381 protein-coding genes, 14 pseudogenes and 2 riboswitches (2 of these 397 running past the window's edge) are annotated in these 461,373 nt (G+C 71.7%); of the genes and pseudogenes, 197 read left to right on the top strand and 198 right to left on the bottom strand.

Annotated features, from left to right (window positions below):
* A protein-coding gene (locus tag ACVHNB_RS09590; RefSeq protein WP_456227816.1) for a DNA gyrase/topoisomerase IV subunit A crosses the window boundary here: on the bottom strand, nt 1-355 show its 5' portion. 2,102 nt of this gene lie to the left of the window's left edge; the window shows 355 of its 2,457 coding nt (coding positions 1-355); the start codon lies at nt 353-355; its stop codon lies beyond the left edge, outside the window.
* Nucleotides 356-626: 271 nt separating this feature from the next.
* On the opposite strand from ACVHNB_RS09590, the gene ACVHNB_RS09595 reads away from it, so the two are divergent.
* The 4 genes from ACVHNB_RS09595 to ACVHNB_RS09610 all read left to right on the top strand — a co-directional run bounded on the left by ACVHNB_RS09595 (nt 627) and on the right by ACVHNB_RS09610 (nt 5,480).
* Nucleotides 627-1,982: a M16 family metallopeptidase gene (locus ACVHNB_RS09595; protein WP_456227817.1), complete on the top strand. Its 1,356-nt coding sequence runs from the start codon at nt 627-629 to the stop codon at nt 1,980-1,982.
* 17 nt (nt 1,983-1,999) lie between these two features.
* Nucleotides 2,000-3,367: a M16 family metallopeptidase gene (locus ACVHNB_RS09600; protein WP_456228860.1), complete on the top strand. Its 1,368-nt coding sequence runs from the start codon at nt 2,000-2,002 to the stop codon at nt 3,365-3,367.
* 237 nt (nt 3,368-3,604) lie between these two features.
* Nucleotides 3,605-3,769, top strand: a riboswitch (cyclic di-AMP (ydaO/yuaA leader).
* A 12-nt stretch (nt 3,770-3,781) separates the two neighbouring features.
* Nucleotides 3,782-4,570, top strand: coding sequence for a M23 family metallopeptidase (locus ACVHNB_RS09605; RefSeq protein WP_456227818.1), 789 nt, complete (start codon nt 3,782-3,784; stop codon nt 4,568-4,570).
* Nucleotides 4,571-4,793: 223 nt separating this feature from the next.
* Nucleotides 4,794-5,480, top strand: coding sequence for a GntR family transcriptional regulator (locus tag ACVHNB_RS09610; protein WP_428951816.1), 687 nt, complete (start codon nt 4,794-4,796; stop codon nt 5,478-5,480).
* Between the two features lie 205 nt (nt 5,481-5,685).
* Here ACVHNB_RS09610 and ACVHNB_RS09615 read toward each other — a convergent pair whose 3' ends face one another.
* Nucleotides 5,686-5,967, bottom strand: a complete 282-nt coding sequence (locus ACVHNB_RS09615) for an HPr family phosphocarrier protein (RefSeq protein ID WP_003993478.1) — start codon at nt 5,965-5,967, stop codon at nt 5,686-5,688.
* 189 nt (nt 5,968-6,156) lie between these two features.
* On the opposite strand from ACVHNB_RS09615, the gene ACVHNB_RS09620 reads away from it, so the two are divergent.
* From ACVHNB_RS09620 to ACVHNB_RS09635, 4 genes are all read left to right on the top strand, one after another.
* A complete protein-coding gene (locus ACVHNB_RS09620; RefSeq protein WP_456227819.1) occupies nt 6,157-8,985 on the top strand; it encodes a bifunctional acetate--CoA ligase family protein/GNAT family N-acetyltransferase in 2,829 nt (942 codons plus the stop codon).
* An 83-nt stretch (nt 8,986-9,068) separates the two neighbouring features.
* Complete coding sequence (locus ACVHNB_RS09625; RefSeq protein ID WP_428951814.1) at nt 9,069-9,656, top strand: DUF5998 family protein; 588 nt, start codon at nt 9,069-9,071, stop codon at nt 9,654-9,656.
* Nucleotides 9,656-10,843 carry an alkaline phosphatase family protein gene (locus tag ACVHNB_RS09630; protein ID WP_428951813.1) on the top strand — a complete coding sequence of 396 codons (1,188 nt, stop codon included), beginning with the start codon at nt 9,656-9,658 and terminating at the stop codon, nt 10,841-10,843. The genes ACVHNB_RS09625 and ACVHNB_RS09630 overlap by 1 nt, the downstream gene beginning before the upstream one ends.
* A 59-nt stretch (nt 10,844-10,902) precedes the next feature.
* Nucleotides 10,903-11,553 carry a thymidine kinase gene (locus ACVHNB_RS09635; protein WP_428951812.1) on the top strand — a complete coding sequence of 217 codons (651 nt, stop codon included), beginning with the start codon at nt 10,903-10,905 and terminating at the stop codon, nt 11,551-11,553.
* 10 nt (nt 11,554-11,563) lie between these two features.
* Here the strand turns inward: ACVHNB_RS09635 and ACVHNB_RS09640 are convergent, their stop codons facing one another.
* Both ACVHNB_RS09640 and ACVHNB_RS09645 read right to left on the bottom strand, forming a co-directional pair.
* Nucleotides 11,564-12,517 carry an AraC-like ligand-binding domain-containing protein gene (locus tag ACVHNB_RS09640; RefSeq protein WP_456227820.1) on the bottom strand — a complete coding sequence of 318 codons (954 nt, stop codon included), beginning with the start codon at nt 12,515-12,517 and terminating at the stop codon, nt 11,564-11,566.
* 286 nt (nt 12,518-12,803) lie between these two features.
* On the bottom strand, nt 12,804-15,137 hold the full coding sequence (locus ACVHNB_RS09645) for an ATP-binding protein (RefSeq protein ID WP_428951810.1): 2,334 nt from the start codon (nt 15,135-15,137) through the stop codon (nt 12,804-12,806).
* A 246-nt stretch (nt 15,138-15,383) separates the two neighbouring features.
* On the opposite strand from ACVHNB_RS09645, the gene ACVHNB_RS09650 reads away from it, so the two are divergent.
* Nucleotides 15,384-16,355, top strand: coding sequence for an alpha/beta hydrolase (locus ACVHNB_RS09650; protein WP_428951809.1), 972 nt, complete (start codon nt 15,384-15,386; stop codon nt 16,353-16,355).
* Between the two features lie 28 nt (nt 16,356-16,383).
* Complete coding sequence (locus ACVHNB_RS09655; protein WP_456227821.1) at nt 16,384-17,103, top strand: alpha/beta fold hydrolase; 720 nt, start codon at nt 16,384-16,386, stop codon at nt 17,101-17,103.
* Between the two features lie 73 nt (nt 17,104-17,176).
* Here ACVHNB_RS09655 and ACVHNB_RS09660 read toward each other — a convergent pair whose 3' ends face one another.
* Complete coding sequence (locus ACVHNB_RS09660; RefSeq protein ID WP_456227822.1) at nt 17,177-17,950, bottom strand: VOC family protein; 774 nt, start codon at nt 17,948-17,950, stop codon at nt 17,177-17,179.
* A gap of 274 nt (nt 17,951-18,224) precedes the next feature.
* Between ACVHNB_RS09660 and ACVHNB_RS09665 the strand changes: the two genes are divergently transcribed.
* Nucleotides 18,225-19,082 carry a sulfurtransferase gene (locus ACVHNB_RS09665; protein WP_456227823.1) on the top strand — a complete coding sequence of 286 codons (858 nt, stop codon included), beginning with the start codon at nt 18,225-18,227 and terminating at the stop codon, nt 19,080-19,082.
* A 69-nt stretch (nt 19,083-19,151) separates the two neighbouring features.
* Here the strand turns inward: ACVHNB_RS09665 and sepH are convergent, their stop codons facing one another.
* Nucleotides 19,152-20,231: a septation protein SepH gene (sepH, locus tag ACVHNB_RS09670; RefSeq protein WP_456227824.1), complete on the bottom strand. Its 1,080-nt coding sequence runs from the start codon at nt 20,229-20,231 to the stop codon at nt 19,152-19,154.
* A gap of 521 nt (nt 20,232-20,752) precedes the next feature.
* On the opposite strand from sepH, the gene ACVHNB_RS09675 reads away from it, so the two are divergent.
* On the top strand, nt 20,753-21,994 hold the full coding sequence (locus tag ACVHNB_RS09675; RefSeq protein ID WP_456227825.1) for a hypothetical protein: 1,242 nt from the start codon (nt 20,753-20,755) through the stop codon (nt 21,992-21,994).
* Nucleotides 21,995-22,001: 7 nt separating this feature from the next.
* On the opposite strand, the gene ACVHNB_RS09680 is transcribed toward ACVHNB_RS09675, so the two are convergent.
* Both ACVHNB_RS09680 and ACVHNB_RS09685 read right to left on the bottom strand, forming a co-directional pair.
* Nucleotides 22,002-23,333, bottom strand: a complete 1,332-nt coding sequence (locus tag ACVHNB_RS09680) for a D-arabinono-1,4-lactone oxidase (protein ID WP_428951803.1) — start codon at nt 23,331-23,333, stop codon at nt 22,002-22,004.
* A complete protein-coding gene (locus tag ACVHNB_RS09685; RefSeq protein WP_456227826.1) occupies nt 23,281-24,537 on the bottom strand; it encodes an MFS transporter in 1,257 nt (418 codons plus the stop codon). The genes ACVHNB_RS09680 and ACVHNB_RS09685 overlap by 53 nt, the downstream gene beginning before the upstream one ends.
* Nucleotides 24,538-24,697: 160 nt before the next feature.
* Between ACVHNB_RS09685 and ACVHNB_RS09690 the strand changes: the two genes are divergently transcribed.
* Both ACVHNB_RS09690 and ACVHNB_RS09695 read left to right on the top strand, forming a co-directional pair.
* The gene (locus ACVHNB_RS09690) at nt 24,698-25,837 is read left to right on the top strand and encodes a ferrochelatase (RefSeq protein WP_456227827.1); all 1,140 of its coding nucleotides are present in this window, start codon (nt 24,698-24,700) and stop codon (nt 25,835-25,837) included.
* 10 nt (nt 25,838-25,847) lie between these two features.
* Entirely contained in the window at nt 25,848-26,645 is a 798-nt protein-coding gene (locus ACVHNB_RS09695; protein ID WP_428951800.1) for an inositol monophosphatase family protein, read from the top strand.
* A 78-nt stretch (nt 26,646-26,723) separates the two neighbouring features.
* On the opposite strand, the gene ACVHNB_RS09700 is transcribed toward ACVHNB_RS09695, so the two are convergent.
* The gene (locus ACVHNB_RS09700; protein WP_428951799.1) at nt 26,724-26,897 is read right to left on the bottom strand and encodes a hypothetical protein; all 174 of its coding nucleotides are present in this window, start codon (nt 26,895-26,897) and stop codon (nt 26,724-26,726) included.
* A 324-nt stretch (nt 26,898-27,221) separates the two neighbouring features.
* Here ACVHNB_RS09700 and ACVHNB_RS09705 point away from each other — a divergent pair, with 324 nt between their 5' ends.
* From ACVHNB_RS09705 to ACVHNB_RS09720, 4 genes are all read left to right on the top strand, one after another.
* Nucleotides 27,222-27,875, top strand: coding sequence for a response regulator transcription factor (locus ACVHNB_RS09705; RefSeq protein ID WP_018535991.1), 654 nt, complete (start codon nt 27,222-27,224; stop codon nt 27,873-27,875).
* Between the two features lie 7 nt (nt 27,876-27,882).
* On the top strand, nt 27,883-29,124 hold the full coding sequence (locus ACVHNB_RS09710; protein WP_456227828.1) for a sensor histidine kinase: 1,242 nt from the start codon (nt 27,883-27,885) through the stop codon (nt 29,122-29,124).
* 427 nt (nt 29,125-29,551) lie between these two features.
* Entirely contained in the window at nt 29,552-29,848 is a 297-nt protein-coding gene (locus ACVHNB_RS09715) for a DUF4193 domain-containing protein (RefSeq protein ID WP_018535993.1), read from the top strand.
* 13 nt (nt 29,849-29,861) lie between these two features.
* A complete protein-coding gene (locus ACVHNB_RS09720; RefSeq protein ID WP_456227829.1) occupies nt 29,862-30,821 on the top strand; it encodes a hypothetical protein in 960 nt (319 codons plus the stop codon).
* A gap of 1 nt (nt 30,822) precedes the next feature.
* On the opposite strand, the gene ACVHNB_RS09725 is transcribed toward ACVHNB_RS09720, so the two are convergent.
* Complete coding sequence (locus ACVHNB_RS09725) at nt 30,823-31,269, bottom strand: DUF3093 domain-containing protein (protein WP_428951796.1); 447 nt, start codon at nt 31,267-31,269, stop codon at nt 30,823-30,825.
* A 58-nt stretch (nt 31,270-31,327) separates the two neighbouring features.
* Here ACVHNB_RS09725 and ACVHNB_RS09730 point away from each other — a divergent pair, with 58 nt between their 5' ends.
* The 9 genes from ACVHNB_RS09730 (at nt 31,328) to ACVHNB_RS09770 (ending at nt 40,099) form a co-directional block, all read left to right on the top strand.
* Entirely contained in the window at nt 31,328-31,912 is a 585-nt protein-coding gene (locus ACVHNB_RS09730) for a PaaI family thioesterase (RefSeq protein ID WP_428951795.1), read from the top strand.
* Complete coding sequence (gene dut / locus ACVHNB_RS09735) at nt 31,909-32,442, top strand: dUTP diphosphatase (protein ID WP_428951794.1); 534 nt, start codon at nt 31,909-31,911, stop codon at nt 32,440-32,442. The genes ACVHNB_RS09730 and dut overlap by 4 nt, the downstream gene beginning before the upstream one ends.
* A gap of 1 nt (nt 32,443) precedes the next feature.
* Nucleotides 32,444-33,211, top strand: a complete 768-nt coding sequence (locus tag ACVHNB_RS09740) for a DUF3710 domain-containing protein (protein ID WP_428951793.1) — start codon at nt 32,444-32,446, stop codon at nt 33,209-33,211.
* A 183-nt stretch (nt 33,212-33,394) separates the two neighbouring features.
* Entirely contained in the window at nt 33,395-34,615 is a 1,221-nt protein-coding gene (locus ACVHNB_RS09745) for an alginate lyase family protein (protein ID WP_456227830.1), read from the top strand.
* 90 nt (nt 34,616-34,705) lie between these two features.
* Nucleotides 34,706-35,431 (top strand): ABC transporter ATP-binding protein, encoded by a 726-nt coding sequence (locus ACVHNB_RS09750; protein WP_456227831.1) that lies wholly within the window; start codon nt 34,706-34,708, stop codon nt 35,429-35,431.
* 153 nt (nt 35,432-35,584) lie between these two features.
* The gene (locus ACVHNB_RS09755) at nt 35,585-38,176 is read left to right on the top strand and encodes a DUF4118 domain-containing protein (protein WP_456227832.1); all 2,592 of its coding nucleotides are present in this window, start codon (nt 35,585-35,587) and stop codon (nt 38,174-38,176) included.
* Entirely contained in the window at nt 38,173-38,856 is a 684-nt protein-coding gene (locus ACVHNB_RS09760; RefSeq protein ID WP_456227833.1) for a response regulator, read from the top strand. The genes ACVHNB_RS09755 and ACVHNB_RS09760 overlap by 4 nt, the downstream gene beginning before the upstream one ends.
* Before the next feature lie 64 nt (nt 38,857-38,920).
* Entirely contained in the window at nt 38,921-39,331 is a 411-nt protein-coding gene (locus ACVHNB_RS09765) for an OB-fold nucleic acid binding domain-containing protein (protein WP_428951788.1), read from the top strand.
* A gap of 3 nt (nt 39,332-39,334) precedes the next feature.
* On the top strand, nt 39,335-40,099 hold the full coding sequence (locus ACVHNB_RS09770; protein WP_428951787.1) for a DUF3159 domain-containing protein: 765 nt from the start codon (nt 39,335-39,337) through the stop codon (nt 40,097-40,099).
* 130 nt (nt 40,100-40,229) lie between these two features.
* On the opposite strand, the gene ACVHNB_RS09775 is transcribed toward ACVHNB_RS09770, so the two are convergent.
* Both ACVHNB_RS09775 and ACVHNB_RS09780 read right to left on the bottom strand, forming a co-directional pair.
* Nucleotides 40,230-40,901, bottom strand: coding sequence for a potassium channel family protein (locus tag ACVHNB_RS09775; protein WP_164558793.1), 672 nt, complete (start codon nt 40,899-40,901; stop codon nt 40,230-40,232).
* Nucleotides 40,901-41,569 carry a potassium channel family protein gene (locus ACVHNB_RS09780; protein WP_428951786.1) on the bottom strand — a complete coding sequence of 223 codons (669 nt, stop codon included), beginning with the start codon at nt 41,567-41,569 and terminating at the stop codon, nt 40,901-40,903. Before ACVHNB_RS09780 ends, ACVHNB_RS09775 begins: the two co-directional genes overlap by 1 nt.
* A 260-nt stretch (nt 41,570-41,829) precedes the next feature.
* Here ACVHNB_RS09780 and ACVHNB_RS09785 point away from each other — a divergent pair, with 260 nt between their 5' ends.
* The 9 genes from ACVHNB_RS09785 to ACVHNB_RS09825 all read left to right on the top strand — a co-directional run bounded on the left by ACVHNB_RS09785 (nt 41,830) and on the right by ACVHNB_RS09825 (nt 51,025).
* The gene (locus ACVHNB_RS09785; RefSeq protein ID WP_428951785.1) at nt 41,830-42,555 is read left to right on the top strand and encodes a lytic transglycosylase domain-containing protein; all 726 of its coding nucleotides are present in this window, start codon (nt 41,830-41,832) and stop codon (nt 42,553-42,555) included.
* 58 nt (nt 42,556-42,613) lie between these two features.
* Entirely contained in the window at nt 42,614-44,659 is a 2,046-nt protein-coding gene (locus ACVHNB_RS09790) for an APC family permease (protein WP_428951784.1), read from the top strand.
* A gap of 127 nt (nt 44,660-44,786) precedes the next feature.
* Nucleotides 44,787-46,115: a class I SAM-dependent RNA methyltransferase gene (locus tag ACVHNB_RS09795; RefSeq protein ID WP_428951783.1), complete on the top strand. Its 1,329-nt coding sequence runs from the start codon at nt 44,787-44,789 to the stop codon at nt 46,113-46,115.
* 86 nt (nt 46,116-46,201) lie between these two features.
* Entirely contained in the window at nt 46,202-46,435 is a 234-nt protein-coding gene (locus ACVHNB_RS09800; RefSeq protein ID WP_456227834.1) for a hypothetical protein, read from the top strand.
* Between the two features lie 50 nt (nt 46,436-46,485).
* The gene (locus tag ACVHNB_RS09805) at nt 46,486-47,262 is read left to right on the top strand and encodes a helix-turn-helix transcriptional regulator (protein ID WP_456227835.1); all 777 of its coding nucleotides are present in this window, start codon (nt 46,486-46,488) and stop codon (nt 47,260-47,262) included.
* Between the two features lie 235 nt (nt 47,263-47,497).
* On the top strand, nt 47,498-47,812 hold the full coding sequence (locus tag ACVHNB_RS09810) for a hypothetical protein (RefSeq protein ID WP_456227836.1): 315 nt from the start codon (nt 47,498-47,500) through the stop codon (nt 47,810-47,812).
* Between the two features lie 85 nt (nt 47,813-47,897).
* Nucleotides 47,898-48,998: a GNAT family N-acetyltransferase gene (locus ACVHNB_RS09815; protein ID WP_428951779.1), complete on the top strand. Its 1,101-nt coding sequence runs from the start codon at nt 47,898-47,900 to the stop codon at nt 48,996-48,998.
* A gap of 12 nt (nt 48,999-49,010) precedes the next feature.
* Nucleotides 49,011-49,544 (top strand): truncated hemoglobin, encoded by a 534-nt coding sequence (locus ACVHNB_RS09820; protein WP_428951778.1) that lies wholly within the window; start codon nt 49,011-49,013, stop codon nt 49,542-49,544.
* Nucleotides 49,541-51,025, top strand: a complete 1,485-nt coding sequence (locus ACVHNB_RS09825; RefSeq protein WP_428951777.1) for an FAD-dependent monooxygenase — start codon at nt 49,541-49,543, stop codon at nt 51,023-51,025. The genes ACVHNB_RS09820 and ACVHNB_RS09825 overlap by 4 nt, the downstream gene beginning before the upstream one ends.
* A gap of 23 nt (nt 51,026-51,048) precedes the next feature.
* On the opposite strand, the gene ACVHNB_RS09830 is transcribed toward ACVHNB_RS09825, so the two are convergent.
* Nucleotides 51,049-51,501, bottom strand: coding sequence for an SAM-dependent methyltransferase (locus ACVHNB_RS09830; RefSeq protein ID WP_428951776.1), 453 nt, complete (start codon nt 51,499-51,501; stop codon nt 51,049-51,051).
* 107 nt (nt 51,502-51,608) lie between these two features.
* Between ACVHNB_RS09830 and ACVHNB_RS09835 the strand changes: the two genes are divergently transcribed.
* Nucleotides 51,609-52,862 (top strand): MFS transporter, encoded by a 1,254-nt coding sequence (locus tag ACVHNB_RS09835; protein ID WP_456227837.1) that lies wholly within the window; start codon nt 51,609-51,611, stop codon nt 52,860-52,862.
* Nucleotides 52,863-53,082: 220 nt separating this feature from the next.
* Nucleotides 53,083-53,709, top strand: a complete 627-nt coding sequence (locus ACVHNB_RS09840; RefSeq protein ID WP_428951774.1) for an NADH oxidase — start codon at nt 53,083-53,085, stop codon at nt 53,707-53,709.
* Nucleotides 53,710-53,752: 43 nt separating this feature from the next.
* Here ACVHNB_RS09840 and ACVHNB_RS09845 read toward each other — a convergent pair whose 3' ends face one another.
* The 8 genes from ACVHNB_RS09845 to ACVHNB_RS09880 form a co-directional block, all read right to left on the bottom strand.
* Entirely contained in the window at nt 53,753-54,361 is a 609-nt protein-coding gene (locus tag ACVHNB_RS09845) for a response regulator transcription factor (protein ID WP_428951773.1), read from the bottom strand.
* 104 nt (nt 54,362-54,465) lie between these two features.
* Entirely contained in the window at nt 54,466-55,656 is a 1,191-nt protein-coding gene (locus ACVHNB_RS09850) for a sensor histidine kinase (protein ID WP_428951772.1), read from the bottom strand.
* 194 nt (nt 55,657-55,850) lie between these two features.
* On the bottom strand, nt 55,851-58,148 hold the full coding sequence (locus ACVHNB_RS09855; protein WP_456227838.1) for a TOMM precursor leader peptide-binding protein: 2,298 nt from the start codon (nt 58,146-58,148) through the stop codon (nt 55,851-55,853).
* A complete protein-coding gene (locus ACVHNB_RS09860; protein ID WP_456227839.1) occupies nt 58,145-58,624 on the bottom strand; it encodes a hypothetical protein in 480 nt (159 codons plus the stop codon). The genes ACVHNB_RS09855 and ACVHNB_RS09860 overlap by 4 nt, the downstream gene beginning before the upstream one ends.
* A gap of 106 nt (nt 58,625-58,730) precedes the next feature.
* Nucleotides 58,731-59,741, bottom strand: a complete 1,011-nt coding sequence (rfbB, locus tag ACVHNB_RS09865) for a dTDP-glucose 4,6-dehydratase (protein ID WP_428951769.1) — start codon at nt 59,739-59,741, stop codon at nt 58,731-58,733.
* On the bottom strand, nt 59,738-59,893 hold the full coding sequence (locus ACVHNB_RS09870; RefSeq protein WP_428951768.1) for a hypothetical protein: 156 nt from the start codon (nt 59,891-59,893) through the stop codon (nt 59,738-59,740). The genes rfbB and ACVHNB_RS09870 overlap by 4 nt, the downstream gene beginning before the upstream one ends.
* Nucleotides 59,894-59,928: 35 nt before the next feature.
* On the bottom strand, nt 59,929-60,825 hold the full coding sequence (gene rfbA / locus ACVHNB_RS09875) for a glucose-1-phosphate thymidylyltransferase RfbA (protein ID WP_428951767.1): 897 nt from the start codon (nt 60,823-60,825) through the stop codon (nt 59,929-59,931).
* 1 nt (nt 60,826) lies between these two features.
* A complete protein-coding gene (locus ACVHNB_RS09880; RefSeq protein WP_428951766.1) occupies nt 60,827-61,006 on the bottom strand; it encodes a hypothetical protein in 180 nt (59 codons plus the stop codon).
* Between the two features lie 398 nt (nt 61,007-61,404).
* Here ACVHNB_RS09880 and ACVHNB_RS09885 point away from each other — a divergent pair, with 398 nt between their 5' ends.
* Both ACVHNB_RS09885 and ACVHNB_RS09890 read left to right on the top strand, forming a co-directional pair.
* On the top strand, nt 61,405-62,790 hold the full coding sequence (locus tag ACVHNB_RS09885) for a DHA2 family efflux MFS transporter permease subunit (protein WP_428957513.1): 1,386 nt from the start codon (nt 61,405-61,407) through the stop codon (nt 62,788-62,790).
* 106 nt (nt 62,791-62,896) lie between these two features.
* On the top strand, nt 62,897-64,066 hold the full coding sequence (locus ACVHNB_RS09890) for a glycosyltransferase (protein WP_428951765.1): 1,170 nt from the start codon (nt 62,897-62,899) through the stop codon (nt 64,064-64,066).
* A gap of 87 nt (nt 64,067-64,153) precedes the next feature.
* Here the strand turns inward: ACVHNB_RS09890 and ACVHNB_RS09895 are convergent, their stop codons facing one another.
* Entirely contained in the window at nt 64,154-64,573 is a 420-nt protein-coding gene (locus tag ACVHNB_RS09895; protein WP_428951764.1) for an ester cyclase, read from the bottom strand.
* A 200-nt stretch (nt 64,574-64,773) separates the two neighbouring features.
* On the opposite strand from ACVHNB_RS09895, the gene ACVHNB_RS09900 reads away from it, so the two are divergent.
* From ACVHNB_RS09900 to ACVHNB_RS09915, 4 genes are read left to right on the top strand one after another with little or no spacing between them, the layout of a single operon-like run.
* The gene (locus ACVHNB_RS09900) at nt 64,774-65,244 is read left to right on the top strand and encodes a nuclear transport factor 2 family protein (RefSeq protein WP_428951763.1); all 471 of its coding nucleotides are present in this window, start codon (nt 64,774-64,776) and stop codon (nt 65,242-65,244) included.
* Nucleotides 65,245-65,300: 56 nt separating this feature from the next.
* The gene (locus ACVHNB_RS09905) at nt 65,301-66,692 is read left to right on the top strand and encodes an NDP-hexose 2,3-dehydratase family protein (RefSeq protein WP_428951762.1); all 1,392 of its coding nucleotides are present in this window, start codon (nt 65,301-65,303) and stop codon (nt 66,690-66,692) included.
* A 55-nt stretch (nt 66,693-66,747) separates the two neighbouring features.
* A complete protein-coding gene (locus ACVHNB_RS09910; protein WP_428951761.1) occupies nt 66,748-67,752 on the top strand; it encodes an NAD-dependent epimerase/dehydratase family protein in 1,005 nt (334 codons plus the stop codon).
* 46 nt (nt 67,753-67,798) lie between these two features.
* Entirely contained in the window at nt 67,799-68,785 is a 987-nt protein-coding gene (locus tag ACVHNB_RS09915) for an aldo/keto reductase (RefSeq protein ID WP_456227840.1), read from the top strand.
* A gap of 73 nt (nt 68,786-68,858) precedes the next feature.
* On the opposite strand, the gene ACVHNB_RS09920 is transcribed toward ACVHNB_RS09915, so the two are convergent.
* A complete protein-coding gene (locus tag ACVHNB_RS09920) occupies nt 68,859-69,560 on the bottom strand; it encodes a hemerythrin domain-containing protein (protein ID WP_456227841.1) in 702 nt (233 codons plus the stop codon).
* Nucleotides 69,561-69,764: 204 nt separating this feature from the next.
* Here ACVHNB_RS09920 and ACVHNB_RS09925 point away from each other — a divergent pair, with 204 nt between their 5' ends.
* The 3 genes from ACVHNB_RS09925 (at nt 69,765) to ACVHNB_RS09935 (ending at nt 72,368) form a co-directional block, all read left to right on the top strand.
* Nucleotides 69,765-70,388, top strand: a complete 624-nt coding sequence (locus ACVHNB_RS09925; protein ID WP_428951758.1) for a dTDP-4-dehydrorhamnose 3,5-epimerase family protein — start codon at nt 69,765-69,767, stop codon at nt 70,386-70,388.
* Between the two features lie 241 nt (nt 70,389-70,629).
* On the top strand, nt 70,630-71,442 hold the full coding sequence (locus ACVHNB_RS09930; RefSeq protein WP_428951757.1) for an AfsR/SARP family transcriptional regulator: 813 nt from the start codon (nt 70,630-70,632) through the stop codon (nt 71,440-71,442).
* A gap of 47 nt (nt 71,443-71,489) precedes the next feature.
* Complete coding sequence (locus ACVHNB_RS09935) at nt 71,490-72,368, top strand: glycosyltransferase (protein WP_456227842.1); 879 nt, start codon at nt 71,490-71,492, stop codon at nt 72,366-72,368.
* Nucleotides 72,369-72,665: 297 nt separating this feature from the next.
* Here the strand turns inward: ACVHNB_RS09935 and ACVHNB_RS09940 are convergent, their stop codons facing one another.
* The 13 genes from ACVHNB_RS09940 to ACVHNB_RS10000 form a co-directional block, all read right to left on the bottom strand.
* A complete protein-coding gene (locus tag ACVHNB_RS09940; protein ID WP_428951755.1) occupies nt 72,666-73,547 on the bottom strand; it encodes an ester cyclase in 882 nt (293 codons plus the stop codon).
* Between the two features lie 37 nt (nt 73,548-73,584).
* Nucleotides 73,585-74,793 (bottom strand): FAD-dependent monooxygenase, encoded by a 1,209-nt coding sequence (locus ACVHNB_RS09945; RefSeq protein ID WP_428951754.1) that lies wholly within the window; start codon nt 74,791-74,793, stop codon nt 73,585-73,587.
* Nucleotides 74,794-74,838: 45 nt separating this feature from the next.
* Nucleotides 74,839-75,837: an aldo/keto reductase gene (locus ACVHNB_RS09950; protein WP_428957512.1), complete on the bottom strand. Its 999-nt coding sequence runs from the start codon at nt 75,835-75,837 to the stop codon at nt 74,839-74,841.
* A gap of 52 nt (nt 75,838-75,889) precedes the next feature.
* Complete coding sequence (locus ACVHNB_RS09955) at nt 75,890-76,984, bottom strand: 3-oxoacyl-ACP synthase III family protein (protein WP_428951753.1); 1,095 nt, start codon at nt 76,982-76,984, stop codon at nt 75,890-75,892.
* A complete protein-coding gene (locus ACVHNB_RS09960) occupies nt 76,981-79,347 on the bottom strand; it encodes a beta-ketoacyl synthase N-terminal-like domain-containing protein (RefSeq protein ID WP_428951752.1) in 2,367 nt (788 codons plus the stop codon). The genes ACVHNB_RS09955 and ACVHNB_RS09960 overlap by 4 nt, the downstream gene beginning before the upstream one ends.
* Before the next feature lie 68 nt (nt 79,348-79,415).
* Nucleotides 79,416-80,717 carry a beta-ketoacyl-[acyl-carrier-protein] synthase family protein gene (locus tag ACVHNB_RS09965; RefSeq protein ID WP_456227843.1) on the bottom strand — a complete coding sequence of 434 codons (1,302 nt, stop codon included), beginning with the start codon at nt 80,715-80,717 and terminating at the stop codon, nt 79,416-79,418.
* Complete coding sequence (locus ACVHNB_RS09970; protein ID WP_428951750.1) at nt 80,714-81,988, bottom strand: beta-ketoacyl-[acyl-carrier-protein] synthase family protein; 1,275 nt, start codon at nt 81,986-81,988, stop codon at nt 80,714-80,716. Before ACVHNB_RS09970 ends, ACVHNB_RS09965 begins: the two co-directional genes overlap by 4 nt.
* A 54-nt stretch (nt 81,989-82,042) precedes the next feature.
* Complete coding sequence (gene acpS / locus ACVHNB_RS09975) at nt 82,043-82,603, bottom strand: holo-ACP synthase (RefSeq protein ID WP_428951749.1); 561 nt, start codon at nt 82,601-82,603, stop codon at nt 82,043-82,045.
* Nucleotides 82,575-82,988 carry an acyl carrier protein gene (locus tag ACVHNB_RS09980; protein ID WP_428951748.1) on the bottom strand — a complete coding sequence of 138 codons (414 nt, stop codon included), beginning with the start codon at nt 82,986-82,988 and terminating at the stop codon, nt 82,575-82,577. Before ACVHNB_RS09980 ends, acpS begins: the two co-directional genes overlap by 29 nt.
* Before the next feature lie 85 nt (nt 82,989-83,073).
* Nucleotides 83,074-84,072: an ACP S-malonyltransferase gene (fabD, locus tag ACVHNB_RS09985; RefSeq protein ID WP_456227844.1), complete on the bottom strand. Its 999-nt coding sequence runs from the start codon at nt 84,070-84,072 to the stop codon at nt 83,074-83,076.
* On the bottom strand, nt 84,072-84,314 hold the full coding sequence (locus ACVHNB_RS09990) for an acyl-CoA carboxylase epsilon subunit (protein ID WP_428951746.1): 243 nt from the start codon (nt 84,312-84,314) through the stop codon (nt 84,072-84,074). The genes fabD and ACVHNB_RS09990 overlap by 1 nt, the downstream gene beginning before the upstream one ends.
* Complete coding sequence (locus ACVHNB_RS09995; RefSeq protein WP_428957511.1) at nt 84,311-85,855, bottom strand: acyl-CoA carboxylase subunit beta; 1,545 nt, start codon at nt 85,853-85,855, stop codon at nt 84,311-84,313. Before ACVHNB_RS09995 ends, ACVHNB_RS09990 begins: the two co-directional genes overlap by 4 nt.
* A gap of 211 nt (nt 85,856-86,066) precedes the next feature.
* Nucleotides 86,067-87,941, bottom strand: coding sequence for an AfsR/SARP family transcriptional regulator (locus ACVHNB_RS10000; RefSeq protein ID WP_428951745.1), 1,875 nt, complete (start codon nt 87,939-87,941; stop codon nt 86,067-86,069).
* 260 nt (nt 87,942-88,201) lie between these two features.
* On the opposite strand from ACVHNB_RS10000, the gene ACVHNB_RS10005 reads away from it, so the two are divergent.
* The 3 genes from ACVHNB_RS10005 to ACVHNB_RS10015 all read left to right on the top strand — a co-directional run bounded on the left by ACVHNB_RS10005 (nt 88,202) and on the right by ACVHNB_RS10015 (nt 90,409).
* Nucleotides 88,202-88,672 (top strand): nuclear transport factor 2 family protein, encoded by a 471-nt coding sequence (locus tag ACVHNB_RS10005; protein ID WP_428951744.1) that lies wholly within the window; start codon nt 88,202-88,204, stop codon nt 88,670-88,672.
* 79 nt (nt 88,673-88,751) lie between these two features.
* A complete protein-coding gene (locus ACVHNB_RS10010; protein ID WP_456227845.1) occupies nt 88,752-89,681 on the top strand; it encodes an alpha/beta hydrolase family protein in 930 nt (309 codons plus the stop codon).
* Complete coding sequence (locus ACVHNB_RS10015; protein ID WP_428951742.1) at nt 89,678-90,409, top strand: PIG-L deacetylase family protein; 732 nt, start codon at nt 89,678-89,680, stop codon at nt 90,407-90,409. Before ACVHNB_RS10010 ends, ACVHNB_RS10015 begins: the two co-directional genes overlap by 4 nt.
* Nucleotides 90,410-90,433: 24 nt before the next feature.
* Here ACVHNB_RS10015 and ACVHNB_RS10020 read toward each other — a convergent pair whose 3' ends face one another.
* From ACVHNB_RS10020 to ACVHNB_RS10035, 4 genes are all read right to left on the bottom strand, one after another.
* A complete protein-coding gene (locus ACVHNB_RS10020) occupies nt 90,434-91,105 on the bottom strand; it encodes a DNA methyltransferase (RefSeq protein ID WP_428951741.1) in 672 nt (223 codons plus the stop codon).
* A gap of 85 nt (nt 91,106-91,190) precedes the next feature.
* Nucleotides 91,191-91,724: a DUF6879 family protein gene (locus ACVHNB_RS10025; RefSeq protein ID WP_428951740.1), complete on the bottom strand. Its 534-nt coding sequence runs from the start codon at nt 91,722-91,724 to the stop codon at nt 91,191-91,193.
* Between the two features lie 64 nt (nt 91,725-91,788).
* Nucleotides 91,789-92,490 carry a 4'-phosphopantetheinyl transferase family protein gene (locus tag ACVHNB_RS10030; protein WP_428951739.1) on the bottom strand — a complete coding sequence of 234 codons (702 nt, stop codon included), beginning with the start codon at nt 92,488-92,490 and terminating at the stop codon, nt 91,789-91,791.
* Between the two features lie 4 nt (nt 92,491-92,494).
* The gene (locus ACVHNB_RS10035; RefSeq protein WP_428951738.1) at nt 92,495-92,752 is read right to left on the bottom strand and encodes an acyl carrier protein; all 258 of its coding nucleotides are present in this window, start codon (nt 92,750-92,752) and stop codon (nt 92,495-92,497) included.
* A gap of 257 nt (nt 92,753-93,009) precedes the next feature.
* Here ACVHNB_RS10035 and fabF point away from each other — a divergent pair, with 257 nt between their 5' ends.
* Nucleotides 93,010-94,248 carry a beta-ketoacyl-ACP synthase II gene (gene fabF, locus ACVHNB_RS10040; protein WP_428951737.1) on the top strand — a complete coding sequence of 413 codons (1,239 nt, stop codon included), beginning with the start codon at nt 93,010-93,012 and terminating at the stop codon, nt 94,246-94,248.
* 123 nt (nt 94,249-94,371) lie between these two features.
* On the opposite strand, the gene ACVHNB_RS10045 is transcribed toward fabF, so the two are convergent.
* Together ACVHNB_RS10045 and ACVHNB_RS10050 are read right to left on the bottom strand one after the other, a co-directional pair.
* Nucleotides 94,372-94,725, bottom strand: a complete 354-nt coding sequence (locus ACVHNB_RS10045; protein ID WP_428951736.1) for a hypothetical protein — start codon at nt 94,723-94,725, stop codon at nt 94,372-94,374.
* A 22-nt stretch (nt 94,726-94,747) separates the two neighbouring features.
* On the bottom strand, nt 94,748-95,233 hold the full coding sequence (locus ACVHNB_RS10050) for a hypothetical protein (RefSeq protein ID WP_428951735.1): 486 nt from the start codon (nt 95,231-95,233) through the stop codon (nt 94,748-94,750).
* 238 nt (nt 95,234-95,471) lie between these two features.
* Between ACVHNB_RS10050 and ACVHNB_RS10055 the strand changes: the two genes are divergently transcribed.
* Together ACVHNB_RS10055 and ACVHNB_RS10060 are read left to right on the top strand one after the other, a co-directional pair.
* Entirely contained in the window at nt 95,472-95,891 is a 420-nt protein-coding gene (locus ACVHNB_RS10055; RefSeq protein ID WP_428951734.1) for a VOC family protein, read from the top strand.
* 102 nt (nt 95,892-95,993) lie between these two features.
* The gene (locus ACVHNB_RS10060; RefSeq protein ID WP_456227846.1) at nt 95,994-98,384 is read left to right on the top strand and encodes an ATP-binding cassette domain-containing protein; all 2,391 of its coding nucleotides are present in this window, start codon (nt 95,994-95,996) and stop codon (nt 98,382-98,384) included.
* Here ACVHNB_RS10060 and ACVHNB_RS10065 read toward each other — a convergent pair.
* Complete coding sequence (locus tag ACVHNB_RS10065; protein WP_456227847.1) at nt 98,347-99,630, bottom strand: MFS transporter; 1,284 nt, start codon at nt 99,628-99,630, stop codon at nt 98,347-98,349. The two genes, ACVHNB_RS10060 and ACVHNB_RS10065, sit on opposite strands and share 38 nt — an antisense overlap.
* Before the next feature lie 436 nt (nt 99,631-100,066).
* Here ACVHNB_RS10065 and kdpF point away from each other — a divergent pair, with 436 nt between their 5' ends.
* Genes kdpF through ACVHNB_RS10095 form a run of 6 tightly spaced genes read left to right on the top strand, consistent with a single transcriptional unit; the run spans nt 100,067 to nt 107,921 of the window.
* Nucleotides 100,067-100,156, top strand: coding sequence for a K(+)-transporting ATPase subunit F (kdpF, locus tag ACVHNB_RS10070; protein WP_018533641.1), 90 nt, complete (start codon nt 100,067-100,069; stop codon nt 100,154-100,156).
* Between the two features lie 8 nt (nt 100,157-100,164).
* A complete protein-coding gene (gene kdpA, locus ACVHNB_RS10075) occupies nt 100,165-101,826 on the top strand; it encodes a potassium-transporting ATPase subunit KdpA (RefSeq protein WP_428951731.1) in 1,662 nt (553 codons plus the stop codon).
* 41 nt (nt 101,827-101,867) lie between these two features.
* On the top strand, nt 101,868-103,967 hold the full coding sequence (gene kdpB, locus ACVHNB_RS10080; RefSeq protein ID WP_428951730.1) for a potassium-transporting ATPase subunit KdpB: 2,100 nt from the start codon (nt 101,868-101,870) through the stop codon (nt 103,965-103,967).
* Nucleotides 103,968-103,972: 5 nt separating this feature from the next.
* Nucleotides 103,973-104,626 (top strand): potassium-transporting ATPase subunit C, encoded by a 654-nt coding sequence (locus ACVHNB_RS10085; protein ID WP_456227848.1) that lies wholly within the window; start codon nt 103,973-103,975, stop codon nt 104,624-104,626.
* A complete protein-coding gene (locus tag ACVHNB_RS10090) occupies nt 104,623-105,315 on the top strand; it encodes a response regulator (RefSeq protein WP_456227849.1) in 693 nt (230 codons plus the stop codon). The genes ACVHNB_RS10085 and ACVHNB_RS10090 overlap by 4 nt, the downstream gene beginning before the upstream one ends.
* A 17-nt stretch (nt 105,316-105,332) precedes the next feature.
* Nucleotides 105,333-107,921, top strand: coding sequence for an ATP-binding protein (locus tag ACVHNB_RS10095; RefSeq protein WP_456227850.1), 2,589 nt, complete (start codon nt 105,333-105,335; stop codon nt 107,919-107,921).
* Here ACVHNB_RS10095 and ACVHNB_RS10100 read toward each other — a convergent pair.
* The 7 genes from ACVHNB_RS10100 to ACVHNB_RS10130 all read right to left on the bottom strand — a co-directional run bounded on the left by ACVHNB_RS10100 (nt 107,839) and on the right by ACVHNB_RS10130 (nt 116,042).
* Nucleotides 107,839-109,392, bottom strand: a complete 1,554-nt coding sequence (locus ACVHNB_RS10100; protein ID WP_456227851.1) for an AbgT family transporter — start codon at nt 109,390-109,392, stop codon at nt 107,839-107,841. The genes ACVHNB_RS10095 and ACVHNB_RS10100 overlap by 83 nt on opposite strands.
* A 14-nt stretch (nt 109,393-109,406) precedes the next feature.
* Entirely contained in the window at nt 109,407-110,354 is a 948-nt protein-coding gene (locus tag ACVHNB_RS10105) for an alpha/beta hydrolase family esterase (protein ID WP_456227852.1), read from the bottom strand.
* A 110-nt stretch (nt 110,355-110,464) separates the two neighbouring features.
* Complete coding sequence (locus tag ACVHNB_RS10110; protein ID WP_456227853.1) at nt 110,465-111,238, bottom strand: creatininase family protein; 774 nt, start codon at nt 111,236-111,238, stop codon at nt 110,465-110,467.
* On the bottom strand, nt 111,235-111,933 hold the full coding sequence (locus ACVHNB_RS10115; RefSeq protein ID WP_456227854.1) for a FadR/GntR family transcriptional regulator: 699 nt from the start codon (nt 111,931-111,933) through the stop codon (nt 111,235-111,237). Before ACVHNB_RS10115 ends, ACVHNB_RS10110 begins: the two co-directional genes overlap by 4 nt.
* 68 nt (nt 111,934-112,001) lie before the next feature.
* Nucleotides 112,002-112,658 (bottom strand): response regulator, encoded by a 657-nt coding sequence (locus ACVHNB_RS10120; protein ID WP_428951722.1) that lies wholly within the window; start codon nt 112,656-112,658, stop codon nt 112,002-112,004.
* Nucleotides 112,655-113,857, bottom strand: a complete 1,203-nt coding sequence (locus tag ACVHNB_RS10125; protein WP_456227855.1) for a sensor histidine kinase — start codon at nt 113,855-113,857, stop codon at nt 112,655-112,657. Before ACVHNB_RS10125 ends, ACVHNB_RS10120 begins: the two co-directional genes overlap by 4 nt.
* A gap of 4 nt (nt 113,858-113,861) precedes the next feature.
* Nucleotides 113,862-116,042: an MMPL family transporter gene (locus ACVHNB_RS10130; protein WP_456227856.1), complete on the bottom strand. Its 2,181-nt coding sequence runs from the start codon at nt 116,040-116,042 to the stop codon at nt 113,862-113,864.
* Nucleotides 116,043-116,222: 180 nt separating this feature from the next.
* Here ACVHNB_RS10130 and ACVHNB_RS10135 point away from each other — a divergent pair, with 180 nt between their 5' ends.
* The 7 genes from ACVHNB_RS10135 (at nt 116,223) to ACVHNB_RS10165 (ending at nt 122,196) form a co-directional block, all read left to right on the top strand.
* Complete coding sequence (locus ACVHNB_RS10135; RefSeq protein WP_456227857.1) at nt 116,223-117,053, top strand: ABC transporter ATP-binding protein; 831 nt, start codon at nt 116,223-116,225, stop codon at nt 117,051-117,053.
* 119 nt (nt 117,054-117,172) lie between these two features.
* Entirely contained in the window at nt 117,173-117,997 is an 825-nt protein-coding gene (locus ACVHNB_RS10140) for an ABC transporter ATP-binding protein (RefSeq protein WP_456227858.1), read from the top strand.
* Between the two features lie 12 nt (nt 117,998-118,009).
* Nucleotides 118,010-119,347 carry an FtsX-like permease family protein gene (locus tag ACVHNB_RS10145; RefSeq protein WP_456228861.1) on the top strand — a complete coding sequence of 446 codons (1,338 nt, stop codon included), beginning with the start codon at nt 118,010-118,012 and terminating at the stop codon, nt 119,345-119,347.
* Between the two features lie 95 nt (nt 119,348-119,442).
* Nucleotides 119,443-119,829, top strand: a complete 387-nt coding sequence (locus ACVHNB_RS10150) for a cell division protein SepF (protein WP_428951717.1) — start codon at nt 119,443-119,445, stop codon at nt 119,827-119,829.
* 102 nt (nt 119,830-119,931) lie between these two features.
* Nucleotides 119,932-121,101 (top strand): AAA family ATPase, encoded by a 1,170-nt coding sequence (locus ACVHNB_RS10155; protein ID WP_456227859.1) that lies wholly within the window; start codon nt 119,932-119,934, stop codon nt 121,099-121,101.
* 95 nt (nt 121,102-121,196) lie between these two features.
* Nucleotides 121,197-121,511, top strand: coding sequence for a nucleotide pyrophosphohydrolase (locus ACVHNB_RS10160; RefSeq protein ID WP_428957509.1), 315 nt, complete (start codon nt 121,197-121,199; stop codon nt 121,509-121,511).
* Between the two features lie 193 nt (nt 121,512-121,704).
* The gene (locus ACVHNB_RS10165; RefSeq protein WP_428951715.1) at nt 121,705-122,196 is read left to right on the top strand and encodes a DUF6099 family protein; all 492 of its coding nucleotides are present in this window, start codon (nt 121,705-121,707) and stop codon (nt 122,194-122,196) included.
* A gap of 64 nt (nt 122,197-122,260) precedes the next feature.
* Here ACVHNB_RS10165 and ACVHNB_RS10170 read toward each other — a convergent pair whose 3' ends face one another.
* On the bottom strand, nt 122,261-122,449 hold the full coding sequence (locus ACVHNB_RS10170) for a hypothetical protein (RefSeq protein ID WP_428951714.1): 189 nt from the start codon (nt 122,447-122,449) through the stop codon (nt 122,261-122,263).
* A 247-nt stretch (nt 122,450-122,696) separates the two neighbouring features.
* On the opposite strand from ACVHNB_RS10170, the gene ACVHNB_RS10175 reads away from it, so the two are divergent.
* The 6 genes from ACVHNB_RS10175 (at nt 122,697) to ACVHNB_RS10200 (ending at nt 132,037) form a co-directional block, all read left to right on the top strand.
* On the top strand, nt 122,697-123,617 hold the full coding sequence (locus ACVHNB_RS10175) for an LLM class F420-dependent oxidoreductase (RefSeq protein ID WP_428951713.1): 921 nt from the start codon (nt 122,697-122,699) through the stop codon (nt 123,615-123,617).
* A 102-nt stretch (nt 123,618-123,719) separates the two neighbouring features.
* Nucleotides 123,720-125,219: a 3' terminal RNA ribose 2'-O-methyltransferase Hen1 gene (locus ACVHNB_RS10180; RefSeq protein ID WP_456227860.1), complete on the top strand. Its 1,500-nt coding sequence runs from the start codon at nt 123,720-123,722 to the stop codon at nt 125,217-125,219.
* The gene (locus tag ACVHNB_RS10185; protein WP_456227861.1) at nt 125,216-127,768 is read left to right on the top strand and encodes a polynucleotide kinase-phosphatase; all 2,553 of its coding nucleotides are present in this window, start codon (nt 125,216-125,218) and stop codon (nt 127,766-127,768) included. The genes ACVHNB_RS10180 and ACVHNB_RS10185 overlap by 4 nt, the downstream gene beginning before the upstream one ends.
* Nucleotides 127,769-128,049: 281 nt before the next feature.
* Nucleotides 128,050-129,285, top strand: a complete 1,236-nt coding sequence (locus ACVHNB_RS10190; protein WP_428951710.1) for an arginine deiminase — start codon at nt 128,050-128,052, stop codon at nt 129,283-129,285.
* Between the two features lie 120 nt (nt 129,286-129,405).
* Nucleotides 129,406-130,422: an ornithine carbamoyltransferase gene (argF, locus tag ACVHNB_RS10195; protein ID WP_456227862.1), complete on the top strand. Its 1,017-nt coding sequence runs from the start codon at nt 129,406-129,408 to the stop codon at nt 130,420-130,422.
* Nucleotides 130,423-130,570: 148 nt separating this feature from the next.
* The gene (locus tag ACVHNB_RS10200; RefSeq protein WP_456227863.1) at nt 130,571-132,037 is read left to right on the top strand and encodes an amino acid permease; all 1,467 of its coding nucleotides are present in this window, start codon (nt 130,571-130,573) and stop codon (nt 132,035-132,037) included.
* On the opposite strand, the gene ACVHNB_RS10205 is transcribed toward ACVHNB_RS10200, so the two are convergent.
* Complete coding sequence (locus ACVHNB_RS10205) at nt 131,991-132,446, bottom strand: ATP-binding protein (RefSeq protein WP_428951707.1); 456 nt, start codon at nt 132,444-132,446, stop codon at nt 131,991-131,993. The two genes, ACVHNB_RS10200 and ACVHNB_RS10205, sit on opposite strands and share 47 nt — an antisense overlap.
* 265 nt (nt 132,447-132,711) lie before the next feature.
* Here ACVHNB_RS10205 and ACVHNB_RS10210 point away from each other — a divergent pair, with 265 nt between their 5' ends.
* The 3 genes from ACVHNB_RS10210 to ACVHNB_RS10220 all read left to right on the top strand — a co-directional run bounded on the left by ACVHNB_RS10210 (nt 132,712) and on the right by ACVHNB_RS10220 (nt 137,187).
* Complete coding sequence (locus ACVHNB_RS10210; protein WP_428951706.1) at nt 132,712-133,542, top strand: enoyl-CoA hydratase family protein; 831 nt, start codon at nt 132,712-132,714, stop codon at nt 133,540-133,542.
* 7 nt (nt 133,543-133,549) lie between these two features.
* Nucleotides 133,550-135,838: a bifunctional salicylyl-CoA 5-hydroxylase/oxidoreductase gene (locus ACVHNB_RS10215; RefSeq protein WP_428951705.1), complete on the top strand. Its 2,289-nt coding sequence runs from the start codon at nt 133,550-133,552 to the stop codon at nt 135,836-135,838.
* Between the two features lie 116 nt (nt 135,839-135,954).
* Complete coding sequence (locus ACVHNB_RS10220; protein ID WP_456227864.1) at nt 135,955-137,187, top strand: serine hydrolase domain-containing protein; 1,233 nt, start codon at nt 135,955-135,957, stop codon at nt 137,185-137,187.
* A 41-nt stretch (nt 137,188-137,228) separates the two neighbouring features.
* Here the strand turns inward: ACVHNB_RS10220 and ACVHNB_RS10225 are convergent, their stop codons facing one another.
* The 8 genes from ACVHNB_RS10225 to ACVHNB_RS10260 form a co-directional block, all read right to left on the bottom strand.
* A complete protein-coding gene (locus ACVHNB_RS10225; protein WP_456227865.1) occupies nt 137,229-138,443 on the bottom strand; it encodes a sulfate adenylyltransferase subunit 1 in 1,215 nt (404 codons plus the stop codon).
* A gap of 2 nt (nt 138,444-138,445) precedes the next feature.
* Nucleotides 138,446-139,369, bottom strand: coding sequence for a sulfate adenylyltransferase subunit CysD (cysD, locus tag ACVHNB_RS10230; RefSeq protein WP_456227866.1), 924 nt, complete (start codon nt 139,367-139,369; stop codon nt 138,446-138,448).
* Nucleotides 139,366-139,938, bottom strand: a complete 573-nt coding sequence (gene cysC / locus ACVHNB_RS10235; protein ID WP_456227867.1) for an adenylyl-sulfate kinase — start codon at nt 139,936-139,938, stop codon at nt 139,366-139,368. Before cysC (ACVHNB_RS10235) ends, cysD (ACVHNB_RS10230) begins: the two co-directional genes overlap by 4 nt.
* On the bottom strand, nt 139,935-141,182 hold the full coding sequence (locus ACVHNB_RS10240) for a glycosyltransferase family 4 protein (protein WP_456227868.1): 1,248 nt from the start codon (nt 141,180-141,182) through the stop codon (nt 139,935-139,937). The genes cysC (ACVHNB_RS10235) and ACVHNB_RS10240 overlap by 4 nt, the downstream gene beginning before the upstream one ends.
* The gene (locus ACVHNB_RS10245) at nt 141,179-141,592 is read right to left on the bottom strand and encodes a hypothetical protein (protein WP_456227869.1); all 414 of its coding nucleotides are present in this window, start codon (nt 141,590-141,592) and stop codon (nt 141,179-141,181) included. Before ACVHNB_RS10245 ends, ACVHNB_RS10240 begins: the two co-directional genes overlap by 4 nt.
* The gene (locus tag ACVHNB_RS10250) at nt 141,589-142,479 is read right to left on the bottom strand and encodes a sulfotransferase family protein (protein ID WP_456227870.1); all 891 of its coding nucleotides are present in this window, start codon (nt 142,477-142,479) and stop codon (nt 141,589-141,591) included. Before ACVHNB_RS10250 ends, ACVHNB_RS10245 begins: the two co-directional genes overlap by 4 nt.
* A 119-nt stretch (nt 142,480-142,598) precedes the next feature.
* Nucleotides 142,599-143,435: a PaaX family transcriptional regulator gene (locus tag ACVHNB_RS10255; protein WP_428951697.1), complete on the bottom strand. Its 837-nt coding sequence runs from the start codon at nt 143,433-143,435 to the stop codon at nt 142,599-142,601.
* Between the two features lie 4 nt (nt 143,436-143,439).
* Entirely contained in the window at nt 143,440-145,059 is a 1,620-nt protein-coding gene (locus tag ACVHNB_RS10260; RefSeq protein WP_456227871.1) for an AMP-binding protein, read from the bottom strand.
* 131 nt (nt 145,060-145,190) lie between these two features.
* On the opposite strand from ACVHNB_RS10260, the gene ACVHNB_RS10265 reads away from it, so the two are divergent.
* The 3 genes from ACVHNB_RS10265 to ACVHNB_RS10275 are packed head-to-tail and all read left to right on the top strand — an operon-like array spanning nt 145,191 to nt 147,611.
* On the top strand, nt 145,191-146,321 hold the full coding sequence (locus ACVHNB_RS10265; RefSeq protein ID WP_456227872.1) for an acyl-CoA dehydrogenase family protein: 1,131 nt from the start codon (nt 145,191-145,193) through the stop codon (nt 146,319-146,321).
* Nucleotides 146,318-146,731 (top strand): RidA family protein, encoded by a 414-nt coding sequence (locus ACVHNB_RS10270; RefSeq protein WP_428951694.1) that lies wholly within the window; start codon nt 146,318-146,320, stop codon nt 146,729-146,731. The genes ACVHNB_RS10265 and ACVHNB_RS10270 overlap by 4 nt, the downstream gene beginning before the upstream one ends.
* 28 nt (nt 146,732-146,759) lie before the next feature.
* Nucleotides 146,760-147,611, top strand: a complete 852-nt coding sequence (locus ACVHNB_RS10275; protein ID WP_456227873.1) for an alpha/beta fold hydrolase — start codon at nt 146,760-146,762, stop codon at nt 147,609-147,611.
* A gap of 135 nt (nt 147,612-147,746) precedes the next feature.
* Here the strand turns inward: ACVHNB_RS10275 and ACVHNB_RS10280 are convergent, their stop codons facing one another.
* The 3 genes from ACVHNB_RS10280 to ACVHNB_RS10290 all read right to left on the bottom strand — a co-directional run bounded on the left by ACVHNB_RS10280 (nt 147,747) and on the right by ACVHNB_RS10290 (nt 150,370).
* Complete coding sequence (locus ACVHNB_RS10280) at nt 147,747-149,273, bottom strand: helix-turn-helix domain-containing protein (RefSeq protein WP_428951692.1); 1,527 nt, start codon at nt 149,271-149,273, stop codon at nt 147,747-147,749.
* Nucleotides 149,274-149,347: 74 nt separating this feature from the next.
* Nucleotides 149,348-149,545 (bottom strand): DUF4236 domain-containing protein, encoded by a 198-nt coding sequence (locus ACVHNB_RS10285; protein WP_428951691.1) that lies wholly within the window; start codon nt 149,543-149,545, stop codon nt 149,348-149,350.
* A 51-nt stretch (nt 149,546-149,596) separates the two neighbouring features.
* Entirely contained in the window at nt 149,597-150,370 is a 774-nt protein-coding gene (locus ACVHNB_RS10290; RefSeq protein ID WP_456227874.1) for an MBL fold metallo-hydrolase, read from the bottom strand.
* Between the two features lie 327 nt (nt 150,371-150,697).
* Here ACVHNB_RS10290 and acnA point away from each other — a divergent pair, with 327 nt between their 5' ends.
* On the top strand, nt 150,698-153,412 hold the full coding sequence (gene acnA / locus ACVHNB_RS10295) for an aconitate hydratase AcnA (protein ID WP_428951689.1): 2,715 nt from the start codon (nt 150,698-150,700) through the stop codon (nt 153,410-153,412).
* Nucleotides 153,413-153,493: 81 nt separating this feature from the next.
* On the opposite strand, the gene ACVHNB_RS10300 is transcribed toward acnA, so the two are convergent.
* A complete protein-coding gene (locus ACVHNB_RS10300) occupies nt 153,494-153,679 on the bottom strand; it encodes a hypothetical protein (protein WP_428951688.1) in 186 nt (61 codons plus the stop codon).
* A gap of 245 nt (nt 153,680-153,924) precedes the next feature.
* Between ACVHNB_RS10300 and ACVHNB_RS10305 the strand changes: the two are divergent.
* Both ACVHNB_RS10305 and ACVHNB_RS10310 read left to right on the top strand, forming a co-directional pair.
* Nucleotides 153,925-154,086, top strand: a pseudogene (locus ACVHNB_RS10305) (mycothiol transferase); the annotation flags it as partial.
* 214 nt (nt 154,087-154,300) lie between these two features.
* A complete protein-coding gene (locus ACVHNB_RS10310) occupies nt 154,301-154,954 on the top strand; it encodes a dihydrofolate reductase family protein (RefSeq protein WP_428951687.1) in 654 nt (217 codons plus the stop codon).
* Between the two features lie 13 nt (nt 154,955-154,967).
* Here ACVHNB_RS10310 and infA read toward each other — a convergent pair whose 3' ends face one another.
* From infA to ACVHNB_RS10330, 4 genes and pseudogenes are all read right to left on the bottom strand, one after another.
* Nucleotides 154,968-155,192 (bottom strand): translation initiation factor IF-1, encoded by a 225-nt coding sequence (gene infA, locus ACVHNB_RS10315; RefSeq protein ID WP_365569308.1) that lies wholly within the window; start codon nt 155,190-155,192, stop codon nt 154,968-154,970.
* On the bottom strand, nt 155,192-155,956 hold the full coding sequence (locus ACVHNB_RS10320; RefSeq protein WP_428951686.1) for a GNAT family N-acetyltransferase: 765 nt from the start codon (nt 155,954-155,956) through the stop codon (nt 155,192-155,194). Before ACVHNB_RS10320 ends, infA begins: the two co-directional genes overlap by 1 nt.
* 179 nt (nt 155,957-156,135) lie before the next feature.
* Nucleotides 156,136-156,288: pseudogene (locus ACVHNB_RS10325) on the bottom strand (DUF397 domain-containing protein); the annotation flags it as partial.
* A gap of 67 nt (nt 156,289-156,355) precedes the next feature.
* Nucleotides 156,356-156,481, bottom strand: a pseudogene (locus ACVHNB_RS10330) (transcriptional regulator); the annotation flags it as partial.
* Nucleotides 156,482-156,713: 232 nt separating this feature from the next.
* Between ACVHNB_RS10330 and ACVHNB_RS10335 the strand changes: the two are divergent.
* Nucleotides 156,714-156,809 (top strand): annotated as a pseudogene (locus ACVHNB_RS10335) (ATP-binding protein); the annotation flags it as partial.
* A gap of 62 nt (nt 156,810-156,871) precedes the next feature.
* Here ACVHNB_RS10335 and ACVHNB_RS10340 read toward each other — a convergent pair.
* Nucleotides 156,872-160,696, bottom strand: coding sequence for a GH92 family glycosyl hydrolase (locus ACVHNB_RS10340; RefSeq protein ID WP_456227875.1), 3,825 nt, complete (start codon nt 160,694-160,696; stop codon nt 156,872-156,874).
* Nucleotides 160,697-160,966: 270 nt separating this feature from the next.
* Complete coding sequence (locus tag ACVHNB_RS10345) at nt 160,967-161,338, bottom strand: STAS domain-containing protein (protein ID WP_428951684.1); 372 nt, start codon at nt 161,336-161,338, stop codon at nt 160,967-160,969.
* Between the two features lie 1,497 nt (nt 161,339-162,835).
* Between ACVHNB_RS10345 and ngcE the strand changes: the two genes are divergently transcribed.
* The 10 genes from ngcE (at nt 162,836) to ACVHNB_RS10395 (ending at nt 176,404) form a co-directional block, all read left to right on the top strand.
* Nucleotides 162,836-164,176 carry an N-acetylglucosamine/diacetylchitobiose ABC transporter substrate-binding protein gene (gene ngcE / locus ACVHNB_RS10350; protein WP_456228862.1) on the top strand — a complete coding sequence of 447 codons (1,341 nt, stop codon included), beginning with the start codon at nt 162,836-162,838 and terminating at the stop codon, nt 164,174-164,176.
* A gap of 7 nt (nt 164,177-164,183) precedes the next feature.
* Nucleotides 164,184-165,245: a carbohydrate ABC transporter permease gene (locus tag ACVHNB_RS10355; protein ID WP_428951683.1), complete on the top strand. Its 1,062-nt coding sequence runs from the start codon at nt 164,184-164,186 to the stop codon at nt 165,243-165,245.
* Nucleotides 165,242-166,150, top strand: a complete 909-nt coding sequence (locus ACVHNB_RS10360) for a carbohydrate ABC transporter permease (protein WP_428951682.1) — start codon at nt 165,242-165,244, stop codon at nt 166,148-166,150. The genes ACVHNB_RS10355 and ACVHNB_RS10360 overlap by 4 nt, the downstream gene beginning before the upstream one ends.
* Nucleotides 166,151-166,340: 190 nt before the next feature.
* Complete coding sequence (locus ACVHNB_RS10365) at nt 166,341-167,540, top strand: ROK family transcriptional regulator (RefSeq protein WP_428951681.1); 1,200 nt, start codon at nt 166,341-166,343, stop codon at nt 167,538-167,540.
* A 133-nt stretch (nt 167,541-167,673) separates the two neighbouring features.
* Nucleotides 167,674-168,786: a substrate-binding domain-containing protein gene (locus ACVHNB_RS10370; RefSeq protein ID WP_428957507.1), complete on the top strand. Its 1,113-nt coding sequence runs from the start codon at nt 167,674-167,676 to the stop codon at nt 168,784-168,786.
* Between the two features lie 181 nt (nt 168,787-168,967).
* Nucleotides 168,968-169,759 (top strand): ATP-binding cassette domain-containing protein, encoded by a 792-nt coding sequence (locus ACVHNB_RS10375; protein ID WP_428951680.1) that lies wholly within the window; start codon nt 168,968-168,970, stop codon nt 169,757-169,759.
* Entirely contained in the window at nt 169,756-171,045 is a 1,290-nt protein-coding gene (locus tag ACVHNB_RS10380; protein ID WP_428951679.1) for a sugar ABC transporter permease, read from the top strand. The genes ACVHNB_RS10375 and ACVHNB_RS10380 overlap by 4 nt, the downstream gene beginning before the upstream one ends.
* Nucleotides 171,046-171,292: 247 nt before the next feature.
* Nucleotides 171,293-173,215 carry a 1-deoxy-D-xylulose-5-phosphate synthase gene (dxs, locus tag ACVHNB_RS10385; protein ID WP_428957506.1) on the top strand — a complete coding sequence of 641 codons (1,923 nt, stop codon included), beginning with the start codon at nt 171,293-171,295 and terminating at the stop codon, nt 173,213-173,215.
* 141 nt (nt 173,216-173,356) lie between these two features.
* Nucleotides 173,357-174,862, top strand: coding sequence for an amino acid permease (locus tag ACVHNB_RS10390; protein WP_428951678.1), 1,506 nt, complete (start codon nt 173,357-173,359; stop codon nt 174,860-174,862).
* Nucleotides 174,863-174,934: 72 nt separating this feature from the next.
* Nucleotides 174,935-176,404, top strand: a complete 1,470-nt coding sequence (locus tag ACVHNB_RS10395; protein ID WP_456227876.1) for an ArnT family glycosyltransferase — start codon at nt 174,935-174,937, stop codon at nt 176,402-176,404.
* Nucleotides 176,405-176,421: 17 nt separating this feature from the next.
* Here the strand turns inward: ACVHNB_RS10395 and ACVHNB_RS10400 are convergent, their stop codons facing one another.
* Nucleotides 176,422-176,772 (bottom strand): NTP pyrophosphohydrolase, encoded by a 351-nt coding sequence (locus ACVHNB_RS10400; RefSeq protein WP_456227877.1) that lies wholly within the window; start codon nt 176,770-176,772, stop codon nt 176,422-176,424.
* Complete coding sequence (locus tag ACVHNB_RS10405; RefSeq protein ID WP_456227878.1) at nt 176,769-177,689, bottom strand: hypothetical protein; 921 nt, start codon at nt 177,687-177,689, stop codon at nt 176,769-176,771. Before ACVHNB_RS10405 ends, ACVHNB_RS10400 begins: the two co-directional genes overlap by 4 nt.
* 80 nt (nt 177,690-177,769) lie before the next feature.
* On the opposite strand from ACVHNB_RS10405, the gene ACVHNB_RS10410 reads away from it, so the two are divergent.
* From ACVHNB_RS10410 to ACVHNB_RS10435, 6 genes are all read left to right on the top strand, one after another.
* Complete coding sequence (locus ACVHNB_RS10410) at nt 177,770-178,993, top strand: CapA family protein (protein ID WP_456227879.1); 1,224 nt, start codon at nt 177,770-177,772, stop codon at nt 178,991-178,993.
* A 252-nt stretch (nt 178,994-179,245) separates the two neighbouring features.
* Nucleotides 179,246-181,483 (top strand): HAMP domain-containing protein, encoded by a 2,238-nt coding sequence (locus tag ACVHNB_RS10415; protein WP_456228863.1) that lies wholly within the window; start codon nt 179,246-179,248, stop codon nt 181,481-181,483.
* A gap of 9 nt (nt 181,484-181,492) precedes the next feature.
* The gene (pgsB, locus tag ACVHNB_RS10420; protein WP_428951673.1) at nt 181,493-182,962 is read left to right on the top strand and encodes a poly-gamma-glutamate synthase PgsB; all 1,470 of its coding nucleotides are present in this window, start codon (nt 181,493-181,495) and stop codon (nt 182,960-182,962) included.
* Nucleotides 182,959-183,441, top strand: a complete 483-nt coding sequence (locus ACVHNB_RS10425) for a poly-gamma-glutamate biosynthesis protein PgsC/CapC (protein WP_428951672.1) — start codon at nt 182,959-182,961, stop codon at nt 183,439-183,441. Before pgsB ends, ACVHNB_RS10425 begins: the two co-directional genes overlap by 4 nt.
* A gap of 38 nt (nt 183,442-183,479) precedes the next feature.
* Complete coding sequence (locus ACVHNB_RS10430) at nt 183,480-184,541, top strand: NlpC/P60 family protein (RefSeq protein WP_456227880.1); 1,062 nt, start codon at nt 183,480-183,482, stop codon at nt 184,539-184,541.
* Between the two features lie 50 nt (nt 184,542-184,591).
* A complete protein-coding gene (locus tag ACVHNB_RS10435; RefSeq protein WP_456227881.1) occupies nt 184,592-185,623 on the top strand; it encodes a hypothetical protein in 1,032 nt (343 codons plus the stop codon).
* Nucleotides 185,624-185,742: 119 nt separating this feature from the next.
* On the opposite strand, the gene ACVHNB_RS10440 is transcribed toward ACVHNB_RS10435, so the two are convergent.
* From ACVHNB_RS10440 to ACVHNB_RS10465, 6 genes are all read right to left on the bottom strand, one after another.
* Entirely contained in the window at nt 185,743-187,875 is a 2,133-nt protein-coding gene (locus ACVHNB_RS10440) for a 3-hydroxyacyl-CoA dehydrogenase NAD-binding domain-containing protein (RefSeq protein WP_456227882.1), read from the bottom strand.
* Nucleotides 187,872-189,098, bottom strand: coding sequence for a thiolase family protein (locus tag ACVHNB_RS10445; RefSeq protein ID WP_255975510.1), 1,227 nt, complete (start codon nt 189,096-189,098; stop codon nt 187,872-187,874). Before ACVHNB_RS10445 ends, ACVHNB_RS10440 begins: the two co-directional genes overlap by 4 nt.
* Nucleotides 189,099-189,164: 66 nt before the next feature.
* On the bottom strand, nt 189,165-189,953 hold the full coding sequence (locus ACVHNB_RS10450; RefSeq protein WP_456227883.1) for a ferritin-like domain-containing protein: 789 nt from the start codon (nt 189,951-189,953) through the stop codon (nt 189,165-189,167).
* 166 nt (nt 189,954-190,119) lie between these two features.
* Nucleotides 190,120-191,394, bottom strand: a complete 1,275-nt coding sequence (locus ACVHNB_RS10455; RefSeq protein ID WP_456227884.1) for an HRDC domain-containing protein — start codon at nt 191,392-191,394, stop codon at nt 190,120-190,122.
* Between the two features lie 99 nt (nt 191,395-191,493).
* Nucleotides 191,494-192,156 carry a LuxR C-terminal-related transcriptional regulator gene (locus ACVHNB_RS10460; RefSeq protein WP_428951666.1) on the bottom strand — a complete coding sequence of 221 codons (663 nt, stop codon included), beginning with the start codon at nt 192,154-192,156 and terminating at the stop codon, nt 191,494-191,496.
* A 295-nt stretch (nt 192,157-192,451) separates the two neighbouring features.
* Entirely contained in the window at nt 192,452-193,081 is a 630-nt protein-coding gene (locus tag ACVHNB_RS10465) for a DUF3000 domain-containing protein (RefSeq protein WP_456227885.1), read from the bottom strand.
* A gap of 197 nt (nt 193,082-193,278) precedes the next feature.
* Here ACVHNB_RS10465 and hemE point away from each other — a divergent pair, with 197 nt between their 5' ends.
* The gene (gene hemE, locus ACVHNB_RS10470) at nt 193,279-194,358 is read left to right on the top strand and encodes a uroporphyrinogen decarboxylase (RefSeq protein ID WP_456227886.1); all 1,080 of its coding nucleotides are present in this window, start codon (nt 193,279-193,281) and stop codon (nt 194,356-194,358) included.
* A 15-nt stretch (nt 194,359-194,373) separates the two neighbouring features.
* Here hemE and ACVHNB_RS10475 read toward each other — a convergent pair whose 3' ends face one another.
* From ACVHNB_RS10475 to ACVHNB_RS10520, 10 genes are all read right to left on the bottom strand, one after another.
* The gene (locus ACVHNB_RS10475) at nt 194,374-195,189 is read right to left on the bottom strand and encodes an endo alpha-1,4 polygalactosaminidase (protein WP_456227887.1); all 816 of its coding nucleotides are present in this window, start codon (nt 195,187-195,189) and stop codon (nt 194,374-194,376) included.
* Entirely contained in the window at nt 195,186-195,869 is a 684-nt protein-coding gene (locus tag ACVHNB_RS10480) for a spherulation-specific family 4 protein (RefSeq protein WP_428951662.1), read from the bottom strand. Before ACVHNB_RS10480 ends, ACVHNB_RS10475 begins: the two co-directional genes overlap by 4 nt.
* Nucleotides 195,866-196,777 carry an NAD-dependent epimerase/dehydratase family protein gene (locus ACVHNB_RS10485; protein ID WP_428951661.1) on the bottom strand — a complete coding sequence of 304 codons (912 nt, stop codon included), beginning with the start codon at nt 196,775-196,777 and terminating at the stop codon, nt 195,866-195,868. Before ACVHNB_RS10485 ends, ACVHNB_RS10480 begins: the two co-directional genes overlap by 4 nt.
* A 6-nt stretch (nt 196,778-196,783) precedes the next feature.
* On the bottom strand, nt 196,784-197,497 hold the full coding sequence (locus ACVHNB_RS10490; RefSeq protein WP_428951660.1) for a nucleotidyltransferase family protein: 714 nt from the start codon (nt 197,495-197,497) through the stop codon (nt 196,784-196,786).
* Nucleotides 197,498-197,560: 63 nt separating this feature from the next.
* Complete coding sequence (locus ACVHNB_RS10495; RefSeq protein WP_456227888.1) at nt 197,561-198,562, bottom strand: SDR family NAD(P)-dependent oxidoreductase; 1,002 nt, start codon at nt 198,560-198,562, stop codon at nt 197,561-197,563.
* 76 nt (nt 198,563-198,638) lie between these two features.
* Complete coding sequence (locus ACVHNB_RS10500; protein ID WP_456227889.1) at nt 198,639-200,156, bottom strand: hypothetical protein; 1,518 nt, start codon at nt 200,154-200,156, stop codon at nt 198,639-198,641.
* On the bottom strand, nt 200,153-201,676 hold the full coding sequence (gene pelF / locus ACVHNB_RS10505) for a GT4 family glycosyltransferase PelF (protein WP_456227890.1): 1,524 nt from the start codon (nt 201,674-201,676) through the stop codon (nt 200,153-200,155). The genes ACVHNB_RS10500 and pelF overlap by 4 nt, the downstream gene beginning before the upstream one ends.
* A gap of 48 nt (nt 201,677-201,724) precedes the next feature.
* Nucleotides 201,725-203,749, bottom strand: a complete 2,025-nt coding sequence (locus ACVHNB_RS10510) for a hypothetical protein (RefSeq protein ID WP_456227891.1) — start codon at nt 203,747-203,749, stop codon at nt 201,725-201,727.
* A 414-nt stretch (nt 203,750-204,163) separates the two neighbouring features.
* A complete protein-coding gene (locus ACVHNB_RS10515) occupies nt 204,164-205,555 on the bottom strand; it encodes an FAD-dependent oxidoreductase (RefSeq protein WP_456227892.1) in 1,392 nt (463 codons plus the stop codon).
* A 28-nt stretch (nt 205,556-205,583) separates the two neighbouring features.
* Complete coding sequence (locus ACVHNB_RS10520) at nt 205,584-206,591, bottom strand: DUF4349 domain-containing protein (protein ID WP_428951654.1); 1,008 nt, start codon at nt 206,589-206,591, stop codon at nt 205,584-205,586.
* A 112-nt stretch (nt 206,592-206,703) separates the two neighbouring features.
* Between ACVHNB_RS10520 and hemG the strand changes: the two genes are divergently transcribed.
* From hemG to ACVHNB_RS10535, 3 genes are all read left to right on the top strand, one after another.
* Nucleotides 206,704-208,236 carry a protoporphyrinogen oxidase gene (gene hemG / locus ACVHNB_RS10525; RefSeq protein WP_428951653.1) on the top strand — a complete coding sequence of 511 codons (1,533 nt, stop codon included), beginning with the start codon at nt 206,704-206,706 and terminating at the stop codon, nt 208,234-208,236.
* Nucleotides 208,237-208,240: 4 nt separating this feature from the next.
* On the top strand, nt 208,241-208,978 hold the full coding sequence (gene hemQ, locus ACVHNB_RS10530) for a hydrogen peroxide-dependent heme synthase (RefSeq protein WP_428951652.1): 738 nt from the start codon (nt 208,241-208,243) through the stop codon (nt 208,976-208,978).
* A gap of 194 nt (nt 208,979-209,172) precedes the next feature.
* Nucleotides 209,173-209,547: an RNHCP domain-containing protein gene (locus ACVHNB_RS10535; RefSeq protein ID WP_428951651.1), complete on the top strand. Its 375-nt coding sequence runs from the start codon at nt 209,173-209,175 to the stop codon at nt 209,545-209,547.
* 57 nt (nt 209,548-209,604) lie between these two features.
* Here the strand turns inward: ACVHNB_RS10535 and ACVHNB_RS10540 are convergent, their stop codons facing one another.
* From ACVHNB_RS10540 to ACVHNB_RS10585, 10 genes are all read right to left on the bottom strand, one after another.
* The gene (locus tag ACVHNB_RS10540) at nt 209,605-211,224 is read right to left on the bottom strand and encodes an alpha/beta hydrolase (RefSeq protein WP_428951650.1); all 1,620 of its coding nucleotides are present in this window, start codon (nt 211,222-211,224) and stop codon (nt 209,605-209,607) included.
* Nucleotides 211,225-211,365: 141 nt separating this feature from the next.
* Complete coding sequence (locus ACVHNB_RS10545) at nt 211,366-212,136, bottom strand: TIGR04222 domain-containing membrane protein (RefSeq protein WP_428951649.1); 771 nt, start codon at nt 212,134-212,136, stop codon at nt 211,366-211,368.
* 120 nt (nt 212,137-212,256) lie between these two features.
* Nucleotides 212,257-213,018 carry a DUF4142 domain-containing protein gene (locus ACVHNB_RS10550; RefSeq protein ID WP_428951648.1) on the bottom strand — a complete coding sequence of 254 codons (762 nt, stop codon included), beginning with the start codon at nt 213,016-213,018 and terminating at the stop codon, nt 212,257-212,259.
* Between the two features lie 156 nt (nt 213,019-213,174).
* On the bottom strand, nt 213,175-214,488 hold the full coding sequence (locus tag ACVHNB_RS10555; protein ID WP_428951647.1) for a DUF692 domain-containing protein: 1,314 nt from the start codon (nt 214,486-214,488) through the stop codon (nt 213,175-213,177).
* Between the two features lie 606 nt (nt 214,489-215,094).
* Nucleotides 215,095-215,847, bottom strand: coding sequence for a peptidyl-tRNA hydrolase (locus ACVHNB_RS10560; RefSeq protein ID WP_456227893.1), 753 nt, complete (start codon nt 215,845-215,847; stop codon nt 215,095-215,097).
* 60 nt (nt 215,848-215,907) lie between these two features.
* A complete protein-coding gene (locus ACVHNB_RS10565; RefSeq protein ID WP_428951645.1) occupies nt 215,908-216,126 on the bottom strand; it encodes a hypothetical protein in 219 nt (72 codons plus the stop codon).
* A 16-nt stretch (nt 216,127-216,142) separates the two neighbouring features.
* Nucleotides 216,143-217,003, bottom strand: a complete 861-nt coding sequence (locus ACVHNB_RS10570; RefSeq protein ID WP_428951644.1) for a polysaccharide deacetylase family protein — start codon at nt 217,001-217,003, stop codon at nt 216,143-216,145.
* Nucleotides 217,004-217,030: 27 nt separating this feature from the next.
* Nucleotides 217,031-218,563 carry a carboxylesterase/lipase family protein gene (locus tag ACVHNB_RS10575; RefSeq protein ID WP_456227894.1) on the bottom strand — a complete coding sequence of 511 codons (1,533 nt, stop codon included), beginning with the start codon at nt 218,561-218,563 and terminating at the stop codon, nt 217,031-217,033.
* On the bottom strand, nt 218,560-219,246 hold the full coding sequence (locus ACVHNB_RS10580) for an alpha/beta fold hydrolase (RefSeq protein ID WP_428951642.1): 687 nt from the start codon (nt 219,244-219,246) through the stop codon (nt 218,560-218,562). The genes ACVHNB_RS10575 and ACVHNB_RS10580 overlap by 4 nt, the downstream gene beginning before the upstream one ends.
* Nucleotides 219,247-219,275: 29 nt before the next feature.
* Nucleotides 219,276-220,505, bottom strand: coding sequence for an MFS transporter (locus ACVHNB_RS10585; RefSeq protein WP_428951641.1), 1,230 nt, complete (start codon nt 220,503-220,505; stop codon nt 219,276-219,278).
* A gap of 160 nt (nt 220,506-220,665) precedes the next feature.
* Between ACVHNB_RS10585 and ACVHNB_RS10590 the strand changes: the two genes are divergently transcribed.
* Both ACVHNB_RS10590 and ACVHNB_RS10595 read left to right on the top strand, forming a co-directional pair.
* A complete protein-coding gene (locus tag ACVHNB_RS10590) occupies nt 220,666-221,691 on the top strand; it encodes a LacI family DNA-binding transcriptional regulator (protein ID WP_456227895.1) in 1,026 nt (341 codons plus the stop codon).
* A 90-nt stretch (nt 221,692-221,781) separates the two neighbouring features.
* Entirely contained in the window at nt 221,782-222,471 is a 690-nt protein-coding gene (locus ACVHNB_RS10595) for a phosphatase PAP2 family protein (RefSeq protein ID WP_456227896.1), read from the top strand.
* A 220-nt stretch (nt 222,472-222,691) separates the two neighbouring features.
* On the opposite strand, the gene ACVHNB_RS10600 is transcribed toward ACVHNB_RS10595, so the two are convergent.
* The 4 genes from ACVHNB_RS10600 to zapE all read right to left on the bottom strand — a co-directional run bounded on the left by ACVHNB_RS10600 (nt 222,692) and on the right by zapE (nt 227,289).
* Nucleotides 222,692-223,582 carry an ABC transporter substrate-binding protein gene (locus ACVHNB_RS10600; protein WP_456227897.1) on the bottom strand — a complete coding sequence of 297 codons (891 nt, stop codon included), beginning with the start codon at nt 223,580-223,582 and terminating at the stop codon, nt 222,692-222,694.
* Between the two features lie 89 nt (nt 223,583-223,671).
* Nucleotides 223,672-224,598, bottom strand: coding sequence for a polyphosphate kinase 2 family protein (locus ACVHNB_RS10605; RefSeq protein WP_428951637.1), 927 nt, complete (start codon nt 224,596-224,598; stop codon nt 223,672-223,674).
* Between the two features lie 63 nt (nt 224,599-224,661).
* Nucleotides 224,662-226,038 carry an alkaline phosphatase PhoX gene (locus tag ACVHNB_RS10610; protein ID WP_428951636.1) on the bottom strand — a complete coding sequence of 459 codons (1,377 nt, stop codon included), beginning with the start codon at nt 226,036-226,038 and terminating at the stop codon, nt 224,662-224,664.
* Between the two features lie 135 nt (nt 226,039-226,173).
* A complete protein-coding gene (zapE, locus tag ACVHNB_RS10615) occupies nt 226,174-227,289 on the bottom strand; it encodes a cell division protein ZapE (protein ID WP_428951635.1) in 1,116 nt (371 codons plus the stop codon).
* A gap of 37 nt (nt 227,290-227,326) precedes the next feature.
* Between zapE and ACVHNB_RS10620 the strand changes: the two genes are divergently transcribed.
* The 4 genes from ACVHNB_RS10620 (at nt 227,327) to msrB (ending at nt 230,693) form a co-directional block, all read left to right on the top strand.
* On the top strand, nt 227,327-228,148 hold the full coding sequence (locus ACVHNB_RS10620; protein WP_456227898.1) for a pyrimidine reductase family protein: 822 nt from the start codon (nt 227,327-227,329) through the stop codon (nt 228,146-228,148).
* A 136-nt stretch (nt 228,149-228,284) separates the two neighbouring features.
* Nucleotides 228,285-228,758 (top strand): indole-3-glycerol phosphate synthase, encoded by a 474-nt coding sequence (locus tag ACVHNB_RS10625; RefSeq protein ID WP_428951633.1) that lies wholly within the window; start codon nt 228,285-228,287, stop codon nt 228,756-228,758.
* 117 nt (nt 228,759-228,875) lie between these two features.
* Entirely contained in the window at nt 228,876-230,273 is a 1,398-nt protein-coding gene (gene murC / locus ACVHNB_RS10630; RefSeq protein WP_428951632.1) for a UDP-N-acetylmuramate--L-alanine ligase, read from the top strand.
* A 12-nt stretch (nt 230,274-230,285) separates the two neighbouring features.
* Nucleotides 230,286-230,693, top strand: coding sequence for a peptide-methionine (R)-S-oxide reductase MsrB (gene msrB / locus ACVHNB_RS10635; protein WP_428951631.1), 408 nt, complete (start codon nt 230,286-230,288; stop codon nt 230,691-230,693).
* A 62-nt stretch (nt 230,694-230,755) separates the two neighbouring features.
* Here msrB and ACVHNB_RS10640 read toward each other — a convergent pair whose 3' ends face one another.
* The 5 genes from ACVHNB_RS10640 to ACVHNB_RS10660 form a co-directional block, all read right to left on the bottom strand.
* Nucleotides 230,756-233,779, bottom strand: a complete 3,024-nt coding sequence (locus ACVHNB_RS10640) for an alpha-mannosidase (protein ID WP_456227899.1) — start codon at nt 233,777-233,779, stop codon at nt 230,756-230,758.
* Between the two features lie 83 nt (nt 233,780-233,862).
* A complete protein-coding gene (locus ACVHNB_RS10645; RefSeq protein WP_428951629.1) occupies nt 233,863-235,122 on the bottom strand; it encodes a glycoside hydrolase 5 family protein in 1,260 nt (419 codons plus the stop codon).
* 52 nt (nt 235,123-235,174) lie between these two features.
* Nucleotides 235,175-236,068, bottom strand: coding sequence for a carbohydrate ABC transporter permease (locus tag ACVHNB_RS10650; protein WP_428951628.1), 894 nt, complete (start codon nt 236,066-236,068; stop codon nt 235,175-235,177).
* Nucleotides 236,065-237,027 (bottom strand): carbohydrate ABC transporter permease, encoded by a 963-nt coding sequence (locus ACVHNB_RS10655; RefSeq protein WP_428951627.1) that lies wholly within the window; start codon nt 237,025-237,027, stop codon nt 236,065-236,067. Before ACVHNB_RS10655 ends, ACVHNB_RS10650 begins: the two co-directional genes overlap by 4 nt.
* Before the next feature lie 4 nt (nt 237,028-237,031).
* Nucleotides 237,032-238,339, bottom strand: coding sequence for an ABC transporter substrate-binding protein (locus tag ACVHNB_RS10660; RefSeq protein WP_428951626.1), 1,308 nt, complete (start codon nt 238,337-238,339; stop codon nt 237,032-237,034).
* Nucleotides 238,340-238,604: 265 nt separating this feature from the next.
* On the opposite strand from ACVHNB_RS10660, the gene ACVHNB_RS10665 reads away from it, so the two are divergent.
* From ACVHNB_RS10665 to cyc2, 4 genes are all read left to right on the top strand, one after another.
* Nucleotides 238,605-243,119, top strand: a complete 4,515-nt coding sequence (locus tag ACVHNB_RS10665) for a glycoside hydrolase family 38 N-terminal domain-containing protein (RefSeq protein ID WP_456227900.1) — start codon at nt 238,605-238,607, stop codon at nt 243,117-243,119.
* Nucleotides 243,116-244,195 (top strand): LacI family DNA-binding transcriptional regulator, encoded by a 1,080-nt coding sequence (locus tag ACVHNB_RS10670; protein ID WP_428951624.1) that lies wholly within the window; start codon nt 243,116-243,118, stop codon nt 244,193-244,195. The genes ACVHNB_RS10665 and ACVHNB_RS10670 overlap by 4 nt, the downstream gene beginning before the upstream one ends.
* Before the next feature lie 86 nt (nt 244,196-244,281).
* Nucleotides 244,282-245,118, top strand: coding sequence for a pentapeptide repeat-containing protein (locus ACVHNB_RS10675; RefSeq protein WP_456227901.1), 837 nt, complete (start codon nt 244,282-244,284; stop codon nt 245,116-245,118).
* Between the two features lie 129 nt (nt 245,119-245,247).
* Entirely contained in the window at nt 245,248-247,482 is a 2,235-nt protein-coding gene (gene cyc2 / locus ACVHNB_RS10680; protein WP_456227902.1) for a germacradienol/geosmin synthase Cyc2, read from the top strand.
* Between the two features lie 51 nt (nt 247,483-247,533).
* Here the strand turns inward: cyc2 and ACVHNB_RS10685 are convergent, their stop codons facing one another.
* A complete protein-coding gene (locus ACVHNB_RS10685; protein ID WP_428951621.1) occupies nt 247,534-248,268 on the bottom strand; it encodes a CTP synthase C-terminal region-related (seleno)protein in 735 nt (244 codons plus the stop codon).
* Between the two features lie 96 nt (nt 248,269-248,364).
* Here ACVHNB_RS10685 and ACVHNB_RS10690 point away from each other — a divergent pair, with 96 nt between their 5' ends.
* Both ACVHNB_RS10690 and ACVHNB_RS10695 read left to right on the top strand, forming a co-directional pair.
* On the top strand, nt 248,365-249,225 hold the full coding sequence (locus ACVHNB_RS10690; protein WP_456227903.1) for a LysR family transcriptional regulator: 861 nt from the start codon (nt 248,365-248,367) through the stop codon (nt 249,223-249,225).
* A gap of 138 nt (nt 249,226-249,363) precedes the next feature.
* Nucleotides 249,364-249,951: a PDZ domain-containing protein gene (locus ACVHNB_RS10695; protein WP_456227904.1), complete on the top strand. Its 588-nt coding sequence runs from the start codon at nt 249,364-249,366 to the stop codon at nt 249,949-249,951.
* 57 nt (nt 249,952-250,008) lie between these two features.
* Here the strand turns inward: ACVHNB_RS10695 and ACVHNB_RS10700 are convergent, their stop codons facing one another.
* A complete protein-coding gene (locus ACVHNB_RS10700) occupies nt 250,009-250,761 on the bottom strand; it encodes a metallophosphoesterase (RefSeq protein WP_428951618.1) in 753 nt (250 codons plus the stop codon).
* A gap of 231 nt (nt 250,762-250,992) precedes the next feature.
* On the opposite strand from ACVHNB_RS10700, the gene ACVHNB_RS10705 reads away from it, so the two are divergent.
* Together ACVHNB_RS10705 and ACVHNB_RS10710 are read left to right on the top strand one after the other, a co-directional pair.
* Nucleotides 250,993-252,120 (top strand): M24 family metallopeptidase, encoded by a 1,128-nt coding sequence (locus ACVHNB_RS10705; protein ID WP_428951617.1) that lies wholly within the window; start codon nt 250,993-250,995, stop codon nt 252,118-252,120.
* Between the two features lie 6 nt (nt 252,121-252,126).
* Nucleotides 252,127-253,026 (top strand): phosphotransferase family protein, encoded by a 900-nt coding sequence (locus ACVHNB_RS10710; protein ID WP_456227905.1) that lies wholly within the window; start codon nt 252,127-252,129, stop codon nt 253,024-253,026.
* Between the two features lie 103 nt (nt 253,027-253,129).
* On the opposite strand, the gene treZ is transcribed toward ACVHNB_RS10710, so the two are convergent.
* Nucleotides 253,130-254,875, bottom strand: a complete 1,746-nt coding sequence (gene treZ, locus ACVHNB_RS10715) for a malto-oligosyltrehalose trehalohydrolase (RefSeq protein ID WP_428951615.1) — start codon at nt 254,873-254,875, stop codon at nt 253,130-253,132.
* Nucleotides 254,876-254,998: 123 nt separating this feature from the next.
* Nucleotides 254,999-255,850: a GNAT family protein gene (locus ACVHNB_RS10720; RefSeq protein WP_428957504.1), complete on the bottom strand. Its 852-nt coding sequence runs from the start codon at nt 255,848-255,850 to the stop codon at nt 254,999-255,001.
* Between the two features lie 200 nt (nt 255,851-256,050).
* On the opposite strand from ACVHNB_RS10720, the gene ACVHNB_RS10725 reads away from it, so the two are divergent.
* Both ACVHNB_RS10725 and ACVHNB_RS10730 read left to right on the top strand, forming a co-directional pair.
* A complete protein-coding gene (locus ACVHNB_RS10725) occupies nt 256,051-256,602 on the top strand; it encodes an FHA domain-containing protein (RefSeq protein WP_428951614.1) in 552 nt (183 codons plus the stop codon).
* Nucleotides 256,603-256,762: 160 nt separating this feature from the next.
* A complete protein-coding gene (locus tag ACVHNB_RS10730) occupies nt 256,763-257,194 on the top strand; it encodes an SSI family serine proteinase inhibitor (protein WP_456227906.1) in 432 nt (143 codons plus the stop codon).
* A gap of 9 nt (nt 257,195-257,203) precedes the next feature.
* On the opposite strand, the gene ACVHNB_RS10735 is transcribed toward ACVHNB_RS10730, so the two are convergent.
* Complete coding sequence (locus ACVHNB_RS10735) at nt 257,204-258,445, bottom strand: M14 family zinc carboxypeptidase (RefSeq protein ID WP_428951612.1); 1,242 nt, start codon at nt 258,443-258,445, stop codon at nt 257,204-257,206.
* A gap of 371 nt (nt 258,446-258,816) precedes the next feature.
* Between ACVHNB_RS10735 and ACVHNB_RS10740 the strand changes: the two genes are divergently transcribed.
* Entirely contained in the window at nt 258,817-259,983 is a 1,167-nt protein-coding gene (locus ACVHNB_RS10740; protein ID WP_428951611.1) for a cytochrome P450, read from the top strand.
* Here ACVHNB_RS10740 and treY read toward each other — a convergent pair.
* Nucleotides 259,970-262,342: a malto-oligosyltrehalose synthase gene (treY, locus tag ACVHNB_RS10745; RefSeq protein WP_456227907.1), complete on the bottom strand. Its 2,373-nt coding sequence runs from the start codon at nt 262,340-262,342 to the stop codon at nt 259,970-259,972. The genes ACVHNB_RS10740 and treY overlap by 14 nt on opposite strands.
* Nucleotides 262,343-262,423: 81 nt before the next feature.
* Between treY and ACVHNB_RS10750 the strand changes: the two genes are divergently transcribed.
* Nucleotides 262,424-263,677, top strand: coding sequence for an MFS transporter (locus tag ACVHNB_RS10750; protein ID WP_428951609.1), 1,254 nt, complete (start codon nt 262,424-262,426; stop codon nt 263,675-263,677).
* Here ACVHNB_RS10750 and glgX read toward each other — a convergent pair.
* A complete protein-coding gene (gene glgX, locus ACVHNB_RS10755; protein WP_456227908.1) occupies nt 263,652-265,769 on the bottom strand; it encodes a glycogen debranching protein GlgX in 2,118 nt (705 codons plus the stop codon). The two genes, ACVHNB_RS10750 and glgX, sit on opposite strands and share 26 nt — an antisense overlap.
* A 198-nt stretch (nt 265,770-265,967) precedes the next feature.
* On the opposite strand from glgX, the gene ACVHNB_RS10760 reads away from it, so the two are divergent.
* The 4 genes from ACVHNB_RS10760 (at nt 265,968) to ACVHNB_RS10775 (ending at nt 270,349) form a co-directional block, all read left to right on the top strand.
* The gene (locus tag ACVHNB_RS10760) at nt 265,968-266,723 is read left to right on the top strand and encodes a Tat pathway signal sequence domain protein (RefSeq protein WP_456227909.1); all 756 of its coding nucleotides are present in this window, start codon (nt 265,968-265,970) and stop codon (nt 266,721-266,723) included.
* A gap of 56 nt (nt 266,724-266,779) precedes the next feature.
* Nucleotides 266,780-268,117, top strand: a complete 1,338-nt coding sequence (locus ACVHNB_RS10765) for a copper amine oxidase (RefSeq protein ID WP_456227910.1) — start codon at nt 266,780-266,782, stop codon at nt 268,115-268,117.
* A gap of 114 nt (nt 268,118-268,231) precedes the next feature.
* Nucleotides 268,232-269,500, top strand: a complete 1,269-nt coding sequence (locus ACVHNB_RS10770) for an SAV2148 family HEPN domain-containing protein (RefSeq protein WP_428951606.1) — start codon at nt 268,232-268,234, stop codon at nt 269,498-269,500.
* 114 nt (nt 269,501-269,614) lie between these two features.
* Nucleotides 269,615-270,349, top strand: coding sequence for a 3'-5' exonuclease (locus ACVHNB_RS10775; RefSeq protein ID WP_428951605.1), 735 nt, complete (start codon nt 269,615-269,617; stop codon nt 270,347-270,349).
* A gap of 64 nt (nt 270,350-270,413) precedes the next feature.
* Here ACVHNB_RS10775 and ACVHNB_RS10780 read toward each other — a convergent pair whose 3' ends face one another.
* Nucleotides 270,414-271,292, bottom strand: coding sequence for a phosphotransferase enzyme family protein (locus tag ACVHNB_RS10780; protein ID WP_456227911.1), 879 nt, complete (start codon nt 271,290-271,292; stop codon nt 270,414-270,416).
* A 152-nt stretch (nt 271,293-271,444) separates the two neighbouring features.
* Here ACVHNB_RS10780 and ACVHNB_RS10785 point away from each other — a divergent pair, with 152 nt between their 5' ends.
* From ACVHNB_RS10785 to ACVHNB_RS10810, 6 genes and pseudogenes are all read left to right on the top strand, one after another.
* On the top strand, nt 271,445-272,371 hold the full coding sequence (locus ACVHNB_RS10785; RefSeq protein ID WP_456227912.1) for a carbohydrate ABC transporter permease: 927 nt from the start codon (nt 271,445-271,447) through the stop codon (nt 272,369-272,371).
* Nucleotides 272,371-273,201 (top strand): carbohydrate ABC transporter permease, encoded by an 831-nt coding sequence (locus ACVHNB_RS10790; RefSeq protein ID WP_428951602.1) that lies wholly within the window; start codon nt 272,371-272,373, stop codon nt 273,199-273,201. Before ACVHNB_RS10785 ends, ACVHNB_RS10790 begins: the two co-directional genes overlap by 1 nt.
* Complete coding sequence (locus tag ACVHNB_RS10795; RefSeq protein ID WP_456227913.1) at nt 273,201-274,499, top strand: ABC transporter substrate-binding protein; 1,299 nt, start codon at nt 273,201-273,203, stop codon at nt 274,497-274,499. Before ACVHNB_RS10790 ends, ACVHNB_RS10795 begins: the two co-directional genes overlap by 1 nt.
* Nucleotides 274,500-274,605: 106 nt before the next feature.
* Nucleotides 274,606-274,905, top strand: a pseudogene (locus ACVHNB_RS10800) (rRNA adenine N-6-methyltransferase family protein); the annotation flags it as partial.
* A gap of 135 nt (nt 274,906-275,040) precedes the next feature.
* Nucleotides 275,041-276,261 carry a macrolide-inactivating glycosyltransferase gene (mgt, locus tag ACVHNB_RS10805; protein ID WP_456227914.1) on the top strand — a complete coding sequence of 407 codons (1,221 nt, stop codon included), beginning with the start codon at nt 275,041-275,043 and terminating at the stop codon, nt 276,259-276,261.
* Nucleotides 276,262-276,489: 228 nt separating this feature from the next.
* Nucleotides 276,490-277,530 carry a CDP-alcohol phosphatidyltransferase family protein gene (locus ACVHNB_RS10810; protein ID WP_428951600.1) on the top strand — a complete coding sequence of 347 codons (1,041 nt, stop codon included), beginning with the start codon at nt 276,490-276,492 and terminating at the stop codon, nt 277,528-277,530.
* A 43-nt stretch (nt 277,531-277,573) separates the two neighbouring features.
* Here ACVHNB_RS10810 and ACVHNB_RS10815 read toward each other — a convergent pair whose 3' ends face one another.
* Nucleotides 277,574-279,844, bottom strand: coding sequence for an MMPL family transporter (locus ACVHNB_RS10815; protein WP_456227915.1), 2,271 nt, complete (start codon nt 279,842-279,844; stop codon nt 277,574-277,576).
* Nucleotides 279,845-280,215: 371 nt separating this feature from the next.
* Here ACVHNB_RS10815 and ACVHNB_RS10820 point away from each other — a divergent pair, with 371 nt between their 5' ends.
* Together ACVHNB_RS10820 and ACVHNB_RS10825 are read left to right on the top strand one after the other, a co-directional pair.
* Nucleotides 280,216-281,424, top strand: a complete 1,209-nt coding sequence (locus ACVHNB_RS10820; RefSeq protein ID WP_456227916.1) for a S8 family serine peptidase — start codon at nt 280,216-280,218, stop codon at nt 281,422-281,424.
* A 74-nt stretch (nt 281,425-281,498) separates the two neighbouring features.
* Entirely contained in the window at nt 281,499-282,053 is a 555-nt protein-coding gene (locus tag ACVHNB_RS10825) for a DUF1697 domain-containing protein (RefSeq protein WP_428951597.1), read from the top strand.
* Here ACVHNB_RS10825 and ACVHNB_RS10830 read toward each other — a convergent pair.
* Nucleotides 282,037-282,903, bottom strand: a complete 867-nt coding sequence (locus tag ACVHNB_RS10830) for an aldo/keto reductase (RefSeq protein ID WP_428951596.1) — start codon at nt 282,901-282,903, stop codon at nt 282,037-282,039. The genes ACVHNB_RS10825 and ACVHNB_RS10830 overlap by 17 nt on opposite strands.
* Nucleotides 282,904-283,038: 135 nt before the next feature.
* Between ACVHNB_RS10830 and ACVHNB_RS10835 the strand changes: the two genes are divergently transcribed.
* Both ACVHNB_RS10835 and ACVHNB_RS10840 read left to right on the top strand, forming a co-directional pair.
* Nucleotides 283,039-284,043 carry a ketopantoate reductase family protein gene (locus ACVHNB_RS10835; RefSeq protein ID WP_456227917.1) on the top strand — a complete coding sequence of 335 codons (1,005 nt, stop codon included), beginning with the start codon at nt 283,039-283,041 and terminating at the stop codon, nt 284,041-284,043.
* Nucleotides 284,044-284,097: 54 nt separating this feature from the next.
* Entirely contained in the window at nt 284,098-284,715 is a 618-nt protein-coding gene (locus ACVHNB_RS10840; RefSeq protein WP_456227918.1) for a TIGR03086 family metal-binding protein, read from the top strand.
* Here the strand turns inward: ACVHNB_RS10840 and ACVHNB_RS10845 are convergent.
* Nucleotides 284,705-285,985: an MFS transporter gene (locus ACVHNB_RS10845; protein WP_456227919.1), complete on the bottom strand. Its 1,281-nt coding sequence runs from the start codon at nt 285,983-285,985 to the stop codon at nt 284,705-284,707. The two genes, ACVHNB_RS10840 and ACVHNB_RS10845, sit on opposite strands and share 11 nt — an antisense overlap.
* A gap of 80 nt (nt 285,986-286,065) precedes the next feature.
* Between ACVHNB_RS10845 and ACVHNB_RS10850 the strand changes: the two genes are divergently transcribed.
* Nucleotides 286,066-287,046 carry an ArsR/SmtB family transcription factor gene (locus ACVHNB_RS10850; protein ID WP_428951592.1) on the top strand — a complete coding sequence of 327 codons (981 nt, stop codon included), beginning with the start codon at nt 286,066-286,068 and terminating at the stop codon, nt 287,044-287,046.
* Nucleotides 287,047-287,221: 175 nt separating this feature from the next.
* Complete coding sequence (locus tag ACVHNB_RS10855) at nt 287,222-287,755, top strand: RICIN domain-containing protein (RefSeq protein WP_456227920.1); 534 nt, start codon at nt 287,222-287,224, stop codon at nt 287,753-287,755.
* A 57-nt stretch (nt 287,756-287,812) separates the two neighbouring features.
* Here the strand turns inward: ACVHNB_RS10855 and ACVHNB_RS10860 are convergent, their stop codons facing one another.
* The 19 genes and pseudogenes from ACVHNB_RS10860 to ACVHNB_RS10950 all read right to left on the bottom strand — a co-directional run bounded on the left by ACVHNB_RS10860 (nt 287,813) and on the right by ACVHNB_RS10950 (nt 309,530).
* The gene (locus ACVHNB_RS10860; RefSeq protein WP_456227921.1) at nt 287,813-288,553 is read right to left on the bottom strand and encodes a sirohydrochlorin chelatase; all 741 of its coding nucleotides are present in this window, start codon (nt 288,551-288,553) and stop codon (nt 287,813-287,815) included.
* Between the two features lie 6 nt (nt 288,554-288,559).
* Entirely contained in the window at nt 288,560-289,438 is an 879-nt protein-coding gene (locus ACVHNB_RS10865; RefSeq protein ID WP_456227922.1) for an ABC transporter permease, read from the bottom strand.
* A complete protein-coding gene (locus ACVHNB_RS10870) occupies nt 289,425-290,204 on the bottom strand; it encodes an ABC transporter ATP-binding protein (protein WP_428951588.1) in 780 nt (259 codons plus the stop codon). The genes ACVHNB_RS10865 and ACVHNB_RS10870 overlap by 14 nt, the downstream gene beginning before the upstream one ends.
* A gap of 34 nt (nt 290,205-290,238) precedes the next feature.
* On the bottom strand, nt 290,239-291,357 hold the full coding sequence (locus ACVHNB_RS10875) for an aliphatic sulfonate ABC transporter substrate-binding protein (protein WP_456227923.1): 1,119 nt from the start codon (nt 291,355-291,357) through the stop codon (nt 290,239-290,241).
* A 229-nt stretch (nt 291,358-291,586) separates the two neighbouring features.
* Entirely contained in the window at nt 291,587-292,945 is a 1,359-nt protein-coding gene (locus ACVHNB_RS10880; protein ID WP_428951586.1) for a sulfate adenylyltransferase subunit 1, read from the bottom strand.
* A gap of 2 nt (nt 292,946-292,947) precedes the next feature.
* A complete protein-coding gene (gene cysD, locus ACVHNB_RS10885; RefSeq protein ID WP_428951585.1) occupies nt 292,948-293,883 on the bottom strand; it encodes a sulfate adenylyltransferase subunit CysD in 936 nt (311 codons plus the stop codon).
* Nucleotides 293,880-294,446, bottom strand: coding sequence for an adenylyl-sulfate kinase (cysC, locus tag ACVHNB_RS10890; protein ID WP_456227924.1), 567 nt, complete (start codon nt 294,444-294,446; stop codon nt 293,880-293,882). The genes cysD (ACVHNB_RS10885) and cysC (ACVHNB_RS10890) overlap by 4 nt, the downstream gene beginning before the upstream one ends.
* A gap of 4 nt (nt 294,447-294,450) precedes the next feature.
* Nucleotides 294,451-295,161 carry a phosphoadenylyl-sulfate reductase gene (locus ACVHNB_RS10895; protein ID WP_428951583.1) on the bottom strand — a complete coding sequence of 237 codons (711 nt, stop codon included), beginning with the start codon at nt 295,159-295,161 and terminating at the stop codon, nt 294,451-294,453.
* The gene (locus ACVHNB_RS10900) at nt 295,158-295,337 is read right to left on the bottom strand and encodes a hypothetical protein (RefSeq protein ID WP_428951582.1); all 180 of its coding nucleotides are present in this window, start codon (nt 295,335-295,337) and stop codon (nt 295,158-295,160) included. Before ACVHNB_RS10900 ends, ACVHNB_RS10895 begins: the two co-directional genes overlap by 4 nt.
* Nucleotides 295,334-297,031, bottom strand: a complete 1,698-nt coding sequence (locus ACVHNB_RS10905; protein ID WP_456227925.1) for a nitrite/sulfite reductase — start codon at nt 297,029-297,031, stop codon at nt 295,334-295,336. The genes ACVHNB_RS10900 and ACVHNB_RS10905 overlap by 4 nt, the downstream gene beginning before the upstream one ends.
* A 391-nt stretch (nt 297,032-297,422) precedes the next feature.
* Nucleotides 297,423-298,007, bottom strand: a complete 585-nt coding sequence (locus tag ACVHNB_RS10910) for a GNAT family N-acetyltransferase (protein ID WP_456227926.1) — start codon at nt 298,005-298,007, stop codon at nt 297,423-297,425.
* 62 nt (nt 298,008-298,069) lie between these two features.
* The gene (locus ACVHNB_RS10915; protein WP_428951579.1) at nt 298,070-298,684 is read right to left on the bottom strand and encodes a DUF1266 domain-containing protein; all 615 of its coding nucleotides are present in this window, start codon (nt 298,682-298,684) and stop codon (nt 298,070-298,072) included.
* Nucleotides 298,685-298,716: 32 nt separating this feature from the next.
* Entirely contained in the window at nt 298,717-300,003 is a 1,287-nt protein-coding gene (locus tag ACVHNB_RS10920; protein WP_456227927.1) for a GAF domain-containing protein, read from the bottom strand.
* Between the two features lie 242 nt (nt 300,004-300,245).
* Nucleotides 300,246-301,888, bottom strand: a pseudogene (locus tag ACVHNB_RS10925) (acyl-CoA dehydrogenase family protein).
* A gap of 59 nt (nt 301,889-301,947) precedes the next feature.
* Entirely contained in the window at nt 301,948-302,937 is a 990-nt protein-coding gene (sbnA, locus tag ACVHNB_RS10930) for a 2,3-diaminopropionate biosynthesis protein SbnA (protein WP_456227928.1), read from the bottom strand.
* A 54-nt stretch (nt 302,938-302,991) separates the two neighbouring features.
* The gene (sbnB, locus tag ACVHNB_RS10935) at nt 302,992-304,020 is read right to left on the bottom strand and encodes a 2,3-diaminopropionate biosynthesis protein SbnB (RefSeq protein ID WP_428951575.1); all 1,029 of its coding nucleotides are present in this window, start codon (nt 304,018-304,020) and stop codon (nt 302,992-302,994) included.
* On the bottom strand, nt 304,017-305,024 hold the full coding sequence (locus ACVHNB_RS10940) for a TauD/TfdA family dioxygenase (RefSeq protein ID WP_428951574.1): 1,008 nt from the start codon (nt 305,022-305,024) through the stop codon (nt 304,017-304,019). The genes sbnB and ACVHNB_RS10940 overlap by 4 nt, the downstream gene beginning before the upstream one ends.
* Before the next feature lie 11 nt (nt 305,025-305,035).
* A complete protein-coding gene (locus tag ACVHNB_RS10945; RefSeq protein ID WP_456227929.1) occupies nt 305,036-307,120 on the bottom strand; it encodes a non-ribosomal peptide synthetase in 2,085 nt (694 codons plus the stop codon).
* A gap of 4 nt (nt 307,121-307,124) precedes the next feature.
* Nucleotides 307,125-309,530: a Pls/PosA family non-ribosomal peptide synthetase gene (locus tag ACVHNB_RS10950; RefSeq protein WP_428951572.1), complete on the bottom strand. Its 2,406-nt coding sequence runs from the start codon at nt 309,528-309,530 to the stop codon at nt 307,125-307,127.
* A gap of 572 nt (nt 309,531-310,102) precedes the next feature.
* Here ACVHNB_RS10950 and ACVHNB_RS10955 point away from each other — a divergent pair.
* Nucleotides 310,103-311,263 carry a YihY/virulence factor BrkB family protein gene (locus tag ACVHNB_RS10955; protein WP_456227930.1) on the top strand — a complete coding sequence of 387 codons (1,161 nt, stop codon included), beginning with the start codon at nt 310,103-310,105 and terminating at the stop codon, nt 311,261-311,263.
* 85 nt (nt 311,264-311,348) lie between these two features.
* On the opposite strand, the gene ACVHNB_RS10960 is transcribed toward ACVHNB_RS10955, so the two are convergent.
* A complete protein-coding gene (locus ACVHNB_RS10960) occupies nt 311,349-312,194 on the bottom strand; it encodes an NmrA family NAD(P)-binding protein (protein WP_456227931.1) in 846 nt (281 codons plus the stop codon).
* Nucleotides 312,195-312,274: 80 nt separating this feature from the next.
* Between ACVHNB_RS10960 and ACVHNB_RS10965 the strand changes: the two genes are divergently transcribed.
* Both ACVHNB_RS10965 and ACVHNB_RS10970 read left to right on the top strand, forming a co-directional pair.
* Nucleotides 312,275-313,213: an AraC family transcriptional regulator gene (locus tag ACVHNB_RS10965; RefSeq protein ID WP_428951569.1), complete on the top strand. Its 939-nt coding sequence runs from the start codon at nt 312,275-312,277 to the stop codon at nt 313,211-313,213.
* A gap of 10 nt (nt 313,214-313,223) precedes the next feature.
* Complete coding sequence (locus tag ACVHNB_RS10970) at nt 313,224-313,919, top strand: helix-turn-helix domain-containing protein (protein ID WP_456227932.1); 696 nt, start codon at nt 313,224-313,226, stop codon at nt 313,917-313,919.
* Between the two features lie 25 nt (nt 313,920-313,944).
* Here ACVHNB_RS10970 and ACVHNB_RS10975 read toward each other — a convergent pair whose 3' ends face one another.
* Nucleotides 313,945-314,313, bottom strand: coding sequence for a VOC family protein (locus ACVHNB_RS10975; RefSeq protein WP_456227933.1), 369 nt, complete (start codon nt 314,311-314,313; stop codon nt 313,945-313,947).
* A 109-nt stretch (nt 314,314-314,422) separates the two neighbouring features.
* On the opposite strand from ACVHNB_RS10975, the gene ACVHNB_RS10980 reads away from it, so the two are divergent.
* The 3 genes and pseudogenes from ACVHNB_RS10980 (at nt 314,423) to ACVHNB_RS10990 (ending at nt 316,999) form a co-directional block, all read left to right on the top strand.
* Nucleotides 314,423-315,112: a ThuA domain-containing protein gene (locus tag ACVHNB_RS10980; RefSeq protein ID WP_456227934.1), complete on the top strand. Its 690-nt coding sequence runs from the start codon at nt 314,423-314,425 to the stop codon at nt 315,110-315,112.
* Nucleotides 315,109-316,038, top strand: a complete 930-nt coding sequence (gene mmuM, locus ACVHNB_RS10985) for a homocysteine S-methyltransferase (RefSeq protein ID WP_428951565.1) — start codon at nt 315,109-315,111, stop codon at nt 316,036-316,038. Before ACVHNB_RS10980 ends, mmuM begins: the two co-directional genes overlap by 4 nt.
* Before the next feature lie 197 nt (nt 316,039-316,235).
* Nucleotides 316,236-316,999: pseudogene (locus ACVHNB_RS10990) on the top strand (IS5 family transposase).
* A gap of 15 nt (nt 317,000-317,014) precedes the next feature.
* Here the strand turns inward: ACVHNB_RS10990 and ACVHNB_RS10995 are convergent.
* Nucleotides 317,015-317,848, bottom strand: coding sequence for an oxidoreductase (locus tag ACVHNB_RS10995; RefSeq protein ID WP_456227935.1), 834 nt, complete (start codon nt 317,846-317,848; stop codon nt 317,015-317,017).
* Between the two features lie 130 nt (nt 317,849-317,978).
* Entirely contained in the window at nt 317,979-319,130 is a 1,152-nt protein-coding gene (locus ACVHNB_RS11000) for a serine hydrolase domain-containing protein (protein ID WP_428951563.1), read from the bottom strand.
* A gap of 248 nt (nt 319,131-319,378) precedes the next feature.
* Between ACVHNB_RS11000 and ACVHNB_RS11005 the strand changes: the two genes are divergently transcribed.
* Nucleotides 319,379-319,789 carry an NUDIX hydrolase gene (locus ACVHNB_RS11005; protein ID WP_428957501.1) on the top strand — a complete coding sequence of 137 codons (411 nt, stop codon included), beginning with the start codon at nt 319,379-319,381 and terminating at the stop codon, nt 319,787-319,789.
* 25 nt (nt 319,790-319,814) lie between these two features.
* Here the strand turns inward: ACVHNB_RS11005 and ACVHNB_RS11010 are convergent, their stop codons facing one another.
* From ACVHNB_RS11010 to ACVHNB_RS11020, 3 genes are all read right to left on the bottom strand, one after another.
* Nucleotides 319,815-320,540: a hypothetical protein gene (locus tag ACVHNB_RS11010; protein ID WP_456227936.1), complete on the bottom strand. Its 726-nt coding sequence runs from the start codon at nt 320,538-320,540 to the stop codon at nt 319,815-319,817.
* Between the two features lie 26 nt (nt 320,541-320,566).
* Complete coding sequence (locus ACVHNB_RS11015) at nt 320,567-321,946, bottom strand: hypothetical protein (RefSeq protein ID WP_428951561.1); 1,380 nt, start codon at nt 321,944-321,946, stop codon at nt 320,567-320,569.
* 142 nt (nt 321,947-322,088) lie between these two features.
* A complete protein-coding gene (locus ACVHNB_RS11020; protein WP_456227937.1) occupies nt 322,089-323,039 on the bottom strand; it encodes an NADP-dependent oxidoreductase in 951 nt (316 codons plus the stop codon).
* Between the two features lie 69 nt (nt 323,040-323,108).
* Here ACVHNB_RS11020 and ACVHNB_RS11025 point away from each other — a divergent pair, with 69 nt between their 5' ends.
* Entirely contained in the window at nt 323,109-324,089 is a 981-nt protein-coding gene (locus ACVHNB_RS11025) for a GlxA family transcriptional regulator (protein ID WP_428951559.1), read from the top strand.
* A gap of 12 nt (nt 324,090-324,101) precedes the next feature.
* Here the strand turns inward: ACVHNB_RS11025 and ACVHNB_RS11030 are convergent, their stop codons facing one another.
* The 4 genes and pseudogenes from ACVHNB_RS11030 to ACVHNB_RS11045 form a co-directional block, all read right to left on the bottom strand.
* Nucleotides 324,102-326,147 carry an NAD(+) synthase gene (locus ACVHNB_RS11030; RefSeq protein ID WP_428951558.1) on the bottom strand — a complete coding sequence of 682 codons (2,046 nt, stop codon included), beginning with the start codon at nt 326,145-326,147 and terminating at the stop codon, nt 324,102-324,104.
* Between the two features lie 185 nt (nt 326,148-326,332).
* Nucleotides 326,333-329,188 (bottom strand): glycoside hydrolase family 2 TIM barrel-domain containing protein, encoded by a 2,856-nt coding sequence (locus tag ACVHNB_RS11035; RefSeq protein ID WP_456227938.1) that lies wholly within the window; start codon nt 329,186-329,188, stop codon nt 326,333-326,335.
* 234 nt (nt 329,189-329,422) lie between these two features.
* Nucleotides 329,423-329,659, bottom strand: a pseudogene (locus tag ACVHNB_RS11040) (transcriptional regulator); the annotation flags it as partial.
* Nucleotides 329,660-329,819: 160 nt separating this feature from the next.
* Nucleotides 329,820-331,079: an FAD-binding protein gene (locus tag ACVHNB_RS11045; protein WP_428951556.1), complete on the bottom strand. Its 1,260-nt coding sequence runs from the start codon at nt 331,077-331,079 to the stop codon at nt 329,820-329,822.
* Between the two features lie 177 nt (nt 331,080-331,256).
* Between ACVHNB_RS11045 and ACVHNB_RS11050 the strand changes: the two genes are divergently transcribed.
* The 3 genes from ACVHNB_RS11050 (at nt 331,257) to ACVHNB_RS11060 (ending at nt 334,236) form a co-directional block, all read left to right on the top strand.
* Nucleotides 331,257-332,042 carry an SAM-dependent methyltransferase gene (locus ACVHNB_RS11050; protein ID WP_428951555.1) on the top strand — a complete coding sequence of 262 codons (786 nt, stop codon included), beginning with the start codon at nt 331,257-331,259 and terminating at the stop codon, nt 332,040-332,042.
* A 61-nt stretch (nt 332,043-332,103) separates the two neighbouring features.
* Nucleotides 332,104-332,799, top strand: a complete 696-nt coding sequence (locus ACVHNB_RS11055; protein WP_428951554.1) for a pyridoxamine 5'-phosphate oxidase family protein — start codon at nt 332,104-332,106, stop codon at nt 332,797-332,799.
* Nucleotides 332,800-332,913: 114 nt separating this feature from the next.
* Nucleotides 332,914-334,236, top strand: a complete 1,323-nt coding sequence (locus tag ACVHNB_RS11060; RefSeq protein WP_428951553.1) for a radical SAM protein — start codon at nt 332,914-332,916, stop codon at nt 334,234-334,236.
* Nucleotides 334,237-334,311: 75 nt separating this feature from the next.
* On the opposite strand, the gene ACVHNB_RS11065 is transcribed toward ACVHNB_RS11060, so the two are convergent.
* Nucleotides 334,312-335,346 (bottom strand): asparaginase, encoded by a 1,035-nt coding sequence (locus tag ACVHNB_RS11065; RefSeq protein ID WP_456227939.1) that lies wholly within the window; start codon nt 335,344-335,346, stop codon nt 334,312-334,314.
* Nucleotides 335,347-335,493: 147 nt separating this feature from the next.
* Between ACVHNB_RS11065 and ACVHNB_RS11070 the strand changes: the two genes are divergently transcribed.
* From ACVHNB_RS11070 to ACVHNB_RS11085, 4 genes are all read left to right on the top strand, one after another.
* On the top strand, nt 335,494-335,943 hold the full coding sequence (locus ACVHNB_RS11070; RefSeq protein ID WP_428951551.1) for an Lrp/AsnC family transcriptional regulator: 450 nt from the start codon (nt 335,494-335,496) through the stop codon (nt 335,941-335,943).
* Nucleotides 335,944-336,234: 291 nt separating this feature from the next.
* The gene (rsgA, locus tag ACVHNB_RS11075) at nt 336,235-337,335 is read left to right on the top strand and encodes a ribosome small subunit-dependent GTPase A (RefSeq protein ID WP_428951550.1); all 1,101 of its coding nucleotides are present in this window, start codon (nt 336,235-336,237) and stop codon (nt 337,333-337,335) included.
* A gap of 167 nt (nt 337,336-337,502) precedes the next feature.
* Nucleotides 337,503-338,903, top strand: coding sequence for a bifunctional transcriptional activator/DNA repair enzyme AdaA (locus ACVHNB_RS11080; RefSeq protein ID WP_456228864.1), 1,401 nt, complete (start codon nt 337,503-337,505; stop codon nt 338,901-338,903).
* A 23-nt stretch (nt 338,904-338,926) separates the two neighbouring features.
* On the top strand, nt 338,927-339,418 hold the full coding sequence (locus tag ACVHNB_RS11085; RefSeq protein WP_428957499.1) for a methylated-DNA--[protein]-cysteine S-methyltransferase: 492 nt from the start codon (nt 338,927-338,929) through the stop codon (nt 339,416-339,418).
* Here ACVHNB_RS11085 and ACVHNB_RS11090 read toward each other — a convergent pair.
* The 8 genes and pseudogenes from ACVHNB_RS11090 to ACVHNB_RS11125 form a co-directional block, all read right to left on the bottom strand.
* Nucleotides 339,415-339,540, bottom strand: a pseudogene (locus ACVHNB_RS11090) (PPOX class F420-dependent oxidoreductase); the annotation flags it as partial. The gene ACVHNB_RS11085 and the pseudogene ACVHNB_RS11090 sit on opposite strands and share 4 nt — an antisense overlap.
* Complete coding sequence (locus ACVHNB_RS11095; protein ID WP_428951549.1) at nt 339,504-340,166, bottom strand: 4'-phosphopantetheinyl transferase family protein; 663 nt, start codon at nt 340,164-340,166, stop codon at nt 339,504-339,506. The gene ACVHNB_RS11095 and the pseudogene ACVHNB_RS11090, both read right to left, overlap by 37 nt.
* Before the next feature lie 3 nt (nt 340,167-340,169).
* Nucleotides 340,170-340,814: a response regulator transcription factor gene (locus tag ACVHNB_RS11100; RefSeq protein WP_428951548.1), complete on the bottom strand. Its 645-nt coding sequence runs from the start codon at nt 340,812-340,814 to the stop codon at nt 340,170-340,172.
* Nucleotides 340,805-341,935: a sensor histidine kinase gene (locus ACVHNB_RS11105; RefSeq protein ID WP_456227940.1), complete on the bottom strand. Its 1,131-nt coding sequence runs from the start codon at nt 341,933-341,935 to the stop codon at nt 340,805-340,807. The genes ACVHNB_RS11100 and ACVHNB_RS11105 overlap by 10 nt, the downstream gene beginning before the upstream one ends.
* Nucleotides 341,936-341,961: 26 nt before the next feature.
* Nucleotides 341,962-342,648 carry a DedA family protein gene (locus tag ACVHNB_RS11110; RefSeq protein WP_428951546.1) on the bottom strand — a complete coding sequence of 229 codons (687 nt, stop codon included), beginning with the start codon at nt 342,646-342,648 and terminating at the stop codon, nt 341,962-341,964.
* Nucleotides 342,649-342,819: 171 nt separating this feature from the next.
* Nucleotides 342,820-345,156: a glycosyl hydrolase family 95 catalytic domain-containing protein gene (locus ACVHNB_RS11115; RefSeq protein WP_456227941.1), complete on the bottom strand. Its 2,337-nt coding sequence runs from the start codon at nt 345,154-345,156 to the stop codon at nt 342,820-342,822.
* Nucleotides 345,157-345,387: 231 nt separating this feature from the next.
* On the bottom strand, nt 345,388-345,870 hold the full coding sequence (locus ACVHNB_RS11120; RefSeq protein ID WP_428951544.1) for a DUF456 domain-containing protein: 483 nt from the start codon (nt 345,868-345,870) through the stop codon (nt 345,388-345,390).
* Nucleotides 345,871-345,929: 59 nt separating this feature from the next.
* Entirely contained in the window at nt 345,930-346,910 is a 981-nt protein-coding gene (locus tag ACVHNB_RS11125; protein WP_428951543.1) for a helix-turn-helix transcriptional regulator, read from the bottom strand.
* 200 nt (nt 346,911-347,110) lie between these two features.
* On the opposite strand from ACVHNB_RS11125, the gene ACVHNB_RS11130 reads away from it, so the two are divergent.
* The 3 genes from ACVHNB_RS11130 to ACVHNB_RS11140 all read left to right on the top strand — a co-directional run bounded on the left by ACVHNB_RS11130 (nt 347,111) and on the right by ACVHNB_RS11140 (nt 354,091).
* On the top strand, nt 347,111-350,866 hold the full coding sequence (locus ACVHNB_RS11130) for a S8 family peptidase (protein WP_456227942.1): 3,756 nt from the start codon (nt 347,111-347,113) through the stop codon (nt 350,864-350,866).
* Between the two features lie 140 nt (nt 350,867-351,006).
* The gene (locus ACVHNB_RS11135; RefSeq protein ID WP_456227943.1) at nt 351,007-352,281 is read left to right on the top strand and encodes a protein phosphatase 2C domain-containing protein; all 1,275 of its coding nucleotides are present in this window, start codon (nt 351,007-351,009) and stop codon (nt 352,279-352,281) included.
* A 64-nt stretch (nt 352,282-352,345) separates the two neighbouring features.
* A complete protein-coding gene (locus ACVHNB_RS11140) occupies nt 352,346-354,091 on the top strand; it encodes a pyruvate dehydrogenase (protein ID WP_428951540.1) in 1,746 nt (581 codons plus the stop codon).
* Nucleotides 354,092-354,127: 36 nt separating this feature from the next.
* Here the strand turns inward: ACVHNB_RS11140 and ACVHNB_RS11145 are convergent, their stop codons facing one another.
* Nucleotides 354,128-357,193 carry an alpha-mannosidase gene (locus tag ACVHNB_RS11145; RefSeq protein WP_456227944.1) on the bottom strand — a complete coding sequence of 1,022 codons (3,066 nt, stop codon included), beginning with the start codon at nt 357,191-357,193 and terminating at the stop codon, nt 354,128-354,130.
* A 253-nt stretch (nt 357,194-357,446) separates the two neighbouring features.
* Between ACVHNB_RS11145 and ACVHNB_RS11150 the strand changes: the two genes are divergently transcribed.
* The gene (locus ACVHNB_RS11150) at nt 357,447-357,893 is read left to right on the top strand and encodes an ATP-binding protein (protein ID WP_428957498.1); all 447 of its coding nucleotides are present in this window, start codon (nt 357,447-357,449) and stop codon (nt 357,891-357,893) included.
* 54 nt (nt 357,894-357,947) lie between these two features.
* Here the strand turns inward: ACVHNB_RS11150 and ACVHNB_RS11155 are convergent, their stop codons facing one another.
* Both ACVHNB_RS11155 and ACVHNB_RS11160 read right to left on the bottom strand, forming a co-directional pair.
* Complete coding sequence (locus ACVHNB_RS11155; protein WP_456227945.1) at nt 357,948-359,045, bottom strand: DUF2637 domain-containing protein; 1,098 nt, start codon at nt 359,043-359,045, stop codon at nt 357,948-357,950.
* A 247-nt stretch (nt 359,046-359,292) separates the two neighbouring features.
* Nucleotides 359,293-360,147, bottom strand: a complete 855-nt coding sequence (locus ACVHNB_RS11160; RefSeq protein ID WP_456227946.1) for a (2Fe-2S)-binding protein — start codon at nt 360,145-360,147, stop codon at nt 359,293-359,295.
* 146 nt (nt 360,148-360,293) lie between these two features.
* On the opposite strand from ACVHNB_RS11160, the gene ACVHNB_RS11165 reads away from it, so the two are divergent.
* Nucleotides 360,294-361,067: a GntR family transcriptional regulator gene (locus ACVHNB_RS11165; RefSeq protein WP_428951536.1), complete on the top strand. Its 774-nt coding sequence runs from the start codon at nt 360,294-360,296 to the stop codon at nt 361,065-361,067.
* A gap of 13 nt (nt 361,068-361,080) precedes the next feature.
* On the opposite strand, the gene ACVHNB_RS11170 is transcribed toward ACVHNB_RS11165, so the two are convergent.
* Nucleotides 361,081-361,857 (bottom strand): hypothetical protein, encoded by a 777-nt coding sequence (locus ACVHNB_RS11170; RefSeq protein WP_428951535.1) that lies wholly within the window; start codon nt 361,855-361,857, stop codon nt 361,081-361,083.
* 138 nt (nt 361,858-361,995) lie between these two features.
* A complete protein-coding gene (locus ACVHNB_RS11175; protein WP_428951534.1) occupies nt 361,996-363,672 on the bottom strand; it encodes a PucR family transcriptional regulator in 1,677 nt (558 codons plus the stop codon).
* Nucleotides 363,673-363,944: 272 nt separating this feature from the next.
* On the opposite strand from ACVHNB_RS11175, the gene ACVHNB_RS11180 reads away from it, so the two are divergent.
* From ACVHNB_RS11180 to ACVHNB_RS11205, 6 genes are all read left to right on the top strand, one after another.
* Complete coding sequence (locus ACVHNB_RS11180) at nt 363,945-364,853, top strand: FAD binding domain-containing protein (RefSeq protein ID WP_428951533.1); 909 nt, start codon at nt 363,945-363,947, stop codon at nt 364,851-364,853.
* A complete protein-coding gene (locus ACVHNB_RS11185) occupies nt 364,853-365,434 on the top strand; it encodes a (2Fe-2S)-binding protein (protein WP_428951532.1) in 582 nt (193 codons plus the stop codon). Before ACVHNB_RS11180 ends, ACVHNB_RS11185 begins: the two co-directional genes overlap by 1 nt.
* A gap of 4 nt (nt 365,435-365,438) precedes the next feature.
* Nucleotides 365,439-367,841 carry a xanthine dehydrogenase family protein molybdopterin-binding subunit gene (locus tag ACVHNB_RS11190; RefSeq protein WP_428951531.1) on the top strand — a complete coding sequence of 801 codons (2,403 nt, stop codon included), beginning with the start codon at nt 365,439-365,441 and terminating at the stop codon, nt 367,839-367,841.
* Between the two features lie 176 nt (nt 367,842-368,017).
* Nucleotides 368,018-369,478: an NCS2 family permease gene (locus ACVHNB_RS11195; protein WP_428951530.1), complete on the top strand. Its 1,461-nt coding sequence runs from the start codon at nt 368,018-368,020 to the stop codon at nt 369,476-369,478.
* A 33-nt stretch (nt 369,479-369,511) separates the two neighbouring features.
* Complete coding sequence (locus tag ACVHNB_RS11200) at nt 369,512-370,660, top strand: XdhC family protein (RefSeq protein WP_428951529.1); 1,149 nt, start codon at nt 369,512-369,514, stop codon at nt 370,658-370,660.
* A gap of 138 nt (nt 370,661-370,798) precedes the next feature.
* Nucleotides 370,799-371,977 (top strand): glycoside hydrolase family 6 protein, encoded by a 1,179-nt coding sequence (locus ACVHNB_RS11205; RefSeq protein ID WP_428951528.1) that lies wholly within the window; start codon nt 370,799-370,801, stop codon nt 371,975-371,977.
* Nucleotides 371,978-371,983: 6 nt separating this feature from the next.
* Here ACVHNB_RS11205 and ACVHNB_RS11210 read toward each other — a convergent pair whose 3' ends face one another.
* From ACVHNB_RS11210 to ACVHNB_RS11220, 3 genes are all read right to left on the bottom strand, one after another.
* Nucleotides 371,984-373,048: a saccharopine dehydrogenase NADP-binding domain-containing protein gene (locus ACVHNB_RS11210; RefSeq protein ID WP_428951527.1), complete on the bottom strand. Its 1,065-nt coding sequence runs from the start codon at nt 373,046-373,048 to the stop codon at nt 371,984-371,986.
* Nucleotides 373,049-373,097: 49 nt separating this feature from the next.
* A complete protein-coding gene (locus ACVHNB_RS11215) occupies nt 373,098-373,529 on the bottom strand; it encodes an SRPBCC family protein (protein WP_428951526.1) in 432 nt (143 codons plus the stop codon).
* Between the two features lie 192 nt (nt 373,530-373,721).
* A complete protein-coding gene (locus ACVHNB_RS11220) occupies nt 373,722-374,513 on the bottom strand; it encodes a polysaccharide deacetylase family protein (RefSeq protein WP_428957497.1) in 792 nt (263 codons plus the stop codon).
* A 447-nt stretch (nt 374,514-374,960) separates the two neighbouring features.
* Here ACVHNB_RS11220 and ACVHNB_RS11225 point away from each other — a divergent pair, with 447 nt between their 5' ends.
* Both ACVHNB_RS11225 and ACVHNB_RS11230 read left to right on the top strand, forming a co-directional pair.
* Entirely contained in the window at nt 374,961-376,556 is a 1,596-nt protein-coding gene (locus ACVHNB_RS11225; RefSeq protein ID WP_456227947.1) for a hypothetical protein, read from the top strand.
* Between the two features lie 169 nt (nt 376,557-376,725).
* The gene (locus ACVHNB_RS11230) at nt 376,726-377,619 is read left to right on the top strand and encodes a glycoside hydrolase family 16 protein (RefSeq protein ID WP_428951524.1); all 894 of its coding nucleotides are present in this window, start codon (nt 376,726-376,728) and stop codon (nt 377,617-377,619) included.
* 15 nt (nt 377,620-377,634) lie between these two features.
* Here the strand turns inward: ACVHNB_RS11230 and ACVHNB_RS11235 are convergent, their stop codons facing one another.
* Complete coding sequence (locus ACVHNB_RS11235) at nt 377,635-379,281, bottom strand: penicillin-binding transpeptidase domain-containing protein (protein WP_456227948.1); 1,647 nt, start codon at nt 379,279-379,281, stop codon at nt 377,635-377,637.
* A gap of 116 nt (nt 379,282-379,397) precedes the next feature.
* Between ACVHNB_RS11235 and ACVHNB_RS11240 the strand changes: the two genes are divergently transcribed.
* Together ACVHNB_RS11240 and ACVHNB_RS11245 are read left to right on the top strand one after the other, a co-directional pair.
* Nucleotides 379,398-380,324, top strand: coding sequence for a LysR family transcriptional regulator (locus tag ACVHNB_RS11240; protein ID WP_456227949.1), 927 nt, complete (start codon nt 379,398-379,400; stop codon nt 380,322-380,324).
* A gap of 2 nt (nt 380,325-380,326) precedes the next feature.
* Nucleotides 380,327-381,202, top strand: coding sequence for a serine hydrolase (locus ACVHNB_RS11245; RefSeq protein WP_456228865.1), 876 nt, complete (start codon nt 380,327-380,329; stop codon nt 381,200-381,202).
* 12 nt (nt 381,203-381,214) lie between these two features.
* Here the strand turns inward: ACVHNB_RS11245 and ACVHNB_RS11250 are convergent, their stop codons facing one another.
* Nucleotides 381,215-382,270 (bottom strand): hypothetical protein, encoded by a 1,056-nt coding sequence (locus ACVHNB_RS11250; protein WP_456227950.1) that lies wholly within the window; start codon nt 382,268-382,270, stop codon nt 381,215-381,217.
* 243 nt (nt 382,271-382,513) lie between these two features.
* On the opposite strand from ACVHNB_RS11250, the gene ACVHNB_RS11255 reads away from it, so the two are divergent.
* Both ACVHNB_RS11255 and ACVHNB_RS11260 read left to right on the top strand, forming a co-directional pair.
* Nucleotides 382,514-384,025: a cryptochrome/photolyase family protein gene (locus ACVHNB_RS11255; protein ID WP_456227951.1), complete on the top strand. Its 1,512-nt coding sequence runs from the start codon at nt 382,514-382,516 to the stop codon at nt 384,023-384,025.
* A gap of 47 nt (nt 384,026-384,072) precedes the next feature.
* The gene (locus ACVHNB_RS11260; RefSeq protein WP_456227952.1) at nt 384,073-385,272 is read left to right on the top strand and encodes a spore photoproduct lyase family protein; all 1,200 of its coding nucleotides are present in this window, start codon (nt 384,073-384,075) and stop codon (nt 385,270-385,272) included.
* 76 nt (nt 385,273-385,348) lie between these two features.
* On the opposite strand, the gene metE is transcribed toward ACVHNB_RS11260, so the two are convergent.
* The 7 genes and pseudogenes from metE to ACVHNB_RS11295 all read right to left on the bottom strand — a co-directional run bounded on the left by metE (nt 385,349) and on the right by ACVHNB_RS11295 (nt 394,459).
* Nucleotides 385,349-387,673: a 5-methyltetrahydropteroyltriglutamate--homocysteine S-methyltransferase gene (gene metE / locus ACVHNB_RS11265; RefSeq protein WP_456227953.1), complete on the bottom strand. Its 2,325-nt coding sequence runs from the start codon at nt 387,671-387,673 to the stop codon at nt 385,349-385,351.
* 163 nt (nt 387,674-387,836) lie between these two features.
* Nucleotides 387,837-388,060, bottom strand: a riboswitch (cobalamin riboswitch).
* A gap of 55 nt (nt 388,061-388,115) precedes the next feature.
* Nucleotides 388,116-388,253: pseudogene (locus ACVHNB_RS11270) on the bottom strand (TerD family protein); the annotation flags it as partial.
* Between the two features lie 72 nt (nt 388,254-388,325).
* On the bottom strand, nt 388,326-389,483 hold the full coding sequence (locus ACVHNB_RS11275; protein ID WP_428951517.1) for an ROK family protein: 1,158 nt from the start codon (nt 389,481-389,483) through the stop codon (nt 388,326-388,328).
* Nucleotides 389,484-389,598: 115 nt separating this feature from the next.
* Entirely contained in the window at nt 389,599-391,098 is a 1,500-nt protein-coding gene (locus tag ACVHNB_RS11280) for a glycoside hydrolase family 36 protein (RefSeq protein WP_428951516.1), read from the bottom strand.
* A gap of 42 nt (nt 391,099-391,140) precedes the next feature.
* Nucleotides 391,141-392,493: an ABC transporter substrate-binding protein gene (locus tag ACVHNB_RS11285; RefSeq protein WP_456227954.1), complete on the bottom strand. Its 1,353-nt coding sequence runs from the start codon at nt 392,491-392,493 to the stop codon at nt 391,141-391,143.
* 110 nt (nt 392,494-392,603) lie between these two features.
* Nucleotides 392,604-393,485, bottom strand: a complete 882-nt coding sequence (locus ACVHNB_RS11290) for a carbohydrate ABC transporter permease (RefSeq protein ID WP_428957495.1) — start codon at nt 393,483-393,485, stop codon at nt 392,604-392,606.
* 20 nt (nt 393,486-393,505) lie between these two features.
* A complete protein-coding gene (locus tag ACVHNB_RS11295; RefSeq protein WP_428951514.1) occupies nt 393,506-394,459 on the bottom strand; it encodes a carbohydrate ABC transporter permease in 954 nt (317 codons plus the stop codon).
* Nucleotides 394,460-394,730: 271 nt separating this feature from the next.
* On the opposite strand from ACVHNB_RS11295, the gene ACVHNB_RS11300 reads away from it, so the two are divergent.
* Complete coding sequence (locus tag ACVHNB_RS11300) at nt 394,731-396,737, top strand: DUF4832 domain-containing protein (RefSeq protein ID WP_456227955.1); 2,007 nt, start codon at nt 394,731-394,733, stop codon at nt 396,735-396,737.
* Between the two features lie 221 nt (nt 396,738-396,958).
* On the opposite strand, the pseudogene ACVHNB_RS11305 reads toward ACVHNB_RS11300, so the two are convergent.
* Nucleotides 396,959-397,150: pseudogene (locus tag ACVHNB_RS11305) on the bottom strand (CorA family divalent cation transporter); the annotation flags it as partial.
* A 1,032-nt stretch (nt 397,151-398,182) separates the two neighbouring features.
* Between ACVHNB_RS11305 and ACVHNB_RS11310 the strand changes: the two are divergent.
* The 3 genes from ACVHNB_RS11310 (at nt 398,183) to ACVHNB_RS11320 (ending at nt 409,289) form a co-directional block, all read left to right on the top strand.
* On the top strand, nt 398,183-401,809 hold the full coding sequence (locus tag ACVHNB_RS11310; protein ID WP_456227956.1) for a LamG domain-containing protein: 3,627 nt from the start codon (nt 398,183-398,185) through the stop codon (nt 401,807-401,809).
* A 119-nt stretch (nt 401,810-401,928) separates the two neighbouring features.
* Nucleotides 401,929-408,936: a polymorphic toxin-type HINT domain-containing protein gene (locus ACVHNB_RS11315; protein WP_456227957.1), complete on the top strand. Its 7,008-nt coding sequence runs from the start codon at nt 401,929-401,931 to the stop codon at nt 408,934-408,936.
* Nucleotides 408,933-409,289, top strand: coding sequence for a hypothetical protein (locus ACVHNB_RS11320; protein WP_428951510.1), 357 nt, complete (start codon nt 408,933-408,935; stop codon nt 409,287-409,289). The genes ACVHNB_RS11315 and ACVHNB_RS11320 overlap by 4 nt, the downstream gene beginning before the upstream one ends.
* Before the next feature lie 664 nt (nt 409,290-409,953).
* Here the strand turns inward: ACVHNB_RS11320 and ACVHNB_RS11325 are convergent.
* On the bottom strand, nt 409,954-411,117 hold the full coding sequence (locus ACVHNB_RS11325; RefSeq protein WP_456227958.1) for a magnesium and cobalt transport protein CorA: 1,164 nt from the start codon (nt 411,115-411,117) through the stop codon (nt 409,954-409,956).
* Nucleotides 411,118-411,227: 110 nt separating this feature from the next.
* Here ACVHNB_RS11325 and ACVHNB_RS11330 point away from each other — a divergent pair, with 110 nt between their 5' ends.
* Nucleotides 411,228-412,340 carry a winged helix DNA-binding domain-containing protein gene (locus ACVHNB_RS11330; protein WP_456227959.1) on the top strand — a complete coding sequence of 371 codons (1,113 nt, stop codon included), beginning with the start codon at nt 411,228-411,230 and terminating at the stop codon, nt 412,338-412,340.
* A 50-nt stretch (nt 412,341-412,390) separates the two neighbouring features.
* On the opposite strand, the gene ACVHNB_RS11335 is transcribed toward ACVHNB_RS11330, so the two are convergent.
* Complete coding sequence (locus ACVHNB_RS11335) at nt 412,391-413,035, bottom strand: LysE family translocator (protein ID WP_456227960.1); 645 nt, start codon at nt 413,033-413,035, stop codon at nt 412,391-412,393.
* Between the two features lie 145 nt (nt 413,036-413,180).
* Nucleotides 413,181-414,014 (bottom strand): response regulator transcription factor, encoded by an 834-nt coding sequence (locus tag ACVHNB_RS11340; RefSeq protein WP_428951506.1) that lies wholly within the window; start codon nt 414,012-414,014, stop codon nt 413,181-413,183.
* A gap of 129 nt (nt 414,015-414,143) precedes the next feature.
* On the opposite strand from ACVHNB_RS11340, the gene ACVHNB_RS11345 reads away from it, so the two are divergent.
* On the top strand, nt 414,144-415,835 hold the full coding sequence (locus ACVHNB_RS11345) for an AMP-binding protein (protein WP_456227961.1): 1,692 nt from the start codon (nt 414,144-414,146) through the stop codon (nt 415,833-415,835).
* Nucleotides 415,832-417,445, top strand: a complete 1,614-nt coding sequence (locus ACVHNB_RS11350) for an AMP-binding protein (RefSeq protein ID WP_456227962.1) — start codon at nt 415,832-415,834, stop codon at nt 417,443-417,445. The genes ACVHNB_RS11345 and ACVHNB_RS11350 overlap by 4 nt, the downstream gene beginning before the upstream one ends.
* A gap of 20 nt (nt 417,446-417,465) precedes the next feature.
* On the opposite strand, the gene ACVHNB_RS11355 is transcribed toward ACVHNB_RS11350, so the two are convergent.
* Nucleotides 417,466-417,972 (bottom strand): GNAT family N-acetyltransferase, encoded by a 507-nt coding sequence (locus ACVHNB_RS11355; RefSeq protein ID WP_428951503.1) that lies wholly within the window; start codon nt 417,970-417,972, stop codon nt 417,466-417,468.
* Between the two features lie 26 nt (nt 417,973-417,998).
* Entirely contained in the window at nt 417,999-418,691 is a 693-nt protein-coding gene (locus ACVHNB_RS11360) for a hypothetical protein (RefSeq protein ID WP_456227963.1), read from the bottom strand.
* Nucleotides 418,692-418,920: 229 nt separating this feature from the next.
* On the opposite strand from ACVHNB_RS11360, the gene gcl reads away from it, so the two are divergent.
* Nucleotides 418,921-420,699 (top strand): glyoxylate carboligase, encoded by a 1,779-nt coding sequence (gene gcl, locus ACVHNB_RS11365; protein ID WP_428957494.1) that lies wholly within the window; start codon nt 418,921-418,923, stop codon nt 420,697-420,699.
* A gap of 90 nt (nt 420,700-420,789) precedes the next feature.
* On the opposite strand, the gene ACVHNB_RS11370 is transcribed toward gcl, so the two are convergent.
* The 4 genes from ACVHNB_RS11370 to ACVHNB_RS11385 form a co-directional block, all read right to left on the bottom strand.
* Nucleotides 420,790-421,470 (bottom strand): DUF4232 domain-containing protein, encoded by a 681-nt coding sequence (locus ACVHNB_RS11370; RefSeq protein ID WP_456227964.1) that lies wholly within the window; start codon nt 421,468-421,470, stop codon nt 420,790-420,792.
* A gap of 517 nt (nt 421,471-421,987) precedes the next feature.
* Nucleotides 421,988-423,445 (bottom strand): catalase, encoded by a 1,458-nt coding sequence (locus tag ACVHNB_RS11375; RefSeq protein WP_428951500.1) that lies wholly within the window; start codon nt 423,443-423,445, stop codon nt 421,988-421,990.
* Between the two features lie 206 nt (nt 423,446-423,651).
* Complete coding sequence (locus ACVHNB_RS11380) at nt 423,652-424,548, bottom strand: 2-hydroxy-3-oxopropionate reductase (protein WP_428951499.1); 897 nt, start codon at nt 424,546-424,548, stop codon at nt 423,652-423,654.
* 47 nt (nt 424,549-424,595) lie between these two features.
* Complete coding sequence (locus ACVHNB_RS11385; protein ID WP_456227965.1) at nt 424,596-425,438, bottom strand: TIM barrel protein; 843 nt, start codon at nt 425,436-425,438, stop codon at nt 424,596-424,598.
* Between the two features lie 169 nt (nt 425,439-425,607).
* Between ACVHNB_RS11385 and ACVHNB_RS11390 the strand changes: the two genes are divergently transcribed.
* From ACVHNB_RS11390 to ACVHNB_RS11445, 12 genes and pseudogenes are all read left to right on the top strand, one after another.
* A complete protein-coding gene (locus tag ACVHNB_RS11390) occupies nt 425,608-425,871 on the top strand; it encodes a hypothetical protein (RefSeq protein WP_428951497.1) in 264 nt (87 codons plus the stop codon).
* Nucleotides 425,868-426,236: a helix-turn-helix domain-containing protein gene (locus tag ACVHNB_RS11395; protein ID WP_428951496.1), complete on the top strand. Its 369-nt coding sequence runs from the start codon at nt 425,868-425,870 to the stop codon at nt 426,234-426,236. Before ACVHNB_RS11390 ends, ACVHNB_RS11395 begins: the two co-directional genes overlap by 4 nt.
* Nucleotides 426,237-426,385: 149 nt before the next feature.
* Nucleotides 426,386-426,901 carry a 2-oxo-4-hydroxy-4-carboxy-5-ureidoimidazoline decarboxylase gene (gene uraD, locus ACVHNB_RS11400; protein WP_428951495.1) on the top strand — a complete coding sequence of 172 codons (516 nt, stop codon included), beginning with the start codon at nt 426,386-426,388 and terminating at the stop codon, nt 426,899-426,901.
* Nucleotides 426,901-427,290, top strand: a complete 390-nt coding sequence (gene uraH / locus ACVHNB_RS11405; RefSeq protein ID WP_428951494.1) for a hydroxyisourate hydrolase — start codon at nt 426,901-426,903, stop codon at nt 427,288-427,290. Before uraD ends, uraH begins: the two co-directional genes overlap by 1 nt.
* 5 nt (nt 427,291-427,295) lie before the next feature.
* Nucleotides 427,296-428,231 (top strand): factor-independent urate hydroxylase, encoded by a 936-nt coding sequence (pucL, locus tag ACVHNB_RS11410; RefSeq protein WP_456227966.1) that lies wholly within the window; start codon nt 427,296-427,298, stop codon nt 428,229-428,231.
* 84 nt (nt 428,232-428,315) lie between these two features.
* On the top strand, nt 428,316-429,734 hold the full coding sequence (locus tag ACVHNB_RS11415) for a nucleobase:cation symporter-2 family protein (RefSeq protein ID WP_428951492.1): 1,419 nt from the start codon (nt 428,316-428,318) through the stop codon (nt 429,732-429,734).
* A gap of 45 nt (nt 429,735-429,779) precedes the next feature.
* Nucleotides 429,780-431,165 (top strand): 8-oxoguanine deaminase, encoded by a 1,386-nt coding sequence (locus ACVHNB_RS11420; protein ID WP_428951491.1) that lies wholly within the window; start codon nt 429,780-429,782, stop codon nt 431,163-431,165.
* 239 nt (nt 431,166-431,404) lie between these two features.
* Entirely contained in the window at nt 431,405-432,865 is a 1,461-nt protein-coding gene (locus tag ACVHNB_RS11425; RefSeq protein WP_428951490.1) for a nucleobase:cation symporter-2 family protein, read from the top strand.
* Nucleotides 432,866-432,957: 92 nt separating this feature from the next.
* Nucleotides 432,958-433,315, top strand: a pseudogene (locus tag ACVHNB_RS11430) (hypothetical protein).
* Between the two features lie 98 nt (nt 433,316-433,413).
* Nucleotides 433,414-434,826 (top strand): hypothetical protein, encoded by a 1,413-nt coding sequence (locus ACVHNB_RS11435; RefSeq protein ID WP_456227967.1) that lies wholly within the window; start codon nt 433,414-433,416, stop codon nt 434,824-434,826.
* A gap of 107 nt (nt 434,827-434,933) precedes the next feature.
* Nucleotides 434,934-436,205 carry an AAA family ATPase gene (locus tag ACVHNB_RS11440; RefSeq protein WP_428951488.1) on the top strand — a complete coding sequence of 424 codons (1,272 nt, stop codon included), beginning with the start codon at nt 434,934-434,936 and terminating at the stop codon, nt 436,203-436,205.
* A complete protein-coding gene (locus tag ACVHNB_RS11445; protein ID WP_428951487.1) occupies nt 436,202-437,545 on the top strand; it encodes a vWA domain-containing protein in 1,344 nt (447 codons plus the stop codon). The genes ACVHNB_RS11440 and ACVHNB_RS11445 overlap by 4 nt, the downstream gene beginning before the upstream one ends.
* 72 nt (nt 437,546-437,617) lie before the next feature.
* Here the strand turns inward: ACVHNB_RS11445 and ACVHNB_RS11450 are convergent, their stop codons facing one another.
* The 3 genes from ACVHNB_RS11450 to ACVHNB_RS11460 all read right to left on the bottom strand — a co-directional run bounded on the left by ACVHNB_RS11450 (nt 437,618) and on the right by ACVHNB_RS11460 (nt 441,790).
* The gene (locus ACVHNB_RS11450; RefSeq protein ID WP_456227968.1) at nt 437,618-438,448 is read right to left on the bottom strand and encodes a chitosanase; all 831 of its coding nucleotides are present in this window, start codon (nt 438,446-438,448) and stop codon (nt 437,618-437,620) included.
* A gap of 128 nt (nt 438,449-438,576) precedes the next feature.
* Nucleotides 438,577-440,766 (bottom strand): alpha-N-acetylglucosaminidase, encoded by a 2,190-nt coding sequence (locus tag ACVHNB_RS11455; RefSeq protein WP_456227969.1) that lies wholly within the window; start codon nt 440,764-440,766, stop codon nt 438,577-438,579.
* A gap of 124 nt (nt 440,767-440,890) precedes the next feature.
* Nucleotides 440,891-441,790, bottom strand: coding sequence for a helix-turn-helix domain-containing protein (locus ACVHNB_RS11460; protein ID WP_456227970.1), 900 nt, complete (start codon nt 441,788-441,790; stop codon nt 440,891-440,893).
* Nucleotides 441,791-441,886: 96 nt separating this feature from the next.
* On the opposite strand from ACVHNB_RS11460, the gene ACVHNB_RS11465 reads away from it, so the two are divergent.
* Entirely contained in the window at nt 441,887-442,744 is an 858-nt protein-coding gene (locus tag ACVHNB_RS11465; RefSeq protein ID WP_428951483.1) for an SDR family oxidoreductase, read from the top strand.
* Between the two features lie 32 nt (nt 442,745-442,776).
* Here ACVHNB_RS11465 and ACVHNB_RS11470 read toward each other — a convergent pair whose 3' ends face one another.
* The 3 genes from ACVHNB_RS11470 to ACVHNB_RS11480 form a co-directional block, all read right to left on the bottom strand.
* The gene (locus ACVHNB_RS11470; protein WP_428951482.1) at nt 442,777-443,199 is read right to left on the bottom strand and encodes an acyl-CoA thioesterase; all 423 of its coding nucleotides are present in this window, start codon (nt 443,197-443,199) and stop codon (nt 442,777-442,779) included.
* A 123-nt stretch (nt 443,200-443,322) separates the two neighbouring features.
* Nucleotides 443,323-443,961 (bottom strand): hypothetical protein, encoded by a 639-nt coding sequence (locus tag ACVHNB_RS11475; protein WP_428951481.1) that lies wholly within the window; start codon nt 443,959-443,961, stop codon nt 443,323-443,325.
* A gap of 60 nt (nt 443,962-444,021) precedes the next feature.
* Complete coding sequence (locus ACVHNB_RS11480; protein WP_428951480.1) at nt 444,022-444,624, bottom strand: histidine phosphatase family protein; 603 nt, start codon at nt 444,622-444,624, stop codon at nt 444,022-444,024.
* 214 nt (nt 444,625-444,838) lie between these two features.
* On the opposite strand from ACVHNB_RS11480, the gene ACVHNB_RS11485 reads away from it, so the two are divergent.
* Together ACVHNB_RS11485 and ACVHNB_RS11490 are read left to right on the top strand one after the other, a co-directional pair.
* On the top strand, nt 444,839-447,700 hold the full coding sequence (locus tag ACVHNB_RS11485) for a DEAD/DEAH box helicase (protein WP_456227971.1): 2,862 nt from the start codon (nt 444,839-444,841) through the stop codon (nt 447,698-447,700).
* Nucleotides 447,697-449,007 carry an SWIM zinc finger family protein gene (locus tag ACVHNB_RS11490; RefSeq protein ID WP_456227972.1) on the top strand — a complete coding sequence of 437 codons (1,311 nt, stop codon included), beginning with the start codon at nt 447,697-447,699 and terminating at the stop codon, nt 449,005-449,007. Before ACVHNB_RS11485 ends, ACVHNB_RS11490 begins: the two co-directional genes overlap by 4 nt.
* 61 nt (nt 449,008-449,068) lie before the next feature.
* Here the strand turns inward: ACVHNB_RS11490 and ACVHNB_RS11495 are convergent, their stop codons facing one another.
* Nucleotides 449,069-451,828 (bottom strand): ATP-binding protein, encoded by a 2,760-nt coding sequence (locus tag ACVHNB_RS11495; protein WP_456227973.1) that lies wholly within the window; start codon nt 451,826-451,828, stop codon nt 449,069-449,071.
* Nucleotides 451,829-451,895: 67 nt separating this feature from the next.
* Here ACVHNB_RS11495 and ACVHNB_RS11500 point away from each other — a divergent pair, with 67 nt between their 5' ends.
* Together ACVHNB_RS11500 and ACVHNB_RS11505 are read left to right on the top strand one after the other, a co-directional pair.
* Nucleotides 451,896-453,137, top strand: a complete 1,242-nt coding sequence (locus tag ACVHNB_RS11500) for a GNAT family N-acetyltransferase (protein WP_456227974.1) — start codon at nt 451,896-451,898, stop codon at nt 453,135-453,137.
* A gap of 15 nt (nt 453,138-453,152) precedes the next feature.
* Nucleotides 453,153-453,293: a hypothetical protein gene (locus ACVHNB_RS11505; RefSeq protein ID WP_428951475.1), complete on the top strand. Its 141-nt coding sequence runs from the start codon at nt 453,153-453,155 to the stop codon at nt 453,291-453,293.
* A 9-nt stretch (nt 453,294-453,302) separates the two neighbouring features.
* On the opposite strand, the gene ACVHNB_RS11510 is transcribed toward ACVHNB_RS11505, so the two are convergent.
* On the bottom strand, nt 453,303-453,761 hold the full coding sequence (locus tag ACVHNB_RS11510) for a hypothetical protein (protein ID WP_428951474.1): 459 nt from the start codon (nt 453,759-453,761) through the stop codon (nt 453,303-453,305).
* Nucleotides 453,762-453,826: 65 nt separating this feature from the next.
* Between ACVHNB_RS11510 and ACVHNB_RS11515 the strand changes: the two are divergent.
* Nucleotides 453,827-453,979, top strand: a pseudogene (locus tag ACVHNB_RS11515) (DUF7873 family protein); the annotation flags it as partial.
* Here the strand turns inward: ACVHNB_RS11515 and ACVHNB_RS11520 are convergent.
* From ACVHNB_RS11520 to ACVHNB_RS11530, 3 genes and pseudogenes are all read right to left on the bottom strand, one after another.
* Nucleotides 453,977-454,075: pseudogene (locus tag ACVHNB_RS11520) on the bottom strand (DUF7873 family protein); the annotation flags it as partial. The pseudogenes ACVHNB_RS11515 and ACVHNB_RS11520 sit on opposite strands and share 3 nt — an antisense overlap.
* Before the next feature lie 113 nt (nt 454,076-454,188).
* On the bottom strand, nt 454,189-454,833 hold the full coding sequence (locus ACVHNB_RS11525) for a peptidase (RefSeq protein WP_456227975.1): 645 nt from the start codon (nt 454,831-454,833) through the stop codon (nt 454,189-454,191).
* Complete coding sequence (locus tag ACVHNB_RS11530; protein ID WP_428951472.1) at nt 454,830-456,038, bottom strand: pyridoxal phosphate-dependent aminotransferase; 1,209 nt, start codon at nt 456,036-456,038, stop codon at nt 454,830-454,832. Before ACVHNB_RS11530 ends, ACVHNB_RS11525 begins: the two co-directional genes overlap by 4 nt.
* 111 nt (nt 456,039-456,149) lie before the next feature.
* Here ACVHNB_RS11530 and ACVHNB_RS11535 point away from each other — a divergent pair, with 111 nt between their 5' ends.
* Nucleotides 456,150-456,794 carry a winged helix-turn-helix transcriptional regulator gene (locus ACVHNB_RS11535; protein WP_456227976.1) on the top strand — a complete coding sequence of 215 codons (645 nt, stop codon included), beginning with the start codon at nt 456,150-456,152 and terminating at the stop codon, nt 456,792-456,794.
* Between the two features lie 169 nt (nt 456,795-456,963).
* Here the strand turns inward: ACVHNB_RS11535 and ACVHNB_RS11540 are convergent, their stop codons facing one another.
* A complete protein-coding gene (locus ACVHNB_RS11540) occupies nt 456,964-457,725 on the bottom strand; it encodes a hypothetical protein (RefSeq protein WP_456227977.1) in 762 nt (253 codons plus the stop codon).
* A complete protein-coding gene (locus ACVHNB_RS11545) occupies nt 457,725-459,002 on the bottom strand; it encodes a VWA domain-containing protein (protein ID WP_456227978.1) in 1,278 nt (425 codons plus the stop codon). The genes ACVHNB_RS11540 and ACVHNB_RS11545 overlap by 1 nt, the downstream gene beginning before the upstream one ends.
* Before the next feature lie 293 nt (nt 459,003-459,295).
* Between ACVHNB_RS11545 and ACVHNB_RS11550 the strand changes: the two genes are divergently transcribed.
* Nucleotides 459,296-460,210, top strand: a complete 915-nt coding sequence (locus ACVHNB_RS11550) for a HipA family kinase (RefSeq protein WP_456227979.1) — start codon at nt 459,296-459,298, stop codon at nt 460,208-460,210.
* 8 nt (nt 460,211-460,218) lie between these two features.
* The gene (locus ACVHNB_RS11555) at nt 460,219-460,497 is read left to right on the top strand and encodes a SelT/SelW/SelH family protein (RefSeq protein WP_428951466.1); all 279 of its coding nucleotides are present in this window, start codon (nt 460,219-460,221) and stop codon (nt 460,495-460,497) included.
* A gap of 93 nt (nt 460,498-460,590) precedes the next feature.
* On the opposite strand, the gene aceB is transcribed toward ACVHNB_RS11555, so the two are convergent.
* Nucleotides 460,591-461,373 carry the 3' portion of a malate synthase A gene (aceB, locus tag ACVHNB_RS11560; protein ID WP_456227980.1) on the bottom strand. The gene runs 840 nt beyond the window's last position, so only the last 783 of its 1,623 coding nucleotides appear in the window; its start codon lies beyond the right edge, outside the window; it ends in the stop codon at nt 460,591-460,593.

Genomic DNA, 461,373 nt, shown 5'->3' on the forward strand with positions numbered 1-461,373 from the left:
AGTTCCCGTGCCCGTCGACCAGCGGTACGCGCATCGAGAACGGCTGTGCCAGACGCACCAGGGCGTCGTAGATCGACGCGTCACCATGGGGGTGCAACTTACCCATGACCTCGCCGACGACACGGGCGCACTTCACATAGCCACGGTCGGGGCGCAGGCCCATCTCGTTCATCTGATAGACGATCCGACGGTGGACGGGCTTCATCCCGTCGCGGGCGTCGGGCAGGGCGCGCGAGTAGATGACCGAGTACGCGTACTCCAGGTAGGAGCCCTGCATTTCGTCGACCACGTCGATGTCGAGGATCTTCTCCTCGAAGTCGTCGGGCGGCGGGGTCTTCGTGCTGCGGCGGGCCATCGCTGCTGCGGCTCCTTCACCAACATGAACGGGTACATGAACGGGAACTGTCGCGGACCATTGTGGACCGCCCCACTGACAACGCTGATCGCGACCCGTCCATACCGGGTGGTTCGCGGCCCGCTCGGGGGCTTCATGCTCGCTTACGGCGTAGCTCGAGCGGGAACTTCGCCAGGTGTCAGCACGCTTGCATACAGTGGCAGGACTGGCAGCAGTTCTGTGTTTTCAGTGTTCGCAGTGTTCTCCGTTCCCCGCGATCGAAGGGACCTACATGCCCATGGGTCACACGGCCACCGCCGAGGCCGGCTCCGGCGGCCTGACAGCGACCGAGCACCGGCTGGCCAACGGCCTGCGTGTGGTGCTCTCCGAGGATCACCTGACCCCGGTCGCGGCGGTCTGCCTCTGGTACGACGTCGGCTCGCGCCACGAGGTCAAGGGCCGTACGGGCCTGGCTCACCTTTTCGAGCACCTGATGTTCCAGGGCTCGAAGCAGGTGCACGGCAACGGTCACTTCGAGCTCGTCCAGGGCGCGGGCGGGTCGCTCAACGGCACGACGAGCTTCGAGCGGACGAACTACTTCGAGACCATGCCCGCCCACCAGCTGGAGCTCGCGCTCTGGCTGGAGGCCGACCGCATGGGCTCGCTGCTGGCCGCCCTCGACGAGGAGTCGATGGAGAACCAGCGGGACGTCGTGAAGAACGAGCGCCGTCAGCGCTACGACAACGTCCCCTACGGCACCGCGTTCGAGAAGCTGACCGCCCTCATGTACCCGGAGGGCCACCCGTACCACCACACGCCCATCGGCTCCATGGCCGACCTGGACGCGGCCACCCTCGAAGACGCGCGGAACTTCTTCCGCACCTACTACGCGCCCAACAACGCGGTGCTCTCCGTAGTGGGCGACATCGACCCCGAGGAGACGCTCGCCTGGGTCGAGAAGTACTTCGGCTCCATCCCCGGCCACGACGGCAAGGCCGCCCCGCGCGACGGTTCCCTGCCCGAGGTGATCGGCGGGCAGCTGCGCGAGGTCGTCGAGGAGGAGGTCCCCGCGCGCGCCCTCATGGCGGCCTACCGGCTCCCGGAGGACGGCACGCGCGCGTGCGACGCCGCCGACCTCGCCCTGACGGTCCTCGGCGGCGGCGAGTCGTCGCGGCTCTACAACCGTCTGGTGCGCCGCGACCGCACCGCCGTGGCCGCCGGGTTCGGACTGCTGCGCCTGGCCGGCGCGCCCTCCCTGGGCTGGCTCGACGTGAAGACCTCCGGAGACGTCGAGGTGCCGGTCATCGAGGCCGCCGTCGACGAGGAGCTCGCCCGGTTCGCCGAGGAGGGTCCCACGCCCGAGGAGATGGAGCGCGCCCAGGCCCAGTTGGAGCGCGAGTGGCTGGACCGGCTCGGCACCGTGGCGGGCCGCGCCGACGAACTGTGCCGCTACGCCGTACTGTTCGGCGACCCGCAGCTCGCGCTCACGGCCGTGCAGCGCGTCCTCGAGGTGACCGCCGAGGAGGTCCAGGAGGTCGCCAAGGCCCGCCTGCGCCCCGACAACCGCGCGGTCCTCGTGTACGAGCCGACGGCCCCCGCCGACCCCGATGACGAGAGCGACGAGAACGACGAGGAGGCGGGCCGGTGACCGAGCAGCTCGCGACCATGGACTTCCACCCCCAGCCGCAGGCCGGCGCGGCCAAGCCGTGGGCGTTCCCCGCCCCGGAGCGCGGCGAGCTCGCCAACGGCCTGACGGTGCTGCGCTGCCACCGTCCCGGCCAGCAGGTCGTCGCCGTCGAGATCAACCTGGACGCGCCGCTGGACGCCGAGCCCGCCGGGCTCGACGGCGTCGCCACGATCATGGCGCGTGCCTTCAACGAGGGCACCGACAAGCACTCCGCGGAGGAGTTCGCGGCGGAACTGGAGCGCTGCGGCGCCACGTTGGACGCGCACGCCGACCACCCCGGCGTCCGCGTCTCCCTGGAAGTGCCGGTCTCCCGCCTCCCCAAGGGGCTGGCCCTGCTGGCCGACGCCCTGCGGGCGCCCGCCTTCGCGGACAGCGAGATCGAGCGCCTCGTCCGCAACCGCCTGGACGAGATCCCGCACGAGAGCGCCAACCCGGCCCGCCGCGCCGCCAAGGAGCTCTCCAGGCAGCTCTTCCCGGCCGGCTCGCGCATGTCGCGCCCGCGTCAGGGCACCGAGGAGACCGTCGCCGCCATCGACGCGGTGGCCGTGCGCGCCTTCTACGAGAAGCACGTACGTCCCGCCACCGGGACCGTCGTCGTGGTGGGCGACCTGACGGGCACCGACCTCGACGCCCTCCTCGCGGACACGCTCGGCGCCTGGACCGGCGACACGAGCGAGCCGCGCCCGGCGCCGCCGGTCACCGCGGACGACACCGGCCGGGTCGTCGTCGTGGACCGTCCGGGAGCGGTGCAGACGCAGCTGCTCATCGGCCGGATCGGGCCCGACAAGCACGACCGCGTGTGGGCGGCGCAGATCCTCGGCACGTACTGCCTCGGCGGCACGCTCACCTCGCGCCTGGACCGCGTCCTGCGCGAGGAGAAGGGCTACACCTACGGTGTGCGGTCCTTCGCCCAGGTGCTGCGGTCCGCGCCCGACGGGACGGGCGCGGCGATGCTCGCCATCAGCGGCTCCGTGGACACGCCGAACACCGGACCCGCGCTCGACGACCTCTGGAAGGTCCTGCGCACGCTGGCCGCCGAGGGCCTCACGGACGCGGAACGCGACACGGCCGTGCAGAACCTGGTGGGTGTGGCCCCGCTGAAGTTCGAGACGGCCGCGGCGGTCGCGGGCACCCTCGCCGACCAGGTCGAGCAGCAGCTGCCGGACGACTTCCAGGCCCGGCTGTACCGCCAACTCGCCGAGACGGGCACCGTGGAGGCCACTGCGGCGGTCGTGAACGCCTTCCCGGCCGACCGGCTGGTGACGATCCTCGTGGGCGACGCCGCGCAGATCGAGGAGCCCGTCAGGGCCCTCGGCATCGGTGAGGTGACCGTGGTCACGGGCTGACCCCCGTCCCGCACGCCGCACGAAGCCCCGATGGTCACGCCGACCACCGGGGCTTCGTGCTGTCGCTCACGTCCGTCCACGACCGACCTTGGATCACGAATGTCCGAATTGGGGCGGAGGTTGCCTGTCTGGTCTGTGGCATGCACTACAAAAGCCGGGATCCGTTTGTTGATTAAAAGATGTCCCGTTTAGCGTCGGTCCGGCTGTCCGCCAGACCTACGTCGCGCCCGCGACACCGGACAGTCATCGCCGAGTCCCCCACGGCGCGAGCCAGGGGAGCCGGGGACCCACCGCAGTCCCTGGGGTGAATCGGACGCTCTTCCCGTACGGGGAGGGTGTCCGTAGGAGACCTTCCTGCTCCGAACCCGTCAGCTAACCCGGTAGGCGAGAGGGAAGGAAAGGACCAGCCACTTCATGGCGTTCACCCGTGCCACCGGGAAGCACCGTCGTCCCAGCCGTCTCACGCGTACCACCGCGCAGGTCGCGGGTGTCGCGGCGATCACCACGACCGGTGTCCTCGGAGGCCTCGCCGCCCCCGCTCTCGCCGCCGACAACGCGGCCGCCGACCAGAACGGCCTGACCCAGGCCATCGCCATCGGCGACTCCCTGGCCGACCAGATCGACGCGCAGGCCTCCGCGCAGAAGAAGGCCGCCGCTGAAGCCGCCGCCAAGAAGAAGGCCGAGGCCGAGGCGAAGAAGAAGGCCCAGGAGGCCAAGCGCGAGGCCGAGGCGAAGGCCAAGAAGGAGCGCGAGGCCAAGGAGCGCGCCGCCCGTGAGGCCGAGCGCAAGCGCCTCAACTCCTTCGTGGCACCGATCACCGGCTCCTACGTCTCCACCGCCTACAAGGCGAGCAGCGGCCTGTGGTCCTCCGGCAGCCACACCGGCATCGACTTCCACGCGGCGAGCGGCACCTCCGTGCACGCCGTGGGCTCCGGCACCGTCGTCGAGGCCGGCTGGGGCGGCGCGTACGGCAACAACATCGTGATCAAGATGAACGACGGCACGTACACCCAGTACGGTCACCTGTCGTCCATCGGTGTCTCCGTCGGCCAGGCCGTCACCCCCGGCCAGCAGATAGGCCTCTCCGGCGCCACCGGCAACGTCACGGGCCCGCACCTCCACTTCGAGGCCCGCACGACCCCCGACTACGGCTCCGACATGGACCCCGTCGCGTACCTCCGCTCGCACGGCGTGAACGTCTGACGCATCCGCAGCAGCAGTCCCCGAAAGCCCCGGCCGCCGAGCCGGGGCTTTCGCGTGTGCACGCTGTTCCTGTCCAAAAAATATCCATGGATTCCGGCCTGCCGTCGGAAATTCAAGGAGGGTGGAATAGAGTCACTGGGCGGGCGCGTCGAACAGGTGTCAATCGCGCTTGCACGGGCGTCAATCGACCGCGTTTCGCGGGGATTAAGGCGGAGGTCGGGTCATGCGCATTCCCGCGCACTCGGTATGCACGGCGATCCGCGACGACATCGTCGCGGGTGTCTACGAGCGCGGCAGCAGGCTCACCGAGGAACTGCTCGCGCGCCGCTACGGGGTCTCGCGCGTCCCGGTCCGCGAGGCGCTGCGCACCCTGGAGGCCGAGGGCTTCGTCGTCACGCGCAGGCACGCGGGCGCGTGCGTGGCCGAACCCACCGAGCAGGAGGCCGCCGACCTGCTGGAGATCCGCATGCTGCTGGAGCCGCTGGGTGCCGCGCGCGCCGCGCAGCGTCGCACCGAGGCCCACCTCAAGGTGCTGCGTGGCCTGGTCAGGCTGGGGCAGGAGCGCTCCAGGCGGGGCCAGAGCGAGGATCTGCGCTCCCTGGGCGGCTGGTTCCACGAGACCCTCGCACAGGCCTCGGGAAGCCCCGGCCTGATCACCCTGCTCACCCAGCTCCGGCACAAGATCGCGTGGATGTACGCCGTCGAGACCCCGGCCCAGCCGGGCGATTCCTGGGCGGAGCACGGCGCCATCGTGGACGCGGTGGCCCGCGGCGACGCCGAGCGGGCCCGCTCCCTGACCGCCCTGCACACCGAGCGCGCCGTCACGGCCCACCGGCTGCGCGTCCCCCGTGCGGGCGACCGTGTGAGGACTTCGCAACATGCCGTAAACACGGCGGGGCTCCAGCATTAACAGGGGGGCCGTATACAAAGAAGTGCGGTATTCATCGAATGAGCCGCGCAGTATCTTTTGCCGCCCTGATTAAAGACGTCCAGTGCGGTGTAATTCTGCTGCCCTATTCGGCGTGCTTGAATTTCGCGCGGTGGTGTCCGAATGCGAAAACGGCGGAGCCGCGCGCCCTCGAAGGGAAACGCGCGGCTCCGCCGAACTGATGGGATCAGACGGTCTCGGGAAGCTCCTCGAGGCCCTCGGAGACCAGCTTCGCCAGACGGTCGAGCGCGGCGTCCGCACCCTCGGCGTCGGAGGCCAGGACGATCTCCTCGCCGCCCTGGGCGCCCAGGCCCAGCACCGCGAGCATGGAGGCGGCGTTGACCGGGTTGCCGTCAGCCTTGGCGATCGTCACGGGGACGCCGGCCGCCGTGGCCGCGCGGACGAAGATGGAGGCGGGGCGGGCGTGGAGGCCCTCGGCCCAGCCGACGTTGACGCGGCGCTCAGCCATGTGATGCTGCCCTTCAGGTGTCTCACGGTTGTCTAGACCATTCTCACACACCGTGGAGCGTGCTCGACGCGGACCCAGGTCCCCTCCGAGCACTGCCCTTCGGCCTTCCATAGCCTGCCTCCCACGCGCGCGGGCCGCGACCCGTACGACTGTCGCCCGCTTGTCGGTGGCCAGCCCTACCCTTGCGGCATGGAGACCCCGTCGGACCGGCACGCCTACCCCGCCCACTGGGAGGCCGACGTCGTGCTGCGCGACGGCGGCACCGCCCGGATCAGGCCCATCACCACCGACGACGCCGAGCGCCTGACCAGCTTCTACGAGCAGGTCTCGGACGAGTCGAAGTACTACCGCTTCTTCGCGCCCTACCCCCGTCTGTCCGACAAAGACGTCCACCGCTTCACCCATCACGACTACGTGGACCGCGTCGGCCTGGCCGCCACGGTGGGCGGCGAGTTCATCGCGACCGTCCGCTACGACCGGATCGACCCGAACGGCAGACCCGCCTCCGCGCCCGCCGACGAGGCCGAGGTCGCCTTCCTCGTGCAGGACGCCCATCAGGGGCGCGGCGTGGCGTCCGCCCTTCTGGAGCACATCGCCGCCGTCGCCCGGGAGCGCGGCATCCGCCGGTTCGCCGCCGAGGTGCTCCCCGCCAACACCAAAATGATCAAGGTGTTCACGGACGCCGGATACACCCAGAAGCGCAGCTTCGAGGACGGCGTCGTCCGCCTGGAGTTCGACCTGGAGCCCACGGAGGCGTCCCTCGCGGTGCAGCGCGCCCGTGAGCAGCGTGCCGAGGCCCGTTCCGTGCAGCGGCTCCTCGCCCCCGGCTCCGTCGCGGTGATCGGCGTGGGGCGGGCACCCGGAGGAGTGGGCCGCAGCGTTCTGGACAACCTCAAGGACGCGGGCTTCACGGGCCGCCTGTATGCGGTGAACAAGGCGTTCCCCGGGGACCTGACCGAGGTCGACGGCGTTCCCGCGCACCGCTGCGTCCGCGACATCGACCCGGCCGAGCCCGTCGACCTGGCCGTCGTCGCCGTACCCGCGCCGCACGTGCCCGACGTCGTCGCCGAGTGCGGTGAACGGGGTGTGCAGGGCCTGGTCGTGGTCTCCGCCGGATACGCCGAGAGCGGCGCCGAGGGCCGCGAGCGCCAGCGGGAACTGGTGCGCCAGGCCCGCACCTACGGAATGCGCATCGTCGGGCCGAACGCGTTCGGCGTCGTCAACACGTCCCCGGACGTACGACTCAACGCCTCGCTCGCCCCCGAGATGCCCCGCCCCGGCCGCATCGGCCTGTTCGCCCAGTCCGGCGCCATCGGCATCGCCCTGCTGGCCCGCCTGCACCGACGGGGCGGAGGAGTGACCGGCGCCACGGGGATCTCGACGTTCGTCTCCGCGGGCAACCGCGCCGACGTCTCCGGGAACGACGTCCTTCAGTACTGGTACGACGACCCGGACACGGACGTCGCCCTCATGTACCTCGAATCCATCGGCAACCCGCGCAAGTTCACCCGCCTCGCCCGCCGTACCGCCGCCGCCAAGCCCCTCGTGGTCGTCCAGGGCGCCCGGCAGAGCGGCATCGCCCCCACAGGGCACGCCGTACGCGCCACCCGCCTCCCGTACGCCACGGTCTCCGCGCTGCTGCGGCAGGCCGGCGTCATCCGGGTCGACACGATCACCGAGCTCGTCGACACCGGTCTCCTCCTGGCCCGCCAGCCGCTGCCCGCCGGACCGCGCGTCGCCATCCTGGGCAACTCCGAGTCGCTCGGCCTGCTGACCTACGACGTGTGCCTCTCCGAGGGACTGCGTCCCAAGACGCCCCGGGACCTGACCACGGCCGCCTCCGCGGCGGACTTCCGCGCGGCCCTCGATGAGGCGCTCGCCGACGACAAGACCGACGCGGTCGTCGTCACCGCGATGCCCGCGGTGGGGGAGGGCCCCACCGAGGACGCCGAGCTGGCGGCGGCCCTGAGCGCCGCCGCCGCGGCAGCGCCCACGAAGCCCGTGCTCGTCGTCCACGTCGAACTGGGCGGCCTCGCCGAGGCCCTCTCCGCCGCGACCAGCACCGGCCCCAACGCCCCGGACGCCCCCGACACCCAGACGCCCAGGACTCTCCCCGCGACAGCCGACACCCCCGAAGGCACCCCGCGCCTCATCCCCGCCTACCCCGCGGCCGAGCGCGCCGTCCACGCCCTCTCCGAAGTCGTGAAGTACGCCCAGTGGCGGCGCGACGCGGCCGAGCCCGGCAAGGTGCCCGAGTACGACGGCATCGACGAGTCCGGGGCCGCCGACCTCATCACCGAGCTGCTCGCCAAGGAGGACGACCCGCGCGGCATCGAGCTCGCCCCGGACGACGCCCGCGCGTTGCTCGCCCGGTACGGCATCGGCGTACGGCAGACGCTGCCCGCACCCGACGCCGACCGGGCCGCCGAGGCCGCGCGCACCCTCGGCTACCCCGTGGCCCTCAAGACGACCGCCCCGCACCTGCGCCACCGCGCCGACCTCGGCGGCGTACGCCTGGACCTCGCCGACGAGACCGACCTGCGCCGCGCCTACGAAGAACTGACCGAGCAGCTCGGCAAACCGGCCGAGCTGCGCCCCGTGGTGCAGGCGATGGCACCGCGCGGCGTCGACACGGTCGTCCGGGCCGTCATCGACCCGGCGGCCGGAGCGGTGCTCTCCTTCGGCCTGGCCGGAGCGGCGTCCGAGCTGCTCGGCGACACCGCGCACCGGCTGATCCCGGTCACCGACCAGGACGCCCGCGCAATCATCCGCTCCATCAAGACGGCGCCGATCCTGTTCGGCTGGCGCGGCGCCGCCCCCGTCGACACCCCCGCCCTGGAGGAGCTGCTGCAACGCGTGTCCCGTCTCGTCGACGACCACCCCGAGGTGGTCGGGGTGGCCCTCGAACCGGTGGTCGTCGCCCCGCACGGACTGACCGTGCTCGGCGCCTCCGTCCGGCTCGCGCCGCCACCCGCCCGCGACGACCTCGGCCCGCGCACCCTGCCTGTCGCGTACTGACCGGCACCCCCCCGCGAAATGCCCTCACGGAGGGTTATCCACAGGCGCAACGACAGTCTCTCCCCGGCCTTAGGATGGACCCCATGGCCAAGACCAGTACGACGACCCAAGGGCTGCGAGCGGCGATCGAGCGCAGCGGCTACTACCCGGCCCTCGTGGCCGAGGCGGTGGAGGCCGCGGTCGGCGGCGAGCCCATCTCGTCGTACCTCGTGCACCAGGAGACCACGTTCGACGCGAACGAGGTCCGTCGTCATGTCACCGTCCTGGTCCTGACCGACACCCGCTTCATCGTCAGCCACACCGACGAGCAGGCGGCCGACACGACCTCCCCGACGCCGTACGCGACGACGTCCACGGAGTCCGTGAAGCTCGACCGGATCTCCTCGGTGGTGCTCAGCCGTGTCGTCGCCAATCCGGAGAAGTACGTTCCGGGCACGCTGCCGCGCGAGGTCGTCCTCACCATCGGCTGGGGCGCGGTCTCCCGGATCGACCTGGAGCCGGCCGCCTGTGGCGACCCCAACTGCGAGGCGGACCACGGCTACACGGGCAGCTCGACCGCCGACGACCTGAGCCTGCGCGTCAGCGAGGCGGGCGACGGACCGGAGACCGTGCGCCAGGCCCTCGCCTTCGCCCAGTCCCTCTCCGAGGCCACCGCGGACGCGGGACGCTGATGACGCAGGCCGCCTGGGACGACGTAGAGCCGCTGCCCGTCCACTCCGCTCCCGTCCCGGCGTACGGCACCGGCTCCCTCGCCGACCTGCTGCCCACCCTCGGCTTCCACCTGGGCGTTCCCGGCTGCGCGGCCGCGATCCCGGAGCTCGCTCCGGTCGACCGCGCCTGCGTCTTCCTCATCGACGGCCTCGGCTGGGAGCAGCTGAGGGCCCACCCCGACGAGGCGCCCTTCCTGAGCTCGCTCATGGCGTCCTCGCGCGGCGGCACCGGCAGCCCGATCACCGCGGGCTACCCGGCCACCACCGCGACCTCCCTCGCCTCGGTCGGCACCGGCCTGCCGCCCGGCGCGCACGGCCTGCCCGGCTACACCGTGCGCAACCCGGCCACCGGCGAGCTGATGAACCAGCTCCGCTGGAATCCGTGGACGAAGCCGCAGGTCTGGCAGCCGTACCCGACGGTCTTCCAGCGCGCCCACGAGGCCGGAGTCCACACGGCCCAGGTCTCCGCCCCCCACTTCCAGTCGACCCCCCTCACCAAGATCGCGCTCAGCGGCGGCACCTTCCACGGCCGGCTGTCCGGCGAGGACCGCATGGACCTGGCCGCCGAGCAACTGGCCGCCGGTGACCGGTCGTTGGTGTACACGTACTACAGCGAGGTCGACGGCAAGGGGCACCGCTTCGGCGTCGACTCCGACCCGTGGCGCGGCCAGCTCATGTACGTCGACCGGCTCGCCCAGCGCCTCGCCGAGCAACTCCCGCCGCGCAGCGCCCTGTACGTGACCGCCGACCACGGCATGGTCGACATCCCCTTCGACGAGCAGTCCCGGATCGACTTCGACGAGGACTGGGAACTGGGCGCGGGTGTCGCCCTGCTGGGCGGCGAGGGCCGCGCGCGCCACGTGTACGCGGTGCCCGGCGCGCAGGGCGACGTGCTGGCCGTGTGGCGCGAGGTGCTCGGCGAGCAGTTCTGGATCGCGAGCCGCGACGAGGCGATCGCGGCCGGCTGGTTCGGTCCGCAGATCGATCAGCGGGTGTACGACCGGCTCGGCGACGTCATCGCCGCGGCCCGCGACGACGTGGTCATCATCGCGTCGCGGAACGAGCCGAAGGAGTCCCTGATGGTCGGCAACCACGGCTCCATGACCCCGGCGGAACAGCTCGTACCGCTCCTCGAAGTCCGTTCGTGAGGACCCGTCCGCCCGTCTCCCCCCTCTCTTCCCGTCACGCGAAAGGTGCTCGACTCCCCATGCCAGAGCTGGTGTTCTTCTCCGGAACGATGGACTGCGGAAAGAGCACCCTGGCTCTGCAGATCGAGCACAACCGCTCGGCCCGCGGACTGCAGGGGATGATCTTCACCCGTGACGACCGGGCCGGCGAGGGAAAGCTTTCTTCACGTCTGGGCCTGGTCACCGACGCCGTGGAGGTCGCCGATGACCTGGACGTGTACGCGTACGTCGTCGACCGCCTCTCCCAGGGCGGCAAGGTGGACTACGTGATCGCGGACGAGGCGCAGTTCCTCGCCCCCGAGCAGATCGACCAGCTCGCCCGCGTCGTCGACGACCTCGACCTGGACGTCTACGCCTTCGGGATCACCACCGACTTCCGCTCCAAGCTGTTCCCCGGCTCCCAGCGCCTGGTCGAACTCGCCGACCGCGTAGAGGTGTTGCAGGTCGAGGCGCTGTGCTGGTGCGGCGCGCGCGCCACGCACAACGCGCGCACCATCAACGGTGAGATGGTCGTCGAGGGCGCCCAGGTCGTCGTCGGCGATGTGAACCACGCCGAGGACGAGGTCGGCTACGAGGTGCTGTGCCGACGGCACCACCGCAGGCGGGCGACGAGCGCGACGGCCCGCGCCGTGGCCCTGTCCCCGGACGTGCTGCCGGTCGCCTCCGCCTGACCGCCGAGGATCACGACGCGGCCATCCGCAACGCCCGCCACTCCCGCGGCGAATGCCCGTAGGCGCCGCGGAACGAGCGGCTGAAATGGGCGGAGTTGACGAAGCCCCAGCGATGGGCCACGGCCGAGACGCTGGGGCCGGGGCCGCCGCCGCGGGTGAGGTCGCGGGCGCACTCCTCCAGCCGGCGCCGCTGGATGAGCCGGCCGACCGTGATGCCCTCGCCCTCGAAGAGCCGGTGCAGGTACCGCACGGAGATGTGCTGTGCGGCCGCGACCGTCTCCGGTGACAGCGCGGGATCCTGGAGGTTGCGGTCGATGTGGTCGCGGATCCGCCGCAGCAGGTCGCCGCGCGCGCTGTCCGCCGAGTCCCTCGTGACGCGCTCCGTCACCAGCGTGGCGAACAGGTCCACGACGCCCGCCGCGAGGCGCTCGGCGATCGGCGGCGCGTAGGAGTGGGCCGACGCGATCAGCGAGGCCAGGAACGGCATGAAGACCGCCCCGATGCCCTCCGCCGTACTGATGGCGGTGCCGCTGATCCGGCCGAGGTCCGCGTCCGGCAGGTTCAGCGCGTGGCGGGGCAGATGGGCGACACGGCCCGCGAACGGCTCGGGGAAGTCCAGGGTGTACGGCCGGCTCGTGTCGTAGACGAGGAGTTCACCCGCGTCCACGACGGTGCTCCGGCCGTCCTGCAGAAACGTCGCCGTGCCCGCCACCTGGACATGGGCCGCCACGAACGCCTCCGGCGAGCGGGCGATGTGCTCCCGCGTACGGCTGACGCGCTGCGCGCCCGCCTCGACGCTGGAGAGCCGCAACTGCCCCAGGCGGTCGGAGACGATCCGCCCCACCAGAGGGCCGTCACCGTGCGGCACCACGTGCATCGGGACGAGGGCCCGGCCGACGGCGTCGCGCCAGTGACCGAGCCGCTCCGGGCCGGGAAGCGAATCAGTCGTCACGACCAGGCTCAACCCGGTTCTCCTCTCCACCTGTGCGGTACCGGCGGAGGCCGTGGACACACGGTGTGTCCCGGACCGGGTGCCGCCCGCGCCCGCACGGGGACGACAGAGCACGACACCGGAGCCGGGCGACGACGGTGGGGCCCGGATTCCCCGCCGTGACCAGCCAAGCACCGACCCCGAGCGGGCTCCAGGCACAAAGCAGGCAGAAAGAGTGGGGTTCCGGACGAGCCGGCCGGCTGTGCGCCCGGGGAACAGTGCGGTGCACGCGGAGAACAGACGCCAGTCCCCGCGACGGCTACGGTGAGGACAGTGGTTCGGCGCGGGCGGCCCCCCGGCCGTCGTCCCACGAGGCCAGTCGCTCCCGGGCCCGCGCGACGCGTTGCGGATCCGCGTCCGGCCCGAGCGCGAGGCAGCGCAGGAGCGCCTCGCGCGCCTCCTCGTCCCGCCCGGCGGCCACCAGCGCGTCGCACAGGTGGGTGAGCTGGCGGCTCTCCAACGCGGCGTTGCCCAGCGTCCGGCACAGGGCGACGGAGTCCCGCAGCCGGGCCACCGCCTCCTCCCAGCGGCCGAGCCGGCCGTAGCACAGCCCGATCCCGGACAGCAGCCCCTGCCGGTTCGTCCGGGCGATGTGCGGCTCCACCTGATCGGCGACCTCGTCGAGCAGCGCGAGCGTCGCCCGGTACGCGGCGAGGACCTTCTGGTCGTCACCCTCGGACTCCAGGAGCATCGCCTGGGCGTGCATGGCCTGGAGCGTGCCGTGCAGGTCGCCCGCCTCCCGGAACAGGGCCACCGACCGGTCCAGATGCTCGTACGACCGCCGCAGTTCGCCCAGCAGCCGGTGCGCCCAGCTCGCGTACTGATGGGCCCAGGCCTCCTGCTCCCGGTCGCCGGCCCGCCGCGCGGCGGCCAGTGCCCGCGCGGAGAGCGGCAGACTGTCGCGCGGCCGGCCCTCGCACAACAGCACGGCCCAGGCGTGGTAGTTGAGGTGCGTCGCTGTCAGGAGGGGATCGTCGAGGGCCGCCGCGGAGCGCGCCGCGGTCCCGAAGACCTCCGGCCAGTGCCCCCAGAAGATCCACTGGTCGGAGAACCAGTGCAGGGCCTCCGCCACCTCCACCACTCGGGCGTGCTCTCCGTCGCGCGCGGCGGCCCGCAGCGCCTCCAGCCAGTTGAGCCCCTCGTCCTGCAGCCAGCGGCGCGCACGGTCGGCGGACGACAGGTCCACCAGGCCCCGCCAGGAAGCGGGCGGCGCTCCGTGATCGGGCTCGTACCAGCGGCCCGCCACCACCGCCGTCTCCAGCAGCCAGCGCCGCATCGTCCGCCGGGCGAGGTCCGCGTCGCCGGGCGGCTCCTCCGCCGTCAGACGCTGGTCCGCGTACAGCCGCAGCAGGTCGTGCAGCCGGTAGCGGTCCCCGGCCGCGCCGAGCAGCCCCGCCTCGACCAGCTCCTCCAGCGTGTCCTCGGCGTCGAACAGGTCCTGCCCGGTGAGCCGCGCCGCGCACGGCGCGCTCGCGTCGGGGCCCGGAACCAGAGAGAGGCGCCGGAACATCCGGGCCGCGGTCGGCGTCAGCTGCCGGTAGGAGAGGTCGAAGGCGCCCGACACGCGGACGTCCCCTGCGGCCAGCGCGTCCAGCCGGCGCTCCGCGTGCGCCAGCCGGTCGGCGAGCCGGCGCACCGTCCACCCCGTCCGCGTGGCCAGCCAGTTGCCCGCCACCCGCAGGGCCAGCGACAGATGGCCGCACCGCAGGGCCACGTCCGCGAGGGCGTCGGGCTCGGCGGCGGCCCGCTCCTTGCCGATCAGCAGGGTGAGGAACTCCGCGGCCTCACCCGGGCTGAGCTCCCCGAGCGGCAGCCGGTGCACGGCGGCCAGGCCGGTCAGCATGCGGCGGCTCGTCACCACGACCAGACTCGCGCCCGAGCCGGGCAGCAGCGGACGCACCTGTGCCTCGTCGCGGGCGTTGTCCAGCACCAGCAGGCACCGCCGTTCGGCCAGCACCTGCCGGTAGAGCTCCGGATGAGCCTGGGGTCCGGCCTTGGCCAGGTCCCGGTCCGGCACCCCGAGAGCCTTGAGGACCGCGACCATCAGTTCGGACGGGGACGGCGGCGTACCGTCCGTCCCGCGCAGATCGATCATGAGCTGGCCGTGCGGGAAACGGTCGGCGAGCCGGCGGGAGGCGTGCAGCGCGAGGGTCGTCTTGCCGGTCCCCGGGGCCCCGGACACCGCCACCACGACGGGCGGCCCCAGCACGGAGTCCCGCTGTGACGCGTCCAGTACGGCGGCCCGGCCCGCGGCCTCGGCGGCGAGTTCGGCCAGGCGGCCGAGCTCCGGCTCCCGGCCGACGAAGTCGTCGATGCCGCGCGGGAAGGCGCGCACCCCCGCCGGGCTGTAACCGGGGGAGCGGCCGGCCCGGGCCGCCGCGAGCAGCCGCTCCCGGTCGGCCCCGTCCAGACCGAGGCCGTCCGCGAGCGCGGCCACCGTGCGCCGCTGCGGCGCCGCCCGACGCCCCCGCTCCAGGTCGCCGATGCCGCGGACGCTCGTACCGGACGCCTCGGCCAGCCCCTCGATGGTCAGCGACGTGGCCAGCCGCAACTCCCGCAGCAGCGCCCCGAACGTCTCCCGCGCCTCGCTCAATCCCGTCCCCTGCCCTGGATCCCCGGCCCCCGAATGATCATCCGGATTCTATGAGGCGCCGGGCACACCGGTGCATCCCGGCCCCAACGGCCCGCCGCCGCCCAATCCGGTCGAACACCCGGGATCCTGCGCTGTCGGAAAAGTACCGGTGCGCTCCTGGTCAACTGCCGCCCTGGACAGGCTCCTAGCGTGACGGGGAACGGTCCCCGACGCACCGGTGGACCGACGACACGCCAGGAGATCGCCATGCCCGACGCCATCGAGCCCGTCCAGCCGGTACTGGAACCCGCCGCAGCAGCCTTCGCCGAGGCCACGGCCGAGCCTCCCTACCTGTTCGACCTGCTTCCGGCGGAGGGCCGCAAGGCCGTCGACGAGGTGCAGTCCGGCCAGGTCGAGATGCCCGCCGTCGACGAGGAGTGGATCACCGTCTCCGGCGGCCCCACCGGCAGCGTCCGGGCCCGCATCGTCAAGCCCGCCGGCAGCACCGCAACCCTGCCCGTCGTCCTCTACATCCACGGTGCGGGCTGGGTCTTCGGCAACGCCCACACCCACGACCGGCTGGTCCGCGAACTCGCCGTCGGCGCACAGGCGGCCGTCGTCTTCCCCGAGTACGACCTGTCGCCGGAGGCCCGCTACCCGGTCGCGATCGAGCAGAACTTCGCGGTCGCCCAGTGGGTCGTGGAACAGGGCGCCACCAAGGGCCTCGACGGCACGCGCCTCGCCGTCGCCGGTGACTCCGTCGGCGGCAACATGACCGCGGCCCTGACCCTCATGGCCAAGGAGCGCGGCGGCATCCCGCTGCTGCACCAGGTGCTGTTCTACCCGGTCACGGACGCGGCCTTCGACACGGGCTCGTACCACCAGTTCGCCACCGGCTACTTCCTGCGCCGCGACGGCATGCAGTGGTTCTGGGACCAGTACACGACCGACGAGAGCGAGCGCGCGCAGATCACCGCCTCGCCGCTGCGGGCGACCACCGAGCAGCTCGCGGACCTGCCGCCCGCCCTCGTCATCACCGGCGAGGCCGACGTCCTGCGCGACGAGGGCGAGGCGTACGCGAACAAGCTGCGCGCGGCCGGTGTCCCCGTCACCGCCGTCCGCTTCCAGGGCATCATCCACGACTTCGTCATGCTCAACGCCCTGCGCGAGACGTACGCCGCCGAGGCCGCCATCGCGCTGGCCGTCAGCACCCTGCGCTCCGCCCTGCACACCGCCTGACGCCCGCCCGCACGCCACAAGGAGAGACATGACGAACCCGACCCCGACCGTGGTCCTGGTCCACGGCGCGTTCGCCGACGCGACGAGCTGGTCCGGTGTCATCGCCGCACTGCAGAGCCACGGCATCCCCGTGATCGCCCCGCCCAACCCGCTGCGCGGCCTGGCCGACGACGCCGCGTACATCGCTTCGGTGGTCGCCCGGATCGACGGTCCCGTCGTCCTGGTCGGCCACTCCTACGGAGGCGCGCTGATCACAGTCGCCGGGACCGCCGAGAACGTCGTCGGCCTCGTCTACGTGGCGGCGTACGTCCTGGAGGAGGGCGAGAGCCTCGGTGAGCTCCAGGGCCGATTCCCCGGAACACCGCTGGTCAGCAACCTGGAGCAGGGAACGTACCCCGTCGCGGGCGGCGGTACGGCCGTCGAGGTCACCATCGCGCGGGACGCCTTCCCGACGGTCTTCGCGGCCGATGTCCCCGCCGAGGTGACGCAGGTGCTGGCGGTGGCCCAACGGCCGCTCGCCGCCGGGGCGTTCGAGGAGAAGGCGACCGCAGCGGCCTGGCGCACCACGCCGTCGTGGGCGCTCGTGGCCGCGGCCGACCAGGCGATCAACCCCGAGGTGGAGCGCTACGGAGCCAAGCGGGCCGGAGCGACCGTCGTCGAGATCGAGGGCGCCTCGCACGCGGTCGCGGTCTCCCGCCCGAAGGAAGTCGCCCAGCTCATCCGCGACGCGGTGCTCGCCACGTCCTGAGTACCGGACCACCGTGCGGGGCGACCGGGTGCACTCGGCCGCCCCGCACGGTGGTTGCCGCGTTCCGGGCCCGTCAGCGTTCCGACGACACCAGCGCGAAGCGGGCCCCTTCGGGATCCGCCACCGTGGCCACCCGCCCGTGCGAGCCGTCCCGCGGGGGCTTGACGGTGTGCCCGCCCAGGTCGGCCACCCGCTCCACCGCCTCGTCGACGTCCCCGACCTCGAAGTACGTCATCCAGTGCGGGCCCCGGTCGCGCGGCAGCGCGTGTCCGACGCCCTGCATGGAGGCCACCGGACGCCCCTCCAGCTGCAGCGTCAGGCAGTCGAAGTCGGCCGAGACGACGGCCTCCTCGGCGTACCCGAAGACCGCCTGGTAGAACTTCGCGACGCTCGCGGTCTCCCGCGTCACCAGCTCGTTCCACGACACCGCACCCGGTACGGCGGTCACCGCCATGCCCAGATGCGCCGCCGCCTGCCAGATGCCGAACACCGCGCCCGACGGATCGGAGCAGATCGCCATCCGGCCCGCCTCGCCGGCGTCCAGCGGGCCGACGCCCACCGTGCCGCCGCAGTGCCGCACCGTCTCGGCCGTCGCGTCCACGTCGTCCGAGGCCAGGTAGGGGGTCCAGGCGACCGGCAGATGACGGTCGGCCGGCATCCGGCCGATGCCGGCCACCTCCCTCCCGTCCAGGAGCGCCCGCGCGTACGGGCCGAGCTGCTGCGGCCCCGGCCTGAACTCCCAGCCGAACAGCGCCCCGTAGAACTCCTGGGTCGCGGCCATGTCGTGCACCATCAGGCTCACCCAGCAAGGTGTGCCCGGTGCGCGCCGGGCTGCTGCCTCGGTCATCGTCACTCTCTCCTCGGAACGGAACCCTCGGGCCCGTAATCGGGAACCCACGTGTCGCATCACGCCCGTGCTGATGGTGGCACTCCGTGCCGCGCGGCGCTCCCTGACCGCGCCGAATCCGCCGGACTCCTCGCAGAGGATGTCCGAAACGGTGTTTCGCAGACGTTGCCGCGCCATGACCCGGCCGTGTCCGACCGGTTGACGCTCGGTAGTCGGTCGAGCACGCTATCCGAACGTGGGCGCTCGGGCCAGACCATGAGCAAGGATGGCCCTCATGAATGCCATCATCACCGCATCCGAACTTGCGAGCGAGTTGGCGGGGGAGAACCCGCCCGTGCTGCTCGACATCCGCTGGCAGCTCAGCGTCGCGAAGGCCGCGGGGGAGCCCGCGTTCGACGGCCGGGCCGCGTACGAGGCGGGGCACCTGCCCGGCGCGGTCTTCATCGACCTCGACGCGGAACTTGCAGGTCACGCCGGTCCGGATGGCGGCCGGCACCCGCTGCCCGACCTGGCGGACCTCGGCGCCACGCTCCGCGCGGCGGGCGTCTCGGGCGACCGGGACGTCGTCGTGTACGACGGCGGGCAGGGCTGGGCCGCGGCTCGCGCCTGGTGGCTGCTGCGCTGGACGGGTCACCCGTCCGTGCGGGTCCTCGACGGCGGCCTCGCCGCCTGGGACGGCCCCCTGGAGACCGCGATCCCCGCGCCGGAGCCCGGCACGTTCACCCCTGCACCGGGTGCCACCGGTCTCCTCGACGCGGACGCCGCCGCCGCGCTCGCCCGCTCCGGCCTCCTGCTGGACGCCCGCGCCGCCGAGCGCTACCGGGGCGACGTGGAGCCCATCGACCGCGTCGGCGGCCACATCCCGGGCGCCGTGTCGGCGCCGACGACGGAGAACGTCACGGCGGACGGCCGCTTCCGCCCGGCCGCCGAACTCGCCGCCCGCTTCAAGTCCCTTGGCGCGACCGGCGATCCGGGCCAGGTCGGCGTCTACTGCGGCTCGGGCGTCTCCGGCGCCCACGAGGTCCTGGCGCTCGCGGTGGCGGGCATCGACGCCCAGCTGTACGTCGGCTCGTGGTCGCAGTGGTCCGCGGACGAGTCCCGTCCGGTGGCGACGGGCCCGGATCCGCAGTAACCGTTCCCGCGTACGCGGTGGGGCCCGCGCCGATCAGTCGGCGCGGGCCCCACTACGTACGGGCGGTGACTAGTCCTGCTTCTTGCGGCGCGTCCCGAAGACGATCTCGTCCCAGCTGGGCACCGCGGCCCGGCGCCCGGGGCGCACACCGTCGGCCTCGGCCTGGCGGTCGGTGGTGCCGGTGAGGCGGTCCCGGTGGCCCGCGACGCTGCGCGGCATCAGCACGTCCGCGTACGCGGCTCCGGCCCCGGCCGACGCGGCGGGCGCCGCCGGCTCCTCCACCTCGGCGGCGGCGGGCGACTCCGGCTCCTCCTGCGGCGGCTCGGGAGCCGTCGTCGGACGGTCGGGCACCACGATGTCGCCGCGGTAGCTGGGCACGGCCTCCAGGAGGCTGGTCAGCGAGTCACGCTCCGAGGAGGAGGCGATCGCCGGCAGGTTCTCCTCGCCCGGCGCGGACGTGACCTCCGGCGGCGTCGGGCGCTCCAACTGCCGGTCCAGGGCGCGGTCCAGGGGGCGGTCCCTGGGCAGGCGCGCGATGCGCGGCACGAAGGGGAACGTGGGCTCGGGCGCGCCGATGTCGTCGGACTCGCCGATCAGCGAGCGCGCCTCGTCGTCCACGGCCTGGACGAGCCTGCGGGGCGGGTCGTACGTCCAGCTCGCCGAGTGCGGTTCGCCCGCGACCCGGTAGACGAGGAGGACCTCCCAGGTGCCGTCGTCGCGGCGCCAGGAGTCCCACTGGACGGTTTCCTTGTCGGCGCCGCGCAGCAGGAGTCGCTCTCCCACCGCCTCGCCGAGCTGGGGACCGGTGTTCTCGCCGGGACGGCGCACGGGGGTCTTCCTGGCCCGCTCGGCCATGAAGGCCCGCTCCGCGAGTACGGGACCCTCGAAGCGGCGTACACGATCGACCGGAATGCCCGCGAGCTGGGCGACCTCCTCGGCGGAGGCGCCTGCCCGTATGCGCGCCTGAATGTCGCGCGGGCGGAGGTGGCTCTCCACCTCGATCTCGATCTGGCCGAGGCGCGGACGGTCGCCGCGCACGGCGGCCCGGAGGCGCTCATCGATCGGAAGCGTGTACTCCGTGCTGTCCGCAGCCTTCAGCACCAGCCGTGTGCCGTCGTTAGAGACGGCCACGACACGCAGTTCGGGCATGGGGACCTCCCGGGTGGTGCCTGCCGACGTCACGTGCGTCGCTGCTTCCGCTAGTCGAGTGTGGCCTGCCCGGGTGCAGCCTGCCACAACCTTGCCGAGTTGCCCGGCGTGTCGGGCATCGACCCGAGAGCGCCGTTATGGCACGGTTACCTGTTCGCAACGCTAAGTGACCGAAGTCGTCACCCTGTGCAACGAGCCCCCTCTCGGCGGTCCTGGAAGGCCTCGGACACCCTGGCGGGAGACCGGACCCAGGGCTCGCAACAGTACTCCATTCGGGCCACTCGCGTGGATCGGCTCGCCGCCGAACTTCTCACGGTGGACGGGAGTTGGGTACGGGGCACCCTCGATGCGTGCCCGATTCGCGATGGATGCACGTGGCGTGCTTCACGAAATCCACAGAAGCGGAACTAGGGACTTCGGTCGTACGTCCCTTTCTCGTGTGACACAGGAGGTTCACGTAGCCTCGGGAACTTCACTGTGAAACAGGCTGGAATGTCGAGAAAGGCAGGCAAGGACCGGAGATGGGCGAGAGGCCGGATGGCTCCAAGGACGGGCAGGACGAGGCCAAGGGGAGGAAGCGGCTGGATCTGAGCGTGCCCCAGGTGGCGGGCAGTGCCGTCGCCGCCGTGGTGGCCGCGAAGCTCGCCTCCAGTTTCGGCGTCTACGGGACGATCCTGGGCGCCGGTGTGGTCAGCGCCCTCGCCACCTGCGGCGGCACCGTCTTCCAGCACTTCTTCAGGCGCACCGGCGAACAGATACGTGACGTCGCCGTGCAGACGAAGCCGAAGGGACGGCAGGTGCCGGTCACGGCGGAGGGGCGTCCCGTACCGCGCACGTTCCGCTCGGACATCTCCATGGACGCCACGAAGGCCATGGTCACCGGCGCCCGCCCGCCCGCCGCGCGGCCCGCCACGGGCGCGCTGCCCACGACCACGACCTGGGGGACGCCGCCGGCGGCGGACGCCGAGGCGACGACGGCGCTGCCCCAGGCCCCGGCCGGCGACGAGATGACCCAGCTGCTCGACACCGGCGCGGTCGCCGACCTGCTGCCGGACGAGTCCGAGAAGACCCGGCTGCTCGGCACCGTCGACCCGGAGAAGACCCAGCTCATCGAGCCCGGCGCGATCGACGAGGCCACGCGCGTGCTGCGCCCCGCGACGGATCTGCCGCACCAGTCGCTCCCGGCCGGCGGGCCGGACGGCGGGTCCGGTGGGACGGCAGAGGCTGACGGGATCGACGACGAGTTCACCCCCGGGACCGTGCACAGGTCCCGTGTCAAGAGCTGGAAACGGCCGCTGATCGCCGCCGCCGTCGTCTTCGGCGTGACCATGGGCGGCATCACGACGTACGAGATCGTGGCCGGCCACAGCTTCAGCGGGGACAGCGGCAGCACCACGTTCCGGGACGCCTTCAGCGGCCACCGGTCCTCCGGCGGCAGCGACCCCGAGCCCAGCACCTCGCAGCAGCCCTCCGGCGACAGCAGCACCGGTTCCGACAGCGGCACCCGGCAGGACGGCGACGACCCGTCCACCGGCGGGAGCGCGACGCCCGCCCCGACGCCCACCGGCAACGGCGACTCGGGCACCGGGTCCGGCACCGGCTCGGACTCCGGGTCGGACAGCGACACGGACTCCGGTTCGGACTCGGGCGAGGGCAAGGCCACGCCGACCCCGACGCCCACGCCGACCCCGTCGCAGAGCACGGGCTCGGGCTCGGACCCGGGGTCGGAGACGGGCTCCGGTCAGCGGAGCCCGGCCGAGTAGTGCGTGGTCAGTCGCCGAGGACCCGCCGCAGATAGGCGTTGCCGAAGAGGCGGTCCGGGTCCAGGCGGTCGCGCAGCTCCGTGAACTCGCCGAAGCGCGGGTAGACCTGCGAGAAGTACGCGGCGTCGCGCGTGTGCACCTTGCCCCAGTGGGGGCGGCCCTCATGGGCGGTGAAGATCTGCTCGGCGGCCGTGAAGTACCGCTGGTACGGGGTGCCCTTGTACATGTGGACGGCGACGTAGGCGCTGTCGCGGCCGGAGGCCGTGGACAGCGCGATGTCGTCCGCCGGGGCGGTGCGGACCTCCACCGGGAAGCTGACGCGCAGGTTCGAGCGGTCCACCATCGATTTCAGCTCGCGCAGCGTCTCCACGAGGGCCGCGCGCGGAACGGCGTACTCCATCTCCACGAAGCGCACCCGGCGCGGAGATGTGAAGACCTTGTAGGGAATGTCGGTGTACGTCCGGGCGGACAGTGCCCTGCTGGAGATCTTGGCGATCGACGGGATCGTGGCGGGCACCGCGCGGCCGATCGAATTGACCACCTGGAACAGGCCGTTGGAGAGCACTTCGTCCTCGACGAAGCCGCTGATCCGGGAGACCGGGGCCTTGGGGCCTGCGCTGCGGTTGTTGCGCTTGGTGTTGCAGTTGCCGGTGTGCGGGAACCAGTAGAACTCGAAGTGCTCGTTCTCCGCGTACAGCTCGTCGAAGTCGCCCAGCACCTTGTCGAAGGTCATCGGCTCCTCCCGCGCGCTGAGCAGGAAGAGCGGCTCCACGGCGAAGGTGATGGCCGTGACGATGCCGAGCGCGCCCAGGCCGATGCGGGCCGCGGCGAAGACCTCCGGGTTCTCCTTCTCGGAGCAGGAGAGCAGCTCGCCGCTCGCCGTCACCAGTTCGAGCCCCTTGATCTGGGCGGCGATGGAGGCGGAGTCGCGGCCCGTGCCGTGGGTGCCGGTGCTGGTGGCGCCGGACACGGTCTGCTCCATGATGTCGCCCATGTTCGTGAGCGACAGGCCCTCGCGGGCCAGGACCATGTTGAGCCGCTTGAGCGGAGTACCGGCCTCGACCGTGACCGTCCCGTTCGCCCGGTCGATATTGCGGATACCGGTCAACAGTTGAGGGCGTATCAACACGCCGTCGGTGGCCGCGGCCGCGGTGAAGGAGTGACCGGTGCCGACGGCCTTCACCTTCAGGCCGTCCTCCGCCGCCTTGCGTACGGCGGCGGACAGTTCCTCCACGGAGGCGGGCGTCACCTCCCGTACGGGACGTGCGGTGACGTTCCCCGCCCAGTTACGCCACGCTGCGCCGCTCTTCGTGCCGCTGGCCGTCTGCGCCGTGCTCATCGGTGGTTCCTCCCCGCTGCGTGACCGGCTGCTTCAGCCGGCGGTAGCCGAGGAACGCGACCAGGACCGCGACGGCACCGGCGACTCCCGGTACCCCGTACCCGGCCTTCGCACCGGCGGCGTCGATCACCCAGCCGGCCACGGAGGAGCCGAGCGCGACACCGACCGCGAGTCCGGTGCTCACCCAGGTCATGCCCTCGGTCAGTTTCGCGCGTGGTACGTGCTGCTCGACGAGAGCCATCGTCGTGATCATCGTCGGTGCGATGGACAGGCCCGCAACGAAGAGCGCCACGGCCAGAAACGGCAGGTTCCCGACCAGTTGGAGGGGGATCATACTCACGGCCATCGCGAGGACACCCACCAGCCACCTGCGCGCGGGCGCCCCCTTCACGTGCAGCAGCCCGAAGACGGCCCCCGCGACACAGGACCCGCCCGCGTACACGGCCAGCACCACACTCGCCAGTGACTTGTGCCCCTGCTCCTCGGCGAAGGCCACGGTCACCACGTCGACCGCACCGAAGATCGCGCCCGTCGCCACGAAGGTGGCCACCAGAACCTGCAGCCCGCGCGCGCGGAGCGCCGATCCGCCGCCGTGCTGCTCACGGGGGTGCGGGGCGGGCTCCGTGGCCCGCTGCGAGGTCAGCCAGAAGACGCCGGCCGCGAGGAAGCAGCCCGCGAGCAGCGGGCCCGCCTCCGGGAACCACGCCGTGGACAGGCCGATCGAGATGATCGGTCCGAAGATGAAGCACACCTCGTCGATCACGGACTCGAAGGAGTACGCCGTGTGCAGCTGCCGCGGAGTGTCCCGGTAGAGCACCGCCCACCGCGCCCGGATCATCGAGCCGACACTCGGGACGCAGCCGATGAACGCGGCGCACAGGAACAGCGTCCAGTCCGCCGCCTCGTACTTCGCGCACAGCAGCATCCCGCTGACCGCGACGAGCGAGACCAGCGTGGCCGGGCGCAGGACACGCCGCTGGCCGTACCGGTCGACGAGGCGGGAGATCTGCGGCCCGATCACCGCGGCGGACAGCGCCACCGTCGCCGACAGGGCGCCCGCGAGCCCGTAGCGCCCGGTCAGCTGCGAGACCATCGTGACGATGCCGATGCCCATCATCGACAGGGGCATCCGGCCCAGGAACCCGGCCACCGAGAAGCTCTTGGTGCCGGGCAGGGCGAATATGGCGCGGTAGGGGCTGGGCAACTCGACTCCGGTGAGGCGGACAGGCGTGCCGAGGGCGGCTCGGTGGGCGCCCGGGCGCAATAGGTAAGGCGTGACTACAGCTGATACAGCTTACGCGTGTCATGGTTCGGGTGGCATGGCGGTTTTCCGCCTGTCAGTGCCGGGTGGCAGGATCGAAGACATGCCAGACGCGCACGCTGCCAGCCCCGATGCCCGCCCCTACGACGCCCTGCTGCTGCTCTCGTTCGGCGGCCCGGAGGGCCCCGACGACGTCGTCCCGTTCCTGGAGAACGTGACGCGTGGCCGCGGCATCCCCAAGGAGCGGCTCAAGGAAGTGGGCCAGCACTACTTCCTCTTCGGCGGGATCAGCCCCATCAACGACCAGAACCGCGCCCTGCTCGACGCCCTGCGCAAGGACTTCGCCGACCACGGCCTGGACCTGCCGGTCTACTGGGGCAACAGGAACTGGGCGCCGTGCCTGACCGACACGCTGCGCGAGATGGTCACCGACGGCCACCGCCGCATCCTCGTCCTCGCCACCAGCGCGTACGCCTCGTACTCGGGCTGCCGCCAGTACCGCGAGAACCTCGCGGAGTCGCTGGCCGCCCTGGAGGCCGAGGGCCTGGAACTGCCGAGGATCGACAAGCTGCGGCACTACTTCAACCACCCCGGTTTCGTACGCCCCATGGTCGACGGCGTCCTCACCTCCCTCGCCGACCTCCCCGAGGACGTGCGGGACGGCGCCCACATCGCCTTCAGCACGCACTCCATCCCGACCGCCGCGGCCGACTCCTCCGGGCCCGTGGAGGGCCACGGCGACGGCGGCGCGTACGTGCGGCAGCACCTGGAGGTCGCGCAGCTGATCGCGGACGCCGTGCGCGAGGAGACCGGCGTCGAGCACCCCTGGCAGCTCGTCTACCAGTCGCGCTCCGGCGCCCCGCACATCCCGTGGCTGGAGCCCGACATCTGCGACCACCTGGAGGAGCGGCACGGCGCCGGGGCACCGGCCGTCGTCATGGCGCCCATCGGGTTCGTCTCGGACCACATGGAGGTCCTGTACGACCTCGACACCGAGGCCACCGCCAAGGCCGAGGAGCTGGGCCTCCCGGTGCGCCGCTCCGCCACCGTGGGCGCCGACCCGCGCTTCGCCGCCGCCGTACGGGAGTTGGTCCTGGAGCGGGCCGCGACCGAGAGCGGCAGGGACATCGCGCCGTGCGCCCTCGGCGCCCTCGGCGCGAGCCACGACCTGTGCCCGGTCGGCTGCTGCCCGGCCCGCGCCCCCAAGCCCGCCGCCGCGGGCGCCGACAGCCCGTACGCGTAAGGACGCCGACGTGACCGACCTGAAGACAGAACTCCTCGACGTCGCCCTGGAGGCGGCCGCCCGGGCCGGAGTGTTCCTGCGCGACGGCCGCCCCGCCGACCTCGGCGTGGCCGCCACCAAGACCAGCGCTGTCGACGTCGTCACCGAGATGGACATCGCGTCCGAGAAGCTGATCACGGACTTCCTGGCGGAGCGCCGGCCCGACGACGGCGTCCTGGGCGAGGAGGGCGCCTCCGCCGAGGGCACCAGCGGCGTCCAGTGGGTGATCGACCCCATCGACGGAACGGTCAACTACCTTTACGGACGCCCCGATTGGTCCGTCTCCATCGCGGCCCGCAAGGACGGCGAGACCGTCGTCGGCGTCGTCGCGGCCCCGATGCGCGGTGAGACCTACCGCGCCGTCCTGGGGGAGGGCGCCTTCGTGAACGACCGGCCCGTGCACGCGCGCGTGGCACCTCCCTTCGCGCAGGCCCTGGTCGGCACCGGCTTCGGCTACCTGGAGGCGCGCCGGGCCCACCAGGCCGACGTCGTAAGGGAGTTGGTGCCCCGGGTGCGCGACATCCGGCGCGGCGGCTCGGCGGCGATCGACCTGTGCGACGTGGCCCTCGGCCGCCTGGACGCGTACTACGAACGCGGCCTGAACCCTTGGGACTTCGCGGCCGGCGACCTCATCGCGCGCGAAGCCGGCGCCCTCACCGGGGGCCGCCCCGGCGAGCCCGTGTCGCCGGACCTGACGATCGCCGCCCCGCCCGGACTCTTCGAGCCGCTCCAGAACTGGCTGGAAGAGCTCGGCGCCTGGCACGACTGAGGGCCCTGAGCCCGGACACGAAAAGGCCCCGGCGTCCGTCTGGATCGGACCAGGCGCCGGGGCCCTTCGGTGTGTCGGTCAGACGCTCGAGGCGTGAACTTCCACGCCGTGCTCGGCGGCGAGACGGTGGAGATCGTCCAACTCGCCCTGCTCGACCTCGGCAAGGAAGTCGTCGCCGGTCTCGCGCGCCCGCGTCAGGTCGGACTCGGCCGCCTTGATGCGCTGCAGCAGTCCTGCGGTGAATGCGTCCATGGTTGCGCCCCCTCGTCCTGGGTCGTGAGTCGTGGCACGGGGGTGTGCCCGGTGGAAGGGGCGATCACGACTCGGGCCGCCGTGCGGTAAGCGGTTCGTGGCATGCCACATACAAAGCGTGATCGCGGGTGTAAGGCCGTCCTCCCCCCGCTCCCTCCCGCGGAAACCTCAACCCCCGGAGAAAATCCGGCATTCCCCCGATGCCTCGCCGTCTTACAGCCGGTTTATGGCCGAAAGGGGCAGGATGGAGGCTCACACCCCGAGAACGGACCACCCGCGCGCGCCCGAATCCGCCCGCGGGTGACCAGAGGAAGGACAAGCGACGTGCGCGTACTCGTCGTCGAGGACGAGCAACTGCTCGCCGATGCGGTGGCCACCGGACTGCGCCGGGAGGCCATGGCCGTCGACGTCGTGTACGACGGTGCGGCCGCCCTCGAGCGCATCGGCGTCAACGACTACGACGTGGTCGTGCTCGACCGCGACCTCCCGCTCGTGCACGGCGACGACGTCGCCCGCAAGATCGTCGAGCTGGGCATGCCCACCCGCATCCTCATGCTGACCGCCTCCGGCGACGTCAGTGACCGTGTGGAGGGCCTGGAGCTGGGCGCCGACGACTACCTCCCCAAGCCCTTCGCGTTCAGCGAGCTGACCGCCCGCGTCCGAGCTCTCGGACGCCGTACGAGCGTGCCCCTGCCGCCCGTCCTGGAGCGCGCCGGCATCAAGCTCGACCCGAACCGGCGGGAGGTGTTCCGCGACGGCAAGGAGATCCAGCTCGCGCCCAAGGAGTTCGCCGTCCTGGAGGTGCTGCTGCGCAGCGAGGGCGCCGTCGTCTCGGCCGAGCAGCTCCTGGAGAAGGCCTGGGACGAGAACACGGACCCGTTCACGAACGTCGTGCGCGTCACCGTCATGACCCTGCGCCGCAAGCTCGGTGAGCCCGCGGTCATCGTCACGGTGCCCGGCTCCGGTTACCGGATCTGATCCCACGATGGCCGCCGCACCAGCGCCGCCCACGGCGCCACCGAAGCCGACCTGGAAGCCGGGGACGAAGGTCGAGCCGCCCTTTCCCTGGCTCCGCCCCACCATCCGCATACGGCTCACGCTGCTCTACGGCGGCATGTTCCTCATCGCGGGCATCCTGCTGCTGTCGATCATCTATCTGCTCGCCGCGCAGGCCCTCAACGTCGGCAGCGAGCTGCCCTTCAAGATCGTCGAAGGCACCGTCTCCAGCAACGTCTGCAACATCCCGGACGGTTCGAGGATCCCGGCCAGCGAGCTGAACAGCGCGCTGAGCGACTGCGTCAACCAGCAGCGCCAGCACGCCCTGGACGTCCTGCTGAGCCGCTCCCTCATGGCGCTGCTCGGCCTCGCGATCATCGCCTTCGCCTTCGGGTACGCGATGGCGGGCCGCGTCCTGTCCCCGCTCGGCCGCATCACGCGCACCGCGCGCCGCGTGGCCGGCACGGACCTGTCGCGCCGCATCGAGCTGGACGGCCCGGACGACGAGCTCAAGGAGCTCTCCGACACCTTCGACGAGATGCTCGACCGCCTGGAGCGGGCGTTCACGGCGCAGCAGCGCTTCGTGGGCAACGCGTCGCACGAGCTGCGCACCCCGCTCGCCATCAACCGCACGCTCCTGGAGGTCCACCTTTCCGACCCGGGTGCGCCCGTGGAGCTGCAGCAGCTCGGCAAGACGCTGCTCGCCACGAACGAGCGCAGCGAGCAGCTGGTGGAGGGACTGCTGCTGCTCGCCCGCAGCGACAACCAGATCGTCGAGCGCAAGCCCGTGGACCTGGCGGAGGTCGCCTCCCAGGCGATCGACCAGGCCAGGTCCGAGGCCGACGACAAGGGTGTGGAGATCCGCGGCGAGCGCAAGGAGGCGGTCGTCCAGGGCAACGGCGTCCTCCTGGAGCGCATCGCGCTGAACCTCGTGCAGAACGCCATCCGGTACAACGTGCCGGAGGACGGCTGGGTCCAGGTCGACACCGAGGCGCAGCACGGCCAGGCCGTCCTGGTGGTCGCCAACACCGGCCCGGTGGTCCCCGCGTACGAGATCGACAACATTTTTGAGCCGTTCCGGCGGCTGCGGACCGAGCGCACCGGCAGCGACAAGGGCGTGGGCCTCGGCCTGTCGATCGCCCGGTCGGTGGCGCGCGCCCACGGCGGCCGGATCGTCGCCGAGCCCCGTGAGGGGGGTGGGCTCGTGATGCGCGTCACCCTGCCGATCTAGGTCGGTTCAAGGTGCACGGCGCGTACGGATCTGACATGCTTCCGCCGACGCGCTGGGGAAGTTCGCTTTTAGCGGAATTTTCGGGACCTGCGCCCGTGAAGACCGTGTGTGATCGATCACAGGAGCGAATTTCCGGCCATCTACTCTCCGTGATCGCAAAAGCCGTCTGAAAGCCGGGAAAATCCGTGTTTTCGGGCAGCTTGATCACGGGAAGTACACGGGGTGGCGCCCGTGCAGTGCGTCAATCGGACCGTGTACGGTCCCGTTCGCCACCCAAGCCGATCACTCAAGAGGGGTCCGGTTGGGTGTCGATTGAGTAACAGACCTTGATGTGAGGCAAAATCTCCGCCTCAGGTCGGGCACAAGTCCGGCCTCTCATGCGTTACGTGCGCTGAGACACCGCAGACACCCAGAGGGGGAGAGCGACATGGCAACGGATTACGACACCCCACGCAAGACCGATGACGACCTCAACGAAGACAGCATTGAGGAACTGAAGTCACGGCGGAACGACAAGTCCGCGTCGAACGTCGACGTGGACGAGTTCGAGGCGGCCGAGGGCCTGGAGCTTCCGGGCGCAGACCTCTCGAACGAGGAACTGGCCGTCCGCGTCCTGCCCAAGCAGCAGGACGAGTTCACCTGCATGAGCTGCTTCCTGGTGCACCACCGCAGCCAGCTCGCGCGGGAGAAGAACGGCCAGCCGATCTGCCGCGACTGCGACTGAGGTGGGGTCGGGCATGACTGGCTCGACCCCGCCCTGGAAGCGCCGTACCTGGAGCAAGCGCCAGGATGCGGTACAAGGCCCGTCAGAGGCCGTGCGTGACGACGACGAGCGAGGCTCTTCCGCCAGTGAAGACGCCTCGCTCGAAGCGGCACACAAGCGCGACGAGACGGGTGGCCCGACGGCGGCCGGCGTCGTGGATCTGCACGACGCCGACGCGGCCGACGCGGCGGACACCGAGGCGCAGCCGACCAGGCGCCGCGTGGACGCCGTCAAGGACGGTGTCCGCAAGAGCGGCAGCGTCGCGAGAACGGGGATGATCAAGAGCGGCAGCGCCGCAAGAGCCGGCATCGGCTACCTCGCCGACCGGATCATCGAGAACGCACCGCGGGTGCCCGTACGGGACCTCGCGACCCTGCGCAGACAGTTCCCCGGCCTCGGGCCCGAACAGCTCGCGGACAAGCTGGTCGCCGGTGCGGCGGCCGCCTCGTCGACCGTCGGCGCCGGAGTCGGCGCGGCCGCGATGCTGCCGGTACCGCCCGCGATGCCGACCGAGCTGGCCGCGGAGGTCACCGGTGTGGCGGCGATCGAGCTGAAGCTGGTCGCCGAGCTGCACGAGGTCTACGGAGTACGGCCTCCGGGGAACCTGAAGGACCGCACCGCCATCTACCTCACCTCGTGGTCCGAGGAGCGCGGGATCGACGTGTCGAAGCCGTCGACGATCAACATCGCGCTCGGTGGCCAGATGAAGCGCGAGCTGCGGCAGCAGATCATGAAGCGGACCGTGCGCAATCTTCCGACCCTGATGCCGTTCCTGGTCGGCGCCGCGGTCGGGGCGGCCATGAACCGCCGGGACACGAAGAAGCTGGCCGAGCGGGTGCGCAAGGATCTGCGGCGCCTCCAGGTGCCGTGGGACGCGCTGCCGGAACTGCCGCCGCTGGTACCGCCGAAGGACGCCCTGGAGATCGAGGGCTGAGTCAGGCCCCCAGAGCCTTTGCCAAAGTTTCAGGTTCGCGCGTCGACAGGTACACGTACGGCGTCGGATCCGTCGGGTCCGTGATCTCCGCGCGGACCGCCGTGGGCACGTAGCTGCGCAGCAGCATGAAGGCGCGCGGGTCCGCCTTGTACGTGCGCCAGGCGCGCGCCTCCTCGGCGTCCAGGACCTCCACGGCGCCCAGGGCCGAGAGCGGGATCCTCGCGTCGCCCGCGACCAGGGAGTCGGCCACGACGCGGATCCGGATCGAGCCGTACTGGCTGGTGATCACGGCCCCGACCAGCAGACCGCCGACGAATCCGCCGAGCAGCGGGAGCGTGCCGAAGGGCAGCAGGGTGAGGCCGCAGGCGACCCCCACCAAGAAGGTGACGAGCCACCACGAACGGGGTGCGGTGAGGCGTTCTTCGTACGGCGTCGTCGAGAGCTCCATGCAGCCAAGCTTGGCACGATGCGCGAGGGCACAGGACGCGCGGGTAAGGTCTGCGCCTGTGAGTGGTACTTCAGCAGCTCTGACGCCCCCGTCCGACGCCATAGCGCCGGTGCGGCACCCCGACGCTCCCGCCCCCGGCGAGCTCCTCGGCGCGCACTACGGACACTGTTTCGGCTGCGGCGGCGAGCAGCCGCACGGGCTGCACCTGGAGGCGCGGGCCGGTGAGGGCGTCAGCGTCACGGCCGAGTTCACCGTGCGCCCCGCCCACCAGGGCGCGCCGGGGCTCGCGCACGGCGGCATCCTCGCCACCGCGCTCGACGAGACGCTCGGCTCCCTGAACTGGCTGATCCAGGCCATCGCCGTGACCGGACGGCTCGAGACGGACTTCGTGCGGCCCGTCCCCGTGGACACCGTGCTGCATCTGTCCGCCGAGGTCACCGCCGTCGCCGGGCGCAAGATCTACTCGACCGCCACCGGCCGGATCGGCGGCCCCGACGGGCCCGTCGCCGTCCGGGCCGACGCCCTCTTCATCGAGGTCAAGGTCGACCACTTCATCGACAACGGCCGCCCGCAGGAGATCCAGGCGGCCATGAGCGACCCGGACCAGATCCGGCGTGCCCGTGCCTTCGAGGTGAACCCGTGACCCAGCTTGCCGCCGAGAACCGGCTCGACGTGCTCATCCGGCGCGTCGACCCCGACGTACCGCTGCCCGCGTACGAGCACCCGGGTGACGCGGGCGCCGATCTGCGGACCACCGAGGCGTGCGAACTCGCCCCCGGCGAGCGGGTCGTGCTGCCCACAGGGGTGTCCATCGCCCTGCCCGAGGGGTACGCGGCCTTCGTGCACCCGCGATCCGGTCTCGCAGCGCGCTGCGGTGTCGCCCTGGTGAATGCCCCAGGGACGGTGGATGCCGGGTACCGTGGAGAGATCAAGGTGATCGTGGTGAATCTCGACCCGCGCGAGAGCGTGCGGTTCGAGCGCTTCGACCGGATTGCCCAACTGGTCGTCCAGCAGGTCGAGAAGGTGCGCTTCCACGAGGTGGCTCAGCTTCCCGACTCGGCTCGGGCCGAGGGGGGCTTCGGGTCCACCGGAGGTCACGCCTCCGTGGGCGCGGACGGTCAAAAGGGTGGGAATCGATACGCTTCGGTCGTATCCGACCGGGAAGGACAGTGACGTGTTCGGACGTCGCAAGAAGAACGGCGCCGCCGAGGATGCGGCGGGCGAGGCCGAGCAGGTCGTCGACGGTGTCGACAGTGCCGACGCGGACGCCGCGGGGGAGCCGGAGCGCGTCCGGCTCGAGCCCGAGCCGCGTCCCGACGGCCCCTGGGACTCCTCCGAGGTCCGCGAGCCGGCCGAGGGCCGGGTCGACCTGGGCGGAATCTTCGTCCCCGGTGTGGAGGGCATGGAGCTGCGGGTGGAGGTCGCGGGCGACGCGATCGTCGCGGCGACCGTCGTCCTCCAGGACAGCGCGGTCCAGCTGCAGGCCTTCGCCGCCCCCAAGAAGGAGGGCATCTGGGGCGAGGTCCGCGAGGAGATCGCCACGGGCATCACCCAGCAGGGTGGTGTGATCGACGAGGTCGAGGGTCCGCTCGGCTGGGAGCTGCGGGCCCAGGTGCCGGTGCAGCTGCCGGACGGCACGGGCGGCTTCCAGGTCGTGCGCTTCATCGGCGTGGACGGCCCCCGCTGGTTCCTGCGCGGGGTGATCTCGGGCCAGGGCGCGGTGCAGCCGCAGGCGGCCGGTCTGCTCGAGCAGATCTTCCGGGACACGGTCGTGGTCCGCGGCGAGGGTCCTATGGCCCCGCGCGACCCGATCGTCCTCAAGCTCCCGGACGACGCGCAGATGGTCGCGGAGGGCGCCGCCCAGGACTCCGCGGAGGGCTCGCGCTTCTCCGGCGGCATGGGGCAGCTGGCCCGTGGTCCGGAGATCACCGAGGTCCGCTGACACCGTTCTTTCGCGGATGGCCGGGGGCCGCGCATCCCACAGGGTGCGCGGCCCCCGGCTTTGTCGTGCCTGGCCCCAACTGCCGTTCTTTCTTCAGTACTTGACGGAAGGCTGGTCCGTACCTAGGGTCACCGGCCAACGCCGTTGTTCATGTCGGCGCCCCAAGTTCACATACGAGAACGGATGGCCCCCACCATGCAGGCTCGTCACAGGAGATCCCGTACCGCCCTGCTTGCCACCCTCGCCACCACCGTCACGGCCCTCGTCGCCGGCGTCGTCACCTGGCCCGGCGCGGACCGCGCCGTCGCCGCTCCCGCCACGTTCGCCCACCCCGGAGTGACCGTCTCCAAAGGGCAGTTGGACTTCGCCCGCGCCAAGGTCGACGCCGGAGCGCAGCCCTGGAAGAGCGCCTTCGACCAGATGATGGCGAGCAAGTACGCCGATCTGAACCGCACGCCCAAGCCCCGCGCCACCGTCGAGTGCGGCTCGTACTCGAACCCGAACTACGGCTGCACGGACGAGCGCGAGGACGCGATAGCCGCCTACACCGACGCGCTCGCCTGGTACTTCACCCGCGACGAGCGGTACGCGAAGAAGTCGATCGCCCTCATGGACGCCTGGTCGGGCACCATCAAGGAGCACACCAACAGCAACGCGCCCCTGCAGACCGGCTGGGCCGGCTCCTCGTGGCCCCGGGCCGCCGAGATCATCACGTCCACCTACACCGGCGGCTGGGCGAACGAGTCCCGCTTCAGGACCATGCTGCGCGACGTGTACCTCCCGAAGGTCATCAACGGCTCCAACTCCAACGGGAACTGGGAGCTGTCGATGATGGAGGCGGCCGTCGGCATCTCCGTCTTCCTGGAGGACAAGGCTTCGTACGACAAGGCGATGGCGAAGTTCCGGACGCGTACGGCCGCCTACGTCTACCTGTCCTCGGACGGCGCCCTGCCCAAGACGGTGCCCAGCCAGAACCTGGACACCAAGGAGAAGATCGTCAACTATTGGCAAGGCCAGTCAACCTTCACGACAGGGTTGACGCAGGAGACCTGCCGCGACTTCACGCACACCGGGTACGGCATCTCCGCCATCTCGCACATCGCCGAGACCAGCCGCATCCAGGGCCAGGACCTGTACGGCACGGACGTCGGCGAGCGGCTGCGGCAGGCCCTCGGCTTCCAGGCCAAGTACGAGCTCGGTGAGGCACCGCCGAGCTCGCTGTGCGGCGGCAGCATCAAGCGCGGGCTCGGCCCGGTCACCGAGGTCGGCTACAACGCCCTGCACACCCGCCTCGGCACCGCCATGACCAACACCCAGAAGCTGACCGAGCAGCAGCGGCCGGCCGGCTCCAACAACCTGTTCGTCGCCTGGGAGACCCTCACCCACGCCGAGAACCCGAGCTGACCGGCGACCGGTCTCGACCATTGCCCGGCCGGGCGCCACGTGACCATACTGGCGCCCGGCCAGGAACGTATGTACGGGGGAGCGCCACACATGACCGAGAGCACCGAGGCGGGGGCCGCCGTTCTGGACCAGGACGGCCGCGGGCCGATGGTCGTCGTGCGGGACCTGCACCGCTCGTACGGGCGCGGCGCCGCCGCCGTGCACGCCCTGCGCGGGGTCTCCTTCGAGGTGCCGCGCGGTGAACTCGTCGCCCTCAAGGGGCGCTCCGGATCCGGCAAGACGACCCTGCTCAACCTGGTGGGCGGCCTCGACGAACCGGACCGCGGACGGATCACCGTCGACGGCCTCGACCTCGCGGACCTCGGGGAGAACGGGCTCCTGGAGCTGCGCCGGGACCGCATCGGCTTCATCTTCCAGTCCTTCGGGCTCATCCCGATCCTCACCGCAGCCGAGAACGTGGGCGTGCCGATGCGGCTGCGCAAGGCGCAGGTGCGCGAACGCGAGGAGCGCGTCGAACTGCTGCTCGCCCTCGTCGGTCTGGAAGGACATGCCAAGCAACGGCCCGGCGAGCTCTCCGGCGGCCAGCAGCAGCGCGTCGCCATCGCCCGGGCGCTCGCCAACAGGCCGGCCCTGCTCATCGCCGACGAGCCGACCGGGCAGCTCGACGCCGAGACCGGTCTCGCCGTGATGGAACTGCTGCGCGCCGTCGTGCGCAGCGAGCAGGTCACCGCGCTCGTGGCCACCCACGACCCGGCGCTGCTCGGCCTCGCCGACCGGGTCCTGGAACTGAGTGACGGCGAGATCGTCGAGCGCTGAGTCCAGTACCGCGCGGACCGCGACGCATCAGGGTTCTGTCAAAGACGCCCACCCCTCAGGACTCTGTCCCATTTGCGAGAATTGCTGACCGTAAGGTCGACGCTGCGTGGAGCAGTGAGCTGCGCTGAGCAGCGACAGGAAGACAATGGGGCCATGGGACGCGGCAAGCTTCGGATCTATCTCGGTTCCGCACCGGGCGTCGGCAAGACGTACGCGATGCTGTCCGAGGCGCACCGCCGCGTCGAGCGCGGCACCGACTGCGCCGTCGCGTTCGTCGAGCACCACAAGCGGCCCCGTACCGAGGTCATGCTGCACGGCCTGGAACAGGTCCCGCGCAAGGAGATCGAGTACCGCGGATCCGTCTTCCACGAGATGGACGTCGACGCGGTCCTCACCCGTGCGCCGGCCGTCGCCCTCGTCGACGAACTGGCGCACACGAACGTGCCGGGGTCGCGCAACGCCAAGCGCTGGCAGGACGTCGAGGAGCTCCTCGCGGCCGGGATCGACGTCGTCTCGACCGTCAACATCCAGCACCTGGAGTCGCTGGGCGACGTCGTCGAGTCGATCACCGGGGTCCGGCAGCGCGAGACGGTGCCGGACGAGGTGGTGCGGCGCGCCGACCAGATCGAGCTCGTCGACATGTCACCGCAGGCGCTGCGCCGTCGCATGGCGCACGGCAACATCTACAAGCCGGACAAGGTCGACGCGGCCCTGTCCAACTACTTCCGCCCCGGAAACCTCACGGCGCTGCGCGAGCTCGCCCTGCTCTGGGTCGCCGACCGGGCCGACGAGTACCTCCAGGAGTACCGGGGCGAGCACAACATCCGCTCCACCTGGCAGGCCCGTGAGCGCATCGTCGTCGGACTGACCGGCGGACCCGAGGGCCGTACGCTGATCCGACGCGCGGCGCGGCTCGCGGAGAAGGGCGCCGGCGGTGAGGTGCTCGCCGTCTACATCGCCCGCAGTGACGGCCTCACCGCCGCCTCGCCCAAGGAACTCGCCGTCCAGCGCACCCTGGCCGAGGACCTCGGGGGAACGTTCCACCATGTGATCGGCGACGACATCCCCTCGGCGCTCCTGGAGTTCGCCCGCGGTGTCAACGCCACCCAGATCGTCCTCGGCTCCTCGCGCCGCAAGGCCTGGCAGTACGTCTTCGGGCCCGGCGTCGGCGCGACCGTCGCCCGCGAGTCCGGACCCGACCTCGACGTCCACATCGTCACGCACGAGGAGGCCGCCAAGGGGCGCGGACTGCCCGTCGCCCGCGGCGCCCGCCTCGGCCGGTCCCGGATCCTGTGGGGCTGGTTCGTCGGCGTCGGCGGACCGGCGCTGCTCACGCTCCTGCTCACGCACGTCGACTCCGACCTCGGCCTCGCCAACGACATGCTGCTGTTCCTGGCGCTGACCGTGGCGGCGGCACTGGTCGGCGGACTCCTCCCGGCGCTCGCCTCGGCGGCGTTCGGCTCCCTCCTCCTGAACTACTACTTCACCCCGCCCCGGCACCTGTTCACGATCGCCGACCCGAAGAACATCGTCGCCATCGTGATCTTCGTGGGCGTCGCCGTGTCGGTGGCCTCGGTCGTCGACCTCGCCGCCCGCCGCACGCACCAGGCCGCGCGGCTGCGCGCCGAGTCCGAGATCCTGTCCTTCCTCGCGGGCAGCGTGCTGCGCGGCGACACCAGCCTGGAAGCGCTCCTCGAACGCGTACGGGAGACGTTCGCGATGGAGTCCGTGGCGCTCCTGGAGCGGGAGAGCGACACCGCCCCGTGGACGTGCGCGGGCAGCGTCGGGCCGCGGCCCGACGGCCGGCCCGAGGACGCCGACGTCGACATGCCCGTGGGCGACCACATGGCGCTCGCCCTGTCCGGGCGCGTCCTGCCCGCCGAGGACCGGCGGGTCCTGGCCGCCTTCGCCGCGCAGGCCGCCGTCGTCCTCGACCGCCAGCGCCTCCAGTCGGAGGCCGAACAGGCCCGCGCCCTCGCCGAGGGCAACCGGATCCGCACCGCCCTGCTCGCCGCCGTCAGCCACGACCTGCGCACCCCGCTGGCCGGAATCAAGGCCTCCGTCTCCTCCCTGCGCTCCGAGGACGTCGACTGGTCGCCCGAGGACCAGGCGGAACTGCTCGCCGGCATCGAGGCGGGCGCCGACCGGCTCGACCACCTCGTCGGGAACCTGCTCGACATGTCCCGCCTCCAGACCGGCACCGTCACGCCGCTCATCCGGGAGACCGACCTCGACGAGGTGGTGCCGATGGCGCTCGTCGGCGTACCCGACCCGGATCTCAGCGTCGACCTGGACATCCCGGAGTCGCTGCCGATGGTGACCGTCGACAAGGGACTGCTCGAGCGGGCCGTCGCGAACATCGTCGAGAACGCCGTCAAGTACAGCCCGCCCGACGAACCCGTCCTCGTTGCCGCCAGCACGCTCGGCGAACGCGTCGAACTGCGCGTCGTGGACCGCGGTCCCGGCGTGCCCGACGAAGCCAAAGAGCGCATCTTCGCCCCGTTCCAGCGCTACGGTGACGCTCCCCGGGGCGCGGGTGTGGGGCTCGGGCTCGCCGTGGCCCGGGGCTTCGTCGAGGCCATGAACGGCACGCTCGACGCGGAGGACACCCCAGGGGGCGGACTCACGATGGTCCTCACCCTGCGCGCGGCGCCCCCCGCGCCTGATCCACCGGATCAACCGTTGATCCGTACGACATCAGCATCAGCCGAGACCGCAGTGACGCAGAGAGGCAGGCACGCATGACCAGGGTGCTCGTGGTCGACGACGAGCCGCAGATCGTTCGCGCCCTCGTCATCAACCTGAAAGCGCGCAAGTACGAGGTGGACGCCGCGTCCGACGGCGCCGGCGCGCTGCAGCTCGCCGCCGCCCGCCACCCCGACGTGGTCATCCTCGACCTGGGCCTGCCCGACATGGACGGCGTCGAGGTGATCAAGGGGCTGCGCGGCTGGACCCGCGTCCCGATCCTGGTGCTGTCCGCCCGGCACTCGTCCGACGAGAAGGTCGAGGCGCTCGACGCGGGCGCCGACGACTACGTGACGAAGCCGTTCGGCATGGACGAGCTGCTGGCCCGGCTGCGGGCGGCCGTGCGGCGGGCCGAGCCCACCGGGGGCGGCGACGACGAGGGGATCGTCGAGACCGACGACTTCACCGTCGACATGGCCGCGAAGAAGGTCCACCGGGACGGGCGCGACGTGCGGCTCACGCCCACCGAGTGGCACCTGCTGGAGGTGCTCGTGCGCAACACGGGACGCCTGGTCAGCCAGAAGCAGCTGCTGCAGGAGGTGTGGGGGCCCTCGTACGGCACGGAGACCAACTACCTGCGGGTGTACATGGCACAACTGCGCCGCAAGCTGGAGACCGACCCGTCGCATCCGCGGCACTTCGTCACGGAGCCCGGGATGGGATACCGGTTCGAGAGATAAGGCGCCGCAAGCGGGGTACACCAGCGAGTACGACCGTGTCACCGGCCCCGGGTACGCTTCAAGCATGAGTGCTGTTCCTCGTTCCGACAGGGCGTCCGAGAAGCCGGCGGGCCGATTCCGGCGCATGCTCGACCGACTGTCCACGTCCCAGGAGGACCTGGAGTCGGAGGAGCTGCGCGAGGATTCGGAGACCACGGGCTGCACGCGCATCGGCGACTGCCATGACCGACAGATCGTCACGGTTACTGGTACGTTGCGCACGGTAACCCTGCGGCCACGCGCCGGAGTTCCGGCGCTGGAGGCGGAGTTGTTCGACGGCTCCGCCGCCCTGGACGTGGTGTGGCTCGGCCGGCGATCGATCGTGGGGATCGAGCCCGGCCGCAAGTTGATCGCATCGGGGCGGATCTCCATGAGCCGGGGCCGTAGGGTGCTCTTCAACCCGAAGTACGAACTCAGACCGCTCGGACGGGAGTAGCCGGTGACGTCCCTCGACAAGCCGACCGACCGCGAACCCGCAGGCCAGACCGCCGCCGACAAGGCGGTGACCGAGGCCGCGCTCTTCGAGGCCTTCGGTGGTGTGCGGGGCATGGTGGAGACCGTCGTGCCCGGTCTCCTCTTCGTGACCATCTTCACGATCAACAAGGACCTGCACATGTCGGCCATCGCGGCCCTCGCGGTGTCCCTGGTCCTGGTCGTGGTGCGCCTGGTCATGAAGGACACCGTCAAGCACGCCTTCAGCGGCGTCTTCGGCGTCGCGTTCGGTGTCGTGTTCGCGATGATGACCGGCAACGCCAAGGACTTCTATCTGCCGGGCATGCTCTACACGTTGGGGCTCGCACTCGCCTACATCGTCACCACGCTCTGCGGTGTTCCCTTGATCGGTCTCATCCTCGGGCCGGTGTTCAAGGAGAACCTGTCGTGGCGGACGCGCAACCCCGGCCGCAAGAAGGCGTACGCGAAGGCGAGTTGGGCCTGGGGGCTCATCCTGCTCGCCAAGTGCGCCGTTCTCTTCCCGCTGTACTGGTGGGCCGACACGACGCAGTTCGGCTGGGTGCTCATCGCGCTGAAGATCCCGCCGTTCCTGCTGGCGGTGTGGCTGACGTGGGTGTTCCTGGCGAAGGCGCCCGCGCCCATTGATGTGTTCGCGGAGATGGAAGCCGCCGAGAAGGCGGAGAAGGAGGCGAAGGCCGAGCGTGAGGCCTCGTCGTCCGTGGGTGGTGCGCGGCACCGCCGTGAGGACTGAGCTCTCTCGGCGTGTTCGGGATGTGCGTGGTTGCTCGCGCAGTTCCCCGCGCTCCTGAAAAGCCATCCTGAAAAGCAATAAGGCGGCCCCGGCGAGCAAAAGCTCGCCGGGGCCGCCTTATTGCTTCTTCCTACGCGTCCTCGCGGCGGACCGACAGCAGATCCTCCAGCTGCTCCTCGCGTGCCTGGGCCGCGACGAACAGGAGCTCGTCGCCCGCCTCCAGGGAGTCCTCCTGGCTGGGGGCCAGGACGCGGGTGCCGCGGATGATCGTGACCAGGGACGTGTCCTGCGGCCACTGGACGTCGCCCACGCGCGTGCCGGCCAGGGCCGACTCCGGCGGGAGCGTCAGCTCGACCAGGTTCGCGTCGCCGTGGCTGAAGCGGAGCAGGCGCACCAGGTCGCCCACGCTCACCGCCTCCTCGACCAGGGCCGACATCAGGCGCGGGGTCGAGACGGCCACGTCGACGCCCCACGACTCGTTGAACAGCCATTCGTTCTTCGGGTTGTTGACCCGGGCGACGACCCGCGGGACCCCGTACTCGGTCTTCGCGAGGAGGGAGACGACGAGATTGACCTTGTCGTCCCCGGTGGCCGCGATGACCACGTTGCAGCGCTGCAGCGCCGCCTCGTCCAGCGACGTGATCTCACAGGCGTCGGCGAGCAGCCACTCCGCCTGCGGGACCCGCTCGACCGAGATGGCCGTCGGCGCCTTGTCGACGAGGAGGACCTCGTGACCGTTCTCCAGGAGCTCGCCCGCGATCGAACGGCCGACCGCTCCGGCTCCGGCAATGGCGACCCTCATCAGTGACCGCCCTCCTCGGGGCCTTCGGCGAACGCCGCCTCGACCTTCTCGACCTCGTCCGTACGCATCATCACGTGGACGAGGTCGCCCTCCTGCAGCACCGTCTGCGACGTCGGCAGGATCGCCTCGCCGAGCCGGGTGAGAAATGCCACCCGCACACCCGTCTCGTCCTGGAGGCGGCTGATCTTCTGCCCCACCCAGGACTCCGACGCGTGCACCTCGGCGAGCTGGACGCCCCCGGTGGGATCGCGCCACAGCGGCTCCGCGCCGGACGGCAGCAGACGCCGCAGCATCTGGTCGGCGGTCCAGCGGACCGTGGCGACCGTCGGGATGCCCAGGCGCTGGTAGACCTCGGCGCGCCGGGGGTCGTAGATGCGCGCCGCGACGTTCTCGATCCCGAACATCTCGCGGGCCACGCGGGCGGCGATGATGTTCGAGTTGTCACCGCTGGAGACGGCGGCGAAGGCGCCCGCCTCCTCGATGCCGGCCTCGCGCAGGGTGTCCTGGTCGAAACCGACACCGGTGACGCGACGGCCGCCGAACCCGGAGCCCAGACGGCGGAAGGCCGTGGGGTCCTGATCGACCACGGCGACCGTGTGGCCCTGCTGTTCCAGGGTCTGGGCAAGTTGGGACCCTACTCGGCCACAGCCCATGATCACGATATGCACGGCCCTACCCCGCACTCCTCATAGGCCTTCTGACCTGCGTAAACGTCCTGCTCATGTCTCTCTCTCGCGGCTCGGTCCAGCCGGTGCGGCTCGATCTCGGGCACGGTGCGGGCTTTTTGCGGCTCGCGCTCTGGACCACCGTATCGGCAATGGGCGCGAAGTCGTCCTTCGCGTCGGCGCCTAGATCGCCACGGCTTCCGGACGGCTTCCTAGACTGGCGGCCAGGGACCGCACGGACGGTGCGGGCGAAGGAGGCGGCCATGGCCGGGCGGCGTACACGCTGGGGGTGGCTCGCGCTCGCCCTGGCCGCGGTGGTGGTGTGGGGCCTGCTGTCACGCGGTGGCCGTACGGCGTCGGAGAGCGGCGGCGACCGGCCGTCCCCGGCACCGACATCGGTACCGACGCCCTCACCGACACCCTCCGGGCGGCCATCACCCTCCCCTTCCGTCCCTGCCGCCTCTCCGGCCTCTCCTTCACCGTCCTCGTCCCGCACGGCGAGCGGTGGCTACGACCCCGCCGACTACGCCCCACAGGTCCGGGCCCGCGCCCGCCAGGCCGGTGTCGATGCTCGGCTGGTGATGGCGATCCTCTACAACGAGGCGTACAAACCGCACGACCCCTCCCTCGAACGGGCCTGGCAGCGGTACAAGCCGGACGCCGCCTTCGGTATCGCCAACATGCACCGGGCCGCGTTCGACCAGACCCGGCGCGGCCGCGACTTCGCCGACCGCGACTGGGAGGAGCTGCCCGACGACCGGGACCTGGCGATCGAGGCGGCCGCCTGGCATCTGCACGACCTGTCCGCACAGCTGCCGGCGCACTGGACGGGCCCGTACACCCGCGACGACCTTCTTGCGCTCGGCTACAACACCGGGGCGGGCAACATGCTGGCGTTCGCCCGCGGCGCGACCCCCGGCAGCCAGGCCCGTTCCTACCTCGACCGGCTGCACGAGAACTGGGCGAAGGCCGGCCGGGCGGTGGGCTGAGCGGAGAATCGGGGTGGTGGGTGGGCGGCCCCCCGTTCGAACGCTTACGATCCTCTGCGTGTCCAAACTGACCGACGTGCCCAAACGGATCTTGATCGGGCGCGCACTGCGCAGTGATCGGCTCGGAGAAACGCTCCTGCCGAAGCGCATCGCACTCCCCGTTTTCGCTTCCGACCCGCTGTCCTCCGTGGCGTACGCGCCGGGCGAGGTCCTGCTGGTCCTCTCCATCGCGGGCGTGTCGGCGTACCACTTCAGCCCCTGGATCGCGGTCGCGGTCGTCGTGCTGATGTTCACGGTCGTCGCCTCGTACCGGCAGAACGTGCACGCCTACCCGAGCGGCGGCGGCGACTACGAGGTGGCCAACACCAACCTCGGCCCGAAGGCCGGGCTCACCGTCGCCAGCGCCCTGCTCGTCGACTACGTCCTGACCGTCGCCGTCTCCATCGCCTCCGGCATCGAGAACCTCGGCTCCGCGATCCCGTTCGTGGTCGAGCACAAGGTGCTCTGCGCGTGCGCCGTCATCGTCCTGCTGACGCTGATGAACCTGCGCGGCGTCAAGGAGTCCGGCAAGCTCTTCGCCATCCCGACCTACGTCTTCGTCGCCGGCGTCTTCATCATGATCGCCTGGGGCGCCTTCCGCGGCCTGATCCTCGGCGACACCATGAAGGCCCCCACCTCCGACTTCCACATCAAGGCCGAGCACCAGGGCCTCGCGGGCTTCGCGCTCGTCTTCCTGCTGCTGCGCGCCTTCTCCTCCGGCTGTGCGGCGCTCACCGGCGTCGAGGCGATCTCGAACGGCGTACCGGCCTTCCGCAAGCCCAAGTCGAAGAACGCGGCGTCCACGCTCGCGCTCATGGGCGCGCTCGCCGTGACCATGTTCTGCGGCATCATCGGCCTCGCCATGGCGACCAACGTGCGCATGGCCGAGCACCCGGCGAGCGACCTCATCCACAACGGCGTCGCCGTCGGCTCCGGCTACGTCCAGAACCCGGTGATCTCCCAGGTCGCCGAGGCCGTCTTCGGCAAGGGCAGCTTCCTGTTCGTCATCCTGGCGGCGGCGACGGCGCTGGTCCTCTTCCTGGCGGCCAACACCGCGTACAACGGCTTCCCGCTGCTCGGCTCGATCCTCGCCCAGGACCGCTACCTGCCGCGCCAGCTGCACACCCGTGGCGACCGCCTCGCGTTCTCCAACGGCATCGTGCTCCTCGCGGGCGCGGCCATGCTCCTCGTCGTCATCTACGGAGCCGACTCCACCCGCCTGATCCAGCTGTACATCGTCGGCGTGTTCGTGTCCTTCACGCTCAGCCAGACCGGCATGGTCCGGCACTGGAACCGCCACCTGCGCACGGAGAAGAACGCCGACAAGCGGCGCCACATGGTCCGTTCCCGCGCGATCAACGCCTTCGGCGCCTTCTTCACCGGCCTGGTCCTCGTCGTGGTCCTCGTCACGAAGTTCACGCACGGCGCCTGGGTCGCACTGCTCGGCATGTGCATCTTCTACGCGACGATGACCGCGATCCGTAAGCACTACGACCGGGTCGCCGAGGAGATCGCCGCGCCGGACACGCCGTCCGACGACAGCGTGCGCCCGTCCCGCGTCCACTCGATCGTCCTCGTCTCGAAGATCCACCGTCCGACGCTGCGCGCGCTGGCCTACGCCAAGCTGATGCGCACGGACACGCTGGAAGCGCTGAGCGTCAATGTCGATCCGGCCGAGACGAAGGCCCTGCGCGAGGAGTGGGAGCGGCGCGGCATCGACGTACCGCTCAAGGTCCTCGACTCGCCCTACCGCGAGATCACCCGGCCGATCATCGAGTACGTGAAGGGCCTGCGCCGCGAGTCCCCGCGCGACGCCGTCAGCGTGATCATCCCCGAGTACGTGGTCGGCCACTGGTACGAGCACCTGCTGCACAACCAGAGCGCGCTCCGGCTGAAGGGGCGGCTGCTGTTCACTCCGGGGATCATGGTGACGTCCGTGCCGTACCAGCTGGAGTCCTCCGAGGCCGCCAAGAAGCGGGCCCGCAGGCGCTCCGAGTGGAGCGCGCCGGGCGCGGTGCGCCGCGGCCCGGTCGAGAAGCGTCCGAAGGAGCCGAGCGCCAAGTAGGAGTCCTCACGAGGCAGGCTCGTGGTGAGCGGCCGGGTGACAGCCACGTAGACTGGTGGGCTGTTGTCCGGCCGCTTTCACGTGGCCGTACCCGCCTTACTTCCCCTGACGTACTGGAGCCCCCGCCATGCAGGCAGAACCGAAGCAGTCCCTGGTGGGGGAGGAGTACGAGGTCGAGGTCGGGCCCGTCGCGCACGGTGGCCACTGCATCGCCCGCACGGCCGAGGGCCAGGTCCTGTTCGTCCGGCACACGCTGCCCGGCGAGCGGGTCGTGGCGCGGGTGACCGAGGGCGAGGAGGGCGCGCGCTTCCTGCGTGCCGACGCCGTACAGGTGCTGGAGGCGTCCAAGGACCGCGTCGAGGCGCCCTGCCCGTACTCCGGCCCCGGCCGCTGCGGCGGCTGCGACTGGCAGCACGCGAAGCCGGGCGCGCAGCGCCGCCTGAAGGGCGAGGTCATCGCCGAGCAGCTGCAGCGCCTCGCGGGCCTCACGCCCGAGGAGGCCGGCTGGGACGGCACGGTGATGCCGGCCGAGGGCGACAAGCTCCCGGCGGGCCAGGTGCCGCAGTGGCGCACGCGGGTCCAGTACGCGGTCGACGCGGACGGCAACGCGGGCCTGCGCCGCCACCGCTCCCACGAGGTCGAGCCGGTCGAGCACTGCATGATCGCGGCCGAGGGCGTCTCCGAGCTCGGCATCGAGGAGCGCGACTGGAGCGGCATGGAGTCGGTCGAGGCGATCGCGGCGACCGGCTCGCAGGACCGTCAGGTGATCCTGACGCCGCGAGCGGGAGCGCGTCTGCCCATCGTCGAACTCGACAAGCCGGTGTCGGTCATGCGCGTCGGCGAGAAGGACGGCGGCGTCCATCGCGTCCACGGCCGCCCGTTCGTGCGTGAGCGCGCCGACGACCGGACCTACCGCGTCGGCAGCGGCGGCTTCTGGCAGGTCCACCCGCAGGCGGCGGACACCCTGATGCGCGCCGTGATGCAGGGCCTCCTGCCGCGCAAGGGCGACACCGCCCTCGACCTGTACTGCGGCGTCGGCCTGTTCGCGGGCGCGCTCGCGGACCGCATCGGCGAGAAGGGCGCGGTGCTCGGCATCGAGTCCGGCAAGCGCGCGGTGGAGGACGCCCGCCACAACCTGGCCTCCTTCGACCGGGTCCGCATCGAGCAGGGCAAGGTCGAGGCCGTGCTGCCGCGCACCGGCATCACCGACGTCGACCTCATCGTCCTGGACCCGCCGCGGGCGGGCGCCGGCAAGAAGACGGTGGCCCATCTCACGACGCTGGGCGCGCGGCGGATCGCGTACGTGGCCTGCGATCCGGCGGCGCTGGCCCGGGACCTGGGGTACTTCAAGGAGGGCGGGTACCGGGTGCGGACGCTTCGGGCGTTCGATCTGTTCCCGATGACGCATCACGTGGAGTGCGTCGCGATTCTGGAGCCGGTCGCCAAGGGTTCCTGACGCTCCGTCGGCGCTCAGGCCCGGGTCCCGGGGACGGCGGCGAGCAGTTCCTCGGTGTACGGGTCGGGCTCGCCACCGAGCCGTGGATGCTGCTGACCGCTCGCGCCGTGCAGGGAGTCGGCGCCGCGATCGCCTCGCCCGGCGGCATGTCGCTGCTGATCACCGACTTCGAGGAGGGGCCGCGGCGCAACCGGGCCCTCGCCGTCTGCTCCACGCTGGCCGGCCTCGGCATGGCCACCGGCATGATCCTCGGCGGGGCTGCTCCTCGTGGTAGCCGGACTCGATCTCAGGTCAAGCAACTCTCCATGCGATTTCCCTAGCGTTGGGCCGGGCGTGCGCCCTGTTCCATTCAGCTGTTCGGGAGATGCGTATGGAGCATGTTGTGGAGCGGGCCGTAGAAATAATTCGGGAACGCTACGCGGAGCCACTCAGTCTTGAGGACATCGCCCGCGCGGTCCTGGTCAGCAAATTCCATTTGCTGCGGGTATTCAGTCAAGTTACCGGGGTCACCCCGGGGCGCTTTCTCGGTGCGGTGCGCATGAGTGAAGCGAAACGCCTGCTGCGGAATTCTGATCTCAGTGTGGCCACCATTTCTTCCACGGTCGGATACAGCAGTACGGGGAGCTTCACCAGCCGCTTCACCGAATCCGTGGGAATCCCGCCCACGCAATACCGCCAGGTTAGCCGGGGCGAGGGCCAGTACGCCGTGCGTTCCTCGGCCGCCGGTCAGGGCGATCTGACCCGATGTCGGTTGAGCGGTGTGGCCAAGGCGGTGGGGGAGCCCGTCTCCTCGATCTACATCGGTTCCTTCGGCAGCCCCATCCTCCAGGGGCGTCCGACCAGTTGGACCACCACGGAGCGGCTCGGCCCCTTCGTGCTGCACCAGGTGCCCGTCGGGATCTGTTACGTGCACGCGACCATGCTGGCGGCGACGGAACGGCCGGGGCGGCCGCTGGAAACCATCCTGCTCACGGCCACGCTCGGGCCCCTGCGCATCGACGCGTACGCCGGCTTCGAGGCGGAACTGGTGCTCTGCCCGCGGGACTGGTCGCACCCGCCCATCCTCTTCGCCGATCCCGGTCTCGAGATGCTTGCCGAGGCGGCTCCTCGACCCGCGTTCAAGCGGGTATCAAGCGGATTCAAGTAGATTTCCAGTGACTTCAAGAGAATTTCAAGAATCGGCTCGCCATGCTTCTTGGAAGGTCAGCAATTAAGGAGAAGACAGGTCGTGACTCAGGCTGCAAGGCTCCTTGATGAGCGCGGCGAGGGCCGCGTCTCGGCGGTCCGGCGGACCGCCTTCTGCGAACCTCCCGAAGGGGTGCTGTATGCGCGACGCACACGTAATCCGAGCGGAGTCGGCCGGCGAATTCGGCGTATGGGACATGGCTCCTGTCTGGGACCGGATCTCCGAGGACCTGTCGGTCTGGGACCGGTCCTGCGAGGACCTCTCGGTCTGGGACCGGTCCTGCGACGACCTCTCGGTCTGGGACGCGGCTCCGGTCTGGGACGCGGCTCCGGTCTGGGACGCGGCTCCGGTCTGGGACGCGGCTCCGGTCTGGGACGCGGCTCCGGTCTGGGACAAGGCTCCGGTCTGGGACGCGGCTCCGGTCTGGGACGCGGCTCCGGTCTGGGACAAGGCGCCCGTCTGGGACGTGGCTCCGGTCTGGGACCGGGTTCAGGAACTGCAGGCGGCCTGACCGTCGACCCCCAGCCCCTTCGGCCCGGTAGTCCTGTGTGGTGCCGGGCCGGACGGGCTTCCCGCATGGTCGGAAAGGAGTTGCCGTGACACCGCATAGCTCCGGACCGGCGCTGAGCACCGCCGGGCTGCACGTGCGCACCGAGGTTCCCGAGAGCTGGGACGACTGGATCGGCAGGGCGCCGGTCACCCTGCGCCGGCGCTGGATCGCGCTCGCCGAGAACCGGATCCCCGGCGGCGCCCGGACCTTCGGGCTGCCCGGCCCGGACGGGGATCAAGTGGCCCTGGTCGGCGGCGTGATGGAGTCCCCCACGGGACATGTGCGCTTCGACCCGCAGCGGGTGCTGTCGGGCGGCTCGGTCGACGACGGGGTGGTCGCCGACGGCCCGCACCCGTGGCAGGGGATACCCGCCGAGGACCTGTTCCCGGCCTGCGTCCTGATGGGCCCCAACTACGAGTCCGCGCCGGTCGGTCCGGGCGCCCGCGACCCTGAGGTACTGGGGGAGTACCTGGACGCCGTGCTCGACTGGTGCCGGCAGGAGGGCATGCGCAGCGTCTCGGCGCTGTTCCTGCGCCCCGACCACCCCGAGTTCACCGAGGTCCTGCGCGCCAGGGGATTCGACGTGGTCCCGATGGTGGACCGCTGCGACATGGACATCACCTGGACCGACCTCGACGGCTACGTCGCCGGGCTGCGGCGCAACCGGCGCTTCGCCGTGCGACGGGAGCTGCGGGAGATCGCCGAACGGGGCATCGAGATCGGCGAACGTCCGATCGGCGACCACGAACCCGAACTCGTCCGCCTGCGCGCGCAGTTGGTGTCGAAGTACGGCGGTGAGGTCGACGACGAGCGCGAGGCCGCCTCGTTCCGCCACCTGCGGGACCACTTCGGCCCGGAGAACGTCTGGATCGTCGAGGCCCGCAAGGACGGCGCACTGCTCTCCTTCACGATGCTGGTGCGCGACGGCGACCAGTGGACCGCGCTGATGAGCGGCACCGACTACGAGCACCCCGACGCCACGTTCACCTACTTCGCCACGATGTTCTACCGCCCCGCCGAACTCGCCCCCGAGCAGGGGATCACCACGATCGCCTACGGGCTCGGAACCGTACAGGCGAAACGGGTGCGCGGGTGCACCGTCAGCACACTGTCCGCCGCGGGCCTGCTGCTCGACCGAACCGACTGAAGGAGTCCGCCCATGTCGCCCCAATCAGCCGCGCCGGCCCCCCGGCACGACGGGAAGGTGCTCCTCGTCGCCGAGCAGGGCCTGCAGTCCGGCGAGGCCATGACCGCCGAACAGGTCGACCGGAAGGTCTCCGACTTCTGGACCGGCATCGGCGGCGCCGAGTTCTTCCGGGCACTCACCACCCGGTTCTACGAGCTCGTCTCCGAGGACGAACTGCTGACCCCGCTCTTCGCCGTCCACGACTGGGCCCGCCACGCCGCGCGGCTCTACGACCACTTCCAGCGGATCTACGGCGAGAACGATCTGACCGTGGCCTGGGACCCCAAGATGCACCAGGCCCACGCGCACTTCCTGATCTCCCGCGACCAGCGGCTGCGCTGGCTCGACCTGATGAAGGAAGCGGGCACCCAACTCGACGCCCCCGAGCCGCACTTCACCGACTTCCTCACCATCATGAAGATAGCCAGCGGCGAGATGATGGCGGTCTCCCGGGGATCCGCACTGGCCCGCGGCGAGCGATTCCACTGGGACGGGACCCCGGCATGAGCGGCACTCCTGTCCGCACCGTGGCCGTCGTGGGCGGCGGCCCCGCAGGCGCCTTCTGCGCGCTGGAACTGGCCCGGCTGCTGCCCGACACGGCCATCGACCTCTACGACCGCGAGGACCGCGGGCCGGGCGCGGGCATCGTGCTGACCGACGAGTTCGCCGGGCGCATCAGGGCCGTCCACCCCGAGGCGCTGCGGCTGCCCCGGACCGCGTACGCCACGTGGGACGAGACGGTCACGATGATCGACGGCGAGCGCATCCCGTCGGGCGCCTTCGGCATGTCGGGGATCTCCCGGCAGGTCTTCCACGCGCACATCCGCTCGCTGGCCGAGCGGAGCGGGAACGTGACGCTGATCCGGCGCACCGTCACCGAACTGCCGCCCCGGGCGGACCTGGTCGTCCTCGCGGACGGTGCGGGCAGCGAGCTGCGCCGGGCACGGGCCGACCGGTTCGGCACCACCGTGTCCGCGGGCCGCACCCGGTACCTGTGGATGAGCACCCCCACGGCTCTCGAACCGTGCTTCCTGCTCAAGGACCTCGGCCCGGGACCGCTGGTGGTGCACGGCTATCCGCACGCGGCCGACGAGAGCACCTTCATCGTCGAAGCCGATCCGGACACCCTGTCCGCCCTCGGCCTGCTCGACCTGCCGGCGGCCGAGGCGGAGCTGCGGCTCGCCGAACTGTTCCGCAGCGAGCTGGGCGGCGCTCCGCTGAGGGCCCGGACGGCGGGCTGGCAACCGTTCCGTACGGTCGTCAACCGCCGCTGGTACGACGGCCGGACGGTGCTGGCCGGGGACGCCGCGCACACGGTCCACTTCTCGACCGGCTCGGGCACCGCCCTGGCCATCGACGACGCGCTGTGTCTCGCCCGGTCCATCGCCGGACACGACGATCCGCTCCGGGCGGCGGCCGAGTACGAGAGCGTCCGGCGACCGGTCGCCGAGCAGACACAGGCGGAGGCGGCGGAGAGCACCGCGTGGTTCGAGCAACTGTGCCGCGGTGAGCGGCTGGAGGGACACCAGACGGTGTTCGCGCTGCGCAGCCGCCGGGCCGCGAACACGTTCAGCCGGCTGCGGGAGCGGGATCCGGAGTTCGTCGCGCGCACCGTGGCGCGGCTGGCCGGCCGCCCCACCGACGCGGAGCCCGTCGACGTACCGCTGACGGTCGGTCAAGTACGCCTGGAACACCGGTTGGTGGAGCTGGAGCGGCGGGACGGCCGGTGCGTGCTGCGCGGCGCGGACGGCTCCCGGGCGGTGGGCCTGGTCGTGGACCGGGCTCCCGACCAGCCGCTGCCGGGCATCGACTTCCTCGCGGTGCAGGCCGGGCCCGAGGGCGGCCGCGTCACCAGGAGCGCCCCCGCCGCGCGGATCCGCAGCGAGGTGAAGCTCCCCGTCGCGCTGCTGGTCGACGAGGAGTTGCCCCGCGACGAGGCCAACACCCTGATCGCCGCGGCCCGTACCGACCTGGTGGCCGTGCCGTGAGCCGCGGGCCGTGTCCGGCGGGCTCAGAAGTAGTTGCGCATCAGCTCGCCGGACCAGGCCGGACCCCGCACCTCACCGCGCGGGGCGAACTCCGGCAGGTACGGCTTCACATCGAGCACCGGGGAGCCGTCGACCGCGTCCAGGCCGTGCACGGTGAGCGTCAGCCCCTCGACGGCCGCGAGGGCGCACACGGTCACCCCGAGGTGGTTGGGGCGGTTGGGCGCGCGCTGCGCGAGGATGCCGGAGAGCGGCCAGTCGGTGTTGCCCCGGGGGTACTGGGTGCCGGTGCAGGTCCGGGTCGCCAGATGGAACGCGAAGATCACTTCGACGTGCGAGTACGCGTCGAGGCCGAGGGTCGCCGACTCCTCGAACACCTCCGGGTCCAGTTCGATCCGCGAGACCTCCGCTCCCCATCCGTCCTCGTGGATCTGCTCGCGCCCGCCGCGCACGACCCCGATGGGACTGATCGGCTGCATTCCATCCCCGCTTCCTGTCCGGTAAGTCCCGGTTGTCCGGAACATGCGAAGCATGTCCGCCCGCCGGCCGCGCAGTCAACCGCAACCCACCGAGCGAGGTGCCAGCCATGGCCCGCCTGATCTCCCGCCTGCTTCCCGACCCCGGCCCCGGCCGGGTGCTGGTCCTGTGCACCGCCGTGGCCAGTCTCGGAAACGGACTCTATGTCACCGGCGGCGCCGTCTACTTCGTGCATGTCGTGGGCCTTTCACCGGGACAGGTCGGCATCGGCATGTCGCTCGCCGGCATCCTCGCGCTGGCGCTGGGCGTGCCGGCCGGGCACCTCGCCGACCGGTTCGGGCCGCGGGGGATCACCGCGGTGTTCGCGCTCGGGAAGGCGGTGGCGCTGGCCGCGGCGGCCTTCGTGCACTCCTTCCCGGCCTATCTGGTGATGGCCATGGCCCTCGGGCTGGCCGAGCAGAGCGGCAATGTCTCCCGCGGCGCGCTGGTGGCGGGAGTGATGGGCCGGGAGGGCCGGGTCCGCATCTCGGCATTCATGCGCAGCGTCTTCAACGGCGGGTTCTCGCTCGCCTCGCTGGCGGCCGGCCTGGTCATCGCCGCCGACTCGAAGCCCGCCTTCCTCGCCCTCTTCTGGGGCAACGCCGTGGCCATGGTGCTGGTGGCCGCGCTCTACATGCGGCTGCCCAAGGTCCCGGGCGTCCCGCCCGCACCCCGTGGCGAGAAGCCGCGCGGAGTGGTGCGTGACCTGCCCTATCTGCTGGTGGCCCAGGTTTCCGGGATCGCCCGGATCGGCCCGACCGCCCTCGCGGTGGGGCTGCCGCTCTGGCTGGTGGTGCACACCGACGCCCCCCGGGCACTGGCGGCCTGGATCATGCTGGTCAACACCCTGATGGTGGTGTTCCTCCAGGTGCGGATGGCGCGCGACGCGGACACCGTGCACGGGGCGGCGCGACTGCAGCGGTACACCGCGGTGGTCCTCGCCGTCGCCTGTGCCGTCACCGCACTGACCGGGGCGATGCCCGGCTGGGCGGCCGCCGTCGTGCTCCTGGCCGTCACGGTGCTCTTCACCTTCGGCGAGATCTGGGGCGAGGCCGCCCGCTGGGGCTTGCGATACGAGTTGGCACCCGCAAACGCGCAGGGGCAGTACCTGGGGGCCTTCGCGACCGGTGACGCCTTCGCCCTGATCGCCGGGCCGACTCTGGTCACCACGGTGCCCGACCGGTTCGGCGGACCGGGCTGGCTGCTGATCGCCGTCCTGTTCGTCGGTGTCCTGGCCGCCAGCGGCCCCGCCGTCCGCTGGGCGGAGCGGACCCGGGTGCCGGAGCCCGAGCCGGCGGCTGTCCCGCTGACCACGAAGCCCTGAGCCGCCGGTCCCGTCCCCTCCCGCCCGCCGCACTCCGGCGGGCGAGGCCGCGGGCGCCTCGGCGGGTGCGGTGAAGGACCCGTGATTTCCTCATGTCTTCGGTGTGATCCGTTCGCTGCTGGGAACGCTCCGGACGGTTCCATACTGGTGGGCACGAGCAGGTCGGGGGCGGAGCCGCGCGTCGGGTCGGCTCCCGATAGCCCGAGGAGGTCGGTTGACCGTGATTCCACCCACGGTGGACACCCCCCTGCGCATGCACCATCTGTGGTCCCTGCGGGAGGACACGGTGGTCGGGTGGGACGAGGAAGGCCGGACGCTGGTGCTCAGCGGTCCGCAGGGCACGGAGCGGGTCGAGGATCCCACCCCGGTGGTGGCCGAGGCGCTGCGCCGGATGGAACTCGGTCCCGTACTGCTCGCCAACCTGGTGCAGCCGAACGCCGGAGCGGTCTCCGGGGACACCTACACGGTGGTCCTGTCGGTGCTCCGCGGAATCTCCCACGTGGTGATCAGGACGCTGTCCCTTGAGGACCTCAAAGGGCCGGTGCTGTCGGTGGTGCCGGTGGCCCCGACCGCGAGCTTCTCGCTCGTCCGGCCCTTGGGGCAGCGCAGGCTGCGGCTGCGGCCCACCGTGACGATCACCGTGCGAGGAGGCGTGTTCCTCGTGCAGTGCCGCGCCCTGGACCACCGGGTGGAGATCCACCGTCCCGAGGCGATGTGGGTGGTGTCGCTGCTCGCCTGGCCCATGACGCCGGACGCGATGGTCGAAATCCTGCCCCTGCCCGCCGAGTTGACCCTGGCGATACTCAGCTATCTGACGGGGGCCGGGATGACGGTGGCCGTGGGCTGACCCCGCCACCGCCCCGGGCGGTGCCGGGAGCCGGCGGGGCCGCTCACAGCAGCCAGCCCGACTCGCGGGCGATGCGGATCGCGTCGACCCGGTTACGCGCGTTGAGCTTCGTCACGACGGTGGTGAGGTAGTTGCGCACCGTGCCCACCGAGAGACGGAGATGCTCGGCGATCTCCTGCGGTTCCGTGCCCTGCGCGGCCAGTTGCAGCACCTCGGTCTCGCGGGTGGTCAGCGGGCTCTCCCTGCCGCCCCAGGCGGCCAGGGCCAGTTGAGGGTCGATCACCCGCTGGCCGGCCACGACCCGGCGCACGGCCTGGGCGAGATCGCTGGGCGGGGCGTCCTTGAGGAGGAAACCGGCGACGTGCGCGGACATCGCCCGGCGCAGCGTGCCGGGGCGGCCGAGGCTGGTGAGGATCAGGGCCCGGCACTCGGGGATGCGCTCGTGCAGGAGTTCGGCCGCGCTGAGTCCGTCCAGGCCGGGCAGATCGATGTCGATGATGGCCACGTCCGGCCGGTGTTCGCGCGCCGCGCTCAGGATCTGGTCACCTCGTTCGAGCTCGGCGACCACTTTCAGGTCGTCCTCCAGATTGAGCAGGGCCACCAGTGCGCCGCGAACCATATGCATGTCCTCGGCCAGGAGGATCCGTATCATCGTCGCTTTCCCCGTTCCCCCACATACGTGAAAGTTCCTGGATCTTACCCAAGCGCATCCGTTGACTGTGCTACGTCAAAAGACAAAGATCAGGCCAAAGTTGTTCACGCGACGTTGTTGGCCCGACCGAACGACTGCCCGCCGTTCTTGATCTCACGCGTGCACGGGGCGGCGGACCGAACCTCCCTGGTCGGAGCCTCGGCGGTGAGCCGGAAGACGCCCGCGTCGGAGCCGTCGGGGAGGCGCCGCACGACCAGCCGGCCTGCGATGTCTTCCAGCCGCCGCTCGAGATTGCCCAGACCGCTGCCACTGTGCGGCGACGGGACGTGAGGACCCAGCACCAGACCGTCGTTGACGATCGTGAGGCGGACGAGGTCGCCCTCGATCCGAGCGGAGATCCGGCAGTACGAGGCCTTGGAGTGCCGCAGCAGGTTGGTGACGCCCTCCCGCAGCACCGTGGCCAGCACGGTGGACGTCGCCACTCCCAGACGCTCGATGGCGTCGTGGGTGTCGACCGTGACCGAGACGTCGGCGGCGGCCAACACCGATTCGGCGGAGGCGAGTTCGGAACCGAGGGACATCTCCCGGTACCCGCGGGCGACCCGGCGCACATCGGCCAGGGCCTGGCGGGAGATGACGAGTACTTCGTCCACTTCCTCACGGGCCCGGAGGGGGTTGGCCGGGATGAGGCGGTGGATCAGCTCGTTCTTCAGGGTGATCGCGGAGAGGCTGTACCCGAGCAGGTCGTGCAGGTCCCTGGAGAACCTCAACTGCTCGTTGCTGACGGCCAGTCGGGCCAGGTCGGCGCGGGCCCGGTGCAGCTGGTCGACCAGACTGGTCAAGCGGCTCAGGCCGTACACGACGAGACCGGTGAGCGCGGTGGTCTGGCACATGTACACGATGTCGATGACGCCCATGCCGTTCAGGACGCCGGGGACGAGCAGGCTGAGCGTCGTCAGTCCGTACAGCGTCCAGCCGACCCGGGCCGGCAGCAGGAGCAGCACGGAGCCGGCGAAGAAGCCCGCCATGGCGCCCCAGGACACCCCGAACCAGATCAACGGCAGGTAGGACAGGACGCCTTGGGCGGCCAGGGTGAGCATCTTGGTGCGCACCCGGGCACCGGAGGAGCCGGGTGCCGAGTGCGCGAGCTGCAGCAGGAAGACCAGCGCCAGACAGATCAGCGCGAGGGTCAGATCCCACAGGCCGAGCCGCTGGGAAAGGATGTTGAGGAAGGTGATGCCCAGATAGCAGACCAACGCGGCCACCAGAACGCCCCGGGCGGTTCTCGTGGCCACGCTGCTGTGGTCCTGCGATTGGCCGGAATGGGATGGAGACCTGTTCGGATCGGTACCGTTCATCACTCGTCCGAGCCCCCCTGATGTCTCGATTCCGGATCGAATCGAACCGGCGCCATTCTAGACAGAGGACGGTCGGAGGCTGGCGCAAAGTGTCTATTGAACAGTCGTGCAACTGTCCGAAAACAGTCACGTCACACGAAGAGCGGGATCGGGTTCAACTTCTCGTACGGTGTGGGTCCTGAGAGGCGTCCGAGCGTGACCGGTACGTCGAAGAGCCGGCCCGGGGCGTAGCGGGCCCAGAAGTGCCGGAGTCCCGGCACCAGAACCTTCACCACGGGCATGCCGACGTCCGGCCGGGTCTGGTCGAGCACGAGGAGTTCCAGGCCCTTGGCGCCGACCAGTTCGGTGATGGCTTGGACGTCGTCGAGCAGGTCGCTGCGCCCAACGTACGTCCAGTGAGCGGGAGTTCGCGGGGCGGTGGCCGGATCGGGCGTGAGATATGACTGGTTGGCGAGGGTCGCCTGCTGCCACCAGCGGACCGGGAGCGGATCCGTGATGCCGTAGCCGCCGCCGGGGCGGCCCGCGCCCACGGCCGGCAGCAGCTGCCCCATCTCGGTGAGCGCGCGGCGCAGCGCGATCGCGGGGTCGAAGTGCGCGCCGAAGCCGAAGACGATGTCCTCGGTGGGGCCCTCCGTACGCCGGGACAGTGCCACGACCGCGGGGATGCCGAGGTCCGAGGTGAGGTCCAGTGCCCACAACTCGCGGCCCAGCTTGCGGTATCCGTCCCGCAGGCGCTCGATGTACGGCTCGTCGAACGAGTCCAGGTCGATCCCCGGCTGCCGAGTGCGGTTGTACCACCACAGGGCGACGGCGTCCCGCTCCACCAGTTCCAGGAACCCCTGCAGCAGGGCGTCCTCGGGGCTGCCGCCCGCGGCGTTGCCGTTGGAGTCGGCGTACGGCGCCTGCGAGGAGGCGGCGCTGGACGGGAAGTAGAGCATCGACGTGGGCAGCAGCCGGTGGCGCTGCTCGGTCAGCGACCACACGGGTGTCCACTCCACCGGCCGGTTCTCGTCGAAGGGCTCGGGGACGTGGTGGAAGGGCGAGCCGGAGCGGTTCCAGCGGTCCCGCTCACGGAACTGTCGATCCGCGTACAGCTGACAGGAGTTGGGGTGGACGGCCTGGTCGCCGAGGGCGCGCAGGGTGTCCATCACCACCGGTTCGTCGCCGTGCCGTGTGCCGCTGTAGCGCTCCACCGACTCGCACAGCGCGCTGGCCCGGGCCTCGCTGTCGGTCAGACCCTTGCCGCCGCTGAGCGAGCGCAGCCCGGCCAGGCCCCGCTCGCGCATCGCGAGATTGCGCCCCGACACATAGGTGGTCGCGAACTCCGGTGCGCCGGGGCTCGGTTCGAGCACGGGAACGATCCCGGTGATCGGGCTCACCAAGTGCTCGTAGCGCGCGAGCAGTTGGTCGGTGGTGAGGGCCCGGTGGCCGCCGCCGCCGTGCCCGGACTTGGGCCGCGACACCGGGACGAACGGCGCGAGCACCCGCCGGGCCGTCAGTCCGGGGTCGCCGCAGGAGGAGCACTGGGGGACACGGGACACGGCGTGGACGCGGGTCCGCAGGGTGAGGGTGTCGACCGTGCGGACGGAGCCCTGGTCGGCGTAGCGCAGGCCCGCCAGCCACTTGGCGGCCTCCAGGACCGCGCTGTGCGCGGCCATGACGCGGCCCGCCGACAGGGAGGCGATCGGCCGGCCGAGCGGGCGGTCGAGGCCCAGCGCCTGCTGGAGCGACCCCTCGTACCCGCGGTGCTGCTCCAGCCGGGCGGCCAGACACGACCAGCAGGGTCCCTCGTCCGGCCGGAAGAACGGGCCGATCCAGGGTTCGTAGCCGCACAGCCGGGTGAGCAGCCACGGCCGGCCCGCGGCACGGTGCTCGGCGTCGACCCGCTCCAGCTCGGGGGAGAGGTAGTCGTCGCACAGGACCAGGGTGAGGTCGGCGTCCGCGTCGGACACGTTGATGCCGGACTCGGCACCGGCCGCGAGCACCGGTGCTGCGTCGACGCCGGAGAGCGGCAGGATCCGGAGCCGGGAGCTGGCCAGCCCCGCGGCCGCCCGGGCGCCGTCCAGGCCGGCCAGGTCCCAGTACGCCTCGGCGACCGGGTCGGTGATCGTCGCCGCCGGGGCGGGGCTGCCGAAGCGGAGCAGCCCGGCCTCGCTGAGCATGCGCAGGCCGCCCTCCGCCTCCTCGCTGCTCAGCGCGGGCGCGGCACAGTGCAGGACGTCCGCGATCGACCGGCTGCCGTCGAGCAGCGGGACGAGCACCTCGGCGAGAGCGCCGTGCAGGGTGGTCACGCCCCGGCGGGAGACCAGGTAGGTCGCCTCGCCGGGGACGGTCGCGGGACGCAGGTGGTGCCTGAAGCCCACGAGGGTTGAGCCGTCCTGTAGGGCGGCCGGTCCGGGTCTTCTGGTGTGCGGCAACCCGGAAGTCATATCCAGAGCCCCCCGACCGCGTCACCCTCGGCGGTGAGGGGAGTCGCGGTCCCCGTGCCGGAGGCACCGGCGGGGGCGGTCTGGGCGCAGAAGGTGAACTGGGTGGTGTCGTTCGGGACCGGTTCGGCGCAGAAGGTGAACCGGGCGTTGCTCGGGGCGGTTTCGGCGCAGAAGGTGAACTGGGCGGTGTCGGCCGGGACGGGCTCGGCGCAGAAGGTGAACTGAGCGGTGTCGGCCGGGACCGGTTCGGCGCAGAAGGTGAACTGGGTGGTGTTGTTCGGGACGGGCTCGGCGCAGAAGGTGAACCGGGCGGTGTGGTCGGCGGGTGCCGCCTCCACGCCGTAGGTGTAGGTCAACATCACGGTGGAGCCGGCGGAGTGGTCGAGGGTTTCGACCACGAGGAGCGGGTAGGCGGGATCTGCATGGGTGACGCGCGCCGGGTAGGAGGCAACGGGGGTGGCGCTGGCGTGGCTCATCGGAGAGATCCTCACTGACGTGGGTGGTGGTGCTCCAATGGCCGGAATTCTTCGTGGGCGCGGGTCTTACGGACAGTGTTCGCTTCATCGGTGACGGGTGAAGTTCTCACCCAAGCGGAGGCCCCAGCTCCGCCAGTCGCCGCTTGAGCGGTTCCCACCAGCTTCGGTTGTCGCGGTACCACTGGACGGTTTCGGCCAGCCCCTCCTCGAAGCTCCTGCGAGGTGAATAGCCCAGCTCCTCACGGATCTTCGTGCAGTCGACGGAGTAGCGGCGGTCGTGTCCCTTGCGGTCCTCGACATGTTCGACGCTGTTCTCCCAGGAGGCGCCGCACGCCGTGAGCAGCAGCCCGGTGAGCTCCTTGTTGGACAGCTCGGTGCCGCCCCCGATGTTGTAGATCTCGCCCGCGCGGCCCCTGGTGCGGACCAGTTCGATGCCCTGGACGTGGTCGTCGATGTGCAGCCAGTCCCGGACGTTGCCGCCGTCGCCGTACAGCGGGACCTTCCCGCCGTCGAGGAGGTTCGTCACGAAGAGCGGGATGACCTTCTCGGGGAAGTGGTGGTGCCCGTAGTTGTTCGAGCAACGGGTGACCCGGACGTCCAGGCCGTGGGTGCGGTGGTACGACAGCGCGATCAGGTCGCTGGACGCCTTCGCCGACGAGTAGGGCGAGTTGGGCCGCAGCGGGTGGCTCTCGGGCCAGGAGCCCTCGTCGATCGAGCCGTACACCTCGTCGGTGGAGATGTGCACGAAGACCTCGACGCCGGCCCGGTGCGCCGCGTCGACGAGCGTGTGCGTGCCGACCACGTTGGTGCGCACGAACTCGGCGCCCCCGTCGATCGAGCGGTCGACATGCGACTCGGCGGCGAAGTGCACGACCTGGTCGTGCTCGGCCATCAGCTTCCCGACCAGCTCGGGGGAGCAGATGTCGCCCTGCACGAAGGAGAAGTCCGGGTGCGCCCGGACCTCGTCGAGGTTGGCGGGACTGCCCGCGTACGTCAGCTTGTCCAGGACGGTGATCGCGACGTCGCCGGGGCCCTCGGGGCCGAGCAGCGTGCGGACATAGTGGGAGCCGATGAATCCGGCGCCGCCGGTCACCAGGATGCGGGTCTTGGTCGTCATGACGGTTCCGGTGCCTCACGGTGGTCGGACGGGGTGCGGGCTGGGGTGCACCGGCTGACGGGCAGCGGATGCCCGGCGAACCGGTTCACGGCCACGATCTGCTCGTGGTGGACCGTGGCGCCGGCCGGTGGGGCCGGTCGTGTCGGGAGCATGGACGGACTCCTTGGTCGGGCACGGGGGACTCGTGTCAGGCGGCGCGGACGGCCGGCTGCGGGATGCGGCGGGACGCCACCTCGGTGACATAGGCGCCGTAGTCCGTACCCCGCATCTCCTCGCCGAGACGCAGGCACTGCTCGGGGGTGATGAAGCCGCGGTTGAGCGCCAGTTCCTCGACGCAGGCGATGTACTCGCCCTGCCGCTGCTCGACCAGCTGGACGTACTGCGCCGCCTGCAGCAGCGAGTCGTGGGTGCCCATGTCCAGCCAGGCGAAGCCGCGGCCGAGATGGGTGAGCCGGGCCCGGCCCTGCGCCAGGTAGGCCAGGTTGACGTCGGTGATCTCCAGCTCGCCCCGCGCCGAGGGGGAGAGGTTCTTGGCGATCCCGACCACGTCGCTGTCGTAGAAGTACAGCCCGGTCACCGCCAGGTTGGAGCGCGGGTGACGCGGCTTCTCCTCCAGTGACAGCAGCCGGCCCTCCTCGTCGATCTCCCCGATCCCGTAGCGCTGCGGATCGCGCACCGGATAGCCGAACAGCGCCGCGCCGTCGAGCCGGCGCACCGCGTCGTCGAGGAGCAGCGAGAAGCGCGGCCCGTGGAAGATGTTGTCGCCGAGCACCAGCGCGACCTGGTCGCCGTCGATGAAGTCGGCGCCGATGAGCAGTGCTTCGGCGATGCCGCGCGGCTGGTCCTGCTCGGCGTAGGAGATGTTCAGGCCGAGCCGGGAGCCGTCCCCGAGGAGCGTGCGGAAGCTGTCCGAGTGGTCCCTGGACGAGATCAGCAGGATGTCCCGGACGCCCGCCAGCATCAGCACGGAGAGCGGGTAATAGATCATCGGCTTGTCGTAGACCGGCAGGATCTGTTTGGACAAGGCTCCGGTGAGCGGGCGCAGGCGTGTGCCGCTGCCGCCGGCGAGGATGATGCCCTTCATCTCAGATCACCTTCCACTGTTGTTCGGTGCCGCGTGCGGAGCGCACCGGCGTGATGTCCTCGGGGAGCGGCAGACCGGGCGCCGGGTCGGTCACCGGGACCGCGGCGAACACGGCCGAGCCCACTGAGCCGGTGGCGCCGAGCACGGTCACCAGGGGCCGGCCGGTCGGTTCCGTTGTCATGCGGTGCCTCCCAGGGCGGATGGATGCGGTGCGGCCAGGCGCGGGGGCGCCGGTGGCGGTGCGGGCCCGGGGCCTGCCCGAGTCCCGTCCGCCCGATGCTGCTGCCGTCCGATCGGGTGCGGGCGGAGAAGCGCTGGAGGCAGCCGTGGCCCCGGGGCGGTGGGTCACGACTCGACCGGCGCCCGAGTACGGCTGCCTAGCCTCGGCGTGATGCCCGCGCCGCCAGCATCGGGTCGGCGCTTCGTCACCGGCCGCGCGACGGAAACCGGTGTCCCCCCATGGTGAAGTCGGAAGGAAATCCCTGAATGAGTACTGACAAGGTCGCCGCCGGCGGCAACACGACCGGGGCGGGGAAATCCCCTGGCGTGGCCACACTGATCACGGGTCTGACCGCCTTCATGGCGGGGCTCGACAATCTGGTGGTCCTCATCGCGCTGCCCACCATCAGGGACGAGCTCGGTGGCAGCCTGAAGGACCTGGAATGGACGGTGAACGCCTACACGCTGTCGTTCGCCGTGCTGATGATGTTCGGTGCCGCCCTGGGTGACAGGTTCGGGCGCCGCCGGATGTTCATCACCGGTCTGCTGCTGTTCACCGCCGCGTCGGCCGCGGCCGCCCTGGCACCGGGCATCGGCGAGCTGATCGCCGCCCGCGTGGTCCAGGGTGTCGGCGCCGCCATCATCATGCCGCTCTCCCTCACCCTGCTCACCCATGCCGTTCCCGCAGCGAAGCGGGGCGCGGCCCTCGGCATCTACAGCGCGGTCAGCGGACTGTCCATCGCCGGCGGCCCGCTGGTGGGCGGAATCGTCACGCAGCACATCTCCTGGCACTGGATCTTCTGGATCAACGTGCCGGTGGGCCTGCTGCTCGCCCCGGCCGCCTGGCGCGGTCTGGACGAGAGCCGCGGCCCCAACAACCGCCTGGACATTCCGGGTACGGCCCTGATCAGCCTCGGCATCCTCGGCCTGGTCTACGGTCTGATCCGGGCGGGCGACGACGGCTGGGGCTCCCCGCAGGTCCTGGGCCCGTTGGCGGCCGGTGCCCTGCTGGTCGTCGCGTTCGTCCAGTGGGAGCTGCGCAGCAAGGCGCCGATGCTGCCCATGCGCATGTTCCGCAACCGGGCCTTCAGCGCCGTCAACGGCGGCGCCCTGCTGATGGCCTTCGGCATGTACGGCGTGGTCTTCCTCATCACGCAGTTCATGCAGAACATCCAGCACATGACGCCGACGGAGGCGGGCGTGCGGATGCTGGCGTGGACGGCGATGCCGATCGTGGTGGCGCCCGTCGCCGGCATGATGTCCGACCGGATCGGCGGACGTCCCGTGGCGGTCTTCGGACTCGCGATGCTCGCCGCCGGATTCGCCTACTGGGCCCTGGTGCTGAGCCCCGACTCGTCCTACGCCGAGCAACTGCCCGGCTTCCTCCTGGGCGGCGTGGGCGTCGCCTGCTTCTTCGCCCCGCTGTTCACCCTGACGATGAGCTCCGTCGACGTCGCCGAGCAGGGCATCGCCTCCGGCGCGAATTCGGCCGCCCGTGAGCTGGGCGCGCCCCTCGGCGTGACCGTCCTCACCACCGTCTTCACCCACAACGGCGGCTACGCGTCGGGCCAGAACTTCGTCGACGGCTTCGTACCCGCCCTGTGGGTCGGCGCGGCGGCCATGGCGATCGCCGCGGTCGTGATGCTCTTCTCCACCCGGCCCGCCGGTGTGCAGGAGCAGCTCGGCGCCGAACCGGCCCGGGACGCCGTCGAGGCCGAACCGGCCCCCTCGGCGGCCACCCGCTGACAGCTCGTACGCCGACCCGCGGCCCGACACGACGACATCGCGTCGGGCCGCGGGTCGGCAGCACGTCACCTCTCCTCACACCACCGGCAGAAAGGCCGTGCGAGACATGAAGGTTCTCTTCGCAAGCCTCGGAAACTACGGACACGTATTCCCCCTGGTTCCGCTCGCTCAGGCGGCACATGAGGCCGGGCACGAGGTCTGGTTCGCCACCAACGAGCAGTTCCACCCGATCGTCGAGAAGGCGGGGCTGCGGCCGGTCACCAGTGGGCTCACCGTCCCCGAGGCGTTCATAGAGGCGGCCGGCGGCCAGGCGTTCCTGGAGGCCAACGGCGGTGACGTACAGGCCAGTGACGTCCCGCCCGAGGTGCTGGCGGCCCTGGCGGTGAAGGCGTTCGGCTCGGTGCTGCCGCGCAGTGTGTTCGCGGACCTCACCCCGGTCATCGACTCCTTCCGGCCGGACCTGGTCGTCTACGAGAGCCTCAACCCCGGCGCCGCCTTCGCGGCCGCGGCGGCGGGTGTGCCCGCCGTGTCCCAGAGCATCGGCCGGGTCTCGTCCGACCCGCTGATCCCGCAGGAGCTGTTCGCCACGGCGAGCGACCTGGGGGTGGCCGACAAGATCGGCCAGGACGCGACGCTGGGCAACCCGTACATCGACATCTGCCCTCCTGTCGTGCAGAACCAGGAGTTCCTGGCCTCGGGCGTCCAGGTGATCCCGCAGCGGCCCCTCTCCTACAGCGAGCCGGGCGAGCTGCCCGCGAGTGTCACCCAGGGGGAGGGCCCTCTGGTCTATCTGAGCTTCGGCACCGTGGTCGGCTCCGCGGAGCTGCTGCGCACCGTGATCGACGGCCTGCTGCCGTTGGACGTACGGGTCCTCGTCGCGACGAGTGCTCTGGTGGACCCGGCCGAGCTGGGTGAGCTGCCGGACCGGGTCGTCGCGCTGCCCTGGGTGCCGCAGGCCGAGGCACTGCGGTACGCCACCGCCATCGTCCACCACGGCGGTCACGGCACCACGCTGGCCTCGCTGGCCGCGGGCCTGCCCCAGCTGATCCTGCCGCGGGAGAGCGACGGCCTCGGCAACGCGCCCGCGGTGCAGGCGACCGGAGCGGGCCGCCTGCTGCTCGGCGAGGACGTGACCGCCGAGGCGGTGGAGGCCGAGGTGCGCAGCCTGTTGACCGACGGTGCGCACCAGGAGGCGGCCCGCAAGGTGGCCCGCGAGATCGCGGCCCTGCCCGGGCAGGCCGACACGGTCGCGAGGTTCCCCGAGTTCGTCGGCTGACCGTCCCGCTACGCACTGTGCCCCACGCTCATCTGTGAGCGTGGGGCACAGTGCGTAGCGGGCGCGGTGGACGGTGGCCCGGCTCGTTCAGGACTGCGCGAGCGCCGCCGGGTCGACCCCCAGCTGCCGGAAGAGGTCGTCCATGTTCAGCTGGTCCCAGTGCTCGGCGAGCAGCCCGTCCTCCACCCTCCAGATGTCGATGGACTGGAAGCCCACCGAGCGGCCGGTCGCCGGTATGCCGAGGAACGTGCCCTGGTGGGTCGCGGTGTACTCCAGGCGGGCGGCCACCCGGTCCCCTTCCGCGATGACGTCGTGCAGCACGGCCTTCAGGTCGGGGAAGGCGGTGAACACCTGCACCCAGAAAGCCTGGTTGGCCTCGATGCCGTCGGCCACCACAGGGTTGTGGTCGATGTGCCCGGACGCCGTGTGCTCCGGCATGGTGCTGATGTCATGGCTGTTGATCATGTCCACGAAGCTCTGGACCAGAGCGTGGTGATTCCTCGACATGCCGGCCTCTCTTGGCGTGGTGGGAGAAGAACGATGAAGTCGAAGCATCGCCATCCGCGGTCGAATCCCCCTGGAGCAGGGGCCCGGGCGCGCGGTCACGGCGGGCATCGGTGCGCTCCAGCGGAGCGCGAGGGACAGGCGAGGGAGGCGGCCTAGCGTCGGTTTTCGAACCGAACCAGCCACTGTCTCAAGGAGCCTCCATGGCCACCGAGGTGCACGCGTTCACCCTGCCCGGCGCGGACCTTCCGCAGCCCGACGCCGAGCTGCGCAAGCGGCGCGAGGCGGTCGTCATCGAGCACACCGTCGCCGAGGGTGCCTGGGACATCGACGGGGTGCTCGCGACGTTCCCGCGGGGCGGCGTGTACAAGGTCATACCGTTCGAGGAGGGCCCGCTGATCGGCGAAGAGGCCATCAAGAAGGGCTACTTCGCCGAGCTGGAGAAGGCCTTCCCGGTCGCCGACCACGGTCTGACCCACGTCCACCACACGCCGACCGCGGTGATCGTGGAGGCGCAGTTCCGGGCCAAGCAGGAGGCGGACTGGCGGGGCATCCCCCACCGCGGCAAGACCGTCGACGCCCCCGTGGCGATCTTCTTCCACTTCGACGGCGACGTGCTGCTCGACAAGACGCTCCACTTCGACATGGCCACCTTCGCCCGTCAGCTCGCCTGACCCCCACGAAGCCGGCTCGTCCGTCATGGCCCGCAAAGTTGAAAGGAAGTAGCAGGATGCAGCCCGAGGTGAACGGTGGTACCGAGGACTTCCTGGCGTCGGCGATGGTGTCGAAGTCCCCGCTGACCCCCGACCCGGACGCCTTCCTCAAGGAACGGGAGCAGTCCGCCTCGTACGAGGTCGAACGGGTGCCACTGGCCTCGCTCCCGAATTGGCACCTCGGTGACCGGCTCAGCCGCGCGGACGGCAAGTTCTTCACGGTGGAAGGGCTCTCCATACGGACGGATTTCGGACCCGTGCCGCAGTGGACCCAGCCGATCATCGTCCAGCCGGAGATCGGCATCCTGGGGATCCTCGCCAAGCGGTTCGACGGCGTGCTCCACTTCCTCATGCAGGCGAAGATGGAGCCGGGGAACACCACCTTCGTCCAGTACGCGGCGACCGTCCAGGCGACCCAGAGCAACTACCAGCGCGTCCACGGCGGCAGAGCCACCCCGTACCTGGACTACTTCCTGGAGGGCACGCGGCGACGTGTCCTGTTCGACCAACTCCTGTCCGAGCACGGCTTCTGGTACCTGTACAAGAGGAACCGGAACATGATCGTCGAGGTGCCCGAGGACGAGGAAGTACCGGTCGAGGACGATTTCACCTGGCTCACTCTGGGCCAGGTGCGCCAGCAGCTCACGCAGGGCAACGGCGTCAACATGAATGCCCGCACCGTGCTTTCCGGAATAGCCTACGGCGCTGCCGACGGCGACCCGCTGCCCTACGCCGAGCAGCCCGACGCCTTCCACGCCGAGCTCCTGACGTCGCATCGGTCGCCGTCGTCGGCGGCCGACCTTCCCGGTGCGCTGACGTGGCTCTTCGACCAGAAAGCGAAGTTCAGCCTGGACGCCAGGCGGATCAGCCTGCGGGACATGGACGAATGGATCTGCGACGACGACAGCATCCGCCATCGCGACGGCCGCATCTTCGACATCATCGGCATGTCGGTCCAGGCGACGAGCCGGGAGGTCGGCACGTGGTGGCAGCCCATGCTCGAACCCCGCCCCGGAAACGTCGTGGCCCTGATCTGCCAACGGCGGGCCGGAGTACTGCAGTTCCTGGTCCAGGCCATGGTCCAGCCGGGCCTGACGGACCGTCTCGAACTCGCACCCACCGTGCAGTTCTCCCCGGGCTACCACCGCGGCCCTCAGGACTTCCCGCCGCTGACGGAGTACCTCGACGCACCCGCGTCCTGGATCCGGCTGGACGCCGTCCAGTCGGAGGACGGCGGCCGCTTCTCCCAGGCGGACACGCGCCACCTGGTCGTCGAACTCCCCGAGGACCACGAGATCGAGGCGCCGGAGAACTACCGCTGGATGACCCTCGGTCTGCTCAACCGCCTGACCCAGATCGGATACCACGTCAACGTCGAGGCCCGGAGCCTGGCCGCATGTCTGCTCTGACGACCGGCGGCCCGCTCCCCGAACCGAACCCCGCCCGGATGCTGGAGGCAGCGCTGTGACCGTGAACTCCCCGCTCATCGTGGTGCTGGGCGCCGCGGGCTTCGTCGGATCCGCCGTGTTCCGCGAGCTGGCACAGCACCCGGTCCGGATACGGGCCGTCTCCCGCAGGAAGTGCCCTGTCCCCGAGGACGCCCGTGCCGACATCGAGGTGCTCTCCGCGGATCTGACCGAGCCCGGCCAGATGGCCGCCGCCGTCGCCGGCGCCGATGTCGTCATCCACTCCCTGGCGTACATCGCAGGGGCGTCCACCTGGCGCATCGCGGAGGGCGACACGGGCGCCGAACGCGTCCACGTGGGCCTGATGCAGGACCTGCTGCGCGCCCTTGGCGACCGCGCCGATTCCCAGGCGCCCCCGATCGTCCTGTTCACCGGATCGGTCACGGCGGCCGGCCCTTCGGACAAGGAGGTCCTGGACGGCACCGAACCCGACCGGCCCAAGGGATATTACGAACGGCTGAAACTCGAGGCGGAGCGACTGCTGTTGGAGGCCGACGCGGCGGGAACGGTGCGTGGCGCCTGCCTGCGCCTGACCACGGTGTACGGCTACAGCGCCGGGTCCACCGCCCGGGACAAGGGCATCGTCTCCACGATGACGCGCCGCGCGGTGGCCGGCGAGCCCCTGACCATGTGGCACGACGGAACGGTCCGCCGCGACCTGCTCCACGCCGATGATGCCGCCCGCGCCTTCTGGGCCGCCATCCCCCGCATGGACGTGCTCGCGGGAAAGCGCTGGCTGCTGGGCACCGGCCAAGGGGCCCCGCTCGGGCCCCTGTTCACCAGGGTCTCCGCGCTGGTCGCCGAACAGACGGGCAAGGAACCGGTGCCGGTGGTCTCCGTGGAACCGCCGGAGTACGCCGAGGCCATCGACTTCCGGAGCGCGACCATCGACTCCTCCGCGTTCCGGGCCGCCACCGGCTGGAAGCCGCAGGTGTCCCTCGAGGAGGGCCTGCGCCTGACGACGGAGTTCTGCTCCAGCGGCCGAGAGGCAGAACTGTCCTGAGCCTGTTGGTGCGTAAGCGTTCATCCCTGAAGGAGGAGAAGGTCGCGTGATCTACACACAGCTGGGCCGTACCGGTCTGCGGGTCAGCAGGCTGGCCCTCGGCACCGTCAACTTCGGTGGCCGGGTGGAGGAGCCGGAGGCGCACCGCCTCATGGACCATTCCCTGGAGCGGGGCATCAATCTGGTCGACACCGCCAACATCTACGGCTGGCGCGTCCACAAGGGCCACACCGAGGAAGTCATCGGCCGGTGGCTCGACAAGAACCCCGCCCGCCGCGACCAGGTCGTCCTGACGACCAAGGTCGGCGACCCGATGGGCGAGGGCCCGAACGACCACGGCCTGTCGGCCCGCAACATCGTCGCGGCCTGCGAGGCATCGCTCAAGCGGCTGGGCACGGACTGGATCGACGTGTACCAGATGCATCACCTCGACCGGTCCGTGGGCTGGGACGAGGTCTGGCAGGCCATGGACCTCCTGGTCGCCCAGGGCAAGGTGCGCTACGTCGGCTCGTCCAACTTCGCCGGCTGGGACATCGCGTCCGCGCAGGCTGTCGCGCAGCGCAGGAACAGCCTGGGCCTGGTCACCGAGCAGTGCGTCTACAACCTGGTCACCCGGTACACGGAGCTCGAGGTGATTCCCGCCGCCCAGGCGTACGGACTCGGTCTCTTCGTCTGGTCACCGCTGCACGGCGGCCTGCTCAGCGGCGTGCTCCGCAAGATGCGGACCAACTCCGCCGTCAAGTCCGCGCAGGGCCGCGCGGCGCAGGCCCTGGACGCGCAGTACGAGACCATCGAGGCCTACGAGAAGCTCTGTGCCGAGCACGGCCTGGACCCGGCGGTGGTCGGCATGGCCTGGACGCTGTCCCGCCCCGGTGTGACGGGTGTGGTGATCGGGCCCCGGACGGAGCAGCACATCGAGGGCGCGCTCGAAGCTCTGGAGTGCGAGCTGCCGAAGTCCCTGCTGACCGAGCTCGACGTACTCTTCCCGCCGGTCGGTCGAGGCGGCCCCGCCCCCGACTGCTGGCTGACCTGACCTCAAGCGCCGAACGGTTGCCGCGGCCCCGCCGAGCCGATGCCCGGCGGGGCCGCGGAGCGCTCCTGGGACGTCAGGCGGCGGTGGCGCGGACCCGGCGCATGGTGCGCGCGTACAGCGGGGGCCCCAGCAGGCGCCATACCAGGCGGACGGGTGCGGGCACGTTGCCGAGCATGACCGCGCGTTCGCGCTCGTCGGCGTCCTCCATGACCATGCCGAAGAACTTGAGCAGCTTGGACTTGGGGGTGTGCTGCGCGAAGTGATCCCCGAGCGCGCCGAACTCCTCGGCGGTGAGCCACTGTTCGGCGAGGGGCAGCAGGTGTGCCTCCTCGTCGTCGAGGTGCTCGACCAGCACGGTGCGGTGCTTCTCGATCGCGGCCACGAGCCGGTCGCGAATCTCCGCGTCCGCCGTGGGGGCCCACTGGGTGACCAGGTCGTTGGCCTCGTCGAGGGTCTCGACGACTCGCTCGTGCTCGGCCTCCATGCGCAGGACGACCTCGCTCTCGGACCCGATCCGGGCGAGCATCAGCGGCCACAGCAGCTCGTCCTCGCCCTCGTGGTGGTTGATCAGTCCGATGCGCAGGTCGGCGAAGTGTTCGGCGAGGACGGCGGCGCGCTTGACGTCCCCCGGGGCGACCGCGGCGATCATCTCGCCGAGCAGCCTGAGTTCCCGGCGGAAGGCACGGTGGACGATCGCCATCTCCTGGGCGTCGAACCCGCCGAACCCGGAGTCGCTCCCGGGAGCGGGGGACCGGCCGGACGCGGACGAGGTCATGGGCGTGTTCCTTTCGTGGGGGTCACCGGACTCGGGAACCGGGATGGTCTCCAGCTTGCCCTGGACGCACTTGAGTTCCGCTGGAGCCGCCGGCGAGGGGCGTCGCTTCCCGGGCATGGCCGACACCCCTCACGTCAGCGGGCCCGCGGACCGCGCACGCACCGCTCCACCCGGTCTTGAGCAGCGGCTTCTACCGTCGTCACCATGGATCTCAGTGGCCTGGAAATCAGTGAACTCGCCCTCCGGGACGTGTTCCTGGTCTCGCCCCGCGCCGTCGAGGAGGACGTCGTGGTCCGCTACGAGGCGTTCCGCCAGGACTCCGTCGAGGAAGCGATCGGACGCCCCTTCCCGATCCGGTACAGCGATCTGTCGGTCGCGCGGCGCCGGGTGCTGCGCGGCATCCACGGCACCACCGGCCCGGACAGCCGCGCCAGACTGGTCGGTTGTGTGCGGGGCGCCGCCGTCCACGTCGTGGTGGACCTGCGCGTCGGGTCCCCGGACTTCGGCCGGTACGAGACGGTCTGGCTGGACCACCGCGCCGCGTCCTCGGTGTTCGTGCCCGAGGGCTTCGGCCACGCCTGGCTCGCCCTGGAGGACGACACGGTCGTCGCCTGCCACAGCTCCCGGCCGTACACGGCGGACGCCGGGTACACGGTCAGCGCCCTCGACCCGGCCCTCGCCCTGCCGTGGGGGCTCGCCGAGGCGCCGGTGATGACCGACGACGACCTGGCCGCGCCCACCGCCCAGGAGGCGCTGGCCGGCGGACTCCTGCCGGCCTACGAGGACTGCCTCGCGCTGTACGGCCGCGCCGCGTTCACCACCGACTGAGCCCCCGAGGATCCGGCTCCTTCCCCCCGCCGGACCGCAGGCCCCGCGTGTCATGAGGACACACGGGGCCTGCGTCGTGTCCGGACGTTTTCCGGCCGGCGGCGGCTTGCCCCGCGGTCCATGAATCGGTCACACCCCGAGCAGGACGGAAGCACCCGGCAGAGGAGGAGTGACGCACTGTCCGCTCGGGCGGGCCGCATGGGAGTTTCGAGATCCGATGACAGAGACAAAGGGGGCCCGTATGCGAATCTTCGTTCTGGGGTCTTTGGATGCCGAGCTGAGGGGCGTTCCGATCCTGCCCACCGCGGCGAAGCCACGGCAGATTCTGACGCTGCTCGCCATCTACGCCAACCAGGTCCTGCCGGTGTCCGCGCTGATGGAGGAGATCTGGGGTGACGCCCCGCCGCGCAGCGCGCTCACCACGCTGCAGACGTACATCCTCCAGCTCCGCCGCTGCATGGAGAACGCGCTGGACGGAGAGCCCGGCGGCTCCAAGGAGCTGCTGCTGACCCGGCACGGGGGATACCTCCTGCACGCGGAGCCGGGCAGCATCGACGTGCACGAGTACGACCGGCTGTCCCTGCTCGGCCAGCGCGCCTTCGACCGGGCCGACAACCACGAAGCGGCGCGGCTGTTCCGGGAGGCCCTCGCCCTGTGGCGGGGCCCGGCCCTGGTCGACGTACGCACCGGGCCGCTGCTCGAGATCGAGGCGATGCGGCTGGAGGAGAGCCGTCTCGGGGTGCTGGAGCGGCGCAACGACGTCGAGCTGCGGCTCGGCCGCCATGCCGAACTGCTCACCGAGCTCACCGCGCTGACCGCCCGGCACCCGCTGCACGAGGGCCTGCACGCCCAGTCCATGGTGGCGTTCTACCGGGCCGGGCGCCCCTCCGCCGCGCTCGATGTCTTCCAGAACCTGCGCACCCACCTCGTGGAGGAGCTGGGCATCGAACCCTCACAGCGTCTGCAGCGTCTGCAACGGGCCGTGCTCGGCAGCGATCCGGCGCTGGACGTCGACCCCGGTACCGGGCGGGTCCTCGACCGCTTCACCGGGTGACTGCCTAGGGGGGAGCCGTGCGAGTGCTGTTTTCTGGGGGCCTCGGCATGCCGGCCGTACTGCGACTGATCCTGCTCGCCAGGGCGGTGCAGGCGGCCGGCAATGAGGTCCGTTTCTGCTGTCCGGCCCGGGGACGCCAGCGGGTGGCCCGGGCCGGACTCGTGCCGGTGCTGGCCGGCCCGCAGGAGTTCGGCCGGGCCTGGCGGCCCGACCTGGTGGTCCACGATCCGCTGTGCCCCGAATCCACCGCCATGGCGGCCGCGTCCGGGGTGCCCACCGTCGGCTATCTTCCGTACGCCCACACGCCGTTGGCGCCGCGGCCGACCGTCTGGATCGATCCCTGTCCGCCGCCGCTGCGGGCACGTCCGGAGCCCGGGGCCTGGCACGTGCGCTGTGACGCCTACGAGCTGCCCGGAAAGCCGACGCCCGCGCTCACCGGGCTGTCGCTGCTGCCGCGCGTCTGCATCGCCGGGGTGCCCACCGGCACCCGGCCCGAGGACCGGCGCCGCGCGCGGCTCTTCCGCCGGGTCGCCGAGGGCGTCGAGAGCCTCGGTCTGCAACTCCTCGTGCTGACCGGCGACGACCACCCCTGGAGCCTGCTGCTGCCCGGCTGCGTCGGCGTCGTGCACGGCGGGGACGAGGGGGTCGTGTACGCGGCAGCCCGGTTCGGCGTCTCCCAGCTGGTGCTGCCGGCGGGGGACGAGGAGCGGCGGGCCGGGGCGCGCCTGGAGGAGGCCGGCATCGGCCGTTGCCTCTCCGACGAGGAACTGGCGGGCGACCCCAGCATGCTGCGGCTGCGCTTCCACCTCGCCGAGCTGGTCAACGGCGGCCGGGTGCTGCCCGAAGCGGCCCGGCTGGGCCGGACGATCGCCCGCATGCCACGGCCGGCGGACCTCGTCCCGGGGATCGAGGCGCTGGTGCGTTGATGCGCTGACGCGCTGCCGCGCCGACGTCGGGCCGGCAGGGCGTCGGCGCTCAGCGCGTCCGGGCCTCAGCGCGTCCGGGAGAAGGGAAAGAGTCAGGAGTGTTGACGGGCCCGTGCCGCCGGGGGAAGTACGGCACGGGCCCGTCGGTACGGACGCCCCGAGGACGGGCCTCCCGGCCGACGGACGGCGTCCGTGCGGTGAACAGGAGGCCGCTCTCCGGACGGCCGGGACAGGGCCCCAGTCTGCCGACCGGGTCTGGAAAACGGCTCGAACGCAGGTCGGCAGAGCGTGCGCCGGTCAGCGCGATCCGTCGGGACGGTCCGGGGTGAGCCGCGCCGGCGCCGTCCAGGTGAGGCCGATCGACTCGCAGGAGGTGGCGGGGCCGGCCCAGGGGTCCTCGCCGTGGATGTCGAGGATCTGCTCGCGCAGCCACAGGTCGAAGGGGTGCTTCGACTCCGCCCAGCGCTTCCTGGTCCGCTCCGGGTCCGCGCTCTCGAAGTACACGATCACGTAGTCCCGGTCGGGCCGCGGGTCGATGCGGAACACCTCGTGGGTGATGCCCAGCCGCCGCCGGGAGGCCTCGTACTCGCGCCGGCGCGGCCCCTGCAGCTCCTTGGTGAGCCGGTCCCAGGCCGGCGGCTTGCCGTTGCCCAGCGGCACGGTGCGCATCACGGACCGGGCGCCCTCCGCGGTGCGCCGGCCGCCCTTGCGGGGCGCCAGCATCCGCATGCCGAGCGCGGCGAACATGTTGGACGCCACACCGTGCGCCCAGCGCTCGGCGATCCGGCCCTCCTCGTCGAACCGCCAGGTGACGATGCCGACGGAGAGGAACGAACGGCCGGTGGGCGCGATGCCGAGCAGCTCGCCCAGGTGCGTGCCGCGCCAGGTGTTGTGGATGACGACCATGTCGTCGTGGGCGCTGATGTCCTCGATGGTGACGTGGAAGTCGGGGAACGCCTCACGCAGTCCGGCGATGGTGTACTTCACGCCCTCGGCGCCCTCGGGCGCGCCCGGCAGGCCCTCGTGGTCGACGACGTCCGGCCGGTAGAGCTCGTCCACGAGCGAGAAGTCGCCCTGGTTGACGAACTCGGCGAAGACGCGCCGGATGGTCGCCTTGTTGCGTTCCTCGGTGCTCTCCCACGCTGCCAGCGCCGGATTCGTGGTGGTCGCGGTGGTCACAACAGCGGTCCTCTCTTCGGGGCGGGTACGGGCGCGCTCACACCGCGGTGGCGGCGGAGCCGGAGTTCCAGCGCGTGGCGTAGGCGACGTGTTCGTGCTCCGTGGTGTGCAGGGTGCGGGACCAGCCGAGCTTCAGCACCCGGTCGCGCAGCCAGATGGCGGCCGGGTTCTGCAGGGCGCCCATCACGCCGATGCGGTGCGCGAGCAGCTGCATCGGCCGGGTGCGCTCCTGCCGCTCGGCCTCGTAGGCGCGCAGCGCTCCGGTGACGGAGGCGCCGGGCGCGGCGAGGTGCTCGGCCAGGACGATCGCGTCCTCGACGGCGAGGCAGGCGCCCTGCCCGATGTTGAAGCTGACGGCGTGCGCGGCGTCGCCGAGCAGGGTGACCCGGCCCTGTCCCCAGACGGGGTCGGGCTTGCGGTCCACCACGTCGCCGCGCAGGATGCTCTCCGGCACGGTCGCGTCGAGGATCCGCTGCACGGGGTCGGTCCAGCCGGCGTGCCGGGCGCGCAGCATGTCCAGGGTCTGCTCGGGCGTGCCCTCGTCGCGGCCGCCCGCGGGCCCGTTGGCGACGCTCATCCAGTGCACGACACCGGGGGCGATGTCGTAGTACGTGAAGCGGGTCCCGGGGCCGAACAGGGCCTGGAAGCTGCCGGGCGGGAACTCCTCGGGACTCATTCTGGCGTGGCCGCGCCAGGCGATGTAGCCGGTGTAGTCGGGCGGCTGGGGGCCGAGCAGCTGGCCGCGCACGGCGGAGCGGACGCCGTCGGCGCCGATCAGCAGGTCGCCGTCCTCGGAGGTGCCGTCGGCGAAGTGCAGGCTCACCCCGTCGGCGTGCTCGGTGTACCCGGTGACCTCGGCGCCGGTGACGATGGGCGCGGTCACCGCGTCACGCAGGATGCCGTGCAGGTCGGAGCGGCCGATGGCGACCGTGGGCTGCCCGTAGCGCTCGACGAACTCGCCCACCGGATAGGTGCCGATGGTCCGGCCCTTCGAGGTCGAGAAGTGGCAGACGGACTGGGCGGGGGCGATCTCGGCGACCTGGTCGGCGAGCCCGAGGTGGGCGAGGGCGAGCATGCCGTTGGTGAAGATGTGCAGTCCGGCGCCGCCGTCGCGCAGTTCAGGGGCGCGTTCGAAGACGACGGAGTCGATGCCCTGCTGCTGCAGGGCCAGCGCGGTGGCGATACCGCCGATCCCGCCGCCGGCGATGAGAGCCCGGCGGATGGGACGGAGTGGCTGTACGGACATGGCTTTCTCCCGGAAGTCGGGGCGGATGGCGCGGGGAACGGCGGTTCAGAGGGTGAGCGAGGGCATCTCGGCGGCCGGGTAGCGGTCGCCGGCCGTGATGCCGTACGGGGCGATGGAGTCGATCGCCGCCAGGACGTCGTCGGAGAGCCGAAGGCCGGTCGCCGAGACGTTCTCCTCCAGGTAGGTGCGCCGCTTGGTGCCGGGGATCGCGACGACGTCCTGGCCGCGGGAGAGCACCCAGGCGAGCGCGAGGCGGCCGACGGTGGTGCCGGCCGCGGCGGCGAGATCGCTGAGCTGGTCGACGACGGGCAGGTTCCGGCGGATGTTCTCGTCCTCGAACCGGGGCGCGATACGGCGGAAGTCGAAGCCGCCGTCGGCGATGTCGGAGGTGCCGCGGATGGTGCCGCTCAGGAATCCGCGGCCGAGCGGGCTGTAGGCCACGAAGCCGATGCCCAGTTCGCGCACGGTGTCCAGCACGCCGTTGACCTCGACGTCCCGGGTGAACAGCGAGTACTCGGTCTGTACGGCCGTCAGCGGGTGCACCGCGTGGGCGCGCCGGATGGTCGCGGGCGCCGCCTCGGAGATCCCCAGGTGCCGCACGAGCCCGGCCTGCACGAGCTCGGCGAGCGCGCCGAAGGACTCCTCCACGGGGACCTCGGGGTCCACCCGGTGCAGGTAGTAGAGGTCGAGGTGGTCGGTGCCCAGACGGCGCAGGCTGCCCTCGATCGACCGGCGGATGTAGTCGGGGCGGCCGTTGACCCGCCACGTCAGCTGTCCGTCGGCGTCGATCTCGCTGCCCACCTTGGAGGAGAGCACGACCTCGTCGCGGCGCCCGGCGACGACGCGGCCGATCAACTCCTCGTTGGCGTGCGGGCCGTACATGTCGGCGGTGTCCAGCAGAGTGACGCCGAGTTCCAGCGCCCGTTCGAGCGTGGCGACCGCCTCGGTCGTGTCCGTGGCTCCGTACCCGATCGTCATGCCCATGCAGCCGAGCCCCTGGGCGGACACGTCCAGTCCGGGCTTGCCCAACGTCCTTGTTTCGATTCCCACTTGGTGCCTCCTGAAAGTGTGTCTGAATGTCCGGGGTGTCGGCCGCTCAGGCCGGGAGCGCTGCCTGCCAGGTCACCGAGAGCCCGGTGTAGACGTACCGGCTGGCCTCGATGCCCAGCAGCACGATCCGGTCGCCGGGCTTGATCCGTCCCGAGGTCCAGCCCGCGTCCAGCGACAGCGGCACCGCGGCCGAACCGGTGGCCCCGACATCGGCGAGGTTCTCCACGATCCGTCCGGTGAGCGCCTCGTTGTCCTCGGCGGGCAGTCCGGCGGCCCGGTACTCCTCGGCGAAGTAGTCGGCGTTGCCCTCGGGCAGCACGATCGCGTCGAACTCCCCGATCGCCCGGCCCTCCTTGCGCGCCATCTCCTGGATCGCGCGGACGAACACCTGCGGTCCGAACGTCGAGGTGCCGGGCACGTCGATCTTCATCTGGATCAGCTGGCGCCGGCGCAGCTGCTCCGCCTGCGACACGTCCGTACCGCCGCCGATGATCTCCATGCCGGGCTTGCGCAGACCGCCCACACAGGCGTTGACGAACGTGGACGCGTCCGACGACGTGCCCGCCGGCTCGGCCCGCAGCACCACGGCCCCCGCGCCGTCGCCGAACGTGTACAGCGTCAGCCGGTCGCGCATCCGCACGCGATCCGGTTCCTTGTCCAGGAAGAGCGGCGCCATCAGCGGCGAGACCGACTCACTGCCCACCACGAGGGCGGTGCGCGCCGTCCCGTCGGCCAGCTGCCGCCGGGCCAGGTCCAGCGCCTGCACCCAGCCCGCGCAGGCCCCGCGGATCTCGATCGCGGCGACGCTCTCCAGGCCCAGGTAGTGCTGCAGGGTGGTGGCGACGTTGGGCAGCGTGTACTCCGGGGTCGCGGTGCACACCACGATCAGATCGACCTCGCCGGGCTCCACCCCGGCCCGCTCCAGGGCCTGCCGGGAGGCCCGCTCGGCCATCCGGCTGTTGTTGATCACGTGCTTGCCGGTGGCCGGGTCGATCATCCAGTACCGGGTCTTGACCTGGATGCCGTCGAGGACGTCGTCCGGCAGCGGCCCGACGTACTTCTCCAGCGTGGCGTTGTCCAGCGGATCACCGGGCACATAGCCGCCGGTGGACAGGATCTTCACGTCGTACGCGGCGGTCATCGGCCGGACTCCGTTCCATGAAGGGGGGCGGGGGACAGGACGAGCGAGGTGTGGGTGCCGCCGAGGGACGAGCTGTTGACCAGGACCGGGCGGTGCGCCCCGCCCTCGCGCCAGGCACCGACGGCGAGGACCGCCGACAGATGGGCCCCCGCGCCGACCGGCTCGCCGAGCACCCGCTTCGGGGTCTCCAGCCGCACCCGGTCCAGGTCGAACACCCGCTCCACAGCGGCCTGTTCGGGACGGTCGGCGGTGGCCAGACCCGCCGCGTTCGCCCAGACGGCCGAGACATGGTCAGGTCCGAGCCCGGCGGATCGCAGCGCCTCGCGCATCGCCCGCTCCACGCCGTCGCCGGACGGGTCCCAGCGGCCGATGCCGCACGCGTCCGACGCGGTCGCGTGACCCAGGACCACGGCGTGGATCGGGGCGCCGCGCCGCTCGGCGCTCGCCCGGCGCTCCAGCACCAGCGTGATGCCGGCCTCGGCGAGCGTGTACCGGCGCCCGGCCGCCGAACCGAACAGCGGGATACCGCGGTACGCGTCCAGCGTGGCCGGTGAGAACGCCTCCACCGCCGGCACCAGCAGGCGCTCGGCACGCCCGGCGCGCAGCATGTCGTACGCGACGCCCAGGGCGGCGGCGCCCGCCGCGTGCCCCGAAGTCAGCGTCGACGTCGGCCCTTTGGTCCCCAGCGCCATGGCGACCTGGCCGGCCGCGCCGTTGAACACGGTGGCCGGGAACACGGCCGGGTTCGCGGCCTGCGCGCCCGAGGACAGCACCGGGACGGTGAACCGCTCGCTGCTCTCCATCGGCCCGATCCCGGTGCCGACCACCACGCCGGTCGCGGTAAGGGCGTCCGCGTCGCCGTCCGCCCCCGCGTGCTGCAGGGCGGCCCGGCACGCGGCGACGGCGAGCTGGGAGACCCGGTCCATGCGCCGGCGGGCCTTGGGCGAGCCGGCGGCCGAGCGGTCGAACTCGACCCGGGCCAGGCGCAGTCCGTCCTCCGGCGCACCCTGCCGCTGCCCGGCCGCGTACGCCTCCCAGAGCGCCTCGGCCCCCTCGCCGGCCGAGGTGATCACACCGAACCCGGTCACCACGACGTCGTCCGGTCCGACGGCCGGAGCCGGCACGCCGGGGCCGCCGGGGCGGGCGAAGGCGACGGTGGCGTTGGCGCCGGCGAACCCGAAGTTGTTGGACAGCGCGGTGTCCAGCACCATCGGGCGGCCCGCCTCCGCCACCGGGTCGAGTCCGCACTGCGGATCCACTCCGGTGAAGGACGCGGTGGGCGGCGCCACCTGGTCGCGCAGGGCCAGCACCGTGACGATGCCCTCCACCGCGCCGGCCGCGCCGAGCAGATGGCCGATCATCGACTTGGTGCTGGACAGCGCGGTCTTCTCGGCGGCCTCGCCGAGCGCGGCACGCACCGCGTTGCTCTCCGCCGCGTCGTTCTTCGGAGTGCCGGTGCCGTGCCCGTTGACGTACCGCACGTCGTCGGGGGCCAGGCCCGAGGCGGAGAGGGCCGCCCTGATCGCCCGGGCCGCGCCCTCGCCCTCGGGGTGCGGCGCCGTCGGGTGGTGGCCGTCCGCGGACAGGCCGTAGCCCAGCACCTCCGCGACGACCGGAGCGCCGGTGCGCTCGGCCGCCTCCTGCGACAGCAGCAGGAGCATGCCGCTGCCCTCGCCCAGCGACAGCCCCGACCGGTCCTTGGAGTAGGGGGCCGCCGGCCGCACGGAGAGCGACTCCAGGCTGCTGAACCCGGCGAACGCCGACTCGGTGAAGGCGTCGCTGCCGCCGACGAGCATCGCGTCGGCCCGGCCCGCCCGGATCACGTCCAGGGCGTGGGCGAGCGCGTGCGCGCTGGACGCGCAGGCCGTGTTGGCGCTGAGCACCGGCCCCTTGAGGCCGAAGGCGGCCGAGAGCGCCTCCGCGGCGGCGTGCGGCGGCACGTACGTGTAGCGGTGCCAGTCGGGCGTACGGCCCTCCTGCACCTCGCGCAGGGCGAGTTCGGCGCTGCGCCAGCCGCCGTGGCAGGTGCCGTACGAGACGCCCCAGCGCTCGGCCGGGATGTCCGCGCCGACCCGCAGACCCGAGCCGGCCATGGCCTCCTCGGCGGCGGTCAGCGCGAAGTCGACGGAGGCGTCCCGGGCGTCGGAGCCCGGAGCGTAGTCGTGAGCGGGGAAGGGAGGCTCGGTGATCTCGCCGCCCACCGTGGTCTGGTAGCCGTCCATGGACAGGCCGCGCACGGGCGAGATCGCCACGCGCCCCGCGCGCACCCCGTCCCACAGGGCCTCGGCCGAACCGCCCTGCGAGGTGATCGCCCCCACGGAGGCGATCACGACGCGGACCGTCTGGTCAGGAACGTCAGTCATGCGTCTGCTTCCCTCTCTGGCCCTCTCCGGCCCTTTCCGGCTCTTTCCGGACGGGGCTGTTCGGCCGCTCATGAGGGCCTGGACAGGCTCAGGGCGACGGCCTGCCCCTCGATGCCCCGGGCCAGCGCCAGCGCGTGCGCGGGCGCGGACTCCCGGGCGCTGCCGCGGACGTGGTCCAGCGCGCACTCCGGGTCGGGGCTGTCGAGGTTGAGGGTCGCGGGCACCGTCCCGTGGTGCAGGGCCAGCGCGCACACGGCGGCGTTCAGCGCACCGCCGCCGCCGACGAGATGGCCCGTCTGCGGCTTGACGGTGCTGACCGGCACGGACCCGGCGGCCGAGCCCAGCGCGGTGCGCAGGGCGGCGCTCTCGGAGGAGTCCCCGAGCCGGGTGCCGGAGCCGTCCGCGGCGATGTAGCCGAGGTCGTCGGCGGCCAGCCGGGCGTCGCGCAGCGCGTACCGCACCGCCCGCGAAAGGCCGCGGCCCTCGGCGTCCGGCGCCGGCGGCGTACGGCAGTCGGTGCCGGCGCCGTAGCCGGTCAGCTCGGCGTAGATGCGGGCGCCGCGGCGCAGCGCCGCCTGCTTCTCCTCCAGCACCAGCAGCGCGGCGCCCTCGCCGGGGACCGCTCCGCTGCGCTCCCGGTCGAAGGGCCGGTACGCCTCCTGCCCGCGGTCGTTGCGGGTGGTCAGCACGCCGAGCCGGTCGAGCAGCGTCATCGACCACCAGCTGGTGGCGTCGTCGTAGCCGCCCGCGATCGCCACGTCCGCGTCCCCGCGGCGCACCGCGCGCATGGCCCGGCCGATCGCCGTGGCACCCGCGTCCGCGTAGCCCGCGAAGAAGGTGCTGGAACCCCGGATGCCGTACGTCTGCGAGATGTTGAACACCGCGCCGGGCTGCAGCCCTTCGACGAAGAACAGCGGGGGCATGATGACGTCACCGTGCCGGCCGAGGTGGGCCAGGTCGGCCGTGCCGTCCGGGCGGCGGATGACCTTCAGCTCGTCGATCAGCTGCTCCATCCGGCCGATCGACTTGTTGCCCCCGAGGTACAGGCCGGCCCGGTGGCCGAGCTCGTCGCCGCCGGCCTGGTTGTGCGGCAGGCCCGCGTCGTCGAGGGCGAGCCGGGCGGCGGCCAGCGCGAGCCGGTCACCGCGGTTGATGGTGCGCAGCTGGCGCCTGGTGGCGAACCGGGTGGCGTCGAAGTCGGGTATCTCGCCGCCCAGCCGGGTCTGCAGCGGCGACGGATCGTACTCGCGGATCGGGCCGATCCCGGACTCGCCGGCCACCAGCGCCTTCCAGTTGGCCTCGGGGCCTTCCCCCAGCGTGGTCAGCAGGCCCATGCCGCTGATGACGACCTGGCGTTCGGTGCCGCTCATCGCTGCTCCTCCTCGTAACGCCCCACGACCAGACCGACGTTGGTGCCGCCGAAGGCGAACGCGTTGACGAGGGCGTGCCGCACGTCCTTCTCGCGCGCCGTGTTCGGGACGAAGTCGAGGCCGAGCCGGCGGTCGGGCGTCTCCTGGTTGATGGTCGGCGGCACCAGGCCGTGGTTGATCGCCCCGATCGCGGCGAACATGCTCAACGAGGCGCCGGCGGACGTGAGATGACCGGCCATCGACTTCGGCGAGCTGATCAGCAGCCGCTGGGCGTCGTCGCCGAACACCTTCTTGATCGCCGTGGTCTCGGACAGGTCGTTGCCGTGGGTGCTGGTGCCGTGCGCCACCACGTAGTCGATGTCGGACGGTTCGAGACCGGCGTCGGCGATCGCGCCCTGCATGGACTCGATGGCCCCGCTGCCGTCCGGCGGCGAGTCGGTGACCCGCCAGGCGTTCAGGCTGGTGCCGTAGCCCTCGATCTCGGCGAGGATGTGCGCCCCACGAGCTCGGGCCGCCTCCAGTTCCTCCAGGACGAGGACGACGCCGCCCTCCCCGAGGACGAACCCGGACCGCTTGCCGTCGAAGGGGCGGCTGGCCCGCTGCGGATCGTCGTTGTACTCCTTCGTCAGCGCGCCCAGCAGACTGAAGCCCACCAGGTCGAGCCAGGACGTCAGCGAGTCGTAGCCGCCCGCGAGCATGAGCGTCGCGTCGCCCTCCTGGAGGGTGCGGAAGGCCTCGCCGATGGCGTGCCCGGAGCCCGAGCAGGCGGTGGACACCCCGAGCATGGGCCCGGTCGCGTCCAGCATCCGGGCCATCGCCGCGGTCGCGATGCTCTGGCTGTAGGCCAGGGAGTCCGAGGGCCCGTAGGTGAGGAACGCGTCGTCGCGGCCGGTCTCCTCGCGCAGCGCCCCGACGTCCACCAGCCACTGCAGGTTCGGCCGGTCCACGCTCGCGCCCATGGCCACGCCCATGTCCGCGCCGTCGTACGTCTGCTTGTCGACCCCGGCGTCGCGCAGCGCCTCCCAGGCCGCGCCGACGCCGAACGTGCCCGGCCGCAGCAGATGGCGCAGGCCGACCGAGTCGGGCACGGCGTCGGCGAGGTCGAAGTCCTTGACCTCGCCCGCGATGGTCACCTCGAAGCCGGTGGTGTCGATCGAGGTCAACTGGCCCACTCCGCTGCGCCCTTCGGCCAGCCCCTGCCAGGTGCTCGGCGCGTCGTTGCCCAGCGGCGTGACGGCGCCCACGCCGGTGACGACCACTCTGCGGTTCATCGCGGCGCCTCCTCGGTCTGTGACCGCCCCAGGCCGAGCTGCGCGGTCCGGCCGTCAAGCCTCATGCCGATCGTCTCCTTCTGCCGTGTCTGTGGTGGGGGCCGGTGCCGTGTCCGGCGTGGTGCGGGTGGGCGGCTGCGGTTCGGGAGCCGGGGCGGCGGCGCCGGTCAGGCACACCAGGACCGCGTGCGCCACGGCGAGACCTCCGCTGTGACTCAGGGAGATGTCGATCTGGTGCATCCCGAGGGACCGGGCGACCGCCTCGACCTCACCGTGCAGCCGCACCCGGGGGCGGCCGCCGCGGTCGTTGACGATCTCGATGTCCGTCCACTCCATGCGCGGGCCCATTCCGGTCCCGAGGCACTTGAGGACGGCCTCCTTGGCGGCCCAGCGGCCGGCGAGGTGCTCGCCGGCCCGCCGGTGTCGGTAGCAGTAGGACAGTTCGCGAGTGGTGAACACCCTTTCCCGGAGCTCGGGTTGACTGATCATCAACTCCTCGATCCGGGACACCTCCGCCAGGTCCATCCCCGTCCGTACGCGCAGCGGCGGCGGGGCGGGACGGCCCGGCGACCGCCCCGCGCCCGGTTCACGCAGCGGCTGTGGCGAGCGAGGCACGCTCGGTCACCAGGTCCGTCAGGTTCTGCACGGTGAACAGGGTCAGCACCTCGTCCGCCGTGAGCTTGCCGGCCAGCTCCTGCACGTCGATCTGCGGCAGGGACTTCTTGAGCTGGGCGAGCCCGACCGCGTTGATGATGTCGTCCTCGTCGGCGAACTCCTCGTCGGGTATGCCGCCCTGGAGCAGTTCGGCGATGTCCGCGACCTTGATCTTCACGTCCGACGCCCGCTCGATGCGGAACAGGACGTCGAGCAGGTCGATGGACTCGGCGTCGAGGTCGCCCAGCAGGGTCGCCTCGGGCACGACCTCCTCGAGGTCGATGCCCAGCGCGTCGGCGACGGCCTCCTGGACGATGGAGCCGAAGTCTTTCCCGTCGTACGACATGTGTCTTTCCCCTTTGTGAACGGTTGCTGGTGTGGGACGGACCGGGGTGGTGCGACCGGCCCGCGGGCCGGCGGTTCGTGAGGTGTCAGGACGCGACCGGCTCCTGCCACGTCTCCTGCGCCAGGGCGCCGTACAGCGCCGTCAGGCGACGCGGGTCCCCGGTGGAGCGGGTGCGGACCTCGTCGAGCGTCCGGCGGGCGAGGCCGCTGAGTACCCGGCCGGGGCCGATCTCGGTGTACGCGCTCACCGGGTGCCGGGCGGCGGTGCGCAGCACCTCGACCCAGCGGACGGGGCCGGTGAGCTGACGCCGCAGCAGTTCCCGGGCCTCCTCGCCCGAGCGGACGTAGGTGCCGGTGACCGAACTGATCACGGGCACAACGGGGTCGGCGAACGGCCGGGCGGCGAGCGCCTCGGTGAACTCCTCCTCCACCGCGCTCATCAGCGAGCAGTGGAAGGGGGCGCCCACGTCCAGCGGCACGACCCGCTCGGCGCCGGCGTCCAGCGCGGCCCGGCCGGCCTCCTCGACGGCGCGGGCGTGCCCCGAGATGACGGTCTGCAGCGGCTCGTTGTAGTTCGCGACCTGGACCAGGCCGACGCCCTCGGCGCTGCCGCAGGCGGCCAGCACCTGGTCCGCGGGCAGGCCGAGGACGGCCGCCATCGCGCCGGGCACCTGGCGGGCCACGTCGCCCATCAGCCGGCCGCGCAACCGCACCAGCTCCAGGGCCGACTCCAGGGACAGCACCCCGGCGGCCACCAGGGCCGGATACTCGCCGAGGCTGTGGCCCGCGGTCGCCGCAGGCCGGTAACCGGCGGCCTCCAGCAGGTGCCACACGGCGAGACTGGTCGTGGCGATCGCGGGCTGGGTGATCTCGGTGCGGGCGAGTTCCTCGGCGGTTCCGGTCACGCAGATCCGGGACAGCGGCAGGCCGAGGATCTCGTCGGCCTGCGCGAACAGCCGCCGGGCCGAGGGATGGGCGTCGAGCAGGTGCCGGGCCATGCCGGGCCGTTGCGAGCCCTGCCCGGGGAACATGGCCAGGCAGCCGGTCGGCGTGCCGGGGCTGACGGAGCCGGTCCGACCGGTCATCAGGTACTCCTTCCGTGAGTCGGTGCGGGGGTGCGCTGCCAGCCGGCCGCGTCCGGTGCGGCGGCGGGCTCGGGGCGGTGCCAGGCGGTCGGCCGGCCCCAGCCGCGGCGGGCGGCCGGCGGCGGCTCCGGCACGTCGGGGCCACGGCGCAGTGCGGCGAGCGCGACCAGCACGGCGGCCAGTTCCTCCGGTGTGGGGTTGCCCCGCAGCACCGACAGCGGAGGGGTCCGGGGCGTGCTCACAGCGGCTCGTTGCCGTGCTTGCGCAGGGGCTGGCGGGCCCGCTTGGTGCGCAGCATGTCCAGGGACTTGATCAGCACCCGCCGGGTGTCCGCCGGATCGATGACGTCGTCGACGTGACCGCGCCGGGCGGCGACGAACGGGTTCATCAGCTGCTCGGTGTACTCGGCGACCAGCTCCCGGCGCAGCTTCTCCGGCTCCGCCGCCGCACTGATCTGCCGGCGGAAGATGATGTTGGCCGCGCCGTCGGCGCCCATCACGGCCGTCTGGTTGGACGGCCAGGCGAACGACAGGTCGGAGCCGATCGACTTCGAGTCCATGACGATGTAGGCGCCGCCGAACGCCTTGCGCAGGATGACCTGCACACGCGGCACCGTCGCCTCGCAGTACGCGTACAGGAGCTTCGCGCCGCGCCGGATGATCGCGTTGTGCTCCTGGTCGGTCCCGGGCATGAACCCCGGCACGTCGACCAGCGTCACCAGCGGGATGTTGAACGCGTCGCAGGTGCGCACGAACCGGGCGGCCTTCTCCGAGGAGTCGATGTCCAGCACGCCTGCCATGGCGGCGGGCTGGTTGCCGACGATGCCCACCGTGTGGCCGTCCAGGCGGGCCATGGCGCACACGATGTTCGGCGCCCAGCCCTCCTGGACCTCCAGGTAGTCGCCGTCGTCGACGATGTGGCCGATGACCGTCCTGATGTCGTACGGCGTCCGGTCGTCGACCGGCACCAGACGCAGCAGTTCCTCGCAGCGCCGGTCCGGTTCGTCCAGGGGCCGCACGTAGGGCGGCGTCTCGGCGTTGTTCGACGGCAGGTAGGAGAGCAGTTCCCGCACGCCCTCGAAGCAGGACTCCTCGTCCTGGGCCACGAAGCTCGCCACGCCGGTGCGCGTGCCGTGGGTGTACGCGCCGCCGAGCTCCTCCTGCGTGACCTTCTCGCCGGTCACCGCCTGCACCACGTCGGGCCCGGTGATGAACATGTTGGCCATGCCCTCGACCATGAACGTGTAGTCGGTGAGGGCCGGTGAGTAGACCGCGCCGCCCGCGCAGGAGCCGAGCACGACACTGATCTGCGGCACCACGCCCGAGGCGCGGACGTTGCGGGCGAAGAGCTTGCCGAAGCCGGCCAGCGCGTCGATGCCCTCCTGGATGCGGGCGCCGCCGCCGTCGTTGAGGCCGACGACCGGGGCGCCGACGGAGTCGGCGAAGTCGAGGAGCTGGTGGATCTTCGCGGCGAACGTCGCGCCGAGCGCACCGCCGCGGACCCGGGCGTCATGGGCGAAGACGAAGACCGTACGGCCGTCGATCTCGCCCCAGCCGGTGATCACGCCGTCGCCCTCGGGGTGCGAGTCCTCCATCCCGAAGCCCGTCGCCCGGTGCTCGGCGAACAGACCGAGTTCGGTGAACGTGCCCGGATCGAGCAGGTGCTCGATGCGCTGACGGGCCAGCAGCTTGCCCTTGGAGAGATGGCGGGCGTCGGCCTCCGGGTCGTGACCGAAGTGGGCCTCCGCCCGGCGGGCGGTGAGCTCGTCGGTCAGGTCCGCCATCGTGGGTGTGCGCACCGGTGCCGGCGGCCGGAGGTCCGAGTCGGTCTCGCCGAGGTCCGGCAGCACGGCCTGGGGAGCGTCCGGAAGAGCCATAGCGATCCCTCTCTGTTCTGCCCTGTCGCGTCGGGGCCTTCGGATAGACCTTCGGACACCGGGATGGGCGCGGGACTGGAGCGCCTCTTGACGAGGGCTGTACTCCCAGGTCGGCGGCCTAAACAGGCAGCCGCACGCCCTCGCTCACCGGGCCCGTCCGGTCCGCCCTGAGCTCGTTCGCGAAGCTGCGCTGCAGACCGTCGAGCCGGTAGCGGGTGGGCAGATCGGCCACGGCGGCCTCGGCCACGGTCAGGAAGTGCGCCTCCACCAACTGCTCGCAGGCGTCCTCGACCGTGGCGAAGTCCTTGCCGAGCACCGGGCACGCCAGATGGGCGTCGAACTCGGACACCGGCAGGTCGGCCAGGCAGCGCAGCACCTCGCGGGCGTCGTCGGGCAGCGCGTTGTACGACACCGTGAAGCTGGCCCGCACGCTCAGCGAGCTGTGCGCCAGCTCGTCGAGCCGCCGCTCCTCGTCGCTCAGCCGTTCCGCGTAGCGGCGCAGCGACCAGTGGGGCCGGGCGTTGAGCCGTACGGCCGCGGCGCGCAGGGCCAGTGGCAGTCCGCCGCAGTACCGGGCGATCGCGGCGGCCGCGGCCGGCTCCTGGGTGACCCGCTCCGCGCCCAGCATCCGGGCCAGCAGCCGCACACTGTGCCCGTGCGGCAGCTCCGCCAGTTGCAGGACGCGGGCGCCCAGCGGAGTGCTGAGCCGGCCCCTGCTGGTGAGCAGCACCGCGGTGTCCCCGCTGCCCGGCAGCAGCGGCTGCACCTGTTCGTCGTCGACCGCGTCGTCGAGCGTGATCAGCAACTGGCGCCCGGCGAGGGCCAGTCGGTAGACCTCGGCGCGCTCGTCGGGGTCGGCCGGGATCTGGTCGGGGTCCGTGCCCAGCGCGCGCAGCAGCCGTCCCAGCACCGCGTGCGGATCCGCCGGACGGGCCCCGCTGCCGCGCAGCGCCGCGTACAACTGGCCGTCGGGGAAGGCGGATTGGAGCCGATGGCTCAGACGGACGGCCAGCGCCGTCTTGCCGACACCTCCGCCGCCGACGATCAGGACAGCGGGCGGCTGCGATGCGGACGTCCGCGTCAAGGTCTTCTGGACCAGGTCGAGTTCGCGTTCGCGCCCCGTGAAGTCGGGCAGGTCCACCGGCAGCATCTGCGGGACGACGACGGCGGGCCGGGGCGGGACGAGGAGCTGCGGCGTCCCGGCGCCGAGCGCGTCGGCGCTCCGCTCGGGCGGCGGCGGGGGAGCGGCCGCCTCGCCGCGCAGGATCGTCTCGTAGAGCTGCTGCACCCGGCGCGACGGGTCCGTGCCGAGTTCCTTGGCGATCAAGCGGCGCATCGACTGGTAGTGCTCAAGGGCGTCGACGCTGCGCCCTTCCAAGTAGAGGGCGAGCATGAGGCGTTCGCCGAGCTGCTCGGAGAGCGGGTCGGTCAGCAGCGCGGCGCGGAGCTCCGCGAGGACGGCGCCGGGCCGCTCCAGCCGGATCTCGGTGTCCGCCCACTGGCTGAGCGCCTCATGGTGCAGCTGCCGCAGCGTCTCGCGGACCCGGGCCGCCCATTCGCTGTGCATGCCGCCCAGCGCGTCGCCCCGCCACATGGTCAGGGCCTGCTGGAGCAGCGCGCTGCGTTCCTGGTCGCCGAGGGTCTCCTGCTGGGCGTTCTTGAGCAGTCGGCGGAACCGCACCAGGTCCACGGCGCCGAGATCCGCCGAGACCAGATAGCCGGCCGGCGATCTGACCAGACCGATCGGCTCGGGCAGCTCGGCCGAGGCCCGGGCGAGCGCCCGGCGCAGCCGGGTGACGTAGGTGTGGACGACGTTGCGGACCCCCGCGGGCGGCCGGTCCCCCCATACGCGGTCGACGAGGGACTCCAGCGGCACCGGCCGTTCGGGGTCGACCAACAGGGCGCCGAGGATGCTGCGTTGCCGTGCGGGGCCGATATCGGCCAGCGCGCTGCCCGTCCAGAGTTCTATCGATCCCAGTATCCGGAGCTCCATCGAAGATCACCCGTATCCCTTCAGTGGCCGGAAAGCTAACTCCGGCCGGTGCAGCGCTCCTAGATTTCTGCTCTGCCCTGACGGAGTACGTCATTCCGTTTCCGTGCGCCTCCTGCACCGTCGGGCCCGCGCCGGCCATGGACCGGTCGAGAGCCGCGCACGAGCGGCGCTCGCGCTCCAGCGGAGCGCGAGGGACAGGCGAGGGGAGCGGCCTAGCGTCACCTCTCGAACCGAACCAGCCAATGTCTGAAGGAGTCCCCATGGCCACCGAGGTGCACGCGTTCACCCTGCCCGGCGCGGACCTTCCGCAGCCCGACGCCGAGCTGCGCAAGCGGCGCGAGGCGGTCGTCATCGAGCACACCGTCGCCGAGGGTGCCTGGGACATCGACGGGGTGCTCGCGACGTTCCCGCGGGGCGGCGTGTACAAGGTCATACCGTTCGAGGAGGGCCCGCTGATCGGCGAAGAGGCCATCAAGAAGGGCTACTTCGCCGAGCTGGAGAAGGCCTTCCCGGTCGCCGACCACGGTCTGACCCACGTCCACCACACGCCGACCGCGGTGATCGTGGAGGCGCAGTTCCGGGCCAAGCAGGAGGCGGACTGGCGGGGCATCCCCAACCGCGGCAAGACCGTCGACGCCCCCGTGGCGATCTTCTTCCACTTCGACGGCGACGTGCTGCTCGACGAGACCCTCTACTTCGACATGGCCACCTTCCAGCGTCAGCTCGCCTGAGCCTCCCGTGCCGGGGCGCCCGCAGCCGGGCGCCCCGGCTGCCCGGACTCAGTTCACCGCCGACCGACAAGGACCACCCATGAGCGTGTCCAGGACGGACCGGAAGAAGAAGCCGCTGCCGACCCACTCGCCCGGGGTGCGCCCGATCCTCCTCGATGCCGCGGGCCTCACCCTGTCCGGCCTGCTGGCCGAACCGCCCGACGGACCGCCGCGGGCCACCATCCTCGCCGTCCACGGCGGCGGCATGACCGCGGGCTACTTCGACGGGCAGGTCCACCCCGACCTGTCCCTGCTCACCCTGGGCGCCCGGCTCGGCTTCACCGTGCTGGCCCTCGACCGGCCCGGCTACGGCCACTCCGCCGAGCAGATACCCGACGGCATGACGCTCGAGGAGCAGTCCGCCGTCCTGCCCGCGGCCCTCGACGCCTTCGCCGAACGGCACGCCGTCGGACGGGGATTCCTGCTGCTGGCCCACTCCTACGGCGGCAAGCTCGCCCTCACCACCGTCGCCCGCACCCCCGGCCTGCTCGCCCTGGACGCCTCCGGCGTCGGCCACCGCTTCGGCGTCGAGCCGGCCGGCCGGCGCCTGGGCCGCCGCATGGACTGGGAGCGCAACTGGGGCCCGCTGGGGCTGTACCCCCCGGGCACCTTCCGCGCGGCCGAGGCCCTGCTCGCCCCCATGCCCGCCCGCGAGGGCGCCGAGGTCGACCTGTGGCCACACATGTTCGAGGAACTCGCACCGCGGATCGACATCCCGCTGCGCCTGACGTTCGCCGAGCACGAGGCCTGGTGGCTGCACGAGGACCAGGACCTCGCCGATCTGACCTCCCGGCTGACCAAGGCACCCGTCGTCCGCGTCGAGCGCCTGCCCGACGCGGGCCACAACATCAGCCTCGGCCTGGCCGCCCGCTCCTACCACCTGCGCGCGCTCGCCTTCTTCGAGGAGTGCCTGCACACCGCCGCACAGACCACGACGTGGCCGACGCGCACCCCTGGAGAGACGACATGACCGAGCCGTACCGGCCGATGCCGGAGGACTGGCAGCGCGCGCTGTGCGTCGTCGCGCACCCCGACGACCTCGAGTACGGGCCCGCCTGCGCGGTCGCCCGCTGGACCGCGCAGGGCAAGTCCGTCGCCTACGCCGTGGTCAGCCGCGGCGAGGCCGGGATCGCCACCATGGACCCGGAGGCCACCGGCGCGATGCGCGCCGAGGAACAACTGCGGGCCGCGGCCGCGGTCGGGGTGCGGGACGTGGACTTCCTCGGCCACCCGGACGGTGTCATCGAGTACGGCCTGCCGCTGCGCCGGGACATCGCGCGGGCGATCCGCAGGTACCGCCCCGAGGTGCTGGTCACCATCAACTTCTACGAGCGCTGGCGCAGCGGTGACTGGAACACCCCCGACCACCGCAACGTCGGCGTCGCGCTGCTCGACGCGGCGAGCGACGCCGGCAACCCCTGGGTCTTCCCCGAACTCCTCGACGAGGGCTTCGAGCCGTGGGCCGGCGTGCGCTGTGTGGCGGTCGGCGGTTCCCCGGAGTCCGGGCACGCCGTCGACGTCACCGAGGGCATGGCCGCCGGCATCGAGGCGCTGGCCGCGCACGCCGGCTATCTGAAGTCGCTGCCGCCGGACAACCCGATGGCCGACGTGGCCGGCTACCTCACCACCAAGCACCAGCGCTTCGGCGAGCGCTTCGGCGGCGTGCCGACCATGCCGTTCGAGATCATCGGTGTCTGAACGGCATCGGCGGTCAGGGCCGGATCAGGAGTCGGCGGCGGAGAACAGCAGGCAGTAGTCGCCGGTGAGGCTCTCCGACGGCGTGCTCCACTCGAAGTAGATCTCGCCCTCGAACTCCAGCACCGCGGACAGGGCGTGCCCGATGTCGAACGCCAGCGGGGTGACCTTGCCGCTGGAATCACGGAAGTTGCCGACGCAGACGCCGATCCGGCCGCCCGGCCGCAGATGCTTGCCGATGGTGCCGAAGATGTCCGCCAGCTCGGCGAGATAGCGCCCGTAGGACCCGTCCATGGTGCGGAACGCGGTGAGCGGGTTCTCCGGGTGGTCGTGCCGCGCCATGTACGGCGGGCTGGTCAGGCACAGGTCGAACTCGCCGAGCCCGAGCCGGTCCCAGTCGCGCACGTCGCCCGCGAGGAACCGGCTCGGCGACCCCGCCGGCAGCCGGGCACTGCTGGACGCGACGCGCTGCTCCTGCAGTTCGATCCCGGTACCGACACGGCCCAGCCGGTCGGCGACGACGATGGTCGTCCCGTAGCCGGAGAACGGGTCGAGCACCCGGCCGCCCGGCGGGCTGAACGCCTCCACGACCGGCCGGATCTGCGCCTCGGTGAAGTGGATGTCGTTGCGCGCGCCCGGTGGCCGCTCACGCGCCTTGTCCTCGCTGTCCAGGCGGAGCAGCCGGTGTGCCGTCATCATGTCCTCCTACGAAGAGGACGACCCGTCTCCCGTCCCGCGGACGAAGCCCGCGGTGACGGGGGAGGGGTCGTCGGGGCGTGGCGCCTCAGGCCGCGGCCTGCTCCTTGCGCGGCGGCGTGTAGTCGGCGTGGTCGACGGCGCGCTCCCACACGGCTTCGAACGCCTCCTTGCACCGCTGGATCAGCTCCGGGTCCTCGGAGAACTCGTGCGGGCCCCACGAGCCGTCGCCGTGGAAGTTGGTGAAGCGCACCAGGCTGTCGTCGAACACCCAGAAGTCGTTGCCCGGCAGCATCAGTTCCGAGGCGCGCTCCCGCGGCAGCCAGCGCACCTTCTCGCCGGCGGGCACGTTCACGATCGTGGTGGTCTCCCACTCGTACTGGATGAAGTCGGTCACCGGCTCGGACACGATCCGCGCCCGCCGCCAGTCGATGCCGCGCTTCGTCGCGTCCTGCACCAGGTCGACCCAGTCGGTGTGCCGGTCGTACTCGATCGGGATGCCCTTCTGCCAGTCCACGAAGACCGGCCCCTGCGGGGTGTAGATGTCGCGCGTCTCCAGGTGCACGGCGGAGTGCTTGGTCTGCGCGATCAACTCGGCGAAGGCCGGGAAGTTGCTCGACATGCGGATCTCCAATCCAAGGTCGTACCGGGGTGAGGTCAGTTGACAGGTCGGGCCTCGAAGCGGGCTAGAGAACCGGTCCGGCGGCCCGCCACGCGGTGCTCAGACGCGTCGGCCGGGTGCTCACCGCGGCGACCAGGGCGCCCCGGCGGGAGTCCGTCACGTCCGTGACATAGACGTCCTCGAAGCGCAGCGGCGTCCCGTCCCCCTGCCCGCCCAGCGGAAGCGCCGAGAGATCAAGGGTGTCGAGCGAGTCCGGGTCCGTCCTGCCGATCTTGATCAGCGCCTCCTTGCGGACCCATTGCCGCAGGAAGGCCTGACCGGGGTCGGCGTGCGCGGTCACCAGAGCGAGCTCGGCGGCGGTGAGCACGCGGTGCATGACTCTGGTGCCGCGGCGCCGCGCGAGCCGCTCCACGTCGATGCCCACCGGGACGTGACCGGCGGCGGCGGCCACCACGCCGTCGGTGTGGGAGAGACTCAGATGCACGTCCGGCCGGCCGGCGAGCAGCGGCCGGCCGTGGTCGGTCCCGCGGCACGTCGGGCAGTGCTGGGCGAAGGCCACCTCGGCCGGGGCGACGCCCAGCAACCGCCCCGCGCAGAGCCGGACCAGGGCGTGCGCGGCGACGAAGTCCCGGCGGGCCGGCTCCCGGTGGAACCGCGCGAGCCGCCCCCGCTCTCTCTCGTTCAGCAGGTGCGGTCCGGCCAGCGGATGGCGCAGCACCTCGTCGGTGCCCGCCACCACGGCCACCGGGCCGCCCGCGTCGGTCATCGCGTCACTGACCGGAAGCGCCGGCCAGGATGCGGTCCACCAGCTCGCCGATGGTGACACCGGCCAGCTCGGCCCGCCGGATGTCCACCCGGTACTCCCGCTTGACCGTGACCATCAGGTCGGCGACGTCGAGCGAGTCGATCTCCAGCGTGTCGATCGTGGTCTGCGCGGAGATGGTGTCCTCCGGTATGCCGAGGTCGACGAGCTCGGTGCGGAGCAACGCGTGCACGGCCTCCGCGGTCACCTCAGGGGCATGGGACATGGGGTATCTCCTTATGGTCGGACGGAAAGCGAACCGCGGGCGAAGAATGTCTCCCCATACTGTCTCCAGGCATTCTCAATAAATGCTTGAGCGGCACTCGAAAAAAACTTGAAAAATTCCCGATGAATACTTGAAATGCGGTTGCTGTCTCGCCGTCAAAAACGGCTCTGAACTGGTCTTACGGATGCGGCTGTCGGAATTTTTGTGCCATCTTCGCCTTCTTCTCCAGGTCAACCGGACCGAGTATTGTCCGTGCAATGCATGATGACGTCGTAATCACAGGTATAGGGGCTCTCACGCCGGTCGGAAATGATCGGGAGAGCAGCTGGGAAGCGATAGTGGCGGGCCGGTCGGGCATCGGACCCATCACCGCTTTCGACACCGCCGGCATGAGCACGCGCATCGCCGGCGAAGTGAAGTCCTTCCGGCCCTCCGACCACTTTGACGCCAAGCGCACCCGGCGCATCTCCCGGTTCACCGCCTTCGCCGTCGTGGCGGCACGCGAAGCGGTGGCCGACGCGAAGCTGGACATCGACGACGACAACCGGGACCGGGTGGCGGTCGTGGTGAACACCGGCGTCGCGGGCTTCGACACCATCGAGGCGGCCACCCGGCAACTGGTCGCCGACAGAGAACCGAGCTCCTACTTCGTGCCGTACTCCCTGGCGAACATGCCCAGTTGCGAGGTGGCGATCGACCTCGGGGTCCACGGCCCGGTCAACGCCAACGCGCTGGCCTGCACGAGCGGCCTGTACTCCCTGATGGACGCGCGGCGCCTGATCCTCTCCGGCGAGGCGGACGTGGTCGTCTGCGGCGGCACCGACGCCGGGGTCACCCCGGTGTTCATGAACGGGCTGTCCACCATGGGCGCGCTGTCCCGGCGCAACGACGACCCCACCCGGGCGAGCCGCCCGTTCGACGTGGACCGGGAAGGGTTCGTGCTCGGCGAGGGCTCGGTGGTCCTGGTCCTCGAGTCCGCCGAGCACGCCCGCAGGCGCGGGGCCACCCCGTACGCGAGCGTCAGCGGTGCCGCGCTGACCTGCGACGCCTTCCATGTCAGCGCCCCGAACCCGACGGGCGAGTACGCCACGGCCGCGATCAGGACCGCCGTGCAGCGGGCGGCGGTCGCACCGGACGACATCGACTACATCTGCGCCCACGGCACGTCCACCAAGGCCAACGACCGCACCGAGACCAAGGCGATCCGTACGGCGTTCGGCGCGGCGGCGGACAGCATCCCCGTGAGCAGCCCGAAGTCGTCCGTCGGCCATCTCGTCGGCGGCGCGGGCGCGTTGAGCGCGATGGTGTGCGCGCTGGCCGTCCGCGACGGCGTCGTGCCGCCCACGATCAATCTGAACTCCCCGGACCCGGAGTGCGACCTGGACCACGTGGCCAACGTCGCGCGGCGCACGCCCGTGCGCACGGCGATGGCGAACGCCTTCGGCTTCGGCGGCCAGAACTGCGTCGTGGTCTTCACGGCGCCCGACCAGTTCTGACGGTCCGGCGCCGGTGGCGGAGCGTTCCGGGGCAAGGGGTGCCGCCCGCCGGGCGGCACATCCGGCTGCCGGAGCCGCTTCGTGGCCGCTCTCCGGGCGGACGGAGGGGCTTCGCGAACCGGCCTACGACACGCGTCGGGCGAGCGCTGCCGTGTCCGGCTCGGAATCCTTCGTGTGCCACCACTCCGTCACGTTCGTGACGACGAGGAATCCCGCCGTCCGCAGGTCCTCGTCGCTCGGGCTGCCGTCGAGGAGCTGCTCGGCGTCATCGGTGAAGTCGAGGGTGAACAGCCATCGCTGCTCCGGCTCGCCGGACGGGGTGACACCGAGGTCGAGCTCGACGTCGACCCGAGGTGCCCGCTCCTCGGTGCGCTCCAGCACCCGCAGGGCCCGCACACGCACAGCGGCGGGCAACTGGTCGTCGTAGCGACGCAGCTGGGCGCGCAGCCGCTGCGCGGTGGCCGGCTGAAGAGACATGGCACCTCCGTCGTGTCGACCGTCAGCAGGCGGGACCGGCGGGTTCGCCCTTCTTCAGACTAGGCGCCAGAGTTCCGCCGGGCTTCTCGTCCATCGAGTAGGCCGTGATGATCCCCTGGGGCTTCGTCACGCGGTCGCCGCCGTAGACGCCGGGGTTGTCGAGGACTCCGAAGTACTTCGTGCAGGGCGGCATGGCCTCCATGTAGTAGTGCCAGCGGCCGCCGGGGATCGTCGCGGGGGTCCCGGACCAGAGCGCCTTCTTGATCTTCTTGTCGAAGGAGGCGCTCCACCTGCCACGAGCCACCAGATGCTTGTAGCCCCACGTCGTGGTGCCGCAACGCAGCGGAATGATGCCCGGGCCGTTGTTGTAGCGCTTCACGACGTGCTTGTACGACTTACCGGCGCACGGGTCGGCCGCGCTGGCGGTGGGCGCGGTGCCGATGAGGACGGCGGCCGCCATCGTGGTCGAGGCCACGACGGCAGCGGTGACGGTACGCATGCTCTTCATTGGTTCTCCCCTGTTGATCGACACTGCGAGACCCGGTCAGTGATCTCGCTCGACCTGTGGGGAAACCCTGACTGATGGTGCCCAAGGGGTTCTAGGGACTTGGTGCAGCATCGGTCGATGGGCCCAATTGCCCGGATAGTTCAGCACGGCAGCACTCCGGTCTGGTACTGAGTGCTGCCGGCGGACCGGTCAGGAATGGAGAAGCCCGTGGCGGGGTGGCGCGCCTAGCGTCGGAGGCATGGATCTCACCCTGCACTCCACCTTCCTGCCGCACGACGACCCCGACGCGTCGGTGGCGTTCTACCGCGACATCCTCGGCTTCGAGGTGCGCGCCGACGTCGGGTCCGGCGCGATGCGCTGGATCACGGTCGGGCCCGCCGGACAGCCCGGCGTGAACATCGTCCTGGAGCCCCCGGCCATGGACCCGGGCGTCACCGACGACGAGCGCCGGACCGTCGTCGAGATGATGGCCAACGGCAGCTACGCCCGCGTCGTCCTGGCCACCCCGGACCTCGACGCCGCCTTCGACCAGGTGCTGGCGGCCGGCGCCGAGGTCGTCCAGGAGCCGACCGCGCAGCCCTACGGCGTGCGCGACTGCGCCTTCCGCGACCCCGCGGGCAATCTGGTCCGCATCAACGAGGTGCACGACCTGCGGTGACGCGGTACCGCCGGAGATACTGCTCGAAGCCGGCGTGCCGCGCCGGACAGGCGATGCCGTCACAGACCGCGCGGGCGGTCCCGCCCGACAGAGGAGAACACGATGACCAGGGCCAGGAAGACCGCGCCGCAGTCGCCTGAGCAGCACGTTGCCGACAGCCACGATCTGATCCGGGTGTACGGCGCCCGCGAGAACAACCTGAAGGACGTCAGCGTCGAGCTGCCCAAGCGCCGCCTCACCGTGTTCACCGGTGTCTCCGGCTCCGGCAAGAGCTCCCTGGTCTTCAACACGATCGCCGCCGAGTCGCAGCGCCTGATCAACGAGACGTACAGCGCCTTCGTCCAGGGCTTCATGCCGACCCTCGCCCGGCCCGAGGTCGACGTCCTCGACGGGCTGACCACGGTGATCACCGTCGACCAGCAGCGGCTCGGCGCGGACCCCCGCTCCACCGTCGGCACCGCCACCGACGCCAACGCGATGCTGCGGATCCTGTTCAGCCGGCTCGGCAAGCCGCACATCGGCTCGCCCAAGGCGTTCTCCTTCAACGTCGCCTCGATCAGCGGCGCGGGCGCGGTGACCGTCAAGCGCGGCGGACAGGACGTGAAGGAGCGGCGCAGCTTCAGCATCACCGGCGGCATGTGCCCGCGCTGCGAGGGCCGCGGCTCGGTCACCGACATCGACCTGACCGCCCTCTACGACGACAGCAAGTCGCTGAACGAGGGCGCGCTCACCATCCCCGGCTACAGCATGGACGGCTGGTACGGCCGCATCTTCACCGGCTGCGGCTTCTTCGACCCGGACAAGCCGATCAACCGGTTCACCAAGAAGCAGCTGCACGACCTGCTGCACAAGGAGCCGACCAAGATCAAGGTCGACGGCATCAACCTGACGTACGAAGGGCTGATCCCGAAGATCCAGAAGTCGATGCTCTCCAAGGACGTCGACTCGCTGCAGCCGCACATCCGGGCGTTCGTGGAGCGGGCGGTCACCTTCACCACCTGCCCCGACTGCGAGGGCACCCGGCTCAACGAGGGCGCCCGGTCGTCGAAGATCAAGCGGATCAACATCGCCGACGCCTGCGCGATGCAGATCAGCGACCTCGCCGAGTGGGTCCGCGGACTCAAGGAGCCGTCGGTCGCGCCGCTCCTCGAGACGCTGCAGCACACCCTGGAGTCGTTCGTGGAGATCGGCCTCGGCTATCTCTCGCTCGACCGGCCCTCGGGCACCCTGTCCGGCGGTGAGGCGCAGCGCGTCAAGATGATCCGCCACCTCGGCTCGTCGCTCACCGACACCACGTACGTCTTCGACGAGCCGACCACGGGCCTGCACCCGCACGACATCCAGCGGATGAACGAACTGCTCCTGCGGCTGCGGGACAAGGGCAACACGGTGCTCGTCGTGGAGCACAAGCCGGAGATGATCGCGATCGCCGACCATGTCGTCGACCTCGGTCCCGGGGCCGGTGCCGGCGGTGGCAGCGTCTGTTTCGAGGGGACCGTGGAAGGGCTGCGGGACAGCGACACCGTCACCGGGAAGCACTTCGACGACCGGGCCGCGGTGAAGGAGTCGGTGCGCAAGCCCACCGGCGCGCTGGAGATCCGCGGCGCCGCCACGCACAACCTCCGGGACGTCGACGTCGACATCCCGCTCGGCGTGCTGACCGTCGTGACCGGTGTCGCCGGCTCCGGCAAGAGCTCGCTGGTGCACGGGTCGATCCCGGCCGGTGAGGGCGTCGTCTCGGTCGACCAGGGAGCCATCCGCGGCTCCCGGCGCAGCAACCCGGCGACGTACACCGGCCTGCTCGACCCGATCCGCAAGGCGTTCGCCAAGGCCAACGGCGTGAAGCCCGCCCTGTTCAGCGCCAACTCCGAGGGCGCCTGCCCCACGTGCAAGGGCGTCGGCGTCGTCTACACCGACCTGGCGATGATGGCCGGCGTCTCCACGACCTGCGAGGAGTGCGACGGGAAGCGGTTCGACGCCTCCGTCCTCGACTACCACCTCGGCGGCCGCGACATCAGCGAGGTGCTCGCGATGTCGGTGGCCGAGGCCGAGGCGTTCTTCGGCGGCGGCGACGCGCGGACGCCGGCCGCGCACAAGATCCTCGAGCGGCTGAACGACGTCGGGCTCGGCTATCTCACGCTCGGCCAGCCGCTCACCACGCTCTCGGGCGGCGAGCGGCAGCGGCTCAAGCTGGCCACGCACATGGCCGAGAAGGGCGGCGTCTACGTCCTCGACGAGCCGACCGCGGGCCTGCACCTCGCGGACGTCGAGCAGCTGCTCGGCCTGCTGGACCGCCTCGTCGACTCCGGCAAGTCGGTCATCGTGGTCGAGCACCACCAGGCGGTCATGGCCCACGCCGACTGGATCATCGACCTCGGCCCGGGCGCGGGCCACGACGGCGGCAAGATCGTCTTCGAGGGCACCCCGGCCGACCTCGTCGCCCAGCGGGGGACCCTCACCGGCGAGCACCTGGCGGCGTACGTCGGGGCCTGACCGGGCCCCGTCCCGCCTCGCTCGCCGGCCCCACGGCCCCGGTACGCCGCAGACGCAGCACCCGCGCCACGAAGACCAGGGCCACCACGACGGCCACGCCGTGCGCGACGCCGACCACCGACAGCGGTGAGAAGGCGTCGAGCGCGGCGGCCACCGCGATCATTCCGGCGCCGAAACCGAGGTTCTCCACCGTCGCCGACAGGCCGAAGGCGCGGGTGCGCAGGGCGGCCGGCAGGGTCTGCAGATGTGAGCTGTACGACACCTCGGTGACGCCGTCGGCCGCGCCCGCGAGCAGCGCGACCACGACGGTCGCGGCCCAGGGCAGCCCGGCGAACGCCAGGATGAACGTCGCCGACATCACGATCGTGCCGCAGCCGAAGCCGAGCGCCCCGACCGTCCGCCCCGAACGCTTCACGTACCGCTGGAGCACCTGCTGCACCAGAACGTTGCCGAGCGCCCACGTACACCAGAAGACACTGACGAACACGGCGGGCCGGGCGGCGTCCAGCTCGGTCGAGTACACGGGCAGGGCCGCGTTGTGCGAGGAGGAGCCGAGCGCGTCGATGCCGCGCAGCGCCACCATCAGGGCGACGGCCGGGGCCGCGGCGAGCGCGACCGGCGCCCCCGCCCGCCACCGTCCGCGCGGTGCGGGCGGCTCGGTGCCGCCGTCACCGGCGGTCCGCGCGGGACGGCCGGTCAGCGGCAGCAGCGCCACGGACGCGGCGCACGCCAGGAACGTCGCCATGTCGATCAGGAAGGCCGCCGTGTAGCCGAGCAGCGACACGACGACGCCGGACGACGCGAAGCCGACCACCATCGCCATCGAGCGGCCGCTCACCATCAGGGAGTTGGCCCAGGTGCGCCGCCCCTCGTCCACCATGTCCGGGACCGAGCTGCGGAACGCGACCATGAAGACGGTGCCCGCCCCGCCGGTCACCGCCGAGACGAGGAACAGCGCGGCGCCGCGCAGCCCGTCGGGCGCGCACACCAGCAGGAGCAGGGCCGCCGCCTGGACGACGTTCGACCAGAACATCGCCGGTTTCGCCGCCCAGCGGGCCAGCAGCGGCGCGGCGCCGAGCCCCGCGAGGAACCCGGCACCGAGCCGTACGGCCATGAACACGCCCACCGCGAGGGCCCGGTCCGTGACCGCGTAGACGTACAGATTGAGCGCGACCAGATTCAGGTACGTGCCGTAGGACGAGAGTGCGTATCCGTACACCAGAATGCGGTACCGGCGTTCCTTCATCGGTGAACTCCCCCTGTACGAACCCGCGTTGTCGCAGCCTATGTGCAGATGTGCAGTGCACATACCCGGGCCTGTCTACGGCCCGTCGAGGTCGGGGGACTGCGCGCGAGGACCGCGCACGCGCCGTGGCACCGGCGCCGTCATCTGCCGGCCGCGGTTCCGTTTGACGTGGATCACGTCGCGCCCCCGGCCACGTAAGAGACGCGTCAAAGGCGTGTGCGCCCCCGTAAGGGAGCCGTCAACGGGGAGCGAAACCGGCCATGACCGGGGGTTTCCTCTAATCGTCCGACCGTGTCACTCGTTCGGGCGCCGCACGTTCATTCCTGTCCCTTCCGCACCTCACCCAGGAGCTCACGATGGCCGACGTGGCCTTCGTCGTCACCACGCTCGCGGTTTTCGCCCTGGTGGCACTCGTCGCCAAGGGGGTGACCAAGCTGTGACCGCCGAGAACATCGTCGGCCTCGTCGTGGCCGTCGCCCTGCTGGGCTATCTCGTCCTCGCCCTCATCTACCCGGAGAGGTTCTGAGCGCCGACATGAGCCCCGTACTTGCCGGAGCCCTTCAGTTCCTCGCCCTGTGCGCGGCGCTGGCGCTGGCCTACCGTCCCCTCGGCGACCACATGGCCCGGGTCTACTCCTCCGAGAAGCACCTCCGGGTGGAGAAGTGGATCTACAAGGGCATCGGTGCCGACCCGAACACCGAGATGCGCTGGACCGCGTACCTGCGCGGCGTCCTCGCCTTCTCGGCCGTGAGCGTCCTCTTCCTCTACCTGCTGCAGCGCCTGCAGGGGAGCCTGCCGGGCTCGCTCGGCTTCCGGTCGATCGACCCGGACCAGGCCTTCAACACGGCCGCTTCCTTCGTCGCCAACACCAACTGGCAGTCGTACTACGGCGAGCAGACCATGGGCCACGTCGTGCAGACCGGCGGCCTCGCGGTGCAGAACTTCGTCTCGGCGGCGGTGGGGATCGCCGTCGCGGTGGCCCTCGTCCGCGGCTTCGCCCGCTCCCGCACCGGTGAGCTGGGCAACTTCTGGGCCGACCTGGTCCGCGGCACCGTCCGCATCCTGATCCCGATCTCCGTGATCGGTGCGCTCGTCCTGGTCGCCTGCGGCGCGATCCAGAACTTCGCCGGCATCCACGAGGTCGGCCAGTTCATGGGCGGCTCGCAGCAGTGGAACGGCGGCGCCGTCGCCTCCCAGGAAGTCATCAAGGAGCTCGGCACCAACGGCGGCGGCTACTTCAACGCCAACTCCGCCCACCCGTTCGAGAACCCCAACGGCTTCACCAACCTCTTCGAGGTCTTCCTGATCCTGGTCATCCCGTTCGCGCTGACCCGCACGTTCGGCAGGATGGTCGGCTCCCTCAAGCAGGGCTACGCGATCCTCGCCACGATGGCGACGATCTGGGTCGCCTTCACCGGCCTGATGATGTGGACCGAGTTCGCCCACCACGGCCCCGCGTTCGATCTCGCGGGCGGCGCCATGGAGGGCAAGGAGAACCGCTTCGGCATCGGCGGCTCGTCCATCTTCGCGGTCGCCACGACGCTCACCTCGACCGGCGCGGTGGACTCCTTCCACTCCTCCTTCACCGGCCTCGGCGGCGGCATCACGATGCTGGGCATGCAGCTCGGCGAGATCGCGCCCGGCGGCACCGGATCCGGCCTCTACGGCATGCTGATCATGGCGATCATCGCGGTGTTCATCGCCGGTCTGATGGTCGGCCGCACCCCCGAGTACCTCGGCAAGAAGATCGGCACCCGCGAGATCAAGCTCGCCGCCTGCTACATCCTGATCACGCCGGCGCTCGTCCTCGTCTTCACGGCCTTCTCGATGGCCCTGCCGACGCCCAAGAACTCCCTGCTGAACAGCGGCGCGCACGGCTTCTCCGAGATCCTCTACGCGTTCACGTCCGGCGCCAACAACAACGGCTCCGCCTTCGCGGGACTGAGCGCCGACACGAACTGGTTCAACACCACCATCGGCCTCGCGATGCTGCTCGGCCGCTTCCTCCCGATGGTGTTCGTGCTCGCGCTCGCCGGTTCGCTGGGCGAGCAGAAGCCGGTCCCGGTCACCGCGGGCACCCTGCGCACCAACAAGCCGCTGTTCACCGGCCTCCTGGTCGGCACGGTCCTGATCGTCGCCGGCCTGACCTACTTCCCGGCGCTCGCGCTCGGGCCGCTCGCCGAGGGGCTCGCGTGATGAGCACCGACCTCAAGCAGACAGAGAATCCAGAGGACAGCATGTCCACAGCCACTCCCACCCGGGCCCCGCACCAGGACGTGCCCACCGGCCACACGTCCGGGCAGGACAAGGTCGGCGCGGGTCTCTTCGACCCGAAGCAGCTGCTCAGGTCGCTCCCCGACGCCTGCCGCAAACTGCACCCGCGGGTCATGGTCAAGTCACCCGTCATGTTCGTGGTGCTGATCGGCTCGGTCCTGACGACGCTGTTCTCCTTCAAGGACCCCTCCGACTGGTTCGGCTGGACCATCAGCGCCTGGCTCTGGCTGACGGTGATCTTCGCCAACCTCGCGGAGGCCGTCGCCGAGGGCCGCGGCAAGGCCCAGGCCGACACGCTGCGCAAGGCCAAGACGGACACCGTGGCGCGCCGGCTGAACGGCACCGCCGAGGAGCAGGTCCCCGGTACGGAGCTGAAGATAGGCGACCTCGTCGTCTGCGAGGCCGGCGACATCATCCCCGGCGACGGTGACGTCGCCGAGGGCGTGGCCTCCGTCGACGAGTCGGCCATCACCGGCGAGTCGGCCCCGGTCATCCGCGAGTCCGGCGGCGACCGCAGCGCCGTCACCGGCGGCACCAAGGTGCTCTCCGACCGCATCGTCATCAGGATCACGACGAAGCCCGGCGAGACGTTCATCGACCGCATGATCAACCTGGTCGAGGGCGCGGCCCGGCAGAAGACGCCGAACGAGATCGCGCTCAACATCCTGCTCGCGTCGCTGACCATCGTGTTCCTGCTGGCGGTCGCCACACTGCCGCCGTTCGCCGACTACGCGGGCAAGAGCCTCGACATGGTCGTCCTGGTCGCCCTGCTGGTCTGCCTCATCCCGACCACCATCGGCGCCCTGCTCTCCGCCATCGGCATCGCGGGCATGGACCGCCTGGTGCAGCGCAACGTCCTCGCCATGTCCGGGCGCGCCGTCGAGGCCGCCGGCGACGTCTCCACCCTGCTGCTCGACAAGACCGGCACCATCACCCTCGGCAACCGCCAGGCCGCCGAGTTCGTCCCGGTCAAGGGCACCACCGAGGCCGAACTCGCCGACGCCGCGCAGCTGTCGTCGCTGTCCGACGAGACCCCCGAGGGCCGCTCCGTCGTCGTCCTCGCCAAGGAGAAGTACGGCCTGCGCGAGCGGCACCAGGGCGAGCTGACCGACGCCGGCTGGATCGAGTTCACCGCCCAGACCCGGATGTCGGGGGTGGACGTCGACGGGCGCAAGATCCGCAAGGGCGCGACCGGTTCCGTCATCGCCTGGGTCAAGGAACGCGGCGGCGAGGTCGCCGAGGACGCCCAGGCGCTCAACGACCGGATCTCGCAGGCCGGCGGCACGCCGCTGCTCGTGGCCCTGGAGGACGCCGACGGCGCCCGTGTGCTGGGCGTCATCCACCTCAAGGACGTCGTCAAGGACGGAATGCGGGAGCGGTTCGACGAGCTGCGCCGCATGGGCATCAAGACCGTCATGATCACGGGTGACAACCCGCTGACGGCGAAGGCGATCGCGGACGAGGCGGGCGTCGACGACTTCCTCGCCGAGGCCACTCCCGAGGACAAGATGGCCCTCATCAAGCGGGAGCAGGCGGGCGGCAAGCTCGTCGCGATGACCGGCGACGGCACCAACGACGCCCCGGCGCTGGCCCAGGCGGACGTCGGCGTCGCGATGAACACCGGCACGTCGGCCGCGAAGGAGGCCGGCAACATGGTCGACCTCGACTCGAACCCGACCAAGCTCATCGAGATCGTCGAGATCGGCAAGCAACTCCTCATCACCCGCGGCGCGTTGACGACGTTCTCCATCGCCAACGACGTGGCGAAGTACTTCGCGATCATCCCGGCGCTGTTCGCCGCGGTCTACCCGGGCCTGAACAAGCTGAACATCATGCACCTGTCCAGCCCCGACTCCGCGATCCTCTCCGCGGTCGTCTTCAACGCGCTGATCATCATCGCCCTGGTCCCGCTCGCCCTGAAGGGCGTCCAGTACCGGCCGGTGAGCGCCGACCGGATGCTCCGCCGCAACCTCGGGATCTACGGACTCGGCGGTCTGGTGGCCCCCTTCATCGGCATCAAGGTCATCGACCTCCTCCTCTCCCTCATCCCCGGAATCGGCTGATCACGATGAACAACTCGGTAGCAAACACGGGCCGGTTGCTGTGGGCGGGGCTGCGCGCCCTGCTCCTCCTCACCGTCGTGTGCGGCGTCCTCTACCCGCTCGCGGTGACCGGCATCGCCCAGGTCGCGTTCCACGACAAGGCCAACGGCTCGGAGGTCACGTCCGGGGGCAGGGTGGTCGGCTCCTCGCTCATCGGGCAGACGTACCTCACCAAGGACGGCAAGCCCGACCTGAAGTGGTTCCAGCCGCGCCCGTCCAACGGCCTCGGCGAGAACAGCGTCAACATGCAGTACAAGCTGATCCTGTCCGGCGCCACCAACCTCTCCGGCGACAACAAGGACCTGATCAAGCAGGTCGAGGAGGCCAGGGCCGCCGTGGTCGAGGACAACTCCACGACGACGTACCGGGTGCGGCCCTCGGACGTCCCGGCGGACGCCGTCACCTCCTCCGGCTCGGGCCTCGACCCGGCCATCTCACCTCGGTACGCCGACCTCCAGATCCACCGCGTCGCGGAGCGCAACCACCTCTCCGTCGCGCAGGTCCGCAAGCTCGTCGACGACCACACCGACGGCCGGATCCTCGGGTTCATGGGGGAGCCCGGGGTCAACGTCCTCGAACTCAACGTCGCGCTCCAGCAGTTGACCGCCGAGAGCGGATGACCCGGGTACTGGTGGTGGAGGACGATCCGCTGCTCGTCCGGGCCCTGGTCCTCACCATCCAGGCGCGCAGGTTCGGGGTCGACGCGGCGCCGGACGGAGCCACCGCGCTCCGTCTGGCCGCCGCGCGGCGGCCGGACGTCGTCGTCCTGGACCTGGGCCTGCCCGACATGGACGGCCTCGACGTGATCAGGGCGCTGCGCGGCTGGACCCGCGTCCCCATCATGGTCCTCTCGGCACGCCGCGCCTTTGCGGAGAAGGTCGCGGCGCTCGACGCGGGCGCCGACGACTACGTGACCAAGCCGTTCAGCATGGACGAGCTGCTCGCCCGGCTGCGGGCTGCGGTGCGCCGCACCGAGCCGGCGCCCGCGGCCCCCGACACCGCGGTCGTCACCACGGACGGCTTCACCGTCGACCTGGTGGCCAAGAAGGCGGTACGGGACGGGCGCGACATCCGCCTGACCCCCACCGAATGGCACCTCCTGGAGATCCTGGTCCGCCACCCGGGCCGGCTGATCAGCCAGCGGCAGCTGCTCCACGAGGTCTGGGGCGCCGCGCAGAGCACCAAGACCAACTATCTCCGCGTCTACATGGCCCAGTTGAGGCGGAAACTCGAAGCGGACCCCTCGCGTCCGCGCTACCTGATCACCGAGCCCGGCATGGGCTACCGCTTCGAGCAACCCGGGCACTGAGGGGAACAGACAGGCAGATGGCCCGCGGCAGGTTCAGGATCTACCTCGGCTCCGCACCCGGCGTCGGCAAGACGTACGCGATGCTCTCCGAGGCGCACCGCCGTACCGAGCGCGGCACCGACTGCGTGGTCGCGTTCGTCGAGCACCACGACCGGCCGCGCACCGAGGTGATGCTGCACGGCCTGGAACAGGTCCCGCGACAGCGACTGGAGTACCGCGGCACGGTGTTCACCGAGCTGGACGTGGACGCCGTGCTCGCCCGCCGGCCGCAGGTCGCTCTCGTCGACGAGCTGCCGCACACGAACGTGCCGGGGTCGCGCAACGCCAAGCGCTGGCAGGACGTCGAGGAGCTCCTCGCGGCCGGGATCGACGTCGTCTCGACCGTCAACATCCAGCACCTGGAGTCGCTGGGCGACGTCGTCGAGTCGATCACCGGGGTCCGGCAGCGCGAGACGGTGCCGGACGAGGTGGTGCGGCGCGCCGACCAGATCGAGCTCGTCGACATGTCACCGCAGGCGCTGCGCCGCCGCATGGCGCACGGCAACATCTACAAGCCGGACAAGGTCGACGCGGCCCTGTCCAACTACTTCCGCCCCGGAAACCTCACGGCGCTGCGGGAGTTGGCCCTGCTCTGGGTCGCCGACCGGGCCGACGAGTACCTCCAGGAATACCGCAGCGAGCACCGGGTCTCGACGATCTGGGGCTCACGCGAGCGCATCGTCGTCGGACTGACCGGCGGACCCGAGGGCCGTACGCTGATCCGACGCGCGGCGCGGCTCGCGGAGAAGGGCGCCGGCGGTGAGGTGCTGGCGGTCCACATCGCCCGCAGTGACGGCCTCACCGCCGCCCCGCCCAAGGAACTCGCCGTCCAGCGCACCCTCGCCGAGGACCTCGGGGGCACCTACCACCACGTCGTCGGCGACGACATCCCCACCGCGCTGCTCTCCTTCGCCCGCGGCGTCAACGCCACCCAGCTCGTCCTCGGCGTCTCCCGCCGCCGGACCTGGCAGTACGCCTTCGGGCCCGGCGTCGGCGCGACCGTCGCCCGCGAGTGCGGGCCCGACCTCGACGCCCACCTCGTCACGCACGACGAGATGGGCAGCGGCCGCGGTCTCGCCCCGGCCGCCCGCACCGGCGTCGGCCGCCGCCGCACACTGTGGGGCTGGGTGACGGGCATCGCGGGACCCGCCCTGCTCACCGTCCTCATCAGCGCCGTCGCCCCCGGCCTCGGCCTCGCCAACGACATGCTGCTGTTCCTGTCGCTGACCGTGGCGGCGGCCCTCCTCGGCGGCCTGCGGCCCGCGCTCGCCTCGGCCGCGTTCGGCTCGCTGATGCTCAACTGGTTCGCCACACCGCCGATCCACCGGCTGACCATCTCCGACCCGGAGAACATCCTCGCCCTGGCCGTCTTCCTCGGCGTCGCGGCGTCCGTGGCCTCGGTCGTCGACCTGGCGGCCCGCCGCACCCACCAGGCGGCCAGACTGCGCGCCGAGTCGCAGGTCCTGTCCTTCCTCGCGGGCGGCGTACTGCGCGGCGAGACCGGCCTGGAGGCGCTCCTCGACCGCGTACGCGAGACGTTCGCGATGCGGTCCGCCGCCCTGCTGGAACGCGAGAACGACACCCACCCCTGGACCTGCGCGGGCAGCGCCGGCCCGGGGCCCGCCCCCGCCCGCCCCGAGGACGCCGATGTCGACATGCCCGTCGACGACGGTACGGCGCTCGTCCTCACGGGCCGCGCCCTGCCCGCCGAGGACCGCAGGGTGCTGGCCGCGTTCGCCGCGCAGGCCGTGGTCCTCGTCGACCGCGAACGCCTCAAGTCCGAGGCGGACCGGGCCCGCACGCTCGCCGAGGGCAACCGCATCCGCACCGCCCTGCTCGCCGCCGTCAGCCACGACCTGCGCACCCCCTTGTCCGGCATCAAGGCCTCCGTCACCTCGCTGCGCGCGGACGACGTCGAATGGTCCGCGCGCGACCGGGCCGACCTTCTGGCGGCCATCGAGGACGGCGCCGACCGCCTCGACCACCTCGTCGGCAACCTGCTCGACATGTCGCGCCTGCAGACCGGCACGCTCGCCGCGCTGACCCGGGAGACCGACCTCGACGAGGTGGTGCCGACGGCGCTCGGCGGCGTACCGGACGACCGCCTCGGCCTGGTCGGCCTCGACATCCCCGAGACGCTCCCGATGGTGCTCGCCGACCCGGGGCTGCTGGAGCGCTCGGTCGCCAACATCGTGGAGAACGCCGTGCAGCACACGCCCGACGGCCGGCCGGTCCTGGTCGCCGCGAGCGCCCACGGCGACCGGGTCGAACTGCGGGTCGTGGACCGCGGGCCCGGCGTCCCCGACGACACCAAGGACCGGATCTTCGCCCCGTTCCAGCGCTACGGCGACGCCCCGCGCGGCGCCGGAGTGGGCCTCGGCCTCGCGGTGGCCCGCGGCTTCGCCGAGGCGATGGGCGGCACGCTCGCCGCCGAGGACACCCCCGGCGGCGGCCTCACCATGGTGCTGACCCTGCGGGCCGCGCTCAGCGCACCGCCGCCCCCGGACCGAGCGGAATCCCCAGCACCCACCACGCCAGGAACAGCAGCGTCCACGCCACTGTCATAGCGATCGCCAGGGGCAGGGTGTACGAGGCGAGCGTGCCGATGCCCGCGCTCCTGCGGTAGCGCTGCAGGAAGCCGAGCGCCATCACGAAGTACGGGCTCATCGGTGTGATCGCGGTCGACCCGGAGTCGGCGATGCGGAACAGCGCCTGCGTCGTCTCCGCCGGCACGTGCACCAGCATCAGCATCGGCACCAGGACCGGCGCGGCCAGCGCCCACATCGCCGAACCGCTGGTGACCATCACGTTGACCAGGGTCAGCAGCACCAGGATCAGCAGGAAGACCACGACGATCGGCATGCCGCTGTGCCGCAGCGCCTCCGCCGCCCGCACCGCCAGCACGTCCCCGATGTGCGTCCAGTCGAAGTAGGCGAGGAACTGGGCGATCGCGAAGAAGAGCACCAGGACGGGGGCCATCTGCTTGACGCCCTCGGCCATCAGCCGGGGCACGTCCCCGGCCCGCTCGACGGACCCGGCGCGCCTGCCGTACACGATGCCGGTGACCGCGAACAGGCAGGCCACCACGGCCGCGATGCCGTCCAGGAACGGCGACTCGACGATGCTGCCGCCGTCGCCGCGCAGCGGTGAGGAGTGCGGCAGCAGCGCCGCGACGACCAGCACCAGGCCGGCGCCGAGCGCGAGCAGCGCCGCCCGCAGCGCGGACCGCTCCCGCCCGCTCAGGTGCAGCGCGCCGAGGTCCTCGACGTCGGCGTCCGGATCGGGGTCGAGGTCGGGCCTGCGGGCCAGGACGTACCGCGTGACGAGCGTGATGACGGCGGCGAGCAGCAGCGAGGAGGCGATGTTGAAGAACCAGTTGGACAGGGGGGACACGTACGCGTCGTCGCCGCCGGTGATCTTCGCGGCCGCCGTGGTGATGCCCGCGAAGAGGGCGTCGTTCGGTGTGGGCACGGGGCTCGCGTCGTAGCCGGAGGCGATCGACGTGTACGCCACGACGATGCCGAGCACGGGGGAGCGGCCCACGGCACGGAAGGCGAGGCCGCCGAGCGGCACCAGGATGATGTACGCGGCGGCCGACGCGACGTGCGCCACCGTCCCGGCGAACGCCACCGCGAACACCACCCACGACGCGGGCACCCGGGCCACGCCGACCTTCATCGCGGCGGCGAGGAACCCGCTGCGCTCGGCCACGGCGACCCCCATGATGACCACGACGATCGTCGCCATGGGCGGGAACGCGGCGAAGTTCGACACCATCGACGACACCGCCATGGCGAGCCCGTCACCGCTGAGCAGGTTCTGCACGGTGACGGTCTTCCCGTCGGCGGGCGACACGACGGACACGTCGAACCCGGCGAGCACGGCGCTGACGACGGCGAGCACCGCCGACAGGATCCAGAACAGCCAGAAGGGATGCGGCAGGGCGTTGCCCGCCCGTTCCACGACGGCCAGGGCGCGGATGACGCGCGGCAGCGGCGCTGCCTCCGCCTGCGGTGGTGCCTTTCTCTCCACGGACATGACGGCGGCTCCAACTAGCGTGTCGGGGAAGGGAGTCGGTGGTTGCGGAAGAAGTCCCACAGCACCTCGTGGGCCTTGATCGTCTGCGTGGTGGTGCCGCCGCCGCTGTACCCGTCGGCGCCCGGCCAGGTGTGCCCGCCGTCGGTCACCGCGACATGCGTCACCTCGGAGCCGTCGGCGCAGTCGGTCCACCGCGACGTCGTGATGTCCGGCTCCGTCACCTCGTCGGGCAGCCGCCGGGCGCAGCCGTCCCGCCCGGCCCAGCCGGCCACCCAGTCGGGGATCGCGGGCAGCCCGCGCTCCGCGTCGCCCGCGTAGGGGATGGTGGCGTCTTTCGTGCCGTGGAAGTCGATGACGGGCACGGGGCGTCGGGGCGCGCAGTCCTCGCCGGTCCCCGGGTAGAACGCCCCGGCGACCGGCGCGACGGCGGCGAACCGGTCGGCCATCCGGCAGGCGAGCAGCCCGGTGAACCCGGCACCGTTCGACTTCCCGGTGGCGTACACCCGCCGTGTGTCCACGCAGAGCCGGCCCTCCAGGCTGTCGAGCAGGTCACCGGTGAACGCCACGTCGTCCACCCCGGGCGCCGCGTACGGCGCGCCCTGCCACGCCTGCCGGTCCCCGTCGCCGGTGCCGACGACCCCGTCGGGGTACGCGACGACGGCGGGCAGGGTCGACAGCCGGGAGAACGCCTCGGTGCCGGCGCCGGTGTTGCCGCGCCCGTGATAGGCGACGATCAGCGGCCAACTCCGGCTCGCGTCATAGCCGTCGGGCAGGTGCAGCTGATACGTCCGCTCGCGCCCGCCGCTGGTGAGGCTGTACGGGACGCTGGTGCCGGGCTCCTGGGGCGAGGCGGCGCCGCATCCGGCGGAGGAGGGCCGGACGTCGGCGGCATGGGAGGGGGCGAGCGGCAGAGCGATGAGCGCGGTGCCCAGGACGCAGGCACGCCGAAGTAGACCCTTCATGGACGGCTCCTCAATAGGGGGCGCCCGTCAGGGGCGCCGGGCTGTTTCGATGGGCGGCTCCGTCGCGCGGGCGCGACCGGCGCAGGCGGCCCGCGGACGGGGAGCGGCCACTAGATGTCGAGCCACTCCTCGACAAACGCACACACACGCTCGACGACCGCGTCCACGACGGCCCGCCCGTCGTCCGCGGTCACCCGTGTCGGATCACCGAGCACGCCATTGGCGCTCAACTCGTCGTACGGCAGGGTCAGGGAGGGCTGAGCGAACGTACGGGCCAGCCTGGCCTCGGGCTTCAGTCCGTCCCGCGACGTGGTCCCCGGCCTGAGCCGATCGGTGCGCACCAACTCTGGTGCCAGGTACAGCATTTGGGCCGTCTCCGCCTCCCCGCTGTGCCCGTGCACCTCGCTCACCCCCATCCCCGCCACCACGCCGGAGGCCAGCGCGGTCACCGGCGACCAGGCGAACCGCACCTCGGGATCCGCGACCAGGAGATCCTGCGCGACCGTGGTGAGCGCCGCGTTGTTCCCGCCGTGCCCGGTCAGCACGAGGAACCGCCGCCAGCCGTGCCGGCGCAGACTCGCCACGTACTCGCGCACCACGGCCGCGAACGTCGACGTCGTCAGCGTCACGGTCCCGGCGAACGCCATGTGGTGCGGCGACACCCCGACCGGCAGCGGCGGCCCGAGCACCACCCGCCCGGCGAGCCGGACGGCGACCAGCTCCGCGATCCGCTCGGCGCGCACGGTGTCCGTGGCGATCGGCAGGCCGGGCCCGTGCTGCTCGAACGCCCCGGCGGGAATGATCACGACGGGTGCCGCGGTGACGGCGTCGGCGGCCTCCTCGGTCGTCAACTCGGCCAGCCTGAGCGGCACGTCGGCGCTCACGACAGCTCACCCCCGGCGGGGAGATCGGCGGCCAGCACGGCGTCCCGGATCGCCCCGAGGTGCTCGCGCGTGATGCGCTCGGCGGCGTCCGCGTCGCCGTCCCGCACTGCTTCGAGGATGAGCAGGTGCTCGGCGTGGTCGCGCTCCCGGTCGTTGTACCGGTGCCGGATCTCGATCTGGTCGCGGGCGCGGACCTGGAGCAGCGCCTCGACGGTCTCCTTCAGCAGCGCGTTCCCGCTCGACGCGGCCAGCGCGACATGGAAGTGCACGGAGCGGCGCACCGACTCCTCCGGCGGGAACAGGGCGTTGGCCGCCGCGTACGTCAAATGCTCCAGGCCCTGGGGGAGCCGGACCCGGGCCGCCTCGGCGGCGACGGCCGGCTCCACGACGAGCCGGGCCTCGACGAGTTCCAGCACGGACTGCCGGGTGCTGCGCGGCAGATGGGGGTTGGCGAGCAGGCGCCGCTCGATGCCCGGCCCGACGTAGGTGCCCGAGCCGTGCCGGAACTCCACGACCTGCGTCGCCTCCAGACGGCGCAGTGCCTCCCGCACGGTCGGTGTCGTCACCTCGAAGCGTCGGGCCAGCTCGCGCGAGGAGGCCAGGGCGTCACCGGGGGAGAGCCGCTCGGTACGGATGATCTCGACTATGTCGTCCGCGAGGCGTTCGGACAGGGACGGCTGATCCGCGTAACTCATAAAGTGAATAGATCACTTGATCTCTGAGAGTGTCAACGGTCGTGCACGAAGCCGTTCCCCGGGCGGCCTCAGGCCTCGCCGGGCCGCTCCAGCAGGCCGCGCTCCATCGCCACGACCACCGCCCTGGTCCGGTCGCTGACGTCCAACTTCGCGAAGACCCGCAGCAGATGGGTCTTCACGGTCGCCTCGCCGATCACCAGCCGCTTGCCGATGTCGGCGTTGGACAGCCCGTCGGCCACCGCCGTCAGGACGTCCACCTCGCGCGCGGTGAGCGCCGTCTGCACCGGGCGGCGCATCTTCGCGACGAGCTTCTGCGCGACGCGCGGGGCGAGCACCGTCTCACCGCGGGCCGCGGAACGGATCGCGTCGACCAGCTGCTCACGCGAGGTGTCCTTGAGGAGGTAGCCGATCGCCCCGGCCTCCACCGCACGCTCGATCTCGGTGTCCGTGTCGTACGTGGTCAGGATCAGGACGCGGGTGCCGCTCGGGCCCGCGACGATCCGCCGGGTCGCCTCGACCCCGTCGAGGACCGGCATCCGCAGGTCCAACAGGGCGACATCGGGGCTGAGTTCCTCGACCAGCGTCACGCCCGCGCCCCCGTCGTCCGCCTCCCCGACGACCTCGATGCCGGGATCCGGCGCGAGCAGTGCGAGCACGCCGGCCCGCATCACGGTGTGGTCGTCGACCACGACGACCCGCAGAAGGCGCTGGTCCTGGCTGGTCATACGGACTCCTGAAGGGGAACGTCGGTGACGAGGGGCAGGGACGCGCGGACGAGGGTGCCGTCGCCGAGCGAGCTGGTGACGGTCAGCTCGCCGCCGAGCTCGTCGAGCCGCTTGCGCATGCCGTCGAGACCGAAGCCGCGGGCGGCGGCCACGTCGAAACCCCGGCCGTCGTCCGTGATCTCCAGATCGACGACGCCCGGGCCCTGGGCGAGGACCACGACGACCGTCGAGGCGGCGGCGTGCTTGCGGACGTTGGCGAGTGACTCCTGGGTGCAGCGCAGCAGCGCGATCCGGGTCTGCTGATCGCAGTCGACGTCCGCCAGCTCCGCGTCCACCGCTGTCCCGGTGTCCTCGGCGAACCGGTCCAGGGTGCGGCGCAGCGTCGTCGACACCGACCCCTGCACCGCGCCGCCCGGCGGCGGTGTCGCGCCGACCAGCGCACGCGCCTCCGCGAGATTCTCCCGCGCCGTCTGCTCGATGGACGTCAACTGCTGTGCGGTGCGGACCGGATCGACGTCCAGGCCGGCGCGCGCCGCCTCCGCCAGGACCACGATGGAGGCGAAGCCCTGCGCGAGGGTGTCGTGGATCTCCCGGGCCAGCCTGGAGCGTTCGGTGGCCGCTCCCTCGCGGCGCAGCGCCTCGCTCAACTCCACCTGCGTGCTGGCCAGTTCGTCCCGCAGCCTGGCCCGCTCGTCACGCAGCTCCAGGGCCCGCGGGGTCAGCGTCACGACCAGCGCGCCCACCACGTACACCGCGAGGCTGGAGACGGTGTTGCGGGTCAGCTCCTCCACCCGCCAGCCCTCCCGCAGCACAGCGCCGAGCGTGATGGCGAGCGCACCCAGGCCGCTGCCGACCAGCGCGCCGCGCCGGCTGTCCGCGTACACCACGAACTGGCCCAGCGTCACGGTGAACAGCACCCCGAAGCCGTCGCGCAGATAGGCCAGCAGCCCGAGGACGGGGATCAGCAGGCCGAGGTAGGCGTACCCGCCGGCCGCCCCGTCGCGGCCCCAACGGCGGACCGCCGCGTTGCCGCAGCCGAGCACGGCCATCAGCGCGAGCGACCCGTACCGCTGTCCGGCGGGTGCGTCGTGCAGGACCGTGATCAGGGCCAGCAGGCCGATGATCGCCCAGGAGAACAGATCCCACGAGTGCAGGAACCAGATCCAGAACGGGTCGCCGCGCCGCGGTCGTTGCAACATCGGATCAGCCTACGTTCGCCATGATCCGGTCCGCCGGGGTTCCGCTCGGCTCCCGGTCCCGGCGGCGGGCGGGCCACCAACTCGCCTCGCCCAGCAGCAGCATGAGCGCGGGCAGGATCAGCACCCGGATGACGAACGCGTCGAGCAGCACCGCCACCGCCAGGCTGAAGCCGATCTGCTTCATCTCGATGAAGTGCAGCGACACGAAGCTGGCGAACACCGTCACCATCACGAAGGCCGCGCTGGTCACCACCCCGGCCGAGCTGCCGACCCCGTCGAGCACCGCCTGCCGCGTCGGCGTCCCGCGCAGCACGGCCTCCCTGATCCGGCTGATCACGAACACCTGGTAGTCCATCGACAGGCCGAACAGGATCACGAAGAGGAACAGCGGCACCCGCGAACCGATCGTCCCGGTCGAGGTGAAGTCGAGCGGTCCCTCGGCCCAGCTCCCCTGGAACACCAGGGTCAGCACGCCGAGCGACGCCGCGGCGGACAGCAGGTTGAGCACGACGCCGATCAGGCCGAGCACCACCGAGCGGAACGCCCACACGGTCATCGCGAACGTCACGAGCAGCAGCGCCCCGATGATCAGCGGAAGCTTCTGCTTCTGGTGCTCGGGATAGTCGGCGTAGCGGGCCACGTCCCCGGTCACCGCGGAGTCGATGTCACCGGTCAACGTGCCCACCGTGTCCGGCAGATAGCGGTCCCGCAGTCGTTCCAGGGAGTCCTGCGCGGGCGCCGTGCTGACGTAGTGCGGCACCGGCAGGTCGAGCGAGCTGACACGGCGGTCGGCGGAGGTGCGCACGGTGTAGGTGCCGGCCAGCGCCGGATCGTCCCCGGTGGCGGTCGCGCCGAGCTCGCGCAGCGCGCGCGTCACCTCGTCCGACCGGTCGGCATCGGCCCGTACGACGACCTGGTGCGAGGCCTTGACCTCGGGGAACGCCGCGTTGAGCCGGTCGAAGGCGGGCATCGACTGCACCTGCCGCGAATGCGTCTCGCGCCCCATGTCGGTCAGCTTCATGCCGAGCATCGGCGCCGCCAGGGCGAGCAGGGCCACGACCGCGACCGTCAGTACGGCGGCGGGGCGGCGGGCGGTGAGCCGCAGCAGGGCGTTGTGGCGTACGGGCTTCGCGGCGGCGGGGCGCTTCCCGCGGCGGGCCGCCCGGCGCTCGGCCCGCGCCCCGGTCCTGACGAGCAGCGCGGGCAGCACCGTCAGCGAGCTGACCACGGCCACCAGGGTCACCACGATCGCCGCGGTGGCGATCGAGGAGAAGATCACGTCGTCGGCGAGGTAGAGCGTCGCGCTGGAGACGGCGACCGCGAGACCGGAGAGGACCACGGCCCGGCCCGACGTGACGGCGGCCAGCTCCACCAGCGCCTGCGGGCTCAACTTCCCTGCGGCGCGCGCCCGTTCCTCCCGTTCGCGCTTCAGATAGAACAGTGTGTAGTCGACGCCGACGGCCAGCCCGATCAGCAGGATGATGTTCGTGCCGACGCCCGCGTCGGGGAAGACGTGCGAGGCCAGCATGGACAGGCCCACGGACGCGACGATCGAGGTGAGCGCGAGCAGCAGCGGCACGGTCGCCATCGCCACGGACCGGAACACGAACAGCAGCGTCAGCAGGGTGATCGGCAGCGCGATCATCTCCGTACGGGACAGATCGCTGCCGCGCAGCTTGTCCACGCCCTGGCTGATGGACGGGCCGCCGGTCTCCTCCACGCGCAGCCCGGGATGTGCCTTCTGCACCGCGGCGGTCTGCGCCCGCAGCGGGTCGACGTGCTTCTTGCCGTCGAGCTCGGCGCCCTTCATGGTGACGTCGACGCGCACCGCCCGGCCGTCCTCCGACCACACGGGCGCGGCCACGGACCGCACCTCGGGCAGGGCGCGCATCCGCTCCGCGACCTCACGGGCGACGGCGCCGCCCTCGTCGCGCGCCGGCCGGGCGCCGTCCGAGCGGGCTTCGATCAGCACTCGCTCGACGGGCCGCTGCGCGAGCCCGCCGTCCCGGGCGATCGCCTCACCGCGCCCGGCCTCGCCGACACCGAAGTCCGCCGACGTGGCGGGGTTCGAGCCGACGGCGATTCCGGCACCGAGACAGAGAACGACGAAGAGGAACCATCCGGTGATCGCCCGCCAGGGGTGTCCGGCGCTCCAACGAGCCATGCGTACGGGGTAGTTGGTCATGACGTCCATGCTGGTCGCGAGGGAGGTGCCGACGACAGCGGCGACCGGTTGAACCCGGGGTCCACCGGTCGGTGGACCCCGGCCCCGCGGCGGCCGGCCCGTCCACGACTCGGACGCGCCCGCGGATAAATGCCGCCTACAGCTACTCTCCGTCCGGTACGCGACGAAGCGGGAGGCGCCATGAGCGGCACGGACGAGCAGGCGAAGAGCGCGGGCGGCGGGCGCGTCGTGGCCGCCCTCGACGGCGCGAGCATGCGCCGCTACACCACCGGCCAGATCATCCTCGACGGCATCGACTGGACCGTCCGCTCCGGCGAGCACTGGGCGCTGCTCGGCCCCAACGGCGCGGGCAAGACCAGCATCCTGCGCCTGGTCGGCGCCACCACCTTCCCCACCACCGGCACCGTCGAGGTCCTCGGCCACCGACTCGGCCGCGTCGACGTGCGCGAACTGCGCGCCCACATCGGCCACGTCTCCACCTCCCAGCGGGTCCCGCAGGACCTCACCGGACACACCGTCGTCCTCACCGGCCACACCGGCACCGTCCAGCCGCTGTGGAAGTCCTACGACGCCGAGGTGCGCGAGCGCGCCCACGAACTGCTCGCCGAACTCCAGATCAAGGACCTCGCCGACCGCGAGTACGGCGTCTGCTCCGGCGGCCAGCGCGCCCGCATCCTCATCGCCCGCGCCCTCATGGCGAACCCGGCGCTGCTGCTGCTCGACGAGCCCTTCAACGCACTCGACCTGCCCTCGCGCGAGGACCTCATCGACACCATGCGCCAACTGGCCGTGAACCGGCCGGAACTGGCCACCGTGACCGTGACCCACCACCTGGAGGAGCTCTCCCCGGCGATCAGCCACGCCCTGCTCCTGCGCGACGGCCGCGTCCTCGCCCGCGGCCACGTCGACGAGGTCCTGACGGCCGCGCGCATGACGGCCTGCTTCGGCCGCCCCATCGAGGTCACCCGGCACGCCGGCCGCTGGCTCGCCCGCTCGGGCGGTCACCTGTAGTTCCGGGGTGTACCTGACGACACCCCAGGTCCGGGCCGTACGCCCCATGTCCCGCGCGCCCGCCGTCCGTAGCGTCGTGGACGAGGCGCACCGGGCGCCGGACGAGGGGACGGGCGGTCATGCGACACGACGCACAGCACGGACGGACAGCCGAGCACGGCCGCGGTGAGGCGCTCCGCCTCGTCAAGGTCACCAAGACGTACGGCGCGACGGACGACGGCGCGGGCGCCGCCCGCGGCACGCAGGTCAGGGCGCTCGACGACATCACCCTCAGCCTGCCCACCGGCAGCTTCACGGCCGTGATGGGCCCCTCCGGCTCCGGCAAGTCGACCCTGCTGCACTGCGCGGCGGGACTCGACCGCCCCGACAGCGGCCTCGTCGTGGTCGACGGCGAGGAGATGACCGGCGGCCCCGGCCCGGCCCGCGGCGAGGCCGCGCTCACCAAGTTCCGCCGCACCCGCATCGGCTTCGTCTTCCAGCAGTACAACCTGCTGCCGACGCTCACCGTCGCGCAGAACACCGTCCTGCCGCTGCGGCTCGCCGGGCGGCGCGTCCACCGGGCCAGGGTCGAGCAGATCCTCGCGGACGTCGGCCTCGGCGACCGGCTCGGGCACACCCCCGACCAGCTCTCCGGCGGCCAGCGCCAGCGCGTCGCCATCGCCCGCGCGCTGGTCACCGAACCCTCCGTGATCTTCGCGGACGAGCCGACCGGCGCCCTCGACACCCGCAGCGCCCGCGACGTGCTGCGGCTGCTCCAGGAGGCGGTGCGGGTGCACGGCAGGACCGTGGTGATGGTGACGCACGACCCGGTCGCGGCGTCCTACGCGGACGCCGTGCAGTTCCTCGCGGACGGCCGCCTCGCCGGCCGGACGACCGCCCCGACGGCCGACCAGGTCGCCGAGCGCCTCGCCCACCTCGGCGACGACACGCTCCTGGAGGCATGAGCCATGTTCACGATGCTCGGACTCGCGGCACGCTCCGTACGGCAGCGCCCCGGCCGCTTCCTCGCGACCCTCCTGTCCGCGTTCCTCGGCGCGGCCGTCATCATGACGTTCAACTCGATGCACGACACGGCCGGCGCCGACGGCGTCGACCAGGTCAGTGCCGACACGCTCACCACCGCGGCGAGCGTCGTCGGCGGCTACGGCACCCTCCTCGTCTTCTTCGCGATCGCGTCGACCCTCACGGTCAACGTCCGTCAACGCACCGAGGAGATCGGCCTGTTGCGCACCAGCGGCGCGACTCCCGCCCAGATCAAGCGCATGGTCGTCGGCGAGTCCGTGGCCGTCGCGTTCGTGGGCGCGCTCCTCGCGATCGGCCCCGCCGTGCTCGGCGGATCCGTCCTGCTCGACGTGTTCAAGGACAGCGGCCAGGTCGCCGACTCCGTCGACTACTCCTTCGGCCCGATCGCCCTCCTTTCCGGCATCGACGTCACGCTCCTCGCGGCGGCCGGCGCGGCGTTCCTCGCCGTGCGCCGCGCCACGAAGGCAACCGCAGGAGTACGCCACCAGGGCCTCCGCGCGCGGAAGTTCGCATCCTGGGCGGCCCTGCTCGTCGGCGCGCTCGCCGTGTGCAGCACCTTCGCCATGAAGTCCACCGACGCCGCGCTGATGGCGGCACCCGCCTACGGCGCGATCCTCCTCTCGGTCGGCCTCGCCCTCGTCTCGACGAGCCTGCTGCGCACCGTCCTGGGCCGCCTCGACCCCCTGCTCACGGCCCTCACCGGGGTCAGCGGATACCTGACCGTGCGGAACATGCGCCGCCGCGCCCCCGAACTCTCCGGCATCCTCATGCCGTTGATCCTCTTCACCGGCATGGCCACCGCGACGCTGTACATGCAGGCCGTCGAGAACGACGCGATCAAGGCCTCCGGACTGACCACATCGGTCGAGGACAAGAACCTGGAGACGCTCAACCTCACCGTGGTCGGCATCATCGTCGTGTTCGCCTGCATCATGCTGATCAACTCCCTTTACGCCGCCACGGCCTACCGCGTCCGCGAGTTCGGCCAGCAGCGCCTGGCCGGCGCGACCCCCGCCCAGGTGCTGGGAACCGTCGCGCTGGAAGGCGTCGTCCTGACCGTCACCGGAGTGTTCTTCGGCACACTCGCGGCGCTCGCCGGCATCCTCCCGTTCACCGTCGTGCGCACCGACGGGCTGCTGCCCGAACGGGGCCTCGGCATCTGGATCACGGTGGTGGCCACAGCAGCCGCGGCCACCCTGGTCACGAGCCTGGCCACCGCGCGGCGCGGCGTCCGGGTGCCGGCGGTGGAGGCCGTGTCATTGGCCGCATGAGACTCCGGTCCGTGTCGGTGTTGGGCTGAACGGGTGACATGGCGTAAGAATTGGGCGGTGCAGACAACAGTGCGAGCCCGGACGGGGTGGGGGCAGTGAACAGCCACGACGTCACCGATGAACAGTGGGAAGGGCTCGCCCAGGTCGTACCGCTGCGCAGCCGCAACGAGTGGCCGTCGGCGATCGACCACCGGGCGATCCCCGCCGCGGACACCGAACCGCGCCGCCGCTTCGTGGTCCTGCGGGTCAATGTCTTCGGCGACGCGCGCGACGTCGCCGAGACCGTGATGGCCGGCATCCCGGTCCTGCTCGACCTGTCGGGCGCCGAGAGCGAAGTGGCCAAGCGGGTCCTGGACTTCAGCAGCGGCGTCGTCCTCGGCCTCGGCTGCGGCATGCACCGCGTCGACCGCAACGTCTTCCTCCTGGCCCCTCCGGGCACGGAGGTCCAGGGCCTGGTGGCGGGCGCCGGCGCCCTCTCCTGACCGGGGTTCCGGTGGCAAGCCCGGAGGGCATAGTCCCCCGATCGTAGGAAGGTCACCGGGGATGAACGGTTCTGCGTGCGGCGGGCGGCCTACGTTCGCCGCATGACCGTGCTCCACCGGGGCGCGCCCCCGTTAGCCCCGGGCGCGTCCCCGGACCGCCCGCGCGTGACCGAGCTCCGGCTCTCGGCCTTCGGCCGCCACCGCGGCGTCACCGTCCCCCTCGGCCCCTTCACCGTGCTGACCGGGCCCAGCGGCAGCGGCAAGACCAGCACGCTGCGGGCCCTGGAGGCGCTCGCCCGGCTCGGCGGCGGAGCGAGCCTCGCCGAGGTGTTCCCCGACCCGCGGGCGTACGTCCCCGAACGCGCGAGGCCCGATGCCCAGCGCCGCCGCGGCTTCCGCATCGGCTGCACCGTCGAGGGGCCGGCCGGACCCGTCCACCTCGACCTCGCGGTCCAGGCCGAGCCCGAACTGCGCGTCGTGGGCGAGCGGCTGACCGGGCCCGGCATCACCTATCTCGAGACCGCGCTGCGCGATCCCGGCCGGCGCGACGTCCAGGCCGCCTGGCACACCGCCGGATCTGTCCCCGTGACCCGCGCCCCGCTCCCCGACGACCTGCTCGGCACCGCGCTGCTCCCCCTGCGCGTCGCCGGCCGGACGGAAGGGCAGCGCCGGGTCCTCGCCGCCGCCGAGCAGGCCGTGGTCGGGCTGCGCTCGACGTTCGCCTGCGACCCGCACCCGGCCCGGATGCGCGCCCCGGTGCCGGTGAACACCGACCGGCTGCTCGGGGGCTGCGACAACCTCGCGGCGGTGCTGCGCCGCACCCGCGCCGAGTGCGGCACCCGGCACTCCCTCCTCGTCGCCGCTGCCCGGGCGGGCCTCGCGGGTCCGGTGGCGGACGTGTTCGCCGAGCACGTCGCGGACGGCTCCGTCCGTGCCGTCATCGATCGCGGCGACGGACCGGGCACCCCCGTCGGGCGGCTCGCGGACGGCGAGTTGAGATATCTGGCCCTCGCCCTCGTCCTGCTCACCGGGCCCCGCGTGCTGGAGGTCGACCCGGCGGCCGAGGTGCCCGAGGCGTACCAGAGCCTCACCGTCCTCGCGGACGGCCTCGACCGCGGGCTCGACCCGGCACAGAGCGCCGAACTCGTCGCGCTGGCGGGCCGGATGTGCGCCCGCGGGCACATCCGGCTCGTCGCGGCGGTGGGCGAGGACGGCCCCGCGTCCCGGGCGGCGCGGGCACACGGCGCGACGGTGGTAGACCTGAAGCCGTGACAAACGGAACCGACGACACGACCGGCCCGGCCGGCCCCACCGGCGCAGCTCCCGCCGGCCCGACCGGCCCGGCGGGACAGCCGCGGCCCCTCGACGTGGCGGGCCTCCAGGCCCGGCTCGCGGACTTCGCCGCCGCCCGCGACTGGGGGCCCTTCCACACCCCGAAGAACCTGGCCGCGGCGCTCAGCGTCGAGGCGTCCGAACTGGTCGAGATCTTCCAGTGGCTGACCCCCGAGCAGTCGGCCCGGGTGATGGACGACCCGCAGTCGGCGCACCGGGTCGAGGACGAGGTGGCCGACGTCCTCGCGTATCTGCTGCAGCTGTGCGAGGTGCTCGGCATCGACGCGCTGGCCGCGCTCGCGGCGAAGATCGACCGCAACGAGAGCCGGTTCCCGGTGCAAGGCGCGTAGACCCGCGCGCTCCCCGGTCCTCGACGGCCCACAGCCGACACATACCACTCCCCATGTCACTCTCCGGAGTCATAGAAATATCCACAGGGGATTCCGTGTCCACAGATTTCGGGCTTCCTCTGGCTTTTCGTCTCGCGCGCCCTCACTCTGGGTAGTGAACAAAGGAGTTCGGGCGTGACGGACGGGGACGCGGATGGATGCGGTGCGGCTCATCGGGGTCGGCCGGCGAGCCCTGGCAGAGTGTCAGGACGCGCCGGACATCATGAGAGAGGCGTGGCAGGCGCAGGCGCTCGCCCAGGCGATCGGCAGCCGGCTCGCGGTGCTGGGGCCCCCGGAATTACGGGGCGAGGCACGTGCCCTGACGGAGGCCGGCGCGCGCGGCAGCGGCGGCTCGGCGGTCCCGGTGGTGGGCGCCGGGGGGATACGGGCGGCGCAGCTGACCGAACTGGGCGATGCGCACGGGGCGTTGCGCGAGCTCGGCGCGCTGCTCGGCGATGTCGGCATCTCGCTCGTCGCCGTGGCGAGCGCGTCCTTCGAGGAGGGGGCCTACTGGCAGTGCATGGAGGCGATCGACGCGGCGGACGAGTCCCGGGACCACGTCCTGGAGATACTCCGGCGCCTTCCGGAATGGGACAGCCGCCCGCGCAGGCCTGAACCGGAGCCCGGTTCGGACTCGGCGGCCTGACCGACGGCGCGGCGCTCCCGGCACGGTGGCGGGGGAGCGCAGCGACTCTTCCGGCAGGGCGGCGTCAGGCGTCCTCGGGGCGCGGACGCGAGGTGCCGGGGGACTGCTGGAGGTCGGCGTCGAGCTGCGACAGGTCGGCGTTGAGCGCCGCCATCAGCTCTTCCATCTGCTGCAGCAGACCCTTGGGTGCACCTTGCTGCTCCGGCACGGTGGTCTCGTGCTCGGCCTGTTCGGGCACGGCTTCCTGGGACATGACGGCCTCCTCGGCCTTTGCCCTCCCGTGAGGGACGGGCAGCTGACGCAAGTGACGCCCGGCAGCGACCGCCGGCGCGGGTGCCGGGCGGTCCGGCTCCGTCCGAGCCAACGATCATGCGAGGTGCCTGGTCACTGCGCCGGCCCCGGACCGCGCACCGAGTTGACGCATTTTCACCCGACCGTGGGGGCGGAGGACCGGCGGGACCAGTGGGGTTGACGCACGGTCGACCGTGCAGGATGGAGGCATGGATCTTCGAATCTTCACGGAGCCCCAGCAAGGGGCCACCTACGACACGCTCCTGACCGTGGCCAAGGCGACCGAGGACCTCGGTTTCGACGCCTTCTTCCGCTCGGACCACTACCTGCGCATGGGTTCCTCCGACGGGCTGCCCGGCCCGACGGACGCCTGGGTCACCCTCGCCGGTCTCGCCCGGGAGACCCGGCGGATCCGGCTCGGCACGCTGATGACCGCGGGCACCTTCCGGTTGCCCGGTGTCCTCGCGATCCAGGTGGCGCAGGTCGACCAGATGTCGGGCGGCCGGGTCGAACTCGGCCTCGGCGCGGGCTGGTTCGAGGAGGAGCACAAGGCGTACGGGATCCCGTTCCCGAAGGAGAAGTTCGGCCGCCTGGAGGAGCAGCTGGCGATCGTCACCGGGCTGTGGTCCACCGAGATCGGCTCCACGTTCAGCTATGACGGCACGTACTACCAGCTCACCGACTCGCCGGCGCTGCCCAAGCCGGCGCAGTCCAAGGTGCCGGTGCTGATCGGCGGGCACGGGGCGACGCGCACGCCGCGGCTGGCCGCGCGGTACGCGGACGAGTTCAACATCCCGTTCGCGTCGGTCGAGGACAGCGAGCGGCAGTTCGGCCGGGTGCGGGCGGCCGCCGAGCAGGCCGGGCGCGCGGGCGGCGACCTGGTGTACTCGAACGCGCTGGTGGTGTGTGTCGGCAAGGACGACGACGAGGTGAAGCGCCGGGCGGAGGTGATCGGCCGGGACGTCGAGGAGCTGAAGGCCAACGGGCTCGCGGGCTCGCCGGCCGAGGTCGTCGACAAGCTCGGCCGGTACGCGGCGGTCGGCTCGCAGCGCGTCTACCTGCAGATCCTCGACCTCGACGACCTCGACCACCTGGAGCTGATCTCCTCGCAGGTGCAGTCGCAGCTGTAGGGCGGCAGGGACCGAGGTCCCGGACCCCTGAGGCCCGAGGTCCCCGGTCGGGGCGGCGAAACTCGCTGGCCGGAGGCTGTGCGGCGGGGGAGACTCGGCCGTGTGTTTCTGACGATCGGCACCACCGGCACCCCGGACCGCCCCGCGACCGACCTCGGGTTCCTGCTGCACAAGCATCCCGAGAGCGCGCAGGCGTTCTCCACCTCCTACGGCACCGCGCACGTCCTCTACCCCGAGGCGAGCGCGGAGCGGTGCACGGCCGCGCTGCTCCTGGAGGTCGATCCGGTGGCGCTGGTCCGTCGCGGCAAGGGCAAGGGCCGCGGCGGCGCCCCCGACGCGGCGCTCGCGCAGTATGTGAACGACCGGCCCTACGCCGCGTCGTCGCTGCTCGCCGTGGCACTGAGCAGCGTGTTCTCCAGCGCGCTGCGCGGAGTCTGCAAGGCGCGCCCGGAGCGCGCCGAGGAGGCGCTGCCGTTGCGCATCGAGGTGCTCGCGCTGCCCGCGCGGGGCGGCCCCGATCTCGTACGGAAGCTGTTCGAGCCGCTCGGCTGGACGGTGGAGGCCGAGTCGGTGCCGCTGGACGAGCGGTTTCCCGAGTGGGGGGCGTCGCGGTTCGTACGGCTCGTGCTGGAGGGCGAGTTGCGGCTGGCACAGGCGCTGCGGCACCTGTACGTGCTGCTGCCGGTCCTCGACGACGCGAAGCACTACTGGGTGTCGGCCGACGAGGTCGACAAGCTGTTGCGCGCGGGGGAGGGGTGGCTGGCCGACCACCCCGAGCAGCAGCTGATCACCAGCCGGTATCTCGCGCGGCGCTGGGCGCTGACCCGGCAGGCGCGGGAGCGGCTGGAGCTGGTGCGGCTCGCGGACGCCGACGACACGGACGTCGAGGAGATCGACAACGCCGTCGACGAGCGGAGCGACACCGAGGAGCGGCCGGTGCCGCTGGCCGTGCGGCGGCGCGAGGCGATCCTCGACGCGCTGCGCGCCTCGGGTGCGGCCCGCGTGCTCGATCTCGGCTGCGGGCAGGGCCAGTTGGTGCAGGAGCTGCTCAAGGACGTGCGGTTCACGGAGATCGTGGGCGTGGACGTCTCGGTGCGGGCGCTCACCGTCGCCGCCCGCCGGCTCAAGCTGGACCGGATGGGGGAGCGGCAGGCCGCGCGCGTGCAGCTGTTCCAGGGGTCGCTGGCGTACACCGACAAGCGGCTCGGCGGGTACGACGCGGCGGTGCTGAGCGAGGTCGTCGAGCACCTCGATCCGCCCCGGCTGCCCGCTCTCGAGTACGCGGTGTTCGGGTCCGCGCGGCCCCGTACGGTCCTCGTGACCACGCCGAACGTCGAGTACAACGTGCGCTGGGAGACGCTGCCCGCCGGGCACGTCCGGCACGGTGACCACCGGTTCGAGTGGACCCGGGCGGAGTTCTGCGACTGGGCGGAGCGCGTCGCGGGGCGGCACGGGTACCAGGTCCGGTACGTGCCGGTCGGGCCCGACGACCCCGAGGTGGGGCCGCCCACGCAGATGGCCGTGTTCACCCTGGCCGACAGGGCGACCCAGGAGAAGCCGGAGAAGCCGGAGAAGCCGGAGAAGGAGGAGAAGGCGGCATGACCATCACCGAGAACACCGGCGGGCGGACGCTGCCCGTCACCGACCTCTCCCTCGTCGTGCTGGTCGGCGCGTCGGGCTCGGGCAAGTCCACGTTCGCGCGGGCCCACTTCAAGGCCACCGAGATCCTCTCCAGCGACTTCTGCCGCGGGCTGGTCGCCGACGACGAGAACGACCAGAGCGCGAGCGGGGACGCGTTCGACGTGCTGCACTACGTCGCGGGCAAGCGGCTCGCCGCGGGCCGGCTGACCGTCGTCGACGCGACGAACGTCCAGCAGGACGGCCGCCGCCGGCTGATCGACCTGGCGCGGAAGCACGACGTGCTGCCGATCGCCATCGTGCTCGACGTCCCCGAGGACGTCTGCGCCGCGCGGAACGCGGCCCGCACCGACCGCGCCGAGATGCCGCGCCGCGTGATCACCCGGCACACCCGCGAACTGCGTCGCTCCCTGCGGCACTTGGAGCGTGAGGGCTTCCGCAAGGTGCACGTGCTGCGCGGCGTGGCCGAGGTCGAGGGCGCGAGCATCGTGCGCGAGAAGCGGTTCAACGACCTCACCCACCTCACCGGGCCGTTCGACATCGTCGGCGACATCCACGGCTGCGCGAGTGAACTGGAGTCGCTGCTCGGCAAGTTGGGCTATGTGGACGGCGCGCACCCCGAGGGGCGCACCGCCGTGTTCGTCGGCGACCTCGTCGACCGCGGGCCCGACACGCCGGGCGTGCTGCGCCGCGTCATGGGCATGGTGAAGGCCGGTACCGCGCTGTGCGTGCCCGGCAACCACGAGAACAAGCTGGAGCGCTGGCTCAAGGGCAGGAACGTGCAGCACACGCACGGACTCGCCGAGACGGTCGAGCAGTTGGGCAGGGAGAGCGAGGAGTTCCGCACCGAGGTGCGCGAGTTCGTACACGGCCTGGTCAGCCACTACGTGCTCGACGGCGGCAGGCTCGTCGTCTGCCACGCGGGCCTGCCCGAGAAGTACCACGGGCGGACCTCGGGCCGGGTGCGGTCGCACGCGCTGTACGGGGACACGACCGGGGAGACCGACGCGTTCGGGCTGCCCGTGCGCTACCCGTGGGCGGAGGACTACCGCGGCAAGGCGGCGGTGGTGTACGGCCACACCCCGGTACCGACGGCGACCTGGCTCAACAACACCATCTGTCTCGACACCGGCGCCGTGTTCGGCGGGAAGCTCACCGCGCTGCGCTGGCCGGAGCGCGAGCTCGTCGACGTACCGGCCGAGCGGGTCTGGTACGAGCCGGCCAGGCCGCTCGCGTCCGAGGCACCCGGCGGGCACGAGGGCCGGCCGCTCGACCTGGCGGACGTGCACGGCCGCCGGACCGTGGAGACCCGGCACGCCGGCCGGGTCGCCGTCCGCGAGGAGAACGCGGCGGCGGCGCTGGAGGTCATGAGCCGGTTCGCGGTCGACCCGCGCCTGGTGCCGTACCTGCCGCCGACGATGGCGCCGACCGCGACGTCCGAGGTGGAGGGGTATCTGGAGCACCCGGCCGAGGCCTTCGCGCAGTACGCCGCCGACGGCGTGGCCCGGGTCGTGTGCGAGGAGAAGCACATGGGGTCGCGGGCCGTGGTGCTCGTCTGCAAGGACGCGGACACGGCGCGCGAGCGGTTCGGTGTCGAGGGCGACGCGGTCACGGGGGCGCTGTACACGCGCACCGGTCGCCCGTTCTTCGACAGCCGGGAGACCACCGAGGACGTGCTGGGCCGGGTCCGCGCCGCCGTCACCGCGGCCGGGCTGTGGGACGAGCTGGACACCGACTGGCTGCTCCTGGACACCGAGTTGATGCCCTGGTCGCTCAAGGCGTCGGGGCTGCTGCGCGCGCAGTACGCGGCGGTCGGCGCGGCCTCCGGTGCCGCGTTCCCCGGGGTGCTCGGCGCCCTGGAGACGGCGGCCGCGCGCGGTGTCGACATCGGTGACCTGCTGGAGCGGCAGCGCGAGCGGGCCGCGGACGCCGCCGCGTTCACGGACGCGTACCGGCGCTACTGCTGGAGCACGGACGGGCTCGACGGGGTGCGGCTCGCGCCGTTCCAGATCCTCGCCGCGCGGGGCCGTTCGCTGGCCGCGCTGCCGCACGACGAGCAGCTCGCGCTCATCGACCGGATGGTCGAGCACGACGGGAGCGGGCTGTTGCGGACGACGCGGCGCCTGTACGTCGACACCGGTGACCCGGAGTCGGTGCGGGCCGGTGTCGACTGGTGGCTGGAGATGACCGGGCGCGGCGGCGAGGGCATGGTCGTCAAGCCGGTCGGGGCGCTGGTCCGGGACGAGAAGGGGCGGCTCGTGCAGCCCGGCATCAAGTGCCGGGGCCGCGAGTACCTCCGGATCATCTACGGGCCCGAGTACACGCGGCCGGAGAACCTGGCCACGCTGCGGAACCGGTTCCTCGGGCACAAGCGGTCGCTGGCGATCCGTGAGTACGGGCTGGGGCTCGAGGCGTTGGAGCGGCTCGGGGACGGGGAGCCGTTGTGGCGGGTGCACGAGGCCGTGTTCGCGGTGCTGGCGCTGGAGTCCGAGCCGGTCGACCCCCGTCTGTAGTCGCCCTCGCGCCGTTGCGGGTGGGGTCGCGTCGGCGGCTGCGGGTCCGGTGGGGCTTCTCGCGCAGTTCCCCGCGCCCCTGAGATGCGCACTGCGTGCGGCATCTCATCGAGGGAGCAGCGGCGCAGCCGCATGCTCCAGGGGCGCGGGGAACTGCGCGAGCAACCACGACGCAACCCGCAGTCGCCCGCGAACCGCCCCCCAACGGTGCCCAGGCGCATCCGCCCGCCCCGCGCAGAGCGGCCCGCGCAGAGCGGTCGTCCCCGGGGAAGGATGGACGCATGGGATTTCAAGTCGACTCCGAGGCCGGGCGGCTGCGCCGGGTCATCCTGCACCGGCCCGATCTGGAGCTGAAGCGGCTCACGCCCAGCAACAAGGACCAGCTCCTCTTCGACGACGTGCTGTGGGTGCGGCGCGCCCGGCAGGAGCACGACGGGTTCGCCGACGTGCTGCGGGACCGGGGCGTCACCGTGCACCTCTTCGGTGATCTGCTCACCGAGACGCTCCAGGTCGACGCGGCCCGCTCGCTCGTCCTGGACCGGGTCTTCGACGAGAAGGAGTACGGCCCGCTGGCCACCGGGCCGCTGCGGGCCGCCTTCGAGACGCTCCCGGCGCAGGAGCTGGCCGAGGCGCTCATCGGCGGGATGACCAAGCGGGAGTTCCTCGACGGGTACGCCGAGCCGACGTCCGTCCGGTTCCATGCCATGGACCTCGACGACTTCCTGCTCGGGCCGCTGCCCAACCACCTGTTCACGCGCGACACGTCGGCCTGGATCTACGACGGCGTCTCCATCAACGCCATGCGATGGCCGGCCCGGCAGCGCGAGACCGTGCACTTCGAGGCGATCTACCGGCACCATCCCCTGTTCCGCGACGAGGACTTCCACGTGTGGTCCGAGGGGCAGGCCGACTACCCGTCCACCATCGAGGGCGGGGACGTGCTCGTGATCGGGCAGGGCGCCGTCCTGATCGGGATGAGCGAGCGCACCACGCCCCAGGCCGTGGAGATGCTCGCCCACAAGCTGTTCGCGGCGGGCTCGGCGCGCACCATCGTGGCGCTCGACATGCCGAAGCGGCGGGCGTTCATGCACCTGGACACGGTGATGACGATGGTCGACGGCGACACGTTCACGCAGTACGCGGGGCTCGGCATGCTGCGCTCGTACACCATCGAACCGGGCACCTCGCCGAGGGAGCTGAAGGTCACCGACCATCCGCCGGAGCACATGCACCGGGCGATCGCCGCGGCCCTCGGGCTCAGCGGCATCCGGGTCCTGACCGCCACGCAGGACGTGCACGCCGCGGAGCGCGAGCAGTGGGACGACGGGTGCAACGTGCTGGCGGTGGAGCCGGGTGTCGTGGTCGCCTACGAGCGCAACGCGACCACGAACACCTATCTGCGCAAACAGGGCATCGAGGTGATCGAGATCCCCGGCAGCGAGCTGGGCCGGGGGCGCGGCGGGCCCCGGTGCATGAGCTGCCCGGTCGAGCGGGACCAGGTGACGCCGACGACCTGACGCCGACGACCTGGCGCCGACGACGTGACGCCGACGGCGTGACCGTATAGAAATGTGGATGGTCGTATAGACTTCCAGTGTTTCCCTGTTCCGTCCCCCGTCGTACCCCAGGAGCGCCCCATGGCGACAGCCCAGCGTCCCGACCTCACCGGCCGCCACTTCCTCAAGGAGGTGGACTTCACCGCCGAGGAGTTCCGCGGCCTGGTCGACCTGGCCGCGGAGCTGAAGGCCGCCAAGAAGTCGGGCACCGAGACGCAGTACCTGCGCGGGAAGAACGTCGCCCTGATCTTCGAGAAGTCCTCGACCCGCACCCGCTGCTCCTTCGAGGTCGCGGCCGCCGACCAGGGGGCGTCGACCACGTACATCGACCCCGCCGGCTCGCACATCGGCAAGAAGGAGTCCTCGAAGGACACCGCCCGGGTGCTCGGCCGGATGTTCGACGCCATCGAGTTCCGGGGCGACGCGCAGGACACCGTCGAGACGCTCGCCGCCCACGCGGGCGTCCCCGTCTACAACGGGCTGACCGACGACTGGCACCCCACCCAGATGCTCGCCGACGTGCTCACGATGACCGAGCACAGCGCCAAGCCGCTGACCGACATCGTCTTCGCGTACCTCGGCGACGCCCGGTTCAACATGGGCAACTCGTACCTCGTCACCGGCGCCCTGCTGGGCATGGACGTACGGATCGTCGCGCCGAAGTCCTACTGGCCCGCGGACGAGATCGTCGCCCGGGCGCGCGAGCTCGCCGCCGCGAGCGGGGCCCGCATCACCCTCACCGAGTCCGTCGAGGAGGGTGTCCTGGGCGCCGACTTCGTGGTCACCGACGTCTGGGTGTCGATGGGTGAGCCGGAGGAGGTCTGGGACGAGCGCATCAAGTCGCTCACGCCGTACGCGGTGACCATGGACGTGCTGCGCGCCACGGGCAACGCGGACGTCAAGTTCTTGCACTGCCTGCCCGCCTTCCACGACCTGGGCACCAAGGTCGGCCGTGAGATACACGAGAAGTACGGCCTGGAGTCCCTCGAGGTGACCGACGAGGTCTTCGAATCGGCGCACTCCGTCGTCTTCGACGAGGCCGAGAACCGGATGCACACCATCAAGGCCGTCATGGTCGCCACGCTCGGCCAGAAGTGACAGAACACCAGTGACAGAACACTAGAAGTAACAAAACAGCTGAAACGCTCATAACCGTTCAAACTGGTGGGGCCGGAACACCTTCTCCGGCCCCACCGGCCTGCGGCCCACCCCGTCGCACCGCATCACCAGAAAAGAGCACCACCCCATGTCGCCGTCGCCGACCCCCACCGGCCTGCGCATCAAGTCCCCCGAGTCCCTCATCGCCGAGTCCGGCGCCGACCTGGAGGGACACGGCCTCAAGCGCACCATGGGGCTCTTCCAGCTCGTGTGCTTCGGGGTCGGCGCGATCGTCGGCACCGGCATCTTCGTCGGCCTGTCCGACACGGTCGCCGAGGCCGGGCCCGCCGTCATCGTCTCGTTCGTGCTCGCCGCGATCACCTGCATCTTCACGGCGTTCTCGTTCGCCGAGCTGGGCGGCGCGATCCCGGTGTCGGGCTCCTCGTACTCGTTCGCCTACGCGACCCTCGGCGAGCGCGTCGCGTTCCTCGTCGGCTGGTGTCTGCTCCTGGAGTACGGCGTCTCGGTCTCGGCCGTCGCCGTCGGCTGGAGCCAGTACCTGAACGAGCTGCTCAACAGTCTCTTCGGCCACCAGCTGCCGCAGGCCCTCTCCGCCGGACCCGGCGACGGCGGCGTCATCAACCTGCCCGCCGTCATCGTGATCCTGATGGCCGCCACGCTCCTGGTGCGCGGCATCCGGGAGAGCGCGCGGGCCACCGCGGCCATGGCCGTCCTCAAGATCGGCATCCTGGTCGCGTTCTGCGTGATCGGCTACAGCGCCTTCCAGGCGGGCAACCTGGCGCCGTTCATGGCGGCGGGCATCGGCGGCGTCACCTCGGGCGCGTCCCTCGCCTTCTTCTCGTACATCGGCTTCGACGCGATCACCACGGCCGGCGAGGAGGTCAAGAACCCGCGGCGGAACATCCCGATCGCCATCCTGATCTGCATCGGTGTCGTGACGCTGCTGTACTGCGCGGTCGCCGTCGCGGCCATCGGCGCGCTCGGCGCGGACGCCGTCGGCGACAAGCCCGCCGCGCTCTCGCTCGTCGTCAACCAGGTCACGGACTCCACCGTCGGCGGCGGCATCATCGCGTTCGGCGCGGTCGTCGCCATCGCGTCCGTCGTGCTCGCCGTGATGTACGGGCAGACGCGGATCCTGATGTCCATGTCCCGGGACGGGCTGATCCCGCGGGTCTTCGAGCGGGTCTCCCCGAGGACGGCGACCCCCGTCGCCAACACCTGGATCGTCGCGCTCGTCTTCGCGGTCCCGGCGGCCTTCTCGTCGCTCGACGTCGTGGTCAACCTGACCACCATCGGCACCCTCGCGATCATGGCCGTCGTCAATGTCGCGGTCGTCGCCCTGCGTCGTGCGCACCCCGAGCTGACGCGCTCCTTCCGGGTGCCGCTGTATCCGCTCAGCCCGGCCCTCGGCGTGGCGATGTGCCTCTACCTGATCTGGGGGACGGGCTGGACGACATGGGTCCAGTTCGCGGTGTTCCTCGTCGTGGGCGCGCTGGTCTACGCGTTCTACGGGCGCCGGCACTCGCGGCTCGGCGCGCCCGCGCCGGCTACTTCTCCGACGCCGGACGCTGGCGCGGGATCGCGGGAAGGGTGAACCAGACCGCCTTGCCGGACTCGGTGGGGCGGTGCCCGCACGACGAACTGAGCGTGCGGATGAGCAGCAGCCCGCGACCGTGCTCCTGCCAGGGGTCGGGCTCCTCGGCGTCGTCCGGATTGGTGAGATCCGCGGGCGGCGCCGGGTCCGGGTCGTGCACCTCGACCTGGCAGCCGGTCTCCAGGAGCTCCACCACCAGCTCGATCGGGGCGTCGCCCGTCGTGTGCTCCACGGCGTTCGCCACCAGCTCCGCCGTGAGCAGCTCGGCGGTGTCCATGTCGGCCGCCGGGGCGTCGATCTCGGTCAGGGCGGTGCGGACCAGGGCGCGCGCGATCGGGACGGCGGCGGCCGTGTGCGGCAGGGCTATCCGCCACGAGGTGGGCGTGGGGCGACCGGAAGGAGGGGGCAAGGCGGGTCCTGAGGGGGCGGCTCGGGGACGGATCGGAAGGACGTCTCGGGGCGCCGTCCTGATTTCAACCTTATGAATGGTACGGCGTGTGCCGATAGAGGCTCCCGGTGGTGTTCCTCGGGACATTGGGCCCTATGGGCGGATGTGGTGGGTATGCCGGATGAGGATCCCGGGTATCGCGTCCTGCTGACGGCAGTCACAAAGCGGTGATAACTTCGAGAGGTAGCCGACCCGCGCCCGCCCGCCCGTAGGAGGCAGCCCGCGTATGAGTCCCTTCACCGGCTCCGCCCCTCGTACCGAGACCTGGCGCCATCTCGCCTGCGCCGTGGACGCGCGCGGCGTCGCGACCGTCACGCTCGCCCGGCCCGAGAAGCTGAACGCCCTCACCTTCGGCGCGTACGCCGATCTGCGCGATCTCCTCGCCGAGCTGTCCCGCGAGAAGAGCGTGCGTGCCCTGGTCCTCGCCGGGCAGGGGCGTGGCTTCTGCTCCGGCGGTGACGTCGACGAGATCATCGGCGCCACCCTGTCGATGGACACCGCCCAGCTGCTCGACTTCAACCGGATGACGGGGCAGGTGGTGCGGGCGCTGCGGGAGGCGCCGTTCCCGGTGATCGCCGCCGTGCACGGGATCGCGGCGGGCGCGGGCGCCGTGCTCGCCCTGGCCGCCGACTTCCGCGTCGCCGACCCGAGCGCCCGCTTCGCGTTCCTGTTCACGAAGGTCGGCCTGTCCGGCGGCGACATGGGCGCGGCCTATCTGCTGCCGCGCGTCGTGGGCCTCGGCCACGCCACCCGCCTGCTGATGCTCGGCGACACCGTCCGCGCCCCCGAGGCCGAACGCATCGGCCTGATCAGCGAGCTGACCGACGAGGGCAGGGCCGACGAGGCGGCCCTGACGCTCGCCGGCCGCCTCGCCGAAGGCCCCGCCCTCGCGTACGCGCAGACGAAGGCCCTGCTCACCGCCGAGCTCGACATGCCGCTCGGCGCGGCCGTCGAGATGGACGCCGCGACGCAGGCGCTGCTCATGAACGGCGCGGACTACGCCGAGTTCCACGCGGCCTTCACCCAGAAGCGCCCGCCCGAGTGGCAGGGGAGGTGACCCCGGCGTGAGCACGCGTGCCCAGCGCATCGCCGTCATCGGCGGCGGCCCCGGCGGCCTGTACGCGGCCGCGCTCCTCAAGCGCCTCGCCCCGGACCGCGAGATCACGGTCTGGGAGCGCAACGCCCCGCACGACACGTTCGGTTTCGGCGTCGTCCTGTCCGACGAGACCCTCGGCGGCATCGAGCACGCCGACCCGGTCGTGTACGCGTCACTGCGGGACGAGTTCGTGCGCTGGGACGACATCGACGTCGTGCACCGCGGCGTGCGCCACACCTCCGGCGGCCACGGCTTCGCGGCGCTCGGCCGCCGCCGGCTCCTGGAGATACTGCAGGGCCGCTGCCGCCAGCTCGGTGTCGACCTGCGCTTTCGCACGGAGGCGCCGCCGGTCGCCGAGCTCCGCACCGCGTACGACCTGGTGATCGCCGCCGACGGGGTGCACAGCCGCACCCGCGAGACGTTCGCCGACGCGTTCCGCCCACGGGTCCAGGAGCACCGCAACCGGTACATCTGGCTCGCCGCCGACTTCGCCTTCGAGGCGTTCCGCTTCGAGATCGCCGAGACCGAGCACGGCGTCATGCAACTGCACGGGTACCCGTTCAGCGACCACGAGTCCACCGTCATCGTCGAGATGCGCGAGGAGGTGTGGCGGGCCGCCGGATTCGCCGGCCTGGACGTGCGCGAGACGATCGAGCGCGCCGCCAAGATCTTCACGGAGGCGCTCGGCGGACGCGCCCTGAAGTCCAACAACTCGTCCTGGCTCACCTTCCGCACCGTCGTCAACGAGCGCTGGTCGCACGGCAATTGCGTGCTCATCGGAGACGCCGCCCACACCGCGCACTTCTCCATCGGATCCGGCACCAAGCTCGCCGTCGAGGACGCGCTCGCGCTCGCCGCGTGTCTGCACGAACATCCCACGACCGGGGCGGCGTTGACGGCGTACGAGGCCGAGCGCCGGCCCGTCGTCGCCTCCACCCAGCGTGCCGCGCGGGCCAGCCTGGAGTGGTTCGAGGACCTGTCGCGCCATCTCGGCCAGCGTCCGCGGCAGTTCGCGTTCAACCTGCTCACGCGCAGCCGCCGCGTCACCCACGACAACCTGCGGCTGCGCGACCCGCACTTCACGGAGGCGGTGGAGCGGGAGTTCGGCTGCCCCGAGGGCACGCCGCCGATGTTCACGTCGTTCGCGCTGCGGGGACTGCGCCTGCGCAACCGGGTCGTCGTCTCCCCGATGGACATGTACTCGGCGGTGGACGGCGTCCCCGGCGACTTCCACCTCGTCCACCTCGGCGCGCGGGCGCTCGGCGGGGCGGGCCTGGTCATGACGGAGATGGTGTGCGTCAGCGCCGAGGGCCGCATCACCCCGGGCTGCGCCGGCCTCTACACCCCCGAACAGGCGGCCGCCTGGCGCCGGATCACCGAGTTCGTGCACACGCGGGCGCCCGGCACGGCCATCGGCGTCCAGCTCGGGCACGCGGGCCGCAAGGGCTCCACACGGCTCATGTGGGAGGGCATCGACGAACCGCTGCCCGCGCCGCAGGACAACTGGCCGCTGGTGGCGGCGTCCCCCGTCCCGTACAAGCCGGGAAGCCAGATCCCGAAGGAACTGACGGTCCCTGAACTCGCCGATATCCGCGAAGAGTTCGTGTCCGCGGCATGGCGGGCGGCCCGGGCCGGGTTCGACCTGCTGGAGCTGCACTGCGCGCACGGGTATCTGCTCTCCGGGTTCCTGTCGCCGCTGACGAACCTGCGGACGGACGCGTACGGCGGCTCCCTGGAGGGCCGGCTGAGGTTCCCCCTGGAGGTGTGCGACGCGGTGCGCGACGTGTGGCCCGACGACCGCCCCATGACCGTGCGGATCTCCGCGACGGACTGGGCCGAGGGCGGCACGAGCGCCGAGGACGCGGTGGCGATCGCCCGGGCCTTCGCCGCGCACGGCGCCGACGCGATCGACGTGTCCACCGGGCAGGTCGTGGCCGGGGAACGGCCCGCGTACGGCCGCTCCTACCAGGTGCCGTACGCCGACCGTATCCGGGCCGAGGCCGGCGTCCCGGTGATCTCGGTCGGGGCGATCTCGTCGTGGGACGACGTCAACTCACTGGTGCTGGCCGGGCGTACGGACCTGTGCGCGCTGGCGCGGCCGCACCTGTACGACCCGAACTGGACGCTGCACGCCGCCGCGGAGCAGGGCTACACGGGGCCGGGGGTGCACTGGCCCGAGCCGTACCGCGCCGGGAGCCGGCGTCCGCAGACGGGGCGGCTCGACGCGCCCAAGCCCCGCCTGGTGCTGCCGGGTTGATCGACAAAGCTTTGGTGATCACCCGCCGCGGGAGCCGAACACGATGTAGCGTCCTCCGCGTTCAGCGCTACTCGAACATGTCTGCGCGGGTCAAAAGCGGTACGCAAGGGGGATTCATGACAGGACGGAGCGGCAGGGGCTTTTCCAAGTCCGGGCTGCAAAGGGTGCACGACGTGCTCGCCCGGCACGTCGACTCGGGGAGGATCCCCGGGGTGGTCGCCCTCTTCGGCAGGGGCGACGAGACGCACGTCGAGACGATCGGGACGACCCGTCACGACGGCGGCGCGCCGATGAGCCGGGACACGATCTTCCGGATGGCCTCGACGTCCAAGCCGGTCTCGATCGCCGGCGCGATGGTCCTGCTCGACGAGTGCAGGCTGCGCCTCGACGACTCGGTGGAGCAGTGGCTGCCGGAGCTGGCCGACCGCCAGGTGCTGAAGCGGCTCGACGGCCCGCTGGACGACACCGTGCCGGCACGGCGGCCGATCACCGTACGGGACGTGCTGACCTCCACGTTCGGGCTCGGCATGGATATGACCGTGATCGGTACGCCGATCATGAACGCGGTCTTCGAGCAGGGGATCACGCCCAATCTGCCGACCCCGATGCCCGAGCAGGACGAGTGGATGCGCCGCCTGGGCGCGCTGCCGCTGATGCATCAGCCCGGTGAGCGCTGGCAGTACCAGATCAGCAGCGACCTGATCGGCGTGCTCGTCTCCCGGGTCACGGGCCGGTCGTTCGAGTCGTTCCTGCGCGAGCGCGTCTTCGAGCCCCTCGGCATGAAGGACACCGGGTTCCACGTGCCCGCGGACCAGCTGCACCGACTGCCTCCGCTGTACGCCCCCGACCCGGAGAGCGGCGAGTTCCATGTGTGGGACGAGGCAGAAGGGGGACGCCACAGCGCGCCTCCGGCGTTCCAGGGCGGCGGCGGTGGGCTGAACTCCACCGCGGACGACTATCACGCCTACTTCCGCATGCTGCTGAACCACGGGGTGCACGAGGGCGAGCGGATCCTGTCCCGGCCCGCCGTGGAGCTGATGACCACCAACCGCCTGTCGCCCGAACAGCAGGCCGCGCGGCACGAGTTGGCCGTCAACAACGTCCACATCTCCTTCGGCCAGGGCCAGCACGGCGGCTGGGGCTTCGGGATGGCGGTGCGCACCTACCGCGGTGACTACGCGCCCGTCGGCCAGTTCGGCTGGGACGGCGGCAGCGGCGCCTCGGCGTACGCCGACCCGGTCAACGGGATCACCGGCATCCTGCTCACCCAGGTCGGGGCGTCCGTCCCGGACCCGGTGCACCTCATCCTCGACTTCTGGACCGCGCTCTACCAGGCGATCGACGACTGACACCCGGCCCGGCCCTGTTCACCAGGGCCGGGCGGACGGGCTCAGCGGGCCATTCCGGCCGGTCCGGCCATCCCTGCCGTCAGCGTCGTGCCGTCCGCCGGGTCGACGATCAGGAACGCCCCGGTGCGCCGGACCTCCGCATACGCGTCCAGCGCCAGCGGCGCGGCCGTGCGCAGGACGACCTGCCCGAGGTCGTTCGCCGTCAACTGCCGCTCGTCACCGAGCGACTTGACCACGGCCCGCACCGTGCGCGTGGTGTGCCGCACCAGCACCCGCTGTCCGACGGTCAGCGGCTGATCGGCCAGATGGCACGCGGCCCCGCGCACGTCCTGCGTCACGGTCGGCGCCTGCGCGCGCGGCGCGATCACATCACCCCGCGCCACGTCCAGCTCATCGGCGAGCCGCACGGTCAGGGACGCCCCGGCGTGCGCCACGTCCACGGCCGAGCCCAGCACGTCGAGGGCCGCGATCGTCGACGTGCGCCCCGACGGGTGCACGGCCACGGCATCGCCCACGCGCAGCGTCCCGGACACCAACTGGCCCGCGTAGTAGCGGGATTCGCCGTGCCGGATGACGTACTGGACCGGGAAGCGGGCGGGCGCTCCGGGTGACGTGGCCGCGACCGGCACCGTCTCCAGATGGTCGAGGACCGTGGGGCCGCCGTACCAGTCCATGTGCGCGGACGGGTCGACGACGTTGTCGCCGGCGAGCGCGGAGATCGGGATCGCGGTGACCTGCGGGACGCCCAACTCCGCGGCCAGCGTGCGGAAGTCCGCCGCGATCGCCGCGAAAGCGGCCTCCTCGTAGCCGACGAGATCCATCTTGTTCACGGCGAGGACGACGTGCGGGACGCGCAGCAGAGCGGCGATGGCGGCGTGCCTGCGGGTCTGCTCGACGACACCGCCCCGCGCGTCCACGAGGATGATCGTCAGCTCGGCCGTCGAGGCGCCCGTGACCATGTTCCGGGTGTACTGCACATGCCCGGGCGTGTCCGCGAGGATGAAGCGACGCCGGGGCGTGGCGAAATAGCGGTAGGCGACGTCGATGGTGATGCCCTGCTCGCGCTCGGCACGCAGGCCGTCCGTGAGGAGGGCCAGATCCGGGGTGCCGGTGCGGGAGATCGACTCCAGCTGGTCGGCGAGGACCGACTTGGAGTCGTGCAGCAGACGCCCGACGAGCGTGGACTTGCCGTCGTCGACGGAGCCGGCCGTGGCGAGCCGCAGTGTGCCGACCTCGGCGAGGGGGGAGGTGGTCATGGCTAGAAGTACCCTTCGCGCTTGCGGTCTTCCATCGCGGCCTCGGACATCTTGTCGTCGGCGCGGGTGGCACCCCGCTCGGTGAGGCGGGACGCGGCGATCTCGGCGATGACCTGCTCCAGCGTCTCGGCGGTGGAGTCGACGGCGCCGGTGCAGGACATGTCGCCGACGGTGCGGTAGCGGACCTGGCGCTTCTCGGGGGTCTCGCCCTCCTTGGGGCCGCCCCAGGCGCCCGCCGTCAGCCACATGCCGCCGCGGCCGAACACCTCGCGCCGGTGCGCGAAGTAGATCGACGGCAGCTCGATGTTCTCGCGGGCGATGTACTGCCACACGTCCAGCTCGGTCCAGTTCGAGAGCGGGAAGACGCGGACGTGCTCGCCGGGCGCGTGGCGGCCGTTGTAGAGCTGCCACAGCTCGGGGCGCTGACGGCGCGGGTCCCACTGCGAGAACTCGTCGCGCAGCGAGAACACCCGCTCCTTCGCGCGGGCCTTCTCCTCGTCGCGGCGCCCGCCGCCGAACACCGCGTCGAACCGCTCCGACCGGATCTTCTCCGTCAGCGGCACGGTCTGCAGCGGATTGCGTGTCCCGTCCGGGCGTTCGCGCAGCACACCCCTGTCTATGTAGTCCTGCACGGACGCCACATGGAGCCTGAGCCCATGCGCGTCGACCACACGGTCGCGGTACGCGATGACTTCGGGGAAGTTGTGCCCGGTGTCCACGTGCAGCAGCGGGAACGGCACCGGCGCGGGCGCGAACGCCTTGAGCGCCAGGTGCAGCATGACGATCGAGTCCTTGCCGCCGGAGAACAGAATCACCGGCCGCTCGAACTCGCCCGCCACCTCACGGAAGATGTGCACCGCCTCGGACTCCAGAGCGTCCGAGTGGCTCAGCGCGTAAGGGCTGTCGACAGCAGCGGCGGCGCTCATACCAGTCCCTTCGCCACGAGGACCGCGTGCACCGAGTCCGCCGACTCCCGCGGCGTCCGGGCCTGCGTCTCCAGGGACAGATCGGGGGAGACCGGCGGCTCGTACGGGTCGTCCACCCCGGTCAGCCCCTTCAGCGCGCCCGCCGCCTGACGGGCGTACAGGCCCTTCACGTCGCGCTCGCTGCACACCTCCAGCGGCGTCGCGACATGGATCTCCAGGTACGTGGTGTCGCTCGACTCGTGCCGCTTGCGCACCGCCTCGCGGCTGTCCGCGTACGGGGCGATCACGGGCACGACGGCGAACACGCCGTTGCGCGCGAGGACTTCGGCGACCAGACCGATGCGCTGCACGTTCGTGTTGCGGTCCTCCCGGCTGAAGCCGAGGCCCGCCGACAGGAAGCGGCGGATCTCGTCGCCGTCCAGCACCTCGACGCGGTGGCCCTCCGTGCGCAGCCGCCCGGCGAGGGCGCGCGCCACCGTCGTCTTGCCCGAACTGGGCAGCCCCGTCAGCCAGATCGTGGCTCCCTTGGCCCGGTCCCGAGGGGTCCGGGCCGTCGTGGCCGTTGTCATACGTGCTGTCCTTCCGCGGCGCCGCTCGCGGGCCGCTTGCCATCGGGAGTGGTCAGTTCGGTGAAAAGGGCCTCCCAGCGCGGGTGCACCGCGTCGGGTCCGTAGGCCGCGGCCGTCAGGAGCGCCGCCGTGCCCATCTCCGCCCGCAGATCGCGGTCGCCCATCAGGCGGCCGAGCGCGTCGGCGAGGGCGTCGGGGTCCTGCTCCGGCACGAGCAGCCCGTCCACCCCGTGCGTCAGCACGTCGGCGGGGCCCGTCGGGCAGTCGAAGGAGACCACCGGGAGCGCGTGGCTCATCGCCTCGATCATCACCATCGGCAGCCCTTCGAAGCGTGAACTGAGCACGTAAAGCGAAGACTTGGCGAGTTCGTCGTCGAGCCGGTCGGTGTGTCCCATCAGGAACACGTGGTTGTAGAGGTGGTGCTCCTCGATGAGGGCCCGCAGCTGCGCCTTCTTCTCGCCGCTGCCGTAGATCCGCAGCTGCCAGTCGGGATACGTGCCGACGAGCTTGGCCCAGGCCGGGATCAGCAGGTCGAAGCCCTTCTGCGGGAAGAGCCGGCCGGCCGCGACCGCGATCCTCGCGCCGTGGTCCGCGAGGGTCTGGTCCAGCGAGTGCACGGCGTTCGGGATGCGCACGACGCGCGTGCCGGGCAGCAGCCGCGCGTACTCGCCGCGGTCCCGTTCCGTCAGCACCGCGACCGCGTCGAAGCGTTCGTACGTCTCGACGATCCGCCGCTGCACGTCGGGCCGGTGCGTGCCGTGGTTCATGTGCTCCTGCGCGACCCGTACGACGCCGTTCGTGGCGTGCGCGGCGGCCAGGAAGTTCAGGGCGGGGCGGGTCGTGACGAGCACCCCGTCGGTGAGCGAGCGCAGATAGGCGCCGAGCGCCAGCTCCAGACGCCGGTCGAAGTACCGGTAGCCGAACTCGCCGCTGGGCACCTCCCGCGCCGGCCGGCCGGCCTGCCGGTCCCGCCGGCGCCCCCGCCACCAGCCGGACAGCCCGCGCTCCTCGGCCCGCACCGGCTCCTCGCGCAGATCCACGACCGTCGTCACGGGCACGCGCTCGTCCAGCGGGAACCGCACGGCGTCCCGGCGCCGCACCGCGCTGACGATCTCCACGTCCCAGCCCGCCGCCACCAGGGAGTTGGCCTGGTTGAAGACGGTACGGATGGTGCCGCCGCGGCCGTAGGCGTGCAGCAGCAGATAGCGGACCCGCAGGGCCCCGGTGGGCTTCGCGGCGGTCATGAGCGGCACTCCAGCGACAGGTTGTCCTCGACCGTGAAGTACGGCCGTACGCCGAAGCCCGCGCCCGGCACCGCCTGCCGCGGGTACACCAGGACGGCCTTCTTGCCGCGGATGTCGTCGAGCTTGCGGCCGACGCGCAGCTTCAGGCCGCCGTCCGTGAGATGCAGATCCCACTGGTCGGCGCCGGAGAAGCCGTCGTACGCGGCCAGGTCGGACACCGCCCACTCGCAGGCGAAGCGGTCGCCGTCCAGAGCGGAGCCGTACCGCAGGACGTGGTCGGTGCGCGAGCGGCGGGTCAGCAGCAGCCGCCACCCGGCGCCGGCCCCCGCGGCCAGGCCGTACAGGCGGCCGACGACCCTGATGCGCCCGTCCCGCGGCCACACCTGCTCGACCTCGGCATGGGGCTTCACTTGAGGTACCCCCAGGCCGTGCACATGGGGCGCAGGATCTCGGGGACCTCGTCGTCCTCCGGCAGCTCCCGGCCCTGCTGCACGCGGCCGGTGCGGATCTTGTCGCGCCAGTCGCCGAGCCCCTTCTGGATCTGCGTGTCGTCGCGCTCGCCGTACTCCAGCATCGACGGCTCGAAGTCCACGCCGAGGAAGTCGCACAGTCCGCGCAGCTTCTTCTCGGGGTCCTCGGTGAGCTCCTCGTAGCGCACGGTGTGCCCGCCGGTGAGGCCCTTGCGGGCGTGGTCGACGGCCTTCATGTAGCGCAGCGCGTCGGCGCACGCCTCCTCGTAGGTCCGCTTCTCCGGGTCGCCCTCGTGCCAGGACCGGGCGATGGAGACGGGGTGGCGCAGCAGGAACACGAAGCGGGCGTCGGGCCAGCAGTCGCGGATGCGCCGGTGGACGAAGGCGTTGCTGGGCGTCTTCTCGACGAGGAAGTCCTTGCCGGACCGGGTGAGTTCACGGTGCAGGACGCGGTCCCACAGCAGGTGCTCCAGGTCGCCGCGGCTCAGGTCCAGGGCGTCCATGGCCCGCTGCGACAGCTTGCTGCCGTAGCCGACCTCCAGACGCCGGATGTGCAGCTCGTGCGGGGCGTGCAGACGCGGGTGGGCGTCGAGCAGCATCCGCAGCAGGGTCGAGCCCGAGCGCACCGGCGACATGATGAAGACCGGCCGTCGCAGCAGCCGGTCGGTCGCGAGGTCGTCGGTACATCGGTACTCGGGAGCCGGCCGCCTCACGGGTTTCGGGGTCGTGGCCGGTGGAGGCGTCCCATGCGGTGCGCTCCCGGCGCGGCGGACCTCGAGTCCCGTGGCCGCGGACAGGGCCCGGTTCAGATTGCGCTTCAGGCTCATGCGTCCCGACGCTAAGCGCGCATTCTGAGAAGAGGGACGGAGAAACCTGAGGGTTCCCTTAGCACCCTTTCGTGTGGCGGGGATCACCCCGGCCGGATGCTTCACGCACCGTTCCTCCGTCAGGCGGCGTCGACGAACCCGGCCCCGGCCTTGTGCAGCCGCTCGTGCAGCGCCCGGAACACCCGCGCCGACCGCAGTCCCGGCCAGTCCTCCGGCAGCAGCCGGGCCGGAAGTCCCGGATCCGCGTAGGGCAGGTGCCGCCACGAGTCCAGGGCGAGGAGGTAGTCCCGGTAGGCCTCCTGGGGCGGGGTGTCGGTCCGGCCCTCCCAGGACCGCAGCACCGGCGCGTGCTCGTCGAGGAACGCCTCGTGCAGCCCGGCCAGCACCGGCAGATCCCACCAGCGGGCCACCGCGTCGGCCGTCGCCGCGAAGCCCAGGTGCTCGCCGCGGAACAGGTCGACGTACCCGGCGCAGCCGATCCGCTCCAGCGTGTGCCGCGTCTCCTCGTACAGCCCCGCGGGCGCGAGCCACACCCCGGGCGCGGCGGTGCCGAAGCCGAGACCGGCGAGCGTGGAGCGCAGCACGTGCCGCTTGGCCCGCTGCGCCTCGGGCACCGAGAACACCGCGAGCACCCAGCCGTCGGCGGGCGCCGCCTCCTCGAAGGTCCCGTAGACGCGCCGGTCGCCGTCGTCGAGGAGCTGACGCGCGTCGTCCGACAGCGCGTACCCGGCGGCTCCCGAGGCGCTGCGCGCGGGCAGCAGCAGCCCGCGCCGCTTCAGCCGCGACACCGCCGAGCGCACCGACGGCGCGTCGACCCCGGCCGCGCCGAGCAGCCGGATCAGCTCGGCGACCGGGACGGGGCCCGGGAAACCGCGCCCGTAGGCGCCGTACAGCGTGACGATGAGGGAGCGCGGGGTGTGGGCCTGGCCGGTGGGCGAGGTCTGCTGCTCGGACACGTGATCACTGTACGGTTCCGGGCTCGCGCAGCCGGAACCGCTGGAGCTTTCCGGTGGCGGTCCGCGGCAGCGCGTCCAGGAACACGATCTCGCGCGGGCACTTGTACGGCACCAGCTCCGCCTTCACGAACTCCCGCAGCGCGTCCGGGTCCCGCACCGCTCCGGCCCGCGCCACCACGTACGCGACCGCGACCTGGCCGCGCGCCTCGTCGGGGAGGCCGACGACCGCCGCCTCCGCCACGTCGGGGTGCCGCAGCAGCGCGTCCTCCACCTCGGGGCCCGCGATGTTGTACCCGGCGGAAATGATCATGTCGTCGGCGCGGGCGACGTACCGGAAGTAGCCGTCGGGCTCGCGGACGTAGGTGTCCCCGGTGACGTTCCAGCCGTGGCGGACGTACGTGGTCTGCCGCTCGTCGGCGAGGTAGCGGCAGCCGACAGGGCCGCGCACGGCGAGGAACCCCGGTTCCCCGTCCGGGAGTTCGGCTCCGTCGGCGTCGATGACGCGGGCCTGCCAGCCGGGCACCGGCAGCCCGGTGGTGCCCGGCCGGATCGCGTCGTCGGCGGCGGAGATGAAGATGTGCAGCAGCTCGGTGGCGCCGATGCCGTTGATGATGCGCAGCCCGGTCGCCTCGTGCCAGGCGTGCCAGGTGGCGGCGGGCAGGTTCTCCCCGGCGGAGACGCAGCGGCGCAGGCGCGTCACGTCGTACGTGTCCCAGGACGGGTCCGCGAGCATCGCCCGGTAAGCGGTCGGCGCCGTGAACAGCACCGACACCCGGTGCTCGGCGATCGCGGGCAACAGCTGCCGCGGGCCCGCCTGTTCGAGCAGGAGCGCCGAGGCCCCGGCGCGCAGGGGGAAGATCACGAGCCCGCCGAGCCCGAACGTGAAGCCCAGCGGCGGACTGCCCGCGAACACGTCGTCCGGCGCCGCCTTCAGGACGTGCCGCGCGAACGTGTCGGCGATCGCCAGCACGTCCCGGTGGAAGTGCATGCAGCCCTTGGGCCGCCCCGTCGTCCCCGAGGTGAAGGCGATCAGGGCGACGTCGTCGGCGGCGGTCGGCACGGCGTCGTAGGCGGCCGGTTTCGAGGCGGCCCGATGCAGCAGATCGTCGGGGCCGTCGCCGCCGAACGGGGTGATCCGCAGCTCCGGCACGTCCGCCTTGGCCAGATCGTCGAGCGACCGCACGTCGCACAGCGCGTGGCGCACCCGCGCGATCTCGCACATCGTGGCCAGCTCGGCCGGCCGCTGCCCCGCGAGCACGGTGACGGCGACGGCGCCCGCCTTCATCACCGCGAGCCAACAGGCCGCCAGGCAAGGGGTGGTGGGGCCGCGCAGCAGCACCCGGTTGCCCGGCACGACCCCGAGGTCCTCGGTCAGCACGTGGGCGATCCGGTCGACGGTCGCCTTCAGCGTGCCGTACGACCACGTGGGTCGACCGGGGGAGAGGAAGGCGGGCCGGTCCGCGCCGAAGCGCCGCACGGTCGCGTCGAGCAGCTCGGCGCCGCAGTTGATCCGCTCCGGATACCGCAGCCCGGGAAGGTCGAAGGCGAGCCGGGGCCACCGCTCGGCGGGCGGCAGATGGTCGCGCGCGAACGTGTCGGTGTGGGCGGACGGGTGCAGGGTCATCCGGGTGCCCCCTTGCCGTGGCGTGGTCGCGCATCGAGCGTATCGTTGTGGTGACGACAGTCAATGGGGCGCGATACGGTGGAGGGAGTCGAGGGGCCGGCCGGCCGCCGTCGTGAGAGGAGCACCGGCGTATGGGCACATTCTCGCTCCCACCCGACCAACTCGCCTGGTGTACCGCACTGCGCGAACACGCGGAGCAACGCCTCGTGCCCCTCGCCGAGAAGGGCGAGACGGGCCGCGTCAACCGGGAGCTCGTCGCCGAACTCGGCCGACTCGGCCTGCTGGAGCGCCTGTTCACCTCGGGCGCGCTCGACCTGTGCCTGATGCGCGAGTCCCTCGCCCGCGTCTGCACCGAGGCCGAGACGGCGCTCGCACTGCAGGGCCTCGGCGCGCACCCCGTCCACGCGTACGGCACCGAGGAGCAGCGCGAGCGCTGGCTGCCCGAGGTGGGCGCGGGCCGCGCCGTCGCCGCGTTCGCGCTGAGCGAGCCGGGCGCGGGCTCCGACGCGGCGGCCCTCGCGCTGCGCGCCCACCAGGACGGTACCGAGGGCACCGGCTGGCGCCTGACCGGCGAGAAGTGCTGGATCTCGAACGCGCCGGAGGCCGACTTCTACACCGTCTTCGCCCGCACCGACCCCTCCGCGGGCGCCCGCGGCGTCACCGCGTTCCTGGTCCCCGCCGACCGTCCCGGCCTGACCGGCGAGCACCTCGACATGCTCTCCCCGCATCCCATCGGCTCCCTCGCCTTCGACGGCGTACCGGTGAGCGCGGACGACGTGCTCGGCGAACCCGGCGCGGGATTCCGGGTCGCGATGAGCACCCTGGACCTGTTCCGGCCCAGCGTCGGCGCGTTCGCCGTCGGCATGGCGCAGGCGGCCCTCGACGCGACCCTCGCGCACACCGCCGAACGGGAGGCGTTCGGCGGCCCGTTGAAGAACCTCCAGGCCGTCGCGCACCAGGTCGCCGACATGGCCGTGCGTGTCGAGTCGGCCCGCCTGATGGTGTACGCGGCCGCCGCGGCGTACGACGAGGGCGCCGACGGGGTGCCCCGGCGGGCCGCGATGGCCAAGCTTCTGGCGACGGAGACGGCGCAGCAAGTCGTCGACACCGCAGTCCAGTTGCACGGCGCCCGGGCGCTGCGCCGCGGCCACCTCCTGGAACACCTCTACCGCGAGGTCCGGGCGCCTCGGATCTACGAAGGCGCCACCGAGGTCCAACGCACCATCATCGCGCGTGAGGTGTACAAGGAGGCGACTCGATGAGCTCCACGCGCCGCAGTCCCGAGCGGCTGAACCCGCCCGAGCTCTCCCCGCCCACCGGCTTCTCGCACGCCGTCGTCGCCACGGGCAGCCGCTTGGTCCTGCTGGCCGGCCAGACGTCCCTGGACACCGACGGCAAGATCGTCGGCGAGACGCTGCCCGAGCAGTTCACCCGCGCCCTGACGAACCTGCTCACGGCCCTGCGGCACGCGGGCGGCACCCCGGCCGACCTCGCACGCGTCACGGTCTACGCCACGGACGTACCGGACTACCGCGCCCACGCACGCGAACTCGGCGCCATCTGGCGGAGATTGGCGGGCCGCGACTACCCGGCGATGGCCGTGATCGGCGTGGTCCGCCTCTGGGACGAGCAGGCCCTGGTCGAACTGGACGGCACAGCGGTCCTCCCGTAGCCGGAACACCGGCCCTAGGCTCACGGGCATGACGCAACAGGCCGAACTCTCCGTAGGTCCGCTCGCGTACGACGACACGGGCGGCGACGGCACGCCCGTGGTCCTGCTCCACGGACTCGCCCAGGACGGCACGGTGTGGCGGCACGTCGTCGACGCGCTCGGCGCGTCCGTGCGCTGCATCGTCCCGACCCTCCCGTACGGCAGCCACCGCATCCCGCTGCGGCCCGGGGCCCGGCTCTCGCCCCGCACCATGGCGCTGCTCATCGGCGAGTTCGCCGACACCCTGAAGCTCGGCGACGACACCGTGTTCGTGGAGAACGACGCGGGCCGCCTCCAGCAGCTCGCCGTCGAGCGGCCCGAGCGCGTGGGCCGCATGGTCGTCGCCGGGTGCGAGGCCTTCGACAACTATCCGCCGGGCCCGGCGGGCAAGCTCCTCGACGTGGCGTCCCGGGTCCCCGGCGGCCTCGCGCTCCTCGCGCAGGTCCTCTCCGTGCGCCCGCTGCGCCGGGTGCCCAGCACGGGGTACGCGGTGATGTCCCACCGGCCCGTCCCCTACGACCTGACCGACCGCTGGGTCGAGCCCCTGCGCAAGGACCCCGCGGCCCGCGCCGTCCTGCGGCACTACCTGCGCGCGACCGTGCGCAGCGAGATGATGGAGGCGGCCGACGGCCTGCGCGCCTACGACCGCCCGGCCCTCGTCGTGTGGGGCCGGCAGGACCGGATGATGCCGCCCGCGCACGGCCGCCGCCTGGCCGAACTGCTGCCGCAGGGACGCCTGGTGGAGCTGGACGAGTGCGGCACGCTCATCCCGCTGGACCGGCCGCGCGCCCTCGCGGCGGCGATCCGGGAGTTCGTCGGGTCCACCGCCCCCGGCGCCTGAGAAGGCCCCTCACAGGCCGACGCCGATCAGGGCGACAGGAGCGCGGCGGCACCTCATGAGGCCGCCCTCACGCCGGGCCCCAGCCCGGCTCCACGTCCGCCGCCGCATCGCCACGGACGTGGGTGCCGGATCGGCTCAGATGTCGCGGAACGTCTCGATCTGCGCGCCGACGGAGTTCAGCCGCTCCGCCAGGTCCTCGTAACCGCGGTTGATGACATAGACGTTGCGCAGCACCGACGTGCCCTCGGCGGCCATCATCGCCAGCAGCACGACGACCGCGGGGCGCAGGGCGGGCGGGCACATCATCTCGGCGGCCCGCCAGCGGGTCGGGCCCTCCACCAGGACCCGGTGCGGGTCGAGGAGCTGGAGGCGGCCGCCGAGCCGGTTGAGGTCGGTCAGGTAGATCGCGCGGTTGTCGTAGACCCAGTCGTGGATCAGGGTCTTGCCCTGGGCCGACGCCGCGATCGCCGCGAAGAACGGCACGTTGTCGATGTTCAGGCCCGGGAACGGCATCGGGTGGATCTTGTCGATCGGCGCCTCCAGCTTGGAGGGCCGGACCGTGAGGTCCACGAGCCGCGTGCGCCCGTTGTCGGCGACGTACTCGGCCGAGCGGTCGTGGTCGAGCCCCATCTCCTCCAGCACGGCCAGTTCGATCTCCAGGAACTCGATCGGCACGCGGCGCACGGTGAGTTCGGACTCGGTGACGACCGCCGCGGCCAGCAGGCTCATCGCCTCGACCGGGTCCTCGGACGGCGAGTAGTCGACGTCCACGTCGATCTGCGGCACGCCGTGCACGGTCAGGGTCGTCGTGCCGATGCCCTCGACCCGCACGCCCAGGGCCTCCAGGAAGAAGCACAGGTCCTGGACCATGTAGTTGGACGAGGCGTTGCGGATCACCGTGGTGCCGTCGTGGCGGGCGGCGGCGAGCAGCGCGTTCTCCGTCACGGTGTCGCCGCGCTCGGTCAGCACGATCGGGCGGTCCGGCGCGGTCCGCTCGACCTCCGCGTGGTAGATGCCCTCGGTCGCCGTGATGTCCAGGCCGAACCGGCGCAGCGCGATCATGTGCGGCTCGATCGTGCGGGTGCCGAGGTCGCAGCCACCCGCGTAGGGCAGCTTGAAGCGGTCCATGCGGTGCAGCAGCGGGCCGAGGAACATGATGATCGAGCGGGTGCGGCGGGCCGCCGCCGCGTCGATGGCGCCCATGTCCAGCTCGGCGGGCGGCACGATCTCCAGGTCCACCCCGTCGTTGATCCAGCGGGTGCGCACGCCGATGGAGTTGAGCACCTCCAGGAGGCGGTACACCTCCTCGATCCGGGCGACGCGGCGCAGCACCGTGCGCCCGCGGTTCAGCAGGGACGCGCAGAGCAGCGCCACGCACGCGTTCTTGCTCGTCTTCACGTCGATCGAACCGGACAGCCGACGGCCGCCGACCACCCGCAGATGCATCGGTCCCGCGTAGCCCAGAGAGACGATCTCACTGTCCAGCGCTTCGCCAATTCGGGCGATCATCTCAAGGCTGATGTTTTGATTGCCGCGCTCGATGCGGTTCACGGCGCTCTGGCTGGTGCCGAGCGCCTCGGCGAGCTGCGCCTGCGTCCAGCCCCGGTGCTGACGGGCGTCGCGGATGAGCTTGCCGATGCGTACGAGGTAGTCGTCTGCCATAGCGGCAGGCTATCTCAGATATGAGATGACGCATGCCGAGGGGGTCCGTGCGGGTGACGGGCCCTGACGAGGACTCAGTGGCGCTTGCTCGTACGGGTCCGACGCCAGCCGAAGGGGCCCGGCAGGTCCATGGACGTGGTCCGGCGCCCGGTGCTGCTGTGCGTGCGCTTGGGCCCGTGCGAACCGCCCGTCGTGATCGACCACGACTTGCGGTTGATGTTGAGACGTACTCCCGGCAGGATCCGGAAGCTCTTGCGGAATGTGAGCGGCATCGGTCTGGCTCCTTCCGTGCGGTGCTTTCCGGATACCCCCGGCCGCCGCGATCAGTCGACGGGGAACACGGCCCCCGGCGCGGCGTACGCCACGGGCCCGGTGAACCGCGAGCCCGCCCGCGTCACGGCGTCCCCGGGCGACACGGCGCGCCCCACGTGCGTCACGATCAGCCGGCCCGCGCCCGCCGCGGCGGCGGTCTCCCCGGCCTCCTCGGGGGAGTGGTGCACCCCTTCGCCGCCTTCGCCCCCTTCGTCGTGGTCCCCGTCCGCCTCGCACAGCAGCGTCCCGCAGCCGGCGGCCAGTTCGGTGAGAGCCGCGCAGGGTGCGCTGTCCCCGGAGTACACGAGCGCGCGCCCCGCGTGCTCGACCCGCAGCGCGAACGCGGGCATGCCGTGCGCCACCTTCCGCGACGTCAGCTCCAGCGCCCCGATCCGGTCGCGCCGCCCGTCCGTCAGCTCCCGCACGTCGAAGGCCTTCTCGACCGGGCTGCGCCGGCCCCCGTGGGTGAGGAACAAGGCGAGCCGGTCCGCGATCCCCGCGGGCCCGTACAAGGGCAGCGGGGCGGCGAGGTCCACGTCCGCGTACAGCAGCCCGTAGTAGGCGCTGAGGAGGTCGGCGCAGTGGTCGGCGTGCAGGTGCGACACCCAGATCGCGTCGATGTCCCCGAGGGGCACGTGCCGCTGCAGCGCGCCGAGCGTTCCGCTCCCGGCGTCCACCCAGATCCGGGTGCCGCCGCCGGTGACGAGGTATCCCGAGCACGGGTTGCCCGCGGCGGGGTACGGAGTGGCGCTGCCGAGCACGGTGAGACGAAGGTCACTGGCCATTGCGGGACGCTATCGGACGTCCGCCACTCCGCCGCGACCGGGGTGAATCGGACAGCGCTGGTGCTTCCCCCGGCGCCGTACGACGATGAAGGGGTCGGTCCCGGGTACGCGCGGCAAGCGGGCCGGACGGCACCGCTTGATGGCACCGCCGGGTGATGTACTAGAGTTATCTCGACATCGAGATATCTGCCGAGGCGCACCGCGACCCCACGGCACCGCCGCATCGGACGGTAAGGGTTACCTAACTTAGCCTTACCTTAGCTGATCGGCAACGTGGCGTGGCGGCAGGATCGCGGTGGAACGCGCACATATATGAAGGAGACTGTCGTGTCGGCGAACAGCTTCGACGCCCGCAGCACGCTGCGCGTGGGCGACGAGTCGTACGAGATCTTCAGGCTGGACAAGGTCGAGGGCTCTGCTCGCCTTCCCTACAGCCTCAAGGTTCTTCTGGAGAACCTGCTCCGCACCGAGGACGGCGCGAACATCACCGCCGACCACATCCGTGCGCTCGGCACCTGGGACTCCCAGGCCCAGCCCTCGCAGGAGATCCAGTTCACGCCGGCCCGCGTGATCATGCAGGACTTCACCGGCGTGCCCTGTGTCGTCGACCTCGCCACCATGCGTGAGGCCGTCAAGGAGCTCGGCGGCGACCCCGCGAAGGTCAACCCGCTGTCCCCGGCCGAGCTGGTCATCGACCACTCCGTCATCGCCGACAAGTTCGGCACGAAGGACGCCTTCGGCCAGAACGTCGAGCTGGAGTACGGCCGCAACAAGGAGCGCTACCAGTTCCTGCGCTGGGGCCAGACCGCCTTCGACGACTTCAAGGTCGTCCCCCCGGGCACCGGCATCGTCCACCAGGTCAACATCGAGCACCTGGCCCGTACGGTCATGGTCCGTAATGGCCAGGCCTACCCCGACACCCTGGTCGGCACCGACTCGCACACCACGATGGTCAACGGCCTGGGCGTCCTGGGCTGGGGCGTCGGCGGCATCGAGGCCGAGGCCGCGATGCTCGGCCAGCCGGTCTCCATGCTCATCCCGCGCGTCGTCGGCTTCAAGCTGACCGGTGAGCTCAAGCCGGGCACCACCGCCACGGACCTCGTCCTCACGATCACCGAGATGCTGCGCAAGCACGGCGTCGTCGGCAAGTTCGTCGAGTTCTACGGTGAGGGCGTCGCCGCCACCTCGCTGGCCAACCGCGCCACCATCGGCAACATGTCGCCGGAGTTCGGCTCCACCGCCGCGATCTTCCCGATCGACGACGAGACCCTGAACTACCTGCGCCTGACCGGCCGTGACGCCCAGCAGGTCGCGCTCGTCGAGGCGTACGCCAAGGAGCAGGGCCTCTGGCTGGACCCGGCCGCCGAGCCCGACTTCTCCGAGAAGCTGGAGCTCGACCTCTCCACGGTCGTCCCCTCCATCGCCGGCCCGAAGCGCCCGCAGGACCGCATCGTCCTCGCCAACGCCTCCCAGCAGTTCGCCCAGGACGTGCGCAACTACGTCTCGGACGACTCCGAGGCCGGCAAGGAGTCCTTCCCGGCCTCCGACGCCCCGGCCGTCTCCAACGGCGTCCCGTCCAACCCGGTCACCGTGACCGCCCCCGACGGCACGACGTACGAGCTCGACCACGGCGCCGTCACCGTCGCCGCGATCACCTCCTGCACCAACACGTCGAACCCGTACGTGATGGTCGCCGCCGCGCTCGTCGCGAAGAAGGCCGTCGAGAAGGGCCTGACCCGCAAGCCGTGGGTCAAGACCACCCTCGCCCCGGGCTCGAAGGTCGTCACCGACTACTTCGACAAGGCGGGCCTGACGCCGTACCTCGACAAGGTCGGCTTCAACCTCGTCGGCTACGGCTGCACCACCTGCATCGGCAACTCGGGCCCGCTGCCCGAGGAGGTCTCGAAGGCCGTCAACGACCACGACCTCGCCGTCACCTCGGTCCTCTCCGGCAACCGGAACTTCGAGGGCCGCATCAACCCCGACGTCAAGATGAACTACCTGGCGTCCCCGCCGCTGGTCGTCGCGTACGCCCTCGCCGGTTCGATGAAGGTCGACATCACCAAGGACGCGCTCGGCGTCGACCAGGACGGCAAGCCCGTCCACCTGGCCGACATCTGGCCGACCGAGGCCGAGGTCAACGACGTCGTCGCGAACGCCATCGGCGAGGACATGTTCAACAAGTCCTACTCCGACGTCTTCGCGGGCGACGCCCAGTGGCAGGCGCTGCCGATCCCGACCGGCAACACCTTCGAGTGGGACAGCGAGTCCACCTACGTCCGCAAGCCCCCGTACTTCGAGGGCATGACGATGGAGACCACCCCGGTCTCCGACATCCAGGGCGCCCGCGTCCTGGCGAAGCTGGGCGACTCGGTCACCACCGACCACATCTCCCCGGCCGGTGCCATCAAGGCCGACACCCCGGCCGGCAAGTACCTCACGGAGCACGGCGTCGAGCGCCGCGACTTCAACTCCTACGGCTCGCGCCGAGGCAACCACGAGGTCATGATCCGCGGCACGTTCGCCAACATCCGCCTGCGCAACCAGCTCGCGCCGGGCACCGAGGGCGGCTACACCCGCGACTTCACGAAGGAGGACGCCCCCGTCTCCTTCATCTACGACGCCTCGCGCAACTACATCGAGCAGGGCACCCCGCTCGTCATCCTGGGCGGCAAGGAGTACGGCTCCGGCTCGTCCCGCGACTGGGCCGCCAAGGGCACCGCGCTCCTCGGCGTCAAGGCCGTCATCACCGAGTCGTACGAGCGCATCCACCGCTCGAACCTCATCGGCATGGGCGTCCTGCCGCTCCAGTTCCCGGAGGGCCAGAACGCCGAGTCCCTCGGCCTGACCGGCGAGGAGACCTTCTCCTTCACCGGCGTCGAGGAGCTCAACAACGGCACCACGCCGCGCACGGTGAAGGTCACCACCGACACCGGCGTCGAGTTCGACGCGGTCGTCCGCATCGACACCCCCGGCGAGGCGGACTACTACCGCAACGGCGGCATCATGCAGTACGTGCTGCGCAACCTGATCCGCAACTAAGCGCCAGGGTGCAGTAGTTGGGGCCGCGTCCCGGGTTCGCCCGGGGCGCGGCCCCTTTCGTCGTCAGCCGGGTCCGGCGCTCTAGTTGCGCGTCTTTCTGCGGGCCAGCACCGAGAAGACGGTCAGGACCAGGCCACATGCGACGGCTATCGCTCCGAACACCACCGGGGGCGTATCACCAGTGGTCACACCGGCAATGCATCCCACCGCTCCTCCGGCGACCAGGATCGCGGAGAAAGCCAACGTCTTGTTGATGGCTTCGTTCATTGACCGATCTCCTTGGAGCGAGCTGTAGACCGAACTCCACCGAGTGCGCCGGCGAGGTAGTTAGTAGCTCCCACCTCTATGGTCATGGAGTTCAAGGTGCCCTGAGGGCTCCGGATGAATCTCGTGTCCCTACCGGCAGTTGCCGATGCCGAGAGGCCCACCGGCCCGTGAACGCCGCCGGCGCCGCGTCCGTCTCCGCCTGCTCGCGCTCCAGGTCGGCGTACGCGGTGTCGACCACGGCCTGCTCGGTGCACGACTTCCTGACGAGCTATCGGATCACCCTGCGCATGAAATGCGAGGGCCTGGAACCCGAGCAGCTGGCCACCCGGTCTGTTCCGCCGTCGATGTCACTGCTCGGCCTGATCCGGCACCTCGCCGAGGTCGAACGCGGCTGGCGTACCTGGCTGGGGTGGCCCGTTCGCCCTCCGGCGCGTTGTCGTTGTCGCGCAGGTCGTCGTCCGGGCCGGCCCACATGCCGGGGTGGACGGTGGCCTGTGTCCAGCGTCGATCACGTGTCGCGGCATGCCACGGGGCACACGGCGCGTGGAGGTGCGATGGGTTCTTCCGTCCGGCAGAGTCTGACCGAGGCAGCCGCCACCCGCGACGACAGGAGCACCACTCATGGCCGAGCAGTTGCTGCGCGTTCAGAACTTCAATGTGTCCGGTGACGGCTTCGGCGCGGGGGAGGGGCAGAGCCTGGAGCGGCCCTTCGGGCATGCCGATCCGGGCACCATGTTCGCCTGGTGCGGGGCCACCGCGAGCTGGCCGATGCGGACCGACCCGGGCGGCAGTCGCGGCCTCGACGACTACCTGACCCGGGACTACGCTCGCAACATCGGCGCCGAGATCATGGGCCGTGGCAAGTTCGGCCCGCAGAAGGGCCCTTGGGAGGATCACGAGTGGCAGGGCTGGTGGGAGGACGAGCCGCCCTTCCGGACGCCCGTCTTCGTGATGACCCACCACACCCGGCCCTCGATCACGCTCTCCGACACCACGTTCCACTTCGTCGACGCCGACCCGGCGACCGTCCTCGCTCAGGCGCGTGAGGCGGCCCGCGGCGAGGACGTCCGGCTCGGCGGCGGCGCCACCGTCATCCGCGAGTTCCTCGACGCCGACCTCGTCGACACCCTGCACGTGGCGGTCTCACCGGGCGTGAAGCTCGGCTCGGGATCGCGGCTGTGGGAGTCGCCGGACGAACTGCGCGACCGGTTCCACCTGGACGTGGTGCCGAGCCCGGGCGGCAGTGTCGTCCACCACCTGTTCTGGCGGAAGTGAACGCCGGGACAGCTCAGTTGCGGTACCGGTAGAGGATGCGGCCGCGTGTCAGGTCGTAGGGGCTGAGCTCCACCAGGACGCGGTCGAACGGCAGGATCTTGATGTAGTTCTTCCGGATCTTGCCGCTGATATGGGCGAGCACCTTGTGCCCGTTGGTCAGTTCCACTTGGAACGTGGCGTTGCGCAGGCACTCGGTGACCGTGCCCTCGATCTCGATACCAGGGTTTGTCTTCGGCATCAGTGAAGTACGACCTCCAGGTTGCTTCCGACGCGTTCCGCGCCGATGTCGTCGAACAGCGCGGCCGCGGCCGTGTTGGCCGCGCCGATCTCGGCCGTGGCCAGCAGGGTCCCCGACCGGTGCAGGGAGCCCAGTACGTCGGCCAGGAGCGCCCGCGCGATCCCGCGCCGGTGCCGGTCCGCCCGTACGGCGAGCAGCCCGATCCTCGGCTGCCGGGGGACCGGCGCCACCCGCATCAGGCCCACGTACCGGTCGCCCTCTGCGGCCACCGCGTACTTCGTCGGGTCGATCACGGTGGCGTCGTCGAGACGGGGCAGCACCTCGGCCGGCATCTCCCGCCAGCCGAGGGTGGCCTCGACCTCGGCCCGGATCGTACGGTCCAGTTCGCGCAGCGGGTCCTTCTCCGCCGCGCCGAGGGGGAGGATCGTCACGTCCTGTGGGGGCCGTGCCGTACCTAGCCCCGTGCGCGCCGGATCGGTGGGCACGCGGTACACGTGCTCGCTGCGCGCGGGCGCGAATCCCGCCTGTTCCCACCGGGACGCCAGCGCCAGGTCGGCCGCGTCGACCATCGTGTACAGCGGCCTCGGCAGCTCCGCCAGCATGGCCGTGGCCAGGCGGTCGAACGCCGTGTCCTGCCAGGAGTCGATGCTCAGGAACATCCGGCCGTCGTGCCTGCGCCAGGTCTCGCCCCGGCCGACCACCTGATCGTCCTCGAGCGCGTGCCACTGCCAGTCGGCGACGCGCGTGATCTCTGTCGTGTCCATAGGTCTCTGCCTCTCGGAATCGCCCAGTACGGGCGCTCCCGGCGACCTATGTCAGTGGCCGGCCCGTGAGAATGAGGAGAGCGCCCACGTGCGTACTGCGGTCATGGGTCCCACCTCCTCGGGCTGCATCACGGTTCGGCCCAGACATTAAGCGCCGCGATGCCGTCCCGTCCACGGATTTAAGCGCGGGGCAGCTCCAGGAAGGCGGCCCAGGCGCTCGGGGCGACTGTGAAGTGGGGGCCTTCGGTGTTCTTGGAGTCGCGGATGTGGATGGCGGTGGGGTGGGCGGCCACCTCGACGCAGGCTCCGCCTTCGCGTCGGCGGACACTTGAGGTGCAGGATCTCCTGCCGCTCCGGCAACGGCCGTCTGCCCTGCTCGTACGCGGCAATGGTCGACTCGGCGATCACCAGCCTGGCGCCGAGCGTCGCCTGGGTGTATCCGGCCGCCTTGCGGAACAGGGCGAGCAGTTCACCGACCATCCTCAACGCCGACGGATTCTTCGGCGGACGCTTCCCGGGGCTCATGACGGTCAATCTCCCCGACCCCACTCTCACTTCACCCCACTCCTACCCCGACAAAGAATCTGTCGGGGTCCACGGACTGTCCCGAGTGAATCACCCTCCGCGACATTGCCGCCCATGAACCAGGAATTCCGCGAACGCTTCTACCGCCGTGAACGTCAATCGGTGCCCGCCGCCCGCGACTTCACCGAGGCCCGGCACCCCCGCCGTCCCCGTCCCTGAGCGGAGCGGCACCGCCGAGAACGGGCGCGGGCTGCTCCTCGTGGAGGCGCCGGCCGACAAATGGTGCGTGGGGGAGCGGGACCCCGGCAAAGTGGTGTGGTGCGCGTTCGTGGCGGGAACGGCGCAGGCCCCGCCGGAAGATCCCGACGGGGCCCGCACCGAAGACGGCGGCTACGACAGCAGCTCCACCTCCGCCACCGTCGCCGCCCCACCGGTGAACACCAGCCGGTAGTGCTTGTACGAGCCCGGCGACGCGACCGAGAACGCCCGCGTCTGCTTGTCCCAGCCGAAGGACTCGCCGGACCGCTCGTCCACCGTCTTCCAGGACGTGCCGTCGGCCGACGCCTCCAGCTTCCAGCCCGCCGGGGCCTTCGCCTTGTCGTCCGACGTCAGCGTGTACTGCACGGCCTTCGTGCCGTCCGCCGGGACCGGCAGGTCCGCCGACTCGACGCTCGCCGACGTGGCCGAGGTGTTGTCGAAGAGCGGGCCCGAGCCGGTGATCGCGTCCTTGCGGGGTGAGGGCACCTTGTCGTCCTTGGTGATGGACGTCGGCGCGGCGTCCTTGCCGGTGCCCCACGACGACGGCTTGTCGCCCATGGCGAACTCGATGACACCGCCCTTGGCGACGACCGAGTTCGGCAGCGACGTCTTCGACCAGGTCTTGCCGTTGACCTTCACGCCCTGCACGTAGATGTTCTTCGCGCTGTTCTTCGGCGCCTTGACGACCAGGTCGCGGCCGTTCTCCAGGTGCAGCGTCATCTTCGTGAACTGCGGGGAGCCGATGGCGTATTCACCGCTGCCCATGACGAGCGGGTAGAAGCCCATCGACGAGAAGAGGTACCAGGCCGACTGCTCGCCGTTGTCCTCGTCGCCGTGGTAGCCCTGCCCGATCTCGCTGCCCGTGTACAGCCGGGAGAGGACCTCGCGGACCTTCTCCTGCGTCTTCCACGGCTGGCCGGCCGCGTCGTACATGTACGTGACGTGGTGCGCGACCTGGTTCGAGTGGCCGTACATACCCATCCGGACGTCCCGCGCCTCCGTCATCTCGTGGATGACGCCGCCGTACGAACCGGCCACGTCCGACGACCCGGTCTCCGGCGTCGCGAAGTACGTGTCGAGCTTCTTCGCCAGACCGTCCTTGCCGCCGTACAGGTTCGCGAGGCCCTTGCTGTCCTGGACCGCGGTGAACGCGTAGCCCCACGCGTTCGTCTCCGTGTAGTCGTAGCCCCAGATCGCCGGGTCGAAGTCCGCGGACTTCACCCGCCAGTCGCCCTTGGCGTCCTTGCCCTGGAAGAAGCCCGTACCGGCCGCCTTGTCGTCGAACATGTTGACGTAGTCACGGGCCCGGTTGAGGAAGTACTCCGACTCCTCCTTGTACTGCTCCTTGCCCGTCTTCTTGTAGAGGGCCTGGCCCATCTGTGCGATGCCGTAGTCGTTGAGGTAGCCCTCCAGCGCCCACGACAGGCCCTCGTGCGTGTCCGTGCTCGTGTAGCCGAGGAAGGGCGAGGTCTCCATGCCCTTGCGGCCCACACCCGACTGCGGCGGCACCACGGTCGCGTTCTTCACGGCCGCCTTGTACGCGTCCTCCGCGTCGAAGTCGACGCCCTTCACGTACGCGTCGGCGAACGCCACGTCCGATGACGTGCCGGTCATCAGGTCCGCGTAACCCGGTGACGACCAGCGGGAGATCCAGCCGCCGTCCTTGTACTGCTGCACGAACCCGTCGACCAGCTCACCGGCCTTCTTCGGCGTCAGCAGCGAGTACGCGGGCCACGTCGTGCGATACGTGTCCCAGAAGCCGTTGTTGACGTACGGCTTGCCCTCGACGATCTTCGCGCCGGTGTGGGTCGGGGTGTCCGGACCCGGCATCGGCGAGAACGGCGAGGCGTACTTGTACGTCGAACCGACCTTCTCGAAACCGGAGTTGGGGTACAGGTACAGCCGGTAGAGCGAGGAGTAGAGCGTGGTGCGCTGGTCCTCCGTGGCGCCCTCGACCTCCACCTTGTTCATCAGCGTGTCCCACTGGGCGCGCGCCGCGTTCTTCACCGAGTCGAACGAGCGGTGCTCCGGCAGCTCCTGGCGCAGGTTGTCCTTCGCCTGGTCGATGCTGATGAGCGAGGTCGCCAGCCGCAGGGTGACCGTGCGGTCCTTGCCCGCGTCGAAGGTGAAGTGCCCCTTCACGCCCGCGGATTCGGCGTCCTTGACCGGCTTGTCGAAGACGCCGTAGACGAACAGCCGCGTGGCGCCCGTCGACAGGCCGGACTTGACGTCCGAGTAGCCGGTGACGATCCCGTTGTCCTTGTCGAGCGTGAGACCGCCCTGCTCGGAGACGTTGTCGAAGACCACGCTCGCGTTGTCGCCCGGGTAGCTGAAGCGCAGCGCGGCCGCGTGGTCGGTCGGCGCCATCTCGGCCTTGACGCCGTTCTCGAACGTCACGCCGTAGTAGTACGGCCTGGCCGTCTCGTTCTCGTGCTTGAACGGCAGCGCGCGCCCGGTGCGGGACGTGTCCACCGTGGCCGCGGCCGACGGCATCATCTGGAACGTCTGCCGGTCACCCATCCACGGGCTCGGCTCGTGGCTCGCGGCCAGGGCCTCCATCGTGGGCAGGTTGTCCGCGTTGTTGTCGCGCGCGTAGTCGTACAGCCAGCTCAGCGAGCCCGCGTTGGTCACCGGCGTCCAGAAGTTGAAGCCGTGCGGGACGGCGGTCGCCGGGAACGTGTTGCCGCGGGAGAAGCCGCCGCTGGAGTTGGTGCCGCGCGTGGTGGACGCGTAGTCGCTCAAGTGCGCCTTGGGGCGCGTCCGTTCGGCCTGCGCGATGCTGATGTCGTCGAGCCAGCCGCGGAACTTCGCCGGCCCCTTCGCGGAGTCGTACGCGACCAGGACCCGGTCGATCGTCTTGCCCGCGGCGACCGACCCGATGCCCGACTTCACCGCGTTCCACTGGTTGACGTACAGCCGCTTGGCGTCACCCTGGCCCTGGGGGGTCAGCAGCCCGCCGTGGGAGTCGACGGCCTTCAGGTCGCTCAGATACGTGCCGTCGGTGAAGGCGAGATCCACGGAGACGTTCGTGGCGTCGTAGTCCCGGTCCCCGTCCGCCATCGACGGGAAGATCTTGTACGACAGCTCGGTGTCCCGCTGCACCGCCACATCGACGTCGAAGACCTTGTTGTACGAGTACGCCCGCCCGTCGCCCTTGTGCGTACCGGCGTAGCGCAGCGCGCGCTTGCCGGTGAAGCCGGCGCCCGCCTTGGCCGTCGGCGACCCGCTCGGGCCTCGGTCCACGAGCGACAGCATGTCCTCGGGCGCGGGCGACTGGTCGTCGCCGGTCGACAACTGGAGGTCGGCGAGCTGGGTGGCGTCGCTCGCGCCGTTGTTCTTCGTGAACTCGACGCGGAAGTGCGCGAATTCGGCCGGCTTCTCCAGCTTGTAGGTCTTCGTCTGGAACCGCTTGTCGAACGCCTCGCCGGAGCGCGAGTCGAGCGTCGTCCACTCCTTCCCGTCGGCCGAACCCTTCAGGGTCCAGTCCTTCGGGTCGCGCTCGGCGTGGTCGTTGGCGGACGTGAGCGCGTACTGGGTCACCTTGGCGGGCTCGTCCAGGTCGTACTCGACCCAGGCGGTCGGCGTGAACGCCAGCCACTTGCTGGTCGACTCGCCGTCGAGCAGGTTCTCCTTGGTCTCGCCGCCGCCCGCGTTCTCGTCGCTGGCACGGACGTCCGTGACGTGCCCGTTGACGTTGCCCGGGATGCCGCCGCTGTAGCCGCCGTCGACGCCGCTCGACCGCTTGCTGCCGTCCGGGGCGGTGTCGACCGTGTTCAGCCAGTCCGGAGCGGGCTGCCCCTCCTCGAAGGAGGAGCTGAACTCCTTGGCCGGCCGCGGCTTCTGTGTCGTCTGGGCGGCCGCGGCGCCTTGCCCGACCGCCGTCAGCACCAGCGCGGCCGCCCCCAGGGCCGCCGTGGTGGCGAGTCTGTGTCTGGATCGGATCGATCTGCCCTGCATGGGTGTGCACCCTCCCGGCGGTTCGACAACGTTGTCAGTTCGCTGCGTAAGGTCCAGTAGGGAGGTAAGTGGCTTGTGGTGTCAAGGGTGTTGGCGCGGACCGAGTGCGGGGCGCGCGGGTGCCGGGCCTGGACCGGGGCCCGGTGAGGGTGGGCGCGGCCGACGGGCTGCGGGCGCGGGTGCGGGGCCGGTGTCCGCGTCTGCCGGATCGTCGCAGGTCGGCAACTCCCCATGGGGGCCCGGCGGTGCGCGGGCGGGGGAGTCGCGTCGTCAGCCGGTGTCGGGCCGGCGTGTCTCGACGGTCAGCCGGAGTGTCTCGATCTCGTCCCATCCCTGGGCGGCGAGCCTTTCCTGGAAGGCGAGTTCGGGGTTCGCCAGCACCCGTAGGTGCTGGGGCGGGGTGAGGCTGCGCGCCAGGGCGACGAGGGTCTCCAGGGCACTGTTGGCGAGGTAGTGGACCTGGGTCAGATCCACGGTGATCTCTTCGGCGGTGCGGCTGTACTCGGTCACGGCAACGGCCAGAGAGGCTTTGTGGGCGCCGACGACCTCGCCGAACAGGCGCACGCCGGCGGCGTGATGGAGGGGGGTGATGAGGAGCAGGTCGTCGACGAAGTAGCCGCGCATGGAGGGTCCCGGGGTCATGGGGAGAGGTGCCGTACGGCGAAGGTGAGGGTGGGTCTCGGTCACCCGTGGGCCTGGTGGTGCTCATGGTGCGGGATCGGGTTTCCGCGTAGGACAGTCGCTGACGTGCGGGCCTCCTCGGGCCCGAGTGATCGTCGGACGGTCGGTACCGCACTGACGGCCACGTGCAGTCCGCGGACTGCTACGAAGCGTACTCCCACGAGGTGTGTCCCGATAGTCCCGCAGAGTCGTGGTACGGCCACGGAGATGCCGGGCCCGGCGGCTGCGCGGTGCCGCCCCCGATACCGGCCCTCAGGTGATGGCGCTCCGATCATGTCCCCTTCTTTGTAAAGCAGTTGAGGCTGTCTCGCTTCGCCGGTGCGGCGGGGACCTCGTACGCGTCCGATCCCTCGTCCGGCGCCGGCCGTGGACCCTGCTCCGAGCCCGACGTGCGACCGTCGTCCCGCGAAGGGCCCGGGCCGGCGGTCACACACTGTCGCGGTGCGGGGCGGCTGCCGCGTGCATCCCGCAGACGCGCTCGACGAGAACACCGGGACAAATGGAGGAAGCTGCCCGGCGCGTACGACGGGAGAGGTGTGGTCCCGCGGGTACGCCCTCGCGGATACGCGGAGCCACGTGGACGTGGCCGGAACACACCCTATGAACGGGTGCCACTCGTTCATTGCCCGAACGCACGGTGCCCCGGGATGCCCGACAGCGCGGTATTCGCCATGCTCGTCCCCAGCTGAACGCGTCGGTGACTTCCTGCCCGCGCTATACCACTACATCCCTTGTAGGCAACGGAGTTGGAAAGATCGACATCTGTAGGGCTGCGGCTTATTTCCGGGAGGTCTCAACTCGGAAAAGACCGGCGTCCAAACCTGCATTCGATCTTGCCCAGCTCACAGGGAGTGGACTATACCTGTCGGCGTCCGGCCCGGCCCGAGTTCAGGCCACGGCCGGGCCCGGGGGGCGGGGGATTCGGCGGGGCGCGGTCAGCGGCCCGGCATCCGTGTATTTCCAGCTGTCCCGGAATTCCTGGTACCACCCAGCTCCATCTGCGTTCCCCTTTCAGGAGGGGACAACACAGCACATCACCGCGGTGCCGGGGAGGATCCGGTTCACCGCCTGAGTCCTGGAGAAGGCGAGGACTTGAGCATGGGATCCACCCCCGGCGTAGGCCATCGCGATCTGACCGAGCGGAGCGCGACCGTCGCTCCGGCCGCGGCGACCGTCTATCCGGCATCGCTCAGCTGATCACCGTCGGAGCCGCCGAGCGGCTCCGGGACGGCAGCAAGAACGCCCTGATGCGCATTCCCGCAGACCTCTCCGGCGGGGACCGGCACCAGGGCTCGCTCGATGAGATGTGCGGCCGACGCACGGCCGACCTGGCCCGGCAGCCGCACACGCAGCAAACCCGTACAGATCCATTCGATCAGTGAGGATGCAGAGATGACCATTCGTGCCGGCTCTCTTGACAGGCGGACGCTCCTGCGCGGGGCGATCGCGACCGCGGCCATGGGTTCGTTCGCTGTTGCGTGTGGCTCTCCCTCCAGCAACGACGACGGGGACAGCGGCCCGAAGGGCAAGAAGGACGCCAAGAACCCGTTCGGCGTCGCCGCGAACTCCAAGGTCGACGCGGCCATCTTCGACGGCGGCTACGGCACCGACTATGTCGACTACGTCAACCAGGTGGTCGGGAGCCAGGTCAAGGGTCTCAAGGTCCAGGTCAAGCCGGTCGTCGACATCGCCCCGGAGCTCCAGCCCCGGTTCGTCGGCGGCAACCCGCCGGACCTCATCGACAACTCCGGTGAGGACCAGATCGGCTTCCTCGGCATCCTCGACCAGCTCGAGGAGCTCGACGACGTCTTCGAGGCCAACACCTACGAGGGCAAGAAGATCGCCGACATCGTCTACCCCGGCGTCAAGGCCCCGGGGACGTTCAAGGACAAGTTCGTCGCGCTCAACTACGTGATGACGGTGTACGGCGTCTGGTACTCCAAGACGCTGTTCGAGGAGAACAGCTGGACCCCGCCGAAGACGTGGGACGAGGCGCTCGACCTCGGCCAGAAGGCGAAGAAGAAGGGCAAGTACCTCTTCGTCCACGGCAAGGAGGCGGCGACCTACTACCGCACGCTCCTGATCGACTCGGCGATCAAGGAGGGCGGCGACGAGGTCCGGCTCGCGCTGGAGAACCTGGAGAAGGGCTGCTGGTCGCACCCGGCCGTCCAGGGCGTCATCAAGGTCATGGAGACCATGGTCAAGCAGAAGATGTTCGTCCCCGGTGGCTCCGGCACCCAGTTCCAGAAGGCGCAGGCGATCTGGAGCAACGACCAGAAGGCGCTGCTCTACCCGTCCGGTGGCTGGATCGAGAACGAGATGAAGAAGGCCACCAAGGCCGACTTCCAGATGACCGGTTTTCCGTCGATGACGCTCACCGACAAGCCGAAGCTGCCCTACGAGGCGATTCGCGCGGCCGCGGGCGAGCCGTTCATCGTGCCCAAGCAGGGCAAGAACCCGGCCGGCGGCAAGGAAACGCTGCGGGCGATGCTGTCCGAGAAGGCGGCCGCCAACTTCTCCAAGACGAAGCTGGCCCCGACGATCGTCAAGGGCACCGTGCCCGCCGACGGCTACGGCTCGTCCGCCCTCGTCTCGCAGACGAAGATGCTGGAGGCCGCCGGCACCAACATCTTCACCTACAACTTCGTCGAGGCCTACGGGATGAACACGGACCAGTTGGTGCCGTGGAACTCGTTCCTGGCCGGCGACATCGACGGCAAGGGCCTGACCTCGGCGCTGCAGAAGATCTCCGACAAGGTCCGGGAAGACGACTCCGTCGACAAGATCAAGGTCAGCTAGCACTGCGATGAAAGACAAGATCACCACCTCCGACACCGCGAGCCGCCGGCCGACGCCGGCCGCTCGCGGTGGGCGGCCCCGGCGCCGCAAACTCACCTTCGACCGGGTGACGTTCTTCCTCGCGTTCCTCGGTATTCCGCTGACCATCTTCGTGCTCTTCGTCCTGTACCCCTTCGTGCAGGCGATCTTCTGGGCGATGACCGACTGGCGCGGCTTCAGCCCGGACTACAACTTCGTCGGCTTCGACAACTTCACGAAGATGTTCCAGGACGACATCTTCCTGAAGGCGTTGCGCAACGTCGCGTTGCTGGCGGTCTGCGTGCCGTTGGTGACATTGACGCTCGCCCTCGGGGTCGCGGTGGCCATCACCCTGGGCGGGCCCAGCAAGGGCCCCGTCCGGGGAATCCGGGGAGCGTCCTTCTACCGGATCATCTCGTTCTTCCCCTACGTCGTGCCGGCGATCATCGTCGGCCTGATCTGGGCGCAGATGTACGACCCGAACGCCGGCCTGCTCAACGGCATCCTCACCGGGATCGGCCTCGACGGGTTCGACAAGTTCGCCTGGCTGGGCGAAACGGTGAGCGCGATGCCGGCCCTGATGTTCGTCATCGTCTGGGGGCTCGTCGGGTTCTACGCGGTGCTCTTCATCGCCGCGATCAAGGGAGTTCCCGGCGAGCTGTACGAGGCGGCCAAGATCGACGGAGCCGGCCGGTTCCGGACGACGATCTCGATCACCCTGCCGGCGATCCGGGACAGTGTGCAGACCGCGTACATCTACCTGGGCATCGCCGCCCTCGACGCGTTCGTCTACGTACAGGCGATGTTGCCGGGCGGCGGCCCGAACAACTCGACCCTGACGATCAGTCAGCGGCTGTTCAACGTAGCCTTCGCCAAGCAGCAGTTCGGATACGCCACCGCGATGGGCGTCGTCCTCGCCGTCGTCACCCTTGTGTTCGCGGCGCTGGTGTTCCTCGTCAACCGTCTGACGGGTGGCGGCGAGAACGAGAGCAAGAAGAAAGCGCGTGGGTTCGGGGCTCGGCGTGCAGGAGCCAAGGGAGGTGCCCAGTGAGCGCCGTAGCTGCCGACCGGAAGCCGGTGAGTGACCGGAAGCCGGCGAGGGACCGGAAACTGACGAGAGCCGCCGCGAGCAGCGACCGCAGGTTCGCGGTGATCTCGCACACCCTGCTGATCCTGTGGTCCGTGATCGTGATCGTCCCCATGCTGTGGGTGCTGGTCTCGTCCTTCAAGTCGACCAGCGAGATCCTTTCGTCGCCCTTCAAGCTGCCGCATCGCTGGCGGTTCGAGAACTACGCGCACGCGTGGACCGACGCGAACATCGGGAAGTACTTCCTGAACTCGGTGATCGTCGTGGTCTGCGCGCTGTTCCTGGTGATGCTGCTCGGCGCGATGTGCGCCTACATCCTGGCCAGGTTCGAGTTCCCCGGCCGCCGGCTGATCTACTACGTGATGCTCGCCGGGCTGACCTTCCCCGTCTTCCTGGCGATCGTGCCGCTCTTCTTCCAGCTGCAGAACTTCGGGCTGCTGAACACGCGTCCGGGGCTGATTCTCACCTACGTCGCGTTCGCGCTGCCGTTCACGATGTTCTTCCTCTACTCGTTCTTCCGGTCTCTGCCGCACGACGTCTACGAGGCGGCGTTGATCGACGGTGCCGGTGACTGGCGGGCGTTCTTCCAGGTGATGCTGCCGATGGCCCGTCCGGGCATGGCGGCGGTGGCGATCTTCAACTTCCTGGGCCTGTGGAACCAGTTCCTGCTGCCGGTGGCGCTCAACACCGACCAGGACAAGTGGGTCCTCACCCAGGGGATGTCCGCCTACGCGTCCTCGCAGGTCTACGACATCGACTACGGGGGTCTGTTCGCGGCCATCGTGATCACGGTGGTGCCCGTCCTGATCGTGTACATCATCTTCCAGCGGCGGATCGCCGGTTCGGTGTCGCAGGGCACCTTCCGCTGACGCCCGTCACGTACAGGGCCGGCCCCGGAGAGACACCTCTCCGGGGCCGAACCCTTGTGCGCGCCCGCTGGAACCGATTTCTGTCAAGGGCTTGACGCCACAGGTGCCTTCAGCGGAGCTTGGAGTTCATAACTTGTACAAGGGCCAGTCACCCGGTGTGACATCGGCCAGGGGCAGAGGTGGAGAGTCAATGGAGACTCCGGGGTCGCAGTCGTCGCTGCACCGGGCCAATCTGGAGCGGGTCGTACGCGCCGTGCGGCTCGCCGGTTCGCTCACGCAGGCGGAGATCGCGCGGACGACGGGTCTGTCCGCGGCGACGGTCTCCAACATCGTCCGGGAGCTCAAGGACGGGGGAACCGTCGAGGTCACGCCCACCTCGGCCGGGGGGCGCAGGGCCCGCAGCGTGTCGCTCAGCGGCGACGCGGGCATCGTGATCGGCGTCGACTTCGGGCACACGCACCTGCGGGTGGCCATCGGCAACCTGGCCCACCAGGTGCTCGCCGAGGAGTCCGAGCCGCTGGACGTGGACGCCAGCGCCGCGCAGGGCTTCGACCGCGCCGAGGAGCTGGTCGAGCGCCTGGTCGCGGCGACCGGCGTGGACCGCTCGAAGGTGGCCGGCGTCGGGCTCGGTGTGCCGGGCCCCATCGACGTGGAGAGCGGCACGCTGGGCTCCACGTCGATCCTGCCGGGCTGGACCGGCACCAAGCCCGCCGAGGAGCTCAGCCGCCGCCTGGGTGTGCCCGTGCACGTCGACAACGACGCCAACCTGGGCGCGCTCGGCGAGCTGGTCTGGGGGAGCGGGCGGGGCGTGCGGGACCTCGCGTACATCAAGGTGGCCAGCGGCGTCGGCGCCGGGCTCGTGATCGAGGGCAAGATCTACCGGGGGCCGGGCGGCACCGCGGGGGAGATCGGGCACATCACGCTGGACGAGTCGGGCCCGGTGTGCCGCTGCGGCAACCGCGGCTGCCTGGAGACCTTCACGGCCGCCCGCTACGTGCTGCCGCTGCTCCAGTCCTCCCACGGCACCGATCTGACCATGGAGGGCGTCGTACGGCTCGCCCGCGACGGCGACCCGGGCTGCCGCCGGGTGATCGCCGACGTGGGCCGGCACATCGGCTCCGGGGTCGCGAATCTCTGCAATCTGCTCAACCCCAGCCGGGTCGTCCTGGGCGGCGATCTGGCAGAGGCCGGAGAGCTGGTCCTGGGGCCCATCAGAGAGTCCGTGAGCCGCTACGCGATCCCGAGTGCCGCCCGCCAACTCTCCGTCCTTCCTGGGGCGTTGGGGGGCCGTGCGGAGGTGCTCGGGGCGCTCGCCCTGGCGCTCAGCGAGATGGGCGATTCGACCCTTTTGGACGGTTCTGTCCCCACCGCTACACCTGCCTTCACTTAGAGAACGCATGACACCGTTGCCATCTCGTTAAGGATTTACTCCTTGACGCTGGGGTTGCGGCCGAGTTGACTTCCAGCCACCTCGGCCGCAACGTCGCGGCCTCGTCAGGGAGGTTTCTGAAGTGAACACGCGTATGCGTCGTGCCGCCGTTGCTTTCTGTGCCACCGCCATGGCGGTCTCTCTCGCCGCCTGTGGCAGCGCCAAGGAGTCCACCGACAAGGGCGACGGCGACAAGTCGAGCGCCAAGAAGGGCGACGACATCACTGTCGGCCTGCTGCTGCCGGAGAACCAGACGGCGCGCTACGAGAAGTTCGACAAGCCGATCATTGAGAAGCAGATATCCGAGCTGACCAATGGCAAGGGCAAGGTCGAGTACCTCAACGCCAAGCAGGACGCGACCCTCCAGTCGCAGCAGATCGACACGATGATCACCAAGAAGGTCGACGTGCTGATCCTCGACGCGGTCGACTACAAGGCCGTCGCGGGCGGTGTGAAGAAGGCCAAGGACGCGAACATCCCCGTCGTCGCGTACGACCGCCTGGCCGAGGGCCCGATCTCCGCCTACACCTCGTTCGACAACGAGGAGGTCGGCAAGACCCAGGGCGAGGCGCTCCTGAAGGCCATGGGCTCCAAGGCCACCAAGAGCAGCAAGATCGTGATGATGAACGGCGCGATCACCGACCCGAACGCCGCCTTCTTCAAGAAGGGCGCCCTCTCCGTGCTCAAGGACAAGGTGACCATCGCCAAGTCCTACGACACCAAGGAGTGGAAGCCGGAGAACGCCAACACCAACATGGAAGGCGCGATCTCCGCGATCGGCAAGGACAAGATCGACGGCGTCTACTCCGCCAACGACGGCATGGCGGGCGGCATCATCACCGCCCTGAAGGCCGCCGGCCTGAGCAAGCTCCCGCCGGTCACCGGCCAGGACGCGGAGCTCGCGGGTGTGCAGCGCATCGTCACGGGCGACCAGTACATGAGCGTCTTCAAGTCGTACCCGCAGGAGGCCGAGACCGTCGCCAAGATGGCCGTCTCGATCGCCAAGGACGGCGAGCTCGACAGCTCGCTCGCCACGGGCACCGTCGACAGCGGCACCGAGAAGGGTGTCCCGTCGGTGATCGTCCCGGTCGTCTCGCTGACCCAGGACAACATCAAGGACACGGTCGTCAAGGAGGGTTACTACACCCTCGACGAGATCTGCTCGGCCAAGTACAAGGCCGCGTGCGACAAGATCGGTCTGAAGTAACCCCCTTGTCCTGCACGGGACTTGCGCACCTTTCCCGGTAGCGCTCCTGTGTAAGCACGTCCGGCGCCCTGTCGCCGACAGCCCCGCAAGCTCAACGGCGGGGCGCCGGACGGAACACACCCCCCTCAGTCTTCTCTTCTGTTCAACCTCCCGCCGGGTCAGGCCTTTGGCGGCGAAGGAGATGGTTCACGTGTCCGCTACGCCCGTGCTGGCGTTGCGCGGGGTCTCCAAGCGATTCGGTGCCGTCCAGGCGCTCACCGACGTAGAGCTTGAGGTCCACGCCGGTGAGGTGGTCGCCCTGGTCGGCGACAACGGTGCCGGAAAGTCCACCCTTGTCAAGACGATCGCCGGTGTGCACCCCATCGATGAAGGTGTCATCGAGTGGGACGGCAAGGCCGTCGCGGTCAACAAGCCGCACGACGCCCAGAACCTGGGCATCGCGACCGTCTACCAGGACCTCGCGCTGTGCGACAACATCGACGTCGTCGGCAACCTCTTCCTGGGGCGCGAGATCAAGCGCGGGTTCGTCCTCGACGAGGTCGAGATGGAGCGCCGCTCGCGTGAGCTGCTCCAGACCCTGTCGATCCGCATCCCCAGCGTGCGCATCCCGATCGCCTCGCTCTCCGGCGGTCAGCGCCAGGTCGTGGCCATCGCCCGCTCCATGCTCGGCGAGCCCAAGCTGGTCATCCTCGACGAGCCGACGGCCGCCCTGGGTGTCGAGCAGACGGCGCAGGTCCTCGACCTCGTCGAGCGCCTGCGCGAGCGCGGCCACGCGGTCATCCTCATCAGCCACAACATGGCCGATGTGAAGGCCGTCGCCGACAAGGTCGCCGTTCTGCGGCTCGGCCGCAACAACGGTGTGTTCGAGGTCAAGACGACCTCGCAGGAAGAGATCATCTCCGCCATCACCGGCGCCACGGACAACGCCGTGACCCGTCGTGCGGCGCGCAGCAACGCGGAGGCTCAGAAGTGAGCATCGACAAGACGCAACCGAAGCAGCCCCCCGTGGACACCGCCCCCGCCGCGGCCGGCGCCGCCGTGACCGCCGTCGACCCCCGCCTCCTCGTGCGCGAGCAGGGCTTCGCCGGCTACCTCAGCGAGTTCAAGCGCAAGGTCAAGGGCGGTGACCTGGGTGCCATCCCGGTCGTCATCGGCCTGATCGTCATCTGCGCGATCTTCCAGAGCCTCAACTCGGCGTTCCTGGGCGCGGAGAACCTCAACAACATCTTCGTCGCCATGGTGGCCACCGGCATGATGTCGGTCGGCATCATCTTCGTGCTGCTGCTCGGCGAGATCGACCTGTCCGTCGGCTCCGTCTCCGGTGTCTCCTCGGCGATCACCGCCGTGCTGAGCGTCACGCACGGGATGAACGAGTGGCTCGCCGTCCTCGTCTCGCTCGCCGCGGGCGCGGTCATCGGTGCCCTGCACGGCTTCTTCTTCGCCCGGGTCGGCGCCCCCGCGTTCGCCGTCACCCTGGCCGGCCTGCTGTTCTGGAACGGTTTCATGCTCCAGATCCTGGGCTCCAACGGCACGATCAACCTCGACAGCGACGGCGTGGTCGGCAAGCTCACCACGTACTACTTCTCGGACGTCGCCGCCGCCTACGGCCTGGCCGTCGTCGCGGTCCTCGCCTACTTCGTGCCGAGCTTCCTCGCCAACCGCCGCCGCGAGGCCGCGGGCATCCCGTCCCGCCCGCTGAGCGACCTCCTGGTGCGTACGGTGCTGCTCGCCGTCGGCGTCTTCGGCGTCGCGGTCATCTTCAACCAGTACAAGGGCCTGCCGCTCGCGGTGCTGCTCTTCGCGATCGTCCTGGTCGGCAGCGACTTCGTGCTGCGCCGCACCTCGTACGGCCGCAAGGTCTTCGCGCTCGGCGGCAGCGTCGAGGCGTCGCGCCGTGCCGGTATCAACGTCACGGCGGTCCGGATCTCGGTCTTCGCCATCGCGGGCCTCTTCGCGGCGGTCGGCGGCCTCTTCTGGGCCTCCAAGATCGCGGCGGCCAACCAGGGCGCCGGCTCCGGCGACCTCCTGATGAACGTCATCGCCGCGGCCGTCATCGGCGGCACCAGCCTCTTCGGCGGCCGGGGCCGCACGTGGAACGCGCTGCTCGGTGTGCTGGTCATCACGTCGATCCAGTACGGCCTGGCCCTCCAGGGCATCGCCACCCCGATCCAGTACATGATCACCGGTGGTGTGCTCCTCGCCACGGTCGTCATCGACTCGATCACCCGCAAGACCCAGAAGTCGGCCGGCCGCGCCTGACGGCTTCTGACGGTTTCCCACCGGGTTCACCTGGGCTGACTGTGCCCGGCGTCAAGGACGACGCCGGGCACAGTCATGCCCGCGCACAGCCCCGTAGGAACGTGTGTTCCCCTGGGGTGGGGCCGATCGCGTGACAAGGAACGCACAGCCCGCCCGCCGCCTGCGACGGCGGAACATTAGACTCGACAGACCCGGCAAGCTCGAACAGCTCAACCAGCTACTACAGCTCTACTGCAAGGAGGCACGGGTGCCGCTGCTGACCCGCATCACGGGACCGCGCGATCTGGACCGGCTCAGCCTGGAGCAGCTGGACCAGCTGGCCGGAGAGATCCGGACCTTCCTCGTCGACGCGGTTTCCAAGACCGGCGGCCACCTCGGCCCGAACCTCGGTGTCGTCGAGCTGACCATCGCCCTGCACCGCGTCTTCGAGTCGCCCAAGGACAAGGTTCTGTGGGACACCGGTCACCAGTCCTACGTGCACAAGCTGCTCACCGGCCGCCAGGACTTCTCCCGGCTGAAGATGAAGGGCGGCCTCTCGGGCTACCCCTCGCAGGCCGAGTCCGAGCACGACGTCATCGAGAACTCGCACGCCTCCACGGTCCTCGGCTGGGCCGACGGCCTCGCCAAGGCCAACGAGGTCCTGGACCGGGACGACCACGTCGTCGCGGTCATCGGTGACGGCGCCCTCACCGGCGGCATGGCCTGGGAGGCGCTGAACAACATCGCCGCCGCCAAGGACCGCCCCCTCGTCATCGTCGTCAACGACAACGAGCGCTCCTACGCGCCCACCATCGGCGGCCTGGCGAACCACCTGGCCACCCTGCGCACCACCGACGGCTACGAGCGCTTCCTGGCCCGCGGCAAGGACCTCCTGGAGCGCACCCCGGTCGTCGGCAAGCCGCTGTACGAGACGCTGCACGGCGCCAAGAAGGGCCTCAAGGACTTCATCGCCCCGCAGGGCATGTTCGAGGACCTCGGCCTGAAGTACGTCGGCCCGATCGACGGCCACGACATCGAGGCCCTGGAGTCGGCGCTGACCCGCGCCAAGCGCTTCGGCGGGCCGGTCATCGTGCACTGCCTCACCGAGAAGGGCCGCGGCTACACCCCCGCCCTCCAGGACGAGGCCGACCGCTTCCACGGCATCGGCCCCATCCACCCGGACACCGGCCTGCCGGTCAAGGCGTCGGGCGCCGACTGGACCTCCGTCTTCGGCGACGAGATGGTCCGGCTCGGCAAGGAGCGCGAGGACATCGTCGCCATCACGGCGGCCATGCTGCAGCCGGTCGGCCTGAAGAAGTTCGCGGACGCCTTCCCGGACCGCGTCTACGACGTGGGCATCGCGGAGCAGCACGGCGCGGTGAGCGCCGCCGGCCTGGCCGCGGGCGGCCTGCACCCGGTCTTCGCCGTCTACGCGACCTTCCTCAACCGCGCCTTCGACCAGCTCCTGATGGACGTGGCCCTGCACAAGTGCGGCGTCACGTTCGTCCTGGACCGGGCCGGCGTCACCGGCACCGACGGTGCCTCCCACAACGGCATGTGGGACATGTCGATCCTCCAGGTCGTCCCCGGCCTCAGGATCGCCGCCCCGCGCGACGCCGACCAGGTCCGCGCCCAGCTGCGCGAGGCCGTGCAGGTCTCCGACGCCCCGACCGTCGTGCGCTACTCCAAGGGCGCGGTCGGCCCGGCCGTCGAGGCCGTCGGCACGGTGGGCGGCATGGACGTGCTGCGCGAGCCCGGCTCGGACCGCCCCGACGTCCTGCTGGTCTCGGTCGGCGCGCTCGCCCCGATGTGCCTGGAGATCGCCGACCTCCTCGACAAGCAGGGCATCACCACGACCGTCGTCGACCCGCGCTGGGTCAAGCCGGTCGACGAGGCGATGGCCCCGCTCGCCGAGCGCCACCGCGTCGTGGTGACGGTGGAGGACAACTCCCGGGTCGGCGGTGTCGGCTCGGCCGTCGCCCAGGCCCTGCGCGACGCGGGCGTCGACGTCCCGCTGCGCGACTTCGGCATCCCGCCGCGCTTCCTCGACCACGCCTCCCGCAAGGAGGTCATGACGGAGATCGGCCTCACGTCCCCCGACATCGCCCGCCAGGTCACCGGCCTGGTGGCGAAGCTCGACGGGCGCAACGAGCGCTCCGCGGCCGAGGCGATGGAGCCGGCCAGGGACTGAGCACCCTGCCAGGGGCCGGTCGGACTCACCCATCAGGTGGTCCGACCGGCCCCTTTCGCGTGAATCCCCGTGACTGACCTGCGCCCCACGGGCTACTCGTCCCGATCATGTCGTGGACGACAAGGCGCACGGAGGTAGCCGGTGACCACCCAGCCAGACGCGGGACGCGCACGCAGCGGCCTGTTCAGGACGAAGTCCATCGAGCAGTCCATCCAGGACACCGAGGAACCCGAGCACCGGCTCAACAAGTCACTGTCCGCCCTCGACCTCACCGTCTTCGGCGTCGGCGTCGTCATCGGCGCCGGCATCTTCGTGACCACCGGCACCGTGGCGAAGAACTACGCGGGCCCCGCCGTCGCCCTCGCCTTCGTCGTCGCGGGCATCGTGTGCGCGCTCGCGGCGCTCTGCTACGCCGAGTTCGCCTCCACCGTGCCGGTGGCGGGCTCCGCGTACACCTTCGCGTACGCCTCGCTCGGCGAGTTCGTCGCCTGGATCATCGGCTGGGACCTGGTCCTGGAACTGGCCCTGGGCGCGGCCACCGTCGCCGTCGGCTGGGCGGGCTACGTCCAGTCGCTCCTGGACAGCTGGGGCATCCCGCTGCCGACGGTGCTGCTCGGCCCGTCCGACGGGAAGTTCGGCTTCAACATCGCCGCCGCGCTGCTGATCCTGGTGATGACCGGCGTGCTGGTCGTGGGCGTCAAGCTGTCCGCGCACGTCACCTCGCTGGTGGTCGCCATCAAGGTCCTCGTGGTCCTGATCATCATCGCCGTCGGCAGCTTCCACATCGTCGGCGCGAACTACTCGCCGTTCATCCCGCCGAAGCAGGACGTGTCCGGCGGCTCCGGCCTCAGCGCGACACTCCTCGAATCGATCTTCGGCTACACCCCCTCGGCCTTCGGGGTCATGGGCATCTTCACCGCCGCCGCCATCGTCTTCTTCGCCTACATCGGCTTCGACGTGGTCGCCACCGCCGCCGAGGAGACCGTCGACCCGGCCAAGGACGTACCGCGCGGCATCATCGGCTCCCTGGCCATCTGCACGGCCCTGTACGTCGCCGTGTCGATCGTCGTCACCGGCATGCAGAAGTACAGCACCCTCAGCGCGGACGCACCGCTCGCCGACGCGTTCAAGGCGATCGGCCAGCCGTTCTGGGCGGGCCTCATCAACTTCGGCGCCATCATCGGCCTGGTCACCGTCGTGATGATCCTGCTGCTCGGCCAGGGCCGCGTCTTCTTCGCGATGAGCCGCGACGGACTCCTGCCGAAGGTCTTCAGCCACGTCCACCCCACGTTCCGCACGCCGTACCGCTCGACGATCATCCTCGGCGTCGCGTCCGCGGTCCTCGCCGGATTCGTCTCCCTCGAAGAGCTGTCCAAGCTGGTCAACATCGGCACCCTGTTCGCCTTCGTCGTGGTCGCCCTCGGCGTGATCATCCTGCGCCGCACCCGCCCCGACCTGCCCCGCGCGTTCCGCGCCCCCTGGGTGCCCGTCCTGCCGGTCGCCTCGGTCGCCGCGTCCGTGTGGCTGATGCTCAACCTGTCGGTCGAGACCTGGCTGCGCTTCCTCGCCTGGATGGTGCTCGGCCTCGTCATCTACTTCGTGTATGGCCGCACCCACAGCAAGCTGGGCGGCCGCAACTCCCAGTAAGCACCGCTCGATCCGTCCGGCCCCGTATGTCCCGCTTCGATGCGGACTGCGGGGCCGGATAGTTTGGCGCCCATGCTCACCCAGGCGCGGACATCACTACCGTACGTATCCGAAGACCGCCGGGGTGCCTCGGACCGCAGACCCGCCCGCGCCTACTGGCCACGGCTCGTCCCCCTGCTCGCCCTCCTCGCCTGTGCCACCCGCGTCCCGTCCTTCACCGTGCCGCTGTGGAACCCCGACGAGGGCTATCTCGCCGTCCAGGCGCGGATGTTGGCGCACGGCGGCCGGCTGTACGAGACCGTCGTCGACCGCAAACCACCGCTCGTACCCTGGCTGTACGAGGCCGCGTTCGCCGTCTTCGGCTCCGGCTCGCTCACCCCGCTGCGGGTCTGCGCCGTCGCCGCGCAGCTGATCACGGCCCTGCTGCTCGCCTCGTTCGCGCGCCGGCGCTGGGGCGACACGGCGGGCCGCACCGCGGGCGTGCTGTACCTGCTGGCCTCGATCGGGCTCAACCCACAGGACGCGCAGGCCGCCACCTTCGAGGTGTTCATGCTGCCGTGGACCGCGGCCGCCCTGTGGTGCGCGGACCGGCGCCGCTGGGGCTGGTGCGGGGCCGCCGTCGCCGGTGCGTTCCTGGCCAAGCAGACCGGCGGAGCGGTCCTGGTGCCCGTCGCCTGGATGCTGTGGCGGTGCGGGGCGCCGCGCAGGGACGTGGTGCGGTGCGCGGGCGGCATCGCGGTGCCGGTGCTCGGGGCCGCCCTCGCCACCGACCCGGCGGGCTTCCTGTTCTGGACGGTGACGGGATCGGGCGCGTACGCCTCGTTCACCGGCTCCGAACTCCACGTGCTGGCTAGGGGTTTGACGAACGCGGCGATCCTCGCGGTGGCCTGCGCCGGGATCCTGCCCCCGGTCGTACGGGTCCTGCGCATCGCCCGCACCGGGTGCGCGGAGCTGTGGCTCTGGCTCGGCTCGTCCGCCGGTGCGGTCCTGCTCGGCTTCCACTTCTTCGGGCACTACTACCTGCAACTCATCCCGCCCCTGGCCCTGTTGGGCACCGCGGCGCTGCAGATCCTGCCGCGCGAGCGGCTCGTCACGGCGCTGCTCACCTCCGCGTGCTGCTGCCTGCTGTTCGTCACGTGGGGGATGCTCGCGCCGCACCCCGAGCTCGCGCACGCCCAGCGCGTCGCCCGCGAGGTGCGGGCGCACTCCGACCCGCGGGAGCCGGTGCTGGTGTGGGGCATACACCCGGAGACGTACTGGATGGCCGGCAGAGAGCCCGCCAGCCGCTTCCTGACGGCCGGGCTGCTCACGAACTACAGCGGGGGGCGGGACGGGCCCCAGGTGGGGGAGAGGTACGCGGTGGCGGGCGCCTGGGACGTGTTCCGGGAGGAGTTCGCGCGGAGGGCGCCGCGGCTCGTCGTGGACGACTCCAGGGGCAAGCCGTACGGAGTGGAGAGAACCCGGTCACTGCGGCGGATGCTGGCGGCGTACGAGGTGGCCGGGGACGTGGACGGGGCCGTGGTGTACGTACGGCGGCAGTGAGCCCGGGCCCCGCCCCGCTACGGGTACACCGTCCGGGGGCCCACGCAGCGGGCCCCCGACTCCTCGACCCTGCGGCGCAGTTCGCGGTCCGCCGTCACGACCACGCACGACCCCGTCGCGCCCGCGGCCACCGCCACGATGTGGTCGTCGCCCTCGCCGGGGGCGTCCTCGACCCGCACCCCGGGCCGCGACGCGACCCCGCGGGCCCGGCCCTCGACCACCAGCACCACCTCTTCGTCCGGGTGCCGCTCGGCGTACTCCGCGAGACGGTCGCGCAGCCGCACGGCGGCCGCGTGCCGGTCGCGCCACCAGCCGTCGGGGACGGACCCGACGACGTTCGCGCCGTCCACCACCAGCAAGGTCGTCATGGCCGCTCGCCCTTCCGCCACAGGTCCGTGACCCGGCCGACGGCCGCGACGGCGCGGGCCGTGCGCGCCTCGTCCGTACGGACCCGGTTGCTCAACTCGATGTGCAGGAACGGTACGTCCTGCGCCGAGGCCTTGCGGCCCTGAACGTTGGTGCGCCCCTCCAGCGGGCAGGAGCGGGCCCAGGCGCGGCACACGTCGAAGCCGCGCCCGCGCAGCGCGTCGGCGAGGCGGCGGCCCTCGGTCCGCGCGGCCGTGCCGCGCCCCGTGGAGGCGACGACGTCGTGACGCGGAGCGGAGTCGTCGGCGAAGCCGTGCACCTGCACAGCGGGCCGGCCCCGCTCGGCCAGCAGGTCGCAGACGGCGTCGAACACGGTGTCCCGGCGGTGCGCGACGTCCGACGCGTCCCCCCGACCTGCTTTGCGATGCGCACCTGCAATGACCATGATCCCACCGCGAGAACCGCGCAGGACCCCGACGCCGACGCGCTCCGTGTTCCGGTCGGCGACCGGGTGCGGGACCTGGACGGTCCAGCGGCGGTCCTCGTGGGTGCCGTCGTCGGCGAGGTACACCCGGCCCCAGCCACGGGGCGACGGGCCCTCGTCGGTGCGGTCGGCGATCTCCGTGAAGCGCCGTCCCGTCCCGGAATCGGTGAGCGTCCGCACGGTGAAGTCGACGTCGGACAGGCGCTGTCGGGCCCGTTCGAGCTTGCCGTCGAGAAGAAGGCCGACGCCCTGCGCGACGGTCTCGCGGTCGCGGCGGGACGGCTCCAGATATCCGGTATCGGCCCCGAAGCGGGCCGTGTACCCGGTGACGCGGGCCAGCAGATCCACCTCGGCGCGCCCGTCGGACCCGGCGTCGGAAGTGCGGTCCGGCCCGGCGTCCTGTCGGGCCGCGGAGAGCAGCAGTGCGGTGGTCACTGTGGCAACAACGACCAGGATTGTTGCAATTGTTACCGTCTTTGTCCGGTTGGCCGTCATAGTTGTATAAAGATAGCCGGGTGAACAGACGCCCCTCTCGCACCACCCGTCGCAGCCGCACCGGCATAGCCGGTACCGCCCTCGCCGCCCTGCTCGCCGGCGCCGCCGCCTGCGGTCCCTCCGGCTCGGACGACGACACGGCCGACGGCGACGCGGGCCGTTCGTTCACCGTCGCCGCGGCGGGCGACATCCTCATCCACCCGGAGCTGACCGAGCAGGCGGGCAAGGACGCCAAGGAGACCGGCAAGGGCGTGGCGGGGCTCGACTTCGACCCGATCATGGCCGGCATCAAGCCCGTGATCAGCAAGGCGGACCTCGCCATCTGTCACTTCGAGCCGGTGGCGTCGGCCAGCCCGAAGGGGCCCTTCGAGAGCTTCCCCGCGTTCATCGTGCCGCCGCAGATCACGACGACGATCAAGAACATCGGCTACGACACCTGCTCCACCGCCTCCAACCACAGCCTCGACCACGGGGCGACCGGCGTCACCAACACCCTGAACGCCCTCGACAAGGCCGGCGTCAAGCACACGGGCTCGGCCCGCAGCGCCGCCGAGGCGCAGAAGCCGAACATTCTCGACGTCAAGGGCGTCAAGGTCGCCCAGCTCTCCTTCGCGGGCGGCTTCAACGGTCACAAGATCCCCGAGAACAAGCCGTGGCTGGTCAACCAGACCTCGATCAGAGCCATCAAGGCGGCCGAGCAGCGGGCGCGCAAGGCCGGCGCCGATGTCGTCATCCTGAGCATCCACTGGGGGCGCGAGCACCAGCCCACGCCCAACGCGGTCCAGCTCGACCTCGCCCGGCGCATCGCGAAGCAGACCGGCATCAACCTGGTCATCGGCCACCACGCCCATGTGGTGCAGCCGATGGAGAAGATCGGCGACACCTGGGTCGCGTACGGCCTCGGCAACCAGATCGCCCGGCACGAGGTGCCCAGCGGACTGTCCGAGGAGGGCGTCACCGGCTGGTTCGAGTTCACCGAGCGCGGCGGTACCTGGGACGTACGGGCCAAGTACGTGCCGACGTTCATCGACATCCCGCCGGACCCGGACGAGAACGGCGCCGTGCCCAAGGGGTCCGTCAAGGACCACCGCCTCGTGGACGTGGCCGCGGCCCTGCGCGACGGCGACGGCCTGAGCGCGCAGCAGCGGGCCCGCTACCGCCTCGCGTTCGAACGTACCGAAGGCACGCTCCTCAACCGCGGCGCCGGCCAGGACGGCCTCGAACCGCTGAACCCGCTGCCGTAGCGCCCGCTCGATCGCGGAGATGCACGGCTCAAACTGTGCCGTGCATCACATTGGGCTGATTTCGTACAACCATCCGCTTCCGGTTCGGGTCGGGAGTTACTGGATCGCACGCTTGTGCTCTGTGCGTCTCCATGTGCGACATCCGGGGGAATGTCGTACGACCGTCCGGCACATCAACAACTCCAGCAGAGGAGCCCACCGTTGGCCGCTTCCCAGGTGAAGCGACGGCACAAGGTCCGCAAGCGGGCCGACATGTCGCTGATCGGCGGCATCCGGCCGCCCATCGCACTGCTGTCGGTCCTGCTCCTCGCTCTGGCCGGAATCACCGCCCTCACCATCGGACGGTCCGGCGACGGGCCCGTGCCCAAAGCGGTGCTCCAGTCCCAGCAGCACTTCGCGGAGGACGGCGCCGTCGCCCTGCGCGCGTCGCTCGACGAGTCCATCACCGACCTCAACCGGACGGCCAACCTGTTCAGCGCGGGCCAGCCGGTCAGCGCCGACACCGTCCTCGACAAGGTCGGCAACGTCTACCAGAAGTGGCGCGGCTCCGCCGTCATCGAGATCAAGTCGGGCAAGATGCTCGCCGCCCGCGGGGAGAACGTGCCGGTCACCGCGATCGACCGGACCAAGCTCTCCGCCGAGGGCGGGCTGCGGCCCCGCCTGATCCGCCTGGACAACGGCGAGACCCGGCTGCTCACCCTGGCCCTGCTCTCCTGGGAGGGCCGCCCCCAGCAGCTCCTGGTCACCACCAGCAGCCTGAAGTTCCCCGGCGTCAGCCTCGGCAAGTTCCGCGCCATCGCCGTCGTCGACTCCCAGGGCGCCGTGCTCAGCAGCGACGGCATCCTCGCGCCCGAGCAGATCCTGTCCGACACCGTGAAGGAGGCGTCCGCCGCCTCCCGCAAGCAGCTCGACGACTTCGCGAAGACGGCCGCGCGCAAGGCCTCCCGCGAACCGTCCAAGACCAAGGAACCCGGTTCCGGCGGCTACCTCGGCGTCAGCGGCTCCCTGCTCGGCGACACCGTGCAGGGCGACCGCGCCCTCGCCGGATACGCCTCCCTCACCGGCCCCGAGGCCGGCGAGTTCACCCGGGCCAGCGAGCTCGGGCTCACCGTCGTCACCCTGGTCCACGTCACCGACGACGCCACGCACGTCGCCTCCCTCGCCTTCGGTCTGCTCGCCGCGGGCGCCCTGATCCTCATCGGCGCGGTCACCGTCGCGCTGCTGCTCGGCACCGTGCAGCGCCCGCTGATCCGGCTGTTCCTGGAGAGCCGCCGCCTCACCCGCGGCGACCTGACCCGGCCGGTGTCCGTGCCCCGCTACGGCGAGGGCGCCCGCATCGGCAACGCCCTGGAGCGGCTGCGCCGCCAGCTGCTCGGCGAGAGCGACGAGACGCGGCCCGTCCGCGGCCGCCTCGGCACCCGTGCCCTCGTCGCGGTCAGCGGCGCGCTGCTGCTCGTGTGGTGCGTGCCGCTGGTCCTCTTCCTCAACCGGGCCGGCGACGACGTCGCCGTCCCGCAGCAGATGGTCAGCGACCAGCGCGAGCGCACCGACACCCTCGCCGACCGGGTGCGCCGCGCCCTGAACGAGGGCCACGCCGACCTCGCCGCCGTCGGCACCCTGGTCGGCGACCGCACCGAACCCGCGCAGATCACCGAGGTCCTTCAGCGGACCATGACGGAACACCCCCGCTACGACGCGCTGTACGTCCTCGACACCCACGGCGCGATCGTCGCCAAGGCGGGCGGCGACGTGCACAGCCCCGCGGGCAAGGGTCCCTCCGCCAAGCCGCTGCGGGTCCTCGACGACTCCGGGAAGAAGCCGGTGATCCTCGGCACCGCCGAGATCCCGGGCCGCGACGGCGCCGCCGTCGTCGGCGAATTCCGCATCGACTTCCTCAACTCGCTCCTCAAGCGTCCCGGCCTCGGCACCGTCCGGGTCGTCGACGCCGACCGCAAGGTCATCGCGGGCAACTCCGGCTACCGCGAGTTCCAGAAGCTGCCCTCCCGGATCGACGAGCTGGCCGACGCCACCAACCAGAAGGTCGGCATGGCCGCCAAGCCCAGCGGGGTGCTCTACCGCGACGACGGCGCCGTACAGCTCGCCGGGGCCGCCCCGTTCGCCGGCGGCGGCGCCGCCAAGGAACTGGGCTGGACCGTCGTCAGCTGGCAGCCCGCGTCCGGCCTCGCGATCCCCGAGTACCAGTACCAGAACCGCACCGTGCTCGCCGGACTGCTCGGCATCACCGCGGCCGCGGCCTGCCTCGGCTGGCTGCACATCGTCGTCGTCCGCCCGCTGCGCGAACTGGCCCGCCAGGCCGAGAAGCTGGCCGACGGCGACCGCAAGACGGTGCTGTACCCGCGTCACCACGACGAGGTCGGCGCCGTCACCCGCAGCTTCGAACTCGTCCGGCAGCAGCTCCAGGGCCGGCAGCAACAGCAGCGACGGCAGGGCGGCCCCCCGCGCACGCCCGCCGGAGCCGGAAGGAACTAGGAACCACCCGTGCTCTTCCTCTACACCGTGCTCGTGGTGTGCGGGGCCGTCCTGCTGATCGCCGGAGTGATCGAACAGCGGCGGCACTACATCAACCTCGACCACATCCCGACCCGCGTCCTCGTGAACGGCATCCGCGGCAAGTCGTCCATCACCCGCCTGTGCGCGGGCGCCCTGCGCGGCGGCGACCTGACCACGGTCGCCAAGACCACCGGCACCGCGGCCCGTTTCATCCACCCCGACGCCACCGAGGAGCCGGTCTACCGCAAGTTCGGCATCGCCAACGTCGTCGAGCAGATCGGCATCGTCCGCCGCGCTGCCGCGTACCACCCGGACGCCCTGGTCATCGAGTGCATGGCGGTCATGCCGGCCCTCCAGGAGATCAACCAGTCCAAGCTGATCCGCTCCACGATCGGCGTGCTGTGCAACGTCCGTGAGGACCATCTCGCCGAGATGGGCCCCACCCTCGACGACGTGGCCCGCTCGCTGTGCCGCTCGATGCCGGAGAACGGCATCTGCGTCACGGCTGAGGTGGACCGCTTCCACATTCTCCAGGAGGAGGCGGACGCCCGGAACTGCAAGCTGGTCTACGCCGACCCCGAGATGGTCACCGACGAGGAACTGCGCGGCTTCAGCTGGTTCACGTTCAAGGAGAACGTCGCCATCGCCCTCGTCGTCGCCGACCTCCTCGGCGTCGACCGGGAGACCGCACTCCAGGGCATGTACGACGCCCCGCCGGACCCGGGCGTCCTCTCCGTCGAGCGCTATCTGACCCCCGACGACAAGAAGCTCCGCTTCGCCAACGTCTTCGCGGCCAACGACCCCGAGTCGACGCTGATGAACATCAACCAGCTGCTCGACCTCGGTGCCATCCACCGCCCGCTCAACGTCGTCATCAACTGCCGCCCCGACCGCGTCGAGCGCAACGGGCAGATGGGCGAGATCATCCCCGAGCTCGACCCCGAGCACGTCTTCGTCATCGGCCACCCCGCCAAGTCCGCGATCGACGCGATCCCCGCCGCCTACCGCGACCGGGCCGTCGACCTCGGCGGCGACCGCCGCGACCCCGACGAGTTCATGGGCCAGCTCCTCGGCCGTCTCGGCCCGGACACCTCGCTCGTCGCCATCGGCAACATCCACGGCCAGGGCGAGCACCTCCTGGAGTACCTCGCCGAACTCCCGGCCGACGAGAGCCCCGACGACACCGCACCCGCGGCCGAGCCGCCCCGGCACGTCGAGACGGTCCAGCTGTACGCCCCGCACATCGACCCGTACCAGCCGTACTCGCCCGCGTACGAGAACCGGTACGCGACGCCGCCGGCCGTGCCCGTGCAGCGCGACGCGCACCAGCCGTACCCGCAGCAGCGGCACGTCGAACCGCCCGCCCCCCGCGGCCTGTTCGAGCCGGTCGTTCCCCCGACTCCGCCCGCCGACGACATCGAGCAGTGGCACAACCCCGCAGGAGAGCAGCACCGTTGATCCCCTCCGTCCTCACCCCCGAGATCGCCGCGGTGGGTATCGCCATCGGGCTGCTGTTCTCCCTGATCTGCTACCTGACGACGAACCTGTCGCCCGGCGGCATGATCACGCCCGGCTGGCTGGCCCTCACCCTCGTCGAGGACCTGCAGCGCGCCGCGATGGTCGTCGGCGTCACCGTCCTGACGTACGTCGGCACGCTCCTGATGCAGAAGTTCGTGATCCTCTACGGCAAGCGGCTCTTCGCGGCCGTCGTGCTGCTCGGCGTCACGCTCCAGGCCACGGTCATGATCGTGCTGTCCCTGGAGTTCCCGCTGATGTACGCGAACCAGACGCTCGGCTTCATCGTGCCCGGCCTCATCGCGTACCAGCTGGTGCGCCAGCCCAAGGGGCCCACCCTCCTCGCGACCGGCTCGGTGACGCTCATGGCGTACGTCGTCCTGACCGCCGCGATCCTTCTCGGCTTCATGCCGTCCGTCTGACCGCCTGACCGCCGACCACCCGACCGGAGCCGACTTTCATGCCTCCCAAGAAGAAGCGCCCCGTCCTGCACGCCGTCACCGTGCTCGCCCTCCTCGGCGCCAGCGGCTACCTCACCGTGGAGCTGAAGAAGGACGAGCAGCAGAAGGCCCCCGCCGTGCAGGCCGTCACCGACTCACCGCTGCTGGAGACCAGCACCGGACAGAAGGTCGGCAAGCAGACCTGGGAGCGCCTGAAGAACCCCGAGCGGTCCGTGCTGCGCGGTGAGGGCGGCCAGGTCCTCGCCACCTTCACCGACGGCGCCCGCACCGCCACCCTCAAGGGACCCTCGCGCACCTTCAGCGAGCCCTCCAACACCAAGTCCCGTGTCGTGACCGAGGACTGGGTGCGACTGATGCCGGAGGCCTGGCGCAAGGGCGCCGAGAAGGAGAAGTGGTTCAAGGACTGGTTCAAGGAGTTCTACGGCAGCGAGGAGGACGACATCTTCGCGTACGCCTTCCAGTACGCGGAGGGCGCGCCGGCGAAGAAGGACGACGAGGGCATCCAGTACGCGGGCGACGCCTTCTTCGGGCCGTTCAAGGAGGACGGCGTCGACCGCCTCGAACAGAACGACTTCTACGACTACTTGGGCACCCCCTACACCTTCCGCGACGGCACCACCATGCAGGCGCACAAGGAGCGGTTCCGCTCGCTCGACTGCTCCGGCTTCATGCGCATGGTGTGGGGCTACCGGGCCCGCTTCCCGCTGGCCGCCACCAACAAGGTGGGCGACGGCCTCGCGCGCACCGCGGACGGGATGGCCCGCTCCAAGGTCGGCGTCGACATCATCAAGATCCAGGGCCCCGCGCCCTGGTACACGCGCCCGACCAACATCGACGTGCTGCAACCCGGTGACCTGCTGTTCTTCAAGATGGACCACCGCACCGGCAACCACATGGACCACGTCGCCCTGTACCTGGGGCTCGACGCCGACGGTCACCGCGTCTTCATCTCCAGCCGCAAGGAGGTCAACGGACCGACCATGGGCGACAAGGGCGGCACCTCACGCATCGACGGCAACGGCTTCTACGCGGGCCTGTTCCGCAGCGCGAAGCGGCTGTGACGGCCGGGGGTGGGAAGGACGTATGTTCCACCCCCACTTAAGGTGGAACGGTGAACGGCGACTGGCTGATACGCGGACGCGACGGCGGACTCTGCGCCTACGCGTACGCCCCCGACGGCGACGCGATCGTCTGCCGCACCGAACGCACCCCCGGCGGCGCCTGGACGGCCTCGCGTGTCGTGGGCGGCGACCAGCGCCTGCACACGGTCCTGGCCGTCGCCCAGGGCCCCGGTGAATACGCCCACTTGGTGTCGTGGCGCCCCACGGTCCCCGGCGAATCGGGCCTGGTCCACTCGACGCACTTCCAGCCGCACCTCGCGGCGCTCGACTGGACGCCCATCGGCCACCCGAACAAGAAGGGCGACCGCACGGGCCCACCCGCGACCGCCGTCGACGCACAGGGCCGCGCCCACGTCTTCGTCCGCAACAAGGGCGGCGGGGTCAGCATGCGCGCCCAGCTGGAAAAGGGCGGCTGGGGCCCGTGGCGCGACCTCAAGGGCAAGGGTGTACGCGGTGAACTCGCCGCCGTGGCAGGGGAGTCGGGGCTGATCACGCTGTACGCGGCCACTACCGAGGGCATCCTGCGCTGGCGTCAGGAGAAGCCGGGCGAGACTCCGGTGCAGGACGAGAAGCCGCAGCCGGCGGCGGTCCGCCCGGACACGCTCCACGCTCTGCCCACCTCGGCGGACCACGTCACGCTCTTCTTCACCGACGACGACGGCGCCCTGTGCGCCTGGCGCGGCGACGAGGCCCCGGTGCGTGTCCTGGACGCGGCGGGCGCGGGCCCGGTGTCGGCCATCCGCTGCCGGCTGGACGACGTGGACTGCACGCTGCTCGCCCAGCGCGCGCACAGCGGCCGGGTCGCCTTCGCCGCGTACCCCACGGAACTCGAATCGGCGGGCGCGTGGTGGGCGGAGTCGGGCCCCGCCCTCCCGCCGGACGCCCGCGTCTCCCTCGCGGAGGACGTCAACGGCCTTGTGGTGGCGGCGAGTTACGTTCCGGGCAACCCGTCCCGCATGCACCTCACCCGCCGCAAGGACGAGCCGGGCCTCGCCCTGGAGGCGTGGCACCAGGTGCTGTAGCCCCGAAAGGGGCGCGGGACGGCGTCGACATGCGGCTGCCGCCGCATGTGCCCGACCAGTCACAGCCGGTCGGCAGCCGCCCCACGCCCCTGAATCGACTCGGGACGAAGCGCTACCCGTTAGGCCGGAACGCTCGCGACACCGGCCTCCAGGAACCGCTTGCCGTTCACCCGCTCCGAGACGCCCTCACGGTCCAGGTACGGCGTGATGCCGCCCAGGTGGAAGGGCCAGCCCGCACCGGTGATCAGGCACAGGTCGATGTCCTGGGCCTCGGCGACGACACCCTCGTCGAGCATGAGCCCGATCTCCTGGGCCACGGCGTCGAGCACGCGGTCGCGGACCTGCTCCTCGGTCAGGACGACATCGCCCTGCTTCAGCAGCGCGGCGACCTCGGGGTCCAGCTCCGGCTTGCCGGAATCGTAGACGTAGAAGCCGCGCTTGCCCGCCTTGACGACCGCCGCGAGGTTCGGGGACACCGTGAAGCGCTCCGGGAAGGCGCGGTTCAGGGTCTCCGAGACGTGCAGACCGATGGCCGGGCCGACCAGCTCCAGGAGGACCAGCGGCGACATCGGCAGACCGAGCGGCTCGACGGCCTTCTCGGCGACCTCGACGGGGGTGCCCTCGTCGATGACGTTCTGGATCTCGCCCATGAAGCGGGTCAGGATGCGGTTCACGACGAACGCCGGGGCGTCCTTCACGAGGACCGCGGTCTTCTTCAGCTTCTTGGCGACGCCGAACGCCGTGGCCAGGGCCGCGTCGTCGGTCTGCTCGCCGCGCACGATCTCCAGGAGCGGGAGGATCGCGACCGGGTTGAAGAAGTGGAAGCCGACGACCCGCTCGGGGTGCTTCAGCTTCGACGCCATCTCGGACACCGAGAGGGACGAGGTGTTGGTGGCGAGGATCGCGTGCGCCGGGGCGACGGCCTCGACCTCGGCGAACACCTGCTGCTTGACGCCGATCTCCTCGAAGACGGCCTCGATGATGAAGTCGGCGTCGGCGAAGCCCTCGGCCTTGTCGAGCACGCCGGAGACGAGCCCCTTCAGGCGGTTGGCCTTGTCCTGGTTGATGCGGCCCTTGCCGAGCAGCTTGTCGATCTCGGCGTGGACGTAGCCCACACCCTTGTCGACGCGCTCCTGGTCGATGTCGGTCAGCACGACCGGCACCTCAAGACGGCGCAGGAAGAGCAGCGCGAGCTGCGAGGCCATCAGACCGGCGCCGACGACGCCGACCTTGGTGACCGGGCGCGCCAGGTTCTTGTCCGGGGCGCCGGCGGGGCGCTTGCCGCGCTTCTGCACCAGGTTGAACGAGTAGATGCCGGCGCGCAGTTCGCCGCCCATGATGAGGTCGGCGAGCGCCTGGTCCTCGGCGTCGAACCCGGCCTGCAGGTCCCCGCTCTTCGCGGCGGCGATGATCTCCAGGGCGCGGTACGCGGCCGGGGCCGCGCCGTGCACCTTGCCGTCGGCGATGAACTTGCCGCGCGCGACGGCCTGGTCCCAGGCCTCGCCGCGGTCGACGTCCGCACGCTCGACCTTGACGTCGCCCTTCAGTACCTGAGCGGTCCAGATCAGCGACTGCTCCAGGAAGTCCGCGCCCTCGAAGATCGCGTCGGCGATCCCGAGCTCGAAGACCTGCTTGCCCTTGAGCTGCTTGTTCTGGTTGAGCGAGTTCTCGATGATCACCGAGACGGCCTTGTCGGCACCGATCAGGTTCGGCAGCAGCGCGCAGCCGCCCCAGCCGGGGACCAGGCCGAGGAAGACCTCGGGCAGCGAGAAGGCGGGCAGGGCCTTCGAGACGGTGCGGTACGAGCAGTGCAGACCGACCTCGACGCCACCGCCCATGGCGGCACCGTTGTAGTACGCGAACGTCGGCACGGCGAGGCCGGAGAGGCGCTTGAAGACCTCGTGGCCGCCCTTGCCGATGGCGAGCGCGTCGTCGTGGTTCTTCAGCAGCTCGACGCCCTTGAGGTCGGCGCCGACCGCGAAGATGAACGGCTTGCCGGTGATGCCGACACCGACGATGTCACCGTCGGCCGCCTCCTTCTCGACCTGGTCGACGGCGGCGTTCAGGTTCGCCAGCGAGCCGGGGCCGAAGGTGGTCGGCTTGGTGTGGTCGAAGCCGTTGTCCAGCGTGATCAGCGCGAACCGGCCGGCGCCGTACGGCAGTTCCAGGTGGCGTACGTGCGCGGACGTCACGACCTCGCCGGGGAACAGCTCGGCGGCACCCTTGAGGAGCTCAGCGGTGGTGGTGCTCACTTGTCGCCTCCGGCGTCCTTGTGGTGCGGGTTCTCCCAGATCACCGTGGCGCCCATGCCGAAGCCGACGCACATGGTGGTGAGGCCGTAACGGACCTCCGGCTGCTCCTCGAACTGGCGGGCCAGCTGCGTCATCAGACGGACGCCGGAAGAGGCGAGGGGGTGACCGAACGCGATGGCGCCGCCGTACTGGTTGACGCGCGCGTCGTCGTCGGCGATGCCGTAGTGGTCCAGGAACGCGAGGACCTGGACGGCGAACGCCTCGTTGACCTCGAAGAGGTTGATGTCCTCGATGGACAGGCCCGCCTTGGCGAGCGCCTTCTCCGTGGCCGGGATCGGGCCGTAGCCCATGACCTCCGGCTCCACGCCCGCGAAGGCGTAGGAGACGAGACGCATCTTGACCGGCAGGTTGTTCTCGCGGGCGAAGTCCTCGCTCGCGATGATCGAGGCGGTGGCGCCGTCGTTCAGACCGGCGGCGTTACCGGCGGTGACGCGGCCGTGCGTGCGGAACGGCGTCTTGAGACCCGCGAGGTTCTCCAGGGTCGTGCCCGGGCGCATCGGCTCGTCGGCGGTCACCAGACCCCAGCCGGTCTCGCCGACCTCGGCGTTGGTGTTGCGCACCGAGATCGGGACCAGGTCCTGCTGGATCTTGCCGTTCGCGTACGCCTTCGCCGCCTTCTCCTGCGAGCGCACGGCGTACTCGTCGGCGCGCTGCTTGGTGATGTGCGGGTAGCGGTCGTGCAGGTTCTCGGCGGTCATGCCCATGAACAGGGCGGACTCGTCGACGAGCTTCTCGGACACGAAGCGCGGGTTCGGGTCGACGCCCTCACCCATGGGGTGGCGGCCCATGTGCTCGACACCACCGGCGATGACGGCGTCGTACGCGCCGAACGCGACGGAGCCCGCGGCGGTGGTGACGGCCGTGAGCGCACCGGCGCACATGCGGTCGATCGAGTAGCCCGGGACCGACTGCGGCAGGCCCGCGAGGATGCCCGCCGTGCGGCCGAGGGTCAGGCCCTGGTCGCCGATCTGCGTGGTCGCGGCGATGGCGACCTCGTCGATCTGCTTCGGGTCCAGGTTCGGGTTCCGGCGCAGCAGCTCCCGGATGGCCTTCACGACGAGGTCGTCGGCGCGGGTCTCGTGGTAGATGCCCTTCGGGCCCGCCTTGCCGAACGGGGTGCGGACGCCGTCGACGAAGACGACGTCCCTGACGGTACGAGGCACGATGGCTCTCCTCCAAGATGCGGGACGGCACTGCCGCGGCGCGCGACTGAGCGCGCGCTCACCCCCTCATGCTACTTGCGGGTAACCATGCTGCCCAGTCCCCTCGGCCGGAGCGGCGAACGTCACACCCCTGCCGTCGATCACCGCCGCCATCCGGACGGACGAGAAGACGACGTCCCGCACGAAGGCCCGGCGGGTCACCCCGCACCGCCGCAGGGCGCCCCCGTGGTCCGCCGCGACCACGACCGCGGCCCCCGCGAGCAGCGCCCGCCACGCCGTGGTCACCGCCCGCCGCGCGGGCCGCGGCAGCCGGGCGAAGCCCTCGCGCAGCCGCCGGCAGTGGAACGGCACATGGCGTTCCTCGTCGGCCAGGATCCGCCCGGCCACCTCGGCGAGCAGCGGATCGGGGGAGCCGTCCCGCAGCGCCCGGTAGTACCTGAGGGCCACGACCTCGGCGACCATCAGGACGAGCAGTTCGAGCCGCAGCCCGAGTAGCCGCCGCAGCCGCACGAACGCGGCGTCGGTCCAGTGCGCGCCCAGCGTGTTCGCCCCGGCGGCCGTCAGCACGGCCGCGAGCAGCCGGGCGTGGTTCTGCTCCTCGGCGACGAACAGCCGGGCGGCCGCGGTGTATTCGGGGTCACCGGCCCGCTCGGCCTTCGCGAGCAGCTCGGCGCCGTCCCCGTCCTCGCCGACCTGGAACCGCTGGACGCTGCGCACGAGCGCGGCGGGCAGCCGCGCGCCCCGCTCCCACTCCGGATCCCCGCCCGCCGCCCGCTCCTCCCGAGCGGCCTCGAAGTCCCGCACCCAGTCGCCGTAGCCCGGCCGTACCGACCCGCTCCCCTTGTTTTTGAACATGCTCAGAAACTAACGAGTTTTGAGCACGTTCAAAACGCTGGGGATGTCCGGGTTCTGCAACAACGACAGGGTCCCGTGTCCCGTACGCGGACGTACGGGACACGGGACCCTGTTGAAACTCCGCCGGACTCCGGTGGACTCGGCCGGACGGCGGACGGGCGTCGGCTCAGCCGTGCGCCGACAGTGCCGTCACGAGCACCGGCGTCACCTGCTCCACCTGCCAGCGCCGCGCCCCGTGCGAGGCCAGCGCCGCCGCCACGGAGTCGGTGTCCACGGAGGCCGGCGGCTCCCAGCACACCCTGCGCACCGTGTCCGGCGTGATCAGGTTCTCCTGCGGCATGTTCAGCGCCTCGGCCAGCCTCGACACCCCGGCCCGCGCCGCGGACAGCCGCGCCGCCGCGGCCGGGTCCTTGTCCGCCCAGGCCCGGGGCGGCGGCGGCCCGGCCACCGGCTGGCCCGGCTGCGGCAGCTCCGAGTCCGGCAGCGCCCTGGCCCGGTCCACGGCGGCCTGCCACTGCTCCAGCTGACGTCGTCCCATGCGGTGCCCGAAGCCGGGCAGTCCCGACAGCGCGTGCACATTGGGCGGCAGGGCGAGCGCCGCCTCGACGATCGCCCCGTCGCCGAGCACCTTGCCCGGTGACACGTCACGGCGCTGCGCGACCCGGTCCCGCGCGGTCCACAGCTCCCGCACGACGGCCATCTGCCGACGCCTGCGCACCTTGTGCATGCCGGACGTGCGGCGCCACGGGTCCTTGCGGGGCGGCGCGGGCGGCGCCGACGCGATCGCCTCGAACTCCTGGTGGGCCCAGTCGAGCTTGCCCTGCCGGTCCAGCTCCTTCTCCAGGGCGTCGCGCAGATCGACGAGCAGCTCGACGTCCAGGGCCGCGTAGCGCAGCCAGGGCTCGGGCAGCGGCCGCGTCGACCAGTCGACCGCCGAGTGCCCCTTCTCCAGTACGTAACCCAGCACGTTCTCGACCATCGCGCCGAGGCCCACGCGGGGGAACCCGGCGAGCCGCCCGGCCAGCTCGGTGTCGAACAGCTTCGAGGGCACCATGCCTATTTCGCGCAGACACGGCAGGTCCTGGGTCGCGGCGTGCAGGTCCCACTCGGCGTCGGCGATGGCCGCACCGAGCCCGGACAGGTCGGGGCAGGCGACGGGGTCGATCAGCGCGGAGCCGGCTCCCTCGCGGCGCAGCTGCACCAGATAGGCGCGCTGCCCGTAGCGATAACCGGAAGCCCGCTCGGCGTCGACGGCGACCGGTCCGGTGCCCGCGGCGAAGGCCGCGACCATGTCGGCGAGCGCGGTCTCGTCGGCGATCACCGGCGGAATGCCCTCGCGCGGTTCGAGCAGGGGGATCGGCGCCGTCTCGACGTCGTCCGGAGGAGCGCCTCCGGTGGTGCGCAGTGAACTGTCTGCTGCGGTCTCTTGGGCGTCGGTCACCTGTCAAGGGTATCTGTGAACGGACGGCGCCCGTCGACGGAACGTTCCGTCGACGGGCGCTGAAGGTGCGTAAACCGGAAAGATCCGGCCAGTCTTCGATCAGTGGATGATTCCGGTGCGCAGGGCGACCGCCACCATGCCGGCCCGGTCACCCGTGCCGAGCTTGCGGGCGATCCTGGCGAGATGGCTCTTGACGGTCAGTGCGGACAGGCCCATCGAGACGCCGATGGCCTTGTTCGACTGCCCTTCGGCGACCAGGCGGAGCACCTCCACCTCACGTCCGGACAGTTCGCGGTAGCCGCCCGGGTGGCTCGGGGTACCCGGGGGGCGGCGGTGCATACGGGCGGCCGCGGACCCGATCGGGGCGGCGCCGGGGCGGGTGGGGAGTCCTACGTTCGTGCGGGTGCCGGTGACGACATAGCCCTTGACGCCGCCCGCGAGGGCGTTGCGCACGGCGCCGATGTCGTCGGCGGCGGAGAGGGCCAGCCCGTTGGGCCAGCCCGCGGCTCGGGTTTCGGAGAGAAGCGTCAGGCCGGATCCGTCGGGGAGGTGGACGTCGGCGACGCAGATGTCGCGGGGGTTGCCGATGCGGGGACGAGCCTCCGCGACGGACGAGGCCTCGATCACGTCACGAACACCGAGCGCCCACAGATGGCGGGTGACGGTGGAACGGACGCGGGGGTCGGCCACGACCACCATCGCGGTTGGCTTGTTCGGGCGGTAGGCGACCAGGCTTGAGGGCTGCTCGAGGAGAACGGACACCAGGCCTCCTGGGGTGCGGGACGGGGCCGGCTCGGGGAAGAAGCCGGGACGAACCGTGCTTTCAAGGTCACAGTCGTCTTCGGCAGCAAACCCGCCCGCCTTTAGAGAAAGATCACGATTTGGTGAGTAACAATTCACGCAATTCGGACACATTATCGATCATCCGAAGATCGAACCGAATCGAACCGGTTCGCACCGGGATCGTCTCGCCCGTCAGAAAACGAGAAACGGCCGCGTCGGGCACTGCCGACGCGGCCGAAAACAGTCGTTGCTGATCGCTGCTGAAAAGCGGGAATCAGGAGGGATGGGGGCCCCGGCGCTGCGGCAGCGTCACCACCGCGCCGTCCGGACCGTTCGATCCCGCCGCCACCGGCGGCAGGCCGGCGACCTGGCACAGCAGCTCGCACCACGCGGCGAGATGCGCGGCCGTGTCCGGCACCCCGCCCCGGCCCTCGCGCGGCGTCCAGGACGCGCGGATCTCGATCTGCGACGCGGGCGGCCGGTCACCGATCCCGCCGAAGTAGTGCGAACTGGCGCGGGTGACCGTGCCGGACGGCTCTCCGTACGTGAGGCCGCGGGCCTGCAGCGCGCCCGTCAGCCACGACCAGCAGACGTCGGGGAGCAGCGGATCGGCGGCCATCTCCGCCTCGAGCTCCGCGCGCACCAGCGTCACCAGCCGGAACGTGCCGTGCCACGCCTCGTGCCCGGCCGGATCGTGGAGCAGCACGAGGCGTCCGTCGGCCAGGGCTTCGTCATCGGCCGCGTCGACGACCGTGGCCTCCAGTGCATAGGAGAAGGGGGCCAGGCGTTGCGGCGGGCGCGTCGGATCGATCTCGATCTCCGGGCGCAGCCGTGCGGACCGCAGGGCGTCGACCGCCGTGCGGAAGGCCAGGGGGGTGGCGTCATCCTCTTGTGCAGCGTTCATGTCCCGAGCGTTCTGCCCCTCCCGCACCGATTCACTCATCCCGTTCGAGTCGCCAGAGTCTTCCGGGCTGCCGACCGTCGTCCCTGAGCCGCAGCCATGCCGGGAAGGTTAAGGGGAAGGAGCGCCGCGCGCAGGCAAGGACACCCGTCGCCGACGCCGTTCCCGTGACACGCGGGGGCCGTGCGAGACTCTCTCGTGTGAGTGCCAACACCGAGGCCACGGGCCAGCAGCCGTCAGCGACGCACGACGCCGTCAAGGATTCCGCCTTCCTCAAGGCGTGCAGGCGTGAGCCCGTGCCGCACACGCCGGTGTGGTTCATGCGACAGGCGGGGCGTTCGCTGCCCGAGTACCTCAAGGTGCGCGAAGGCATTCCGATGCTGGAGTCGTGCACGCGGCCCGAGCTGGTCGCCGAGATCACGATGCAGCCGGTGCGGCGCCACAACGTCGACGCGGCCATCTACTTCAGCGACATCGTCGTGCCCCTCAAGGCCATCGGCATCTACCTCGACATCAAGCCCGGTGTCGGCCCGGTCGTCGCCAACCCGATCCGCAGCCGCGCCGACCTCGCCCAGCTGCGCGACCTGACCCCGGACGACGTCACCTACGTCACCGAGGCCATGGGCCTGCTCACCGCGGAGCTCGGCGCCACCCCGCTCATCGGCTTCGCGGGCGCGCCGTTCACCCTCGCGAGCTACCTCGTCGAGGGCGGACCCTCCCGCAACCACGAGCACACCAAGGCCCTCATGTACGGCGACCCGCAGCTGTGGGCCGACCTGCTCGATCGGCTCGCCGAGATCACCTCCGCCTTCCTGAAGGTGCAGATCGAGGCCGGCGCGAGCGCCGTGCAGCTCTTCGACTCGTGGGTCGGCGCCCTGTCCCCGGCCGACTACCGGCGCTCCGTCATGCCCGCCTCGCAGAAGGTCTTCCAGGCCGTCGAGTCCTACGGAGTGCCGCGCATCCACTTCGGTGTCGGCACCGGTGAACTGCTCGGGCTGATGGGCGAGGCCGGCGCGGACGTCGTCGGCGTCGACTGGCGGGTGCCGCTCGACGAGGCCGCGCGCCGCGTCGGCCCCGGCAAGGCGCTGCAGGGCAACATCGACCCGGCGATCCTCTTCTCCACGCCCGAGGCCGTCGAGGCCAAGGCGCGCGAGGTGCTCGACGCGGCGGCGGGCCTGGAGGGCCACGTCTTCAACCTCGGGCACGGCGTGCTGCCGAGCACCGACCCGGACGCGCTGACCCGGCTGGTCGAGTACGTCCACACGCAGACCGCCGTCTGATCCCCGCGGCGGGCCTCAGCAGGGCGCCCGCCACACCCCCAGCTCCAGCTTCTTGCGCATCGAGGAGAAGCCCCGCTGCTTCGCGCCGCTGCAGAAAGCGGAGGTGGGGAGCGCGTATTCGACGTGGAACACCGCCTTGCCCGCCTTGACGAACGGGGCGAGCGAGGCGCACTCCGCGAATTCGGCGCACTCCTCGTTCACGGCGAAGTCGAAGTCCCGCACGAGGTCGGGGACCTGGTCGAGATCGTTCTTCAGGCCGACGGACAGGCCCCGCTCATGGGCGAGCCGGGCGACCATACGGTTGAAGGCGAGCTGGTGCCGGGCGGTGAGCGGGAACCCGGTGCGGTTCACGAAGCCGTCGAGCAGGTCCGGCTCGACCGCGTCGAAGCCCTTGCGACGGCACATGTCGAAGCGCCGGGCCAGCAGCGGTTCCAGCACGTCGAGCCGGCGGATGTCGACCCAGCGCTCGCCCGCCCAGCCGTTCGTCCGCCCCAGGATCCGGTCCGGGTACGCGTCCTGGTCCGGGCGGAAGTTCTCCCACGCACCCGCGTTGACGTAACAGATGACGTGGCGTCCCGCGCGGTGCAGCCGGGCCACGTCGGCGGCCGTGTTCTCGAAGCCGTCGATGTCGTACACCGGGGCGTCGACGCTCGGGTCGACCCGGCCGTCGAGCTGCCACTGCCAGGCGGTGCCGGGGCGGGGCTGCCAACGGGCGGTGTGAGCGGGGCCGTCCGAGGGGCGCTGCGTCCCGTTCCCGACGCTCACGCAGCCGCCCAGGCAGAGCAGGGCGGTGGCGAGGACCGCGGACCGCCCCCGGTGGGCGCGGCTCACCGCTCCTCCTCCTCGTCGTCCTCCGCCGGCATCCCCGGCGGCCGTGTCCACGGGTTCGGCCCCGAACCCGGGACCGCGCAGTGCACGGCGGCGCCCCTGCGCAGCGCCGTCCGGGCGGCGAGACGGGTCAGGGTCGGGGGCACCCCGTACACCAGATGGCAGAAGTGTTCGGGGGAGTGGCGGGCGGTCCACTGGGGGGCGTCGAACGCGCGCAGATACGTCGACCAGTGGCCCTCGAACGTGACCAGCAGATCGGCGGCGCCCGCATAGCCCGACGCCGGGTGGACCCCCGGGTTCAGTACGACGGTCGACGCCCCCTCGTCCCGGGCCGAGCGGACCAGGCGCCGGGTGCGGCGCAGATCGCCGCGGCCCGGCGCCACCCGGTCGAGGAAACAGCCGTCGACGCCGTACCAGTCGCGGTGCCGGGACACGTCGTCGGTGACGGGCCCCGGCTCCCGTTCCCCGTACGCCGTGTCGACGTAGCCGAGGACCCGGACGCCCGCCTCGCGCAGCGCCCGGGACGCCGCCGCGAACGCGGGGTCGGGGGCCCTGCCCGGACCGTCCGTCACGTTCAGGACCACCCCGTAGAGCTGCGGCGCCGCGACGACGAGGGCCTGCCAGGCGCCCGGGTCCGTGGCCGGGTGGACGTACAGCGGGACGAGCAGCCGGCCCTGTCTCATCGCAGCTCCCTGGCCGGCGCACCGTCCGCCGACCAGAGCGCGGCCAGCGAGGTGTGCAGGGGGTGTTCCGCGCTCCAGCCCAACTCGCGCCGGGCGGCGGTGACCTGGGCGCACTGCCAGGGCACCGACGGGGACCGGCCCACGACGCCGAGCGTCTCCTCCACCCGGCCGCGGAACCCGGACGCGCGGATCAGTCCGTGCACCAGATCGCGCACCGGGACGGCGTGACCGCTGCCGATGTTCAGGACCGGCGGCAGCGGCCCGGGCGCGGTCAGGGCGAGGGCCGCGGCCGTCGCCACATCGCGTACGTCGACGAAGTCGCGGTGCGCCGACAGATCGCCGACCTGCACCGTGCCGGGCGGGTCGTGGGGCAGGGCGGCCCGGATCTCGGCGGTGAGGCGGCCCGGCAGACCCGCGCGGGGCGCACCGGGACCCACCGGGTTCGTCACGCGCAGCACCACCGCGTCGAGCCCGGAACCGGTGACCGCGAGGGTGCCCGCGAGCTTGCTCGCGCCGTACAGGGACGCGGGCCGGGCCGGCGCGCTCTCCGGGGTCTGCTCGCCGAGGATCGTCGGGCCGTACTCGGCGGCGGAGCCCAGGTGGACCAGGCGGGCGGCCGGGGCCGCGAGATGCATCGCCTCGCACAGGACGGCGGGAACACGGGAGTTGGTGTCGACGAGGGTCAGGGCACTGCCGCCGACAGCGCCCACGCAGTTGACGACCGCGTCGGGCGCGGCGTGGTCGATGAGGTCCGCGAGGGCGCCCGGCGAGGCCGTCACGAGATCGATCCGCAGGTCGTCGTAGGGGTGGCGGCCGCCGGTGAGGAGCCGCACGCCCGGCAGGGCGCGCAGTCGTTCGGCGATGTGCCCGCCCAGGTATCCGGTGGGGCCCAGGACGAGGATGCGCACGGCCGGTCACACTCCTTTCAGGAGCAGGGAACGATGGGTGGTGAACTCGGCGTTGGCCCGGTCGTAGTCGTCGGGCCGGCCGATGTCGAGCCAGTAGCCGTCGAACTCGTGGGCGCGCGGCGGGTTCTCGGCCTTCAGCAGGTCGAGGACGAGTTCGTCGAAGCCGAGCGGCAGGCCCGGGGTGTACGTGGCGAGCGTGTCGCGGGATACGCCGTACACGCCCATCGAGACGCGGCAGTCCATCCTGGGTTTCTCCGTGAAGGCCACGACCCGGGAGTCGTCCGTGGTCAGCACCCCGAAGTCGATGTGCACCTCACGGGCGTACGTCGCGATCGTCAGCGGCGCGCCGGACGTCCGGTGGCCGCGGAGCACCTCGGCGTAGTCGAGGTCGGTGAGGATGTCGCCGTTCATGACGAGGAAGTGCTCGGGCAGCCGGTCCATCATCGTCAGGAGCGGGCCCATGGTGCCCAGCGGGCTGTCCTCGCTGGAGTAGCCGACGCGCAGGCCCCAGCGGGCGCCGTTGCCGACGTAGGCACGGATGATGTGGCCCAGGTGGCCGATGGCGATGGTGGCCGTGGTGAAGCCGGACGCGGCGAGCTGGCGCAGCACGATCTCCAGGATCGCGTGCTGATCGCCGATCGGGACGAGCGGTTTGGGTAGAGCGGTGGTGTACGGGCGCAGTCGGACGCCCTTGCCTCCGGCGAGGATGACGGCGTGCACGGTCGGCTCCCTTCGACTGTGGGGGCGGCGCTGGTGTTCGTCTTCACAACTGCCGTACAGGACCTAGATGTTGTAGATGTCCGTCTTGTAGCGGGCCAGGTTGCCCGGGTCGCGGAAGAACGCGACCGTCTTCGCCAGGCCCTGTTCCAGGTCGTGGGCCGGGGACCAGCCGGTCGCCGCGTGCAGCCGGGAGGCGTCGGCCACCAGACGCATCACCTCGGAGTTCGCCGGACGGACACGGCGCTCGTCCTCGCGGACGTCCAGGTCGGCGTCCATGACCTTGCCGATGAGGCGGACCAGGTCGCCGACCGAGATCTCGCCCCCCGTACCGGCGTTGAACGTGAGGCCGGCCACCTGCTCCAGCGGCGCCGTACCGACCGCGAGGAAGGCGCGGGCGGTGTCCTCGACGTAGGTGAAGTCGCGTGTCGGACGCAGATCGCCGATCGTGATCTCCCTTCTGCCCGCGGCCACTTGGCCGATGACGGTCGGGATCACGGCCCGCATCGACTGACGCGGACCGAACGTGTTGAAAGGACGCAGCGTGACCACGGGGGTCGTGAAGGCCGCGAAGTAGCTGTCCGCGAGCCGGTCGGCGCCGGCTTTCGAAGCGGCGTACGGGGACTGGGTGTTGATGGGGTGGTCCTCGGTGATCGGGACCGTCCGCGCGGTGCCGTACGTCTCGCTCGTCGAGGTGTGGACGAGGCGCGGCGTGCACGACCGGCGCACCGCTTCGAGGACGTTGAGGGTGCCGGTGACGTTCGTGTCGACGTAGCTGTGCGGCGCCTGGTACGAGTACGGGATCGCGATCAGCGCCGCCAGGTGGTAGACGGTCTCGGCGCCCTGGACCAGACCGCGCACGGAGCCGGGGTCGCGGACGTCGCCGAGGACGATCTCCACCTCCGCGAGGATGTCGGCCGGCAGGGTCTCCAGCCAGCCGTGGCTGGAGAAGGAGTTGTACTGGGCCATCGCGCGGACGCGGTGGCCGGTGGCGACGAGTGCCTCGGTGAGGTGCGAGCCGATGAAGCCCTCGGCTCCGGTCACGGCGACAAGGGATGCCGATGTCATGGGTGCTCCCGGGAAATGGGCCGGTGGTGGTGTGGTTCAGGGGTGGGCGGGGGCCTGGCCCGGGAGTGCGAAGTGATCAGGTGTGGGCGGTCGGGCTGCCCAGGTGGCGTACGGCGAAGGCCAGCAGGAGGCAGGCCGTCGTGGCGGTGCAGTGCGTCCCCGGCAGCACGGTCGCGGCTGCCGCGGTGGCCAGGGTGACCGCCGCCGGGAGCCAGGCGTTGCCGAACGCCTGGAGCAGCAGGGCGATCCACAACAGGGCCCCGAGCGCGAGGAGTTCGGCCGGAGGGCCGGACACGGCGAGGGCGCCCGCACCCAGCGGGACCAGATAGGCCGCCAGGCACAGGAGCAGGGCGCGGGCGGCGCGGAGCTGGAAGCCCTCGAAGGTGGTGGAGGCGCGCAGAGCGGCGACGGCGAGCCCGCGGTAGCGGTGCAGCAGCCACTCGGCCGGACCCATGCTGAGGGTCAGCACGACGACGGCGTACGGGTGCTGCCGCCCGGCGAGCGTGGTGAGCGTCCCCGCGGCCAGGCCGAACAGACCGTACGGCAGCGAACGCACCAGAGATGTCGTCGTCCTCGGCACGGAAGCGGCGGACAGCGCCGTGCGCAGGGTGAGTGCGGCCGCGCCGAGCGCGAGCAGCAGGGTCAGCAGCGGAAGCCCGATACGGACCGGCGCCGGCGGCTGCCACCAGAACAGCGCCGCGACGCCCGCCGTCACCGGCGTCAGCGCGACGGCGAGCAGCCGCTCGCGCCCGAACACCAGCAGCACGCCCGCCGCGGCGAGATACGCGGACTGCGCCGCGGCGAACACCGCCCCCGGGCCCGGACCCGCGACCGCGAGCCCGACGCAGGACGCCGCCGCCGCGCCCAGCGGCGCGCCCACGAGCAGCGCGCGGCCCGCCTCCCGGAGCCCGGCGACCAGGCAGATGTACGCGCGGTGGCTCAACGCCTGCGACCACCCCCACGACACCAGGGCCGCGACGATCAGGCCGCGCAGCCCGGCCGTGTCCCGCCACGCCCCGGCGGCCAGCAGGTACGCGGCGCCGGGCAGCGTGAACAGCAGTCCGCGCAGCGCGCACCGCGCATGGTCGGGCCGCCAGGGGTCCGCCACCGCCGCGACGGGCTTCGGGAAGGCGCGGGGCACCCGCCGGAACAGGTCCTCGGCCAGCGAGAACAGATCGGCATGTCCGTACGTGTCCCGCACCCGGTCCGCGCTCATCCCCTGCGCTTCCAGGAGCGCCGCGACCTCGTACGGGTGCACGGCGGCACCGACGTCGTCGGCGAGTTCGGCGGCCAGGGTGTCGACGGGGTCGTCGGCGAGGGCGGGCCGCAGCGCGGCGCGGGCCGCCCTCGGCCTGCTCCCGGACACGACGCCCCGACCGGCGGCGTCGGCGTCGGCGTCGGCGGTGTCGTATGTGTCGTCGGCGGGTTTCCCCGGTGCGGGGACGGCCGAGGACGTCACCAGGCGCAGCCCGATGCTTTCGGCCTCCTCCGCGGACCGTGCCCAGGACGGGCCGCGCCGGGGCGGGCGGGCCAGCCGGAGCGCGAGGTCGTCCTCGGCGGTGGCGCCCGGCGGGAGGGCGAGGGGGCCGCTCATCCGGCCACCCCGTCCCACTCGCCGGACTCGGCCGACCCGGTGGATCCGGCGGACCCGGCGGTGTGCCGGGTGCCGTCGGCGCCGAGCTCCAGATAGATCGCGCGGAACGCGTCCACGGTCTGCCGCAGCGTGAACTGCTCGATCACCCGCAGCCGTGCCGCCTCGCCCATCGCCGCCCGCCGCCCGGGATCGGACAGCAGGTCGAGGGCGGCCCGCGCCATCGCCTCGGGGGAGCGCGGCGGCACCACCAAGCCCGTCGGGCCGACGGCCTCGCGCACCCCGCCGACGTCCGTGGACACCGTGGCCCGGCCGCACGACATCGCCTCGATCAAAGTGAACGGGAAGCCCTCGCTGATGCTGGACAGCATCACGACATTCCCTGCCGCGTACGCGTCCTTGATGTGCTCGACCCGGCCCTCGAACCGCACCGCGTCCCCGGTCCCGAGGGAGACCGCCAGCGCCTCGCAGCGTGCGCGGTAGGCCTCGCCGCCGCGCGGAGTGCCCCCGAACAGCCTCAACTGCGCTTCCGGAAGCTCCTGTCGGACCAGGGAGAAGGCGCGGATCAGCGTCTCCAGGTCCTTGATCGGGTCGACCCGGCCGGCCCAGCTGAGCGTGGGCCGCTCCGGCTCGGGCCCGGCCGGCGGGAACGCCGCCGGGTCCACGCCGTTGTAGACGGTGCGGATCAGCTCCGGATCGGCGCCGCCGCGCTCCTCCCACAGCCGGTTGTACCGGTTGCCCGGCGTGATCAGGGCGGCCCTGCGGTACGTCTCCTCGGCCAGCAGCCGGAAGAAGCCCAGCATCACCGCCTTCACCGGCCAGGTGAACGGGCCCGTGCGGTAGCCGAGGTAGCGCTCGCGCAGATACACCCCGTGCTCCGTCAACAACAGCGGTACACCGTGCTCATGACGGGCCATCAGCCCCGGCAGCACCGCGATGCCGCCGCTCACCGCGTGGGCCACCCCGCGCTCGGGCGGCCGCGCCGCGAGCGGCCGCAGCGCGTGCTCCAGCAGACTCGTCGCGGTCAGCGCGTCGTGCAGGCTCGGCCGGGCGGCGGCCACGTCCAGACCTGGCCGCCGCCACACCGACGCGAGCACCCGCACCGCGTGATCGCCGCGCAGCACCGGGGAGAGCCAGCCCGCGCGGGCGTAGCGGCCCAGTTCGTAGAGGGCCGGACCGAAGACGTCCTCGGCGGCCGGGTCCAGCAAGGGGGAGAGGAACTCCTCGTAGGCGGTGAGGAGCCGGCGGCCGGCGCGGCCGCGCGGGGCGCGGCCCTCGGGTGCGGGGCCCCACATCGGCAGGCCGGTCGGCGCCGACACGTGCGGCGGCAGGTCCCAGGCGATCGACTCGCGCCCGGTGCCGGTGACCGCGAGGACGTCGAAGTCGAAGTCCGGCATGCCGCGCACGAGCTGGTCGCACCAGACGCTGACGCCGCCGTGACTGTGCGGATAGGTGCCTTCCGTCAGCAGGGTGACGTGCGGGCGGGAACGTAAGGGGACGGGAGAGGACGGGGGCTCGGGCATGATGAAGCTCCGCGACTGTTCGCTACGGGCGGGGGCGGTGGTGCGGGATCAGCCGGGCAGGTTCAGCGTCACCCGGTCCTGCGACGGACCCGGTGACACCCAGCCCGACGCTCTTCCCGCGTAGGAAGAGCCGAACTCCCTTGTGCCCGTGCTCAGTTGCTGCGCCGTGCCGCTCGGCGCGGTCGCCGTGACCGTGACCCCGCCGGGGGCCCGCACCGTCACCGACGTACCGATCCGGTACGCGGTCACCTCTCCGTCGCGCACCGCCGCGCGCCAGTCGGCGCGGGCCTTCATCTCGGCGCCGAGCTGCGCCATCGGCAGGTTCACGACCGGGGCGGAGGACGTGAACAGCGCGGAATACGTGTCCAGGACCCGGTCCAGGACCGGGTAGGCGATGCGGTCCTCGGCCAGGTTCGACTGGTGGATGAAGTGCGGGCTCGGATCGTTCGACAGGACGTGCCCGAGGGCCGTCGCGGCCTCCAGCGGCACGATGTACGACGTGTAGCCGGTGGCCGTGTCCAGCGGCTCGTCCAGGCACGTGGTCGTCGTGGAGCCCTCGCAGATCCCGCTGCCGCCGTCGGCCGTGCTCGTGTAGATGTAGTTGTACTCGTCGACCTGCTCGGCCGCCCGGCCCGCGTTGTAGAAGACGTTCATCGGGTGGCGCGGCACCGTGAGCGCGGGGCCGACCAGCCGCTGCGCCGGGTCGCGGGAGGCGTCGGAGCCGAGGGACGCCACCCCGTTGTCCGTCAGCGCGCCCGCCAGGTTCGGGTTGTCGTCCGGCTGCTGCGGCAGCACCTTCAGACCCGAGTGCTCACCGGTGACCAACTCGGTGGTGTCCAGGTCGAGTCCGTTGCGCTGTCCCCACGCCCGGTTGTCGGAGATCTGCCGCGAGATCTCCGTGCGGGACACGTACCGGGTGGAGCCGCCGGCGTCCGTCGCGCACTTCCACGGGACGACGCTCACGTCCTGGACGCAGCCCAGAAACGGGTGGTCGTAGGTGTGGTTCACCCAGCGGTACGCGGCCCGGTCCGTGACCAGCCGGTCGGCGAGGGCGTCGGAGCCGTCGTTCTCCTGCCGGTACAGCTCGCTGCCACCGCCGTTGTAGACCATGTCGAGGGTGAACCCGCGCAGGCGTGACCACTGCGCCGCGTAGGCGGCGTCGGCGGTCGTCATCCGGATCGGGTCCGGGGTGCCCTGTCCGGGCGGGCAGTCGACGTCGCCCGGTGTGCAGTCGAGGGTGGTGTCCCAGCGGTCGTCGGCGGCGAACACGTCGTCCACGTGCACCGCGAAGTAGTTGCGGGAGGCGCCCAGGTGCACGCCCTGGGTCATCCAGTCGACGATGCCGCGGGCGAGCAGCCGGAACTGCTTCTGGTACTGGTTGTAGACGAACGTGACCACGAGTTCACGGCGTCCGTCGTGCTTGTACTCGCCGACCAGCGAGCCCCGTTCATCCGTTCCCGGGATCGCCGCGTCCACGTAGCTCGTGAAGTCGGCGTCCTGCGCCGGGTGCGCGAGGAATCCGTAACTCTCGTCCACGGAAGGAGAGTTGTCCTCGAAGGGTACGGAGCCGGACAAGTAGCCGAACGCCGCGGCCTTGCCCGCGTCCGTGACCCGGCCGGCGGCCCCGTCCAGTGACCCGCTGAACTCCGGTACCTGCAGGCCGACCTCGGGTCTGGCGTACGTATAGGCGTCGACCTGCGGAATCGCATAGGTGCGCTCGAAGTCGGCGAGCGCCGCCGCTTCCGCCGAGCCGGTGCCGAACGGGTTGTCGTCGGGCAGGACGACCGCCTGGTACCTGGCGCGGGGCCGGCCGTCGACGGTGTCCGCGAGGAACGCCGCGTCGATCGCCGGGCGGTCCGGTCGTCTGAGGTCCACCGTGGTGAACGGCGTTCCCTGGCTGGCGAGTTCGGCGGAGAGCGCCGCGGTGGCCGGACCGCCGTCCGTCACCACCAGGATGCGTAGGTCGACACGGGGTTGCTCGTCGGCCGCCGCGGACACCGGTCCGCCGGGCGTCGCGAGCGCAAGGAGCAGAGCGCCGGCACCGAGGGCCGCCGCTCGTGCGGAGCGATTCATGTGGTGGTGGTCCCCTCATGGTCGGGCGCGCGACGGCTCCCCACCGTCGTGCGCCCGCCCCCCAGCGGCGCGCCCGCATGTAGCTGTGCGTGTCCGCGCCGCTCTGACGCGTCACATAGTGCGTCCAGCCCGGGAGCTGTGTGCGGATTCTGTGGAACGTGGCGGAAAATGAGAGCAGCCGCCAGGCGGTGCGTCGGGTGGTGCCCAGGGGGGTCGAGGTTCGCCGGAGCGAAGAGTTCCGGAGCGGGTTGGCCGCTCAGGCGTATGCATGCCACGTGCACGTGTCGTCGTGCTGTGCGGCGGAAACCGGTTCCACGCAGAGAATCGAATCGGCCAGTGACACAAGGTCAGTTGAGGGGCTCCTGTGCGGATGCAAGCATTCTGTGCATGCGGGGTCCTCCGCACCCGGCCCGCCTACCCCGCGGCCCGGACCGCCGCCACCGCCTTCCGCGCCGCCACCAGCACCGGGTCCCACACCGGCGAGAACGGCGGCGCGTACCCCAGATCGAGGGCCGTCATCCGCTCCACCGTCATGCCGGCCGTCAGCGCCACCGCCGCCACGTCGACCCGCTTCGCCGCGCCCTCGCGCCCCACGATCTGCACCCCGAGCAGCCTCCCGGTGCGCCGCTCGGCGAGCATCTTCACCGTCATCGGCGCGGCCCCCGGGTAGTAACCCGCCCTGCTCGTCGACTCGATGGTCACCGCCACGAACTGCAGCCCCGCGCGCCGCGCGTCCTTCTCGCGCAGCCCCGTGCGCGCGATCTCCAGCTCGCACACCTTGCTCACCGCGGTCCCCACCACACCGGGGAACGTCGCGTACCCGCCGCCCACGTTCGACCCGATGATCTGCCCGTGCTTGTTCGCGTGCGTGCCGAGCGCGATGTGCCGCTCGCGCCCCGACACCAGATCGAGGACCTCGACACAGTCGCCGCCCGCCCAGATGTCCTCATGGCCGCGCACCCGCATCCCCAGGTCGGTGAGGAGCCCGCCGTGCTCGCCCAGCGGCAGTCCCGCGTCCCTCGCCAGCGCCGTCTCGGGCCGTACGCCGATCCCCAGCACCACCACGTCCGCGGGGAACTCGGCGTCCGCGGTCGCCACGGCCCGCACCCGTCCGTCGTCCCCGGTGAGGATCTTCGTCACCTCGGCGTCGTCGACCATGGTGATGCCCAGGCCCGTCATCGCCCCGTGCACAAGGCGTCCCATGTCCGGGTCGAGCGTCGACATCGGCTCGGCCCCGCGGTTGACGACGGTCACCTCGTACCCCCGCCGGATCAGCGCCTCGGCCATCTCCACGCCGATGTACCCGGCGCCCACCACGACGGCCCGGCGCCCCTTCGTCGCCCGCAGGGTGTCGAGCAGCGCCTGCCCGTCGCCGAGCGTCTGCACCCCGTGCACCCCGGCCGCGTCCATCCCCGGCAGGTCCGGGCGCACCGGGCGCGCCCCCGTCGCGATCACGAGCTTGTCGTACCCGACCCAGTACTCGGCCCCGCCGTCGACCTCGCGCGCCCGTACCCGTCGCCCCTCGACGTCGATCCGCACGACCTCGGTGCCCGTCCGCAGATCGATGCCGCGCTCCCGGTGCTCCTCGGGCGAGCGGGCGATCAGCTCGTCCCGCCCGGCGACCTGGCCGCCCACCCAGTACGGGATGCCGCACGCGGAGAACGAGGTGAACTCGCCCCGCTCGAAGGCCACGATCTCCAACGCGTCGAGGCCGCGCAGCCGGCGCGCCTGCGACGCGGCGGACATGCCCGCCGCGTCGCCGCCGATGACCACAAGCCGCTCACGCGCAGAGTTCTCAGTGCTCATGCGCCCCACGCTACGTGGGCCGCCCGGGTCAGTCCTGCTGGTCGGGACCCGGCTCCGGGTGCGCGGGCAGCGGGCCGAGCGCCGTGTGCACGGGCCGGCTCCCGGCGCGCCGCGGCAGCCGGGGACGGACGAACCGCAGCCACAGGAACACCAGCAGCGCCGCGACCGCCGCGAACGGCAGCACGGCCGCGACCGCCATCGCCAGCCACTTCAGCACCGTCACGAAGGCGCTCCAGCCGCCCGACAGCGCGTCGAGGAAGCCGGGATCGTCGTCCTCGCCGCCCGCCGCCTTCGCGGGCGCCTCGGACAGCTTCAGCGTGATCGTCGCGAGCGTCGTCCGGTCCTTCAGCGACGCCTGCTGCGCGAGCAGCGCCTCCAGCTCCGACTGCCGGCTGCTCAACTCCCCTTCCAGCGTCACCACATCGCTCAACTTCGAGGCACGGTCCATCAGTTCCCGCACCCGCGCCACGCTCGCCCGCTGCGACTTGATGCGGCTGTCCACGTCGACGACCTGATCGGTGACGTCCTTCGCGGTCACGTTCCGCTTCACCAGGCGCCCCGCGCCCGAGAGCCGGTCGAGCACGTCCTCGTACGCCTCCTGCGGCACCCGCAGCGTCACGCGCGACCGCTCGCGGCCGTACCCGTCGCGGTCCGTCGTCTCGTTGCCGACCAGACCGCCCGCCTCCTCGGCGACCGTACGTGCCTTGTCGAGCGCGTCCGGCACGTCCTTGACGCGGACGGACACCGTGGCGGTCCGGATGACGTGGACCCCGGCGAGCCGGGCGGGCTTTCTCGTGCCCGACGACTTGCCGCCGGACCGGCTGCTGTCGGCGGCCCCGCCCGCCTCCTGCGGGGCGGCGGCCTCGCCGCCCGCGTCGCTCTTGGTATCGCTGCTGCCGCCGCTGGCGGCCGAGCAGCCCGTGAGCGCGAGCGCCGCGGTCAGCAGCAGCGCGGCCAGGGCACCCGCGGGCCGTGGTCGTGTACGGGTCGTTCCGGACGTGTGCATCGTCGTACCCCCGGGGGACGTGACGGTCATCGGACGCCTCCTTCGACGCGCGAGTGGGCCGTCCGGTGGTTGCCGGGCGGTCCCGAACCGGTCACGGTCGGGACTCGTCGGCGACGGGGCCGCGTTCTGACAGAGTGGGGGCATGCGCGAAACGGACACAGGTACGGGAACGGGACGGGGCCGCGAAGTCCTCGTCATCGGTGGCGGCATCGCGGGCCTCGCGGCGGCGCACCGATTGCTCGACGCCTCCGACGAGGACGACCCGGTGCGGGTGACCGTCCTGGAGGCGTCCGACCGGCTCGGCGGCAAGCTGCGCGCGGGCGAGATCGCCGGGGCCCGCGTCGACCTCGGCGCCGAGTCGATGCTGGCGCGCCGCCCCGAGGCGGTGGGCCTGGCCCGCGAGACCGGCCTGGCGGACCGCCTCCAGCCGCCGTCCACGGCGACCGCCTCGATCTGGACCCGCGACACCCTGCACCCGATGCCCAAGGGCCACGTCATGGGCGTCCCCGGCAGCGCCGACGCGCTCGCCGGCGTCCTCTCCGAGGAAGGCCTGGCCCGCATCGAGCGGGACGCCGACCTGCCCCCCACCGAACTCGGTGACGACGTCGCCGTCGGCGAGTACGTCGCGGCCCGCCTCGGCCGCGAGGTCGTCGACCGGCTCGTCGAACCGCTCCTCGGCGGCGTCTACGCCGGCGACGCCTACCGCATCTCCCTGCGCAGCGCGGTACCCCAGCTGTTCGAGGAGGCCCGCCGCCACCGGTCCCTGACGGCGGCGGTCCGTGCCCTCCAGGCCCGCACCGCGCAGAACCAGCAGACGGGCCCGGTGTTCATGGGCATCGAGGGCGGCATCGGCACCCTGCCGGGCGCCGTGGCCGACGCCGTGACCCGGCGGGGCGGCACGATCCTGCTCGGGGAACGCGCGACGTCCCTGGGAGCGCGGGGGGCCGCACGCGCCGCCGCGGACGACGCGGGGACGTCCGCCGACCGCGAGCCCCTGTGGCGCGTGGTCACCGAACAGGGCCGCACCTTCACCGCCGACCAGGTCGTCATCGCCCTGCCCGCCCCGGCCGCGGCCAGCCTGCTGCGCACCGCCTCCCCGCTGGCCTCCCAGGAGCTGCGCGGCATCGAGTACGCGTCCATGGCCCTGATCACGATGGCGTACCGCAGGAGCGAGGCCCGCCTCCCGGAGGGCAGCGGCTTCCTGGTCCCGCCCGTCGACGGCCACACCATCAAGGCCGCCACGTTCGCCTCCCACAAGTGGGGCTGGATCGACGCAGAGAACCCGGACCTCCTCGTCGTGCGCACCTCGGTCGGCCGCTACGGCGACGAGAAGGACCTCGGCCGCGACGACGCCGAGCTCGTCGACATCGCGCGGGGCGACCTGCGCGAGGCCACCGGCCTGACGGCGGGCCCGGTCGCGGCCCACGTCACCCGCTGGCAGGACGGCCTGCCCCAGTACCCCGTCGGCCACACGGACCGGGTGGCCCGGATCCGCGAGCACATCGGCCAGCTCCCCGGCCTCGCCGTGTGCGGAGCCGCGTACGACGGCGTCGGCATCCCGGCGTGCATCGCGAGCGCGTACGCGGCCGTGGACGAGCTGCGCGGCGACACCGGCACCCGTGAGGAGCTGAAGGCGAACCCGGTGCAGAGCATGCACGGCGGAGCAGGAGAATGAGGGCATGAGCGACGACACCCCTACCACCGCAGCCCCCGCCGAGCGGATCCCGAACAAGGGCAAGCTGGCCAAGGACCTGAACGAGGTCATCCGCTACACCCTCTGGTCGGTCTTCAGGCTGAAGGACGTGCTGCCGGAGGACCGCGCGGGTTACGCGGACGAGGTCCAGGAGCTGTTCGACCAGCTCGGCGCGAAGGACGTGACGGTCCGCGGCACCTACGACGTGTCCGGGCTGCGCGCCGACGCCGACCTCATGATCTGGTGGCACGCGGAGACCGCCGACCAGCTGCAGGAGGCGTACAACCTCTTCCGCCGCACCAAGCTGGGCCGCGCCCTGGAGCCGGTGTGGTCGAACATGGCGCTGCACCGCCCCGCCGAGTTCAACCGCTCGCACATCCCGGCCTTCCTGGCCGACGAGACGCCGCGCGACTACGTCTCCGTGTACCCGTTCGTGCGCTCCTACGACTGGTACCTGCTGCCCGACGACGAGCGCCGCAAGATGCTCGCCGACCACGGCAAGATGGCCCGCGGCTACCCGGACGTGCGCGCCAACACGGTCGCGTCGTTCTCGCTCGGCGACTACGAGTGGATCCTGGCCTTCGAGGCCGACGAGCTGTACCGCATCGTCGACCTGATGCGTCACCTGCGCGCCTCCGAGGCCCGCAAGCACGTGCGCGAGGAGGTCCCGTTCTACACGGGCCGCCGCAAGTCGGTCGCCGAACTGGTGGCGGGCCTCGCGTAGGGCGCGTCAATTCGGTTGCTCCCACGTCCCGGCTCGGGCTTTCATCGAGAGGCCCGAGCCGGATGACGTAGAGGTGGTGTTGTATGCCCACGGCCCTTGGGACCGTTCTCGCATCTTGTGCGTGAACTCCCAGGATGCGAGGCGGAGTGCAGAGACCTCAGTCCCTTCCGCATCGCTCAGGAGTCGTTTCCACGATGTCCCGCAACACCTCCAGGCGGGCGCGCACCGAGGCGCGCGCCCAGTCCTTCCGCTGCCTGAACTGCGGTCTCGACGTGTCGATGACCGCCGTCGGCACGGGCCACCGCAATCACTGCCCGAACTGTCTGTGGAGCCGTCACCTCGACGACACCCCGGGCGACCGGGCGGCCGACTGCGGGGCCCGCATGGAGCCACTGGCCATCTCCGTCCGCAAAGACGGCGAATGGGTCCTGGTGCACTCCTGCACCGGCTGCGGCGTCCTGCACGCCAACCGCACGGCCGGTGACGACAACGCGCTCCCCCTGACGCGACTGGCGGTCCGCCCGCTGGTCCAGTCCCCGTTCCCCTTCGAACGGCTCGGAGCGCTCTAGGCAAGGCCCTTCCCGCAAGGCAGGAGCGGAGCTCCCGGGCTCCGCTCCTGCCTCGGGTCAGCCGGCCCCGAGGGGTTCGTCGGACAGCCCGCGCGACCCGGCCCCGAGCGGCGTCGGTTCCGCGTGCGCGGCACACGCCGCGGCCCGCCGCAGCGGCACCTGACCGTCCAGCACGTACGCGTCCAGGTGCCCGTTCACACACGAGTTGGCGCCCCCGGCGATGCCGTGCGTCCCCGCGCCCCGCTCCGTCACGAGCACCGAACCGGCGATCCGCCGGTGCATCTCCCGCGCGCCCTCGTACGGCGTCGCCGCGTCCCGCTCGGCGGCCAGGATCAGCGTGGGCGGCAGCTCGCCCGGCAGTGTCCGCACGTCGACCGGCTGCTGCCGCGGCGCGGGCCAGTACGCGCACGGCAGGTTCATCCACGCGTTGTCCCACGTCTCGAACGGCGCGTGGCGCGCGAGCCGCGTGTTGTCGCGGTCCCAGGTGCGGAAGTCCGTCGGCCAGGCCGCGTCGTTGCACTCGACCGCCGTGTACACGGCGGTGCCGTTCTCGTTCTCGGCGGCGGCCTCCGGGCTCGGCGCGGCCTGGGAGATCAGCGGCTTCGGGTCGCCCTTCAGATACTCCGACAGCGCCACGGCCCGCATCGGCCAGTAGTCGTCGTAGTACCCGGCCTGGAGAAAGGCGGACTGCAACTGCCCGGGGCCGACCTTGCCGCCGGCCGGCTTGTGCGCCAGCTCCGCGCGCACCCGCTCGTACGACGTCAGCACCTCCTCCGCCGTCCTGCCCAGGTGATACGTGGCGTCGTGCTTGGCGACCCACGTCCGGAAGTCGGCCCAGCGCCCCTCGAACGCCGCCGACTGCTCCAGGTTGTTGGCGTACCAGATCCGGTCCGGGTCCGGGTTCACCGCCGAGTCGAAGACCATCCGCCGCACGTGCGAGGGGAACAGCTGCGCGTACACGGCCCCGATGTACGTGCCGTACGAGGCACCCATGTACGTCAGCCGCCGCTCGCCCAGCGCGGCCCGCAGCACGTCCAGGTCGCGGGCGTTGTTCAGGGTCGTGTAGTGCGCGAGGTCCGGGTTCTTCGCGCAGCCGCGCGCGTACGCCTTCGCCTGCGCGACGCGCTCCCTCTTGTACGAGGCCGAGGGGTGCGTCGGCGCCTGCGTGGGGGCCTGCGCGAAGTGCTTCGGGTCCTGGCAGGACAGCGGCGCCGACCGGCCCACACCGCGCGGCGCGTAGCCCACGAGGTCGTACGCGGCGCCGATGCGCTTCCACTCGGGCATCAGGCCGGCCAGCGGGAAGTACATGCCGTTCCCGCCGGGCCCGCCCGGGTTGAAGACGAACGCGCCCTGCCGGGCGACCTTCTGCCCGCCCTGTTTCCCGGTGGCCTTGATCCGGCTGACGGTGAGGGTGATCTGCCGGCCCCGCGGGTGCGCGTAGTCGAGGGGCACGGTCACGGTGCCGCAGGTGACCGGCTCGGGCAGGTTCTCCGCGGCGGGGCACGTGCCGAACCGGATTCCGGCGGCCGCGGCCCGCTCGGCGGCGACGGCGGTGCCCAGCGTCTTCGGGGAGTCGGGCCCCGTGGGCGTGGCGCTCGCGCTGCCCGCGGGCGCTGCCACGAGCGCCGACAGGACCAGCGATCCCGCGGCGGCGTAGAGGGCGGATGCTGCTCTCATCGCTTGGGTGCATCCCTTTCGTCGAGCTCTCGAACCCTTGCGGCTCGGGATCAAAGGGATACTTGGGGCGGTGGTTGGCGAAGTAAAGCACCTGGTCGCCGGTGTCGGATCAATGACCCCGATGCGCCACCCGGGGGATTCTCAGGTCACGGCCCGGCGGTGCTCCGGGCCGTCGCCGAGGGCGGCCCGCAGCGCCGGGTCGTCCACCGCACGCACCCCGCGCACCGCGACCGCGAGCAGGCTGCCGGTGCCCTTGGGCAGGGCGGCGAGCAGCCGCTGCCCGGTCGGCGAGGCCCAGCGCGTGTACGGGTGGATCTCTATGCGGGCGATGACCAGACAGCTCAGCGTGAGCAGCAGCGGCAAGGCGAACCAGACCGCCACCGGCAGCCCCGGCCCGCCCGGCCGGCCCGGCATCAGCACGGCGACCGCGCCCAGACCCACCACCGCGACGGCCGCCAACTGCACCTGGCGCACCGCCTCCGCGACCGTCGACCGGGCCGCGTCCGGCACCGCGAGTCCGGCCGCGATCAGCCGCTCGGCCAGCGCGCGTACGGCGTCGCCCGCGGCCGTGGCCACCCGCAGCGGCGCTGTCAGCGACTGCCCGGCCGGACCGATCGCGCCGATCACCGAACGCTCCATGTCGTCCCCGCCCACCGGGTCGACGACCGTCGCCCACCCGGTGTGCGCGAGCAGCAGCCGACGGCTGCGGGCCATCGACACGAGCGTCACGTCGGCGACCCGGGCGGGCCCGCCGGACAGGAACGCCGCCTCGTACAGCGACAGTTCGCGCCCCCGGTGCGCGTCGCCCGCGGCGCGCTCGCCGTCGGCGGCGCGCACGGCCGCGAGGCACAGCCGCCCGCAGGACAGCCCCGCGACGCCGCAGGCCAGAACGAGGAACAGGACCCAGAACATGCCGTGTTTCTACGACAGGTGTTCGGGTAGGCGCTACGGCCCGTTCAGTATGCGGACAGAGCGTTGCCGGTATGTGACGTTCCGTCTGTTGTCCTTCATGGCCGCGGAGCCGCCCGCGGGTCACGTCCGGGGACGGGACGCCGCCGGCGGCAGGGTCAGCGACGGCGTCGGCGTGACCGGTGTCGCCGAGTCCGGCGACGCCGTCGGCCCCGGCGGGGCGGGGGAGCGGGTCGCGGGCGGCGGACTCGCGGTCGCCCCGTCCCGGGCCAGCGAGTCGAAGTCGACGAGACCGGTGGCCTCCAGGACCGTGATGTGGTCGAGGACGGTGGTGTTCGCGTCGTCCGCGAGTTCCCGCACGAGCGAGTTCCGGGTCGAGGCCCGGACCTGGGCCACCAGCGAGAACACCTGGCCGTGCGCGCGGCGCAGGATGTTGGCGAACTTCCGCTCGTAGTCGTCGCCCTTCGCCGCCGTCAGCGTGCGCAGCCAGCTCTGCTGCTGGGGGTTGGGCTGGTTCGGCAGCTCCAGATTCAGCTGCGCCGCGACCTCGCGCACCCGGGCGTCCAGGAACGTGTGCCCCTCGACGAGGTGCTCGCCCGCCGTCTCGACCGCCTTGCTGGGCGCCCGCTCCTCGGCCTGCTGGCCCGCCGGCATCTCCCACAGCCCGGCCAGCCGCACCTTCGTGACGAAGATCCGGTCCGTGGCCGACAGCGGGCCGAATCTGGTCGACACGGTCTGGGCGTTGAGCGTGTCCAGGCCGGTGCCCGAGCGGTCGGCGTACGACCAGATCGGAAAGACGAGGGCGGCGAACGTCGCCACGAGCCCCGTGACGATGAGCGCGGTGCCGTTGACGCGGGCGCCGCCGGATGACGAGAGCAGTCGCATGGTGCCTCCTGGTGCGGCACCGCACGCTAGTGCGCCCCGGGCACGGGGTGCCGGGCATCAGCCCCGACTACGCCACCTTCGGTACGGGGCACGGGGGTTGTGCGGGCCCGCGCGCCCCGCAGGCGTCAGTACGGGACGGGCGGCCCCGACGGCCGGTCAGCCCCGGCGCAGCGCGAACCGCGCGGCCCGCAGGGCCCGCGCCACCGGGCGCCCCGCCAGCGACGCCGGGCCCGACCGCTCCAGCCACCAGTCGGTCAGCTGCTTGCGGGTGAACGGCTCGCCGACGCGCTGCTCGATCAGCAGGTCCTCGGCGAAGTCGAGCGCGTCGCGCCGGTAGCCGCCCGTCATGGGCCGCTCCTGCGCGTACGCCAGGAACGCCGTGCGGTACGCGTCGCGGCCCAGGATGGACGGCAGTTCGGGTGCCACCTTGGCGACGACGTCGGCCCGCTTGCCCGCCAGGGCCCGGCTCTGCACGGCGAGCCGCGTCCGGTCGAAGCCCTCCGGAGCGGGCGTGCCCGCGACGAGCGAGGAGAGCAGGGCGGCCTGGGCGAGCGCGACCCGACCGCGCACCGCGTCCTCGACAGGACGGTCCGCGCCGGGAGCAGGCCGCACCGGAGCGGCGACAGGCGCCCTCGGCACGGCAGCGGCCACCGTCTCCCGGATCGTCGCCACCTCCCGCTCCAGCTCCCCTTCGGCGGGGAAGTTCTCGTCCCGCTCCAGCAGCACGCCCGGCGGCGTCACCCGCGACGCCAGGTCGGCGAGGACGTCGAGGACGGGCCGCGGTACCGGGTGGGCGTGGCTGTCGTGCCAGACACCGTCCCGCTCGAAGCCGCCCGCGACATGGACGTACGCGATGGCCTCGACGGGCAGCTCGTCCAGGGCCTTCGCCGGGTCCTCGCCGCGGTTCACGTGATTGGTGTGCAGATTCGCCACGTCGATCAGCAGCCGCACCCCGGTGCGCTCCACCAGCTCGTACAGGAACTGCCCCTCGGACAGCTGCTCGCCGGGCCAGCCGAACAGGGCCGCGATGTTCTCCACGGCCAGCGGCACGGGCAGCGCGTCCTGCGCGATCCGGATGTTCTCGCACAGCACGTCGAGCGCGTCACGGGTGCGGGGCACCGGCAGCAGGTGCCCGGCCTCCAGGAGCGGCGACGCGGTGCGCTCGCCGCCCGCCCTGACGAACGCGATGTGCTCGGTGACCAGCGGCGAACCCAGCGCCTCGGCGCGCGCCGCGAGGTCCGCGAGTCGCTGCCCGTCCGGACGCTCCGCCCCGCCGAGGCCGAGCGACACCCCGTGCGGCACGACGGTCACGCCGCGCTCGGCGAGCCGCAGCAGGGAGTCCGGCAGATGCCCGGGGCAGAGGTTCTCGGCGACGGCCTCGACCCAGTCGATACCGGGCATGGCCTCGACGACGTCGGCGATCTCGGGTCGCCAGCCGATCCCGGTGCCCAGGCGTGCCAGTTGCTGCATGGTCGTCCCCCTCCTCCGCCGTGACAGTCCGCTGCGGCGTGCTGTTCTCATCACCCCGGCGGGCCCGGCCGAACCCAGGAGGAAGGACGTTCAGAGCAACATTTGAGGTTTCGCGCGGGCTCCCGGGCACGCGAGGGAGCGGCCGCCGCCGGCGGCTGAGCCGGCATCGGCGGCGGCCCGTGAGCACGGGAGGGCGCGTCTCCCCCTGCGCGGTTCCCGTGCTCACCGTCCCCACCGGCCCGGAGGCGTGCGGGAGTTCGCCCCGCAGGAGTCGGGAGGACGGGGGGCCGGGTGAGTGTCGGCGAAAACGACCCGGCCGCCTTCGGCGCGCCATGCGCGGTGCGATCCCGGGGTCTCGGGGCGGAACAGGCCGGCCGCCGATGTGCCGGAGCCGGCTCGTCCGAGTGTGAAAGTCGTCGGACAAGTCGATGCTAGGCCGCCGTGCGCCCGCTCGCCAGGGTGTGAACCCGCAACTTTCGGACCCGCTCACCGCCCAGGCCGACGTCAGATGACCGAGTTCCTGCCGGGGCGGACGAGGCCCTTCCCGGGCCCCGCACACGCCCCGGCCCGGCCCGGCCCGCGTACCTCAGCGCGCCCGCCGGCCCGTCACCGTCGGCCGAGATCCGACAGCAGCCCGCCCTCCCGGGCCCCCTCCGCCACCACCGTGCACGAACCCGGCGCGATCTCCGTGAACCCCGCGTCCCGCACCACCGGCAGCCCGGCCGTGGTCAACGGCTCCCAGCGGGACCGGTCCGCGACCCGGACCGACAGCGGGAAGCCCGCCTCGCGCCACTCCTTGCGCTGCGCGTCGGACAGCTCCCACCAGGCCAGTTGAGCCCCGTGCCCGGCCTGGGCCATCGCCTTGCCCGCGGTCATGTCGAGATCGGGGTTGAGCCACAGCACCGGCGCCGCGGGATCCGGGGCGGACGGCGGCTCGGGGTCGTCGAGGTCCGTGCCGGACACCTGGAGCCGGGCCAGATCCTTGGGCCAGCCGTCGAGCGGGACCGGCGGGAAGACCCGCACCTCGGCCGACCCGCCCGTGACCGTGATGCCGTCGAGCGCCTCCGCCCGACGCCACTCGGCGCCCCGCGCCCGCCGCACCACCTTGCGGATCCGGGCGTCCTGCCAGTCCCGCATCGCCGCCGCCCACTCCCCGTCGCCGAGGGACCGCTCGTCGGCGAGGATCACCAGCACCGCGCGCGCCGCCGTCTCCAGCGCGTCCGTGCGGGCCGGCGGCGCGGCGCGCTCGATGCGCACCACGAGCGGCAGCACGAACTGCGGTGCCTCGTCGCGCGCGGTGCGCCCGTCGCGGAACGGGCTGTCGGAGTTCTGGGGCGTTGCGGTGTCGTCGCTGGTCACGCCCTCCAGTCTGCCAGCAGCCCCGCGCACAGAAGGCCGCCGTCGCCCAGGCCCTGCTCGCTATCCGGAGCAGGCCGTGCGCTGCGCCTCCTGCCACTCGCACACCGGGCACAGCGTCGCGCCCTTGGCGGACTCCGGGTACTCGGTGGGTTCCCGGCACAGCACGCACTCGGCGAACGGGCCTTCGGCGGCGGCCGCGGGGCGGTCCGCGGGCCGGGCGCAGGAGCCGGCCGCGTCCTCGTCGGACCCGGCGGCCTCGACGTCCTCCGTGTTCTCCATGCCTCTCAGCGTACGGTCACGCCTTCCGGGCCGCCCCGATCAGCTCGGAGACCTTCACGAACCGGTAGCCCTTGGCGCGCAGTGCCGGTACGACGGACCGCACCACCCGCTCCGTCGTCGGCGCCGCGCTGCGCGTGCAGTGCATGACGACGACCGAGCCGGGCCGCACCCCGTCGAGCACCTGCCGCGTCACCGCGTCCGCGTCCGTGGCGAACGCGTCGCCGCTGACCACGTCCCACTGCACGGCGGTGACCCCGGCGGGGATCAGCGCCTTCAGCGCCTGCTTGTCGTAACAGCCGCCGGGGAAGCGGAAGTACGGCACCATGTGCGCGACCCCCGCCTTGCGGAACGCGGTGAACGCCCGCTCGACGTCCGCGCGCATCCGCCCGGCCGGCACGGTGGGCAGGCCGTAGCAGTCGCCGGTGAAGGCGTAGTGGCTGTACGAGTGGTTGGCCACCTCGAAGAGCGGGTCGCCCCCGATGTCCTTGGCCTGGGCCGGGTACTGATCGGCCCAGCGGCCGGTCATGAAGACGGTCGCCGGAACCTTCAGCGCCCGCAGCGCGGCGATGAGCCGGGGATTGTCGAAGTGCTCGCCGGAGGCGGCGCGGGCGCCCTGGTCGGCGGTCATGTCGGCGTCGAAGGTGAGCGCGACCGTCCGCTCCTTCGCCTTCGGGACGCTCTTGAAGACGGGGGTGAGCCCCGCCGGTCCCGGGGCGAGTGTCGACGGCCCGGTCGGCGCCGTGGCCGAGGGGCTCACGGCGGGCCGGCCGGCCCGCCCCGGGTGCGAGGGCTCGGCGCCGCCGGAACAGGCGGCGGCGCCGAGCGCGAGGGCGCCGAGGGCGCAGGTCAGTACGGTGCGACGGAGGGAGCTGATCACCCGGCGACGATAACTCTGAAAATGGTATTAATCGGGCAATTCGGGGGCGGTCTCGCGCCACAGCTCCCTCCGGTCCCCGAACGGGTCAAAGGCCACCTCGCCCACGCGATCGCCCCCGGGCTCCCCGCCGAGCAGCATCGTCGCCCGTCCGCCCGGCTCGAACCGCGGCCACGACGGCAGCAGATGATGGGCCGGTGCGCCTTCCCGCGCGAAGTGCACCCAGGCCCCGCTCATCGCGTCGGCGAGCGGCTGCGCGGGCTCGTCGCCCAGCCAGGCACGCAGGCCCGGGCCGTCCAGCACGTCGAACACGTACGGGATGTCGAGCGTGTGCGCGGCGCCGAGCAGCCCGCCGAGCGCCGGCGTCGGCTCCCGGAACAGATACGACCACACGCGCCCGCCGCCCTCGGCCGCCGCGTCCAGCAGCGCGTCGGTCGGCTCACGGAACAGCCCGTCGGTGAGCAGCGCCGCGAGCGTCCCGCCCGAACTCTCCTCGTGCGCACGGTAGACGGAGCGCGCCCGCGCCCGCCGTTCCGCGTCCGGGAAGGCCCCGGCGAGCGCCGCCTCGACGTCGTCCTCCGTCGCGCCGGGCCCGAGCCCGACGAACAGCCGCCCCTCGTGCTCGGTCGTCCCCGCGATGACGGGGATGTGGGCGCAGGACCCGTTGCGCAGCGCCCGCAGCGGATGCAGCGGCAGCACCGCCCCGTCCACGACGGGCGTGAAGGGAATGTCCCGCACGGGGTACCGCCGCACCAACTCGTCCTGCGCGGACAGCAGTTGCCCGGAACTCGCCTCCCGTACGTCCGTGACGCCCGTCCGCTCCTCCAGTACGGCGGCGTACGCCCGCGCCACCTCGCCCGCCCCGGCCGCCGAGCGCACCGCGCGCACCGGCGGGCTCTGCAGGATCGCCCGGTGGATCAGCGGGCGGGCCGCGGGCGCCCCCAGCAGCGCGGCGACACTGCCGCCGCCCGCCGACTCCCCGAACACGGTCACCCGGCGCGGATCACCCCCGAAGCGCGCGATGTTGTCCCGCACCCAGGCCAGGGCGGCGATCTGGTCCTGCAGCCCGAGGTTGCCGGACCCGGCGTACTCCTCGCCGAGCAGCTCGGGCACGTACAGCCAACCGAGAGCGCCCAGGCGGTAGTTGAGGGAGACGACCACGACGCCGTACCGCTGGGCGAGCCGCTCGCCGTCGGTCCACACCTGATGCCCGTACCCCTGGACGTAACCGCCGCCGTGCACCCACACCAGCACGGGACGGTCCGAACTCCCCTCACGGCTCCACACGTTGACGGTCAGAGACCCGGCCTCGTCCGTCGCCACCCGGCCCGCCCCGACCACGTCCTCCAGCAGCGGATCGGGGCCCTGCGGCGGAGCGGGCGACGCGACCCGGCAGTCCCGCACCCCGCTCCATGCCGCAGGCTTCCCCGGCGGCCGGAACCTCGCCGCGCCCACCGGATCGGCCGCGTAGGGAATCCCCAGGAACCGCCGCACACCGCCGCGCAGCCGGGTGCCCCGCACCTCGCCACCCGTGGTGAGCGCGGTGACCTCGTCCACGGTCACAGCCAGCCCTCCAGCGACTTCATGAAGCCCTCGAAGTCGTCGCGGTGGATGGTGTGCCCGGCGCCCTCGACGGTCCGCACCTCGAACCCCCGCCGCACCAGCTCCTCCTTCAGCTCCTGCGGCACCAGCAGACTCGGCCCGGCCGCCTGCACCAGCGACGGCACCACGGCCCGCGCGGGCGTACGGTCGACGGCGTGCTCCCCGGCGACGGCCAGTGCGGAGCGCGGATCCCAGTCGGCCAGCGTGGCCAGCTCGACGTCGATGTCGGCGTCCTCCCACCGCGGATTGAACTGCGCGATGAGCTCGCGCGGCGCATGGCGGAACTCCATGAACAGCGCCGGGTCGACGGACTGCGTGAGCGCCCACGCCGGATCGCAGTACACGGCACGCCGCGGGGCCAGCCGTTCCACGGCGAGCGCGAGCGCCAGCCCGCCGAGCGAGTGCCCGAGGGCCAGCTCCGCCCCGGCGGGCAGCGTCTCCACCAGGTCGTCGGCGAACGCGTCGACGCTGTACGTGCCGCGCCCGCTCGCCCCGTGCCCGCGCAGGTCGACGCCGATCGCCCGGTAGCCCCGCTCCGCGAGCGCGGGCCCCACCCGCCGCCAGGTGCGGTGGTCCGACATGATCCCGTGGACCAGCAGGGCGACGCGGTCACCGCTGCCCCATTCCCGGGTGTGCAGCTTCATCAGGGATGCCTTTCTCTTTCGTACGGTGCTCAGCGCACGCCGCGAATGGGACGTACGGCGAGCGCGCCCAGCACGGAGAGCACCGCGCCGACGACGAACAGGGACGTGTAGCCACCGCAGGCCGAGACGATGACGGAGGCGACGAAGGGGGCCAGGATCTGCGGCCCGGCGCTGGCCATGTTGAGCACGCCGAGATCGCGCGCCGCATCGCCCTCGCTCGGCAGGATCATGGTCACGAGGGCGTTGTCGACGGCCATGAAACACCCGAAGCCCAGGCCGTTGAGCACGGCGAAGACGAGCATCGCGGGCCAGGTGGGGGACACCCCGGGTATCAGCAGCGACACCGCGGACACCAGCGCGGAGACCCCGACGAAGAGCTTGCGCCGGTCCAGCCGGTCGGAGAGGACGCCGCCCGCCACCGTCGCGACGGCCATCGCCACGGACGACAGCGGGGCGAGGATCGCGACGGCATCGGCGGGTTCCATCCCCTTCGGCAGCTCGATGTGATCATCCAGGATGTAGAGCTGGTAGCCGAAGACGCAGAAGTAGCCGAGGACGAGCAACGCCCGCCCGACGAAGGCCCACATGAAGTCACGATGGCGCAGTGCGCTCATGAACGCACCGAACTGCCGCTTCAACGGCACCACTTCGGCCGCCGGCCGCCGCTCCTCGCGCGTTCCGGCCGTGAAGACCACGGCGGCGACCGCGACCAGGAGCCCGAGCACCAGATAGCCGGTCCGCAGGTGATCGCTGAACGCGGCTCCGAGCAGGGCGCCCAGCGTCGAGCCGACGGGCATCCCGAGCCCGACGGCGGCGGAGGCCCGGCCCCGGGCGGACAGCGGCACCCGGTCGGGGACGACGGAGGTGAGGGCGGCCTGAAGGACGTTCATGACCGCCTGCCCCACGCACCAGGCGAGGGCGACGAGCAGCACGGTGTCCGCACCGCCGAGCAGCGCCATGGCGCCCACGGCGGCGAGCCCGCCGCCGAGAATCCAGGGATTGCGCCGCCCGGACCGGTCGGACAGCGCGCCGGCCACCGGATTGAAGAGGGTGGCGAACACGGCACTCACACCGCTCACCAGCCCCAGCGCGGCGACCTTGCCGGCGCGGTCGATCTGCTCGATCTGCAGGGGCAGCAGCACGCCGCCCACCCCGATGTAGAGGGTGTACATGGCGGTGTTGCCGAGGGTGAGCAGCGGCAGCAGGCCGCGCGGGGTGCGGACGGCGGCCGCGGGATCTCGCTGGGCGGAAAGGGCCACGTTGCCCTCCTCCTCATGACGGGCCGACCCTGACGGCGGCGTGGGTGACACGTGTAACCTGACACGTGTAACGGAGTTTTTAGCACCCGGCAGGTCCCCGCACCAGACCCGCGGCCGAAAAAGCCCGCACCAGGCCGCTGTGAAAGGATGCGCACCAGCCATGAACGACAGCGCAGAGCGCGAGCCCGCGCCCACCAGTGCCTCGGTCGCCCGCCACGCCGGGGTCTCCCGTGCGACGGTCAGCTACGTCCTCAACGGCCAGGCGGCGGGCAGGGTCAGCGCCGCCACCCGGGCCAAGGTCGAGCAGGCCGCGCAGGAACTCGGCTACGTCCCCCACGCCGCCGCGCGCTCGCTGCGCTCGGGCAGCAGCGCCCTGGTCCTGATCGCGGTCCCGGCGGACCGGGTCCCCGCCTTCGGCCCGCTCTTCGCCACGTTCGTCGCGCGGTTCCAGACCGCGCTGGAGAAGCACGGCTACACCGGAGTCCTGCACGGGGCCCGGGCGGACCGCTCACCGCAGGACACCGCCCGCGCCTGGGCGGAACTGCGCCCCGCGGCGGTCCTCACCACCTTCGGCGCCCCCCTCACCGAGGAATCGGTCGCCATACTCCACCGCTCGGGCACCCGGGCGGTCCTCTCCTTCGGCCCGCCCCCCGTCCCCGGCGCCCACGGCATCACCCTGGACCAGGAGGAGATCGGCGCGGTGGCCGCGGCCCATCTCCTGTCGTCCGGCCGCCGCGAACTGGGCGTGGTGGTTCCCCAGGAGCACGGCCTGGAACCCTTCAGCGCCCCACGCCTCGCGGGAGCGAAAGCCGCGACGACGGCTTTTCGCGGCGCGAACCTGACCCCGCTCCCACTGGCCCACACCGAGCAGTCGGCGGCCGAAGCGGTCGCGAAGGCACGGCACTTGGACGGTATCTTCGCGTACAACGACGAGTACGCGATGCTTCTGATGCGCGCCCTGCAGGACGCCGGTGTCGACGTCCCGGGCGACACGGCCCTGGTCGGCGCCGACGACCTCCTCATCGCCCGCCTGCTGCGCCCCCGCCTCACCAGCGTGCGCAGCGAACTCCCCGAGCCGCACGAGGTGGCGGGCCTGATCGACCGACTGATCACGGACCCCTCGGTCCGGCCGGGGGTGCACTACCGCTCGACGGCGCACATCGAGCCGCGAGAATCCTCCGCCTGACCCGCGAAGAAATCCCGCGCCGGCCTCTGGCACCCCCGTGGTGACACGTGTAACCATCGCGCAGCCCACCCGCACTCCGAAAGGTGCCCGATGGCCAAGCCCCCGCCTGCCCGCGCTCGCGCGCAGCTCCTCGCCTCCCTGACGCTCCTCCTCGTCCCGCTCGCGACAGGGGTATCACTCAGAGCCGGCGCCCCCCACCCTCTCCAGGTCCTGGACGACACCTGGCTGCGCTGGATGGGCGGCCCGCACAAGGGAGTTGCCGCAACCCTGGCGTCGGCGCTCAACTGGTTCGGCGGCCCGTACGGAGCGCTGGTCCCCTTGGCGGCGACGGCGCTCCTCCTCGCTCTCCGCCGCCCCCGCCAGGCGCTCTTCGTCTTCACGGCGACACTGCTCACCCACCTCGCGGTCCAGGCCCTCAAGCACGTCGTCGACCGCCCGCGCCCGGCTCATCCCTTGGTGACGGTCGACCACGGCTCGTTCCCCTCGGGCCACGCGGCGACGATGGCGATGACGGTCGTGGCGATCACCGCGCTGCTGCCTGCGGCGGCCCGGCGTCTCTGGTACCCGGCGGCCACGCTGCTGACTCTGGCCATGATGTGGAGCCGTACGTGGCTCCACGCGCACTGGCTCTCCGACACGGTCGCCGGGGCGGTGGCGGGAACGGGGGTGACGTTGCTGGTGTGGTGGGCGTTCGGCCCGCTCCGGAAGCCGGCCGATCCGTTGCCCGGGACTGCCGCACAGGCTCCGGGGCGACGCGCCTCGATCGCCGGAGGGGCTTGATCTCCAGGCCCCACCGGCGATCACTCGCGTACGAGACGGGAGGGGCCGGTCTGGGTATGTGCGCGCGCAGCACAGACCACGCGGTGACGAAGCCCGAAGCAACCGGCGAGGCCATCAAGATGGCGAGCACGGAGATGCCCAGGGCGGCCCCGTACCCACCCACACACCTATCGGAGGCGACGGAAAGCCGCCCTCCACAGCCCGGACGGCCACCCTCCCTTCATCGCGAGGCCCCGCGCAGACGCAACGCCCCCGCGACCCCGTCGAAGAACGCCGCATGCGCCGCCGCGCTGGCCGGAATCTCCGGATTCCACGGCAGCACCACAGCCCGCTCGGCAACGGCGGCCCACTGCGCGTCCCCCGCATACTGCGACCGCGGCGCCGCATTGGCCCGGGCATCCACCAGCACCACATCCGGCGCCAGTTCGGCCGCGTCGGCCCACGACCCGGTGTGCCAGTTCGCCCCCGGCCCCTCGGGCGGCTCGACCGTCCGCACCCCCAGCCCCGTGAGCGCGCTCAGATCGGGCCACTTCCCGGGCCGGGCGAGGTGCACACTGTCCGCCCCGCCGGGCGACAGGGCCAACACCCGAACAGCCCCGGCCCCCTCGGCGACACCCCTCAACTCCCGCTCCGCACGCGTGAGTTCGGCAAGCGCTCCGGCCTCCTCCGCCACCCCGAGCGACCGCCCGAGCTCCGCGACCCGCTCCCGCACGGCGGCAAGCCCCCGCCCCTGCCCCACATCGATCACGGCGACCGGGACATGCTCCTCCAGATGCTTCGCCACATCCGGCTCGACCCCGTACACCTGCCCGCCGCCGTACGTCAGCGCCACGACGAGATCGGGCCGCACACCGAGCACGTCGTCGAGGCCGAGCCCCGCCCCGGCCCCCAGATACGAGATGTCGTCGAGCGGCAGTGCCCCGGACTTGGCGCGGTCGGCTCTCTCCCCGTCGTGGTACGAACCGAAGATGCCCACGGGGCGTATCCCGAGGTCCCAGAGGCTCGCCCCGGCCTGTATGTAGGCGACGATCCGCGTCGGCGCCTCTGGCGCGGCGGCGACATGCCCGCGGTCGTCGGTGAACTCCCACGCTGTGGTTGACCGTTCTTCCATGCTGGGACCTTGCCCAGGTCACGTACGCACCACGCCGCTCGAAACCCGCCAAACTCGGCCACCAACAAGCCAGTTGACAAAAACAACGATCAGGTGGCGAGCAGCCGCTTCCGGCACTCGTCCACATCGAAGTCGGCCTTCGGGTACTGCGGATCGAGGGCCTCGAGATGCTCCGCGAGCAGGGTGCTGATGGCCCAGTTCCGGTACCACTTGCGATCGGCGGGCACCACGTACCAGGGCGCGTCGTCCGTGGAGCACCGCTCGAGCGCGATCTCGTAGGCGTCCTGATAGGCGGGCCACAGCGCCCGCTCCTCGATGTCGCCCGGGTTGAACTTCCAGTACTTCTCCGGGTTGTCGAGCCGCTCCAGCAGCCGGCGCTTCTGCTGCTCGTAGGAGATGTGCAGAAAGCACTTCACGACGGTCACGCCGTCGTCCGCCAGCGACTTCTCGAACCGGTTGATCTGCCCGTAGCGCCGTCCGAGCTGACTGCGCGGCACCAACTCCCGTACGCGCGCGATGAGTACGTCCTCGTACTGGGACCGGTCGAAGATGCCGATCTCGCCGGCCTGCGGCAGGGCCTTCATGATCCGCCACAGGAACGGATGGTTGAGCTCTTCGCGGGTGGGCGCCTTGAACGCCTTGATGCGGCAGCCGGACGGATTGAACAGCCCGATGACGTGCTTGACGGTGCCGCCCTTGCCGCTGGTGTCCATGCCCTGCAGGATCAGCAGCACACGGCGCCGGTCACCGGCCGTGCCCGCCGCCCACAGCCGCTCCTGGAGGCCGGCGAGGCGTTCGCCCATTCGGGCGGTGGCCGCGACTCCTTCCTCCTTGCTGCGCGGCCCGCCGGGCGTGCCGGCGGGGTCGTACGACGTGAGGTCCACCCGCTCGCCCTCGGGGATGCGCAGCAGCTCGCGCAGCGGGGCCGCGGCCTTGCCGCCGGAGCCCTTGGCGCTCTTGCCGCCCTTCTTCCGGGCCTTCTTCTCGCTCTTGTCCCGGGATGTGGACTTGGCCACTGCGCACCCCTTCCGGTCAGGTCCTTCGATCCTGCGTCGGCACGGGCGGCACCGCTACTCGCGCTACCGGTGCCAGGGGCCCGTGACGGCGAACGTCGTACCGGGGGTGTAGCAGTTCACGTACATGGTGTCGCCGTCCGGCGCGAACGTGACCCCGGCGAACTCGCCCCACGAGGGGTCCTCGGGCGTCCCGATGTTCTGCCGGCCCCGCGCCATCGCGTACACCTCGCCCTTCCGTGTCACGCCGAAGACGTGCTGCGCTCCCTCGCCGTCCTCGCAGACCATGAGGCCGCCGCTGGGCGCGAGGCAGATGTTGTCGGGTTCCTCGCCGGGCAGCTGCACATCCGTGTCGGGCCCGAAGACGATCACCAGGGTGAGACGGCGCGCGGCGGGGTCGTAGCGCCAGATCTGCCCGAAGTGGTCGGCGGCGGATCCTTCCCGGCTGCGCGCGTACGAGGACACGAAGTAGACGCACGACCCGCCCCAGTAGCAGCCCTCCAGCTTCTGCGCGTGGGTGATGCCCTTGGGGCCGAAGTCCTGGTTGCGGATGGGGGTGTGAGCGGCCAGCGGATCCGGCACGTCGACCCATTCCACGCCCCCGAACGTCGCCCCGGTCTCCTGCACCGCCGACAGGTCGGGCACGCCGGGCACGCGCATCGCCTGGAGCGTGCCGCCCGCGCGCAGCGAGCCGAGGCCGCCGCGCGGCTTCTCGGGCAGGAAGCGGTAGAAGAGGCCGAAGGGCTTGTCGAACGCGTCCTCGGTCTCGTACACGACGCCGCGCCGCGGATCGACGGCGATGGCCTCGTGCTGGAAGCGGCCCATGGCGGTGAGCGGCACGGCGCCGGAGCGGCGCGGGTCGACGGGGTCGACCTCGAAGATGAAGCCGTGGTCCTTGGTGTAGCCGTTCGTGCCGGCCTTGTCCTCGGTCTCCTCGCAGGTGAGCCAGGTGCCCCAAGGGGTGTGCCCACCGGCGCAGTTGACGGCCGTACCGGCGATGGCGACCCGTTCGGACAGCACGTTGTTGTGCCGGTCGAGGGCGAGCGCCGTACAGCCGCCCTTGCCCATCGGGTCGTACGTGATCCCGTCGACGGTCGGCACGGGGACCTTGCCGGTGACCCGGTTCTCGTGGTTGCGCACGAGATGCACGCGGCCCTGTCTGCCGGCGAAGGCGGCCATGCCGTCGTGATTGCTGGGCACCGGGCCTTCTCCGGACCGGAGTCGGTCGCCCTCCCGGGAGAGGACCTTGTAGCGGAAGCCCTTCGGGAGGTCGAGGAGACCGGCCGGGTCGGGCACCAAGGGGCCGTAGCCGGTCCGTCCCTGAGCGGCGGCGGAGCCGGCGAACAGCTCGGACAGGGTCCCGGCGAAGGCGATGCCCACCCCCAACGCACCGGTACGGGCGAGTACGTGACGTCGTGTTGCGGACAGCCGTGTTTCAGACATGGGGCAACCTCCTGCTGGCGGACAGGAACTGTGACCCGGCTGTGTCTATCACGTGCCTTTCCCCGCGTGAACCACGCGCGTAGCAACTGCAGTTGAGGGACGGTTACTCGTGTCGCATCCCTCTATGGCACATGCCTAGGCGGGGACGAGCCCCTTGGCGTCACGAGCCAGCGCGGTGAGCCGCGAGATCGCCCGGAAATACTTCTTCCGGTAGCCCCCGTTCAGCATCTCCTCGCTGAACAGCCGGTCGAACGGCAGCCCCGAGGCGAGCACCGGGATCTCCCGGTCGTAGAGCCGGTCGGCGAGCACCACGAGCCGCAGCGCGGTGGACTGGTCGGGCACGGCGGAGACATCGGTGAGGCACACGGCCGTGAGATCGTCCGTCAGCGCGCCGTACCGGCTGGGATGCACCCGCGCCAGATGCTCCAGCAGCTGAGGGAAGCCGTCGAGCGAGGCGCCCTCGGTGGCGTACGCGGCCTGGGTGACCTGCTCGTCGGAGAACGGCGCGGGCGCCTCGGGCAGGCCGCGGTGCCGGTAGTCCTCGCCGTCGATGCGCAGCGGCCGGAAGTGCGCCGACAGGCCCTGGATCTCGCGCAGGAAGTCGACGGCGGCGAACCGGCCCTCGCCGAGCTTGCCGGGCAGCGTGTTCGAGGTGGCGGCGAGCGCGACGCCCGCGTCGACCAGCTTGCCGAGCAGCGAGGAGACGAGGACGGTGTCGCCGGGATCGTCGAGCTCGAACTCGTCGATGCACAGCAGCCGGTGCCCGCTCAGGGTCCGCACCGTCTGCTGGAAGCCGAGGGCGCCCACCAGATTGGTGAGCTCCACGAACGTGCCGAACGCCTTGTGCTCGGGCGCCGCCGGGGTGGCGTGCCACAGGGAGGCGAGGAGGTGGGTCTTGCCGACGCCGTACCCGCCGTCGAGATAGACGCCGCGGGGCCCGGCCGGGGCGGCGGCCTTCTTGCCGAGGCCGAAGAGACCCCGCTTCCGGCCGGAACCGGAGGCGTGCGCCCCGCCGAGCCCGGCGGCGAACGAGCTCAGCACCTGCACGGCCTGCGTCTGGCTCGGCTGGTTCGGATCGGGGATGTACGTGTCGAAGCGGACGGCGTCGAAACGGGGCGGCGGCACCATCTCGGCGACCAGGCGCTCCGCGGGGACGTGCGGCTCACGGGCGCACAGGGACTGGGGCGCCGCGTCGGCTATGGGGCTGATGCCCGGCTGGCGGGAGCCGGCGGCTTCGGTGGAGGACGACACAGCTCCCCAGCTTAGTGGCCGTGCCACACTGCACGTCATGCGACGCCTGTTCCCTGTGACGTACGAAACAGCAGATCACGAGGGTCGGGAGGGGCGCGACGGGCCGGTGGGGTCCGCGGGGCGTGAATGGAGCCTCGACGAGCTCGCCGACGCCTATGCCTACCCGGCCGACGCGGCGGGGGAGGTCCGGCTGCGCGCCAACATGGTCTCCACCCTCGACGGTGCCGCCCAGCACGACGGCCGCTCCCAGCCCCTCTCCTGCCCCGCCGACATGCGGATCTTCGGCACCCTGCGCGGGCTCGCGGACGCCGTGGTCGTCGGCGCCCAGACGGTCCGCCAGGAGGGGTACCGGCCGGCCCGGGCCCGGGAGGCGTTCGCCGCGCGCCGGAAGGCGGCCGGGCAGGGCCCCGCGCCGTCCATCGCGGTGATCAGCGCGAGCCTCGACCTCGATTTCGGCCTGCCGCTCTTCACCGAGCCGCTGGTGCCCACGTACGTGATCACCGGCGCGGGCGCGCCGGCGGACCGGACGGCGGCGGCGCGCGAGGCCGGTGTCGAGGTGCTGGTCGCGGGGGACGACGCGGGCGTCGATCCGCGGCGCGCGGTGCGGGCGCTGGCCGAGCGGGGGCTGACCCGGCTGCTCACGGAGGGCGGGCCGCGGCTGCTGGGCCAGTTCGTGGCCGCACAGGTGCTCGACGAGCTGTGCCTGACGGTGGCGCCGCTGCTCACCGCGGGCGCCGCCCAGCGGATCGCCGGAGGCCCTGAGCTGGCCCTGCCGGAACGTTTCGAGCTGGCATCTCTCCTGGAAGAGGACGGTTTCCTCTTCACCCGATACCGTCGGATCCGAGACTCGGCGGAATGATCCGTTCCGTTTGGCTTCCGCTGGGCACACTAAAACTCGCAGACCCCGTGCGGCCACGGGGCAGGATGGTTTCCGCAGGTCCCCCAGGGGCCGCCGCCCCGCGGCGGCCCACGGTAGGAGAAGAAGGGCGCCCGTCGTGTTCACGAGCGTATTGATGATCGAGAAGGCCCTGACGTCGGCCGACGTGGAGTTCGTCACCACTTTGCACGGCGACGAGGAAGTCTCTTTCCACGTGCTGCTCCAGCCCCGCGGTGACCAGGCGGACCGCCTGCTGCGGGCCATCGACGACGTCGCGATGGGGGAGCTGGACGAGGCGGCCCGCGAGGGCGAGGTCCCCGAGGGCCAGGACGCCACGGAGCCCGCGCAGCGGGCCCTCCAGGTCTCCCTCACCGCGCTGCACCAGGCCGGGTGCGCGGCCGAGGGCAGGATCGTCGAGGACCATCCGCTCGACGCGCTCAAGGGACTGGTCGACGAGGTGAAGGCGGACGAGGTGATCGTGCTGACCGACCCGCACTACGTCGAGGAGTTCTTCCACCGGGACTGGGCCTCGCGGGCCCGGCACAAGGTGGGCGTGCCGGTACTGAAGCTGTTCTCGTACAGCAAGGCGTAGGCCGCGGGGCGCACGGCACGGGCGGGCCGGCCGAGGCAATAGGCTGGGCCCGGTCCGTAGCCGTGGTGGCTACGGACCGCGTCACCGCCACCCAAGGACCGCAGGGGAGAAACACGTATGGCACCCGGCCTGCCCACCGCCATGGACCGACCGCACTTCATCGGCATCGGCGGCGCCGGAATGTCGGGCATCGCCAAGATCCTCGCCCAGCGCGGCGCGCGGGTCGCGGGCAGCGACGCGCGGGAGTCCGCCACGGCCGAGGCCCTGCGCGCGCTCGGCGTCACGGTCCACATCGGCCACGACGCCGCCCACCTCGCCCCCGACGCCACCTGCGTGGTCGTCTCCTCGGCCATCCGCGAGGACAACCCGGAGCTGCTGCGCGCCGCCGAGCTGGACGTCCCGGTGGTGCACCGCTCCGACGCGCTCGCCTCGCTCATGGACGGCCTGCGCCCGATCGCGGTGGCGGGCACGCACGGCAAGACGACCACCACGTCGATGCTCGCGGTGTCCCTGAGCTCCCTCGGCCTGAACCCGTCGTACGCGATCGGCGGCGACCTCGACGCCCCCGGCTCGAACGCGCTGCACGGCGAGGGCGACATCTTCGTCGCCGAGGCCGACGAGTCGGACCGCAGCTTCCACAAGTACCGGCCCGAAGTCGCGATCATCCTGAACGTCGAGCTCGACCACCACGCGAACTACGCGTCGATGGACGAGATCTACGACTCCTTCGAGATCTTCACCTCGAAGATCGTCCCCGGCGGCACGCTCGTCATCGCCGCCGACCACCCCGGCGCGGTCGAGCTGACCCGCCGCATCCGCGACACGACGTCCCTCAAGGTCGTCACGTACGGCGAGTCGCCGTCCGCGGACATCCGCATCCACAAGGTGACCCCGCGCGGCCTGACCAGCGAGGTAACGGTCCTGCTGGACGGCAAGCTGCTCACCTTCACCGTCTCGGTGCCCGGCCGCCACTACGCGCACAACGCGGTCGCCGCGCTCGCGGCGGGCGTGGCGCTCGGCATCCCGTCCCGGAACCTGGCCGCGGCCCTCAAGTCCTACACCGGCGTCAAGCGCCGCCTCCAGCTCAAGGGCGAGGAGAACGGCGTGCAGGTCATCGACTCGTACGCGCACCACCCGACCGAGATGACGGCCGACCTGGAGGCGATGCGCGCCGCGGCGGACGACTCCCGCCTGCTGGTCCTCTTCCAGCCGCACCTGTTCTCCCGCACCCAGGAACTGGGCAAGGAGATGGGCGAGGCGCTGGCCCTCGCGGACGGCTCGGTCGTCCTCGACATCTACCCGGCCCGCGAGGACCCGATCCCCGGCATCACCAGCGCCCTGATCGTCGACGCGGCCCGTGCGGCCGGTGCCGACGTGCAGGCGGCCCACGACAAGGCGGCGGCCGTCGAGGCGGTCGCGGGAATGGCCAAGCCCGGTGATCTCGTTCTCACCATGGGCGCGGGCGACGTCACGGACCTCGGCCCGCGCATTCTGGACCACCTCGCACAGCGTTAAGGGAGTGCCTCCATGTCGTACGACGTCGAGAAGCCGGACGAGCAGTGGCGCGCGGAGCTGAACCCGGCGGAGTACGCGGTACTGCGCCAGGCCGGCACCGAGCCCGCCTTCACCGGTGAGTACACGGACACCAGGACCAAGGGCGTCTACGCCTGCCGGGCGTGCGGCGCCGAGCTCTTCACCTCGACCGAGAAGTTCGAGTCGCACTGCGGCTGGCCGTCCTTCTACGACCCGAAGCAGTCGGACGCCGTCGAACTGATCGAGGACCGCTCGCACGGCATGGTCCGCACCGAGGTGCGGTGTGCCCGATGCGGTTCGCACCTCGGGCACGTGTTCGAGGGTGAGGGGTATCCGACCCCGACGGACCAGCGGTACTGCATCAACTCGATCTCGCTGACCCTGGAGCCCGACGAGAGCTGAGCTCCGGTAGCCACGACGGCGGGCCCGCGCACCTCGCGCGGGCCCGCCGTCGTGTCCGTGCGTCAGCGGCCGAACCGCAGCGTCACCAGCTCGAACGGCCGCAGCGACAGGGCCACCTCACCGTCCTCCACGGTGAGCGCCGGGGCGTCCGCGAGCGGGCGCTCCAGGAGGTCCGTCGCGGTCACCGAGGCCGCGGGGAAGCCGAGCCGCAGGGACGTGCGGGCGCGGCCGCCGGCGGTCTCGTAGAGGCGGACCACCACGTCGCCGGAGCCGTCGTCGGCCAGCTTCACCGCGCTCAGCGCCACCGCGTCCGACGCCGCCGTGCACAGCGGGGCGACCGTGCCCGAGCCGGTCACACGGCGCTCGGGCAGGTTGATGCCGAAGCCCTCGCGGACCGCGTCGACCACGCTCGCGCCGGGCGCGAGCGCGTACCGGAAGCGGTGCACGCCCTGGTCGGTCCGCGGGTCGGGGAAGCGCGGGGCGCGGAGCAGGGAGAGGCGGACCGTGGTGGTCGTGCCGGAGTCGGACTCCCGGACCGTGCGGGTCACGTCGTGGCCGTACGTCGAGTCGTTCACCAGCGCCACCCCGAAGCCCGGCTCGGCCAGGTGCAGGAAGCGGTGGTTGCAGGCCTCGAACTTGGCGGCCTCCCAGCTCGTGTTGGTGTGCGTGGGCCGGTACAGGTGACCGAACTGCGTCTCCGCCGCGTACCGGTCCGCGTGCACGTCGACCGGGAAGGCCGCCTTGAGGAACTTCTCCGTCTCGTGCCAGTCCACCTCGGTGTCGATGTCCAGGCGCTTCGTGCCCGCCGCCAGCGTCAGCACCTGGGTGGCGCGCGAGGAGCCGAAGGAGCGGACCACCTCGACCGAGACCCCGGCCGCGGTCTTTGAGAGGACCGTCACCGTGTCGACGTCCGTCAGATCCGTGACGACATTGCGGTAGAACGCGTCGACGTCCCACGCGTCCCACATGTTGGGGAAGTCGGGGTGGATCTGGAGCAGGTTCGCCGCCGCGCCCGGGGCGACCGTCTCGCGGTCCGCCTCGATGTCGTACGCCGAGACCACGAGCCCGCGGGCGTCGATCTCGACCCGCAGCAGACCGTTGTCCAGGACGTGGCCGCCGTCCGCGCGATCCGTCAGGGTCACCGTGCCGGACACCGCCGGGACGCCCGCGCCGCCCGCCGCGATCCCGGACCGCTCGTGCGCCGCCGCGTTGAAGACGAGCTCCTCCTCGCCGTCGCCCGCGAGCGCGCGCTGCGCCGCGTCGACGATCCCGGTCAGCTCCGCCGCCACCGCCGCGTACGTCTTCTCCGCCTCGCGGTGCACCCAGGCGATCGACGAGCCCGGCAGGATGTCGTGGAACTGGTGCAGCAGGACCGTCTTCCAGATCCGGTCCAAGTCCTCGTAGGGGTAGGGGAATCCGGTGCGCACGGCGGCCGTCGCCGCCCACAGCTCGGCCTCGCGCAGCAGGTGTTCCGAGCGGCGGTTGCCCTGCTTGGTCCGCGCCTGGCTGGTGAGGGTGGCGCGGTGCAGTTCGAGGTACAACTCGCCTACCCAGACGGGAGGTTCGGGGTACTCCGCCTCGGCCTTGGTGAAGAACTCGGCCGGCGTCTCCCAGGTGACGTGCGCCGAGCCCTCCAGCGACTTCATGCGCTTGGCCTTGGCGATCATCTCGCGGGTGGTGCCGCCGCCGCCGTCGCCCCAGCCGGTCGGCGCCAGCGAGTGCCGGGCGACGCCCTTGTCCTTGAAGTTGCTTGCCGCATGGGCGATCTCGCGGCCCAGCATGGAGCAGTTGTACGTGTCGACCGGCGGGAAGTGCGTGAAGATCCGGGTCCCGTCGATGCCTTCCCAGTTGAAGGTGTGGTGCGGGAACTTGTTGACCTGCGACCACGAGATCTTCTGCGTCAGCAGCCACTTGGAGCCGGCTGCCTTGATGATCTGCGGCAGGCCCGCGGCGAAGCCGAAGGTGTCGGGCAGCCAGGCCTCCTCGTTCTCGATGCCGAACTCGTCGAGGAAGAACCGCTTGCCGTGCACGAACTGACGGGCCATCGCCTCCGAGCCCGGCATGTTCGTGTCCGACTCCACCCACATGCCGCCGGCCGGCACGAACCGGCCCTCGGCGACCGCCTTCTTGACCTTGGCGTAGACCTCGGGGCGGTGCTCCTTGATCCAGGCGTACTGCTGGGCCTGGGACATGGCGTAGACGAACTCGTCCTCCGATTCGAGGAGGTTCGTCATGTTCGACGTCGTACGCGCCACCTTGCGGACCGTCTCGCGCAGCGGCCACAGCCACGCCGAGTCGATGTGCGCGTGGCCGACCGCGCTGATCCGGTGCGCGGAGGCGTCCGCCGGGGCGGACAGCACGCCGGTGAGGTGCGAACGGGCCCCCGCCGCCGTGCCGTTGACGTCCTGGAGGTCGACGGCGTCGAGGCAGCGGCTCACCGCGCGCAGCAGCTCCCAGCGGCGCCCGCCCTCCACCGGCAGCTGCTCCATCAGCTCGCCGACCACCTCCAGGTCGGCGACCAGCTCCCACACGTCCCGGTCGAAGACCGCGAGATCCATCCGCTCCAGGCGGTACTGGGGCTCGTCGCCCGCGGTCTCCTTGTCACCGAGGTCGGTCGGGCGGAACGGGTTGTCGCCGAGCAGCACCGGGTTGGAGGCCGCCTCCAGGTGCCACTCGACCCGCTCACCACCGGTCGCCGGGTCGCCGACCCGCACCCACTGGTTGCGCGGGTTGACGGCCTTGACCGGCTCGCCGGCCGGCGTGTAGACGAGCGCCTCGCACTGGAAGCCGGGCATCCGCTCGTCGAAGCCGAGGTCGAGCACCGCCTCGACGGTCCTCCCGGCCCACCCGGCGGGCACCTCGCCGGTCACCTTGAACCAGGTCGTGGCCCACGGAGCCCCCCACGCGTCGCCGACCGCGACCGGCTCGTGCGTCGCGGCCAGGCCCTCGGCGACCGGCACCGGCTCGCCGGGCGCGGTCCACGCCTCGACCGTCAGCGGCACCGACTCCGGGTACACGGCAGGGCGGATGCGCTCGTCGAGCACGCGCTTGAGACGGGCCTCTACCAGGGCGCGGTCGTCATGCATGGGGGCTCCAACTTCTCGTGGTGCGGGTGTTACCAGGGGTGTTACCGGGGCTCAGCGACGGTAACCGGTGCGGCGGACGAGAGTCAGTCGACCTCTTCGGGGGTGACCACCGCGGTGATGCCGCGGGCGGCCAGGTGCTCTGTGTCGTGCGCGTGCTCGGCCAGGACCACGGCGGGGCGGACGCCCTGAGCCGTCAGACGGTGCCAGGCCTCGAAGAAGACGCCGCCCGGACCGCACAGCGCACGGCGGGGTGACGCGACGGTGTCCCCGGTGTCGAGGACGAGCGCGGTGCCGCGCGGCGCGGGCTCGTGGTCGCGGCCGCGCCACTGCTCGACGACCCGCGCGATGGCCGCACCCGCGGGCTTGACCTCACGTTCGTTGGTCAACAGGCCCAGGCTGTACTCGAGTTCGGGGAAGTCGGCGAGGTCCCGGGAGACATCGTGCGAGCACCACCAGGTGACCCCCCAGACGTTCTCGCAGTCCAGCGCGTTGGCGATGGTGGCCTCGGTGAAGTGCGCCGCGTGCTCGGCCGGGATGTGCGGGGCCGGCGCGCCGACCTCCTGCAGCCAGACGGGCCGCTCGGGGTCGGTGTGCCAGGCGCGGGCCAGCTCGATCAGGTACGCGGCGTGGTGCTCGGTCGCCACGCCCGTACGGCCGTGCCGCTGGGCGGTGCCGTTGAACACCCACGAGTGCACGGCCGTCGCCCCGCCGAGCCGGGCGGCCTGCGCGGGCGTGAACGGATGCCCGTCCAGGTACCAGGCGGCGTCGTACTCGGCGTGCAGATGGAACTTCCCCGGCGCCCCCGCCTCGCACGCGGCGAGCATCCGCTCCAGCCACCTCCCCGCCTGCTCATGGGAGATGCGGTCCGGGTCGGGGTGCGGGTCGCCCGAGAACTGGTTGATCTCGTTGCCGATGGTCATGCCGAGGAAGTTCGGCCGGTCGGCGAGCGCGGCGGCCAGCGTGCGCAGGTACTCCTCCTGGCCCGCGACCACCTCGGGGTCGGAGAAGAGGTTGCGGCGGTGCCAGGTCTGCGTCCAGGCCGGCAGGAAGTCGAAGCTCGACAAGTGCCCTTGCAGGCCGTCCACGTTCACGTCGAGACCGCGTTCGGCGGCGGCGTCCGCGAGCTGTACCAGCTGCTCCACGGCGCGCGGCCGGATCAGCGTCCGGTTCGGCTGGAACAGCGGCCACAGCGGGAAGACCCGCACGTGGTCGAGGCCGAGCGAGGCGATCGAGTCGAGATCGGCGCGCACGGCGTCGAGGTCGAAGTCGAGCCAGTGGTGGAACCAGCCCTGCGTGGGCGTGTAGTTGGCGCCGAAGCGCAGCGGGCGGGCCGTTTCGGGCATGCGGCAGTTCCTAGTCGTACGGGGAAGGGGTGGGGGACGGACGCGTACGGGCTCAGCCCTTGACCGCGCCCTCGCCGACCCCGCGGAAGAAGTAGCGCTGCAGACAGGCGAAGAGCACGATCAGCGGGGCCACGGCGATGACGGTGCCGGCGGCCACCAGGCGTTGGTTGTTGGCGAACGTGCCGTGCAGATAGTTCAGGCCGATGGTGAGCGTGAAGTTCGCCTGGTCGCTCAGCACGATCAGCGGCCACAGGAAGTCGTCCCACGCCCCCATGAAGGAGAAGATCGCGACGACGGCGAGCGTGCCCTTCACCGCGGGCAGCGCGATCCGGGTGAACCGCTGCCAGGCGTTGGCGCCGTCGCAGTAGGCGGCCTCCTCGATCTCGTACGGGATGTTCGCGAAGGCGTTGCGCATCAGCAGCACGTTCAGGGCGCCGACGCAGCCGGGCAGCACCACGGCGGTCAGGGTGTTGTTGAGCTGGAGGTCCCGCATCGTCATGAACTGGGCGATGATGATCGACTCGACCGGCACCAGCATCGCCATGACGAAGGCGACCGCGGTCAGTTTCCGTCCGCCGAACTTCAGCCGGGCCAGGGCGTAACCGGCGAGCGCCGCGCCCACGCAGTTGGTCAGGACGTTGGCGACGGCGACCTTCAGCGAGTTCAGCGCGAAGTCCCAGACCGGGATGAGGTCGGCGACCTTCTTGAAGTTGTCGAACGTCGGGTGCGCGGGGAGCAGCTTCGGCGGATAGCTGTAGATGTCCTCGGTGGGGCCCTTCAGCGACGTGGACAGCTGCCACAGGAACGGGCCGACGAGGATCGCGAAGACCACGAGCAGCAGCAGATAGCGCAGGACCAGCCGCCAGACGGGCGGGCGGCGGCCACCGTCGGCCGTGAACCTGTCGATCGTCCGGGAGGGGGTGCGGGACGGAGTGCGGGCGCTCACGCGTCCTCCTTACGGTCGGCACGCAGCACGAGCAGCATCAGCACGAGGGTGATCACGAACACGACCACCGAGATCGCCGAGGCGTAGCCGACCCGGCCGGACAGACCGGTGCCGACCTGCTGGATCAGCATGACGAGCGTGGTGTCCTCGCCGCCGGGGCCGCCGGTCGGGCCCGCCATCAGATAGACCTCGGAGAACACCTTGAAGGCGTTCACGGAGGACAGGGCGGCGACCAGCACCATCGTGGGGCGCACGGCCGGCACGGTCACGCTGAGGAAGCGGCGCACCGCACCCGCCCCGTCCACGGCGGCGGCCTCGTGCAGCTCGCGCGGGACGTTCCCGAGCGCGGCCATGTAAACGATCATGTAGTAGCCGAGGCCCTTCCAGACCGTCACCAGCATCGCGCTGACCAGCAGCAGCCACTGGTCGCTCAGGAAGTGCACGGGTCCGACGCCGATCGCGCCGAGCACGGCGTTGACCAGGCCGCGGTCGTCGAGCATCCACACCCAGATCAGGCCGACCACGACGACGGAGGCGACGACCGGCGTGTAGAACGCGGACCGGAAGAAGGTGATGCCGGGCAGATACCGCTGCACCAGCATCGCCAGCAGCAGCGGCAGGATCACCAGGAGCGGGACGACGCCGACCATGTAGAGGACGCTGTTGCGCAGCGCCGTCCAGAACCGCTCGTCGTGGAACAGCTCCGTGTAGTTGGCGCCGCCGATCCAGTCGCCGCCGAGGAGGGTGCGCCGGTCGGTGAAGGAGTTCGTCACCGTCGAGACGAACGGGTAGATGACGAACGCGCCGTTGACCAGCAGGCCCGGCAGCAGGAACAGCCAGGGCGTGGACGGCAGATGGGTCCTGATCCGGCGGGCGCTCTTCTTGGCGGTGGCCGGGGGGCCGGGGGCGGCCGTGGCGGCCGGCCCCCCGCTCTGCGTGCTCGACAGTGCGGCGGTCATGAGGTCAGCCGGCCTGCTGCAGCAGCTTGTCGCACGCGGCGACGGCGTCGTCCATGGCCTGCTGGGCGGACTTCTTGCCCTGCAGGGCCTTGGCGACCTCGTTCTTCAGGACCGTCTTCATCTGCTCGGTGAAGACCGCCGGGGTGTAGTTCACCGCGGTCTTCAGGGCCTTGGCGGCGGTGACCCGGATGCGCCCCTCGTCGGTGCCGTCGTCCTTGGTGTAGTACGGCTTGTCGAGGCTGCCCTTGGTCGACGGGAAGATCGCGACCTTGCGGCCGAACTCCTCCTGGTTCTTCGCGTCGGTCACCCAGTGCGCGAACGCGACGGCGGCCGGCTTCACCTTCGACTGCGAGTTCACCATCAGGCCCTGGACGTACATGTTGTCCTTGCCGGTGTTGTTCACCGCGGGCGTGACGCCGATGTTCTTGTAGAGACTCGGAGCGTCCTTCTTGTACGTCGCCAGGTCGTTCGCGCCACCCGGGTTCATGGCGATCGACTGCTGCTGGAACTTGCGGCCCGCCGACTCCGCGACCGCGGTCAGCGCCTGCGAGTCCAGCGCCTTCGCGTCGTACAACTCCTTGTACTTCTTGACCAGTTCGACGCCCTTGGCCTCGTTGAAGGTGAACTTCGACATGTCGTCGTTCATCAGCTTCACGCCGTAGCGGCCGAAGTCCTCGACGGCCGGGGCGTTCGCCAGCATCGCGATCCTGCCCTTGCTGTTCTTCGCCATCTGCAGCGAGTCCTTGAACAGCTGGTCGTACGTCGTCGGGGGCTTCTCGGCGTCGAGACCCGCGTCCTTGAACAGCTTCTTGTTGTAGAACATCGGGCCGGTGTTCAGGTACCAGGGGAAGGCGTACGTGCCGTCCTTGCCCGGCATCTGGTGGCTCGTCCAGGCGCCCGGCAGGTACTCGCCCTTGTACTGGGCCGCGGCCTCGTCGAGGTTGAGCGCGAGCCCGGCCTTGGCGAGCGGGGTCGCGAGGTCGGGGGAGACGTTGACGACGTCGGGCAGGGTGTTGCCGGTGGCCTGCGAGCTGAGCTTGTCCGCGTAGCCCTCCGCGGGCTGGTCGACCCACTTGACCTCGACGTCCGGGTACTTCTTCTCGAAGCCCGCGATGACGCCGTTGAAGTAGTCCTTGAAGTTGGTCTTCAGGTTCCAGGTCTGGAACGTGACGGTGCCCTCGACCTTGCCGGACGCGTCACCCCCGCCCGAGCCCGAGTCCCCCGAGCCGCCGCAGGCCGTCATCACGAGGGCTGAGGTGACCGCGATCGCGGTGGCTGTGACTCCACGACGAGACGGGCGAGATATCCGCATGGCCGGGGCTCCTTTGCTCGGACCGAATACAGAGAAGTAAAAGGCAGTGCCGCGGCAGAGAACCCCGCGTTGCGGCGCTGAGGCTACTAATGCGTTTTAGCTCATGTCAATGGTTCGAGGTGAACTTGGGTGTCTGTGCAGGTCAGAGTCGAACTCGAGGGTCCTGGAGGGGGGTTTGACAGGTGTGCCGACCGGCCGTAAAGCTGGGTGCACTATTGCGCTTTAGTTCCAGGGCGCAGTCCGGTCGCACAGAATGGATATTCCCGTGGACGTGCAGGATTCCGGCATCCAGGTCGCCGGCGTCACGACGCCCGCCCTCTTCACGGGCCCCGAGCGGGAGCCGCTGCAGGTGGTGCGCGTACGAGTGCGGCGCACACGGCCGGTCGGCCCGTTCGCTGTGTCCGTGTCCGGGCCCCAGGTCGTCACCCCGCGCCCCAGGCTCGTGCGGGCCGACACCGTCGAGGCGTACGCGGGCGTCGACGCGAAGGCCGAACTTGCCGCGGCCGCAGGGGAGTCGGCGATCGAGACGGTCGTCGAGGTCGCGGTGCGGGTCGACGGCGTGGCGCCCGGAACACCGCTGCCCGCCCGGGCCCTGGTCGCCGCGCCGGACGGCCGCGAGCTGTGCGCGTACGACTTCACGCTCCCCGTCGCCGAACCGGGCTGGACCGTCCGGCTCGTCCCGCATTTCCACTACGACCCCATGTGGTGGAACACCCAGGCCGCCTACACCGCCCTGTGGGACACCCCGCTCCGCCCCGGAGAGGCGGAGAAGGGCTGGGAGTACACGGGCGTCCCGGCCTTCACGCTCGTCCCGCTGCATCTGCAGCAGGCCCGAGACGACCCGGCGTACCGCTTCGTCCTGTCCGAGATCGACTACCTCAAGCCCTTCTGGGACACCCACCCCGAACACCGGGACGAAATAAGGCAGTTGATTGCCGAGGGGCGCCTGGAGATCGTCGGCGGCACCTACAACGAGCCGTCCACCAACCTGACCTCGGCCGAGACGACCGCCCGCAGCGCGGTGCACGGGCTCGGCTTCCACCGCGGTGTCCTCGGCGCCGCGCCGCGCACCGCCTGGCAGCTGGACGTCTTCGGGCACGACCCGTCGTTCCCCGCGCTGATGCGGGACGCGGGGCTCGACTCGGCGGTGCTCGCGCGCGGCCCGCACCATCAGTGGGGCCCCATGATGGACACCTGGGGCGAGGCGCTGCGCCCGCCGACCGCGATGCAACTCCCGGCCGAGTACGACTGGTTGGGCCCGGACGGCACCGGCCTCCTGCTGCACTATCTGCCCGCGCACTACTCGGCCGGCTGGTTCTCGCACAAGGCGCCCTCGGCCGACGCCGCCGCCGAACAACTCCTTGCGCTGTACGAGCTGTTGCGCACCGGCGCCGCGACCCGCAACGTCCTCATCCCGATGGGTACCGACTTCTCCTGGCCGCACCCCTGGGGGCTCGACGTCCAGCACGCCTGGAACCGCCGCTACACCTGGCCGCGCCTCGAACACGCCGGGCCGCGCGAGCACTTCGCCGCCGTACGGGCCGAGCTGGCGGCGCGCGGCGAGCGCCCGCTGCCCGTCACCCGGGAGATGGGCCCGGTCTACACCGGCAAGGACGTCACGTACGCGGACGTGAAGCAGGCGCACCGGGCGGCCGGGAACCTCGTCCAGGAAGCCGAGACGTTCGCGGCGCTCGCCCACGGCCTGGGGCTGACGCGCTACCCGGGCGACGCCCTGGACAAGGCGTGGCGGCACCTGCTGCACGCGGGGCACCACGACGCGGTGACCGGGACCTTCTCGGACCAGGTGTACCTCGACCTGCTGCCCACCTGGCGGGAAGCGGCCGAACTCGCCGAGGACGTAAGGGAGTCGGCGCTCGCCGCACTGACCTCGGTCGCCGACACGACGGGGCCCGAGGGGTCGGTGGCGGTCACCGTCTTCAATCCGGTCTCCTGGACGCGCACGGACGTCGTGCGCACACGGGTGGCCCTGACGGACCTGACAGCTCTGACGGCTCTGACCGATCCGGCGGGTCCGGCGGACCCGGCACGTCCGGGCGCGGGTTTCGACGTCGCGCGGATCGCTGTGCGGGACGCCGCGGGAGGGCTCGCGCCCGTACTGGTCGAGCACGTGGGCGCGGACGAGGTGGCGCTCGCCTTCCTCGCCGCCGACCTGCCGCCGCTGGGGCACCGCACCTGGTGGCTGGTGGTCGCCGACGCACCGCTGTCCGGCGGCTGGGAGCCCGTGCCCGAAGGGGAGTTCGCGCCCGAAGAGGAGTCCGTTCCCGAGGGGGAGCCGGTGTCCGCGGGGAAGCGGGTGATCGCCAACGCAGCGTTCCGCATCGAGGCCGATCCGGCGCGCGGCGGCGGCCTGAGCCGCGTCACCGACCTGTGCGGCGGGCAGGAGCTGTACGCGCCCGGCGAGGTCGACGAACTGGTCGTGCAGGACGAGTACGCCGCCCACCCCTTCTTCGAGGAAGGGCCCTGGCACCTGCTGCCCAAGGGGCCCGGTGTCGGATCAGGAGCCGCGCCCGCCGACAGCTGCACCGTCGAGCGGAGCCCCCTCGGGGCGCGTATCGTCGCCGCCGGCCGCACCGGGCCCGCCCGCTGGACCCGCACGACCACCCTCTGGCACGGCCTCGACCGGGTCGAACTGACCACCCGCGTCGACGAGTTCACCGGCAGCGACCAGTTGCTGCGGCTCCGCGTCCCGGCGGACGTGCCCGGCGCGCTGCCCGTGGCGGAGACCGCGGCCGCCGCCGTGGGCCGCGGCTTCGCCTTCCCCGACACGGACACCGGCACCGACCACACCCGCGCCCCGTGGACGCTCGACAGCCCGTGCCTGAACTGGTTCGCCCTGTCCTCGACCCTGCGGGCCACCCTGCTCGGGCCGGACGGGGTGCCGGTGGGGGAGCGGGCCCTGGGGGCGGGGGAGATCGTGCTGCCGGACGGTGGGGTGCCGGGGTACGGGGCCCGGATCGAGGGGCCCTGTCCAGATGCCGATGCCGATGATGGTGCCGGTGCCGGACTCGGTGCCGATCCCCTCCGCGACCTGGTCACCGCCCTCGTCCGGTACGGCGTCACCACGACGCCCACCCGGGCCCGGGGGCCCCGCTGGGGCGATCTCGCCGTCGACAGCAGCCTGCCGGACTTCCGGATCGCCGTCGGCGGGCCCGAGGCCAACTCCTTCACGGAGGCGGTGCTCGCCGACGCCGGGCCCGCGTACGCCGAGGCCGTGCGCGCCGCGCGCGGGCCCCTGGTGTGGGTGCCCGCGCGGACCGGGCTGCGCGAGGCGTGGGTTCCCGGGTGCGACCTGACCGGCGTACGCGATCTGCCGGTGGCCGTCCTCACCGGTGACGATCTGCCCGCCGCCCTGGCCGCGCTCGCTCGGGCCGTCGCGCAGAAGGGACGTGTCGAGGCGCTGAGCCCCGTGCCCGCCGCGCCGGAACCCTTCGAGGACCGCACCGTCGCCCTGCTGGTGCGCGGCACCCCGGGGTTCGCCGTCGACACCCGGGGGCGGCTGCACAGCTCGCTGCTGCGGTCGTGCACCGGGCGGCCGTCCGGCGCGTGGATGGACCCGCCGCGGCGTACCGCCCCCGACGGCAGTGCCTTCCAGCTCCAGCACTGGACCCATGTCTTCGAGCATGCGCTGGTCGCCTCGTCCGGCGACTGGCGCCGGGCCGATCTCGTGCGCAGGGGACGGGAGTTCAACCAGCCCCTGACCGCCGTGACCGGCACCCCGCACCCCGGCACCGCCCCGGCCGCGCGCTCCCTGCTGACGGTCGAACCCGCGGACCGCGTCCTCGTCGAGACCGTCAAGCGCGCCGACGGGCAGGCCCTGGCCGTGCGGCTGCGCGAGACCCACGGGCGCCCCGTCGGGACCGCCCTGACCACGGCCGTCCCGGTGCACGGCATCGCCGCCGCCGACCTCCTCGACACCGCGCGCGACGACGCCGACCCGCTGACGCTGCCGGGACACGCGTACACCACCGTGCGGCTCGACACCGGCCCGCTGCCGGCGACCGAGCCCCGGCAGGAGCACGTGCGGCCGCGGTTCAGCCGCTACTGGCTGCACAACACCGGCACCGCCCCGCTCGGCGACGCCCCGTACTCCCTGACGGTGTCCCCGTCGGCGCTCACCGCCTCCGGCCACGGACCGCTGCGCACCGACGTCGTGCTGACCTCCAACTCGGCCACCGGAAAAGACTGTTCGGAGCACGCGGTGACGGTACGGCCGCCCGACGGCTGGACGTCCTCCTGGACCGCCGGCGAGGTACGGCTCACCGCGGGCGGCCGGGCCCGGCTGCCGCTCGTCATCGACGTGCCGGAGGGCGCGCCCCCGGGCGACCACCTGGTGTCCGTAGAAGCGGCGGGCGTCGAGGACTGCCTCACCGTCACCGTGCCCGGCGCCGACGGGCCGCCGCCCGGCCTCGACGTCCACGTGCCGTGTACGGCGGTACGGGTGGCGCCCGGCGCCGCCGCCGAGATCCGGGCCGTCGTGGGCAACACGCTGCACGGTCCCGTGCACGGCGAGGCCATCGCCGTCTCCCCGTACGGTAGTTGGCGGATGATCGCCGAGCGCGCCGTCCCGCTGCGGGTGCCGGCCCGGGGCGAGACGGAGGCCGTGTTCCGTGTCCGGCCCCCGATGGACACTCCGCCTGGGGTCTACTGGGTCCTGATCAAGGCCGTCTGCCGAGGCCGCTCCGCCTACGGACCCGCAGTCGCCGTCACCGTCGACGGAGCCGACGCACCGCACACCGCACCCGAGGGGGCATCCCGATGACACCGCCACCGCCACCGCAGGGCGACGGCGCCAGGACGACTCCCGCGCGCCGTCCCACCATCAAGGACATCGCCCGCCGCGCCGGGGTCTCGGAGAGCGCCGTCTCCTTCGCCCTGAACGGCCGGCCGGGCGTCTCGCAGGGCACCCGCGACCGCATCCACCGGGTCGCCGAAGAACTGGGCTGGCAGCCCAACAGCGCCGCCCGCGCCCTGTCCGGGGAACGCTCGGGCAGCATCGGCCTGGTGCTCGCCCGGCCCGCGCACACCCTCGGCGTCGAGTCGTTCTTCCTGCAGCTCGTCTCCGGCGTCCAGGAAGTGCTCGCCGCCCGCAAGGTCGCCCTGCTGTTCCAGGTCGTCGAGGACATCGACGCCGAGTGCGCGGTGTACCGGCGCTGGTGGGCCGAGAACCGGGTCGACGGGCTGCTCGTGGTCGACCCGCGCACCGACGACCCGCGCCCCGAGCTCCTCGGCGAGCTCGGCCTGCCCACCGTCGTCATCGGCGCGCCCGCCCTCGGTGCCGACGCCCCGCACGTCTCGACGGTGTGGGCCGACGACTCGGCCGCGATGGCGTCGGTCCTCGCGCATCTGCACGGCCTCGGCCACCGGCGCATCGTGCACGTCGCGGGCCTGCCCGGACTCGCCCACACCGAGCGGCGCATCCGCTCGCTGCGCACCGAGGCCGGGCGGCTCGGGCTCACCGGCACGGACGTCCGCTCGGTGACGACCGACTACTCCGACGCGGAGGGCGCCGAGGCGACCCGGCGCATCCTGGACGAGGCCGAGCCGCCGACGGCGATCGTCTTCGACAACGACGTGATGGCCGTCGCGGGCGCCTCCGTCGCCGCCGAGCGCGGCATCCGGGTGCCGCAGCAGCTGTCGCTGGTCGCCTGGGACGACTCGGCCCTGTGCCGGCTCACGCACCCGCCGCTCACCGCTCTGGTCCGCGACACCTCCGGGTTCGGCCGGCTCGCCGCGCAGGAGCTGCTCGACCGCCTCGACGGCGGCCCGGTCCGCAGCCTCCAGGCCGAACTGCCCCATCTGGAACCGCGCGAGAGCACGGGGCCGCCGGCTCGCTGAGGGCGGGGCGGTGCGGGGCGCCACGATGGCGTGGTCCCGCGCGGGCCACAAGGGGGCACGTGCGGCCGGTCGGGGACAATGGGGGCGTGACCTCCCCCGACGTCCCCCGCACCGTCCCCGACCGCCCCGATCTGCGCGCCGACTGCGGCAGCTGCTTCGGCCTGTGCTGCGTCGCGCTGCCGTTCGCCAAGTCCCAGGACTTCGCGCGGAACAAGAGCGCGGGCACACCCTGCCACCACCTCCAGGACGACTTCCGCTGCGGCATCCACACCCGGCTGCGCGACGAGGGTTACCCGGGGTGCACCGTCTTCGACTGCTTCGGCGCGGGCCAGAAGATCTCCCAGGTCACCTTCGAGGGCGTCAGTTGGCGCGAGCGCCCCGAGAGCGCGCGGGCGATGTACGAGGTGTTCCCGGTGATGCGTCAACTCCACGAACTGCTCTGGTACTTGAGCGAGGTCCTGGAGCTGCGCCGGGCCGAGCCCGTGCACCGCGACGCCCGCCGCGCCCGCGACGACATCGAGCGGCTCACGCGCGCGGGCGCCGACGAACTCCTCGCGGCCGACGTGCCCGCGATCCGCGGCGACGTGAACACCCTGCTGCTGAGGGCGAGCGACCTGGTGCGCGCCGAGGTGCCCGGGCGCAAGAAGAACCACCGCGGCGCCGATCTCGTCGGCGCCCGCCTGCGCACGGCCGATCTGCGCGGCGCCACCCTGCGCGGCGCGCTCCTCGTCGCCGCCGACCTGACCGGTGCCGATCTGCGCTCGGCCGACCTGATCGGCGCGGACCTGCGCGACGCGCGCCTCGGCGGCGCCGACCTCACGGGCTGCATCTTCCTCACCCAGGCCCAGCTGAACGCGGCCCGCGGCGACGGCGCCACCAGGCTGCCCCCGGGGCTGACGCGGCCCGCGCACTGGGCCGCGTAACAGACCGCACCGAGCGGCCGCTTCCCCGAAACGGGGCCGCCCACGCCGCCCGCCGACCGGTTCACGCGATGGGGCGATCATGGTCGGGGCCGTGGATGCCGGTCGAGGCGCACGGGTAGGGCCGCGCTCATGACACAGCAGTCCTCACAGCCGTTCCAGCTGCCGCGCTTCTACATGCCGTACCAGGCGCGGCTCAACCCGCATCTCGACGAGGCCCGCGCGCACTCCACCGGGTGGGCCCGCGAGATGGGCATGCTGGAGGGGAGCGGCGTCTGGGAGCAGAGCGACCTCGACGCGCACGACTACGGTCTGCTGTGCGCGTACACGCACCCCGACTGCGACGGCCCCGCGCTCTCGCTGATCACCGACTGGTACGTGTGGGTCTTCTTCTTCGACGACCACTTCCTCGACATGTACAAGCGCACGAACGACCGGGAGGGCGGCAAGGCGCACCTCGACCGGCTGCCCCTGTTCATGCCGATGGACCTCGCCACGCCGGTACCCGACCCGGAGAACCCCGTCGAGGCGGGCCTCATCGACCTGTGGCGGCGCACCGTGCCCGCGATGTCGGCGGACTGGCGACGACGCTTCGCCGAGTCGACCGAGCACCTGCTCAACGAGTCGATGTGGGAACTCTCCAACATCAACGAGGGGCGGATCTCCAACCCCGTCGAGTACATCGAGATGCGCCGCAAGGTGGGCGGCGCCCCCTGGTCGGCCGGACTCGTCGAGTACGCGACCGCCGAGGTCCCGGCCGCCGTCGCCCGCTCGCGTCCGCTGCGCGTCCTGATGGAGACCTTCTCCGACGCGGTGCACCTGCGCAACGACCTGTTCTCCTACGAGCGAGAGGTCCGCGACGAGGGTGAACTCTCCAACGGCGTCCTGGTGTTGGAGACCTTCTTCGGCTGCACGACACAGGAGGCGGCGGAGGCCGTCAACGACGTGCTGACCTCGCGGCTGCACCAGTTCGAGCACACCGCGCTCACCGAAGTCCCCGCACTCGTCCTGGAGAAGGGGCTCACCCCGGACGAGGTCGCCGCCGTCGCCGCGTACACGCAGGGGCTGCAGGACTGGCAGTCCGGCGGCCACGAGTGGCATCTGCGCTCCAGCCGGTACATGAACAAGGGTGCCGTCGACCGGCCGTCGCCGCTGGGCGGGCCGACCGGGCTCGGCAGCGGCTCCGCCGATGTGCGGGCGCTGCTCCAGGACCTGGGGGCGCAGCGCCTGCGGGCCCACACCCACGTGCCGTTCCAGAAGGTGGGACCGTCCCGGATCCCGGACCTCTACATGCCGTTCCAGCTGCGGCTCAACTCCGGACTCGACACCGCCCGCGAGCGTCTCGTCCAGTGGTCCCACCGCGTGGGCATCCTGGAGGAGGGCGTCTGGGACGAGGACAAGCTCGCCGCGGCCGACCTCGCGCTCTGCTCGGCGGGCATCGACCCCGACGGCTCGCCCGAGGCCCTCGACCTCAGCGCGCGGTGGCTGGCCTGGGGAACGTACGGCGACGACTACTACCCGCTGGTCTTCGGCCACCGCCGCGACCTCGCCGCGGCCCGGCTGTGCACCCGGCGCCTGTCGGCGTGCATGCCGCTCGACGGCGCCGACATCCCGGCCCCCGCCAACGCGATGGAGCGCGGCCTCGCCGACCTGTGGCGCGACACCACCCGCGACATGACGGCCGAGCAGCGCGGCACCCTGAAGGACGCCGTCGAGGTCATGACGGAGAGCTGGCTGTGGGAGCTGGCGAACCAGATCCAGAACCGCGTCCCCGACCCCGTCGACTACCTGGAGATGCGCCGCGCCACCTTCGGCGCCGACCTCACGATGAGCCTGTGCCGCATGGGACACGGGCCCGCCGTGCCGCCGGCGGTCTACCGCACCGGACCCGTCCGGGCCCTGGAGAACTCGGCCGTCGACTACGCGATGCTGCTCAACGACGTGTTCTCGTACCAGAAGGAGATCGAGTACGAGGGCGAGATCCACAACGCGATCCTCGTCGTACAGAACTTCTTCGGCACCGACTACCCGACCGCGCTCGGCGTCGTGCACGACCTGCTGACCCAGCGCATCCAGCAGTTCGAGCACATCGCGGCACACGAACTGCCCGTCCTGTACGAGGACTTCAAGCTGTCCCGCGAGGCGCGCACGGTCATGGACGGGTACGTCGAGGAGCTGCGCAACTGGATGGCGGGCATCCTCAACTGGCACCGGAGCGTGGACCGTTACCGCGCCGACCACCTGGCGAGCCGCACCCACGGCTTCCTGCCGGACCGGGCCCCCACGGGCTCCGCTTCCGGTTTCAGGACCTTCGCGTCCGGAACAGGACTTTCAGGCACCGCCGCCGCGGCACCTGCCGTCTTGTGACGTGACCACGGGGCCGGGAACGGCGGCGGCCACGCCGCCTGGAGCCGGACGTCAGACCCGTGCGGTGGCCGCCGCGTGCGCGGCCGCCGCGCGGGCCAGGGCCTGCACGATCGGGTGCGGGCGGCTGCCGTCGCCGGACAGCTCCGGCTGGAAGAGCGTCGCGAGGAAGAACGGGTGCCGGTCCGTGGGCAGTTCGGCGATCCGGACCTGCCCCTCCTCGTCGGTGCCCGTGAAGCGCAGGCCGTGCGCGCGCAGCGTGTCCAGGTGTGCGGCGGGGCCGTACCCGCAGTGGTAGCGCTCGACCGTGCGGTCCGCGCCGAGCACCGACTCGGCGAGCGAACCGCCGGTCAGCGTCACGGTGCCCTCGTGGCCGACGAGCGAGCAGGCCAGTGGGGCGATCAGCGGGTCGTCGGCGTCGGGATCGTTCTCGGCGTGGGCCGCGCCGGCCAGACCGCACACGTTCCGCGCGTACTCCAGCAGCGTGTGCTGGAAGCCGCCGCACGTGCCGAGGAACGGGACGCCGTCCTCGCGGGCCGTGCGGATCGCCGCGAGCGTCCCCGCCTCGCTGCGGTACGGGCTGCCCGGCAGCACCCACACCGCGTCGAAGCCACGCACCGCGCCCGGCGGTTCGGCGTCCTCGGTCGGGATCCAGTACGCGTCGAGGACGAGGCGCTCCCGGGCGGCGAGGGCGTCGAGGAGCAGCGGGACCCGGGTGTGCGAGACGACGTTCGGGGAGCGGTCGCCGACCAGGGCGATCCGGGCGGGAGCATGCGGTGCGGAGGTCATGCCGACCATCGTCGGCCGCGCCTCCCGTTCACGTCCAACGATGAAAACTGCACCCTCCATAAGCGTTCCTGATGCCCGTCCGGGATCCTGGACGCCATGGACCCGCACCTCCTGCGCACGTACGTCACCGTCGCCCGCCTCGCCTCCTTCTCCGCGGCGGCGCAGGAGCTCGGCTACACCCAGTCCGCCGTCTCCCAGCACATCGCCGCCCTGGAACAGGACCTCGGCGTCCCGCTGCTGACCCGGCGGCCCGTCGCCCCGACGGCGGCGGGGGAGCGGCTCCTGGAACACGCGGCGCCGCTGCTGCTGCGCCTGGAGGCGGCCCGCGCGGAGGTGAAGCGCACCGCGGCGGCCCCCGGGCACGGCCTCACCGTCGCCGTCACGCCGACCGCGCTGCGCGAGCGCACCGCCGCGCTGCTGCCGCACGCCGGGGTGACCGTGCGGGTGCTGCCCCGCGACGAGATCCCCGCGACGGTCGCGACCGGCCACGCCGAACTGGGGGTCGTGGACGGCGTCGCCGCGCCCAGCGACCCGCTGCGGCTGCCCGACGTCGCCCCGCTCACCACCCGCGGCGTCGCCGAGGAACCCGTCCACGTCGTCCTCCCGGTACGCCATCCGCTGGCCGGCCGCACCGGGCTGCGCCTCGCCGACCTCGTCGACGCCCGCTGGCTCGACGCCCCCGGCGCGGGCCTCCCCCTCGACGGGCTGCGCACGGTCCTGGGCGGCGGCGGCCTGCGCCCGGCGCTGCGCTACGAGGGCGCGGACGTCCGCACGCTGCTGACCCTCGCCGCGGCCGGGCACGGCCTGACGCTGCTGCCCGCCTCGCTCGCCGCCGGAGTGCCGGGCCTCAGCGCCGTACCGCTCACCGCGCCCCGCGTCGTGCACCGCACCGAACTCCTCCATACGGGCACGCTGCGCGGCCCGGCCGCCGACCTCGCCGCCGCACTGACCGGCTGACCCGCGGGCCGACCTGCGTAAACGCCGGGAAATTCGAGCGCGGTGAGGCACTCTCACTCGTTCGTGGATCGTCGCGGGAGGGCCCGGAGGGTAGGGCTGAGGCCGGAGCGAGCACCCCAGGACCGGAGGCGGCGACCCATGGAACAGACCGCGTTGCGCCCCAAGTCCATGCCGGGCTCGCCGGGGCGCGACCCCGCGGGGCCCGGCCCGGAATCCCGGCCCGCCCGCCGTCCGCATGCCGCGCGGCGCCGGGGCAGGCGCCTGGTCGGGATGCTGGCCGGTGTCCTGTGCGCACTGGTCCTGGTGCTGGCGGGCGTGGGCCTGGGCACCGTCGGCGCCACGGTCATCGGCATGAGCCGACTCGCCGAGATGCAGCGGCAGGCCGCCGCCGCGGGCCCGGCGAAACCGTCCGCGCCGCCCGCGCGGAGCGCGGCCCCGATCCCGGCCCCGGCCGCCGTCCGGGGCAGCCTCGGCGTCGAGGTGGTCGACGCGCCCAAGGGGCCCGGCGCGCTCGTCGTCGCGGTGCACGTCCCCGGGCCCGGCTACACGGCCGGACTGGTGCGCGGTGACGTCCTGCTGAGCCTCGGCGCGGCGCACATCGGCTCGGCGAGCGACCTCGCGGCCGTCGTGGCCGACACCCGCCCCGGGCACCAGCTCGTCATGACGGTGCGTCACGACAGCGGCGCACAGCAGAAGTTGGCGGTCACTCCCGGGGTGGTGACGTGATGCGGGTCTGGTCCGGCCGGCCTCGGTCCAGGAGGGGGCGGTCCACGGGATGTGCGTTCAGACGGTGCGGAAATGCGTCGTCAACCGCCGCTCGTCGTCCAGGACATGGAACGCGAGGCCCACCGGCGCCTCCCGGTCCGCGACCTGTTCGCCCTCCCAGGGCAGCCGCAGCGTCCAGGTCACGCCGGGCCCCACGACCAGCGGCCGGCCGGCGAACGTGGTCGCGGCCGGGCTGTGGGCGTGCCCCGTGATCACCGCGACGATCTCCGGCCGCCGCTCCAGCAGATGGGCCAGGGCGTCCGGCCGGGCCAGCTGATACCGGTCGGGCAGCGGGTGGTGCAGGGCCACGGGCGGGTGATGGAAGGCGATCAGGACGGGCGTCTCGCCGTCCAGCGCGTCGAGCTCCTCCTCGATCCAGGCGTACGTCTCCTCGTCCAGCGCCCCCTCGTCCGCCCCGGGGATGCTGGAGTCGCACATGAGCACGGCCGCACCGCCCACCCGGTGCGCACGGTTGACCGGACCGCCGGCGGCGGGCTCGCGCAGCAGGGCCTTGCGGTACGGGACGCGGCTGTCGTGATTGCCCGGGCAGGTCAGGACGGGCACCGGCGCCGCCGGACCGTGCAGCCCGAGCAGCTCGGCCGCCTCCTCGTACTCCGTCTCGGCGCCGTGGTCCGCGATGTCACCGGTCACCAGGAGGGCGTCCACCGGCCCCGGCAGCGCTCGCAGATGGTCCAGCACGCGGCGCGCCCGCTCCGTGGCGCGCGGGGTCCCGTCGAGATGCAGATCGCTGATCTGGGCCAGCACAAGCATGGGCGTACGTCCTTCGCGGAGTCGGCCTGACGGAGGCAGACGGAATTAACGGATAGCTCGGATCTAACCATTAGATCTAATGCTTCAGCAATGCCTTTCCGTTAAGCAGTACGGCTCGCTGCGCAGCAGGGGAGCGATGGCCAGGAAGCGGACTCGCGCGCTCCCGCGAGGCCGGGCAGGATGCTGCCGTAGACCCTTGTCCCCGTTGTCGCCCCGTTACGGAGGCCCGCCATGACGACCGGCACACCCGCGCCCTTCACCGCCGCCGACTACAAGGCCCGGATGGACCGTGCGGCGCAGTCCGCGGCGGCCGCCGGACTGGCGGGAGTGCTGGTCGCGCCGGGGCCCGACCTGGTCTGGCTCACCGGCTACCACGTGCCGGCCGACACCGAGCGGCTCACCCTCCTCGTGCTCGCCGCGGGCCAGGAGCCGACGCTGGTCGTGCCCACCCTGGAAGCGCCCGACGCCGCCAGGGCCGCGGGCGCCGACGCGATGACCCTGCGCGACTGGACCGACGGTAAGGACCCGTACGCGATCACGGCCCCGCTGCTGGACGTCTCCGGCCGCTTCGGGGTCAGCGACAACGCCTGGGCCATGCACCTGCTCGGCCTGCAGCGCACCCTGCCCGGCACCTCGTACGTCTCCCTGACCGAGGCCCTGCCGATGCTGCGCGGGGTCAAGGACGCCGCCGAGCTGGAGCGTCTCGCGGCCGCCGGTGCCGCCGCCGACGCCACGTACGAGGAGATCAAGAAGGTCGCCTTCGCCGGGCGCGAGGAGAACGACATCGCCCGCGAACTCGCCGATCTGCTCAAGCGGTTCGGTCACTCGCAGGTCGACTTCACGGTCGTCGGCTCCGGTCCCAACGGCGCCAACCCGCACCACGAGGCGGGCGACCGCGTCATCCAGGACGGCGACATGGTCGTCCTCGACTTCGGCGGCCTCAAGCACGGCTACGGCTCCGACACCACCCGCACCGTGCACGTCGGCGAACCCACCGACGAGGAGCGCCGCGTCCACGACATCGTGCGCGAGGCGCAGACCGCGGCCTGCGACGCCGTGCGGCCCGGCATCGCCTGCCAGGACGTCGACCGGGTCGCCCGCAAGGTCATCACCGACGCCGGGTACGGCGAGTACTTCATCCACCGCACCGGCCACGGCATCGGCGTCACCACGCACGAACCGCCGTACATGATCGAGGGCGAGGAGCAGCCCCTCGTCCCCGGGATGTGCTTCTCGGTCGAGCCCGGCATCTATCTCCCCGGCCGCTTCGGCGTCCGGATCGAGGACATCGTCACCGTCACCGAGGACGGCGGCCGGCGCCTCAACTCCACCGCGCGGGACCTGGCGATCGTGGGCTGACCGACCATGCCGCCGACGGAGCAGCCGACCGCCGAGACAGTGCGCCGCCTCCTGGAGACCCTGCTCCCGGGCGGCGGCGCCGAGACGCACCCGGTCACCGAGGGAGGCGGCCGCGCCTGGTGGGTGGGCGCCCGGCACGTGCTGCGGCTCGCCCCCGACGCCCCGATGTCCCGGGGCATGCGCCGCGAGCTGCGACTGCGGGACCTCCTGCGCCCCTACGTCACGGTGGCCGTGCCCGTGTCCGTCGCGACGGGGGAGTGGGCGCCCGGCCTCGCCTACACCCTGGACACCCGGCTGTCCGGCGACTCCGCCGAGGTCCGGGACGTCACCGCCGCCGGTGAGGAGGACCTCGCGGGACTGCTCACCGGCCTGCGCTCGGTGCCGGCCGCCCGCGCCGTGCCGCTCGGGGTGCCGAAGGCGGCGCCGCGCTCCCTGGAGAACCTGCGGCGTCAGGCCGGCGCCGCGGCCCGGAAACTCGGCGAGGACGGCGAGTTCGAGGCGGGGCGGCTCGCCCAGCTGACCCCGCAGGCCGTCGCCCAGCTCGGCCCCCAGGCGGACGCCGGGCTCGTCCACCACGCCCTCAAGGGCGAGCACCTGACCGTCTCGCCCGACGGCCGCGTCCGCGGCGTCCTCGACTGGGCCGACGCGGTCGTCGGCGACCCGGCCGAGGACATCGCGGGCCTCGCGATCGCGGTGGGCGCGCGGGCGGCCGTGCGGTGCGCGACGCTCGCCGGGTACGGGCCCCGGGTCTGTCTGCGGGGACTGTGGCTGGCCCGCTGCGATGCGCTGGTGCGGCTGGCCGAGCGGCTCCACGGAGCGGACGGCAGCAGCCCCGAGGGCCTGCTGCGGGTGCGGTTGGAGCGGGCCTGGGAGCCGATCCTGCTGGAGCTGGTGTCGGAAGGGTGACGTGGCGGGTGCGGGTCCGATGGGGCTTCGCGCGAGGTTCCCCGCGCCCCTGAGGCATGCCGCCACGAGGAAAACCCGCAGCCGCCCACGCCCTCCCCGCTCCCTACGGCGCGACCGCGATCACACAGGACTCCGCCGGCACCGTCAACGTGCCGTCGGAACCCGGCAGTTGCACCGGTTCCCACGCCGCCAGCACCTGGGCCACGGGCCGCCCCAGCGGGATCGACACCGGCCGCCCCGACAGATTCACCGCCACCCGGAGATCCCCCCGCCGGTAGGCGATCCAGCGGGCCTCCTCGTCGTACGCGACCTTGACCGCCGCCAGATCCGGATCCCGCAGGTCCGTACGGGCGCGCCGCAGGGCGATCAGGTCGCGGTACCAGGCCAGCACGCGCGCGTGGTGCCCCGTTCCGGGCTCCGACCAGTCGAGGCAGGACCGCTCGCGCGTGGCCGGATCCTGCGGATCGGGGATGTCCTCCTCCGCCCAGCCGTGCGCGGCGAACTCCCGCCGCCGCCCCTTGCGGACGGCGTCGGCGAGCCCCGGGTCGGTGTGGTCGGTGAAGTACTGCCACGGCGTGCTCGCCGCCCACTCCTCGCCCATGAACAGCATCGGCGTGAACGGGCCCGTCAGGACCAGCGCCGCCGCGCACGCCAGCAGGCCCGGCGGGACGGAGGCGGCGAGCCGGTCGCCCTGGGCGCGGTTGCCGACCTGGTCGTGGGTCTGGGTGTAGGCCAGCAGCCGGTGCGCCGGGGTGCGGGCGCGGTCGACGGGCCGGCCGTGGTGGCGGCCGCGGAACGACGAATAGCCGCCGTCGTGGAAGAAGCCGTGCGTCAGCGTCTTGGCGACAGCGGCCAGTGGCGCGCGCGCGAAGTCGGCGTAGTAGCCCTGCCGTTCACCGGTGACGGCCGCGTGCACGGCGTGGTGCACGTCGTCGTTCCACTGTGCGTGCAGCCCCAGACCGCCCTCCGCGCGCGGCGTGATGACCCGCGGGTCGCCCAGGTCGGACTCGCCGATCAGGAACAGCGGGCGGCCGAGCCGCTCCGCGAGCGCGTCCACCCCGGCCGACAGCTCCTCCAGGAAGGGCAGGGCGCGCCGGTCGTGCAGCTCGTGGATCGCGTCGAGGCGCAGCCCGTCGATCCGGTAGTCGCGCAGCCAGGCCAGCGCGCTGCCCAGAAGGAAGGCGCGGGTCTCGTCCGAGCCGGGCGCGTCCAGGTTCACGGCGCTGCCCCACGGTGTGTGGTGCGTGTCCGTGAAGTACGGCCCGAAGGCGGCCAGATGGTTGCCCGACGGACCCAGGTGGTTGTGCACGACGTCGAGGACGACCCCGAGGCCGAGCCCGTGCGCCGTGTCGACAAAGCGCTTCAACGCCTCGGGGCCGCCGTACGGCTCGTGCACGGCCCACAGGCTGACCCCGTCGTAGCCCCAGCCGTGCCGGCCGGGGACGGGACACAGGGGCATCAACTCGACATGCGTCACGCCGAGTTCGGCCAGATGGCCGAGACGCTCGGCGGCCGCGTCGAGCGTGCCCTCCCGCGTGAACGTGCCCACGTGCAGCTCGTACAGGACCGCTCCGGTCAGCCCCCGCCCGGCCCAGTCGCCGCGCCACACGTGCCGCTTGTGGTCGACGACCGCGCTCAGGCCGTCGGGCCCGTCGGGCTGACGGCGCGAGCGCGGGTCGGGCAGTACGGGGCCGTCGTCGAGCGCGAACCCGTACCGCGATCCGTCCCCGGCGTCGGCCTGCCCCGACCACCAGCCCGCGCGGTCCGGGTCCTTCTCCAGCGCGCGCGTGGCGCCGTCGCAATGGAGTGTGACCCGCTCCGCCTGTGGTGCCCACACCTCGAACTGCACGGACGCTTCCCCCTCGTAGCCGGATGTCTGCCGACAGTGACGACGCGTCCATGGTGCGTCACGAGTGATCGCCGCGCCGGGGATTCACCACTACTGGGTCCCCACTCCGCGCCCTGCGCGAGGTCACACCATGTGGACGCGCTTCTGTGTCACCGGGTACCCGGCTCTCGTGAAATGCGCCGCCATAGGGAAGTTGCCGTCGTCCGTGGCACCGTCGATGAAGTCCGCGCCGCGCTCGACAAGGAAGTGCGTCGATTCGACCAGAAGGTCGTACGCGTAGCCGTGTCCGCGCTGCTCGGGCACCACCCCGATGAAACCGATGCAGGGCCCTGTCGGGTTGTGCGCGGGCACATGGATCCCGGCGAGCTCGCCGTCGGCCGTGTACGCCAGCCGCAGCCACTCCCGCGGCGACGGGCACCAGTGGAAGAAGTCCAGCTCCTCCCGCGCGGCCTGGTCGAGGCCGCCCTGCTCGATCGCGACCAGCGCGTGCGCGTCCAGCGTCACCGAGTGCACGCGGCGCAGCACGTCCAGCACGACCGCGTCGTCCCGCTCGGGCCGGAACTCCAGCCGCCCCGGCCGCTGCGGCAGCCCGTTCTCCGGCGTCCAGCGATAGCGGAAACGCTCCACAAGAAGGCGCATACCCGCCTTCCGCGCCGCTTCCATGCGCGCCTCCGCGGCCGCCCGCGCGTCCGGGCGCTCCTTCCAGTCGGCGGGCAGGATCAGCTCGTACTCGACGTCGTACGGAGCCTGCTCCAGCAAGGCGACGCCCGCCTCGACGTCGTCCTCGGCGACGTCGAACCAGTTCAGGTTCACCGGCTTCTCGTCGTCCGGGGCTCCCCACCAGGCGGCCCGGGCGACGACGCGCCCCTCGCGCAGCGCCACCCAGGTCCAGGCCGGGTCGTAGTCGCCGCCCTCGGCGCGGGTGCGGTACTCGACTCCGGCCAGGACGCGGCCGACCAGGCCGGGGTCGTCCATCGTGCGGAAGAGCCGGGCGTCGTCCTCGGTGAGGGGGCGGACCACCAGGTCACCGGGCGCCTCGTGCGGTACAGAGGTCAAGAACTCTCCTTATGAGGCGGCCCGTTCGTGGCCGCGGCGGGGCGAACGTAGCAGCGGACTGGAGCGGGACGCTCCTCGTTTTCTGGACACCCCGGCCGCACTGCCCGACAATCTTCAGCGTGACGTCCTCTTTTGAACACCACACGTACCCGGCTCGGCTGTCCGACGCCGAGCGGGACGACGCGCTGAGGGTGCTCAGGGACGGAGTCGCGCTCGGGCGGCTCTCGCACGACACGTTCGTGCGCCGCATGGAGCTGGCACTGGCCGCCCGCAGATCCGCCGAACTCGACGCGCTCACCGCCGATCTGCGGCACGAGAACAAGTGGTCGCGGGCCGTCCTCGGGGCCGTGGGAGCGGTCTCCGGGTTCACCGTGCGGCTGCGCCGGGCATGGACCGTCGAGCGCCTGCCGAAGCTGCTGCTGCCCCCGCAGGTCAACCCGTACCCGCTGCGCATCGGCCGCGACCCGGCCAACGGGCTGCGTCTCAGCCACGAGACGGTCTCCCGGGTGCACGCCGAGCTGAGCAGCCAGGGCGGCATGTGGGTGCTGCGCGACCTCGGCTCCACCAACGGCACGTCCGTGAACGGCCGCAGGGTGATCGGTGCCGCCGTCGTCCAGGACGGCGACCAGGTCGCCTTCGGCCGGATGTCGTTCCGGCTGTCCGCGAACTGACCGCTCCGCCGCTCCCGCTGTCCGCCGACTGACCGCTCCCGGCATCCCGTTCGGATGGACGGCGCCCCCGCCAGGTGAGGCGCGGGCCCCGTCGTGTCGATGCATGCACCGGCACGGGCGCCCGCCCGCGCACCCCTGAAAGCGAGGAACGGTGACACCCATGACCCTGATCCCGGTCTCGAAGGCACGCGGCGTCCTGCTGGCCCTGGCCGCCGCAGGCACCCTGCTCGGCACGACGGCCGGCACGGCGCAGGCCGCCCCGCAGGAGCCGCGGCCGGGCAACTGGGTCTCCCTGACCCTCCTGCGGGGCGACGACGGCTTCGGCGACACGACGGACGTGCTGCTGCGGTGCCCCGCCGGGCGGGGGAGCGGGCACCCGCACGCCGAGCGGGCCTGCCGCGAACTCGCCGCCGTCGACGGCGACATCCGCCGGATCGACGCCGAGCAGACGCCCTGCACCATGATCTACCAGCCGGTCACGGCCTACGCGTACGGGATGTGGGACGGCCACCGCGTCGCGTACGCCCGCGACTTCGCCAACCCGTGCGTCCTGCACGCCTCCACAGGATCGGTCTTCGCCCTCGCGCGCTGACCGCGTCGCTCACCCCTGGGCGTGCCGGACCGCCGCGATCGTCGTCCGTGCCTGGTGCTCGATCTGGTGGTCCACCGGCACCCAGCGCGCCCCGAACCGGTCCGCGTACACCTCGCACCACCGCGTGACGAGGGCGTCCAGGCGGGGCGCCGCCGGGTCCTCGGCCTCCTCCAGGACCCGCAGCAGCATGGCCGCGGCCCGCAGCGGCAGACGCCGGGCGAACGCGTCGATGCTGCCGACGTACGCCATCGTCGCGTCCGGCGGCGGCGGTTGCAGCCAGTCGTCGGCCAGGCCCGGCACCAGGCTCAGCGCCCAGCGGGCCGCCCGCAGCAGCGGTCCCGTGGTGTCGGGCAGGCGGGGCAGGGTGACCGCCAGGATGTCGTTGACCATCCGGGTGTCCCGGCTCAGCCGGGCCGAGATGCGCCGCAGCGCCCGCTCCGGCGCCGGATGCGGCGCCGGGTCGTCCACCAGGTCACTGGCCCACATCGGCACCTCGACGATCGCCGTGGAGCCGCCGTAGCGGTGCGCGTGGTGCCAGGTGGAGTGCCGGGCGTCGTCGGGCAGACTCGGGAACGCGGCCTGGACGTCGGGGTCCGGCATCACATGCACGCCCGGCCCGGACGTCGGCCAGCCCGCCGCGTCCGACGCACCCGTCTCCACCGGTATGTGCAGCTCCGCCGCCGACTTGGCGAAGGGCTCCGCGAGCCCCGGTATGTCCCGGGTCAACTGCACCCAGCTCCCGCCCAGTTCCGTGCCGTGCAGCGACACCTGGAGGTACGGGCGCAGCTCGTCGATGACTCCGGTGAGCGTCGTCGTCTCCGGCGGGAGACGGTCCGGCGGCAGCACCGACGGCGACCACTCGGGCTGCTCGGGGCCCGCAGGACGGAAGAAGTGCCGGTGGTAGTCGAGCAGGGTGCGCGGGGCCGGCGTGCGGTGCAGGGACGCCCCGTCCGGATCCGCGCACAGCAGGAAGTGCCACGATCTGTCGGATCTCAACGACCGGTCCAGCAGGGCCCGTTCGGCGAGACTCAGCACGGTGGAGCCACCCGTCGGCTCGTTGGCGTGCGCGCCCGCGACGACGAGCACTGTACGCCGGTCATGTCCGACGGACAGCAGATGAAGCGGCCTTCCGGCACGCGACGTACCGACCTGGCGTAGTGCGCACAGGTCGGGCCGGGCAGTCGCCAGCTCCCGCGCTGACTGGACCAGTTCGGCCGAGGTGGGGTATCGCTGCTCCGTCAGGTGACTCACCCCCGTTGGTGCTCCCGGCGTCAGCACCCGCAGTACCCCACGCTCGGCCGCACCTGTCAAGAAGGCCTCTGCCGACGTTCATTGCCGGTGCAGGCTACGCCCCACGAGGGTGAGGAACATCTCGCCGACGACATCGGACCGTGTGGGGCGTGCATCCATGTGCGGTGACCGTCGGCGGACTCCGTTTCCCGTCCGGGGCCCACCCGGCTTCCCGCGGCCGTCGCACGGATTCTCCGGCCGCCGGGGCGCGCAGGGGCACCGCCGTCACCCGTCCGGCCGTACGAGGGCTGCGCGCCGGGGTCCCCGGTGGTGCGCTGGGTACAGCCGCGCGCAGCAACCCGTGCGCGCACCGGCCCAGAGTGGAGCCCGCGGTGCTGTGCCCTTCCGGACCGGCCTCACGCCCCAGCGCGCACGGCGCACACACACGCCGCGCCACCCCGCTGCCGCCGAGCCTCGCGGACCCGGACGTCGCCCGCGACCCCTACCCGCTGTACCGCACGCTGCGCGAGACCCACCCGCTCCTCCAGGACGAGCCCTTCGGCGCGTGGCTGCTGAGCCGCTACGTGGACGTCCGCGCCGCCCTGACCGACCCCCGCCTGGTCGCCCCGCCGCCCGGCGGCAGTCTCGCCCACCTGGAAGACGCCACGCACACCGCGCACCGCGCCCTGGTCTCCCCGGCGCTGCAAGGGCGCGCGCTGGCCGCACTGAAGGCAGGCGTGGAACGCACCGCCTACGTGCTCGCCCGCCGCCTCACCCGGCGCCGGGAAGCCGACCTGGTGGAGGAGTTCTGCCACTGGCTGCCCGCCGCCGCGGTGGTGGCCGCGCTCGGTCTGCCCTACGAGGACACCGCCCGCGTCACCGACTGGTGCCGCTCCGGCCTGACCCATCTCGGTGCGGCGCCCGCCGGCCTGGACGCCTTTCTGCGCCCGCACGTCGTCCGCCGCCGCGCGCACCCGCGGAACGATTTCCTGTCGGTGCTGTGCACCGCCCGGGCCGACGGACGGCCGCTGTCCGACGAGGCGGTCACCGCGATCGTGGCGAACCTGCTCGGCGCGGGCGGCGAGGCCACCGACCGGGCCCTCGCCTCGCTCCTCGCCAACCTCCTGGACCACCCCGCCCAGCTGGCCCTCGTCCGGGCCAGGCCCGAACTGGCCGACGCCGCCTGGGCCGAGTCGCTGCGCCACGACCCCGCCGTGCACATCGTGCTGCGCCGGGCCCTCGCTCCGGTCGCGGTGAGCGGCGGCACGATACCGGCCGGCGCCACCGTGGCGTGCCTGGTGGGCTCGGCGGGCCGGGACGCCGACCGGTTCGCCGACCCCGACCGCTACGACATCTTCCGGGCGACGCCCGGGCAGCTCGCGTTCGGCGCGGGCCGGCACCGCTGCCTGGGCATCCAGCTCGCCCGCCTCACCGCCGGGTCGGGGCTGCGCGCCCTGCTCGACGCGCTGCCCCGGCTGGCCTGGGCGCCGGACTTCCGGCCCGTCCCCGAAGGGCTCCTCACCCGGTCTCCCGCAGCCCTCCGCGTCAGCCTGCACTGACCTCGGCACGGACCAGCAGAGCCACCGGCAGCGACCCCAGAACGTCCGCCACGCGCGCGTGCCCGCTGAACCGCCGCCCCGGAGCCAGCAGTTCGGTCCACTCGCCTTCGGGAAGCACGAGTTCCGTCTCCCGCCATCCGCCCGCGTCGGCCAGCCGCAACGACAGGCGGGTCGCCACCACGGCCACCCGGCCCGAGCGTGCGAACGCCACACAGTGCCCCTCGGCCGCGCCCTCCACGGGCAGCGGCGCATACGTGGCCGCGCCCCCGAACCACTCGGGGTGCTCCCCGCGCAGGCGCAGCGCCACCTTGGTGAGCGCCGCCTTCTCCTCGGAGAGCGCGCCGCTCTCCTTCGGACCGAAGCGGGCGGGCGCCCGGTTGTCCGGGTCCACCAGGGCGCGGTACTCGTGCTCGGTGTCCTGGTAGACGTCCGGTACGCCCGGCATCGTGAGGTGGACCAGGGCCGCGCCCAGGACGTTCGCCCGGACATGGGGCGCCAGTTCGTCCATGAAGCGCAGCACCGCGTCCCCCGGAGGGCCGCAGGGACCGGACGCCACGAAATCGTGCACGGCGCTCTCGTAGGCGGTGTTCTGCTCCGTCCACGTGGTGAACAGGCCCGCCTCGCGCGCGTGCTTGAGCAGTGCCCCCTGGAGCCGCTCCGGGGCCGCGGGGCCGAGACCGGCCACCGTCTGCCAGGCCGCCCACGCCAGCTGGGGGTCCGGGGAGCTCGTGCCGCCGCCGCGCGCGGTCAGCTCCGTCACCTGGGCCAGCAGCGTCTCCCACCGGTCGGGGCACTGGGTGAGCACCGCGATGCCCGCCCGCACGTCCGCGCTCCGCTTCGTGTCGTGCGTGGACAGCACCGTCGACGTGTACGGCCAGTCCCGCTGCACGCGCGCGCAGTACGCGTGGAAGGCCCCGGCCGTGACCGCCGGGCTGCGGGGGCAGCCGCCCACCTCCAGGGCCGACAGGAGCGGCGTGTGCCGGTAGAACGCCGTGTCCTCGACCGACTTGGCCCGCAGCGCCGACGCGGTCTGCGCGAACCGGGCCCGGAACGCCGTGTGCGCCGGCCCGTCGCCGCGCCGCCCGAGCGCCAGCTCCCGTACGGCGTCGACCGCGCGGGCCTCCTCGGGCACGGCGAACGCACCCTTCGCGTCGGCCGCGTCCGCGGCCGTCAGGACCGTCTCCGGATCGGCGCCCCCGCTCGGGTACGGCCGGTACACCGGGACGCGCACCAGCAGCTCGCGCAGGGCCGTGCGCAGCGCCCAGGGGGCGTGGTCGCGCAGATCCGGCGCCAGGTCGCACAGCGCGGCCGCCTCCCGCGTCAGCCGGTCCACCTCGGTCGCCAGCTCGTGCGTGACGACCCGGTGCGCGGCCCGCCGCGCGGTCGCCGCCCACTGGCCGCCCCGGTCGGCCGAGACGTCCGTGAACCGGCGGAACAGCCCCAGCAACCGGTCCGCGCCCGCCGGGTCGGTGAACAGGCCGTCGATGTGCCGCAGTGCGTCGTACCCGGTGGTGCCGGCCACCGGCCACGCGGCGGGCAGCTGTTCGTCGTCCTCCAGGATCTTCTCGACGACGGTCCACCGGCCGCCCGTGGCGTCGCTCAGCCGCTGCAGGTAGGCACCCGGATCGGCGAGCCCGTCGGGATGGTCGACGCGCAGGCCCTCGATGACGCCTTCGCGCAGCAGACGCAGCACGGTCGCGTGGGTCGCCTCGAAGACCTCCGGGTCCTCCACGCGCACCGCGATCAGGTCCGAGATCGTGAAGAAGCGGCGGTAGTTGAGCTCCGTGCGGGCCAGCCGCCACCAGGACAGGCGGTACCACTGCGCGTCCAGGAGCTGCGGTAAGGGCAGCGTACGGGTGCCCTCACGCAGGGGGAACTCGTGTTCGTAGTAGCGCAGTACGTCGCCGTCCACCTTCAGGTGGGGCAGCTCGTCCCCGAGGTGACGAGCCAGGACGGGCAGCAGCACCCGGCCGCCCTGCGCCTGCCAGTCGATGTCGAACCAGCGCGCATACGGGGACGACGGCCCGTCGCGCAGCACTTCGTACAACGGCCGGTTGTGCCGCACGGATGCGGCCATGTGGTTGGGCACGATGTCCACGACCAGCCCCAGGCCGTGTTCGCGCGCCGTGCGGGCCAGCGCCCGCAGACCGTCCTCGCCGCCCAGTTCGCCGCGCACGCGCGCGGGGTCCACCACGTCGTAGCCGTGCGTCGACCCGGGCACGGCCTCCAGGACCGGCGACAGATGGAGATGGGAGACCCCCAGGGAGGCCAGGTACGGGACGGCGGCCGCGGCCGCCGCGAACCCGAGATCCGGTTGCAGCTGGAGCCGGTAGGTGCCCGTCGGATGCTGAGGCGTCATGCGAATCTACGTACCCCCGGGGCCGTCTTTCGTGCCTTCACCGCATGCAGGAGCCGCGGTACGTGTCGTTAGCGTCGCACGATGACCACCGGCACCTCCGCGAAGACACCCAGCACGCTCGACACGTACCGCCAGGTGATCGGGGTGACCGGGACGCTCCTGCCGGTCGTCTCGTTCCTCGGACGGCTGCCGGTCGCGGTGATCCAGTTCGGCAGCGTCCTGCTGGTGACCCGTACCAGCGGCTCGCTCGCCACCGGCGGCACCGTCGCCTGCGCCCTCGCGCTCGGCCAGGTCGCCATGGGGCCCTTCGTGGGACGTCTCGCCGACCGGCGCGGCCAGCGCCCGGTCGTGCTCGCCCTCGCGCTGCTCAACTCCTGCGCCATAGCCGCCTACACGCTGGGCGCGCTGTACCACCTGCCGACGCTCCTCCTGGCCGCGCTCGGCGTCCTCGCGGGCGCCACCGTGCCCGGCATCGGACCGCTGGCCCGCGCCCGCGGGGTGGCCCTCGTGCGCCGGGAGGGCGCCGACGAGCGGGTGGTGAACGCCGTCCTGTCGCTGGAGTCCACCATGGACGAGTTGTCCTTCGTCCTCGGCCCCGCCCTCATCGGCGTCGCCTCGGTGCTGGCACACCCCGCCTACGCGTTCGGGACCGCGGCCCTCCTCGTCGCGGCCTGCGGCACCGGGTTCGCGCTGCACCCCACGGCCACGGCCGTCCCCCGGACCGCGCCCGGCGCCCGGCCCCGCGCGCGGGAGGACCGGCCCCGCATGCCGCGCCAGGTCCATGTCGTACGCGTCGGGCTCGTCCTGCTGGGCATCCTGCTCGGCGGCTGCGGCGCCGGAATCACCGCGCTGACCCAGGAACTGGGCCACGAGGACCAGGCGGGCCTCGTGTACGCCGCGATGGGCGTCATGAGCGCCGTCGTAGGGCTGTCGATGGCGGCGGTGCCCGAACGGTTCGCGCTGCCCGCCCGCTGGCGCGTCGCCACCGCGGCCGCCGCCCTCCTGTCGCTCCCGCTGATCGTCACCCACACCATGCCGGTCCTGTACGTCGTCGTGACCGTGTTCGGCGCCCTGTTCGCGCCGAACCTCATCACCGGCTTCGGGCTCACCGAACGGGCCGTGCCGCGCGAACGCCTCGCCGAGGGCATGACGGTCGCCGCGAGCGCCTTCGTCGGCGGGCAGGCGGTCACGCTCGCCGTGGCGGGGCGGCTCGCACAGGCCCACGGGCCCGCTGCGGCGTTCGCGGTGGGCAGCGCGGCCGCGGGCCTGGCCTTCCTCGTCGCACTGCGCGTACGGCCCCTTAGGGAGCCTAGGCGGGCCGTTGCAGCACCGTGAGGCTCCGGCCCGCCAGGGTCAGCCGGTCGCCCGCCTGCACCTTCTGGCTGCCGTCGGCGGGCAGTCCGTCGGGCAGCGCCGTGTCGATCACGGCCTGCCACTGCCGGCCGTGATCGACCGGCACCACGAACTCCATGTCCTTCGGGGAGGCGTTGAACAGCAGCAGGAACGAGTCGTCCACGATGCGCTCGCCGCGCGCGCCCGGCTCCGAGATCGCGTTGCCGTTCAGGAACACCGACAGGGCGCGGGCCTGCGCCGCGCCCCAGTCCTGCTGCGTCATCTCCTCGCCCTCCGGAGTGAACCAGGCGATGTCCGACAGCTCGTCGTGCGTGCCCTCCACCGGCCGGCCGTGGAAGAAGCGGCGCCGGCGGAACACGGGATGCTCGCGGCGCAGCCGCACCATCGCGCGCGTGAACTCCAGGAACGGCTCCGGCGGGGCGTCCGGGGCCGCCCAGCGCACCCACGCCAGTTCGTTGTCCTGGCAGTACGCGTTGTTGTTGCCGTCCTGGGTGCGCGCGAACTCGTCGCCGTGGCTGAGCATCGGAACGCCCTGCGACAGCATCAGCGTGGCGACGAAATTCCGCATCTGACGCGCCCGCAGATCGAGCACCTCCGGATCGTCCGTCTCGCCCTCCGCGCCGCAGTTCCACGACCGGTTGTGGCTCTCGCCGTCCCGGTTGCCCTCCCCGTTGGCGTCGTTGTGCTTGTCGTTGTACGCCACCAGGTCGTGCAGGGTGAAACCGTCGTGACAGGTCACGAAGTTGATGGAGGCCAGGGGGCGGCGGCCGTCGTCCTGGTAGAGGTCCGACGAGCCCGTGAGCCGCCCCGCGAACTCCGCGAGGGTGCGCGGCTCCCCGCGCCACATGTCCCGTACGGTGTCGCGGTACTTGCCGTTCCACTCGGTCCACAGCGGCGGGAAGTTGCCCACCTGGTAGCCGCCCTCGCCGACGTCCCACGGCTCCGCGATCAGCTTCACGCGCGAGACCACCGGATCCTGCTGCACCAGGTCGAAGAACGACGACAGCCGGTCCACCTCGTGGAACTGCCGCGCCAACGTGGCGGCCAGGTCGAAGCGGAACCCGTCGACATGCATCTCCTCCACCCAGTAGCGCAGCGAATCCATGATCATCTGGAGGACGTGCGGGGACCGCATGAGCAGCGAGTTCCCGGTCCCCGTGGTGTCCATGTAGTACTGCGGATCCTCGGTCAGCCGGTAGTACGACGGATTGTCGAGACCCTTGAAAGACAGGGTCGGGCCCAGATGGTTGCCCTCGGCCGTGTGGTTGTAGACGACGTCGAGGATCACCTCGATGCCGGCCTGGTGCAGCGCGCGCACCGCCGACTTGAACTCCAGGACCTGCTCGCCCCGGTCGCCCCACGACGCATAGGTGTTGTGCGGCGCGAAGAAGCCGATCGTGTTGTAGCCCCAGTAGTTGTTCAGACCCATGTCGACCAGGCGGTGGTCGTTGACGAACTGGTGGACCGGCATCAACTCCAGCGCTGTGACGCCCAGTTCGGTGAGGTGCTCGATGATCGCCGGGTGCGCGAGCGCCGCGTAGGTGCCGCGCAGCTCCTCCGGCAGCGCCGGATGCCGCATCGTGAGCCCCTTGACGTGCGCCTCGTAGAGCACCGTCTCGTGGTACTCGGTGCGCGGCCGACGGTCGTCGCCCCAGTCGAAGTACGGGTTCACCACGACCGACGCCATCATGTGCGGCGCCGAGTCCAGGTCGTTGCGCTCGTCCGGCTTCCCGAACGGGTACCCGTACACCGCCTCGTTCCAGTCGACGCGCCCGCTGATGGCGCGCGCGTACGGATCGAGGAGCAGCTTCGCCGAGTTGCAGCGCAGCCCCCGATCGGGCTCGTACGGGCCGTGCGCACGGTAGCCGTACCGCTGTCCCGGCATGATCCCCGGGAGGTAGGCGTGCCGGACGAACGCGTCGGACTCCCGCAGTTCCACCGCGGTCTCCGAACCGTCGTCGTGCAAGAGGCACAGCTCGATACGGTCCGCGGTTTCGGAGAAGACCGCGAAATTTGTGCCGGCGCCGTCGTACGTGGCGCCGAGCGGATACGCCTGTCCAGGCCAGACCTGCATGCTGACGACTCTTCCACTCCCGGCCCGGGGGTCCGGGCGACAACAGTCAGTCTCTCCCCCGAAAGTGGCGGAACCACCTACGAGTTGGCCCCCTCTTACATGAAGACCACGTAATACCGGTATGCCCGTGCGTGGGACTGCCGGGGAAGCAGGGGGGTAGATGTGCGCGAGCTAGCAAGACGCCATCTCGGGAAACTGGTGGCGACAGTGGCCCTCGCGGTCACCGGTGCCGCCGTCGCGGTCGGCGTGAGCCTGCCGGACGGCGCGGGGGGCGCCGGCGACGCGGCCAGGGCGGGAGCGGCCCAGCAGGACGCGGTGGCTCCGGAAGGAAACATCGAGGCCGCCCCCGAGGACGGCGACAAGGGCGTCGGCCGGGACCCGCTGACCGACGCCGAGATCACCCGGGCCGAGCGGCTCGCGGTGTCGGACAACGGCCTGCGGAGGGACGCGAGGGACGTCGAGGGCGACCGCGGCCCCCAGCACCTGTCGACGAACCTGACGGAGATCGACCCCGGCCTGAGCGGCCCGGCCGCCGCACAGCGCCGCGCGGACGTCGTCTCCTACGACTACAAGAGCGACACCGTCGTCACCAGGACCGTGAACCTCGACACCGGCAAGGTCGAGGACACCCGGACCGACCAGGGCGTGCAGCCGCCGCCCAGCCAGGACGAACTGGCCGAGGCCGCCCGGCTGCTGATCGGCGACCGGCTCGGCGCCGACCTCAGGGCCGACTACGCGGACGCCACCGGCAAGGAGCTCACCAAGGCGGACCAACTGCAGCTCAGCGGCATGGTGTTCCGCAAGGAGACCGTCGCGAAGGTCCCCTCCGACCTCACGGCATGCGGAAAGCACCGCTGCCTGCGCGTCGTCGCCAAGGTCACCAACGGACCGTGGATCGACACCCGCGCCCTCGTCGTCGACCTGAGCGACCGCACGGTCGGCCGCCTCGCCTGACGCGGCGCCGCCACCGCCTCCTTCACCTTCTTCTCGTGCCAAGGGAGCCCTTCCGTATGCACGTCATGCACGTCACGCACGTCAACAGAGTCCGGCGCGCCCGCAAACGGCCCGCTGCCGCCCTCGCGGCCTGTGCGGTCACCGCGCTGCTCGGCACCGCCCTCGCCACCGCCCCGGCCGCCCAGGCGGCGCCCCAGAAGGCGCCCGCGGCCGCCGCGCCGTCCTGCTCGGCCGCGTACACCATCGAGCAGACCCTCGACGGCGGCACCACCTGGCGCATGTGCTGGCACTACAACACCCTCTCCGGCCTCGTCCTGGACGACGTCAGCTACCAGCCGAAGGGCGAGCCCCAGCCGATCCGCGTCCTGACCAGCGCCCGCCTCGCGCAGGTCCATGTGCCCTACGACGACGGGGAGAACGAGTACGACGACATCACCGGCACCGACTTCGGACAGGCCCTGCAGAACCTCCGGCCGGCCGAGTGCCCCGGCGGCACCATCAAGACCGTCAAGGTCCCCGACCGGGGCGACGTGACGGGGCTGTGCACGACCACGCGTGCGCGCGGGCACGCGTACCGGCTCAACGACGACGAGTCGACCGGCGGCAACGGCAAGCTGTACAGCGCCCAGGGCAAGGACCTGCTCGTCTACACCGTCAACAAGGCGTCCTGGTACGAGTACATCACCGAATGGCGCTTCGCCTCCGACGGCACCATCACGTCGAACGTGGGCGCCACCGGCAGCCTCTCCCCGTACGACTACAAGGGCACCGACGGCAAGGGCTGGCCCATCGGCAAGGGAGCGAGCGCCTACGCCGAGAGCCACAGCCACAACGTCTTCTGGCGGCTCAACTTCGGCCTCGACGGCTCCAGCAAGAGCAAGGTCGAACAGTACGACTCCACGGTGACGCCGCCGCGCGGCAGCGGATCGCCCACCACGAAGACCACCAGGACGCCCGTCACCAAGGAACTCGCCGGTGACGAGAAGGACATGCGGTGGTGGCGGGTGGTCTCCACCGCGGGCAAGAACAAGGACGGCCACCCCAGGTCCTACGAGTTCGTGCCCGGCCGCTCCAGCCGGTTCCCCGGCCGTTCCTTCACCAAGCACGACGTGTACTTCACCGAGTACAAGAAGTGCGAGCAGTACGCGAGCAACAACCCCTCGGCGCACTGCGGCGGAACAAGTGTGGACAAGTGGGTCACCGGGCAGACCCTGAGCCACCCGATCACCTGGGTCAACATCGGGTTCCACCACATCGCCCGCGACGAGGACCAGCAGCCCATGCCGGTCCACTGGCAGGGCTTCTCGCTGGCCCCCAGGGACGTGACCGCTATGAATCCGCTCACTCCCGCCGACCTCGCGGATCAGAACGGGGTTCCCCGAAACGGGAGTTGAGAAACTCTCGTCCCCATCGGGCTGCACCGCCCACCGCTCCCGGAGTACCCTTCCTTGATCGTTGCTGGGGGAGTGCTCGACAAGCTCGGGGGAGCGGAAGGCGGTGCGGAGCGGGTGAGCTCGGGAGGGCTGGAGCTGCCCCCTGGTGACGACGGTCACGAGGGCCATGAGGGTTCGGGGGCAGCCTCCGCGGACATCCCGCCCGGAGCCGTGTCACTGGCCCGGCCCATGGACGTGGGGTCGCAGATCGGACCCGAACTGGACTGGGGTGCCGACGCCTGGGGCGAAGTCCGTACGCGTGCCCAACGAGCCGGGCGTGCCTACATCTGGCTGAACCTGGTGGAGCAGCGGCTGCGCGCCGTCGTCGCCGCCGTGCTGCGGCCCGTGTACGAGCCCGTGCACGGCGACGACTGGGTCGTCGCCGCCGCCGGGCCCGCCGGACAGGAGTGGGTGCAGCGGGCCGTCGCCGTGCGCGAGGTCAGCCGCCGCAAGGGCTATCTCCTCGACCCGGCCGACGACAACGTGCTGTCCTTCCTCACGCTCCCGCAGCTGCGCGAGCTGATGGTGCAGCACTGGCCCTGCTTCGAGCCGTACTTCGACGACCGGCGCGACGTCGAGCTCGCCCTGGACGAGCTGGAGGTCACCCGCAACGTGGTCTCCCGCAACCGGGCCCTGTCCCAGACGGTTCTCGCCCAGGCCGAGCGCGCCTCCGCCCGCCTCCTGGAGATGCTCGGCGCGGGCTCCGACGTCCCCTCGGCCCGGCGGCTGCCCATCGACGCCGTCGAGGACCTGGTCGGCGACCGGTACGCGGACGTCGTGGGCGTCCACCCGGACCGGGTGCGGCTGCTGCGGCAGTTTCCGGCCGAGGACCTCTTCGGCGGCGCCCGGCGCCTGGACGCGATCGGGATAGGCCTGAATCTGCTGGTGCAGAACTTCTCCGGCCGCCGCCTGATCCGCCTCGCCGAGTCCGGCTGCCGGGTACGGCTCCTCTTCCTGAACCCGGCGTCCAGTTCGGTCAAACGGCGCGAAAGGGAACTCGGCCTCAAGCGGGGCGAGTTGAGCCGCGCCGTCGAGATGAACATCCTGCACATGCGGCGCGTACGGGCCCGGCTGCGGGACCCCGGCGCGTTCGAGATCCAGGTCTTCGACGACACTCCGCGCTTCACCGCCTACCTCGTCGACGGCGACGGCTCGGACGGCGTCGCCGTCGTCCAGTCGTACCTGCGCCGCACGCGGGGGATGGAGGCCCCGGTCCTCGTGCTGCGCGGCGGCGGGCGCCTGGTCAGGGCGAACGGTTCCGCGGAGAACGGGGAGAACGGGCTGTTCGTGACATACCGGGACGAGTTCGAGCAGGCGTGGGCGGACGCCCGCCCCGTCTCCTAGGGCTTGTCCCGGCCGTCCGGTCCCGGCCGTCCGCGACGGGTGCCGGACGGATTGTCAGTGGCGCGTGCGAAGGTGGTGGTCACTGGGGGAACGCACCACGAGAAGGGGGCTGCCATGGGCTGGCACCGGGAGCTGTTGGTCGGCTTCGACCTGGAGACGACGGGGACGGATCCGCGCGAGGCGCGCATCGTCACCGGCGCCGTCATCGAGGTCAGGGACGGCGCGGTCCTCGGCCGTCGGCAGTGGCTCGCCGACCCGGGCGTACCGATCCCGGACGAGGCGGTCGCCGTGCACGGGATCAGCACCGAGCGGGCGGCGGCCGAGGGCGAGCCGGCCGACCGGGTGGCCGACGCCATCGCCGAGGTGCTCGTCGGGTATTGGCGCACGGGCGCCCCGGTCGTCGCGTACAACGCGGCGTTCGACCTGACCCTGCTCTCCGCCGAGCTGGCCCGCCACGGCCTGCCGTCGCTGCGCGACCGGCTCGGCGGCGCGGAGCCGGCCCCGGTGATCGACCCGTACACCATCGACCGCACCGTCGACCGCTACCGCCGGGGCAAGCGCAATCTCGAAGCGGTCTGCACCGAGTACGGCGTCACGCTCGACGCCGCGCACGACGCCTCCGCGGACGCCCTGGCCGCGGCGCTGCTCGCCCACGCGATAGGCGACCGGCACGCGAAGGTCGCGGCGCTGGGACCGGCGGAGCTGCACCGCCGGCAGGTGGAGTGGTACGCCGAGTGGGCAGCGGACTTCCAGAGCTTCCTGCGCAAGAAGGGCGACGCGGACGCGGTGGTGGACCCGACGTGGCCGATGAGAGACCTGACGGTCAAGGCCGGCCCGTCCGGCGTCTGACGACCGGGTGGCCCGGGGGCGAAGCCCCCGTGCGAACGGCGGGAAGCCGAAGGCGAGCCGAGGCTCAGAACGGGTACCACCGCACACCGGCGTCCCCGTCCCGCAAAGACGCCACCCGCCGCTCGAACTCCACCAGTGCCTTCGGGTTGGCAGGAGCGTGCTGCGCGACCCACGCACAGGACGCCGTCTCCCGCGCCCCCCGCAGCACACCACACCCGTCCCACTCCCGCACGTCCCACCCGTACGCGGCGACGAACCCGTCATAGGCCGCCGGGTCCAGCCCGTACCGGTCCCGCGACAGCGCCATCACCACCAGATCGTGCTCGCGCAGATCCGACGAGAACGTCTCCAGGTCGACCAGCACCGGCCCCGCGGGCCCGATGTGCACGTTGCGGGGCAGCGCGTCCCCGTGGATCGGCCCGGGGGCCAGCCGCGGGGTCAGCGCCGCGGCGGCCGCCGCGAACCCGTCCCGCCGCTCGCGCAGATACGCCGCGTCCGCCGGATCGATGGCGTCGCCCGCGAGCCGCAGCCAGCGCTCGACGCCGCCCAGCAACTCCCGCCGGGGCAGCGTGAACCCGGTCGGCGCCGGCAGCGCGTGCACCAGCGTCAGCAGCTCGGCCAGATCGCGCGGCTCCGCGGGCCGCACGGCCGCCGGGATGCGGTGCCACACCGTCACGGGATGCCCGTCGACGACCAGCGGCTCGGCCTTCGCCGCCCGCACGGCCGGGACGCCGTGCTCGGCGAGGTAGGAGGCGATGGCCAGCTCGCGACGGGCCCGGTCGAGGAGCTCGGGCGCCCGGTCGATGCCGCGGCCCACCTTGACGACGAGATCACCGGCCGCGAACACCGCGTTCTCGCCGAGCGCGAGCAGCTCCACACCCTCCGCCGGGCCGTCCACGACACCCGCCTGGGCCAGCACGTCCCGTGCCCGTGCCTCGTCCATCACTTGCCTCCCGCGTTCCAGCTGGTACCGGCCCAGTCTCGCACCCGGCCGAATGTCTTGACGCCGTAGGAGCGTGTCAGGACCATGACGGGGGCCGCCGGGGCGGCCGGAAGCCGCGTGAGCCGTCCGAACCGCCCGAAGGAGTCGCATCCGTGACCTCGGCGACCGCCACGACACGCACCACGGGGCAGCGCCCCGTCCGCGCACCGCACAAGGAGCACAGCGCCTGGTTCCTCGTGCTCCCGGCACTCCTGCCGATCCTGGTGCTGAGCGTCGGCCCGCTGCTGTACGGGATCGGGCTCGCCTTCACCGACTCCCAGTCGGGCCGCACCGCGGCGACGCAGTGGGTCGGCACCCTGAACTTCCGGGACCTCCTCCACGACACCCTCTTCTGGGAGTCGTTCCGGATCGGCCTGCTGTGGGCGGTCGGCGTCACGGTGCCGCAGTTCGTGCTGGCCCTCGGCCTCGCCCTGCTGCTCCACCAGGATCTCCGCTTCCGGTGGCTGGCGCGGGCGCTCGCGATCGTGCCGTGGGCGATGCCGGAGGTCGTCGTCGGCATCATGTGGCGCCTCGTCTACCACCCCGACGCGGGCATCCTCAACGAGACGCTGCGCGACCTCGGCCTCGGCGACGGCCGCGACTGGCTCACCGGCCTCGCCACCGCACTGCCCGCCGTCATCGTCGTCGGCGTCTGGGCGGGCATGCCGCAGACCACGGTCGCGCTGCTCGCCGGGCTCCAGCACACCCCGCGCGAACTGCACGAGGCGGCCGCCATGGACGGGGCCGGCGCCTGGCGCCGGTTCCGCACGGTGACCTGGCCCGCGATCCGCCCCGTCGCCCTCGCCGTCAGCGCGCTCAACTTCATCTGGAACTTCAACTCCTTCGCCCTGGTCTACGTCCTGACCGGCGGCGGACCCGGCGGCCGCACCCGGCTCCCCATGCTGTTCGCGTACGAAGAGGCCTTCCGCTACGGGCAGTTCGGCTACGCGGCGGCGATGGGCTGCGTCATGGTCGCCGTCATCTCGATCCTCCTCGCCCTCTACCTCGTGGGCCGACTGAAGGGAGGCGACGAGCAGTGATGCGCACCGGCGGACTCGCCCGCGCGGGTCAGTACCTCGCGCTCCTGGCCTATCTGATCTTCCTCGTCTTCCCGTTCCTGTGGCTGATCTCCACCGCGTTCAAGCCGCCGCGCGAACTCGCGAGCCTGCACCCGACCTGGATTCCCGAGCACCCCACCCTCGCGAACTTCCGGCAGGCCTTCGACGAACAGCCCCTGCTGCGCGCCGCGGGCAACTCCCTGCTCGTGGCCGTCGCCACCGCCGTGATCGCGATCGTCATCGCGACCCCGATGGCGTACGTCATGGCGCGCCGCCGCTCGTTCGTGTCACGGGCGGCGACCGGCTGGGTGGTGGTCAGCCAGGCGTTCCCGTTCGTCCTGGTGATCATCCCGCTGTTCCTGATCCTCAAGAGCCTCCACCTGATCAACGCCCTGCCCGGCCTGATCATGGTGTACGTGGTGTGGGCGCTGCCCTTCGCGCTGTGGATGCTGGTCGGCTATGTCCGGTCCGTACCAAGGGAGTTGGAGGAGGCGGCGGCGGTGGACGGGGCGGGCCGGCTGCGCGTCCTCGTGTCCGTGACGGCGCCGCTGCTGGCGCCCGGCATCGTCGCCACGGGGCTGTTCGCGTTCATCAGCGCGTGGAACGAGTTCTTCTTCGCCCTCGTCCTGATGAAGACCCCGGAGCGGCAGACGCTGCCGGTGATCCTCACCCACTTCCTCGGCGCCGAAGGGGTGGCCGACCTCGGTCCGCTCGCCGCCGGGGCGTTCCTGGCGACGCTGCCGTCGCTGGTGATCTTCGCGGTCATCCAGAAGCGGATCGCGGGCGGCATGCTCGCAGGGGCGGTGAAGTGATGCGCGGAGGAGGGAGGGCGGCGACGGCGCTCGTGGCGTGCACGGCGCTGCTGCTCGGCGGGACCGGCTGCACGTCCGGCGCGGGAGAGGGCGACGACGGCCGTGTCACCCTCGAGTTCCAGTCCCTGGCCTGGCAGAAGGAATCCGTCGACGCCAACAGGCAACTGGTGAAGGAGTGGAACGCGACGCACCCGGACGTCCAGGTCACCTACGTCCAGGGAAGCTGGGAGAGCGTCCACGACCAGCTGCTCACGGCCTTCGAGGGCGGCGAGGCGCCCGACATCATCCATGACGCCTCCGACGACCTGGCCGACTTCGCGTACGGCGGATACCTCGCCGACCTGCGGGATCGTCTGCCCGGCCGACTGAAGTCCGACATCCCGCAACGGAGTTGGGAGACAGCAACGTTCGGTGACGGTGTCTACGGGGTGCCGTTCCTCCAGGAGCCGCGCGTCCTCGTCGCCAACGCGACGTGGCTCGAGAAGTCCGGCGTCCGCGTCCCGACCCCAAAGCGGCCCTGGACCTGGGACGAGTTCCGGCAGATCACCAAGAAGCTCAGCGGCAAGGGCAGATACGGCGTCGCCTGGCCACTGAAGGAACCCGTGTCGGCGACGCTGAACCTGTCCCTGTCCACCGGCGGGCAGCTGTTCCACCGCGGCACGGACGGCACGGTGCGGATCCGCTTCGGCCCGGCGGACGAGGTGATGCCGCGCACCGTCCACGACCAGGTGAACACCGACCGCGGCGCGTCCGCCACGACGCTCGGCATGGGCGGCTCCGACACGCTCCCCGGATTCTTCGCGGGCAAGTACGCGATGGTGCCGCTCGGGTTCTCCTACCGGCAGCAGATCGTGCAGCAGGCCCCCAAGGGGTTCGACTGGCAGGTGCTGCCCGCGCCGGCCGGGGCTGACGGCCTCACCCAGGGCGTCAGCCCGCAGACGCTCTCGGTCGCCGAGGACAGCCCGCACAAGAAGGAGGCCGTCGCGTTCATCGACTTCCTCCTCCGGCCGCGGAACATGGTGCGGCTCGCCCTGGGCGACTGGATGCTGCCCACCGGCACCCAGGCACTGAAGGACCCCGCGCTGCACACCACGAAGAACGACTGGGCGGCCGGCACCGCCCTCGCCGCACACCTGCGCGCGGCGCCCGCCCCGTCCGTGCGCGGCTATCCCGAATGGAAGGACAAGGTGGCCACCCCCGCGCTGCAGGAGTACTACAGCGGGGCGATCGGCCTCGACGAGCTGCGGCGCCGCCTGGTCGACGACGGGAACCTGGTGCTCGCGCGCTACCAGAGATAGCGGCCGGCACCGGGCTCCGCCCCCGAGAACCCGTGGACGTACGCGGTGTCCCCGGCGGGCCGCCGAGCTCGTCGCGTACGAGATCGACGCCCGCCTGGTCCCCGGACTGCGGCGCCGCTTCGCCGCGCGCCCTCAAGTCCGCATCCACGAGGCCGACTTCCTCACCGCACGCGCGCCGCGCACCCCTTCGCGGTCGCCGGGAACGTGCCGTTCGCGCGGGCTTCGGCGGTGGTGGAGCGGTGCCTGCGCGTGCCCGGCCCTCACCCACGCCACGTTCCTCGCCCAGCTCGCATACGCCCGCAAACGAGCCGGGGGCCACGGGAGCTGGTCGCGCCTCACGGTCCTGACCTGGCCGCACTTCGAGTGGCGCCTGCTGGACCGGGTCCCGCGCACCGCCTTCCGCCCGCTGCCCCGCGTCGACGCGGCCGTGCCGCGCATCGAACGCCGGGCCGCGCCCCTGCTGGATCCCGCCGCCTCGTCGAGCCCGGCTTCACTGGACAAAAGGTTGCACGAGACGTCTCGTCTCGCCTACGGTGGGGGCATGACGAACCCGGAACACCGCAACCGTGCCCACATCGCCATGTTCTCCATCGCCGCCCACGGGCACGTGAACCCGAGTCTCGAAGTGATCCGGGAGCTCGTCGCCCGTGGGCACCGCGTCACGTACGCGATCCCGCACCTCTTCGAGGAGAAGGTCGCCGGGACCGGCGCCGAGCCGGTTCTCTACCGCACGACACTGCCCGGCCCCGACGACGACCCGGCGGCGTGGGGAAGCGCGCTGCTCGACAACGTCGAGCCGTTCCTGGACGACGCGATCCAGGCCCTGCCCCAGCTCATCGAGGCGTACGAGGGCGACGGCGGCGCGGGCGTGCCCGATCTCGTGCTGCACGACATCACCTCGTACCCGGCCGCCGTCCTCGCCCATCGCTGGGGCGTGCCCGCGATCTCCCTCTCGCCGAACCTCGTCGCGTGGCAGGGGTACGAGGAGGAGGTCGCCGAGCCGATGTGGGCGGAGCCCCGGCGGACGCCGCGCGGCAAGGCGTACTTCGAGAAGTTCACCGACTGGCTGACGCGGAACGGGGTGACGAAGACCGCCGACGAGTTCTGGGGCCGCCCCGACCGCTCGCTCGCGCTCATCCCCAAGGCGCTCCAGCCGAACGCCGACCGGGTCGACGAGAAGACGTACAGCTTCGTCGGCGCCTGCCAGGGCGACCGCGGTGCGCAGGGCGACTGGGAGAGGCCCGCCGCGGCCGAGCGGGTGCTGCTCGTCTCGCTCGGCTCCTCCTTCACCAAGCAGCCCGACTTCTACCGTGAGTGCGTCAAGGCCTTCGGTGACCTGCCCGGCTGGCACATGGTGCTCCAGGTCGGCAAGCACGTCACCGCCGACGACCTCGGCGAGATCCCCGCGAACGTGGAAGTGCACCAGTGGGTCCCGCAGTTGGCGGTCCTGAAGAAGGCCGACGCGTTCATCACGCACGCCGGTGCGGGCGGCAGCCAGGAGGGCCTGGCCACCGCCACGCCGATGGTCGCCGTCCCGCAGGCCGTCGACCAGTTCGGCAACGCCGACATGCTGCAGGGCCTCGGCGTCGCCCGGCACGTCCCGATGGAGGAGGCGACGGCCGCGACGCTGCGCGAGGCGGTGCTCGCCCTGGCCGACGACCCGCAGGTGGCGGCGCGCCTCGCGGTGATCCAGCGGGACATGGCGGGCGAGGGCGGCACACGGCGGGCGGCCGATCTCATCGAGGCCGAACTGCCCGGGTGAGCATGGTTGCCTGTCGCACGTGAAAGGGGTGTGCGCATCCGATAACGGGCCGATGTGGATGTAACGCTCAGGTAACGCAGTGGTCCGACGGTGTTCCCATCGATCTCGTCACCCCGTACGACCGTTACCCCCCACCGAAGGTTGCGCCCTGAACATCTTGAACATGGCGAGAACATGTTCTTAGCGTGAGGTGAACTTGATCTGCACGAAGGAAAGTTGGCATACCTCATGCCCCGAGACATACCGCCGCTGCGTGATGTGCGCCGGATGACCCAGAAGAAGCGCGACGCGTGGTGGACCGTGCTGCTCGTCGATCCGGTCGCCACGCCGCTCGTGCGGGTCACGGCCAGATGGACCCGCATCACGCCGAACCAGATCACCTGGGGCGCGCTGCTCCTGGGGCTGGGGGCCGCCGCGTGTTTCGCCATGGGGGACTGGCGCTGGCTGATCGCCGGCGCCGTCGTCTACCACCTGAGCTTCATCCTGGACTGCATGGACGGCAAGGTCGCGCGGCTGACCGGGCAGGGTTCCGTGTTCGGCGCCTGGCTGGACTACATCTTCGACCGCGTCCGCGTCGCGGCCTGCGCCGTCGCCCTCATGGGCGGCCAGTACCACCGCACCGGCGACATCTGGTACGTGTGGCTCGCGGTGGCCGTCGTCTTCCTCGACGGGCTGCGCTACCTCAACGCGCTGGAGATCTTCAAGACCCGGCACAACATGCGCAAGCAGATCAAGGCCCGCGTGCGGGCGGCCCGCCGTGCCGAGAACGAGCAGAGCCTCGCCTTCATGGAGGACCTGCTGCGGGCCAACCCCGAGGCGGACATCGAGCAGGACCTGGCCGCGGCCGCCGAGCGGGCCGCCGACGAGACGGACGAGACGGACGAGACGACCGGGACGACGCAGGGCCTCGACGCGCAGGACCTCGGCACGCAGGACGGGGTGACCGCGCCGAAGAAGGCCCAGGTCGTCGACCTGCACCAGGAGTTCCGCAGCCGCTTCCCGATCTACCTGCGGTTCCGCTCCTTCCTGCTGCGGCACCGCATCCGTACGCACCTGATCAGCGGCATCGAGTTCCAGATGGCCGTCTTCATCGTCGGCCCCCTGATCGACCAGGTGATCGGGACGACCATCGTCGCGGGCGCCCTGCTGCTCGTCTTCGAACTCGCCATCGTCTACAAGCTGCTGCTCTCGACGCGCGACTTCGGCCGCACGCTCGCCTCGTTCGAGCAGCAGGAGCGGGAGCGGGAGAGCCTGTCCGCCGCAGCGTGACACGCTGCGGCGGACAGGCTCCGGTGGGCGGGGAGCGCGGTCGTCAGACCCGCACTTCCTCGCCCCCGTGGTGCGTCGCCGCCACGGGCTCGGGCGCCTCGTCGTGCGTGAGGTCCGGCATCCGGTGCAGCCACCGCGGCAGATACCAGTTGCGCTCGCCGAGCAGCGCCATCACGGCCGGCAGCAGGACACCCCGGATGACGGTCGCGTCGATCAGCACGGCGGCGGCCAGACCCACGCCCATCTGCTTGAAGGACTGCATGGACAGCGTCCCGAAGATGGCGAAGACGGCGACCATGATGACGGCGGCACTGGTGACCACGCCCGCCGTCGTGACGACGCCGTGCCGGATCGCGTCCTTGTTCGTACGCCCCTGGAGCCGCGCCTCCCTGATCCGCGACACCACGAACACGTGGTAGTCCATCGACAGGCCGAACAGGATCACGAACAGGAACAGCGGCAGCCACGAGATGATCGCGCCGACCCCCTCGGCGCCGACGAGCGAGGCGCCCCAGCCGTTCTGGAAGACGGCCACGAGAATCCCGTAGGCCGCGCCCACGGACAGCAGGTTGAGCGCGATCGAGGTGATCGCGACCGTCAGCGAGCGGAACGACAGCAGCATCAGCAGGAAGGCGAAGACGACCACGAACACGAAGACCGGGACGACCGAGCCGACGATCTGGTCGTTGAAGTCCTTCGACCCCGCGACCTGCCCGGTGATCGGCGCCTCGACACCGTCCGCCCTGCCGAGCGTGTCCGGACGTACGTGGTCACGGAGCAGCGCCAGGCTCTTCTCGGCCCTGTCCTGGTCGGAGCCGCCGACGAGCGGGACGTCGATGAGCGCCACGTTCTCCCGCCCGTGCACGGTGACCTCGACCGGGCCGCGTGAGGCACCCGAACTCACGGCCTGCGCGCGGAAGTCGGCGATGGCGGAGCGCACGGCGGGTGCGTTGATGTCGTCCGCCCTGACGACGACCTCGGCCGGGTCCGAGCCGCCCGGGAACGCCTCGTTGACCCGGTCGTACGTGGCGACGATCGGCAGCGAGTCCCCGAACTCCTGGTCCAGGGTGAGGTTCTGGGTCTTCATGCCGAGCGCCGGGGCGGTGATCGCGAGGAGCGCGCCGACCGCGACGACCACACAGACGGCGGGCCGCGCGAGTACGACCGTGAGGACGCGGCTCCAGAAGCGGCTGCCGTCCGTGCCGCCGTTCCCGCCGCGCCGCTTGGCCGGGTGCAGGAACGGGATACGGCCCTTCTCCACGCGCTCGCCGAGCAGCGAGAGCAGCGCGGGCAGTACGGTCACCGAGCCGACCATCGCGACGGCCACCACCATCAGCGAGGCGAGCCCCATGGCCTGGAACTCGGCGAGCCCGGTGAACATCATGCCGGCCATGGCCACGCACACCGTGACACCGGAGACGATGATCGCGCGGCCGCTGGTGGCCGCCGCGACGCTCAGCGCGGTCCGCGGGTCGTGGCCCTTCATCCGCTCCTCGCGCTCGCGCCGCAGATAGAACAGGCAGTAGTCGACGCCGACCGCAAGCCCCACGAGCAGCATGACCGAGTTGGCGGTCTCGCTCATCGGCTGCAGATGGCTGACGACTCCCATCAGGCCCATCGTCGCCATGATCGCCGTGATGGCGAGCGCCACCGGCAGCAGCGCCGCGACGAGCGCGCCGAACGCGATCAGCAGGATACCGAGCGCCACCGGCACCGCCGAGAACTCGGCCCGCTGGAAGTCGTCGCCGAACGCGTCGTCGAACGTCTTGCCCATGCTGGCGCCGCCGATCTCCTCGATCCGCAGCGCGTCGTGGTCGTCGGCGACGCCCTTGACGGCGTCGAGGACCGGCTCGATGCGGTCGGACGCCGTCTCGGGGTCGCCGCGCATGTCGAACTGGACCAGCGCGGTGCGGCCGTCCTTCGAGACCGCCTGGGCCCCGGCGGCGTACGGCGAGCGCACGTCGGTCACCGCGCCCGTGCCCTCGACGGCCTTGACCACGTCGGCCACGGCCCGCTCGAACTCCGGTGCCGTGGCGCGCAGTTGTCCGTCCCTGCTCTGGACGAGCACGGTCTCGCCCGCCGGCTCGTCGATGTCCGCGTCGGCCACGATCTGCGCGGCCCGCCCCGTCTCGCCGCTGAGCTGGTCGCTCTCCTTCACGTCGACGCGCCCCGCGGCCGAGCCGATGCCCATCGCCAGCACGACGAACAGCACCCAGATCCCCACCGCCGCCCAGCGGTGCCGGACGCTCCAGCCGCCGGCCCGGGCCGCGAACCCCCGCACCTGTCGGTCCCGCCGGTCCCCGTTCCTCCCCATGAGGTCACCTCCGCAATCGAAGGTATGGGCGGGATAAGCGACGTTCGTCCTGCTGCCCGGTGAGGTGTCACCGGCCCGGCTCATCCCTCCGGGCGGTGCGGCTCGGCTCGGAGGATGAGGTGAGCCCCTTACATCTATAGGGACTTCGGCGGCGGAAACGTCAATGAGGTGATCCGTCCGGTTTGTTATTACGAAACCTTGTTGAACAAGTCACAGGTGTATGTAGGTCTTGATCTGGTCGCGTCAATCGGTCAGGGTTTCGTCTCAACCCCCGGACATCTTCCGGAGATTGCCGGGGGCTGCATGAAATTACGCGCCCCCACGCGCGTAGAAACACAACCCCCCACATCACCACGAGGAGATACCTCTTCATGGCAACTCACAAGCGTGCGCGCACGATGAAGCTGACCGCGGCGATAGCCACGGCGGCGACCGCCGTGGGCGTGACGGTCTTCACCGGCAGCTTCGCGGGAGCCGCGGCCCCCGCCCAGGGCAAGGTGTACGGGCTCGACGCCAAGGGCGCCGTCGCCGGCAGCTACATCGTGCTGCTCGACCAGAAGGCGAACACCACCGCCAAGAAGGGCCTCGCCAAGGAGTACGGCGGCACCCTCAAGCGGAACTACGCCTCGGCCGTCAACGGCTTCTCGGTGAACGGTCTTTCGGAGACCGAGGCCAAGCAGCTCGCCGCCGACAAGTCGGTCGCGAAGGTCGTCCAGAACAAGAAGTTCCACATCGACGCCACCCAGGACAACCCGCCGTCGTGGGGCCTGGACCGCATCGACCAGGCGGACACCGCGGGCGACGGGAAGTACACGTACCCTGGCAACGCCGGTGAGGGCGCGACCGCGTACGTCATCGACACCGGCGTCCGCATCAGCCACAAGGACTTCGGCGGCCGCGCCTCGTCCGGCTTCGACGCCGTCGACAACGACGACAGCGCCGACGACGGCAACGGGCACGGCACGCACGTCGCCGGCACCATCGCCGGTGAGGCGCACGGCGTCGCCAAGAAGGCGAAGATCGTCGCCGTCCGCGTCCTCGACGACCAGGGCTCCGGCACCACCGAGCAGGTCGTCGCCGGCATCGACTGGGTCACCGAGAACCACCAGGGCCCCTCGGTCGCCAACATGTCGCTCGGCGGCGGCGTCGACGAGGCGCTCGACGCGGCGGTGCAGAAGTCCATCGCGTCCGGCGTCACCTACGCGGTCGCGGCCGGCAACGAGTCCTCCGACGCCTCCCAGAGCTCGCCCGCCCGCGTCCCCGAGGCGATCACCGTCGCCTCCTCCACCAAGGACGACGAGCAGTCCGACTTCTCCAACTACGGCTCCGTGGTGGACATCTACGCCCCCGGTTCGGACATCACGTCCGACTGGAACACCGGTGACGACGCCACCAACACCATCTCCGGTACGTCGATGGCGACCCCGCACGTCGTCGGTGCCGCCGCCGTCTACCTCGGCGGGCACCCGGACGCGGCCCCGGCCGACGTCGCGAAGGCGCTCACCGACGGGGCCACCCCCGACGCCATCTCGAACGCGTCCGAGGGCACCCCGAACAAGCTCCTGAAGGTCGTCGAGTAACACCCGGCGATCCCACGACCGGCGGCCGTCGCGCCCACCCCCACGGGGCACGACGGCCGCCCTATCGTGTCCGGATGACGACCAGGAGATACGCGGCCCTGCTGCGCGGCATCAACGTGGGTGGCAACAAGAAGGTCCCGATGGCCCGGCTGCGCCCGCTGATCGAGGGGCTGGGCTGCACCGACGTCCGCACCTACCTGCAGAGCGGCAACGTGGCCCTCGCGGCGGACGGCGGCGACGAGGAGTCGCTGGCACGCGACATCGGGGCCGCCATCGAGGGCGAGTTCGGCTTCGCGGTCGACGTCCTCGTCCGGGACCACGCCTATCTGAAGGCCGTCATGGAAGCGTGCCCCTTCCCCGCGGCCGAACTGCAGGGCAAGCAGCTCCACGTCACGTACTTCTCCGAGCCGGTGAGCGCGGACCGCTTCGCCGACGTGGACCCGGCCGCGTACGCGCCGGAGGACTTCCGGCTCGGCGACCGCGCCCTCTACCTCTACGCCCCCGACGGCCTCGGCACCTCGAAACTCGGCGCCCAGCTCGGCCGCCCCGCGCTGAACAAGGGCCTGATCGCGACGAGCCGGAACTGGAACACCGTGGTCAAACTGGTGGAGCTCACGGACGGGGCGTGAGTGCGTCCAGCCGGGCCATGTCCTCCTCGGTGAGCCGCACTCGCGCGGCGCCCAGGTTCTCCTCCAGATGCCCGAGCGAGCCCGTCCCCGGCGTCGGGCACAGCACGGGGGAGTGGTGCAGCAGCCAGGCCAGCGCGATCTGCGACGGGGTGGCGTCGTGGGCCACCGCGATGTCGGAGCACACGGCGTCGCCCGAAAGGCTGCCGTTGCCCAGCGGGAACCAGGGCAGGAACGCGATGCCGTGCGCCTCGCACAGCTTCAGCAGCGGCTCCGAGGCGCGGTCCAGGAGGTTGTAGCGGTTCTGCACGGAGGCGATCGGCACGATGTCCAGGTCGAGCGCCGCCCGCAGCTGCCCGGCCGTGACCGAGTCCAGGCCCACGTGCCGGATCTTGCCCGCGTCCCGCAACTCCCGCAGCACGCCCAGCTGGTCGGCCATCGGGACCTCCGGGTCGAGCCGGTGCAGCTGGTACAGGTCGATGCGGTCCAGCCGCAGCCGTCGCAGGCTCGCGTCGCACATCGCGCGCAGCCGCTCCGGGCGGCCCTCGATGTGCCAGGCCTCGGCCGAGTCGCGCACGACACCGCCCTTCGTGGCGACCACCAGGCCGTCGGCGTACGGGTGCAGGGCCGCGGCGACCCGCTCCTCCGCCACGTCCGGGCCGTAGTTGTCGGCGGTGTCGACGAGCGTCACCCCCCGCTCCACGGCGCGACGCAGCAGCGCGGTCGCGTCCGCGTCGGTGCCGCGCGAGCCCCAGCAGCCGGGACCGGTCAGCTGCACGGTTCCGTAGCCGAGCCGGCGTACAGACAGGTCGGAGCCGATCCGGAAGGTCTCCAGCGGTGCGGGGCGCGTCATGGCGCGACCGTATCCGACGCCCTCCGCGCGCTCTCACGGCGGTGCCGTCGGCCGATGCCGCACGCAGCGAGAGTTTGCCGGATCGCAACAGCCGCGTCGATGGCCCCTGCAACCTTCCGTGAAAGGGTCGCGGACATGCGCTATCTCATCATCGGAGCAGGAGCGGTCGGCGGTGCCGTCGGGGGCCGGCTCGCGCAGGCGGGGCACGAGGTCGTCCTCGTCGCGCGCGGCGAGCAGTACAAGGCGCTGCACGCCGACGGACTGCGGCTGCAGACCCCGGAGGGGCAGCACACCCACCGGCTGCCCGTCGTCGACGGCCCCGAGCCGCTCGGCCCCCTCCGCGCCGACGACGTGCTGATCCTCGCGGTGAAGACCCAGGACAGCGCCGCCGCGCTCGCCACCTGGGGCGCGCGGCCCGTCGCGGGCGGCGGCACCGCGGCCCAGCGGCTGCCGCTGGTCTGCGCGCAGAACGGGGTGGAGAGCGAACGGCTCGCCCTGCGCGTCTTCCAGCGCGTGTACGCGATGTGCGTCTGGCTGCCCGCCACCTTCGTCGAGCCGGGCGTCGTCCGCGCCGACGGCACCCCGCTCACCGGCATCCTGCACCTGGGCCGCTACCCCGAAGGCGTCGACGACACGGCACGGGCCATCGCCGCCGACCTGGAACGGTCCCGCTTCGAGGCTCCGGTCGCGGCCGACGTCATGCGCTGGAAGTACGCCAAACTCCTGGCGAACCTGGCCAACTCCCTGGAGGCGGTCTCCGGCGTGCTCACCAGCGAGGAGGGCATCGCCCTGTTCCGGCGTGCCCGCGCCGAGGGCGAGGCCGTGCTCGCCGCGGCCGGTATCGCGTACACGCCGCAGGACGAGGAGCAGCGGGCGCGGGCCGAGAAGATCCGGTTCGAGCCCTTCGACGGAACACCGCGCGGCGGCGGCTCCTCCTGGCAGTCCCTCCACCGCGGCACCGGCACCATCGAGGCCGACTACCTGAACGGCGAGATCGCGCTCCTCGGCCGGCTGCACGGGGTGCCGACCCCGGTCAACGACGTCCTCCAGGAGTACGCCGACGAGGCGGCCCGCCAGCGGCGTCCGGCGGGCGCGACGCCCCTGGCCGAGCTGACCGCGGCGATCGACGCACGCGGCTAGGGCCTGTCGCGTTTGTTCAAGAGAGGGCGGCGGGCCCCGCCGTAGCGTCGGTGCATGGAAGAACGCATGGGCACCGTGTACCCGTACCTCGTCGAGGCCGCCGCCGAGGCCTCCCGCGTCGCGGCGGGCGTCGGCCCCGACCGGCTCGACGCCCCCTCGCGCTGCGGCGACTGGGACGTGCGCACCCTCGTCGACCACTGGGTGCTGTACAGCTCGCACGGCCTGGAGCACCGCGCGCTGCGCAGCCCCCTGCCCGAGGAGCTCACCGGACGGGACTTCACCGCCGACGAGGACTGGGCCGCGCGCTACGCCGCCCGGCTCGACGCGGCCGTCACCGCCTGGGCCGCGCCCGAGGTGTGGGCGGGCGACATCGACCTCGGCTTCGCCCGGCAGCCCGCCCCCGAGGTCGCCACGCTCCTGTGGGCCGAACTCGTCCTGCACGGCTGGGACGTGGCCCGCGCCACCGGCCAGGAGTTCCAGGTCTCGGCCGGCGCGGGCGCGCTGCTGCTCCGGGTCGTCGAGAAGAACGCCGAGACGTACCGCCGGTACGAGGGGTTCGCCGACCCCGTCGACGTGCCCGGCGCCACGTCTGCCTACGAGCGGGCCCTGGCGGGCAGCGGACGCGATCCTCGCCACACGGCTCGACACCGGGCAACCTCCGTCAGGGGCTGACGGACTCACCGCGCCACGCGTCCCGCCGCGCCCTGCGCACGGCGGGACCCACACCCAGACCCGCCGCGACGAACAGCACCCCGAGCACGGCCCAGCCCGCCGTCCCGTGGTCGATGGCCGTGGCGGTCACCAGGGCCGGTGCGGCCATCGTCGCCGCGGCCTGGCCCGAGTTGAACACGCCCTGGTAGACGCCCTGGGCGCGGGCGTCCGCCAGCCCGTATCCGACGGTCCAGCCGCCCGCGGCCGACAGCACCTCGGCGAGCACCTGTACCACCGCGCCCACCACCAGTACGGTCAGCGCCCACAGCGGCGACAGACCCGCCGTGCACGCGAACACCGCGCACGACAGCGCCAGCAGCAGCCCCGAGCGGCGCATCGCCCGCACCGCGCCCGACAGATCCTCCACACCGCGCGTCGCCCGCACCTGGAGCAGCGCCACCAGCGCACAGTTGAGGATCATGATCAGCGCCGCCGACCAGCGCGGCGCGTCCGTGTGCTGCACGATCCACAGCGGCAGACCCACCTCCAACAGGCTGTACTGCAGGGCCAGTACGGCATTGAGGAACGTCACGCCCAGATACGGCAGATCACGCACCGCCCGCCAGCGGCTCTCGGCCGGTGAGTCGTCCACGGGCCGCCGCGCGCCGCCGCCCGGCAGCCGCAGCACCATCAGCGCCGACCCGACGAACGCCACCGCGTCGACGAGGATCAGCGCCGTGTACCCGGCGCGACTGTCCACCTGCAGCGCCAGCGCGCCGAACGCGCCGCCCACCCCCATGCCCACGTTGGTGACCATCCGCAGATGCGCCCGGCCCTCCACCCGCGTCCCGGCGGGCAGGACGTCGGCGTACAGCGCGTTGCGCACCCCCATGCTCGCCTGGCACAGCGCCGCGTAGCCGATCGCCGTCGCCAGGAAGGAGGCGTACGAGCCGATCAGCGTGTACGCCGCCAGCGCCGCACCGCAGCCGATCCACAGCACCGTCAGCACCGGCCGGCGCCCCCACCGGTCCGATGCCCGGCCCGCGGGCACCCCCGCCGCGATCCCGAACAGGCCCGCCACGGTCAGTCCGATCCCCACCGACGTGGCGCTCAGGCCGATGATCCGCGTGAAGTACAGCACGCTGACCGGGAAGAAGAGGCCGCGCCCGAAGGCGTTGAGGAGCGTGAGCAGGGAGAGGCGCAGCAGCAGCGGGTCGGTGGGGAGCATGCCGGCGAAGCGGGTGGCGGGCGCGGCCTCGACGGGCCGTGCCTCGGTCGGCGAAGTGGTCATGACCACAGGGAACCGGGCTCACGCCGCCGTCCGACATTCCTTTAGCGTGGAGCTAAAGGGTGAAGGGGGGAGAGCGCGGGGTGATCGAATTCCGTTTCGTGGTCGGGGATCTGGCCCGCACCTCGTTCGCGTACTCGCCCCTCCAGGAGGCCGTGTACTCGCTGCGCTGCTGGCGCGACCCCGCCCGTTACCCGCACCAGCGCCCGTGGCTGCGCCGGCTCGCACCGGCCTTCGGGCGTCTGGACACCGAGCTGCTCACCGCGCTGATCGCGCCGAGACTGTGGATCCCGGACTTCCTCACGCCGCGCCCCGACCGGCCCCGCCCCGTCTTCGGCCAGCAGCTGGACGCCCTGCGCGACGTTCCGCTTCCGCTGATCGCGCAGCACTTCACCGCCGCGTACGGCGCCGAACGGCTCCCGCCGGTGGTCCGCGCGGGCCTCACGGACCCGGCAGCCTTCCTCGACCGCGTCCTGACGGCCCTGGACGCCTACTGGCACGACTGTCTCGCCCCCGACTGGTGGCCGCGCGCGCACCACGTCCTGGAGGCCGACCTCGCCCACCGCGGCAAGGTCCTCGCCGAGGAGGGCGCGGGCGGCCTCTTCGCGAGCCTCGACCCGCGCCTGAGCTGGAGCGGCGAAGTCCTCACCCTCGTCAAGAAGTTCGACCGGCACCCCTGGCCGGAGGCCGACATCCGCATCGGCGGCCGCGGTCTGGTCCTCGTCCCCACGCTCTTCGCGCAGGGCGCCCACACGATGATCGACCCCGGGCTGCCGCCGCTCCTGTCCTACCCGGCACGCGGCCGGGCCACGATCTCCGAGGCGCCCCCGCCGGCCAACGACGAGGCCCTGACCCGCCTCCTCGGCGCGGCCCGCGCCCGCATCCTCCGCCTCCTCGCCGACCCCGCCTCCACCACCCAGCTCGCCCACCGGCTCGGCGTGACCCCGGGCGCCGTGAGCCAGCACCTGTCGGTCCTCTACGACGCGGGACTCCTGTCGCGGACGCGCAGCGGGCGCAGCGTGCGGTACGCGCGCAGTGAGCTGGGAGAGCGACTGTGCGGGTGACTCAATTCCGTGGCGCCGCGAAATAGCTGTTTGCGGAGACCTGATGGTGAAGCTCTGGGGAACCTCAAGCAATCGTGCGGAAAGAGTGACCGCAGTTCGGTCCCGTTGAAATCGGATGATCTTGAAGGTAAGTTTTCCCGGGTCAAGGAAAAAGAATAGATCGGGGGATCTCTTCATGACTTCGAAAAATCGGCTTGCTCTGCTCGCCTCCACGGCGTCGCTCTGTCTCGCGGCCGGCGTGGTGACCGCGGGCGACGCGGAAGCAGCCACTTCCTGGCGCACGCTCAAGTTCACGCACGGGTCCAACATCTGCCTCAGCCTGCAGTCCAAGGCCAGCACGAAGAAGGGCAAGCGCACCCAGATCAAGAAGTGCAACGGCGGCGCCGCCCAGCTGTGGCGCATCGACCGCTTCAAGTACCACGGCAAGTACCTCGCCAAGCTGCACCCCGGGACCGCCACCAGCACGTGCCTGGACGCCAAGAAGTCGGAGAAGCTCGGCAGCGGCTGGCACCTGCATGCGGCGAAGTGCAGCTCTTCGGCGTCGCAGAAGTGGAAGTACGTGCTGAGCAACACCGGCAGCTATTTCACCGCTCAGAACTACAGCACGAACCTCTGCGTCAACGCCTACAAGAAGGGCAAGAAGTCCGGGACCTGGGTGGGCACGGCCAAGTGCACCAGTAAGGCCGGTCAGATTCTCCTGGTCGCCTAGTTCCTGCTCCGAGAACTCCCGGGAATTCGCATGGGATTCCCGGGAGTTTCCTTTTTCTCAGGCGCCGACAGCGGCCGGCACGGAAAGCACCGCATGCGTGTACCGCTCGATGACGGTCCGCGCCACCTCCGGCGCCGCCCCCAGCACGCCGGCCAGCACATCGGCCCCGGCCGCGCCTTCCGCGACCCGGTCCGGCAGGCGCCCCGGGGCCAGGAAGTACGGGGCGACCGCGACGCGGGCGCAGCCCAGGCCGCGCAGTTCCCGAACGACGTCCTCGGTACGGGGCAGCGATGCGGAGGCGAACGCAGGCCGCACGGCGCACCAACCGGTGTGCCGCCACTCCCGCGCGATATCAGCGATCACTGCGATCGCCTCCGGGTCGGTGGAGCCCGCCGAGGCCAGGACGACCCCGGTCGTGGGCTTGTCGGCCGGGGTCAGCCCGGCCTCGTACAGGCGGCGTTCGAGCGCCGACACCAGAAGCGGTGAGGGACCGAGGACCTCCGCCTGACGGATGCGCAGCGAGCGCGGGGCGGTGCGCAAGGCCGCCGGGATGTCGGACTTCGCGTGGAAGGCGCGGGTGAGGAGCAGCGGCAGGGCCACCACGTCCCGCACCCCCTCGGCCGCCAGCGACTCCAGCATCCCGGTGACGGACGGGATGTTGAAGTCCAGGAAGGCCGTCTCCACCCGCACACCCGGCCGTTGCGCCCGGACCTCGCGCACCAGTGCGTTCACCGTCGCGGCGTGCCGCGGGTCGCGGCTGCCGTGGGCGATGAGCAGAAGAACGGGCTTGTGGTGCATGGCGATTCAGTTCCTGACGAGCAGCCCGCGGCTGCGCAGCACCCTGCGCTCGAGCGGGCTGAAGATGAGCAGGTCGATGGCGATGCCGACGAACAGAATGAGCAGGATGGCCTCGAACACCATGGCCATGTCGATGGCGGTGCGGCCGTTCTCCAGGAGCTGCCCGAGGCCCACGCCCAGGTCGGGGAAGTTGGCGATGATCTCGGCGGCCATCAGCGAGCGCCAGGAGAACGCCCAGCCCTGCTTGAGACCGGCGACATAGCCGGGCAGCGCGGCGGGCAGCGTGATGTGCCAGGTGCCGCGCAGGCCGGTCGCGCCCAGGGTGCGGCCCGCCCGCAGATACAGCGGCGGGACCTGATCGATGCCGGACACCAGGCCGTTGGCGATCGAGGGCACGGCGCCGAGCAGGATGACGGCGTACATCATCGAGTTGTTCAGGCCCAGCCACACCACGGCCGGCGGCACCCAGGCCACCGAAGGCAGCGACTGCAGTCCGGACAGCACGGGTCCGATGGCCGCCCGGACGAACTTCACCCGCGCCACCAGCAGTCCGAGCGGCGTCCCGATGCACAGCGCGATGGCGAAGCCGAGCAGGCCGCGGGAGACACTGGTCCAGATGTAGCCGAGCAGCTTGCCTTGGAGCCAGTCGTGTTCGAAGGCGTGGTAGACGGCCGCGGGCGACGGCAGCTTGGACGGGTCGTCGACGACCGGGACGAGCAGGGACCAGGCCACCAGGACCACGCCGACGGCGATGATCGGTGGCAGGACCTTGTTCCTGAAGGTGTGGCTGACGGGCGTCCGCGCCTTCGCGGCGGTCTCCAGTGCGTCGAGACCCGCCTCGACGCTCCCGGCGTCCTGGGCCACCGGCGTCTCAGTGCTGGCCATGTCGGCGGATCTCCCCACGCAGTACTTCGGTGATCTCAAGGGACAGCTCCGCCACGGGCGCGTCCTCGATGCGGCGCGGCTGCGCGATGTCCACCGTCCATTCGCGGGCGACCCGGCCCGGACGCGAGGACAGCAGCACGACCCGCTGCGCGAGGCGCACGGCCTCGCGCACGTTGTGCGTGACGAACAGGACGGACACGCCCGTCTCCGCCCAGATGCGGGTCAGTTCGTCGTGCATGACGTCCCGGGTGATCGCGTCGAGCGCCGCGAACGGCTCGTCCATCAGCAGCAGCCGGGCGTCCTGGGCGAGCGCCCGGGCGAGCGCCACGCGCTGGCGCATGCCGCCGGACAGCTCGTGGACGCGCTTGCCGTACGCGCCCTTGAGGCGGACGAGCGCGAGCAGTTCCTCGGCCCTGGCACGCCGGTCGGGTTTGGCGACACCCTGGAACTTCAGGGCGAGTTCGATGTTCTTGCCCGCGGTCAGCCACGGGAAGAGCGCGTGCTCCTGGAACATCAGGGCGGGGCGGCCCTGCGTCGTGATGGACCCCGTGGTGGGCTTGTCGAGCCCCGCCACAAGGTTCAGCAGCGTGGACTTGCCGCAGCCCGAGGCTCCCAGGAGGGTGACGAACTCGCCCGGAGCGACATCGAGACTGATGTCGTCCAGGACGAGCTGCTGCCCGCCCGGACCGGCGAAGGACTTCGAGACATGCTCGAGCCGGGCCGCCCGGTCCACTGCCTCCGCTGCTTTCGCGAGCGTCGTGGCCATGGTCGTCACCTCCTGGGAATCTGTGGGTCCGGTCTCAGTTCGCGCCGAGGCCGGCGTCGTCGACCTTGGCCCCGCCCTCGGCCGCGAGGACCTTGTTGAGCGGCCTGAGGTCGTAGATGCCCTTCAGGTCCGGCTTCTCCAGCAGCCCGGCCTTGACCGCGTGGTCGGCCTCGGTGCCGAGCGTGGACGCCAGCGGATCGTCGGTGATCTGGATCGACTTCCACGCCGGGTCGAGCACCTCGGCGGGCAGCGCCTTGCCCGAGTCGGCCTTCAACTGCTTGTTGGCGGACGCCTTGGCCTTGTCCTCGTTGGCGTTGATCCACTTGTTGGCCCCGACCGAGGCCTTCAGGACCGCTTCCACGGCCTTGGGGTGCTTCTCGAGGAAGTCCTGCCGCACGATGACGTTCGTGATCACGAACTTCTTGTCGGGCCACAGCGAGGCCTCGTCGAGCAGGGTCTTGCCGCCCTCGGCGACCAGCTTGGAGGCGGTCGGCTCGGGCACCCAGGCACCGTCGATGGAACCGTTCTTGAAGGCGTCCGGGGTCACCTTGTTGTCGCTGCGCACGACGGTGACGTCGCCCTTGCCGCTCTGGGCGTCGACCTTCCAGCCCTGTTCCGCGATCCAGTTGAGGAACGCGACGTCCTGGGTGTTGCCGAGCTGGGGCGTGGCGATCTTCTTGCCCTTGAGGTCCTTGAGGGACTTCACCTTCTTGGGGTCGACGACCAGCTTCACGCCGCCGGACGCCGAGCCGGAGATGATGCGCAGCCCCTTGCCCTTCGACTTGGTGTAGCCGTTGATCGCGGGGGACGGGCCGATCCAGCCGATGTCGATGGAGCCGGAGTTGAGGGCCTCGATCTCGGACGGGCCCGCGTTGAACGTCGCGTACTTGGCCTGGGTGGCGCCGAGCGACTTCTGGAAGAAGCCCTGCTCACGACCGACGAGAGCGGTCGCGTGCGTGAGGTTGCCGAAGTAGCCGATCTTCACCGAGTCGAGGCCGTCGATCTTCTTGGCCCCGGCAGCGACCTTCTGCTTCGCCGAGTCGTTGTCGGAGTCCGAGCCGTAGCCGCAGGCCGTCGCGGTGAGCGCGAGGAGCGGCAGGGCGGCGACGGCGACGAGGCCGCGACGCGCGAAGGTGGAACGGTTGGCAGGCACGGGAGGTTTTCCTCTCGTTGGCCCGGCGGTCACGCCGTCAGGGCGGGGCCGGGAAGTCGGCAGGTCTTCGTCTGTGGGGGTGTGGGGCGTGGGGGGCGTGGGCGCGCAGGCAGTGCGCGTACGTCATCGCGCACATCGCGCGACCCCGCCCTGTCCGCTGCCGAGGGCGCCGCTGCCGACGCGGCCGCCCTCCTTCGCGAACGTCCCGTAGTAGTCGATGGAGGTCATGTCAGAAGTCCCAGCCGTCCTCGTCGTCGACGGACGCGACGGCCTCGGCCGAGGCGGCGAACGCCTTGCCCGCCATCCCCGCCGCCAGCGTCGTCCCGTCCGACGGGTCGATCAGCAGGAACGAACCGGTGCGCCGCGAGTCGGCGTACGCGTCGATGGCGAGCGGCTCGGCGACCCGGACCTTGACGCGGCCGATGTCGTTGGCGACGAGCTGCCCCGGCTCGGGGTGCTGGGAGAGGTCGTCGAGGGTCAGCCGCGACGGGATCTCCTTCACGATCGCCTTGACCGTGCGCGTGGTGTGCTTGAGCAGCACCCGCTGGCCGACGACGAGCGGGGTGTCGGCGACGTGGCACACGGTCGCCTCGACATCCTGCGAGGTCGCGGGCGCGTCGTGGCTCGGCACGATCAGGTCGCCGCGCGAGATGTCGATGTCGTCCTCCAGGAGGAGGGTGACGGACTGCGGCGTCCACGCCACGTCGACGGCCTTGCCCAGCAGGTCGATCCCGGCGACCTTCGACGTGCGGCCGGAGGGCAGCACGGTGACGGACTCGCCGACGCGGAACGTACCGGCGGCGATCTGCCCCGCGTAGCCCCGGTAGTCCGGGTGCTCGGCGGTCTGCGGCCGGATCACGTACTGCACGGGCAGCCGCGCGTGGCAGCTCGTCAGGTCGTGGCTGACCGGCACCGTCTCCAGGTGCTCCAGGACGGTCGGGCCGCCGTACCAGTCCATGTTCGCGGACGCCTCGACCACGTTGTCCCCGGCGAGCGCCGAGATCGGGATCGCGGTGATCTCCGGGACGCCCAGGTCGCCCGCGTACGCGGTGAACTCCTCGGCGATCTGGGCGAAGACGGACTCCTGGTAGTCGACGAGGTCCATCTTGTTCACGGCCAGGACGACGTGCGGGACGCGCAGGAGCGCCGCGACGGCGGCGTGCCGGCGGGTCTGCTCGATGACGCCGTTGCGCGCGTCGACCAGGACCACGGCGAGGTCGGCGGTGGAGGCGCCGGTGACCATGTTCCGGGTGTACTGCACGTGGCCCGGGGTGTCCGCGAGGATGAAGCGGCGCCGGGGCGTGGCGAAGTAGCGGTAGGCGACGTCGATGGTGATGCCCTGCTCGCGCTCGGCGCGCAGGCCGTCGGTGAGCAGCGCGAGGTCGGGCTCGGCCGCGCCGCGGCTGCGCGAGGCGTGCTCGACGGCCTCCAACTGGTCGGCGAGGACCGACTTGGAGTCGTGCAGCAGACGCCCGACGAGCGTGGACTTGCCGTCGTCGACCGAGCCGGCCGTGGCGAACCGCAGCAGGGTGGTGGCCGAGAGACCCGCGAGTTCCTCGGCGGCCGTGGAGTCGGTGGTGCTGGTCATGTCTAGAAGTACCCCTCGCGCTTGCGGTCTTCCATCGCGGCCTCGGACATCTTGTCGTCGGCGCGGGTGGCACCCCGCTCGGTCAGCCGGGACGCGGCGATCTCCGCGATGACCTTCTCGATGGTCGTGGCGTCCGAGTCGACGGCGCCGGTGCAGGACATGTCGCCGACGGTGCGGTAGCGCACGAGCCGGGTCTCGACGTCCTCGCCGTCCTTCGGGCCGCCCCATTCACCGGCGGTCAGCCACATGCCGCTGCGCTGGAAGACGGGCCGCTCGTGCGCGTAGTAGATCTCGGGCAGCTCGATGTTCTCGCGGGCGATGTACTGCCACACGTCCAGCTCGGTCCAGTTCGAGAGCGGGAAGACACGCACGTGCTCGCCGGGCGCGTGGCGGCCGTTGTAGAGCTGCCACAGCTCGGGGCGCTGACGGCGCGGGTCCCACTGCGAGAACTCGTCGCGCAGCGAGAACACCCGCTCCTTCGCGCGGGCCTTCTCCTCGTCGCGGCGCCCGCCGCCGAACACCGCGTCGAACTTCTCGCTCTGGATCTTCTCCGTGAGCGGCACGGTCTGCAGCGGGTTGCGCGTCCCGTCGGGACGCTCCTTCAGCACGCCGCGGTCGATGTAGTCCTGCACGGACGCGACGTGCAGCCGCAGCCCGTGCTCGGCCACGACGCGGTCGCGGTAGTCGAGGACCTCGGGGAAGTTGTGCCCGGTGTCGACGTGCAGCAGGGAGAAGGGGATCGCGGCGGGTGCGAACGCCTTGAGCGCCAGGTGCAGCATGACGATCGAGTCCTTGCCGCCGGAGAACAGAATCACCGGCCGCTCGAACTCGCCCGCCACCTCACGGAAGATGTGCACCGCCTCGGACTCCAGAGCGTCCAAGTGGCTCAGCGCGTAAGGGCTGTCGGTCTCCTCGGAGACGGAAACCACGGTCGTCATGCGGCGAGACCCCTCTCGGTGAGCAGCGCACGCAGCGCTGCCGCGGACTCCTGCACGGTCTGGTTGTGCGACTCGATGCGCAGATCGGGCGATTCGGGCACCTCGTACGGGTCGTCGACCCCGGTGAGCCCGGACAGCTCGCCCGCCGCCTGCTTCGCGTACAGCCCCTTCACATCGCGTACGGAGCAGACCTCCACCGGCGTCGCGACGTGCACCTCCAGGTAGGCGGTGCCGCCCGCCTGGTGGCGCTTGCGCACGGCCTCCCGGCTGTCCGCGTACGGAGCGATGACCGGGACGAGCGTCAACACGCCGTTACGGGCCAGGAGTTCGGCCAGGAAACCGATGCGCTGCACGTTCGTGTGCCGGTCCTCGCGGCTGAAGCCGAGGCCCGCCGAGAGGTACTCGCGGATCTCGTCACCGTCCAGCACCTCGACCTGCCGGCCCTCGGCGCGCAGCGTGTCCGCCAGCTCGTTCGCGATGGTGGTCTTGCCGGCGCTCGGCAGACCCGTGAGCCAGATCGTGGCTCCGGTCACTTGCTTCTCCAAAGTCTGTGTCTGGTCCATGAGTTCAGCCGTGGATCCCGCACTCGGTCTTCGCCCGGCCCGCCCAGCGTCCGGCGCGCGCGTCCTCGCCCTCCAGGAGGCGACGGGTGCACGGGGCGCAGCCCACGGAGCCGTAACCGTCCATCAGCAGCGGGTTGGTGAGCACCCCGTGCTCGGCGACGTAGGCGTCGACGTCGTCCTGCGTCCAGCGGGCGATGGGGGAGACCTTGACCTTCCGCCGCTTCTCGTCCCAGCCGACGACCGGCGTGTTCGCGCGGGTCGGGGACTCGTCGCGGCGCAGTCCCGTGGCCCACGCGGCGTATGCGGTCAGCCCCTCCTCGAGAGGCTTCAGCTTCCGCATCGCGCAGCACAGGTCGGGGTCGCGGTCGTGCAGTTCCGGGCCGAACTCGGCGTCCTGCTCGGCGACGGTCTGCCGGGGCGTGAGCGTGATGACGTTCACGTCCATCACGGCCTCGACGGCGTCGCGGGTGCCGATGGTCTCCTCGAAGTGGTAGCCAGTGTCGAGGAAGACGACGTCCACGCCGGGCAGGGCACGCGAGGCGAGGTGGGCGACGACCGCGTCCTCCATGGACGAGGTCACGCAGAACTTCTTGCCGAAGGTCCGCGTCGCCCACTGGAGGATCTCCAGGGCGGAGGCGTCCTCCAGGTCGCGCCCGGCCTGCTCGGCGAGCGCCTTCAACTCTTCAGTGTCCGAGGCGATCTGAGTCGTGGTCATATCTCTTCCCCTCCACCGTCGTTGCGCTGAAGCCCCCGGGACAGGAGTCCGAGGAACTTCAGCCGGAAGGCTCGATTGCACGCCGCGCATTCCCAGGCGCCGTGACCTTCTTCGCTCGGACGAAGGTCCTCGTCGCCGCAGTACGGGCAGTAGAAGGGGGCCGCGCGCTCGCTCATGACAGGGCCTCCTCGGAGGCGCGGGCGGTCCAGGCGGCGAACCGCTCGCCGTCCTCGCGCTCCGCCTGGAAGCGCTTGAGGACCCGCTCGACGTAGTCGGGCAGCTCGGCCGACGTGACCTTCAGGCCGCGCACCTTGCGGCCGAACCCGGCCTCCAGGCCGAGCGCGCCGCCGAGGTGCACCTGGTAGCCCTCGACCTGCTCGCCGTTCTTGTCGAGCATGAGCTGGCCCTTGAGACCGATGTCCGCGACCTGGATACGGGCGCAGGCGTTCGGGCAGCCGTTGAGGTTGATGGTGATGGGTTCGTCGAAGTCCGGGATGCGGCGCTCCAGTTCGTCGATGAGCGAGGCGCCGCGCGCCTTCGTCTCGACGATGGCGAGCTTGCAGAACTCGATGCCGGTGCAGGCCATGGTGCCGCGCCGGAACGGCGAGGCGTTGACCTTCAGGTCCAGCGCCTCCAGGCCGGCGACCAGGGAAGGCACCTGCGCCTCCTCGACGTCGAGCACGATCATCTTCTGCTCGGCGGTGGTGCGCAGGCGCCCGGAGCCGTGGGCGCTCGCGACCTCGGCGATCTTGGTGAGGGTCGTGCCGTCCACGCGGCCGACGCGGGGCGCGAAGCCGACGTAGAAGCGCCCGTCCTTCTGGCGGTGCACACCGAGGTGGTCGCGCCAGGTGCCGGCGGGCTGCTCGGGCGCGGGCCCGTCGACCAGCTTCCGCTTCAGGTACTCGTCCTCCAGGACCTGGCGGAACTTCTCGGCGCCCCAGTCGGCGAGCAGGAACTTCAGCCGGGCACGGGTGCGCAGGCGCCGGTAGCCGTAGTCACGGAAGATGCCGATGACACCGCCGTACACGTCCGGGACCTCGTCGAGCGGCACCCACGCGCCGAGGCGCTGACCCAGCTTGGGGTTGGTGGAGAGACCGCCGCCGACCCACAGGTCGAAACCGGGGCCGTGGTCGGGGTGGTTCACGCCGACGAACGCGATGTCGTTGATCTCGTGCGCCACGTCGAGCTGCGGGGAGCCGGAGATCGCGGTCTTGAACTTGCGCGGCAGGTTGGAGAAGTCCGGGTTGCCGATGAAGCGCCGCTGGATCTCGTCGATGGCGGGGGTGCCGTCGATGATCTCGTCCGCGGCGACCCCGGCGACCGGCGAACCGAGGATCACGCGGGGCGTGTCACCGCAGGCCTCGGTCGTCGACAGGCCGACGGCCTCCAGCCGGTTCCAGATCTCGGGCACGTCCTCGATCCGGATCCAGTGGTACTGGATGTTCTGCCGGTCGGTGATGTCGGCGGTGCCGCGCGCGAACTCCTGCGAGATCTCGCCGATGACGCGCAGCTGCTCGGTGGTCAGCCGCCCGCCGTCGATGCGTACGCGCAGCATGAAGTACTCGTCGTCCAGCTCCTCGGGCTCCAGGACGGCGGTCTTGCCGCCGTCGATCCCGGGCCGGCGCTGGGTGTACAGGCCCCACCAGCGCATGCGGCCGCGCAGGTCGTTGGGGTCGATGGAGTCGAAGCCGCGCTTGGAGTAGATCGTCTCAATGCGTGTCCGCACATTGAGACCGTCGTCGTCCTTCTTGAACTGCTCGTTGCCGTTGAGCGGCGTGAAGTGGCCCACGGCCCACTGGCCCTCGCCACGGTGACGGCTCACCTTGCGGCGGGGCGCGGCGGCAGCGGGCTTCTCAGGGGTGGCAGCCATGGATGTACGTCCTTAACAAGCAGGCAGTCAAAAGTGCGGCGCGCAGCGCCTCGTCGAAGGGTGGTGGCCGGGTGGCTCTGACCGGCACACTTCGCGCAGGGCGCGGCGGTGCGCAGGGAGACGGGGCGGAGCGGGGAAGTCGGCGGTGCTGGTTCTCTCAGCGCGCCGGACAGATGGCGCTGGACATGCGGCCGAAGTCGACGTGCCGTCGACTCACCAAGGCGATTCCAGCTGTAGACATGACGGAAGCGTGTCATGGGACTTTGGGCCCGGTCCACCATCGTCCGTCATTTGGACGTGGTTGTCCCACATCGTGGACGATGGTGGTGCCGGTCACATGTCGGTCAGGTGAAAGGTCGTATACGCCCGTAATGGGGTCGACGGCGGGCTCTCAGGCGGACGGGAACGCGCCGGGCCACGGCCCGGGCGTCGCCACCTCCGGCTCCTCGCCGGTCTCGGTCCTGAACAGCCGGAACCCGCGGCGCTCGTAGTTGGCCATCGCGTGCTCCCCGTCGAGGCTGCACGTGTGCAGCCACACCCGCTTCGTGGGCGTCCGCCCGGGCCACCGATCCGCCAGGTCCCAGGCGCGTGCGATCCCGTACGACAGCAGGTGCCCGCCGATCCGCCGTCCCCGGAAGGCCGGGACGAGCCCGAAGTAGACGATCTCCACGACACCCTCGTCCTGCGCGTCCAGCTCCACGTATCCGGCGGGCGTCCCCCGGTCGTGGGCGACCCAGGTCTCGGCACCCGGCCGCGTCAGCTGCTCCTGCCACTGCGCGTACGTCCAGCCGAGCCGGTCGATCCACTTGATGTCGCCGCCGACGGACGCGTACAGGAACCGGCTGAACTCCGGCGAGGGCACCTCGGCGCGCACGATGCGCACGTCGTCGCCCGCGGGCGGGGTCGCGGGGCGCAGATCGGAGGGGGACGTCTGCTCCAGCGACCAGGTGGTGACGGTGATGTTGCTGCTGCTCATGCGGCCCATGCCATCACGGGGGACGTGCCCGGGCCAAGGGCGGACCGTCGGGCCGGACCGGCCTACGCGCGCGCCACGTCCGGCTGCCGGATGGCGTCCCAGGGGGCCTGGTTCCACGGACTGGCGACCGCGGCCGGGTCGAGGAGGCTCCTGAGGTGCGCGTCGGCGTCGGCCTGCGGGGCGGGGAACGACGCCTCCGGGGTGCCCTGGAGTCCGTCCCGCCAGACCGTGCGGCCCAGCAGATAGTGGTCCGCGTACTCCCGCCACGAGTTGTACGTGCCCGCGACCTGCGGCACCACGTTCTTCAGCAGGTTCCAGGCGTCCGCCTCCGTGAGCATGCCGCAGGCGAAGCCGCGCCGGGTGATGTCCGTGTACAGGGCGATGTCCCAGGCGAGCGGTTCGACGCCGAGCCGCGCCCGGGCGCCCGCCCGGTACCCGGACCGCGCGAGACCGCCGAGCCGCCCGATCAGCTCCTGCCGCGTCCCGATCCCCCACTGCTCGGCCAGCCACCGCAGCGCCTTGTCGTCGTCGATGCGGGTGAACGGGTACAGGGTCGTCCGGGAAGCGCCCCGGTCACGGCTCACCGGCGCGCTCAGGGAGACCATCCACAGCTGGTGCGCGGTGAGCGGGGCGGGGTACTCGCGCTCCGTCTTCCGCTTGCGTTTCAAGAGGGCCATGGGGGCGGAGCGTACTCAGGTCCACAAGGGCGTCAGGGGCCGGGCGTCCGGGCGCTGTGCACCGCCGGTGCCGTGGAGTGTGGCAACAAGGCCAGCGGATCGTCCGGCAGGTGCACCTCCACCTCCGTGTCCTCCAGGAAGCGGTAGGGCCGGTGCGCCAGCAGACCGCCGAGATAGCGGCGCACCCGGGACATCTCCGCGCGCACCGTCACCGTCCGCGCCGGATCCCCGAACAGATCCTCGGCCAGGCCTGCCGCGCTGCGCCCCTCGCGGTGACGGGCCAGCAGGAACAGCAACTCGGCGTGGCGCGGGCTCAGTTCGTGCGTCCAGGAGCCCGCGGGACCCGACACCTCGACCGACCAGCGGCGCGGCCGGCTCAGGTCCAGCCGGACGTGCGTCGCGGTGAGCGGCTCCGCGGCGTCGTCCACCAGGATCAGCCAGCCGCCCGGCAGCGGCGTCGCCTTGCAGGCGCCCAGCGAGGGCAGCCAACAGGAGCCCTCCGCGAACGACTTGGGCAGGGCCACCCGGTCGAGCAGCGGCATCCCGGTGACCGCCGCCGTCCAGCCGTGCCGGTCGACCGCCAGGGCCCGGCCGCCGATCCGCGCGAGGACCGGCGCCGCCACGGCCCGCAGCCGCTCCAGACCGCCCACGTGCCGCTCGCGCAGCCGCGCCTCCGCGAGCAGCGCCACCGACTTCACCCACGACAGCGTCGCCGGATGCATCGTCTCCAGCGGGCCGCTGACGTCCACCACTCCGAGCAGCCGCCCGTCGCGCGGATCCGTGATCGGCGCGCCCGCGCACGTCCACGCGTGGTGCGAGCGCACGAAGTGCTCGGCGGAGAACACCTGGACGGGTCTGCGGGTCACCAGCGGCGTCCCCACCCCGTTCGTCCCGACGACGTCCTCGGCCCACAGCGCGCCCACTTCGAAGCCGAGCCGGTCGCCCCTGCGCAGCACCCCCGGATGCCCCTCGCGCCACAGGATCCGGCCGTCGGCGTCGCTGATCACCATGATGTGCTGCGCCGCCTCGGCCACCGACACCAGCGCCTCGCGCAGCATCGGCAGCACCGGCAGCAGCGGCGAGGACTGCCGCCGCTCCTCGACCTCGTCGACACTGAGGAGTCCGGAACGCACGTCGCGGTCCGGGTCGACGCCGCCGCGCAGCATCCGCTCCCAGGACTCGCCTATCTCCGGCCGCGGCATGACCTGCGGCCGCCGCCCCGAGAGCGTCGCCGCCCGGACGCCCTTGAGCAGGCGGGACGCGAACGTCACGTCCATCGCGGACAGCCGCGCCAGGTCGAGAGTCGAATCCTCGTTCATGCCTGAATCCTCGGATTGCGGGGGAGTGACGACTGTCGTGCACCTCCGAGCCACGGCAAGAGTGGGCCTTCCGAAGGCAGGTTGCAACCCCCTGCAACCCTGGCGAACAGCCGTACGGCGTTTGAAACTGGCACCAACGCCGCCGAGGCGGCGTTCAAGCTCCTTCAGGGGCCTGAAAGGCGGGGATGGTGCCGTGTCGGCGCAGCACCATCCCCGCGCTCATTCCACCGTGACCCGGCTGTTCAGGACACCGGGCGCGCCCGCTCCACGATCTCCGTGAGCCCCAGCGTGTGCGGCAGCGTCCCGAACGCCGCACCGTGGTCCCCGCCGAGCCGCGACGCGCAGAACGCGTCCGCCACCTCGGCCGGCGCGTACCGCACCAGCAGCGACCCCTGCAGCACCAGCGCGATCCGCTCGACGAGCCGCCGCGCGCGGGCCTCGATGCCGTCCAGGTCGCCGAGTTCGGTCAGCAGGTCCTTCACGGCGGCGTCCAGCCGGTGATCGGCGCCGCGCGTCGTCCCCACCTCCAGCAGGAACGCGTCGAACGCCGCGGGCTCGCGCTGCAGCGCCCGCAGGACATCGAGCGCCTGCACGTTGCCCGAGCCCTCCCAGATCGAGTTCAGCGGCGACTCGCGCAGCAGCCGCGGCATCCCCGACTCCTCCACGTAGCCGTTGCCCCCGAGGCACTCCAGGGCCTCCGCGGCGACCGGCGTGCACCGCTTGGTCACCCAGTACTTGGCGGCCGGCACGGCGAGCCGCAGCAGCGCCCGCTCCCGCTCGTCGCCGTCGGCCGCGCGTCGTACGCCGCCGCCAGCCGGAGCGCCAGCGTCGTCGCGGCCTCCGACTCCAGGGCCAGGTCGGCCAGCACGTTCCGCATCAGCGGCTTGTCGACGAGCTTCCCGCCGAACGCCTCGCGGTACGTGCAGTGGTGGATCGCCTGCGCCACCGCCTGCCGCATGAGCGCCGCGGAGCCGAGCACACAGTCGAGGCGGGTCGCCGCGACCATGTCGATGATGGTGCGCACCCCGCGCCCCTCGTCGCCGACCCGTCGCGCCCACGTCCCGTCGAACTCGACCTCGGCCGACGCGTTCGACCGGTTCCCCAGCTTGTCCTTGAGCCGCTGGAGCGCGAACGGGTTGCGTGATCCGTCCGCCAGGACCCGGGGCACGAGGAAACACGTGGGACCCCCGTCGGCCTGCGCGAGCATCAGGAACCCGTCCGACATCGGTGCGGAGCAGAACCACTTGTGGCCGGTGAGGGCGTACGCCCCGTCGTCGGCGAGGGCCACCGCACGCGTCGTATGCGCGCGTACGTCACTGCCGCCCTGCTTCTCCGTCATCCCCATGCCGAGAAGCGCCCCGGCCTTCCCGGACACGGGCCGCAGCCCGAAGTCGTAGACGGTGGACGTCAGACGCGGCTCCCACCGCGCGGCGAGCTCCGGCTGCGCGCGCAGCGCCGGCACCGCCGCGTGCGTCATCGACAGCGGGCACAGATGCCCCGCCTCGACCTGAGACCACACCAGGAACGCGGCCGCGCGCCGCAGATGGCCGGCGGGCCGCGCCCAGGCGGCCGTCAGCCCCGCCGAGACGCCCTCGCCCATCAGGCTGTGCCAGGCCGGGTGGAAGTCGACCTCGTCGATCCGGTGGCCGTAGCGGTCGTGGGTGCGCAGGACCGGCGGGTGCTCGTTCGCGAGGCGCCCCCACTCCTGGGCCCGGGCGGAACCGGCGGTGCTGCCGAGCACCGTGAGTTCCGCCCGGGCCGTGTCCACAAGCGCGGCGTCCAGATGCCGCTCCAGGCCCTCGGTGAGGGCCCGGTCGGCGGTGAAGACGTCGTATCCCACCAGCGGCGGGGGCTGGTTGGTCACCGTGTGCGTGCTGCCCGACATGACGGCGAACCTACCGGCGGCGCGGCGCGGACCGCGACCGCGCCGCCGGGAGCGTGTGCTCAGCTCGCCAAGGAGGCCATCGCCGCCACCTCGTTCCGTTCGGTGTCGGTGTCGGTGTCGGTCTCGGGCGGCCAGCCCTCCCGGTAGACGGTGTCGAGATAGCGCTCACCGAGATCCGGGGCGATGGCCACCGCCGTCATGCCCCGGTGGCCGTGGTGTTCGAGCCACTGCCGGGCGCCGCTGATCACCGTGCCGGTCGAGCCGCCGAACAGGAACCCGCGGCTCGCCAGACTCCGGCAGGCGCGGACGGTGTCCGCCTCCTCGACGTGCACCACGTCGTCGATGTACGACCGGTCGAGCATCGGCGGCGGCACGCTCGTGCCGAGCCCCGGGATCAGCCGGCGGCCCGGCGCCCCGCCGAAGCTCACCGAGCCGACACTGTCGACGGCGACGATGCGCACCCGGCGCCGCCACTGCCAGAACCACCGGGCGCACCCCATCAGGGTTCCCGTCGTCCCGGCCCCGACGAACAGGACGTCCAGACGCGGGAAGTGATCGGCGATGGCCGGGGCCGTGGTGCGGTAGTGCGCCCTCCAGTTGCCCTGGTTGTTGTACTGGTCGAGCCACACGTAGCGGTCGTCGGCCGCGCACAGCGCCCGTACGTACGCGCGCCGCGCGCCCAGCAGTCCTTCGTTGCCCGCCGGGTCCTCGATGACGTGCACCCGGCTGCCGAGCGCCTCCATCAGCCGGATCGTCGGCTGGTTGCAGCGCACGTCCGTCACGCACAGGAACCGGTGGCCGCGGCTCGCCGCGATGACGCTGAGCGCCACCCCCAGGTTCCCGGACGACGACTCGACGAGCACCGAACCGGGCCGCAGCCGGCCGTCGCGCTCGGCGGCGTCCACCATCTCGGTGGCCGCCTTCAGCTTGATCGACCCGGCGAAGTTGAACCCTTCGCACTTCAGATAGAGCGGCAGATCGAGCACGGCCCGCAGGTCGACGTAGAGCTGTTCCTCGTTGAACCTCGCAGGATCGGTAATGACAGGCATGGTTCCCCCCTCTTGTGTCCCCCGTGTCCCCCTTGTGCGCCACGAGCCGGCCGTTCAGCCGTAGCGGCTCAGCTCGTGGAAGAACCCTTCTACGACATGCAGTTCACCCCTCTTGGCCACCTCGTCGTGGACGTACCGGCCGACGGCGAGGTCGAGTACCCCGAGTCCGAACGGCGAGAACACCACCGTCCGGTCCGCCGGCACGGCGACGCGTCCGCTCAGCACGTCCTCCAGCGTGCCGTCGATGAAGTCCCGTTTCCCGGTGAGCTGTTCGGCCAGATGCGGCGACGTGTTCGCCTTCAGGCAGTGCTCGACGTCATCGACGACGTTCGCGGATGCCAGCAGGATCTCGGGCGCCAGATCGCGCAGCGAGAGATGCAGCACCAGCGGATGGTGCGCGAACCACGACACATCGTGGACGTGCGGTTCTGCGGCCACCGTCGCGAAGACCAGCAGGTCGCTGCCGCGGACCAGAGCCTCGGCGGTGTCGTGCACCGTGATCCGCCCCTTGGTCCCGGCCCGTTCCAGATAGCCGCGGAACCCTTCCGCGCTGTCCGCGGACAGGTCGTACACGCCGGTCTCGTCGAACTCCCAGCCGGTCGCGGTCAGATGCGAGTGGACGTAGCGGGCGATCAGCCCCGTCCCGATGAACCCGACCCGCGCCGGGCGGCTCCTGGTGCGGCTGAGCCGGTCGGCCGCGAGCGCGGCGGAGGACGCCGTGCGGGTGGCGCTGATGACCGAGCTCTCCAGACAGGCGTACGGGTATCCGGTGTCGGGGTCGTTGAGGATCAGCACGGCGGACGCCCGGGGCAGACCCGAGCCGGTGTTCTCCGGAAAACTGGATATCCACTTCAGGCCGTCCACCCGCAGCGGCCCGCCGAGCGAGGCGGGCAGCGCGATGATCCGCGCCGACGGGCGGTCCGGGAAGCGCAGGAAGTACGACGGCGGGTTCACGGTCCGGCCCGCGCCGTGCAGCCGGTACACGGTCTCGACCAGTCCCGCGATCTCCGCCTCCCGCGCGTACAGTGCCTGCTGGACCTGCTCGCCGGGGATCACGGCGAAGGCCGGAGCGGTGTCGGTCATGCGGCGCTCACCTTGACCGTGGGCGCGCAGTCGGCGAGCCGGACCGGGTCGGCGAGCCCCGCCAGGACCTCGCGCGGGCCGTCGAACGGCTCCCTGCTGTGCGCGGAACGGAGATTGTCGACGAGCAGCAGATCGCCGGAGCGCCACGGCTCGCGCACGGTGTGCGCCTCGTAGACCTCGTTGATCGCCCGGACCACGTCCTCGCCGATCGGATCGCCGTTGCCGAACCGGGTGGTGAAGGGCAGCGCGTCGGCGCCGTAGACGTCGGTGAGGTAGTCGCGGACCTCGGGATCCATCGTCCACTCGCTGAGGAAGGCGATCTGGTTGAACCACAGGCGGCGGCCGCTGACCGGATGGTGGACCACGGCGCTGCGGTGCTGCCGGGTGCGCAGCGAGCCGTCGGGCTGCCAGTCGAAGTCGATGGCGTGGGTGCGGCAGTAGCGGGCCACGGCGTCGCGGTCGTCGGTGCCGAACGCCTCGGCGGCCGACGCCCCGATCTCGTCGTGGTAGGACCGCGTCAGCAGCCAGCCCTCCCGCTCGAACCGCTCGGTCAGTTCCGCGGGCAGCGCGTCGAGCACGGCCGCCGCGTCGGCCACCCCCGTGGCGCCGCCGGACGCGGGCGCCTCCAGACAGGCGAACAGCAGCATCCCGGGGAACTCCAGCGCGTAGCTCATCTCGTGATGCATGCACATCTGCTGGTTCGGCGGCCACTTGGAGGTGGAGTACACCCCGTCCGTGTACCTGCGCCGCGGCGCGAACGGCTCCCGGTCGGGCATCAGGGAGTGGGCCAGCTGCCGGAAGACGCCCGCCATGGCGCCCGGTTCGGTCAGGCCCAGGCCGCGGACCAGGACGCAGCCGTGGAGGGCGACGGCGGAGCGCAGGGCCTCCCGGTACTCGGCAGCCCACTCCTCCGGATCGCCACCGGTGGCGGCGGACAACAGGGGAGGGCTGCCGGCTCGGAGCGAGATGTCGTCGGGAAGGGGGGATGGAGTCGATCGGTGCATAGGTATTCCCTTCAGTGGCGCTGAGCGGTCGCCCGGTCGAGCAGTCCCGCGAGATCCGCGAGGACCGGATGGTGGGTGACGTCCTTGAGGGAGACCGCCCGGTCCAGGGCGATCACCAGCTTCACGGCGGACAGCGAGGAGCCGCCGAGGTCGAAGAAGTGGTCGCGCCGGCCGATCCGGTCGGCGGGGATGCCGAGCACCTCGGCCCAGACGGCGGCCAGCCGGTGCTCGGCCGGTGTCCGCGGCCCGTCCGCCGCCGTGTCCAGGTCCTCGGCGAGCGCGGTGAGCGCCCGGCGGTCGGTCTTCCCGTTGGCGGTCAGCGGCAGCCGCTCGCGCCAGTGCACGACGGACGGGACCATGTACGCGGGCAGCGACGCGGCCACCCGCTCCCGTACGACGCCCGCGTCCACCGGCCGCGGCCCGGTGCAGAACGCGGCGAGCTGCGTGCCCCGTACGACGATCACGGCGCCGTCGCGGACCCCGTCCACCCGCAGCAGCGCGTTCTCGATCTCGCCGATCTCGACGCGGAACCCGCGGATCTTCACCTGGCCGTCCCGGCGGCCGAGGAACTCCAGCTTCCCGTCGGGCAGCCAGCGCCCGTGGTCGCCGCTGCGGTAGAGCCGCTCGCCCGGCCGGTACGGGTCCTCGACGAACGCGGCCTTCGTGCGCTCGGGGTCGTTGACGTACCCGCGCCCGACGCACACCCCCGAGAAGACGATCTCGCCGGGCGCCCCGAGCGGCACGGGCACCAGGTCCTCGTCGACGACGTAGATCCGCACGTTGGCGATGGGTCGGCCGAGCGGGACGCGGTCGTGCTCCGGCACCCGGTCCATGACCTCGTGGTTGGTGTCGTCGGACGTCTCGGTCAGCCCGTACGCGTTGACGAGCCGGACCCCGGGCCGGGCCGCGAACCAGCGCCGCACCAGCTCCTTCTTCACCGCCTCGCCGGTCACCGACACGCACCGCAGAGCGGGCAGTTCCCGGGGGTGCGCGTCCAGCTCGGCCAGGACGGCCTCCAGATACGACGGCACCACCTGCAGCACATTGACCCGGCCGCGCGCGATCGTGCCCACGAACCGCGGGACGTCCAGGATCGCCTCCTGCGGCACCAGCAGCGTCCGGCCGCCCACGAGCGGCGCGGAGAGCAACTGCCACAGGGAGATGTCGAAGCACTGGGGCGCGGTCTGCGCCACCACGTCGCCGGCCTTGACGCCCAGGTCGTCGAGCTTGGCCAGGACGTGGTTGAGGAACCCGGCGTGCTCGCACATCGCGCCCTTGGGCTCGCCGGTCGAGCCGGAGGTGAAGTACAGGTAGGCCAGCTGATCGGCGGCGACGGGCACACCGAGATCGGTGTCCGGGTGCCCCTCGTCGTACGCGGTGTCGATGAACAGGGTCCGCGCGGCCGGGTCGAGCGCGGACGCGCTGCCCCGCTCGGTGAGCACGAGGCCGCAGTCCGCCCGGTCGAGCGTCGTCGCGACGCGCGCGGCCGGGAAGTGCGGCTCGATCGGCAGATACGCGCCGCCCGCCTTGAGGACGCCGAGGACGGCGGCCATCCAGTCGAGGTTGCGTTCGGTCAGCACCGCGACGACGCCCTCGGGCCGCAGCCCGCGCGCGAGCAGCGCCCGGCCGATCCGGTTCGCCCGGGAGTTCAGCTCCCGGTACGTCCACTGCCCGTCCTGCGCCACGACGGCCACCGTGTCCGGCTGCGCGGCCACCCGCGCCTCGAACAGTTCGTGGACGCGCCGGTCGGGCAGCGCGCGGCGCGGGCCCGCCAACTCCTCCAGTTGGAAGCGGAGTTCGGACTCGGACAGCAGGCTCCGGCGCCCGGGGTCGGTGAGTGCGGCGAGGTGGTAGCCGGCGATGCGGGCGGCGGCCTCGCGGTCGAGGACGTCGGTGCGGTAGCGCAGGCGCAGGGTGCGGCCCGCGACGCTCACCCCGAGCACCGTGTCGTCGCGCTCGGCGGACAGCGCGGCGAGCACCCGCTCGTGCGCGGCGGTCAACGCCGGGCCGGACGCCAACAGGCCCGCCGGGAGCGGTACTTCGTGAACGGCCACGCCGGGGCGCGGCGCGCGTGTCCACTGCGGGATCGTCGTCATGGCCCTACCTCCCCGTCGCCGGGTTGCCGCCCCAGCGGGCCCGCGGGGGCACCTGTTCGCCCTTCATCAGGAAGGCGTCGGGGGCGAGTACGGAGGCGTCGCCCAGCGTGACGCCGTAGTGCACGAGCGAGCCGGTGCCGAGCGAGCAGCCCGCGCCGAGCGTGATGTGGTCGGACTTGAAGGTGCCGTCCTCCTGCGAGTGGGCCTGCACCTTGGTGTGCGCGGCGAGCGTGACGTCGTCGCCGATCGTCACCAGCGTGCGCTCGGTGATGGAGGCGCCGTCGTCGAAGACCCGGCGGCCGATCCGTACCCCGAGCAGCCGCCACACCAGGTTCTTGAACGGTGTCCCGTTGAACACCACGAGGTGGTTGTCGGGCACCTTCCACAGTCGCTCGTGCCAGCGGAAGTACGGGTCGTAGATCGAGCACAACTGCGGCTGGAGCGGCCGGAAGCGGCAGATCACGCGCTCCACCAGGATGTAGTAGCCGGTGGTGAAGGCGAGGCCGACGACCAGGGAGGCGCCGATCAGCACTCCGCCGGCCACGTCGTACAGGTCGAACGCGGCGAAGGCGATCACTGTCAGGGCGAACCAGTGCAGCCACCGCAGGAACAGGTGCAGGGCCATGGAGCGCAGGTTGTAGCGGTTCTTCGCGGACAGCCGGCGCCGCAGCTCGTCGCCCTCGCGCAGGTGGTCGAAGCGGGTGTCGCGCTCGACGGTGCGCGGGATCTCGAAGGGCGGCGAGCCGAGCAGCCCCACGCCCTCGCGTACCGCGCCGTCCAGCGGGATCATCACCTTCGTCGCGAGCAGGCAGTTCTCGCCGGTGCGGCCGCCCACCGGGTAGGCGATGTGGTTGCCCAGGAAGTTGTGCGGCCCGATCTCCGCGCGCGCGACGCGGAACGACGTGGCGGTGAAGTCGGCGTTCATGATCGACAGCCCGTCGGCGACCATCGTGCCGCTGCCGACCTTGGCCAGGTACGGATTCTCGTGCTGCATCTCCGTGCCGAAGTTGGAGCCGGTCTGCTCCACCTGCGAGAGGTCGTACCCGATGGACCGCAGGTAGGGAACGATGTACGAGCTGTCGCCGCACAGCCACTTGAAGAACTTGTTGTTGGTCATCCGGGCGATCGCCCGCTGCACCGAGTAGTGCAGGCCGTACAGCGGATACGTGCGGTCCGCGCGCAGGATCGGCCGCAAGGCGCGCGGCACCAGGGTGACGGCGGCGAGGCCGAGGACGAGGAACGCCAGGAAGCAGGCGATCGACAGGCCGAACGCCTGCACGTAGAAGCCCGCGGAGGCCAGGTCGTGGGTGTCGGGCGCGAGCAGCGAGTCGAGGGCGGGTATTTCGGTGAGCAGCAGGTCGGTCCCGCAGACCGCGAGCGGGACGAACACCAGCAGCATCTGGAGCAGACCGCCGACCGCGTACAGGGCCCGGCGCAGGGTGGAGCAGTCGGCCGCGGGCAGCCGGACGTAGTCGACGTCGGTGGGTTCGGCGGGGCAGCCGTGCCAGTGCTCGCCGGCCGGCACCGAGGCGCCGTCGTAGAGCGCCGACGCGTGGCCCAGTTGTGCTCCGTCCCCCATCGACGTCCCGATGTCGAGGACGGTCTTCTCGCCGATGAACACGTCCCGGCCGATCGTGACCGGGCCGGTGCGGATCCGGCCGGCATGCGCCCGGTAGCCGAAGAAGTCGCACTCCTTGCGGATCACCGTGTCCGCGCCGATCGTCAGCAGGTCGGTGCAGACCGGGACGGAGTGGGACAGGATCGTCACCCCCGGCCCGATCTTGGCGCCGAGCAGCCGCAGGTACAGCACGTACACCGGGTTGCCGGCGAACAGGGCCATCGGATTCGCGTGCAGCAGCGACTTGACCAGCCAGAACCGGACGTAGGCGAGCCCCCACACCGGGAACTCGGTCTCCCGCCAGCGGCCGATGAGCAGCCACTTCGCCACGATGGGCAGGCCGCACGCGCCGATGAACACCGCACTGCCGAACAGCACCGCGCGCACATAGGCGTCGATGGATCCCGCACCCGCGGAGACCCACGCGTAGCCCCGGGCGGTCAGCATCCCGGCCACCGCGCAGTACAGGGCGAAGCAGAGCAACTGCAGCGCCCCGCAGACGACGTAGCGGGGTGTGCTGCCGGCCGGCGGAAGCGGCTCGACCTCGACCGTCCGCACGGGCGGCGCCTCGTCGAGCGCCGCGGCCAGGCTCCGGATCGTCGGATGGCCGTAGACGTCCTTCATCGAGACCGCCGGCAGGTCCGCGTGTTTGCGCACCCGGGCGCAGAAGTGGGCCATGACAAGAGAGTTGGCGCAGAGGTCGTCGAAGAAGTTACTGTCGGGTGGTACGTGATCCACGCGTACGACACCGGCCAGGACTTGGGCGAGAACGCGCTCGGTGCCGTTCGCCACATGAGCTCCTCGTGATTGTCACCCGTGTTTCGCGCGCTTTATTGAATTCCGGAACGAGCGAAAGCAGAGCGTGGGTTGGATGTGCTGTGAGCGTGAGGAGCAACGCGGATGAAGCGGGTCACGGCTGATGACCCTGTAATTCCCCTCCGTTGGATGTCCCCCCGTGCTGTGCGCGCCCGTTGAGCGTTCGGTGTGCGCACTGAATACGATCGAGATTCTTTCCGGTGATTCATGAACGGTTCAAGTGGGTTCCGAGCATTGGCGATTTCCGACGGCTTTTGGGTGACGCGGTCATGCCGGTCTTTCGAGGTCGTCGTGCGCGGTGCCGGGGAACTCACCGAAAGGGTTGTGTACTTACCGGTGTTGCTTCCGTTTTCCACTTCCTCGTCATTCGGCCAACGCGGGCATGACAGATAGTCGCGGACTATTTTTGGAGCGGTCTCTCCTGAGTTGCTCCGCCATGTCTGGAGCGTTGCGCTACAGGAGGGGAGACTGTGCCGACGAGGTCGCAGCCTCGCAGGCAGGGGCACCGGGGGATGGGTACACGTTGTTGCGGCGGATACCTTTAGGACGTGCAGCCAGCAAGTGAATCCCCCCCACCGCCGTCCGGCCGACTCCACAGGGCCCGCGTTCTGTACCAGAACGTCTCCAAGCGCAGGACGGCCTGGCTGTTGCTCAAGGACACCGTCAACTCGTGCATGGAGTACCGCATCCTCGGTCTCGCGGCCGAGGCGGCGTTCTTCACCCTGCTGTCGGTCCCGCCGCTGCTGCTGTCCCTGGTGGGGCTGCTCGCCTACGTCGACTCGTGGACCGGAGCCGACACGATCGCGGGTGTCCGCGACAACATTCTGGAGGCTTCCCGCACGGTCCTGAGCGACCAGGGCGTGAAGGAGATCGCGGAACCGATCCTGGACGACGTCATCAAGGGCGGCCGCCCCGATGTCATCTCCATCGGATTCCTCATCTCGCTGTGGTCGGGCTCACGGGCCGTGTCGACGTTCGTGGACACGGTGACCGTGATGTACGGCCTGGACGGCGTCCGCGGCATCGTGAAGACGCGGCTGCTCGCGTTCCTGCTCTTCCTCGTCGGTCTCGTCGTCGGCTCGGTGGCGCTGCCGCTGATGATCGCCGGGCCGGACGCGGTGATCGGCCTGGTCCCCTGGTCGGAGACGGTCGTCCAGATCCTGTACTGGCCGGTGGTACTCGTCCTGTCGGTCGCGTTCCTGACGACGCTGTACCACGTGTCCGTCCCGGTGCGCTCGCCGTGGATCGAGGACGTACCCGGCGCGCTGGTGAGCCTCGCGATGTGGATCCCCGGCAGCTTCCTGCTCCGCCTCTACCTCACCAACACCATCGAGGGGCCCACGATCTACGGCTCCCTCGCGGCGCCCGTCGCGGTGCTGCTGTGGATCGGTGTCTCGGCGTTCGCGGTCCTCGTCGGCGCCGCGATGAACGCCGCGATCGACCGGGTCTGGCCGTCGGTCGCCACGGCCGCGGCGCGGGCCGCGAACGAGCGGGTGCGCACGGCCGGCTCCGCCCACTACATGACGCGGGCCGCCGCGCGCTCGGCCCCGCACCCGGACGACCCGGACGATCCCGACATGCCCTCGGAGTTCCCGGAGCGCTGGTCGAAGTTCCTGCCCCCGGAGGACGTCACGTCCCGCCTGCGCACGCACGTGCGGCGCAACGGCGACGTGCCGCCGGAGGACGAGGGCGAGGACGAGAAGGAGTAGGAGCAGCCAGGCCGACGCGGACGGGGGTGCGGGAGAGGACGGCGACCGTCCTCTCCCGCACCCCCTCTCCCGTTCGGAGCGGCTGCTACGTCCAGACGCCCGCCGCCGCCGTCTGCGCCGCGTACGCCCCGAACGACCGCGGCCCCCGCCCCAGCACCCGCGCCACGTCACCGGTCACGGACGCGTTGCGCCCGTCCAGCAGCGTGCCGAACAGTTCCACCAGGAATCCGGCCTCCTCCTTCGGCACCCCCAGCTCCCGCAGCGCCGCGCCGTACTCGTGCACCGGCACCGCCACGTACCGCTTCGCCGTACCCGCGGCGCGCGCCACCTCGGCCAGCGCCTCGCCCCACGTGAGCAGCTCGGGACCGGTCAGCTCCAGGGTCGTGCGCGCGTACCGCCCGGACGGCTCCCGCAGCACCGCCACCGCGACCTCCGCGATGTCCCGTACGTCGAGGAACGGCTCGCGCAGCGCGTCCGGCGCCGCGAACACCAGCTCGGGCCCGCGCACCTGCTCCAGCAGCGGACCCTCGCCGAAGTTCTGGTGGAACCACGCGCACCGCAGCACCGTCCAGTCCGCGCCCGACGCCCGCACCGCCTCCTCGGCAGGAGCGGCCTGGTCCTCGCCGCGCGCCGAGAGCAGGACCAGACGGCCCACGCCCAGCTCGACCGCCCGCCGCGCCAGCGCCCCCACCGCGTCCGCGGCGTCCGGCGCCCCGATGTCCGACGGGTACGCCAGATACGCCCCGTCGGCGCCGCGCAGCGCCGCGTCCCACGTCGCCGGGTCCGCCCAGTCGAACCGGACCGCGCCCGACCGCGAGGCCGCCCGCACGGCCAGCCCCGCCGCGCGCGCCGCCGCGGCGACCCGGCGCCCCGTCCGCCCGGTCGCCCCGGTCACCACCACTGTCGTCACGTTCTTCGTCGTCTCTGTCATGCCTCCACTCAACTGCCGTGCGGAGTCCGGAAACATTGATGAGCCGCTCACCGCCATAAGCGCCCGTCTACGCTGCCGTCATGGACGTACTCGCAGGCCTCCTGGAGGGGCCCCGGGCCCGCGGTGCCTTCATGATCCGGGCCTGTTTCGAGACCCCCTGGGCCGTGCGGATCGCCGACGAGGCACCCCTCACCGTCATGATCATGGTCAAGGGCGACGCGTGGATCCTGCCCGACGGCGACGGGCCGGCCCGCCGGATCCGCCCCGGCGACATCGCCGTCGCCCGCGGCCCGGACGCGTACGTCTGCTGCGACGACCCCGCCACCGCCCCGCGCGCCGAGATCGGCCCCGGCCAGGTGTGCCGCCCGCTGGGGCCCGCGCACGTCGGCCGCTACCGGGACCTCGGGGTCCGGGAGTGGGGCGAGACCCCGGACGGCCCGGCGCAGCTGCTCATCGGCACCTACCAGCTGCGCGGCGAGCTCACCGCCCGGCTCCTCGACGCGCTGCCACCGGTGCTCGTGCTGCCCACCGAGGTGTGGGACTGCCCGCTGACCCCGCTGGTCGCCGAGGAGATCGGGAAGGACGGGCCGGGCCAGGAGGTCGTCCTCGACCGGCTCCTTGACCTGCTGCTCATCACGTCGCTGCGCGCCTGGTTCTCCCGCCCCGAGGCGGACGCGCCCGCCTGGTACCGGGCCATGGGCGACCCGGTCGTCGGCCGGGCACTGCGGCTGATCCAGGACGATCCGGCCCACCCGTGGACCGTCGCCGAGATCGCCGGCCGGGCCGGGGTGTCCCGCGCCGCGCTCGCCCGCCGCTTCACCGAGCTCGTCGGCGAGCCCCCGATGACGTATCTGACCGGCTGGCGCCTCGCCCTCGCCGCGGATCTGCTGCGCGACAGCGACCTCACCGTCGCGGCGATCGCCCGGCAGATCGGTTACGGCAGCGCGTTCGCCCTGTCCAGCGCCTTCAAGCGGGTGCACGGAGTCAGCCCGCAGGAGCACCGCACGCGCGCGGCGTAGCGTGGAGGGCGTGGGCGACGGGTACGAGGAGCGGGACTGCCGGGTACCGGGCGCGGTCGTCTGGACGCGCACCGTGGCTTCCGGCCGCGGCGCCGCGGCCCCGGTGCTGCCCGACGGCTGCATGGACCTGATCTGGAGCGAGGGCCGGCTCTTCGTCGCCGGGCCCGACACCCGGGCGCACCCCGCGGGAGCCACGGCCGGCCGGACCTACGCGGGCATCCGCTTCGCCCCCGGCACGGCGCCCGCCTACCTCGGCGTCCCGGCGCACGAACTGCGCGACAGCCGTGCCGAGCTGGCCGACCTGTGGCGGGGCGCCGACGCCCGCCGGCTCACCGAGCGGGTCGACGCGGCCGCCGATCCCGCCGCCGAGCTGGAGTCCGCGGCCGTCCGCCTCGCCCGCGCCGCCGGCCCGCCCGACCCGCTGCTCGCCCGCGTCGTGTCGGCCCTCGACGCGGGCCGGGGCATCGCCGAGACCGCCGAGCACGCGGGGCTCAACACCCGCCTGCTGCACCGGCGTTCACTCGCCGCGTTCGGGTACGGTCCCAAGACGCTGGCCCGGGTGCTGCGGCTGCAGCGGGCCCTGGCGCTGGCCCGGTCCGGCGTCCCCTTCGCGGAGACCGCCGTCCGGGCCGGGTACACCGACCAGGCCCATCTGTCGCGCGACGTACGGGACCTGACGGGCGTGACGCTGCGACGTCTGGCCTGAGAGCGACGGGCGACGGGCGGCGGGCTCAGGCGAACAGGTCGACCTGATTGCCGTCCGGGTCGTGCGTGACGGCGTACCGCTGCCCCCACACCGCGTCCCACGGCTTGCTCTCGCCGTGGTACCCGGCGTCGGTCAGCGCCGCGTACGTCGCGTCGACCCCGGCGGCGTCACCGCAGTGGAAGGCGAGCGCGATCCGGCCGCGGCCGTGGTCCGCGCCGCTGCTGTCCGGGTCGAACATGAGCCGGATGCCGCCGGGCAGCTCCGCCTCCACGTGCGGGAGCTGCTCGGCGCCCTCGGGGAAGGAGAGGCCCAGCAGGCGGTAGAACGCGAGCGAGGCGGCCAGGTCGGAGGAGAGGATTCCGATGGCGTCCATGCGGACAGTGCTGTCAGTCATGGCTTCACCGTAGGCACCCGCACGCCCTGCGGTCTTGTACGAAACGGACGCCCGGCTTCTGCGTCGCCCGGCCGCGGCCGCACGTGACGTGTGACTACAGTGCGGGCGCATGATCCTGGTCTACAGCCGCACCACCGCCTACCGGCACGCCTCCATCCCGTATGCCGTCGCCACGCTCCGCGACCTCGGCGGCGCGCACGGCTTCGAGGTCGCGGCGAGCGAGGACCCCGCCGTGTTCGAGCGCGCCGGCCTCGCCGACCGGTACACGGCCGTCGTCTTCCTCTCCACCAGCGGCGACGTCCTCACCCCGGAGGGACGCGCGCGGCTCGCGGCGTACGTCGACGGGGGCGGCGGCTTCGTCGGCGTCCACGCCGCCGCGTGCACCGAGGGCGACTGGCCGTACTACGGCGCACTGCTGGCCGCCCGGTTCGACCGCCACCCCGCGTACCAGCCGGGACGCCTCCGCGTCGCCGACCGCACGCACCCGGCCACCCGGCACCTGGGCGACAGCTGGGAGTTCACCGACGAGTGGTACGACTTCCGGACCGACCCGCGCACGGACCCGGCCGTCCGCGTCCTCGCGTACGCCGACGAATCCTCGTACGACGACGCGCGGATGGGCGGCGACCATCCCCTGATCTGGTGCCGCGAGCAGGGCGAGGGGCGCGGGCGCGTCTTCTACACCGGGCTCGGCCACGACGCGTCCGCGTACGACGACCCGGACTTCCGGGCCCATCTGGCGGGCGGCATCCGGTGGGCGGCGCGGGCCGCGGAAGGCGACGTAGGCTCACCGGTATGACCAGTGACAACGCGCCCGAGCCGCCCGGCCTTCCGCGTGCCCTCGCCGGGGACCGGGCCGTCGTCCTGGACGGAGGGCTGTCCAACCAGCTGGAGGCCGCCGGGCACGACCTCGGCGACGAACTGTGGTCGGCCCGCCTCCTCGCCGAGGAGCCCGAGGCGATCGTCGCGGCCCACCGGGCGTACTACGAGGCGGGCGCGAGCGTCGCCATCACCGCGAGTTACCAGGCCACGTTCGAGGGGTTCGCACGGCACGGCATCGGGCACCGGCGGGCGGCCGAACTCATGGCACTGAGCGTCGAGTCGGCGCGGCGCGCGGCGAGCGAGGTCCGGACCGGCCGCCCGCTGTGGGTGGCCGCGTCGGCGGGTCCGTACGGGGCGATGCTCGCCGACGGCTCCGAGTACCGGGGGCGCTACGGGCTGAGCGTGGCCGCACTCGAACGGTTCCACCGGCCGCGCCTGGAGGCCCTGGCGGCGGCCCGGCCGGACGTGATCGCCCTGGAGACGGTGCCGGACACGGACGAGGCGCGGGCGCTGCTGCGGGCGGTGCGCGGCCTCGGGGTGCCCGCGTGGCTCTCGTACAGCGTCGCGGGGGAGCGGACCCGCGCCGGGCAGCCGCTGGACGAGGCGTTCGGCCTCGCCGCCGACGCGGCAGAGATCGTCGCGGTGGGCGTCAACTGCTGCGCCCCGCAGGACGCGGACCACGCGGTCGCCCTGGCCGCCCGCGTGACCGGCAAGCCGGTGGTCGTGTACCCGAACAGCGGGGAGACCTGGGACGCGGGGGCGCGCCGCTGGACCGGGCGGTCGACGTTCGGCCCGGAGCGGATCGAAGGATGGCGGGCGGCCGGGGCACGGCTGATCGGCGGCTGCTGCCGGGTGGGACCGGCGGCGATCTCCGCCGTCGCGAAGACCTTGGACGGTGGCTGAGCAGGCCGCGGCGTCCTGGGCCTCAGGACCTGTCCGGCGGATCGTGTCGCTCGCGGGCGCACAGAACAGCACGGGCCCCTCCAGGCCCTAGGTCGTGTCCGCAAAGTCGTTGGCTCGTTGGTCTGTTCATGGTGCGTCGTCATGAACTGACCGATGAATCCTGGGCGGTGATCGAGCCGTTACTGGCTCCGCCCCGGATGGGCCGTCCGGTGCGGGACCGACGTCAGGTCGTCAACGGAATCCTGTGGAAGCTGTCGACCGGGGCGGCCTGGCGGGACCTGCCGGAACGCTATGGCCCGTGGAAGACGGTCTACGAACGCTTCCGCCGCTGGTCGGCCGATGGAACCTGGGACCGCCTGCTGGCCCACGTCCAGCAGCATTCCGACGCCGTGGGCGCTGTCGACTGGTCGATCGTGTGTGTCGACTCCACGACGGTGCGAGCCCATCAGCATGCGGCCGGGGCACGAAAAGGGGGCTCTGGCCGGGCGAGGCGATCGGCCGCTCCCGCGGCGGACTGACCACGAAGATCCACCTTGCCTGCGACGGACTCGGCCGGCCCCTGGCCTTCACCCTGACCGCTGGGAACGTCAACGACTGCACCCAGTTCGAGGCGGTGATGGCCCGCATCCGGGTCGCCCGATGCGGTCCGGGCCGCCCACGCACCAGACCGGAGCGGGTGGCCGCAGACAAGGGTTACTCGTCCGTCAAGATCCGCGCCTACCTGCGCGGACGCGGCATCAAAGCAGCGATCCCGGAACGAATCGACCAGATCAACGGCCGCATCCGCAGAGGCCAGAGCCGATGCAGACTCAACCGGGCCGCCTACCGGCGCCGCAACCTCGTCGAACGCTGCTTCAACAAGCTCAAGCACCACAAGGCCCTGGCCACCCGCTACGACAAACGAGCCCGCCACTACCAAGCCATGGTCACCCTCGCCTGCCTACAACTCTGGCTCCCATGACTTTGCGGACACGACCTAGCCGTCGAACCGCGTCGCCCGCGCCACCGTTTCCCACACCGCGATCTCGTCCCGCACCGAGTCGAGGTGCCCGAGCACCGCGTCCACCCCGTCGTCGCCGAGCGGCAGTCGCAGCGGGGTGTGCTCCGCCGCGAGCGCCGCGACGACCGCCGCGGCGGCCTTCGCGGGATCGCCCGGCTCGTCGCCGGAGCGGGCGGCGGCATCGAGCGCGTCACGGGTGGCGCCGACCGTCGGCGCGTAGTCGTCGATCCGGGTGCTGGCCGTGGTGCCGTTCATCAGGTTCGTACGGAACGCGCCCGGCTCGACCACCAGCACCTTGATGCCGAGCGGCGCGACCTCCGTCGCCAGCGCCTCCGAGAAACCCTCCAGCGCGAACTTCGTGCCGCTGTACGCGGACATCCCGGGGAACGACATCTGCCCGCCCATGCTGCTGAGCTGCACGATGACCCCGCGGCGCCGCTCGCGCATGTGCGGGAGGACGGCCCGCACCAGGGCGGCGGGCCCGAAGAAGTGCACCTCGAACAGCGACCGCAGCTCCGCGTCCGCGGTCTCCTCGGCGGCGCCGACGTGCCCGCGGCCCGCGTTGTTGACCAGCACGTCGATGCGGCCGTGCCGGGCGACGGCCTCGGCGACCGTCGCGTCGACGGCCGCCGGGTCCGTCACGTCGAGCGGCAGCGCCGTCACCCGGCCCGGATGCGCCTCCACCAGATCCTTGAGGGTCTCCGGGCGGCGGGCCGTGGCGACGACGAGGTCTCCCTCGCCGACGGCCGCCGTGGTGAAGGCGCGGCCGAAACCGCTGTTCGCACCGGTGATCAGCCAGACCTTGGTCATGAGGACACTCAACTCCGCTTCAGGCGACCGGACTTCGGTGCCCGGCGACGACCTCATCCTCAAGGGCCGGCCAGCGGTGCGTCCAAGACCTTCTTCCATAGCCGCTGGTTATGGTGCGCACCTCGGACCGTCAGTCGGTCGCCGCCCGCACCAGCGCGGCCACCAGCCGCTGGTTCTCCGGTCCGGCGCCGCCCGGGAAGGCGTAGCGGCGGCGGGTGTAGCCGTAGGCCAGACCGGTGGACGGGTCCGCGAAGGCCTCCGACCCGGCCGCGCCGCAGTGGCCGAACGCCTCCGGACCGAGGGGCGGATAGCGCAGCCCCTCCGTCTCGAAGCCGAGCGTGAAGTGGTCCGGCTCGGCCGTCACCAGGTCGGTGCCGGTCCACTGGCGCCGCGTGAACTCCGCGACCGTCTCCGGCTTCAGGAGCGCGGGGGCGCCGTCCACCCCGCTCAGCGCCGCCGCGTACAGCCGGGCCAGCCCGCGCGCGTTGCCGACACCGCCGGCCGAGGCGGGCCCGAGGGCGCGCACCCGCCGGGTGTTGACGTACTCGTCGAGGAGGTCGTACGCGGGGTCGTCCGTCGGGTTGAACGCGACCGCGAGGAGACTGTCCGGCGCCGGTCGGCTCGCCGCCAGGAACGCCTGCTGCTCCGGCGTCGGCGCCATCGGCCGCATCGGATGGAACCGGCCCTCCTCGGCCTCCGGCAGACCCAGCCAGAGATCGAGGCCGTACGGCGCCCGGATCCGCTCCTCGTACACCTCCTGCAGGGTGCGGCCCGTCGCCCGGCGTACCACCTCGCCCGTCAGGGCGCCGATCGTCAGCGCGTGATAGCCGTACGCCGAGCCCGGCTCCCAGAACGGCCGCTGCCCGGCGAGCCGTTCGGCGACCAGCCGGTCGTCGCCCAGCTCCTCGGAGCTCAAGCCGCCGTCGACGCCGATCAGCCCCGAGCGGTGCGCGAGCAGCTCGCGCAGCGTCAGCCGCTCCTTGCCGTGTCCGGTGAACTCGGGCCAGTACGACGACACTTCACGGTCCAGTGCGAGAACGCCCTCCTGGACGAGCAGCGCCACCACCAGGTGCGCCGCGCCCTTGGTGTTGGAGAAGACAGCCGTCAGCGACGAGCCCTCGAAGCCCTCGCCCGCCCACAGGTCCACGACCTGCCGCCCGTGCACATACGCCGCCAGCTGCGCTCCCGGCTCGGCCGTCTCCTCGGCGAGCACCGCCGCGAACTCCTCGCGGACCCCCTCGAAACCCGCCGCGACCGTACCGCGCACCTCGACACCGCTCATCGTCCGTCCCCCACACGTCAGTTGATCGTCGCGCCGTTGCAAGGTGGTCGAACCACGGGCGCGGCGCGGCTGTTCCCCGCGCCGCGCCGCCCGGCCCAGGGCGTCGGACCGGGTGCGGCCGTGAGGCGTCGATGCGCGCGCGGGGCGCAAGGTGCTCCGGTGGCCTGTGTCCTCAACTCCGTTCGTTCGAAAGCGCGTTGCACCCATGTGCCGTCGTCCGTGTCACGCGCTACCGTGGACACGTGGCTATCCCTCCGGAGAATCGGCTCGCCGCGGCCGTCGTCGCGCTCGACGGGCGCGTTCTGCTGGTCAGGCGCAGCGAGACCGAGCGGTTCCTGCCCCGGGTGTGGGGCGTGCCCTGCGGCAAGCTCGAACCGGGGGAGAGCCCCGAGGACGGGGTGCTGCGCGAGCTGAAGGAGGAGACCGGCCTGCTCGGGTACGTGGAGCGGAGGATCGGCGAGTCCTCCTTCGTCAGCGACTACCGCGGCCGCGAGGTCAAGAACTTCCAGGACAACTACCTGGTGCGCCCGCTCACCACCGGCATCGTGCTGCCGCACGCCGACCAGGCCGCGACCTGGCTGGCCCCCGCCGACCTGGACACCGTCGAGATCGACGACTACAACCGCGCCGTCGTCGCGCAGGCGCTGCCCCACCTCTGAGCACCCCCGCGCCCCCGCGACCGCCTCACGCCTCGCTCAACAGGCGCGCCAGAGCGTCCAGTTCCCGCAGATACTCCTTCACGTCGAGCGGCGTCTTCGGGACCGCGGGGCTGTGCCGCTCCGCGTCCGCGCCGAGGAACACGTCCGTGTGCCGGCGCCGCTGCGCCCCCGTCTCCAGGAACAGGGTCACCGTCGGATCCGCCGCCGTGCTCCACGCCCGGTGCAGGGTGTGCGCCGGCAGGGCGTAGCTGCTGCCCGCCGCGTACTCGGCGACCTGCGTCAGCCGCAGCCGGGCCGGCCCTGCCGGTTCCAGCAGCCAGTCCGCCGTGTCGTGCGACAGTGACTCCCGATAGCGGGCGGCCTCCTCGCCGCCGTCCCGGGCGGCCGCGTACAGCTCCATCCGCAGCGCCCCGCGCACGATGTACGAGGCGAGCGGGGAGCGGTGGTTGTGGATGTCCTCCGGGCTGTGCGCGCCCGGATGCCAGACGTGGGCGCGCAGCATGTGATGCGGCCCGCCGTCGATGAGCAGCAGCTTGTCGAAGCCGAGGACGTGCCGGTACGAGAGCCGCGCGCAGCCCACCGGATCGCCGCCGCCCGCCGCGAGATCCCCGACGAGCTCCGGCAGCCGCCCGGCGGAACCCAGCCGGATGACGACATCGTGCGCCGCCCGGGCGAGATCCGCCTCGGACGCCGTCACGTCGAGCGCGTCGGCGAGCAGCCGCCGCGCCGAGACCACCTGTCGACCACCCATGCCCCGCGTCCTCCCCGCACCCTCGCCTATGGCTCATACATCCATAAGGCATGGGCCCGCAGCGCCGAAAGACCTTGATAGGTCATCCATATCGGCCGTCGCAGCTCACCGGTGTCGTCCCGCACCCAGGTCCATATCCCGTCCGCCTGCCCCCGCCAGACCGCGGCCGCCGCACCGGCCAGCTGCTCCCGCCGGACCCGCTCGGCGCCCGCGCCGCGCGCCACGTCCCGCGCGCCCGTCGTCAGCAGCGCACGGACCAGCCAACTCGCAGTGAAATGGCGGACGTTCAGAACCTCGACGCGGTCGGGCTCGTCCGCCCGCGGGCGGCGCACCTCCTCGCGCAGGTTCTCCAGGTCGAGGCAGAGGTCGTGGGCCGGGTCCGGGCAGGCGAGCAGCCAGCGCACCCCGCCCTCGCGGGCCGCGCGCGCCGCGTCGCTCTCCTCGCCGAGCACCCGCGCCGTGCGGTCGAGGGCCACCACGGCCTGCGCGGTGTGCAGCGCGGACGGCGGGCCCTGCGGCGCCGCCAGACGGTAGCCCCAGCGGGGGTGTCCGGCGCGCCCCGGGTCGGGCACGGCCCCGGCGACCAGGACGTCGCGCAGGGTGCGCAGCCGGTCGCGCTCGTCCGGCGCCGCCCGCAGCATGCCGCGCAGCACCGTCGTCACGACGTGCGTCAACTCGTGCCCCGTACGGTCCAGTTCGCGGGTGAAGCCGGCCGCGCACCGGTCCGCCTCCACCGCGATCAGATCCGGGTCCGCGCCCGCGCGGGCCAGCGCGCCGAGCACCAGGGCCGTCACCTCGGGCCGGGCCTGGGTGCCCTGCGAGCGCGCGGACCAGCCGCCGTCCGGCAGTCGCAGGGCCCACAGGGTGCGCACCAGCCCGCCGGTGCTCAGCCGGCCGTCGGACGCGCCGAGGTCCAGCGTGAGGTGCAGCCCGTACGCGGTACCGGTCGCCGTCGGACGCACCCGCCCCGGCTCACCGAGCGAGTGCGTCCAGCCGGTCAGGCGGCCGGCCGCCGGATCGTCGACGGTGCACAGTTCCGCTGCCAGGGTGCCGTACGTCGCCGCGGTCAGCGCCGTCAGCCGGCCCGGGTCCGCCGAGGCGGCGCCCGACTGCCTTCCCCGTGACGCCTGTTGGGCCTGCCGGGACCGCACGAGGGCGGCGGACAGCCACACCACGAGCCCCGCGCCGGCCCCGCTCGTCGCGGCGACCGCGTACCGCGCGGAGTCCCCGGCCAGGCCGCCCGGCAGCAGCCCGTACACCGACTGGAACACCGTGTACGCGGCGGCCGCGGCGCCGAATCCGCCCAGCCAGCCCACCAGGCGCTGCGGCGGCGATGCCCGCCGGAGCCGGGACGACGCTCCGGTGCGGGGCGCCGACGGGTTCCGGTTCAGCTGCTGCTGCGACACGGTGGACTCGCTCCCCCCAGGGCTCCACGTCGGTCACCGACGGCTCAAGTGCCTCCATTCTACGGCGCGTTGGGGGAGGTGACAGGGGGCCCGTGGGCGTCGCACGCCCACGGGCCCCCTGCTCGGACGCCTCGCGCGGCGCCTACGGGCTGACCGTCAGCACCAGCTTGCCCGTGACGCGGCCCGTCTCGCCCTCCGCGTGGGCCTTGGCCGCCTCGGCGAGCGGATAGGTGCCGGCGACGTGCGCGCGCAGCCGGCCGGACGCGGCGAGCGCGGCGACCGCCGCCATGCCCGCCTGGTCGTGCTCGACCAGCATGAAGACGGCCCGCACCCCCAACTCCCGTGCACGGTCGGGAACGGGGCTCCACTTGTCCGGCAGGATCGACACCAGGACGCCGCCCGGCCTGAGCACCTCCAGCGAACGCAGGCAGTTCTCGCCGCCCAGCGAGTCGAGCACCACGTCGACGTCCCGGACCTCGGCCGCGAAGTCGGTGGTGCGGTAGTCGACGACCTCGTCGGCGCCCAGACCGCGCACGAAGTCGTGCTTGGCCGCGCTGGCCGTGCCGATGACGTACGCGCCGCGCGCCTTGGCGATCTGCACCGCCAGATGTCCCACACCGCCGGCCGCCGCGTGCACCAGCACCCGCTGGCCCGGGCCCACGTCGGCGTTGTCCACCAGCGCCTGCCAGGCGGTCAGCGCCGCCAGGGGCAGCGCGCCCGCCTCGACGTGGCCGAGCCCCGCGGGCTTGGGCACGAAGGCGCGGGCCGGTCCCGTCACGTACTCGGCGTGCGAACCGGCGCCGTACGGGTACGGCAGCATGCCGAACACCTCGTCGCCGGGCGCGAACAGGGAGACGCCGAGACCGACCGCCTCGACCACGCCCGACACGTCCCAGCCCAGCGTGAACGGGGGCTCGCCCAGGAAGGCGCCGTGCGCGCGGTGCTTCCAGTCGGTGGGGTTGACCCCTGCGGCGTGGACGGCGACGAGGATCTGGCCGATGCCCGGCTCCGGGCGGGCGACCTCGGCCACGCGCAGCACATCGGGGTCGCCGAGGGTGTCCTGGGTGAGGGCGTTCATCGTGTTCTTGGTCATGCGTTCAGCTTGCTTCACGCCGCTGACCTGGGCAATGGCAAGATTGCCATGAAGCGATAGGATCGTGCCATGGGCTTTGAGGACTTCCCGGCCGGCCGGCCGCACCGCGTCGTCACGCTCGCGCTCGACGGCGTCTACCCCTTCGAGCTCGGCATCCCGAACCGGGTCTTCCCGCTGGTGCCGGGCGCGTACGAGGTGCTGACCTGCGCGGCGACGGACGAGCGCACGGTGACGACCGACGCCGACTTCACGATCACCGTCGAGCACGGGCCCGAGGCGCTCGAGAGCGCGGACACGGTGGTGGTGCCGCCGTTCGACCTGCGGTACCTCTCGCAGGAGCTGCCGGAGCCGGTGCGCGCGGCCCTCGGCCGGATCCGCCCGGGCACCCGCATCGTGTCCATCTGCACGGGCGCGTTCACGCTGGCCGCGGCGGGCCTGCTCGAAGGCCGCCCCGCGACGACGCACTGGGCGCTCGCGGACCTGTTCCGCCGCATGTTCCCGCACGTCGCCCTGGACCCCGAGGTGCTCTTCATCGACGACGGCGACGTGCTGACCTCGGCGGGCGCCGCGTCCGGCGTCGACGTGTGCCTGCACCTGGTGCGCTCCGACCACGGCAGCGCCGTCGCCAACCGGGTCGCCCGGCACTGTGTCGTACCGCCCTGGCGCGACGGCGGCCAAGCCCAGTACATCGAGCAGCCGGTGCCCGAGGAGGGCGACACCGGCACCGCCGCCACCCGTGCCTGGGCCCTGGAGCGCCTCGACCGGCCGCTCGCCCTGCGGGAGCTGGCCGGTCACGCCCGGATGAGCCCGCGGACGTTCGCCCGGCGCTTCCAGGAGGAGACCGGCACGAGCCCGGGCCGCTGGCTGATCCAGCAGCGCGTGCACCGGGCCCGCCAGCTCCTGGAGACCACCGATCTGCCGGTCGACCGGATCGCGGCCGAGGTCGGATTCGCCACGGGCACCTCGCTGCGCCAGCATCTGCAGGCGGCGATCGGGGTGTCGCCGCGGTCCTACCGGCGCACGTTCCGCAGCCTCAGCCCGAGCGGCTGAGGCCCCGGCGGGTCACACGCCGTCCGGCCACTCCCAGCGCTCCAGGTCCCGCAGCCAGGCCCGCGCACTGCCGTCGGACGGCGCCCGCCAGTCGCCGCGCGGCGAGAGCGAACCACCGGCCGAGACTTTCGGGCCGTTCGGCATCGCGGACCGCTTGAACTGCGCGAACCCGAAGAAGCGACGGCAGAAGTACTCCAGCCAGTGCCGGATCTCCGCCAGGTCGTAGGCGCCGCGGTCGGCCTCCGGGAAGCCGGGCGGCCACGCCCCGGCGTCCTGCTCCCGCCAGGCGTGCCACGCCAGGAACGCGATCTTCGAGGGCCGCAGTCCGTACCGCAGCACGTAGTAGAGCGTGAAGTCGTGCAGCGCGTACGGGCCGATCTTCGACTCGGTCGACTGCAGCTCCTCGCCCGGCACCAGCTCGGGGCTGATCTCCGTGTCGAGGATCGCGGCGAGCGTCTCACCGGTCTCGTCGCCGAACTGGCCGCTGCTGATGACCCAACGGATCAGGTGCTGGATGAGCGTCTTCGGCACACCCGAGTTCACGTTGTAGTGGCTCATCTGGTCGCCGACGCCGTACGTGCACCAGCCGAGCGCCAGCTCGGACAGGTCACCGGTGCCGAGCACGATGCCGCCGCGCTGGTTGGCGAGCCGGAAGAGGTAGTCGGTGCGCAGCCCCGCCTGCACGTTCTCGAAGGTGACGTCGTACACCGGCTCGCCGGACGAGAACGGGTGGCCCATCTCCTTCAGCATCAGCCGCGCGGTGTCCGTGATGTCCAGCTCGGCCGCGGTGACGCCGAGCGACTTCATCAGCGCGTGGGCGTTGTTCTTCGTGTGCTCGCCGGTCGCGAAGCCCGGCATCGTGAACGCCAGGATGTCGCTGCGCGGACGGCCCGCCCGGTCCATGGCCCGGGCCGCGACGATCAGCGCGTGCGTCGAGTCGAGACCGCCGGACACCCCGATGACGACCTTCGGGCCGCCGATCGCCCCGAGCCGCTGCACCAGGCCCGCGACCTGGATGTTGTACGCCTCGTAGCAGTCCTGGGCGAGCCGCTCCGCATCGGCGGGCACGAACGGGAACCGCTCGACACGGCGGCGCAGCCCCAGATCGGAGCCGGTCGGCGGGTCGAGCCGGAACGCCACCGTGCGGAAGTCGCCGGTGCGCGCGGCGTGGGTGCGCCGGTTCTCGTCGAAGGTGCCCATCCGCTGCCGCTCCTGGCGCAGCAGGTCCAGATCGACGTCGGCCACCGCGTACCGGTCGTCGAGCGGGAAGCGCTCGGTCTCCGCCAGCAGCGTCCCGTTCTCGTAGATCATGGTCTGCCCGTCCCAGGACAGATCGGTCGTCGACTCACCGAGCCCGGCCGCCGCGTAGACGTACGCGGCCAGGTAGCGCGAGGACGCCGAGCGGCACAGCAGCTTGCGGTCCTCGGCGCGGGCGACGGTGATCGGGCTGCCCGACAGGTTCAGCAGCACGGTCGCGCCCGCGAGGGCAGCCTCGGCGCTCGGCGGCACCGGCACCCACATGTCCTCGCAGATCTCCGCGTGCAGCACGAGCCCGGGCACGTCCTCGGCGGCGAACAGCAGATCCACGCCGAACGGCACGTCCGCGCCGCCGACCCGGATCGTGCCGCCGCGCTCGTCGTCACCGGGGGTGAGCTGCCGGCGCTCGTAGAACTCCCGGTAGTTCGGCAGGTACGACTTGGGGGCGACGCCGAGGACCCGGCCGCGGTGCACGACGACCGCGCAGTTGTAGATCCTGCTCCGGTGCCGCAGCGGGGCGCCCACCACCAGCACCGGCAGTAGGTCCGCCGAACCGGCGACGACCGTGGCGAGCGCGTCCTCGACCTCGTCGAGCAGCGCGTCCTGCAGCACGAGGTCCTCGATGGAGTACCCGCACAGCCCGAGCTCGGGAAAGACGGCGACGCCGACCCCTTCCTCGGCACAGCGGCGCCCCTGGCGCAGGATGGCCTCGGCGTTGGCGGGCGGGTCCGCGATGGCGGCGTGGCCGGTGCAGGCGGCGACCCGCGCGAAACCCTGGGCATAGATCGACCGGAAGTTCACCCGCCCATCATGTCAACCGCCCCGGAGCGGTGCGCGCCGGGACCCGGGTGGTCGGGGCGGCCCCGTTTCGGCGCGGCCCCGACACAGCTGAACCTCTTCCTGTCTCGGGCCCTGACGGACGCGATCGGCCAAGGGGCCGACCACACCGACTGCATGACGACGGCGCCCTGCCGGTGCCCCGGCCCTCAGCCGAGCACGCGGAACGTGAACGTGAACTCCGCCGGGGCCGCCGTCAGGCGGTACCGCGGGAGGACGCCCGGGCCGCAGGACTGGGAGCCGATGCCCTGGTGGGCGTGGTCGAGGTTCAGCCAGAGAGCGCCGCCGGTGTCCTCGGTGTCCTCGGTGCGCAGGTCGCCCACGTGGTCGGCCGCGTCGAGCTGCTCCGAGGTCCAACGTCGCGCGGAGAACGAGAAGCGCGGCTCGCCGTCGATCCGCAGGCCCGCGATCTCGGCCCAGCGGACGTCGGCCCGCGCCCCGTTCTCCTGCGGTCGCAGGTACGGCGTCTGCAGCGCGTCCACGGTCGATTCCCACAGGCCGACCCGCGCCGCCGCCCGGGTGTCGGGGTACGCCTCGCCGGGGCCGCCGCCGAACCAGCGGACCCGGTCGCCGGCCACGCCCGGAAGGCCGAGGCGGACACCGAGCCGGGGGAGCGGGACCCGCCAGTCGCCCTCGGGGGCGACCGACACGGTCAGGCGCAGCCGCCGGGCGTCGGCGGTCCAGCGGTAGACCGTGCGCAGTCCGATGTCCCGCCCCGCCGGGGCCACCCGGGTGCGCACGGTCAGCGCGTCGTCGCCCGGCTCCACCGCGTCCAGCCGGTGCCGCATCCGGTGCAGCCCCAGCTGCCGCCACAGCAGCCCGAGCCGCTCACCGCTCTGCCAGCTCGCGCCGTTGTCGTTGTCGGTCGGCGCCCGCCACACATCCAGCCGGGGGGCGACCACCTCGACGCCGCCGAGCGTGCGCAGCGCGCCCGTCCGCGCGTCGAACGCGGCCGGGCCGAGCGTGATCAGCCCGGGTCCGACGGCGGGCCGTGCCCCGAGCGGTACCGGACGAGAGGGAGCCGGCGCAACGCCCGCCTGCCCCCACGCCACTTCGTGCTCGTCCGCGTCGAGCGCCCGCACCGTCCACTGCGCCTCCCGGCCGCTCCCGTCGGCGGGCGCGTCGGGCAGCTTCACCTCGGCGCGTTCGCCCGGCGCGAGCGGGGGCACGGCGAGCGCACCCGACCCGGCCCGCTCGCCCTCGACCTCGTACGCCCACGAGAAGGACAGGCCGGACAGATCACGGAAGTCGTAGCGGTTGGTGATCCGCACCGTGCCCGCCGGGGCGTCGATGTCGATACGGACCGGCTCGATCACCTTCTTGAACTCGACCAGGCCCGGCGACGGCGTGCGGTCGGGAAAGAGGAGCCCGTCGCAGACGAAGTTGCCGTCGTGCAGCTCCTCGCCGAAGTCGCCGCCGTACGCGTACCCGTACCGGGCGTCGCTGATCCCGTGGTCGATCCACTCCCACACGAAGGCGCCCTGGAGCCGGTCGTACGTCTCGAACAGCCGCTGGTAGTCGGCGAGTCCGCCCGGACCGTTGCCCATCGCGTGCGCGTACTCGCACTGGATGAAGGGCAGGGCGCGCCGCCGGTCCGGGCCGCCGTCCAGGCCCCGGCCGATCCGCTCGACCTCGGCGTGGTCCGCGTACATCCGTGCGTACACGTCCGTGTCACGGCAGTTGATGTCGCCCTCGTAGTGGACGAGCCGCTCGGGGTCGCGGCCGCGGATCCACTCGGCCATCGCGGTCAGGCCGCGGCCGGTGCCCGCCTCGTTGCCGAGCGACCACAGTACGACCGACGGATGGTTCTTGTCGCGCTCCACCATGCGCGCCGCGCGGTCCAGCAGCGCGGGCGTCCAGCGGTCGTCGTCGACGGGGTTGTCACGCCAGCCCTGTTCGACGAATCCGTGCGTCTCCAGGTCGCACTCGTCGATCACCCACAGTCCGTACTCGTCGCACAGGTCCAGGAAGGCGGGGTGCGGCGGGTAGTGGGAGGTGCGGACGGCGTTGATGTGGTGCCGCTTCATCAACTCGACGTCGCGGCGCATGGTCTGCGCGTCGAGGGCGCGGCCGCGCTCGGGGTGCCACTCGTGCCGGTTGACCCCCTTGAAGAGGACCGGCGTGCCGTTGACCTTGATCAGGCCGTCCGACAGCGCCACCGTGCGGAACCCGATGCGCAGCGGTACGCGCTCGCCGCCGGTGTCCAGCGTGCCCGCGTACAGGCGCGGTGTCTCCGCCGTCCACGGCTCCACCGCGACCGTCACCGCTTCGCCGGTCGGAACGTCAACTCCCAGCTCGGGTACGGTGATCCGGCCGTCGACGTCGCTGTCCACGCGCAGGGTGCCCGTGCCGGCCGTGTGGTCGTACGAGGAGTGCACGAAGAAGTCGAGAGCGCACCCGGCGGGGCGGTGCAGCAGCGTCACGTCGCGGAAGATGCCCGGCAGCCACCACTGGTCCTGGTCCTCCAGGTACGAGCCCGCCGACCACTGGTGGACACGGACCGCGAGCACGTTGCCCGTCGGCTTCAGCAGGTGCCCGACCGCGAACTCGTGCGGCAGCCGACTGCCCTTGAACTCGCCGAGGTCCGTGCCGTTCAGCCACACCCGCGCACAGGACTCCACGCCGTCGAAGCGCAGGGTGGCCGTGCCGTCGGCGGGCCACCGCGCCGGCAGGTCGAACGTGCGCAGATGGTCGCCGGTCGGGTTCTCGGTCGGTGCGTGCGGCGGGTCGACGGGAAAGGGGTAGAGGTGGTTGGTGTAGATCGGCGAGCCGAAGGCGCCGTCGCCCTGCAGCACCCAGTGTCCCGGCACCGACACCTCGGCCCAGCCGTCGGGGTCGTACCCCTCGGCGGCGAAGGACGCGTCGTGCGCGTCGGCGGTCGGCGCCAGGCGGAAGCGCCAACTCCCGTTCAGGGAAAGGGTCGTGGCGGACGACTCGGGGTACCAGGCGCGCGGCGGCAGCGCGCCGCTCCCGGGCAGGACATCGTCGACGTACGAGAAGGACATGAGTCTCCTGGTGACAGTGACGGGAGAGGCGGGAGAGACGAGAACGAGGGGGATAGAGGGCAGGGCGGGGATCACACGGAGGTGCGATGCGCTCTCCGGGAATGTCCTCCAGGGCGAACGTGGCCGTGCCCAGGCTCGCCGGGTCGGTGGGGACCGGCGTCAGCACGATCCGCGCCGCGGCGGACGGACCCGCCAGGGAGTGCCGGGCGGCGGCCCGGCGGATCTCGGTCACCCCGCGTCCATCGCGACGAGGCCGCGCGGCCGCCCGCCCGCCGGGTCCTGGAAGCCGACCTCGGTCAGGATCCCCATGTCGAGCGGTTCCCCGACGAGCGTGGCGACCGTCGCCGCGCTCGGCCCGGTCAGGGCGGCCGGCTCCCGGCAGGAGAAGGCGGGCCGGGCGGGGCGGGCGAGGCAGTGCCGCGGCATCTCGTACCGGTTCGGGGTCCTTATGTCACGAGACGTGCGCTTCATTGGCAGCTGCCCCTTTCGACGGTCTCGCCGCGTCAGGCTAGGGCGGCCCCGGAGCCTTCTTCAAGGGGGTGGCGGACGTGGCGGCGAAAGTCCAACCGCAGACGCGAAAGTCCTGGCAGCGCGTCCAAGAAGAGGTACGAAAGTCCTCGTCCCGAAGGGCTCAGCGAGGCAGCAGCGCCCGGACGAACGCGTTGCCGAACCTGCCCTCCGGGTCGAGGCGCCGCACGAGCGCCGCGAAGTCGGCCAGGTGCGGATAGCGGGCGGCGACCCGCTCCGGTGCGGCGGTGAACACCTTCCCCCAGTGCGGGCGGGGCTCCAGGTCGCGCAGCCGGTCCTCGACGAGCGACACCACGGGCAGCACCCGGGCGGTGTCCGCCACCCACGTGAAGTGGAAGGCGACCGTGTCCCGGCCGTACGCGGGGCTCAGCCACTGCGTGTCGGCCGCGACGGTCCGCACCTCGCACACCTGGAGCACCGGGGCGATCCGCTCGCGCACCGCGTCCAGCGCGCGCAGCGCGGCCACGGCGTGCTCGCGCGGCAGCAGATACTCCGACTGGAGCTCGTCCCCGCTGCTGGGCGTGAACTCGGCCCGGAAGTGCGGCAGTCGCTCGTGCCACGGCCCGGGCACGCCGAACTGCTCCGTGCAGTGGACGGGGGACATGCCGGGCACCGGGTGCTGCGCCTCGACGGCGGGCGCGGCCCACGGGAAGTCGACGGGCTCGGGGTGCCGCTGCTTCTGCCACACCTGGTCGAAGTACGGCCCGCGCCACTTGGTGAAGAGGCTGACGCTGTACGCGGACGAGGTGACCGCCGTGAAGTCCAGCTCCTGGAAGGGGAGTTCGCCGTAGACGTGCTGGCGCACCTCGTATCCCGGCTCCACGTCGAGGGTGAGCGAGAGCACGACCCCGAGAGCCCCGAGCGAGACCACGGCCCCCGCGAAGCCGTCGTCCCCGCGGGAGAGCGTCACGACGTCCCCGCCCGCGGTCAGGATCTCCACGGAGCGCACGGACTCCGCCAGGGACGCGTTGCGGTCGCCGGAGCCGTGCGTACCGGTCGCGACCGACCCGGCCACCGAAATGTGCGGCAGGGACGCCATGTTGGGCAGTGCGAGCCCGTGCGCGTGCAGCGCGGCGGCCAGCTCCGCGTACCGCACCCCGCCCCCGACCCGCACCGTGCGCGCGTCCCTGTCGACGTCGATGCCGCCCGGCAGCCCGGCGAGCGACACGAGGGCGCCGTCCCGGTCCGCGTCCACGTCGGCGATGCGGTTGAACGAGTGGCCGCTGCCGAGCACACGTATGTGCGCGCTGCCGGCGACGAGGGTGCGCAACTCCTCGACGGACGCCGGGCGGCGCACCTCGGCGGCGGAGAAAGCGATGTTGCGGGCCCAGTTGGTGGGGGCGGTGGGGCGGGCGTCCGGCACGGGGCTGCCTCTCTTCCAGGTCTGCTTCCCGCCGATTGGATCACGCCCGGGGCGGCGCCCGGCACCCTGCGCGACGCAAGGGCCGATGACATAATCGCCGGGTCCTTACGGCCTCTTCCGGGTGCTGAAGCGATCCCGGTGCACCGGTCGCCGATCACGTACACGCGGGAGTCAGGCATGACGGCACAGTCCCCCCAAGGCCGTATCGACACGAGCAGGCCGCATCCCGCCCGCGTCTACGACTGGCTGCTGGGGGGCAAGGACAACTACCCGGTGGACCAGGCAGTGGCCGAGAAGCTGCCACCGGAGTCGCGCCACAGCGCCAGGCGCAACCGCGCCTTCATGCAGCGTGCCGCCGCCTGGCTCGCGGGCAACGGCATCGACCAGTACCTCGACATCGGCACCGGCATCCCGACCCGGCCCAACCTGCACCAGATCGTGCAGGAGAGCGTGCCGTCGGCACGGATCGTGTACGCCGACAACGACCCCATCGTGCTCAGACACGCGGAAGCGCTGCTGACCAGCACCCCGGAGGGGGCCACGGACTACATCGAGGCCGATGTCCGGCAGCCGGGCGCCATCCTCGACCACGCCCGCACGTTCCTGGACTTCTCCCGTCCCGTCGCCCTGTCGATGATCGCGCTGATGCACTTCATCACCGACGACGAGGACCCTTACGGCCTGGCGCGCACGCTCGTCGACGCGCTGCCCTCGGGCAGCTACTTCGTGTTCTCCCACGGCACCACCGACGAACACCCGCACCTCGCGCAGTCGGTGACGCGTACCTACCGCAAGGGCGAGATACCGCTGCGGATGCGCACCCGCGCGGAGGTCGAGCCGTTCTTCGAGGGCCTGGAACTGGTGGAGCCCGGGCTGGTGACGGCGACTGATTGGTACCGGGCGCAGCCCGCGCCCGCCGAGGAGCTGAGCGGCTTCTACGTCGGCGTCGCCCGCGTTCCGTAGAGCGGCGGCCGGCGACCACCGGTGGACGGCGCATGATCACGCCGGAGTACTGTTCCGGCGCATGACGCACACCCCACCGCCGGACGCGGAGCTGCCGCGCACCCTCACCCCCGACGACCGGACGCGCCTGCGCCGCATGAAGGAGAACGCGAGCTTCGAGCGCTCCGACCTCGAGGCGATCCTCGACGCGGGCTTCGTCTGCCATCTGGGCGTGGTCGTCGACGGCACCCCCATGGTCGTCCCCACCGTCTACGGACGCGACGGAGGACAGCTCTACGTACACGGGTCGGTGGCCAGCCGCAGCCTGGCCGCTGACCCGAACGCGACGATATGCGTCACCGTCACCCACGTCGACGGCCTCGTCCTCGCCCGCTCCGTCTTCGAGCACGGGGTGAACTACCGCTGCGCGATGATCTACGGCGTGCCGCGCCGCCTCACCGACGACGACGAGAAGACCGAGGCGCTGCGCGTCCTCACCCACCACTCCGCGCCCGGCCAGTGGGACTACGCCCGCCGCCCGAACCGCAAGGAACTCGCGGCCACGACCGTCCTCGCCCTCTCCCTGGAACAGGCCTCGGTCAAGATCAGCGCGGGTCCGCCGGACGACGGCCGCTCACCGGACGCCGAGCTCGGCCGCTGGGCCGGCACCCTGCCGCTGACGTCCCGCTGGGGCGCCCCCACCGCGGACCCGCTGCTCGCCCACGGCATCACCGCGCCCGCCCATGTCGTGGCCCGAGCGGGGACCCGGCAGGGGTGACCGACAAGCGGGGGCATACCGTGAGGTGTCGAACTGTGACCTTCGCAGGACCGCCGTGGCAGCACGTCGCACAAGCAAGTCGTAGAAGCAAGCCGTAGAAGCAAGGAGAACGGGATGCAGAGCCGTACGGCACTCGTCGAGGACCTGATGGAGCGCTTCCCGCACGTTCCCAAGGAAGCGGTCTTCAAGGAGGACCTGCTCCGTGGCGGGGTGGCCTTCGACCCTTCGGCGCTCAGCGACAACGAGGACGGCGAGGTCAAGCCGAAGTCGTACTTCATCTTCTCGTTCGACCACGGCACGCTGCCCGAGCTCGGCGAGGCCGCGCTGCGCCGCCCGCCCGAGGAGATCGTCCTCACCGGCGGCCCCTACGACCTGCGCCGCACCGTCGTCTCGGTCCGCGTGAACCCGTCGTCCCCGTACCGCGTGGCGGCCTCCGAGGACGGCATGCTCGGCCTCTACCTCGACGGCAAGCGGATCTCCGACGTCGGCGTGCCCCCGATGCCGGAGTACTACCGGCACAAGCTCTCCAACGGGAAGTCCGTGATGGAGGTCGCCCCGACGATCCAGTGGGGCTACCTGATCTATCTGACCGCCTTCCGCGTCTGCCAGTACTTCGGCGCCAAGGAGGAGTGCCAGTACTGCGACATCAACCACAACTGGCGCCAGCACAAGGCGGCCGGCCGGCCGTACACGGGCGTGAAGGACGTCGACGAGGTCCTCGAGGCGCTGGAGATCATCAACAAGTACGACACCGCGAAGGCGTCGACCGCGTACACCCTCACCGGCGGCGCGATCACGTCGAAGGTCCAGGGGCTGGACGAGGCGGACTTCTACGGGCGGTACGCCAAGGCCATCGAGGAGTACTTCCCGGGGCGGTGGATCGGCAAGGTCGTCGCGCAGGCGCTGCCCAAGGACGACGTCCAGCGCTTCAAGGACTACGGCGTGCAGATCTACCACCCCAACTACGAGGTGTGGGACGAGTACCTGTTCAAGATGTACTGCCCGGGCAAGGAGCGGTACGTCGGCCGGGACGAGTGGCACAAGCGCATCCTCGACTCGCGTGACGTGTTCGGCGCGCGCAACGTGATCCCGAACTTCGTGGCGGGCGTCGAGATGGCCGAGCCGTTCGGCTTCAAGACCGTCGACGAGGCGATCGCCTCCACCACCGAGGGTCTGCGGTTCTTCATGTCGAACGGCATCACGCCGCGCTTCACGACCTGGTGCCCGGAGCCGACGACGCCGCTCGGCAAGGAGAACCCGAACGGCGCGCCGCTGGAGTACCACATCCGGCTGCTCGACGCGTACCGCTCGACGATGGACGAGTTCGGTCTGTCGTCGCCGCCCGGCTACGGCCCGTCCGGCGCGGGCCGCGCGGTCTTCTCGGTCAGCTCCTTCATGGACAGCCTCGCGCCGAACGAGGAGGCCGTCGAGGTCTGAGCCCCGGACGCGCTCGTGACGGGAGGGGGCACGCGGTGCGTGCCCCCTCCCGTTCGCGTTCTCCCGGAGCCGCGGTTACGCGGCGGCCTGATCGTCGGCCGACACGTGGGGGAGGGGCGCGGCGATCAGCCGGCGCAGCAGGTCCGTGCGGGTGGCGGGTGCGGCGTCGGTGAGGAGCGCGGCCAGGACGGCGATCCGGGTCTGGCCCGCGCGCAGCGTGCCGGAGAGCACGGCGCCCGCGGCGACCAGGTCGACGGCGCCCCCGCCGGTGTAGATCTCCGCGAGCGGCCCGGCCGGGACCCGGGTGCTGACGGCGACCAGGATGCCGCGGCGCACGGCGGCGGCGACGGCGTCGACGAACTCGGGCGTCGCGTTGCCCGCGCCGGTGGCGACGAGCACGATGCCCTGCGCGCCCGCGGCGAGAGCGGCCTCGAAGAGCGCGGGGTCGGCATCGCTGTGGTGCATGACGATGTCGACGCGCGGTATGCGCGCGCCCTCGGCGGGCACCGGCAGCGGGGCCGGGCGCTGCGGGACGCTGCGGATGTCGACGCGGCCGAAGCCGAGCCGGCCGAGCGGCTCGGCCGACGGGTCGGCGAACGCGTTCGCCGCGAGGGTCTGTGTCTTCACGGTGCCGCGCGCCGCGTGCACCGTCCCGTCGAACACGACCAGCACGCCCAGGTCCCTCACCGAAGCGGCGACCTGAAGCGCGTCGTACATGTTGCCCGGCCCGTCGCCGTCGGTGGCGCCGAGCGGCTTCTGCGCGCCCGTGAACACCACCGGGCGCGGGTCGTCGTGGTGCAGGTCGAGCAGGAACGCGGACTCCTCCAGGGCGTCCGTGCCGTGCGTGACGACGATGCCGTCGACCTCCGGGTCCGCGAGGACCTCGCGCACGGTGCGCAGCAGGGTCAGCTGCCGCTCGCTGGTCATCCGCGAGCTGTTCACGTTGAACAGGTCGACGACCTCGACCGCCACCCCGTCCGGCACGGCGGCGCTGGCCAGGACGGTGTCCCCGCCGGCGTCGGCGGCGTAACCGGTGCCCTGCCAGCGGCTGGCGATGGTGCCGCCGGTGCTGATGAGGGTGATGCGCTTGGGCGTGCGGATGCGTTCCATGGGGGCTGCCTCGCGAAGGGGGACGGGTGCGGCGCCTGCGCGGGGGCGCATGCACGTTCGATCTTCAGCAAGGATAATTCGGAAAGTGCGCAATCGGATTGCGAATCCTGGCCGATGATCGCGCGATGTATAGCGCACAATTGCGTCATGGACCGGATCGACTTGAATATCTTGCGCGAGCTCCAGAGCGATGGCCGTCTCAGCAACCAGGAGCTGGCCCAGCGGGTGGGCCTGAGCCCGTCGCCCTGTATGCGCCGGGTCCGCCAGCTGGAGAAGGACGGCGTGATCCAGGGATACCGCGCGGTGGTGGACCCGGAGGCCGTCGGCCGCGGCTTCGAGGTCCTCGTCTCCATCGAGGTGCGCCGCGACCGCGCGTCCGTCGAGGCCTTCGAGCGCGCCCTCCAGGACATCCCGGACGTCGTCGAGGCCTACCGCCTCTTCGGCAGCCCCGGCTGCCTGCTGCGCATCGCGGTCGCCGACCTGGCGGCCTACGAGCGGCTGTGGATCGAGCGGCTCACCACGCTCGACGGCGTGACCGAGGTGAACTCGCAGATCATCATGAAGCGCGTGAAGGAGCCGCGGGGTCTGCCGGTGTGACGCGTCGCAGAGCCGCCGCGTGCCGTCCGGGGCCCGGGCGGCGGACCCGGTCGTGGGCGAGCGCCGTCGAAAAAAGGTGGCGCGCCGTCCGCGCCCGGGGCTACGGTCCTTCTCGTCGGCCGGGCGATCCACCGCCCGGGGCGACCGACCGTGATCTGAGAGCTGGGAGGTGTTGACCGATGACTGTGGCCGTGAGGGGCGCTGCCCGCATCCGGAAGTTCATCAAGTCCACCTCTGTGGCCACCGGCTGAGCCGATCCGTCGCCGGGGCCACCCTTCGAAGGGTCACCCCTTGTCCCACAGCTCCAGCTCCGACCACTCCGTCCTCGCCCCCTACGGCTGGGACCCCCACTGGGCCGACGCGTTCGCCCCGTTCGCCGACCGCGGCCTCGTGCCCGGCCGGGTGCTGCGCGTCGACCGCGGGCAGTGCGACCTCGTCACGCCCGAGGGGATCGTGCGCGCCGACACCGAGTTCGTCGTGCCGCGCGACCCCATGAAGGTCATCTGCACCGGCGACTGGGCCGCCGTCGACCCGGACGGCGCCGACCCCCGCTACGTCCAGGCGTACCTGCCGCGCCGCACCGCCTTCGTCCGCTCCACGTCCTCCAAGCGGTCCGAGGGGCAGATCCTCGCCGCGAACGTGGACCACGCGATCATCGCGATGTCCCTGGCCGCCGAGCTCGACCTCGGCCGGGTCGAACGGTTCCTCGCGCTCGCCTGGGAGTCCGGGGCCCAGCCGCTGGTCGTGCTCACCAAGGCGGACCTCGTACCCGAGCCCGCCACGCTGGCGCACCTGGTCTCCGACGTGGAGACCAGCGCGCCCGGCGTCCAGGTGCTGCCCGTCAGCGCCCACGACGGCGACGGCACCGACGTCCTGCGGGCCGTCGTCGCCGGCGGCACGTCCGTGCTGCTCGGTCAGTCCGGCGCGGGCAAGTCGACCCTCGCCAACGCGCTGCTCGGCACCGACGCCATGGAGGTGCAGGCCGTCCGCGACATCGACGGCAAGGGGCGGCACACCACGACCACCCGCAACCTGTTCGCCCTGCCCGGCGGCGGTGTCCTCATCGACACCCCGGGGCTGCGTGGTGTCGGCCTCTACGACGCGGAGGCCGGGGTCGGTCAGGTCTTCGCGGAGATCCAGGAACGGGCGCGGGACTGCCGGTTCCAGGACTGCGCGCACACCGTGGAGCCCGGCTGTGCGGTGCTCGCCGCGCTCGCCGACGGGACGTTGCACCAGCGGCGTCTCGACAGCTACCGCAAGCTGTTGCGGGAGAACCAGCGGCTCGCCGCCCGGACGGACGCCAGGGTGCGGGACGAGATGCGGAAGGTCTGGAAGCAGCGCGGGGCTCAGGGGCGTGCAGCGATGCAGGCCAAACGGGGGCGCCTCATGTAGCGGCATTGCGGGTTCTCGGCGGGTGCGGGGTGCTTCGTGGCCGGTCGCGCAGTTCCCCGCGCCCCTGAGATGCGCACCGCGTGCGGCATTTCCCTGATCAGGGCCAGAAACGCCGCGTCCGAAATCCGCCAGCCGCCGGTGCGGCCCCGGCGCACACTGGAAGCGTGATGATCGACGAGGACACGCGCTACGAAGCCGTGCGCAGCCGGGACGCCCGGTTCGACGGGGAGTTCTTCTTCGCCGTCGAGACCACCGGCATCTACTGCCGCCCGAGCTGCCCCGCGGTCACCCCGAAGCGGCGGAACGTGCGGTACTACGCCTCGGCCGCCGCCGCGCAGAGCTCCGGGTTCCGGGCCTGCCGGCGGTGCCGGCCGGACGCCGTGCCGGGGTCCGCCGCGTGGAACGTGCGGGCCGATGTCGTGGGCCGCGCGATGCGGCTCATCGGGGACGGCATCGTCGACCGGGAGGGCGTCGGCGGGCTCGCCGTACGGCTCGGGTACAGCGCGCGGCAGGTCCAGCGCCAGCTCACCGCCGAGGTGGGCGCCGGTCCCGTCGCGCTCGCCCGCGCCCAGCGCGCCCACACCGCGCGGGTGCTGCTGCAGACGACGCCGCTGCCGGTCACGGAGATCGCGTTCGCGGCCGGGTTCGCGAGTGTGCGGCAGTTCAACGACACGATCCGCGAGGTGTACGCCCGCACGCCCACCCAGCTGCGCGCCGACGCGCCGGGCCGGGCCGAGCAGCGGCGCGCCGTCGCCGCCACCGCCGGGATCCCGCTGCGGCTGGCCCACCGCGGCGCCTACCGGGCCGGACCCGTCTTCGACCTGCTCGGCAGCGAACTCCTGCCCGGCGTCGAGGAGTCGACCGGTGAGCGCGGCTCGCGCATGTTCCGGCGCACGCTGCGGCTCCCGTACGGCACCGGCCTCGTCTCCGTCGACGAGGCCGGGCACGAGCAGCCCGGCGCGCAGGCCGAGCACCGCGGCGGCTGGCTGGACGCCCGGATCCACCTGACCGACCTGCGGGACCTGACCACGGCCGTGGGCCGGCTGCGCCGCCTGTTCGACCTGGACAGCGACCCCTACGCGATCGACGAGCGGCTCGGCGCCGACCCGCGGCTCGCCCCGCTGGTCGCCGCCCGGCCGGGCCTGCGCTCGCCCGGCGCCGCCGACCCCGAGGAACTGGCGGTGCGCCTTCTCGTCGGGCCCGAGGAGTCCGCCCGGCTCGTCGAGCGCTACGGGAAACGGCTCGACGCCCCCTGCGGCGGGCTCGACCGGCTCTTCCCCGCGCCGGACGCCCTGGCCGGCGAGCCGGGCACGCTCGGCGCCCTCGCCCGCGCCCTCACCGACGGCACCCTGCGACTCGACCCCGGCGCCGACCGCGACGACGCCGAGGAGGCGCTGCGGGCACTGCCCGGGATGGACGCGCGCACCGCGGCCCTGATTCGGCTGCGCGCCCTCGGTGACCCGGACGTGGCGGTGCCCGGCGACGGCGTCGCCGCCGACATCTGGCGGCCCTGGCGGTCGTACGCCCGTCAACACCTCATCGTAGAAGGACAGTTGAGCCAGTCGTGAGCATCGAGACCCAGGACAAGAACATGTACTACACCACGTTCGACAGCCCCCTCGGCGAGCTGCTCCTCACCGCCGACGACGCCGGCGCCCTCACGTCCCTGTCCGTGCCCGGGCAGAAGGGCGGGCGGACGGTCCAGGACGGATGGGTGCGCGATCCGGCGCGGTTCGGCGAGGCCGTCCGGCAGCTCGGCGCCTACTTCGCCGGCGAACTCAAGGAGTTCGACCTGGAGTTGAGCCCCGAGGGCACGGAGTTCCGGCGGCGCGTGTGGGACGCGCTCGACGACGTGCCGTACGGCGCCACCACCACGTACGGGGCCGTCGCGGCCCGGATCGGCGCCTCGCGTGCCGCCGTGCGGGCCGTCGGCGGCGCGGTCGGCGCCAACCCGCTGCTCATCGTGCGCCCCTGCCACCGGGTGATCGGCGCGGACGGTTCCCTCACCGGGTACGCCGGCGGCCTGGACCGCAAGGTACGGCTGCTGACCCTGGAGGGCTCGCTCCAGGAGGACGGGTCCTAGAACTCCTCCAGGCCCCAGCTGTGGATCCGCTGCGGATGGATACGGATCAGCTCCTCACTGAAGTGGGAGCCCACGTCGTGTGGACCTAGGCCTGCGGCCCCAGGGCGATCGCCGCCGCGTACCCCTCCGGCACCGCCACATCCCGCACCGACCAGCCGTCCGGCGCGCCGGGGGAGCCGGGCAGGGTGCCGACGTAGTCGAGATCGGTGGGGCGGGCCAGGCCGGTGCCGAGTCCCTTGAGGTAGGCCTCCTTGCGGACCCAGGCGCGGGCCAGGGCCAGGCGGCGCTCCGACGGGTCGGCGACCGCGGCCAGTTCGGCCCGCTCCCGAGGGTGCAGCACCGCCGCCAGCTCCTCGGCGGCCGACTGCCCCGGGAGCTCCTCCACGTCCGCGCCGACCGGCGCGGGGGCGAGCGCCACCAGCGCCAGATCGCCGCTGTGGGAGAGGGAGAAGTGCACGTCCGGCGCATCCGCGAGAGCAGGACGGCCGTGCGCCTCGCCGCATTCGGGGCAGGGCCGGCGCACGAAACGCAGCGTGCCGGGCGCGCGGCCCAGCCGGTCGCCGAGGATCCCGCGCAGCGCCAGGTGCGCGGCGACGTACCGCGTCCGGTGCCGGTCGAAGGCGAAGGCGGCGGCGCGCCGCAGCTCCTCCGCGTCGAGGACGCCCGCCCCGTCACCGGTCCCGCCGTCGGTGCGGACCAGCCACAGGCCGACCGTCCCGGACGCGGGCAACTCCCTCACGTGTTCCATGAGTCACGCCTCCAGGTAGCGCAGGACCGCGAGGATGCGGCGGTTGTGGGCGGCCGTGCGCGGCAGATCCAGTTTGTCGAAGACCGTGTTGAGGTGCTTCTCCACCGCGCTGAGGGAGAGGTGGAGGCGCCCGGCGATCCCGGTGTTCGTGTGGCCCTGCGCGAGCACCTCCAGGACGTCGCGCTCCCGTGGCGTGAGCCGGGCCAGGGGGTCCGCGCGGAGGGAGCGTCCCACCAACTGCCGTACGACCTCGGGATCGATGACCGTGCTGCCCGCCCGGACCCGCTCCAGTGCGTCCAGGAACTCGTCGACCTGCGCCACCCGGTCCTTGAGCAGATAGCCGATGCCCTCGGCGCCGCCCGCGAGCAGCTGCGTGGCGTACCGGCGCTCCACGTGCTGCGACAGCACCAGCACCGCTGTCGACGGGCGCCGCCCGCGGATCTCCAGGGCCGCGCGCAGCCCCTCGTCGGTGTGCGTCGGGGGCATGCGGATGTCCACGACCACGACGTCCGGCGCGTGCTCGTCGACGGCGTCGGGCAGCGCCCGGGCGTCGCCGAACGCGGCGACGACCTCGTGCCCCTCCTCGACGAGCAGCCGCACCAGGCCTTCCCGCAGCAGGGTCGAGTCCTCGGCGATGATCACGCGCACGGCAGCTCCGCGGTGACGACGGTGGGTCCCCCGAGGGGGCTGGTGACGTGCAGCGTGCCGTCGAGTGCCTCGACGCGGCCGCGCAGCCCGGCGAGGCCGGTCCCGGCGCCCGCGGACACGGCGCCGCCGCGCCCGTCGTCCCGCACGGACACGGTCAACACGCCTTCTTCGAGAGTGAGTCGAGCGGCTATCTCGCCGGCCCGCGCATGCTTGGCGGCGTTCGTCACGGCCTCGGACACGACGAAGTAGGCGGCGGCCCGGACCGGGCCGGGCAGCGGTTTTGGCACGTCGTAGGCGAGGCGCAGCGGCACCGGGCTGCGCTCGGCCACCCCGCCGAGCGCCTCGCGCAGCCCCAGCCCGTCCAGCGCCGACGGGTACACCCGCCAGGCCACCTCGCGCAGTTCGGTGAGGACGGCCCCGGACTCCTCGTGCGCCTGCCGCAGCAGCGCCGCGGCCTGCTCGGGGGTGCGGCCCGGGCGGCGGGCGCGGCCCAGCAGCATCGCGAGTGCCACCAGCCGCTGCTGGAGGCCGTCGTGCAGATCGCGCTCGATGCGGCGGCGCTCCGCGTCGACGGCGTGCACGATCGCGGCGCGTCCCGCGGCGAGCTCGTCGATCCGCCGCTCCAGCAGCTCCCGCTCGGAGGGGCCGAAGCAGTCGCGGGCCAGGCGGGCGTCGAGGGCGTACAGGGAGAGCAGGCCCTGGACGCCGAGGAAGAGGAGGACACCGCCGAGCGCGGCCTGCCCGAGGAGTTCCAGCGGGCCCACGCCGCCCCGGACCAGGGCGGCGACGAGGACGCCGGCGAGCACCGCGCCGAGCGCGAGCAGGCCGAGGACGACCGCCGTCAGCAGGCCCGCGCAGGTGTGCGCGGCGAGGAAGCGCAGGACCTTGTCGTCCCGCGGCGCGTAGCGCGCGGGGAAGCGGTCGCCGAAGAAGGCGGCGCGGCGGTGCCGGTCGAGCGCGGTCAGGCGGCGGGCTCCGCCGGTCAGCGCCTGCCGGGCCCACGAGCGGGTGCGCGGCACCAGGAGCGGGGGCCCGAGCGCGGTCCCCGCGACGGCCAGATAGCCGAGCCCCGCGGCCGCGGTGGCGCACCCGAGGAGTACTCCGACCGCCGTGCGTCCCACCCTTCTCGCCCCCACGGCAGCCGAGCCTACCGGCCCTGGTCCACCGTCGGCCGACGGTCACCGTCGCGGTGCCGGCCGCGGCCCCGCAGACGTACCGCCAGGTACGCGGCCAGCGCGACGACCACCGCGGCCAGGACGACCTTGGAGATCACGCCGACGTACGTCTCCACCAGATCCCACCGGTCGCCCAGCCAGTAACCGGCGAGCACCAGAACGGAGTTCCAGATCAGCGAGCCGAGTGCGGTCAGCGAGAGGAACAGCGGAAGGCGCATCCGCTCCACTCCCGCCGGGATCGAGATGAGGCTGCGGAAGACCGGGACCATCCGGCCGAGCAGGACCGCCTTCGTGCCGTGGCGCTGGAACCAGGCCTCCGTGCGCTCCAGGTCGGAGACCTTCACCAGCGGGAGACGGGCCCACAGCGCGTACATCCGGTCGCGGCCGATGACCCGGCCGATCCAGTAGAGAGCGGCGGCGCCCACCACGGAGCCGAGCGTCGTCCAGAACAGCGCCGAGACGAGACTGATCGCGCCCTGGCCCGCCGCGAAACCGGTCAGCGGCAGGATGACCTCGCTGGGCAGCGGCGGGAACAGGTTCTCCAGGGCGATCGCGAGACCGGCGCCGGGGCCGCCGAGGACGTCGACGAGATGCGCGGCCCAGCCCGCGACGCCGCCGGTCGGCTCCGCGGAGGCGGCGGCCGGGGTCATGAGGTCCATGCGAGGTCTCCAGGCGGGGGCGATCGGCACGTCCGAGGCGGCTGCCCCGAACCCCACCCAGGCTAGAAACCGCAGCTCAGCACCGTTACGAGGGTAACCGTTCGGCAAAGTGCGGGTCCCCGCGCCGGCGCCCCCGCGGAAAACCGCAGGGCAGCGGGACGCGGTCGGCCGCTACCCGGGCAGTCCCCAGCGCGGCGCCTGCGCGTTCGCCGGCACCGGGGCGATCCGCAGATCCGGCCGGTCGCCCTCGGCCGTGACCAGCGCGGACTCGCCCTTGCGGAGCCCGATCCGGATCGCGCCGTCGCCCGCGTCCTCGTAGGAGAGCCGCCGGCCGCGCCCGTCCCGCACCTCGATCGCGCCCGCGATGCCATGACGAACGACACACGGCGCACCCGCCTCGCTGACCAGACGCACCCAGCGCGTGACGCCCTTCTCCCGGACGGCGCTCAGTAGGAAGGCACCCTGCGTGCGGAAGTCGTGCACGGCGAGATCGGCCCAGGCGGCGGGCAGCGCCGGGAAGACGCGGACGACACCGCCCCACGACTGGCAGACCATGTCGTGCAGCGACTGCGCCGCCGACAGCGGTGTCTCGATGACCGGGCCCGACTCCTTGTACATGGTGTTGGCCTGGATGAAGCGGCTCATCAGCTCGCCCAGGTACTTCAGGGCGTCCTCGCCCTTGCCGAGCAGCGCCGACATCGAGGCCGCGCCCGTGAACGTGTAGCCCTGCAGCGCCCCTTCGAAGCCGACCCAGTGGGCCAGGGACTTCTCGATCAGCGCGCGTTCGTCGGCGGTGCGGCCGGTGACCTCGTACAGCGGGTAGACGGCGAGCATGTGCGAGTAGTGGCGGTGGGACTTCGCGAACGGGATGTCCGCGCCGATCATGAAGCCGTTGGAGTCGGTGGGGTACGCGGCCCGCTTGGCGAGCACCTCGCGCCAGCGCGGCGCCGACGCGTCGTCGATGCCGAGCAGTTCCGCCGAGGCGAGGAGCGTGCGGCAGCCCCAGGTGAGCAGCATCAGGTCGTAGTTGCAGTCGCGGGTGTTGCCGCCGTACTCGGGCGAGAACGTCGCGGGCAGGTGCAGCCTGCCGTCGGCGCCCGGCTCCAGGAAGTGCAGGTAGTAGGCGACCGCCTTGCGCAGCAGCGGGTACAGGGTGTCGCGCAGGATCGACTCGTCCATGGTGTGGCGGTAGCTCAGCCACACGTTGTGCAGCGCCCAGGTCAGGTTGCCGACCTCGGGCGTAGGGGTGTCCTGGCCGGGGACGCCGACGCCGTAGCCCTGGGCGCTGCTGGTGGCGCCGCCGTTGACGAGGCGGATGTCGGTGGTGCGCGGGATGCCCAGCGAGTCGGCCCGGTAGGGCGGTGCCATCTCGGCGGTGAGGTTGTCCCGGAACTCGCCGAGGGCCCGCGTCACGGCGTCGAGTTCGAGGTGGTTCGAGCCGTGGATCAGCCAGTACTCCAGCTGCACGTTGAGGTTCCACCAGGTCGCGGGCCACGGGGTGGGCTCCAGCCAGGGGCCGCTCGTCGCCATGACGGGGGCGTCGCGGCGGGCGGCCGAGGCGGTCTTGTAGAGCTGGATCCAGTAGAAGCGCTGGATCCGGGCGTCCGGCACCGACAGGAAGCTCTTGCCGTAGTACGCGTGCCACCAGGCGCGGTGCGGGACGGCGAGGGCGTCGTACGGCAGCTCCGACACCAGACGGACCGTGGCCGTCGCCTTGTCGCGGGCCGTGCGCCTCGGGAACGAGTGCGCGACGTCGACGTACAGGGTGCGGGTCCTCCCGCGGGTGCGCTCGCGCCATGCGGTGACGTGCTCGCCGCCGGACAGCAGCGACTGCACGGACGCGGACACGCCGCCGTCGTACGCGCCGACCTCGGCGGGCGGGTTGCCCTCGTACCCGGCCGGGATCGGCTGGAACGCGGCGCGGGGGCTCGTGGCGTCCGCCGGGTGGAACACCCAGGAGAAGCCGCGCTCGCCCTCGCTCGGGGTCACCTCGACGACGAGCACGGACCGGGCGTTGTTGACCTGCGCGCGCAGCGTCAGGGTGCCCTTGTCGGTGGTGAGGGTGCCGGTCAGCTCGGCGTCGCGCAGCCGCAGCCGCCAGTCGAGACCGGTGATCGTGCCGACGGGCTCCAGGGTGAAGTGGCCGATGGGCAGCCGCGCGAGCCCGAAGAGCGAGCCGAACTCGGGGCGGTGGTCCTGCACCTCGGAGTGCTGGACGTTGAAGCGGACCGCGTTCCTGCCGGGCTCCTGGTAGATGCCGGAGCCGAGGAGGCCGTTGCCCAGGTACGGGCCCTCGTACCAGGTCGTCGGCATCTTCCGCCAGACGAGATCGGCGTCGTCGAGCACGTCGCGCCAGGCGTCGGAGCCCGCCCGCACGGCACCGTCCGCGGGGGCGGCCGGGACCGCGGGCGTGGTCGCGGACGCCGGTGCGGGCAGGGAGCCCACGAGCGCCGCGCCGCCCAGCGCGGATCCGGTGGCGAGCACGGTTCGTCTGGACGGGGTCGGCATGGCGTCGCCTCCTGGCGGCTCACTGACTCACACTGACTTACGCTGACTCACACGATTCATCGGAGCTATCCCGCGCTGAAAGCTAGAGATGCGGCACCAGTGCGTCAAGAGAGAAGAAGAGATCCGATGGATCTGCTGGATCTGCCGGGGCTGCCGGACCTTCTAGGGCTGCCGGACCTTCTGGGGCTGCCGGACCTTCTGGGGCTGCCGGAGCTGCCGGAGCTGGCGGAGTCAGCCCCAGATCACGGCTCCCACCCAGGCCCCCACGATCAGCAGGCACGCGAACAGCTCGGCCAGGACGCTGGAGCCCCCCGCCCGCATGGCCGTCCGGGTGGAGGCGGCGGCGTCCCCGTGGCCGCCGAGGCGCAGCCGTTCCGATACGTAGATGCCGCCGACGAAACCGGGGATCGCACCGATCACCGGGAGCACGCAGAACCCGACGAGCGCGCCGACGCCCGCCCACACCGCCAGCCCGCGCGTCGCCCCCGCCTGCCGCAGCCTGCGCGGCGGCAACTGCCAGCGCAGCACCTGGGCGGCGAGCAGCACGACGGTGGCGCCGACCAGGACACCCCAGGCCAGGCCGTTCGGATCGCGCAGCGCCCAGACGGCGACCGCGGCCCACACGAGCCACGACCCCGGTACGCCCGGCACCAGTACTCCGCACAGCCCGAGCGCCATCACGGCCCCGACCAGCAGGAGTTCCCACGCTCCCATGGGCCAAGGGTCCCCCAGACGCGGCGAACGCGCAGATCAACCGGTGCCGAAGGGGGACGTCAGCGGGCCACCCAGCCCCGCTCGTAGGCATGCCACCCGAGCTGCAGCCGCGTCGTCACCCCGGCCAGCTCCATCAGCCGCTTCACCCGCCGCTGCACCGTCCGCAGCCCCAGATCCAGCTGCTTCGCCACGCTCACATCGGTCAGCCCGGCCAGCAGCAGGGACAGGATCTCCAGGTCGATGCCGTCGGGCCCGGCGGCATCGACCTCCTCCACCCGCCCGCTCTCCCCGAGCCGCAGCGGCAGCGCCTGCCGCCACACCGCCTCGAACAGCCCGGAGAGTGATTCGAGCAGCCCGCTGGCGCGCACCACGAGCGCCGCCGGCTCCGAGGCGTGCGAGGTCAGCGGCACCAGGGCGCACGAACCGTCGGCGATCACCAGCTTCGTCGGCACCCGGTCCATGACGCGGACCTGCTCGTCGCGCCCGATCGCCGCGGACAGCTCGGTCAGCCCGGTCGGCAGCGAGAGGACCTCCCGCTCGATGACGACGCGGTAGTCCACGCCCCGGCTCACGGCCTGCGGCTCCGCCTCGTTCTCCATCCCGCTCACGGCGATCGGACTGCCGGTGACCAGGGCGCACACCTCCGTGGCCGCGCCCAGCTGGATCTGCAGGAAGCGCTGCGAGACGGCGGCCGCCCCGGTCACCACCTCGACCAGGTCGTGCACCGCGGGCTCGGCGGCCTGCGCCCGGTACTCCTCGGCGAGCAGCGCCGCGGCCAGCTCCGCCTTCTCCAGCTCGTGCCGGCGCTGGGTGAGCAGCGCGCCGAGCGCGACGCCCGGCGGGGCGGCCACCCAGCGGCCGGGCCGCGCCGAGGACTGGGCGGCGAGACCGTGCCGCTCCAGACGGCGCAGGGTGCGCTCGGTGTCGTACTCGGCGAGTGTCAGCCGCCGGGCCAGATCGGACACATCGGCCGCCCCCACCGACACCAGCGCGCGGTACGCCGACTCGTGTATCCCGTCCAGACCTATCGCACCCAGCATGCGGCGATGCCCTCCCACCCAGTCCTACACAGCCCGTTCCGACACCCCCGTGGCGGGAACCGGCCACGGCACAAACCCGCCGCGCCCATCTTCCCTGCACCGGCCATCACTCTGCCAATGTGGCGCCACCGCAGCACCAACACCCGCCGGGAATATGCCCTTTGGGCCGTATTCACCTGCGCTTTCACTGGGAGTCAGCGATGCGTCCGACAGCGCGCACGGTCCTGGGCGCGGCGATCGCCGCCGTCCTGGCCGTCACCGCGGCCGCTCCGGCCGGGGCACGACAGGGGAGTGCCCCGGACGACGGCCGTCCACCGGTAGGCAGCGCCGCCGCGGCGGCCGAGGGCACCACCGCCACGGTCACGCTCGTGACCGGCGACCGCGTCCTGGTCACCACGGACGCCGAGGGCCACAGCGCGGCCACCGCCCTGCCCACCGGGAACGGCGACGCACCGCTGCTGCAGACCCGGCAGTCCGGCAAGGACCTCTACGTCTATCCGGACGGCGCGCTGCAGGCGATCGCCGCCGGCCGCGTCGACGAGCAGCTCTTCAACGTCACCGGCCTGATCCGGCAGGGCTACGACGACGCGCACAGCGCCACCCTGCCGCTCATCGCCACCTACGACTCCTCCGTCGACGTCGCGCGCAGCGTGCCCGCGACCCCGCGCGGCGCCGAACGCGGCCTCGTCCTCGACCCGATCGGCGGCGTCGCCCTCAAGGCCGACAAGAAGAAGGCGGCCGACTTCTGGTCCGACGTCACCACGCGCCGCTCGCGTGCGGCCGGCGACCTGAAGAAGGTCTGGCTCGACGCCAAGGCGCAGTCGCTGCTCGACAGGTCGACCAAGCAGGTGCACGCCGACCAGGCATGGGCCGCGGGCTACGACGGCAAGGGCACCAAGGTCGCCGTCCTCGACACCGGCGTCGACACCGAGCACCCCGACCTCAAGGGCCGCGTCGCCGAGTCGAAGAACTTCACCGATTCCGCCGACGCCGACGACCACCAGGGCCACGGCACGCACACCACGTCCACCGTCGGCGGCACCGGCGCGGCCAGCGACGGCAAGAAGAAGGGCGTCGCCCCGGGCACCACCCTGCTCAACGGCAAGGTCCTCAACGACAGCGGCTCCGGCGCCACTTCGTGGATCATCGCCGGCATGCAGTGGGCCGTCGACGAGGGCGCCGACGTCGTCTCGATGAGCCTCGGCAACCCGAGCGAGCTCGACTGCTCCGACCCGATGGCGCAGGCCACCCAGGAACTGGCCCGCTCGGCGAAGAACACCCTCTTCGTGATCGCCGCGGGCAACGCGGGACCGACCCTCAACTCCGTCTCCTCGCCCGGCTGCGTCCCCGAGGTGCTCACCGTCGGCGCCGTCGACCGCGACGACTCCACCGCGAACTTCTCCAGCCGCAGCCCGGTGCGGCGCACCCACACCCTCAAGCCGGAGATCGCCGCCCCCGGCGTCGCCATCTCCGCCGCCGCCGCGGGCGGCCGGGGCGTGTACGCGTACCAGTCGATGAGCGGTACGTCGATGGCGACGCCGCACGTCGCCGGTGCCGCCGCCATCGTGAAGCAGCGCCACCCCGACTGGGACGCGCAAGCGGTCAAGCAGGCCCTCGTCTCGTCCGCCGACGCCGGCATACCCGGCGACGTGCGCGAGACCGGCGGCGGCCGGCTCGACGTGAAGGCCGCCATCGACGAGACGGTGCTCGGCGCCGACGCCGTCCAGGGCGGCACCTTCACCTGGCCGCAGGACAGGAGCGACCGCACCACCGTCGCCGTCCCGTACACCAACACCACCGACAAGAGCGTGAAGTTGAGCCTGTCCGTGGCCGGGGTCACCGGCAACGACGGCTCCGCGGTCCGCTCCTCCGTGGCCGGGCTCGGATCGCGCACGGTCACCGTCCCGGCGGGCGGCACCGCCGAGGTCCCGCTGAGGCTCGACCCCACGGCCGCCCTCAAGGCCGCCCAGTACGGCGACGTCACCGGCCGCGTGCTCGCCACCGGACCCGGCGGAGTGCACGTCTCCACCCCGTTCTCCCTGTACGTCGAGCCCGAAACGGTCACCCTGCGCGTCAAGCTGATCGACCGTCAGGGCAAGCCGGCCGACGGCGCCTCCTCCCTCGACGTCATCGGCACCGACACCGCCACCGGCGAGCGCCGCCCCAACGAGGGCGCCACCGACCAGACGTACCGACTGCGCCCCGGCGCCTACTTCCTCTCCAGCTTCATCGGCACCCCCGAGACGACGGGCACCCTCGTCAACTCCCTCACGTACATGGCCCGTCCGCAGCTGGACCTGCGCAAGGACACCACGGTCGTGCTCGACGCCCGCACGGCGCACAAGCTGAGCGTGCGGACCGACCGGGCGTCCGAAGTGCGCGGCGTCACCCTCGGGTTCGCCCGCGGCTGGGACGACACCTGGCTGCACGCGGGCACCGCGGCCGGCGGCCGCTCGATCCGCTCCTACTACGCGGACGTGGACGGCCGGGCCGGCGACGGCACGTTCGAGTTCGACAGCTTCTGGCGGGCCGCCGCCCCGCAGCTCTCCGAACTCGCCGTCCAGGGCGGCCCGTCGCTGCACCCGGTGACCGGCTCCACCAGCTCCGTGAACCTCGACGGCACCGGCAGCGCGCGCATCGTCGACGCCGGGTCCGGCACCGCCGCCGAACTCGCCGCGGCCGGCGTCAAGGACAAGCTCGCCCTGGTGAAGCTCCCGCAGGGCGGCAGCACGGGCACCATCGCGTCCGCCGCCGCGAAGGCCGGCGCCAAGGCCGTCGTCATCCACCGCGAGGCGGCCGGGCGCTGGTACCCGTCCGTCGGCTTCGTCGGCGGACCGGTGCCGATGATCGGCCTGGAGACCGCCGAGGGCACGGCGCTCGCCGCGCGGATCGCGGCCGGTGACACCACCCTGCGCTGGAAGGCCACCGCGAGCAGCCCGTACATGTACAACCTGGCGTTCCCCGAGACCGGCCGCATCGGCTCCGAGCGCACCTACCGCGTCCGCGACGCCGACCTCGCCGCGAACAGGGCGACCTACCGCGCCATGGGCACCGCCACCGACTACGTCGACCTCCCCGCCGCCACCCGGCCCTCCGGCCTGACCGCCTCCTTCGGCGACATCGAGACCGTCGCGGCTCCGTCGCGGCGCACCGAGTACTACTCGGCGGGCGGCACCGGCTGGGGCCACCAGGTGTCCAGCAGCTTCCCGTGGGGCGAGTTCATGATCGACCCCGTGCGCACGTACAAGAAGGGCGAGCACCGCACCGAGGAGTGGTACGGCGGCGTCCTCGCGCCGACCACCCCGCTCGACGACTCCGGCGCACCGGCCCTCGCGGCCGAGCGCCAGGGCGATCTGATCGGCGTCGCCCCCGGCTTCTGGGGAGACGGACAGCACCAGGGCGTCCAGGGCGGTTTCGGCGACATCGGCGGGATGGAACTGAAGCGGGACGGCGAGACCGTCGGCGAATCGAGCTGGCCGTTCGGCGTGTTCGAGGTCCCGGCCGACGACGCGGCGTACGACCTCACGCTGCACTCCGCGAAGATCGGCTCCAAGGTCTGGAACCGCTCGCCCGAGACCCTGACCACCTGGTCGTTCCGCTCGCACCTCGACGAGGACGTCTACTCGCAGGGCATCCCGCTGCTCTTCCCGCACCTGACGCTGCCGGAGGACGGGCTCAAGACCCTCGCCGCCGCCGACGGACAGGAGATCGGCCTGACCGCCACGGGGCACGCCGGGTACACCCCCGGTGCGCTGACGAAGGCCGCGCTCTCCTACTCGTACGACGGCGGGGAGACCTGGACGCAGGCGCGCACCGTACGGCACGGTGACCGGTGGACCGCGATCGTGGACCACGCCGGGGCCGCCGGCAAGCAGGTCACGCTGAAGACCCTGCTGACCGACTCGAAGGGCAACTCCGTCACCCAGACGGTGACCCGGGCGTACGACGTGCGCTAGTTCGAGAGTTCGAGGAGTCACCTGATCCGGTCTGCCGGGCGGCCTTCCCGTGGGGGGTGGGGCCGCCCGGCAGATCTTTTACGCGTGCAATTTTCCCGTTGCCCCGTTTTCGTACGGCCCGTGACGTGGACAATGAGGACATGAGCCAGCAGGGGGATAGGCCCACCCGTCGCCCGGTCCACGAGGACGACTGGTGGGGTCAGTTGTACGAGACCGACGCCGCCGACGTCGCCGACGACACCGGACCGACCCCGACCGCGGACACCCTGGACGACCGTTTCGCCTCGGCCGGGGCGGTGGCGGCCCCGCCGGGCTCCGTCCCGGCCCCGCGCCCCCCGGACGGCCTCTCCCGGCCCGCGTGGGACAAAGCCGCGGACCCCGCCGCCGAGCGGCCCGAGTCCGCCGAGCCCGCACCGGAGCCCGCCGCGCAGGAGCCCCCGGCGCCCCTCGCCGTGCCCTACGTGGGGGACGGTCCGCCCACCTACGACGCCGAGCCCACCGCGCTGCCCGCCGCCGACCCGGACGAGCTCGACGACCTCGTCGCCGACACCGTCCTCGACGGGGCGCGGTACGGCAGCTGCACCCTGCGCGCCGCCTCCGTACGCGGCGACTCCGCGCGCTACCGGGGCGAGCCCCGGCGCGACAGCCTGCTCACCGCGCGGTTCGGCAGCGGCCCCGGCGCGCTGATCCTCGTCGCCATGGCCACCGGCGCCCGCGCGACACCGGGCGCGCACCGGGCCGCCGCCGAGGCGTGCGACTGGATCGGCCGTGCCGTGGGGCTCAGCCACGCCCGGCTGGCCGAGGACATCCGGGCCGGGCGCCGCGGCGACCTCAAGTCGGGCCTGCACCGGCTCACCGACCGCAGTCTCGGCAAGCTGCGGGCCGGCGCCGCCGAGCAGGGCCTGGACCCGGAGGAGTACGCCGCCACCCTGCGCTGCCTGCTGGTGCCCGCCGACCCGGAGTGCCGCACCCGGGTGTTCTTCGGCGTCGGGGGCGGCGGCCTGTTCCGCTTGCGGGACGGCGAGTGGCAGGACATCGAGCCGAGCGTCGCCGAGCAGAGCGGCGCCCCGGTCGTGGGGTACGGATCGCTGCCCGCCGCCGAGACCCCGGAGGGCGACCGGCTCACCATGGACCTCGGGATCACCACGCCGCCGAGCCCCTACGAGCCCGCTCCCGAACCGGCCCGCGACCCGTTCCGCTTCCGCGCCTCGATCGCCCGCCCGGGTGACACGCTCCTGCTGTGCACGGCGGGCCTGGCCGAACCGCTGCGGGGCGAGCCCGACCTCTCCCGGCATCTGGCGCGCAGATGGGCCCAGGGCGCACCGCCGGGCCTCGCCGCGTTCCTCGCGGACGCCCAGGTGCGGGTCAAGGGCTACGCCGACGATCGCACGGCCGCGGCCGTTTGGGAGGCGTAACCGCGCCCCTTGTGAATTCATGGAACCGACAAACAGCGATCGGTTCCGAAGGGGCGCGTGAGTCATGGCCAAGCAGAACGTCGCCGAGCAGTTCGTCGACATCCTCGTCCGCGCGGGCGTCAAGCGCATGTACGGAGTCGTCGGCGACAGCCTGAACCCGGTCGTCGACGCGATCCGCCGCAACAGCGCCATCGACTGGATCCACGTACGCCACGAGGAGACCGCGGCCTTCGCGGCGGGCGCCGAAGCGCAGATCACCGGCAAGATGACCGCCTGCGCCGGCTCCTGCGGGCCCGGCAACCTGCACCTCATCAACGGCCTCTATGACGCCCACCGCTCCATGGCCCCCGTCCTCGCCCTGGCCTCCCACATCCCCTCCAGCGAGATCGGCCTCGGCTACTTCCAGGAGACGCACCCCGACCGGCTCTTCCAGGAGTGCTCGCACTACAGCGAGATGATCTCCAGCGCGAAGCAGATGCCGCGGGTCCTGCAGACCGCCATCCAGCACGCGGTCGGCCAGTCCGGCGTCAGCGTCGTCACGCTGCCGGGCGACATCGCGGACGAGCCGGCCCCCGACAGCGCCGTCGAGACGGCGCTGGTCACGTCCCGGCCCAGCATCCGCCCCGGCGACGCCGAGATCGACAAGCTCGTCGAGATGATCGACGAGGCCGACAAGGTCACCCTGTTCTGCGGCAGCGGCACCGCCGGCGCGCACGCCGAGGTCATGGAGTTCGCCGAGAAGATCAAGTCGCCGGTCGGGCACGCGCTGCGCGGCAAGGAGTGGATCCAGTACGACAACCCCTTCGACGTCGGCATGAGCGGCCTGCTCGGCTACGGCGCCGCCTACGAGGCCACCCACGAGTGCGATCTGCTGATCCTGCTCGGCACGGACTTCCCGTACAACGCGTTCCTGCCGCAGAAGGACGTCAAGATCGTCCAGGTCGACATGCGGCCCGAACACCTCGGCCGCCGCTCGAAGCTCGACCTCGCCGTCTGGGGCGACGTCCGCGAGACGCTGCGCTGCCTGACGCCGCGCGTGAAGCCCAAGTCGAACCGCCGCTTCCTCGACAAGATGCTGAAGAAGCACGCCGACCACCTCGAAGGCGTCGTCAAGGCGTACACCCGCAAGGTCGAGAAGCACACCCCGATCCACCCCGAGTACGTCGCCTCCGTCCTCGACGAACTCGCCGACGAGGACGCCGTGTTCACCGTCGACACCGGCATGTGCAACGTGTGGGCCGCGCGCTACATCTCGCCCAACGGGCGGCGCCGCGTCATCGGCTCGTTCTCGCACGGTTCCATGGCGAACGCGCTGCCGATGGCCATCGGCGCCCAGTTCGTCGACCGCGACCGGCAGGTCGTCTCGATGTCCGGCGACGGCGGCTTCTCGATGCTGATGGGCGACTTCCTCACCCTCGTCCAGTACGACCTGCCGGTGAAGGTCGTCCTCTTCAACAACTCCTCCCTGGGAATGGTGGAGTTGGAGATGCTGGTGGCCGGCCTGCCCTCGTACGGGACGACCAACAAGAACCCCGACTTCGCCGCCGTCGCCCGGGCCGCGGGCGCGTACGGCGTCCGCGTCGAGAAGCCCAAGCAGCTCGCGGGCGCGCTCAAGGACGCCTTCAAGCACAAGGGCCCGGCGCTCGTCGACATCGTCACCGACCCGAACGCGCTGTCCATCCCGCCGAAGATCAGCGCCGACATGGTGACGGGCTTCGCGCTGTCCGCGTCGAAGATCGTGCTCGACGGCGGCGTGGGCCGCATGGTGCAGATGGCCCGCTCGAACCTGCGCAACGTGCCGCGCCCCTGACCGTCCGGCCGGGGGCACGGCACCCTCGCGTGCGGCTCAGGCCGGACGCAGCCGCAGTGTCAGGATCTGGAACGGCCGCAGGGACAGCGCCAGACCCGTCTCCGAGGTGTCCGCGGGCCGCAGCGGACGCTCCAGGAGATCCGTCTCGTCGGCGCCCGCCACCGGGAACGACGCCGTCAGCGTCGCCGTCGCCCGCCCGCCCCGCGACTCGTAGAGCCGGACCACGACGTCGCCGCTGCGGTCCTCGGCGAGCTTCACCGACTCGACCGTCACCGCCGGGTCGTCGACCGTGACGAGCGGCGCCACGGCGGGCGCCTCGGCCACCCGCAGCGGCAGATTCAGCGCGAGCCCCTCGGCCACCGCGTCGCCCGTCGTGGCCCCCGGCAGCAGCGCGTACGTGAAGCGGTGCGTGCCGAGATCGGTCTCCGGGTCGGGGCTGTGCGGGGCGCGCAGCAGCGTCAGCCGGACGGTCGTGCCGAGCCCCTGGTCGTGCGGGGTGCGCGTCACGTCGTGCCCGTACGTCGAGTCGTTGAGCAGCGCGACGCCGTAGGTGTCCTCGGCCACCCGCAGCCAGCGGTGCGCACAGATCTCGTAACGGGCCGCGTCCCAGCCGGTGTTGGCGTGCGTGGGCCGGTGCACATGGCCGAACTGGATCTCGGCCGCGGAGCGTTCCGCGTGCACGTCCACCGGGAACGCCGCCTTGAGCACCTTCTCCGACTCCTGCCAGTCGACGTCGGTGACGACCTCGAGCCGGCGGCTGCCCGCGGCGAGCCGGTACTCCTGCGTGATGCGGGACCGGCCGAAGGAGCGGGTCACGCGGACCGCCACCCGCAGCGGCCCGTCCTCGACGAGCTCCACCGACTCGGCATCCGTGAGATCGGTGCGGGTGTGCCGGTAGTGCGCGTCCAGGTCCCAGGCGTCGTACTGGGTGGGGTGGTCGGGGTGCAGCTGGAGGAGGTTGCCGCGGGTGCCGGGGGCCAGCACCTCGCGGCCGCCGTGCCCCAGGTCGCGGACCGAGGCGAGGAGCCCGTCGCTGTCGACGGTGACGGCCAGATGCTCGTTCGCCAGCACGATCTTCTCGTCGGCCTCGCGGGTCGCCGCCGCGTGGGCGCCCGGCCCGCGGGTGCGGGCCGCGGCCTCGGCGAGGCTCCGGGTGCCGAGCCCGTCGACGTTCACGTGCACCAACGCGCCGTCGTGCGCGACCACTTCACTGCGCGGGTAGGGCGAGGCGTTCAGCGCCGCCGGCTCACCGGCGCCGAGCCGGGACACCGCCTCGCCGGTCAGCGCGTCCAGCTCTTCGAGAACACGGGCGTAGGTGTCACGCGCCTCCCGGTGCACCCAGGCGATCGAGGAACCGGGCAGGATGTCGTGGAACTGGTGCAGCAGGACCGTCTTCCACAGGCGGTCCAGATCGTCGTAGGGGTACGCGTACGACGCGTCGCGCAGAGCGGCGGCCGTGCACCACAACTCGGCCTCACGCAGGGCGTGTTCGGAGCGGCGGTTGCCCTGCTTCGTCTTCGCCTGCGTCGTGTACGTCGCCCGGTGCATCTCCAGGTACAGCTCACCGGACCACACCGGGGCCTTGGACCCGTACTCCTCGTGCGCCGCCTCGAAGAACGCCGACGGCTTCTCGATCTCGACGCGCGGCGAGCCCTCCAGGGAGCGCAGCCGGCGCGCCTTCTCCAGCATCTCGCGGGTCGGGCCGCCACCGCCGTCGCCCCAGCCGAACGGGACCAGTGAGCCGGACGCCCCGCCCTTCTCCGCGAAGTTCCGCTCCGCGTGGGCGAGTTCACGGGCGTGGAACTGTGCGTTGTAGGTGTCCACGGGCGGGAAGTGGGTGAACACCCGGGTGCCGTCGATGCCCTCCCACCAGAACGTGTGGTGCGGCATCTTGTTCGTCTGGTTCCAGCTCAGCTTCTGCGTCAGGAACCACTTGGCGCCCGCCAGCTTCGCCAGCTGCGGGAAGGCGGCGGTGTATCCGAAGGAGTCCGGCAGCCAGATCTCCTCCGTCTCCACCCCCAGCTCGTCCCGGAAGAACCGCTTGCCGTGCACCAGCTGCCGCGCCAGCGCCTCGCCGCCCGGCATGTTCGCGTCCGACTCCACCCACATCGAGCCGACCGGTGCCCAGTTCCCGTCCGCCACCGCCTTCTTGATGCGGTCCCAGATGTGCGGCTGGTGCTCCTTCACCCACGCGTACTGCTGCGCCTGCGAGCACGCGAAGACCAGCTCCGGGTAGTCCCGGGCCAGCGCGGTGACGTTCGCGAACGTGCGGGACGCCTTGCGGACCGTCTCGCGCAGCGGCCACAGCCACGCCGAGTCGATGTGCGCGTGCCCGGCCGCCGAGACCCGGTGCGCGCTCGCGTGCGCCGGCCGCGACAGCACCTCGGCGAGCTCCGCGCGGGCCGCGACGGCGGTCCCGGACACGTCGTGCAGATCCAGTACGTCCAGCATCCGCTCCAGGGCCCGCAGGATGTCGTGCCGCCGGGCCCGGTCGGCGTCCAGCTCGTGCATGAGCTCGGAGAGCACCTCGACATCGAGCACCAGGTGCCAGACGTCCTCGTCGAGTACGGCCAGGTCGGCAGAGCGGAATCGATAGACGGGGCGATCCCCGGCGGTCAGCACATCACCGAGGAACGTGGGCTCGAAGTCCCGCAGCACCGCCGGGTTGGCGGCCGCCTCCAGCAGCAGGTTCACCGGTTCGCCGCCGGCCGCCCGCGCGGCGATCGTCAGATGCCGGTTGCGCGGATGGATGCCCTTCAGGGGGACGCCCGAGGCGTCGTACAACAGCCCCTCCGCCTGGAACCCGGGCCCCTGACCGGTGAACCCCGGGTCCACCACGGCCTCGACGTGCCGCCCCGCCCACTCCTCGGGCACCTGCCCCTGAAGCCGGAACCAGCTGGTCGACCACGGCTTCCCCCAGGCGGTGCCGGACTCGAACGGCGCGTACGTCCCCGCCAGCGCCTCGGCCACGGGCACGGGCTCGCCCGGCGCGTGCCAGACGCTCAGCGTCAGCGGTGTCCGCGCGGCGTACTGCGCCGGGCGTACGAACTGGCGCATCGCCCGCTCAAGTCGGCCCTCCACGAGGTGTTGGTCGTCGTGCACGGCGGCTCCTTCCGGTCCAGGTCCTGCTCGGATCCCACGCTTCCTTCCCCGTGCGGCTCGTCGACACCCGCGTGTGATGGACGAATCAACAGGAGTGCCGACATGCCCACGGGGCATGCATCCCCGTGTACGCGTTCGACAGACAGGCCGAGCAGAACGAGTCCAGAGCGAGAAAGGCATCGTGATCGGCGTGTGGGCGGGGGTCATGAAACGGCAGGTACAAAGGGGAAGCCCGATGAGGGTCGAAGTCCCCATGGCACATCCGGAGGAATCCGGGGTGGACGGGGCGGAACAGGGGGACGTACCGCGTGGACAGCTCAACCGAAAGCTGGGCAAGGCGGACCTGAGGGCCGTACCGGAGGCCCGGCGCGCGGTGCGCGAACTGCTCCGTCACTGGGGCAGGCCGGGCAGATCGGAGATAGCGGAGCTGCTCACCAGCGAGCTCGTCACCAATGCGCTGGTGCACACGGACCGCGAGGCGGAGCTCACGGCAACGGTGGGGCCTCGCGGTCTGAGAGTCGAGGTCCGGGACACGGCGTCGCGCAGGCCGAAGCTACGGGTACCGATCGCCGACGACGGTACGCACGGCAGGGGCCTCTTCCTGGTGCAGTCCCTCGCGGACGCCTGGGGCGTCGTGACGTTCGGCGCCGGCCGGACGGGAAAGGTGGTGTGGTTCGAACTGGACGGCGGCACCCCGTGACGTCCATGTCACGACGGCGCCGCCGCAGTCGTCCTCTCTTGTGGTGACGGGGTGTCAGCCGAACTGCTGCTCAAGGTCCTTGAGCTTTTGCTCCAGCGTGTCGAGCCGGGGCAGCGCCTGAGTGTCGTCCTCCGCCGTCAGATCGACGGTGACGGACGACTTCGGGTCAGTGCCGCTCCTGACGGCCTGGAGAGAGGGCCGGGTGCGCAGCGGAAGCTGGTCCTGCGAGAGTTCCGAAGGCTGGCTCCCCGGCGATATGGCGGGCTCCGCGCCGACTTGTGCGGAGCCCGTCGAACCCGAGGCGGTCACGGCGGGCACGTCGACCTGCCGCCCGCCCCGCCCGCCGAACGAGCGGTGGCCCCGGCTGAGGGCCCGTAGCTGCGCCCGCTCCAGCTTCTCGTGCTCGCGCCGCCGCATGCGGTTGGCCGTCTTCTGGCGCTTGTCCTCGCGCACCTCGTCGACGGCCTCGTCCAGCGTCCGCACGTTCTCCAGAAGCATCAGCGACCAGGCGCTGTACGTCTCCCGGGGAGCGCGCAGCCAGCGCACGATCCGGATCTGCGGCAACGGCCGCGGTACCAGGCCCTGTTCGCGCAGCGCCGCGCGGCGCGTCTGCTTCAGCGCGCGGTCGAAGAGCACCGCCGCCGACAGGGACATCCCCGCGAAGAAGTGCGGGGCGCCCGCGTGGCCCAGCCCTCGGGGCGCGTGCACCCAGTTGAACCAGGCGGCGGCACCCGCGAACGTCCACACGAGTATGCGTGAGCCGAGCGCGGCGTCGCCGTGGCTGGCCTCGCGCACCGCGAGCACCGAGCAGAACATCGCGGCACCGTCGAGCCCGAACGGGACGAGGTACTCCCAGCCTCCGGACAGGTTCAGGTTCTGGCGGCCGAAGCCGACCAGGCCGTGGAAGGAGAGCGCGGCGGCGACGGCGGCGCAGCAGAACAGCAGCACGTACGAGGCGGAGCCGTAGACGGTCTCCTTGCGTCTGCGGCGTTCCTCGCTGCGTTCCCACGAATCGTCGGACGACGACGCGCCTTTCTTGCCGGTGTCCCCGGCGCGCTTGCCGCGCGCGAGCACCGCCACCGCCGCCAGCAGGCCCAGGAGCAGCACGGCGCCCGGAAGCAGCCAGTCCAGCGATATGTCGGTCAGTCTCATCTGGGGGTCCCTTGCATTGCGAAAAACAGATGGTGCAGCGCGGAGCGCTTCGTTGGACGGGTGGGCGTTTCGGGCGCCATATTGGCCCAGCAGTCCGAGCCCGCAGGGGGTTTCGGGACAAGAGAACGCCATTGGAGTGCAAGGGGGCGCGTAAAACGGTCGTACGCTCGAACTCCCGCCGCAGAAAAGGGAGTTGAGTTCGATTTGCGTCACCCGAAAGGGTGGTTCGGTCGAGTGCGGGTGGCGCTCAGGCCGCGGCGGACCCGGTGAGCCGCGCGATGCGGTCCGCGTCGCACGTGCGCGGGCAGGTCACGCAGGTGTCCTCCGGGCGCAGGGTGTAGAAGAGGCAGCAGCTCGCCCGGTCACGGGTCGGCAGCAGCTCCCCTTCGGGGCCGGTCAGTTCGCGGAACGCGGCCTTTCCGACGTACGGCTTCGTCGTGCCCGGCAGCAGCTCCTCCAGCTCGGTCATCGCGCGGCGCTCCTCGCCGAGCAGATGGCCGATGTACCAGAGGCCCTCGACGATCTCGTCCGTGGCCATGCCCCACAGGGCGCGCGGCCCGCGCCGCATCCGCGGTCCGAATCCGGCGAGGACGGGCTCCAGGTGGTCGGCGACGGCCGCCCGCAGCTCGGCCCGCAGGGCCTCCTCGTCCGGGACGACGTGCGCGCCGGGCAGCTTCGCCGCCGGGTCGCCGGGCAGGCACGCGAAATCGGTGACGCGTACGGCCATCCGGCCCAGCGCGCGCTGGAAGGAGACGTTCGCGGCAGGGAAGCGCGGCACGCGGCGGTGCAGGAACCAGGGGACCGTGAGGAGCAGGCAGGCGGGCCACGCGTAGCGGTGCAGCCCGAAGCTGGCGACGACGTCGGGGCGGGCCTGCAGGCCGTAGTCCTTGAGCACCTGGGCGTTGTCCCACGCGAGGAACGCGTCGAGCGCGGCGCCGCCCTCGGCGAGCCGGCCCGTGCCGACCCAGCCGGCGCCCTCGGGCAGCGGCTCGTCGGGGCCGAGCTCGATGATGCGCAGGCTCGGGAACACCTCGGTGAGGCGGGCGTACGCGGCCGAGACCGCGCTGTGCGTCGCGGCAGGCGCCGGGGTGATGAGGGGCATGCAGGGACCACCGAATCGCGATCGTTTGCAGGTAAGCCTTACCTTACCCGAAGGATTCGGGGTTTGAACTGCGGCCCGGGCGGCCTATCGTTCGTCGTTGAGCTAGGACAAACGGCCGGTATCGGCCGGGAACGGCGGCGAAGGGGATGACCGGGGTGGAGCAGGCCAGGCCGCGTCCGGCACGTGGCTCCGCGGCGGCCTTCGGGGTGCCCGAACAGCGCTCCGCCGACGCGTGGGCGGCGGCCCCGCCCCAGCCGTCGGCGGCCGGGCACAGCCGGGGTGAGCACACTCACAGCGAGCCGCCCGCGCCGCGTGTCGCGGTGCGCGGGACGGTCGAGCGGACGTCGGTGCGCGGGCAGGTGCTCGACGCGCTGCGGGCCGCCCTGCTCTCCGGCGAGCTGACGCCCGGCGAGGTGTACTCGGCGCCCGTCCTGGGGGAGCGCTTCGGGGTCTCGGCGACGCCCGTGCGCGAGGCGATGCAGCAGCTGGCCCGGGAGGGCGCCGTCGAGGTCGTGCCGAACCGGGGGTTCCGGGTCGCCGAGCGGACCGCCCAGGAGCGGGCCGAGCTGGCGGAGGTACGCGGGCTCATCGAGGTGCCCGTCGTGCTGCGCTTGGCCCGGACGCTGCCGGTGGCGCGCTGGGCCGCCGTCCGGCCCAGCGCCGAAGAGACCGTCGCCGCGGCCGCCTCCGGCGACCTCGCGCGGTACGCGGAGGCCGACCGGGCGTTCCACCGGGCCCTGCTGTCCCTCGCCGGGAACGAGCAACTGGTGCGGATCGCGGACGATCTGCGGCGGCGGGTGGTGTGGGCCGGGTGCGACCTCGCGGCGGACGCGGCCCAGCACGTGTCCCTGCTGGAGGCACTTGAGGCCCAGGACCTCGGCGCGGTCGGTTCGTTGGTGCGGGAGCACTTCGCCGGCTGAGCGCCGGCCGGCCTCAGGCCGCCGCGGGCAGCGCCCCCGCGAGCCAGGTGGGCACACCCCCGAGCAGCCGGAACAGCCGGGCCGCCTCCGCGCGCAGGCGTGCCGAGGTCTCCGGTTCGGGCTCCGCCTCCGCCAGGGAGACCAGCGCCGGGGCCGTGCCCACCAGGAAACCGAGCTCCTCCCGCAGCCGCAGCGACTCCGCGAAGCCGTGCCGCGCCTCCGCCAGCTCGCCCTCGCGCAAAGCCAGCCCGGCCAGATGGCGCCAGGTGAACGAGAGCAGCAGCGCGTTGTCGTGGGCCGTGGCGCCCGCATGCGCCCTGCGGTACGCCGCCCGCGCCGCCTGCGGTGAGTCGGCCAGGTTCTCCGCCATCAGGCCGCGGCGGAAGTCGAGCAGGGCCCGGCCCGGCGCGCCGGGGGCGATCAGCGCCGCCGCCCGGCCGAACGCGGAACGGGCCTCGTCGACCCGGTCCCGGACCTTCAACAGCGTGGAGGCGTAGGCGAGTTGACCGCGCTCGCAGGCCGCCGCGCCGCGTTCCTCATCGCTGTGGGCCACGGCCTCCGCGGCGCGCAGCGCGTCCTCCGCCTCCGCCCAGCCCTGCTCCGTGTACAGGCACCGCTCGCCGAGCAGCGCCGCGCGCTGCAGCGCGGCGGCGGGATCCGTCGTCGCATGAGGGTCGAGAAGTGCGGCCGCGTCGGCCCAGCAGCCGCGCGAGCGCAGCCGCCATACCGCGGTCTGGAGTGGATCGTTCCCTGCGTTCGTTCCGGTACCAGACATGGCGGTATGCGCCACGTTGCCCTCCCCGAGCACGCCATCGAGCCGAGTTGTCGTGGGGCATCTCAGCACGGATCGCGGCGCCCGGCCAAGGGGATGGGTGAAAGATTTCACAAAGGGGCCGGGTTCCGGGCCGGGCCCGGAACCCCCGTGGCGTCAGCTCATGCGCAGGGCCAGGAAGAAGTCCAACTTGTCCTCCAGCCGCGACAGATCACGGTTCGTCAGCTGTTCGATCCGGCCGACGCGGTAGCGCAGCGTGTTGACGTGCAGGTGGAGACGGCTCGCGCAGCGGGTCCACGATCCGTCGCAGTCGAGGAACGCCTCCAGCGTCGGGATCAGCTCCGCGCGGTGCTTTCGGTCGTACTCCCGCAGCGGGTCGAGGAGCCGGGCGGTGAACGCGCGGCGGACGTCGTCCGGGACGAAGGGCAGCAGCAGGACGTGCGAGGCGAGCTCCTGGTGCCCCGCGGCGCAGACCAGGCCCGTACGGGCGGCCGCCACCCGGCGGGCGTGCCGGGCCTCCTCCAGGGCGCCGCGCAGCCCCTCCGCCGAATGGACGGCCGCGCTCACGCCGATCGTCAGGCGCCCGTCGTCCGCGAGGCCCGCCGACAGCGGGTCGCGGACGGCCTCGAGCAGCGTGTCCGCGATCAGGCCCTGCTCCGAACCGTCGTGCTCGGCCGAGACCGCGGGCAGCGGGACGAGCGCGATGGCCTCGTCGCCGGTGTGCGCCACCGCGATCCGGTCGGACGGCTCGGGCCCCGCCGACAGCGGGTCGACGAGGATCTCCTCGAGCAGCGACTGGGCCACCGGACCGCCCTCGATCTCGCCGCCCTCCCACTCGACGCGGGCCACGACGACCTGCCAGTGCGGGGCCGCGCCCAGGCCGGGCAGCAGGACCGGCGCCGCCACGCGCAGCCGCGCGGCGATCTCGGCCGGGGCCGCACCCGTCTGGACCAGCTCCAGGACCTCCTGGGCGAGGCGCCGGCGTACCGTCCGGGCGGCGTCCCGGCGGTCGCGCTCCACCGAGATCAGCTGGGTGACGCCCTGCAGCAGGTCCAGCCGCTCCTCGGGCCAGTCGCCCGCGTCCGCCTCGACGGCGAGCAGCCAGTCCGACAGGACCGTCTCGCGGACGTCGCGGGAGGCGGGTGCCGCGCTCCGGCCACCGGTGCGGATCCCGAACACCGAGTACGTCGTCTGGCCGATCGTGACCCGGTGCGGGGCCCGGCGGCCCGCCCGGGTCGCCGCCAGGTGCTCGGCGGCCAGCCGCGCGCAGACGTCGGGGGGCAGGTCGGGGCCCGCCTCGTTCGACCCGGCGATGGCGCGGCCCGCGGGGGAGAGCACCCAGGCGCGCAGGTCCAGGTCGCTGCCGAGCAGGTCGAGGACCACGTCCGGGCCGCCGCCCGCCGGGCCCGACGTCATCAGGCGCCGGTGCCGGTCCACGACCGCCGCCAGGTCGCCGGCCCGCTCGCCCGAGACCTGGCGCACGACGTGCTCGGTGATGGTCGCGAACGCCACCGACTCGTTCACCGCGAACAGCGGCAGCCGGTGCCGGACGCAGGCCTGCACCAGGTCCTCGGGGATGTCGCCCAGCTCGGCCTCGCCGGCCGCGAGCGCCGCGACGCCCGCCGCGGACAGGATCCGGACGAAGGGCTCGGAGTCGTCGGCGTCCCGGCGCCAGGCGAGGCCCGTGAGGACCAGTTCGCCGCCCGACAGGTACCGGCTGGGGTCCCGCAGATCCGTCGTCATCACGCCGCGGACCGTGCGGTCCAGCTCGTCCTCGCCGCCGAGGAGCCTGAGGCCCAGCGCGTCCGTGTCCAGCAATGCGCGCAGCCGCATGTCTTCGTCGCCGCCGATCTGTCTCGAACTGTTTCTTCGGTTTCTGCAGGAAAACGAAGAGGTTACTGATGCTCTCCGTTCATACGAATCTACAAGACACCCGCGTTGGTCAGCCAACTCCTTCATGGTTTCCGTGACTGACCCTGGCGGAGCACACGGCGGTGTACTGGGCCCACTCCGCGTTAACAGCACATGAACGAGCCCCCGTGATCCGCACATCCGTGGCTCGATCCGATCGAACGAACCACGAACGACGAAGAAGAGAGCCGCTCATGGACTTCCTTCGCCCCGCCAGCTGGGAGGAGGCGCTCGCCGCCAAGGCCGAGCACCCGACAGCTGTGCCGATTGCGGGTGGCACCGATGTCATGGTCGAGATCAACTTCGACCACCGCCGCCCCGAGTACCTCCTGGACCTCAACCGCATCGGCGAGCTGAGCGAGTGGGAGGTGGGCGAGGGGCCTCAGGGCACGGTCCGGCTCGGCGCCTCCGTCCCGTACAGCAAGATCATGGAGCACCTGCGGACCGAGCTGCCGGGCCTGGCGCTCGCCTCGCACACGGTCGCCTCGCCGCAGATCCGCAACCGCGGCGGCGTCGGCGGCAACCTCGGCACCGCCTCCCCGGCCGGTGACGCCCACCCGGCCCTGCTCGCCGGCGGCTGCGAGGTCGAGGTCGAGTCCGTACGCGGCTCGCGGCGCATCCCGATCGACGAGTTCTACACCGGCGTGAAGCGCAACGCGCTCGCCCCCGACGAGCTGATCCGCGCCGTCCACCTGCCCAAGGCCGACGGCCCGCAGCAGTACTCGAAGGTCGGCACGCGCAACGCCATGGTGATCGCCGTGTGCGCCTTCGGTCTCGCGGTGCACCCCGAGACCCGGACGGTGCGCACCGGCATCGGCTCGGCAGCGCCGACCCCGATCCGCGCCAAGGAGGCCGAGCAGTTCCTCAACGCCGCGCTCGACGAGGGCGGCTTCTGGGACAACGGCAAGATCATCACCCCGTCGGTCGCCAAGCAGTTCGCGGACCTGTGCTCCGCCGCCTGCAACCCGATCGACGACGTGCGCGGTACCGCCTCGTACCGCCGCCACGCGGTCGGCATCATGGCCCGCCGCACGCTCACCTGGGCGTGGGAGTCCTACCGCGGCACCGACGGCCGCTCCGACAAGCTGGGGGGAGTCGCGTAATGCGCGTCAATTTCACGGTCAACGGCCGTCCGCAGGAAGCCGACGACGTGTGGGAGGGCGAGTCCCTGCTGTACGTGCTGCGTGAGCGGATGGGCCTGCCCGGTTCGAAGAACGCCTGCGAGCAGGGCGAGTGCGGTTCCTGCACCGTCCGGCTCGACGGCGTGCCGGTGTGTTCGTGTCTGGTGGCCGCCGGACAGGTCGAGGGCCGCGAGGTCGTCACCGTCGAGGGCCTCGCCGACTTCGCCAAGAAGCGCTCCTGCGGTGACCACGAGGGCGGCTCCTGCGGCACATCCCTCCAGGACGCCCAGGGCTGGGCCGCGCGGGGCACCGACTCGCAGACCGGCGAGGGCGCCGAACTCGCCCCGATCCAGCAGGCGTTCATCGACGCCGGCGCGGTCCAGTGCGGCTTCTGCACCCCGGGCCTGCTGGTCGCCGCAGACGAGATGCTGGAGCGCACCCCGAACCCGTCGGACGCCGACATCCGCGAGGCCCTGTCCGGCAACCTGTGCCGCTGCACCGGCTACGAGAAGATCATGGACGCGGTCCGGCTCGCCGCCGCGCGCCAGTCCGAGGAGGTCTGAGGACATGGCTGACACCCGCACCACAGGTATCCCGTTCAATGTGACGCAGGGGTCGCAGACCAAGGGCGGCATCGGCGAGTCCACGCTCCGCCCGGACGGCACCCTCAAGGTCACCGGTGAGTTCGCGTACTCGTCCGACATGTGGCACGAGGACATGCTGTGGGGCCAGATCCTGCGCTCCCCGGTCGCGCACGCCGAGATCGTCTCCATCGACACCGGCGAGGCGCTCGCGACGCCCGGCGTCTACGCGGTCCTCACCTACGACGACCTGCCGACCGACGTGAAGAACTACGGCCTGGAGATCCAGGACACCCCGGTCCTCGCGCACGGCAAGGTCCGCCACCACGGCGAGCCCGTCGCGATCGTCGCCGCCGACCACCCGGAGACCGCGCGCCGCGCCGCCGCCAAGATCAAGGTCGAGTACCGCGAACTGCCCGTCATCACCGACGAGGCGAGCGCCACCGCGCCGGACGCGATCCTCGTGCACGAGGGCCGCGACGACCACCACATCGGCCACGTACCGCACCCGAACATCGTGCACCGCCAGCCGATCGTCCGCGGCGACGCGGCCGAGGCCGCCAAGAAGGCCGACGTCATCGTCAAGGGCGAGTACTACTTCGGCATGCAGGACCAGGCCTTCCTCGGTCCCGAGTCCGGCCTCGCCGTGCCGTCCGAGGACGGCGGCGTCGACCTGTACGTCGCCACCCAGTGGCTGCACTCGGACCTCAAGCAGATCGCCCCGGTCCTCGGCCTGCCCGAGGACAAGGTGCGCATGACGCTCTCCGGCGTCGGCGGCGCGTTCGGCGGCCGCGAGGACCTGTCGATGCAGATCCACGCCTGCCTGCTCGCGCTGCGCACGAACAAGCCGGTCAAGATCGTCTACAACCGGTTCGAGTCGTTCTTCGGCCACGTCCACCGCCACCCCGCCAAGCTGTACTACGAGCACGGGGCGACCAACGACGGCAAGATCACGCACATGAAGTGCAAGATCGTCCTCGACGGCGGCGCCTACGCGTCCGCGTCGCCGGCCGTCGTCGGCAACGCCTCGTCGCTGTCGGTCGGCCCGTACGTGATCGATGACGTCGACATCGAGGCCATCGCGCTCTACTCCAACAACCCGCCCTGCGGCGCCATGCGCGGCTTCGGCGCGGTCCAGGCGTGCTTCGCGTACGAGGCACAGATGGACAAGCTGGCCGACAGACTCGGTATGGACCGAGTGGAGTTCCGGCAGCTCAACGCCATGGAGCAGGGGACCATCATGCCGACCGGGCAGCCGGTCGACTCCCCGGCCCCGGTCGCCGAACTGCTGCGCCGCGTCAAGGCGATGCCGCTGCCGATGGAGCGCCAGTGGGAGTCCAGCGAGGGCGCCGACGTGCGCCAGCTGCCCGGCGGTCTGTCCAACACCACGCACGGCGAAGGCGTCGTCCGCGGTGTGGGCTACGCGGTCGGCATCAAGAACGTCGGCTTCTCCGAGGGCTTCGACGACTACTCCACCGCCAAGGTGCGCATGGAGGTCATCAACGGCGAGGCCGTCGCCACCGTGCACACCGCCATGGCGGAGGTCGGCCAGGGCGGCATCACCGTCCACGCGCAGATCGCCCGCACCGAGCTGGGCGTCGCGCAGGTGACCATCCACCCCGCCGACACCCAGGTGGGCTCGGCCGGCTCCACGTCCGCGTCGCGTCAGACGTACGTCACCGGCGGCGCCGTCAAGAACGCCTGTGAGCTGGTGCGCGAGAAGGTCCTGGAGATCGGCCGGCGCAAGATGGGCACCTACCACCCGGCGTGGGCGACCGCCGAACTCCTCCTGGAGGGCGGCAAGGTCGTCACCGACGGCGGCGAGGTCCTCGCGGACCTGGTCGACGTCCTGGAGGGCGAGGTCGTCGAGCTGGAGGAGGAGTGGCGCCACCGGCCCACCGTCGCCTTCGACCTGGTCACCGGCCAGGGCAACGGCCACGTGCAGTACTCCTTCGCCGCGCACCGCGCCGTCGTCGAGGTCGACACCGAGCTCGGCCTGGTCAAGGTCATCGAACTGGCCTGCGCCCAGGACGTCGGCAAGGCGCTCAACCCGCTGTCCGTCGTCGGGCAGATCCAGGGCGGCACCCTCCAGGGCATGGGCATCGCGGTCATGGAGGAGATCGTCGTCGACCCCAAGACCGCGAAGGTCAGGAACCCGTCCTTCACGGACTACCTGCTCCCCACGATCCTCGACACGCCGACCATCCCGGTCGACGTGCTCGAACTCGCCGACGAGCACGCCCCGTACGGGCTGCGCGGCATCGGCGAGGCCCCGACCCTGTCGTCCACCCCGGCCGTCCTCGCGGCGATCCGGAACGCGACGGGTCTCCAGCTCGACCGGACGCCCGTCCGGCCCGAGCACCTGACGGGCACGGCCCCTTCGGCCTAGCCGTGTGCGACCCGGCCCCGCCGGGGCCGGGTCGCTGAGAAACGCGGGGGACGCCGTCCCCCGACCCCAGTTGCAGTCCGTCTCGGGCCGTCCCCCGGGTCGTGCAGCCATCCCAAATCCCGCACGCGCCAGAGCACTGAGCGGGTGCCCCTTTGAACCTTGGGAAACGAGGCACCATGACCCAGCAGTCAGTGGAGCCGAAGACCGCCGCCGACGACGCGGGCGCGGGTTCGCGCCAGCCCGCCGGCAGGTCTTGGCTCGACCGGTACTTCCACATATCGGAGCGAGGATCGACGGTCGCGCGTGAAGTGCGCGGCGGCGTCACGACCTTCATGGCCATGGCGTACATCCTTCTGCTCAACCCCCTGATCCTGTCCGGCAAGGACGCCGCCGGTGACACGATGGGCCAGAAGGCCCTGATCACCGCGACCGCCTTCGCCGCCGCGTTCACCACGCTCCTGATGGGCTTCGTCGGCAAGGTCCCGCTCGCCCTTGCTGCCGGCCTCTCCGTCTCCGGTGTGATCTCCTCGCAGGTCGCCCCCGAGATGACCTGGCCGCAGGCCATGGGCATGTGCGTGATGTACGGCGTCGTGATCATGCTTCTGGTCGTCACCGGCCTGCGCGAGATGATCATGAACGCGATCCCGCTCGCGCTGAAGCACGGCATCACCATGGGCATCGGCCTGTTCATCGCCCTGATCGGCCTCTACAAGTCCGGTTTCGTGCACGTCGGCAAGGCCACCCCGCTCACGCTCGGCCCGGCGGGCGAACTCGCCGGCTGGCCGGTGCTGCTGTTCGCGGGCACGCTCCTCCTGATCTTCATGCTGCAGGCGCGCAACACCCCCGGCGCGATCCTGATCGGCATCATCACCGGCACGGTCGTCGCGATGATCCTCAACGCGCTCGACGTGATCAGCCCCAAGCAGTGGGCCAACGGCGCCACCCCCGAGCTGCACGGCAGCGCGGTGTCCATGCCGGACTTCTCGCTCTTCGGCAAGGTCGAGTTCGGCGGCTGGGGCGAGGTCGGCGCCATGACGGTCGGCATGATCGTCTTCACGCTCGTGCTCGCCGGGTTCTTCGACGCGATGGCCACCATCATCGGCGTCGGCACCGAGGCCAAGCTGGCCGACGACAAGGGCCGGATGCCGGGCCTGTCCAAGGCGCTGTTCATCGACGGGGCCGGCGGCGCGATCGGCGGCGTGACGGGCGGCTCCGGCCAGACCGTCTTCGTCGAGTCCGCCACGGGCGTCGGCGAGGGGGCCCGCACGGGTCTCGCCTCCGCCGTCACCGGCCTGTTCTTCGCGGCCTGCCTGTTCTTCACGCCGGTCACCGCGATCGTCCCGCAGGAGGTCGCGTCCGCCGCGCTCGTCGTCATCGGCGCCATGATGATGATGAACGCCCGGCACGTCGACTGGGCCGACCGGGCCACCGCGATCCCGGTGTTCCTCACCGTGGTCCTGATGCCCTTCACGTACACCATCACCACCGGTGTCGCCGCGGGCGTCATCTCCTGGGTCGCCATCAAGATCGCCCAGGGCAAGGCCCGGGAGATCGGGGCCTTCATGTGGGGCCTGACGGTGATCTTCCTCGTGTACTTCGCGCTCAACCCGATCGAGAGCTGGATGGGCGTCCACTGACGCCCGCTCCGTAACCGCTAAGGAGACCGAGACATGCTGGACATCGCCGAAGAGCTCAACCGGTGGGTCGAGCAGGGACGCGACTTCGCCGTGGCCACCGTGGTGGCCGTCGGCGGGAGCGCGCCCCGGCAGCCCGGCGCGGCCCTCGCCGTGGACAGCGAGGGCACCGCGATCGGCTCGGTCTCCGGCGGTTGCGTGGAGGGCGCGGTCTACGAGCTGTGCCAGGAGGCGCTGCGGGACGGCGTCACGCACCTGCAGCGCTTCGGGTACAGCGACGACGACGCCTTCGCCGTGGGGCTCACCTGCGGCGGCGTCATCGACATCCTCGTCACACCGGTACGCGCCTCGGACGAGGCCGTACGCGGTGTGCTCGCGACCGCGCTGGCCACCGCCGCCACGGGGGAGGCGGCGGCGGTCGCGCGGATCGTGTCCGGGCCGGCCGAACTCCTCGGCCGCGCCCTGCTGGTGCGCCCCGACGGCTCGTCCGAGGGCGGCTTCGGCGCCCACCCCGAACTCGACCGCACGGTCGCCGGCGAGGCGCTCGCGTATCTCGACGCGGGCCGCACCGCCACCCTGGAGATCGGCGAGCAGGGCTCCCGCTGCGGAGCGCCGCTCACGCTGCTCGTCGAGTCCTCCGTCCCCGCCCCCCGGATGATCGTCTTCGGCGCGATCGACTTCGCGTCGGCGCTCGTCCGGATGGGCAAGTTCCTCGGCTACCGCGTCACCGTGTGCGACGCGCGGCCCGTCTTCGCGACGGCCGCCCGTTTCCCGGAGGCCGACGAGATCGTCGTCGAGTGGCCGCACCGCTACCTGGAGCGCACCGACGTCGACGGCCGCACGGTCCTGTGCGTCCTCACCCACGACGCCAAGTTCGACGTCCCGCTCCTCCACCTCGCGCTGCGCCTCCCGGTGGCGTACGTGGGCGCCATGGGCTCCCGCCGCACGCACCTGGACCGCAACGAGCGGCTGCGGGACGTCGGCGTCACCGAGCTGGAGCTGGCCCGTCTGCGGTCACCGATCGGGCTCGACCTCGGCGCCCGCACACCGGAGGAGGTGGCGGTGTCCATCGCCTCGGAGATCGTCGCCCACCGGCGGGGCGGCAGCGGTGTCTCGCTGACCGGCGCGCACACCCCGATCCACCACGAGCCCAGGTCCACCCGGCGCATCGGGTCGGTGGCCTGACCGCTTCGCCGCCGCACCGGGCGCCTGGTTCAACAGGCGCCCCGTGCACCGTACTTGACGCCGTACGCAACACCCTGGACTCTCTTATGGGAGCGCTCCCAGCAAGTCCCCGTGCCCTTGCGACCCAGGAGTGAACCCGTGCGAGGTCCCCTCAGACGTGCCTCAACCGTCATAGCGGCCCTGTCCGTCGCCCTGGCCGTGCTGCTCCTCGGCGGGCCGGTGGCCGGCGCCGCCGACAGCGGTGCCCAGGCCTCCCGGCTCTACGTCCCCGATCCCAACCCGGACGCCCTCAGGCAGGTCCTCGGCCTGGTCCGGGCGGGCCAGTACCGCGACGCGGCCCGCATCACGGCCATGGTCGCCACCCCGCAGGCGGTCTGGTTCGGCGACCAGAGCCCGGCCGAGGTCGAGCGGCTGGCCCGCGACGTGGTCAGGGACGCCGGCCGCGACGACGCCGTCCCCGTGTTCGCGCTCTACAACATCCCCGGCCGCGACTGCTCCAACTACTCCGCGGGCGGCGCCGCGAACACCGCCGAGTACCAGGCGTGGATCGACGCCGTGGCCCGCGGCATCGGCGCCCGCGACGCCCTGGTGATCCTCGAACCCGACGCGCTCGCCCTGCTCCCCGCCGACTGCGGACAGGACGACGCCCAGGGCACCAAGACCGCCGCCCGCTACGCCGAGGTGAACTACGCCGTCGACACGCTGGAGCCCCTGCGCGGCACCCGGGTCTACCTCGACACCGGGCACCCCGGCTGGCACGCCGTCGGCTCGATCGTGCCGCGCCTGATCAAGGGCGGCGTGCTGCGCGCCTCCGGCTTCTACACCAACGCCTCGAACTACAACACGGACGACGCCAACTCCTGGTACGGCAAGCTGATATCGTCGTGCGTCGCGTACGTGGACGGGGGCGGCGACGCCGCGGACTGCCCGGACCAGCACGCGCCGCGGGCCGCGACGCAGGCCTGGATCGACGCGCACGTCCATGTCCCCGCGTCGCGGATGGCGCACTTCGTGACCGACTCCAGCCGCAACGGCCGGGGCCCGTGGACCCCGCCGGCCGGCAAGTACACCGACCCGCAGGACTGGTGCAATCCGCCGGACCGGGGCCTGGGCGCCCGCCCGACCCTGCGCACCGGCGACCCCTTGCAGGACGCGCGCCTGTGGATCAAGACGCCGGGGGAGTCGGACGGGCTGTGCCTGCGGGGGACGGAAGGCCCCGAGGACCCCGAGCGCGGCGGCCTCGACCCCAAGGCGGGGGACTGGTTCCCGCAGCAGGCACTTGAACTGGTGCGGTACGCCAACCCGCCGCTCCTGTAGCGGGGTTCAGGAGTCCGGGAGCGTCAACTCGAACGACTCCTGATCGGCCAGCGACCGCAGAAAGGGCGCCGCCTCGAACGCCTCGGCCGGGCTGAACACCCCGGCCTTGCGCGGCCCCTCGCCGCCGGTGAGCCGGAGCACCGCCTCCACCGAGGCGAGTGCCCCGGCCCGCCAGATGTCCCGCCCGCGCACGAACGCCGTCCGGCCGCCGCCTCCGTCCCGGACGACCTGCGCCGCGACGGTGAACTCGGTGCGGGCCCGCTCCTCGGGGCTCGCGTCGACGCTGCTGAAGGTCTGTTCCTCCTCGAACGTCGAGGCGGTGAGCTGCACTTCGACCGAACGGGCCGGGACGTGCCGGGGCACGGTGACGACCTCGCCGGACGGGAACGGCACGATGGTGGCGCGCGGCCCGACCGGCGGCGGGAACGGGAAGACGGCGTCGCGGGTCTCCACCGGGCCGATGTGCTGGGCGCCGTCCGAGTAGGAGATGCGGTCGGTCTCGCCGATGAGGAGGTGCGCGGTGTCCACCGCGCCGCGCGTCATCCGCCAGCCCGTGACGGCGTATCCGACGGTGACCTTCTCCACGTCCGGCAGCCCCTCGGCGGCGGCCGCGGCGAGCAGGTCGCCGAGCCCGCCGTAGAAGCTCATCTGCGGGATCAGCACGGCTCCGGTGCGCTCGGCGATGCTCTGGCAGTCGTCGAAGAGGTGCTTGACCGCGTGCGGTTCGAGGGCGTGGTCGACGTACGGGATGCCGGCCTCGGCCGCGGCGCGGGCGACCGGGGCGCCCGTCGTGGTGAAGGGGCCCGCGCAGTGGTTCATGGCGTCGGCCCGTTCGGCCAGCCGGCGCAGGGCCACCTCGTCGTCGAGGGGCGCCGCGTGGACGCTGAGGCGGGCGGGGGCGGCGAGCTCGGCGGCCAGGGCGCGCAGGCCCGGCTCACCGCGGCCGGCGAGGATCACGTCCTGGCCGCGGGCGAGGAGTTCGGCGGTGACGAGGCGCCCGGTGTGCCCGGTGGCGCCGTAGACGGCTATGGCCATGAGACGGCTCGCTTCCGTACGGAGGAGTGCGACCAAGTGGGACAAGATACAACTGATCCGGGTGGCCGACGAGCTGTCCGACCCGTCAACTCCCGTACCGCAAAAGGCCGTTCACCGCTCTGCCGAACATCCATCGCCCTGCCGCCGCGAGCAGCGGATCCGCCACGGCGGGCACCCCGCGCACCCGTAGCTCCTCGCGCCACTCCACCCGCGACCGGTCGGCCCCGAGCGCCCGTACCTCGAACTCGGCCCAGCCGGTGACGAACCGGCCGTGCTTGACGAGGCGGCAGCGGCGCGGCGGCTGCCAGGCGACCACCTCCATCGGATCGTCGAAGCCGAACCGGCCGCCGATCCCGGTACGGGCCACGAACACGGTGCCCGCGGCCGTCGGTGACGGCGTGGTCACGGTGACGCGGGTGAGCGGTACGACGTCGCCGTGCCGCTCCCAGTCGGTCAGGCGCCGCCACGCCTCGGCGGCGGGCAGCGGGGTCTCACGGACGATACGGACATGGGCCACGCCGCGAGCGTAGGTCCCTTGCGGCGGGCCCGGCCGCACCGCGCCTGGCGTGTCGTCGCGTTCCGCGTCCCAACTGGGCGGCTGCGCAAGCCCGCACGCCCTGCTGCTCGTGTGCGGCGCCGGGCCCCGTCCCTCGCCGAGCTGCCACTGCCGCTGCCGGTGCGGCGGGTCCGATCCGGCCCGTGGACCGGCTCACGGGCGGTAGATCCTGCCCGGCTCCGCCGTGCCGGGGGCGAACAGCTGCGGGACCGTCACGAAGACGTAGCCCTTCTGTTTGAGCGCGTCGATGATGCCGGGGACGGCCGGGACCGTGCCCCGGTAGATGTCGTGCAGCAGGATGATGCTGTCGCGCCTGGTCTGATCGACGGCGCGTTTCTGGATCAGGGCGGAGTCCGTGGTCGTGTAGTCCTTGGTGGTCACGTCCCACAGGATCTGCGCCAGGCCCTCCTCCTTCGCGAGTTCGCCGACGTGGTCGTCCGTCCGGCCCTGCGGCGGCCGCATCAGGGTGGGGCGTTTGCCGGTCAGCCGTTCCACGGCGTCGTCGGTGCGCTTGAACTCGTCCCTGATCTGCGCGTCGTCGATGTCCGTGAGGATCTTGTGGTCCCAGGTGTGGCTGGCCAGCTCGTGGCCCTCCCGGGCCATCCGCCGGACCAGCTCCGGGTGCTTGGCGATGTGGTTCTTGCCGAGCAGGAAGAACGTCGCGGGGACCTTCTTGTCCTTGAGGATGTCGAGCAGCCGGGGGCTGTTCTCGCTGGGGCCCGCGTCGAAGGTGAGGGCGACGCACTTGGCCCGGCGGCAGTCGACCGTGCCGAACCGGTCGGCCGTGGAGCGCGCGCCGCCCGCCTTCGCGTCGACGGCGCCGGCCTTGCGGGCGCCGCTCGGGCTGGTCGTGTCGTACTGGGTGCAGCCGCTCAGGCCGAGGGCGAGGGTCCCGGCGACCGCCAGGACGGCGACCGCACGGAACCCTCTTCGTATTTTCATCATCTTCACAGGTGCGACGGACATGCCAGCACTATACATAGCGTGTATACGTCGAGTGTATAGGTATCTGACCTGCGGCTTCTGAACGGCGGCTGCCCCTGTGCCTTCTCTTGAGTCTTCTGTCGCGTCTTCTCTGTGCCCGTCCGCGGGCGGTGATCGGATGCGGCCGCGGCGCCCGCGTGGTCGCCCCTGAACGTGGCTCGCCGCCCGGTGGTCAGGATGTGACGAGCCCGTCGATGTCCCCGCATACGGTGAGTTCGTGCCCCGTGACCGATTGACAGGTCCGCCGCCGCCCCGGATCGTGTCAACCGGTGTGTGACGCCTGACGGTTGGGGGACCGCGATGAGGTGGCCGGGGGACGCGTCCGACAGTGGTGCGGGGCAGGCGGGACAGGCGGGGGGAGCCGGGGCCGGTTCCCCGGAAGGCGGCGCGTTCGGGCCGCCTCCCGCGATGCCGCCGCCCCCGGGCTCCGTGCCGGGGCCCCCGCCCCCGCCCCCGCCCGGGATGCCGGCCGCGCCCCCGCCGATGCCCGCGCGGCCGCCGAGACCTGCGCCGGGCCCCGCCGAGCCGGCCCGCGCGCTCGCCGCCGGCCTGCTCAATCTCTGCGGCCTGGGCCTGGGGTACCTCTACCTGCGCCGGTGGCTGCTCGCCGCGCTGTGCCTCGCCGCGACGGCCGCGCTGCTCGTCGTCGCCCTGCCCGCCGACCCGGACGGGGTGCCGCGATGGGCCCTCGTCGGATACCTCGCCCTCCTGCTCCTCGCGGCGGCGGACGGTGCGCGCCGCGGGCTGCGCGCACCCGCGACCGCCGTACGCGCCAGGCCCGTTGCCGTCGTCGCGGTCGCGGTCGCCCTGCTCGCCGTGCCCGCCGGAGGAGCGGTCGCGTACGGCGGACTGCGGGACGACGCCGTCGAGGAGATGCTGCTCGACCGGCTCGCCGCGACGGACGCCCTCGTCGAGGCGGCCTCCGCCGAGGGCTTCGCCGAGGCGCGCCCCGACTACCGCACCGCCCTGACCCGCTACCGCGCCCTCGCCGAGGACCACCCGGACTCCCGCGCCGCGCACCGCGTCCACGACAGCCTCGACACCTACTACAAGACGGTCGCCGCGCCGTACGCCGACGCCGACCACTGCGCGGCCGTCGCGCCCCTCACCTATCTGCGGGACGTGCCGAAGGCGATCGACCGCGACGTCCTCGGCTCCCTCGCGACCTGGCCCGACAAGCCGCTCGCGGTCTCCCTCCTGAAGTGCGGCACCGGCAAGCTCGGCAGCGCAGAGAGCGACGGGAGCGGCGGCGAACTCGGCCAACTCCTGCGCACGTTCCCCGAGTCGGCGCAGGCGGCCGAGGTGGAGCCCGCGGTCCGCGCCGCCGTCGACCGACGCGCCGGTGACCTCTCCGGCGCCGAACCGTGCCGCGCCACCGACGAGCTGCGCCGGATCGGCGACACCGCTAAGGAACTGCCCGAGCCCGCCCCCGGGCACGTGCGCGGGGACATCGACGCGGCCGTCGGCAAGGGTGTCTACGCCTGCGGGATGGACCAGTTCGAGGACGGGAAGTTCGCCGAGGCCCGCAAGACCCTGGCCGACTTCGCGGGCACGTACAAGAGCGACAAGCGGCGCGGTCGCGCCCAGCAGGTCGCCATCGCCGCCGAGATCGCCGAGCAGCGCCCGTCCGCGGGCGCCCGGTTGCCGCGCGCCCACGCGCCCGGCGGCGCACGCATGGAGATGGTGATCAGCAACGACGGGCCCGGCCCCGTCGAGATCCTCTACACCGGGCCGGTCACCGGGCGCGTCACCATCGGCGCCTGCGGTTCCTGCTCGACGTACGGCAGTGAGGCTGCGGGAAGCAGCAAGGCATGCAAGGCGAGCGGCAGGAACTATCCGAAGAAGACGCTGCGGCTGCCCGCGGGGACGTACCACTTCCTGCACAAGCCGGGCGGCTCGCAGGCCACCGCCCGCAGCCGCGCCGCGGGCGGCACCATCCAGCCCGGATACACCTACACGCAGTGCAGTTACGTGGTGAGCAGCGGGCTCGGCGGCGATCTCTGAGGGCGTCCGCGGCGAGGACGGGGCCGGGGCTGGAACCGGTTACCACAAAGCGGTCTTCTCACCTTCCGCACCTACAAGGGGTCTTGACGTGTCCGCTTCATGCCCTGCACCCTGACCCAGCGGGAAAGCGTTTTCTATCCGAGGAGACGCGAGACCGAAGGGTGAGGCCATGCGAGACCGAACCACGATGACGACGATCGCCCTGCTGGCCGCGGGCGCCCTGCTCGGCGCGCTGCCCGCACAGGCGGCGGAGCCCGACGCGCGGGACGCCGCGACCGGGACCGCACTCGTCGACCCCGCCACCCCCGCCGACGCCAGTCCGCTGAGCACCGGCGCCGCGCCCGCCGCCGCGGCCCAGACCCTGGTGTTCAGCGACGAGTTCGACGGCTCGACCGTCAGCACGGCCCGGTGGACCGCCCGCGACGAGGAGCGCTCCGGCGCCGCGGGCACCGACCGCTGGTGGTACAAGCCGGCCAATGTCCGCACCGACGGCAACGGCGCCCTCGCCATCGACGTCAAACAGCTCGCCGCGGGCCAGTACTCCGGCGGCCGCATCGACAGCCAGGGCACGTTCGACTACACGTACGGCACGATCGAGGCCAGGATCCACACCCCGGCCGCGACCAACGGACACCTCGCCGCGCTGTGGCTGCAGGCAGACGGAGGGCTCACCCCCGGCGGCGCCGTCGACGGCACCGCGCGCGACGGCGCCGAGATGGACATCACCGAGACCAACTACCAGGCCGACAAGTACTCCGTGACCCTGCACTACGACGGTTACGGCGCCGACCACAAGTCGTCCGGCACCGTCGCGAACGCGCCCGGCCTGCACAGCACCTGGTACCACACGTTCGGCCTCAGCTGGACCCCCACCCAGCTGCAGTTCCTCTACGACGGTGCCGTGGTCCGCACCGTCACCGACCCTCAACTCATCAGCCAGGTGAAGGAGTTCCCGATCCTGTCGCACGAGGTCCTGGACGGCTGGGCGGACGGCTCGGTCCACGACGAGACGTTCGACTGGAACTCCACGATGTACGTCGACTACATCAGGGTCTGGCAGTAGGCGCGGACCCGCGCCTCACGACGGGTCGTCCGGTACGGCGGACAGCAGGCTGTGCAGGATCGGACCGGCCGACCCGCCACCGGTGACGCCCTGCTCCACGACGCAGGCGACGGCCACGTTGCCGCGCCGCGCGACGAGCCAGCCGTTGTTGGGCTCGTCCTCGGAGACCTCCGCGGTGCCGGTCTTCGCGCCGATGCCGCCGGGCAGATCGGCCAGCACCCGGGCGGTCCCCTCGGTGACGGTGGCCCGCATCATCGTGCGCAGCTGTCCGACCACGGACGCGGGAAGCGGGGTCGTGGACGTCGTGTCCTTGGCACCGCGCACGATGGTCGGCTGGTGGAAGGTACCGGACGCCGCCGTCGCCGTGACCGACGCCATGATCAGGGGATTCGCCTGGATGCGGCCCTGCCCGATCATGGACGCGGCCTTCTCCGTCTCGTCCTTCGGCACCGGCACCGACCCGTCGTACGACGGGATCCCGACGTGCCACTCCTGCCCGACGCCGAAGTACTTGCGGGCCACGTCCCCGAGTTCGGACCCGCCGAGCCGGCCGCGCAGGCTGATGAAGGCCGTGTTGCAGGACTCGGTGAAGTCCTTGCGGAAGGTCGCGCCGCGGAACTCGGACGTCTCCACGTTGTGGAACTCCTTGCCCACGGTCAGATACTTGGGACAGTCCACGACGTCGTCCGGCTCGACCGCGCCCTTGAGCAGCAGCGCGCTGCTCGTGACGATCTTCCAGGTGGAGCCGGGCGCGTACGTGCCCGAGACCGCGCGGTTGAAGCCGGTGGCGGGGGAGTTGGCCATGGCGAGCACCTCGCCGTTGTCGACGCGGAGCGCGACGAGCGAGGCGTTCTTACCGTCGGCCTCGGCCATCGCCTTCTCGGCGGCGGACTGCCAGGAGGCGTCGAGGGTGGTCGCGACGGGCTCGTCGGCAGGGGTCTTCTTCGCGCCGAACGTGGTCTCCGTCCCCTTCACCTCGCCGGTGGCCCGGTCGACGAGCCGGATCGCCCCGCGCGGCCCGGCCCCGCCCCCGGCGAACTGGGAGAGCACGGCCTGCAAGGAGGGATAGGAGTCGCCGGTCAGTGAGGCCCCGGTGCGGTCGGTGACCTTCGGGGCGGCCGTGTCCTCGCGCTCCAGGCGGAACTTGGCGCTCTCGCTCAGGTGGGGATGGACGAGGGACAGCTTCCAGTCGACCTTCCAGCCGCCGCCCCGCTGCTCGCGCAGGGGCAGCCCGGAGGTGTACGTCCACGCCCCCAGGCCCGTGACGGGCATCTTCGCGGTGAACGGCACCCGGACCGAGCCGTCGTCGGCCCGCGTCGCCCGCGCCGCGGTGAGCCGGGGCCCCTTGATGTCGAGCCCGGCGGTGAAGTTGCGCAGCACCTGGCGCGCCGCGGCGGGGTCCGTGGTGCGGGCGGCCGCGCCGTCGAGCCGGCCGCCCGCCCAGTCCGCGAGGAACGCCCGGGCCTGGGTGAGCGCCGCCGGGTCGGGGGCCCCGTCGCCCCGCTCGAAGGGGCCGAGCCCCGCGGCGTACGCGCCGCCCGCGGTGACGGCGAGGACCGCGGTGACCGCGACGGCGGCCCTGCGCCCGGTGCGGCGGGGGCGGCGGCGGTACGTCGTGACGTGGCCGAGATCCGGATCGTGGGTGGAGGAAGGGTGCGTCATGCCGGGAAGGAGAGCAATCTGCCCACCCTTCTGTCCAAGTCTCATATCAATCAAGGATCGATCAGAATCGCATATGATTGCTGATCGTGGACCTGATCCGGCACCTGGAGTGCTTCGTGGCTGTTGCAGAAGAGTCACACTTCGGCCGGGCCGCCGCCCGCCTCGGCATGGCCCAGCCGCCCCTGTCGCAGCGCGTCCAGCGCCTGGAGCGGGAACTCCAGGTGCGGCTCTTCGACCGCACCAGCCGACAGGTGACGATCACCAAGGCGGGCACGCTGCTGCTGCCGGAGGCGCGCGAGCTGCTCGCCCGCTCCGAGGCGCTGCTGGCCACCGCACGCCGGATCCGGGACGGCGAGAGCGGGCTGCTGCGCGCCGCGCTGCCGCCGGACATCGCGGGCGGCACGGTCGCCGCGGTACTGACGTCCTTCCAGGAACGCAACAAGGGAGTCGAGCTGGAGCTCCACGAGCTGTCCACCGCCGAACAGCTCGCCCGCTTCGCCGCCCGCGAACTCGACGTCGGACTCATCCACCACCCCTGCGACGTGACCGGCCTGGAACTCGGCCCCGTGCTGCGCCGCGAGCTCGGCGTGCTGCTGCCGCGCGACGCCCCGGCGGCCTCGTCCACCGAGGTACCCCTCGCCGCGCTCACCGGCTGCGACCTGATCCTCTTCCCGCGCGCCACCGCCCCCGCGCTCTACGACGACCTGCTGACCACCTGCGCCCGCGGCGGCTACACCCCGGCCGCCGTCCGGCACGGGCAGGGCGCCAGCTTCGTCCGCGGACTCGTGCTCTCCGCGGGCGCCGTCGCCCTCGCCCCGCGCGACGCGGCGCCCGCCGAGAGCGACGCCCTCGTGTGGCGGCCCCTTGCCGGAGCGCCGCTGGCCCGGCGGCACTCCGTCGCCTGGCCGCGCGGACACGGCGACGCCGCCGTCCACGCCTTCGCCGACGCGGCCACGCACGCGCTGCGCACCACCGCCGACGCCCTGCCCGACATCCCCACGCGCCCGATGCACCTGCGCCCGGCAGCGGAGTACTGGCTGTGACGATCCGTACCGACTTCCGCGAACGCGTCCGCGCGGCCTTCACCGACGCCGGCGTCACCGGCCGGCTGCACGCCCTCGACATCGACTCGGGCGCTCAACTCGACGTCGAGGCAGACGAGTTGGTGTGCACGGCGAGCGTGCACAAGCTGCCGCTGCTGGTCGCCCTGCACGAGCGGGCGGCGGCCGGCGCCCTCGACCTCACCGAACAGGTCGACTGCCCGCAGGGCGACCGCACCGCGGGGCCCACCGGGCTCGCCGCGATGCTCGATGCGGCCCGCCTCTCGCTGCGCGACCTCGCCTACCTGATGATGGCGGTCAGCGACAACGCCGCCGCGGACCTGCTCCTGGACCGGGTCGGCCTCGACGCCGTCAACCGCACGACGGCCCGCCTCGGCCTCGACGCGACGTACGCCGTCCACACCTTCGGCGCCACGATGGCCTCCATCAAGGAGGATGTCGGCCCGGCCGGCGCCCGCGCGCTGGCCGACCCGCACGTCATCGGGCGGTTGCGCGCCCTCGACCCGGCCCGCTCCAACCGCAGCACGCCGCGCGAGCTGACCCGGCTGCTCGGCGCGATCTGGCGCGACGAGGCCTGTACGGCCGAACACGGCTCCGCCATGAGGCGCCTGATGGGCCTTCAGGTGTGGCCGCACCGGCTGGCGTCCGGCTTCCCGTTCGACGACGTGCACGTCGCGGGCAAGACCGGGTCGCTGCCGACGCTGCGCGCGGAGGCCGGAGTCGTCGAGTACCCGGACGGCGGCCGCTACGCCGTCGCCGTGTTCACCCGCACCGCGCAGACCGCGGCCACCCTGCCCGCCGCCGACGCGGTCATCGGCACCGCCGCCCGGATCGCGGTCGACGCGCTGCGCGCCGGATAGGGCCGTGCGGCCTCACGACCGGGTGGCGGTCCCGCACGTCTGGTCCCCGGACGCGCCCGCCCGGGCCTCCATCGGCGCGCTGCGGTCGTACGGGTCGACGGTCGGGCCGTCGGCCGCCTGCCCGGTGCCGAACTCCGGGGTGAGGTAGCCCGTATAGGTGTCGCATCCCGCGTTCGTGGTGTCCACGCTGTTGCGCACGACGGAGAAGGTGCCCGCCTTCGTGCGCACCTTCGCCGGATCGTCCCAGTTCACCACCACTTCGCGGCGCACGATCGTGCGCACCACCTGGGAGCTGCCCCGCTCCGCCCGCACCACCGGATACACGTACGTCACGTCGGTGGTCACCTCCAGCGCACCGTTCTCGCCCTCCCGGTACGTCATCCGCCCCCGCGTCCTGACGACGTCCCCGACGAGCCGCACCTCGGTCCGGTCGAAGCGGCTGAACAGCACGAGCGGGTTGTCCTCCGCGCTCGGCGCGGTCAGCGAGGTGTCCAGGAACTCCTGTTCCCCGGGCTGGCGCGGGTTGATGAACGCGATGGCCTCGTCGGGCCGTTCGCCGCGCAGCACCTTCGGATCCAGGCTGGACGCCACGAGGAAGTCCCGGGTCCGCCGCAGCGCCCGCGCGACCTGCGCCTCGCCCATCCAGCCGGTGGCCCGGGCCGCGGGCACGCCGATCCCGGCCGCCCCGTCGGCCCAGTCCGCGGCGGGCGATCCCAGGAACGGATCCTCCAGCGTGCCCTGTCCGGCCGACGGCACCCTGGCCGGGGGCGCGTCGTCGCCACCCCCGAACCAGCCGGTCACCCGGCCCGGGTCGAGCGCGACGAACACCAGCGCCAGCGCGGCCAGCAGCCCGACCACGTACCAGCCCCGCTTCCGCGCGCGGGGCGGTCGGTGCGTCCGCCACCCCTCCGGCTGCCCGGACTGCTCCTGGAGCCGCCGTGTCACCATGCGGGCGCGCGCCGACGGCTCCTTGGGGGCGTCGGGCACCCCCTCCTCGGACTCCCTGAGGAACCGCTCCCACTCCTCGTCCGACACGGACGAACCGCCCTGATCCCCACCCGAATCCACGCTGTGCTCCCCGCCGTTGCCCAAGCCGTCCCGCGATGCCGCCCCTCCCCAGGGCAGTCGTCGCCGCAGCATGATCGCACAGGCGTTCCCGGGAGGAAGCCGCCTCGGCGCCCTCACGCGAGAAGCGGCCCGCCCGGCGTGTGCCGGGTCCGGCCCGCGCCGCCGTGCGCTTTGATCGACGACCAAGGACCCGGTCGGCGCGGCGCGCCGACCGGGCAACGACACGTCGATGGAGCGCCCGGCATGACCGACGAAGAGTCCGGCACCCCTCACTGGCTGTTCGGCGATCAGCTCGGCCCGCACTTCGCCGACCCCGCGCGCGGCGGCCCGCACCGGGACGCGCCGCTGCTGATGATCGAGGCCCGCAGCGTCTTCCGGCGCAGGCGGTTCCACCGCGCCAAGGCCCACCTGATCCTGTCGGCGATGCGCCACCGGGCCGCCGAACTCGGCGACCGGGTGCGGTACGTCAGGGCGGACACCTATCGCGAGGGCCTGCGCGAGGCGGTGGGGGACGACCCCGTGACGGTGCATCACCCCACCACGCACGCGGCCCGGGACTTCGTGGACTCCCTGCCCTCCGTCCGCGTCCTGCCGGCCCGCGGTTTCCTCATGACGCACGACGAGTTCAGGATCTGGGCGGACGGCCGCGGCACGAAACACCTCCGCCAGGAGGACTTCTACCGCTGGGTCCGCCAGTCGCACGACCTGCTGATGGAGGGCGACCGGCCGGCCGGCGGCCGCTGGAACCTGGACCACGACAACCGCCAGCCCCCGCCCCGCGGCGCCACCGACCTGGGCGTCCCCGCGCCCTACCACCCGCGGGAGAGCGACATCGACGCCGAGGTGCGCTCCGACCTCGACCGCTGGGCGCGCGACGGGGACGTCGAGTTCGTCGGCGAGGACGCGCCCCGCTGGTTCCCCGCCACGCGCCGGGAGGCACTCGCCGCGCTGCGCCGCTTCGTCGAGCACCGGCTCGCCACGTTCGGCGCGCACGAGGACGCGATGCTGTCCGGGGACGCGACGATGAGCCACAGCCTGCTCTCCTCGTCGCTGAACCTCGGGCTGCTGGACCCCGCCGAGTGCGTCGAACGGGCCGAGGCCCGGTGGCGTTCCGGCGACGCGCCCCTCAACAGCGTCGAGGGATTCGTGCGCCAGGTCGCCGGCTGGCGCGAGTACGTCTGGCACGTCTACTGGTACTTCGGTACGCGGTACCGCGACAGCAACACCCTGCGCCACCACGCGGAACTGCCCGACTGGTTCACGGAGCTCTCCCCGGAGGGCACCGAGGCGAACTGCCTCTCCCACGTCCTGGAACAGGTCAGGGACACCGGATGGACCCACCACATCCCCCGCCTGATGATCCTCGGCAGTTTCGCCCTGCAGCGCGGCTGGGAGCCGGGGGCCGTCACCGACTGGTTCCACCGCAGCTTCGTCGACGGCTACGACTGGGTCATGGTCCCCAACGTGGTGGGCATGTCGCAGTACGCGGACGGGGGCCGCATGACCACCAAGCCCTACACGTCCGGCGGCGCCTACATCGACCGCATGAGCGACCTGTGCGGCCCCTGCCGGTTCAAGCCGTCCGTCCGGGTCGGCGAGGACGCCTGCCCGTTCACCGCCGGGTACTGGAACCTGCTGCACCGCCACCGCGACCGGTTCGAGCACAACGCCCGCATGGCACAGGCGGTGCGCGGCCTCGACCGCCTCCGCGACCTCGACGCACTGCTGGAGCAGGAGCGCGACCGCCAGGACTGAGAGACCTGTGATGTCCGAGAGCTGAGAGGTGGCAGAGGCCTGAGAGGATGGGCCGCGGAGAGGAACAGCACGTGGATCGGCAGGCGGCAGGACCGGCCTCGGGGGAGCCCGAGCAGGAAGCGCTGTTCGGATGGCAGGACGCCGCCCCGGCACCGGCCCCGCACGGAGCGTTCCGCGACAGTCCGCAGGCGCGCCGGCTGCTCGACATCCGCGAGGTCTACGTGGAGCCCGCGGCCCTCGACTCGCCGCGCGGCCGCCAGATCATGGCCCGGCTGCCCGGCGTGCGCGTCACCGAGGTCGACAGCCACTGGCGCATCCCCTCCCTCCACGGCAACGAAGGCAACGTCGACCGGTGGGTCCGCGTCAAGACCGAGACGCTCGTGCTCGGGGTCAAGCACACGCTCGCCACGCGCCCCAACGGCAGATCGGCCGACTGGATCGCCCCGGGCACCTCCAACGGCTGCGCGATGGCCTGCGCCTACTGCTACGTCCCCCGTCGCAAGGGCTACGCCAACCCCATCACGCTGTTCACCAACATCGAGGCCATCGTGGCCCACGTCCGGCGCCACGTACGGTCCCAGGGCCCCAAGACGGAACCCAACCAGTGCGATCCGCAGGCCTGGGTCTACGACATCGGAGAGAACGGCGACTGCTCCGTCGACGCCCTCGTCTGCGACAACACGGCCGATCTCGTCGCCGCGTTCCGCGGCCTGCCGACGGCCAAGGCGTCGTTCGCCACCAAGTTCGTCAACCCCGACCTGCTCGCCCTCGACCCCCAGGGACGGACCCGGGTGCGGTTCTCCCTCATGCCCGCCGACGACTCCCGGCTGCTGGACATCCGCACCAGCCCGATCGCCGACCGGATCGCCGCGGCCGCGGACTTCCTCGACGCCGGATACGAGATCCACTTCAACCTCTCGCCGGTCGTCCTGCGCCAGGGATGGCAGCGCGACTGGGCCGAACTGCTCACCCACCTCGACGACGTCCTGCCCGCCCGGGTGAAGGAACAGGCGGCGGCCGAGGTCATCATGCTGACGCACAACCAGGCGCTGCACGAGGTCAACCTGGGCTGGCATCCCCGCGCCGAGGACGTGCTGTGGCAGCCCGCCGCCCAGGAGACGAAGCGTTCCCAGAACGGCGCCCTCAACGTCCGCTACGCCCACGAGATCAAGCAGCGCTCGCTCGCGCGGCTCGGTGAACTGCTGGCGGCGCACGCGCCCTGGCTGCGCGTCAGATACGCGTTCTGACCCTCCCCCTGGGGACGCGGACCCGTGCCGGGCCGGGGCGCAGGGATGCCCACGGCCCGGCACGGGCGTGCCGGCGTCAGGACGTGGTCGACCCCAGCTCCGCGCGGACGGTGCGCGCCGCGGCGACGAGGTTCTCCAGGGAGGCCCGGGTCTCGGGCCAGCCGCGGGTCTTCAGGCCACAGTCCGGATTGACCCACAGCCGTTCGGCCGGGATGGCCTCGAGTCCCGCACGCAGCAGGGCCGCCGCCTCCGCCACGCCCGGTACGCGGGGCGAGTGGATGTCGTACACGCCGGGTCCCGCCTCCCGCGGGTAACCGTGCCCCGCCAGCTCGTGGGCGACCTGCATGTGGGAGCGGGCCGCTTCCAGGCTGATGACGTCGGCGTCGAGGTCGTCGATGGCCTGGACGATGTCACCGAACTCGGCGTAGCACATGTGCGTGTGGATCTGGGTGTCCGGACGCACACCGCTGGTGGTGAGGCGGAACGCCTCGGTGGCCCAGGCCAGGTAGCCGGCACGGTCGGCGGCGCGCAGCGGCAGCGTCTCGCGCAGCGCGGGCTCGTCGACCTGGATCACCGAAGTCCCGGACGCCTCAAGGTCGTTCACCTCGTCCCGCAGCGCGAGAGCGACCTGCCGAGCGGTGTCCCCGAGCGGCTGGTCGTCGCGGACGAAGGACCAGGCGAGCATGGTGACCGGCCCGGTGAGCATGCCCTTGACGGGGCGGTCCGAGAGGGACTGGGCGTACGCGGTCCAGCGCACCGTCATCGGCCCGGGACGCGAGATGTCGCCGGCCAGGACCGGCGGGCGCACGTAACGGGTGCCGTACGACTGCACCCAGCCGGCCTGCAGGGCGAGGTAGCCGGTGAGCCGCTCGGCGAAGTACTGGACCATGTCGTTGCGCTCGGGCTCGCCGTGCACGAGGACGTCCAGGCCGGTCTTCTCCTGGAAGGAGACGACGTCGCGGATCTCGTTCCTGATGCGCTCCTCGTACGCGACCGTGTCGATACGGCCCGCCCTCAAGTCGGCCCGCGCCGCGCGCAGTTCACCGGTCTGCGGGAACGAGCCGATCGTCGTGGTCGGCAGCAGCGGCAGGCCGAGGTGGGCGCGCTGCGCGGCGGACCGCTCGGCGTACGACAGGGAGCGGCGCCCGTCCGCGTCCGTGACGGCGGCGGCGCGGGCCCGCACGTCCGGGTCGTGCGTGATCGGGGATCCGGCCCGCGACGCCAGGTCCGCCCGGTTCGCGGCGAGCTCCGCCGTGACGCTGCCGGTGCCCTGGGCCAGACCCGCGGCGAGGGTCGCCACCTCGGCGGTCTTCTGCCGCGCGAAGGCCAGCCAGCGCAGGATCTGCGGCTCGATGTCCCGCTCCAGCGACGCGTCCAGCGGGACGTGCAACAGCGAGCAGGACGGGGCGACGTCGACCCGGTCGGCGAGGCCGAGCAGGGTGCCGAGCGTGGTGAGGGACCTCGCCAGATCGTTGATCCAGACGTTGCGGCCGTCGACGACACCGGCGACCAGCCGCTTGCCGGGCAGCCCGCCGACGGCCGCGAGGGCGTCGAGGTTGGCGGCCGCCGAGCCGGTGAAGTCGAGCGCCAGACCGTCGACCGGGGCCTTGGCCAGGACCGGCAGGGCGTCGCCCAGCCGGTCGAAGTACGAGGCCACGAGCAGCTTGGGCCGGTCGGCGAGAGCACCGAGGTCGCGGTAGGCGCGGGCCGCCGCGTTCAGCTCGGCCGGGGTGCGGTCCTGGACGAGGGCGGGCTCGTCGAGCTGCACCCACGGGGCCCCGGCCGCACGCAGCTCGGTGAGCACCTGCGCGTACACGGGCAGCAGCCGGTCGAGGAGGGTCAGCGGGTCGAAGTCGGCGGCGACACCGGGCGCGGGCTTGGCCAGCAGCAGATACGTGACCGGACCGACGAGGACCGGCCGGGCGGCCAGCCCCAGGGCGAGCGCTTCCTCGAACTCCGTGACCTGCTTCGTGGAGTCAGCGGTGAACACCGTGTCCGGCCCCAACTCGGGCACCAGGTAGTGGTAGTTGGTGTCGAACCACTTCGTCATCTCCAGCGGCGCGACGTCCTGCGTGCCACGGGCCATGGCGAAGAACCCGTCCAGGGCATCGGCGTCGAAAGCGGCGCGGTGGCGCTCGGGGATCGCGCCGACCATGACGCTGGTGTCGAGGACGTGGTCGTAGTACGAGAAGTCGCCGGTCGGCACTTCGCCGATGCCCGCGCCGGCCAGCTCCCGCCAGTTCGTGCGGCGCAGTCCGGCGGCGGTGGCACGGAGGGCGTCGGCGGTGACGCGGCCCTTCCAGTAGCCCTCGATCGCCTTCTTCAGCTCGCGATTCTGTCCCTGGCGGGGGTAGCCGTACACGGTGGCCCGTGCTGCCGCGGCCGCGGTCCTGGTGGTCACGGAGATCTCCTTCGAGAGACGTATCCCTGGGATCCCGGAGACCGACGCGGCCGGAAAGGAGTGACAGACCGGCGGCACGGTCCCGCGCGCCGGGGCGCCGTCGTCCGTCCGGTGTGTACGCCGACCCGCCCTCGAGGTCACCGAGATGTCCGCACACGCGTCGTACGCGCACGGGCAGATGGCAGGTCTTCGGACTCGCGGGCACGTCCTCCGATCCGGAGGACACCTACTGGCCGTCGCTTCCCAGGTCCCGTTCGTCGGGACCCAGTGCGTATGACGGCGGTCGTTCCCACTCACCGCTGCGGGGCAGTCCCGGATTCCCACCGGGTTCCCTCTTACGACGCTCCCGCCTGGCGGACGGGGCGAACCAGCTGCACGGGCCAGCCTACGGGGCGGGGGCCGCTCGTCGCCAAGCGGCCGGGGCCACGACCGCGGCGCCGCCTCAGCCGGCGATGTCGACGCCGTACCCGAGGGCGAGCGCGTCGAGACCGTGGCCGTAGCCCTGCCCGGCGGCACGGAAGCGCCATACGGGGCCGCGGCGGTGGAACTCGGCGAGCAGCAGGCCGCGTTCGGTGGTGGCGCACACCCGACCCCGCTCACCGGCACAGAACGGCACGGGCCCCCGAGCGCGACCTGATCCGCCGGACCGGCCCTAGCCCCGTGGAGCCGTCGGTGCCGCAAGCCCGTCGCTCAGCAGGCGGCTGTCGATCTCGTCGAGGGCCAGACGCAGCGCGCCCAGGGCCACGCTCTCGTCGCCGAGCGTCGAGGTGCGCAGCTCCGGCAGGCGCAGGCAGTGCTTGGTCAGTTCTCGGCGCAGCGGCTCCAGGATGACGTCGGCGGAGCGGGAGAACCCTCCGCCGTAGACGACGACCTCGGGGTCCAGGGCGAGAACGAGGGCGGCGACCCCGACCGCGAGGTCCCGGGTGTAGCGGCGTACGGCGGCCCTCGCGTCCCGGTCGCCGTCCCGGGCCGCCTGGAACACCCAGGCCGCGATGTCGCCGGCCGCCGCCGTCTCCGGTACCCCGGGGCAGGAGGCGAGGTGGTCCGGAGCGGCGAGCCAGCGCACGGCCTTGAGCGCGCCGATCTCGCCCGCGGCGCCGCCGTGTCCGCGGCGCAGGGTGCCGTCGAGGATGAGGCCGGCGCCGGTACGCAGCCCCGCGAGAAGGAAGACGATGTCGTCGGCGTCCTGGGCGACGCCCTTCCAACGCTCGGCGACGGCGGCGAGCTTGCAGTCGTTCTCGACCTGAATGGGGCAGGTGAAGCGGGTTGCCAGATGAGCGGCCGGGTCGGCGGTGCTCCAGCCGGGGAGAGGAGTGAACAGGGTGGTGCGGCCGCTGGAGTCGACGGGGCCGGTCACACCGATCGTCACGGCCCAGATGTCGGCCGGCGTCATGGCGACGCCGCGCAGCACCTCGTCGATGACCTCGTCGACCGACGCCAGCCGAGCTTCGGGCGCGGCCTCAGGGTCGACCGGTCGGCGCGTGCTGCGGACGATGTTCCCCTCCAGGTCGCTCAGCATGACGAGGATCTTGTGGACGCCTATGTCGATGCCGAGTGCGTGACCGGCGGTGGCCCGGAACCGGAAGCGCCGGGCGGGCCGGCCGACGACGCTGCTGGCTTTCGGCTGCTCGACCTCGGCCCACCCGTCGGTCACCAGGGACTGCACCAGCACGTCGACGGCGGGCCGGGACAGCCCGGCCCGGCCCGCGAGTTCAGTGACGGTGGCGGGTGGGTTGCCGCGCAGCGCCCACACGATCGACAGTTGGTTCATCTCGCGCATCCGGGACAGGTCTGTTCCGGTCGTCGCCATGCTGGTGCTCCCTGGTGGGGTCTGCGGGCCGCTGCTGAATAATGCTGAGCAGTTTACTAATTCAGGGCGGCCGCCGTACGAGGATCGTGGATCGCTCCCTCGCGACGGTCACGGATCAGGCGATCGGATAGCGCTGTTCCGTGTCCGGAGCGACGGCCGGGCCGAAGTCGATCTCGCGCCCGTCGATCGCGAAGCGGTACCGGCCGAGCCTGCGGACCTCGGGGCGGTGCGCCAAGTACGCCGTCATCGCCTCCAGTTCGTCCGGGTGCAGCCAGCCCGGCGGATCGGACACCGCACGGAAACCGCAGACGTCGGCGAGGTCGCGCAGCCAGCTCTGCTGCTGCTCGGTCAGCAGATTGAGGCGGCTGCGGAAGTACACGACGTCCGGGTCGACCTCCAGCAGGGGCGCCTGCCACAGCCGGTGCACGGTGTTGACGACGGCGTTGCGCGCCAGGGCGTCGGAGGGGTCCTGGGTGGCGTAGTGCTCCCACAGGGGTGCGACGTCGGGGCCGCTGCGGATGCCGTCGAGCAGTCCGAGGGAGGGCAGCAGGGGTGCGCCGCTGCCGAGGAGATAGGCGTCCGGGCCGGCCTCCTCCCGGATGATGCGCAGGCCGATCCGGTACGCCTCCTCGCGGCCGACGTCCTCGAACCGGGCCCCCGGCACCGCGCCGGCACCGATGAAGTCGATCTTCAGGTACGTGAATCCCCAGTCCCGGCTGACCCGGCGCATCATCTCGCGCAGATGCTCCTGTGCGGCGGGCAGTGTGAGGTCGAGCGCCCAGTAGCCGGTGCCCCAGTTGTGGCCGGCCGTCACCGGGGCGCCGTCGCCGTCCCGCAGCAGCAACTCCGGCCGCTCGTGGGCGACCTGCGCGTCGGGGTGGACGATGAACGGCGCGATCCACAGCCCGGGCCGCAGCCCGGCCTCCGTGATGCGGTCGGCCAACGCGCGCATTCCGGAAGGGAACTTGGCGTTGGCGTGCCAGTCGCCCACCCTCTGCTCCCAGCCGTCGTCGATCTGGACGACGTCGAAGGGCAGGCCGCGCAGGGCGGTGATGTCCTTGGTGAGCTGCTCCTCGGTGATGTTCTCGTAGTAGGCGTACCAGCTGCACCACACGTTGCCCGCGCGCTTGTCGCTGTGGCCGAGTCGGTCGGCGAGGTGCCGGGCGTAGGCGGCGAAGACCTCGTCCTCGGTGCCGTACGCCAGGAACCAGGGGGCTCCGCCGCGCTCGTACCAGCCGACGAGCGCGTCCCGGTCGGCGGTCAGGCGCGGGATGTCGAGGCCGAGCGCGCCGAGCAGCAGCACCTGTCCGTCGGCTCCCTGGAGGGCCGCGACGGCGGAGGAGTGGTGGCGCGCCGGGTCGTCCCACACGGTGTCGTCGGCGGTCAGGCGGCGTTCGGCGCTCTCGATGCGCAGCGGCGGCTCGGACAGACGGCGCCAGCCGCACGGGCTCCAGGAGTTGTGTCCGTGCCGGTAGAACAGCGCGTCGCCGAGGCCGTGCAGCAGGGCCACGCGGCCGGGCGGCAGCAGCAGGCCGCCGTCGACGGGCCGCGGCGGGGCGTCGCCTTCGAGCTCGACGGCCAACGTGAGGCCGCCGAGATCTGCGAGCTGGGCCATGGATCTCCTTGCTTCATGGTGAGAGGTGCGGACGGAAGCCGGTCACTGCTTGAAGAGGCCGTTGACCTTGTCGTTGGCCGACTTGAGGGCGCTCTCCGGCTTGGCCCTGCCGAGGATCACCGACTGGATGGCGTCCTGGACGATCGGGCCTATTTCGGTGCCGTGCTCGGTGACGGGCAGCTGGAACGTGACGTTCTTGTCGGCCACCGCGTCGGTGAAGACGTGGACGTCGTCACCCTTCGCCTTGTGCGCGGCGAGCGCCTTCTGGGTGGCGGACTTCAGGGCCGGGAACACGACGGCCCGCTTGGCGACGAGATTCTGGCAGTCGGGCGAGGCGAGGAACTTGACCCACTTCCATGCCTCTTCCTTGTGCGGAGTCCCGGCCCAGATGGCGTCGGACAGTCCGTTCACGGCGCTCTTGCGCCCTTCCGGACCGGTCGGCAGCGGGGCGAAGGCGAACTGCTGCTTCAGCTTGGCGTCGGTGAACGTGGAGATGGTCCAGGAGCCGGCGACCATGATGGCGCCCTTGCCCGCGGTGAGCAGTTCGGAGTTGGCGACGGTGGACTGCTTATCGAACCGCGGCGCGTAGCCCTTGTCGATGAGGTGCTTGAACCAGGCGATGGTCTCGGCGAGCTTCGGGTCGTCGTACTTGTACTTCGTGCCCCACGGGTTCTTGTCGAGGTACGTGAAGCCGTTCGCGGCGGCCAGATCGCCCCAGCCGTTCTGCCCCTGCGACCCGTCGGCCCACTCGGGAAGGAACCCGTACGTCTTCACATGGCTCTTGTCGAACTTCGGGTCGAGTCCGTTGCGGCCCGCGGCGTCGACGGTGGCCTTGGCGATCGCCTTCTCCAGCGTGCCGCCGTCGTCGGCGTTCCAGGTCAGGGCGTCGAGCTCGGCGGCGTCCACGCCCTGCTTCTTGAGCATGCCGGTGTTGTAGACGAGCGCCATGGTGTCCCAGTCCTTCGGCAGTCCGTAGCGCTTGCCGTCCTTGACCCAGGTCTCGGCGAGACCGGACTGGTAGGCGGACAGGTCGACCTTGTCCCGCTCCACGAGCGGCTGGAGGTCCATGAGCTGGTTGCTGGTGGCGAACTGCGGATAGTAGGAGGCCTGGTCGGTCCAGACGTCCGGCGCCTCGCCGGACGTCAGCTGCGTGGTGAGGTTCTGCCAGTACTGAGCCCACGCCGTCTGCGTGATCTTGACGGTGATGTCGGGGTTGGCCTTCTGGAAGGCGTCGGCGCAGTCCTGGTAGGCGGGCAGCTGCTTGTCGTCCCACAGCCAGTAGTTGATGGTGGTCCTGCCTCCGGCCGTGTCGTCGGAACTCCCGCAGGAGACGAGGGTGGACGTGGCGGCCAGGCACAGCAGGGCCGCGCCGGCGCGCAGGTGCTTGGGACTCATGACGAGGAGCCTCTCTGACTCGTACGAGGAGGGAAGTCGTGCGGCGTGGGGGAGCTCGTGCTGTGTGGGGGAGTGACACTCTTGAGGGGGCAACGGCCCCGGCATCGGGGCTACTTGATGCCGGTGAAGTTGAGCGACTCGACCAGGCGGCGGCCGAGCACGATGAGCAGCACCAGGACGGGCAGGACCGACAGCGCGGAGCCGGCCATGAGTCCCGTCCAGTCGGGCTGGGTGTTGGGGGACTGCTGCTGGAAGATGCCGAGGGCGACGGTGAGGACGCGGGTCTGCTCGTCACGCCCGGTCAGCAGCGGCCACAGGTAGTCCTTCCAGGCCCACACGGTGGTGGTGAGTCCGATGGTGATCAGCGGTCCGCGGCTCATGGGCATGACGATCTTCCAGAAGACGCCCCAGGCGCCCACACCGTCGAGCACGGCCGCCTCCTCCACGTCGCGCGGGATCGACAGGAAGAACTGCCGCAGGAAGAAGACCGCGAAGGGCGTCATGAGGACGCTCGGCGCGACCATGCCGGCGAAGGTGTTGAGCCAGTCGAGGTTCTTCACCAGGACGAAGTTGGGCAGCACGGTGAAGATCGGCGGCACCATGAGCGCGGCGATCAGCACACCGAACACCGCGTCCCTCCCGGGGAAGCGCAGCCGGGCGAAGGCGTAGCCGGCCATGGCACAGAACAGCGTCTGCAGGACGGCGATCAGCCCGCTGTAGACCACGGAGTTGAGCAGGTAGCGCAGGAAGTCCACGTGCGCCCCGGACCCGCCGGCGGCCCGTGCCTCCTCCTCACTCGTCAGCCCGAGGACCCGCAGGAAATTGATCATCGTCGGGTGGTCCGGTACGAGTCCGGTGGCGTCGGTGTAGATGTCGGCCGCCGGGGTCAGGGCTGTGCGGATCATCCAGTAGAACGGGAAGACGGTGACGACCAGCGCCACGGTCAGGGCGGCCCACGCGGCGATCCGGCCGGGCGAGACCTTGATGGACATGCGGTTCACGGTCTGTCTCCTCAGGCCAGGTCCGAGCGGGAGGCGCGCAGCAGGCGCATCTGCACGGCGGTCAGGACGCCGAGGACGACCGCCAGGACGACCGCCACGGCGGACGCGTAGCCCATGTGGAAGTTCGTGAAGGCCTGTTCGTAGATGTAGAAGTAGATGACGCGCGTGGCGCTGACGGGCCCGCCCTTGGTGGTCACCGCGATCGTGTCGAAGATCTGGAACGAGCCGATCAGGGACACCACGAGGACCAGGGCGAGGACCGGGCGCAGCAGCGGCAGCGTGATCTTCGTGAACATCCGCCACTCGCCGGCCCCGTCCAACGAGGCGCTCTCGTAGAGGTGTTGGGGCACCTGGAGCATTCCGGCGTACAGGAGCAGCGCCGTGTACCCCGTGTATGCCCAGGTGTTGACGGCGGCGACGGTCGGCATGGCCCAGGTCGGTGAGGTGAAGAAGCCCGTCGTGCCGAAGCCGAGGGCGTCGAGGATGTGGTTGACGAAGCCGAGGTTGGCGTCGAGCATCCACATCCACAGCAGGCCGACGGTGACATTGGGCACCAGCCACGGCACCAGCAGCAGCGCGCGCAGCGCCACCGACCGGGTCAGGCGGTGCATGAGGGTGGCCAGGAGCAGGCCCAGCAGTGTCTGCGATCCGATGTTCAGGACGACGTAAGTGCCGGTGACCTTCAGCGCGTTCCAGAACTGGTCGTCACCGATGAGGTGTTGATAGTTGTCCGCGCCCGTGAAGGCGGGCGGCGAGAGCAGGTTGTAGTCGGTGAGCGAGTAGTAGATGCCCCGGATGGTCGGATACGCGTAGAAGAGCGCGAAGCCCACCAGTGCGGGTGCCAGGAACAGCCAGGCGGCCTTGCGGTCGTCACGATGGCGGCGCCGCCGGGCCGGGGCCGGGGTGCCTCCTCGCGCGGTGTCCGTGCTCCTGTCCGGTGGCGCAACTGCCGTGTCCGCGCCCATGGTTCCCCTCCGAACGGATCTGCGCCGCACCTCTTGTCAGTGGGGCACCGTGGACACATATTGATGAGCAGCAGCGAAACTTTGTCAATGCTGTCCCATAAAAAACCGCGGTCTCGGCCTCGCGGGACCCCAGGGAGAGACGGCGAAGACGAGTCGCCGAGCGGCCCGCCCGAAGAGAAAACCCCACGTCAAGCGGGAGTTGGGTGGGGCCGTTCGATCGCCTCGAGGCTGCTGGACGACAACTCCTCATCACCTCACGGAGGTTGGATCCATGCGCACCTTCGCTCGACGACGCGGAAGAAGACTGCTGGCCGCGCTCTGCTCCGGGGCCGCGGCCTTCGCTCTCGCCGCGCTGCCGGTCACCGCCCAGGCCGACCCGGCGTCCCACGCCTCGACATCCTCGACGGCGTCGGCCGCGGGCGCCCCCGCCCGGCCCGCGCCCGGTCCCGACCCGGACCCCTCGCTCCCGGCGCACACCCTCACCGGCGCCGACGCGCCGCTGGACAATCCGCTCAAGGGATTCGCCCGCTTCTACCAGCCCGGAGGCGATCAGAACACGGGCTACCCGCACTCCCTGACCTGGAGCTACTTCGGTCTGTCCGAGGTCATGAACGACGCGGCGGACTGCGGCCACTTCGACTGGAGCGTCCTGGACAAGGCTCTCGACGAGACGGCCTCGTACGGCAACCAGGCCGCCATCCGCTTCTACATCGAGTATCCCGGCGGCACCGGCAGCCACCCGGCCAATGCGATCCCTCCGTGCTTCGCCGGGCACGTCGACAACCGCACCAACGCGTACTGGAACACCACCAGCCCCGACTACGACAGCCCCTACCTGCTGACCGCGCTCAAGAACTTCATCGCCGCATACGGCGAGCGCTACGACGGCGACGCGCGGATCGGGTTCATCCATATGGGACTTGTCGGTCTCTGGGGCGAGTGGCACACCTGGCCGTACGACACGGACACCTCGAGCGACTCGTACCCGGACTACATGCCCACCGACGCCCACGGCGCCGAGATCATCCAGGCCTACAACAGTGCCTTCACGCACACGAAGATCGAGGTCAGATACCCGGAGTCGGCCGGAGGCGCCGCCGATACACTGCCGGCGGTCGGATACCACGACGACTCGTTCTGCTACCGCGAAGGCAGCCCGCTCGCCGGAGTCACGCTGCCGGCATCGATGGGCGGAGCCTCGTACGCGCAACTGCAGAAGGCCGTCGAACGGGGCGTGGAGAACCGCTGGACCACGGCCTCCATGGGCGGTGAAGTGCGGCCCGAGATCCAGCCCACCGCCTTCGCTTCCTGGCCCGGCGGCTCGGGAGCGGTCGACAACATGAAGGCCTGCCTCGAACTCGAGCACACCACCTGGAAGATCAACGAAGGCAGCGCCGCCTACGCACCGACCGACCCCAACGTCGCCGCCGCGGTCCGGCTCATGGGCTACAACCTGGGTGTCGACCGCGCGTACTTCCACGACACCGCGCAGGGCAGCACCAAGGTCGGCGTACGGATCAGCAACACCGGCGTCGCCCCGTTCTCTTACCCGTGGAAGGTCAGCCTCGGGCTCAAGGACTCCTCCGGCAACGTCGTCAGGAGCTGGGAGACGCCGTGGGACCTGCGCAAGGTCATGCCGCAGAAGATCCGGGCCTTCCCCGACTGGGGTGTGGGCTCCGACCCGACCTACCTCGACTACGGCTACGCCCAGTACTTCGACGCGAACGTCGACCTCTCCGGCGTCGCCTCCGGTGACTACCAGCTCGTCATGAAAGCCAAGAACCCCCTGGAGGACGTCAGTTCCAAGGCGAAGAAGCTGCGCTTCGCGAACACCGGACAGAACGCGGACGGCTGGCTCGGCCTCGGAGCCATGACCGTCGGCTCCGGCGGCACCTCCGATCCCGTCGGCTACGAGGCCGAAGCCACCGGCAACGCCCTCACCGGGACCGCCGTGGTCGCCGACTGCGCCGGCTGCTCGGGCGGCGCCAAGGTCGGCTACCTCGGCAACGGCGCCACCCTCACGTTCAAGGGCGTCGACGGAGGCAGCGGCGGCACCACGTCACTGACCCTCCACTACGCGACGGCCGTGTCCCGCTCGGCGACCGTCCAGGTCAACGGCGGCACACCGCGCACGGTCGCCTTCGCTCCCACCGCCGACTGGACGACACCCGGTTCGACAACGGTGAGTGTCGATCTCAAGGCAGGTACGGGGAACACCGTCACGCTCGCCAATCCTTCGGGATGGGCTCCCGACATCGATCGGATCACCGTGACCTGAGCGGGTTGTCGAGGCCGGGAGACGCCACCCCGGCCTCGACACGTGGCGCCCGGCCTGCGGATTGTGAGCAGCGGCGGAGTCGACGGCTGCCCGCGCCAGGTCGTGGTCCCTTCGATGGTGAAGAGTGTCCGCTCCGCCTCCGTGCGGGCCGAGGGACACAGGGAGGCCGATCCGTGGGAGAGGCCACAGCGCGAAGGAGGGCTGAGTGCGGTGTCAGGTCTCTAGAGCCAGTCCCGCCGCTTGAAGATCAGGTACAGGCTGACGCAGACGATCCCCATCAGGCCGATCGCGAAGGGGTATCCGAACCCCCAGCCGAGCTCCGGCATGTTCTCGAAGTTCATCCCGTAGATGGTCCCCACCAGCGTCGGCGCGAAGAGGATCGCCGCCCAGGACGAGATCTTCTTGAAGTTGTCTACCAGGCCGCCCTGACCTGCGGTTATGCGCTCTGGTCGGCTTCTGACCTGCGCGAACGCATCTTTCAGGGACTTTCGGCTTCACCTGGCGTTACGCGGTTCGATCTCCCCACGCGCTCCCCAGCGGCCGTCGTACTCCCCAGATTCTCCCCACAGGAGGTCACTTGGGAGGTGCCGGGCTACAGAGTGTCCGCGTCGCCTGATGCGGCGAGGTGATCACCATAAGTGGTTGTCGGGAGCGAGGCAGTAGGGCGGTATGCCAGTGGCGGCAGTCTGTCATGATCACCGGCCGCCTCATCGGTACCGGCCTGGCGGTCCCCGAGCCCACGGAACAGAAGGATGACACCGGTCCCCGGGCACTGGACTCTGATGGCGACTGACTGCTCTCCACGCAGAATGGCCCCGTGCAGCAGCCAACGACGACCAGCCGTGAACTGTCACGACGTCAGGACGAGCGAGTGATGGTCGCACTGCCCCCGCCCGCGCCACTTCCTAGCGCGTCTGTGAGATCTCCCGCGCGTCTCGGATCTTGAGAAATTCCTGCCGAGGGCAACACATCCCGTCGCGCGCCAGCCCAGGCGTGGACTCTCCGTGGTCCTTCCGTGTCTCGGCGAGGAAGGGTTGAGCAGGTGGCCCCTCACCGAACCCCCCGGTCGGCCGAAATGAATCCAGCAGTCAAGCCGCTTTCCGGCCGAACGGGCATGTCAATGGGTTGCTCGGGGGGCAGAAGCGCGGCCTTGAGTCGCGGCGGCAGGTCGTGGAGTTACGGGTCGACCTCGTCACGGTGAGTCTCGGTAGCGTAATAAGTTGTGGGGGTGACTAACCGGTCGTCTCCCGTCATTTAGGTTTTTCGTGTGCCGTCTTTCCCGTGTCAAGGCAACTTCTTTGCTTGACCTTTGAGGGTGATGGAGCATTAACTCTCGCCACCTGTAGCGGTTTTGTGACTCTGGGGTGGGGACTGTGGAGTTCGTGCGGGGGCGGAGCTATGGCCTCGGCCGTCGAAGATATTTGCCTGGTCGAGGCGCTCGCGGCGTGATCGGTGTGGCAGTGGCGGCGTTGTTGTCGACCGTGGTCGCGCAGGCCCCGGGTGCAGTTGCGGCGGAGGCCGATGCGGCGCCGCTGTCCGAGGGGCAGAAAGCGCTGGCAGCAGCGAAGGAATCGGGCGAGCGGGTTGAGGTCCTGGGGCAGCGGTCCGAGCAGACCACGGTTTACGCGAATCCGGATGGCTACACCTTCACGTCGCAAGAGTCGTCGGTTCCGGTCCGGGTTTCCAGGGCTGGGGGTGGCTGGCAGAAGCCGGATCCCACGCTTGAGGTGCGTACGGACGGTTCTGTAGCCCCGAAGGCTTCGGCGCCGCAGATGGTGTTCTCCGGCGGTGGCGAGAAGGAGCCTTTGGCGGAGATCTCACGCCAGGGGCGTTCGATCGAGTTGACCTGGCCGGGCTCGTTGCCGCAGCCGAAGCTGGATGGCGCGAGCGCTGTGTACGCGAACGTGCTGCCTGATGTGGACCTGAGGGTCACGGCGACTGCGGAGAGTTTCCAGCATGTTCTGGTGGTCAAGACGCCTGAGGCGGCTGCGAACGAGAAGCTGAAGAAACTCACCTTCGGACTGAAGACCACCGGGCTGCATCTGAAGGAGGGCGCGGCGGGGAACCTTGCCGCGATCGACGCGGACGGCAAGACGGTGTTCAAGGCGCCGCCTGCTCAGATGTGGAACTCGGCCGGTTCGGACCTGCCGACGCCTGCAGCCGTATCGGGGCGTGCCGCCCCGGATGAGACGGCACCTTCCGACCCGTCCGAGACCGCCCCGTCGGGTTCCGGTGCAGAGCCCGGACAAGGCGATCAAGTGGTGAAGATGGACGTGGAGGTCAGCAAGGACACGCTGTCCATCGTGCCGGACGCGAAGCTGCTCACCGAGTCTGATGAGGCAGCCTTCCCCCTGTTCATCGACCCCCCGGTGACCTGGGGTGAGTCCGAGCGGACGCTCCTCCGATCGGATGGCTACGAGGACTACGCCTGGGGCAACGGCGACGACGACCAAGGCAAGGGTGCCGGCAAATGCGGCAGCTGGAGCGGCTACTACTGCGGGCCTGGGTATGTCCAGAAGCTCTACTACGAGTTCTCGCCGGCCAGCCTCAAGGGCAAGCACGTCCTGGATGCAACGTTCCGTGTAACCGAACCCTGGGCCTTCCAGTGTGATCCGCGCTGGGTGGATCTGGTGCGCACCAACAACATCTCCTCGTCCACCACCTGGTCGTCACGACCCAAGGAACTCGACTGGATGGGCGACCGGTATGTCTCGGCGGGCCGGGGGGACCTGTGCAGCCCAGGCCTGCCCAATGCGGCGATTGAGTTCAACGACAATCCGGACGAGTCCAATGAGAACCTCACCTCCACTGTAAAGAACTTCGCGGCTGGCAAGTTCTCCCGGCTCACCCTGGAGATACGCGCGCACGACGAGTCGGACACCTCTGCCTGGAAGCGGTTCCGCAACGATGCGGTCCTCGAAGTCTCCTTCGTCGGAATCCCGGACAAGCCCACCGGGATCGGTCTGGTGGCCGGATCGACAACGGTGTGCTCGACCGCCGAGACGAACCCGACGATCACCTCCGCCCCGAACCCCACACTGACCGCCACCACACAGACCAAAGCGGGCGGCGAAGATGACGCGCAGCTGAGGATCTACTTCGACCTCGACCACAAGAACACCGACGGCTCCTGGTCGGACACCACTGCGGGCAATGGCGATCTACGGCCGTCGACCGGGTACGCAGGCGACGGGAAGAAACAGACAATCACCTGGTCGACGCTGACCGAAGGCAAGCTGTATCGCTACCGAGCGTGGACGCAGTCGTACTACAAGAGTGGCGCCAGCTATCTCGCCGGCCCCTCGAACGGTTCGACCACGGGGTTTTGCTACTTCAAGGTGGACCCGACCGCTCCGAAGGCGCCGAAGATCACTCTTGGCAGCCCGTACAAGGAGTGCCTGCCCAACGACTGCGCAGGCATGGGTGGTCCGGGACAGAAGGCCACCTTTGGCTTCGCGCCGGCAGCCGGGGACTCGGGCGTCGTCTCGTACGAGTACCGCTTGTCAGGGATGACGGCCTATGCGACGGTCAGTGGTGCAACGGCGAGTGTTTCGCTCACCCCGGATCGGGCTGGCAGCTTCACGCTGTGGGTTCGCGCCAAGGATGGTGTTGATTCGGGTCGCCCTGGGGCGTGGAACGCGGTGGACTTCCTGGTTGCCGATGGCGACGGGCCCGTCGCGCGCTACCACTTCAACGAAGGCAGCGGAAGCGCGATCGACTCAGCCGACGCCGGCGGACAGGACGACGCCGTGCTGGGTGGTGGTGCTACCCGCGACGATCGTGGCCGACGAGGCGTGATGACCCATGATGCTCAGGGACAGCCGCTGGCCGAACCCGTCACGGACAAGGGGCTGTCGCTGAACGGCACCAGCTCGTACGCCCAGTCCAGCAGGCCCGTCATCGAGACACGGTCCGCGTACACCGTGTCCGCGTGGGTCCGTCTGGATAAGACTGATCAGATCGGTACGGTCCTCGCGCAGCAGACGCAGGACGGACGACTCCCTTTCTCCTTCATCTACTCCGCGTCCGCAAAGACTTGGTTCTTCGGTGTGAACCGGACCGACGGCAGTGGCTTCTGGGGTATGAAAGCCGTGTATCCGGCGCAGGCCGGTGTGTGGACGCATCTGGCCGCCACCTACGACCCGGCGAAGAAGGAGCTGAACTTCTACGTCGACGGGCGCCGACAGGTCGGACCACTCGCCGTCGACGGATCGTGGCAATCCACAGGGTCGCTGCAGATCGGCCGAGCCCAGTCCGGCTCCACCAGCGTGCAGTACTTCCCGGGGGCGATCGACGAAGTCGCAATTTGGCAGAGGGTGCTGACAGCCCGAGAGATCGCCGACGAGGTGCGGACGCTGACTTCGGAGCAGTTCGCGGGTGTGGAGCTGATGGCGGACTGGAATGCCGATCGCGGCAGTGGGACGACCGTTGCGGACACCACATCCGGCTATGGGCACAACCTCACGCTGACAAATGGCGCCTCCTTGAACGATGGGGCCATCGTGCTCGACGGCGTCAACGACGAAGCCACTGCGGCCGGCCCGCTGGTGTCTGACCATGCGCCCTTCACGGTGACCACGAGAGTGGCGCTTGACGGCGCGCAGCTGTACGGGAAAGACGTCGGATACACGGGGCAAGTGCTGGGCCAACGAACCGCCGACGGATCGGCCTGGGGCCTCTGGTACGAGCTCACTGGCAAGGGCACCGAACTTGATGAGGAAACCCTCGAGGAGAAACCGGTCGCGCTCGGCGTGTGGCACTTCGGGCGCCTGAACGCGGATGGAACGTGGAGTTCCGTGGCGTCGGAAGAGGTGGCGGCTCTGGATACTCCGGTCCGGCTGACCGGCATCTACGACTCCACCACCGGCACCATCAGCCTGCACCTCGGCTACAACCAGAACGGCGACTCCGCCGCCTTCACGGTTCAACTCGGTACCGGGGACTTCGCCATCGGCAAGGGCTTCACCAACGGCACCTGGAAGCACTTCCTCCCCGCCCGCATCGAAGAAGTGCGCCTGTGGGCCGGCGCGATGGCCAGTCCGGCGCAGATCGACGCCCAGGTGGGCGACTGAACCGTTCGTCTCGGGCGGCGGCACGAAAGCCGCCGCCCGGCTGCGGCCGGACGGTTCGGCCGACAGGGCGACTTACTGACTCTTTGACTTCTTGTGAACTGGGTGGGGACGAAACTCCAATGGCATTTGGCATAGGCACCTCAAGACGGACTTCGGGTGGGGCGCGGCGATGGGGACGCCGTCTGGTCACCCCGGCAGTGGTGCTCGCGTTGCTCGCCCCGCTCGGCGAGGTCCAGGCCGCAGTCGCCAAGGAGACGCGGGCAGAACAGGCCGCCTCGGGCCGGCCGGACGTACCCAAGCCCCGTGTCAGCAAAGTCAAAGAGGTCAAGGGCCTGGGAGCGAAGAAGGCCCGCGACAAGGTAGCCGCAGGCAAGAAGGCGGGTGCCGCACAGGCCGCGCGAGCCCGCAAGGAACAGACGGCCACCTGGCCCGGACGAGACAGCGCAACCATCGCGCTCACCGCAGGCAAGCGGGCCACAGCAGATCTTGGCGGCGCACCTGTCTCCGTCGCGCCCCCAAAGGACCGTCGCACAGCCGCCACGGGCAGCGCCCACGTCACGGTCCTGGATCACAAGGCTGCAGCCAGGGCAGGCATCAGCGGCGTCGTACTGAGCGCGACTGCGGACACGGCCGGCACGGCGCAGATCAGCGTCGACTACAGCGGCTTCGCCTCCTCCTTGGGCGGCGACTGGGCCCAGCGGCTGCATCTGGTGCGGCTGCCCGCCTGTGCACTGACGACGCCGGAGAAGGCCGCCTGCCGCCAGCAGACCCCGCTGAAGACCGACAACGATCTCTCGGCGCAGTCGGTCTCTGCTCAGGTCTCGCTGGCCGAGAGGGAGAATGGCGGAACTGCGGCGCAACGGACGGCGAGCGCGGCGGCGCCGAGTGCCACCGTTTTGGCGGTGACCGCGGCGGCAGCCGGATCCGGCCCGTCGCCCAAGGGAACCGGAAACTACTCCGCAACCGACCTGGCTGCCTCGTCCTCCTGGGAGGCCGGCGGCAGTTCGGGATCGTTCACCTGGAACTACGGTTTCACCGTGCCCCCGGCAGCAGCCGGTCCCACGCCGCCGCTGTCCCTCTCCTACGACTCGGGCAGCGTCGACGGCCGCACCGCCACCACCAACAACCAGGGATCCGCGGTCGGCGAAGGCTTTAGCCTGACCGAGTCCTACATCGAGCGCACCTACGGCAGCTGCGACGATGACGACCACAAGGACATCTCTGACCACTGCTGGAAATACGACAACGCTCGTATCGTCCTCAACGGCAAGTCCAGCCGCCTGATCCTCAAGGACGCCAAAACAGACGAGTGGCGTCTGGAGGACGACGACGCCTCCACCGTCACTCGCTCCACCGGCGCAAGCAACGGCGACGACAACGGCGAATACTGGACCGTCATCACGGGGGATGGCACCAGATACATCTTCGGCCAGGACAAGCTCGATGGCGCCACCGACCAGCGCACCAACTCCACATGGACCGTCCCGGTATTCGGCGACGACTCCGGCGAGCCCGGATACGACAAGGGCAGCGACTTCGCCGGCCGAGCTCTGACCCAGGCATGGCGGTGGAACCTCGACTACGTCGAGGACACCAGCGGCAACGCCTCCACCTACTGGTACGCCAAGGAGTCGAACTACTACCCCAAGAACGAGGCGAGTACTGCCAACGCTTCGTACATCCGCGGTGGCTACCTCAAGGAGATCAAATACGGTCTGCGCAAGGGTGCTCTGTTCACCGACGACGCGGACGCCAAGGTGACCTTCGGGCACGCCGAGCGCTGCACGGTCGGCGAGTGCACGAGCCTCACCGAGTCAACGGCCAAGAACTGGCCTGACGTCCCCTTCGACGCGATCTGCAGCGATGGTGACGACGAATGCAACGCGGCCGGCCCGTCTTTCTTCTCCCGAAAGCGCCTCACCAGCGTCAACACGTTCTCCTGGAACGCGACGACCAAGGCGTACGATCCGGTGGACTCCTGGGCACTCACTCAGGACTACTACGACGCGGGCGACATCGGTGACACCACCGATCATGTCCTGGTCCTGGAATCGATCAAGCGGACGGCCAAAGCCGGTACCAAGGCGATCGACGTCAACCCGGTCAGCTTCACATACCAGCGCCGCCCGAACCGAGTCGACGGCACGGACGACATCCTCCCGCTGAAGCGCCACCGCATCGAGACCATCACCTCGGAGACCGGCTCGATCACGACGGTCACACTGTCGCAGCCGGAGTGCAAGCGCAGCGAGGTCCTTAGCGCAAGCCAGGACTCCAACACCCGCTCCTGCTATCCCCAGTTCTGGAACATCAACGGTGCCTCGGACGCGTCGGTGGACTGGTTCCAGAAGTATCGCGTGCTGGCCGTGGTCGTCGACGATCCCACCGGCCACGGAGAGTCGACCGAGCACGCCTACGACTACAGCGGCGCCGCCTGGCACTACAGCGATGACCCCTTCACGCCGAAGGACGAGCGGACCTGGTCCGAATGGCGCGGCTACCGCGATGTCACCTCCTACACCGGAGCATTGAGCACCACCCGCTCCAAGAGCGTCTCCCGCTACCTGCTGGGCATGCACGGGGACAAGAAAAAGGACGGCACCACCAAGACGGTCAGCGTCGATCCACTCCTGGACACCGACGTCGACTTCGCCGCCCTGACCGACAGCGACCAGTACGCGGGCCAGCTCCTCCAGAAGGTCACCTACAACGGCAGCCAGCCGGTCTCCACCTCCTACACCACTTACACGTACAAGAACACCGCCAGCCAGTCCGTACCGGACGCAGCCGACCACAACGCCCGCTGGGTACGCCCCAGCTCGACCTACGCCAGCACCTATCTCACGGCCTCCAAGACCTGGCGCACCCAGGTCGCCACCACCCGCTACGACGACCTGGGCATGGTCCGGGAGATCGACGACTACGGTCAGAAGGGCCTGGGCGGCGACGAAACCTGCACCCGCACCTGGTATGCCCGCAACACCGCTGCCGGCATCAACAGCCTCGCCTCGCGCACCCGTACCGTCGGCCAGGAGTGCTCGGTCGTCGACACGTCGCTCGACTTGCCCAGTGACAACAAGCGCCGTGGTGACGTCCTGTCCGACACCGCGACCGGCTACGACGGAGCCACCACCTGGTCGGAATCCATGAAGCCGACCAAGGGGCTGGTCACCTGGACCGGCCGCGCCAAGGGCTACGCCTCCGGTACGCCCGGCTGGCAGACCATCACCGCAAGTCTGACAACGGACTTCGACGCCCTTGGCCGGCCACTCAAGGTCACCAACGCGGACGGGCAGTCGACCACCACCGCGTACACCCCCACCGCGGCCGGACCGGTGACCAAGACGATCACCACCGACCCCAAGGGATTCAAGGAAACCAGTTTCCTCGACCCGCGCAGCGGCCAACCCCTGCGCACCTACGACGCGAACCTCAAGAAGACCGAACTCGTCTACGACGCCCTGGGCCGCCTCACCCAGGTGTGGCTGCCCAACCGGGACCGCGGAGGCGAAAGCGCCACCTTCGGCCCCAACACGAAGTTCGCCTACCACCTCAGCAACACCGATGCCCCCTGGGTGTCCACTGCCGTGCTGAAGAGGGACGGCACGAGCTACGCCACCAGCTACGCGGTCTACGACTCACTGCTGCGCCCGCTGCAGAGCCAGTCCGAGACGGCGACGGGCGGGCAATTGCTGACTGACACCCGCTACGACACTCGCGGCCTGGCGTACGAGACGTACGCGAACATCTTCGACACCACCAGCACACCCAACGGCAAATACACCCGCGCCAATTATGGAGAGGCCCCCAACCAGAGCGCTGTCGTCTTCGACGGGGCGGGCCGGGCCACCAAGAACACTCTGCTCGTCTTCGGAGTGGAGAAGTGGTCGACCACCACGAGCTACACCGGCGACTCCACCGCCAGCACCGCCCTCGACGGCGGCACCGCCACCCGCGCCATCACCGACATTCGCGGCCGCACATTGGAGAGCCGCGAATACGCCGGCAAGTCCCCGGACGACACTCAGTACGGGGATGGGCTCGGTGCCAGCTACGCGTCGACAAAGACCGCGTACAACCGGGACGGCCTGCCGAAGGAAATCACCGGCCCCGATAATGCCAAGTGGGGCTACACCTACGACCTCTTCGGCCGTCTGGTGGAAACAAAGGACCCGGATAAGGGCACCAGCACCACCGAGTACGACGTCATGGACCGGGCGATCAAGTCCAGCGACTCACGTGGCAAATCGATCCTGAGCGGCTACGACGAGCTCGGACGGATGACTGGCACCTGGGCCGGCTCCAAGACGGACGCCAACCAGCTCACCGGCTACACCTTCGACACCGTCACGGACGGCAAGGGCTTGCCAGCCACCTCCACCCGCTACGTCGGCGGCAAGACCGGCAAGACGTACACCGACACCGTCACCGCCTACGACACCCTGTCCCGCCCGGTTGCCACCACCCTCGACCTACCCGCCGACGACCCGTTCGTGAAGGCCGGAACCCCCCGCACCCTCGCGTTCAAGAGCGCATACAACCTCGACGGCACAGCCAAGACCGCCGAAGAACCCGCCCTGGGCGGCCTGCCCTCGGAGATCATCGATTACGGCTACAACAGCGTCGGTCAGGTCACCTCGGTAGGCGGATCCACCGGCTACCTCCTGGACACCACCTACTCGCCCCTCGGCCAGCCCGTAGAGCAGCTTCTGGGAACGGCCAACACCGCCGACCACAAGAAGGTCTCCATCAGGAACACCTTCGAAGACGGGACCGGGCGCCTCACCCGCAGCAACGTCAAGGCCGACAGCCAGCCCTACATCCTGCAGGACCTCAACTACGGCTTCGACGAAGCCGGAAACGTCACCTCCATCACCGACCCCACCACCCTCGGCGGCACCAGCAGCGCCGAAACCCAGTGCTTCGCCTACGACGGCCACCGCCGCCTCACCGAAGCCTGGACCCCCAGCACACAAAAGTGCTCCGACGCACCCAGCGCCGGTGGCCTGTCCGGGCCCGCCCCGTACTGGACCAGCTACACCTACAACCAAGCCGGCCAGCGGACCACCGAAACCACCCACAAGAGCGCGGGCGACGCCAAGACCACATACTGCTACACCAAGATCGACCAGCCGCACTTCCTGACCGGCACCACCACCAAGGGCGACTGCGCTGCCCAAGAACGCACCTACACTCCCGACAAGGCCGGCAACACGACAAAGCGGCCCGGTACTTCAGCCGCTCAAGACCTGGTCTGGTCCGAAGACGGCAAGCTCGCCAAGCTCACCGAAAACAGCAAGGCCACGGAATACCTCTACGACGCCTCAGGCGAGTTGCTGATCCGCAGCACCCAGGGCGGCGACCGGATCCTGTACACCGGAACCACCGAACTCCACCTACGCTCCGACGGCACCACCTGGGCCCAGCGCTACTACGTCGCCGGAGCCCAGGCCATCGCACTGCGCTCCAACGAATCCGGCACCAACAAACTCACCTACCTCGCTGGCGACCACCACGGCACCTCGAGCCTCGCCATCAGCGCCGACAGTGCCCAAACAGTCAGCAAGCGCTACATGACCGCCTTCGGCGCCGAACGCGGCAAACCCACCGGCACCGCATGGCCCGATGACAAGGGCTTCCTCGGCAAGACCACCGACGAAACCACCGGCCTCACTCACATCGACGCTCGCGAATACGACCCCGCCATCGGCCAGTTCATCAGCGTCGACCCCCTCCTCGACACCGCGCAGTCGCAATCCCTCAACGGATATAGCTACGCCAACAACACGCCCGTCACCGCCTCCGACCCCAGCGGCGAATGGTGCGACAGCTGCAACAACGGCAAGGGCTGGACCCGCCCCGACGGCGGAACAGAAGGTGACCCCGATGGCGGTTTGAATCCCGACGGCAGTGTCCGCGGTACACCCGGCTTCCCCAGCAGCCACCCCGCCCCCGCCGGCTACGGCAGCTCCCCTGGAGCCGGCAAGGTCATCAGCAATCTGGGACACGGCGCACCGGCACTACCCCCACCGGACGTCTACAAGGACTACCAGTCCAAGCTGCCCGGCGTCGGCCAGATGAAGAACAACGGCACCTACATGCCGGAGCTCAGCTACGAACTCAACGTAGAGTTGTACTTCAGGGAACGCTGCAGCCTCTCGTTCGTCGACGAATGCCAGGCCATCCGGGACTTCTACTCCACAGGGCAGGATTCCAACGGGCTGGACGTGCACTGGACGCATGTCAAGGACATCCCGCTCCAGAACACCTGCCCCATCTGCGACAACATCGGCTTCCAAGCACTACTGACCGCGCTCCCGGTCAGCAAATTCAAATACGCACCCAAGTGCTTCCTGGCTGGCACTGACATCCTCATGGCGGACGGAACCGCCAAAGACATCGAGGACATCGAAGTCGGCGACATGGTTCAGTCCGCCGACCCTGAAACCGGAGAGAAGGGTCCAAGAAAGGTAACCCAACTCATCCGGAGTGAAGGGGAGAAGCGGCTCAACACGCTCTCCATATCCACACCGGACGGGATCAAGAAACTCACAGCGACACGCGAACACCCCTTCTGGTCCCCATCCCAGGACGCATGGGTAGAGGCGGGCATCCTCACTCCAGGCATGACCCTGCTCACCGACGACGGCAGCACCGTCACCGTCCAGAGCAACAAGGCCTTCACCAAGCGAACGCACACCTACAACTTCACCGTAGCCGAGCTCCACACGTACTATGTACTCGCCGGTAAGACGCCTATCCTGGTTCACAATTCGTGCACGCCCATCGGAGTTCCGGCTGACGCATATTCACGGGTTTTGGCTCGACTCGATGGACTTAGGGTCGGGGATCGGCACGTGGTGGACGGGGTCGAGATATTCGGATCCCGGGCGGGGAGTAGATATCGAGGTCGAGGCCCTAATTCGGATTCTGATCTTGATATGCTTGTGTCGATCAACCCTGCAGTACTGCAGGGGCGCAATGGTCGGTGGGTTCGCGACACGCTAGGAAAAATACGAAAAGATTTCCAGGATGAAACGGAAATAGAACTTTCCCTGTATGCGCCTGACAGTATTCCGACTTTCAAGTCGTCGATTCCCGGAACGGATTTCACGAGGGTGCGATGAGCGATAATGTTCTCAGGCTCATGGTGGATGAGGCTGAAGTGTCTGTTTTCGCGACCCAGCGATTGCTGCAGCGGTCTCCACATCCCGGCGGGCATCGATACAAACTGATTCTGCAAGATCGAGCCCTGATCGAGCGCTGGTTTCGCGATGTGGAATCGCAGGAGTCGCCAGGATCGGACGTTCAGTGGCTGATTTTCTACGGTCTTGACAGGGTTGCTGGTGAGATTGATAGCGGGTCTGCGGGTAAGGTTGATTACTTGCTGAACTCCGTCGAATCATTCCATGTGGGAAATGGGGAAATTATCGTCAGTGGTGTGTGCTCAAGGGTTGCGGATCCCGCTTCTGACGGTTAGTGAAATTTTCCCAACCTCGTTATCCTGGTTGGGATTTGGGTACGCTGTCGGCGCGATGACCATGCTGGTAGATGGGTCACCGTGATCACCAGTGGCTGGCAGGGGCTTTGAGTCCGAAAAACGACTTTGAAGGAGCCTGGCTGGGCGCGAATCGTTGCTACAAGGCGTTTTGACTCTCGTTCCGATGGTGCGTCAGTTGTTTCACCCCTTTTTAGGGGGCTTTCGGGCTTCCTGGGTGCGCCCGCACGCGAGGAAAAGGGAGCCCTCTGGGGTGCGGCGGCTTTTGCCCTGCAATCGGGGATGCTCCGGGGAGTCTGATGGCCCGGCCGCGGTGTCCCATAGGTGATCTCCGGGTCGCTTCTGCTGCCGGGTGTGAATCACACCGAGTTCGGTGTGGGCAGTCGCTCGGCCGACCTCGGCGAACAGGGAGGCCGGGCGGGTGTGCTGCGCCGGTCGGACGACTCGGAGTGACATTCGATTCCCCCCGGATTCTCCCCAGTATCGAGAAGCAGTCAAAAGGCCAGGTCAGAGGCATAGTTCTGGCAGGGCGAGGAGATCACCCGCATCACTTCTCCCCAGGGGCTCCCCAGCGCCCCAAATCGGTGGTTTGTGAAGGAGCCGCAGAAGTAAACCATGTGCGCGGCGCGAGTGGGTCGGTCCCTCTCTAGAGCCAGTCCCGCCGCTTGAAAATAACGTACAAACCGGTACAGACAACCCCCATCAAGCCGATCGCGAAGGGGTATCCGAGGCTCCAGCTCAACTCGGGCATCCGCTCGAAGTTCATGCCGTAGATGGTTCCCACGAGTGTGGGTGCAAAGAGAATTGCGGCCCAAGCCGAAATCTTCTTGATCTCCTCGTTCTGCTCGAAGCCCGCCTCCGCCAGCGCCCGCATCTCCGCGTTCTGCTGCTGGGTCACCAGCGTCGCGTTCACCGTGAGGATGTCGGCGAGTGCCTGGCGGAAGCCGTCGACGCGTTCGCTGGTGTGGGTGACGTGGTCGGCGACGTCGCGCAGGTAGCGCTGGAGTTCCTCGTCCGTGCCGTACTTCGCGAAGCCCGCCATCAGGGCGTGCAGCATGCCGATCAGAGGGCGGGTCGCGCGCTGGAACTCGACAACTTCGCGGGAGAGTTCATAGATACGGCGGGAGACCTCGGGGGCGCCGGAGAAGACCTCCGTCTCGATCTCGTCGATGTCGTTCTGGACGCCGTCGACGACCGGGACGTAGCCGTCGACGACCGCGTCCAGGATCGCGTAGAGGATCGCCTCCGGGCCCAGCTTGAGGAGCTCGGGGCTCGCTTCCATGCGGCGGCGCACGGCCGACAGGTCGGGGGCCGCGCCGTGCCGGACCGTGATGACGAAGTCCGCGCCGACGAAGACGTGCAGCTCCCCGAAGTCGACCTCCTCGGACGCGTCGAGGTAGCGGGCGGCGCGCAGCACGACGAAGAGGGTCTCGCCGTAGCGCTCCAGCTTCGGGCGCTGATGCGCCTCCAGGGCGTCCTCGACCGCGAGCTGGTGCAGGTCGAACTCGGTCGCCAGCGACTTCAGTTCGGCCTCGGTCGGACGGGCCAGACCGATCCAGGCCATGGTCCGAGGATGCGCGTGCAGCTGCCGGTACGTGTCCGTGAGGGTCTCGGGGTTCGCCACGCGCAGCCCGTCCCGGTACAACGCCGTGTGCACGACGCTGTCCATCGACTCCTGCGGCCGTGACGTGTCGGCCGGCGGCGCCGCGGGCGGCTCGGCCGCCGGGTCCGGGGGCGTGCCCCGGCGCCAGGTGTAGCGGCGCGCACCGCCGCGCTGGTTCCTGCCCGGTCGCTCCTGCCGTCGCGGCATCGCCGCCTCCTTCCACCGTCGGCTTCCAGGCAGCGTAACCAGCGAAGGTGGCGTGCCCCGGGAGCCAATCGAGGACAGCATCTGTCCTGGATGCCCGCTACCGTCCTCGTATGACGACGCAGCCGATGACCGTACGCGCCCTGGGCCGGGCCACCCTGCAGCGCCAACTTCTGTTGAGCCGGGCCTCGTTGGGTGTCGAGGAGGCCGTCGCGCACCTCGTCGGGCTCCAGGCGCAGGAGGTCCGGCCGCCGTACGTGACGCTCGCCGCCCGGCTCGACGGATTCACGCCCGGGGCGCTGTCCGAGGCCCTGGCCGAGCGGCGCGCGGCCCGCCTCGTCACGATGCGGTCCACGATCCATCTGCACACCGCCGAGGACTGCATGACGCTGCGTCCCCTCGTGCAGCCCGCGCGGGACCGGGAGCTGCACATGTTCCGCAAGGGGCTCGCCGGGGTGGACCTGACGCGGCTGTGCGCGCTGACCCGGGAGTACGTCGAGCAGGAGCCCCGCACCCCGAAGGAGCTGCGGGAGCTGCTCCTGAAGGAGTGGCCCGACGCCGACCCGCAGTCCCTCTCGGTCGCCGCCCGCTGCTCGCTGCCGCTCGTCCAGGTCACCCCGCGCGGGCTGTGGCGGCGCAGCGGCGGGGTCCGGCTGACCACCGCCGAGCACTGGCTGGACCGGAAGCCCGAGGAGACACCCACACCCGACGCGACCGTGCTGCGCTACCTCGGCGCCTTCGGACCCGCCTCCGTGCGGGACTTCCAGCAGTGGGCGGGGCTGACCCGCACCAAGGAGGCCTTCGAGCGGCTGCGGCCCCGGCTCGTGACGTTCCGCGACGAGCACGGCGTCGAGCTGTTCGACCTGCCCGACGCGCCCCGCCCCGACGAGGACACCCCGGCACCGCCGCGGCTCCTCGCCGAGTACGACAACCTGCTGCTCTCGCACGCCGACCGCACCCGGGTCGTCCGGGACGCCGACCGGGCCCGCACTTGGCAGGGGAACCGGGCCTACTCCACGTTCCTCGTCGACGGCACGCTCGCCGGGCTGTGGGCCCTCAAGGAGGGCGGGCAGGGGAGTGCCGAAGGCAGCTCCCTCACCCTGGAGCCCTTCCGCGACCTCACCCGTGCCCAGCGCGACGAACTCGTCGCCGAGGCGGAGCGCACCGCCGCTGTCCTGGAGGCACCCGGCGCGGTCACCGTGGACTTCGGCACCGTACGGCGGTAGGGCCGGCCCGGCGGATCAGGTCGCCGCGGCCCCGCCGCGGCCCACGGCCGTCAGTCCGCCCGGCCCGTCGCCGCGACCGTCACGCCCAGACCGATCAGCGCGAAGCCGCCCGTCCCGCCGATCAGCGACAGGCGCCGGTCCGAGCGCGCGAACCAGGAGCGCGCCGCGGACGCCGTCAGCCCCCACAGCGTGTCCGTGACCAGGCCGATGGAGATCGGCACCAGCCCCAGCAGCAGCATCTGCGCGGGCAGCCGGCCCGCGTCGTGGTTCACGAACTGCGGCAGCACCGCCGCGAAGAACACGATGCCCTTCGGATTCGTGACGCCCACCAGCACGCCGTCGAGCACGGTCCGCAGATCGCCGCGCGCCGGTCCGGCCGGACCACGTATGTCGGCCGCCTTCATCGCGTGCCGGTGCCGGAACGCCTGGATGCCCAGAAAGACGAGATACGCGGCGCCCGCCAGCTTCACCGCGAGGAACAGCCCGGCCGAGCGCTCCACCAGAGAGCCGAGGCCGAGCGCCACCGCCACCACCAGCAGGTACGAGCCGACGACATTGCCGAGCGCCGTCGCCACCGCCGTGCGCCGCCCGTGCGCGAGCGCCCGGCCGATCACGAACAGCACGCTCGGGCCCGGAATCACGATCACCAGCAGCGACATCGCCGCGAACGCCAGGAACCGTTCCGTCGACACCATGGACCTCACCCCCACGCCATTGAAGACCAGAAGCCATTCAAGACCAGACGTCATTCAAGACAGACGTCATTCAGGACCAGAAGCCATTGAAGACCATCCCACCGACCATCGGGTCCTGAAGGCCTCGCCCGGGCCACCGGAACGGCTACGGCAGCAGCCCCGCCCGTCGCGCCGCCACCACGGCCTCGCCCCGCGTGTGCGCCCCCAGCTTCCGCATGGCGGACCGCAGATAGCCCTTGACCGTCTCCGGGCGCAGGCCGAGCCGCTCGGCCGCCACCGCGTTCGTCGCGCCCGCCGCCACGCACGCCAGGACGTCCACCTCGCGCGGCGCGAGCACCACCGCGGCCTCCCGGGCCGGCGGCGCCGTCGCCGACGCCAGCCGGCCGCACACCGCCAGGAGCTCGGCGCGCAGCGCCGGGTCGACGATCCGCGGAGCCAGTGCCCGCAGCGCCCCGTGCGCCTCCCGGACCTCCTCCCACGCCCCGGCGCCCTCGGCCACCGGCGCGCTCGCCGCCGCCAGCAACGTCCGGGCCTCGTCCCGCACCACCAGCGCCTGCTCCACGTCACGGGCCGCCATCACCGCAGCGTTCAACGCCCGGTCGCCCAGCGGCTGGGCCGAACGCAGCGCCCCGTACAGCACCCCGCGCACCCGGCGGCGTACGACCACGGGAACCGCGAGGACCGAGCGCAGCCCCTCGGCCGCCACGGCGGCGTCGTACTCGTGGCTGATGTGCCGCGAGTCCTGGTAGTCGGTGACCGCGCAGGCCCTGGCCAGGGTGAGGGCCTTGCCGCCCAGCCCGTTGCCCGCCGCCACCGCGAGGCCGCGCAGCGCGTTCGTCGACGCGCCGCTCAGCTCGGCGATCCGTACCTGGCCCGCGCTCGGGGTGAGCCCGCCGAACGCCACGGGCAGGCCCGTGCCCCGGCGCAGCCGCACCAGCGCGGCGCGCATCTCGACCGCCTCTGCGGCTTCTGCGGTCACCCTCGATCTCCTCGCCGTGCTCCGTTCACCCCCGTTCGGGGGTGGTGAGACCTGCGTCACGGACTACACGATGGCAGACACGGTCCGCAATGACGCGGGTGCGGGACAAGAAGGATTCCAGGAGCGCACATGACGACGCCGAACGGCCCCACGCAGCAGTTCCGCACGGCCCGTGACTTCCTGCTGCAGCACGCCCAGGACTACGAGACGGCGTACGAGGGCTTCGCCTGGCCCCGGCCCGACCGGTTCAACTGGGCCCTCGACTGGTTCGACGTCATCGCCGAGGGCAACGAGCGGACCGCGCTGCACATCGTCGAGGAGGACGGCCGCGAGATCACCCTCTCGTTCGCCGAGATGTCGCTGCGCTCGGACCAGGTCGCCAACTGGCTGCGCGCCCGGGGCGTACGGGCGGGCGACCGGGTGCTGCTGATGCTCGGCAACCAGCAGGAACTGTGGATGACCATGCTCGCCGCGATGAAACTGCGCGCGGTCGTCATCCCGGCGACGCCGCTGCTGGGCCCGGAGGACCTGCGGGACCGGATCGAGCGGGGCCGCGCCGCCCACGTCATCGTGCGCACGGAGGACACGGCCAAGTTCGACGGCGTGTCCGGCGACTACACTCGGATCGCCGTCAAGCCGGCGGGCGCGGACCCCGTCCCCGGCTGGCTGGACTTCGACGACGCCTTCGGCGCGGCCGCCGCCTTCGAGCCCGACGGGGTCACGCTCGCCGACGACCCGCTGCTGCTGTACTTCACGTCCGGCACGACGGCCCGCCCCAAGCTCGTCGAGCACACCCATGTCTCCTACCCTGTCGGCCACTTGGCGACGATGTTCTGGATCGGCCTGCGCCCCGGCGACGTCCACCTGAACATCTCCTCGCCCGGCTGGGCCAAGCACGCCTGGTCGAACTTCTTCGCGCCGTGGAACGCCGAGGCGACCGTCTTCCTCTACAACTACACGCGCTTCGACGCGGGCAAGCTGATGGCCGCGATGGACCGAGCGGGCGTCACGTCGTTCTGCGCGCCGCCCACCGTGTGGCGCATGCTCATCCAGGCCGACCTCACCCAACTGGCCACGCCGCCACGGGAAGTGGTCGCCGCCGGAGAGCCGCTCAACCCCGAGGTCATCGAGCAGGTCAAGCGCTCCTGGGGCATCACCATCCGGGACGGCTTCGGGCAGACCGAGACGGCCGTGCAGGTCTCCAACAGCCCCGGCCAGCTGCTCAAGCCGGGCTCCATGGGCCGCCCCAGCCCCGGCTTCAAGGTGGAGCTGCTCGACCCGGTCACCGGTGAACCCGGCGCGGACGAGGGAGAGATCAGCCTCGACCTCGCCGCCCACCCCGTCGGTCTGATGGTCGGCTACCACGGAGACCCGGAGCGCACGGCCGAGGCGATGGCGGGCGGCTACTACCGCACCGGCGACATCGGATCCCGGGACGCCGACGGCTACCTGACGTACGTGGGCCGGTCCGACGACGTCTTCAAGGCCAGCGACTACAAGATCAGTCCCTTCGAGCTGGAGAGCGCGCTCCTGGAGCACGAGGCGGTCGCCGAGGCGGCGGTCGTGCCCGCGCCCGACACGCTCCGGCTCGCCGTCCCCAAGGCGTACGTCGTGCTCGCCGAAGGGTTCGAACCCGGCCCGGACACCGCCAAGTTGCTCTTCGAGCACTCCCGGGCCGTCCTCGCCCCGTACAAGCGGCTGCGCCGCATCGAGTTCGCCGAGCTGCCCAAGACGGTCTCCGGCAAGATCCGCCGCATCGAGCTGCGCGAGCGCACCGCGCAGGGTTCCACCGCCGAGTACCGCGAGGAGGACTTCCGGTGACCACCGAGCTCTCGTACGCCCACGGCACCAGCGCCACCCCGCTCCTCGGCGACACCATCGGCGGCAACCTCCAGCGGGCCGTCGAGGCCTGGCCGGACCGGGAGGCCCTCGTCGACGTGCCGAGCGGACGACGCTGGACGTACGCCCAATTCGGCGCGGCGGTGGCGGAGTTGGCGCGCGGACTGCTCGCGCGCGGCGTCGCCAAGGGGGACCGCGTCGGCATCTGGGCGGTGAACTGCCCCGAGTGGGTCCTCGTCCAGTACGCGACGGCCCGCATCGGCGCCATCATGGTCAACATCAACCCGGCCTACCGCGCCCACGAGCTGGCGTACGTGCTGAAGCAGTCGGGCATCTCCGTGCTGATCTCGTCGACCGGGCACAAGGGCACCGACTACCGGGCGCTGGTCGGGGAAGTCGCCCCGGACTGCCCGCAGCTGCGCGAGCGCGTCTTCATCGGCGAGGAGAGCTGGGACGCCCTCGTCGCGGCCGCGTCGGCCGTCACGGACGACCGACTCGCGGCCCTGGAAGCCGAGTTGTCGTGCGACGACCCGGTCAACATCCAGTACACCTCCGGCACCACCGGCTTCCCGAAGGGCGCCACGCTCTCCCACCACAACATCCTCAACAACGGCTACTGGGTGGGCGAGACCGTCGGCTACAGCGAACAGGACCGCGTGTGCCTGCCCGTGCCCTTCTACCACTGCTTCGGCATGGTCATGGGAAACCTGGGGGCCACCACGCACGGCGCCTGCATCGTCATCCCCGCCCCCTCCTTCGAGCCGGCGACGACCCTGCGCGCCGTCCAGCAGGAGCGGTGCACGTCCCTGTACGGCGTGCCGACGATGTTCATCGCCGAGCTGAACCTGCCGGACTTCGCCTCGTACGACCTGTCGTCGCTGCGCACCGGCATCATGGCCGGCTCCCCGTGTCCCGCCGAGGTGATGAAGCGGGTCGTCGCCGAGATGCACATGGCCGAGGTGTCCATCTGCTACGGCATGACCGAGACCTCGCCCGTCTCGCTGCAGACCCGCCGCGACGACGACCTGGAACGCCGCACCGGCACCGTCGGCCGGGTCCTGCCGCACATCGAGGTCAAGGTGATCGACCCGGTCACCGGGGTGACCCTGCCCCGCGGCGAGCCCGGCGAGCTGTGCACCCGCGGCTACAGCGTGATGCTGGGCTACTGGGGCGAGCCGGAGAAGACCGCCGAGGCCGTCGACGCCGGGCGGTGGATGCACACCGGGGACCTCGCGGTGCTGCGCGAGGACGGCTACGCGCAGATCGTCGGCCGCATCAAGGACATGATCATCCGAGGCGGCGAGAACATCTACCCGCGCGAGATCGAGGAGTTCCTCTACGGGCACCCGAAGATCGCCGACGTGCAGGTGGTGGGCGTGCCGCACGAGAAGTACGGGGAAGAGGTCCTGGCCTGCGTGATCCTGCGCGATCCGGCCGCCGGCCTCACCCTCGACGAGCTGCGCGCCTACTGCGACGAGCGGCTCGCGCGCTACAAGGTGCCGAGCCGTCTGCGGATCCTCGACTCTTTCCCGATGACGGTCAGTGGAAAAGTCCGGAAGGTGGAACTCCGCCAAGGGTACGGCGAGTTGTAGGACGTGAGAGGGAGCGGCCGCTACAGCTCACGACGCATACAGACCCTGGGCCACCGGTCCAGGCCGTGCTCAGCCTCCGCCGCGCGGATGTCGCGCAGCCCGGGGGTGAGGGCGGCCTCGGGAAGCCGGCGGAAGCCGAGACGCTCGTAGTAGGGGGCGTTCCACGGCACGTCGGCGAAGCTGGTCAGGGTGAGACCGGCCCGGCCCTGGTCGCGCGCGCAGTCGGCGGCGTACGCGATCAGGGCCCGGCCCATTCCCCGGCGGGCGGCGTCCGGATGCACGGTGACCTGCTCGATGTGGAAGGCGCCGTCGACCACCTCGCCGACGAGATACGCGGCCACCGTCCCGTCCTCCGCCACGGCGACCCAGGCGTGTCCCGCGCGCCGGTAGCGCTCCAGCTCCTCGACGGCGGGCGGCTCGTCATCGGCGACGGCGTCCATGCCCAGCGTGCGGAAGACGGCGCCCGCGGCGACCTCGATCTCCTGGAGGCGGGGCAGTTCGGCCGCGGTGGCGTTGCGAATGATCATCGGGCCAGTATCGCGGAGGGCTCCGCTCAGGCCCCGCTCGCGATCAGTTCGTCCGCGGGGCTGTTCACCGGCTGCGGCACCCCGGCGAGATCGAGGACGAACAGCGGGACGCCCAGTTCGTCCGCCCGGGCGGGGGCCCCGTCCGTGTACCCGGCGAGCGAGAAGAGCACGCAGGCCGCCGACTCCGTCATCGACTGGAGCCACAGGCACTCCACGTCGCGCACCGTCGCGGGCCGTACCGACGGCTCGACCTGGGCGACGACTCCGCGCGCGGCGAGGCCGATCCCGGACGACGGACGCTGGTCGGCACGCCGTACGTCGCGGTAGCCGAGCCAGCCCAGATACAGCGCGGCCGCGGTCACCGCGTCGCGCGCGGTGCGGATGGGGACGGGCTGGAACGCGGGCCGCGGCGCGGGCGCCGTCCGCGGCAGCGGTATGTGGGACGGAGCGGGGGCCTGGTCGCTCTGGACCGGGACGCGCAGCAGGGTGCCGCAGTCGCAGCCCAGTTCCGGCCGGGGCCAGCGGTCGTGGCGCCCGCACATGGGGCAGCGCAGCGTGACCCAGTCGTCGGCCCAGGTGCGGGCTCTGACCGGCTCGGGCTCGGCGCCCCGCAGCAGCGGCGGGGCGACAGGGGCACCGCATGCGCAGGGCAGCACCGCGGGCGCGTAGAGGTGCTCCCGCCGACAGGCCGGACACCGAACGCGCACTGGCTCTGCCATGCCACACCCCCCTGGGCCCCGCGATGCCGGATCGACGTGAGTCTCATCATCCACCTTGACGGCCTCCGAGACCCCCCTCTACATTGCTTCCATATAGCAGAACATACTTTCCGCATTATGGAAGTACGGAATTCAGAGCTCGCCGCGGGGCGCGACGGGAGCGCGAATCCGACAGCCGGACACAGACGTACTCAGTCACAGCAGAAGTCGGGAGCACCTCATGGCTCGAATGACCGCCGCCCGCGCGGCCGTTGAGATCCTCAAGCGCGAAGGCGTCAGCAACGCGTTCGGCGTGCCCGGTGCCGCCATCAACCCCTTCTACAAGGAGCTCAAGGCGAGCGGCGGCATCGACCACACGCTCGCCCGCCACGTCGAGGGCGCCTCGCACATGGCCGAGGGCTACACCCGTGCCAACCCGGGCAACATCGGGGTGTGCATCGGTACGTCCGGCCCGGCCGGCACCGACATGATCACCGGCCTGTACTCCGCCATCGGTGACTCCATCCCGATCCTGTGCATCACGGGCCAGGCGCCCACGCACCTGATCCACAAGGAGGACTTCCAGGCCGTCGACATCTCCTCGATCGCCAAGCCGGTCGCGAAGATGGCGGTCACGGTCCTGGAGGCCGCGCAGGTCCCCGGCGTCTTCCAGCAGGCGTTCCACCTGATGCGCTCGGGCCGTCCCGGGCCGGTCCTCATCGACCTGCCGATCGACGTCCAGCAGACCGAGATCGAGTTCGACCCGGAGACGTACGAGCCGCTGCCGGTCTACAAGCCGGCCGCGACCCGCGCCCAGATCGAGAAGGCGATCGGCCTCCTCCTGGAGTCCGAGCGGCCGCTGATCGTCGCGGGCGGCGGCATCATCAACGCCGACGCGAGCGACCTGCTGGTCGAGTTCGCCGAGATCACGAACACGCCCGTCGTGCCGACCCTCATGGGCTGGGGCACCATCCCGGACGACCACGACCTGAACGCGGGCATGGTCGGACAGCAGACCGGCCACCGCTACGGCAACGCCACGTTCCTGGAGTCGGACTTCGTCCTCGGCATCGGCAACCGCTGGGCCAACCGCCACACCGGCTACAAGCTCGACGTCTACCGCGGCGAGCGGAAGTTCGTGCACGTCGACATCGAGCCGACCCAGATCGGCAAGATCTTCGCGCCGGACTACGGGATCACCTCCGACGCCAAGGTCGCCCTCGAACTCTTCGTCGAGGTCGCCAAGGAGCTGAAGGCCGAGGGCAAGCTGCCCGACCGCGGCGCCTGGGTCGCCTCGCACCTGGAGCGCAAGGAGACCCTCCTGCGCCGTACGCACTTCGACGACATCCCCATGAAGCCGCAGCGCGTCTACGAGGAGATGAACAAGGCGTTCGGCAAGGACACCCGGTACGTCACGACGATCGGCCTCTCGCAGATCGCCGGCGCCCAGATGCTGCACGTCTACAAGCCGCGCCACTGGATCAACTGCGGCCAGGCCGGCCCGCTCGGCTGGACCATCCCGGCCGCGCTCGGCGTCGCCAAGGCCGACCCGGACACCCAGGTCGTCGCCCTCTCCGGCGACTACGACTTCCAGTTCATGATCGAGGAGCTGGCGGTCGGCGCGCAGCACCGCATCCCGTACGTGCACGTCCTGGTGAACAACGCCTACCTGGGCCTGATCCGCCAGGCCCAGATCGGCCTCGACATCAACTTCCAGGTCAACCTGGAGTTCGAGAACCAGAACAGCCCCGAGCTCGGCGTCTACGGCGTCGACCACGTCAAGGTCGCCGAGGGCCTGGGCTGCAAGGCGATCCGGGTCACCGACCCGAACGAGCTGGGCGAGGCCCTGGAGCGGGCCAAGAAGCTCGCCCAGGACCACCAGGTCCCCGTCGTCGTCGAGGCGATCCTGGAGCGCATCACGAACATCTCGATGAGCCCCACCGCCGACATCAGCGCGGTCAAGGAGTTCGAGGAGATCGCGACGGAGCCGGGCCACGCGCCCACGTCGATCCGTCCGCTGAAGGTCTGACCCGACCCACGCGAAAGAAGGGGGCGGGCCACCGGTTCATCGAACCGGTGGCCCGCCCCCTTTTCTTCTTGTGCCGTCGGCCCCGGCCGCCTACCGCATCAGAATCCGCTCGATCTCCTGCCGCTCGAGGTTCCAGTACGTGACATGGGGGTGCGGCCCGACGTTGGCGCCGCCCGAGGGCGCCCGGACGTCGAGCGCGGCCACATCGCGGTTGCTGCCCGGCGCGCGGTCCTGGTAGCCGATGCCGAACTGCTCCACGGCGTTGCCGGTCCGCTCGCCCGCCCGGAAGAGGTGCACCCCCGCGTACGCCTTCTGGTGCGGTGCGAGCGTCGCGAGCGCCCGCGGCTCGCTGCCGAGCGAGGGGACCGGCACGTCGGAGTCGCGGAAGTACACGTACGGGTAGTGGTAGAGCGTGCAGGTCCTGCCGGTGACGTTGGTGGCCGTGATCAGCATGTTCTGGCCCGAGTCCATCCGCCAGTACGACGTGCTGATCGACAGGTCCGGGTCGGAGCAGGCGGGGCTCGCGGAGGCGGGCGTGCCGGCCGGGCTCGTGCCCGGCGCGGAGGAGCCCGTGGGGGCGGCGGACGCGGACGGCGCGGCGGAGGCCGACGGAGCGGCGGAGGAGGCCGTGGGCGACGGTGCCGCGGAGGTGGCGCTGCCGTTCGCCCCGTCGCGCGTGTCGTCCGGGCCGCAGGCCGCGGTGGACAGGAGCGCGACGACGGCCACGGCTTCCAGCAGGCAGGTTCTCCAGGTCTTGCGGGCAGCATGCATGGTGGTCCCCCGTACGGTCAGTGGATGGCCCCGGTCTCGCCGGCCAGCGGGATTCTGCCCGGCGGGCTCGCCGAATCCCGCCCGCGCACAGGACTGTTACCGATCAGGGACGCCTCTGTGCAGGTGCGCCCCGGGGCATGCCGAAAGCCCCGGGTACGGACCGTCGTACCCGGGGCTGGTTCGGGAGGTTGCTGCCGTCCGACGGCACGCGACTGGCGATACATGCATGCGCGCCGCCGGACGGATTCCGTTGTCCCGTCAGGGAGTTGGCTGGGACCGCGGCGGCTGTCGTGCTCTGCGACAGCTCCTCGGACCGCCCTTCCTCAGGTCGAAAGGGGGGCCGGGGAACCTTCACCACCGCACTGGCTCGCACGAGCACGGGCCGCCGCGGTCCTCGTCCTCCCGCGCCCACCGGCAGACCACCCCTCATCCGGGTCGTGCCAGTGGTGCGGGCTTGTGCGTACGGAGCTGACCTCCCGTCAAACCCCGTACGCAGTATGGGGGTTATCTCGAAGGGCTAGTCCTCGCGCAGGGCGCGGACCGCCTCCTCCACGCGCTTGCCGTAGTCGGCGTCGGCGGCGTGGAAGTGGGCGAGGTTCTTCTCCACGATGTCGTCGCGCGAGACCTGGGAGAGACCGCCGGCGATGTTCGCCACCAGACGCCCCTTCTCGTCCTCCGACATCAGGCGGTACAGCTCGCCCGCCTGGAAGAAGTCGTCGTCCTTGGTGTGGGCCGGGGCCTCGTGCGTCCCCGTGTAACCGGAGACGGCGAGCGGCGCGGCGAGCGCGCGGCCGGTCTCGACGGGGCCGTCGAAGGAGTTCGGCTCGTAGTTCTTGCGGCTGCGGGCGTAGGCGTTGGCGGCCATGACGCCGTCGCGGCCGTAGTTGTCGGCCTTGGTCGCCTTCGGCGCGTTCACCGCGAGCTGGGTGTGGTTGACGCCCAGGCGGTAGCGGTGCGCGTCCGCGTAGGCGAACAGCCGGCCCTGGAGCATCTTGTCCGGCGACGGGCCGATGCCCGGCACGAAGTTGTTCGGCGAGAACGCGGCCTGCTCGACCTCGGCGAAGACGTTGTCCGGGTTGCGGTCGAGGACCAGGCGGCCCACGCGCTGCAGCGGGTAGTCCTTGTGCGGCCACACCTTGGTGAGGTCGAACGGGTTGAAGCGGTAGTCCGCCACCTCGGCCGCCGGCATGATCTGCACGTACAGCGTCCAGGACGGGTTCACACCGCGCTCGATGGCCTGCAGCAGGTCCGTCTGGTGCGAGTTGGCGTCCTTGCCCGCGAGCTCGGCGCCCTGCTCGGCCGAGAGGCAGCGGATGCCCTGGTTCGTCTTGAAGTGGTACTTCACGAAGAAGGCTTCGCCCTGCTCGTTCGTCCACTGGTAGGTGTGCGAGCCGTAGCCGTTCATGTGGCGGTACGACGCGGGGATGCCGCGGTCGCCCATCAGCCAGGTGATCTGGTGCGTGGCCTCGGGGGCGTGCGCCCAGAAGTCCCAGACGTTCTCCGGCTCCTGCTTGCCCGTGAACGGGTCGCGCTTCTGGGAGTGGATGAAGTCGGGGAACTTCAGCGGGTCCTTGATGAAGAACACCGGGGTGTTGTTGCCGACGAGGTCGTAGTTGCCCTCTTCGGTGTAGAACTTCACCGCGAAGCCGCGCGGGTCACGGACGGCGTCCGCGCCACCGAGGTTGTCGGCCACGGTCGAGAAGCGCAGGAAGAGCTCGGTGCGCTTGCCGATCGTGGAGAGGAAGTCGGCGTACGTGTAGTCGGTGACGTCGTCGGTCACCTCGAAGTAGCCGTACGCGCCGGAGCCACGGGCGTGCACCACGCGCTCCGGGATGCGCTCGCGGTTGAAGCGGGCGAGCTTCTCCAGGAGGTGCTGGTCCTGGAGCAGGATCGGGCCGCCCACGCCTGCGGTGGCGGAGTTCTGGTTGTCGGCGACAGGGGCGCCGGACTCGGTCGTGAGCACACGCTTCGGCATTATTCGAGGCGACCTTCCGTGCAGTGGCTGCTGACTGTGTGGGGGAGCGTAAGGACCCCTGAACTGCTGCGTCAACAGTTTGTTGAAGTTATGGGCGTACTTCTTTCAACTTTTTGTTGAAAGGAAAGCATGGGTTCCGGGCCGCGGCGACGCCTGGGCGCGACAGGACAGGTGTCAGCGCCGCCGCGGCCCGGAAGTCTCGAGGGTCAGGCCACCTGGTTGCCGGAGAGGCGCTCGACCGAGCGCAGCAGCGCGGAGTGGTCCAGGCCGCCGTCGCCCTGGGCGCGCAGCGAGGCGACCAGCTGGGCGACCACGCCGCCGACGGGCAGGGCCGCGCCGACGTTGCGGGCGGCGTCGGTGACGATGCCCATGTCCTTGTGGTGCAGGTCGATGCGGAAGCCCGGCTTGAAGTCCCGGTTCAGGAAGTTGTCCTTCTTGCGGGTCAGCACGGTGGAGCCGGCGAGCCCGCCGTTGAGGACGTCGAGCGCGGCCTTCAGGTCCACGCCGGACTTCTCCAGGAAGACCACGGCCTCGGCGCACGCCTGGATGTTCACGGCGACGATCAGCTGGTTGGCGGCCTTCACGGTCTGGCCCGAGCCGTGCGGACCGCACAGCACGATGGTCTTGCCGAGGGCCTCCAGGAGCGGCTTGGCCTCGTCGAAGTCGGCCTGCTCACCGCCGACCATGATGGACAGCACGGCCTCGATGGCGCCGGCCTCGCCGCCGGAGACGGGGGCGTCCAGGACGCGGATGCCCTTCTCCTTGCCGGCCGCGGCCAGGTCGACCGAGGTCTGCGGGGTGATCGACGACATGTCGACGATCAGGGCGCCCGACTTCGCGTTCTCCAGGATGCCCTCGGGGCCGTAGGAGATCGCCTCGACCTGCGGGGAGGCCGGGACCATGGTGACGATCACGTCGGCGTCCCGGACGGCGTCGGCGATCGACTTCACGGCCGTGCCGCCGGCGGCGGCCAGGCGGTCCAGCTTGTCCTGCTCCAGGGTGAAGCCCGTGACGTCGTAACCGGCCTTGATCAGGTTCTCCGCCATGGGCGAACCCATGATGCCGAGACCGATCCACGCGACCTTGGGGAGGTTGTTGCTCATGAGGGTGACTCCAAAAGCTCTGGTACGTCGATGGGGTGGCGCGCGGTTCAGTGACGCGCGGCGCGGGCCTCGTGCGGCAGCCAGCCGAAGGACTCGGCGCTCGGGGCGTCGCCCGGCTTGTACTCCAGGCCCACGTAGCCCTCGTAACCGGCCTTCTTGAGCTGGTCGAGGAGCTCTTCGAGCGGCAGCGAGCCGGTGCCCGGCGCACCGCGGCCCGGGTTGTCGGCGATCTGCACGTGCGCGGTCTTGTCGGCGTAGGCGCTGATGACGCCCGGCAGGTCCTCGCCGTTCATGGACAGGTGGTACAGGTCCATGAGGAACTTGGCGTTGCCGAGGCCGGTCGCCGCGTTCACCTTGTCCACGATCTCGATCGCCTTGGGGGCGCTCACGATCGGGCAGGCGGGCGACTCCGGCTTGTTCAGCGCCTCGATCAGGAGCACGGCGCCGACGCGGTCGGCCGCGCGGGCCGCCAGCACCAGGTTCTCCAGGGCGAGTTCGTCCTGGACGGCCGGGTCCACGCCCTCCACGCGGTTGCCGTACAGCGCGTTCAGTGCCGTGCAGCCGAGGGACTGCGCGAAGTCGGCCGCGATGTCGAGGTTGGCGCGGAACTTCTCGCTCTCCTCGCCGGGGACCGACAGGGCGCCCCGGTCCGGTCCCGGCAGCCGGCCGGCGTAGAAGTTCAGCCCGGTCAGCTGGACGCCGGCGTCCTTGATCGCGTCACGCAGGGCGTCGAGCTCGGACTGCTCGGGGACAGGGGCGTCGACCCAGGGCCACCACAGCTCGACCGCGGTGAAGCCGGCCGCGGCGGCGGCCGCGGGACGCTCCAGGAGCGGGAGTTCCGTGAAGAGGATCGACAGGTTGACGTTGAAGCGCTGGTCTGCGAATCCCATCGGGGTCGGCGCTCCCTTCTGGTTCGTGTTCCGCATGGTCTAGCTCCGCGTTGCTGTCTAGTTCCGTATTGCGGAAGTTCGTTTCTGCTTGATGGAAGGTTGCCTGCGATCCGGGGGAGCTGTCAAGAGGGGCTGCCGGAAAAACGCCGATCGGGATTAGGTTGGCCCCGTGCGATTGAGAGTGGAGTTCACGACCGAACCCTTCGACCTCGACGAGGCGCCGCCCCATGCGGTCGTCGCCCGGGACGTCGTCCAGGGGGCCGACCTGGACGCGGTCGACGTCGGCCCGTTCGGCAACACCGCCGAAGGGGAGGCCGGCCGCGTGCTCACCGCGGTCGACGCGCTGCTGCGGCAGGCACTGGAGGCGGGGGCCACCCGGGTCTCGCTCCAGGTGAACGTGATCGACGGTGAGTCGGGGGAGGGGGATAAGTGACCGGTCTGGGGGACGAGCCCTTCGTCCGGGCGGTCAAGCCGCTCGTCGACGCCATGGGGGCCGAGATGCTGCCGCCGAGCGAGGCGGCCAAGGACGACGTCGTGCTGAGCTGGGAGGGCGCCGAGGTGATAGCCGTGCGGTTGCCCCAGCTGGCCGACTCGCTCGATCACATTCTGGCCGCCATGGAGCGCAAGGAGGGCAAACCCCTCGCCGAGCTCGACCGCAAGGAGAAGCAGGAGGTCGTCCGCGTGCTGGAGGCGCGCGGCGCGTTCTCCGTGCGGCACGGGGTGGAAACCGTGGCCGGGGCGCTCGGGGTTTCCCGATTCACCGTGTACAACTACCTCAACCGCGAGAAGGCCACCTGACCTGCGGTGACTCCGTGGTCACCGAACCGCCGTCCGGATACCGGACGGCGGTTTTTGTAACTCCAAGTTTTCAACAAAGTGTTGACGCGGTGTTTCCGAGGGCGTTAGCTATCCGCAGCCCGTCCAGCACAAGGCCACGGAGGCACCCCGTGACTTCAGGTACGACACCGGGTCTCACCCGGTTCAACACCTCGGACGAGAGCACGGCCCAGGCCGAGCTCCACGAGGTGTGTGCTTCATCGGCGTGGGGGAGCAAGCTCCTCGCCCAGCGCCCCTTCGCCACCACCGAGTCCCTCTTCGGGGCCAGCGACGCCGCGATGGCCGAGCTCACCGCCGAGGACCTCGCCGAGGCGATGGCGGGGCACCCGCCGATCGGCCGCCCGAAGCCCGGCGACCCGACCTCGTCGCGCGAGCAGCGCGGCATGGCGGGGGCCTCCGAGGAGCTCAAGGCGGAGATGCTCGAACAGAACCTGGCCTACCAGGACCGGTTCGGACATGTCTTCCTCATCTGCGCCACCGGCGCGAGCGCGGAGCAGATGCTCGCCGCGCTCAGGACGCGGATCGGCAACACGCCCGAACAGGAGCGGGAGATCGTCCGCACCGAACTGGGCAAGATCAACCGCATCCGCCTCACCCGCCTCGTAGAAGAAGGGGACAACGCCTGATGAGCACCGAGACCACAGCGTCGGTGTCCACGCACATCCTGGACACCAGCATCGGACGCCCCGCCGAGGGCGTCGTCATCTCCCTTGCGGCGCGCGCCGGTTCGGGCGCCGCGTGGGTGGCGCTCGGCGGTTCGGCGACCGATGCGGACGGGCGCTGCAAGGACCTCCCGGCCCTGCCGGAGGGAACCACCCACGTCCGTCTCGACTTCGAGACGGAGGCGTATTTCGACAAGAAGCAAGCCGATGCGCAGCAGGACGCCCCCGCGAATCGGGACAGCGACACGTTCTTCCCGGAGGTGGCGATCACGTTCGCCGTCAAGCCGGGCGAGCACTACCACGTGCCGCTGCTGCTCAACCCGTTCGGCTACTCCGTTTACCGAGGGAGCTAGCAGACATGCCTACGATTCTGGGATCGAACCAGTACGGCAAGGCGGAGAACCGCGTTGTCAAGATCACGCGGGACGGCGACACCCACCACATCAAGGACCTGAACGTCTCGGTCGCGCTCAGCGGTGACCTCGACGACGTCCACCTGACCGGGTCGAACGCCAACTGCCTGCCGACCGACACCACCAAGAACACCTGCTTCGCCTTCGCCAAGGAAGTCGGCATCGAGTCCGCCGAGCAGTACGGCATCGCTCTCGCCCGGCACTTCGTCGACAGCCAGCCGTCCATCCACCGGGCGCGCATCCGCATCGAGGAGTACTCCTGGGAGCGCATCGCCGGCTCCGACGCGGGCTCCAACTTCATCGGCGCCGACGAGGTCCAGCACTCCTTCGTCCGCAAGGGCCAGGAGACGCGCCTGGTGCAGGTCACGTACGACGGCGAGAAGTTCGAAGTCCTGTCCGGGCTCAAGGACCTGACCGTGATGAACACCACGAACTCCGAGTTCTGGGGCTACATCAAGGACAAGTACACGACGCTCCAGGAGGACTACGACCGCATCCTCGCCACGTCCCTGTCGACGTGGTGGCGGCACAGCTGGACGGGCGAGAACGACCAGCGCACGCCCCACTGGAACAAGTCGTACGAGCAGGCCAAGAAGCACATCCTCCAGGCCTTCGTCGAGACGTACTCGCTCTCGCTGCAGCAGACCCTCTTCCAGATGGGTTCGCGCGTCATCAACAACCGCAGCGAGATCGACGAGATCCGCTTCTCCGCCCCGAACAAGCACCACTTCCGACAGGACCTGTCGCCCTTCGGCCTGGACAACGAGGCGAAGGACGGTGCCGTGTACTGGGCCGCCGACCGCCCCTACGGCCTGATCGAGGCCACGATCCTGCGGGACGGCGCCGAGCAGCGCATCCCGGTCGACATGACCAACCTCTGACGCCTCGTGCGTAGTTGACGCGGTCGCGCACCCCCGTCCACCCGCAGTCGGCGGGGGTGCGCCGCACCGGAGGGAACATAAGCAATGGCAGTGCCAGCAAAGGGGCCGGCAAAAGCTGAGGGCCCGTGTTCTGATTCGACCGGCCCATCGGAGAGCACCGAAGCGGTGCACCCGGTGGACGAAAAGCTCCACGTCTCGCGGCTCGTCCCCGCCGCACTCCAGCACATCGCCGCCATGTACGCGGGCGTCGTCACCCCTCCGCTCATCATCGGCCAGGCCGTCCGCCTGGACACCGCGGGCCAGACCCGGTTGATCGCCGCGTCCCTGCTCATCGCGGGCGTGGCCACCCTGCTCCAGACCCTCGGCGTCAAGGGCTTCGTCGGCAACCGGCTGCCCTTCGTCAACGCCGCCTCCTCGGCCGGTATCGCACCGATGCTCGCGATCGCCGAGACCAACGCCAGAGGCGACCAACTCCCCGCCATCTACGGGGCGGTGATGGTCGCGGGCGTCTTCTGCCTCGCCATCGGCCCGTTCTTCGGCCGGCTCCTGCGCTTCTTCCCGCCGCTGGTCACCGGCGTCGTCATCACCCTGATCGGCGTGACCCTGATGCCCGTGCCCGTCGGCTGGGCCCAGGGCGGCGACAAGACCGCCGCCGACTACGGCGACATGCGCTATCTCGCGCTCGCCGCGTTCACCCTCGTCGTGATCCTGCTGATCCAGCGCTTCGGCAAGGGCTTCGTCAAGCAAGTCGCGCTGCTCTTCGGCCTGTTGATCGGCACACTCGCTGCGATCCCGTTCGGCATGGCGGACTTCAGCTCCATCAAGTCCGCGCCCGTGGCCGCGCTCCCGACGCCGTTCGCCTTCGGCACACCGGAGTTCCAGCCCGCCGCCATCATCTCGCTCTGCCTCGTCATGCTCGTCCTGATGACCGAGTCGTCGGCCGGCATGCTCGCCATCGGCGAGATCTGCGAACGCGACTGCACCGGGAAGACCATCACGCGCGGCCTGCGCACCGACGGCATCGCCACCTTCATCGGGCCGGTCTTCGGCGGCTTCCCGACCTCGGCCTTCGCGCAGAACGTCGGCGTCGTCTCCCTGACCAAGGTGCGCAGCCGCTACGTCGTCGCCGTCGCGGGCGGCGCCCTCCTCGTCCTCGGCATCTTCCCGATGCTCGGCGCGGTCGTCTCCCTGGTCCCCATGCCGGTCCTGGGCGGCGCGGGCATCGTCCTGTTCGGCTCCATCGCCGTCAGCGGCATCCGCACCCTCTCCGAAGCGGGCCTCGACGACAGCTCCAACATCATCCTGGTGGCCGTCTCGCTCGGCGCGGGCATCATCCCGCTGGCCGCGCCCACCTTCTACGCCGACTTCCCCGCCTGGGCGCAGACCGTGCTCGGCTCCGGCATCAGCGCCGGCGCGCTCGTCGCCGTCTCGCTGAACCTCTTCTTCCACCATCTCGGCACCCGCGGCAGCGCCAACGCCGCCGCGGCACTCAAATCCTCCTAGGGTCCTGCCGTGCCCAATCGCCACTCACGAAATGAAGGAAGCACCATGGCACCTTCTACGGCAGACCGCATCGTCATCGAGAACGTCGCCATCGCGACGGTCGACGCGAACGACACCGAGTACGCCTCCGGGTACATCGTCGTCGCGGGCAACAAGATCGAGTCCATCGGCGCGGGCAAGGCGCCCGAGGGCCTGGAGAACGTCGTGCGCCGCATCGACGGCACCGGCCACCTCGCCACGCCCGGCCTGGTCAACACGCACCACCACTTCTACCAGTGGATCACCCGGGGCCTGGCCACGGACCACAACCTGTTCAACTGGCTGGTGGCGCTGTACCCGACCTGGGCGCGCATCGACGAGCAGATGACGTACGCGGCGGCGCAGGGCTCCCTCGCGATGATGGCCCGCGGCGGCGTCACCACCGCCATGGACCACCACTACGTGTTCCCGCAAGGGTCGGGCGACCTCTCCGGGTCGATCATCCGCGCCGCCTCCGAGATGGGCGTGCGCTTCACCCTGGCCCGCGGCTCCATGGACCGCAGCGAGAAGGACGGCGGCCTGCCGCCGGACTTCGCCGTCGAGACCCTCGAAGGCGCGCTCGCCGCGACCGAGGAGACGGTGAAGAAGCACCACGACTCCTCCTTCGACGCGATGACGCAGGTGGCCGTCGCCCCCTGTTCACCGTTCTCCGTCTCCACCGAACTCCTCAAGCAGGGCGCCGAGTTGGCGCGCAGCCTGGGCGTACGGCTGCACACCCACGGCAGCGAGACGGTCGAGGAGGAGAAGTTCTGCCACGAGCTGTTCGGCATGGGCCCGACCGACTACTTCGAGTCGACGGGCTGGCTCGGCGAGGACGTGTGGATGGCGCACAGCGTCCACATGAACGACTCCGACATCGCCGCGTTCGGCCGGACGAAGACGGGCGTGGCCCACTGCCCGTCCTCCAACGCCCGCCTCGCGGCCGGCATCGCCCGCGTCCCCGACATGCTCGCCGCCGGTGTCCCGGTCGGCCTGGGCGTCGACGGCACCGCGTCGAACGAGTCGGGCGAGCTGCACACCGAGCTCCGCAACGCCCTGCTCATCAACCGCCTCGGCGCCCACCGCGAGGCCGCCCTGAACGCCCGTCAGGCCCTGCGCCTGGGCACGTACGGCGGCGCGCAGGTGCTCGGCCGCGCGACCCAGATCGGGTCGCTGGAGGCCGGCAAGCTCGCCGACCTGGTCCTGTGGAAGCTGGACACCCTGGCCCACTCGTCCATCGCCGACCCGGTCACCGCGCTCGTCTTCGGCGCGGCCGCCCCGGTCACCCTCTCCCTCGTCAACGGCAAGCCGGTCGTGGAGGACAGCCGCCTCCTGCATGTCGACGAGGACGCCATCGCCCGCTCCACGCGGGACGAGGCGCAGCGCCTGGCGCGGATCGCCGCGCAGGCGTAACACCCCCTGGAACTCCGGCCGGGGAGGACGGTCCCCGGCCGGACCCGAGCAGCCGAGCGGGCTGCTCGGGTGCCGCCCCGGAACGTGGCCCGAAGCTTCACGTTCCCGGGGCGGTCAGCACTGCCTGGGCGCACCACCACAACTCCATATCGAGTTCGACAGCACGACCTTGCACCACCTCCCAGAAGCGAAAAGTGCCGGCGGCTCGCCGGGGCTGGAAAACAACCGGAGGAGCCGCAGTGGCGACGAAGCCCAGGTTCACCAAGCAAGGCACCACCCCCGCCGAGTCCACCGAGGGCACCGCGGGGCACACCAAACATCCGGTCGACGAGACGCTGCCCCCGCTGAAGATGGCGACGACGGGTCTGCAGCACGTGGCGGCGATGTACGCGGGCGTGGTCGCACCCCCGCTGATCGTCGGCGCGTACATAGGCCTCTCGGCGAAGGAACTCACCTTCCTCACCGGCGCCTGCCTCTTCACGGCGGGTCTCGCGACCTTCCTCCAGACGCTCGGCATCTGGAAGATCGGCGCCCGGCTGCCCTTCGTGAACGGTGTGACGTTCGCGGGCGTGGCCCCGATGCTCGCCGTCGTCGACTCGACGAAGGACAAGGACGACGCGCTCCCGATCATCTTCGGGGCGGTGATCGTCGCGGGCGTCCTCGGATTCATCGCGGCCCCCTTCTTCTCGAAGGCGATCCGTTTCTTCCCGCCGGTCGTCACCGGCACCGTCATCACGCTCATCGGCATCTCCCTGATGCCGGTCGCGTTCGGCTGGGCACAGGGCCCCGACGCCAAGGCGTCGGACTACGGCTCCATGAAGAACCTGGCCCTCGCCGGCGTGACCCTCGTGATCGTGCTGCTGCTGCGCCGGTTCACGACCGGGTTCGTCAAGCAGATCGCGGTCCTGCTCGGCCTGGTCATCGGCACCGTCGTCGCGATCCCCTTCGGTGTCACCGACTTCTCGCCGATCGGCGACGCGGACGTCGTCGGCTTCCCGACCCCGTTCCACTTCGGCGCACCGCAGTTCGCCGGAGCGGCCATCGTCTCGATGATCGTCGTCATGGTCGTGTCGATGACGGAGTCGACGGCCGACATGCTGGCGCTCGGCGAGATCGTCGACCGCCCGGCCGACGAGAAGACGATCGCGGCCGGCCTGCGCGCCGACACCCTCGGCACGGCGATCAGCCCGGTCTTCAACGGCTTCATGTGCAGCGCCTTCGCCCAGAACATCGGCCTGGTGGCGATGACGAAGATCCGCAGCCGGTTCGTGGTCGCGGTCGGCGGCGGCTTCCTCGTCCTGATGGGTCTGTGCCCGATGGCCGCGTCGCTGATCGCGGTCGTGCCCCGCCCGGTGCTCGGCGGCGCGGGCGTCGTGCTCTTCGGATCGGTCGCGGCCAGCGGCATCCAGACCCTGGTCAAGGCGGGCCTGGACAAGGACAACAACGTCCTCATCGTCGCGGTCTCGCTCGCCGTGGGCCTGATCCCCATCGCGGCGCCGGAGTTCTACCACGCCTTCCCGGAGCGCGCGAAGATCATCCTGGACTCGGGTATCTCGACGGGCTGTGTCGCGGCCGTCCTCCTCAACCTCGTCTTCAACCACATCGGGCGGGGCAGGGAAGCGGACGACGTGACGGCGCCGATGGAGTCCGGCGGGGCCATCGCCGACCAGCGGAGGAGCTCCGCGGCCGGGGTCCACTGACGGCCGGCCGCATCGGGTGCGGCGGGTGCCGGAGCGGGGGAAGACCGACCGCATGGCTCCGACACCCCCCCGACCCGACGACGCCGCACCCGATGCCCGGCCAGAAGCGCGTGGTCCTCCTCAAGCCGCTGATCACCGCGGACCTCGTCGAGGTGGGCGAGTTCGGCCACGACGTGTGGTGCGGCAACGGCGTCACCGTGATGCCGGGCGTCACCATCGGGCACGGAGCCGTCGTGGCGACCGGCTTTGTGGTCACGGACGACATCCCGCCGTACGCGATCGGCGGCGGCAACCCGGCACGCGTCATCCGCTCCCGCCTGGAGCCGGACACGGTCCGCCGGCTCCTCGAACTCACCTGGTGGGAACGGCCGTTGGGCCACATCACCCGGCACGTGAGGGGGGATCATGGCGGGCTCGGCCGAAGCCCTGGAGAAGGCGGCGCCCCGATAAGTGGACTGACAGATCGGCATCGGCGTGGTTACGATGCGCGCGATGAAGACTTCCTCCTCGTACGGAACGGGGGACTCGTTCGTGCAAGGTGAGTGCTGATGGCACATCACTTCGCGAACGGGATTCCGACCCGCCTGTTGATGTGGCAGCGCGTACGCGAGTACGCCGTGCCACCGTCCATGATCGAGACCGCGGCCGCGCGACGTGCGGCCGGTGACTGGGCGGGGGCCTGCGCCGCCGCCCGCGTCGACGTCGACCTCGATCTGCGCGCCGTGCGCGACCGGCACGGCACCGATCTCGCCCACCGCCTCCGGACGGATCTGCGCCGCCTCGCGCCCGATCTGCTCCGCTGGCACATGCCCCGGATCGCCCCCGACGGGCGGCTCCGCCCCGGCCTCACCCTCACCCTGGCCCGCTACCCGGGCTCCGGCGCCACGCCGCCGCACCTGGTGGTGCGGACACCGCCGGCCAGGGCGGACGCCGGGCAGCGCATGTCCCTGGCTCTGTGGGAGGGGCCCGGGAACGGCGCCCCCGGACACCATCCGCACCCGCATCCCGACCGCCGGTTCCGCCTCGACCTGCACCGGCATCTCTGGGACGGCGAGCGCAGCGCCGAACTGGCCCTGCGGTGCGGGGCCGATCAAGCGCCGCGGGTTGTGCCGGACCGGTTCGACGGGACCGACTCCCCCTGGACGCAGGCGCGTTGGGCCGCCGAGGCCGACCTGCTGCTGCGGGACGCCGGGCGCCCGCGCGGCGCGTTCACCGTGCGGCTCGCAGCGCGCAGCCGCGCTGTCCTCGAACTGGCCGCTCCGGACGACAGCCACGCCCCGGTCCTCCGGCCGCTGCACGAGTCGCTGCCCGCACAGGAGGTCGCGGCGCTTCCGGTGCTGCCTGAGGCGGCGGCCCGCATCCTCCCGGACCTGGAGCTGCTGCGGGCCGGCCTCGTCCCGGCCGGTCGGCTGCATCCGCTCGTCGCCGCGGCGCTGCCGACACCCCGCGCGGCGGCGGCCTCCACCGTCGTGGCGCGGCCCGGCGATCCGCACCGCGTCGAGTGCCGTGGCGAGGTCCACCGGATCGCGCTGCGGGACGGGACACTGACGGCGATCGACCACGACCCGGACCAACTGCGCCGCGAGGAACTGCTGGTGGCGCTCGGCGGCCCGCCGCTGCCGTGCCTGCGGGCGATCGACGCGGTGCACCGCAGCCCCGAGGCGCTGCCCGCGGTCCGGGAGCGGCTCGGCCACGGCGACGTCACCGGGGCGCTGGCCGTCGTCGAGGGGCTGCTCGGTCCCGGCGCGGTCCTGCGCGACGGACCGCTCCTGGCGGCACTGGAGTCGGCCGTGGCCCGCCGGGTCGACCACGGACTCTTCCGCGCGGGCCTGTCGCACGCCGAGCACCCCGCGGCGGACACGCAGGCCGGCCGCCGGCCCCGGCTGGGACGCCACACGCCCCTCTCGGCGCGCCACAAGCGCGTCAGCCGCAGCCGCCCCCGCACCACTCTCTACCCCTGACCGGCCCCCCGGCCGCCCCTCTCTTCCTCGTACGGCTCTGTACGTGCCGCACACCTTCACGCCCTCAGGGACGCGCTCGTCCCCCTGCCTCTCCCCAGGTGATGCCCATGACGCCCAGCACTCTCCTGCCCCTGCCCGCCGACGCACCCGCGCTCGACCACCAACTCGCTGTCGCCGACGACCTGTTGACGCTCCTTCGGACGACGACCACCGAGCCGCGCCCCGACGAGCAGCTCGAAGCGCTCACCCTGGCCGTCGCGGCCGACCTGCCCGTGCTGCTCTGGGGCGAGCCGGGCATCGGCAAGACCGCGGCCCTGACCCAGCTCGCCGCCTCCCTCGACCTCCCGCTGACGACCGTGATCGCCAGCGTCCACGAGCCGACCGACTTCTCCGGGCTGCCCATCGTGGGCGACGACCCGGCGACGCAGGGGGTGCCGATGGCGCCGCCGCAGTGGGCCGTGGAGCTGGTGCGGGCCGGGCGGGGGCTGCTCTTCCTCGACGAACTCTCCACCGCCACCCCGGCCGTCCAGGCCGCCCTGCTCCGGGTCGTCCTGGAGCGCCGCGTCGGCGCGCTCCAACTGCCGCCGGACGTACGGATCGTGGCCGCCGCCAACCCGCGCGCCTCCGCGGCGGACGGCTGGGAGCTGAGCCCGCCGCTGGCCAACCGGTTCGTCCACCTGTACTGGGTGCACGACCGGGACGTGGTGGTGCGCGGCCTGGGCGGTGTCTGGCCCCGCGCCGAGCTGCCCCGGCTGGCGCCCGAACGGATGCCGGAGGCGGTGGCGTTCGCCCGGCGCGCGGTCTGCGGTTTCCTCGCGGCCCGGCCGACGCTGATCCACCGGCTGCCGAGCAGCGAGACCCGGCGCGGCGGGGCCTGGCCCTCGCCCCGCAGCTGGGAAGCAGCGCTGACCCTGCTGGCCTTCGGCACGGCCGCCGCCGTCTCCCGGGACGTGCTCGCGCTGCTGGTGCGGGGCGCGGTGGGGGACGGGCCGGGGCTCGAACTCCTCGCCCACCTGGACCGCATGGACCTGCCCGACCCGGAGTCCCTCCTCGCCGATCCGGCCGCCGCCGAGCTGCCGGAGCGGGGCGACCTGCGGCAGGCGGCGCTGGAGGCGGTGGTGGCCGCCGTCGGCGCCCGCCCGGTACGGGAGCGCTGGGACGCGGGCTGGGCCGTACTGGTCCGGGCCCTGGAGACCGGCGCCCCCGATCTGCTGGTCGGCCCGGCCACGGCGCTGGCCGGGCTGCGGCGCGACGACTGGGAGGTGCCCGACGCCGTGGAACGGCTGGCCGGCGTGATCGGCCTCGCCCGGCGCGCCGACCGCTCGGTGGCACGGGCCGAGGCGGCCACCGCGGGCCGGCCCGCGCAGGCACGCCGATGACGGGGACCACGAAACGCCCGCAGGCGCGCCCGCTGCCCCGCCCGATGGCGCCGCCCCCGCCGCCGCGCCCGGTGCGCGGTCCGCTGCGGCAGCCCCCGACCGGCCGGACAGACGGTCCGCGACTGCCGCTGGACAGGGAGAAGCTGCTGGCCGCACGCCTGCACGCGGTGAAGGTCCGCCCCTACCTCGCCGACGCGCTCTTCGCCCTGAGCGTGGTGGAGGACCGGTCGGTGCCCACGATGGCGGTCGACGCGTACTGGCGCTGCTACGTCTCGCCCGGCTTCGTGGAGCGCACCCCCGTCGAGGACCTGGCGGGCGTCTGGGTGCACGAGGTCTCCCATCTGCTGCGCGATCACCACGGACGCGGCGCGCGCTACGCCCGCGAGCACGAGGAGTACGGGCCGGGCGAGCGGCTGCGGCGCAACATCGCCGCCGACTTCGAGATCAACGACGACATCTACGGCGACGGTCTGCCCCGGCCCGCGGGGGTGGTGCTGCCGTCCCTGCTCGGGCTGTCCGACGGGCTGCTGATGGAGGAGTACCTGCGGACGTCGTCGATGTCCGGACTCGCCGCGGATCTGGCCTGGCTGGACTGCGGCGGGGGAGCCGACGGGCACGACCGGCCGTGGGAGCTCGGCCCCGACGGGGCGCACGGCCTGACCCGGCAACAGCGGGACGCGGTCCGTTTCCGGGTCGCCGAGGGGATCAAGGGGCGGCCGGGCAGCGCGCCCGCGGGCTGGCAGCGCTGGGCGGACGAGGCGTTCCATCCGCCGCAGCCGTGGCGGCAGTTGCTCGGGTCCGCGCTCCGTTCGGCGGCCGGCGCGCCGGGCGTGGGCGAGAACCACAGCTACCGGCGCCCGTCGCGGCGCTCGGCCGGTGTCCCCAGCGTGCTGCTGCCGAGTCTGCGCCGCACGCCGCCCCGGGTCTGCGTCGTGATCGACACCTCCGGGTCGGTCAGCGACGCCGAGCTGGGCGGCGCGCTTCTGGAGGTGGCGGCGATCGCGCGGGCGGTGGGCGGGCGGCGCGACCTCGTCTCGGTGATCTCCTGCGACGCGGCGGCCGGGGTCGCCGTGCCGCTGTGCCGCGCCGAGAACATGGCGCTGATGGGCGGCGGCGGGACGGATCTGCGCTCCGGCTTCGCCCGCGCCCTGCGCGCCCGGCCACGGCCCGACGTGATCGTCGCCCTGACGGACGGTCAGACACCGTGGCCTTCCGTGCAGCCGCCCTGCCGCACCGTCGTCGGACTCTTCCCGCGCCCCGCCCGGGCGGCGGACGAGGAGAACCCCGACTACGTCCCGGACACGCCGCCGCCCTGGGCGCGGGTCGTCACGATCGGCTGATGACGGACCGGCCGACGCGCGGCCCGTTCGGGGTGAGCAGGTCCCGAACGGGCGTCAGCCGCAGGGGTGGTGTCACCCGATGTGGTAACTGTCCCCGTACACCTTCCAGTCCAGCGGCGGGTCCAGGTTCAGGTTCCCCTTCTGCAGGAACACGCGCTGAGCGGTGTCGACGCGGCTGGTGTCGCTGTGTGCCTCCTCCTGCTTCATGGCCCACACCCGCGCGTCGAGGAAGGCGTTGAGCCAGCTGACCTCGTCGCCGCCCTGGGACGGTGGCTTCGCCTGGCCGAGGGCGCGCTGACGGATGCTGCGGAAGCTCGTGGGGTCGGAGCCGTCGCCGTGCATCACGATGGCGTCGTAGTACGTGAACTGGCCGAGCGTACCGACCCCGTCGGACCGGCCCTGCCGGACCGCCGGGTCGAAGTAGACCCGGTCGCGCTCGTCGTTCTGCGCCTGCTGGAAGGCGCTGTCCTGCGCGGCCCGCTCCCAGTCCGCCGGGAAGCCCGGGTCGAGGCCGTCGTGCGAGTCGCTGCCGTCGACCTCGCGCAGCGCGGGGAGGTACTTGGCGAGGACGTTGCCGGGCTCGCGCTCGGTGTACAGCTCGACGAGGTCCAGCATGTCGCCGGTGCCCGAGCAGAATCCGATGATGCCGGCGGTGTAGCCGCGGCCGTCGCCGATGTCCTCGATGTACCGGTACTGGGCCTTCCAGTCGAGCGAGGAGTTCTCCGCGCTCGACACCAGCTTCATGGCGATCTCCTTCTTCGCCGGATCGTCGAGGCCGCTCGCGGCGGCCGGGACGGGAGCGGCGCCGGCGAGCTGTGTGGAGAGCAGCGGCGCCGCGACGATAGTGGCGCCGATGAAGGCGAGGAGTGTGCGACGGGAGGTGCGTATGTGGGGGGTGGACACGGGTCCTCCTAGAGGGAGTTCGTCGTTCCGTCGACTGTTAGGAAGGTTTCCTACCAGAGATTCGGGGTGACGTATACCCGTCAAGACGGCTTCGTGGCACGCCGATCGGGACCCCGGTGACGGGCGCTTCAGGCTCCGCGCAGACGTTCGCGCACCTGAACAGCGACTTTGTACGTGTCCCCGGTGGGGCGGGCGGGGAGCGTGCCGGGATCGCGGACCCAGGCGTCCTCCAGCGCGAACCAGTCGACCGGACGGACCGGGCGCCGCTCGTCGAGCGCGGTGCGCAGCGCCTCGAAGTACGTGGCCCAGCGTCGCCGGTAGAGCCCGCCGACGAGCCCCGCCCACTCCCGGTTCGCGTAGTCGTGCAGCCCCGCCTCGGCCCCCGCGCGCGGCCCCCACACCGTCACCAGGGACAGCTGGTCGTACGCGAGACGCTCCCGCTCCGCGTCGTCGGAGCCCCAGGCGCGCGCGTCCGCTACCCAACGCCCCAGCAGATGCCGGGCGTCGGTGGCGAGCAGCCGCTCCAGGAGATCCATCAGGCCGAGCCACTCACGCGTCAGCCGGTCCAGGCCGGCCGCGTCCCCGGACCCGTACACATCCTTGATCCGGGGCAACAGCGCCCGGCTGCGGTTCGAGAGGGCCTGGCGCGCCACGTCGAGAAGATCCCCGCGGTACGCCGACGACTGCCGCAGCCCCGGCCGCACCGTCAGCAGGTGGTCCAGGGCACGCTCGAACTCGGCCGCGTCGTAGCGCAGTTGCTTCGGTGACCAGGCCGCCGCGGACCGCGCCGTGAGAGAGGGGCGCGCCCCGAACAGGCCGTCCGCGCCCTCGGCCCAGCCATCGGCGCGCGTCGTGCCGTACGCGGTGCGGCGCAGCACGTCCCAGGCCGCGACGGCCCCGGCGTCGCGCGCGCCGTACCGTGCCACGGACCAGTCCTCGAACCACTCGCGCAGATCCAGCTGGCCGCCGCGCCAGGCGAGTTCGGAGAACAGCTCGAACGCCGCCGGGTTGTTGTCCGCCGCCTCCGGCAGCAGCGCCGTACCGCGCAGGGCGCCGCCGGGCCGGGTCCGCCAGCGGTCGTAGAGCTCGGCCCAGTCACGGGTGTTGGCGCCGAGCGTCGTGTGGCCGCCGAAGTTCCAGATGGAGCCGAACGCATACGGAGTGCCGTTCCAGTCGGCGTCGCGGTCCGTCACCGTCGGGAAGCGGTCGGAAATGCCGTCGACGACGAGCATGCGGCGCTTGTCGACGGCGTTCACGATCTCCTCGGGCGGGTTGTCGCGCCAGCCGAGGATCACCCAGAGCGCCTCCGGGTGCGCGGCGCGCAGGGCCTTCTCGACTCCGCGCGCCGCGTCGGCGACCGGCACGTCACCGGCCCGGCCGCCCTCGTGCAGCAGATCCATCTTGAAGAGCCGGGCCGGACCGAACATCTCCTCCTGCGCCCGGTAGAAGGCGGCCGCCACCCGCGCGAAGTGCGGGCCGCGCGGATCCAGCCAGTCCGGCCGCCGGTACCCGCACCAGTCGCCCTGCGCCACCACGTGCGCACCGGAGTTGCGCTCCGCGAACCCCGGCGGCACCGTCCCGTAGTAGCCGGGCAGCACCGGCTCCATCCCCAACTCCCTGATCCGGTCGGCGATCCGGCGCCCGAGACGGGCCCGTGCCGCGAGCAGACCGGCCGGCACGGGATCGCCGGCCGCGCCCGCCATGTTCTGCAGCAGCCACCACGGCTGATGCGCCGGGAAGGGAATCCACTGCCGCAACTCCCTGTCCGCATAGCCGAATCCGGCCATCACCCGGTGGTACAGGGCGTCCGCGCCGACGTACACCAGTACCTCGTTGAAGCCGTGCAGGGCGAGCACGTCCAGCTCCCGCTCCCAGTACGCCCAGTCGTGGTACGCGCCCGTGTAGCCGTCGTTGGTGTCGTTCAGGACGAAGCGGTGCGGGACGTTCGCGCGGCCGGTGAGCGGACGTGACGGCGCGGGCAGTCGGTCGGGAAGGTTCAGCTGCTCGCCCGCCCAGGAGATGTTGGCGTGCGCCACCTGCTTCAAGTACTGCCGCAGTCCAGCCAGTTGCACGGCAGGGGAGGTGCCCGCGATCCGGATGCGGCCGGGGTGCCCGTCGACGCGGAAGCCGTCGCGCGCACCGGTCAGCGGACGGAAGTCCAACTGGTCCGCGTGGCGGCCGAGGAGTCTGCGCGCGGCCGCCGCCGCGGCGTGCGGAGCGGGCGGCGCGGCATCCGCACGGTCGGCGGAGGCGTCGGTGCACGACACCGCGGCCGATCCGGCGAGCGCGGTCAGGAACGTACGGCGGGCCAGGGGCATGGTGCGTGCATACCCGACCCGGCGGCGCGGAGCGTGACGCCGCGCCAACGGCGTGGGTGGCGGACATGAACGCGGGGTGCGGACGGCGGAGTGCCGGCCCCGGTGGACCGGGGCGGGCAGGGGCTCAGCGCCCGGCCAGGGAAGGGCACGGGCTGCCCTTCGGGAGGCGGCCGTCCACGAACGCCGTCGGCGCCACCCCGAACAGGGCGCGGAACTCGGCGGCCATGTGCGACTGGTCGTAGTAGCCCGTGGTCTGGGCGAGACCCGCCCACGCCACCTGCGCGCCGGGCCGCTCGGCCGCCCCGGCCAGGAGCTGGCGCACACGGTCGATGCGAGCGAAATGCTTGGGCGACAGACCCACGTCGGCCGTGAACAGCTTCCTCAACTGGCGCTCACTGACCGCCAGTTCACGCGCCACCTCGGGGACCTGCGCGGGCCGCGGGCGGCCGGGCCGGGTCGACAGGCGGTCGACCGCCGAGCGCACCAGAGCGGCACGCGCACGGTCCAGCGGATCGCGCGGCGCGAACACCGGAGCCAGCACCTCGGCCAGCGCGGCCAGGGCCTCGTCCACCGTCGCGTCGTCGGCCAGCCGCGCAAGCTCCCGGACGATCCGGGGTGTCACCGGGCCCGGCAGCTCGGCCAGCGGCACCACGCGGCCCACCAGCTCCCGGGCCGACGCCCCGAGCAGCGGCCGCGCGGCCCCCGGCCGGATCCGCAGATCCAGGCAGAGCGGCAGCCGCTTCCCGGTGTTGTACGAGGCCCGGGTGCGGGGGCCGACCGCCAGGACGTCGCTGCCGCCGCCCGGCACCGTCCGCAGCACGAGCCGTACCGCCGCGTCCGGCACATGCGCGACCGAGCGCGGGCCGTCCGGGTCGTGCGCGGTGACCCCGACGTCGGTGATCCACGGGCGCAGCGCGGCAGGCGGCTCGATCAGGCGCGCCGGCGCCCGGGAGGCCCCGGCGGCCGTCCTGATCGCCGTCTGCCGCGCGAGGTCGGAGGGGAGGGGCCCGGTCACGGTGGTCACCGCACCACGGTAGCCAGGCGGGGCCGCCTCGCGGGCGGCGCAGGCGTGCCGGAATCTCCTATCCGCGGGGCGGGCCGCGGCGGCAGTGTGGAGCGCATGATCCTCATCACCGGTGCCACCGGCACCATCGGCAGTGAACTCGTCCGCCTCCTCGCCGCGCGCGGCGTCCCGCACCGCGCCCTGACCCGCGATCCGGGCCGCGCCCGGTTCGGCCCCGGCACGGACGTGGCGCGCGGCGACTACGACGATCCGGACTCGCTCGCGGCCGCCGTCACCGGCGTCGACGCCCTGTTCCTGGTCAACGCCCCGGGCGCCGCCGGCCCCGGTGTCCACGACCGGGCCGTGCTCACGGCCGCCCGGGCGGCGGGTGTCCGGAGGGTGGTGAAACTCTCCGCGATCGGCACCGGTGAACCGGCGACGGGGCGGTTCGGCCAGTGGCACGTCCCCGGCGAACAGGCCCTGCGCGACGGCCCGTCGGAGTGGACGGTGCTGCGCCCGTCCACGTTCGCCTCGAACTTCCTGTGGTGGGCCGGCGAGATCCGGGCCGGCCGCCCCGTACCCGACCAGTACGGCGGCGGCGCCCAGGGCGTCGTCGACCCGGCGGACATCGCGGCCGTCGCCGTCGAGGCGCTCCTCGCGGACGGTCACCACGGGCAGACCTACACCCTGACCGGGCCGGAGCTGCTCAGCGTGCCGGAGATGACGGCGCTCGTCGGCAAGGAACTCGGCCGGGAGATCGGCTCGGTCGAGGTGTCCGAGGCGGACTCCCGCGCGTTCGTGATCTCCAGCGGCATCCCGGAGGAGTTCGCGGAGGGCGTCCTGGAGGGGCTCGCCCACGTACGGGCCGGGGGCAACGCCGTCGTCACCGACGACGTCGAGCGGGTGCTCGGGCGGCCGCCGCGCACGTTCGGGCAGTGGGCGCGCGAGCACCGCGGGGCGTTCGCGCGGCCGTGAGCGCCGGACACGGGGCGGCCCGCGGCGTCCGGCTACAGACCGAGGACGCCCGGGTCCGTCGCCAGCTCCTTGAAGACCTCCCGCGGATCCTTGACGAGCTTGCGCTCGGTGAGGTCCAACAGGCCGCCCACCGCGGTCACTTCGGCCGACACGGTGCCGTCGGCCTTCCGCACCGTCTGCCGGATGCGGAACGTCTTCCCCTCGCCCCACTCGAAGGTGCACTCCACGTCCACCTCGTCGCCGGCGCGCAGCTCCCGCAGATAGCGGATGTTCGTCTCCAGGGCGACCGGCCCCACCCCGCGGGCGAGCAGATCGCTCTGCGCGATACCGCTGTGGCGCAGGATCGACCAGCGCGCGTGCTCCGCGTACTGCAGGTACACCGCCTGATTGAGGTGCCCCTGCGTGTCGGTCTCGTATCCGCGGACCTCGACCCGGACGGAAAACGGCTCTGCCACGACGTTCCCTTCGACGATGCGACGATGCGGCGGTGTCCCGCCCGATGCGCGGGTGAGCGCTTGCTCAGCCGCCTTCGACGAGTCCAACCCGCCGGCCCGGCCGGGCATTCCGCCGAAGCCTCCCTAGGCCCGTCTCGGGGACGCCAGCAGGTAACGGCCGCCGCGCGGCGCCGCGTGCTCGCTCACCTGCCACCCCGCCCGCTGGAGCGCCGCCGCGCAGGCCCCGAGACCGGCGGGCTCCGGATGGTGCACGGCGACGGCCTCGGGCTGCGGGGTGTCCGTCACCCGGTAGCCGGGCGCGGTGTCGGTCGCCGGGGCGCAGCCCGCCGCCTCCAGGGCGAGCGCCGCCGCGTGCGTCAGGCGGCCCCGCTCCCAGGCGCAGGGCCGGTCGGTGGCGCCGCCCGGATCGGTCATACGGCGTATCTCCAACAGCCCCTGCCAGGCCGTGCGCACCTCGCGCGCCCGCGCCGCCGGGGCCACGGGAGCCGGCTCCCCGCCGAGCCGCGCCGCGAACACCCCGTCGGACGCGGCCGGCGGGACCGGGGCCGGAACCGGCGCGGGCCGCTCGGGCTCCGGTCCGGCCTCGCGGACCCGGTGCCCGGCAGGGGTGAGGAAGTGGTCGTGCGGCGGCCGCGGATGCCGGAACGCCAGCTTCAGCACGACGAGCCGCGCCAGCTGGGCCGCGCTGCCGCTGATCCGGCCCGTCTCCGGATCGGCGGCGTCGATGATGCGCCGCTGCGCGGCGGTCGGCGGTCTGGTCATGGCGCACCTCCTGCCGACGATGGTGCACGACGGCACTGACAACGGCGCCCGGCCGGCGGTTCAGTCGGCCGGCGGCCGCAGGTTCCAGCCGGAGACCACGGGCCTGCCGTGCTCCGTGCTCAGCCGGCTCACCGTGCCGGTCGCCAGCAGGAAGTGCGCGCCGCCCGACGGCGGCAGACCCAGCCGCCGCGCGGTCAGGACCCGCAGGAAGTGACCGTGCGAGACCAGGACGACGCTGCCCTCGTTGTTGGAGAGCGCCGCGTCGACCTTGGAGAGCATCCGGTCGGCACGCGCGCCCACCTCGTCCGGCGTCTCGCCCGGATGCTCGGGCGGGCCGGGCGGCACCCCGTCGTCGAACAGGTACCAGTCGGGACGGGTGCGCTGGATCTCCCGCGTGGTCACGCCCTCATAGGCGCCGTAGTCCCACTCCCGCAGGTCCGCATCGACGGTGACACGGTGCAGACCGGCGAGCTCGGCGGTCTCGCGGGCCCGCTGCAAGGGACTCACGAAGACGGCGCCGATGTGATAGCTGCCGACGAGCGGCGCGACCCTGCGCGCCTCCTCGCGGCCGTTCTCGGTGAGCGGAAGGTCGGTGAGGCCGGTGTGCTGACCGGTCAGCGCCCACTCGGTCTCACCGTGCCGGACGAGAAGCAGATCACCCACGGTTCACGCCTGTTCGGTCAGGGGTCGGTACGGGCTACGGACATTACCGCTCGAACCGTACACGTGGTCGCCGGGTCCGGCCGCGTGGCCCGTACCCGCCCCCCGGGCCGCGCCGACGGTGCCGCGACCGGGTCGGTCGGGATTGTCGGACCCGGCCCGTAAGGTCTAGAGGTCCGACGAACCGTGAGACAGGTGAGCCCAGAAGGGAGGTGGCGTGCTCGTGCCGGAGCAGCCCGGCGTCGCTCTCGACGACGCCGCCGTCTTCCTGCCCGCCGCACTGCCGCGCGAGGGGAAGGTCGCCTTCTGGTCGCCGGACGGGTCCGGCCTCCCCGGCGCCGCCGAGGAGATCACGGTCGTGCGCCCGCACGGGCCGGGCGTACGCAGCCGCAGGGTGCCCGCACTCGTGCTCCCGGTCGTCGACGCGCTGCCGCTGCTCGTGCGGGCCCGCCGTACCCGGGGCGCGCACCCCGCCGCGGCCGCCTGGGGCGCCGCCGCCGCGCACGCCCTGCACCTCGTGGCGCGCGGCCGCCTGCTGCCCGGGCTCACCGTGTCCGACCACGACGCGTGGCGCGTGGGCCCGCTCGACGCGGACGACGTCGCGCAGCTCCAGGGCATCGCCGCCGCCCTGCCGCCGGAGGGGTACGCGACACCGGTGCCGGGCCGCAGGCCCGTCCGGCTGCCCGAGCCGGAAGCGCTGGTCCGCGCCTTCCTCGACGCGGTCGCCGACGCGCTGCCGCGCACCCCGGCCGCGGCGCACGCGGCGGGCGCCCCGTTCGCCGCGGCCGCGGCCCAGCACATCCCGCAGGCGCGGCCCTGGGCCGTCGAGGCGGCCGCCGGGCTCGACGCGGGAGTACGGATCTCCCTGCGGCTCGACCTCTCGCACCACCTGCTGTTCGACGCGGCGGAGGAGAGCGAGTCGCCCGACGACCCGGGGGCGCGCCGCGCCGGGGCCGCCGTCGTCCAGGTGCACAGCCTCGCCGACCCCACGCGCGTGGTGGACGCCGCGCACCTGTGGGCGGGAGCGGGCGACGAGCACTTCGGGCCGCGCGCCCGCATCGACGCGGTGCTCGCCGTGCGCCGCGCGGTCGCCGCCTGGCCGCCGCTCGGCCGGCTCCTGGAGCAGGACGTGCCGGACGTCCTCGCGCTCGCCGAGAGCGAGCTGATCGATCTGCTCGGGCCCGGCGCGGCCCGCCTCGCCAAGGCCGGGGTCACGCTCCACTGGCCGCGCGAACTGGCCAGGTCCCTCACCGCGACGGCCGTGGTGCGGGCGCAGACCGCGCCCGGCTCGGCCACCGACGGCACGACGTTCTTCGACAGCGACGAACTGCTCACGTTCAACTGGCAGGTGGCGCTCGACGGGGACCCGCTCACCGAGAGCGAGATGGACACCCTGGCCGAATCGCACCGGGCCGTGGTCCGGCTGCGCGACCAGTGGGTCGTCGTCGATCCCGACCTGGTCCGCAAGGCGCGCAAGCGGGAGCTGGGCCTGCTCCAGCCCGTCGACGCGCTGGCCGTCGCGCTCACCGGCGAGGCCGAGGTCGACGGGGAGCGGGTCGCCGCCGTGCCCACCGGTCGGCTCGCCGAACTGCGCGACCGTCTCACGCGCGGCATCGACGGCGTCGAGCAGCCCGCGGGCCTCCACGCGACCCTGCGCGACTACCAACTGCGCGGCCTGGCCTGGCTCGACCTCATGACCTCGCTCGGCCTCGGCGGCTGCCTCGCCGACGACATGGGCCTCGGCAAGACGGTCACCCTCATCGCGCTGCACCTGCGACGCGACCGCAGCGCGCCCACGCTCGTCGTCTGCCCCGCCTCCCTGCTCGGCAACTGGCAGCGGGAGATCGGCAGGTTCGCCCCCGGCGTCCCCGTACGCCGCTTCCACGGCGCCGACCGCACCCTGGACGGACTCGACGGCGGATTCGTCCTCACCACGTACGGCACCCTGCGCACCCGCGCCGCCGAACTTGCCGGTCACACCTGGGGCATGGTCGTCGCCGACGAGGCCCAGCACGTCAAGAACCCGAACTCGGCCACGGCGAAGGCCCTGCGCACGATCGACGCCCCCGCGCGCGTGGCGCTCACCGGCACCCCCGTCGAGAACAACCTGTCCGAGCTGTGGGCCCTGCTCGACTGGACGACGCCGGGCCTGCTCGGCCCCCTGAAGGCGTTCCGCGCCCGGCACGCCCGCGTGGTCGAGGGCGAGGTCCCCCTCCAGGGACAAGGCGGCGTGAACCCGGAGGCCATCGAGCGCCTGTCCCGACTCGTGCGCCCCTTCATCCTGCGCCGCAAGAAGTCCGACCCCGGCATCGTGCCCGAGCTGCCGCCCAAGACCGAGTCCGACCACCCGGCGCCCCTCACCAGGGAACAGGCATCGCTGTACGAGGCCGTGGTGCGCGAGTCCATGGCGAACATCGAGGCCGCCGAGGGCATCGGCCGCCGCGGCCTCATCATGAAGCTGCTCACCTCCCTCAAGCAGATCTGCAACCACCCGGCGCAGTACCTGAAGGAGGGCGAGGCCGACGGCGGCCGCGCCCGCCTCGCGGGCCGCTCGGGCAAACTCGCTCTGCTGGACGAGCTGTTGGACACGATCGTCGCCGAGGACGGATCGGTCCTCGTCTTCACCCAGTACGTGTCGATGGCCAGGCTCCTCGCCACGCACCTGACGACCCGCGGCATCCCCAGCCAGCTGCTGCACGGCGGCACGCCGGTCGCCGAGCGCGAGCGCATGGTGGACCGCTTCCAGTCCGGCGAGGTCCCCGTGTTCCTGCTCTCCCTCAAGGCCGCCGGCACCGGCCTCAACCTCACGCGCGCGGGCCACGTCGTGCACTTCGACCGCTGGTGGAACCCGGCGGTCGAGGAGCAGGCCACGGACCGCGCCTACCGCATCGGCCAGACCCAGCCCGTCCAGGTGCACCGTCTTATCACCGAGGGGACCGTCGAGGACAGGATCGCCGAACTGCTCGCGGTGAAGCGCCAGTTGGCGGACGCCGTACTCGGCTCCGGAGAGGCCGCGCTCACCGAGCTGACCGACCGGGAGCTGACCGACCTGGTCTCGCTGAGGAGGGAGACGGCATGAGCCCCGCCCGCACCCGACGGCACACCGCGCACATCCCCGGCCGGGCCGGCGCCGCCGAGCAGGCGCAGGCCCGGCACACGGACACCCGCCGCACGTTCCCGCCGCTGCCGCCGCGCGCACAGCAGGGCGACGGCTCAGCCCTGACCTGGTGGGGCAACGCGTGGGTGGACGCCCTGGAGGACACCGCCCTCGACCCGGCCCGGCTCCATCGCGGCCGCGCCTACGCCGACCGCGGCCACGTCGACGCGATCACCGTCACCCCGGGCCGCGTCATCGCCTACGTCCACGGCTCCCGGCCCCGCCCGTACCGGGCCGAACTGCGCCTTCGCACCCTGTCGGACGAGGAGTGGACCCGCTTCGCCGAGACGGCCGCGGCCCGCCCCGACCACATGGCGTCCCTGCTCGACAAGGACGTCCCGCACGCGCTCGCCGCCGCCGTCGACCTGCTGCCCGCGGTCGACGACCTGACCCCCGAGTGCACCTGCCCCGACCGCGCCCACCCCTGCAAGCACGCGGCGGCGCTCTGCTACCAGACGGCGCGGATCATCGACGAGGACCCGTTCGTCCTGTTCCTGCTGCGCGGCCGCGGCGAGCAGGAGCTCCTGGGTGACCTCACCCGGCGCAACGCCGCGCACACGGCCCAGGAGCAGCGCACGGCCGAGGCGCCGTCCCTCGACTCGGTCCCCGCCCGCGACGCGCTCGCCCGCTCGGCGCAACTCCCGCAGCTGCCCCCGGAGTTCCCCGCCCCCGCGCACCCCGAGCGCCCGCCGTCCTACCCGCAGGCCCCCGGCGCCCCCGACCCGCTCGCCCTCGACCTGCTGGCCACGGAGGCCGCCGCCCGCGCGCACGCCCTGCTGACCACCGGCACGGACCCCCTCCGCGGCCTCACCCCGTGGCAGGACGCCGTCCGGCTGGCCGCCGCCCACCCCGGCTCGGGCCTCACCGCCGCCACCCGTGCGCTGTACGCCTCGCTCGCCCGCGGCACCGGACGTACCCCGGGCGACCTCGCCCGCGCGGTCGCGGCCTGGCGCCAGGGCGGGCTCGCCGGGCTCTCCGTCCTGGAGGAGGAATGGGACCCGCCGGCCGGCCCGTTCGACCGCGCCCGCCCCGCCCTCCTCGCCACGGGCCACCCGGAGTTCCGCCCCCGCCGCAACCACCTGTCGACCGCGTCCCTCCAACTGCGTCTGGGCCGCGACGGGTTGTGGTACGGCTACGAGTCGGACCCGGGGCGCGAGGACTGGTGGCCCAGGGGCGAGCCGGGCCCGGATCCGGTGGCGGCCCTGGACTCGTTGCTGAGCGGCGGCTGAACCCCTGCCACGGGCGCGGGGCCCGTCGAGGGGAAAGCCGGGGGCCGAGGGGAAGGCGACGTCAGCCCGTCAGGCCCTGCCGGTAGGCGATGGCCGCCGCCTGGGTGCGGGTGGTGGCGCCGAGTTTGGCCAGGATGTGGGAGACATGCACGCCCGCCGTGCTGGGCGAGATGTGCAGCCGCTCGGCGATGCGACGGTTGCTCAGCCCCTGCGCGACGAGAGCGAGCACGTCGAGTTCACGCGCGGTCAGACCACCGTCCGCAGCGGGGGAGGGCGGCGCGATCCGCTCGGTGGGGGGTGCCGCGCCCAGGGAGGCGGCCAGCTCCGCCGCCTCGTCGAGCAGGGCCGCGCCGTCGCTCCGCTCTCCCGCGGCCAGGGCGGCCCGGCCGCTGTGGAACAGGCTCTGGGCCAGCTCGTAGGGCTGTCGCAACTCCCGCCACGCGGCCACCGCCCGGTCCCAGCCGTCGTCGTCGAGCAGGGCGTGGAGATGATGACGCAGGGCCCGGTCGTACGGCCCGTCTTCCGCGAAGTCCCCGTCGAGCGTGGCGAGTTCGGCGCGCCGGGCGGTCACTCGCCGCGCCGATGCCGGCTCCCCGTCGCGGGCGGCGCGGGCCCGCTGCACCAGCGCCCCGGCGATCAGGACGCCGCGGGCGTCGAAGGCGTGGATCGCGGCGAGTCCCGGATCGGCCAGCGCCTCGCCCAGCAGCCGGTCGGCACGTTCCACATCCCCCTGCGCCAGCGCCAGCAGGCACAGCCACGCACGGCGTTCGAACAGGCCGCTGCCCCGCAGCGCCTCATGAGGTTCGGCGGCCCGCGCCTCGGCCGCCCGCACGTCGCCGCGCAGCAGCGCCAGCCGGCCGGCTAGCGAGCACAGATCCTGTCGTGCCGACGGCGGAGGCTCCTCGGCGAGGGTCTCGTCGATCAGCGCGGCGGCGTCGTCCCACTGCCCGGTCCGGATCAGCCCGCGTGCCGCGTGACAGGCCAGATCGGCCCCCCTGCTCCGGCCGAGTCCGAACCGCCGGGCCAGACGGATGCCGTCCATCGCCGCGTCGAGACCGCGCTGGTGCTCCCCGTTCCCCGTGTGCAGCGTCGCCTCGTACATCGGCACGGTCAGCAGCAGGTCCTGGCTCTCCAGGCGTTCGGCGAGCGTACGGGCCTCGGCCAGCGCCGCCAGGTCGCGGTCGCGGGCCCCGACGCCCAGGAGCCCGCGGACCGTGACGGTCGGGTCGCCGGTCAGCCGCCCGATGCGCAGCGCCTCGTCGAAGGGCTCCCGCGCCGCGTCCGAGGCCGGCAGCAGACCCATGGCCAGTACCCCGAGCACCCGCCCCCGCCGGACCTGCGCCCGGCCCTCGGGCAGCAGCCGCAGTGCGTGTTCCCAGTCGTCCAGACCGCTGCCGTCCAGGCGGTGCCGGAGCCGGCCGCGGTGCTCCAGCAGCAGGGCGGCGCGCTCGGGGGCGGCCGACTCGTCCACGGCCGCGAGCCCGGCCGTGGCGTGCTCGACGCCGCGCCGGTAGGCGCCGCCGAGCATGCAGGACTCGGCCGCCTCGGTCAGGACACCGACCAGATCGGTGCCGAGCCGGCCCTGCGGTTCCGGTACGCGGTCCCACAGTTCGAGGACCCGCTCGAGCATGCGGCCCTGCTCCTCGTAGGCGTAGGAGCGGCGGGCCTGGCCCGCCGCCCGGTACGCGACGGTCAGCGCCCGCGTGTGATCGCCCGCGGCGTACGCGTGCGCGGCCAGCTCCGCGGCACGGGCGTCGTCGGAGCCCAGCGCCTCGGCGTAGCGGGCGTGCAGCCGGGCGCGCTCGCCGGGCAGCAGATCCTCGTACACCGCCTGCCGGATGAGCGCGTGCCGGAACGCGTATCCGTCGCCGGACGTCACCAGCAGGCCCTGGTCGACCAGGATCCGCAGCACCGCGTCGAGTGCCGCGCCGCTCTCGTCGGCCAGGTCCTCCAGCAGCCGGTGCGCGACGCGGTCGCCGCCCGCCGACGCCAGGTTCAGCAGGCCGCGGGCGGCCGGGGGCAGGCCGCGCGGCCCCTGCAGGAGCAGGTCGCGCAGGCTGTCCGGGGTCTGCGCGCCACCGTGCGCGAGGGCCTCCACGAACAGCGGGTTGCCGTCGCTGCGCCGGTGCACCTGCTCCACGGCGGCCGCATCCGGCTCCGTGCCGAGGATCGCCGCGAGCTGGCGGCCGACGTCCTGCGCGGTCAGCCGGGGCAGCCGCAGCGTGGTGGCGCGCGGGTTGCGGGCGAGTTCGGACAGCAGCGGCCCGAGCTGCGCGGCGTCCCCCTGCCCCGGCCGGTAGGTGGCGAGCAGCAGGACGCCGGGCCGGGTCATGTTGCGGGCCAGGAAGGCGAACAGCTCACGGGAGGCGGTGTCCGCCCAGTGCAGGTCCTCGACCGCGAGGACGACGGGCCGGTCGGCGGCCGCCCGCTCGACCAGGGCCAGGATCTCCTCGTAGAGCCGGTGCCTGCCGGTGTCCGCCTCGCCGGCCTCACCCAACTCCGGGAACCAGCGCGCCAGTTCGCGATACCGCCCGGACCGTGCCGCCCCGTCCCGGATCAGCCGGCGCAGCACCGCCACGAACGGGGTGTACGCGAGCCCCTCGCCGCCGAACTCCGCACAGGCGCCCGTCACCATCCGCGCCGGAGCCGTGAGCGACGCGGCGAACTCGGCGAGCAGCCGCGACTTCCCGATCCCGGCCTCACCGGCGACCATGGCCACTCCCGGACCGAGCGCCCGCGCCGAGTGCCATGACTGCGCCAGCGCCGCCAGCGCGTCGCCGCGGCCGACGAACACCGGACTGACCACGCGATCCGCCACCATGACGGCAGCATATAAATACCGAGGTCGCCCGATGCGGCGCGGGTGTTTACCCGGCGAAGCTCGACCCATGACCGCTTCCCACCTCGCTGATCCCCATCCACTGCGCACCATCGAGGCCCATGAGTTCGACGCCTGGGCGCGCATGATCACCACCACCTACGGCCAGGACTGGCGCGAGGGCGCCCTGCGCAACGCCCGCTCGGTGATCGACCCGGCGCGCACCCTCGCCGCGTACGACGGCCCGGACATCGTCGGCGGCGTGTCGGTCTACGGCCGGACCATGACGGTCCCCGGCGGTGTCACCCCCGTCGCGGGCATCACGCTCGTCGCGGTTCTGCCCACCCACCGGCGGCGCGGCATCCTCTCCGCGATGATGCGCAGGCAACTCACCGGCCTGCACGAGTCGGGCGGCGAACCGGTCGCCGCGCTCAACGCCGCCGAGGCCACCATCTACGGCCGCTTCGGCTACGCCGTCGCCTCCCACTGTGCCCGACTCCGCGGCGACCTGCGGGACATGGCCCTGCGCCCCGATGCCGACCACGGCGACGGCACGCTCCGGCTGCTCGGCCGCGACGAGGCCAGGCCGTTCCTGGAGAAGGTCCACGAGACGGCCCGACGGCAGACCGCCGGCTGGGTCGACCGCACCGAGAAGTACTGGGACGCCCGGCTGCACGACGCCGAGCCCTTCCGCGACGGCGCGACCGAGCTCCGCTACCTGCTGCACACCGAACCCGCAGGAGAGGCCACCGGCTACGCCCTCTACCGCTCCAAGGGGAGCACCGTGCAGATCGTCGAACTCGCCGCCACCACCCGCCGGTCGTACACGGCCCTGTGGCGCTACTTCGTCCATCTCGACGCCCACGACCAGCTCACCTGCGACGTGGCGGTCGACGAACCGCTGCCGCACCTGCTGCTCGACCCGCGGGCCGCCCGCACCACGGTGGTCGACAACCTGTGGGTCCGCCTCGTCGACATCGACCGCGCGCTCACGGCCCGCCGCTACGCCGCCCCGCTGGACGTGGTCCTGGAGGTCGAGGACACCTTCTGCCCCTGGAACGCGGGCCGGTACCGGCTGACGGCCGACGGCGCCGACGCGGCCGGCTGCACCCGCACCCGCGACCGCGCCGACCTGCGGCTGGACAGCGCCACCCTCGGCGCGGCCTACCTCGGCGGCCCCACCCTGACCGCGCTGGCGGCCGCGGGCCGGGCCGAGGAGCTGCGCCCCGGCGCGCTGGCCGCCGCCGCACTCGCCTTCCGCGGCGCGCGCGAACCCTTCCACCCTTCCGGCGCGGCCTTCCCCGCCTTCTGAACAGGAGACCCCACCATGACCTCGGTCCGTACCCCGCGGCGCCGCCTCTTCCCGCCCCGCCGCAACCACCGCCGGCCGCACGGTTTCCGCCCCCAGATGGACCACCGCACCCCGCAGCCCGCGGAGTGGCTGGCGTTCGTCCGCCTGATGTCCTGAGCCCCGCGCCTACTGCACGCTCGGCGCCGCGGCCTCCACGAACGCGCTCAGTGCGTCCTTGCAGCGCTGCGAGCGCCGGTCGCGGTCCTGCTCGTCCGTGGCCTCGTGCAGGCAGTTCGCCAACTCAAAGGCGATCTCGGCGAGTTGGCGCACTCGCGGCACGTCGCACACCAGCTGGACGCGGGCCAGCGCCTGACGGGCCGCGATCCGGGCCTCGTACGAGGCGAAGCGCGCGGCCTCCGCCTCGGGTGCACCGGGGCGTTCCTGGGCCCGGAACCAGCGGTCGTTCTGGCCGCGCCGATAGTCGAAGAGGGCACTCGCGAACCCGCTGTAGCTCGCGATGCGTTCCTGGCGCAGCTGCTCCGCCCGGGCCAGCTCCGCGCCGCGCACCGTCGCACGGCCCTGGAAGTAGTGGGTGACCACCGAGCCGAGCAGGGTGCCGAGCACCGCTATCAGAGCCGCGTCCAACGTTCCGTACTCCTCAACAGGCAGGAAAAACAGGTCGATTCCGAGCGCCCGTGCTGGCTGCTGTCATGGGCGTGTCCACGAGACTCAATCAGATCATCGCTGTCGAGAAGGGCGTGAAGGCCAAGGCTCACCAGGACCTGACGGCAGCTCACCACGGATTGCAGAAGACCGCGTTGCTGGCCGGCATCGCGCGCACCTACCAGCCCAAGGACGAGGAGGTAGCCGAACACCGGGTCGCCCACGCGCTGGCCGACGACCCCCGACCCGTTCGTCTCCTCCCGGGCGAACTTCACCGCCTGCTGCACCTTCTCCACCCAGCGCGACGGGCGGTGGTCCATAGGCAGGACGCGGGACCGTGACACTGACCAGGGTCCTCAAGGGCACGGGTGTGCGCGACGAGTGGCATCCATCGGGCCCAGGGGGCCGGCTACGCCTCCGGGCCCACCTGCGCGTCCGCGCGAGGGGCGACCAGTGACATGCCCCGACCCGCGAAGTAGTCCCCGAACCGCGCCACCGGCAGGTCGGCCGTCCGCGTCGCCCGGTCCGTGCCCGACGGGTTGTGGAAGTGGAAGCCCGCCCCGTCCGGCGTGCGGGCCGTGATCAGGACCAGATGGCCGCCGCGGCCCGGCGCGGGCTCGTGCGGGCGGCGGATCGCGTAGTGGACGGAGGCGATGACGAGACGCCCCGCGTCGAGCAGCGCCCCGATCCCGTCCGGTGTCAGCTCGCGGTGCACCTCGGCCTCGACGCCGTGCGCCTCCCGCAGGTACTCCACGGCGGGCCGGTAGACCATGCCGTGGATCTCACCGTCGGCGTCCACCGTGTACGCGCCGAACCTCACCGCCCCGTCGCGCAGTGCGAAGAGGGAGGGGGCGCCGGCGCCGAGCGCCATCCGCAGACACGTCACCCCGCACAGATGCCCGCACCAGCGCGCGTAGTCCTCCACCGTCGCCGCGCCCGACTCCCGCCACGCCGGGTCCTGCGCCCGGTCGAACCCGCCCGACACGATCGCGCCGACCAGTTCGGGCGAGGCGAACTGGGTGAGGCTGGGGCGGGCGCAGGTCGTGCAGGTCACTGACGGTATCCGTTCAAGAAGCGGCCGATCCGGCTGATCGCGGCGTCGAGATCGTCAGCGTAGGGGAGCGTGAGGATGCGGAAGTGGTCCGGACGCGGCCAGTTGAAGCCGGTGCCCTGCACGACCTGGATCTTCTCGCGCAGCAGCAGATCGAGGACGAACTTCTCGTCGTCGACGATGGGGTGGACCTTGGGGTCGATGCGCGGGAAGGCGTACAGGGCGCCCTTCGGCTTGACGCAGCTGACGCCGGGGATCTCGTTGAGCTTCTCCCACGCCTTGTCGCGCTGCTCGTGCAACCGGCCGCCGGGAGCGGTGAGTTCCTGGATCGACTGGCGGCCGCCGAGCGCGGCCTGGATGGCGTACTGGGCGGGCGCGTTCGGGCACAGCCGCATGGAGGCGAGCATCGTCAGGCCCTCCAGGTAGTTCTTCGCGTGCTGCTGCGGGCCGGTGACCACCATCCAGCCCGAGCGGAACCCGGCCACGCGGTACGTCTTCGACAGCCCGGAGAAGGTCAGGACGACCAGGTCGGGGGCGAGGGCGGCGGCGCTGTGGTGCACCGCGCCGTCGTACAGGATCTGGTCGTAGATCTCGTCGGCGAACACCATCAGGCCGTGCCGGCGGGCGAGGCCGAGGATGCCCTCGACGATCTCCTTCGGGTAGACGGCGCCCGTAGGGTTGTTCGGGTTGATGATGACGACGGCCTTGGTGCGGTCGGTGATCTTGGCCGCCATGTCGTCCAGGTCCGGGTACCAGTCGGCCTGCTCGTCGCACAGATAGTGCACGGCCCTGCCGCCGGAGAGCGTCGTGACGGCCGTCCACAGCGGGAAGTCCGGCGCGGGGACGAGGACTTCGTCCCCGTCCTCCAGGAGGGCCTGTACGGCCATGGAGACCAGCTCGGAGACGCCGTTGCCGAGGAACACGTCGTCGACGCCCACCTCCAGGCCGAGCGCCTGATAGCGCTGGGCGACGGCCCGGCGGGCGGACAGGATGCCGCGCGAGTCGGTGTAGCCGTGCGCCTGGGGAAGCATCCGGATCATGTCCTGGACGATCTCCTCCGGCGCCTCGAAGCCGAACAGCGCCGGGTTTCCGGTGTTCAGGCGCAGCACGCTGTGGCCTGCCTCCTCGAGCGCGTTCGCGTGCTCGATCACCGGGCCGCGGATCTCGTAGCAGACCTCGCTCAGCTTGCTCGACTGCCGGAACTCCATGCGCGTGCCCTCCAGGCGGACCAGGTGTCTGTGCGTACCGGGTGACTCTTGATACTTGGTTTTACCAAGTGGACGCTTGGAAAGTCCAACAAGTTGCATAGACTGCGCGTCATGCCACGCCGAAGCTACGACCAGTACTGCGCAGCCGCCCGCGCCCTCGACGTCGTCGGGGACCGCTGGACGCTCCTGATCGTGCGGGAACTTCTCGCGGGTCCGCGCCGCTACACCGATCTGCATGCCGATCTGCCGGGTGTCAGTACGGACATGCTGGCCACACGCCTGAAGGACATGGAGCGCGACGGCCTCGCGGTGCGGCGCAGACTCGCCGCGCCCGCCTCGGCGTACGTGTACGAACTGACTCCGCGGGGGCGGGAGTTGCTGCCCGTGCTGCAGGCGCTGGGGGAGTGGGGTGCCCCCGGTCTTGCCGAGCGCCGGCCGACCGATGCGGTGCGGGCGCACTGGCTGGCGCTCCCGTTCCTCCGGCAGCTGGCGGAGCTGGGGGAGCCGGGCGTTGTCGAAGTCCGCCTGGACGAGGGGGAGTTCCACGTGCGGGTGGGGGGTGATCCGGTGTACGGGGAGGGGGCGTACGCCGAAGGCGAGCCGGATGTGCGGATCGCGCTCGATGCGGAGGTGGGGGGAGAGGTGGCTCGGGGGGTTGTGGGGCTGGTGGAGGCGGTGCGTCAGGGCAGGGCCGATGTCGCGGGTGAGGGTGCGCTCGCGAAGGCACTGCGCAGCTCACGCCCCGCCGGCGCTTGAGGAGCTGGGTCCGGGGCGGAACCCCCTGGCCCTCGCGCCGCCGGGGCGTGCGAGGCGTTCGCGGGCGCGGCACCGTCGTGGCTGGTCGCGCAGTTCCTCGCGCCCCTGGAGGCGCACCCGCTCGCGTCTGCCGGTGGGTGCGACCCCGCCGAGTCGCACCCTGGCAGCGTCAGACCGTGGGCGGGACCCGTGACGGGCGGCCCGAGCCGCGCGTCAGGGCGTAGCCGCCGATACCGGCGAGAGCCGCGAGCACCGCACCCGCGCCGGTCCAGAGCCAGCGACTGGTCCACCAGCCGGAGGCCCAGTCGTGGTCGTCCGCCGTCGTCTCCGTCGCCTCGGCCGACGGCCCCGCCGTCAGCGGAGCGGACAGCGTTCCGTCCACCGCCGCCGAGCCGCCGATGTCCTTGGACGTCGCCTCGACCGACGCCGACACGGGCAGGCCCAGATCGGCGTCGTCGAGCCCGGTCACCGTGAGCCGGACGTAGTACGTGCCGCGCAGCGGGTCGTTCGCCCACGGCTCGGACCACGCCCGCACCGTCCGCAGCGTGCACGCCAGATCGACACGTGCCGCGTCCGCGGCCGCCGCGCGCGCCTGCGTCCCGTACCTGCACGACTGGCGGCGCCGCAGCCCGTCGTACACGTCGATCCGCCAGGTCTGCGCGCCGTGCCGGGCCTGCGTCTCGGGGAGCTCGACGCTCGCCTTCACGGTCGGGCGCTGCCCCGTGTCCGCCGGGAACGACCAGTACAGGTAGTCACCGGTGGACGCGCTCGCCGTCGCCTTCTGGCCCTGCTCGAACGGCGTCGCCGTACGGAAGGACGTACCGGCCTCGGTCGGCGCCTTCTTCTCGTCGTCGGCGGCGACCGGACCGCCCAGCGCCAGCAGCGCCGTGAGCCCCAGCAGAGTGCCCGTCAAAAATCTTGTGCACCGCATCAGTTGGTCCTCCAGACGGCGACACGCCAGCGCGAGATCCAGCCCCACACCACACCCGCGAGGAAACCGACCACGACCAGCGCGGCCAGCAGCCACCAGCCGTGGCCCAGGCCGAACGCGGCCACGTCGGACGCCTCGTCGGGTCCGTCCACCACGTCGACGGTCAGCTCGACCGGCAGACCCGGGGTCGTCTTCACCGAGGCGGGCGCGGAGTAGGAGTTCGAGACCTGGAGGCAGACGGTCTCCGGCTGCGCCTCGTCGTCGTCCCGCTCGGCCTTCGGGTAGCGCAGCCCGGTCGAGACCACGTCGGTGCGCCCGTCGCCGGACTCCTGGCCGCGCACGATCTCCCGGCCGTGGGTGGTGACGGCCCGCAGCAGTACGCCGTAGTCCCGGTTCACGGCACGGTCGGCCGCGATGCTCACCGAGGCCCGCAGTTCCTTGCCGGGCTCCAGGTCCACGCGGTAGTAGCGGTGCTCGCCGAACTTCTCGCGGTCCGTGTACAGGCCGGACTTCAGCTGCGGTGCGTCGGCGCACTGCGCGGCGCCGTCGACGGCGACGGGGGTCACGACCGGATCGGCCGCCCGGTCGACCAACTGGCCGACCCTGTCCGTCAGTTCGTCCTTGTGGCGGACCGAGGTGTACGTCCCCCCGGTGGCGTCGGCGATGCAGGAGAGCTGCGCGCGGGTCTTGGCGTCGGCCACCAGGCCGAGCGTGTCGATGGTGAGGCCGATGCCCTTCGCGGCGATCTCGCGGGCCACCTCGCACGGGTCCAGCGGCTGGCAGGTGTCCTCGCCGTCGCTGATGAGGACGATGCGGCGGGTGCCGGCGGCGCCCTGGTCCAGGTCGTCGGCCGCCTTCAGCAGGGCCGGGCCGATCGGTGTCCAGCCGGTGGGGCGCAGCGTCGCGACGGCGGTCTTCGCCTCGGTGCGGTCCAGCGGGCCGACCGGGTAGAGCTGCGCGGTGTCCTTGCAGCCCGTCTTGCGGTCCTCGCCCGGGTAGTTGGCGCCGAGCGTCCGTATACCGAGCTCGACCTCCTCGGGCGTCGCGTCGAGCACCTCGTTGAACGCCTGCTTCGCCGCGGCCATCCGGGAGTCGCCGTCGATGTCGCGGGCGCGCATGGAACCGCTGACGTCCAGGACGAGTTCGACCTTGGGGGCGGGCTTGTCCCCGGCGGGCTCGTCGGCGGCCACCGCGGTGCCGGCGGGCACGAGAGCGCCGAGGGTCAGGGCGGCGAACAGGGCGCACGCGCCCGCCGCCAGCCGTTGTCTTGTGATCATCGGCGGATCCTATGAAGCCGGGCGCGGCGATGCCAAAACGGGCCCCGGTACTGATGGAGTCTCAGTGCCCGGACAAAGTACGGAACTTCGGGTGGGTCCCCGCCCTGTCCACGGCCCCCGAGTACGCCGTCACCCAGCGGCCCGGTCCCGCAACCCGGTGGACCTCGCGGGCGACGGGCAGCGCGCGCACGTCGGACGGCGCGCGGTGGACGCTCCCGGCCGTCGCCCGGACCAGTGCGCCCCCCGAGATCCATCACGATCGCGCCCGCGGCCGCTGATCTAGAGTTGCGGATGTGCTGCGCGAAGTGACTGCCACCCGCTATCTGAACCCCCTGCACACCGGAGGCTCCGTCCCCGGTGTCGTGGAGGCCGACGACCTGGGCACATACGTCCTGAAGTTCACGGGTTCCGCGCAGGGCGTCAAGGCGCTCGTCGCCGAGATCGTCGTCGGGGAGCTGGCGCGCCGGCTCGGGCTGCGGTTCCCGGAGCTGGTGCTCGCCCACTTCGACCCGGCCGTCGCCGCCGACGAGCCGCACCAGGAGGTCCAGGACCTGCTGCGGGCGAGCGCGGAGCTGAACCTCGGGATGGACTTCCTGCCGGGCGCGGCCGACTTCACGCCGGACGTCGCCGCGGTGTTCCCCGTCGACCCGCTGGAGGCCGGCCGGATCGTCTGGCTCGACGCGCTCACCGTCAACGTCGACCGCACGGTGCACAGTTCGAACCTCATGGTGTGGCCCACCTTCGGCACGGCCCCGCCGCGGCTCTGGCTCATCGACCACGGCGCGGCGCTCGTCTTCCACCACCGCTGGGACGCGGCCGTGCCCGACAAGGCGTACGACTTCCGGCACCACGCCCTCGGCGGCTACGGCCCGGACACGCGCGCGGCCGACGCCGAACTGGCGCCGAAGGTGACCGAGGAGCTGCTGCGCGAGGTCGTCGCGCTCGTCCCGGACGCGTGGCTGACGGACGAGCCCGGGTTCGCCGCACCGGACGACGTCCGGGACGCGTACGTGACGTATCTCCTGGCCCGGGCCCGGTCCTCCGCGTCCTGGCTGCCCACGGACTTCCCCTCCCGCGACGAACTGGCGGCCGCCGACGCCCGGCGCGCCGCCGCCACCCAGAAGGGCCGCCCGGCCTGGCTCAAGCGGGTCCCGGACCTGCACGGCAAGCCGGCGGCGGAACAGGATTGGTCGGTGCATCTCCAGTGACATCCCCGGTGAGCCACAGGGTCCAGATCGAGTACTGCACGCAGTGCCGCTGGCTGCCGCGCGCGGCCTGGCTCGCGCAGGAGCTGCTGACCACCTTCGAGACGGACCTGCTGGAGCTGTCGCTCAAGCCCGGCACCGGCGGGGTCTTCGTCGTCCGCGTCGACGACGAGGTCGTCTGGGACCGCAAGGAGCAGGGCTTCCCGGAGCCGACCGCCGTCAAGCGGCTGGTCCGCGACCGCGTCGCGCCGGGCCGCAGCCTCGGCCACTCCGACAAGCCCGCCGAGTAGGCAGCCGGACAGGCAGCCCGGAAGACACGCGAAAGCCCCCGGCGCTGTGCGGTGCCGGGGGCCTTCTCACGGCCGTACGGGAGTACGGGAACGTCAGCCGAGCTGCTCGTAGGCGGGCAGCGTCAGGAAGTCCGCGTAGTCGGCGTCCAGGGAGACCTGGAGCAGCAGGTCGTGGGCCTGCTGCCACTTGCCGGCCGCGAAGGCCTCCTCGCCGATCTCGGCGCGGATGTTCGCCAGCTCCTCGGCGGCGACCTTGCGGGCCAGCTCGGCCGTGGCGGTCTCGCCGTTCTCGAACACGACGCCCGCGTTGATCCACTGCCAGATCTGCGAGCGCGAGATCTCGGCGGTGGCCGCGTCCTCCATGAGGTTGAAGATGGCGACGGCGCCCAGGCCCCGCAGCCACGCCTCGATGTACCGGATGCCGACCTGGACGGCGTTGACGAGACCGTCGTAGGTGGGCTTCGCGTCGAGCGAGTCGATGGCGATCAGGTCACCGGCGGCGACGGACACGTCCTCGCGCAGCCGCTCCTTCTGGTTCGGCTTCTCGCCGAGGACCTTGTCGAAGGACTCCATCGCGATCGGGACCAGGTCGGGGTGCGCGACCCACGAGCCGTCGAAGCCGTCGCCGGCCTCGCGGTCCTTGTCGTTCTTGACCTTCTCGAAGGCGACCTTGTTGACCTCGGCGTCCTTGCGGGACGGGATGAAGGCCGCCATGCCGCCGATGGCGTGCGCGCCGCGCTTGTGGCAGGTGCGCACGAGGAGTTCCGTGTACGCCCGCATGAACGGGGCGGTCATCGTCACCAGGTTGCGGTCCGGCAGGACGAACTTCTGGCCGCCGTCACGGAAGTTCTTGACGATGGAGAAGAGGTAGTCCCA

It is taken from the genome of Streptomyces sp. YJ-C3, assembly GCF_053891275.1.

Bases quoted from the DNA above. Each gene is read 5' to 3' on its own strand.
- ACVHNB_RS09595 (WP_456227817.1), top strand. From the start codon at position 627: ATGCCCATGGGTCACACGGCCACCGCCGAGGCCGGCTCCGGCGGCCTG.
- ACVHNB_RS09600 (WP_456228860.1), top strand. From the start codon at position 2,000: ATGGACTTCCACCCCCAGCCGCAGGCCGGCGCGGCCAAGCCGTGGGCG.
- ACVHNB_RS09605 (WP_456227818.1), top strand. From the start codon at position 3,782: ATGGCGTTCACCCGTGCCACCGGGAAGCACCGTCGTCCCAGCCGTCTC.
- ACVHNB_RS09610 (WP_428951816.1), top strand. From the start codon at position 4,794: ATGCGCATTCCCGCGCACTCGGTATGCACGGCGATCCGCGACGACATC.
- ACVHNB_RS09615 (WP_003993478.1), bottom strand. From the start codon at position 5,967: ATGGCTGAGCGCCGCGTCAACGTCGGCTGGGCCGAGGGCCTCCACGCC.
- ACVHNB_RS09620 (WP_456227819.1), top strand. From the start codon at position 6,157: ATGGAGACCCCGTCGGACCGGCACGCCTACCCCGCCCACTGGGAGGCC.
- ACVHNB_RS09625 (WP_428951814.1), top strand. From the start codon at position 9,069: ATGGCCAAGACCAGTACGACGACCCAAGGGCTGCGAGCGGCGATCGAG.
- ACVHNB_RS09630 (WP_428951813.1), top strand. From the start codon at position 9,656: ATGACGCAGGCCGCCTGGGACGACGTAGAGCCGCTGCCCGTCCACTCC.
- ACVHNB_RS09635 (WP_428951812.1), top strand. From the start codon at position 10,903: ATGCCAGAGCTGGTGTTCTTCTCCGGAACGATGGACTGCGGAAAGAGC.
- ACVHNB_RS09650 (WP_428951809.1), top strand. From the start codon at position 15,384: ATGCCCGACGCCATCGAGCCCGTCCAGCCGGTACTGGAACCCGCCGCA.
- ACVHNB_RS09655 (WP_456227821.1), top strand. From the start codon at position 16,384: ATGACGAACCCGACCCCGACCGTGGTCCTGGTCCACGGCGCGTTCGCC.
- ACVHNB_RS09660 (WP_456227822.1), bottom strand. From the start codon at position 17,950: ATGACCGAGGCAGCAGCCCGGCGCGCACCGGGCACACCTTGCTGGGTG.
- ACVHNB_RS09665 (WP_456227823.1), top strand. From the start codon at position 18,225: ATGAATGCCATCATCACCGCATCCGAACTTGCGAGCGAGTTGGCGGGG.
- sepH (WP_456227824.1), bottom strand. From the start codon at position 20,231: ATGCCCGAACTGCGTGTCGTGGCCGTCTCTAACGACGGCACACGGCTG.
- ACVHNB_RS09675 (WP_456227825.1), top strand. From the start codon at position 20,753: ATGGGCGAGAGGCCGGATGGCTCCAAGGACGGGCAGGACGAGGCCAAG.
- ACVHNB_RS09680 (WP_428951803.1), bottom strand. From the start codon at position 23,333: ATGAGCACGGCGCAGACGGCCAGCGGCACGAAGAGCGGCGCAGCGTGG.
- ACVHNB_RS09690 (WP_456227827.1), top strand. From the start codon at position 24,698: ATGCCAGACGCGCACGCTGCCAGCCCCGATGCCCGCCCCTACGACGCC.
- ACVHNB_RS09700 (WP_428951799.1), bottom strand. From the start codon at position 26,897: ATGGACGCATTCACCGCAGGACTGCTGCAGCGCATCAAGGCGGCCGAG.
- ACVHNB_RS09710 (WP_456227828.1), top strand. From the start codon at position 27,883: ATGGCCGCCGCACCAGCGCCGCCCACGGCGCCACCGAAGCCGACCTGG.
- ACVHNB_RS09715 (WP_018535993.1), top strand. From the start codon at position 29,552: ATGGCAACGGATTACGACACCCCACGCAAGACCGATGACGACCTCAAC.
- ACVHNB_RS09720 (WP_456227829.1), top strand. From the start codon at position 29,862: ATGACTGGCTCGACCCCGCCCTGGAAGCGCCGTACCTGGAGCAAGCGC.
- ACVHNB_RS09725 (WP_428951796.1), bottom strand. From the start codon at position 31,269: ATGGAGCTCTCGACGACGCCGTACGAAGAACGCCTCACCGCACCCCGT.
- ACVHNB_RS09745 (WP_456227830.1), top strand. From the start codon at position 33,395: ATGGCCCCCACCATGCAGGCTCGTCACAGGAGATCCCGTACCGCCCTG.
- ACVHNB_RS09750 (WP_456227831.1), top strand. From the start codon at position 34,706: ATGACCGAGAGCACCGAGGCGGGGGCCGCCGTTCTGGACCAGGACGGC.
- ACVHNB_RS09755 (WP_456227832.1), top strand. From the start codon at position 35,585: ATGGGACGCGGCAAGCTTCGGATCTATCTCGGTTCCGCACCGGGCGTC.
- ACVHNB_RS09760 (WP_456227833.1), top strand. From the start codon at position 38,173: ATGACCAGGGTGCTCGTGGTCGACGACGAGCCGCAGATCGTTCGCGCC.
- ACVHNB_RS09765 (WP_428951788.1), top strand. From the start codon at position 38,921: ATGAGTGCTGTTCCTCGTTCCGACAGGGCGTCCGAGAAGCCGGCGGGC.
- ACVHNB_RS09775 (WP_164558793.1), bottom strand. From the start codon at position 40,901: ATGAGGGTCGCCATTGCCGGAGCCGGAGCGGTCGGCCGTTCGATCGCG.
- ACVHNB_RS09785 (WP_428951785.1), top strand. From the start codon at position 41,830: ATGGCCGGGCGGCGTACACGCTGGGGGTGGCTCGCGCTCGCCCTGGCC.
- ACVHNB_RS09795 (WP_428951783.1), top strand. From the start codon at position 44,787: ATGCAGGCAGAACCGAAGCAGTCCCTGGTGGGGGAGGAGTACGAGGTC.
- ACVHNB_RS09800 (WP_456227834.1), top strand. From the start codon at position 46,202: ATGCTGCTGACCGCTCGCGCCGTGCAGGGAGTCGGCGCCGCGATCGCC.
- ACVHNB_RS09805 (WP_456227835.1), top strand. From the start codon at position 46,486: ATGGAGCATGTTGTGGAGCGGGCCGTAGAAATAATTCGGGAACGCTAC.
- ACVHNB_RS09810 (WP_456227836.1), top strand. From the start codon at position 47,498: ATGGCTCCTGTCTGGGACCGGATCTCCGAGGACCTGTCGGTCTGGGAC.
- ACVHNB_RS09820 (WP_428951778.1), top strand. From the start codon at position 49,011: ATGTCGCCCCAATCAGCCGCGCCGGCCCCCCGGCACGACGGGAAGGTG.
- ACVHNB_RS09825 (WP_428951777.1), top strand. From the start codon at position 49,541: ATGAGCGGCACTCCTGTCCGCACCGTGGCCGTCGTGGGCGGCGGCCCC.
- ACVHNB_RS09830 (WP_428951776.1), bottom strand. From the start codon at position 51,501: ATGCAGCCGATCAGTCCCATCGGGGTCGTGCGCGGCGGGCGCGAGCAG.
- ACVHNB_RS09835 (WP_456227837.1), top strand. From the start codon at position 51,609: ATGGCCCGCCTGATCTCCCGCCTGCTTCCCGACCCCGGCCCCGGCCGG.
- ACVHNB_RS09845 (WP_428951773.1), bottom strand. From the start codon at position 54,361: ATGATACGGATCCTCCTGGCCGAGGACATGCATATGGTTCGCGGCGCA.
- ACVHNB_RS09855 (WP_456227838.1), bottom strand. From the start codon at position 58,148: ATGACTTCCGGGTTGCCGCACACCAGAAGACCCGGACCGGCCGCCCTA.
- ACVHNB_RS09860 (WP_456227839.1), bottom strand. From the start codon at position 58,624: ATGAGCCACGCCAGCGCCACCCCCGTTGCCTCCTACCCGGCGCGCGTC.
- rfbB (WP_428951769.1), bottom strand. From the start codon at position 59,741: ATGACGACCAAGACCCGCATCCTGGTGACCGGCGGCGCCGGATTCATC.
- ACVHNB_RS09870 (WP_428951768.1), bottom strand. From the start codon at position 59,893: ATGCTCCCGACACGACCGGCCCCACCGGCCGGCGCCACGGTCCACCAC.
- rfbA (WP_428951767.1), bottom strand. From the start codon at position 60,825: ATGAAGGGCATCATCCTCGCCGGCGGCAGCGGCACACGCCTGCGCCCG.
- ACVHNB_RS09880 (WP_428951766.1), bottom strand. From the start codon at position 61,006: ATGACAACGGAACCGACCGGCCGGCCCCTGGTGACCGTGCTCGGCGCC.
- ACVHNB_RS09885 (WP_428957513.1), top strand. From the start codon at position 61,405: ATGGCGGGGCTCGACAATCTGGTGGTCCTCATCGCGCTGCCCACCATC.
- ACVHNB_RS09890 (WP_428951765.1), top strand. From the start codon at position 62,897: ATGAAGGTTCTCTTCGCAAGCCTCGGAAACTACGGACACGTATTCCCC.
- ACVHNB_RS09895 (WP_428951764.1), bottom strand. From the start codon at position 64,573: ATGTCGAGGAATCACCACGCTCTGGTCCAGAGCTTCGTGGACATGATC.
- ACVHNB_RS09900 (WP_428951763.1), top strand. From the start codon at position 64,774: ATGGCCACCGAGGTGCACGCGTTCACCCTGCCCGGCGCGGACCTTCCG.
- ACVHNB_RS09905 (WP_428951762.1), top strand. From the start codon at position 65,301: ATGCAGCCCGAGGTGAACGGTGGTACCGAGGACTTCCTGGCGTCGGCG.
- ACVHNB_RS09920 (WP_456227841.1), bottom strand. From the start codon at position 69,560: ATGACCTCGTCCGCGTCCGGCCGGTCCCCCGCTCCCGGGAGCGACTCC.
- ACVHNB_RS09925 (WP_428951758.1), top strand. From the start codon at position 69,765: ATGGATCTCAGTGGCCTGGAAATCAGTGAACTCGCCCTCCGGGACGTG.
- ACVHNB_RS09930 (WP_428951757.1), top strand. From the start codon at position 70,630: ATGCGAATCTTCGTTCTGGGGTCTTTGGATGCCGAGCTGAGGGGCGTT.
- ACVHNB_RS09935 (WP_456227842.1), top strand. From the start codon at position 71,490: ATGCCGGCCGTACTGCGACTGATCCTGCTCGCCAGGGCGGTGCAGGCG.
- ACVHNB_RS09945 (WP_428951754.1), bottom strand. From the start codon at position 74,793: ATGTCCGTACAGCCACTCCGTCCCATCCGCCGGGCTCTCATCGCCGGC.
- ACVHNB_RS09955 (WP_428951753.1), bottom strand. From the start codon at position 76,984: ATGACCGCCGCGTACGACGTGAAGATCCTGTCCACCGGCGGCTATGTG.
- ACVHNB_RS09960 (WP_428951752.1), bottom strand. From the start codon at position 79,347: ATGACTGACGTTCCTGACCAGACGGTCCGCGTCGTGATCGCCTCCGTG.
- ACVHNB_RS09965 (WP_456227843.1), bottom strand. From the start codon at position 80,717: ATGAGCGGCACCGAACGCCAGGTCGTCATCAGCGGCATGGGCCTGCTG.
- ACVHNB_RS09970 (WP_428951750.1), bottom strand. From the start codon at position 81,988: ATGAACCGCAGAGTGGTCGTCACCGGCGTGGGCGCCGTCACGCCGCTG.
- ACVHNB_RS09980 (WP_428951748.1), bottom strand. From the start codon at position 82,988: ATGTCGTACGACGGGAAAGACTTCGGCTCCATCGTCCAGGAGGCCGTC.
- fabD (WP_456227844.1), bottom strand. From the start codon at position 84,072: ATGACCGGTCGGACCGGCTCCGTCAGCCCCGGCACGCCGACCGGCTGC.
- ACVHNB_RS09995 (WP_428957511.1), bottom strand. From the start codon at position 85,855: ATGGCGGACCTGACCGACGAGCTCACCGCCCGCCGGGCGGAGGCCCAC.
- ACVHNB_RS10000 (WP_428951745.1), bottom strand. From the start codon at position 87,941: ATGGAGCTCCGGATACTGGGATCGATAGAACTCTGGACGGGCAGCGCG.
- ACVHNB_RS10005 (WP_428951744.1), top strand. From the start codon at position 88,202: ATGGCCACCGAGGTGCACGCGTTCACCCTGCCCGGCGCGGACCTTCCG.
- ACVHNB_RS10010 (WP_456227845.1), top strand. From the start codon at position 88,752: ATGAGCGTGTCCAGGACGGACCGGAAGAAGAAGCCGCTGCCGACCCAC.
- ACVHNB_RS10015 (WP_428951742.1), top strand. From the start codon at position 89,678: ATGACCGAGCCGTACCGGCCGATGCCGGAGGACTGGCAGCGCGCGCTG.
- ACVHNB_RS10020 (WP_428951741.1), bottom strand. From the start codon at position 91,105: ATGATGACGGCACACCGGCTGCTCCGCCTGGACAGCGAGGACAAGGCG.
- ACVHNB_RS10025 (WP_428951740.1), bottom strand. From the start codon at position 91,724: ATGTCGAGCAACTTCCCGGCCTTCGCCGAGTTGATCGCGCAGACCAAG.
- ACVHNB_RS10030 (WP_428951739.1), bottom strand. From the start codon at position 92,490: ATGACCGACGCGGGCGGCCCGGTGGCCGTGGTGGCGGGCACCGACGAG.
- ACVHNB_RS10035 (WP_428951738.1), bottom strand. From the start codon at position 92,752: ATGTCCCATGCCCCTGAGGTGACCGCGGAGGCCGTGCACGCGTTGCTC.
- fabF (WP_428951737.1), top strand. From the start codon at position 93,010: ATGCATGATGACGTCGTAATCACAGGTATAGGGGCTCTCACGCCGGTC.
- ACVHNB_RS10045 (WP_428951736.1), bottom strand. From the start codon at position 94,725: ATGTCTCTTCAGCCGGCCACCGCGCAGCGGCTGCGCGCCCAGCTGCGT.
- ACVHNB_RS10050 (WP_428951735.1), bottom strand. From the start codon at position 95,233: ATGAAGAGCATGCGTACCGTCACCGCTGCCGTCGTGGCCTCGACCACG.
- ACVHNB_RS10055 (WP_428951734.1), top strand. From the start codon at position 95,472: ATGGATCTCACCCTGCACTCCACCTTCCTGCCGCACGACGACCCCGAC.
- ACVHNB_RS10060 (WP_456227846.1), top strand. From the start codon at position 95,994: ATGACCAGGGCCAGGAAGACCGCGCCGCAGTCGCCTGAGCAGCACGTT.
- ACVHNB_RS10065 (WP_456227847.1), bottom strand. From the start codon at position 99,630: ATGAAGGAACGCCGGTACCGCATTCTGGTGTACGGATACGCACTCTCG.
- kdpA (WP_428951731.1), top strand. From the start codon at position 100,165: ATGAGCCCCGTACTTGCCGGAGCCCTTCAGTTCCTCGCCCTGTGCGCG.
- kdpB (WP_428951730.1), top strand. From the start codon at position 101,868: ATGTCCACAGCCACTCCCACCCGGGCCCCGCACCAGGACGTGCCCACC.
- ACVHNB_RS10085 (WP_456227848.1), top strand. From the start codon at position 103,973: ATGAACAACTCGGTAGCAAACACGGGCCGGTTGCTGTGGGCGGGGCTG.
- ACVHNB_RS10090 (WP_456227849.1), top strand. From the start codon at position 104,623: ATGACCCGGGTACTGGTGGTGGAGGACGATCCGCTGCTCGTCCGGGCC.
- ACVHNB_RS10095 (WP_456227850.1), top strand. From the start codon at position 105,333: ATGGCCCGCGGCAGGTTCAGGATCTACCTCGGCTCCGCACCCGGCGTC.
- ACVHNB_RS10100 (WP_456227851.1), bottom strand. From the start codon at position 109,392: ATGTCCGTGGAGAGAAAGGCACCACCGCAGGCGGAGGCAGCGCCGCTG.
- ACVHNB_RS10105 (WP_456227852.1), bottom strand. From the start codon at position 110,354: ATGAAGGGTCTACTTCGGCGTGCCTGCGTCCTGGGCACCGCGCTCATC.
- ACVHNB_RS10115 (WP_456227854.1), bottom strand. From the start codon at position 111,933: ATGAGTTACGCGGATCAGCCGTCCCTGTCCGAACGCCTCGCGGACGAC.
- ACVHNB_RS10120 (WP_428951722.1), bottom strand. From the start codon at position 112,658: ATGACCAGCCAGGACCAGCGCCTTCTGCGGGTCGTCGTGGTCGACGAC.
- ACVHNB_RS10125 (WP_456227855.1), bottom strand. From the start codon at position 113,857: ATGTTGCAACGACCGCGGCGCGGCGACCCGTTCTGGATCTGGTTCCTG.
- ACVHNB_RS10130 (WP_456227856.1), bottom strand. From the start codon at position 116,042: ATGACCAACTACCCCGTACGCATGGCTCGTTGGAGCGCCGGACACCCC.
- ACVHNB_RS10135 (WP_456227857.1), top strand. From the start codon at position 116,223: ATGAGCGGCACGGACGAGCAGGCGAAGAGCGCGGGCGGCGGGCGCGTC.
- ACVHNB_RS10140 (WP_456227858.1), top strand. From the start codon at position 117,173: ATGCGACACGACGCACAGCACGGACGGACAGCCGAGCACGGCCGCGGT.
- ACVHNB_RS10145 (WP_456228861.1), top strand. From the start codon at position 118,010: ATGCTCGGACTCGCGGCACGCTCCGTACGGCAGCGCCCCGGCCGCTTC.
- ACVHNB_RS10155 (WP_456227859.1), top strand. From the start codon at position 119,932: ATGACCGTGCTCCACCGGGGCGCGCCCCCGTTAGCCCCGGGCGCGTCC.
- ACVHNB_RS10165 (WP_428951715.1), top strand. From the start codon at position 121,705: ATGGATGCGGTGCGGCTCATCGGGGTCGGCCGGCGAGCCCTGGCAGAG.
- ACVHNB_RS10170 (WP_428951714.1), bottom strand. From the start codon at position 122,449: ATGTCCCAGGAAGCCGTGCCCGAACAGGCCGAGCACGAGACCACCGTG.
- ACVHNB_RS10175 (WP_428951713.1), top strand. From the start codon at position 122,697: ATGGATCTTCGAATCTTCACGGAGCCCCAGCAAGGGGCCACCTACGAC.
- ACVHNB_RS10185 (WP_456227861.1), top strand. From the start codon at position 125,216: ATGACCATCACCGAGAACACCGGCGGGCGGACGCTGCCCGTCACCGAC.
- ACVHNB_RS10190 (WP_428951710.1), top strand. From the start codon at position 128,050: ATGGGATTTCAAGTCGACTCCGAGGCCGGGCGGCTGCGCCGGGTCATC.
- argF (WP_456227862.1), top strand. From the start codon at position 129,406: ATGGCGACAGCCCAGCGTCCCGACCTCACCGGCCGCCACTTCCTCAAG.
- ACVHNB_RS10200 (WP_456227863.1), top strand. From the start codon at position 130,571: ATGTCGCCGTCGCCGACCCCCACCGGCCTGCGCATCAAGTCCCCCGAG.
- ACVHNB_RS10210 (WP_428951706.1), top strand. From the start codon at position 132,712: ATGAGTCCCTTCACCGGCTCCGCCCCTCGTACCGAGACCTGGCGCCAT.
- ACVHNB_RS10220 (WP_456227864.1), top strand. From the start codon at position 135,955: ATGACAGGACGGAGCGGCAGGGGCTTTTCCAAGTCCGGGCTGCAAAGG.
- ACVHNB_RS10225 (WP_456227865.1), bottom strand. From the start codon at position 138,443: ATGACCACCTCCCCCCTCGCCGAGGTCGGCACACTGCGGCTCGCCACG.
- cysD (WP_456227866.1), bottom strand. From the start codon at position 139,369: ATGAGCGCCGCCGCTGCTGTCGACAGCCCTTACGCGCTGAGCCACTCG.
- cysC (WP_456227867.1), bottom strand. From the start codon at position 139,938: ATGACAACGGCCACGACGGCCCGGACCCCTCGGGACCGGGCCAAGGGA.
- ACVHNB_RS10240 (WP_456227868.1), bottom strand. From the start codon at position 141,182: ATGACCGCCGCGAAGCCCACCGGGGCCCTGCGGGTCCGCTATCTGCTG.
- ACVHNB_RS10250 (WP_456227870.1), bottom strand. From the start codon at position 142,479: ATGAGCCTGAAGCGCAATCTGAACCGGGCCCTGTCCGCGGCCACGGGA.
- ACVHNB_RS10260 (WP_456227871.1), bottom strand. From the start codon at position 145,059: ATGACCCTGCACCCGTCCGCCCACACCGACACGTTCGCGCGCGACCAT.
- ACVHNB_RS10265 (WP_456227872.1), top strand. From the start codon at position 145,191: ATGGGCACATTCTCGCTCCCACCCGACCAACTCGCCTGGTGTACCGCA.
- ACVHNB_RS10270 (WP_428951694.1), top strand. From the start codon at position 146,318: ATGAGCTCCACGCGCCGCAGTCCCGAGCGGCTGAACCCGCCCGAGCTC.
- ACVHNB_RS10275 (WP_456227873.1), top strand. From the start codon at position 146,760: ATGACGCAACAGGCCGAACTCTCCGTAGGTCCGCTCGCGTACGACGAC.
- ACVHNB_RS10280 (WP_428951692.1), bottom strand. From the start codon at position 149,273: ATGGCAGACGACTACCTCGTACGCATCGGCAAGCTCATCCGCGACGCC.
- ACVHNB_RS10285 (WP_428951691.1), bottom strand. From the start codon at position 149,545: ATGCCGCTCACATTCCGCAAGAGCTTCCGGATCCTGCCGGGAGTACGT.
- ACVHNB_RS10290 (WP_456227874.1), bottom strand. From the start codon at position 150,370: ATGGCCAGTGACCTTCGTCTCACCGTGCTCGGCAGCGCCACTCCGTAC.
- ACVHNB_RS10300 (WP_428951688.1), bottom strand. From the start codon at position 153,679: ATGAACGAAGCCATCAACAAGACGTTGGCTTTCTCCGCGATCCTGGTC.
- ACVHNB_RS10310 (WP_428951687.1), top strand. From the start codon at position 154,301: ATGGCCGAGCAGTTGCTGCGCGTTCAGAACTTCAATGTGTCCGGTGAC.
- infA (WP_365569308.1), bottom strand. From the start codon at position 155,192: ATGCCGAAGACAAACCCTGGTATCGAGATCGAGGGCACGGTCACCGAG.
- ACVHNB_RS10320 (WP_428951686.1), bottom strand. From the start codon at position 155,956: ATGGACACGACAGAGATCACGCGCGTCGCCGACTGGCAGTGGCACGCG.
- ACVHNB_RS10340 (WP_456227875.1), bottom strand. From the start codon at position 160,696: ATGCAGGGCAGATCGATCCGATCCAGACACAGACTCGCCACCACGGCG.
- ACVHNB_RS10345 (WP_428951684.1), bottom strand. From the start codon at position 161,338: ATGACCCCGGGACCCTCCATGCGCGGCTACTTCGTCGACGACCTGCTC.
- ngcE (WP_456228862.1), top strand. From the start codon at position 162,836: ATGGGTTCGTTCGCTGTTGCGTGTGGCTCTCCCTCCAGCAACGACGAC.
- ACVHNB_RS10355 (WP_428951683.1), top strand. From the start codon at position 164,184: ATGAAAGACAAGATCACCACCTCCGACACCGCGAGCCGCCGGCCGACG.
- ACVHNB_RS10365 (WP_428951681.1), top strand. From the start codon at position 166,341: ATGGAGACTCCGGGGTCGCAGTCGTCGCTGCACCGGGCCAATCTGGAG.
- ACVHNB_RS10370 (WP_428957507.1), top strand. From the start codon at position 167,674: ATGCGTCGTGCCGCCGTTGCTTTCTGTGCCACCGCCATGGCGGTCTCT.
- ACVHNB_RS10375 (WP_428951680.1), top strand. From the start codon at position 168,968: ATGGTTCACGTGTCCGCTACGCCCGTGCTGGCGTTGCGCGGGGTCTCC.
- ACVHNB_RS10395 (WP_456227876.1), top strand. From the start codon at position 174,935: ATGCTCACCCAGGCGCGGACATCACTACCGTACGTATCCGAAGACCGC.
- ACVHNB_RS10400 (WP_456227877.1), bottom strand. From the start codon at position 176,772: ATGACGACCTTGCTGGTGGTGGACGGCGCGAACGTCGTCGGGTCCGTC.
- ACVHNB_RS10415 (WP_456228863.1), top strand. From the start codon at position 179,246: ATGTCGCTGATCGGCGGCATCCGGCCGCCCATCGCACTGCTGTCGGTC.
- ACVHNB_RS10430 (WP_456227880.1), top strand. From the start codon at position 183,480: ATGCCTCCCAAGAAGAAGCGCCCCGTCCTGCACGCCGTCACCGTGCTC.
- ACVHNB_RS10450 (WP_456227883.1), bottom strand. From the start codon at position 189,953: ATGTTCAAAAACAAGGGGAGCGGGTCGGTACGGCCGGGCTACGGCGAC.
- ACVHNB_RS10465 (WP_456227885.1), bottom strand. From the start codon at position 193,081: ATGAACGCTGCACAAGAGGATGACGCCACCCCCCTGGCCTTCCGCACG.
- ACVHNB_RS10480 (WP_428951662.1), bottom strand. From the start codon at position 195,869: ATGAGACAGGGCCGGCTGCTCGTCCCGCTGTACGTCCACCCGGCCACG.
- ACVHNB_RS10495 (WP_456227888.1), bottom strand. From the start codon at position 198,562: ATGACATCGGCATCCCTTGTCGCCGTGACCGGAGCCGAGGGCTTCATC.
- ACVHNB_RS10500 (WP_456227889.1), bottom strand. From the start codon at position 200,156: ATGAGCGGCCCCCTCGCCCTCCCGCCGGGCGCCACCGCCGAGGACGAC.
- pelF (WP_456227890.1), bottom strand. From the start codon at position 201,676: ATGCCCGAGCCCCCGTCCTCTCCCGTCCCCTTACGTTCCCGCCCGCAC.
- ACVHNB_RS10510 (WP_456227891.1), bottom strand. From the start codon at position 203,749: ATGAATCGCTCCGCACGAGCGGCGGCCCTCGGTGCCGGCGCTCTGCTC.
- ACVHNB_RS10515 (WP_456227892.1), bottom strand. From the start codon at position 205,555: ATGAGCACTGAGAACTCTGCGCGTGAGCGGCTTGTGGTCATCGGCGGC.
- ACVHNB_RS10520 (WP_428951654.1), bottom strand. From the start codon at position 206,591: ATGACCGTCACGTCCCCCGGGGGTACGACGATGCACACGTCCGGAACG.
- hemG (WP_428951653.1), top strand. From the start codon at position 206,704: ATGCGCGAAACGGACACAGGTACGGGAACGGGACGGGGCCGCGAAGTC.
- hemQ (WP_428951652.1), top strand. From the start codon at position 208,241: ATGAGCGACGACACCCCTACCACCGCAGCCCCCGCCGAGCGGATCCCG.
- ACVHNB_RS10535 (WP_428951651.1), top strand. From the start codon at position 209,173: ATGTCCCGCAACACCTCCAGGCGGGCGCGCACCGAGGCGCGCGCCCAG.
- ACVHNB_RS10540 (WP_428951650.1), bottom strand. From the start codon at position 211,224: ATGAGAGCAGCATCCGCCCTCTACGCCGCCGCGGGATCGCTGGTCCTG.
- ACVHNB_RS10545 (WP_428951649.1), bottom strand. From the start codon at position 212,136: ATGTTCTGGGTCCTGTTCCTCGTTCTGGCCTGCGGCGTCGCGGGGCTG.
- ACVHNB_RS10550 (WP_428951648.1), bottom strand. From the start codon at position 213,018: ATGCGACTGCTCTCGTCATCCGGCGGCGCCCGCGTCAACGGCACCGCG.
- ACVHNB_RS10555 (WP_428951647.1), bottom strand. From the start codon at position 214,488: ATGCAGCAACTGGCACGCCTGGGCACCGGGATCGGCTGGCGACCCGAG.
- ACVHNB_RS10565 (WP_428951645.1), bottom strand. From the start codon at position 216,126: ATGGAGAACACGGAGGACGTCGAGGCCGCCGGGTCCGACGAGGACGCG.
- ACVHNB_RS10580 (WP_428951642.1), bottom strand. From the start codon at position 219,246: ATGAAGCTGCACACCCGGGAATGGGGCAGCGGTGACCGCGTCGCCCTG.
- ACVHNB_RS10590 (WP_456227895.1), top strand. From the start codon at position 220,666: ATGAACGACAGCGCAGAGCGCGAGCCCGCGCCCACCAGTGCCTCGGTC.
- ACVHNB_RS10595 (WP_456227896.1), top strand. From the start codon at position 221,782: ATGGCCAAGCCCCCGCCTGCCCGCGCTCGCGCGCAGCTCCTCGCCTCC.
- ACVHNB_RS10600 (WP_456227897.1), bottom strand. From the start codon at position 223,582: ATGGAAGAACGGTCAACCACAGCGTGGGAGTTCACCGACGACCGCGGG.
- ACVHNB_RS10610 (WP_428951636.1), bottom strand. From the start codon at position 226,038: ATGTCTGAAACACGGCTGTCCGCAACACGACGTCACGTACTCGCCCGT.
- ACVHNB_RS10620 (WP_456227898.1), top strand. From the start codon at position 227,327: ATGCGACGCCTGTTCCCTGTGACGTACGAAACAGCAGATCACGAGGGT.
- murC (WP_428951632.1), top strand. From the start codon at position 228,876: ATGGCACCCGGCCTGCCCACCGCCATGGACCGACCGCACTTCATCGGC.
- msrB (WP_428951631.1), top strand. From the start codon at position 230,286: ATGTCGTACGACGTCGAGAAGCCGGACGAGCAGTGGCGCGCGGAGCTG.
- ACVHNB_RS10640 (WP_456227899.1), bottom strand. From the start codon at position 233,779: ATGCATGACGACCGCGCCCTGGTAGAGGCCCGTCTCAAGCGCGTGCTC.
- ACVHNB_RS10645 (WP_428951629.1), bottom strand. From the start codon at position 235,122: ATGCCCGAAACGGCCCGCCCGCTGCGCTTCGGCGCCAACTACACGCCC.
- ACVHNB_RS10655 (WP_428951627.1), bottom strand. From the start codon at position 237,027: ATGACCGCCGCACTGTCGAGCACGCAGAGCGGGGGGCCGGCCGCCACG.
- ACVHNB_RS10660 (WP_428951626.1), bottom strand. From the start codon at position 238,339: ATGCGGATATCTCGCCCGTCTCGTCGTGGAGTCACAGCCACCGCGATC.
- ACVHNB_RS10670 (WP_428951624.1), top strand. From the start codon at position 243,116: ATGACACCGCCACCGCCACCGCAGGGCGACGGCGCCAGGACGACTCCC.
- cyc2 (WP_456227902.1), top strand. From the start codon at position 245,248: ATGACACAGCAGTCCTCACAGCCGTTCCAGCTGCCGCGCTTCTACATG.
- ACVHNB_RS10685 (WP_428951621.1), bottom strand. From the start codon at position 248,268: ATGACCTCCGCACCGCATGCTCCCGCCCGGATCGCCCTGGTCGGCGAC.
- ACVHNB_RS10690 (WP_456227903.1), top strand. From the start codon at position 248,365: ATGGACCCGCACCTCCTGCGCACGTACGTCACCGTCGCCCGCCTCGCC.
- ACVHNB_RS10695 (WP_456227904.1), top strand. From the start codon at position 249,364: ATGGAACAGACCGCGTTGCGCCCCAAGTCCATGCCGGGCTCGCCGGGG.
- ACVHNB_RS10700 (WP_428951618.1), bottom strand. From the start codon at position 250,761: ATGCTTGTGCTGGCCCAGATCAGCGATCTGCATCTCGACGGGACCCCG.
- ACVHNB_RS10705 (WP_428951617.1), top strand. From the start codon at position 250,993: ATGACGACCGGCACACCCGCGCCCTTCACCGCCGCCGACTACAAGGCC.
- ACVHNB_RS10710 (WP_456227905.1), top strand. From the start codon at position 252,127: ATGCCGCCGACGGAGCAGCCGACCGCCGAGACAGTGCGCCGCCTCCTG.
- ACVHNB_RS10720 (WP_428957504.1), bottom strand. From the start codon at position 255,850: ATGGACGACCCCGGCCTGGTCGGCCGCGTCCTGGCCGGAGTCGAGTAC.
- ACVHNB_RS10730 (WP_456227906.1), top strand. From the start codon at position 256,763: ATGACCCTGATCCCGGTCTCGAAGGCACGCGGCGTCCTGCTGGCCCTG.
- treY (WP_456227907.1), bottom strand. From the start codon at position 262,342: ATGACGCCTCAGCATCCGACGGGCACCTACCGGCTCCAGCTGCAACCG.
- ACVHNB_RS10750 (WP_428951609.1), top strand. From the start codon at position 262,424: ATGACCACCGGCACCTCCGCGAAGACACCCAGCACGCTCGACACGTAC.
- glgX (WP_456227908.1), bottom strand. From the start codon at position 265,769: ATGCAGGTCTGGCCTGGACAGGCGTATCCGCTCGGCGCCACGTACGAC.
- ACVHNB_RS10765 (WP_456227910.1), top strand. From the start codon at position 266,780: ATGCACGTCATGCACGTCACGCACGTCAACAGAGTCCGGCGCGCCCGC.
- ACVHNB_RS10775 (WP_428951605.1), top strand. From the start codon at position 269,615: ATGGGCTGGCACCGGGAGCTGTTGGTCGGCTTCGACCTGGAGACGACG.
- ACVHNB_RS10780 (WP_456227911.1), bottom strand. From the start codon at position 271,292: ATGGACGAGGCACGGGCACGGGACGTGCTGGCCCAGGCGGGTGTCGTG.
- ACVHNB_RS10790 (WP_428951602.1), top strand. From the start codon at position 272,371: ATGCGCACCGGCGGACTCGCCCGCGCGGGTCAGTACCTCGCGCTCCTG.
- ACVHNB_RS10795 (WP_456227913.1), top strand. From the start codon at position 273,201: ATGCGCGGAGGAGGGAGGGCGGCGACGGCGCTCGTGGCGTGCACGGCG.
- mgt (WP_456227914.1), top strand. From the start codon at position 275,041: ATGACGAACCCGGAACACCGCAACCGTGCCCACATCGCCATGTTCTCC.
- ACVHNB_RS10810 (WP_428951600.1), top strand. From the start codon at position 276,490: ATGCCCCGAGACATACCGCCGCTGCGTGATGTGCGCCGGATGACCCAG.
- ACVHNB_RS10815 (WP_456227915.1), bottom strand. From the start codon at position 279,844: ATGGGGAGGAACGGGGACCGGCGGGACCGACAGGTGCGGGGGTTCGCG.
- ACVHNB_RS10820 (WP_456227916.1), top strand. From the start codon at position 280,216: ATGGCAACTCACAAGCGTGCGCGCACGATGAAGCTGACCGCGGCGATA.
- ACVHNB_RS10825 (WP_428951597.1), top strand. From the start codon at position 281,499: ATGACGACCAGGAGATACGCGGCCCTGCTGCGCGGCATCAACGTGGGT.
- ACVHNB_RS10830 (WP_428951596.1), bottom strand. From the start codon at position 282,903: ATGACGCGCCCCGCACCGCTGGAGACCTTCCGGATCGGCTCCGACCTG.
- ACVHNB_RS10835 (WP_456227917.1), top strand. From the start codon at position 283,039: ATGCGCTATCTCATCATCGGAGCAGGAGCGGTCGGCGGTGCCGTCGGG.
- ACVHNB_RS10840 (WP_456227918.1), top strand. From the start codon at position 284,098: ATGGAAGAACGCATGGGCACCGTGTACCCGTACCTCGTCGAGGCCGCC.
- ACVHNB_RS10845 (WP_456227919.1), bottom strand. From the start codon at position 285,985: ATGACCACTTCGCCGACCGAGGCACGGCCCGTCGAGGCCGCGCCCGCC.
- ACVHNB_RS10855 (WP_456227920.1), top strand. From the start codon at position 287,222: ATGACTTCGAAAAATCGGCTTGCTCTGCTCGCCTCCACGGCGTCGCTC.
- ACVHNB_RS10860 (WP_456227921.1), bottom strand. From the start codon at position 288,553: ATGCACCACAAGCCCGTTCTTCTGCTCATCGCCCACGGCAGCCGCGAC.
- ACVHNB_RS10865 (WP_456227922.1), bottom strand. From the start codon at position 289,438: ATGGCCAGCACTGAGACGCCGGTGGCCCAGGACGCCGGGAGCGTCGAG.
- ACVHNB_RS10870 (WP_428951588.1), bottom strand. From the start codon at position 290,204: ATGGCCACGACGCTCGCGAAAGCAGCGGAGGCAGTGGACCGGGCGGCC.
- ACVHNB_RS10880 (WP_428951586.1), bottom strand. From the start codon at position 292,945: ATGACCAGCACCACCGACTCCACGGCCGCCGAGGAACTCGCGGGTCTC.
- cysD (WP_428951585.1), bottom strand. From the start codon at position 293,883: ATGACGACCGTGGTTTCCGTCTCCGAGGAGACCGACAGCCCTTACGCG.
- cysC (WP_456227924.1), bottom strand. From the start codon at position 294,446: ATGGACCAGACACAGACTTTGGAGAAGCAAGTGACCGGAGCCACGATC.
- ACVHNB_RS10895 (WP_428951583.1), bottom strand. From the start codon at position 295,161: ATGACCACGACTCAGATCGCCTCGGACACTGAAGAGTTGAAGGCGCTC.
- ACVHNB_RS10900 (WP_428951582.1), bottom strand. From the start codon at position 295,337: ATGAGCGAGCGCGCGGCCCCCTTCTACTGCCCGTACTGCGGCGACGAG.
- ACVHNB_RS10905 (WP_456227925.1), bottom strand. From the start codon at position 297,031: ATGGCTGCCACCCCTGAGAAGCCCGCTGCCGCCGCGCCCCGCCGCAAG.
- ACVHNB_RS10910 (WP_456227926.1), bottom strand. From the start codon at position 298,007: ATGAGCAGCAGCAACATCACCGTCACCACCTGGTCGCTGGAGCAGACG.
- ACVHNB_RS10915 (WP_428951579.1), bottom strand. From the start codon at position 298,684: ATGGCCCTCTTGAAACGCAAGCGGAAGACGGAGCGCGAGTACCCCGCC.
- ACVHNB_RS10920 (WP_456227927.1), bottom strand. From the start codon at position 300,003: ATGAACGAGGATTCGACTCTCGACCTGGCGCGGCTGTCCGCGATGGAC.
- sbnA (WP_456227928.1), bottom strand. From the start codon at position 302,937: ATGCCTGTCATTACCGATCCTGCGAGGTTCAACGAGGAACAGCTCTAC.
- sbnB (WP_428951575.1), bottom strand. From the start codon at position 304,020: ATGACCGACACCGCTCCGGCCTTCGCCGTGATCCCCGGCGAGCAGGTC.
- ACVHNB_RS10940 (WP_428951574.1), bottom strand. From the start codon at position 305,024: ATGCACCGATCGACTCCATCCCCCCTTCCCGACGACATCTCGCTCCGA.
- ACVHNB_RS10945 (WP_456227929.1), bottom strand. From the start codon at position 307,120: ATGACGACGATCCCGCAGTGGACACGCGCGCCGCGCCCCGGCGTGGCC.
- ACVHNB_RS10960 (WP_456227931.1), bottom strand. From the start codon at position 312,194: ATGACAGAGACGACGAAGAACGTGACGACAGTGGTGGTGACCGGGGCG.
- ACVHNB_RS10965 (WP_428951569.1), top strand. From the start codon at position 312,275: ATGGACGTACTCGCAGGCCTCCTGGAGGGGCCCCGGGCCCGCGGTGCC.
- ACVHNB_RS10975 (WP_456227933.1), bottom strand. From the start codon at position 314,313: ATGACTGACAGCACTGTCCGCATGGACGCCATCGGAATCCTCTCCTCC.
- ACVHNB_RS10980 (WP_456227934.1), top strand. From the start codon at position 314,423: ATGATCCTGGTCTACAGCCGCACCACCGCCTACCGGCACGCCTCCATC.
- mmuM (WP_428951565.1), top strand. From the start codon at position 315,109: ATGACCAGTGACAACGCGCCCGAGCCGCCCGGCCTTCCGCGTGCCCTC.
- ACVHNB_RS10995 (WP_456227935.1), bottom strand. From the start codon at position 317,848: ATGACCAAGGTCTGGCTGATCACCGGTGCGAACAGCGGTTTCGGCCGC.
- ACVHNB_RS11000 (WP_428951563.1), bottom strand. From the start codon at position 319,130: ATGAGCGGTGTCGAGGTGCGCGGTACGGTCGCGGCGGGTTTCGAGGGG.
- ACVHNB_RS11010 (WP_456227936.1), bottom strand. From the start codon at position 320,540: ATGGGTGGTCGACAGGTGGTCTCGGCGCGGCGGCTGCTCGCCGACGCG.
- ACVHNB_RS11020 (WP_456227937.1), bottom strand. From the start codon at position 323,039: ATGACCAAGAACACGATGAACGCCCTCACCCAGGACACCCTCGGCGAC.
- ACVHNB_RS11025 (WP_428951559.1), top strand. From the start codon at position 323,109: ATGGGCTTTGAGGACTTCCCGGCCGGCCGGCCGCACCGCGTCGTCACG.
- ACVHNB_RS11035 (WP_456227938.1), bottom strand. From the start codon at position 329,188: ATGTCCTTCTCGTACGTCGACGATGTCCTGCCCGGGAGCGGCGCGCTG.
- ACVHNB_RS11050 (WP_428951555.1), top strand. From the start codon at position 331,257: ATGACGGCACAGTCCCCCCAAGGCCGTATCGACACGAGCAGGCCGCAT.
- ACVHNB_RS11055 (WP_428951554.1), top strand. From the start codon at position 332,104: ATGACGCACACCCCACCGCCGGACGCGGAGCTGCCGCGCACCCTCACC.
- ACVHNB_RS11060 (WP_428951553.1), top strand. From the start codon at position 332,914: ATGCAGAGCCGTACGGCACTCGTCGAGGACCTGATGGAGCGCTTCCCG.
- ACVHNB_RS11065 (WP_456227939.1), bottom strand. From the start codon at position 335,346: ATGGAACGCATCCGCACGCCCAAGCGCATCACCCTCATCAGCACCGGC.
- ACVHNB_RS11070 (WP_428951551.1), top strand. From the start codon at position 335,494: ATGGACCGGATCGACTTGAATATCTTGCGCGAGCTCCAGAGCGATGGC.
- ACVHNB_RS11080 (WP_456228864.1), top strand. From the start codon at position 337,503: ATGATCGACGAGGACACGCGCTACGAAGCCGTGCGCAGCCGGGACGCC.
- ACVHNB_RS11085 (WP_428957499.1), top strand. From the start codon at position 338,927: ATGTACTACACCACGTTCGACAGCCCCCTCGGCGAGCTGCTCCTCACC.
- ACVHNB_RS11095 (WP_428951549.1), bottom strand. From the start codon at position 340,166: ATGGAACACGTGAGGGAGTTGCCCGCGTCCGGGACGGTCGGCCTGTGG.
- ACVHNB_RS11110 (WP_428951546.1), bottom strand. From the start codon at position 342,648: ATGGACCTCATGACCCCGGCCGCCGCCTCCGCGGAGCCGACCGGCGGC.
- ACVHNB_RS11115 (WP_456227941.1), bottom strand. From the start codon at position 345,156: ATGCCGACCCCGTCCAGACGAACCGTGCTCGCCACCGGATCCGCGCTG.
- ACVHNB_RS11120 (WP_428951544.1), bottom strand. From the start codon at position 345,870: ATGGGAGCGTGGGAACTCCTGCTGGTCGGGGCCGTGATGGCGCTCGGG.
- ACVHNB_RS11125 (WP_428951543.1), bottom strand. From the start codon at position 346,910: ATGCTGGGTGCGATAGGTCTGGACGGGATACACGAGTCGGCGTACCGC.
- ACVHNB_RS11130 (WP_456227942.1), top strand. From the start codon at position 347,111: ATGCGTCCGACAGCGCGCACGGTCCTGGGCGCGGCGATCGCCGCCGTC.
- ACVHNB_RS11135 (WP_456227943.1), top strand. From the start codon at position 351,007: ATGAGCCAGCAGGGGGATAGGCCCACCCGTCGCCCGGTCCACGAGGAC.
- ACVHNB_RS11140 (WP_428951540.1), top strand. From the start codon at position 352,346: ATGGCCAAGCAGAACGTCGCCGAGCAGTTCGTCGACATCCTCGTCCGC.
- ACVHNB_RS11150 (WP_428957498.1), top strand. From the start codon at position 357,447: ATGGCACATCCGGAGGAATCCGGGGTGGACGGGGCGGAACAGGGGGAC.
- ACVHNB_RS11155 (WP_456227945.1), bottom strand. From the start codon at position 359,045: ATGAGACTGACCGACATATCGCTGGACTGGCTGCTTCCGGGCGCCGTG.
- ACVHNB_RS11160 (WP_456227946.1), bottom strand. From the start codon at position 360,147: ATGCCCCTCATCACCCCGGCGCCTGCCGCGACGCACAGCGCGGTCTCG.
- ACVHNB_RS11165 (WP_428951536.1), top strand. From the start codon at position 360,294: ATGACCGGGGTGGAGCAGGCCAGGCCGCGTCCGGCACGTGGCTCCGCG.
- ACVHNB_RS11175 (WP_428951534.1), bottom strand. From the start codon at position 363,672: ATGCGGCTGCGCGCATTGCTGGACACGGACGCGCTGGGCCTCAGGCTC.
- ACVHNB_RS11180 (WP_428951533.1), top strand. From the start codon at position 363,945: ATGGACTTCCTTCGCCCCGCCAGCTGGGAGGAGGCGCTCGCCGCCAAG.
- ACVHNB_RS11185 (WP_428951532.1), top strand. From the start codon at position 364,853: ATGCGCGTCAATTTCACGGTCAACGGCCGTCCGCAGGAAGCCGACGAC.
- ACVHNB_RS11190 (WP_428951531.1), top strand. From the start codon at position 365,439: ATGGCTGACACCCGCACCACAGGTATCCCGTTCAATGTGACGCAGGGG.
- ACVHNB_RS11195 (WP_428951530.1), top strand. From the start codon at position 368,018: ATGACCCAGCAGTCAGTGGAGCCGAAGACCGCCGCCGACGACGCGGGC.
- ACVHNB_RS11200 (WP_428951529.1), top strand. From the start codon at position 369,512: ATGCTGGACATCGCCGAAGAGCTCAACCGGTGGGTCGAGCAGGGACGC.
- ACVHNB_RS11220 (WP_428957497.1), bottom strand. From the start codon at position 374,513: ATGATGAAAATACGAAGAGGGTTCCGTGCGGTCGCCGTCCTGGCGGTC.
- ACVHNB_RS11225 (WP_456227947.1), top strand. From the start codon at position 374,961: ATGCCGCCGCCCCCGGGCTCCGTGCCGGGGCCCCCGCCCCCGCCCCCG.
- ACVHNB_RS11230 (WP_428951524.1), top strand. From the start codon at position 376,726: ATGCGAGACCGAACCACGATGACGACGATCGCCCTGCTGGCCGCGGGC.
- ACVHNB_RS11235 (WP_456227948.1), bottom strand. From the start codon at position 379,281: ATGACGCACCCTTCCTCCACCCACGATCCGGATCTCGGCCACGTCACG.
- ACVHNB_RS11255 (WP_456227951.1), top strand. From the start codon at position 382,514: ATGACCGACGAAGAGTCCGGCACCCCTCACTGGCTGTTCGGCGATCAG.
- ACVHNB_RS11260 (WP_456227952.1), top strand. From the start codon at position 384,073: ATGGGCCGCGGAGAGGAACAGCACGTGGATCGGCAGGCGGCAGGACCG.
- ACVHNB_RS11275 (WP_428951517.1), bottom strand. From the start codon at position 389,483: ATGGCGACGACCGGAACAGACCTGTCCCGGATGCGCGAGATGAACCAA.
- ACVHNB_RS11280 (WP_428951516.1), bottom strand. From the start codon at position 391,098: ATGGCCCAGCTCGCAGATCTCGGCGGCCTCACGTTGGCCGTCGAGCTC.
- ACVHNB_RS11285 (WP_456227954.1), bottom strand. From the start codon at position 392,493: ATGAGTCCCAAGCACCTGCGCGCCGGCGCGGCCCTGCTGTGCCTGGCC.
- ACVHNB_RS11290 (WP_428957495.1), bottom strand. From the start codon at position 393,485: ATGTCCATCAAGGTCTCGCCCGGCCGGATCGCCGCGTGGGCCGCCCTG.
- ACVHNB_RS11295 (WP_428951514.1), bottom strand. From the start codon at position 394,459: ATGGGCGCGGACACGGCAGTTGCGCCACCGGACAGGAGCACGGACACC.
- ACVHNB_RS11300 (WP_456227955.1), top strand. From the start codon at position 394,731: ATGCGCACCTTCGCTCGACGACGCGGAAGAAGACTGCTGGCCGCGCTC.
- ACVHNB_RS11315 (WP_456227957.1), top strand. From the start codon at position 401,929: ATGGCATTTGGCATAGGCACCTCAAGACGGACTTCGGGTGGGGCGCGG.
- ACVHNB_RS11320 (WP_428951510.1), top strand. From the start codon at position 408,933: ATGAGCGATAATGTTCTCAGGCTCATGGTGGATGAGGCTGAAGTGTCT.
- ACVHNB_RS11325 (WP_456227958.1), bottom strand. From the start codon at position 411,117: ATGCCGCGACGGCAGGAGCGACCGGGCAGGAACCAGCGCGGCGGTGCG.
- ACVHNB_RS11330 (WP_456227959.1), top strand. From the start codon at position 411,228: ATGACGACGCAGCCGATGACCGTACGCGCCCTGGGCCGGGCCACCCTG.
- ACVHNB_RS11335 (WP_456227960.1), bottom strand. From the start codon at position 413,035: ATGGTGTCGACGGAACGGTTCCTGGCGTTCGCGGCGATGTCGCTGCTG.
- ACVHNB_RS11345 (WP_456227961.1), top strand. From the start codon at position 414,144: ATGACGACGCCGAACGGCCCCACGCAGCAGTTCCGCACGGCCCGTGAC.
- ACVHNB_RS11355 (WP_428951503.1), bottom strand. From the start codon at position 417,972: ATGATCATTCGCAACGCCACCGCGGCCGAACTGCCCCGCCTCCAGGAG.
- ACVHNB_RS11360 (WP_456227963.1), bottom strand. From the start codon at position 418,691: ATGGCAGAGCCAGTGCGCGTTCGGTGTCCGGCCTGTCGGCGGGAGCAC.
- gcl (WP_428957494.1), top strand. From the start codon at position 418,921: ATGACCGCCGCCCGCGCGGCCGTTGAGATCCTCAAGCGCGAAGGCGTC.
- ACVHNB_RS11370 (WP_456227964.1), bottom strand. From the start codon at position 421,470: ATGCATGCTGCCCGCAAGACCTGGAGAACCTGCCTGCTGGAAGCCGTG.
- ACVHNB_RS11375 (WP_428951500.1), bottom strand. From the start codon at position 423,445: ATGCCGAAGCGTGTGCTCACGACCGAGTCCGGCGCCCCTGTCGCCGAC.
- ACVHNB_RS11380 (WP_428951499.1), bottom strand. From the start codon at position 424,548: ATGAGCAACAACCTCCCCAAGGTCGCGTGGATCGGTCTCGGCATCATG.
- ACVHNB_RS11385 (WP_456227965.1), bottom strand. From the start codon at position 425,438: ATGGGATTCGCAGACCAGCGCTTCAACGTCAACCTGTCGATCCTCTTC.
- uraH (WP_428951494.1), top strand. From the start codon at position 426,901: ATGAGCACCGAGACCACAGCGTCGGTGTCCACGCACATCCTGGACACC.
- pucL (WP_456227966.1), top strand. From the start codon at position 427,296: ATGCCTACGATTCTGGGATCGAACCAGTACGGCAAGGCGGAGAACCGC.
- ACVHNB_RS11415 (WP_428951492.1), top strand. From the start codon at position 428,316: ATGGCAGTGCCAGCAAAGGGGCCGGCAAAAGCTGAGGGCCCGTGTTCT.
- ACVHNB_RS11420 (WP_428951491.1), top strand. From the start codon at position 429,780: ATGGCACCTTCTACGGCAGACCGCATCGTCATCGAGAACGTCGCCATC.
- ACVHNB_RS11435 (WP_456227967.1), top strand. From the start codon at position 433,414: ATGGCACATCACTTCGCGAACGGGATTCCGACCCGCCTGTTGATGTGG.
- ACVHNB_RS11440 (WP_428951488.1), top strand. From the start codon at position 434,934: ATGACGCCCAGCACTCTCCTGCCCCTGCCCGCCGACGCACCCGCGCTC.
- ACVHNB_RS11445 (WP_428951487.1), top strand. From the start codon at position 436,202: ATGACGGGGACCACGAAACGCCCGCAGGCGCGCCCGCTGCCCCGCCCG.
- ACVHNB_RS11455 (WP_456227969.1), bottom strand. From the start codon at position 440,766: ATGCCCCTGGCCCGCCGTACGTTCCTGACCGCGCTCGCCGGATCGGCC.
- ACVHNB_RS11465 (WP_428951483.1), top strand. From the start codon at position 441,887: ATGATCCTCATCACCGGTGCCACCGGCACCATCGGCAGTGAACTCGTC.
- ACVHNB_RS11475 (WP_428951481.1), bottom strand. From the start codon at position 443,961: ATGACCAGACCGCCGACCGCCGCGCAGCGGCGCATCATCGACGCCGCC.
- ACVHNB_RS11490 (WP_456227972.1), top strand. From the start codon at position 447,697: ATGAGCCCCGCCCGCACCCGACGGCACACCGCGCACATCCCCGGCCGG.
- ACVHNB_RS11495 (WP_456227973.1), bottom strand. From the start codon at position 451,828: ATGGTGGCGGATCGCGTGGTCAGTCCGGTGTTCGTCGGCCGCGGCGAC.
- ACVHNB_RS11500 (WP_456227974.1), top strand. From the start codon at position 451,896: ATGACCGCTTCCCACCTCGCTGATCCCCATCCACTGCGCACCATCGAG.
- ACVHNB_RS11505 (WP_428951475.1), top strand. From the start codon at position 453,153: ATGACCTCGGTCCGTACCCCGCGGCGCCGCCTCTTCCCGCCCCGCCGC.
- ACVHNB_RS11530 (WP_428951472.1), bottom strand. From the start codon at position 456,038: ATGGAGTTCCGGCAGTCGAGCAAGCTGAGCGAGGTCTGCTACGAGATC.
- ACVHNB_RS11535 (WP_456227976.1), top strand. From the start codon at position 456,150: ATGCCACGCCGAAGCTACGACCAGTACTGCGCAGCCGCCCGCGCCCTC.
- ACVHNB_RS11540 (WP_456227977.1), bottom strand. From the start codon at position 457,725: ATGCGGTGCACAAGATTTTTGACGGGCACTCTGCTGGGGCTCACGGCG.
- ACVHNB_RS11545 (WP_456227978.1), bottom strand. From the start codon at position 459,002: ATGATCACAAGACAACGGCTGGCGGCGGGCGCGTGCGCCCTGTTCGCC.